Genomic DNA, 461,373 nt, shown 5'->3' with positions numbered 1-461,373 from the left:
TGCGGGCCCTCCTCGCCCCCCGCCTTGCGGAAGGAGTCCGCGAGCGCGAGGGTCCAGGCCTCCGCCGCCGCCTTCGACGCCGCGTAGGCGGCGTTGCCCGCGGTGGGGTTGCTCGCGCCGGCCGCGCTGATCAGGAGGTAACGGCCGCGGTCGCTGCGCTGGAGACCGTCCTGGAAGGCCAGGGAGGTGCTCTGGACGGTGCGGATCAGCAGCTTCTCCAGCAGCGTCCAGTCGGCGAGGTCGGTGTCGGCGAACGTCTTGCTGCCGCGCCAGCCGCCCACGAGGTGGACCAGCCCGTCGATCCTGCCGAACTCCTTCTCGGTCTTGTCGGCCCAGTCGCGGGCGGCGTCGAGATCGAGCAGGTCCACGGTGTCGCCGGTGACGGTGGCGCCGCCGTGGGCGTAGCGCGCCGCGTCCACCGCCTCGGCGAGCCGGGTGGCGTTCGCGTCCGACGCGACGACGACCGCACCCGCCTCGGCGAGCCGGAGGAGGGTCGCCCGGCCGGCCGGTCCGGCCGCCCCCGCGACCGCGACGACAGCGCCTTCGAGCGCACCGCTCCCGCTGCCCTTGCCGTTTCCGTTCATGGCCACCGCCTCCTCATGACGTGCGCTCACGCGGCCGCCTGCCCGGCGCCCGCGGCGGTGATCCCCTTGGTGGAGGCGATCACGTTCTTCAGTTTCTTGGAGAGCGCCTCATAGAACATGCTCAGGGGAAACTCGTCCGGAAGCACGTCGTCGACCAGCTTGCGGGGCGGCTGGGAGAGGTCCAGCGCGTCGGGACCCTTGGCCCAGCGGGATCCGGGGTGCGGCGCGAGATACGTCGCGACCAGGTCGTACGCGGCGAACCAGTGGACGAGCTTGGGGCGGTCGATGCCGTCCCGGTACAGCTTCTCGATCTCGGCGCAGAGCTGGTTGGTGACCTGCGGGGCCCGCTCCCAGTCGATCTTCAGGGTGTTGTCCGTCCAGCGCACGACGTCGTGCTTGTGGAGGTACGCGAAGAGCAGCTGACCGCCGAGACCGTCGTAGTTGCGCACGCGCTCGCCGGTGACCGGGAAGCGGAACATCCGGTCGAACAGCACGGCGTACTGCACGTCGCGGCCGTGGGCGTTGCCCTCGGATTCCAGCTTCACGGCCTCCTTGAAGGCGGTGAGGTCGCAGCGCAGCTCTTCGAGCCCGTACATCCAGAACGGCTGGCGCTGCTTGATCATGAACGGGTCGAACGGCAGGTCGCCGTGGCTGTGGGTGCGGTCGTGGACCATGTCCCAGAGCACGAAGGCCTGCTCGCAGCGCTGCTGGTCGCCGACCATCTCGCGGATGTCCTCGGGCAGCTCGACGCCCAGGAGCTCGACGGAGGCCTCGGTGACGCGGCGGAAGCGGGCGGCCTCACGGTCGCAGAAGATGCCGCCCCAGCTGAAGCGCTCGGGGGCCTCGCGCACGGCGATGGTCTCCGGGAAGAGCACGGCGGAGTTGGTGTCGTACCCGGAGGTGAAGTCCTCGAAGGTGATGCCGCAGAACAACGGGTTGTCGTAGCGGGTCGCCTCCAGATCGGCGAGCCACTCGGGCCAGACCATCCGGAGCACGACCGCTTCGAGATTGCGGTCCGGATTGCCGTTCTGCGTGTACATCGCGAAGACGGCGAGGTGCTGAAGCCCGTCCAGGCGGTCCTTGGCGGGCTGGAACGCCAGCAGCGAGTCGAGGAAGTCGGGGACGCCGAATCCGTCGGCGGCCCAGCGACGCAGGTCCATGACAAGGGCACGGTGGTACGCGGCGTCGTGCGGGAGCAGCGGTGAGAGCTGCTCGACCGCGGTGACCACCCGTTCCAGGGCCGTCTCGGCGGCCGTCGGCGCGGGCGCGCCCTCGGCCTCGAAGTCGATGGAGCCGTCCTTCGACTGCCAGGGGCGGATCTCCTCCACAGCATTCTTGAGCGCGGGCCAGGCCGGGTGCTCGACCACCCGCTGGGCGGAAGCTATGTCGCCGGCGGCGACGTCGTGCACAAGAATTTCCGTCATAACACTTCCTCCACGGGAGAACCTCGCGTCAAGCAACCGTATCTGTGTGCGGTTCCCCGAGACAAGTGGGGGCATGAAAATTATCCTGCCGACCCCCCATGGTCACCGCGATTTTTCCTGCGAGCCAACGCTCCGGCGCATTCTTCGGTGGACGGACGGGCCTCACGGCAGAGCGGCTGGCAGGGACAGCGTGGGCGAGCCGACTTCCTTCGCACGCCTGCCCGGCAAGCCCGCGAAGGACACGCCCACGCATGAGTGACGCTGCTCGCGGTGGGCGGACCACTGCCGGTAGGACGGACAGCATCCGCCCCTCGTCCGCACTCGGGAGAACCCGCGCGTGAGCATCCGTGCCGTCCTGGTCGCCGCCCTCATCACCGGATTCCTGCTCGGCGCCGCCGACGTACAGGGACATGGAGCCACTCCGCCGCACACGGCTGCCCGGCACTCCGGGACGGGCCACCGGGCAGCCGGATTCACGGTCATGCCGTAGCCCCGGGTGGGTAGGCACACGGGGAGAAGCCGTCGACGGAAGCGAGAGTCCCTTGTCTTTTCTCACCATCGGCCACCGCGGGGTGATGGGTGTCGAGCCGGAGAACACGCTGCGGTCGTTCATCCACGCCGAACAGGCCGGGATGGACCTCATCGAGCTGGACCTGCATCTGAGCAAGGACGGTGCCCTCGCTGTCATGCATGACGCCGAGGTGGACCGGACGACCGACGGCAAGGGACCCATCGCCGACAAGACCCTGTCGGAGCTGCGCGAACTCGACGCCGGGCAGGGGGAGCGGGTGCCGGTCTTCGAGGAGGTCCTGGACGCCGTGCGCTCCCCGCTGCAGGCGGAGATCAAGGACGTGGCAGCCGCCCGCACACTGGCGGAGGTGATGCGGCGGCGCGATCTCGTGGACCGGGTCGAGGTGATCTCGTTCCACGACGAGGCCATCGCCGAGATCGCCCAGCTGGTGCCGGGGGTACGCACGGCCCTCGTGGCCAGCCGCTGGGGCAACGACGTGGTGGACCGCGCGAAGGCGGTGGGCGCCACCCGGCTGGTGCTCAACGTCCGGCGCATCACGCTGGAACTGGTCGAGAGGGCCCACGCCGAGGGGCTGACGGTGGTCGGCTGGGTGGTCAACACCCAGGATCATCTGCGGCTGGCCCGCGGACTCGGGCTCGACGGCGCGACCACCGACTTCCCGGAGATCCGCCGCGCGGGCCGTTTCACCGCGTAGCCCGGCGGGCCCTCAGGCCGGCCCGACGGACACCCCCAGCGTGCGTGCCGGACACCGCCGGGCAGGCGGGACTTTCAACGAACGCCCTGGAGCAGGTCCTTGACCAGCAGCTCGAAGGCGAGGTCGTCGCGCTGCGGAATGCCGAAGCGCTCGTCGCCGTACGGGAACGGGCTCAGCTTCCCCGTACGGCGATAGCCGCGGCGCTCGTACCAGGCGATCAGGTCATCACGCACCGAGATCACGGTCATGTGCATCTCGCGCGCACCCCAGCTCTCCCGTACGGTGCGTTCGGCCTCAGCGATGATCAGCTTGCCGAGTCCCGCGCCCTGGAGCGAGGGACGGACCGCGAACATTCCGAAGTAGGCCGCCTCACCCCGGTGTTCGAGCTGGCAGCAGGCAACCGGCTCGCCGTCGCGTTCCACGACCAGCAGGCGGCTGCCGGGGGCCCGCACCACGTCGCGGACGCCCTGGGGGTCGGTGCGCTGCCCCTCCAGGATGTCCGCCTCCGTGGTCCACCCCGCCCGGCTGGAATCGCCGCGGTAGGCGGACTGGATCAGCTCCACGAGCGCGGGCACGTCCGTGTCGGTCGCGTCGCGGAAGGTCAGCTGACCGGGGGTGCGGTGCGGGGCGGTGTCCATGGGGAGGCTCTCCGTTTCGCTGCTGTGGCTGTGCGGCAGCAGCGTAACTCCCGGGTCCGGATCCCTGTTCCGGACCATGGCCCGTGCGCCGGGCGGCCGGGGCCGGGCGGGCCCGCGCCGGATCCCTCGCGTTTCACCCCCGTCGCGCGCTCCCCCTTTGCCCCAGTGCGCCGCGTACGGGCGTCGGGCCACGGGCATCGTCTGGACGACGGCGATGTCGTTCGCCCAGGGGGAGGTTCCGCTGTGCACGGACCTGCGATGTCCGGCTGGCTGCTGATGGCGTTGTGCGCGGCGACCGGCGCGTACTGCCTGTTGCGGGCTCACGCCAGGACCGGCGAGGAGCGCAGGGCGGCACGCGCGGAGGCGCTGATGGGCTTCGGCATGGCCGCGATGGCGGTGCCGGCGGCCGTCGCCGCGCCGCCCGCGTGGGGATGGCTGCTGTACGCCGTGCTGTTCGGCATCGCCGCGTTGCGCGCGCTCTGGTTCTCCCGCCGCAGCGGTCACCATCTGCACCACCTGGTCGGCTCGTCGGCGATGGTCTACATGTCCGTCGTGATGGCGGGGCCCGGCGCGGCGGCCCACGGCTCCCACGCATCCCACGCCATGGCCGTCGCCGGGGGCGTTCCGCTGCTGACCGGACTGCTCCTCGCCTACTACGCCGCCTACGTGCTGCGCTCCGGAGCCCGGCTGATACCGGTGACGGCGGCGACGGCCGGGGGCGGCGCCGCGGCCGGCGGACCACCGACGGAAGGCTGGGGTGCGCGGCCGGAACTGGCGCTGGCCTGCCGGCTGACCATGGGAATAGCCATGTTCGCCATGCTGCTCACCCTGTGAGACAGGAAGTCCAGCAAACCGTGGCGTACGTCACTTGCCGAGCGCAGCCATACCCGTGCGTGCCGTACCGCTCATAGGCTGACGCCATGTTGGTCTCCCTCGTGCTGCTGCTGCTCGGTGCACTGGCCGCCGTCGTGACCCCGCGGCTGATGGCCCGGGCCGAGTGGCCCGAGCGCGAGCCCGTGGTCGCGCTGTGGGTGTGGCAGTGCGTGGTGGCCGGGGTACTGCTGTCCTTCGCGCTGTCCATGACGTTCAGTGCTGCCGCGGCCTGGCAGGCGGTGCGCGGCCATGTGTTCGCGCCTGCCCCGCACGCGGTCGTGGAGGCCTATGCGCTCGCGGCCTACGGACCGTGGTCGGCGGTGATGGCCGTGCTGCTGGCCCTCGGCGGGGTGTGGACGGCCGCGATGCTGACCCGGGAGATCCGCCGTGTCCGCCTGGAGCGCAGGCGGCGGCGGGCCGAACTCCTGGAGCGTTCACCGCTGCTGCCCGGCGAGGAGCCGGGCAGCGGCCGGCTGGTGGTCCTGGAAGGGGAACGCCCCGATGCCTGGTGGCTGCCGGGCACGGCGCCCCGGCTCGTCGTCACCACCGCCGCGCTGGGCCGTTTGAAAGGCCGTCAGCTCGACGCGGTGCTCGCCCACGAGCAGGGGCACGCGAACGCCCGCCACGACTGGCTGCTGAACTGCTCGACGGCGCTGGCATCCGGCTTCCCGCAGGTTCCGGTGTTCGCGGCCTTCCGCGGCGAAATGCACCGGCTCGTCGAACTGGCCGCGGACGACACCGCCTCCCGGCGGTTCGGCCGGCTGACGATCGCCCTGGCACTGGTCGAACTCAACGAGGACCGTGGGGTGTTCGGCCCCTGCCCGACGCCGGACGCGCAGATGCCGCTACGGGTGAACCGGCTGCTGTCACCCGCGGGCCGGCTCACGACGGGCCGCCGGCTGCGGCTCACCGCGGCGGCCACGCTCCTGCCGGCGATTCCGCTTCTGGTCGCGTTCGTTCCGGCGCTCAGCGCACTGGGATAGGCGGCCCGGGCTCCTGCCGCAGCCCGTCCGGCCGCGACCGCCCCCGGCACCCGCCGCGCAGTCCGGCCGCGACCGCCCCCCGGCACCTTCCGCGCCATCCCGCCGCGCCGGGATGGCCCTGTGCCCCGCCCGTCGGCGAGGATCCCCTCATGCACTCCCCGCTCCTCTCCCCCGCGCCCCGCACCCGCACCCCGTCGCCGGCACCGTGGGCGGGAGCCGTCTGCGGGGCTCTCGCGCTGGTGCTGCTGACCCTGGTCGCCGTGCGGTGGTCCCCGCTGACGCGCCTGGACCGTGACATCGCCGAAGCCCTGCACCGGCGGGCGGTGACGGAGCCCGGCCTCGTCCACCTGAACCGGATCCTGACGGACTGGCTGTGGGACCCGTGGACGATGCGTGCGCTGATCGCCGTCGCCGTGGTCTTCCTGTGGCAGCGCGGGGCCCGGGTGCTCGCCGCCTGGGTGGCGGTGACGACCCTGGTCTCCAGCATTCTCCAGCAGGGCATGAAGGCCGCCGTCGGCCGCGAGCGCCCCCGGTGGCCCGATCCGGTGGACTCCGCCCATTACGCGTCGTTCCCCTCCGGACACGCGATGACGGCCATGGTGAGCTGCGGTCTGCTGCTGTGGCTGCTGCACCGGTCCGGCTGCCGCCCATGGATCCGGCGCGCGGCCCTGGCCGCCGCGGGGGTCTCGGTACTCGGCGTCGGCCTCACCCGGCTCTACCTGGGCGTGCACTGGCCGTCCGACGTATTGGGCGGCTGGCTGCTCGGCGCGGCCCTGACCGCCTTCGCGACGGCCGGGTACGACCGCTACGCAGCCCACCACCGCACGAACAAAGGCTGACGGACAGGGACTGAACGGGCGCTCCCACCCCGCCCCCGCCTCCGAACAGGCGTGCTTGCCCCGGCCGCACCGCCTCGGCAAGGATCGGGGCCATGCCGATCAAGGGTGCTCTCTTCGACTTCTCCGGGACGCTGTTCCGGATCGAATCCGTCCGTTCCTGGCTCGCCGCCACCCTCGCGGAGCGGGGGGTGAGCGTGGACGAGGCCGATTTCGAACGGTACGCGCAGGAGCTGGAGGTCTCCGGCGCACTGCCGGGCGGCCCGCCGCCGCGGCAGGTGCCCGGCAGTCTGGCGGCGGCCTGGGCCCGTCGTGACGAGAGCGCGGACCGGCACCGCGAGGCGTACACGGGCCTGGCCCGCGAGGTGGAGCTGCCGGATCCGGGCCTCTACGACGCCCTGTACGACCGCCACCGGACCCCGGACGCCTGGCGTCCGTATCCGGACGCCGCGGAGGTGCTCGCCTCGCTGCGTGACCGGGGTGTCGCGATCGGCGTGGTCAGCAACATCGGGTGGGACCTGAGGCCGGTCTTCCGGGCGCACGGCCTGGACCCCTACGTGGACGCGTATGTGCTGTCCTTCGAGCACGGCGTCCAGAAACCGGACGCACGCCTCTTCCACACAGCCTGCACACTTCTGGGACATCATCCGACCGATGTGGTGATGGTCGGCGACGACCGGCACGCGGACGCCGGGGCGTCCGCACTGGGGTGCGAGGTGCGATTCGTCCAGCATCGGCCGGTCGAGGAGCGGCCGAACGGACTGCGGGAGCTCGGACTGGCCGCCGAGGTTGCCTGAGAGACATGTGAGAGATGTCCCTGACGCGCCATGGGTCGGATTGTCACATCGGGGCCTTAGCCTGGTACGTATGTCCCCGACTCCGTGCCCGTCCGGTTCCGTGCGTCCCGCCGCAGAGGTGAATGAAGACATTCGCGACCTGTGGCAGCGTTCGGGCGGATGCCTGTCCCCGGAGGACGAGGAGGAGTACCAGCGGCTGCTGGTCGAGTGGGCTGCGGCCACCGGCGGCGGCACCAGGTCCGCCGCCTGACCCGCCCGTGGGCCGACGGCCCGCATGAGCGGCGCACGCCTTCCTGATCTGCCGCCGGGACGGGTTTCCGGTTCCGCTGTGCGGCCGCCCTCGGCACGTCGCACTCTGGAGGCATGACTTCTGCGCCGATCGTGATCTTCCGGCCGTCCCCCACCGGTGGGCGGCGCGTCACCGTGCAGCGCGACGGGCGGGTCCAGATACTCGGCCTCGCGCACTCGGATCACGATGTGATCGTGTTTCTGGAGGGTGCCGGGCTCGACGACCCCGAGCGGATCCTGGACAGCCCCGAGTGGGTCGAGTGGCGGGGCGGCCGGGCGCACCGGTACGAGGCGGCCTGAGACGTCTGATTCCGGCGATCCCCTGCGTCGCCGGAACCAGCCGGTCACCCCGGCCGGATGACGGTCCGGGGACCGCGTGACGGACTGCGCGTATCACGCCTGCCGGTGCGGGGGTACAGCATGTCCCGGCGCGGCGGATCGGTCAATGAACTTACGGGCCGCGAAACGCCGGTCCCGCCCGGGAAGCCCGGACGGGACCGGCGGGATCAGCGAGCGCGGTGGCTCAGCGGTCGAAGTAGTCCGGCTGCGTCTGGACGTTGAGTTCGTCCGTACGCACCCGCTTCGCCGGGTCGGTCCGCCGGTCGTCGATCTTCAGGACGTCGAAGCCCTTGGCGATGTCGTTGGAGTAGATGTAGCCGTTGTAGTAGTACGCCGACCACGGGCCGGCCGTGGTGACCTCGTCGGTGCTGACGGGGCCGCGCTCGAAGAAGCCGATCTCCTTCGGGTGGGAGGAGTCGGTGAAGTCCCACACCGAGACGCCGCCCTGGTACCAGGCCTGGACCATCAGGTCGCGGCCCTTGACCGGGATGATCGAACCGTTGTGGGCGACGCAGACCTCCGTGTCGGCCTGCGGGCGGTCGATCTTGAAGTAGCTGCGGAAGACGAGCTTGCGGTGGTCGCCCTTGCCGACGATGTCGTAGATGCCGTCGGCGCCGCGCTTGGGGCCGATCTCCTCGTTGCAGGTGGCCGCTCCGCCGCCGCCGAGCTCGTCGGTGAAGACGACCTTGTCGGCCCGCTGGTTGAACGTCGCGGAGTGCCAGAACGCGAAGTTCACGTTGTCCTGCACCCGGTCGATGATCTTCGGGTTCTCCGGGTCCTTGATGGAGAACAGCAGGCCGTCACCCATGCAGGCACCGGCCGCCAGGTCCTTGGACGGCAGCACGGTGATGTCGTGGCAGCCCGTGGTCTTGGAGACGCCCGGGTTGGCGGGGGCGCCCGGGTTGCCGCCGTCCGGGAAGAGGACCGGGAAGTTCACGATGCGGGCGTCCTCGGGCGAGTTGCGCGGCACCTTGATGACGGAGATCCCGTCGTGCGGCGGCTGGCAGTCCGGGAACGTCTCGTTCGGCGAGTACGAGGACACGTACACGTAGACGTTCTTGCGCTCGGGAACCAGCGTGTGGGTGTGCGATCCGCACGCGGTCTCGACGGCGGCGACGTACTTCGGGTTGCGCTTGTCGCTGATGTCGAAGACCTTCATGCCCTCCCAGGAGGACTTCTCCGTGGCGGGCTGGGTGGTGCTGGTGCACGAGTTGTCGCTGCGCGAGGAGTCCGTGGACAGGAACAGCAGGTTCCCGGAGACGGAGATGTCGTTCTGCGATCCGGGACACAGGACCTGGGCGACCGTGCGGGGCACCTTCGGGTTGCTGATGTCGAAGATGCGGAAGCCGTCGTAGTTTCCGGCGAAGGCGTACTTCCCCTGGAAGGCCAGGTCCGTGTTCAGCCCCTGGAGCGCGTCCTTGGGGACATTGGCGAGGTGGCTGATGTTGCGGCTGTGGACGATCTCGTCCACGCCGGGTATCTCACCGCTTCGGATCGCGGCAGTCGCCTCCGCCTCCTGGGTCGCGGAGACATCGGTTCGGCTCGCGGCCGCGTCACCGGGATCGGGTGTCGCGGCCGCGGGCCCGGCCATCAGCAGAGTGGCGAAGAGCCCGGCGGCGGCTGCCGCCACGCCCAGACGTCTGCGCCGCACCGGGGTGGTGTGCAACGAGGTCACTGCGTCCTCCCATGGATCCATAAGTAGTTGACCGGTTCACGGACTCCGGCAGTATCGTCCCTGCCATGGACATCTCAACAGATGGCAACAGAGACGTAATGAAAGTTTTTGATCAAAGCTGTGCGTTGACGTGCTAGGACAGAGCGCAACCAGTCCTGTGCCAACGGAGGTCGCTTTGTTGATTCGTCGTCAGACCTTGCGGTTCCGCCGGCTCGTGCTCGGCGCGGCCGTCGCGGCAGCCGTGCTCACGTCGGCCGGCTGCGACGCGGACGGTGGTGACGACGGCGCGAAGTCCGGAGCACACAAGGCCGGTTCGGTCGTGGCACCCGGGAAACCGGGCGAGCCCGCGCGGACGCTGTCCCCCTCGGAGGCCGTCAAGGAGGCCGGGGTCGACACTCCGAACTCGGCGGACGTCCGGTACGTGCAGCTGATGATCCAGCACCACACGCAGGCGCTGGAGTTGACCGCACTGGTCCCCACCCGCTCCCGTTCGGCCACGGTCGAGCGGCTCGCCGAACGCATCACCGCCGCCCAGCAGCCCGAGATCGGCGCGATGGAGGGATGGCTCAGCCGTCACGGCCTGTCCGGGCAGTCAGGGAAGCACGATCATGGCGCGATGCCCGGCATGGCCACCGCCGGCCAGCTGGAGCAGCTCAGGGCCGCGAAGGGCACGGCCTTCGATCAGTTGTTCCTCAGGCTCATGATCACGCACCATCAGGGGGCCGTCACCATGGCGACCGACGTCCTCTCCGAGGGGAACAACGTGCAGGTCGAGGAGATGGCGGGGGATGTCGTGGCTCAGCAGACCACCGAGATCAACCGGATGCGCGCACTCTCCGCCTGACGACGGACAGTGACCGGCGCACACGATATGGCCCGAAGAGCATGGGGCGCGCCTCTCCCCCACCGGGTCCGCCGGTGCGATGCTGGAGACACCCTCAGGGAAGAGGTGCGCCGTGCTTCGTGTCGCCGTCGTCGGCTCGGGCCCCAGCGGGGTCTACACCGCTCAGGCCCTGGTGACCCAGACCCTGCTGCCCGATGTGCGGGTGCACGTCCTGGACCGGCTGCCCTGTCCGTACGGGCTGGTGCGGTACGGCGTCGCCCCGGACCACGAGAAGATCAAGTCACTGCAGCAGAGCCTGCGCGCGGTCCTGGAACACGAACGCGTCACCTTCGTCGGCAATGTGGCCGTGGGCGGCGGGGACGGCGTGCCGCCCGGGAGGCTGGGCGAGCTCTACGACGCGGTGGTCTACTGCGTGGGAGCGGCTACGGACCGTCCGCTGGGCATCCCCGGCGAGGACCTCCCCGGCAGTCACTCGGCGACCGAGTTCGTCTCCTGGTACAGCGCCCACCCCGATGCGGCGACGGACCTCTTCGCGCTGCGGGCCCGTTCGGCCGTGGTGATCGGCGTCGGCAACGTGGCCGTCGACGTGGCGCGGATCCTGGCACGGGGCGCCGATGAGCTGCGGCCGACCGACGTGCCGCAGCCCGCGCTCGGCGTGCTGGCCGGCAGCCGGGTCCGCGAGGTGCACATGGCGGGCAGACGGGGCCCCTCCCAGGCGCGGTTCACCACCAAGGAGCTCCGCGAACTCGGCTCGCTCCCCGGGGCCCGGGTGGTCGTGGACCCGGCGGAGCTCGCCCTGGACCCGGCGTACGGCGATGCGGGGCCGGGCACCCCGCCGCTGCCGGCGCTGGTCCGGCGGAACCTCGACGTCCTGCGCGGATGGGCGTCCGCTCCGCCCCGGACGGGCGACAGCCGCCATCGGACCATCGGGCTGCGGTTCTTCCTGCGCCCGGTCGAGCTGCTGGAGCGGGACGGACGGGTGGCCGGAGTCCGGTTCGCCCGTACCGCCCCGGACGGAAACGGCGGGGTGCGCGACACCGGTACGTACGAGGAGATCCGTGCCGAACTCGTGCTGCGGGCGGTCGGCTACCGGGGCATGCCCCTGCCCGGGCTGCCGTTCGACGCGGCGCACGGCACGGTGCCGCACCGGGCCGGCCGGGTGCTGCGCGACGGGGTGCCGTCGCCCGGGGAGTACGTGGCGGGGTGGATCAAGCGCGGTCCGACCGGGGTCATCGGGTCGAACCGCTCGTGCGCGAAGGAGACCGTCGCGTCGCTGATCGAGGACGCGCCCCTCCTGGCCGGACGCACGTCGTCCCCGGACCCGCTGGCCGTGCTCCGGTCCTGGGGGCTGCGGCCGGTGGAGTGGGACGGCTGGCTGTCGATCGAGCGGGCGGAGGCGACGCTGGGCCGGTCGCTCGGCCGGGGGCCGGTCAAGATCCCGGACTGGCCCGGTCTCATGGGGGCGGCACACGGCGACGGCCCGGTGTGACGGTCTGACCGTCGTGACCGGCGCGAAGGATCCCCGACGCGGCCGTGGTCAGCCCTCGTGGAGGCGGCCCGCCTGGAGGTTCGCCGCTTCGAGCACGCGGTCCAGCAGGCCGGGAAAGAGCGCCTCCAGGTCCTCGCGACGGAGCCCGTTCATCTTGGCCGTTCCGCGGTAGATCTGCTGGACGATGCCGCTCTCCCGGAGCACCCGGAAGTGATGCGTACTGGTGGACTTCGTCACCGGGAGATCGAACCGGGAGCAGGTGAGCTCACCGTCGGCGGCGGCCAGTTCGCGGACCACGCACAGGCGCACCGGGTCCGAGAGCGCGTGCAGGACCGACTCGAGCCTGATCTCCTCGCGCGCGGGATGGGCCAGCGTACGGGCGCCGGCTGCCGGGTCTGTGGCGGTGGCAGGGGTCACGGTCGCTCCGCATCGTCGCATCGTCCGGGAATCCCCATGATACGAGACCCGTCGTAGTACAACTCATTAGGACAGGATCCGGCCTGAAGGATGGGTAGCGTGGCGTTGTAGCCGGGCACGGGCCCGACAGCCTCAGGAGGCGCAGCCGGATGACGGACACCCTGGACACCCCGGAGAACGCGCGTCCCTTCGCGCGGATCGCCCAGCTCGAGTCATGGCTGGAGAAGCACCACGCCGACCGGACCGGGCTCTGGCTGAAGATCGCCAAGCGGGACTCCGGGGTGGAGTCGGTGAGCGCGGCCGAGGTCATCGACTCCGTGCTCTGCTTCGGCTGGATCGACGGGCAGCGCAAGTCCTTCGACGCGGTGTACTACCTCCAGCGGATCACGCCCCGCCGTCGCCGGAGTGCGTGGTCGCTGATCAACGTGGAGAAGGTCGAGGCGCTGACCGAGGCCGGGCGGATGCGCCCGGCAGGCCTCGCCGAGGTCGAGGCCGCCCGTTCCGACGGGCGGTGGGCGGTGGCGTACCCGTCGCAGAGCAGGGCCACCGTCCCGGACGACCTCGCCGCGGCCCTGGACGCCGACGAGCCGGCGCGGGTGTTCTTCGATCGGCTCAGCAGGTCGGACCGCTATCTGGTGCTCCTGCGTCTCATGACGGCCACGACCCCCGAAGTCAGGGCGGCCCGCCTCCAGAAGGCGGTGGCCTCCATGGCGGCGGGCCGCAAGGTCCACTGATGCCCGGTCAGCCGCTCAGCAGCTCCGGGTCCTTGGCCAGCGCGGCGAGGCGGCCGCCCGGGTCGGCGACCAGCCTGCGCGTCGTCAGGTCGAGGATGCCGGCCACTCCCGTGATCTCCGCGGCCACCGTGCCGTCCTCCTTGAGGATCTGCTGGGCGATGGTGAACGTCTTGCCCTGCCCGTAGTCGAACCGGCAGGACACCCGTACCCGTTCCCCGCCGCGCAGTTCCCTGCGGAACTTGACCGTGACCTCCAGCGCGACCGGCCCCACTCCGTCGGCCAGCAGCTTCTCCTGGGGCAGCCCGGCGGCCCGCAGCAGCTCCCAGCGCGCGTGTTCCGCGTACTGGAGGTACACCGCCTGGTTGAGGTGTCCCTGCGTGTCGAGCTCGTAGCCCCGTACGGTCACGTCCACGAAAAAGGTCATGGACGTCGCAACAGCCGGGCCCGTTCCCGCATTCCCGTCGGCCCGCCCCCTGGCGCGTCGGTCAGTCCGTCGCCGCGGTGAGGTGCGGGAACCTCAGCTCGGTGCGGCTGGAGAAGACGTCGTCCGGACGCAGGACGGTGCTGGGGTGGCCGGGCCGGTTGGGCGAGTCGGGCAGGTGCTGGGTCTCCAGACAGACGGCGCTGTGGCGCTCGTGGTGCCCGCCGCCGGGGGCGGGCAGGGTGCCGTCCAGCTGGTTGGCGGTGTAGACCTGGATGCCCGGTTCGGTCGTCCACACCTCCATGATCCGCTCGGCGCCGGGCGCGGTGAGCCGGGCGGCGCGGCGCAGGCCGGCCGGTGTGCCGGGGTCGTTGAGGACCCAGCAGTGGTCGAAGCCGCCGGCCCGGCGCAGTTGCTCGTCCGGGAGCGCGATGCGGTCCGCGATGCGGTGCGGGGCGGTGAGGTCGAACGGCGTCGCGCGCACCGCCGCGGCGGGGCCTTCCGGGATGCCCTCGCCGTCGACGGGCAGGTAGTGGTCGGCGTCCACCTGGAGGGTGTGCCCGAGGATGTCGCCCCGTGCGGTGAGGTCGAAGTACGCGTGGTTGGTGAGGTTGACGACGGTGGGGCGGTCCGTGCCGGCGGTGTAGTCGAGGGCGAGGGTGCCCGCCGTGTCGAGCGTGTACGTCACGGCGACGTCGAGCGCGCCGGGGAAGCCCATGTCGCCGTCGGGGCTGTGCAGGGTGAGCCGGAGCGTCGCCGCGGTTTCGGTGGCCTCGCCCGCGGCCTCCCAGACGCGGGTGTGGAAGCCGTCCGGGCCACCGTGCAGGGCGTGGCCCCGGTCGGTGGCCGGGATCCGGTACGACGCCCCGTCGAGGACGAAGCGGCCGTGCGCGATGCGGTTGGCGAAGCGGCCGATGAGGGCTCCGAAGAACGGGTTCTTGCCCGTGTAGTCGTCCAGGGAGACCAGGGACCGCACGACCGACGCGGAGGCTCCCCGGGTGTCCGGCACGGTGAGGCGGTGCAGGATGCCGCCGTAGCTGAGGATCTCCGCCCGGACTCCGGTGCCGGAGTCGAGCGTCCAGACGTCGACGTCCGTGTGCCCGTGGGCGCCGAACGGTTTGCGGTTCACGGTGGGGCGAGGCATCAGAGATCCTTGGGACGAGCGGACGGCCCGGCGGGACGAGGACGGCGGGCCTGGACACAATCGCCGGACTCCCCCGGCGATGCGGGGGGTCCGGTGCCGGATCTACGGTCCGGCGGCCGGCTCGGCGGCCGTCCGGGGAACGGTCGATTCGCGGACGACGAGCCGGTAGCCGGGCCGGGGCCGCCGAGGTTCGGACACCGGGTCGCCGGAGAGCCGTTCGACGAGGCTGTCGACGGCGAGCCGGGCGATCGCGCCCTTGTCGGGGGCCACCGTGGTGAGCGTGGTGGCCCCGTAGAGGCTCTCCTCGATGTTGTCGAACCCGACGACGGCCACGTCCTCGGGGATGCGCAGCCCTCGTTCGGACAGGGTGCGCATCGCCCCGATGGCGATGAGGTCGTTGTACGCGAACACGGCGTCGGGCCGCTCACCGCGGTCCAGGAGGGCGGCCATGCCGGTGGCCCCGTCCTCGCGGCCGTATCCGTCGGTGACCACGACGAGCGACTCGTCGGCCTCGATACCGGCGGCGGCGAGCTCCTCGCGCCAGCCGCGCAGCCGCAGATGGGCCGGCTGGCGTTCGCGGCCGGTGCGCGAGCCGAGGAAGGCGATCCTGCGGTGGCCGTGGTCGATGAGGTGACGCACGGCCTCGCGGGACGCCGCCACGTTGTCGATGGCGATGTGGTCGTACGGGGCCTCGTACTCGCGCTCGCCGAGCAGCACCAGGGGCGCGGTCTCGGTGCGCGCCATCAGGTCCTCGGTCTCCAGATGGATCGGGCTCAGAATGAGGCCGTCGATCACATGGGACCGGAATCCCTGGCTGACCAGGAGCTCCTTCTCCCGCAGGCCGCCGGTGTGGTCGACCAGCACGGTGTAGTCGTGCCGGGCGGCCGCGTCGACGACCTCGCCGGCCAGCTCCGCGAAGTACGGGTTGCCGAACTCGGGGACGGCGAGGGCGATGATGCCGGTGCGGCCCTTGCGCAGATGGCGTGCGGTGAGGTTCGGCCGGTAGCCGAGCTCGTCGATGGCCTGCTGCACCTTGGCCCGCATCTTCGGTGTGACGTGCTGATAGTTGTTCACCACGTTCGACACGGTCTTGATGGACACGCCCGCCCGTTGTGCAACGTCCTTGAGGCTGACGCCCACGGCACTCCCTGAATCGACTGGTCGCGCGTTGACGCGCGGTGGCCCGGCTCTGCCGGTTCGGCTCGAACGGTGCCGGGGCCCGCTGGCCCCGGCACCGGTTCAGGTGGTTCTGCGGCTGCGCGCCAGATAGCGCTGGGCCACGACGACAACGATAAGGAACCCGCCGCTGACGACGGACTGGTACGAGGAGTTCAGCTCGCCGATCTGGTTGATCAGGTTCTGGATGACGGCCAGCAGCAGGACGCCCCAGAGGGTGCCGCTGATCGATCCGGCGCCGCCGATCAGGAGGGTGCCGCCGATGACGACGGCGGAGATCGCGTCGAGCTCCATGCCCACGCCGACGATGGTGACGCCGGAGGAGAGCCTGGCGGCACTGAGCGCACCGGCGAATCCGGCCAGCAGTCCGCTGAGCGTGTAGACGAGCATCTTGGTCCGGGCGACGGGCAGACCCATCAGCATGGCCGCGTCGCTGCTGCCGCCGACCGCGAAGAGCGTCTGTCCGAACGAGGTGCGCTGGAGGACCAGTCCACCGATGCCGAACAGCGCCAGGGCGATCAGGATCGGGTAGCCGAAGCCCCAGATGCTGCCCTGTCCGAGTTCGGCGAACGCGGAGCCCTTGGGGATCAGGTAGGTGGTGGCGCCCTCGTCGGTGATCGCGAGGAGCAGACCGCGCGCCCCCAGCAGGGTGGCGAGCGTGACGATGAACGGTGCCATCCCGGCACGGGCCACCAGGAAGCCGTTGAGCAGTCCGATCGCACCGCACACGACGAGCGGGACGAACAGGGCGGCGAGGAAGCCCCACTGGGACGCCCAGGCGGCGAGGACACCGCCCAGGGCGAAGACGGAGCCGACGGACAGGTCGATTCCGCCGGTGATGATGACCATCGTCATACCGAGGGCGACCACGGCACCGAAGGAGGCCTGGACGGTCACACCCCGGGCGTTGTCCAGGGTGCCGAACGTCGGGTACACGAAGGACGCGACGACGACGACCGTGAGCAGGACGACGAGCGCGCCCTGGCGCTGGAGGAGTTCGGCGACGCGTTGCCCGGCGGCGGAGCCCGGTGTGCTGCCACCGGCCACGGTGGGGGTCTTGCGCGGGGCCGGGGCCTGGACCACGGGGGCGGGTGAGGTTTCGTTCATCGGGACCGACGCTCCCGGGCGACGTAGACGGCGGCGATGATGATGGCCGCCTGGGCGATCTGTGCGGTGGAGTCGGGCAGGTCGTGCTTGACGAGGGTGGCGCGCAGCAGCTGCATCAGCAGGGCGCCGGCGACCGTCCCGAGGACCCGGATGGAGCCTCCGTTGAGCGGGGTGCCCCCGACGACGACCGCGGTGATGGCGGACAGTTCCATGAGGGTGCCGAGCGAGGAGGGGTCGCTGGCGGTGAGCCTGGCCGTGGCGAGGATGCCGGCCAGGGCGGCGAGGACCCCGCAGAGCACGTACACACCGATGAGCACGCGGCGCACGGGCAGTCCGGCGAGCGCGGCTGCGGACCGGTTGCCGCCGATGGCCACGACCTGGCGGCCGAACGTGGTGCGCTGGACCAGGAAGGCGACTGCGGCCGCGAGGACCGCGGCGATGAGGACGACCAGCGGGATGCCGAGGAAGGACCCGGTGCCGAGCGACAGCAGGTCGGGGTTGACGATCTGCTTGAGCTGACCGTCCGCCATGACCAGGGCCAGGCCCCGGCCGCCGACGAACAGGGCGAGGGTGGCGACGATCGGCTGCAGTCCTACGAGCGAGACCAGCGAGCCGTTGATCGCTCCGACGACGGCACCGGCCAGCAGCGCCATGACGAGGGCGGGCACCAGCCCGTACCCGAGGTAGAGCGGCAGCAGCGCGGTGGCCAGCGCCATGGTCGAGCCGACGGAGAGGTCGACGCCCTCGGTGCCGATCACGAGCGCCATGCCGAGGGCGACGATGACGATGGGGGCGACCTGGACGAGCTGGGTGCGGAGGTTGTCCGCGGTCATGAAGTGCTCGGTGAACAGGGCGTTGAAGAGGAGGACGACCGCGACGGCGAGGTAGACGCCGTACTCCTGGTACCAGGCGGGGTCGCGCAGCCGGGCCAGCGGCCGGGCTGCGGGGGTGGAGAGTGCGGCCTGGGTCATCGGGGGTCCTCCTTGGCGGCCGGGGCCTTCCCTGCGGGCGCAGGCGAGTGGTCGGCGAGCACTTCGAGCAGATGGCTCTCGGCCACCTCGTCGCCCGACAGTTCGCCCGCGACCGCGCCGCCGCGCAGGACGACGATGCGGTCGGCGCCCTCGATGAGTTCCTCGATGTCGGAGGAGATGAGCAGGACGGCGAGGCCCTCGCGGGCGAGGTCGTCGATGAGGCTCTGGACCTCGGCCTTGGCACCGACGTCGATGCCGCGGGTGGGTTCGTCGAGCAGCAGGACCTTGGGCTCCAGGCAGAGCCAGCGGGCCAGCAGGACCTTCTGCTGGTTGCCGCCGGAGAGCTCGCCGACCTTCTGCTCGGGGCTCGCGGCCTTGATCCGCAGCCGCTTCATGAAGATGTCGACGATGCGGTCCTGCTTGGCGCGCGAGACGATGCCGGCGCGGGAGAGACGGGGCATCGCGGCCAGCACGATGTTCTCGCGGACCGAGAGGCCGGGCACGATGCCTTCGGCCTTGCGGTCCTCGGGCAGCAGGCTGATGCCCGCCCGGATGGCGCCGGCGGAGGTGAGGCGGCGCAGGGTGCGGCCGCCGATGCCGAGTTCGCCGGAGTCCAGGCTCAGTGCGCCGGCCAGGGCCTTCGCGGTCTCGCTGCGGCCGGAGCCGAGGAGCCCGCCGAGGCCCAGCACCTCACCCGCGTACAACGACAGGGATATGTCGTGGAGCTGGTGGTCGCGGGAGAGGCCGGTCGCGGTGAGAACGGGGGTGCGGGAGGCGTCGTGGCCCTCGGAACCGAAGCTGGTGACGCCGTCGCGGCGGACCTCGGCCATGTCGCGGCCGAGCATCATCGAGACGAGCTGCATGCGGTCGAGGTCGGCGAGGTCCCCGGTGTGGATGTGCCGTCCGTCGCGGAGCACGGTGACGCGGTCGCAGATCCGGTAGAGCTCGTCCATGCGGTGGCTGACGTAGAGCACGGCGATGCCCCGTGCGCGCAGGTCCTCGATGACCCGGAAGAGGGTCTCGACCTCGCGCGGCTCCAGCGAGGAGGTGGGTTCGTCCATGATGACGACCTGGGCGTTGACCGAGACGGCGCGGGCCAGCGCGACCATCTGCTGGGTGCCGATGCCCAGGGTGTGCAGGGGCCTCTTCGGGTCGACGCGTACGCCGAAGCCGTCGAGGAGTTCGGTGGTCTCGCGGTGCATCCGGGCGAAGTCGATCAGGCCGAACCGGTTCTTGGGCTCACGGCCGAGGAAGATGTTGCGCGCCACGCTCATCAGCGGGACGAGGTTCACCTCCTGGTAGATCGTGGAGATGCCGGCCTGCTGCGCCTCGAACGGCCGGGCGAAGGCGATCTGTTCGCCGGCCAGCCGCAGTTCGCCCTCGTCGGGGCGGTAGACGCCGGTCAGCACCTTGATCAGGGTGGACTTGCCTGCTCCGTTCTCCCCCACGAGTGCGTGGGTCTCCCCGGCGCGCAGGGTGAAGGAGACTCCGTCGAGGGCGACGACGCCCGGGAAACGCTTGCTCACCGAGCGGGCTTCGAGGACGGACGCGGCCGACGCGGAGTCCGGTGACACGCCGGCGGCCGGCGCGGGCGCCTTCCTCACGTCGACGGCCGGTGCGGACGCCTCCTTCGCGTCGGCGGCCGGTGCGGATGCCTCCTTCGCGTCGGCGGCCGGTGCGGATGCCTCCTTCGCGTCGGCGGCCGGCTGCGGCGGCTGCGGTACTGCTTCGGGTGGTGCCATGGCTGTTCTTGGCCTTCCGCTCTTCCAAGGGTGTGGGCCCGGGGCCGCCGTGACGGGTTGCGGCGTCACGGCGGCGGGTGGTCGGCGGGTCCGGTACGGGCCGGGGGCCGCGTACGGATCGGTACGCGGCCGGGCCGGCCGGTGGGCCCGCCGGCGCTACGGGCGGCTGGGGCGAGCCCCGGTCAGAACGCGCCGCCGAGCGAGGCCTTGGCGTTGGACTCGTCGTAGGCGCGGTCGGTGATGATGACGTTCTCCGGGATCGCCTCGCCGGCGTAGAACTTCTGGGCGGTCGCGAAGGCCAGCGGGCCGAAGCGCGGGTTCGACTCGATGACGGCGTTGTACTCGCCGTTGACCAGGGCCTGGACGGCGTTGCGGGTGCCGTCGACGGAGACGATCTTGACGTCCTTGCCGGGCTTCTTGCCCGCGGCCTTCAGCGCGGTGACCGCGCCGAGGCCCATCTCGTCGTTCTCCGCGTAGACGGCGGTGATGTCGGGCTTGGACTGGATCAGCTGCTCCATGACCTGCTGGCCCTTGTCGCGGGCGAACTCGCCGGTCTGCTGGGCGACGATCTCCAGACCGGGGGCCTTGGCCTTCAGCTGGTCGACGAAGCCCTTGGTGCGGTCGGTGGTGACGTTGTTGCCCGAGGCGCCGAGGAGGATGGCGACCTTGCCCTTGCCACCCGTCGTCTTGATCATCGCGTCCGCCGCGCGCTTGCCCTGCTCCACGAAGTCGGAGCCGAGGAACGCCACATAGTCCTTGCAGGCGGTGGCGTTGACCTTGCGGTCGATGGTGAGGACCGGGACCTTCTTGGCGGCGGCGGCCTTGAGCGCCGGCTCCAGGCCGTCGGAGTTCAGCGGGGCGACGATGAGGAACTGGGCGCCCTGCGACAGCATGTCCTGGATGTCGCTGATCTGCTTGGACAGCTGCGACTGGGCGTTGGTGGTCAGCAGCTTCTTGACGCCGATCTTCTTCGCCTCGTCCTTGATGGACTGGGTCTCGGCGATACGGAACGGATTGGCTTCCTTCTCCGACTGGGAGAAGCCGACCACGGCGTTCTTCAGGTCCAGCTTCGGCGCGCCGTAGGTCTGCAGCGAGCAGCCCGAACCGGAGGAGGACTCCGGGGTCTTGGCCGCCTGGGCGCCCTGGCTGCTGTCGGTGGTCGCGGTGTCCGAGCTCTCCGACTTGGAGCAGCCGGAGGCGGCCAGCGTGGCGGTGGCGGCGAGGAGGCAGGCCACGGCGAGGGTACGGGTTCGACGCTGGATCATCATGCGCGGGAGCTCCTTGGCGGGATGACGGCACGCCGATGGGCGTGCGGTCGGGCATGGCGGGACGATGCATCGGCTGCCACTCGGCGGCTGATGTCACTGCATCCCTCACGACCCCGCCAGGTCCTGTCGTCACACTCCCGCCGTCGCCCGAAGGGCGGGGCAGGCGGGAGTGTGACGACAGGGGCTAGCTGGACGAACTGTGGTCGTGAGAGTCTGCGCGGCCTCTCGGCGGCTCGGTTTACAACGTTATATAGGCGCCGTGGCACGGGCGGCAAGAGCGTGGTCGATGCGTTTCCAAAATGTGTCGGAGTCTCCCGGCACGGATGGACGACTCCCACCGCACCGGTTGCCGCCGCACCCCTGGACAGCGGCCCGGCACCGTGCTGTCATACCGCCGGTACCCAATTTTCCAACGTTGCAAGCATGTTGCCGCGTCACCCCTCCGGTCGCGACGGCGTGCCTTGCCGTGCGCGCGTCCGGGGTCCGCACCCGGGCCCGGTGGGCGGCCTGGCGAGGCCCCGCAGTGTCCGGCAAGTCCCGCAGTGTCATGTGCCGTTTCCGAGCCGGTGCCCCGCACGGCCGGCCGAGAGCAGGAGCCCTCCATGCCCCTGAACCGCAGACAACTCATGGCCGGTGCGCTGGCCACCGTGGCCGCCACCACGGCCGCGTCCGGCCGCTGGGCCTCCACCGCGACCGCGGCCGGACACCGGGTGAAGCCGGCCCACGGCGGCCACTACTCCCCCAACGCGGCACCGCTGCACCCGACCGCCTTCCTGAAGCTCCCGCCCGGCAGGGTCACCGCCCGCGGCTGGCTGGCCGGACAGCTGAAGCTCCAGCTGGACGGATTGTGCGGCCGCTACGAGGAGTTCTCGCACTTCCTCGACTTCACCACCACCGGCTGGGTCCGCCCCGAACTCGGCGGCTGGGAGGAAGTCCCGTACTGGCTGCGCGGATACACCGACCTCGCGATCGTGACCGGCGACGCCAAGGCCCTGGCTGCCGTGCGCCGCTGGTTCGACGCGATCCTCACCACCCAGCAGCCCGACGGCTTCTTCGGCCCGAAGGCGCTGCGTACGTCCCTGAACGGCGGCCCGGACTTCTGGCCCTTCCTGCCGCTGATCCAGGCCCTGCGCTCCTGGCAGGAGTACGCGGGCGACACCCGGGTCATCCCCTTCCTCAGCCGGTTCTTCCGCTACATGAACGCCCAGGGGCCCGGCGCCTTCAACACCAGCTGGATCGCCCTGCGCTGGGGCGACGGCCTGGACAGCGTCTTCTGGCTCTTCAACCGCACCGGCGACACCTTCCTCCTCGACCTCGCCGACAAGATCCACGCGAACGGCGCCGACTGGGGCGACAACCTGGTCAACCCGCACAACGTGAACATCGCCCAGGGCTTCCGCGAGCCCGCCCAGTACGCGCTGCGCAGCGGCTCGGCCGACGACACCCGGAACACGTACGGGACGTACGGCAAGGCCATGGACCAGTACGGGCAGTTCCCCGGCGGCGGCTTCGCCGGGGACGAGAACGCACGGCCCGGGCACGGCGACCCCCGGCAGGGCTTCGAGACGTGCGGGATCGTCGAGTTCATGGCCAGCCACCAGCTGCTGACCCGGATCACCGGCGACCCGCTGTGGGCCGATCGCTGCGAGGAACTGGCGTTCAACTCGCTGCCCGCCTCGCTCGACCCGTCCGGCAGGGCGGTCCACTACATCACCAGCGCCAACAGCGTGGACCTGGACAACGTGCCGAAGAACGGCCGGCAGTTCCAGAACGGCTTCGCCATGCAGGCGTTCCTGCCCGGCGTCGACCAGTACCGCTGCTGCCCGCACAACTACGGCATGGGCTGGCCGTACTTCGTCGAGGAGCTGTGGCTCGCCACCCCGGACGGGGGTCTGGCCGCCGCGATGTACGCGGGCTGCGAGGTCACCGCGAAGGTCGCGGACGGCACCGAGGTCACCTTCACCGAGGAGACCGGCTACCCCTTCACGGACACGGTCACTCTGACGCTGAAGGCGCCGAAGCGGCTGTCGTTCCCCTTGGTGCTGCGCGTCCCCGCCTGGTGCGACAGCCCGGAGATCCAGGTCAACGGGCGTCCGGTCGACGCCCCCGCAGGACCGGCGTTCACCCGCGTCGACCGCACGTGGGCCGACGGAGACCGGGTGACCCTCCGCTTCCCGCAGAAGACCACGGTCCGCACCTGGGAGCACAACCACGGTGCCGTGAGCGTGGACCGCGGCCCGCTCACGTACTCCTTGCGTATCGACGAGGAGTACGAGCGCATCGGCGGCACCGAACAGTTCCCGGAGTACGCGGTGCACGCCACGACTCCGTGGAACTACGGGCTCGTCCTCGACGAACGGAGGCCGGCGGCCTCGCTGCGCCACCACAGCGCCCACCATGTCAAGGACACCAACCCCTTCACGCTCGACGGCACCCCGCTGACCATGACGGCGATGGCCCGGCGGATCCCGGAGTGGACGGCGGACGGCGAGCACGTCGTCGCCCCGCTCCAGGACGGTCCGGCCGGCAGCTCCCAGCCGGTGGAGGAGATCACGCTCGTCCCGATGGGGGCGGCGCGGCTGCGCATCACCTCGTTCCCCACCACCGATCCGGGCGCGGAGCCCTGGCTCTCCGACGGCTGGTACCGCATCCGCAACCGCCACTCCGGCAAGGTCCTCGGCGTCGACACCATGTCCACGGCCAACAGCGCCCATGTCGTCCAGTTCGGCGACACGGGCACCGACGACCACGACTGGCAGCTGGTACCGGAGGGCGACGGCTGGTACCGCATCCGCAACCGCCACTCCGGCAAGGTCCTCGGCGTGGACAACATGTCCATGGCCGACAGCGCCCATGTCGTGCAGTTCGACGACAACGGGACCGACGACCACCTCTGGCAGCTGGTCCCCGACGGCGACGGCTGGTACCGCATCCGCAACCGCCACTCCGGCAAGGTCCTCGGCGTCGACACCATGTCCACCGCCGACAGCGCCCATGTCGTCCAGTTCGACGACAACGGGACCGACGACCACCTCTGGCAGCTGGTCCGGCCCTCCTGACTGTTCCACGCCATCCCGCACCGCTCCCCGCGCCACCCGGCGCGGGGAGTTTCCCGTACCGGAACAGAACCTGACGAAGGAGACGAGACCATGAGTCGTTTACGTGTGCCCGGCCGGAGGCCGTGGTGGAGACGGGCGGTCGTCACGACCGGACTGCTGGCGCTGGTGTCCTCGGCGCTGGTGGGAGTCGGAACGGCCCCCGCCGGTGCCGCCTCCTGGGCGCCCAAGCCGTCCCCGATGACGACGCCGTGGACCGGCCAGGTCCCCGTCGACACACCGCTGCCCGAGTACCCGCGCCCGCAGCTGACGCGCCCCGACTGGGCCAACCTCAACGGCATCTGGGACTTCGCGGTGACCGGCCGGGACGCCGGGCAGCCGGCGTCGTTCCCCGATCAGATCCGGGTGCCGTTCGTCGCGGAGTCCGCGCTCTCCGGCATCCAGCGGAAGATCACCGAGAACGACAAGCTCTGGTACAAGCGCACCTTCGCCGTGCCGTCGAACTGGAACGGCCGCCGGGTCGAGCTGAACTTCGGCGCCTCCGACTGGCAGACCACGGTATGGGTCAACGGCACCCAGGTCGGCGCGCACAAGGGCGGGTACGACTCGTTCGCGTACGACATCACCCCGCAGCTCAACGGGGGGACGAACACCGTCGTGGTGTCCGTGTACGACCCGACGCAGACGGGCGGCCAGGCCGTCGGCAAGCAGCGCATCAATGACGTCCAGCCGCACAGCGGCGGCGGCATCTTCTACACCGCGGCCTCCGGAATCTGGCAGACCGTATGGCTGGAGCCGGTCGCGGCGGCCCACATCACCCGGCTCGACATGACGCCGAACCTGGGCGACAGCACCCTGCGGGTGAAGGTGCAGGGCGCGTCCGCGGCCGGACGCAGCGCCCGGGTCACCGTCTCCAGCGGCGGGAACGTCGTCGGCACGGCTACCGGAACCGTCGGCTCCGAGGTCTCCGTCCCGGTGCCGAACCCGCATCTGTGGACTCCGGAGGACCCGTTCCTGTACGACGTGAAGGCGGAGCTTCTCGACGGCTCGGCGGTCACGGACTCGGCCGGCAGTTACGCGGGCATGCGGTCGATCGCCGTGGCGAAGGTCGACGGTGTACTGCGTCCCGTCCTCAACGGGAAGTTCGTCTTCCAGACCGGCACCCTGGACCAGGGCTACTGGCCGGACGGCATCTACACCGCACCGACCGACGCCGCCCTGAAGTCGGACCTCCAGGCGCACAAGGACCTCGGCTTCAACATGGTCCGCAAGCACATCAAGGTCGAACCGCAGCGCTGGTTCTACTGGGCGGACAGGCTGGGCCTGCTGGTCTGGCAGGACATGCCGGCCATGGACACCGGCAAGAGCCCCGACTCCGCGGCCCGCACCCAGTGGGAGTCCGAGTTCCACGCGATCATCGACCAGCACCGCAGCTCGCCCTCCCTGGTGATGTGGGTCGACCAGAACGAGGGCTGGGGGCAGTACGACCAGGCCAGGATCGCCAACGAGGTGAAGGCGTACGACCCGTCCCGGCTGGTCAACAACATGAGCGGGGTCAACTGCTGCGGTTCGGTGGACGGCGGCAACGGGGACGTGGTCGACAACCACATCTACGTCGGCCCCGGCAACACCGCGCCGACCGCGACGAGAGCCGCGGTCCTCGGTGAGTTCGGCGGCCTCGGCTACAAGGTCCCGGGGCACGAGTGGTTCCCCGGCGGCGGCTTCAGTTACGAGGACCAGGCGAGCGTCTCCGCGCTGAACAACCGGTTCGTCGGGCTGCTCGACAGCATCCGTGTCGGCCAGCTGCCCTCGGGCCTCTCCGCCTCCGTGTACACGGAGATCACCGATGTGGAGAACGAGGCGAACGGGCTGCTCACCTACGACCGCCAGGTCGTCAAGGTGGACACCGCGCGCGTGAGGGCCGCCAACCAGGCCCTCATCAACGCCTCGCGCAATCCGGCCCCGCCGGTGACCCTGCCCACCGGGCAGTACAAGTCGCTCCGGGTCACGACCCCCGGGCACACCACTAAGTACCTGCGCCATCAGGACGCGCTCGCCTTCACCGCGGTCGTCGACGGGGCGAGCAGCACGCTGCTGAAGAACGACGCCACCTGGAAGATCGTCGCCGGGCTCGCCAACAGCAACTGCTACTCGCTCGAGTCCCGCAACTATCCCGGCGAGTACCTCCGGCACCGTGACTTCCGGGTGCGGAGGGACGCCAACGACGGCTCGGCGCTCTTCAAGGCCGACGCCACCTGGTGTGCGGTCGGCGGTACGGGAGGCGTGCGGCTGTCCAGCGCCAATCTGCCCGGCAGCTATCTGCGGCACATCGACTCGGAGGTGTGGCTGGCCACACCGGGCGGCGGGCACGCCTGGGACAACCCGGCCACGTTCACGGAGGACACCACCTGGGCGGTGGAGGCGCCCTGGGCGCCGTGATCTGACTCCGCCCGCCGCCTCCCTGTACGGGCCACGGCCCGGATGCGACGCCGACCGCGTCGTGTCCGGGCCGTCGGCCGTCTACCGCGTCCCCGCGCCCGGGGAGACGTATGTGTGCAACCGCGCCGTCCGGCCGTCTGCCGTCGTCCAGTCACCGGAGCGGCTGCCCGCATGGCGCCACCCGGCACGTTCGTAGAGGGCCACGGCGGCCTCGCCGCCGGCCTCCACCTCCAGGACCGCCCGCAGTCCGTCGTCCGCCGCAGCCGTCGTCACGGTGGCGAGCAGGGCACTCGCCACGCCGCGCCGGCGCGCCGACGCCGTCGCGAACAGCCGGGCCACCGAGGCCAGTTCCTCCGGCGGAAGACCCACGTCGGCCGCCAGTACACCGTCCGTACGGGTCAGGAGCACATGACCCACGACGTCCGGGCCGTCCACCGCCACCCAGGCGCCGAGCATGCCGTCCGGTGTCAGCCAGCCTCCCGGATCGGCCGGCCACTCGGCCGGGTAGCGGTCCGCGTCGTGCACCGTGGCCAGCGCCTCGACACACGCCTTCAGGTCGTCGTCGCGGCGGTGGCGGATCTCCGGCTCTCCCATCCCCTGATCCTCACACGGCGGCGCCCCGGCAGGTTCGCCGGGGCGGGGGCATGCCGCTGCCTGCCGCCGCACGGATGCGGCAACAGGCAGCGTTCAGTGGTTCATTGACTCAGTCGTTCAGCGATTCAGTCGTTCTGGTGTCCAGGGGTTCGCGAACACCCGGGGTCACGGCTGCACGGTGTCGTGCAGCGCGCTCACCTCGTCCGCGGTCAGGGCCTTGTCGTACACCGCGACCTGGTCGACGGACCCGTTCCAGAAGTCGGTGTTGTCGCCCGACCACTTGGCGCGGCCCACGGACAGGGCGCCGGTGCTGACATCGGCGGTCCCCGCTGCCGAGGTCGCGGCGAGCTTGCCGTCGACGTACAGCTTGATCTCGTCACCGCTGCGGACACCGACCACGTGGTACCACCGGCCGAGCTCGGGCGTCATCTCCAGCCGGGCGCGGTGGGCGCCCGGGGTGGAGAAGGCGAAGCCGCCCTGACCGTACTGGAGGTAGAACGGGTTCTCCTGGCGCCGGCCGTCCTGGCTGACGATGGTGGCGTAGTTGCCGGGCAGGGCGTCGAGCGATGCCCAGGCCGACACGGTGTAGTCACCGGCGGTGTCGACGACCGGGCCGTCGGTCTGCGCGTACTGCCCCTCGCCGTTGAACTTCAGTGCGGAGCCCTGCACGCCGGGCGCCCAGGACGTTCCCTCGGCGAGCGTGAGGTCCTTGCGGTTCGGCCCGCTGTCAGCGGCCTCGGTGCCCTTGTTCTCGTCGAGGGACCAGGCGCCGCCGCCCTTGATCTCGTCCCGCTCACCGGCGGCGGCGCCGGCGGCGATGACCTCCTGGTTGATCTTGCGCACCGGGGCCGGGTCGACCTTGATCTCACGGCGGTCGTACGTCCAGAGGCCGTTGAGCTCGTTCTCCAGGTCGGTCACCTGGGTGTAGATGGAGCCGGAGAGTTCGGCGCCGGCCGCTTCCAGGTAGTACTTGCGGGTGTTCTCGACGTACTTGGCGGTCAGCGCGGCCTTGTCGGCGACACCGCTGTAGATCGCGGTGGGCGCACCGGGCCACATGTGTCCGGGCGACCGCAGGGTGAAGCCGCCGTGCTCACCGTCCATGGCCGCACGGTTGTCGTCCGGGAAGGCCGGGTCGGTGTTGTTGTAGTCGTGGTGGTCGATGATGTCGCCCTTGCCCGAATCACCCTTGGAGTTGCAGCAGTTGACACCGCTGTGGGCGTTCACGACACGGGAGGGGTCGGCGGCCTGGACCTTCTCCGTGATCTTTCCGGTCTCGGTGCGGTCCCATTCGCCCCAGCCTTCGTTGAAGACGATCCAGGCGCCGATCGACGGGTAGTTGTGCAGCTGCTTCATCATCTCGGCGCCCTGGTCGAGGAAGGCCTTCTGGCCCTTCTCGCCGGTGATGTTGCCGGAGACGAAGTCCTGCCAGACCAGCAGTCCGAGCTGGTCGGCGTGGTAGTACCAGCGGGCCGGCTCGACCTTGATGTGCTTGCGCACCGAGTTGAAGCCGAGGTCCTTCTGCGCCTTCAGGTCGAAGAGCAGGGCGGAGTCGCTGGGTGCCGTGTTCAGGCCGTCCGGGTAGAAGCCCTGGTCGAGCTGGGCGAGAGAGAAGAACGGCTTCCCGTTGAGGACCAGCTTCTGGTAGCCGCCGACCTTCGCGACGCCGAAGGACCGCATGCCGAAGTAGCTGTCGACGGTGTCCTTGGAACGGCCGTCGTCGAGGGTGACCTTCAGGTCGTAGAGGTACGGGTCGTCGGGCGTCCACAGGTGCTGCTTCGCGACCGGCAGGCTCAGCTCGCGGTTGGCCGGGCCGGTGACCCTGCCGACGACCTTGCCCTTCTTGTCACGGGCGACCGCGGTGATCCGGGCGGACTTCGAGGCGTCCTCGGAGTTGACCGTGAGGGCGAGCCGGCCCTTGTCGATGTCGGGGGTGGCCGTCAGGGAGTCGACCGCGGCCGGGGCGACGGGCTCCATCCACACGGTCTGCCAGATGCCGGACGAGGCGGTGTAGAAGATTCCGCCGGGGTTGGCCGACTGCTTGCCCGTGGGCTGGTCGGCGCCGGTGGTGTCGGTGACCGCGACGACGATCTCCTGCGGGCCGCTGCCCTTGACCGCGTCGGTGATGTCGGCGCTGAAGGCGGTGTAGCCGCCGGTGTGCTCGGCGACCTGCTTGCCGTTGACCCAGACGCGGGCCTCGTAGTCGACGGCGCCGAAGTTGAGCTTCAGCCGGTTGGCCTTGCCGCTCTTGTCGCCCTTGCCGCCCTTCACCGACCAGTTCTTCGGAACGGTGACGAGCTTCCGGTAGAACATGTGGTCTTCGTGGCGCTCAAGACCGGAGAGCTGCGACTCGACGGGGTACGGGACGGTGATCCGCTCCTCCAGCTTCTTCCCGAAGACGGGCTGCTCGCCCGCGGCGGCTCCGGCGAACTCCCAGGACCCGTTGAGGTTCTTCCAGTCGTCGCGGACCTGCTGCGGCCGGGGGTATTCGGGCAGCGGGTGGTCGCGGTCGACCTTGTCGCCGAAGGCCGTGGTCAGCCGGTGCGTGGACAGGTTCCCGGCGCTGCGGCTGATCTGCGGAACACTCTCGCCGCCCACCCGGAGGCCCGATTCGCCGTCGTAGGCGACCCGGACCTGCTGGCCCTTCAGGACGGGCGCGGTGAGGGTGACGGTCAGCGCGTGGGGGTTGCCGGGCGTGCGGGCGACGGACTTCACCGGCATCGGCGAGGTGTCCGCCTCGATCCTGAGGTGATCCTTCAGCGTGGCGAAGTCGCTGACCTCGTCCTCGAACACCGCCTGGAGCTTCAGGCCGTCGTCGGCGACGCTCAGGCCGACCGGGTAGACCTCGAAGTCGGCCGGCGGGGTGAACGCGGACTCGGGCACGATCTGCCGGGCCAGCGTCGCACTGGACCAGCGCAGGAACATGTTGGCGCCACCCGTGTCCTGGAACATCTCCAGCTTGAACGTGTGGGGCTCACCGGCCTTCAGCGCGACCGGCTTGCTGGTCTGCTCGTTGTCCCAGTCCGGCTCCCAGTGGTCGATGACCACCTCGCCGTCGATGAAGAGCCGGAAGCCGTTGTCGCCGCTCGCGGCGAAGGTGTAGTCGCCGTCCTCGGGAGCCGTGATGTTGCCGGTCCAGCGGGCGGTGGTGTTCTCGGTCCGGCCGGTGGTGGACTCGAACGTTCCGGTGAGGCCCGGGAAGTTGATCTGCGGCTCCAGGGCGACACCGCCGAGCGTGTCGAAGTCCCGCGCACCGGGCGCGGACATGCTGTAGTACTCGCCCTTCAGCCCGTGTACGGCCGTCGCCGGGTCACCGGCCGCGAAGGTGGCCGGCGTGGCGGAGGCGGCCGTGGCCGGGGTGGCCGCCGCGGCCGGGACCAGCGTGGCACCGACGGGTATCAGAAGTGCGGCGGCGCAGGCCACCGTCCTCAACACAGTGCGGGATCGGGGCATTTGTCGTCTCAAGGCGTCGTCCTGTCGAGAGGGCTGAAGTGCCTCGAACCTGTGAGGCACAGCACATAATCGAACATTGAGCCACAGCACCAAACGCAAAACAACAGTCGTGCACGGAGAATTTTCAACGATATAAATCGAGCGGGTCCGCGGGCCGACGCCTGCGCCGGATCCCCGCGTACGGGACGCGGAGATCCGGCGCGGCGTCACGCCGCGGCTACCGCGGCAGCCCCGAAGGGTCCGTGGCCCAGGACGTGTCGGCCTGCCCGGACAGCCGGTAGTCCAGCTTCCCTCCCCCGGTCAGCAGGCTCGCGTCCGTCCACGACCGGTCGTGGGCGCGGCCATTGACCGTCACCGCGTCGACGTACGGATGAGCCGCGTCGGCCGCCGGCGCGGTGATCGTGATGTCCCTGCCGTGCGGCCGGTCGATGACCGCCTTCGGGAACAGCGGGGCGCCCAGCAGAAGTTCGCCGCCACCCGGGGTCTGCGGGTACAGACCCAGCGCGGAGAAGACGTACCAGGCGGACATGGTGCCGAGGTCGTCGTTTCCGGGCAGGCCCCGCGGCCCCGTCCCGTAGACCGTGTTCAGGATCTCGCGCACCGTCTCCTGGGTCTTCCACGGCTGCCCGAGGGCGTTGTAGAGCCAGGGGGCGTGGATGCCGGGTTCGTTGGTCGGGTCGTAGCGGACCGCGTCGCCGCCCTTGACCGACCAGGAGCCGTCCGCCTTGTGGAAGAACCCGTCCAGGCGCCGCACCGCGACGTCCCGGCCTCCCATCGCCTCGGCGAGGCCCTGGACGTCCTGTGGAACCATCCAGGTGTACGTGGCACTGGTGCCCTGCGCGAAGCCGCGGTCGCTGCCCGGGCCGAACGGCGTGACCCAGGAGCCGTCGACGTTGCGCGCCTGGATGTAGCCGGTGGTGCCGGCGCCGTCCGTGGCGTCGGGGTTGTACACGTTGCGCCACCAGCCGCCGCGCTCCTTGAACGCCGCGGCCTCCTCGTCACGCCCGAGCAGTTCCGCCCAGCGTCCGAGCGCGGCGTCGGCGACCGCGTCCTCCAGCGTCTCGGCGGCGCCGCCCCAGCAGTGGCAGACGTCCTGCGGCGCGTAGTGGGACTCCAGGTACTGGGCCAGATTGGGCCGCTGACCGGTGCACTGGCCCGGGCAGCCGGCGTCCGAGAGCCCGTCGTCGACGGGAACGGTCGCCTGGCGCGCCAGCGACTCGTACGCGCCCTGGTAGTCGAAGTTCCGCACCCCCATGGCGTAGAACGTGGCGAGGGTGGCCGCGGTGGGGTCGCCGGTCATGACGTGGGTGGCACCGTTGATGTGCACCCAGCGGTCCCACACCCCGCCGTTCTGCCGGGCGAAGTTGTACAGGGACTGGGCGAAGTCCCCGGCGATCTCCGGTTTGAGGAGGGCCAGCAGTTGTATCTGGGCCCGGTACTGGTCCCAGCCGGAGAAGTTGCTGTACTGCGCCCCCTGCCCGCGCTCGATCCGGTGGGCCTCCCCGTCCATGCCGGGGTAGCGGCCGTCGGTGTCGCTGATGAGGTTGGGCTGCATCAGGGAGTGGTACAGCGCGGTGTAGAACGTGGTCCGCTGGGCCTCGGTCCCGCCGCCCGTGCGCACGGAGTCCAGCTCCCGGTCCCACGTCCGGCTCGCGGCGGCCGCGACATCGTCCACGGCCGCGTGCGGGGCGATCTCCTTCCGCAGGTTGGCCTCGGCTCCCGCCTGGCTGACGTAGGAGATGCCGATCCGCATGTGGACATCGTTGTCGGCGCTGGTGTCGAAGCCGACCCAGCCGCCCGATCCGCGGCCCGCCCGGTCCGCACCCGTGGCGTACCCCTCACCGCCGCTGCCCTCGGTCGAGCCGGGGGCGAGCGTGCCGTCCTTCCAGGTGCCGGTGGAGGAGAAGGCGCGGTCGAACGAGGCCGTGAAGTAGAGGCGGTAGTAGCTCTTGCGGTTGTTGGTGCCGCCGTTGGCGCGCCGCCCGCAGAAGGCGCCGGTGAGCACGGAGCCCGTGACCTTGCGGTGCGCGGTGTCGATCCGGACCTGGGCGTCCTCGCTGCCGTTCAGCGAATTGGAGACCCGGAAGAGGAGGTTGGCCGGCTTGCCGGCCGGGAACGCGAAGTCGGCCACGCCGGCGCGGCGGCTCACCGCGAGGTCGGCGGTGGCGCCGGAGTCGAGACCGAGGGTGTAGCGGCCCGGGACTGCGCGCTCGTTGTCGTGCGAGAAGTCCGCGGCGTAGACGGCGTCCTTGGTGTCGGCGGACGGTGACGACGTGACGTCCCCGACGAAGGGCATGATCGGGATGTCACCGGCCGCTCCGGGGTTGCATCCGGCGCCGTTGACGTGGGTGAGGCTCAGTCCGCGCAGTCGCGTGGCGCCGTACTCGTAGCCGTTCGCCGCGCCGGTGCTGGTCTGGTCGCCCGTGGTGCTCGTCGGCGACCAGGCGATCATGCCGTACGGGAGGGTGGCGCCGGGAAAGGTGTTGCCGCCGTTGGCGCTGCCGATCAGCGGGTCCACGTAGGCGGTCGGGCGGGTGACGGGCGCGGCGGCCTCTGCGGCGGGGGGCAGCACGGCGGCGGCCAGGGCGCCGGTGACGACCAGGGCGGCTGTTCGCGCGGCGAGGCGCCGGGGCGCGGTCAGCGGTCTGGGGGGCATGTCGCGTACCTTCCAGGGAGTCGGACAACGTTGTCAGCGACCGGCTTGCGGCCGTGACCACGTGATCGATGCGCGGCCGAGCGTAGATCCCCGTGGCGCGGGAGGGAATGCCTGAGCCGTCATCCCGGATGAATGCGCGGTGAACGGATGCCGCGATCCGGACGGCGGGTACGCAATCGCCCTGTTCGCGCTCCGGCCCGCCGTCTGGAGACGGCGGGCCGGAGCGCGAACAGGGCGGAGCGGATGCGGTCAGATCGCGTACGCGTACTGCTCGGGGGCGTGTGCCCGGCCGTTCAGTTCGCGCGCCGCGTGCTGCGCCCAGGAGGGGCTGCGCAGCAGTTCGCGCCCGAGGAGCACGGCGTCCGCACTGCCTTCGGTGAGGATCTTCTCGGCGTGCTGCGGGTCGGTGATCAACCCGACGGCCGCGACGGGCAGCGAGGTCTCCCGCTTCACGCGCTCGGCGAAGGGAACCTGATAGCCGGGGCCGGTCGCGATCCGTGCACGGGGGGCGTTTCCGCCGGTGGAGACGTCCAGCAGGTCGACACCGTGCGCCCGGAGTTCCCCGGCCAGCCGTACGGTCTCGTCGGCGGTCCAGCCCTCGCGCTCGTCCTCGGCGTTCTCGGTGAGCCAGTCCGTGGCGGAGATCCGGAAGAAGACGGGCAGTTCCTCGGGCCACACCTCCCGGACCGCGTCGACGACCTGGAGGGCGAAGCGGACGCGGTTCTCGTAGCTGCCGCCGTACGCGTCGGTGCGGTGGTTGCTGTGCGGCGACAGGAACTGGCCGACGAGGTAGCCGTGAGCGCCGTGCACCTCGGCGACCTGGAAGCCCGCTTCGAGGGCGCGGCGCGCGGCCTCACGGAAGTCCGCGACGACCGCCTGGATCTCGTCCACGGTCAGCTCGTGCGGCACCGGGTGGCCGGTGTCGAAGGGAAGCGGACTGGGAGCGACGGGGGTCCAGCCGTGCGCGTCGGGCCCGACGGGTCCGCCGCCGGCCCAGGGGGCCGCGACGGAGGCCTTGCGGCCGGCGTGGGCGAGCTGGATCCCGATGACCGACCCCTGGCCCTTGACGAAGTCCGTGATGCGGCGGAAGGCGGCGGCCTGGGTGTCGTTCCAGATGCCCAGGTCGGCCGGACTGATGCGCCCCTCGGGGCTGACGGCCGTCGCCTCGGTGAGGATCAGTCCGGTGCCGCCGGTGGCGCGGGCGGCGAGATGCGCGAAGTGCCAGTCGGTGGGCACACCCGTTTCGGGCCCCTCCACCGCGGCGCAGTACTGGCACATGGGTGCCATCCATGCCCGATTGGGCACGACAAGCGACCTCAGGGTGAAGGGTTCGAAAAGGGCACTCACGACGGACTCCGTTTCGCCGGGTACGGAAGGATCGCTAGTACGATACATCCCGTACTACGACGTCCGTCAAATTACGACGCCTCTCGTACAAGTCGGCGGAACGGAGCCCGGCGCGGCGCGTCCCGACGCCTCTCGTACAAGGCGACGGAACGGAGCCCGGCGCGGCGCGCGTCAGGTCAGCGGGTACGACGTGCGGCCGGACGCCTCGTCGATCTCGTCGTGGGCCTTGGTCAACAGCTTCATCGCCAGTTCGTTGAGTGCGCGGGCCCCCGCGATCTCCTCGCCCACCCTGGGCTGTTCGGAGTCGGAGGGGTGGCGGCTGGCATAGCCGTGGGCACGGACCTCGCTCCCGTCGGAGAGCCGCACCAGCGCGGCCGCACGGGTGCGGTGGGTGTCTTCCTCGAATTCCAGCTCGATGTGCCATCCGACAGCCGTCTGTGTCATGGCGCTCACCTCCGGAGCCTCCCCTCCAGGGTGCGCCTCGCCCCGCGGCTGTGCGCGGCGGGGCGGGGCCTCGGACCGGCTTACCGCCCGCGGCGGCGCAGCGTGATGCGGGCGTCGGCGTCGTACAACTGGTTCCAGCTGCGTCCGGCGCCCGACTTCCAGGTGATGTGGGCGGTGGCCCCGTCGGTCCGGACGGATTCCACGGTCATGGCGCGGTCGCCGTCGCGTACGTCCCCGCGGCGCAGTTCGTCCGCCCTGACGGTGACCGGGTCCGCCGACCCCGCCCTCTCGGCCTCGTCCGCCGCGAGGCCGAGAGCGGTGGCCAGTTCCCGGGCCCGGACCGGGGTGCAGATGAGCGAGAGCTCTCCCGACGGTGTGCCGACCCTGATCTCGACGTCCTCACCGGCCGGGGCCGCCTCCAGGCGGCCGGCCGGCGCGCCGGTGTCGTCGTTGCCGCTCGTCATTGGCTCTGCTCTCCCTTGTCCGGACCCCGGGCTCCTCAGCGCAGCCGGAGGCTCTCCGGCGGGCCCAGGTAGCTGGGCTTGAGGCCGCCGGTGTCGACCACCAGGTTCTGCAGCACCACCGTCGGGTCGACCATCCAGAATTTCAGCACATGCACTCCGGCGGCGGCGATGTGGTGCTCCGTGCTGGTGACATTGACGTTGTCGGAGGTGTTGCGGGCCCACTGCGCGTTCATGGTCCCGTCATCGGCCCCCGTCACCTTCGTGACGTTCACCGACTGCGGTGCGGCGTCGTCGAAGGAGACCGCGTACGTCAGCCCGTCGGTCGGCAGCGGGTTGTTGCGGGGCGACAGATAGGCGTGGACGGTGACCGGGCCGGTGGTGAACAGGCTGACGCGGTACTCCAGCCGGGGGCTGCCGCCACCGGGGATCTGCCGGGCCGCGGTGACCGGGAGGGGTTCCATCCCGGCGCCGGTCCGTCCGATGTCCGGGATGCGCTGCCAGCTGATGCCGCCGCCGTCGACGGCCCGGCTGTAGTGGTCTGCCTCGATGGAGACGTACCCGTTGGCCTCGACGAAGCCGTCGAGGCGCGAGCGGGACAGTGCGGGACGGTCGACGACCGCCTTGACGACGACCTCGGCCCCGTCCGGCCCGCTGATCGTGACCGGCACCTCGGTGACCCCCTTCGGGGCCCTGGCCCAGTCGACGCGCAGGGTGATCCGGTCCTGCTGTCCGACGCGGCCCCGGACCCGGTCCGCGATCAGCCAGGAGACACCGGTGCGCACGCGGTAGTCGAACGGGGCGCGGCCCCGGTTGAACACCTCGATGTACTGGGCGGGCTGGCTCTGGTACGGGCTGAAGACCGGGAGCACGGCCGGGCCCTGCTCGTGCGGCCACCACGCGGCCGAGCCGTCGACGGCCACGCCCATCTCGGCTCCGGCCGGCAGCTCGATGCGCCGGACCGCCGGGAAGAGGACGTCCTTGAGCGCGACGTTGTTGATCTCGGGCTGCTGCCAGGGGGCGTTCGGGCCGTACCGGGCCACGTCGCCGTAGTCGATGTGCGGCTGGGTCTGGAAGCCCTGCCATTTGCCGTCGGCGATCCGGGTGTTGAAGCGGTCGGCCAGGGCCAGGTCGTCGGCGAGCCGGGCCTCGGCGGCGGCCGCCAGATCGTTGGTGCGGGCCCGGCCCTGGGCCGCGTAGTGCAGGTTGGTGAACTCCGCCTCGCGCAGGGCGTACAGATTGGCGGTGGCCCGCACCTCGTAGCCGACCAGTTCGTACCAGGCGTCCTGGGCGGCGGCCGGCAGCCGGCGTCCGACCCGCTCGGCCTCCGCGCCGAGCTGTCGCCATTCCTCCGTGACGCGCTCCAGTTCGCGGTAGTCGACGATGCTGAACGGGGTCGCCTCGTCGTCGTACACGATCGCCGAGCTGTCCCGGGACGGGTCCTTGGCCGGGTCGAGGGTGATCTTCCGGTTGAGGAGTTCGGGCTTGCGCCGTGACTGGAGCCGGGCGTAGGCACGCAGGACGGCGGCGATCGCGGCGGCCTGCTTCTCGCCGAAGTTCTGCCGGGCGTAGCACTCCTCCCACTCGGGCAGCCGGTCCAGGTTCCACCGCTCCGGGTTCCAGGCGTACTCCAGGAAGAACTGCGTGGGCAGTTCGTTGCCCTTGAGGTCGCCCACGTTGGTGATCCACAGTCCGTCGTTCCCGTAGGCGACGGACTGGTGGAGCTGGTCCCACATGTTGGGCAGGGAGGCGGTGTCCACCCACTTGTAGTTGCGCCCGACCCCGACGTAGTCGAAGTGGTAGTAGAGCCCGTAGCCGCCCTCGCGGGCATCGTTCTTCAGGTCGGGCAGCTTGCGGATGTTGGCCCAGTTGTCGTCGGTGAGCACCACCGTGACGTCGTCGGGCACCCGCAGTCCGCGGTCCCAGTAGTGCTGGACCTCCTTGTAGAGCGTCCAGACCTGCGGAATGGTGGTGACGTCCTTGCCGGAGATCTCGCCCAGGAGCTTCCGCTGGGTGGCGATGATCTCGGTCATCAGCTCGATGCCGTCGCCGTCGGGCAGGCTGACGTCGCCGTTGCCGCGCATGCCGAGGGTGACGACACCCTCGAAGTCCTCGTCCTTCATCCGGCGGATGCCGTCGGCCCAGTAGGCCTTGATCGCCTCGGCGTTGCGGCGGAAGGACCACTCGCCGGTGCCGCCGTACGGGTCGTGGCCGGGGGTGGTGATGTTGCCCGCGCTGTCGCGTACCGCCGCGACCGCGTGGCGGTTCCACTCCTCGATGCCGCGCATCATGGGGGCCTCGTGCGAGGTGCCCATGACGACGCCGTACGCCTTGGCGGTGGCGTGGTTGAGCGGATCGTCCTCGGCGAACGCGCGCCCCCAGACGGCGGGCCAGAGGTAGTTGGCCTTGAGGCGCAGCATGACCTCGAAGATCCTGGCGTAGAAGTCGGCGTTGAAGCCGCCCTCGAAGCCGGGTGCCTTGCCGGGGCCGAAGTAGGCGGGGGCCCAGGTGCCGAGCGCCGGGTTCTCGTCGTTGATGAAGAAGCCTCGGTACTTGACGGCGGGGGTGCCCTGGGTGTGGCTGCCGGGCAGTACGTGGATCTCGTCCCGGTGTACGGGAGTGACGTCGTCCCACCAGTACCAGGGCGAGACACCGATACCGCGCGAGACGTCGTACGTGCCGAATATCGTGCCGCGCTGGTCGCTGCCGGCGATCACGAACGCCCGGTCGACGCCGGGCAGCGGCTGATCGACGACGGTCTGGAGGCTGGTCTCCCACTTGCCCCGGATCGCGGAGACGTCGAGCTTGCCCCGGGCGACGAGTCCGTCGATCAGCGGGCTGCGGCCCACGGTGCCGATGATGGTGATCTCGCGGCCCTGGGGCGCCGCGCCGTGCGAGAGGGCGGGGCGGGCGCCGGTGACCCGTTCGATGTCGCTCTGGAGGTCTCCGGCCACCCGGACGACGCCGGCCCAGTCGCGGTCGCTGACCAGGATCGGGGCCGCGCGCCCGTTCCTGACGAGGGGGAAGCTGCCGCGCCGGGGCGTGAACGAGATGTACGCGCCGGGGTCGGTCGGCCGCGCCGCCGGGCCGTGACCGTTCGCGGACGCCTCGGCGGACAGGCCGAGCAGGGAGCCGAGAGGGGTCGCGGTGAGTGCGGTGAGCCCCAGCCCGAGCCCCAGCACCGCTCTGCGGCCTGCGTACTGCGGGACGTTGTCGTCCATACTGCTCTCCTATTTGTTCATATTCTTGACAAATTGGGTGGTTGGGTGCCCGGAACGGTTGTCCGGTACGGGGCCGGCCCGGGTCAGCCGGCGGAGCCGGGCACCACGGGCTGCGCCTGCGCGGCCGTGGCCGGCTCCTCGTCGCCGTCCGGGCCCGAGACCGCCGCGACGATCGCGTCGGCCGTCGCGTCGGGTTCGGGGGCGATCAGCCCGACGACGACGTACACGACCAGCGAGGTCACCAGCGGGGTGACGATGACGAGGGTCTGGTCGGTGCTGTCGAGCACGAACTTCACCAGGACGTAGCCGGTCAGCCCGAGCGCCCAGGAGGACAGCGCCGCCCGCGGACCGCACCGGCGGAACAGCGGCAGCAGACCGAGCAGCATGGGGATGGAGATCGGGCCCATCACGGCGGCGACCAGGCCCACGATGATCCCCAGCACCCCGCCGAAGTGATCGGCCTCGATGGCGACGACCATGCTGATGGTGATGAAGACGACCGTGCAGACCCGGGCGATGAGCAGCCCCGCCGCCGGGGGCAGGTTCCTGGCGCCGCGCACGAGCGCCGGGATGATGTCGCGGGTGACGACGGCGGAGACCGCGTTGGCGTCGGACGACGCCATGGCCATCGTGTGGGAGAACATCCCCGCCAGGGTCAGCCCCACCAGGCCCGCCGGCAGATACGACTCCGCCATCAGCGCGTAGACCTTCTGCGGATCGGTGATGTCCGGCAGGAGTACGGCCGCGGCCAGCGGCGGGAACAGCAGGACCGCGGGCCACACCACGTACAGCACGGCGGAGAGCCCGGCCGAACGCCGGGCGGCCTTCGGGGTGTCGGTGGCCATGTAACGCTGGGCCAGGTTCCACATGCCGCCGTTGTACTCGAAGAGCTTCACGACGACGTAGGCGCCGAGGAAGGTGGCGGTGTACGGACCGACGAGCGGGTGGCCGTGCCCCTCCGGCAGCCGGTGCCAGATGGTGCCGAGGCCGGATATGCCGTCGCCGAGCCGGTCGAGCACGACCCAGACCATGGCCAGCGCCGCGACGCCCTGGATGACGAACTGGCCGAAGTCGGTGAGCGCGTCGGCCCACAGCCCGCCGACGGTGCAGTACAGCAGGGTGACCACGCCGGTGATCAGGATGCCGGCCGTCATGGACATCCCGGTGAACACGTTGAGCAGGACCGCTACCGACGCCCATTTCGCGGCGACGTCGAAGACCTTGAGCAGGGCGCCGCTCCAGGCGAGCGCCTGCTGGGTGGGGACGTTGTACCGCTTGGCCAGGTACTCCAGCGGCGAGGCGACGGCGTACCGCTGCCGCAGCCGGTTCCAGCGCGGGGCGAAGAGCCAGGCGCCGACGCCGGTGCCGAGGGCGAGCGGCAGGAACGCCCAGACGTAGACGGTGATTCCGTAGCTGTAGGCGATGGCCGCGTAGGCGACGAACACGGCGGCGCTGTAGCCGGACATGTGGTGGGAGATGCCGGACAGCCACCAGGGCATCCGGCCGCCACCGGTGAAGTAGTCGCTGACGTCACCGACGCGCTTGTGCGACCAGAGACCGATGAGCAGCATCACCAGGAAGTAGCCGCCCAGGGCGGCCCAGTCGAGAGGGGCCATGAGAGATCCTCGATGTCCTGTGAAGGGGGACGGAGCTGGGGCCGCGGAGCCGACGGCGGGGTTCCGCGGCGGGGGTCACCAGCGCGGTGACTTCTTCTCGTAGTCCGGGTCGATCCGCCGCATGTAGCCGGTGTCGTCCCGGTTGCGCAGACCGCAGGCGAGGTACTGCTCGTGCAGCCGGGCCAGTGCGTCACGGTCGAGCTCCACACCCAGCCCCGGCCCCTGGGGGACCCGGACCGACCCGTCGATGAATTCGAGCACGCCGGGCTCGACGACCTCCTCCGTCTTCCACGGCCAGTGCGTGTCACAGGCGTAGGTGAGGTGGGGCGTGGCGGCTGCCAGGTGGGTCATCGCGGCCAGGCTGATGCCGAGATGGGAGTTGGAGTGCATGGACAGCCCCATGCCGAAGGTGTCGCAGATGCCGGAGAGCTGTTTCGAGCGGTGCAGGCCGCCCCAGTAGTGATGGTCGGAGAGCACCACCTGTACGGCGCCCCGCCGTACGGCCGGCGCCAGGTGCTCGAAGGCGACGACGCACATGTTGGTGGCGAGCGGTATCGGGGTCTGCCGCGCCACCTCCGCCATGCCCGCGAGTCCGGCGGTGGGGTCCTCCAGGTATTCGAGGACACCCTCCAGCCGGCGGGCCACCGCGACCGAAGTCGGCACGCTCCAGGCCGCGTTGGGATCGAGCCGGAGCGGGACCCCCGGGAAGGCCTCGCGCAGGGCGAGGACCGCCTCGATCTCCTCCTCGGGCGGCCGGACACCTCCCTTGAGCTTGACGGCGGTGAATCCGTATTCGGTGATCATGCGCCGCGCCTGGGCCACGACGGCGTCCGGATCCAGCGCCGCGCCCCAGTCGTCGGGTTCCCCGCCGGGGTGCCCGGCCCACTTGTAGAAGAGGTAGGCGCTGAACGGGACGGAGTCCCGCACGGCGCCGCCCAGCAGATCGCTGACCGGACGGCCCGCGGCCTTCCCCTGGAGGTCCAGACAGGCGACCTCGAACGGGGAGAAGACCCGGTCGACGGCGCTGCTGGTGGTGATCATCCCGGTCAGTCCCGAACCGCCGGTGCCGTCGTCCCCGGCGAGGGCCTCGGCGACCTTGCGGTGCATGGCGCCGAGTGCGTACACGTCCATCCCGGTGAGGGCGTCCGCGGCCGCCCGCAGGCGGCGCAGATGCCCCTCGTCGGCGTAGGTCTCGCCGAGCCCGACGAGTCCTTCGCCGGTGTCGACCTCGACGATCGCCCGCAGCGCGTACGGTTCGTGCACGCCCACGGCGTTCAGCAGAGCCGGGTCCCGGAAGGCCACCGGGGTGATGCTCACTCCGGTGATCCGGAGGCTGTTCGTCATGCCGATGCCCTTCCGGTGAGCGGTCAGTCCCGGCCGGCGGCGAGCTTCAGGTCCTGGGTCAGGGCCTTGTACGCGGGCTTGGCCGTGTAGTTCTCGTCGAAGAGGTTGGCCGCACCCTCGCCCTCGAAGGTGTCGGGCACCCAGGAGTACGTGTCGGTGAAGCCCCACACGGTGAAGTCGGTGCAGTGGCGGGTGAGCAGGCAGCCGCGCAGCAGCACGTCGTACCCCTCCGCCTGCGCCTCCTGCTTGGTGCTGTCGGAGGGCATCGGGATGCGGACGTCGGCCTCGGTGATCGCGGTCTCCAGACCGAGGTCCTCGAACCGCTTCATGTTGTCGGCGATGTCGTGCGGGGCGTTGTACTGGACGGAGAGGTGGCCCTGGATCCCGACGCCGTCGATCGGTACGTGCCGCTTGCGCAGCTCGACGACCAGGTCGTGGAGCGCCGTGCTCTTCGCGTTGACGCCTTCGATGTTGTAGTCGTTGATGAACAGCTTGGCCTTGGGGTCGGCCTGGTGGGCCCAGCGGAAGGCGTCCGCGATGTAGCCGGGGCCGAGCTTCCGCAGCCAGATGCTGTCGCGCAGGGTGCCGTCGTCGTTGAAGGCCTCGTTGACGACGTCCCACTGCCAGATCCGGCCCTTGAAGTGGCCGGCCTCGTCGGTGATGTGCTTGCGCAGGATGGCGCGCAGCTCGTCGGCGCTGAAGTCGCCCTCGGTGAGCCAGGCCGGCAGTTGGTTGTGCCAGAGCAGGGTGTGGCCGCGCACCAGCTGTCCGTTGGCTCTGGCGAAGTCGACCAGTTCGTCGGCCGCGGCCCAGTCGTAGGTGCCCCGCTCCTTCTCGACGACCTCCCACTTCATGACGTTCTCCGGGGTGACCGAGGTGAACTCGCTCGCCGCCTTGGCCCGGTAGGGCGCGTCCGCGGCCAGGGCCGCCATGTCGACCGCGGTACCGATGCGCAGGTCGGCCCGCTTGCCGAGACCGCCCAGGGTGTCGGCGGCGGGGGGCTTCGGCTTCCCGTGGGAGCCGGAGTGCTCGGGGGCCGCCGAGGCGCTGAGGGTGAAGGAGGAGACGAGCAGGGCCGCGGCGGCGGTGCCGATCATGGTGGCCCGGGTTGTCTTGCGCATGACATATCCCTTTTCGGTGGGTGCGGCTCCCCCGGAACCTGGATGCCGGGATCGACGCACGTTCGATGAAGATGCTTCGAAAGTTTCGTGAACCTCCCCGCAGTCGGCGGAGAGACCGCTCGGTGGCGGGGAGGTTCACGAAGGGGATGGTGCGGATCCGAGGGCCGGGCCGGTCAGTGCGCGGCCGGCTCCGGTACGGGGGCGGGCTCGACCGAGGTGCCGCAGACGAGCTGTCGCCGGTGGTCGACGACGCGCTCGGGGCCGGTGAGCCGGAGCCGCAGGGTGCGGCGGACGTCGGCCTCGTCGCTGGAGGCGGCGACCCGCAGTTCCAGCTCGCCGGGCTCGACGACGCGACGGCCTCCGATCCCGGTGAAGGACGCCAGGTCCGCGTGGAAGCGGAACCGGACCCTGGCCGCCGCGCCGGCGGCGAGCGGGACCCTGGCGTAGCCGATCAGCCGCGCCTGCGGCCGGGTGGTCTGGGCCACCGGGTCGTGGAGGTAGAGCTGCACCACTTCGGCCCCGTCCTGCTCCCCGGTGTTGCGGACGGTGACCTCGACGTCGGCGGAGCCGTCGGTGGGGATCTCCTCCGGGGCGGGATCGCCCTGCTCCCAGTCGAAGGTCGTGTACGACAGGCCGTGCCCGAAGGCGTAGAGCGGTGTCGGGTCCAGGTTGCTCACCCCGCTCAACAGCCCCAGCGGCGGCTGCAGATACGTCCACGGCTGACCGCCCGGCCCCTGCGGAACGCTCACCGGCAGCCGGCCCGAGGGGTTGACCCGGCCGGAGAGCACCCCGGCCAGCGCCGGACCGCCCTCCTCGCCCGGGAAGAAGGCCTGCACGATCGCCGCCGTCCGGTCCGCCCAGCGTCCCAGCGCGTACGGGCGGCCCGTCAGCAGCATCAGGACCACCGGCGTTCCGGCCGCCAGCAGGGCGTCGAGGAGTTCGCCCTGCACGCCGGGCAGCGCGAGATCGGTCGCGTCGCAGCCCTCGCCGGAGGTGCCGCGGCCGAAGAGACCGGCCCGGTCGCCGAGCACGACCACGCAGACATCGGAGTCCCGGGCCAGCCGGACGGCCTCCTCGATCCCGGAGGTGTCCGTGCCGTCCACCTCGCAGCCGGCGGCGAAGTCCACCCCGGCGCCGGGGAACTCCCCGCGCAGCGACTCCAGCACCGTCGGCACGTCGATGCCCCTCTCGAACTCGGGGTGCGAGACGCCGACGTGGCTGGGGAAGGAGTAGCAGCCGAGCATGGCCAGCGCGTCGTCCGCGCGGGGCCCGACCACGGCGATGCGCCCGGCGTTCCGCAGCGGCAGCGTGCCGCCGGGGTTGGCGAGCAGCACACAGGCCTGTTCGGCGAGCTCCCGGGCCAGGGCCCGGTTCTCCGGCGGGTCGAGGTCGACGGTGTCACGGGCCTTCTCGGGGTCCGCGCCCTTCAGCGCGGTGGGCAGGGGCGACCAGTCCGGGTCGAGCAGGCCGAGCTCGCACTTCTGGAGCAGGACGCGGTGCAGGGCGCGGTCGACGAGCGCCTCGTCCACCGTCCCGTCCCGGACGGCGGCGACGAGGACGTCGCCGTAGCTCCGGACGGTGGGCAGTTCCACGTCGACGCCGGCGCGCAGGGCGAGGCGGGCGGCGTCGGCACGGTCGGCGGCGACCCTGTGCAGGGTCTCCAGGAAGCCGATGCCGAAGTAGTCGGCGACGACGGTCCCGGTGAACCCCCAGGTGTCGCGCAGGAGCACGGTGAGCAGGGCCGGGTCGGCGGCCGCGGGCACTCCGTCGATCTCGGCGTACGAGTGCATCACCGAACGCGCCCCGCCCTCCCGCAGGGCCATCTCGAACGGCGGCAGGATCACGTCCGCCACCTCACGGGCCCCGGCCCGCACCGGCGCGAGGTTGCGGGCACCGGCGGAGGCCGCGTATCCGGCGAAGTGCTTGAGCGTGGAGATGATTCCGGCCGACTCCAGCCCCCGCACGTAGGCGGTGCCGATGGTGGCCACCAGATAGGGGTCCTCCCCGATGGTCTCCTCGACCCGGCCCCACCGCAGGTCGCGCACCACGTCCAGGACGGGCGCCAGCCCCTGGTGGACCCCGACGGCCCGCATGTCGGCGCCGATCCGCCGGGCCATCTCGGTGACCAGGTCCGGGTTCCAGGCCGCGCCCCAGGACAACGGGACGGGGTAGGCGGTCGCGCCCCAGGCGGTGAAGCCGGCCAGGCACTCCTCGTGGGCGAGGGCGGGGATGCCGAAGCGGCCGGCCCCGGCGATCCGTTCCTGGGCACGTGCCAGGGCGAGGGCACCGACGCCGGGGTCGACGGGAGCGGTGCCGAACGGCCGGGTGAGCTGGCCGAGACCGCGGGTCGTCAGGTCGTCCCAGTCGACCGGATCGACCATGTCGTTCTGGTGCGGGGCGACCCCGTCGCCCTCGGCGTCGGCGCCCACCCAGATTCCGTACAGCTGGGCGGCCTTCTCCTCCAGGGTCATCCGGGGGACCAGGTCGGCCACCCGGACCTCGGGGGCGAGGGAGGGGTCGCGCCAGGGGCCGTCGACGGGCGGGGCGGCTCCGGTGCCGCGGGCGTGCGGGACAGCGGGGATTGCCATGGGGGCAGGGTTCCTCTCGTGAGTGCGGTGGTACGGGCGGCGTGGAGTACTACTTGCCGCCCACCCCCATCAGTCCGTTGACCAGTGCCTTGCGTGCCACGAGGTACACGGCGAAGATCGGCACGACGGAGAGCACGATCGCGGCCAGCACGGCAGGGATGTTCATCCCGAACTGGGACATGAAGTTGAAGAGGCCCAGCGTCAGGACGCGGTTCTCCTCCGACTGGGTCAGGATCAGCGGGAACAGGAAGCCGTTCCACGCCTGGAGGGCCGTGTAGATCGCCACGGTGCTGATGCCGCCCTTGGACATCGGGATCGCCAGCTGCCACAGCATTCGCAGGGGCGTCGCGCCGTCGAGGGCCATCGCCTCGTACATCTCCTCGGAGACGTCACGCATGGTGCCGCTCAGGATCAGCACCGCCACCGGCATCGCGAACGCCGCGGTCGGCAGGATGATCGCCGGCAGGCTGTCGTACAGACCCAGCTTGCTGATCAGCAGGTACAGCGGCACGATCACCGCCTGCGCGGGGATCGCGACGCCTAGCAGGAAGGTCCGGAAGGCGAGCGAGGAGAGCCGGCTGCGGGTGCGTACCGCGACATAGGCGACCGGCACCGCGAGCAGCAGGACGATGGCGACGGTGGCCACCGCGACGATCGCCGTGTTGGTGAGCATCGTGGAGAAGCCGCTGTCCAGCACGGTGCGGTAGTTCTCGAGCGTGGGGTTGGTCGGGACGGCCAGCGGGTCGCCGTTGAGCGCTTCGTCCTGGTGCATGAGCGACGAGGAGATCAGCGTGTAGAGCGGGACGACCACGATCAGCAGCCAGACCAGTGAGCCCAGGCCGGCCAGGGGGTTGCCCCACTTCCTGCGGCGCCGGGCGGCGGCCGCCCGGCTCCGGCTCACGGGCGACGTGGGGCGTGCCACGGGGCGGGTGTCGATTGACATCGCGTCACATACCTTCCCGGGTGGACCGCATGTTCCCGAAGCCGCTGAAGCGGACCAGGATCAGCGACAGGGCGGTGGCCACCACGACCAGGGCCGTGGCGATCGCCGCGGCGTAGCCGAGGTCGTAGGTCTGGAAACCGGTCCGGTACATGAGGTACGGGAGCACGGTGGTGTCCGTGCCGGGGCCGCCCCTGGTCATGATCAGTACGGTGTCGAAGTAGGTCAGCGAGCCGACGATCATCAGGACCGAGGAGGTCGTGATGGTGTGGCGCAGCTGCGGCAGGGTGATGTGGAAGAACTGGCGGAGCATGCCCGCTCCGTCGATCTCCGCCGCCTGGTAGAGGACCTGCGGGATCTGCCGGGTGCCGCCCTGGTAGATCAGGGTGTGGAAGGGCATGAACTGCCAGCCGCCGACGAACGCCACGGTGAGCAGGGCCCCGGTCGAGGAGCCCATGATGTTCGGGTCGATGCCGAACCACGGGCCGATCGTCCTGATGACGCCGAAGTTGGGGTCGAGCAGCGCGTGGAACAGCATCGCGATGGCGGTGGTGGAGAGCAGCAGCGGAATGAAGAAGACCGCCGAGAGCACGGCCCGGCTGCGCTGTCTGCCCGCTGCCCAGACACCGAGGAGCAGGGCCACGGGGGTCTGGAACAGCCAGCTGACCGACGTGAGCAGCAGGCTGAGCCAGGCGGCCTGACGGAACTCCGGATCCTTGAACAGCCGGGTCCAGTTGCCCATGCCGATGGGGGTCGGGGCGTTCAGCCCGTCCCAGCGGCAGAAGGAGAGATAGACGGCGATCGCCAGGGGGACGATCGCGAAGAGGGCGAAGAAGACGATGCCGGGCACGGCCCAGGCCACCGAGGGGCGGCCGACGTTACCGGCGGCCGCCTTCTTTCCTCCGCGCACCTTTTTGTACGAAGAGACGTGGGACATTGTTACTTGACGGCCTTCATCGCGGCGACGAACTGCTCGGGCGTGGACTTGCCGGCGAACAACTTGCTGATCTCGGTGAGCAGCGGGGTGGCGACACCGGACTCCAGCGCCTGGTCCCACGAGAGGGTGAAGCTCGGCGCCTTCTGGACCATGTCGTACTGGTCCTTCGCGAACTGCGGGTTGGGCGATCCGCTCAGCATGGAGGCGGCGTTGGACGTGGTGGGTACGTCACCGTTGTCGACCAGGGCCTGGGCATAGCTCTTGGACGCCATGGTCTTGAGGAAGGCTATGGCGGCCTCCTTGTGCTTGGTGCGGGAGTTGATCGACCAGTAGTTGGTGGGGTTGCCGACCACGTTGGCCGGGTCACCGACACCGCCGGCCACGGTCGGGAAGTTGGCCCATGCGAGGTCGTTCTTGGCGAACTCCGGTGCCTTGCCGAGCTGGGTCGAGTACTCCCATGAACCCATCAGGTGCATGGCCGCCTTGCCCTTGCTGAGCAGGGTGGGGGCTGCGCCGCTGCCGTAGTCGACGGAGTTGAAGTTCTTGCCGAAGGCTCCGCCGTCGACCAGTTCCTTCACGGTCTGGGCCGACTTGAGGACCGCGGGGTCGCCCCAGGCGGACGCGTCCCCGCTCTGGATCTTGTTGAAGACCTCGGGGCCGCCGATCCGGTCGAGCAGGTACTCCAGCCACATCAGCTCGGGCCACTTCTCCTGGCCGCCGAGCGCGAAGGGGGTGATGCCCTTGTCCTTGAACGTGGTGATGGCGTGCTGGAGTTCCTCCCAGGTCTTGGGGGCCTCCAGCTTGTTCTCGGCGAAGAGCTTCTTGTTGTAGAAGAGCATCACGGGCTGCATGCCGCGCATCGGCACCCCGTAGATCTTTCCGTCCAGGCTGCCCGCCTCGATGATGGACGGGAGGAAGCCGTCCTTGAGGGTGGCGTCGTTCTTCACGGTCGAGGTCAGGTCGACCAGCTGGCCGGCGTCGCGGTAGGGCTTGATGGAGCCGCTGCCCCAGTTGTAGAAGATGTCCGGGGCGCTGGGCGAGCCCATGGCGCTGCGGAGCTTGTTGACGTACTCCGTGCCCGGGACCGGGATCAGCTTGACCTTGACCTTCGAGGTCTTGTTGAACTCCTCGACCGCCGCCTGCTGGACCTTGACCGCGTCGTCGCCGTAGACGTACGCGGTGAGGGTGCCACCGTCACCACCGCTGCCGCCGTTCGACCCGCAGCCCGCCAGCACGCCCGCCATGACCATGGCCGCACCGGCCGCGGTCCATCTCGCCGCACGCGTACTCTGAGTGAAAATTCCCGACCCCATGACCGCACCTCTGTCGAATGTTTCGGCCCTGCTTGCGAATGTTGCCGGAACCGTACGGTCGTGTTTCGGGCCAGTCAAGAGGTCCGGTCGAGGGAATTTTCCTTGGGGGCCACCCCCTCCCTCCTGGCGGCGGGCAGTTACGATTCCCTGTATGAGCCCCGCAAACGTCCAGTCACATCAGGAGAATGCGCCTGCCGGCGAGTCGTCGGACGGCACCGCCACCCTGGCGGAAATCGCCCGTGCGGCCGGAGTCTCGGCTCCGACAGTTTCGAAGGTGCTGAACGGACGGGCCGATGTCGCCCCCGGCACACGCACCAAGGTCGAGGAGCTGTTGCTGCTGCACGGCTACCGCCGCAGACGCGGCTCCACGACGCAGTCGCAGTTGATCGATCTGGTCTTCCACGAGCTGGACAGCGCGTGGGCCATGGAGGTCGTGCGCGGCGTGGAGAACGTCGCGCGCGAGGAGGGGCTGAGTCTGGTCCTGTCGGAGAGCGCGGGCCGCCTCACCCCCGGGCAGACCTGGGTGGACGGCGTGCTGGCCCGCCGGCCGGTCGGGGTGATCCTGGTCCTGTCGGACCTCACCGCCGCCCAGCGTGCGCAGCTCACCAGCCGGAACATCCCGTACGCGGTGGTCGACCCGGCCGGCGACCCCGGCGACGACGTCCCGTCGGTCGGGACGACGAACTGGCAGGGCGGGCTCGCCGCCACCCGCCACCTCACCGGGCTCGGTCACCGCAGGATCGGGGTGATCAGCGGCCCGTCGCGCATGATGTGCAGCCGCGCCCGGGTGGACGGCTACCGTGCCGCCCTGGAGACGGCGGGCCTGCCGATCGACCCCGCCCTGGTCCGCGAGGGCGAGTTCCAGCACGAGGCCGGATACACCACGGGCATGGAGCTGCTGAGCATGGCGGACCGGCCGACCGCCATCTTCGCCGGGAACGACCTTCAGGCGCTCGGTGTGTACGAGGCCGCGCGCGAGCTCGGACTGCGCATCCCCGAGGACCTCAGCGTGGTCGGCTTCGACGACCTGCCGCTCACCCGGTGGATCGGGCCGCCGCTGACCACGGTGCGCCAGCCGCTCATAGAGATGGCGGAGACCGCGGCCCGGCTGGTCCTCGACCTCGGCCGGGGCCGGCAGCCCGCGACCACCCGCGTCGACCTGGCCACCAACCTGGTCGTACGCAGCAGCACGGCGGCCCCCGGACGTTGATCAACTCGGTTGCGGCCCCGTTCGGGCGTCGGTAGCGTCGCGCGGCATGAAGACCCCTGTCCTGCGGACGCAGCGGTTGCTGCTGGAGCCGTACGCACCCACCGACGAGGAGGACTTCGTCGCGCTCTTCCAGGACACCCGGGTGGGGCGCTGGATGGGCGACGGCGTGGACGAGGAGGCCGAGGACCGGGCGCTCTTCGGCCGGCTCTTCACGAAGGTGTACGCACAGGACCTGTTCGGCGTCTGGGTGGTGCGGCACGACGGGCGGGCGGTCGGGCACGCGGAGATCAAGCCGTCCCCCACCCCCGGTGTGGACGGCCACGAGATCGTCTACGCGGTGACCCCCACGGCGTGGGGGCAGGGGCTGGGCACCGAGATCGCCGAGACGCTGGTCGCCCATGGCTTCGGCACCCTCGGCCTGGCCGAGGTGCACGCGACGGTGGACGCCGCCAACGAGGCGTCGCTGGCCCTGCTGAACCGGATCGGCTTCCGTCACGTCCGCGACCTCACCGAGGACGACGGAAGCACGACCCGCCTCCTCACCCGTCCCAGGGTGCCCGGCCAGGGGCACTGAGGGTCGGGGGCGCTGAGGGTCCGGGCTTCCGAAACCCGTCGCCGGCCGCGAATGCGGCGGTGTCCGGAGCTGTCCTGCGCGCCACTGTCAGTGGCTGGGTGCAGACTGGCGCGTATCCGGCACAACGGCGTTTCGGGAGGTTCGGTCATGACCGATGTTCTGCTCACCGTCGGCACCCGCAAGGGGCTCTTCATCGGCCGCAGGAGCGGCGGATCATGGGAGTTCGGCGATCCGCATTTCAATGCACAGGCGATCTACTCCATCGCCATCGACAAGCGCGGTGACGTTCCCCGGCTGTTGGTGGGCGGCGACAGCGCGCACTGGGGTCCGTCCGTCTTCCACTCCGACGACCTGGGCGCGAGCTGGGTCGAGCCGGCGCAACCGGCGGTGAAGTTCCCGGAGTTCACCGGAACGTCGCTGGAGCGGGTCTGGCAGCTGCACCCGGCGGGCTCCGAGGCGCCCGATGTCGTGTACGCGGGCACCGAACCGGCCGCACTGTTCCGCTCGCAGGACAGGGGCGAGTCGTTCGAGCTGGTGCGCCCGCTCTGGGAGCATCCGACGCGCTCGAAGTGGGTGCCGGGCGGCGGCGGCGAGGGACTGCACACGGTACTGACGGACGAGCGGGACCCACGGTCGGTCACGGTCGCCGTCTCCACCGCCGGGGTGTTCAGGACGGCGGACGGCGGCGAGAGCTGGACCCCGGCGAACAGGGGGGTGTCGGCGGTCTTCCTGCCCGATCCCGACCCGGAGTTCGGCCAGTGCGTCCACAAGGTCAGCCGGGACGCCGTCGATCCCGACCGGCTCTATCTCCAGAACCACTGGGGTGTGTTCCGCAGCGACGACGCCGGGGGCAGCTGGACGGACATCGGCGCGGGTCTGCCCTCCGACTTCGGCTTCGCGGTGGCGGCGCACCCGCACCGCGCCGACACGGCGTACCTCTTCCCGATCAACGCCGACGCCGACCGGGTGCCGGCCGACCACCGCTGCCGCGTCTTCCGGACCACCGATGCGGGCGACAGCTGGGAGCCCCTGTCCTCGGGGCTCCCCGACGGCGCGCATTACGGCACGGTGCTGCGCGACGCGCTCTGTACGGACGACGCCGATCCGGCCGGCGTGTACTTCGGCAACCGCAACGGAGAGGTGTACGCGAGCGCGGACGACGGGGACAGCTGGCAGCAGCTCGCCTCGCACCTGCCTGACGTCCTGTGCGTCCGGGCGGCCACGATCGGCGGATGACCGGGACCGGGGAGCATCGTGCCGCCGGCGCGCCCGGATCCGGTGGGACCGGGCCACGCGTCGGCGGCGGATGCAGGAGCTAGGGGAGGCGCCAGTCCACCGGCTGCGCGCCCTGGCGCGCCAGGAGTTCATTGGCCCTGCTGAAGGGACGCGACCCGAAGAAGCCGGCGTCCGCCGACCGGGGGGACGGATGGGCGGACTCGATCGCCGGGAAGTCCCCAAGCGACGGCCGGAGATTGCGGGCGTCGCGGCCCCACAGGATGGACACCAGCGGGGTGCCCCGTGCGACCAGCGCCCGGATCGCCTGCTCGGTGACCTCTTCCCAGCCCTTGCCCCGGTGGGCGCCGGGGTTGCGGGGCGCAGCCGTCAGCGCCCTGTTCAGCAGCAGCACACCCTGCCGCGTCCATGGGGTCAGATCGCCGTTCGACGGGCGCGGCAGCCCCAGGTCCGTGTGCAGCTCGCGGTAGATGTTCTCCAGGCTCCCCGGAAGCTGACGGACCTCGGGAGCCACCGCGAAGCTCAGCCCGATGGCCATCCCCGGTGTGGGGTAGGGGTCCTGACCGACGATCAGCACACGTACCTCGTCAAAGGGCTGCTGGAACGCGCGCAGCACGTTCGCCCCCGACGGCAGATACGTACGGCCTGCCGCGACCTCGGCCCGCAGGAAGTCCCCCATCTCGGCAATGCGTCCCGCCACGGGGGCCAACGCCCGAGCCCAGCCGGGCTCCACAACTTCGTTCAACGGTCGCGCTGTCACAGGCTCACCCTACCGGCGTAACGACCGGTGTCCCGCCCCTCCCCCACCTGCGGTGGCCGTGCGGCACGGGGGCGGTCCGCCGCGACGCCTCCGGCTCGTCGCGGAGGGCCTGGAGATAGGCTGCCGCCGTCATTTCTCTGCCGATGGGAGCCGCTCCATGGAGTCACACGGGCATGCGGCCGGGGAGTACGTCCTCGGCGTCGACTCGGGCGGTTCCGGGCTGAGGGTGGCGCTGGGCACCGTGGCCGGGGAAGGCCCCCCGGCCACGTCGGTGTGCGCCGAACCGGTGCGGACCGGCCCCGCCGGCATCGACGCCGCCCACCTCCTCGATCAGCTGCTGCCCGCCGTCCGGCATCTGCTCGCCCGGCACGGCGGAGGTGACCGGATCGCCACCGCCGCGATCGGGGCGGCCGGCATGGCCACACTGGGCGACCAACTGCGCGCCGAACTGCCCGAGGCCCTGGCGGACGCGTTCGGCCTGCGGCAGCTGGCGCTGGCCGCCGACGCGGTGACCGCGTACGCCGGGGCGGTCGGCCAGCGGCCCGGCGCGGTCGTGGCGGCCGGTACCGGCCTGATCGCGCTGGGAACGGATCTCACGCAGTGGCGAAGGGCCGACGGCTGGGGCCATCTGCTGGGCGACAGCGGGGGCGGCGCCTGGATCGGGCGGGCCGGACTCGACGCGGCGATGCGCGCCCACGACGGACGGCGCGGGGGCTCCCCGGCACTGCTGGCGAGACTGGAGGCGGTGTTCGGCCCGGCAACCGAACTGCCCGGCCTGCTCTATCCGCGTACCGACCGGCCCGCGGTCCTGGCCTCGTTCGCGCCCGAGGTGGCCGCGTGCGCGGCGCACGACCCTGTCGCCGAAGGCATCCTCCGTGACGCCGCCGGGCACATCGCGGAGGCCGCCGCCGCGGTGTGCCCGAAGGCGGGTACGGAGGGCGCGGAGTGCGAAGTGGCGCTGACCGGTGGCTTGTTCCGGATGGGCGAGCCGCTGCTCGTACCGCTGCGCGAGGAGCTGGCGCGACAGCTGCCGCAGGCACGAGCGGTCCCCGGTTCGGGTGATCCGCTGATCGGTTCGCTGCGCATCGCGCAGGCGCTCGCCACCGACGGGCTTCGGCTGCCGCTCCATCCCACGCTGCTCCGGGTCACCGTGTCCCCGCAGGAATCCGGCACCTCCCGGGGGGCGACAGAGCAGGGCAGTCGACCGGTAAGCCACTGATCGGATAAATGCGGACAGACAACGCTCGACCGGCCCCTCCCCGAGCAGCGGGGTACCCAAAACCAGTAGCATGCGGCGCCATGAGCACCCCCACTGGGCCCGCTTCCGGCCTGCCTGTACGAATGCCGCGACCTCGCCAGTCCGGACGGCACCGCCGCCCGGAGCCCGTGGTCGCACCTGAGGGCGCTGCCGCGCTCGTTCTCGCCGTTCCCGGTACCCCCTCCCCGGCCAGCCGCAGTCTGGCCGAAGAGGTCATCAGCATCGCCCGTTCCGAGCTGCCCGGTCTGAACGCCCTGATCGGTTACCTCGACGGCGACGACGCCGAGTACCCCACCCTTGCCTCCGTTCTCGCGCACGCGGCCGCCGAGCGCGTCGCGCGCTTCGAGCAGGCGCAGGCCGTCGGCCGTGAGGTCGCCGAGCCCGAGGGCCCGGCCGCCGTCGTGGTGCCGCTGCTCGCGGGACCCGACAACACGCTGGTCCAGCGGATACGCCGCGCGATCGAGGACAGCCGGGCTCCGGCCGAGCTGACCGATGTGCTCGGCCCGCACCCGCTGCTCGCCGAGGCCCTGCACGTACGCCTCTCCGAGGCCGGCCTGGCCCGCGCGGACCGCGCGAGGCTGTTCACCGTGGCCACGGCCGCCGACGGCATCGTGCTGGCCACTGTGGGCGGTGAGGAGGCCGTGCAGGCGGCGGGGATCACCGGCATGCTGCTGGCCGCGCGGCTCGCGGTCCCGGTGATGGCCGCAGCGCTCGACGTCGAGGGCTCGGTCGCCTCGATCGCCGACCAGCTGAAGGGCTCCGGCTCGCTGCAGCTGGCCGTGGCGCCCTACCTGGTCGGCCCCGAGGTGGCCGACGGGATGCTGGACGCCGCACTCAAGGAGGCCGGCTGCGCGAGTGCCGAGCCGCTCGGCGCGTACCCGGCGATCGGCAAGCTGGTGCTGTCGATGTACATGTCCTCGCTCGGCATCGCTCCGGCGGTGGCGCAGGGGGCTCAGGCCCACTGATCCGGGCCGGGGGCCGGGTGTGCTGTCCGTCGCGGGAGCGGGACGGACAGCACACCCGGCCCGCCCGTGACACAGGTACGCCCCGGGAGCCGCTGCGGCTCCCGGGGCGTACGCCGTTTCTCAGCTCCTCAGCTCCTCAGCTCCTCAGCTCCTCAGCCGAAGATCACGCAGGAGGCCGCAGGGACCTTCAGGGACCCTTCCTGGGCCGGGACACCGGTCTCCTGGTCCACGGCGAACCAGCTGACGTCCCCCGACCTCTCGTTGGCGGCGTACAACCGCCGTCCGGCCGGGTCGAGGGCGAGGTCGCGCGGCCAGTGCCCGCCACAGCTCACGGTCGTGACCAGGGACACCTGCTCGCCCGTGGCATCGAGGGCGAGCACCGAGATGCTGTCGTGGCCCCGGTTGGCCACCCAGAGGAACCGGCCGTCGTGCGCGACGACGGCCTCGGACGGATAGCTCGCCGGGCCGGCGCCACCGCTCGCCCCTTCGGGCAGTACGGGCGTCTCGCCGAGAGCCTCCAGGACCCCGGCGGCCGGATCCCACCGGCACACCGTGACCGTGGGCTCCAGCTCGTTCAGCACATAGGCGTGGCCGCCCGCGGGGTGGAACGCGAGATGGCGGGGGCCGGTACCGGGCCGCAGCGCCGTCTCGCCGTGCGGCCGCAGCTGCCCGGTGTCCGGGTCGAGCACACAGATCCGTACGGAGTCGGTGCCGAGGTCGACGCCGAGCACCCAGTTCCCCGAGGGGTCGGGAAGGACCTGATGCGCGTGCGGCCCCTCCTGGCGTTCGACGACCGGACCGCTGCCCTCGTGCGCGAGTACACAGGAGGCCGCACCGAGCGAACCGTCGGCGAGCACGGGCAGGGTGGTGACGCTGCCGGAGCCGTAGTTCGCGGTGACCACATGGCCGCCCGCGAGCGCGAGATGCGTGGGGCCGTCGCCGTCCACCGGGCGGAGCTCCCCCAGGGGCCTCGGGACATCGTGGCCGGCGTCGAGGGCCGCTGCCGCACCCTTCTCCGTCTCGCTCACCGCGTAGAGGACCGGGCCTTCGGGGCCCCGGCCGAGCGCGAGGTACGAGGGATCGGGTACGGCGTCCGTCGTGCCGAGGACGGTGAGCGCCCCGGTCTCCTCGTCCACGGCGGCGACGGTGATCCCGTGCCCGCCCGCCGAGGTGAACGACCCGATGAATGCCCGTCCGGCACCGTTGCTGCTGTCCACCGCACTGCCTCTCTCCGCCGACTGATCGCGACGACGACGGCCGCCGCGATCTTCCGCGGCGACCGTAGCAGTGCCGCCATTTGGTCTGGACCAGGGGTGCGGACTCGGGGGTACGGAGCCGGGCCCGGGATCAGGCCGGGAGGAGAGGCGCGCGCGGCGTGGCGTGCAGGGGCGCCGCCAGTTCGGCGAGCGCGCGCTCCAGGCTGTGCAGGTGGGCGAGGGCGGGTTCGGCGACCGCCGTGTGCGCGGGGACGCCCCCGGTCACCGCGGCGCGGGCCGGACGCTCGGACGCGGTGAGCGCCTCCACGGCGCTCTCGACGCGCCAGCAGGCCGCGGCGAGCCGGGCGTCGTGGGAGGCTTCCGGGTCCGCCGCCACGGAGGCCAGTCCGCGCACTTCCCGCGCACAGTCGTCGAGCAGGGCCAGCACGTGCCGTGCCCGTCGCTTGCGGGCCCTCATCGGGTTGAGCGGGTGCACCAGCGGCGCGAGCGACAGGCGCACCCGGCCGAGGATCGCCTCCAGTTCACCGACGCGCCGCGGCGGGTCGGCGTCCTCGCTCCCCGCGAGCTGCGCGGCGGCCTCCGCCGTGCAGGTGTGCACGCACCGCAGCGCGCGCTCCACCCACGCCTCGGTCACCGCGTGCGTGGTGACCGGCAGCACGAACAGCACCGCCAGTACGGCACCGAGTGCCCCGACCCCCGTCTCGGTCACCCGCAGCATGAGCAGATCCGCGTCGAGCACACCGAGCAGCCCGTACAGCATGCTCGCCATCACGGTCACGGCCAGCATCATCCAGGTGTAGGAGACGGCGGCGGAGTAGAAGATCCCGAAGACGCCGATCGCCACGACCACGGCGGCCACGACCGGCTCGTGGTGCAGCGGAACGGCCACGGCGAAGCCCAGACCGATCCCGAGCACCGTCCCCAGGAATCGCCGGAACCCGCGCACGACGGTCTCGCCCCGTGAGGTCGTGGCCACGAACACCCACCAGGTGGCGCCGACCGCCCAGTACCAACGCTGATCGGAGAGCACCTGCCCCACGGCGAGTGCGAAGCCCGAGCCCAGCGTGGCCTGTACGGCCTGCCGTGTCGTGATCCTCGCCAGCCCTGCTCCCCCGGTGGGCGGGGCGACCGCCACGGGTGCCGGGAGCCGGCGTTCGTAGCACCACACCCCGAACCGCACCACCGACGACGCGACGAGTGACAGCAGCACGGCCACGTACAGCTCGGGCAGCTGTCCGGGAACGGTGTGCAGGAACTGGGCGGAGAAGTAGGCCATGAAGCCGAACACACCCAGCGAGTGTCCGCGAGGCCCCCAGCGCCGCGCGTACACCCCCGCTCCCACGACTGCGAGGAACGCCAGGTCGCGCGCGAGGGGCACATCGTGCAGCACGGCCGCGAGCGTGAGCACCGGGAGGCCGACGACGGGGAGGAGCGCGGTCGTGGCCGCCTGTCCCCGCACCGTCGGATCCGTCACCGTGAACAGGGCGAGCAGCGCGGCCAGGCCACCGGTGATGGCCGCCGCCAGCGAGTGCCCGGCCGACCCGCACAGCGCCACGGCGAGCCCGATACCCAGCACGGCCCGGGACGCGAACCGCAGCCGGATCCGCCCCGGATCGTGTGCGACGAACGCCCTCTTCAGCACGTAGCCCCGCCCCTTTCGCGCATGGATCAGCGCAGACATGAAAAAGGCGCCACAGAGATCCCGGAGGGACCCGCAGCGCCATTGATAGAGCTATTGCAGCACCTGAAGAGCTAATGGTTCAACTTGGGCCAGCACCTATGGGCCAATGGCTCATGATCCCCCTTCCTTGCCGGGCCACAGCAGAGCCAACGGACCAGCCTGCCGCGACGCCCTCACTCAGGCGGCGTTTCCCGGGGGACGGGCCGAGAGCCGCGCGAGAGCGCCCAGGACATCGTGGAAACCGACAGCCGCGCCCTGATCCGGCCCGATCCCGGCCGAAGGCCCTACTGCCCGGCCGTGTCGTCGGGCCAGATGCCTATGTGATCGGCTTCCAGCTCCAGCATCACCCGGTCACGCATGCCCAGGGCATCGGTGTGATCGGCGGGCAGCTGAAGGCGGCCCGCGCGGTCCAGCATCGCGTACTCCCTGGCCACCACCGATTCCTGGCCCGTCGTCGCGTCGACCTCCGTGCGCCGCAGGGTCTCCGTGGAGGTGCGACCGTCACGAATGGCCACCGTGCGGCTGACCTCGGAGGCCACCGACTGGTCGTGGGTGACGATCAGGATCGTCGTGCCGAGCTCCTGGTTCGCCATACGCAGCGCGGCGAAGACCTGCTCGGCCGTCTGGGAGTCGAGCTCTCCCGTCGGCTCGTCGGCGAGCAGCACCGACGGTTCGTTCGCCAGTGCCACCGCGATGGAGACACGTTGCTGCTGGCCACCGGACATCTGGTGCGGACGGCGGTCGCGGCAGTCGGCCACCTCCAGCAGTGAGAGCAGCGATTCGGCGCGCGCGGCCCGTTCGGCCTTCTTCCTCGTACGGCCGGCCAGTTGCATCGGCAGCGTCACGTTCTGCACTGCGCTCAGATACGGCAGGAGGTTGCGCGCCGTCTGCTGCCAGACGAAACCCACCACTTCGCGCCGGTAGCGCAGCCGGTCCTTCGCGCTCATGGTCAGCAGATCGCACCCGGCCACCTTCGCGGCGCCCGCCGTCGGCTCGTCCAGACCCGCCAGGACGTTCATCAGCGTCGACTTGCCGCTGCCGGACGCCCCGACCAGGGCTATCAGCTCCCCCTCACGGACCAGCAGGTCGAGCCCTTGCAGCGCCTGCACCTCGACTCCGTCCGTGGAGAAGATGCGGACCAGTCGGTCGCAGGTGATCAGCGCGTCGTGGCCGTACTCCGGCCGGTCGCGCCGGGCCGCCGCCCGGCGCTCCAGTTCGCCGAGGGTGATTCCTGTGGAGGACTCGGTCATCGCGTGTCTCCTACCCTGAGTTCGGTCGTTGTCGTACGGCGGGTGATCACCCAGGCCTGCGCGGCGGCCACCGCCGACGCGATCGCCACCACGCCGAGCGCGGGCAGCAGCAGACTCACCGGATCGACGCGCAGCTGTACCCGGCCGAGTGACGCCGCGTGCCCGGCCAGGGCGAGCCGGTCGAGATCGATTCCGGGGGCCAGCAGCAGGATCGCCGCCCAGCCGACCAGCGCACCGCCCACGGCGGCCAGCAGAGCCTGCGGGAGGTTCTCCAGAACCAGCAGCCGGCGCCCCTGCCGGCGGGTCAGGCCCATGGTGCGCAGCCGGGCCAGCATCGCGGTCCGCTCGGCGGAGGTCTGGAGCAGTGAGAGCACCAGCGCGAGTACCGCGTACCCGGCTCCCGCCGCCGCGGCCACCGCGTAGATCCGTTCGGCACCGCTCTGCACGGGTGACGTCGTGAACCTGTCCCGTTCGGCGGAGCGCAGCTTCACGGTGGCGGAGCCCGCTGCGCGGGCCGCCGACTCGAGGTCGGCGCCCGCGACGGAGGGCCCGGATATCAGCAGCGTGGATGCGGGGTGCCTGCCCGGCAGACCTGCCGCGTCGACCACCAGGAAGTCGCCGTCGGTGGCGGCGGGAGTGGTGGTGCGCACCATGTCCACGCGGACCGAGAACGGGGCGCCCGCCTCGCCGATCTCCGTCGTCCCGCCGCGCAGCCGCTCGGCGACGGCGGGGGAGGCGAGCGCGGGCAGCACTCCGGCGGATTTCCGCAGTTCGGTGGCCCGGAACGGACCGAAGCCGGTGCGGCCGGCGAGACGCGCGTACGAATCGGGGTCGACGGCGAGCAGCGTGACGCGGTCGAGCCGGCCGTCCCGCAGGTCCAGGTCGAACTCCCGGTAGACGGGCGCGACATCGCTCACCCCGGCCATCTTCCGTACCGTCCCCGCCAGCTTGTCCGGCAGGCCCTGAGGCGCATCGATCCGGGCATCGGCACCGACCGCGGCCAAGGACGCCCGGTCCCGGGCATCGGCGACACCGGAGAGGACCGAGCCGCCGAACGCCACCGTCGTCAGGGCCACGAGCAGTGCAAGCAGCGGAAGCACGGTGGTGGCGGAGGAGGAGCGGCCCGCACGGGCGAGGGACAGAAAGCCGACCGCGCCGCGCCGTCGCGCCATCGGCAGCGCCGCGAGCCGCAGAGGCAGCGGAAACAGCCGTACGAGCAGCAGCGCGGCGATCACACCCACCAGGACCGGGGCGGCGCTGATCAGTGCGTCCGCGTCACCGTCCGAGGTGCCCCGGCGCCGCAGTGCGGTGACCGCTGCCACGGCCAGCACCAGCAGCGTCAGTTCGGCCACGGTCCGGCGGCGCGACGGCCTGGCGCGTACAAGGTCGTCCCGGTCACTGTGCAGGCGCGGCCGCCGGTGCAGGAACGCCGCTCTCAGCGGCAGCGTGGCGCAGGCGAACAGCGCGACGGCGGCCGAGGCGAGCAGCGCCGGAAGCGTCCGGCCCTCGGGAACGACGACGAGCGCGAGCGCGCAGCCGAGTGCCGCGCCGGCCGGCACGGGAACGGCGACCTCGGCGAGCAGCCGCCCCGCGATGCCGCGGACCGACCCGCCCCGCGAGCGGAGCAGCGACAACTCGCTGTGCCGGCGCGAGGCGGCCAGGCCTCCGGTCATCAGCAGGACGACGCCCACGACGCTGCCGACGCCGAAGGCCGCGACGGCGACCACCGGGTTGATCGCGGCACGGATGCCGTCGAACTCGATGAGGACGTCGTCCAGGCCGGTGCTGACCTCCAGCTGCGGCGCGACCTCGGTGCGCAGCGTGCTCAGCAGCGGGCCCTGTTCGAGGGAGGCGATCGTCTGCCTGATCCGGGGCAGGTCGGCGCTGTCCATCCCGGCCGGGTCGGGAGCCACGCGCCAGTAGGCCTCGGGGCCCATGGACAGCAGGACGGGTGCCGCTTCGGGGGCCAGCAGCAGTGCGCCGTGCCAGTACGGCAGCGGGGGCTGATCCGGCGTGTGCAGGAACGTCGGCGTGCGCAGCACGGGCTCGACGGACCAGTAGCTCTGCCGCGGCCGCAGCGGTTCGACGATGCCGGTGACGCGCACGGCGAGGGGCGCGCCGTCGGCCCGCGGCACATGGACGGTCGAGCCGGCCTTGATGCGCAGCGCCCGGGCAGTGGCGGAGGTGACCGCTGCCTCGACGGTTCCGGTGGCCAGGTCGACGGACCCCGCGGTCGCCCTGGGCAGCCGTCCCGAGGCCAGCGTGGAGTGCTCGGCGACCGCGGTCTGGGCGGAGAGGGTGAATACCGGCCGGCCGCCGTTCAGCTCGGGCAGCCACGCGTCGGTGGCCTCCACCGGCTTGAGGGTGCGTGCTCCGTAGGCGGACTGGCCGGTGTCGACACGCAGGGACTTCGGCAGGGCGGCCAGGATCTGCTGGTAGTTCTCGGTCAGCCGACGGGCCTCCAGCGCATTGAAGATCTTTTCCCGTGCACCGTCCACGTCCTGCCACGGATCGCTGCTGAGCTGGATGACGCTTCCGTCCGGTGTGGTGGCGCTCACCTCGTGGCGCAGGCCCCGGCTTTCGTACGCGGCCACCGCGCCAGGGAACGCCGCGGCGAGGAACGAGGTGACGAGGACGAGGAGCAGCAGGGCGACGGCGGGCCCCGGCGCCGTACGCAGCCGGGTGCGGACCCAGGGCGCAGTGGCCTTCATATCACTCGCCTCCCTGGACACGCAGCGCCGCGGCGGGATCGCCCCGGCGCATCGCCAGCGCCGCCACGATGAGCACGGGTGCGGCGGCGACTCCCGCGACCAGCAGCGCCACGCGCCCGAGCGGCAGTTCCACCAGCACACTCGGAGCAGGCTGTGTGGCCTGTCCGGTCAGCACGATCAGCGGTACGACGGCACGGGTGAGCACCGCGCCGAGGGCCAGCCCGATCAGCAGCCCGAGTCCGATCAGCAGTGACTGCTCGACGGCGAGCAGCCGGGCCAGTTGGCGCCGCGGCGCGCCGAGCGCCCGGAGCACCGCGAACTCCGTCGCGCGTTCCCGCAGCGTTCCCACCGCGCCCACCGCGAAGCCGACCGCGGCCAGCGCCGCGGCGACGAGAGCCACCGCGAGCAGCGCCGACTGCGGGCCCGCGCCGAGCGGATCGTCGTGCAGGTCCTCGGCGATCTCGTCGCGCACCTGGATCTGGGTCGGGTCGATCTCGGCCCTGTCGCGCAGGGCCGCCGCGACCTGGTCCGCGGCCCCGCGCTCGGTGAACAGCCACCATTCGGTGGGCGGGAACGCCGAGTCGGGACGGGTGGCGAGCACCCGGTTGACGGCTCGCAGATCGATCAGCAGCGCGCCGCCGTCGGTCGCGGGCGTGGCGGCCGGGTCGACGGCGCCCGCACCGGGCCCGGTGGTCGGGATTCCGCGGAGGGCGCCCACGATCTTCACCTTGACGGGGCCTCCGGGCATCGGGATGTCGATCACGGATCCGGTCTTCGCACCACTGGACTCGAGGAAGCGGTCGGTGGCGAGCGCGGCGGGCAGGGCCGGTTCCGCACGCTTGGCCGTGACCCGGACGGTGACCGTGCGCTTCGGGCCCCATTGGTCCTCGAACACCACTTTGCCCGTGTGGTAGGAGACGTCCAGGGGTGTCCGGGACGACGAGCCCACGGCGGTGATCGCGGGGCCTCGCTCACCCAAGGACGAGTCGGGCTCGATGCTCACCGTGGCCTTCGCCCCCCATGCCAGGTCCTTCGGCACGGTGACCCCGCGGGTGGCGCCGTCCGCGGTGACCGAGCGCATCCCGCCGATCGTGAGCCGCTTGGCGGCGATCCGGTCCGGGTAGCCCGCCTCGTCGAACTCCACGCCGGTCAGCGCCAGCGGACCCGCCGGCCTTCCCGCCGGGGCGTCCGCCGCCTTGGCGAGGTCGACGGTCAACGCGTGCGGCTTGCCGTCCGGCGCGAGTGCGTCCGACTCCAGCCGGTAGGGCACTCCGAAGCGGTCCTCGAAGGTGAGCGTGATGGTCGTGCCCTCTCCCGCGTGCGGGCCGCCCTCGGCGGCGCGCAGGGTGACATCGAGGACGAGACGCACCGTGTCATCGGGCAGCACCACACCCGTGGGTGCGGTCTTCCCCGGGCGCAGGGTCCTCAGCAGCTTGCCCGGGTCGGTGTCGGCCAGGTCGTCCCGCAGCCGTAGTTCCGTGCCTGCGAGCCCGGTGTCGAGCGCGAGTACGGTGGCCTGGCGTCCGCCCGAGAGACCGAGACCGGTACGGGCGGCCGGCACCGCTGCCCGTACGCCCGGCATCCCGTCGTACACACCGCCCTGGCCGAAGCGGGGGGTGCCGCTGCCCAGGACGCGTACCGGGGCGCCGGCCCGGAAGTCCGCCTGGTCGTCCTGCGAGCGGTCCCAGGACGCGCCCTGGCCGATCGCCAGCATGCCCATGGCGACAGCGAGCACCAGCAGCAGCACCGGTCCCGCGCCGCGCAGTGGTCTGCGGCTGATCTGCCAGCCCGCCAGCGGGACGGTCAGGCCCCGGCCCGCGGTCGCCCGCCGCTCGGCGAGCTTCGCCGTCGGCGGCAGCAGGCGCAGGGTGAGGACGGTCCCGGCCAGCAGCGCCAGCGCCGGCGCCACGACGAGCAGCGGGTCGATGCCCAGCTCGCCCTCGCGGTCGCCGCTGAGGGCACCGCCGCCCGAGGTACTCCGGTCCAGCTGCCAGAACGCGACGGCGGCGACGGCCACGAGCGCGATGTCCGCGCCCGTCCGCAGCGGGGCGGGCAGCGTGCGGACGCGCCCGCGTGCCGCCACTGCGGCGGTGAGCGCCGGGGCCACCACGGCCGCTGCACAGGCCAGCGCCGCCACCACGCCGACCAGCCAGACCTCCGCGGTCGGACCTGTGTCGACGCGCAGCCCGATTCTGGCCAGCAGCCCCTGGCCGGCGAGCAACCGGGTGAGCGGACCCGCCAGCAGCGGCGCGCACACGGCGGCGGGCAGCGCGAGCAGCAGCGCCTCCAGTGCGGAGAGCGCGGCGAGACGGCCACGCGACGCGCCGCGGGCCAGCAGTACCTGCGTTTCGCCCGCGCGTTCCGTGCTCAGCAGCCGGGCCACCAGTAGCAGCGTGTACGCGGCGAGCAGCACCAGCTGCAGCGAGATGATCAGCAGGGTCGCCCTGGACACGAGCAGCGCCCGCTCCAGCGCGCCGAGGACGTCGGGCAGCGAGGTACGCGTAGTGACGCCGCTCTCCAGCCCCGGCCGGGCGGCGACGAGCTTCTGGCTGTTCTTCGCGGCCGTGCGCAGTGAGTCGATCCGGTCGGCGCCGAACGTGCTGAAGTCGGCCGTGGCCAGCCAGGAGGCACCACCGTGCGTGATCCGGTCGGACCCGAAGGCCGCGGTGTCGGTCAGCAGCGGCCCGTACGTCAGGAACGAGTCCCTGTGCACACCGCGCCCGCCCAGCTCGTCCAGCTGCCAGTACGGATCGTTCCGGTCGACGGGACGGTAGACGCCGGTGACGCGTATGCGCACCGCGGGGCCACCGAGCCGGTCGGTGAGGGTCAGTATCCGCGGCCCCGGCAGCAGTTTCAGCTGCATCGCGGCGACCTCGGGCACGGCGACGCCGACCACGTCGCCCTGCCCCGCCGACGGCCAGGCGCCCTTCGACAGGCGGACCCGCGAGCGGTCCGCCAGGGCGAACGTGGTGAGGTCGGGTTCGCCCTCGCGGGCGGCCGGTGACTGCAGACCGCGCGGCAGCGCGTACGGGCCCGAGCGTTCGAACTGCCGCAGGGTCACCGGCAGCCCGTCGAAGGACTGCCGGGCCCCGCGCCGGACCTGTGCGGCCGCGACACGGTCCGCCTCGGGACTCTCCGCCTTGATGATCAGCGAGGCGGCGGCCGCGTCCCTGGTCTGCAGGGCGTGACGCAGTCCGGCGTCCCCGACGGAACCCGAGAACGCGGCGAGGGTGGCCAGAACGGCGGTGGTCAACAGGACGGCCAGCAGCGCCGCCGTGACCAGCAACCGGTGTGCGCGGACGCGCAGAAACACAAATCCCGTCACCGGTCTCCCCCGAAACGCCTTACGCACCCCCGAAAACTCTTTCGAAGAGAATGTTTACAGAGACGGAGTCCGGAGAACACCGCTCGCACCCATGACTTGATCGAATTGTGACCGGATTTCGGTGCGTGAACACCGAAATGCGGCGCTCCGCCGTGCGTCAGGCGTGCTCGACGATATGGCCGTCATTGAGTTCGAGCACCCGGTCGGCCAGGCCCAGCAGCTGGGCGTCGTGCGTGGCGACCAGCGCCGTCACGCCTTCGGCCCGCACCACGGCACGCAGCAGCTCCATCACCGCGAGCCCGGTCTCCGCATCCAGCTGGCCCGTCGGTTCGTCGGCGATCAGCAGGGCGGGCCGGTTGGCTAGTGCGCGGGCGATCGCGACACGTTGCTGCTGGCCGCCGGAGAGCTCACCGGGCCGCTGCTCCGCGTGGTCGGCCAGGCCGACCAGCGCGAGGAGCAGCTCGACCCTCTCGTCGCGCTCCTTCGGGTCGGTTCTGCGCAGGCGCATCGGCACACCGACGTTCTCGGCGGCTGTCAGGATCGGGATCAGACCGAAGGACTGGAAGATGAATCCGATCCGGTCGCGGCGCAGCTCCAGCAGGCCGTCCTCACCGAGGTCCGCCAGATCGGTGCCGCCCACGGTGACGCGGCCCTCGTCGGGGGCGTCGAACCCGCCGACCAGGTTGAGGAGTGTCGTCTTGCCGGAGCCCGACCTGCCCTTGAGCGCGACCAGTTCACCGTGCGCCACGTCGAAGGAGACGCCGCGCAGGGCGTGGACGGCGGCGCCTCCGGAGCCGTAGGAACGGTGCAGGTTCTCCACCCGCACCATGGGTTCCCCGTCCCTGTCCACCACGACGGAGGTGCCGGAGTGCGCGCTGGTGTCTTGTGTCATGAAGGGTCCCCCGTACGGAATCGGTCCGGCCAAGTATGTGCAGGGGCATGCGCCCGGGCAATGGCGGGTGGCCCCGGGGCCCCCGCCTCGTCGCGGGGCCTGCTCGGCCCCGGCACGGGCGTGCCCGCCGCGCGGGAGCCACTCGCCCGGGCGAGACTACCCACGTGGGACGGGCAGACGACGAGGCAGGAGAGGCGGCGGAATGACGGCGTCCGCGAGCGATGACCTTCTGGGCGACTTTCTGGCCGACCCGGCAAATTCCGCCCTCGGCCTGGCCACGGCCGTGGACCGCTGCACCAAGGCCCTCGGTCTGCAGCATTCGGTGGTCTATCTGACCGATGTGCAGCAGCGCTTCCTGGTCCCGCTGACGGACCACGGCCCCGACCTCGCCATGGACGATTCACTGGCGGGCTGGGCGTACCGCACCCAGTCGTTGCGGGTGGAGGAAACGGACATGGGCGGCCTGACCGCGTGGCTGCCCCTGGTGGACGGCGCGGAACGCCTGGGCGTCGTGGCGGTGCTGTCCCCGGCGCTCGACGCCGTGCTGCTCCGCCGCGCCCGGATCCTCGCCTCCCTCCTGGCCATGATGATCACCTCGAAGCGGTCCTACAAGGACTCGTTCGTGGCCCGGACCCGGATGCAGCGCATGGAGTTGCCCGCCGAGATGCTCCGGGCGTTCCTGCCGCCCCGCACGATCGGTACGGCACACGTCGTATCCACGGCTGTCCTGGAACCGGCGTACGAGATCGCGGGGGACGGCTTCGACCACGCCCTCACGGCTACGACCCTGCACGCGTCGATCCTCGACTCGATGGGGCACGACCTGGCCTCGGGCCTCGCCACCTCGGTCACCCTGGCCGCCTGCCGCAGCGCGCGCCGTACGGGATCCGATCTCCCCCAGCTCGTCGAAAGCGTGGACGCGGCACTCACCCGGTGGCTTCCCGAACAGTTCTGTACGGGGATCCTGGCCCAACTGGATCTGGCCTCCGGCGTACTGCGCTGGAGCAACTGCGGTCATCCGGCACCGCTGCTCATCCGGAACCGCGCCCTGGTCCCGCACGCGATGGAGATGGAGGCGGACCCGCCCATGGGCTTCCCCTCCGCTTTCGCGTCCGAACCGCGCAAGGTCCACCGGATCGCCCTGGAACAGGGGGACCGCGTGCTCATGTACACGGACGGCGCCACCGAATCCCGGATGCGCAACGGAACGGAGTTCGGCCTCGAACGATTCGTCGACTACGTCGTACGCGCTGCGGCGGCCGGAGAACTCGCGCCGGAGACCTTGCGCCGGCTCATCCATTCCCTCCTGGACTCAGAGGACAGCGGCCTCCGGGACGACGCGACGATTCTGATGTTCGAATGGAAAAGCCCGCAGTCGTGAGCCGGGCAGGACGCCCCGCCGCCCCTTCTCCCCTCGGGCCGGGCCGCGTGATTCCGGCAGCGGTCCGCTCCGCACCGGCTGCTCCTGACGGTATGGACACACCGAGTTGACATCACTACGCTCACCCTTGGTCTAGACCGCAGAACTCTCCGGACATCACCCCGCATCTCCAGGAGCGACGTATGCGCAGAAAGATCACTTCCTTACTGACCGGGCTCGGCCTGGCCGGTGTGGCACTGTTCGCCACATCCGGCAGCGCGCAGAGCCACGGCTACACCGACTCGCCGATCAGCCGTCAGCAACTCTGCGGGATCGGCACCGTCAAGCACTGCGGCCAGATCCAGTGGGAGCCGCCGAGCGTCGAGGGGTCCAAGGGATTCCCCACCCGCGGGCCGGCCGACGGCCACATCTGCTCGGGCGGCATCGGCCGCTTCTCGGAACTCGACGACCCGCGGGGCGGCGCCTGGCCCGCCACCCAGGTCTCCGCCGGACAGAACTACACCTTCCGCTGGCGGATCGAGGCCCGGCACGCAACGACCGACTTCCGGTACTACATCACCCGGGACGGCTACGACCCGTCCCAGCCGCTCACCCGGGCCGACCTCGAACCGCAGCCGTTCCTCACCGTTCCCTTCGGCGGCAGGCAGCCGGGCTCGACCGTGACCCACTCGGGTGTGCTGCCGCAGAAGTCCGGCAAACACCTGATCCTCGGCGTCTGGACGATCTCGGACACGGGCAACGCGTTCTACGCCTGCTCCGACGTGAACTTCTGACGCCCCACCGCCCCCGGCCCCGTGCCCGCCGGCATGAGGGGCCGGGGGCGGACCTCCGGCGCTGCGGACCGGCAGTGCGCCATTGGTACAGTCGCTGCCCCGGACGACGTACCAGGGAAAGGCCGGCGGACCATGGCGGTGGACGCGCTCGACACCCGGATCCTGCGGCTTCTCATCGAGCAGCCGCAGACGAGCGTGCGCGAGTACGCGCGGATCCTGTCGATCGCCCGGGGCACTCTCCAGGCCCGTATCGACCGCCTCGAACGGGACGGTGTGATCACCGGCAGCGGCCCGTTCCTCTCCCCCGCCGCCCTCGGCCACCCGGTGCTCGCCTTCGTGCACCTGGAGGTGACGCAGGGGCATCTCGACGACGTCGGCGAGGCGCTTGCCGCGGTGCCCGAGATCATCGAGGCGTTCTCCACCACGGGCGGCGGCGATCTGCTGACCCGGGTGGTGGCGCGGGACAACGGTCACCTGGAGGACGTGATCCAGCGGCTGATCCAGCTGCCGGGCGTCGTCAGGACCCGGACCGAGGTGGCGCTGCGCGAACGGGTGCCGCACCGCTTGCTGCCGCTGGTCGAGTCGGTGGGCCGGACGGCTTCGCCCGGACGCGGCCAGAGCCCGCCCGAAGCCGGTCCGCCGGAACGGACCTGACCGCCCGGCTGAGACCATGGCTGCCATGAACTCATCACGAGCAGGCGCTCCTTCGGTCATCTTCGACCTGGACGGCACCCTGGTGGACAGTGAGCCGAACGCCTACGAGTCGATGCGGCTGCTCCTCGGACAGCACGGCGTGCCCGACTTCACCTGGGAGCAGAACGCCCGCTTCATCGGGATCAGCAACCTGGAGGCGCTGACGGTCCTGCGCACCGAGTACGGCATCGCCGCGTCCGCCGACGAGCTGGTGGCCGGTCAGGACGCGATCTATCTGGAGCTGGCGCGGAAGTCGACCGAAGTCTTCCCCAGGATGCGGGAGTTCGTCGAGCTGCTGCACGACCGGGGTATCGCCGTGGCCGTGGCGTCGGGCTCGTCGCCGGCCGGGATCGAGGCCGTGCTGGCGAGCACCGGCCTGGACGCCTTCTTCACCACGTACGTCTCCGCCGACGAGGTGCCACGCGGGAAGCCGGAGCCGGACGTGTTCCTGGAGGCCGCCCGGCGCCTGGGCGCCGCGCCCGCCGACTGTGTGGTGGTGGAGGACGCGGTACCCGGTGCGCGGGCAGCGCACGCGGCGGGGATGCGCTGCATCGCGGTCCCCTACCTGCCGGCGTGCGCCACCGATCCGGCGTTCGCCGCGACGGGGCTGCTCTTCCCCGGCGGGCAGGACGAGTTCACCGCTCAGGCCGCGTACGCCTGGCTGTTCGCGGCAACCGCACCGGCGCCGAGCGGGCCCGGTCCGGCTTCCTGAGCCCGGCTGCGGGGCGGGTCTGCCGGGCCGTCACGGCCGGGGCGGCCGGGGCGGAGTGACGGCCGGTCGCCCCGAGCTCCCGCGCCGGATATCCTGATCTTGCCGCGTGCCCCCACCCCGTCCCTCGTTCCCGGCGAGGTCGCCGCCGCGGCAGCCGGAGCGGTACTCGGCCCGAGCTGTTCGAGACACGCGAGCTATTCGAGATAGGTGTGCACAGGTGCTGGTTGCTGGGCGGTACCGATTGATATCCGCCATCGGCCGTGGCGGAATGGGTGAGGTCTGGCGGGCCACGGACGAGGTCCTCGGCCGGTCCGTCGCCGTGAAGCTGCTGCTGGGCGAACACGCCGACGAGTCGGCGACCGCGCGGTTCCGGCTGGAGGCCCAGACCGCCGCCCGGCTGAGTCATCCGCATCTGGTGGCCGTCTTCGACTTCGGGTCCTGGGAGGACCGGCTCTTCCTGGTCATGGAACTCGTCGAGGGCAGGAGCCTCTCCGACCTGCTCCTGTCGCAGGAGCGGCTGGGTCCGGAACAGGTCGCCCGGATCGCCGGCCAGGCGGCCGCCGGGCTGGCGGCGGCCCATCGGCAGGGCATCGTCCACCGGGACATCAAGCCGGGGAACCTCATGCTGGACGCCGAGGGCTCCGTCAAGATCGGCGACTTCGGCATCGCCCAGTTCGTCGACGACCCCTCGGCCGCCCTCACCACGACGGGGCACATCGTCGGCACGAGCCTCTACCTCGCACCGGAACGGGCCCTCGGCCACACCGCCGGTGCCGCCTCGGACATGTACTCCCTCGGCTGCGTCATCTACCAACTGCTGCTCGGCCAGCCGCCGTTCCGCTCGGACACCCCGACCGCGACCCTGTACCAGCACGTGGACACGCCTCCCGTGCCGCTACGACAGCGGGGCGTGGACATGTCCGCGGCCTTCGACTCGTACCTGCTGGGCCTGCTCGCGAAGCAGCCGGAGGACCGGCCCACCGCACAGCAGGTCGCCGACTGGTTCCACAGCGAGGCCTGGCGGGGTCAGGCGGAACCCCTGCCGCGGCACCGGCCCGCTCCTCCGCGAGCCCCGGCCGCCGCCCACGCGCCGACGCCCTCGCCGGTCGCTCAGCGCCCGGGTGCGGACCCCGGCGCTCCGACGACGTACCGGCTGCCCCAGGCGCACGGCCGGGGGCGGCGGGCGGCGGCCCGGCCCCGGAACGGCCGGCGGCGCAGCACCCGCGAAGCCATCAGACGCCGGCCCAGAGTGGCCAGCGCCATCGCGGGGACGGTGGCCTTCCTCGCCGCCGTCTACCTGGGCATGAGTCTGTTCTCCCCCGATTCCAGCTCGGCCACGACCCCGGAGGACGCCACCACGACGAGCGGGCCGCCCTCCCCCGGGCCCGGCCGCTGATATCTCGTCACCAGCGGTCGTGGACCGCCGCGCGGATCCTGCGGTCGTACAGGTCGCGCACCGCGTCGAGCGTGCTCTGCGGCAGCGGTTCCAGCGCCGCCGCGGCCGCGTTGGCCCGGGCCTGCTCCACCGAACGGGCCCCGGGGATGACGCTGGTGACACCGGGCTGCTGAATGATCCAGCGCAGCGCCGTCTGCGCGGGCGTCGCCCCCTCGGGAGCGAGTCCGGCGAACTCGGCCGCCGCGGCAAGCCCGGTGCCGTACTCGATCCCGGAGAAGGTCTCGCCCTGGTCGAACGCCTCTCCGTGCCGGTTGTAGGCGCGATGGTCCTCGGGTGCGAAGACGGTGTCCGCGGTGTACTTCCCGGACAGCAGCCCGGAGGCGAGCGGCACCCGGGCGACGATGCCGACCCCGGCCGCGCGCGCGGCCGGCAGGACCTCGTCCAGCGGCTTGAGGCGGAGCGGGTTGAGGATGATCTGCACGCTCGCGACACCGGGCCGGGCGATGGCCGTCAGCGCCTCGGCACACGTTTCGACGCTCACCCCGTAGGCGGCGATCCGCTGCTCGGCAACGAGCGTGTCCAGGGCGTCATAGACCTCGTCCGAGGAGTAGACGGCCGTGGGCGGGCAGTGCAGCTGCACGAGGTCGAGGGTGTCGACCCCGAGGTTGGCCCGTGAGCGGTCGTTCCAGGTACGGAAGTTGTCCAGGACGTAGTTCTCCGGCACCTGATCGGCGCGACGGCCCATCTTGGTCGCCACCAGGACGCCCGCGTCGGGGCGCTCCTTCAGATAGCGCCCGATGAGCTGTTCGCTGCGTCCGTCCCCGTACACGTCCGCGGTGTCGAAGAAGGTGACGCCCGCCCCGACGGCGGCGTCGAGAACGTCGAAGGCATCGGCCTCGCGCACCTCGCCCCAGTCCCCGCCGAGCTGCCATGTGCCCTGCCCTACGACCGATACGTTCCGTCCGGTCCTGCCCAGTTCTCGCTGCTCCATGGCCATCATGCTACGTCCGCCGGGTGACCGGTCCGGGACTCCGCCGCAGCGGCCGGAGGCACCGGGGCGGGGCGCCTCGCTCCCCGCCCCGGCCGGCGGTCAGCCGGCGTCCTGCCCCAGGGCGGTGAGCCGGCGGGCCTCCTCGTCGGTGAGCCGCAGGGCGCCCGCCGCCACGTTGGCCTCCAGATGAGCGGGGTTGCCCGTGCCCGGGATGGCCAGGACATGCGGGCCCCTGCGCAGCGTCCAGGCGAGCCTGACCTGGGCGGGGGACGCGTCGTGGGCCCGGGCGATGTCGAGCAGTACCCCGTGCTCCGCGCCGAGGTCCGCACCGGCCTCGCGGCCTCCGGCGGCGATCGCGTAGAACGGCACGAAGGCGATGCCGAGTTCGCCGCAGGCGCGAAGGATGTCCTCGGAGTCCGCACGCCGTTCGCCGATGCCGTACCTGTTCTGCACACAGACGACGGGCGCGATGGCCCGGGCTTCCGCGATCTGGTCGGGCCAGACGTTGGAGAGACCCAGATGCCGGATGAGCCCCTCCTTCCGCAGCTCGGCCAGCGCACCGAAATGCTCGCTGATCGGTGCGGGTCCGTTCACCCTCAGGTTGACCACGTCGAGGTGGTCGCGGCCGAGCTGGCGGATGTTCTCCTGGACCTGTCCCCGCAGTTGCTCGGGCCTGGCCCACTCGGGCCAGTCGCCGCCAGGTCCGCGGCTGGGGCCGACCTTGGTGGTGATGACCAGATCATCGCCGTACGGAGCCAGTGCCCGGTTGATCAGCTCGTTGGCGGAGCGCAGGGGCGAGAAGTAGAAGGCCGCCGTGTCGATGTGATTCACGCCGAGCTCGACGGCGCGGCGCAGCACGGAAATCGCCCGGTCCCGGTCGTGCGGACCGCGGTCGTCACTGAACGCGGCACCGTTCTGCGTCAGGCGCATGGCGCCGAAGCCGATCCGGTTGACGGTCAGATCGCCGAGCTGCCAGGTGCCGGCAGCCGCTGCGTCGGGGGTTTCCGAGGTCAAGGGTGATGCCTTCCATGAAACGGTGAACTGACGTGAGACAAGTGACGACACGCCAGAAAGCTTGTGTAATTCACTGGTTCATGATAACGTGGCGCCAACACGTCTGTCGTTATCATCACTTAGTGCGTGTGCAGGATAGATCCACGCCATCGTCCTGTCCAGCCCCCTCCGGGCCCCGCACCCCTCGACAGCCCTCCCTGCCGCTTCGTCATCGCCGCTTCCTGTGCGCTGCCTGTGCGATCGCACCATGACGACTTGACCAGACTTGCCAAGCCTCCTCCGCACGCCCGCAGTTCGTTGACGATGTCATGCCCACGTGTGAGTGTTCGGTCGCCCGATCACGGACACCACCTGGGCGGACGGCCCGTACCGACGGCAGGGACGGGTACGTCTCCCCACGCCGCTGCCCGTGACCGAGGTCCCCACGAACCGAGGAGCCTCGATGAAACGCAGACCGATGACGGCCGGGACAACCCTGGCCGTCCTCGCCGGAATGCTGGTCGCCACGAGTGGCCAGTCAGCTTCTGCAGAACCGTCTCCGCCGCCCGCCCCGACCGCGCTGTCGACCGCCGTGTCGGCCGCCGACCGGGCGGCGGCCAGTGGTCTCGACGCCCTGGCCAAGGGGCCCGACGAGCGGTACGAGCGGCAGATGGTGACCCCCTGGGTCAACGGGCTCTACTCCATCGCCTACGAACGCACCTACCGCGGACTGCCGGTCGTCGGCGGTGACGCCGTCGTGGTGGCCGACTCCGAGGGACGCGTCCGCGGATCCCAGTCGGCGGTCTCCCGGCGCATCAACGTGCCGGTCACCGCGACCGTCTCCGCCAAGGCCGCCGAGGCCACGTCACGCGGGGAACTGCGCACGGTGGAGCGGGTCGACAGCCACCGGCTGGTCGTCCGGGCCACGGGCACGAAGTCCCGGCTGGCCTGGGAGACCGTGCTCACCGGCCGGACCGCGAAGGCGCCGAGCCGGCTGCACGTCTTCGTCGACGCGGGCACCGGCAAGGTGCTCGACAGCTACGACGACGTCAAGGCCGGCACCGGCAACAGCCAGTGGAACGGACCGTCCCCGCTGTCCATCAACACCACCTCCTCGGGCGGCAGTTACTCGCTCCGCGACCCGGCCCGCCCCGGTCTGAGCTGCGCCGACTACAGCACCGGGGGCGTCTTCACCAAGTCGAGCAACTCCTGGGGGACGGGCAGCGCCTCCAGCAAGGAGACCGGCTGCGTCGACGTCATGTGGGCGGCCCAGCACGAATGGGACATGCTGCGCGACTGGCTCGGACGCAACGGCCACGACGGGAACGGCCGCAGCTGGCCGGTCAAGGTCGGGCTGGGCGACGTGAACGCCTACTGGGACGGCTCCACCGTCTCCATCGGCCACAACAACGCCAACCAGTGGATCGCGGCCATGGACGTCGTGGGCCATGAGTTCGGCCACGGCATCGACCAGTACACCCCCGGCGGCGCCAACAACGAGTCCGGTCTCGGCGAGGCCACCGGCGACATCATGGGCGCGCTGACCGAGGCGTACACCAACGAGCCCGCACCGTACGACGATCCGGACTACACCGTCGGCGAGAAGATCAACCTGGTGGGCAACGGGCCGATCCGGATCATGTACAACCCCGGGCAGATCGGCGACCCGAACTGCTACAGCTCCTCCATACCCAGCACCGAGGAGCACGCGGCGGCCGGCCCCCTGAACCACTGGTTCTATCTGCTGGCCGAGGGATCGAGCCCCGGTGGCGGCAAGCCTTCCAGCCCCACCTGCAACAACTCCTCGGTCACCGGCGTGGGCATCCAGAGCGCCGGAAAGGTCTTCTACGGCGGCATGCTGCTCAAGACCAGCGGCATGACGTACAAGCGCTACCGCACTGCCACACTGACCTCGGCCAAGAACCTCGACGCCACCTGCGTGCTGTTCAACCGGGCGAAGGCGGCCTGGGACGCGGTGAGCGTCCCTGCCCAGAGCGGCGATCCGACGTGTGCCCCGAGCGGCAACAACGACTTCTCCCTGTCGCTCGACCCGGCCTCCGGCTCGGTGAAACAGGGCAACTCGGTGACGGCCACGGTCAGGACCACCGTGTCCTCCGGCAGCGCGCAGACGGTGAACCTGTCGGCGACCGGACAGCCGAGCGGTGTCACCGTCTCCTTCAGCCCGTCCTCGGTGCAGTCCGGCGCGAACTCGGCCATGACCGTGTCGACCACGTCGGCCGCGGCACCCGGTACGTACACCCTCACCGTAAAGGGTGCGGGCACCCAGGACCACACCGCGCAGTACACCCTGACCATCGGTGACGGCGGGAACCCGGGCGGCACGGCCCCCGACATCAGCGTCGCCAACGTGCAGACGCATCTGACCCAGTTCAACACCCTCGCCTCGCAGAACGGCGGCAACCGGCGTGCCGGCAGCGGTGGTTACACCGCCTCGCTCGCCTATGTGAAGGGCAAGCTCCAGGCGGCCGGCTACACCGTCAGCGAGCAGACCTGCACCACCTGCACCTACCGCGGGAACAACCTGATCGCGGACTGGCCGGGCGGACCGGCCGACCGGACCGTGATGTTCGGTGCCCACCTCGACGGCGTGGCCGCCGGCCCCGGCATCAACGACAACGGCTCCGGTTCCGCCACGCTGCTGGAGAACGCTCTCGCCCTGGCCCAGCAGAACCCGACGATGACCAAGCATGTGCGCTTCGCCTGGTGGAACGGCGAGGAGCAGGGCCTTGAAGGCTCCGAGTACTACGTCGGCCAGCTCTCCGCCGCCCAGCGGTCGGCCATCTCCGCGTACTACAACTTCGACATGGTCGCCTCCACCAACGGCGGCTACTTCATCAACAACCTCAACTCCGCCGCGTCGGCCCCGATGAAGGAGTACTGGACCTCGCTCGGCCTCGCCCCGGAGGAGAACGTCGAGGGCCAGGGCCGTTCCGACGACTACTCGTTCCAGCAGGGCGGCATCGCCACCTCGGGTTACGCGACCGGCGCCAGTGCCACCAAGTCGTCCGCCCAGGCCACCAAGTGGGGCGGCACCGCGGGCCGTTCGTACGATCCGTGCTACCACCAGTCGTGCGACACGACGGCGAACATCAACGCGACCGCGCTCAACCGCAGCGCGGACGGGATCGCCTACACGGTGTGGAAGACGGCCGTCGGCACCACCGCGCCGGCCGACGACTTCTCCGTCTCGGTGAACCCGGTGTCCGGCAGTGTCCAGCCGGGCGCCTCCGTCACCGCGACCGTGTCCACGGCCACCACCGGCGGATCCGCGCAGAGTGTGCGGCTCACGGCCTCCGGTGCGCCGAGCGGGGTCACCGTCTCGTTCGCCCCGTCCTCCGTGCAGTCGGGCTCCTCGTCCACGATGACCGTATCCGCCGGAGCGCAGGTCACCGCGGGTACGTACACCCTCACCGTGACCGGGACGGGCACCGCCACCCACACCACTACGTACTCGCTGGTCGTCGGGGGCGGCGGAACCTGTCAGGCGCGGCAGGTCGTCGCCAACGGCGGCTTCGAGAACGGCACCACGCCGTGGACCCAGACGGACGGGGTCATCAACAACCGGACCTCCGAGAAGCCAGCGCACAGCGGTTCGTACCAGGCGTGGTTCGGCGGCTGGGGCAGCACCCACAGCGACACCGCCACGCAGTCGGTGACCGTTCCGACGGGCTGCTCGACGTACCGGCTGTCGTTCTATCTGAGGACCGACACCGACGAATCGGCGGGTGACGCGACCGCGTACGACACGTTCACCGTGAAACTGGGCTCCCGGACACTGGCGACGTACTCGAACCTCGACGCGAGCGGCGGCTATGTCCAGCAGTCCTTCGACGTCGGCTCCGCCGCGGGGCAGACGGTGACGCTGGGGTTCACCAGTAAGGAGGACGCCTACCTCCAGACCAGCTTCGTCCTGGATGACGTGGCGCTGGACGTGAGCTGATCCACCGACGGGGGAACCGGGGGGCGGGGCGTGATCCACACGCCCCGCCCCCGCGTGTCAGCGGACCACCGCCGCCAGCCTCCTGACGAAGTCGTCGGTCTCCGGGCGGCGGCCCCGGGCCGCCAGCCTCGCGTGGAGTCCGCGCAGTTCCTGGCCGAGCAGCGTCGCCGGATTGATCTCGGTGGTGTCCAGGACCGGGCCCGCCACGGACTGAGCCGCCGCCGGGTCACCGGCGCACGCATGGGCGTCGGCCATCCGGGCCAGGAACAGCATCCGCGCCGAATGCATGCCGGGCGGCAGCAGCCCGAGCGCGGTGCCGGCCGCCCCGACGGCGCGGAGCGCGAACCGGCGGTCACCGGTGGCCGCGGCGAGATCGCGCAGCGCGCCGGCCGCACCCGACTCCACCCGCAGACGCACGGAGGCTACGGAGAGCCAGGGCGCCTCCGCCTCGTCGCGCTCGCCGGCGCGGTCCATCTGTGACCAGGCCCGGTCGATGTGCCGGAGCGTCCTGGCGGCGTCGCCGCGGACGGCGTGTCCGCGCGCCTGGTACAGATCGCTCATGGCGCCCGCCCAGTGCCGGCCCGCGGCGGCCTCTCCGATCGCCCCGCCGTAGACGAGCGCCGACGGGCCGTCACCTTCCAGCCGGGCCAGGGTGCTCATGTCGCTGAGTGCCGCGACCTGGGTGCCGACGCGGCCGGCGATGGCGGCCCACTGCAGTGAGCGGTCGAGCCAGGCCATCGCGGTCCCGTTGCGGCCCCACAGCAGCCGCAGACATCCGGCCGACTGCGCGTACTCGGCTGCCAGCGGGGCCAGTTGGGCCTGGTACGACGCGGCGGGGAGCGCCATCCAGCGGAGCATCGCGTGCAGCGTGCCCTCGACCACGGCGGTCGCCCCGGGCCAGGCCCGTTCCTCGTCGGCGCGCAGACAGACCGCGAGCAGGGCGGTGAGCGCATGCACGGTGTCGTTGTCCAGGGCGGGGCCTGACCGTGCGTCGGGGCCCAGCGCGCAGAAGGCCGCGTGCAGTTCGATGACGTCCGCGAGGACGGGGACCGAGCAGCCGTCGCGGCCGTGCAGCGGACAGACGAGTCCGTAGGCGGGCAGGCTCGCGGGCAGGACGGTACCCGGCGGAAGCACCGCGCGCAGTGCCCCGCCGGCGGGCTCCCCGGGCAACGGACCGCTGCGCACGGGCGCCGCTGCGCGCGGTACGCCTCCCGCACGCTCCTGCTCCTCGGCCGTCTCACAGGCGGACACCAACTCCCCCTGCGCCATCAGCAGTTCGTCCAGCCGCCGGGCCAGCGGCAACGGCGTCCGCCGGCTCCCGTGCTCCAGTTTGCTGATGGCGGTGTGGTCGTATCCGACCCGGGCGCCCACCTGGGCCTGGGTGAACCCGGCCCGTCCCCGCCACCGGCGTAACCGGACTCCGAACGACTGCCACGCCTCCGCGGTACGGGCGTCCGCCGGAACAGGACCCATTGCCTCGTTCACCCGGAACTCCGTCGCGCCTGGTCAGCGGCGCCACGCGTGCCACGCTCACGGCTCATGACCCGGAGGATAGCGAGCAGCCGGGTCCGCTGTCCCCCAGGTGCCGCCAAGATGTCCGGTAACAGGCCCAGCGGTTGCCGGCACACGCCGCTCCCGGCCCCTCCCCCGGACCCTCTGCCGCCGTCGGCCACGAGAGCAACACCACGACGCTCCAGCCGCATTGAGCATGCCCACAACATCATCACCTGAATCAACGATCCATCAGAGCCCTTGCCACCACGACGTCAAGGGGTAGCCAATCGGGGCAATCATGAGGTAACAGTCGTCAATTCTTGTTCTCAACAGCGCCCGGACAACGACGTGTTGCACACCTATTGACGCGTGGTGACGCAAGGGAGAAGTATCCCCATCGGCCGGAGAGAGCGCTCTCCGGCTTCGTGTCGTGCACCCGCTACCGCGACTCAGGAGACAAGCCCCCATGTACGCACCCCCCTTGTTCCACAGACCCGCGCCCTCGACCGGAAGAAGACGCGCCGGTGTGCTGACCGCCGTCGCCGGTCTCGTCGTGTCGCTGCTGGCCTTCGTGCCGTCCAGCCCGGCGAGCGCGGCGCCCTCGTTGCTCTCGCAGGGCAGGACGGTGACCGCTTCCAGCCAGGAGAACTACGGCACCCCCGCCACGTCCGCCGTGGACGGCGACAACGGCACCCGCTGGTCGAGCGCGGCCGCCGACCCCCAGTGGATCAAGGTCGACCTGGGCTCCACCGCCTCGGTCAGCCAGATCGCGCTGAAGTGGGAGACCGCCTACGCCAAGGGCTACCGGATCGAGTTCTCCACCAACGACAGCACCTGGAGCACCGCCTACTCGACCACCACGAGCGCCGGCGGCACCGAGACGCTCAACGTCTCCGGCAACGCCCGCTACGTCCGACTGACCGGCACCACCAGGGCCACCCAGTACGGGTACTCGCTCTGGGAGTTCCAGGTGTTCGGCACCACCGGCGGCGGAGGCGGCCCGCAGATCCCGGGCGGCGGCGACCTCGGCCCGAACGTCCTGGTCTTCGACCCGTCGACGCCGAACATCCAGGCCAAGGTCGACGAGATCTTCAAGCAGCAGGAGTCGGCACAGTTCGGCACCGGCCGCTACGCGCTGATGTTCAAGCCGGGCACGTACAACAACATCAACGCCCAGATCGGCTTCTACACCCAGATCGCCGGTCTCGGGCTCAAGCCGGACGACACCACGTTCAACGGTGATGTGACCGTGGACGCGGGCTGGTTCAACGGCAACGCCACCCAGAACTTCTGGCGCTCGGCCGAGAACCTCGCACTCAACCCCGTGAGCGGCACCGACCGTTGGGCCGTCTCGCAGGCCGCGCCCTTCCGTCGCATGCACGTCAAGGGCGGACTGAACCTCGCGCCGAACGGCTACGGCTGGGCGAGCGGCGGGTACATCGCCGACAGCAAGATCGACGGCCAGGTCGGCCCGTACTCGCAGCAGCAGTGGTACACCCGCGACAGCTCGATCGGCAGCTGGGGCAACGGCGTCTGGAACATGACGTTCTCCGGCGTCGAGGGCGCACCCGCCCAGAGCTTCCCGAACCCCCCGTACACCACCCTCGACACCACCCCGGTCTCCCGCGAGAAGCCGTTCCTCTACCTGGACGGCAACGACTACAAGGTCTTCGTCCCCGCCAAGCGCACCAACGCGCGCGGCGTCTCGTGGAACGGCACACCTCAGGGCGATTCCATCCCGCTGAGCCAGTTCTACGTGGTCAAGCCGGGGGCCTCCGCCGCCACGATCAACGCGGCGGTGCAGCAGGGCCTCCATCTGCTGTTCACGCCCGGGATCTACCACGTCGACCAGACGATCAACATCGACCGCGCCAACACGGTCGTGCTGGGTCTGGGTCTGGCCACGATCATTCCGGACAACGGGGTCACGGCCATCAAGGTCGGTGACGTGGACGGCGTGAAGCTCGCCGGGCTGCTCGTCGACGCCGGTCCGCAGAACTCGCAGGTGCTCGTCCAGGTCGGCCCCGACGGCGCCTCCGCCGACCACGCTGCCAACCCGACCACCGTCCAGGACGTCTTCGTCCGGGTCGGCGGCGCGGGGGCCGGCAAGGCCACGACCGGCATGGTCATCAACAACGACGACACGATCATCGACCACACCTGGCTGTGGCGCGCGGACCACGGTGACGGGGTCGGCTGGGAGACCAACCGGGCCGACTACGGCCTCCAGGTCAACGGCGACGACGTCCTGGCGACCGGTCTGTTCGTGGAGCACTTCAACAAGTACGACGTCCGCTGGTCCGGCGAGAGGGGGAAGACGATCTTCTTCCAGAACGAGAAGGCGTACGACGCCCCGAACCAGGCCGCCATCCAGAACGGTGCCACCAAGGGTTATGCGGCCTACAAGGTGGACGACTCCGTCACCACCCACGAAGGCTGGGGTCTGGGCAGCTACTGCTACTTCAACGTCGACCCCACCATCCGCCAGGACCACGGATTCCAGGCACCGGTGAAGCCCGGCGTGAAGTTCCACGACCTGCTCGTCGTCTCCCTCGGCGGCCAGGGCCAGTACGAACACGTCATCAACAACACCGGATCACCCACCTCCGGCACCTCGACCGTTCCCTCGAACGTGGTGTCCTTCCCCTGACGCCACGCGTGAGGTGATCCGACCGTCCCGCGGGGCCCGGCAGTCTCTGCCGGGCCCCGTCGGCCTATCCCTGTCCGGGCGGCGGCCCGTCGAGCGACTGCTCGGACCAGATGACCTTGCCGCGCTCGGTGTAGCGGGTGCCCCAGCGCTCGGCGAACTGGGCGACGAGGAACAGCCCGCGGCCGCCCTCGTCCGTCGTCGCGGCGTAGCGCAGGTGCGGGGAGGTGCTGCTGCAGTCCGACACCTCGCAGATCAGCGCCCGGTCGTAGAGCAGCCGCACGCTGATCGGCTCGGAGCCGTACCGGATGGCGTTGGTGACGAGTTCGCTCAGGATCAGTTCGGTGACGAACCCCTCCTCGTCCAGGCCCCGGTCGGTGAGCCAGCGGATGGCCTCCTTGCGCACACCGGCGACGGCCGCGGGGTCCGGGTCCACCTGCCACTGGACGCGGCGGGCCGGGTCCAGGGTGCGGGTGCGCGCCACCAGCAGGGCGACGTCGTCGCCCGGGCGGCTGGGCAGAAGGGCCTCCAGCACGTCGTCGCAGGTCTCCTCCGGTGTGCGTTCGGGGCCGGCCAGAGCGCTCCGCAGCTGTTCCAGACCGTCGTCGATGTCCCGGCCGCGACGCTCGATCAGACCGTCCGTGTACAGCACCAGGCGGCTGCCCTCGGGCACCTCCAGCTCGGTCGCCTCGAAGGGCATGCCACCGATGCCGAGCGGCAGACCGGCGGGGATCTCGGGGAACTCCACGGTGCCGTCGGGCAGGACGAGGGCGGGTCCGGGGTGGCCGGCCCGGGCCACCGAGCAGCGTCCGGAGACCGCGTCGTAGATCGCGTACAGACAGGTGGCCCCGGTGATCCCCCCGCCGCCGGCCTCCTCGTCCTGGTCCATCCGGACGACGAGTTCGTCGAGGTGGCCGAGGAGTTCGTCCGGCGGCAGGTCCAGCGTGGAGAAGTTGTGCACCGTGGTGCGCAGCCGGCCCATGGTGGCCGCTGCGTGCAGACCGTGCCCGACGACGTCGCCGACGACGAGTGCGACCCGGGCGCCGGACAGCGGGATCACGTCGAACCAGTCCCCGCCCACTCCCGCCTGCGCCGGCAGATAGCGGTAGGCGACGTCCAGCGCGTTCTGCTCCGGAAGGCCGCTGGGGAGCAGACTGCGCTGGAGGGTCACGGCCATCTCGTGCTCGCGGGTGTAGCGGCGGGCGTTGTCGACGCTGACCGCCGCCCGGGCCACCAGTTCCTCGGCGAAGGACAGGTCCTCGGTGTCGAAAGGAGCCTCGTTCTGCGCGCGCCAGAAGTTCGCCATGCCGAGGATGACCCCGCGCGCGTGCAGGGGCACGGAGAGCAGCGAGTGGAATCCGTATTCCAGGATCCGTGCCGCCTGGTCGGGGTCGGGCAGGCGCCACTGCTGGGAGGCGGCGAGATCGGGCACGACCCAGGTGTGGCCACTGCTGCTGCCGATGCCTTCGGCGCTGGTCGGTACGAAGCCGATCACGCGGCCCAGCGGGTAGAGGGGATGGTCGGCGCCGACACCACTCACGGCGGTGCGGCGCATGTCCATCACCTCCCCGGAGGGCGCTTCCGGTTCCTCTCCGCGCAGTACGGAGTCGGCGAGGTCGACCGTCGCGCAGTCGGCGAATCCGGGCGCGGCGACCTCCGCCAGTTCCTGCGCGGTCGTGGTGACGTCGAGCGTCGTCCCGATGCGGGCTCCCGCCCGGTACAGGAGCAGCAGCCGTTCGCGTACGGTCTGCGCCCGGCCGGTGACGGCCTGCAGTTCCGTGGTGTCCCGCAGGGTGGCGACCGTACCGGGCGGTCCGCCTCGTTCGCCGGTGGGGCGGAGGTTGACGGCCAGCAGCCGGTTCCCCGCGGGCCTCAGTTCGTCCGTGGCCACCCGGCCGGAGGCCAGCAGCTCCGCGGTGCGGGGGTCCAGCCCCAGCTCCGTCACGGCGCGGCCCTCGGCGTCGGAGGGAAGCCCCAGGAGACGGCGGGCCTCGTCGTTGGCCAGGGCCAGCCGGCCGTCGGCGTCGAGGATGAGGACGCCTTCGCGGACGGCGTGGAGCACCGCGTCGTGGTGTTCGTACATCCGGGTCATCTCGGCGGGTCCGAGGCCGTGCGTCTGCCGGCCCAGACGTCGGCTGACCAGGCCCGCGCCCCCGGCCGTGAGGGCGAGAGCGACCACTGCGGCGCCGAGAGCGAGCGGGAGACTCGGATAGGCGAGTCTGTTGATGGTGTCGACCTTGATGCCGACGGACACCAGGCCGGCGGACGTGCCGTCGCGCCGTTCCACGGGCACCACCGAGCTGACCGCGAGGCCTCGGCTCGCATTGACGGTACGTGTGATGGCGTCGCCCTCCAGCGCCTCCTTGTACGGGCCGAGGATGCGCTTGCCGATCAGCGCGATGTCGGGGTGGGTGTAGCGGATGCCGTTGGTCCCGGCCACGACGACGTACTCGACGCCCGTGCTGCGCCGGACCTCCTCGGCGCGGGGCTGCAGGATGGCCGTGGGATCCCTGCTGTCCAGGGCCGCCGCGACTCCGGGTGCGTGGGCGAAGGTCTCCGCGACGCTCAGCGACCGGGTCCGGGCCTCCTTCATGCTGTCCCGTCTGCCCTGCACCACCAGGGCGACGACGGCCGCCACGACGAGCAGCGTCACGATTCCCAGCATGAGGACGAACACCTGGCCGGCCACGGTGTGGACGCTGAAGAGGGTGCGCAGCCTGCGGAGCGGTGAGGGCCGCCGGGTGCCCGGGCCGGAGGGCGCGGGCTCGTCACCGCCCGGGCGTCCGTCATCGTGTCGATGCGGCTGCCGGGCGGAGTGGCGAAACCGCGTCCCGAACCGACCTGTACCACCCACATCTTCAGGTTTAACACGATTCGCCGGGGCCGCCCCTCGGGGCCCTGGCGTCGTTGGTGACCGCTGGACGTGTGAACGGCGCACCGTCAGGGCATATGACGGATTACCGACAGGAGGTGGTGTCAGTGGGCCGCATCAGGATCGTCCGACGCCCCCAGCTTCCGTCCCGGCCGCCGCCGCTCGATCTGCGCACGCCGTCCGGGCGCCCGCTGCCGTACTGACTCCTTTACCTTCCTCCCCCACTCATCCGTCGTTCTCGGGGCCGCACGCCGTGCGGCCCCGAGGCGCGTTCCGGAGCGGTCCGCCGGAGGGCCGGCCGCCCGCGCGCCGTGTGCGCGCCTGCGGGGGCGTTGACCGCCCTGCCGCGCAGTGGCGCGAACCGGCAGGATGTCGGTGTACAGGGTCGCCGTCCGCGGGCGGTGCCGGCCGTACCAGGAAAGGGTTCCCATGCGGGAAGCGCACGCAGACCAGTCCGCTCCGTCCGCTTCGGACGAGGGCTCCGCCCCCGGCCCGTCCGAGGAGGCGCAGGTGATCGTGGTGGGTGCGGGGCCGGCCGGGTCGTCCGCCGCCTTCCACCTTGCGAGAGCGGGCGTCGACGTGCTGCTGCTGGAGAAGTCCGTGTTCCCGCGGGAGAAGGTGTGCGGGGACGGCCTGACCCCGCGCGCGGTGCACCAGCTCATCCGGATGGGCGTCGACATCAAGGCCCCCGGCTGGATCCGGTCCCGCGGGATGCGCTGGGTGGCCGGCGAACGGCAGGTGCAGATCGACTGGCCGGCGCTGGGCGGCTACCCGGATTTCGGTCTCACGCGCAGCCGGCACGACTTCGACGACATCCTGGCCCGTCACGCGGTGGCCGCCGGGGCCCGGCTGCGCACCGGTGTGAAGGTGACGGATCCCGTGACCGACCGGGCCGGCCGGGTCACCGGGGTCACGGCGGTGTCCGGTGCGGGAGATCCGGTGGTGCACCGGGCCCCGGTCGTCATCGCCGCGGACGGGGCCTCGGCGCGGCTCGCGCTCGCGATGGGGCTGCGGCGGGACACGAAGCGGCAGATCGCCACGGCGGCCCGCCGTTACTACCGCAGTCCCGAGCGTTCCCGCGAGGAGTACCTGGAGCTCTGGGCCGACCTCCGGTTCCCGCGGAGCGAGCGCTATCTGCCGGGGTACGGCTGGATCTTCCCGATGGGTGACGGCCGCGTCAACGTGGGTCTCGGCGCCATCCCCCACCGCCGCCACGGCAAGGCCGACCTCCGGGCCACCCTGGACCGGTGGCTGGCCCGGACACCCGAGGCGTGGGGGCTGCGCGAGGAGAACGCGGAGGGGCCGGTCCGCAGCGCCGCCCTGCCGCTGGGCTTCAACCGTCATCCGCTGTACACCAAGGGGCTTCTCCTGGTCGGCGACTCGGGCGGCATGATCAGTCCCTGGAACGGTGAGGGCATCGGCCAGGCACTGGAGGCCGGGGAGGTCGCGGCCGAGACTGCGGCACTCGCGCTGGCCCTGCCTGCGGGCCCCGGGCGGGAGAGGGCGCTGCATCACTATCCGGTGGAGATGAACCGCCGCTGGGGCAGCTACTACCGGCTCGGCAACACGGCCGCCGACCTGGTCTTCAGCCGGTCGGGTTTCCAGCCCGTGCTCAACCGTTACGTGATGGGCTCGCCGTTCCTCCTCAACACGCTGGCCCGGCTGCTCACCAACCTCACGGACAAGCCCTCGCGCGATGTGATCGACCATGTCCTGAACACCGCGGTGCGCCTCGTTCCCGCCCCGCACGCCCGCCGGCGCTGACCGGTTCTGCCCCCTCACCGCCCTGGGACCGTCAGCGTTCGTACGGGTCCGGGCCAGGAGCCCCGAGCAGTTGTCGCCCCCATGTCATCTCCGCCTCGCTGAGCGGGACTTCGGGGCGCAGCCGTTCGGGGTGGCCGGGGGGCGGCCCGGCGGGGGCCTCGTCGGTGGTCCCGTTGTCCGGCGCGGGGCCCGGCGGGATGTAGATCCATATCTGGCCGAAGGCGACCAGCGCGCCGACGCAGGATCTCAGGTATCGGGTGAGGAGGGTGCGCATCCCCCCAGCCTGCCCAGCGCCGCCAAAGGCGCACCAAAGCCGGCGGGCCACAGCGGATTTCGGCCAATCGGCATACGTACGCAGTTTCCCCGATGTGCGGACAGGTGCGCGGCCTCGACAGTGACGGGAGCCGGAAACACGAAAGTACGTTCCCCTACCACCCGAGGTATCGATGCGCTACGAACTGCTCGGCCCCCTTCGCGTCTCCCACGACGGACGCGGATACTCCCTGAGCGCGCCCAAGATGGAGATGACACTGGCCACCCTGCTCGTCGGTGCCGGCCGGGTCACCACGAAGGAACAGATCATCGAGGAGCTCTGGGGGTCGGGACCGCCCCGGCGCGCATCGGCCGCCGTCCACGTCTATCTCTCACAGCTGCGGAAGTTCCTCACCGCCGCCGGGGACGACAGCGGCCGCGCCGTGATCACCAAGCCCTCCGGCTATCTCCTGCGGCTGGACGGGGCCGGTTACGACGTCGACGACTTCCGCGCGGCGATGCGGGAAGGCCGCTTCCTCCAGCAGTCCGGCCGCTACGAGGCCGCCCTCGACGCCTTCGGCCGGGCGCTCTCCCTCGTACGCGGCACGGTCCTCGACGGTACGCCCGAGGGCCCGGTGCTCAGCCGCTTCACCACCTGGGTGGAGGAGGAGCGGCTCGCGTGCCTGGAACTGTCCGTCGAGGCCAGTACGGCACTCGGCCGGCACCGCGAGGTCATCAGCCTGCTCAACACCCTCACCGCGGAGTACCCGTTGCGCGAGTCCTTCTACCGCCAGCTGATGCTGGTGCTGTACCGCTCGGAGCGGCAGGCGGAGGCGCTTCAGGTGTACCGCTCGGCGCAGCGTGTCCTGCGATCCGAACTGGGCCTGGAACCCTGCCGGTCACTGCGCCGGCTGCATCAGGCGATCCTCACCTCGGACCGGCTCCTCGACCTCCCCGTGGCGAGCTGACGGTGGCCCCGGAACGGCAGGACACCTGGCTGCGCCGCTACCACGAAACGGACGCTCCGGCCGAGCTCATCTGCTTTCCGCACGCCGGCGGCTCCGCCGGCTACTGGCACGCCCTGTCCGCCGTCGCCCTCCCCGTTCTGGGTGTGCGCGCCGTCCAGTACCCGGGCAGACAGGACCGGTACCGGGAACCGGCCGTCCGGGACCTGCACCGGCTCGCCGGCCTGATCGCCGAGGCCCTGGGCGACGGTCCGCCGCCGGCCGGGCCACGGATCTTCCTGGGGCACAGCATGGGCGCCTCCCTCGCTCATGAAGTCGCCCTGCGGCTGGCGGGGGCGCCGGACCGCGGTCCGGCGGCGCTCCTCGTGTCCGGCCGCCGGGCGCCGTCCCGCACGGTGACCCGCGCGGAACGGCTCGACACCGACACGGCGCTGATCGCCAAGGTCCGCTCACTGGGCGGCACCGCGCCCGCCGTGCTGGACGACCCCGACCTGCTCGACCTGGTCCTGCCGGCGCTGCGCGGCGACTACGCGGCACTCTCGGCCTACGTGCCGAGCGCGGGCGTCGCCCTGGCGTGCCCGGTCGTGGCCCTCACCGGGGACGACGACCCGGAGGCGCCGGTGGCGGATGTACGCGCATGGCGCGACCACACCACCGGCCCCTTCGAGCTGCGGGTCTTCCCGGGCGGGCACTTCTTCCTGAGCGACCACCTGCCGGCCGTCGTGGAGCTCGCCGCCGCCCTGACGGCCGCTGCCCCGGCGGCCCGGCGGTGAGGCCGTCGTGAGCGGGGCGGGCGGGCCGGAGGAAGTGCGGTGATCGCCGCCCTGCTGCCGCCGGGGGCGGTGGGTGCCGAGGTGTACGACGATCCGCCGGAGGCCCGGCTCCATCCGGCGGAGGAGGCCGCCATCGCCCGGGCCGTGGAGACGCGCCGCAGGGAGTTCACCACGGTGCGCCACTGCGCCCGCACGGCGCTGAGCGAACTGGGCCGCGGATACGAGCCGTTGGTGCCGGGGCACCGGGGCGCGCCCGGCTGGCCGGCCGGTGTGGTCGGCAGCATGACGCACTGTTCCGGCTTCCGGGCAGCCGCAGTGGCCCGGTCAACGGTGCTGGCGTCGCTGGGCATCGACGCCGAACCCGACCTTCCGCTGATGCCCGGCATGCTCGCCTCGGTCTCCCTTCCGGCGGAGCGTGAACGCGTGGCCGGACTGATGACGCACCGGCCCGGCGTGGCCTGGGACCGGCTGCTGTTCAGTGCCAAGGAGGCGGTCTACAAGGCGTGGTTCCCGCTGACCGGGCTGCTGCTCGACTTCCCGGAGGCGGAGATCCTGATCGATCCCGGGGGTACGTTCCGTGCGGTGCTCCTGGTGCCCGGCCCCGTGGTCGGGGGCCGGGCGATCGGGGTCTTCCACGGACGGTGGGCGGCCGCCGGCGGGCTGCTGGCCACCGCGATCGGGGTGCCTCAGCCGGCCAGGGCCATCAGCCGGACCAGCGCGGCCCGGGAGTTCACGCCCAACTTGCTGTAAATATGGGTCAGATGGACGTCAACTGTGCGCGGGCTCACTCGTAGCCGCCCCGCGATGTCCTTCGTCTTCAGCCCCTCACCGGCGAGTTCGGCGACCTCCCGCTCCCGCAGGGTCAGCTCGTCGAGCCCGCTGCTCTCCCGACGGTCGGTCAGCCGGACTGCCGACCTTGCCAGTTCACGGGCGCGGGCGCCCGATGGGCTGGAGTCACCGAACAGTCTCTGCGCCTCGCCGTAGCACCGGGCGGCCTCTGCGGTCAGTGCCCGGCCCATGAGCGCGTGGCCGCGGGCCAGCAAAGCGTGGCCGCTCTGCTCGACCAGCCCGACGGCGGACGCGGACGCGGCCGCCCGTTCGGCCCAGGCGTCCAGGGTGTCCGCGTCGGCCTGCGTCTGCACGGCCGCCGCGGCCAGGAGTTCGTAGTTGCGGGCCGCGAACACGGCGACGGGCTCGGAGACCCGCCAGGCCTCCCGCTCGGGAAGCAGCAGGGCCAGTGCGGTGTCCGCCTCGCCCGAGGCGAGCGAGGCCTCGGCGAGGAGCAGGGCGTTGAGCGGTGTCCGGGGCTCCGGAGCGGCCCGGTCGAAGGACCCTGTCGTGGCGGGGCGCGGGGAGGTCCGGCCCAGCTGCGCCCAGGCGGCGGCGGTGATCGCGTCCGACAGGGCGACGTGGTCCCTCCGGCCCATCGCGCGGGCGGCGGCGCTGCCTTCCCGGACAGCGCCCAGAGCGTCGGCCAGTCGGCCGCTCTGGTAGTGCACATAGCCGAGCGTGTCGAGCAGAGGAGGCAGGAAGTGCACGTCGCCGCGGGCGCGTACGGCGGTCAGCGCCCGCTCCGCATGACCGTACGCCGGTCCGTACCAGCCCATCAGAGCCTCGGCCCAGCTGAGGACCAGCAGATGACCGGCCTCCTGGTTCCCGGCCTGCCGTCCCGAGTCCACTTCGTCCAGGGCCTGGGCGGCGGCGTCCAGGGACATCTCGGCCGCGCACATGTCGCCGTCGAGCACGGCGCACAGCCCGGCGAGGCCGAGGGCCCCTCCGGCGGTGACCGGGTCGGCACGGTCCGTGCCGTGCACGAGCACCTCGACGTCGGTGCGGGCCGGGACCTGGCCGGCGAGCACCTTGCCGAGCTGCTGACCGACCCGCAGGAGCAGGCCGGCGGCGGGCGAAGCGGCTTGCGCGGCGGGGAGTTCGGCGGCCAGCAGTGCCTGAGCCTCCTCGTCGTGGCCGAGCGCCGCGAGCACGGCCGCGAGGAAGGCGACGGCGCGGGCGCGGAGCTGGGGCGACCGGCCGTCGGGTCCTGCGAGCACATCGGCCAGAAGCGCGACGATCCGCTCGGCGTCGCCCTCGGCGGCCAGGGCGCGGACCACCTGCTTCCACAGTTCGCTGCCGGCGGGACCGGTGCCGCCGGCGTCACCGGCCCTGCGGCCCAGCCGCAGCGCCGACGTCAGCCAGTGGGCCGCTTCCGCCGGCCTGCCCGCCTGCACGCAGGCGCGCGCCGCGCCGGCCAGGACCTCTCCGTCGGCCGGCCGCATCCCGGATCCGGCGCGCTCGATGTGCGGGGCGATGTCGAGGGCCGGGAGGCCCAGCCGGACGAAGCGGTCCCGGGCCCGGCGGTGTGCTCCCGAACGCCAGCAGGCGTCGGCGTCGGCATAGAGGCATCCTCTGAGCAGCGGGTGCCGGAAGGCCAGCACGCCGGGCTCCGCCGTCGAGCGGACCAGGTCACGGCGGCGCAGCTCGGAGAGCGCCCGGCAGGCCTCGTCCCGGGACGTCTCGGCCACCTCGGCGACGGCGTCGATGTCGAAGACGCTGCCGAGCACCGCCGCCGCGTGCACCACCCTGCGGGGCACTGCGGGGAGGAGCTCCGTCTCGGCGAGCAGCCGGGCGCCGAGCGAGCTGGACGTCCAGAGGTCGAGGGCGTCCCCGGCCGGCGATCCGGCCTCGGCCAGGGCGGTGAGGTAGAGCGGGTTGCCTCCGCTGTGCGCGTACAGGCGGGGCAGTTCCGGAGCATCGGCGCACAGGCCCAGTACCTCGGCGCACCGCTGTGCGGGCAGGGCCCCGAGGGTGACGGTCTCGACGGCGCCCAGCTCGCCGCCCTGCTGGAGGACGGCACGCAGGGCGACGGGGGCCTGCCGGGGCCGATGCGCGACGACGACCATCAGGCCGCAGTCGACGGGCCAGCGGATCAGGGTCTCCACGAGCCGTGCCGAGCCGGCGTCGGCCCAGTGGAAGTCGTCGAGGACGAGCAGCGTGCCGCCGGCGGACGCGGCGGGTCCGGCCGTGAGGAGTCGTCGCACTCCCGCGAAGTACGGGGAGCGCCAGACGGACTGCTCGGCGCCGGGCGGGACGTCCGTGAGCGTTTCGACGAGCGCCGCCGTCGCGGTGGCGCCTGCTCCCGCCTCCGCGCCTGCGCCCTGCCAGGCGGTCAGCGCCTGCACGAGAGGGTGGAAGGGGACCTGCGCCTCCGCCTCGGAGCAGCGGCCGTGGAGGACGGCGAGCCCCTGTCCCCTGGCCTCCCGGGCCAGCGCGGTGAGCAGTCTGGTCTTTCCGGTTCCGGGGTCGCCCGTCAGTTCCACGAGGGCCGGCCTGCCGTCGCGGGCTGCCCGGACGAGCTCGGTCAGCCGCGCCAGCTCGGTGGTGCGGACGGTGGTGACGGTGTTCGGCCCGGTGATGGTGGTGATGCCCATGTCGCAGGTCCCCTTCCCCCGGTCTGCTTTCCCGCGCTCTCGACGCTGAGAGACACCCAACAGCTGTGGCCCTCGCCAGGGTAGGCGCGGGCGACGGGATGAATCGTTCTGTAACAGAACCTTCATGGACCGCCGCCGGAGCGCGCGGCCGCCGGCCTTAGGAGAGCTTTAGACGGCCCCGGCAGCCTGGCGATCGTCCGAACCCCAGCGATCCGTAGCCCAGTCGGTCCAGTTGAGGAGCCGCCCGTGCCCACGCCCCGGGACCTGTCCGTCCATCGCGCCGTGCGGCGCCTGCCCGTCGGAGACCGCTCCGAGGTACTCGTCGATCTGCACGAGGGCGAACTGATCGTGCGTCAGCTGGACCTGGTCGTCGCCGGGACCGGCGGACATCTGCGGCTGGTCCGCGAGTACCGCAGCCATTCCCCGGCGGAGCGGGGATTCGGCCCCGGCTGGTCGTACTCCGCGGGCGCCGGCCTCGCACCGGACACCGAGGGCGAACCGGTGACCTTCACGGACGCCCGGGGCCGGGTGGTGACGCTCCACCGTGACTCCGGCGGCCTGGTGTCGAAGATCGTCGATCCGCTGGGGGCCGGGGCGGCGTCGTTCGCTTACGACCGCTCGGGCCGGCTGGCGCGGCACACCGGGCCCGACGGGGCCACCACTGCCTTCCTCTGGGACGCGGACGGGCGGCTGGTGGGCATCACCGACGCGCTCGGCGACGTCGTGGGGATCGCCTATGACGGGATGTCCGCGGTCGCGGAGGTCTCCTGGACCGGCCCCCGGGGCAGGGCGCGCACGGCATTCGACTACGGGCCGGACCGTACCCTCGTCACCGGGCCGACGGGTCTGCGGACCGGCTACGTCTTCGATACGGAGGGCCGGCCCACAGCTGTCGACGACGCTGCGGGTCACGTCCGCCGCCTCACGCGGGACGCGGCCGGCCGGCCGGTCTCCTTCACCAATGCGGCGGGTGCGACGCTCACCCGTACCTACGACGAACGGGGGCGCCCGGCATCGCTCCGGCTGCCGACCGGCGCCCGTTCCCAGGTCTCGTACGCCTCACAGGCCGGCGGGGGCACGCTCACCTCCCTGCGCGATCCGCTGGGCAACGAACTCCTGCTGGAGTACGACGGGTCGGGCAGGCTCGTCCGTACGCGTGCCGCCGGCCGGGCGAAGGACGTGGACACCCGCGGCTACGACCCGGTCCACGGCGGGCTCGCCGAGATCGCCGATGGCAACGGTGCCGTGACCCGGTTCGGGTACGACGAGGCCGGTGACCTCGTTTCCGTCACCCCGCCCGCCCCGCTCGGCCGCACGGTCTTCGGGTACGACGGGCTGTCCCGGATCACGTCGGTGACCGGTGGGGCCGGTCACCGCATCGGCTGCCGGTACGACCCGGCCGGGCGGCTGACCGAGGTCACCGACGAGAACGCCGGGCACACGCTGCTGGTGCTCACCCGTGACGCGCTCGGCCGGGTGGTCCGCAAGGCCGGGCCCGGCTGGTCCTACGCGTTCGACTGGGTCAGGACGGCACGAGGCGACCGTCCGACGACGGCCGCGCGGACCGGGGAGACGGGTTCCGGCCCTGAGCGGATCGACGCGGAGTACGACTCCGAAGGTGCGCTGACCTCGTTCACCACGCCGGGCGGCACCACCCGTTACGCCCTGGACGGCGCGGGCCGCACCGAGTCCGTCACCACTCCGGCGGGCCGCACCGCACGGTTCGTACGCGACGCGGACGGACGTCCGGTGCGGATCGAACTGGGCGCGGCCGTCCAGGAGATCCGCTACGACGCCTCCGGGCGCAGGACCGCCCTGACGGTGCGCGGACCGGGGGGCGGGACCCTGTTGTCGGCGGAGTACGGCTACAGCTCGGGCGGTGGCGCCGACAGCGACGTGCTGCGCTCCTCGGCGATCGACGGTGAGTTCACCGGCTTCGCCTACGACGGGCTCAAGCGCCTCGTGCGCGCCGGTGACACCGAGTTCGCCTACGACGACGCCCATCATCTGCGCCGGCTGGGAACGACGGAGTTCACCCTGAACGACGCCGGCCAGGTGGTGCGCTTCGGTGACACGGCGTTCGCCTACGACGGCGCGGGCAACTTCACCGAGGAGACCGACCCGACCGGCTCGTTCCGCTACAGCTCCACCCATCAGACCCTGACGGGCGTGTTCGGCGGCGTCCAGGTGGTGGACGTGCGCTACGACGGGCTGGGCCAGGAGACTCCGCGGCGCATCACGGAGACCACCGTCGACGGAAGGACGGTCGTCCATGTGCTGACGCACTCCTTCCTGGGCGTCGTGCGGACGACGGACGACGGGGTACCGGCCGACTACGTCCGCACGCCCGACGGCACCCTCCTCGCCGTCCTCACGGCCACGGGCCGCCACTACTGGGCGGTGACCGACCAGCAGGGTTCCGTGCTCGCGCTGATCGACGAGGAGGGCGCCGTCGCCGCCCGCTACCGCTACACCCCGCACGGGGCGGTCACGGCGTCGGGCGACGCGGCGGCGGCGAACCCGTTCCGCTACCGGGGCGCGTACCAACTGCTGCGCAGCGCGCACCTCCTGGACCACCACCTCTACAACGGGTACTGGGGGCGCTTCACCCAGCCCGACCCCACCGGCGCGCAGTACGCGCCCTACACGTTCGCCGACAACGACCCGGTGAACAGCGGGACATGGACCCGGCACGCGTTCTGGACCGTCCTGGCCCGCCCGCACCTGCCGACCCCGGAGGTGTTCTTCCCCTCCCCCGGCGCACCGGACGAGGCGGAAGCCGCCGCGGTCGAGGCCCTCACCGGCCCGGGCGCGTTCCCCGTCACCCCACCCCTGATCGCCTGGGCGCCACCGTCCGGGGATGTCCGAACCCTTCATCGAGAGGAACCGTCAGATGGCTGACCAGATCGTGCTGCGCGTCCCGAGGGAAGTCGTGGTCAAGGTGGTCGACGACGTCGAGGTCGCCGACCCGAGCACCGGCCAGACCGGCACGTTCGACGACGAACTGTACGACGAGGACGGAAAGTTGATCGGCACCTCGCACGGCTCGTTCCGGATCGAGTACGTCCGGCCGGGCGACGGCGGACTGCTGACCTACTACACCGAGGACATCACCCTCGACGACGGCACCATTCACGCCGAGGGGTGGGCGGACTTCAACGACGTGCGCACCAGCGAGTGGGTGCACTATCCCGCGACCGGGACCAGTGGCCGTTACGAGGGCCTGCGCGGCTTCCGCACCTGGCGGATGACCGGAGTCCGGGCCTCCGCCGAGGCGCGGATCCTGCTGTCCGACTGAGTCCGGTCCGAACGAGCGAGGAAGGACCCTCATGACGGGTCGGGACGTGTACATAAGGTCGGCGGCCTCCGCGCTTCCCGGCCCGCCACTGGACAACGCCGCACTGGCGGAGCGGTTCGGCATGGACGCGCTGTGGCAGCAGTGGGTGGATGTCTTCATCGGCACCGCATCGCGCCACCTGGCCCTGGATCTGGACTCGGGGAAGCTCACCGTGTCGCTGGCGGACCTGGCCGAGGAGGCCGGCCGCACGGCACTGGACCGGGCGGGTCTGGCCCCGGGGCAGGTGGACGCGGTGGTGCTGGGCACCGCCACGCCTGACCGGCTGATGCCGGCGACCGTCAACGTGGTCGCGGACCGGCTGGGTATCGACGGCGTACGGAGCTTCCAGCTCCAGTCGGGTTGCTCCGGCGCCGTGCAGGCACTCGATGTCGCCCAGCAGCTGCTGCGTGGCGGGAGCGCCCGTACCGTGCTGGTGCTCGGCGGCGACGTGATCGCCCGGTTCTACGACCTGGACACCGATCTGCGCGCCACGGCCCCTGCCGAACTGGTCAACTACGTCCTGTTCGGGGACGCGGCGGGCGCCGCTGTGGTCTCCACCGAGCCGGGGCCGGGCGCCGTGTCCGTACGGGCGCTGTTCACCCGGCTGGTGGGGCTGGGCAGGGAGCCCGGCGCGGTCCTCGAGTGGTTCGGCCCCGCCGACCGGGACAGTGACCGGCCGGCGGCCACCGAGGACTACAAGGCCATCGAGAAGCACGTGCCGGTCATGGCCGGCGAGGTACTGGACGAGGTGCTGGACGGCCTGGGCTGGGCCCGCGAGGACGTGGACCTGCTGCTGCCTCCCCAGCTGTCCGGCCGGATGACCCGGCTGATCACCGAGGGGCTCGGTCTGCCGGACGCCGAGGCCGTCTCCTGCGTCGACGACGCGGGCAACTGCGGCAACGCCATCGTCTTCCTCCAGCTGGAGCGGGCACTCGCCCGGCTGGCCGGCGGCCGGCGGGCGGTGGGCATCTCCATCGAGTCCAGCAAGTGGCTCAAGGCGGGCTTCGCCCTGGAAGGGAACTGACACCGTGACCGAGACCACCGCGGGCCTGCGGGAGATCACGGCCGAGGACTACCCCGCCGTGCGGGGCCTGGTGGCCGGCCTGGAGGGGGACGCGCTCGTCCGGGCGGGCAGGGCCCTGGCCCGGCTGGACACCGGCAAGGTGCTCGCCGCCCACCCCGGCACCCCCGCGCCGCTGATCGCGGTGACCGGGCACGGCACCCTGTCCGCCCTGGTGCCCTCGCTCACCGGCGAGCTGGCCCGGCACGGGCTGCTGGCGCGGGTGCGGCTCTCCGACTTCGACAGCTGGGTCTTCGACCTCGCGGATCCGGGCAGCGACCTCTACGCCGCCGCCCCCTCGCTGGTCCTCTGTGTCCTCGACCCGGCGCTCGTGGCCGACGAACTGCCGCTGCCCTGGCGGGTGGAGGACGTGGAGCGGGTCCTGGACGAGAAGACGGCGCTGGTCGAGCGGGCCGCGGAGGTGTTCGCCGCGACGGCCCGGGGCGCCACACTCGTCCTCAACACGCTCCCGCTGCCCCGCTCGCTGACCGCGCAGCTCGTCGACCTCGGCTCACGGGCCAGGCTCGGGGCCGTGTGGCGGGAGGCCAACGCCCGTCTGCTGCGTCTGGTGGAGACCCGGCCCAAGGTGGTCACGGTGGATCTCGACCCGCTGCTGGCGGAGGGGGTGGCCGCCCATGACGTACGGCAGAGCGTGTACGCCAAGGCGCATCTGTCCGACGGGCTGCTGGCCGGCTACGCCCGCGAGATCGGCCATCTGGCACGGCAGTCGGCGGGCGGGGCGAAGAAGGTACTCGCCCTGGACCTGGACGACACCGTGTGGGGCGGTGTGCTCGGTGAGGCGGGCCCCGGGGGAATCGAGGTGGCGGGAAGCTATCGCGGGGAGGCGTTCCGGCGCCTCCAGGCGGTGGCGAAGCAACTGGGCTCCCAGGGGGTGCTGCTGGCCGTCGTCAGCAAGAACGACCGGGAACCGGTCCTGAAGACGCTGCGCGAGCATCCTGAGCTCACGTTGCGCGAAGAGGACTTCGTGCAGGTGCGGGCCAACTGGCGTCCCAAACACGAGAACCTCGCCGAGCTGGCGGCCGACCTCAATCTGGGCACGGACAGCTTCGTCTTCGTCGACGACAGCTCCTTCGAGTGCGGACTCGTCCGACGCGAGCTGCCCGGCGTCGCGGTGCTCCAGGTGGACCGGGAGCCCGCGCTCCATGTCGAACGGCTGCTGCGGGACGGCTGGTTCGACGTGCGGGCCCTCACCGCGGAGGACCGGGCGCGGCCGGCCCGCTACCGCGAGGAGCGGGCCCGGCAGGACTTCCTGCACACCTTCGAGTCACTCGACGGCTATCTGCGGGAGCTGGACATCTCCGTGACGCTCGCGCCCGTGGACGCGGCCGGGCTCGACCGGGTCTCCCAGCTCACGCTGCGTACCAATCAGTTCAACCTCACCACCCGTCGGCTGCAGCCCGCCGAGGTGCGGGCGTTGCACGAAGACCCGGCGGTGCGGGTGCTCGCGGTCGAGTCGTCCGACCGGTTCGGGGACAACGGCGTGGTCGGCGTGGTGCTGCTGCGGCGCGAGGCCGGGGTGCTTCACATCGAGAACTTCCTGTTGAGCTGCCGGGTGTTCTCGCGCGGCATCGAGCAGGCCGTGCTCGGCGCGGTGGTGGGGCACGCCTTCGACGGCGGTGCCACCGAGGTGCGGGCCGCGTATGCGCGGACCGCCCGTAACGGCAAGGTGGCGGACTTCTATCCGCGGGCGGGGTTCGAGACGGTCCGCGAGGACGCGGACTCGGCCGACTTCCGGCTCGTGTCCCGGCCGGCCTCCGCAGCCGTCGATCACATCCGTCTGACCGCCCGTTTCGAAAGGACTTCCAGTGAAGACCGTCGATGATTTCGTCACGCTGCTGCGGGACGAACTCGCCCTGCCCGTCACCGCCGATGACCTCGGCCGGGAGCTGGACACCGTGGAGTCCTGGGACTCGGTGCATCTGCTGGCGCTGTGCACGGTCCTGGAGCGCGAGACGGGGCGCTCGCTGCCACTGGCCGATGTCCTGGAGGCGGCCAGCCTGAAGGACGTGTATCTGCTGGCGGTCGCGCCGTGACCACCCCCGATAACGGTGAGCCGCTCCCCCGCCAGCGCAGGCACACGCTGTTCTTCCTGGAGGTGATCCGGGACTTCTCGCCCGTGTTCCTCGACACCGAGGTCGACATGAGCGGAGTGCTCGCCCACCGCGCGGCGGCGGTGGAGAGCGAGGGGGTGCGGTACGCGACCACCGCGTACGTACTGCGGGCCGCCGGCCGGGTGCTGGCCGAGCACCCGGACGCCAACGCGGCGGTGCGCGGCGGGCCCCGCCGGCTGAGGATCGCGCACTATCCGTTCGTCAACGGCAAGGTGGCCCTGGACCGCACCCTGGACGGGCGCCGGGTGGTGCTCGGCACGATCGTGCCCCACGTCCATGAGTCCGGGCTGCCCGCCATCCAGGAGCATCTGGAGCGCGTCCGGAACGGCGACCCGGAGAACCTGCCCGAATTCGACGGGGTGCGGAAGCTGCACCGGGCCCCCTGGGCCGAGGGCCGCAGGGCCTTCCGCGCCGCGGCGGACTCGCTCGCCCTGCGGCCCCACCTCAACGGCACCTTCGCGGTCACCTCGCTGGGCCACCGCGCGGTCGACTCCTTCCATTCGGTGGGCGGCACCACGACCACGTTCGGGGTCGGCCGGGTCCTGGAGCGGCCCGTCGTGCGGGAGGGCCGGATCGTGGTGGCTCCGGTGCTGCGGCTCAGCCTGGCCTTCGACCACCGGGTCATCGACGGCGCCGAGGCCGCGGACGTACTGACCGAGGTCAAGAAGGCGCTCGAAAGCGTATGAACGACATCGCGGAACTGAAGAACTTCGTCGTCGCCCACACCCGTTCGCAGGGGTTGCCGCCCGCGCACTACGATCCGCTGCTCTCCCGGATCGACGACGACGAGAACGGCACCCCGGGGTCCTGGGTGCACGAGTGGAGCGCCGAGGGAGCCCGGCTGGCGGCCGAGGGCAGGCCGCTGGACGCCTCCGTGCACTACAACATGGCCAGGTTCCCGTTCGTGGACGGTTCGGCGCGGCAGGAGGCGCTGGAGCGGTGCACCGACGCGTTCGACACCTGGCGGTCGGACTTCCCGGCCGTGCAGCGGCTGGACGTCGACCTCGCGGGCGGCCGGATCCGCTGCTGGACGGCGGGGCTCGACGCGTCGGACCCCAAGCCGTTGCTGGTGATGACCGGCGGCATCGTCTCCGTCAAGGAGCAGTGGGCGCCGGTGCTGCTCCAGCTCGGGGCGCTGGGATTCGCCGGGGTGGTCACCGAGATGCCGGGCGTGGGCGAGAACTCCCTGCTGTACGGGGCCGACAGCTGGCAGATGTTATCCGCCGTCCTGGACGCGGTCGGCGACCGGGCCGACACCTCTCGCACGTACGCCCTGGCGCTCAGCTTCAGCGGGCATCTGGCCCTGCGGGCCGCCCTGTACGACTCACGGATCAGCGGGGTCGTCGGCGCGGGGGCGCCGCTGCACGACTTCTTCACGGACTCCGCGTGGCAGCGCACGGTGCCCCGGATCACCACGGAGACGCTGGCCCATCTCACCCGGTCGAAGCCCGACGAGGTCTACGGGCTGATCCGGGACTGGGCGCTGACGCCCGGGGAACTGGCGGCCCTGCGGATTCCGGTGGCGCATGTGACGAGCCTGCGGGACGAGATCATTCCGCCGGGTGATGCCCGGCTGCTGCGGGAGCGGGTGCGCGGGGTCCGGCTGCTGGCTCACGACGATGTGCACGGATCGCCGCTGCACTTCGCGCAGACCCGCCTGTGGACACTGCTGTCGGTGCTGCGGATGCGCGGCGGGTTCGGCGAGCAACGGACGGCCCTGACCAGGGAGTTCGCCCGGCTGCGCTACGGCAGGCAGAACCGGGCGTGACCGGGACGAGGCACCCTCGGCGGCACCGCCCGGTGTCCGCGCGAGGTGCTCGGCCCGCTCAGCCGCCGGCCTTGCCCGGGCCGTCGGCCTGTTCCGTTCCGAAGGCACGCAGGAAGGTGTCGACCCCGGCGGTCACGACCTTCGCGACGTCCGCCGGGTCGAGGGGCCGGGTGCCCAGCGCGCTCATCCCGGGCAGTTCCTCGTAGACCAGCGCGATGAACTGGTTGGCCGCCCTGACCGGGTCCTCGACCCGCAGGTGGCCGGCGTTCGCGAGGCGGGCGAGCCGGCCCGCCAGCGCCTCGGTGAACTGGTTGGGCCCGCTGGCCCGCACCGCGTCGAAGAGGTCCGGGAAGCGCACGGCCTCCGCGTACAGCAGCCGGCGCACGGATTCGGACTGCTCGTCGCAGTAGCAGTCGACGAGCTTGGTGGCGAGGTCCTCCAGGCCCGGGCGCAGCTGGTCCGGATCGGTCGGGAAGGCGGTGAGGACGTCAAGGGTCTTGGCGTTGGACCGGGCGGCGGTCTCCGTCATCACATGCCGGAACAGCTTCTCCTTCGACCCCAGGTGGTTGTAGATCGTCGGCTTGGACACCCCGGCCTCGGCGGCGATCACGTCGAGGCTCGCCTGTGCGTATCCGACCTGCGCGAAGACCCGCAGGGCGGCCTCCACGATCGCCCGGCGCTTGTCCAGCCGCCCTCGGTCCACCGGGGCCTGGGCCGTCTGTTCGTTCTCGCCAACGCTCATGAGGCCATGCTACCGTGCCAGCCACAGAATTTTACTACCCAGTAAAATTTTCTGGGTAGAGTGGTTAAAAGGAGTTGCCGTGTCTGAAACAAAGGCGGCCGGGAGCGGGCCTGCCCGGCTCGATGCCGCTCTGCTCACGCTCGTCGGCGTCATGGTGCTCGGCGGGATGATGTCCTACCTGGACGCGACGATCGTCAACGTCGGGATCAGCACGCTGGGCGGTGAGTTCCACGCGACGCTGGCCACCATCGAATGGGTGACCACCGGCTATCTGCTCGCGGTCGCCCTGGCGATCCCGCTGGCCGGCTGGGCCGTGGTCCGGTTCGGCGCCAAACGCATGTGGCTGCTGGGCCTCTCGGTCTTCCTGATCGGCTCGACCCTGTGCGCCTTCGCCTGGAACGCGGAGAGCCTGATCGCCTTCCGCATCGTCCAGGGCTTCGGCGGCGGCATGGTCGACCCGATCATGATGACCGTCGTCGCGGGCGCCGCGGGGCCCGCCAGGATCGGCCGGGTCATGGGCCTGGTCTCCGTTCCGATCACGCTCGGCCCGGTGCTCGGCCCCGTCATCGGCGGGCTGCTGCTGGACAACTTCTCCTGGGAGTGGATGTTCCTGGTCAACATCCCCTTCGCGCTCGCCGCGATCGTGCTGGCGATCCGGGTGCTGCCGGCCGATCCGCCGCCGAGCGGTGAGCCGGTGCCGTTCGACGCCCTGGGTGTCGCGCTGCTCTCCCCCGGCTTCGCCGCGCTCGTCTACGCCCTGTCCCAGGCCGGCGGCGACGGCTTCGGAAGCACCAAGGTGATTCTCGGACTGGCCGTCGGTGTCGCGCTGTTCGTCGCGTACGCCGTGCACGCCCTGCGCACCACCGTCACCCCGCTGCTCGATCTGCGGCTGTTCGGCAACAAGGGCTTCAGCGCCAGCGTGACCACCATGTTCCTGCTCGGCGGCGGTCTCTTCTCGCTCCTGTTCCTGCTGCCGCTGTACTACCAGCAGGTGCACGGCCACAGCATCCTCGAATCCGGCCTGCTGCTCGCCCCGCTGGGCCTCGGCACCCTGATCGGCATGCCGATCGCCGGCAACCTCGCGGACAAGGTCGGCGCCCGCCGGCTGGTGCCCACCGGCGCGCTGCTCATCGGTCTCGGCGCCCTGGTCTTCACGGGCTCGGACTCCGGCACCTCGCAGATCGCGCTGACCGCCGCCCAGTTCGCCGCCGGCTTCGGCATGGGCCTGGTGGGCGCGCCCACCATGGGCTCGGTCTACAAGACGGTGCCGGGCGAGGCGGTCGCCGGCGCCACCGGTGCGGTGTTCATCCTCAACCAGATCGGGGCCTCGCTCGGCATCGCGGTGGTGGCTCTGATCCTCCAGGGCGGCGGTTCCCACGCGGTCCCCACCGCCGACTCCTTCGCCAACGCGTTCTGGTGGCCGGTCGCCGCCGCCGTCGTGGTCTTCGCCGCGGGTCTGCTGCTGCCGGGCAGGCCCGCGGCGGAAGCATCCGCGGACGAGACCCCGGCCGGGTCGGCCGAGCCGGAGCCGGTCAACGACCACGCCTGAGCCGCGCGCCCCGGCACGGGGCGCGCGGCGCACCTCCGTTCCTCCCGCACGTGCATGTCCGTCCAGCCCGCGCCGCCGGACCCCGGTCCGGCGGCGCGCTCCTTCCGGAGGTCTCCATGAGCCGACCCCTCGGCATCCCCCTGTCCGTGCTCGACGTGGTGCCCGTCTTCGAGGGCGGCTCCGCGACCCAGGCGCTGCGCGACACCGTCGCCCTGGCTCCGCGCGTCGAGGAACTCGGCTATCTGCGCTACTGGGTGGCCGAGCACCACAGCACCCCGAGCCTCGCCACCTCGGCACCCGCCATCCTCGCCGGACGCCTCGCCGCCGCCACGACCACGCTGCGGGTCGGCTCCGGGGGCGTACTGCTGCCCAACCACGCCCCTCTGGTGGTCGCTGAGCAGTTCGGCACCCTGGAAGCCCTCCACCCCGGCCGCGTCGACCTGGGTCTGGGCCGTGCCCCCGGCACGGACCCGCACACCGCCCGGGCACTGCGCCGGGCGCCCGAGCGGGGCGGGGACGACTTCTTCCGCCAGGTCGCCGAACTGAGCGGCTACTTCGCGCCCGGCGACCCCTCCTCCCCGATCACCGCCGTGCCGGCGGCCGACGGCAGGCCGGACCTGTGGATGCTCGGCTCCAGCCCGGCCAGCGCCGAGCTCGCCGGATCGCTGGGACTGCCGTACGCCTTCGCCCACCAGATCAACCCGCATGCCACGGCCTTCGCACTGGACCGCTACCGCGAGGCCTTCCGGCCCTCGCCCCATCTGGACCGGCCGCGCACCCTGATCTCCGCGCTGACCACCGTCGCCGACACGGACCGGGACGCCCGAGAGGTCGCCGCGCCCTATCTGCTCGGCAAGATAAAGATGCGTACGGTACGGCGCTTCGACGCGTTCCCCTCCGCGCGGACGGCGGCCGGCCACGCGTACGCGGAGGCGGAGCTGCAGTTCCTGGAGGAGCTGGCTGAGCGCCAGCTGATCGGCGCACCGGACACCGTGCGCGACAAGCTGGCCGAGCTGGTGGAGCGCACCGGGGCCGACGAGCTGATGGCGCTGACCGTCGTCCCCGGCCAGGAGGAGCGGCTGCGCTCGTTCGAACTGCTGGCACAGGCGGCCCGGGAGGTCCGTCCCGGCTCCTCCGAGGGCGTTTCAGCCCGGCTTTAGACGTACTCGCGACAGTACGTCCGGCACCCCTCACCTCGTTTCCCTGTCCCGGAGTCCCCATATGCACCCGCGCCGTACCCCTCGAAGAGCCGCTCTGCTGTCCGTCCTGCTGCTCGCCGCCACCGCCGCATGCAGCTCCGACGGCGGCTCCGCCCCCGCCGCGCAGGCGAAGCCCCGGAGCGGCGGCAGCCTCACCTACGCGGCGCAGCAGGAACCGGACTGCTGGGACCCGCACACCAGCGCGCAGGACGTGACCGCCTTCGTCCAGCGGCCGGTCTTCGACTCGCTCGTCTACCAGACCCCGGACGGTGAGCTGGAGCCGTGGCTGGCGAAGTCGTGGAAGACGTCGGAGGGGGGCCGGACGTACACCTTCGACCTGCGCGAGGACGTCACCTTCCACGACGGGAAGCACCTGGACGCGGCGGCGGTGAAGGCCAACTTCGACCACATCACCGCGAAGGCGACCCAGTCGCAGTACGCGGCGGGGCTCCTCGGTCCCTACGCGGGCACGACCGTGAAGGGGACGTACGAGGTCGAGGTCCGTTTCAGCCGGCCGTACGCGCCGTTCCTCCAGGCAGCGAGCACCACGTATCTGGGGATAGCCTCACCCGCCTCCCTGAAGGCGGGGGCCGACAAGCTCTGCGCGGGTACGGACTCCGTCGGCTCCGGACCCTTCAGGGCGGGCACCTACACCCGGGGCCAGAAGCGCGGCTACACCAGGAACGCCGCCTACGCGTGGGCGCCGAAGGACGCCGGTCACAGCGGGCCCGCCCGCCTGGACTCCTTCACCGTGCGCTTCATCACCGAGGACGCCACCCGGGTAGGGGCACTGACTTCCGGCCAGGTCGACGCGGCGGCGGCCGTTCCGGCCAACCAGATCGCGGCGGTCCGCAGGAACGCGCGGCTGGACGTCGTCGGCAAGGACGTCCCCGGCGCGGTCGACACGTTCTACCTCAACACCAGGAGCCCGCTGTTCTCCGACGCCCGGGTGCGCAAGGCGTTCCAGCGGTCCATCGATCTGGACGCCCTGGTGAAGTCGGTGTTCCAGGGCACCGGCACCCGCGCCTGGAGCACCCTCTCCCCCGCGACCCCGCACAGCTACGACTCCGCGCTGGAGAAGAGCTGGCCCTACGACCGGGCGCTCGCCGGCCGGCTGCTGGACCAGTCGGGCTGGACGGGCCGCGACTCCGAGGGCTACCGGACGAAGAACGGCAAGCGGCTCACCGTGGTCGCCCCGGTCTACGGCACGGCCTCGGTGTTCTCCCAGGCCGTGCAGGGTGATCTGAAGAAGGCCGGGATCCATTTGAACCTTGCCGCTTCCACCGACGCCACCGCGGTCTCCGCCCAGTTGGACGAGGGCCGCTACGACGTGGTCGAAACGTCCTGGGCGCGGGGCGACGGCGACATCCTCAGCAGCTTCTTCCTCTCCACCGAGTCGTCGGCGGGCGGCGGCCACAACTTCGCCAGGGTCGCCGACCCGCAGGTCGACACCTGGCTGAAGAAGGCACAGGGAGCCACGGCCCCGGACGAGCGTGCCGCGTACTACGCGCAGGTGCAGAAGTGGACGATCGACCGGGCGGCGGTGGTCCCCGCCTATGTCCAGAAGGCGTCGGTCGGTGTGAACAAGAAGGTGCACGGGCTGCGGCTCTCGCTGTCGGCGTGGCCCGAGTTCTACGGCGCCTGGGTCGAGGCCGGCTGATGGCGGTCCCGCACATACCCGCCGCGATCCGGGCCGTCACGGCCCGGGTCGGGGCGGCCGTCCTCGTTGTCTGGGGAGCCGCCACCTGCGCCTTCCTGGCGCTTCGGCTGATCCCCGGCGATCCGGTCAGTGCCATCGTCGGTTCGAACGCGCTGGTCGGCGCGGAGCAGCGCGAGGAGATACGCCACCACTACGGTCTCGACCGGCCGCTCGCCGTCCAGTACGGCGCGTATCTCAGGAAGCTGGTCTCCGGCGAGCTGGGCGACTCCTACCAGTTGCAGCAGTCGGTCTCCTCACTTCTCGCCGACCAGATCGGCGCGACCGCCCAACTCGCCCTGTGGTCCTCGCTGGTGGCGGTGGTCCTGGCGGCCGCCGTGACCGTGCTGACCTCCGGGCGCTCCCGGTGGCCGCGCCGCGTGTCGACGGCGGTGGAGCTGATCGTGGTGTCCACGCCCTCGTTCTGGCTCGGCATCATGCTGCTGACGGTGTTCTCGTTCCGGCTGGGCTGGCTGCCCGTCTCCGACAGTGGGGACGCCCGCTCGCTGGTCCTTCCGGTGATCACGCTGGCGCTGCCGATCGCGGCGGTGCTCACGCAGGTGATGCGGGAGGGGCTGCTCGCCGCTCTGGAGCAGCCGTTCAGTCTCACCGCCCGGTCGCGGGGGCTCGCCGAGCACACGGTGCGCTCGCACCACGCGCTGCGCCATGCCGCGCTGCCGGCGCTCACCCTCACCGGCTGGTTCACCGGGACCCTGCTCGGCGGGGCCGTGGTGGTGGAGAACGTGTTCGCCCGCTCGGGCATCGGGCGGATCACCCTGCAGGCGGTGAGCGACCGCGATCTGCCGGTGGTACAGGGCGTGGTGGCTCTGTCGGCTGTGGTGTTCGTGCTGGTCGGCGCGGTGGTGGAAGTGCTGTACGCGGTCGTGGATCCCCGGCTGCGCAAGGGAACGGGGGTGGCCGCCGCATGAGCGTGGAACAGGCCGTACGGGCCGGGGTACCGGTCGCGGCGGCCGGCAGGGTCCGCAGGCGCCGGGTTCGGCCGGGGGTGCTGGCCGCCGCCGTGCTGCTGGGGCTCATCCTGCTGGCCGCACTGGCGCCCTCGCTGCTGGCGGCCGGCAGTCCGACCGACACGGACCCGGTGCACGCACTCCAAGCACCGGGCGGGTCCCACTGGTTCGGTACGGATCAGCTGGGCCGTGACGTCTTCACCCGGGTGGTGCACGGCACCCGGTACTCGCTGGCCATCGGGGCCGCGGCGACGGGCGCCGGAGTCGGGCTCGCGGTGGTGTGGGGGCTGGCCGCCGCGCTGTCCGGCCGGTTCGGTGACGCCGTGCTGATGCGTGCCGCCGACGCGCTGCTGGCGCTGCCGGGGCTGCTGCTCGCCCTGATGGTGGTCCTCATCGCGGGCAAGGGGGTGCTGGGCACCACGATCGCCGTCGCGGTGGGGACCGCACCGGGGTTCGCCCGGGTGGTGCGGGCCCAGGCGCTGGTCGTCAGGCGGTCGGGCTATGTGGAGTCCGCGGTGGCGCTGGGTGTTCCGCGTCCGCTGATCGTGCTGCGCCATGTGCTGCCCAACACGCTGGGGCCGCTGCTGGTGCTGGCGACGGTCACGCTCGGGGCGTCCATCTCGACCGGGGCGGCGCTGAGTTATCTGGGACTCGGCGCCCAGCCGCCGACGCCCGAGTGGGGCGCGATGCTCACGGAGGGCCAGGGGTTCCTCGACCAGGCCTGGTGGATCGCGCTCTTCCCGGGCCTGCTGCTGGTCGGCACGGTCCTCGCGGTCACCGTCGTGGGCCGCCACGCACAGGCACGAGCCGAAGGACGGGCCGCCTCATGACCACCGCATCCTCCCGGGGTACGGCCCCGGACTCCACGCGGACACGGGCCGGTGTGCCCGTCGAGGAGGCGGCCCCGCTGCTCGACGTGGCCGGGCTGAACGTACGGTTCGGCACCGGGCCCGGCCAGGTGCATGCCGTGCGGGACGCGTCGTTCACCCTCGCCGGGGGCCGGTGCCTGGCCGTCGTCGGTGAGTCCGGGTCGGGCAAGAGCGCGCTGGCCCGCAGTCTGCTGGGGCTCGCCGGGCCGACCGCCGAGGTGTCGGCCGACCGGCTGCGCATTACGGGCCGGGAGGCCCGGGAGTTCGGCCCCCGGCAGTGGCGTGCGGTACGGGGCCGGCGCGTCGGGCTGGTCGCTCAGGACGCGCTCGTCGCCATGGACCCGCTGCGGCCCGTCGGCAAGGAGATCGCGGAACCGCTGCTGACACATCGGGTCGTCCCGCGCAAGGAGGCCGGGGACCGCGTCCTCGCCCTGCTGGAGCGGGTCGGTGTGCCCGAGCCCGCCGAACGGGCCCGGGCCCATGTCCACCAGTTGTCGGGAGGGCTGAGGCAGCGGGCCCTGATCGCCTCTGCGATCGCGGCCGAGCCCGGTGTCCTGATCGCGGACGAGCCGACGACCGCGCTGGACGCCTCGGTGCAGTCGCGGATTCTCGCGCTGCTCGGCGAGCTGAAGCGGGGCGGCACCGGTCTCCTCCTGATCAGCCACGACCTGGCCGTGGTGGAGGCGCTCGCCGACGAGGTCGCCGTGATGAAGGACGGCCGGATCGTGGAGTCCGGACCGGTCGCCAGAGTGCTGGAGTCACCGGAACACCCGTACACCAAGGCGTTGCTGGCGGCCATCCCGGGCAGTCGTCCCCGAGTGGCCCGAGCCGCGGTGGCCCCGGACGACACCGAGCCACTCCTCGATGTCTCCCGTGCCACCAAGGTGTTCAGGGGTGCGCGCGGCAGCCGCCGGACCGCGGTCGACGAGGTGTCGTTCGCGCTGCGGCCGGGGGAAACCCTGGGCCTGGTCGGCGAGTCCGGCTCGGGGAAGTCCACCCTGGCCCGCATGGTCCTCGGTCTGGTGGCGCCGGACAGCGGCGCGGTGCGGCTGGCCGGAACCCCGTGGAGCTCCCTGCGAGAACGCGAACGCAGGCAGGGGCGCCACACCCTGCAACTCGTGCCGCAGGATCCGCTCAGCGCCTTCGATCCGCGCTGGAGCGTGGCCCGGATCGTGGGCGAGGCCCTGGCCACGGCCGGCGTCGGGCGTGCGGAGCGGCAGGCCCGCACCGTACGGCTGCTGGAGCAGGTCGGTCTGTCGGCGCAGTACCTGGAGCGCCGGCCGTTGGCCCTGTCCGGCGGGCAGCGGCAAAGGGTCGCCCTCGCGCGAGCCCTGGCGCCCTCGCCACGGCTGCTGGTGTGCGACGAACCGGTCTCGGCTCTCGATGTGTCCGTCCAGGCACAAGTGCTGGACCTTCTGAGGCAGTTGCAGGAGGACCTCGGCCTCGCGACGCTCTTCATCTCGCACGATCTCGCGGTCGTCCGGGAGATCTGCGCCCGGGTGCTGGTGATGAAGGACGGCCGGATCGTGGAGTCCGGACCGGTCGACGAGGTGTTCGCGAAGCCCGCCCATCCGTACACCCGGGCCTTGCTGGAGGCGGTGCCACGGCGTGCGCGTACCGCACAAGAGCGGCTTTAGAACCGGCCAACACGCGACTGCGAGCCTCGACGGGCCAGTTTCGGACAAGTCGGAGGTCATCAGCCATGCCAGGCTCCCCAGCACCGTCCACCCCGCCGCCACCCGTCCCGGACCTGCCGCGGGCCGCCAGGCTGCCGTCCCTCACGGGGATGCGCTTCCTGGCGGCCCTGCTGGTCTTCGCGTTCCACACCACCTTCCAGACCCGGTTCTTCGAGGGCAGGCTGGGCGACACGCTGGGCGACACGTTCGCCAACGCGGGCTTCTACGGGGTCACGTTCTTCTTCGTCCTCAGCGGCTTCGTCCTGACCTGGTCGGCGCGGCCCGCGGAGGGCGCGCCCCGCGTCTGGCGGCGCAGACTGGTGAAGATCTTCCCCAACCACCTGGTCACCTTCGTGGCCGCCGCCGCCCTGATGGCGGCCGCCTCCGAGGTGTTCACCACGAAGGGCGTCCTGGCCAACCTCTTCCTCGTGCAGGCGTGGATACCCGAGATCCAGGTCCCGAACACGATGAACGCCGTCAGCTGGTCGCTGTCGTGCGAGCTGTTCTTCTATCTCGCCTTCCCGTTCCTGCTGCCCTTCCTGGAGCGGCTGACGGCTCGCCGGCTGTGGACGCTCGCCGGTGTGCTCGGCGCACTCACCGTCCTGGTGCCGGCCGTCAGCGGCTGGGCCGTGGCCGGTACCCCGCTGCCGTTCATCGACGACGGCTCGCTGTCCTTCGAGCAGATCTGGTCCGTCTACTTCTTCCCGCCGGTCCGCGCCATCGAGTTCGTGCTCGGCATGATCGCCGCCCGGCTGGTGCTGACCGGCGCGATCCCCCGCGTCGCGCTGCTGCCCGCCGCCGCGATCGCCGTGGGCGGTTACGTCCTCAACGCGTCGGTGCCGTATCTGTACGGTGTCGCGGGCACCGGCGCCCTGTGGCTCACCCCGCTGGTCGTCGCCGCCGCGCAGGCCGATGTCCGGCAGACCGCTTCGCCCTTCCGGGGGCGGGTGCTGGTGCGGCTCGGCGAGCTCTCGTTCGCGTTCTACATGGTGCACGGGCTGGTGGTGACGTACGGCCACAAGTGGCTCGTCGCCGGCGAGGAGCTGTCCGGTGCCGCGGCGGCCGCCCTGCTGATCGCCGCCCTGCTGGCCGCCCTGGCCCTGGCCCACGCCCTGTTCACCTGGGTCGAGGCCCCCGCCGTACGGCGGTTCAGCGCTCCGCGCGCGAAGAATCCGGCAGCGTCCGAAGCGGCTCCACCGGCCGCACCGGCACCTGCCGTCGTTCCGCTCACTGTCCTGGAGGCCGGGGAATGACCGAGATCAGTACTGCTCCCTCGACTGAGGGCCAGGAGCTGCCCGCGTATCCGCAGGCGCGCGGCTGCCCCTTCCAGCCGCCCGCCGGCTACGACACGTACCGCGAGCAGGGACCGGTCTCGTTGGTCGAGCTGTACAACGGGCGCCGGGTCTGGGCGGTGAGCGGGCACGCGGAGGCCCGTCAGGTCCTGCTCGACGCGGCCACCTACTCCTCGGACCGGGTCCATCCGCACTACCCGGCCACCGCTCCCCGTTTCGAGTCGGCGCGCAAGGTCCGCAACTTCATCGGCATGGACCCGCCGGAACACACCGTCCAGCGGCGCATGCTGCTGACCAACTTCACGGTCCGCAAGGTCCAGGCGCTGCGGCCCGGTATCCAGCGGCTCGTGGACGAACTGATCGACGCGATCGAGGCCAAGGGCCCGGTCGCCGATCTGGTTCCGGACTTCGCTCTGCCTGTGCCGTCCGTCGTCATCTGCGAGCTCCTCGGCGTCCCCTACGCCGACCACGGCTTCTTCGAGCAGCAGTCCCGGCGGGTCGTCACCGGGACGACGAGTCTGGAGGACAGCGCCGACGCCTTCGCGCAGCTCGCCTCGTACCTCGACGGGCTGATCCGGCGCAAGGAGGAGGAACCGGGCGACGGGCTGCTCGACACCCTGATCGCCGAGCAGCTCTCCACCGGTGCGCTCACCCGCCGCGATCTGGTCGACATCGCGCTGCTGCTGCTGGTCGCCGGACACGAGACCACGGCGAGCGCGATCGCGCTCGGCGTCCTCACCCTGCTGGAGAACCCGGAGCAGCTCGCGGCCCTGCGCGCCGACGAGTCGCTGCTGCCGGGCGCGGTCGAGGAACTGCTGCGGTACATGGCGATCGCGGACGGCGTCGCCCGGTTCGCGACAGTCGACACGGAGCTCGGCGGGCACCGGGTCCGGGCGGGTGACGGGGTGATCGTCGTGATCTCGTCGGCCAACCGGGACGACGAGGCGTTCCCCGCAGCAGACGCCTTCGACGTCGGGCGCGGCGCCCGCCACCACATCTCCTTCGGACATGGCGTCCATCAGTGCATCGGCCAGAACCTGGCCCGTGCCGAGATGGAGATCGCCCTGTCCACACTCTTCCGCCGGCTGCCGGGGCTGCGCCTCGCCGAACCCTCCGGGCAGCTGCCGGTCAAGGAACCGGGCGGTGTCCAGGGCATCTGGCGCCTGCCTGTCACATGGTGATCAGAAGGGAACCGGAAGCCATGCACATCAAGGCCGATACACAGCGGTGTCTGGGCGCGGGTCAGTGCGTCCTGTCCGCCCCCGACCGCTTCGACCAGTCCGACGAGGGCACGGTCCTCGTCCTGGAGGACCGGGTGGACGGCGCGGCCGAGGAGGCGAGGCTGCGGGACACCGTGGCGCTCTGTCCCTCGCAGGCCATCGCTCTGGAGGCCTGAGCATGCCGGTGACGGGACGGCTGGCCGACGCGGTCGCGGACCATCGGGCGGGTCCGCGACCGCTGCGCGAGCTCCCGGCGGTGCCGGGGGTCGAGGTGACGGAGCGATGGGTGCCCGGGCCGCCCGGTTCGCCGGAGGTTCGGGTGCGGGTGTACCGACCGGCCGGGGCGGGGTCCGCGCTGCCCGCGGTGCTGTGGATCCATGGCGGGGGCTTCGTCCTCGGCAATGTGGACTCGGTTCACCACTCGGCGGCCCAGGCGGCGTCGTTCGCCTCGGCGGTGGTCGTGGCGGTGGCGTACCGGCTGGCGCCGGAGGATCCGTTTCCCGCCGGGCTCGACGACTGCTGGGCCGCACTGGAGTGGACCGCCGGGAACGCGAAGGAGCTCGGGGCGGATCCGGCGCGGCTCGCGGTGGCCGGGGCCAGTTCCGGGGGCTGTCTCGCCGCCGGGCTGACCCTGCTCGCCCGGGACCGGGGCGGGCCCGGGCTGGTCTTCCAGCACCTGAGCACTCCGGTGCTCGACAACCGGCTGGAGACGGGCTCGATGACCGCGTACGTGGACACGCCGGTCTGGAACCGCCGGCTGGCGCAGGAGAGCTGGGAGCTCTATCTGGGCACGGACCGGGTCGGGACTCCCGTGTACGCGTCCCCGGCACGGGCCGGGGACCTTGGCGGGCTGCCCCCGGCGTATCTCTCCACCGCGGGTCTCGATCCGCTGCGCGACGAGGGGCTGCTGTACGGGCTCCGCCTGGCGCAGGCCGGGGTGCCGGTCGAGCTGCACAACTTCCCCGGGGCGTACCACGCGTTCGGCGGGTCGGCGGGTACACCGGACCCGGACGAGCAGCACCGCATCGCGCTGGAGCACCTGACGGCGCTGCGGCGCGGGCTGCACGCGGCCGGGGAACGCGCGGACGGCTCCGGGGCGATTTAGAACGCACAAAGGCCGCCGTTAGCGCGGCTGGGGAGGGTGGGTCTCGCCGGGTCGTTCTCGACGAGGGAGTACGTCACAGATCATGCGTAGCGCCCACTCCGCACCTATCGCCGTCATCGGTCTCGCCTGCCGCCTCCCCGGGGCACCCGATCCCGCCGCCTTCTGGCAGTTGCTCAGCCGCGGGGAGGACGCCGTCGGGGAGGCTCCCGCGGGCCGCCGGTCCGCAGGGGCCCCCGCCCGCGGCGGCTTCCTCGACGAGGTGGACCGGTTCGACGCCGGATTCTTCGGTGTCCCGCCCCGTGAGGCGGCGGCGATGGACCCCCAGCAGCGGCTGCTGCTGGAGCTGGGCTGGGAGGCACTGGAGGAGGCCGGGATCGTCCCCGGTGTGCTCGCCGGAAGCCGTACCGCCGTCTTCGCCGGCGCCATCTGGGACGACTACGCGGCCCTCCACCACCGCAGGGGCGGGACGGGCGGGGACCGGTACTCCATGACGGGGCTGCACCGCGGCATCCTCGCCAACCGGCTCTCGTACGTGCTCGGTCTCACCGGTCCGAGCCTGACGGTGGACACGGCCCAGTCCTCGTCGCTGGTCGCGGTCCATCTCGCCTGCGAGAGCCTGCGCAGCGGTGAGTCCGATCTCGCCGTCGTCGGCGGTGCGAATCTGATCCTCTCCCCCGGCAGCAGCGCGGACAGCGCAAAGTTCGGGGCCCTGTCACCCGACGGCCGCTGCTTCACGTTCGACGCGCGCGCCAACGGCTATGTACGCGGCGAGGGCGGTGTCGCCGTCGTCCTCAAGCCGCTGGACCGGGCCCGGGCCGACGGTGACCGGGTGCACTGCGTGATCCTGGGCAGCGCGGTCAACAACGACGGCGCGTCCGAAGGGCTCACCGTCCCTGACCGGGGTGCGCAAGAAGCGGTGCTGCGCGAGGCGTACACCCGCGCGGGTGTCACGGCCGGTGAGGTCCAGTACGTCGAGCTGCACGGCACGGGCACACCGGTGGGCGACCCGGTGGAGGCCGCCGCGCTGGGTGCGGCGCTCGGCACCGGCCGGCCCGCCGACGCGCCGCTCCAGGTGGGGTCGGCGAAGACGAACGTCGGGCATCTGGAGGGCGCGGCCGGTCTGGTGGGGCTGCTGAAAGCCGCGCTGTCCGTTTCCCGGCGCCGGATCCCGGCCAGCCTCAACTTCGATGTGCCCAACCCGGAGATCCCGCTGGCGGACCTGGGCCTTCGGGTCCGGACCGAGGAGGGTCCCTGGCCCCGGGAGGAGCTTCCACTGATCGCGGGGGTCAGCTCCTTCGGGATGGGCGGGACCAACTGCCATGTGGTGGTGGCGGATGCGGCGGGCACGAAGGCCGGTGCGGCGGCCGGAGGCTCCGGCTCCGGTGAAGCCGTGGATGCGGCGGAGACCGGCTCCGGTACGGCGGCCGGCGGCTTCGGGGAAGCCGTGGATGCGGCGGAAACCGCTGCCGGTACGGCAACCGTCAGCACCGGGGAAGCCGTGGATGCGGCGGAGACCCCTGACGGAACGGCAACCGGAGACACCGGGGAAGCCCGAGACGCGGCAGAAACCCCTCCCGGAACGGCAACCGGAGACACCGAAGCGGTGGATCCGCCGGCGGCCGATGCGCCTCGGCCGCCCGTCCCCTGGCTGCTCAGCGCCCGCGACGGCCGGGCCCTGCGCGGTCAGGCCGCCCGGCTCCGCGACCACCTCACGGCCGCCGGCCCCGACGCGTCGCCCCTCGACATTGCGTACTCCCTCGCCACCACCCGCACCCTCTTCGACGAGCGGGCCGTCGCGGTGACGGCCGACCGGGATGCGCTGCTGCGCGCGGTCGAGGCCCTGGCGGAGGACCGGGACGACCCCGCTCTCGTACGCGGCCGCGCGAACACGCAGTCCCTCACGGCCTTCCTCTTCACCGGGCAGGGCAGTCAGCGCGCCGGGATGGGACGCGAACTCTACCTCGCGTACAAGGAGTTCGCCGAGGCCTTCGACCGCGTCTGCGCGGCCTTCGCCCCGCATCTGGACCGCCCGCTGGGGGACATCGTCCTCGCGGCGGAAGGATCGCCCGAGGCTGCGCTGCTGGACGAGACGCGGTATACGCAGCCCGCGCTCTTCGCGGTCGGGACAGCACTCTTCCGGCTGGTGGAGCACCTGGGCCTGCGACCGGACCGGCTCGCCGGGCATTCGATCGGCGAGCTGACCGCCGCCCATGTGGCCGGAGTCCTCTCGCTCGACGATGCCGCGCGTCTGGTCGCCGCCCGGGGCCGGCTGATGCAGGAGCTTCCGGCGGGCGGCGCGATGGCCGCGGTGGAGGCGACCGAGCAGGAGGTGATCCCGCATCTCACCGACCGGGTCTCGATCGCCGCCGTCAACGGTCCGCGCGCGGTCGTCGTCTCGGGCGACGAGCCCGATGTCCTGCGGATCAAGGACGCCTTCGCCTCCCAGGGGCGCCGCACCCGGCGGTTGACGGTCAGCCATGCCTTTCATTCGCCGCTGATGGACCCGGTCCTCGACGCGTTCCGGCGGATCGCCGGGGAGCTGCAGTTCCGTGCGCCGAGGATTCCGGTCGTCTCGAACGTCACGGGTGACTTCGCGACCGCCGAGGAACTCGCCTCACCCGAGTACTGGACACGGCACATCCGCGACGCCGTCCGCTTCCATGACGGACTGCGCACGTTGCGGGACGACGGTGTGGGTGTCTTCGTCGAGCTGGGCCCGGACGCCGTCCTGACCGCCCTGGCCCGTGCGTCACTCGGTGACGGACAGCCCGCGCCACTGTCGGTCCTGCGGCGCGGGCGGCCCGAGCCGGAGACCCTGACGACCGCACTGGCCCAGGCGCACGTACGCGGTGCCCGGGTGGACTGGGCGGACGCACTCGCGGCACGGGGCGGCAGGACCGTCCCGCTGCCGACGTACGCATTCCAGCGGGACCGGCACTGGCTGGACGGCCCGGTCGCGGCGCCGGACGCGGCGGTGCCGGTACGGGAGGACGAACCCGCGCCCGCACAAGGTGCGGTGTCCGGCACGGACCTGCTGGATCTGGTCCGGACGCAGGTCGCGATCGTGCTGGGACATGTCACCGGCGACGCGGTCGATCCCGGCCATACGTTCAAGGACCTCGGATTCGACTCACTGGCCGGGGTGGAACTGCGCGACCGGCTCCGGACCGCGACCGGACTCCCGCTGCCCTCGGCCCTGGTCTACAACCACCCGACGCCGGAGGCCGTGGTCCGGCTGTTGCGCGAACGGCTCGACGGGTCTGCGGGGAGGGCCGGCCTGCCGGCCGGCCGCACGGATACGGCGTCCCAGGCGGACGAGCCGATCGCCATCGTGGGCATGGCATGCCGCTACCCGGGCGGGGTGGCCTCGCCCGAGGACCTGTGGAACCTGGTCGCCGGGGGCACGGATGCCATCGGCCCGTTCCCCACGGACCGGGGCTGGGACCTGGAAGCGCTGTACGACCCGGACCCGGATCGGCCCGGCACCTCCTACGTCCGGGAGGGCGGATTCCTCTACGGGGCCGGTGAGTTCGACGCCGCGCTCTTCGGAATCAGTCCGCGCGAGGCGGCGGCGATGGACCCGCAGCAGAGGCTGCTGCTCACCACGGCGTGGGAGGCCTTCGAACGGGCCGGCATCGCACCCGACAGTCTGCGCGGCAGCGCGTCCGGTGTGTTCATCGGTGCGACCGCCCAGGACTACGGGCCCCGCCTGCACGAACCGGCCGAGGGCCTGGACGGCTATCTACTCACCGGCAGCACGGCGAGTGTCGCCTCGGGGCGGGTCGCGTACACCTTCGGCCTTGAGGGCCCGGCGGTGACGGTCGACACGGCCTGCTCCTCGTCCCTGGTGGCACTGCATCTGGCGGCCCAGGCGCTGCGGCAGGGCGAATGCGATCTGGCACTCGCCGGTGGAGTGACCGTGATGCCGACACCGGGAATGTTCCTGGAGTTCAGCCGGCAGCGCGGCCTCGCGTCGGACGCACGCTGCAAGGCCTTCGCCGCAGGCGCCGACGGCACCGCCTGGTCGGAGGGGGCAGGACTGCTGCTCGTGGAGCGGCTGTCGGATGCCCGGCGCAACGGTCATCGGGTGCTGGCGGTCGTACGGGGCTCCGCCGTCAACCAGGACGGTGCGAGCAACGGCCTCACCGCACCCAACGGCCCCTCGCAGGAGCGGGTGATCCGTCAGGCCCTGGCCCATGCCGGTCTCGGCACATCCGATGTGGACGCGATGGAGGCGCACGGGACCGGGACACGTCTCGGCGACCCGATCGAGGCCGATGCCCTGCTGGCCACGTACGGCCAGGATCGGCCGGCCGAACAGCCGCTGCTGCTTGGTTCGTTGAAGTCGAACATCGGGCATACCCAGGCGGCGGCCGGGGTCGGCGGCATCATCAAGATGGTCGAGGCCATGCGCCACGGTCTGCTGCCCCGCACGCTGCACGTGGACGCGCCGTCGCCGCATGTGGACTGGGAGGCGGGTGCGGTGCGCCTGCTGGTCGAGGACGTGCCCTGGCCGGAGCGCGACCGGCCGCGCCGGGCGGCCGTGTCGTCCTTCGGGATCAGCGGGACCAACGCCCACGTCATCCTGGAACACGCCCCGGACCCAATCGATTCGGTCCCGGCGACACCCGAACCCGGGCACTTCGAGCCGGTGTTGTGGCCGCTTTCCGCTCAGAGCACCGACTCACTGCGCGAGCAGGGGGCACGGCTGCGTACGTATGTCGTGGAACACCCGGAGGTCGAACCCCAGCAGCTCGCTTCGGCGTTGTACCGGGGGCGCGCTGCCCTTGGGCATCGTGGGGTGGTGCTGGCGGGTGACCGGGACCAGGCCATCGACGCCCTGACCGCACTCGCCACCGACCAGGAACACCCAGCACTCGTACGAGCCACCGCCGCACCCACACCCCGCATCGCCTACCTCTTCACCGGCCAGGGCAGCCAACGCCCCCAGATGGGCCAGACACTCTACGAAACTCACCCCGCATACGCCTCCGCACTCGACGACGTCTGCGACGCACTCGACCCCCACCTCCAACATCCCCTGCGCGACATCATGTTCGCCACCCCAGACACCCTCAACGCAGAGCTCCTCAACGAAACCCGCTACACCCAACCCGCACTCTTCGCCCTCGAAACAGCCCTCCACCACCTCCTCGAACACCACGGCGTCACCCCCCACTACCTCACCGGCCACTCCATCGGCGAACTCACCGCCGCCCACATCGCCGGCATCCTCACCCTCGAAGACGCCGCACTCCTCATCGCCACCCGCGCCCAACTCATGCAATCCGCCCCACCCGGCGGAGCCATGACCGCCATCGAAGCCACCGAAGAACAGATACAGCCCTACCTCAACGCACACATCGCCCTCGCCGCCGTCAACAGCCCCACCTCCCTCGTCATCTCAGGCGACACCGACGCCATCCAACACGCCACCCACACACTCCAACGAAACGGCCACCGCACCCACCCCCTCACCGTCAGCCACGCCTTCCACTCCCACCACATGGACCCCATCCTCAACCAATTCCACGAAACAGCCCAAACCCTCACCTACCACCAACCCCACACCCCCCTCATCACCAACGGCGACCCCACCACCCCCCACCACTGGACCAACCAAATACGCAACACCGTCCGCCACCACAACAACATCACCACCCTCACCACCAAAAACATCACCACCTACCTCGAACTCGGCCCCGACGCATCCCTCACCACCCACACACCCCACACCACCCCCCTCCTCCGCAAAAACCACAACGAAAACCACACCTACCAAACCGCCCTCGCCACCACCCACGCACAAGGCACCCCCACCACCCCACCCACACCCCACACCAACACCCACCCCCACCTCCCCACCTACCCCTTCCAACCCACCCACTACTGGCGGGTGGCCAGGGGTGCCCCGGCCGGTCCGGAGTCGCTCGGCCTCGCGGCCACGGGCCACCCCTTCCTCGGCGCGTCGGGTGAACTCGCGGAACAGGGTGGTTCGGTGTTCAGCGGCCGGCTGTCGCAGGACGCCCACCCCTGGCTCGCGGACCACGAGATCCTCGGCCGCACGCTTCTGCCCGGAACCGCCTTCGTGGACCTCGCGCTCGCCGTCGGCGAGGCCGTGGACGCGCCGAGGGTGGCGGAACTGACGCTGGAGGCGCCGCTCCTGCCTCCCGCCACCGGTTTCCTGCTGCTCCAGCTGACCGTCGGCCCAGCCGGTGCGGACGGCGACCGCTCCCTCAGCATCCACACGCGCCCGGACCCGTCGAGTGACTGGACCCGGCACGCCACGGGCACACTGACTCCGCCCACGGCCGCCCGGCCGGTCGCGGACGACAGCACCTGGCCCCCGCGCGGCGCCGAGGCCCTCGATGTCGGGACGCTGTACGAACGGCTCGGCCGGCTGGGGTACGCCTACGGGCCCGCCTTCCGTGCCGTGCGAGCCACGTGGCGCGACGGCGACGACCTCATCGCCGAACTCACGCTTCCGGATGAGCTGTTGGACCAGGCGACGGACTTCCCGATCCACCCGGCCCTGCTCGACGCGGCCCTGCATCCACTGGTCGGCCGCGAGGCGCAGGAGGGTGCGGGGCTGCCCGTACCCTTCGCCTGGTCGGGCATCGAACTCTTCGCCACCGGCGCCACCTCTGTGCGCGCCCGCTGGTCGTCGGGGCGGCTCTCGGTCACCGACCCGGCCGGCAACACCGTCCTGTCCGCCGACTCGCTCACCCTGCTGCCGGTCGACGCGGCGGCGCTCGGCACACCGGGCAGCCGCACGCCAGTCCCGCACCGCATCGACTGGACACCCGTCACCCACGAGGCCTCCGCACGGTCGCGACCGGTGCACGTGGACACGCTCGGGGACCTCACGCCGGACGCACCCGTGCCCGAAGTCGTCGCCGTAAGTGTTCCGCAGGGGCGCGGCGCGGCCGCACACGCTCTGGCGCTGGTACGGGAGTGGCTGGAGCAGGACCGCTTCGCCGATGCACGGCTGCTGTTCGCCACCCGGGGTGCGCTGGCCGCGGTGGAGGGCGACGCCGCGCCCGATCCCTGGTCGGCCGCCGCGTGGGGGCTGGTCCGGTCGGCGCAGTCGGAGCACCCCGGCCGGTTCGCCCTGGCGGACGTCGACGGGGATGCACCGGACCTCGCCCTGCTGTCGGAGGCATCGCACGACGAACCCCAACTCGCCTTGCGCGGAACCTCATTGTTCGCTCCGCGGCTCACCCGCGGCGCTGCCCCCCGGTCCGCGCCCGAAGGCCGTGACTACGGCCGCCGCACCGTCCTGCTTACCGGCGGGACCGGCGGGCTCGGCCGGCTCGTCGCCCGGCATCTCGTGGACCACCACGGGGCTCGGCATCTGCTGCTGCTGAGCCGGAGCGGAGAACGCGCCGAAGGCGCGGCCGAGTTGGCCCGCGACCTCGCCGGGGCCGGGGCCGAGGTGCGGTTCGCGGCCGGGGACGCGGCCTCGCGCGAGGACCTTGCCGGGGCGCTCGCCTCGATCCCGTCCGCGCATCCCCTGGGGGCCGTCTTCCATCTGACCGGTGTCCTCGACGACGTGACGATCGGGAGCCTCACGCCGGAGCGGCTGGAGGCCGTGCTCCGCACGAAGGCCGATGCGGCCTCATACCTGCACGAACTGACGGCCGATGCCGAGCTGGACGACTTCGTCCTGTTCTCCTCCGTCGTCGGCGTCACCGGCAACGCCGGACAGGCCAACTACGCGGCCGCCAACGCCTACTTGGATGCCCTCGCACACCACCGCCATGCCCTGGGCCTCCCCGCCACCTCACTTGCCTGGGGCCTCTGGGACCAGCCCGACGGGATGAGCGGAGGCCTGGGAGCGCCGGAACTGGCCCGCTGGTCACGGTCGGGGCTCGCTCCGCTGTCCGTCAGCGACGGTCTGGCGCTGCTGGACGCGGCCCTCGACGGCGGGGACCCGGCACCGGTCCTCGTAAGGATCGACGCCGCCGCCCTGCGGTCGAGGGCGGAACAAGGCGCCCTGCCCTCGCTGCTGCGCGGCCTGGTCCGTACGCGGCGCCCCCGCGCCTCGGCCGCGTCGGCCGATGTCTCCGGCACCGGCTCGTGGGCGCTGCGCACCGCCGGCCTCCCGGAGGCGGAACGGCAGCGCACGGTAACCGAGTTGGTCCGGACGACGGTGGCCATGGTGCTCGGTCACACCACACCGGCGGCCCTGGACGACTCCCGCGCCTTCCGGGATCTGGGCTTCGACTCCCTCGCGGGGGTCGATCTGCGTAACCGGCTCGCCGCGGCCACCGGCCTGAGGATCTCCGCCACGGCCGTCTTCGACCATCCCACCCCCCGGTCCCTGGCCGCCCATGTGCTGACCCTGCTGCCCGGGGGCCCCGCCGCGACCCCCGGCGTCCTGGTCACCGGAGCGCGGCCCACCGACCAGGACGATCCGATCGTGATCGTCGGCATGGCCTGCCGCTACCCGGGCGGTGTGGCCTCGCCCGACGATCTGTGGGACCTCGTCGCATCGGCGCAGGACGCCATCGGAGGCTTCCCCACCGACCGGGGCTGGGACCTGGCGAACCTCTACGACCCGGACCCGGATCACCTCGGTACGTCGTACTCCCGCCAGGGCGGATTCCTGTACGGGGCAGGGCAGTTCGACGCCGAGTTCTTCGGGATCAGCCCGCGCGAGGCCCTTGCGGCCGATCCGCAGCAGCGGCTGCTCCTGGAAACGGCGTGGGAGACGTTCGAGCGGGCCGGAATCGACCCCGGCACCGTGCGGGGCAGCCGAACGGGGGTCTTCGCCGGGGTCATGTACAACGACTACGGGTCGAGGTTCCTCAAGGCCCCGCAGGATCTGGAGGGCTATCTCCTCACGGGCAACACATCGAGCGTGATCTCGGGGCGGGTCGCCTACACCTTCGGTCTCGAAGGGCCCGCGGTGACCGTGGACACGGCGTGCTCCTCCTCCCTGGTCGCCCTCCATCTGGCCGCCCAGGCGCTGCGGCAGGGCGAATGCGACCTGGCACTCGCCGGCGGCGTCACCGTGATGGCCCGCCCCGACACGTTCGTCGAGTTCAGCCGGCAGCGCGGGCTCTCCCCCGACGGCCGGTGCAAGTCCTTCTCCGCCTCGGCCGACGGCACGGGCTGGTCGGAGGGGGTGGGGCTGCTGCTCGTGGAGCGGCTGTCCGATGCCCGGCGCAACGGTCATCAGGTGCTCGCGGTCGTACGGGGCTCCGCCGTCAACCAGGACGGCGCGAGCAACGGCCTCACCGCACCCAACGGCCCCTCGCAGGAGCGCGTCATCCGCCAGGCCCTGGCCGGCGCGGGCCTGCGGGCCTCGGAGGTCGACGCGGTCGAGGCGCACGGAACGGGGACGAAGCTCGGCGACCCGATCGAGGCCCAGGCTCTCCTTGCCACCTACGGGCAGGAACGGCAGGACGACGAGCCGCTGCTGCTGGGTTCACTGAAGTCGAACATCGGGCACGCCCAGGCGGCGGCCGGGGTCGGCGGCATCATCAAGATGGTCGAGGCCATGCGCCACGGCGTGCTCCCCCGCACCCTGCACGTGGACACCCCGTCCCCGCACATCGACTGGGAGGCGGGGGCCGTCAGGCTTCTGACGCAGGAGACGGACTGGCCGGACCATGACCGGCCGCGCCGGGCCGCCGTGTCGTCCTTCGGGATCAGCGGGACCAACGCCCACGTCATCCTGGAACAGGCACCCGAGCTACAGGAATCCGCTCCCGACACCGACGACAGCACACCCGTGCTGTGGCCGCTGTCCGCGCACAGCCCGGCCGCCCTGCGCAGCCAGGCGGCACGGCTCGCCACCTTCGTACGGGAACGGCCGGACTCGGCGGTGGCGATCAGCCGAACCCTGACGACCGGACGCGCTGCCCTGGAACACCGTGGGGTGGTGTTGGCGGGTGACCGGGACCAGGCCCTCGACGCCCTGACCGCACTCGCGGCGAACGAGGAACACCCGGCACTCGTACGAGGAACCGCCGCACCCACACCCCGCATCGCCTACCTCCTCACCGGCCAGGGCAGCCAACGCCCCCGAATGGGCCACACCCTCTACACCACCCACCCCGCCTTCGCCGCCGCACTCGACGATGCCTGCGACGCACTCGACCCACACCTCGAACACCCCCTGCGCGACATCATGTTCGCCACCCCAGACACCCCCGAAGCAGCACTGCTCAACGAAACCCGCTACACCCAACCCGCACTCTTCGCCCTCGAAACAGCCCTCCACCACCTCCTCAAACACCACGGCGTCACCCCCCACTACCTCACCGGCCACTCCATCGGCGAACTCACCGCCGCCCACATCGCCGGCATCCTCACCCTCGAAGACGCCGCACTCCTCATCACCACCCGCGCCCAACTCATGCAATCCGCCCCACCCGGCGGAGCCATGACCGCCATCGAAGCCACCGAAGAACAGATACAGCCCTACCTCAACGCACACATCGCCCTCGCCGCCGTCAACAGCCCCACCTCCCTCGTCATCTCAGGCGACACCGACGCCATCCAACACGCCACCCACACACTCCAACGAAACGGCCACCGCACCCACCCCCTCACCGTCAGCCACGCCTTCCACTCCCACCACATGGACCCCATCCTCAACCAATTCCACGAAACGGCCCAAACCCTCACCTACCACCAACCCCACACCCCCCTCATCACCAACGGCGACCCCACCACCCCCCACCACTGGACCAACCAAATACGCAACACCGTCCGCCACCACAACAACATCACCACCCTCACCACCAAAAACATCACCACCTACCTCGAACTCGGCCCCGACGCATCCCTCACCACCCACACACCCCACACCACCCCCCTCCTCCGCAAAAACCACAACGAAAACCACACCTACCAAACCGCCCTCGCCACCACCCACGCACAAGGCACCCCCACCACCCCACCCACACCCCACACCAACACCCACCCCCACCTCCCCACCTACCCCTTCCAACCCACCCACTACTGGTTGGACGCAACAGCGGCCGACTCGACCGCCGCAACCGACTCGCTGCTCGCCCCGGCCGTCGAGCTGGCCGAGGACGACGGCCTGCTCTTCACCGGTGAGGTGGGCACGGCCCTGCTTCCCTGGCTCGCCGACCATGCGATGGGCGGAGCGCCGCTCGTACCGGCGGCGCTCTTCGTCGAACTGGCGCTGCGGGCAGGCGAGAAGGCGGATGCCCCGGTCGTTGACGAGCTGACGCTCGAAGCTCCGCTCGCGCTGCCGGCCGACGGCTCGGCAGTGTCTCTTCAGCTCACGGTCGGTGCGCCCGACAGCACGGGCCGACCGTTCAGCCTGCATGCCCGGCCCGCCGACGGTTCGCCGTGGGTGCGGCACGCCTCCGGCCGGCTGGCTCCGGCGGACCACGAGGTTCCCGCACCGGAAACCGAGTGGCCTCCGGCCGACGCGGTCCCCACGGACGTCGCCGAGGTCTACGAACGGCTGGAGCGGCTGGGCTACGGCTACGGTCCGGACTTCCGCAACCTGCGGAACGCCTGGGCCGTCGGGGACACCCTTTTCGCCGATGCCGCCCTGCCGGAGGAACTGCGCGACTCCGCCGGGGAGTTCGCCCTGCATCCCGCGCTGCTCGACGCGGCGCTGCACCTCCTGCCCCTGCGCGAGGGGGGTACGGAGCTGAAGCTTCCCTTCTCCTGGTCCGGTGTCCGCCTCCACGCCACCGGTGCCGACTCGGTGCGGATCCGGCTGGAGCCGGCCGGCGGGGACTCCATGTCCCTCTCGCTGACCGACTCGGGCGGGGACCCGGTCGCCTCCGTGGACGCGGTCCATCTGCTGCCCGCGCCCGCCGTGACAGCGGCCCCGACGGCCCCCACCCCCACCGACCCGCTGTACGCGGTGAAGTGGACGGAAGCGGGGGCTCACCGCGGGCGCGCCGGTGACGGGCTGCCCGCGCCCGAGATCGTACGGATCGACTCCGGCCTTTCCGTGGCCGAGGCGACCCACCGGGCCCTGGCGCTCGTCCAGGAGTGGCTGGTGGCTGAGCGGCCCACGGGCTCCAGGCTCGCCGTCGTCACCTCGAACGCCGTCGCGGCCGGGCCGGGCGAGGCCGTCGCCGGTCTCCCCGCCGCTGCGGTGTGGGGTCTGCTCCGCACCGCCCAGTCCGAACACCCCGGCACCTTCGTCCTCGTCGACTCCGACGACAGCGCGGCGAGCGAACGGGCCCTGGCCGGTGCACTGACAGCGGACGAACCCCAACTCGCCCTGCGCGAAGGCCGGGCGCTCGTGCCCCGGCTGGCGCGGATCACACCGCACGGCCCGAACACCGCGTCCCCGTCCCTCTCGGTCGCCGGCCCGGACGGAGCGGGCACCGTGCTGCTGACCGGAGCCACCGGGGCGCTCGGCGCCACGATCGCCGAGCGACTCATCACCCACCACGGAGTCCGGCATCTGCTCCTCGCCGGTCGGCGCGGCCCGACGGCCCCCGGCGCGCCGGAACTGCTCGCGCACCTCGCGGAGCTCGGGGCCACCGTTACCCTCGTGGCCTGCGACACCACCGACCGGGCCGCCGTCACCCGCCTGCTCACCGGCATCCCCGCCGCACACCCCCTGAGTGCGGTCGTACACGCGGCCGGAGTCCTCGACGACGGTGTACTGGAGGACCTCACCCCGGACCGCCTCGACACGGTCCTGCGGCCTAAGGCGGACGCGGCCCTGCTGCTGCACGAGCTGACCGTCGAGCTCGGCCTGGAACCAGCCGCCTTCGTTCTCTTCTCCTCGGTCACCGGCGTCACCGGCACGGCCGGCCAGGCCAACTACGCGGCGGCCAACACCTACCTGGACGCCCTCGCCCAGCACCGCCACGCCCTGGGTCTGCCCGCCACCTCGGTCGCCTGGGGCCTCTGGGACCAGCCCGACGGGATGGGGTCGGGGCTGGGCACCTCCGATCTCGTCCGGCTCGCCCGTTCCGGCATCGCCCCGCTTCCCGCCGAGAACGCTGTGCGGCTCTTCGACGACGCGCTCGGCTCCCGGCTCCCGCTGCTCGTCGCCTCCCGCTTCACCACCGCCACCCTGGGCGAGGGAGGCGTGCCGGTCCCCGCACCGCTGCGGTCGCTGACGGCAACGCGGCCCCGCCGCGCGGCCAACTCCGCCGCCACGGCGTCCGGCCCGGCCTTCGCCGACCAGGTGGCCGGCCTCTCGCACGAGGACGCGGAACGGAAGCTGCTGGAGCTGGTGCGCGCCGCCACGGCCACCGTGCTGGGCCACGCGGACGCGGCGGCGGTGCCCGGCGGCCGCGCCTTCACCGACCTCGGTTTCGATTCGCTGGCAGCCGTCGACCTGCGGAACCGGCTCGGTACGGCCACCGGTCTGCGCCTGCCCACCACCCTGGTCTTCGACCACCCGACCCCGCGGGCGCTCGCCGCCCGGCTGCGTACCGAACTCGTCGGATCCACGGCCGCGGCAGCCCCGGTCACGGCGGCTGCCGATGCCACCGACGACGACCCGATCGCCATCGTCTCCATGGCCTGCCGCTTCCCCGGCGGAGTCACCACGCCCGAGGAGCTGTGGCGCCTGGTCAGCGACGGGACCGATGCCGTCTCCGGCTTCCCCACCGACCGGGGCTGGGACCTGGACGCCCTCTACGACCCGGACGCCTCCCGCCCCGGCACCTCGTACGCCAGGGAGGGCGGATTCCTGCACGCGGCCGCCGACTTCGACCCGGAGTTCTTCGGGATGAGCCCGCGCGAGGCCCTCACCACGGACCCGCAGCAGCGGCTGCTGCTGGAGACGGCCTGGGAGGCGTTCGAGCGGGCCGGAGTCGACCCGGCCGGGCTGCGCGGCTCCCGTACCGGGGTGTTCGCCGGGGTGATGTACAACGACTACGGGGCCCGGCTGCACCAGTCGCCGAACGCCCCCGGCGAGGTCGAGGGGTACCTGGTCAGCGGAAGCGCGGGCAGTGTGGCCTCCGGCCGGGTCTCGTACACCTTCGGTCTCGAAGGGCCCGCGGTGACCGTGGACACGGCGTGCTCCTCGTCCCTGGTCGCCCTCCATCTGGCCGCCCAGGCGCTGCGGCAGGGCGAATGCGACCTGGCGCTCGCCGGCGGGGTCACCGTGATGGCCGGGCCCGCGACCTTCGTCGAGTTCAGCCGGCAGCGGGGGCTCTCCGCCGACGGGCGGTGCAAGCCGTTCGCGGAGGCCGCCGACGGCACCGGGTGGGGAGAGGGCGTCGGGCTGCTGCTCGTGGAGCGGCTCTCGGACGCCCGGCGCCACGGCCACGAGGTGCTGGCCCTGCTCCGGGGCTCCGCCGTCAACCAGGACGGCGCGAGCAACGGCCTCACCGCACCCAACGGCCCCTCGCAGCAGCGGGTCATCCGCCAGGCGCTGGACCGGGCCGGTCTGGCCGCCAGGGACGTCGACGCCGTCGAGGCGCACGGGACCGGGACCCGGCTCGGGGACCCGATCGAGGCCCAGGCGCTGCTGGCCGTCTACGGGCAGGACCGGCAGGACGGCACGCCGCTGCTGCTGGGCTCGGTGAAGTCCAACATCGGGCACACCCAGGCCGCGGCGGGCGTCGCGGGCGTCATCAAGACCGTGCTCTCCATGCGGCACGGGACCCTCCCCAGGAGCCTGCACATCGACCGGCCGACCTCACAGGTCGACTGGTCGGAAGGCGGCGTCGCGCTGCTCACCGAAACGGCCTCCTGGCCGGAGCACGGGCGGCCCCGGCGAGCGGGCGTGTCGTCCTTCGGGATCAGCGGGACCAACGCCCACGTCATCCTGGAGGCGCCGGCGGACACCCCGGCCGCCCCCGAGACCCCGCCCGCCACGGAGGCTCCTGGCACCGGCACCGGCACCGGAGCCGACGGCCCGCTCCTCCCGTGGCTGGTGTCCGGGCACACGCCCGGTGCGCTGAGGGCGCGGGCGGCGCAACTGGCCGACGTGCTCGAACGGCGGCCCGCGCCGCACCCGGCGGACGTCCCGGCGGCTCTGGCCGCGGGTCCCGGTCCCTTCGAGCACCGCGCCTCCTTCGTCGCGGCCGGCCGGGAGGAAGTCCTGCGCGCGCTGGCCTCCGTCGCGTCGGGCGAGAACCGCGGGGTCCTGGCGCCCGAGGGGGTGCGGACCGCCTTCCTCTTCACCGGTCAGGGGAGCCAGCGCGCCGGTGCGGGACGGGAACTGTACGCGGCGCACGGTGTGTTCGCCGACGCCTTCGACGAGGTGTGCGCGGCGCTCGACCCACGCGTCGGCCGCTCGCTGCGCGAGATCATGTTTGCCGACGAGGGCACGCCCGAGGCGGCCCTGCTGAACGAGACGCGCTACACCCAGCCCGCGCTGTTCGCCCTGGAGACGGCGCTGTTCCGGCTGGTGGAGCACTTCGGGGTGCGTCCCGACGCGTTGCTCGGGCACTCCATCGGGTCGGTGGCCGCCGCGCACGCGGCGGGTGTGCTGTCGCTGGGCGACGCGGCGACGCTGGTGGCGGCGCGGGGGCGGCTGATGCAGGGTTTGCCTGCCGGGGGCGCCATGCTGGCCGTGGCGCTCGACGAGGAGTCGGTGACGCGGCTGCTGACCGGTCTCGACGACCGTGCGGGCATCGCGGCGCTCAACGGGCCCCGCGCCACCGTGGTGTCGGGCGAGGCCGGAGCGGTGGACGAGATCGCCGCCCGGGCGGCCGGAACGGGCGCGAGGACCCGCAGGCTCACCGTGAGCCACGCCTTCCACTCGCCGCTGATGGAACCGGTCCTCGCGGAGTTCCGTGAGGTGGTGTCGGGGCTGGACTTCCGGACGCCGGCCCTCACCGTGATCTCCGACCTCACCGGACAGGCCGTCGATGCCGACGACTTCGCCTCCGCCGACCACTGGGTACGGCACGTCCGCGAGGCGGTCCGGTTCGCCGACGGCGTCCGCACGCTCAAGGACCTGGGCATCGGGACGTTCCTGGAGCTCGGCCCGGACGCGGTGCTCACGACCATGGCCGCCGACTCGCACCCGGAGGCGGTACTGGTGCCGCTGCTGCGCCGCGACCGCTCCGAACTGCGCTCGCTGCCGGAAGCGCTCGGCGCGCTGCACGCCGCCGGTGCCACCGTCGGCCGGACCCTGTACGGGGTGGCGGACGGCCGCAGGCGCGTCGAGCTGCCGACGTATCCGTTCCAGCGCGAGCGGTACTGGCTGGACCGCCCGGCCGCTCCTTCCGGGACGGCCGGGGTGGAGCAGGCGGGTCTCGGGGCCACGGACCATCCGTTGCTCGGGGCCGCCGTGGAACTCGCCGGCGGTAACGGCACGGTCCACTCGGGGCTGCTCTCCCTGGACAGCCATCCGTGGCTGGCCGACCACGCGGTGCTCGGCACGGTGGTCCTGCCGGGAGCCGCGCTGCTCGAACTCGCCCTGTACGCGGGCCGGGAGACCGGTGCCGCCGTGGTCGACGAACTGACCCTCAGTGATCCGCTGCTGCTCCCGGAAACGGGATCCGCGCGGGTGCAGGTGAGCGTCGGGGCGGCTGGGGCGGACGGCCGCCGGACGGTCACGGTCCACTCGCGGCCGGATGCCGGGCACGGGGACGGGGCGGCCGGCGAGCCGTGGACGGTGCATGCCTCGGGGGTTCTCGCTCCGGACACGGCCGCACCGCCGGAGCCGGAGAAGGGTGCCTGGCCGCCGGCCGGGGCGGAACCTGTCGAGGTCGGTGGCGCCTATGCCGAACTGGCCGCCCTGGGCTACACCTACGGCCCCGCCTTCCAGGGGCTGCGGGCCGCATGGCGCGACCCGGCCGACGGAACCTGGTTCGCCGAGGTCGGACCGGCCGAAGCGGACGACGGCCACCTCCTGTCGCCGTCCCTCCTCGACTCCGCCCTGCACCCGCTCGCGCTCGCGGGCCCCGGGCCGTCGGGCGGACTTCCGGTCCCGTTCTCCTGGAACGGGGTGCGGGTGTACCCGACGCGGACCGGATCGGTGCGCGTACGGCTGTCTCCGGCCGGGCCCGACACCACCGCACTGCTACTGACCGACGAGGCAGGAGCTCCGGTGCTGTCCGTGGCGTCCCTGGTCGTACGGGAGGCCGATCCGGCACGGTTCGCTCGGGCCCGCCGGGACGGGGACGGCCTGTACCGGGTGGAGTGGACGACGTCGCCCGCCCCCGAGAAGCAGGCCGCCGCGGTCGGCCTCGACGAGGCGCTCAGGATCGCGGACGCGGAGGGCGAGTTCCTCGGCGATGCCGTACTGGACGGGGAGGAAACTTCCCTGCCCGGCCTCGCGCGGGTGCTGCGCGACTGGCTGGCCGAGCCCCGCTTCGGCGGGGCCCGGCTGGTCGTCACGACGACCGGCGCGATCGGCGTCCGCGACGGCGAACCGGTGCCGGGGCTCGACCGGTCGGCCTGGTGGGGACTGGTGCGTACGGCCCAGACCGAGCATCCCGGGCGGTTCGTCCTGCTGGACACGGACGGGACGGACGCGTCGGCCCTGGTCCGGGACGCGGCCCTCGGCACGGAGGAACCGCAGATCGCCCTCCGGGAAGGCGAAGTGCTGGTGCCCCGCCTGGCCGCTGTCCCGGTCGCCGAGGAGAGGCGTACGGCCCTGCCGGACGCGGGGCGGGGCACGGTGCTGCTGACCGGTGCCACGGGTGCGCTCGGCCGGCTGGTCGCCGAACGGCTCATCACCCACCACGGGGTCCGGCGCCTGCATCTGACCGGCCGCCGGGGCCCGGACGCGCCCGGAGCCCGGCAGCTCGTGGCCGACCTCACCGGTCTCGGAGCCGACGTCACGCTCACCGCCTGCGACCTCGCCGACCGGGCCGCACTCACGAAACTCCTCGACTCCCTTCCCGACCGGCATCCGCTGACCGCTGTCGTCCATGCGGCGGGGGTCACGGCGGACGCCACGCTGGAGGCGCTCACGGATGACGCCTTCGCGACGGTTCTCCGGCCGAAGGCGGACGCCGCCCTGCTGCTGCACGAACTGACCATGGCGCGGGGGACCGAACTGGACGCCTTCGTCCTGTTCTCCTCGGTCGCGGGGGTCATCGGCAACGCCGGGCAGGCCAACTACGCCGCCGCCAACACGTACGTGGACGCGCTGGCCCAGCACCGCCACGCGCTCGGACTGCCGGCGCTCTCCCTCGCCTGGGGGCTGTGGGAGCAGCCCGGCGGCATGGGCGGGGCCCTGGGCGGCGCCGATCTGGCCAGGATCGCGCGTACCGGCATCGCGCCACTGACCGCGGAGGAGGGGCTCGCGCTGTTCGACTCGGCGCTGGCTTCGGGACTCACCACCGCCGTACCGGCACGGCTGGACACCTCGGCGCTGCGCAGGCTCGGTGACCCGGACCGCGTGCCGCCACTGTTGCGGACCCTGGTCGGTCTGCCGGCCCGGCGGTCCGCGCAGGCGGCCGGAGCAAGCGGCGGTCCCGTCGTCGACGTGGACGGCGACGCCCCGTGGGTCCGCAAGCTCGCCGGGGCCGCCGAGGCGGATCGGCCGCGCCTCGTGCTGGATCTGGTGCGGGCGGCGGTGGCCGAGATCCTCGGCCACCCGCCGAACCGTCCGGTTCCCGCCGACCGGGGTCTGCTCGACCTCGGCCTCGATTCACTGGCCGCCGTCGAACTGCGCAACCGCCTCGCCGCCGAGACCGGGCTGAGGCTGCCCGCCACCCTGCTCTTCGACCGTCCGACCGCGACCGCGCTCGCCGCCCATCTCCACGGGGAGCTGACCGACCGGCTGCCCGGCGGGGCGGCATCGGCGCTGGCCCGCATCGACGAGCTGGAGACCGCCGTCGACGGGGCCGCGCTCGGCGCGGAGGCCCGCGAGCGGATCACCGCCCGACTGGCCTCCCTGCAGGCCAGGCTCACGGCAGCCGGGGGCACCCCCTCAACTGTCTTGGACACCGACACCACCGCCACCCCCCAGCTGGACCAGGCGTCCGACGACGAGCTCTTCCAGCTCATCGACGGACAGCTCGGATCCGAATGAACCGTACGACGAGGAGAGTTGACGTCGCATGACGAACGAGGCCAGGCTCCGCGACTACCTCAAGCGCGTGACCAATGACCTGCTCCAGACCCGGCAACGGCTGACCGAGGTCGAGGCGGAGCGGCACGAACCGATCGCGATCGTCGGCATGTCGTGCCGCTACCCGGGCGGGGTGCGCTCCCCCGAGGAACTGTGGGAGGTCGTCGCTTCGGGCACCGACGCGATCTCCCCGTTCCCGGAGAACCGGGGGTGGGACACCGCCGCGCTCTACGACCCCGACCCCGAGCGGACCGGCCGGAGCTATGCGCGGGAAGGCGGATTCCTGCACGAGGCGGACCGCTTCGACCCGGCGTTCTTCGGAATCAGCCCGCGGGAGGCGACAGCCATCGACCCGCAGCAACGGCTGCTGCTGGAAAGCGCCTGGGAGGCGTTCGAGCGGGCCGGCATCGACCCGGACACGCTGCGCGGCTCCCGCACCGGGGTGTTCGCCGGGGTGATGTACGGCGATTACGGCGGGCGGATCCGCCGGGCCCCGGACGGCCTGGAGGGGTACATCGGGACCGGCAGCGCCGGGTCCGTGGCGTCCGGCCGGCTCTCGTACACCTTCGGGCTCGAAGGCCCGGCGGTGACGGTGGACACGGCGTGCTCGTCCTCGCTGGTCGCCCTGCATCTGGCCGTGCAGTCGCTGCGGCGCGGCGAGTGCGATCTCGCACTGGCGGGCGGGGCGACGATCATCGCGACGCCCGGCCTGTTCGTCGAGTTCAGCCGGCAGCGCGGGCTGTCCCCCGACGGCCGCTGCAAGGCGTTCGCGGCGTCGGCGGACGGCACGGGGTGGGGCGAGGGCGTGGGGCTGCTCCTGGTGGAGCGGCTGTCGGACGCCCGCCGCAACGGACACCGGGTGCTCGCGGTCGTACGGGGCTCCGCCGTCAACCAGGACGGCACGAGCGGCCAGTTGTCCGCGCCCAACGGCCCCTCGCAGCAGCGGGTGATCCGCCAGGCCCTGGCCGACGCCGGGCTCACGACCTCCGATGTGGACGCCATGGAGGCGCACGGCACGGGGACGACGCTGGGCGACCCGATTGAGGCACAGGCACTGCTCGCCACGTACGGGCAGGACCGGCCGGCCGAACAGCCTTTGTGGCTGGGGTCGTTGAAGTCGAACATCGGGCACACCCAGGCCGCGGCCGGGGTCGGCGGCATCATCAAGATGGTGCAGGCCATGCGGCACGGGCTGCTCCCGAAGACCCTGCACGTGGACGAGCCGTCACCGCACGTCGACTGGGACGCCGGAGCCGTACGCCTGCTCACCGAGGACGAGCCCTGGCCCGAGCACGGCGGGCCGCGCCGGGCCGCCGTCTCGTCGTTCGGGATCAGCGGAACGAACGCACACGTCATCCTGGAGGCGCCCACGGCGGAGGCCGCCGACAGCGAGGGTGCGGCGTCGGCCGCACCTTCGGGCACGGTGCCGTGGCTGCTGTCCGCGCACGCCCCGGAAGCGCTCAAGGAGCAGGCGGCGCGGCTGCGTTCGTATGTGGAGGACCGGCCCACTCCGGACTCGACTGCGGTCGGCGGAGTGCTGGCCCGGGGCCGGGCCGCGCTCGCCCATCGGGCGGTCGTCGTCGCCGGGAGCCACGAGGAACTCGTGCCGGCGCTCGACTCGCTGGCCAGGGGTGTGCCGTCGGCCCATGTGGTGGAGGGCGTGGTATCCGATCACGGGAAGACCGTGTTCGTGTTTCCGGGCCAGGGCTCGCAGTGGGAGGGCATGGCCCGCGAACTCCTCGCGACTTCACCCGTCTTCACCGAACACCTCACCGCAGCCGCCGAAGCACTCCAACCCCACACCGGCTGGAACCTCCTCGACGTCCTCCACGGCCTGCCCGACACACCACCCATCGACCGCGTCGACGTCATCCAACCCGCACTCTTCGCCGTCATGACCTCCCTCGCCAGACTCTGGCAACACCACGGCATCCACCCCGACGCCGTCATCGGCCACTCCCAAGGCGAAATCGCCGCCGCCCACATCGCCGGCGCCCTCACCCTCAACGACGCCGCACAAATAGCAGCCCTCCGCTCCCACACCCTCCTCCAACTCGCCGGAACCGGCGCCATGGCCTCACTCCCCCTCACCCACCAACAAACCACCACCCTCCTCACCCCCCACCCCGACCTCCACATCGCCGCCCACAACGGACCCACCACCACCGTCATCGCAGGCAACCCCCACACCCTCAACACCCTCATCACCACCCTCAACAACCAAAACATCCGAGCCCGCACCATCCCCGTCGACTACGCCTCCCACACCCCCCACGTCCAACCCCTCCAAAACACCCTCCACACCCTCCTCCACCACATCACCCCCCAACCCACCACCACCGCCTTCTACTCCACACTCCACGCCCGCCCCATCGACACCACCGAACTCACCGGCGACTACTGGTACGAGAACCTCAGCAACCCCGTCCAACTGCACCCCACCGTCGAGAAGCTGCTGGAGGACGGCCACTCGGTCTTCGTGGAGGTCAGCCCCCACCCCGTCCTCACCACCGCCCTCCAGGACACCGCCGACACCACCGACACCACCGCCCTCATCACCGGCACCCTCCGCCGCAACGAAGGCACCCTGAACCGCTTCCACCTCTCCCTCGCCCACCTCCACACCCACGGCATCCCCGTCAACTGGACACCGGCTGTTCCGGAGGCAGGGGACGACGCCCCGTACGACCTGCCGACCTACCCCTTCCAGCACCGGAGCTACTGGCTGGAGGACGCGGCGACCGACGGGGATCCGGAGAGCCTCGGGCTGCACACGACGCAGCACCCCCTGCTGACGGCCGCTACCACGCTCGCCCAGGACGACGCGCTGCTGCTCACGGGCCGGATCTCGCTGCGCACCCACCCCTGGCTCGCCGACCACGCCCTCGAGGGAACGGCGGTCCTTCCGGCTGCGGCTGTCCTTGAACTGGCCCTGGAGGCAGGCAAGTTGCTGGGCGGTCTGCCGGTGGCCGAGCTGACGCTCGACGCTCCGGTGGTGTTCCCCGCCACCGGTGGCGTGGACGTGCAGATGACCGCCGGGCCCCCGCGCGGCGACGGTCGTCGCGATCTGACCCTGCACACCCGGGCGTACGACGACGCGGGCGACGACAGCGCCCTGCACCGCGCGTGGACCAGTCATGTCACGGGTCTGCTCGGTGCCGCCGAGTCCGCCTCCGAGTCCGCGCCCGGCTCCCTCACATCCTGGCCGCCCACCGGTGCGACCGCCGTCGATGTCGGGGAGGTGTACGAGCGGCTGGTCACGCTGGGCCACGAGCTCGGCCCCGCGCTCCAGGGGCTCACACGGTTGTGGCGCCGGGGCGACGAGCTGTACGCCGAGGTGTCCGCGCCGGAGGGAGTCGCGGCCGACACCGGACGGTACGGGCTGCATCCTGCGCTGCTCACGGCCTCGGTGCAGGCGCTCCTCACCCAGGGCGACGAGCTGCTCGAACCGGCCGTCTGGAACGGCGTGAGCCTGTACGCGGTCGGCGCGGGCGGTCTGCGGGTGCGCGTCTCACCGCGCGGGAAGGGTTTCGCCGTCCTGCTCGCCGATCCGGCCGGCGCCCCGGTGGCCTCCGTCGAATCGGTCGTCCTGCGGCCGCTGCCCGCCGGGGCCCTGGACCGGGCGGACCGGGTCCGTCACGACTGGCTGCTCCGCACCGACTGGACGGCGGTGGCCGCACCGGGCGAGGTCGACTCCTCGCCGTACCCGAGCTGGACCTCGTCCGCCGAACCCGAGGCCGGGCTGCGGGACGCCTTCGGCGACGCCGGCCATGTCCCGTACGATCCGGCACCGGGCGAGGGCGCGGCCCCCGGCCTCGTCCTGCTGCACGCGCCGTCCGCGAGCGAACTGCTGCCCGCACTGCGGACCTGGACCGCCGACGAGGCGAACAGCGCCACCCGGCTGGCGGTCCTCACCCGCCACGCCGTCACCACCGGCCCCGACGACGTGCAGGATCTGGTCCCCTCTCCCGTCTGGGGCCTGATCCGGGTGGCCCAGGCGGAGAACCCGGGGCGGATCACCCTCGTCGATCTCGACGCCGAAGCTTCCTCGCTGGGCGCGCTGCCGGCGGCTCTCGCGGCCGGTGAGCCACAACTGGCCCTTCGCGACGGCGAGATACGTGTCCCGAGGCTCCTCGCGTCCGGATCGCAGGACGCCGGTGAGCTGCCGGTCCTGCCCGAGGACGCGACGGTCGTGGTCTCCGGCGGCGGCGACCTCGCCGCAGTCGCGGCGGTCCACGCCGTCAGCGTCCTCGGCGCGCGGCACCTGCTTCTGCTGTCCCCCGGTGCGGGGCTGGCGGACCGGCTGGCCGGTCTGGGTGCGGAGGTCGTGGTGGCGGACGGTAACGCGGCCGACCGCGATTTCCTGGCCGGGGCACTGGCCGCGCTGCCGGCCTCGCACCCGGTGGGCGCCGTCCTCCACGCACCGCCCGCCCCCGATCGCACGGTCCTGCTCTCGACCGCGCCCGAGGAGTTCGGCGCCCGGCTCCAGGCCGCCGGTGCGGCGGCCTGGAATCTCCACGAGCTCACCCTCGGTCTCGACCTGGCCGCGTTCGTACTGCTCGCCCCCGACGCGTCGTCCGCACTCGGCGGCACCGGCCGCGCGGGCGCCGCCGCGGTCGGCACCTACCTCGACGCGCTGGCACAGCACCGGGTGTCACTCGGACTGCCGGGCGTCTCCCTCTCCTGGGGACCCCGGGATGCCGTGCCGGACTCCTCCTTCCACGGGCTCGTCCGCTTCGACGAGGACCAGGTGACCGCCGGTCTGGAGTTGGCACTGCGCTCGACGAACCGGCCCGCTCTGCTCGCCGCGCGGCTGGACCGGGCGGCCCTGGGAGCACAGGCCGGGACCGGTCTGCTGCCCCCGGTGCTGCGTTCGCTGGTCCGCACGGTCCGTACCGCCGCGGGGGCGGACGCCGCCGCGGCGGGCACCCTCGTCTCGGCCCTGGTGGGTCTGTCCGGGCCGGAACAGCTTCGGTTGCTCGGCGAGCTGGTCGGTGAGCAGGTGGCAGGGGTGCTGAGGCACTCCGCCGGGGACACGGTCGACGCGTCCCGCGCGTTCAAGGACCTCGGTTTCGACTCCCTGACGGCCGTGGAACTGCGCAACCGGCTGAACACGGCGACGGGGCTCCGGCTGCCCGCCACCCTCGTCTTCGACCACCCCTCGCCGGCCGCGCTCGCGGCCCATCTGCGGGACCTGCTGCTGGGCGACGGTGCGGGCACCGACACGGTGGTACCCACCGGACGCACCCCGGTGCAGGACGGCGAACCCATCGCGATCGTGTCGATGGCCTGCCGCTACCCCGGCGGGGTGCGCACCCCTGAGGACCTGTGGCAGGTGGTGGCGTCGGAGAGCGATGTCATCTCCCCGTTCCCGACCGACCGGGGCTGGGACCTGGACCGGCTGTTCGATCCCGATCCGGCGCACCCGGGCACGTCGTACGCCCGGGAGGGCGGGTTCCTGCACGACGCGGACCAGTTCGACCCGGCCTTCTTCGGGATCAGCCCGCGGGAGGCGACGAGCATGGACCCGCAGCAGCGGCTGCTGCTGGAGAGCGCCTGGGAGGCGTTCGAGCGGGCCGGTATCGATCCGACGTCGTTGCACGGCTCGCGGACCGGAGTGTTCGCGGGGGTCGTGTACACGGACTACGGGTCCCGGGTGAAGCTCCCCGCCGATATGGAGGGGTACCTCGGCATCGGCAGTGCGGGCAGCATCGCCTCGGGGCGGATCGCCTACACCCTCGGGCTCGAAGGCCCGGCGGTGACGGTGGACACGGCGTGCTCGTCCTCGCTGGTCGCCCTGCATCTGGCCGTGCAGTCGCTGCGCCGGGGCGAATGCGATCTCGCCCTGGCCGGCGGGGCGACGGTGCTCGCCAACCCCGACATCTTCATCGGATTCAGCAGGCAGCGCGGCCTGGCCCCCGACGCCCGGTGCAAGGTCTTCGCGGCCGGCGCGGACGGTACGGCCTTCGGCGAGGGGGTCGGGCTGCTCCTGGTCGAGCGGCTGTCCGACGCCCGCCGCAACGGACACGAGGTTCTCGCCGTCGTCCGGGGCACCGCCACCAACCAGGACGGGGCGAGCAACGGCCTCACCGCCCCCAACGGTCCTTCGCAGCAGCGGGTCATCCGTCAGGCCCTGGCCGACGCCGGGCTCACGACCTCCGATGTGGACGCCATGGAGGCGCACGGCACGGGGACGACTCTGGGCGACCCGATCGAGGCACAGGCGCTGCTCGCCACGTACGGGCAGGACCGGCCGGCCGAACAGCCGTTGTGGCTCGGGTCGTTGAAGTCGAACATCGGGCACACCCAGGCCGCCGCCGGGGTCGGCGGCATCATCAAGATGGTGCAGGCCATGCGGCACGGGCTACTCCCGAAGACCCTGCACGTGGACGAGCCGTCACCGCACGTCGACTGGGACGCCGGTGCCGTACGCCTGCTCACCGAGGCCAGGGAGTGGCTCCCGAACGGCCGTCCGCGTCGGGCCGGTGTCTCCGGGTTCGGGATGAGTGGCACCAACGCACACGTCGTGCTGGAGGAGGCGCCGGACGACGTGACCGTGAACGAGCCGTCGGTGACCGGTGCGGCTTCGCCACCGTGGCTGCTGTACGGCCACAATGCCGAGGCGCTCGCCACGAACGCCGGGCAGTTGCGCCGCCACCTCCAGGAGCACCCGGAGGCCGACCCGGGCCCGGCCGCGAAGGCGCTGGCGACGGGCCGGGCCGGGCTCGCCCATCGCGCGGTCGTCGTCGCGCAGAACCGGGGACGGCTGCTGGAGAACCTCGCCGGGCTGGAGCGGGGCACGGTCGGTTCGGATGCGGTACGCGGGACGGTCACGGCTACCGGGAAGACCGTGTTCGTGTTTCCGGGCCAGGGCTCGCAGTGGGAGGGCATGGCCCGCGAACTCCTCGCCACCTCACCCGTCTTCACCGAACACCTCACCGCAGCCGCCGAAGCACTCCAACCCCACACCGGCTGGAACCTCCTCGACGTCCTCCACGGCCTGCCCGACACCCCACCCATCGACCGCGTCGACGTCATCCAACCCGCACTCTTCGCCGTCATGACCTCCCTCGCCAAACTCTGGCAACACCACGGCATCCACCCCGACGCCGTCATCGGCCACTCCCAAGGCGAAATCGCCGCCGCCCACATCGCCGGCGCCCTCACCCTCAACGACGCCGCACAAATAGCAGCCCTCCGCTCCCACACCCTCCTCCAACTCGCCGGCACCGGCGCCATGGCCTCACTCCCCCTCACCCACCAACAAACCACCACCCTCCTCACCCCCCACCCCGACCTCCACATCGCCGCCCACAACGGACCCACCACCACCGTCATCGCAGGCAACCCCCACACCCTCAACACCCTCATCACCACCCTCAACAACCAAAACATCCGAGCCCGCACCATCCCCGTCGACTACGCCTCCCACACCCCCCACGTCCAACCCCTCCAAAACACCCTCCACACCCTCCTCCACCACATCACCCCCCAACCCACCACCACCGCCTTCTACTCCACACTCCACGCCCGCCCCATCGACACCACCGAACTCACCGGCGACTACTGGTACGAGAACCTCAGCAACCCCGTCCTCTTCGAACCGGCCGTCCGCGCCCTCCTCGATGCGGAGCACTCGGTCTTCGTGGAGGTCAGCCCCCACCCCGTCCTCACCACCGCCCTCCAGGACACCGCCGACACCACCGACACCCCCGCCCTCATCACCGGCACCCTCCGCCGCAACGAAGGCACCCTGAACCGCTTCCACCTCTCCCTCGCCCACCTCCACACCCACGGCATCCCCGTCAACTGGACACCGGCCCTGCCCACCGTGGCGGGCCGCGCCACCGATCTGCCGACCTATCCCTTCCAGCGTCGGCGCTACTGGCTGGAGGGGCCCGCCGCCCACAGCGACGCCGGAAGCCTCGGGGTGGACTCCGCCGACCATCCGTTCCTGGCCGCGTCGACCACGCTCGCCCAGGGGGAGACCGTGCTGCTCACCGGGCGCGTCTCCCTGCGCACCCACCCCTGGCTCGCCGACCACGCCGTGAGCGGGACCCCCCTGCTCCCGGCCACCGCCCAGCTGGAGCTCGCACTCCAGGCAGGCAGGCACGTCGGCGCCGACGCGGTGGACGAACTGACGCTGGAAGCACCGCTGTTCGTGCCGGAGCGCGGCGGTGTGCGGATCCAGGTGGCGGTGGAGGCGCCGGACGCCGAGGGACGGCGGCAGCTGACCGTCCACGCGCGGCCCGACGGTCCGCCAGACGATGTGCTGGGCGAAGCACCGGGGTGGACCCGTCATGCCACCGGCGTCCTCGCCCCGGCCGACGCCACTCCCCACGCAGCCGGAGAGGACGACGGAGCGGTCTGGCCGCCGGACGGGGCCGCCGCACTCGACACCGACGGGCTCTACGCGGAACTCGCCGCGCTGGGGTACGAGTACGGCCCCGCCTTCCGTAATCTGACCGCCGCCTGGCGGTCGGGCGACACCGTGTACGGCGAGGTGTCGCTCGCACCCGAACTCCACGCGGAGGCAGCCCGGTTCGTACTGCACCCGGCGCTCCTCGACTCGGCCCTCCACACGCTGGGGCTGGGTGATTTCCTCGGCGAGGGCATCCGGCTGCCGTTCTCCTGGTCCGGGGCGGCGCTGCGGGCCACCGGAGCCACGTCCCTGCGGGTGACGGCCGCCCCCGGTGACGGGGGGCGGGACACGGTCCGGGTCTCGGTCGCCGACCCTACGGGCGCGGCCGTGCTGGATGTGGAGACCCTCACCCTGCGGCCGGTGTCGCCGGGGCAGCTGCCCGCCGCGCCGGGGCCGTCCGCCGCCGACTCCCTCTACGCCCTGGAGTGGACGGAGCTCGGCGAGCCGGCCCCGTCCGCGGAGAACACGGCCGCGTTCGAAATGCTGGACGCCACCGCCCCGTTCGAGGGGCCGGCACCGGTCGCGGCCGGTGCGGCCGTGGAGTGGCTGCTCGGCCGGCTGCGGGACCACATGGCCGACGAGGAACGGTCGGAGGCACGTCTCGTCGTCCTCACCCGCCGGGCCGTGGCGGTCCGGGCCGGTGATCCGGTCGACCTGGCGGCCGCCCCGCTGTGGGGGCTCGCGCGGTCGGCCGCCACCGAGAATCCCGGCCGCATCACCCTGGTGGACCTCGACGGCGAGCAGTCCTCCCAGGAGGTGCTGGCGGCGGCCGTCGCCACCGACGAGCCTCAGCTGGCGTTGCGTGACGGCCGGATCCTGGTGCCGAGGCTGCGCAGGTCGGAAGCCGGGGCCGTGACCGTCGTCCCGCCCGAGGGTGTGGCCGGCTGGCGGCTGGAGACCCCGGGAGGTTCACCGGACGATCTGTATGCCGCCGCCCATCCGGCAGCGGAGGCACCGCTGTCCGATGGCCAGGTGCGGATCGAGGTGCGGGCCGCCGGGCTCAACTTCCGCGATGTGCTGACCGCTCTGGGCATGGTGCCGGTCGGCGCTCCGCTCGGGACGGAGGTCGCGGGCACGGTCGTCGAGACCGGTCCCGGGGTCGACGGGTTCGAGGCCGGCGACCGGGTGTTCGGCCTGGCCCCGGGTGCGGTGGGGCCGCTGGCCGTCGCCGACCGGCGGCTGATCGCCCGTATGCCGCGCGGCTGGTCGTACGCGGAGGCGGCGGGGGTGCCCGCGGTGTTCACCACGGCCTACTACGGACTGGTCGAGCTGGCCGGGCTCCGCAGGGGCGAGCGGGTACTGATCCACTCCGGGGCCGGCGGGGTCGGCATGGCGGCACTCCAGGTGGCCCGCCATCTCGGGGCCGAGGTGTTCGCTACGGCCAGCCCCGGTAAGTGGGGCGCGCTGCGGGCACTCGGTCTCGACGCGGACCACATCGCCTCCTCCCGTACGACCGGGTTCGAGCAGCAGGTCCTGGACGTGACCGGCCGCGCAGGCGCCGCGCCCGCGCCGGGGGTCGATGTCGTCCTCAACTCGTTGACCGGGGAGTTCATCGACGCCTCACTGCGGCTGCTGTCCTCCGGGGGGCGGTTCGTCGAGATGGGAATCGCCGACCTGCGGGCCCCGGAGGACATCGCGGCGGTCCGGCCCGGTGTCGCGTACCAGCCGTTCGAGCTGCTGGACATGGACCCGGACCGGGTCGGGGACGTACTGACACGGGTCCTCGCCCTGTTCGAGCAGGGTGTGCTGTCTCCGCTCCCGGTCACCACCTGGGATGTGGGCCGGGCGCCCGACGCCTTCCGGCACTTCGGGCAGGCCCGTCAGGTGGGCAAGGTGGTGCTGACGCTGCCGCCGCGTACAGCGCCGGAGGGGACGGTCCTGATCACCGGTGGCACCGGCACCCTGGGGTCCGCCCTCGCCCGGCACCTGGTGATCGGGCACGGTGTGCGCCACCTGCTGCTCACGGGCCGGCGCGGGCCCGACGCCCCGGGTGCGCCCGAACTCCGTTCAGAATTGGAGGAGCTGGGGGCCACGGTACGGATCGCCGCCTGCGATGTGGCCGACCGGGAGTCGCTCGCCGGGCTGCTGGCCTCCGTACCGCCCGGGCAGCCGCTGACGGGTGTGGTGCACGCGGCCGGAGTCCTGGATGACGGGGTGCTCACCTCGTTGACCCCGGAGAAGGTCCGTGCGGTGCTGCGGCCCAAGGCGGACGCGGCCTGGAACCTGCACGAGCTGACCCGGGACCTGGACCTGTCCCTGTTCGTGCTGTTCTCCTCCGCCTCGGGGCTGCTCGGGGGCGCGGGGCAGGGCAACTACGCGGCGGCCAACGTGTTCCTGGACGCGCTGGCCGGCCACCGGCGGGCGCGCGGACTGCCCGCGGTGTCCCTCGCGTGGGGCATGTGGGAGGCGGCCAGCGGTATGACCGGGCATCTGGCCGGCGCCGACCGGGCCCGGATCGCGCGGGGCGGGCTCGTCCCGATGTCGGTGCCCGAGGGACTGGCGTTGTTCGACGCCGCCCTGGCCGACGGCCGCCCGCTGCTCGTACCGGCGCCCCTCGACGGTGCGGGGCTGCGGGCGCTCGCCGAAGCCGGACCCGGGACCGGTGGGGTGCCGGCCGTGCTGCGGTCGCTGGTCAGGGCACCCGCCGTGCGGCGGGCGGCGAGCGGCGCGCGCGTACCCGCCTCGTCGGCGGCGCAGGGGCTTACGGCGTTGCGCGGTCCCGAGCGTACGCAGGCGCTGCTCACGCTGGTACGTGAGCAGGTGGCGGCCGTACTCGGCCATCTGACGGCCGACGACATCACCGCCGACCGGGCGTTCAAGGAGATCGGATTCGACTCGCTGACGGCGGTCGAGCTGCGCAACCGGATCTCGGCGGCCACCGGGCTGCGGCTGCCCACCACGACGGTGTTCGACTTCCCCACCCCCACGGCGCTCGCCGAGCGGCTGTCCGCGCTGCTGGCCCCGGACGAGCGGACGGACGCCGGCGAACTGGAGCGGCTGCTGGAGGCCGTGACGGTGGACAGCGAGGGGTTCCACGAGCTCAGGGAGCGGCTGCAGGCAGCACTGTGGCGGTGGGACGAACAGGCGGCGCAACCCGCCGGCGGGGCCGGACGGACACCGGACGGCGATCTGGACGCGGCGACGGACGAGGAACTGTTCCGCGCGCTCGACGAGGAACTGGGTGCGTCGTGACAGGCCATTTCAGCGTACGAGAGGGCGATGGCGATGAGTAACGAGGACAGGCTCCGCGACTACCTGAAACGGAGCACGGCCGATCTCAGGCAGGCCCGGCGCAGGATCAAGGAGCTGGAGGACAAGGAGCACGAGCCGGTCGCGATCGTGGCGATGGGCTGCCGGTTCCCGGGCGGAGCCGACTCGCCGGAGGCGCTGTGGCGGCTGGTGGCAGACGAGACGGACGCGGTGTCCGGCTTCCCCGAGGACCGCGGCTGGGACACGGAGCGGCTCTACGACCCGGATCCGGACCGGGCCGGCACCACCTACACCCGCGAGGGCGGCTTCCTGGAGGGCGCCGGCGCGTTCGACGCACCGTTCTTCGGCATGGGCCCGCGGGAGGCCGTCGCGACCGACCCCCAGCACCGGCAGCTCCTGGAGGTGGCCTGGGAGACCCTGGAGCGCGCCGGCATCGCCCCGGACTCCCTGCGCGGCAGCCGTACGGGCGTCTTCGCCGGGGTGGTGTCGCAGGCGTACGTGCCGCCGCCGGACCGGCTGCCCGAGGGGTTCGAGGGGCATCTGATGACGGGCAACGCGACAAGTGTCGCCTCGGGCCGGATCGCCTACCACCTCGGTCTGGAGGGCCCGGCCGTCACGCTCGACACCGCGTGCTCGTCCTCGCTGGTGGCCATGCACCTGGCGGCCCAGTCGCTGCGGCGCGGTGAGAGCGATCTCGCGCTGGCGGGCGGCGTCACCGTGATGGCCACCCCGCTGCTCCTGGTCGAGTTCAGCCGGCAGCGCGGGCTGGCCCCCGACGCCCGCTGCAAGGCGTTCGACGCGGCGGCCGACGGCACCGGGTTCTCGGAGGGGGTCGGCCTCGTCCTGCTGGAACGGCTCTCCGACGCCCGCCGCAACGGACGCCGCGTCCTCGCGGTGCTGCGCGGTTCCGCGGTCAACCAGGACGGGGCGAGCAACGGCCTCACCGCCCCCAACGGCCCGACGCAGGTCCGGGTCATCCAGCAGGCGCTGGCCTCCGCCCGGCTCGCCCCGCAGCAGGTGGACGCGGTGGAGGCGCACGGCACCGGTACCCGGCTCGGCGACCCGATCGAGGCGCAGGCGCTGCTCGCCGCCTACGGCCAGGGCCGTCCGGAGGGTGAGCCGCTTCTCCTGGGTTCGCTCAAGTCGAACATCGGCCACACCCAGGCGGCGGCCGGGGTGGCCGGTGTCATCAAGATGGTGCAGTCGATGCGCCACGGGGTGCTGCCGCGCACCCTGCACGTGACGGAGCCGACCCCGCATGTCGACTGGTCGTCGGGTGCCGTCGAACTGCTCACCGAGGCCGTCGAGTGGCCCGACCGGGGCCGGCCGCGCCGGGCCGGTGTCTCGTCCTTCGGGATCAGCGGCACCAACGCACACGTCATCCTGGAACAGGCCGACGCCGGGGACGAGGCGGAGGGAACGCAGGAGGGGGCCCCCGCCGAAGGGGCCCCGGTCACCCTCCTGCCGGAGCCCCCGGCTCCCTGGCCGCTGTCGGCCCATACGGAATCGGCGCTACGGGCCCAGGCCGGCCGGCTGCACGCCCATCTGGTCGCGACACCGGGTGTGCGGGCCCACGACGTGGGCCGGACGCTGGCCCTGGGGCGTACGCCGCTTCGCCATCGCGCGGTGGTCCTGCCGGGCGACCGCACCGGCCAGCTGGCGGCCCTGGCCGCACTGGCGTCGGGCGGCAGGCCTGCCCGGGCGGTGTACGGCAGTGCGGCCGCACCCCCCGCCACCGCCTACCTCTTCACCGGGCAGGGCAGTCAACGCCCGCGCATGGGAGCAGAGCTGTACGAACTCCGGCCGGCGTTCGCCAAGGCTCTCGACGAGGTGTGCGACGCCTTCGAACCGGTTCTGCCTCGCCCGCTGAAAGGCCTGCTGTTCGCGGCGGAGGGCAGTCCGGAAGCGGCGCTGCTGGAGCGGACCGAGTACGCCCAGCCCGCGCTGTTCGCCGTCGAGACCGCCTTGTTCCGCCTCCTGGAGCAGTCGCTTCCGGCTCCGGTCCAGGTCGCCGGGCACTCGATCGGCGGGCTCGCCGCCGTGCACGCGGCGGGGGTGCTGTCGCTGGAGGACGCCTGTGTCCTGGTCGCCGCGCGGGGCCGGCTGATGCAGTCCATGCCCGGCGGGGGCGCGATGGTGGCGTGCGAGGCATCGGAGGGGGAGGTGCGCGAGGCTCTCGCCGGGTACGGGGGAAGGGTGGGCGTGGCCGCGGTCAACGGTCCGCTGTCGACGGTCGTCTCGGGAGACGCGGACGCGGTGGCGGAGGTGGCCGACGCGTTCCGGGAGCGGGGCCGCAGGACGCACCGCCTCCGGGTGAGTCACGCGTTCCACTCCCACCATATGGACGGAGCGCTGGACGGGGTGCGTGCGGTGGTGGCCCGGCTGCGCTTCCACGAACCCAGGATTCCCGTCGTCTCCGATCTGACCGGGAGCTTCACCGGTCTCGACGAGCTGCGGCAACCGGACTACTGGGCACGGCAGTTGCGCTCACCGGTGCGGTTCGGAGACGCGGTGGTCACGCTGGCGGGTGCGGGGGCGACGGCGTTCGTGGAGGTCGGCCCCGACGCGGCGCTCACCCCGTTGGTGGCCGCCTGCCTGCCCGGGACCGCGCCCCTGGTCGTCCCGGCGCAGGTGCGCGACCGCCGGGGCGAGGAGACGTTCGCGGCGGCGCTCTCCGCCCTCCATGCCGCGGGCAGCGCCGTGCGCTGGGAGACCTGGTACGGGGAACAGGCGGCGCCCCCGGCCGAGTTGCCGACCTATCCGTTCGAGCACACCCACCACTGGTGGCCGGCTCCGGCGGGCGGCGCGCCGAAGGCGAGGCGCGCGCCGGAGCCAGAGGAGCTGGCCCCGGAGGAGGGAGGGTCGCTGCTGGATCTCGTACGGCTCCACGCGGCGCATGTGCTCGGTCACGAGTCACCGGAGTCGATCGCGGCCGAGGACAACTTCCTGGAGATCGGCTTCTCGTCGTTCACCGCGCTGGAGGTCCGTAACCGGCTCTGCGAGGCGACCGGGCTGCTGCTGCCACCGGTGCTGCTCTTCGATCATCCGACACCGTCCGCCGTCGCCGGATTCATCCGGGACGAGCTGGCCGCGGCGTAGACCGGGCGCGACGACGGGAGCCGGGCCCCTGTGCGCAGGGCCCGGCTCCCGTCGTCGTACGGCGGACGTCACCAGGTGACCGGCAGCCGGAACACCCCCTGCACGGAGCCGCCCGGCTTGACGCCCAGTGCGTCGAGGGGCTCGGTGAGCCGCAACGTCGGTATGCGGGTGGCGAGTTCATGGAGGGCGATCTCCAGCTCGGCCCGGGCGAGGTTCTGGCCGATGCACTGGTGGACGCCGTAGCCGAAGGCGAGGTGGTGGCGGGTGCCGCGCCGGACGTCGAGGGTGTCGGGGTCGGTGAAGACGCGCGGTGAGCGGTTGGCCGCCGCGTTCGGCAGGTAGACGCCGTCGCCCTCCTTGACGACGACTCCGCCGATCTCGATGTCGGCGGCCGCGACCCGCTGGAGCTCGTCGGCGACCGAGAGGAAGCGCAGCAGCTCCTCGACCGCTCCGGACGCGACGCCCGGGTCGCTGCGCAACTCGGCGAGCTGCTCGGGGTGTTCGAGCAGGGTGAGCACGCTCAGCCCGATCATGTTCGCGGTCGTCTCGTGGCCGGCGACCAGCAGGAACATCGCGATGGAGGCCAGCTCCAGCCGTTCCAGCTGCCCGGTGGCCAGCCGCTCGACGATCAGTTCGTCGAGCAGCCCCTCCCCCGGCTTCGTCTCCTTGGCCGCGATGAGTTCACGGAAGTAGCCGACCAGGGCCGCACTGGCGTCGGACGCCTCCTGCGCCGTGCTGGTCGCCTGCACCATCCGGCTCGTCTGCTGCTCGAAGAAGTCGTGGTCGGAGTAGGGAACGCCGAGGAGTTCGCAGATGACGGTGGAGGGAACCGGCAGCGCGAACTCGGGCACGAGGTCCGCGGTGGTTCTCCCGTCGGCGAGCAGCGCGTCGATCTTCTCCCCGACGACGCGCCGGATGGCGGGCCGCAGGGAGTTGACTCGCTTCACGGTGAAGCTGGGGATCAGCATGCGCCGCTGGATGTCGTGCTCCGGCGGATCCATGCCCACCAGCGCGGTCAGCTTGGCGGCGGCCATGCGCGGGACGAGCACCGGGAAGTCGGGGCGGGTCCGGTCGGAGGAGAGCCGGGGATCGACGAGCAGCCGGCGGGTCTCCTCGTATCCGGTGACCACCCAGGCGACGCGGCCGTCGTACAGCCGCACGCGCGCGAGCGGACCTTCCCTGCGCAGTTCCTCGTACCCGGCCGGCGGGTGGTAGGGGCAGCCGCGCGTCATCGGGAACTCGGGCAGCCCCACGGTCTCGGTCGTCACGGTGTCGATGCTCATGCGGCCCCCAGGCACTCGGTTCACAGCCGGGTCTCCGGTGTGAACCGGCATTGTCGGGAGGACCGGTTAAGAGGTTCTAAAGCCGCCTGCCGCGGGGTACCTCCCCGTCGGCCCATCGGGCGGCGAGGAGCAGGGCGATGTCGTCGGGCCGGTCCGCCGCCTGTCGGGCACGGCCGATCACATGGTCCGCCGTGTCGTCCAGGGGCGCCGGGCCGTATTCGGCGATGATGCCGCGCAGCCGCTCAACTCCCACGTCGATGTCCGTGCCCGACTCCTCGACCATGCCGTCGGTGTACAGGACGAGCATCGCGCCGGGTTCGAGGTGCAGTTCGGTGACGGGGTAGGACGCCTGGGCGTCGACGCCGAGCACGATGCCGCCGGGCAGGTCCATGACCTCGGCCGTGCCGTCGGCGCGGCGGAGCACGGGCTGCGGGTGGCCGGCCCGGACGGCCTGCGTGAGGCCGGTGGCGGGGTCCATGAGGATGTAGCAGCAGCTGGCGAACTGGCCGGGGTCGAGATCGATGAGCAGCCGGTTGGTGCCGCTCACCACCGCCTGGGGATCGTGCCTGCTGAGTGCGAAGGCGCGTACCGCGCTTCGGAGTTGGCCCATGGTCGCCGCGGCTGCGACACCGTGTCCCTGTACGTCCCCGATGACCAGGGCGAGCTTTCCGTCGGTCTCGATGACGTCGTACCAGTCACCGCCGACGTCCATGTCCTGGGTGCCGGCGAGGTACCGGCCCGCGGTGTCGACTCCGTCCACGACGGGGAGCCCGTGGGGGAGCAGGACGTTCTGCAGGCCGCGGGCCAGGGCGGCCTCGGTGTCGTAGCGCTGGGCCCGTTCCAGTGCCTGGGCGATGAGGCCGGCGAGGGCCGTCAGGACCGTGCGTTCCTCCGGGCTGAAGCCGCGCGGCTGGTCGAAGCCGAGGATGCAGGAGCCGACGTGCCGTCCGGAGGCGATCAGCGGCAGGAAGGCGCGCGCCCCGACGTCCGTCTCCATCGGGATACCGGGGTACGCGGCGGCCAGGCGCTGCATGGATTCGAAGAAGATGGGACGCCCGGTGGTCAGCGTCTCGACACCGGGGATGCGGGCGCCCAGGTCCACGCCGTCGAACCGGTCCAGGAAGCCGTGGGGGAAGCCGGTCTCCCACTCCAGGTAGAGGTGGCGCTCCTTCAGCAGGTAGATCGCGAGCTGGCGGCCACCGAAGGCGGGCAGCAGCTCCTCGGTGACCACGGCGGACACCTGCCGGGCGGTGACCGCCTCGGTGAGGGCGATGGCCAGGGCGACCGGCCGGTAGAGCGCGGCGGAGCGGTCGGCCGGGGAACCGAGGCCCAGCCCGGGCGATACGACGGAGCCCGGCGCGTAGACCGGCTGCTCGGTGGGGGTCAGCACGGCGGTGACGCCGTCGTGGCCGGGGTACAGGGAGACGGAGAGCCAGGGCGGAGGCGTGCGGCGGGCGAGGAAGTGGACCGGGGCGTCGGAGAGCATCGCGGCGCGGTAGTGGTCCTCGTAGGCAGGGTTCGCGAACCAGGGAAGGGCCTCCCAGAGCACCCGTCCCACCAGCTCCGACCGGGGGTGGTCGAGGATCTCCTCGGCCAGGTGGTTGATGTAGGTGATCCGGGCGAAGCGGTCGAGGGAGAAGATGCCGCGCGGCAGCCGGTCGGCCGCCTCGGCGACGACCGGGCCGATGCCGAGGTCCACCAGGAATCCGGTCAGGTGCGTCGACGCGGCGGAGTCCGCACCCCTGTCCCGGCGGCCGGAGACCTCCAGCAGGTGCGAGCGTCCGTCGGGGCCGCGCAGCCGCATCCTGCGGACGACGGGGCCCCCCGAGTCCGCGGCCTGGCGGGCCAGGGCCCACAGCCCGTACACGTCCTCCGGAGCCAGCCGGGCCGCCAGCGCGTCGATGGTGCCGGGGAACCGATGCCGTCCCGTGCCGAGAATGGCGACCAGCTCGTCGTCGGCGCCGACGACTCCGCTCTCCAGGTCCCAGTCGAAGCGTCCGATCCGAACGGGGGGCGAGGTGCCCGCCGGCAGCTGGACGGGCAGTGGTTCCTCGTCCCACTCCACGGCTGTCCCCGCGGACTCCAGAGCGGCCAGCGCCCCACCGAGCCCTTCGGCGATGCCCCGCAGTCTGCGCCGGTCGGTGCTCCCCACCGGTTTCCCGGGGGTCGCCGCGCGCAGCACGACCAGGACGCCGACCGGCTTGCCGCGACTGACTACCGGTACGTACAGCGAGCCGAAGGGGAAGGGCAGGCCCGCCATCAACTGGGGGAAGCGGCGCATCGCCTCCTCCGCGTCGGCGAGGTGCACGGGCTGTCCCGACCGGAACGCCTCGGCCACCGGGAACGGCCGGTTCACATGCATCCGCCACCAGGGACGGAACAGGGGGCCCGGCAGTCCTGCCAGTACCGCGAGCCGCAGGAGCCCGGGGGTGAGGGAGCGCAGATAGACACCGCCCGCCTGGCCGCCGGCGGATTCGATCGCGTTCACGACAGCCTGGGAGAGCACCAGCGACAGCTCGTCCGGCGCCCGGCCGGTGCTGAGCCTCCCGGACACACCACTGCCCTGGCTCAGGGGCTTGCGCCGGACCGCGCCGTACCAGGTCACACAGCCAGCATGCTCCTCAGCCACCGTTGCGCGCACTTCGGAGCGTCCGGCGCGGGCTACCGAAATGCACCCTCCGTCCTTGTATGCAACTCTGAAGTCAGCCCATCGTCCGACATCCGCGAGGAGGCACGATCATGGGCAAGAAGCAGAGCCGGCAGAACCGCGGCGCCCGTACCGGAGGCCATGAGCACTCCACGGCCTCGGAGGCCAAGGAGCAGACGAGTACGGCGCCCGCCCCCGATGCGGTGAAGGCGATCTCGGAGCAGGTCTCCCACAAGCGCGAGCGGAAGTTCGGCCACAACTGACCTCTCGGCGCGCCGGGCCGCCGCGCGCGCCTCAGGAGCGGCAGCCACCGTCCCCACGGAGACTGCCGCTCCTCGGGCGCGCCTGCCCGGCGATCCGCCTTCGACGCACAGCGCAGGGCCTGCGCCCGCTGAACGGGCGCAGGCCCTGCGGAGGGTTCGGCGCCCCTACTGTTCGCCGGTGGGCGGACGGCGGCCACCGAACTCGTCATTGAGCTTCTGCTGGGCGGAATCGACCTGGCCGCCGTACTTGCCGCCGGTCTTCTTGTCGACGAAGTCGCCACCCTTCTCGACTCCCTGGCGGGTCTGGTCGGGATGCCCCTTCATCAGGCCCTTGATCTTGTCGAGCATGCTCATGACTTTCCTCCTCATGGAACGCTGACCCTCCCAGCATCCATGCGATGCCCCGGCGCCGCATCCGGGACGACAGCGGCCGGCGACGGCCCCCGGCGCCGGGGGCGGACACGCGCGGGCCCGGGGAAATTACCCATAGGTATGTAGTGACTTCTCACGCGAGCGCCAGTAGAACTCGTTCCCATTCGATCGAGAGTGAGGAACGTCACATGACGGATTCGAGCTTACCCCACAAGAGATCGAGCGAGGTCTCCCGTCGCGGATTCATGGCTAGAACAGGTTTCATTCTGGGAGCCGCAGCCCTCTCCGGCCACGCCACCACCGCCCAGGCGCGCACCACCGGAACAGCGGCGGTGATCGGCAGCGGGGACCATGTCCCGGTTCTGGTCATCGGCACCGGGTACGGGGGTTCCGTCGCCGCCCTGCGGCTCGCCCGCGCAGGGGTCCACGTCCATCTGGTCGAGATGGGGATGGCCTGGGACACCCCCGGGGCGGACGGCAAGATCTTCGCCAACACGACGAGTCCCGACGGACGTTCGTACTGGCTCCGCACCAAGTCCAAGCAGCCCCTCAGCAACTTCCTCGGCTTCCCCATCGACCGGGCGATCCCCCGCTACACCGGCATCCTGGACGCCGAGGACTTCAGCGGCATCACGGTGTACCAGGGGCGCGGCGTCGGGGGCGGGTCACTGGTCAACGGCGGCATGGCGGTGACGCCCAAGCGCGAGAACTTCGGCGCCGTCCTCCCCTCCGTCAACGCCGACGAGATGTACGCCACCTACTACCCGCGCGCCAACGCCGGGCTCGGGGTCGGCACCGTCGACCCGGCGTGGTTCGACAGCGTGGACTGCTACAAGTACGCCCGCGTCGGCCGCAAGCACGCGCAACGCTCGGGCTTCCCGTTCGTCTTCGTGCCCGACGTGTACGACTGGGACTACATGGAGCAGGAGGCGGCCGGCACCGTACCCAAGTCGGCGCTGGACGGTGAGATCCTTTACGGCAACAACTACGGCAAGAAGTCGCTGCAGAAGACCTACCTCGCCCAGGCCAAAGCCACCGGGAACGTCACCATCTCACCGCTGCACCAGGTGACTTCGGTCGCTCCGGCGACGGGTGGCGGCTACACGGTCGTCATCGACGAGCTCCGCACCGACGGGAGCGTCGCGACCACCAAGACGGTCACGGCGGACAAGGTGTTCTTCGCCGCGGGCAGTGTCGGCACGAGCAAGCTGCTGACCCGGCTGAAGGCCACGGGCGCTCTGTCCGGTCTGAACGACGAGATCGGCAAGGGCTGGGGCGACAACGGCAACGTCATGTGCGGCCGCGCCAATCACGTGTGGGACGCGACCGGCGCGGTCCAGTCGAGCATCCCGTGCGGCGGTATCGACAACTGGGCCGCCGGAGGCGCGTTCGCCGAGGTCGCGCCGCTGCCGACCGGGATCGAGACGTTCGCCTCGTTCTATCTGTCGATCACGAAGAACCCGAACCGTGCCCAGTTCTCCTGGAACGCGGCCACGGGCAAGGTCGACCTGAACTGGCAGACCGCCTGGAAGCAGCCCTCCATCAACATGGCGAAGACGATCTTCGACAAGATCAACGCCAGGGAGGGGACCATCTACCGGACCGACCTCTTCGGCGTCTACAAGATCTGGGGCGACCACCTCACCTACCATCCGCTCGGCGGCGCCGTCCTCGACCGGGCCACCGACAACTACGGCCGTCTGCACGGCTACGCGGGCCTCTACGTCATCGACGGCTCGCTGATCCCGGGCAACACCAGCGTCAATCCGTTCGTCACCATCACGGCGCTCGCCGAACGGAACATCGAGAAGATCATCGCCACCGATCTGTGACGGCGGGTCCCCACGCGCGAACCTTCCGGTAGGAGGCGACGGACCGGCCTCCTACCGGATGTGCGCGCCGTGGCAGGGCCCGCCGGCTGTTCCTCAGTGGCCCGGCAGTACGCACACCGCGTCGAGGCCCAGCACATGGTTGAGCCGGCCGAACGCCAGCCAGGAACCGATGCTCATGCTCAGCTCGACGATCTCGTGCTGGCTGTAGTGCGCGGTCATCCGGGCCCAGAACGCGTCGTCCAGGCCGTGGTGGTCCAGGGCGTACCGCTCGGCGTACTCGGCCGCCAGCCGGGTCCGGTCGTCGAAGGCCTCGGTGGTGCGCCATTCGTCCACCGCACCGGCGAACTCCTCCTCGACCTTCTGCCCGTCGCGTTCGGTGCGCCAGTCCAGGCAGAAGAGACAGCCGTTGATCTGTGCGATGCGGAGCCTGGCGGCCTCGAACTCACGGAGTCCGAGCGTGGTGTGCTCGTACACCGACAGCGAGAAGTTCGCGGCGGCCATGCCGATGCCGGGGACCATGTCGCCCCACACGTAGCCGATCGGCTCCTGGCCCTCGGGGATGTCGATGATCATGACTGCTTCCTTCCGAGTCGGCCGGCTGCGGGACGCAGGGGGACGTCGAGCGCGTCGTAGAGTCCGGGTTCCGCCTCCACCAGCCAGTCGATGGCGTTCACCAGCCGGCCGACCGCGGTGGCGTTGCCGCCCGCCGAGCGGTTCTCGCCCTCGTCGGTGGCCTCGACGGTCACCTCGATGCGCGGGCGTCCCTCGATGATCACCCGGTGGGCACCGGCACCGTCGGGCGGCGAGGGCCAGTCCGGAGCGCACGACGGATGGATGCGGGTGATGTGCTCGATGACGATGCGGGGTTCGCCCTCGACGATGCCCTGGACCTCGAAGCGGACCGCTCCCTGGGTGCCGGCCCCGAACTCTCCCATCGTCCTGGTCGTGACGGTGGTTTCGAGAGCCCGCCGGGCCATGGTCTCGCGGATGTCGTCGAGTTCCACGCCCAGGGCCCGGGCCATCAGCCGTATCTGACCGCCCCACACCATGGTCGGAACGGAGTCCGCGAGCATGAGGGGCTCGTACTCCATGGGGTGTCCCATGCCGATCAGGTGGCGGACCGAGTCGGGCTGGTCGTACGTGGAGTAGTCGAAGATCTCCTGGCAGCGGATCGCGTCGATTGTCGTGCCGAGCCCGCTCATCAGCAGGGGCAGTACGTCGTTGCCCCAGCCGGGGTCCACGCCGGAGACGAAGAGCGATCCGCCACCGCCGGCCACGGCGGCCAGCACCGGTTCGCGCAGCTCGGGCGGGGCGCCGCGCTGGTCGTAGAGCGCGTACAGCGCCGGGGTGACGACGACGGCACCCCCGGCCACCGCCCTGGTGATGTCGGCCAGTGCCTCGTCGGGGCGGATGTCGCCGGAGGCCGCGTACACGACCGCCCGGGGGCTCGTGGCGAGCACCGCTTCGACGTCGTCGGTCGCCGCGACGCCCAGATCGCGGTCCAGCCCGGCCAGGGCGCCCGCGTCGCGGCCCACCTTGCCGGGGTCGTGGACGAGTACGTGCGCGAGTTTCAGGGCCGGATTGGCCTCGACGGCGCGGATGGCCGCACGGCCGACATTGCCGGTTCCCCAGACCACCGTGGAAATCATGCGGCGGAGGGTAGCGCGCGGGATGAAAGGTTCATAGTGGCATCGCACACCGGGTTGGGAGCGTACGGGGACAGGCCCGAGAAGCCCGTCCCCGCCCCGCTGTCCGGGCTGTTACCCGCCGATCGCGGTCCCGTAGCCGGCGCCCGTCTCCGTACCTCCGAACGTTCCCGCGTCGAACGTCCACGAGCCGGCGGCCGTCACGCCGCCGGAACCGGCAGGGAACGCCCAGACGATGCCGTCCCCGGCGTTCTCTCCGGGCGCCGCGGTCAGCAGACCGGACCGCCCGTCGTCGTCGGGGTCGGTCAGCCGCGCCTGGCCGCCCCAGCGGTCACTCTTCTCGGGAACGCCCGGCACGTTCACCGAGTCCTGGTCCCAGGAGGCAGCACCGGTGGCGGTCAGCCCGCCGGCCGCGCCGCGCAGCACCCACACGGCCCCCGCGTCGGCGACCGTTCCGACGTCCTCGCCGGGGGCGCCGACGGCCACGTCCGCGTACCCGTCGCCGTCGGTGTCAGCGACGGAGAGGCCGGCGCCCCAGCCGTCGCCGGCCTCCGGGCCACCGGGGACACCGGGGGTGTCCTGCGTCCACCACACGGGCGGGGTGCCCGGGCCCTCGGCGCCGACCGGCCCGTCGCCGGCGCTGCCGTAGTACACGCCGACCACACCGCCGGTCATCGACGCGCCGCCGTCGTCGGGGCTGTGCGGCTCCCCGGTCACGAGGTCGTCGTAGCCGTCGTGGTCGATGTCGCCGGAGGCGACGGCCGGGCCGCCGCGCAGGTCGTGGTCGTAGCGGAGGCCCTGGACCTCGCCGAGGAGCAGCGCGGACCAGCCGTGTCCCGGCTCCTCGCCGACGGTGACGCCGGAGATGACGAGGTCGGCGAGACCGTTCCCGTCGTAGTCGCCGGTGGTCAGGGCGCGGGGCGCGATCTCGCGCCCGGGGGTGCCGGGGACGTGGCTGCTGCTCGACGTGGCGTTCCGGCGGGTTCCCGGGGCGTACTGGAACAGGGTGAAGTCGGCGCGGTCGGTCACGGCCAGCTGGTCGCCGGGTATGTCGGGGCTGAAGTGCGCGGCGGCGAGTGCGCTGCCGAACCCGGCGCCGACGGCGGGTTCTCCGGCCTGCAGCCAGTCGCTGCCCGATCCGGAGAGCCCCTGCGCGGAGCCCCACAGGACGACGATGCCGCCCGCGTCGGTCACCGGTTCGACGTTCTCGCCGGGGAGGCCCACGACGGCGTCGTCGTACCCGTCCCCGTCCAGGTCGCCCGTGGTCAGGGCGGCGCCGAACCCGTCCCCGGCCTCGGCGCCGCCCGGTACCCCGGTGGTGTTCTGGCTGAGGAGGGCGCCCCGGGCGGTGTCGATGCCGCCCGGCCCGCCGTACTGCACGGTGACGTAGCCGGCGCCCTTCTTGCCGCCGATGGTCCCGCCGGGCGCGCCGATGAGCACGTCCTCGTAGCCGTCACCGTTGAAGTCGGTGTGATGGTCGTCCGCGTGCGTTCCGCCGGGAGTGCCGGCAGCGGCAAAGGGCGCGGCGGCGGCGGCTCCTGCCATCAGGAGGAATGAGGCCGCGACAACGGCGGCCGGTCGGTAGGTGCGCACGAGCGGCTCCTCGGTTCAAGGATGACCGGGCGGGACCGGGGGGATGCCGGGAAGAGCCCGTTAGCCTCCTGGCGCCCTGTTGGACCGGCTCTGCGGCACAAGGGTTGTACGGCATCGCGAAAGGGGTGGAAGAGAGCTGTCCAGCTCTCTTCCACCCCTTTTCACGGCTCGGCGCGAGGGCGGTACCTCAGTGGATCAGTAGGCCCCGAAGACGTTGTCGATCGAGCCGTACGTCGCGGCGGCGTAGTTGCACGCGGCGGTGATGTTGGCGACGGGGTCCAGGATGTCCAGCGAGGTGCCGGGCACGTGGTAGGCGTCGAACGTGGGCTGGATGACCTGGAGCAGGCCCTTGGACGGGGTGCCGGCGACGGCGTTCGAGTCCCAGTTGTTGACGATCTGCGGGTTGCCCGAGGACTCGCGCAGGATGTTGCGGTGAATGCTGTCGTAGCTGCCGGGGATCCCGTGCTCGGCCATGACGGCGAGGGACTCCTTGATCCAGCCGTCGAGGTCGTCGGTGTACGCCGTCGCGCTCTGCGCGGGGGCGGTCTCGACGGTCTCGGCGGTCTGCTCGGCGACGGGGGTCGCCGTCCGCTGGGATCGGTCGGCGCGGTCGGTGCTCTCGGCACGGTCGGCCGACGGCTGCGCGGCGCTGCCGGAGGTGTTCTCCGACTTGAATTCGGACTTGGTCGCGGCCTTGGGGGCGGTGGCCGTGGACTTGGCGCCGATGGTCAGCTTCAGGCCCGGGTGAATCAGGTCGGGGTTGCCGCCGACCACGCTCCGGTTGTCCTTGTAGAGCTGCGCCCAGCCGCCGTCGAGGGAATGCCCGCGGGCGATCTTGGAAAGCGAATCGCCGGAGACCACGGAATAGGTGGTGGACTTGGCCTGCTGTACGGCAATTCCCTTGCCGGCAACGGAAACCGGGGCTGCGGCCTTTTCCGCGACGACCGACTGGACCGGTGCGGCGGAAGCCGATCCGGCAGCGATCAGGGGGAGCGCGAGAACCGCGCCGCCCGCACTCACGGCAATGAGACCGCGGGTCAGGGGGGTGGACTTGGAACGACGGTGCTGACCCTTGATGGGCATGGCGCTTTTCCTCTCCGCCGCCTGCGAGGTGAGCTGTCGGGTTCGGACTGGAGATGTCCGGCCGCACATGGCGACTTCACCCCTAGCCGCTCCGGATTCCCGGAACGGCGGCAAACCTGGGTCCCCCGCTCCTGCCGCACGTGAGTGGTCGGGTTACCGGACGGCGGCAGGATTCGGCGTTCCATCCGGATTGACGGTGACCGTAAGCGAGAAAGACCGGGCGAAACAAGCCCGGAATTCCTGATCACAATTGATCCGCAAGATCAATAAAAGGAAATGTGCGACGCCCGTCACATCCGGGCGGGTCAACTTTCTTGGGGCGTCAGGGAACCGAAGCGTCTGGTTCCGCGTCAGGAGCGGGAAACGTGACGCTGACCACTGCGCCCGAAAAGGGTGATTTGCCCTCCGTCGGAGAGTCACACCCCCGGAAACATGACCACGGTGGTCATTCTTGACCATTCCGACGAATCGGTGAATTAGGACATCAGGGGGCGGGGGTCGGCTGCACGGCGACGCCGGCACGGCTGCGCGGCACCACGACCGGTGAGCCGTCGCCCGGGGCCGCGAGTATGTCCGCGTCGAGCGCGTACAACTCCTTCACCAGCGCTTCGTCGACCGTCTCCCGGGGTGCGCCCGTGGCGATGACGCGGCCGCCCTTCATGGCGACGAGCAGGTCGGCGTAGCGGGCCGCGGCGGCGAGGTCGTGCTGGACCATGACGACGGTGCGGCCGGTGGCCGCGACCTCGCGGACGAGTTCCAGGACCTCGACGGCATGCCCGAGGTCGAGGGCACTCGTCGGTTCGTCGAGCAGGACGACCGGGGTCTGCTGGGCCAGCACCATCGCGAGCCAGCAGCGCTGGCGCTGCCCGCCGGACAGCCGGTCGATGCGCTCCCCGGCCAGCGCGGTGGTCCCGGTGGCGTCGAGTGCCTCGCGTACCGCCCGCTCGTCCTCGCGCGACCACTGGCGCAGCAGCCCCTGATGCGGGCTGCGGCCGTAGCGCACCAGCCCGGCCACCGTGACCGCTTCGGGGGCGCGTGGTGACTGCGGCAGCAGCGCGACATGGTGGGCGGCCCTGCGTCGGCCGGTCTCCCAGATGTCCGTGCCGCCGATGAGGACCGTGCCGGACTCGGGGCGGTGGAGCCGGGCGACGGTCCGCAGCAGGGTCGACTTCCCGCAGCCGTTGGGTCCCACGATCGCGACGACCTGCCCGGCGGGGACAGTGAGGTCGACGTTCTCGACGACGGGTCGGCCCGGATATCCGGCGTGCAGGCCACGGACTTCGAGGCCCGCCTTCGTACCGGTCGGATTCTCGGTCATGTGCGGCTCACGCCTTTCCGGCGGCCGGGTCTGGCCGCAGCAGTACCCACAGGAGGAAGGGACCGCCCAGGACGCTGGTGACGACCCCGACGGGCAGTTCGACCGGCGCGGCGACACGTCCGATCGCATCGGCCGCGGCGATCAGCGCGGCTCCGGTCAGCGCCGAGGCGGTGACCGGGACGCGGGTGGGACCGGTCAGCCGCTGAGCGAGGATCGGCGCCGCCAGCGCGACGAAGGCGATGGGGCCGCCGACGCCGACCGCCGTGCCCGCCAGCAGGACGGCGAGGACGAGTGCGACGGTGCGGACCCGTCGCAGGTCGACGCCGAGGGAGCTCGCCACCTCGTCGCCGAAGCGCAGCAGTTGCAGCCGGTGCCCGGCGGCCAGCGAGAGCGGGACGAGGAACAGCAGGACCACCGCCAACGGCATCCCGGCGTCCCAGTCGCGTCCGTTGAGGCTGCCCACGGCCCAGAGGAACACGCCGCCCGCCGTGTTGTCGTTCTCGCGCGACATGATCAGGTCGCTGACCGCGCCGATGAAGGTGGAGATGCCGATCCCGGTCACCAGCAGCCGGTATCCGGCGCTCCCCGCTCCTCCCGCGCACAGGACGACGAGGACGGCGGCGGCCACGGCTCCGATCGGGCCGAGCCACCAGTTGCCGACCATGCCGGTGGCGGATCCCGCGGCCGCGGCGACCACGGCAGCGGTGGCGCCGTCGTTGACCCCGACCAGGTCGGGTGTGGCCAGCCGGTTGCCGGCCAGGGTCTGGGTGAGACAGCCCGCGATGCCGAGGGCGGCACCGACCAGCAGACCGGTGAAGACCCGGGGAAGCCGGAAGTCGCGCACGATCATGACGGTTCCGGCATCGCCGGTTCCGAGGAGTCCCGAAAGGGTCTGCGAGAGGGTCATTCCGGTCGAACTCGCCATCACCGCCAGGGTGATGAGGAGGACCAGCAGCGGAAGGAGCAGCGCGGCGGCGAGCGCGCTGCGCCTCGGGAGGAGCCAGGAGAGCGTCCCCGTGCGGAGCACGACGCTGTCGGGCGGGGTCACGTCCGCCGGGCGGGTTCCGTGGTGGACAGCCGGGGTCACGTCCGTCACGCCGGAACTCCCGCCATGGGCAGTGGGGGTCACGTCCGTCACGCCGGAACTCCCGCCGCGGACAGTCGCGAGGAGCGGGCGATCCACACGAGCAGGGGGCCGCCGACGAAGGCGAGCAGCACGCTGACCGGGGTCTCCCAGGGCCGGATCACGATCCGCGCGAGGATGTCCGCGACGATCATGATGTCGGCCGCGATGAGGGCGGACAGGACGAGGGCGGCGGTCATCCGTGCCCCGGCCAGAGCCCGCGCGGCGTAGGGCGCGAACAGTCCGAGGAAGGCGATGGGGCCGGCCACGGCCACCGCGCAGCCGGCGAGCAGCGAGACGGCCGCGGCGACGACGAGCCGGATCCGGCCGGGATGGTGGCCCAGCGAGCGGGCGCCGTCGTCCCCGAGCCCGAGCGCGGCCAGCGGGCGAGCGCAGCCGAGTGCGGTGAGCAGGCCCACCGCGATCAGGGGCATGAGCGGTGCGAGGTCGGAGAGTTCGATGCCGGCGAGCGAACCGATCGTCCAGTAGCGGTACGTGTCGAAGGTCGACTGGGTGCCCAGCAGGACGTACGAGGTGAGGCCGTGGAAGGTGGCACCGAGCGCCGATCCGGCCAGGACGAGCCGCAGCGGGGAGCCCCCGCCGCGTCCGGACGCGGCGAACAGGAGGACGGCCGCGCTCGCGACCATGCCTCCGGCCAGGGCCCACACCAGCAAGGAGGCGGGTGAGTCCGCGCCGAAGAAGGTGAGCCCCAGCACCACGGCGAAGGCGGCTCCGGAGTTGACACCGAGCAGCCCCGTCTCGGCGAGCGGGTTGCGGGTGGCGGCCTGCAGGAGGCAGCCGGCCGTTCCCAGACAGGCCCCGACCAGGACCGCGGCGAGTGTGCGCGGCAGGCGTACGTCCACGACGGCCAGGCGCAGTTGCGCGTCGGCCCGTGCGGCCGGGTCGCCGACGAGGTAGTCCCAGGCGCCGCCCGCCGAACTCGACCCGGTGCCGATGAGCAGGGACAGCAGGACGAGGAGGGGCAGCAGGAGCAGGAGACCGGTGGCCGCCCACACGGCAGTGCGCCCTTCCCGTGGTGGGGTTCCGGTGGGGTGGGACCCGGTTCCGGGCCGTCCCCCTTGCACGATCGACATATGGTTAGCCTAACCTAAGTAAGCCGGGCGGCCGGCGGTGGGCCCCAGGGGCTCCCCCTGCCCTGAAACGGCGTCAATCGCCCCGCCTCGCCCCTCTTCGGTGCGGCGGAGCGCGCCGCCCGGACCGATCTCACCACTCGAACAAAACGGAGATTCCAGGCCATGGCCCCGAATTCAACCTTCGCTTCCCGCGGCCTCGTCCGCCCCTCGGTGGCGGCCTCACTGATCGGCATCTGTGCCCTGGCGTTGACCGCCTGCGGCTCGTCCGAGGCGTCGGACGGCGCCGCCGGCCCGGACTCCTCCTCGGCCGCGAAGACGAATCAGGTGACGGACGCGACCGGAACGTCGGTGAAGGTCCCCGCGGCGCCCGAACGCGTCGTGGCCCTCAGCGAGATGGACCTGGACGCGGCTCTCGCGCTGGGCGTGAAGCCGGTGGGCCTGACCGCCGGCCGCGGTCAGAAGGGTGCCCCCGGCTACCTCGCCGACCAGGCGAAGGGCATCCCCGTGGTGGGTGCGGTCACCGGGCCGGACATCGAGAAGGTCGTCCAGGCCAAGCCGGATGTGATCCTCGCCGGCCAGCTTGCCGACGAGCAGGTCCTCCAGCAGTTGCGCAAGATCGCTCCCACGGTCGTCACGATCGACGGCACCAAGGACTGGAAGAAGGCGCTGACGCTCACCGGCAAGGCGCTCGGCCGGGACAACAACGCCAAGGCGTTCCTCGCCGACTACGCCACCCGGGCCGCCGCCCTCAAGAAGGACCTGGGTGCGGAGGCGGACAAGAGCGTGTCCGTCGCCCGCTATTCGGCCAAGGGCTCGGCCGTCATGCAGCAGGGCGTGTTCATCAGCGACGTCCTCAACGACCTGGGGTTCACCCGTCCCGGTATCCAGAACGAGAAGGGCGAGGGCCACTCCACGCCGATCAGCGACGAGAACCTCAAGGAGATCGACGGCGACTGGCTCTTCATCGGCACCCTCACCTCCACCGGATCGGACCAGGACCTCGTGGCCGAGCTGTCCAAGAAGCCCGCCTACAAGCAGCTCAAGGCCGTGAGCGGTGGGCGGTCGACCGTGATCGACGGCACGAAGTGGACGAGCCTGGGCGGCGCGCAGGCGGCCGTCTCCGTGCTCGACGACATCCGCAAGGCCATGGTCAAGTGAATCCCGCCCCGGAACTCACCGGCCGGCTCGCCCTCGTGACGGGGGCGGGCCGTGGGATCGGCGCGGCGGTGGTGCACGCCCTCGTCGAACGCGGTGCACGTGTCCTGGCCACCGACGTCGCCTCCGACGGCATCACCGCCCTCGCCCGTGAGTACGGCGAGCGGGTGGCGGCCCGCACGCTCGACGTCACGGACGCCACAGCCGTCGAGGCGCTCGTCGCGGAGGCCGAGGACACGCTCGGCCCCCTGGACATCGCGGTCAACGTAGCCGGTGTGCTGCGGTGTTCGCCGGTCGCCGAGCTGACGGACGACGACTGGGCGGCCACCTTCGCCGTCAACACCGACGGGGTGTTCCACGTCTCGCGGTCCGTATCGCGCCGGATGGCCGGACGTGCAACGGGCAGCATCGTCACCGTCGCGTCCAACGCCGCGGGCATCCCCCGCACGAACATGGCCGCGTACGCGGCGTCGAAGGCCGCGGCTGTCATGTTCACCAAGTGCCTCGGCCTCGAACTGGCCCCCCTGGGCATCCGCTGCAACACCGTGTCGCCGGGCTCGACCCTCACCGACATGCAGCGCGGCATGTGGCCGGCCGGAGACTCCAGGGACGAACAGGCCGCCGCCCAGCGGGTCATCGACGGGGACGGGGCGAGCTACCGCACCGGCATACCGCTCGGCCGGATCGCCGACCCGGCCGACATCGCCGAGGCCGTCGCCTTCCTCGTGTCCGACCGGGCCCGCCACATCACCCTGCACGACCTCTACGTCGACGGCGGCGCCACGCTGCGGGCCTGAGGGCGTGTTCCGAGTCCCGCCCGCCAGAACCCTCCGACAGCGGATCGCAGCCCTCCCCCACTGGAGACAGGAAGACATGTCCGCCTCACTGCGCGTACCCACCGCCCCGCACCGGGCCGCCCCCCGCACCTCCCCTCCCCCCTCGCCCTCACCCGGCGACGCGACCGCGCTGCTCGACGCCTACCGGCCCGGCACGGACCGGTTCCTCGCCTCCTCGCGCCAGACCCTGCTCGCTTCCGGCACCACCGCCGAAGTGCCGCACGATTCGCGTCCGTTGAGCGCCCGCGTACGTGAAGTGCTCGATACCCGGCGGCGTGCCGGGGACCCGGCGCCGATCGTCGTGGGCGCGCTGCCCTTCAGCCCGGACGCCCCGCCCTCGCTGGCGGTCCCGCAGTCCGTGCGCCGGGCGTCGGCGCTGTGCGAGGACCCGCTCATCGCACTCCCCGGCCCCGCTACGGAACCCGGCACCTGGCAGACCCGCGAGGTCCCGGCCGCCGCCGACTACGCCGCGTCGGTGGCAGCGGCGGTGCGGCGGATGCGTGCCGGGGAGTTCGACAAGGTCGTCCTCGCCCGCACCCTGGAGCTGACATCCTCCCGCGACCTCGATCTGCCCGCCATGCTGCGCCGGCTCGCGCAGCACGATCCGAAGGGCTACACGTTCGCGGTCCCCAGCGGGCCCGGCCGCACCCTCGTCGGAGCCAGTCCCGAACTTCTGGTGGCCCGTTCCGGCAACGTGCTCACGGCCAACCCGCTGGCCGGGTCCGCGCCGCGCAGCAACGACCTGGCCGAGGACGTCCGGCGTGCGGCCACGTTGCTGGAGTCCCCCAAGGACCTGCACGAGCACGCCGTGGTCGTCGCCGCCGTCCGGGAGGCCCTGGCCCCGTTCTGCGTGAGCCTCGACGTGCCCGAACGCCCCACCCTCGTACGGACGGCAGCCATGTGGCACCTGTCGACGACCGTCACCGGCAGGCTCGCGGACCCCGCCACGTCCTCCCTCGACCTCGCCTCGGCGCTGCACCCCACACCGGCGGTGTGCGGCACCCCGACCGACACGGCCCGCGCCGTCATCGCGGAGTCGGAACCCTTCGAGCGCGGTGCCTACACCGGCATGGTCGGCTGGCAGGACGTGGACGGGGACGGCGAGTGGGTCGTGACGATCCGCTGCGCGGAGGCCGAGGGCCGCTCGCTGCGGCTGTTCGCCGGCGCCGGTGTGGTGGCCGCCTCCTCGCCCGAGGCGGAGACCGCGGAGACCGGCGCCAAGTTCCGCACCTTCCTCAGCGCCGTGGGCGCCGCGCTGTGAGCGCGGCCCCGCAGAGCGACGCGCCGACCTGGCCCGCGGGCTTCGCCGAGCGCTACCGTGCGGCCGGTCACTGGCGCGGTGAGACGTTCACGGGAGTGCTCCGGGCACGCGCCGCCGCCCACGCCGACCGGGTGGCGGTCATCGACCCCGCGGACGGGCGCCGCACCCGGACGTACGGTGAACTGGACGAGCGCGCGGCCCGGCTGGCGGCGGGGTTCGCGGCACGGGGCATCGTCAAGGGCGACCGGGTCGTCGTCCAGCTGCCGAACGTCGCCGAGTTCATCGAGGTCGTCTTCGCGCTCTTCCGGATCGGTGCACTGCCCGTCTTCGCCCTGCCCGCCCACCGGGAGACGGAGATCGGCTACTTCTGCTCGTTCACCGAGGCCGTCGCCTATGTGATCCCGGACCGGCACGCCGGCTTCGACCACCGGGAACTGGCGACCGCGGTGCGGGAGCGGACCCCCGGCCTGCGGCACGTGTTCGTCGTCGGTGACCCCGGCGAGCACACCGCACTGTCCGACGTGCCGTGCGAGGATTCCACTCCGCTCGACGGGCCCGAGCCGCACGACCTGGCCTTCCTCCAGCTGTCGGGAGGCACGACGGGAGTGCCCAAACTCATCCCGCGTACGCACGACGACTACATCTACTCGCTCCGCGGCTCCAACGAGATCTGCGGTGTCGACGAGGACACCCGCTTCCTCGTCGTGCTGCCGGCCGCGCACAACTTCCCGATGAGTTCGCCGGGCTGGCTCGGTGCGCTGTACGCGGGCGGCACGGTCGTCCTGTGTCCGCGGCCCGACCCGGCGACGGCCTTCCCGCTCGTGGAGCGGGAGCGGGTCACCATGACGGGAATGGTGCCGCCGCTCGCCCTGGTGTGGACCGAGGCCGCGGCGGACGCGGAGCACGACCTGTCCAGCCTGGACCTGGTCCTCGTCGGAGGCGCCAAGTACAGCGAGGCGGCCGCCCGGCGGCTGGAGCCCGCGCTCGGCTGCCGGCTCATGCAGGTCTTCGGGATGGCCGAGGGCCTCGTCAACTACACCCGGCTGGACGACGACCCGGAGACGGTGGTCACCACACAGGGCCGGCCGATCTCCGAGGACGACGAGATCCGGATCGTGGACGACGCCGGACAGGACGTTGCCGAGGGCGGCTACGGGCATCTGCTGACCCGTGGCCCGTACACGATCCGCGGCTACTGGCGCGCCCCCGAGCACAACAGGACGGCCTTCACCGAGGACGGCTTCTACCGTACGGGCGATATCGTGCGCCGCGCCCCGGACGGAAGTCTCGTGGTCGAGGGACGGGCGAAGGACCAGATCAACCGGGGCGGCGAGAAGGTCGCGCCGGAGGAGATCGAGAACATTATCCTCGCCCATCCCGCCGTGCACGACGTGTCGGTGGTCGGCGTCGAGGACCCGTTCCTCGGTGAGCGCACCCTCGCGTACGTGATCCTGCGCGCGGACGCCCCGGCGCTGAGGCCGGTCGCCGTGAAACGGCATGTGCGCGAGCGCGGAGTCGCCGCGTACAAGGTTCCCGACCTGGTCGAGTTCGTCGACGTCTTCCCGCAGACCGGAATCGGCAAGGTCAGCAAGAAGGGACTGCGCTCCGGGACCGGTCCCCCACCTGGCTCCGCCCCCGCCGAACAGCACCGAGTCCGCACCGCGCGGCACTGAAAGGCCCTCCCCATGGCACTTCCCGCCATCGCCCCCTATCCCCTGCCCGGCGCGGACGACCTCCCCGCGAACCGGGTCGCGTGGACCGTCGACCCGGCGCGCGCCGTGCTCCTCGTCCACGACCTCCAGAACCACTTCCTCGGTGCGTACCGCTCCGGCGAACAGCCACTGACCGGCATGCTCGGCAACACGGCCCGCATCATCGGGGAATGCCGCTCCGCCGGCGTCCCGGTGGTCTACTCGGCGCAGCGCGGCGGTCAGACCGCCGCGGAGCGCGGTCTTCAGCTCGACTTCTGGGGGCCCGGCGCGGCCGACGACGCCGAGGCCCTCGCCATGCCGGAGTCCGTCGCACCGGCTGCCGGTGAAACGGTTCTCACCAAGTGGAAGTACAGCGCGTTCGTCCGTACCGAACTCGACTCCCTGATCCGGGAGTCGGGCCGCGACCAGCTCGTGATCACCGGTGTGTACGCGCACATCGGCGTGCTGATGAGTGCCGCCGACGCCTGGATGCGGGACATCCAGGCGTTCGTCGTGGCCGACGCGGTCGCCGACTTCTCGCGCGAGGACCACGACATGGCGCTGCGCTGGGCGGCGGGCCGCTGCGCGGTCGTGACCACCACCGACACCCTTCTGAAGGAGATCTGAGCACCATGGCCCTCACCCTGGAGCAGATCCGCAAGGACATCGCCGAGTCCCTGGGCGAGGACCCCGCGGACATCCCCCTCGACGAGAACCTGCTCGACCACGGGCTCGACTCGGTCCGCATCATGGCACTGCTCGGCGGGTGGCGCCGCGATCACGACGTGCGCGCCGACTTCGCCGATCTCGCCGAACAGCCCTCCGTCGAGGCCTGGGCCCCGCTGCTGGGGGTCTCATGACGGTCCTGCTCACCGACACCGTCGGCACCTCACCGGACGGGCCGGACACCGTACTGCCGCTGACCGCCGCCCAGTCGGGCATGTGGTACGCGCAGTCGCTCGATCCGCTCAGTCCGGCTCAGAACACGGCGGAGTGCCTGGAGATCGACGGACCGCTCGACCAGGAGCTGTTCGCCGACGCTCTGCGGCAGGTCATGGCGGAGACGGACGCGCTGCGCGTCCGCGTCGAGGACGGGCCGGAAGGACCGCGGCAGACCGTCACGGCCTCGGCGGAACTGCCGCTCGCCGTGCACGATCTGCGGGACGTGCCCGACGCGGACGGGGAGGCGGAGGCGTGGATGCGCGCCGACCTCGCCGAACCCTGCGATCTCGCGGCCGGCCCGTTGTTCCGCCACGCGCTGTTCCGGGTCGGCCAGGAGCGGTGGCTCTGGTACCAGCGGATCCATCACCTCGTCATGGACGGTTTCGGCTACTCGCTGCTCGTCCGGCGTACGGCGGAGGTGTACTCGGCGCTCGTCCGGGGCCAGGACCCCGGGCCCCGGACGTTCGGGACGCTCACCGGCCTCGTCGCGCAGGACGCGGAGTACCGTTCGTCGGAGGCGTTCGCGGCGGACCGCGCCCACTGGTCCGACGCCTTCGCCGACCGGCCTGAGGCGCCCCGGCTGGCGGGTCGCGGCGCGCTGCCGTCGCGTACGTTCCTGCGCCGCACCGCCCACCTCGGCCCCGAGGCCACCGACCGGATGCGGGAGCTCGCCACGCAACTCCGGGCCACCTGGCCGGAGGTACTGATCGCCGCGCAGGCCCTCTACACCTCACGGGCGACCGCCCGCTCCGAGGTCGTGCTCGGGCTGCCCATGATGGGCCGGGTGGGATCGGTGGCCCTGCGCGTGCCGGGCATGGTGATGAACGTGCTGCCGCTCCGGCTGACCGTCACGCCCGGCGCGAGTTTCGCGGAACTGGTGCGCCAGGTCGTGCTGGGTGTCCGCGCGGTCCGCCGCCATCAGCGCTACCGCTACGAGGACATCCGCCGCGACCTGCGGCTGCTCGGCGAGAACCGGGGACTGGTGGGTCCCCTCGTCAACGTGATGCCCTTCGACTACGACGTCGGCTTCGCGGGTACGCCGGCCCGGGCCCGTAACCTGTCCGCGGGCCCGGTCGACGACCTGACCGTCAACATCTACGACCGCGCGGACGGCCGCGGGCTGCGCATCGACCACGACGGCAACCCGGCCCTGTACGACGAGGACGCCCTCGCCGCCCATCAGGAGCGCTTCCTGCACCTCGTGGAGCGGCTGAGCGCCGAGGACCCGCACGCGGCGCTCGCGGCGCACGGCATCGCGACGCCTGCCGAACACGCGCTGGTCGTCGAGCAGTTCAACCGTACGGACCGCGAACCGCCGCCGACGACACTCATCGGCCCGATCGAGGCACAGGCCGCCCGCACCCCGGACGCGACCGCGCTGGTCCACGGGGACGTCTCCCTCACCTATGCGGAGCTGAACACCCGCGCCAACCGCCTGGCCCGCCACCTGCGGACCCTCGGCGCCCGGCCGGGTGCCGTGGTGGCGGTGGCGGTGCCGCGTTCGGTGGAGCTGATCGTCTCGCTGCTCGCGGTACTGAAGGCGGGGGCCGCCTATCTGCCGCTCGACCCGGAGTACCCGGCGGAGCGCATCACGTACATGCTGCGGGACGCGGCTCCCGTCTGTGTGATCACCGACCGTGCGGACCGTCTCACCGACGACGCGACGACGGCCCGGGTCGTCCTGGACGGCCTCGACGTCTCCGGGTACCCGTGGTGCGATCCGTCGCGCCCGCTGACACCCGCGCATCCGGCGTACGTCATCTACACCTCGGGGTCCACCGGACGTCCGAAGGGCGTCGTCGTCTCGCACGGGGCGATCGACAACCGGTTGCGCTGGATGCAGGACGCCTACGGGCTGACGACGCAGGACCGGGTGCTGCAGAAGACGCCTTCGTCGTTCGACGTGTCCGTGTGGGAGTTCTTCTGGCCGCTGCGCGAGGGCGCGGCGCTGGTCGTCGCGGAACCCGGCGGTCACAAGGACCCCGCCTATCTGGCCCGGCTGATCAACGAACAGGCCGTCACCACCTGTCACTTCGTACCGTCGATGCTCCAGGTCTTCCTCGCGGAGGCGGATCCCGGTGCGTGCGCCGGACTGCGCCGGGTCTTCTGCAGCGGGGAAGCCCTGCCCCGGGAGACCGCGCACGCCTTCGGGCGCGCTCTGTCGCACGTCGGGCTGCACAACCTGTACGGGCCGACGGAAGCGGCCGTGGACGTCAGCTTCCACGCGTGCGCGCCGCACGACAGCGGCCCCGTGCCCATCGGGCAGCCCGTGTGGAACACCAGGCTGTACGTGCTCGACGCCGCGTTGCGGCCCTGCCCGCCGGGGGTTCCCGGCGAGCTGTACCTGGCGGGCCGGCAGCTCGCCGACGGATATCTGAACCGGCCGGACCTGACCGCCGGCCGCTTCGTCGCCGACCCCTTCGCCGGATCGGCCCGGCGGATGTACCGCACGGGGGACCTGGCGCGCTGGACGGAGCAGGGTGAGGTCGAGTACCTCGGACGCACGGACCACCAGGTCAAGCTGCGCGGGCAGCGCGTCGAACTCGGTGAGATCGAGGCGGCGCTGGCGGCCCGGCCGCGGGTGGACGGGGCCTGCGCCCTGGTGCGCGAGGACCGGCCGGGCGACCAGCGCCTCGTCGGTTACGTGACGGGAGGCGCCGATCCCGCCGATGTGCGGGCGGCGCTGGCCCGGGAGCTCCCGGAGCACATGGTGCCGTCGGCGGTGGTGGCGCTCGATGCGTTCCCGCTCAGCCCCAACGGAAAGCTGGACCGCCGCGCACTGCCCGCCCCCGTCTTCACCGGCGGAGGCGGCCACCGGGTGATGAGCGCCCGTGAGGAGGCACTTGCGCTGCTGTTCGCGGAGGTGCTCGGAGCAGCCGTGGTGGGGCCCGACGACGCGTTCTTCGACCTGGGCGGAACCTCGCTGCTCGCGGTCCGGCTCGTGGCACGGGTGCGGGAGGAGTTCGGTGCCGAGCTGACGATCGGTTCGCTGTTCGAGGCGTCCACCCCGGCCGCGCTCGCCGCCCGGATCGACGGCGCGGGGCCGGCCGCCGAGGATGCCCTGGACGTCGTCCTGCGGCTGCGCGGGGGCAGCGCGAGGGCCCCGTTGTTCGCCATCCATCCGGCGGGCGGCATCGCCTGGTGCTACGCCGGGCTGGCGGCGCGGCTGGGCCCGGACCAGCCGGTGTACGGCATCCAGGCCCGCGGCCTGGTCCGTGACGAACCGCTGCCGCGGACACTTGAGGAGGAGGCGGCCGACTACGTCCGGCGCATCCGGGAGGTGCAGGGGCACGGCCCGTACCGGCTGCTGGGCTGGTCGGTGGGCGGGGTGCTCGCGCACACGGTCGCGGTGCTGCTCCAGGAGTGCGGCGAGGAGGTCGAACTCCTGGCGCTGCTCGACGCGTTCCCGGCCGAGCAGTGGCGGGAGCGGCCGGCACCGGAGGAGGGCGACGCCCTGACCGCGGTGTTGCGGATGGCGGGATTCGAGCGCACCGGCGAACGTACCCGCGAGGACGTGCTGGCCACGCTGCGCCGGGCGGGCAGTCCGCTCGCCGGACTCGAGGACCGGACGCTGTCGAAGATCGTCGACATCGTGCCCAACCACGCCCGCATGATGCGTGAGCATGTGCACCGCCGGTACGAGGGCGACCTGCTGTTCTTCACCGCGGCGGCGCCGCGGGCGGAGGACTGGCTGACCCGTGAGGCGTGGCGCGCGCATGTGTCGGGCGCCGTCGTGAACCACGATCTGGACTGCACCCACCCGCAGTTGATGCAGGAACGCTTCCTCGACACCATCGGAGAGGCTCTCGCTGCCCGGCTGAAGGAGCTGGACGCCTAGGGCCTCTCGTTTGGATCATGCCGGGCTCGCGGGGTCCGGCCTGATCCAAACGAAAGGCCCTAGGCGTAGGAGGTCATGACGTTGGTGACGCCGCCTGGTAGTTGTGCTGCCGGTGGTTGTTTTCCGAACGCGGTGTGGGGTCGGTGGTAGTTGTAGTGGACATTCCAGCGGCCAAGGAGTTGGGCGCGTTGGGCCTCCGATGTCCACGTCCGGGCGTAGAGGAACTCTTCGGCCAGGATGCGGTTGTATCGCTCGACCTTGCCGTTGTGCCGTGGGGTGTATGGGGCGATGCGTTGGTGTCTGGCGCCAAGGAGAGCCCAGGAGAAACTCTCGGCGCGGTAGCAGGCGCCGTTGTCTGTCACGATGCGTTCGATGCGTGTGATCCCATGTGCTGCGAGCCAGGCCCGGGCACGATGGAGGAAGGCAATCGCCGTCGTGGCCTTCTCGTCGGGCAGTGCTTCGCTGGAGGCGAGCCGGCTGTACCCGTCGACGGCCGAGTGCAGGTAGACATAGCCACCGCGCTCGGTTTTCTTCTTCCGCCGGTCCACGGCTTTCGCCTGGTCGCTGCCGCGTCCGTGCGCACGCCAGCCTCCGCCGTCGGGGATGCGGCCTACCTTTTTCACATCGACGTGGATCATGTGGCCGGGCCGTCGGGCGTGGATTTTCCGCGACTGTCGGTTGGCTTCACCGTCGGGGTCGATGAATCGGCGTCGGTTGAGGCCGATCTCGGCCAGGTGCCTGTTCACGGTTCTTCGGGCGATTGGCGTGCCGGCCTGGGACAGCTCGGAGGCGATCCTGGCCGCGGACCACTTGTGGGTGCGGCGCAGTTCTTCTGTGAGGCTGAGGATCTGGGACGGTGTCGCGGTGGGCTGATGGTGAGGTGCGGAGGAGCGGTCCTCAAGCCCGAGTTCGCCGTTTCGCCGGTATCGGTTGACCCACTTCGATGCACATGCCCGGGAGATCCCCATCTCGGCTGCTACGTGGGCGATGGGCCTCGTACTGCATCGCTCGACGAGGCGACGCCGTCCCTCAACGGTGAGAGGTGCATTCTTGTGCGTCACGCAGCGGAACCAGGCGCAGAGGTTCGCCGTGACCGGTCTCGCCCGGCGATAGCCTCAGCGACCTCTTGGATAGCGCCGCGAAGAAGGTCACCGTAGGGATCCTGAGGAAGGCTGGGTGCGTGCGTCTTGGCCGCGTTGATGTGCTCGGTGGCAGCTTCGAAGGAGCCGAGTCGACGGTAGTTGTCGGCGAGGTTGAGGTGCAGGGAGGGGTAGAAGCCAGCGATGTGGAGGCCGGCGTGATGCTCCTGGACGCGCTGTTCGGTCACGGCGTCGGCGGCGTCCAGGGCCCGGATGTCCCAGGCGAGGGCCTGGGCCGGATCTTCGTGGAAATCTGCCAGGTAGTGGGCGAGCGAGCAGCGGTGCAGCGGGTCACCGGTGACACCGATCGCAGACCACAGCTCCAGCAGTTTCTGGCGGGCGGAGGCATTGTTACCGGCTCGGCCCTCGGCGACGGCGTGGCCTATTGCTGCCATGGTCGGGTCGGGGCTGGCGGGTGCGGTGGTCATGGAGTGTTCCTCATCGTTCTTCTCGGGCGGAGTGGTCGGACTTGATGGGCATGGCCAGGGTGGTGAGATCGCCGCGGTCGGCGGATCGGATCGCGACGGGCTGGTCGTGTCCCCGTAGGTCGAGCAATACGTCGGGTCCGATCGCCGTGCTCACGGCGGGATAGAGCGTGGTCAGCTCGAACCAGATCCGGAGGGCCTGGCCCGCCACGGTGGCGGGGAGTGGGATGTCGGGGTGTCCTTCGTCCGCTGACATGACGCTCACTCCGTGGTCAGCGACATGCAGCCCGATGCGCTCGCCGGGGTGCTCTTCCAGGGCTCGCAGGAGCAAATCCTTCGAGACCGTCGCACGCGTCGTGACCTCGCCTAGTGACACGAGCATCAGCCGATAGTCGGGAAACTCCTCGGGCAGCAACCGACAGTGCCGGTCCTCTCGGTTGGCCGCGCGGAACCAGATCCCGTTCGAGACCGCTTCCAGTCGCACCAGTGGGCTGCGGCGAATCTGGGCGGCCGCAGCGCGCAGTTCGTCGGCATTGACCGTGCCGGCCCACGTCTGGCTCGGTGGTTCAGCCGGTACCAGGGTTCGAGTGGAGAGCCGGTATCGGTCCGTCGCGGTCAGGGTGACCGCCTCACGACCTGCCTCGATGCGCAGGCCGGCGAGTGCCGGCCTCCCGGACCCGTGCGCGGCCGCGGTCAGGACCTGCTCGACCGCATCCGCCAGCACGGGACCCTTCACCACCGCAATGGGAAGACCTGGCGCATTGCCGAGCGCAGACTTGATGACAGCAGCCTTCTGCTGCACGGCTGCCGCATCCCCAACGACCTTTGCGACATGCTCATCGAGAAGCCGGGAAGCCTCGTCGGCCCCGGAACCAAGTACAGCCTCGACAGCGGCCAGGGGCATAGCCAGCTCGCGAAGCTGACGCACCGCGGTCGCCTGAGCCACCTGGTCAGTGCTGTAGTAGCGGTAGCCCGAGACCGGGTCGACCTCGGCAGGGGGCAGCAACCCGGAGTCGGCATAGAACCGCAACGCGCTGGAGGTCAGACCACTGCGTTGGGCAAAGGCCCCGATCGGCATCAGCTCATCATTTGGCACCGCGCCATCATCAAGCTTCAACCAACTCGAAGGTCAACACCGACGAGCAGCGACACCAACCTCACGGCCAGCAACATCTAGGGCATGGACGCCCGACGCCCGCCCCCTTCGTCGCGGTCAGACGGAGGGGGCGCCCGGGTTCAGGAGGTCCACGAGGCCGTCCGCGAGTTCCGTACGCCAGCAGAGGTAGTCGTGGCCACCGTTGAACTCCCGGTAGGAGGCGTCCTCGTAGCCCGCGGAGGCCAGTGCGTCGCGCAGTCGCCGGGCGGCGGGCAGGGCCACCCACTCCTGCTCCCCGAAGGAGAGCCAGAACCGGACCGGCAGACGCGGGGATTCGGCGATCCGGGCGGTGAGCCACTCGGCGTCCGGTCCGTCCGGCCACCAGAACGAGCCGGACTGCGCAAGGACGTTGCCGAAGCGGCCGGGCGCGGTGAGGGCGGCGTAGGCGGCGGTGAGCCCGCCCAGGCTCTGTCCCGCGACGACCGTGCGTGCGGGATCGGCCGTGACCGGGAGGCGGGCAGCCGTCCAGGGCAGCAGTTCGCCGTCGAGGAACGCGACGAAGTCCCTGCTGCAGGCGAGGTCCGTCCAGCGGGTGGCCACGTCGACGGACTCCGGCAGCAGGGCCACCAGCGGGGGGATACGCCCGTCGGCGATCAGGTTGTCCAGGAGATGGGCGAGTCCGAGATGCGGCTGCCAGTGCTCTCCGTCCAGGAGGACGAGCACCGGCAGATCCGTCGCCCCGGGCACGCCGGCCGGCCGGTACGTCCAGACGCGCCGGTTCCCGCCGAGCCTCTCGGAGGGGACCTCGTGCACCGACACGCTGCCCCGGCGGGCATCCGGCCGCGGCAGCCAGTCCAGGGCGCTCGGGGCCGCCGGGAGTTCGGCGTAGGAGACCGGGTCGCCACCCCAGCGGCGGGGCAGCGAAAGGTGGTTCAGCGGATCGGGACGGCGCCGGGTGCGCAGCAGGCGCCAGTAGTCGGCGGCCTCCGGTCCGGGGCCGTCGCCCTCGTCCACGTAGAAGTCGTACGTGCCCCGCCAGTCGTGCCGCAGTCTCAGCGTCCAGTGCCACACGTCGGTGCCGGGGGCGTACTCCATCAGGTTGCCCTCGGGATCCCGCGGGTCGCCGAGCTTGTTGGGCAGCACCTGGACGGCTCGGGTGCCAGGAGCTCCGCGCCACAGGAACGTCACGGCCACATGGTCGTCGCTACCGAGCGGGTCCGGTCCGACGAGCGGCGTGCCGGAGCCGGCCACCCGGGCCCAGAACTGCTCGGTGCCGTCCGGGTCCGGGAGCGCGCAGACGGGTTCCGCGAGGCGGGTCAGCGGATCCGGCCGTGCCGTCCGGGGCGGTCGCTGGGGGGCGTCCAGGGGCGGGACGGACGTGATCATGGGAGTGGCTCCGAAGGACGAGGCGATCAACTTAGGGTCACCTTACCTTTCGGGTGGCGCGGATCCCGCCGCGGGCGCACCCGCTCACGGCCCCTCTCGATCGCTTTCTCATTTTCTTAGGTTAGGCTCACCTAACTTGAAACCCAACGCGGGTTTCGTGCGCCTTCGTTGCCCCGCGCACCTCTCCCCCGCCCCTCCCCTCATACTCTCCGCCTGCCAGGAGCAGCCCACCATGAACCCCGACAGACCCTCCCGCACCCCCATGCCCGCGGTCGCGCCCCGCACCTCCCGGTCCAGAGTCGGCCGCATGGCCGCGCTGGCCGCCGGCGCGACGCTCGGCCTCGGCGCCCTGACCGTCCCGCTGGCCACGGCGAACAGCGACGGTGCGCCCACGGGGAGCCCGCTCGCCCTCGTGGCCGACACGACCGCGCCCACGGTCGTCCTGGGCGCGACCGCCGTGAAGCCGGGCGGCGAGGTGCCGTTCACGGCATCAGGCTTCCCCGCGGGAGCCACACTCAGCGTCAAGTTCGACGACAAGACGCTCCTGAAGCAGTTCCCCGTCGGCGAGGACGGCAGCGTCACAGGCGCCGTGACCGTGCCCGCCGACGCGGCGGTGGGCGGCGAGCACTGGCTGCGGTTCCTGGCACCGCAGACCAGCGTCAGGAGCGAGAACCTGACAGTGACGGGCGACGCACCGTCACCGACGCCCACACCGACCCCCACGCCGACGTCGAAGCCCACCCCGAAGCCCACGGCGACCGCGACGTCTCCGGTCCCGCAGCCCGGGGTCCGACTGGGAAGCTCCGAGGTCACGGCGGGCGGCAAGGTCTCCTTCACCCTCTCGGGGTTCGCCAAGGGCCAGAACGTCACGGTCAAGCTCGACGACAGCGAGATCATCGGACAGTGGACCGCCGCGGTGAACGCCGCGGGCACGTTCTCCGGCACCGTCACCCTGCCGAAGTCGACCACGGGCGGCGCCCACTGGCTGCGCTTCCTCGCCCCGAACCCGTCCACGAGCCTGCGCGCCGGTCTCACGGTGAAGGCCGCGGACACGGCCGGCACCGGCGGCTCGGGCACCGGCGGCGGATCCGGCGGGGGCGGGACCGCGGAGACCGCGGGCACGAGCGGGGGGTCCGGCACGGCGGGCGGCTCCGGCAGCAGCGCCGGCGCGTCCGCCTCGATCACCGCGGGATCCCGCGTCGCCGCCGGCGGCAGGGTCACCTTCCGGGTGTCCGGCTTCCCTGCCGGCGAACAACTCACCGTCAAGCTCGACGACTCCGAGATCATCGGGCAGTGGCCGGACGGCATCGGCGCCGACGGCACCCTCTCCGCCACCGTCACGATCCCGTCGTCCGCGACGAAGGGCGCCCACTGGCTGCGCTTCCTCGCCCCCAACCCGTCGACGAGCATCCGGGCGGACTTCACCGTCACCGCAGGCACCTCCGCAGATGTCTCGGCCACGGGGGCCTCCGGCTCGACGGCCGCCCCGGTTCCTGCGGCGTCGGGCACACCGGCAACGGCCTCCAACTCGCGCGGCGCCCGGGCCCAGATCGCCGCCGACCAGGTTCAGGCCGGCGGAAAGCTGCACTTCACGGTCACGAAGTTCCCGGCGGGCAGGACGGTCACCATCAAGCTCGACGACGACGCGATCCTGGGCCAGTGGAAGACCGACGCGAAGGGCTCGTACGAGGGCGATGTGACCGTCCCGGCCGAAGTCCCGTCAGGGGCCCACTGGTTGCGCTTCCTCGCACCGGATCCCGCCACCACGCTCAAGGTCGACTTCGAGGTGACCGGGGCGGACGGAGCGCCGGGCAGCGCCCCTACGGCGGCCGTGGCCGCACCGGACGCCGCACCCCTCACCACCACCGCCGCGTCCATGGAGAGTTCCGTCTCCTACGCGACCATCGCCTGGTCGGCGGCGGCTGCGGCTGCGGGAGGAGCGGCCGGCGCCGCAGGCACCACGCTTTTCGTGGTCCGCCGTCGGCGCCCCTCCTCCGACCAGCGCTGACCCACCCGAACCTCCCCCGCACTCGGTCGAGTTGTTAGCCACGTCACACACCTGAAAGAGCGTTACTTAGGTAAGCCTAAGCTAAGTTTCAGGAGTACAGATCGCCATGAATCACCTTCAGGGAGATGACCCCAGCATGACTTCACCCACCCGCAGCCTGCGTCGCACCGGAACCTGTGCGGCCATCGCCGTCGTGCTCGCCGCAGGCAGCACCGCGGCACTGACGGGCACCGCGTCCGCTCAGACCCGGCCGGCCGCTCCGGCGGTCACCACCGCGCCGGTCACGAACGGGCTCTACCAGTCCTCCTACTCGGAGCGGAACCACGTCCTGTGGACCACCTCGTCGGTGGGGCGTCCCCCGGTGACGAACTCCGCCCTGACGAAGGTGGACCCGCTGACCCTGAAGGTGAAGGCGACCTACGCGCCGCCGGTCACCGACGCGGCCACCGGCGCCGTCGAGGCGGTCTACGGTGTGGCGGTCGACGACGAGCACAACACCGTCTGGACCACCAACACCCGCAACAACTCGGTCGCCGTGTACAGCCAGCGCACCGGCGAACACCTCGCCACGCTCCCGAACGTGACCCACGCCCGCGAGATCCTCGTCGACGAACGCCACGACACCGTGTGGGCCAGCGGGTTCGGTGACGGCACGCTCGTCGCCTTCGACAGCCGCACCCTGAAGGAGAAGAAGCGCGTCACGGTCGAGGGATCGGGCCCGACCGGCCTGGCCCTGGACGAGAAGTCCGGCACGGTCTACGCCGCCGACCTCACCAACGACCAGATCATCCAGGTCACCACGGGCTCCGCCGCCCCGCGGCTCATCCCGGCCGGTGACGGCCCCATCTCCGTCTCCCTGTCCAAGAACGGCCGCACCGCCTACACCGCCAACCAGACCGGCGGGGACGTCTCGGTCGTGGACCTGCGCAAGGGCCTCGTCACCAAGTCCGTCGCCACCGGTGCGGGCCCGCTGTCCGTCGCCACCGACACCCGCACGGGCAACGTGCTGGTGGTCAACCGCACGGACGCCACCGTCTCCGTCGTCAGCCCGCGCAAGGGCGCTGTCGTGGAGACCGTGGCCGTCGGCGCCAACCCCAACCACGTCGAGATCGCCGGCGGCTCCGCGTACGTCGTCGACAAGTCCGGTGCGGGCGCCGACGGCAAGGACCAGGTGCACCGCATCCGCCTCGCACGCTGACCGTCCCCCACCCGCCGAAGAGGTCCGGCCCACCGCGCGACGCGGTGGGCCGGACCTCTTCGGTTCCCGGACCCCCGCCTCAGCCGCTGTGGCGCGGCCGGGCGATCACGTACCGGCGCTCAGGGGCAGGAGGTGGGGGCGCTTGGCGGTGCGCCCGTCCCCCGATGACCGGCCGCGCAGACGGCGTCCGAGCCATGGGCCGAGGAACGCGGCGGCCCAGCGCAGTTCGGCTCCGGCGGACTGCCAGCCGGTGGGGAGCACTTGGGGTGGCAACGGGTGCGTCCAGCTGTCGTCGCTCCGGGGCAGGTCGATGGCCTGGGCGACGGCCGCGGCGATCCGCGCGTGGCCGAGTGGGCTGGCGTGGAGCCGGTCGACGCTCCACAGGCGTCGGTCGGTGGCGACGGGGTGAGGGGCGATTTCGGCGACGGCGACCCCGTGGCGGGCTGCCGCGGCGCGGATGAGGGTGTTGAGCTCCGACACCCGGGCCCTGACGGGCCGGGCGACGGGCGCGATCTTCCCCACGTCGGGAATGGTCAGCGTCGCCACCTGCGCCCCGGCGGCAGTGAGCGCGGCGAACATCTCCTCCAGGTGCCCGGCCACCTCCGCGACGTCGACCCGCGGCCGCAGCAGATCGTTGACCCCGGCCACGACGGTGGCCAGGTCGGGGCGCAGCGCGAGCGCCGGTTCCAGCTGTTCGGCGCGGACCTGACCGGCGACCCGTCCCCGCACGGCCAGATTGGCGTACTGGAGACCGGGGCTGACGGTGGCGAGGTGCTCGGCGAGCCGGTCGGCCCAGCCGCGCAGCCCGACGATGTCGTCCCCGTCGCCGACCCCTTCGGTCTGGCTGTCGCCCAGCGCGACATAACGCAGGTACTCACCGCCCGGCATGAGCCGCCTGCCTCTCCCGCAGCACGGCCGCGATCCGCAGGCACCAGTCCCGGTGGCCCTGCTCGAAGGCCACGCCGCGCAGACACGTCAGGTACGGTCCGACGCGTTCGCCGTGGCGGAGGAACTCCTCCTCGTCCGCTTCCCCGCGCATCTGCCGCAGCAGGTCGTCGAGGAGCGCGATCTTCGCGTCCGCCGCGGCCACTCGCTCATCGAGTTGCCCGATGACCTGTGCGGTACCGATGCGATCGGCGGACTGAACCTTGACGAGCAGGTCGTCGCGGATGAACGACGGCTTGGACGTGGTCGCGGCGAACTTCTCCAGTTCGTCGCGGCCTGCGTCGGTGACCCGGAAGACACGCTTGTTGGGCCGGGTCTCCTGGACCACCTGCCGACCCTCGACCAGGCCTTCCTTCTCCAGTCTGGCCAGCTCGGTGTACAGCTGCTGGGGCAGCGCGTGCCAGAAGTTCGCGACGCCGACGTCGAACGCCTTCGCCAGTTGGTATCCGCTGAACTCGCCGTCCAGCAGCGCCGCCAGCACGGCATGTCGCAAGGCCATCGAAGCAGCCCCTCCCTCTCCTCACCGGTCGGCCCGGTGGCACCGGCCACCGTCCATCATACTCAAGGATATGACTACTCAAGCCCTTGAGTACAAGCGACGGCACCGTCGCACCACGGCGGCGGGAACGGCTGCGATCCGGGGGAGGGGCTGCGACCTACGATGCCGCGGGCGTCACTGCGTGACTTCCGTACGGGCGCGTGATGATTTCCATTCCATGACCTGCGGGATCCATGAAATACAGCCCGCGCCCGCCGTGATGGAAATTGATCTCGCCCGGCTTCTTGAGATGCGGATCGGCGTAGAACGTGATTCCCGCGTCCTGAATACGCCGCAGCGCGACATCGAACTCGGCGTCCCCGACGAGGAACGCGTAGTGCTGCGGGGCGATCGACTCGGACGGAATGGTGGCGAAGTCCAGCGTGACGCCGTTGCCGAGCAGGACCGGAATGAACGGCCCCCACTCCGCGCCTACCTCGAGATCCAGAAGATGAGCCAGAAACTCGGCGGATTCCCGGTTGGACCGGGCGTGGACGATCGTGTGATTCAACTCGACAGACAAAGCGGAATGCCTCCGAAGGCATCTCCCGGACACCTCCATGCCTCACCCGGCCGGTGACCGACACGCGATGTCCGCTGCGATCATAAGAGCGGCCCCAACCGCCTGTCGAGTCATATCGACCGGGCACACCCCTCAGGGCCTACGCGCGATCCGCATCCGGTTCGGCGGCGTCACCCGAAGCGGCTTCGGGTTTCGTGTAGAGGACCTCACGGGCCTGCTCCGCAGCGCGCGTTATGCCTTCGTTCACGAAGTCGAGGAAGCGGGCGATGCTCTCGAGGCGGGCGGCGGCCGGAGTGCCGGGGCCCAGGACGCCCACGCCCTGCCGTGCGGTCTCGACGAGTTGGGCGGTGGACCGGGCACTGGCCATCATCGACTGGTACCAGACGTCGTCATCGACGATGTAGCGCTCGCGCCGGCGCTCGTCGCGCTCCCGGCGAACCAGGCCCTGGCTTTCGAGGAACGTGATCGCCTTGGAGATGGACGCCGGGCTGACCTGAAGGCGCCGGACGAGTTCCGCCGCGGTGAGGCTGCCCGAGTCGGTGGTGTAGAGGCAGACCAGCACCCGGGACATCATCTTGTTGGACAGACCCGACTGCATGAGGACGGTGGTGAACACCTCCTCGTACGCGCGCACCGCCTCGGCGTCACGCCCATGCGGCTGCGGAGGCGCCTGCGGCCCCCCGGGCGCGGGCTGTCTGCGCTGGTGCGTGCGGCGTTCGGTGGCACGGTGCGCGAGGTCGGCGCGGTAGGCGGTGGGGCCGCCGTTACGCATCACCTCGCGCGTGATCGTCGACGTAGGGCGGTCGAGGCGTCGGGCGATCTCCGCGTACGGAAGACCGTCCGCGAGCCCGAGCGCGATCTGCTGCCGCTCCTGCTGGGTGAGCCTGCCTCCCGGCATCGCGACCCCCTCCTTGGTCCCTCGTGGGCGCTGACGCCCCGATCATAGCGTTCGCGTTCAGCCCATTGCAACGAACGACGGAAGGCGTGTTGCGTTAGCAGTGAGACCATTGCAACGATTTCACGCATCTGACCTGCCTTGATGTCATCACAACGCAACAGCATCGTTGTGTGATCAGTGAACGCAACGTAGCGTTTCTGTCATCGGAAACAACGAGCCGAAGGAAAGCATCATGCAGAAGTACGACACCCCCGCCCCCGTCTCCGCCATCCTGGACATCCCCGCCGGACGCGTCCGGTTCATCGCCGCCGACCGGCCCGACACCACGGTCGAGATCCTGCCCGCGGACGCCTCGAAGGGCCGCGACACGAAGGCCGCGGAACAGACCATCGTCGAGTACGCCGACGGCGTTCTGCGGATCGAGTCCGCACCGGCCAGGAACCGGCTCGTCGGCAACGCCGGTGCCGTCGAGGTGACCATCCAACTGCCCGCCGGCTCCGGCGTCGAGGCGAAGACGGCCGACGTCGAGCTCCGGGGCGTCGGACGCCTGGGCGATGTCACCCTCGACTGCGCACAGGGCTCGGTCAAGCTCGACGAATCCGCGAGCGTCCGCCTCACGCTTCTCGCCGGCGACGTCTCGGTCGGCCGGCTGGGCGGCCCTGCGGAGATCCGCGTCCAGAAGGGCGACATTCACGTCGCGGAGGCCGTGCACGGCACGGTCGAACTGCGCACCGAGTACGGCCACATCTCCGTCGGCGCCGCCCGCGGTGTCTCCGCCTCCCTGGACGCGGGTACCGCCTTCGGCCGGATCGAGAACGCACTGAGGAACGCCGACGGCGCCGCCGTCCTGAACATCCACGCGACCACCAGCCACGGTGACATCGTCGCCCGCAGCCTCTAGAAGGAGCACCCGTCATGAGTCACCCGACCATCTCGGCGAACGGGATGCGCAAGTCCTACGGGGACAAGGTCGTCCTCGACGGGATCGATCTGGCCGTCCCCGCAGGCACCGTGTTCGCGCTGCTCGGACCGAACGGCGCGGGCAAGACCACCGCGGTGAAGATCCTCTCCACACTCGTCACCGCCGACGCCGGCGACCTGCACGTCGACGGCCACGACCTGACCACCGACCCGCAAGCGGTACGCGCGGCGATCGGCGTCACCGGACAGTTCTCCGCCGTCGACGGCCTGATCACCGGCGAGGAGAACATGCTCCTCATGGCCGACCTGCACCACCTGCCCAGACAGGAAGGACGACGGGTCGCCGCCGAACTTCTGGAACGCTTCGACCTGACCGACGCGGCGAAGAAGCCCGCCTCCACCTACTCCGGCGGCATGAAACGCCGCCTCGACATCGCCATGACCCTCGTCGGCAACCCCCGGATCATCTTCCTCGACGAACCGACCACCGGCCTCGACCCCCGCTCCCGCCACACCATGTGGGGCATCATCCGCACCCTCGTCACCAGCGGCGTCACCGTCTTCCTCACCACCCAGTACCTCGAAGAAGCCGACGAACTCGCCGACCGCATCGCCGTACTGAACAACGGAAAGATCGCCGCCGAAGGCACCGCCGACGAACTCAAGCGCCTCATTCCCGGCGGCCACGTCCGCCTCCGCTTCACCGACCCCACCGCCTACCGCACCGCAGCATCCACCCTCGGCGAACGCGCAGCCACCCGGGACGACGACGCACTCGCGCTACAGATCCCCAGCGACGGCACCCAGCGCGAACTGCGCTCCATCCTCGACCGCCTCGACGCCGCCGGCATCGAGGCGGACGAACTCACCGTCCACACCCCCGACCTCGACGACGTGTTCTTCGCCCTCACCGCCCCGGCCGGAATCCCCGAGCAGACCAAGGAGACTTCCCGATGAGCGCCCTCGCCCTCGCCGTCCGCGACTCGAACACCATGCTCCGCCGCAACCTCCTGCACGCCCGCCGCTACCCCTCCCTCACCCTCAACCTCCTGCTCACCCCGATCATGCTGCTCCTGCTCTTCGTCTACATCTTCGGCGACGTCATGAGCGCCGGCATCGGCGGCAACGCCAACCGCGCCGACTACATCGCCTACATCGTCCCCGGCCTCCTCCTCATGACCATCGGCTCCACCACCATCGGCACCGCCGTCTCCGTCTCCAACGACATGACCGAAGGCATCATCGCCCGCTTCCGCACCATGGCCATCCACCGCGGATCCGTCCTCGTCGGACACGTCGTCGGCAGCGTCCTCCAATGCATCGCCAGCGTCATCCTCGTCGGCGCCGTCGCCCTCGCCATCGGCTTCCGCTCCACCGACGCCACCCCCCTCGAATGGCTCGCCGCCCTCGGACTCCTCGTCCTCTTCGCCACCGCGTTCACCTGGATCGCCGTCGGCATGGGCCTCATCAGCCCCAACGCCGAAGCCGCCAGCAACAACGCACTCCCCATGATCCTGCTCCCCCTCCTCTCCAGCGCCTTCATCCCCGTCGACACCATGCCCGCCTGGTTCCGCCCCATCGCCGAATACCAGCCCTTCACCCCCGCCATCGAAACCCTCCGCGGCCTCCTCCTCGGCACCGAGATCGGCCACAACGGCTGGCTCACCCTCGCCTGGTGCCTCGCCCTCACCGTCCTCGGCTACCTCTGGTCCACCGCCAAGTTCAACAACGACCCGAAGTAACCGAACCACCGTCATGCCCGCACAGAAACCCCCGCACCCCGTCCCGCCTCCAGGGCGGCGCACCACCCGCAGCGACAAGAAATCCCCGGTCCGCAATTGCGGACCGGGGATTTTCCCGAGTATATTGAGTGTTTCTGTGCGCCCACAGAAAAGGCCCCACACGGGGGGCCACTAAGAAACACCATATCCGTCAGGGAGCAATGTTGTCAACTCGGGAAAGCGTCGAATTGCAGAAGGAGCAGGAATTCATCGACCGGCTCTACGACCGCGTCGACGCGGTGCGCGGAGTCGCCGCCCAGCACGTCGAGGACGCGCTGACGCCGGTCGGCACCGGACTGCAGGCCCGTCTCGAGCGTGATGTGCTCGTCGCCGAACGCTCCGGGCTGCTGGCGGCCCTGAACGCCGTGGACGGCTCGCTGTGTTTCGGCCGTATCGACCTCTCCGACGGCGCCGCGCACCATATCGGCCGCATCGGGATCCGCGAGGACGACACCGCGCACACGCCGCTGCTCATCGACTGGCGCGCACCGGTCGCCCGCCCCTTCTACCTCGCCACCGGTCACACCCCCATGGGGCTGCGCCGGCGCAGACACATCACCACCGAGGGCCGCGACGTCACCGAGCTGCACGACGAGATCCTCGATGTCGGGGACCGGCAGCGCACCGGGTTCGAGGACCCGAGCGGTGACACCGTGCTGCTGGCCGCCGTGAACTCCGCCCGCACCGGGCGCATGGGCGACATCGTGCGGACCATCCAGGCGGAGCAGGACCGCATCATCCGCGCACCGCACCGCGGTGTGCTCGTCGTCGAGGGCGGTCCCGGTACCGGAAAGACGGCGGTGGCGCTGCACCGGGCGGCGTTCCTGCTGTACGAACACCGTGAGCTGCTCGCCAAGCGCGCCGTCCTGATCGTGGGCCCCAATCCGGCGTTCCTCAGCTACATCGGTGAGGTGCTTCCCGCGCTCGGCGAGACCGGGGTGCTGCTCGCCACGCAGGCCGAGCTGTTCCCCGGGGTCCACGCCGACGGCACGGACAGCCCCCGCGCCGCCACGGTCAAGGGCGGTGAGCCGATGGCGGAGGCTCTCGCCATGGCCGTGCGCGACCGGCAGTTGCTGCCCGAGCCCGGTGCGGCGATCGTCATCGCACACGACGACGGGGACCTGATCCTCGACTGGGAGATCGCCTACGAGGCCCGGCAGGCGGCCCGCGACACCCTGCTTCCGCACAATCTCGCCCGCCCGCACTTCGCGTTCCGGATCATCGACGCCCTCACCGCCCAGCTCACGGAGCGCATCGGGGCCGATCCGTACGGCGGGCCCAACTTCCTCGGGCCCGACGACATCGCCCAGCTCGGCAAGGCGGTCGCCGTCAGCGGTGCGGTGCACAGCGCCATCGACGAGCTGTGGCCGCCGCTCAGCCCGGAGGCGTTCCTCACCGAGTACCTGGCCGACCCCGTCCACGTACCCGCCGAGGACGCCGCGGCGATCCGGCGTGCGCCCGACGGTGCGCGGTGGACCCCTGCCGACGTTCCGCTGCTGGACGAGGCCGCGGAGCTCCTGGGGGCCGACGACAGCGCCGAGCGGGCGGCCGCGGAGGCCGAGCGCCAGGAGCGGATCGCCTACGCGCAGGGCGTGCTGGAGCTGTCGCGGGGCTCGGAGTCGTTCGAGTTCGAGGACGAGGAGTCCGAGGTCCTCGCCGCCCACGACATCATCGACGCGGAGCGGATGGCGGAGCGCCAGGAGGAGGCCGATCACCGCAGTGCGGCCGAGCGTGCCGCCGCCGACCGGACCTGGGCGTTCGGGCACATCATCGTCGACGAGGCGCAGGAGCTGTCGCCGATGACGTGGCGCCTGCTGATGCGCCGCTCGCCGACCCGCTCGATGACCCTGGTCGGCGACCCCGCGCAGACCTCGGAGGAAGCGGGTGTCGGGTCGTGGCAGAAGATCCTGGAGCCGTACGTCGGTGACCGCTTCGAGCACGTCGCTCTGAAGGTCAACTACCGTACGCCCGCCGAGATCATGGAGCTGGCCGCCCGGGTGCTGCGCGCCCACGACCCGTCGTTCGCGCCGCCCGCCTCGGTGCGGTCCACGGGTGAACTGCCGTGGCTGCGGGACTCCGGTGACGATCTGGCGGGCGCGGTGGCCCGGGCGGTCCTGGAGCTGACGCCCGAGGAGGGGCGCCTCGCGGTGATCGCGCCGCGGGCGCTCCACGAGGAGATCAGCGTTCCGCTGACCGGAGTCACCGCCGGCGCCGAACCCGACCTCACGCACACGGTGGTGCTGCTCGACCCGCGGCAGGCGAAGGGGCTGGAGTTCGACCATGTACTGGTCGTGGAGCCCGCCCTGTTCGGGACGAGTGATCTGTACGTGGCACTGACCCGGGCCACGCAGCGTCTCGGCATCATCCACCGGGAGGAGCTGCCCGAGGCGCTGCGGTGAGCCCCGTCCGCCCGCCGGACGCGTCGCGCCCTACACCTGGCTCCCGGCCTCGCGCCGGAGCTGCGCCGTGAGGTGGTGCCGCAGCCGGTGGCCGACTGCCGCGAGGTCGTGGACGAAGTCGAGCGTGCCGTCGTCCGCCAGGGTGTACCGGCGGCGGCTTGCCTCGACGTCCTTGGCGGTGGGGGTGACCGCGACCTGGTGGGTGGTGAGGTCTACCGAGCCACCGTCCGCGCGGCCGGTCAGGATCTCCGCGATGCCGGTGGGCTGGGTGATCAGCGCCTCCACCCGGCCGTCCGGCTGCATCCGCCACCAGCCGCTCTCCCGCGCGGCCGGCCGCAGGGGCAGCCCGTCCGCGTCCAGCAGCCAGGCCCGCGCCTCGTAGTGGAGGAAGGGTCGCCCGTCATGGCTGAAGGTGACCTCCTGCGCGTACGCGAAGTCTTCGGCGAGGGTCGGGTACCCGCCGCGGCCCCGGCCCGTCCAGCTGCCCAGGAATCCGAGCAGCGGCTCAAGCAGCGGGTGTGGCGCGGGGGTTGCGTCCGGCCGGAAGGCGTCGGGGTACGGGGGTGTCCTTGCGGGGTCGAACATGAGGTGAGCTCCTGGATCGGTGCCGGTGCCGGTTGGCAGCCTAAGGGCTGTCCCGCAATTCCTGGCGGGCGCACGACGACAGCTACGGCACCTCTCCCCCGTAGCCTCAACGGCACGGGGGGACCCCCTCCGTTGTCGAAACACCCGAATACATCCAGTATGCGGGCGCCTCTCCGCCTTGCGATGCACCGCATCTGACGCCGCGCGCTGATCCACCAGGAATTGCGGGACAGCCCTTAGGTCCTTTCGTCGGGATCATGCCGGAACCCCGAGCCCGGCATGATCCGGACGAAAGGACCTGGGGCCGGGGCGCGGGTCACCGCCCCGTGACACAGGTCCGGGCCGGCCCCGTGGAGAGGCCGGCCCGGACACGCGCTCAGACGAGGTCGAACCGGTCCAGGTTCATGACCTTGTCCCAGGCGGCCACGAAGTCCTTCACGAACTCCTCCTTCGCGTCGTCGCTCGCGTAGACCTCGGCGACCGCGCGCAGCTCGGAGTTGGACCCGAAGACGAGGTCGGCCCGGCTGCCGGTCCACTTGACCTTGCCCGAGGCGTCGCGGGCCTCGAACGTGCTCGCGTCGTCGGACGTGGCCTTCCACGCCGTGCCCAGGTCGAGCAGGTTGACGAAGAAGTCGTTCGTCAACTGCCCGGGGGTCTCGGTGAGGACGCCGAGCGAGGACTGCTGGTGGTTGGCGCCCAGCACGCGCAGACCGCCGACGAGGACCGTGAGCTCGGGTGCGCTCAGGTTCAGCAGGTTCGCGCGGTCGAGCAGCAGGTACTCGGCGGGCAGCCGGCTGCCCTTGCCGAGGTAGTTGCGGAATCCGTCGGCCTTCGGCTCCAGCTCGACGAACGACTCCACGTCGGTCTGCTCCTGCGACGCGTCCACGCGGCCCGCGGTGAAGGGGACCTCGACGCCGAAGCCGGCGTCCTTGGCCGCCTTCTCGACGCCCGCCGCACCGGCGAGCACGATCAGGTCGGCGAGGGAGACCTGCTTGTCGCCCTGCGCGCCGGAGTTGAAGGACTCCTGGATGCCCTGGAGGGTACGCAGCACGCCCGCGAGCCGGTCGGGCTCGTTGACCTCCCAGCCGTTCTGCGGTTCGAGGCGGATGCGGGCGCCGTTGGCACCGCCGCGCTTGTCGCTGCCGCGGAACGACGAGGCGGACGCCCACGCGGTGGAGACGAGTTCGGACACCGACAGGTCCGTGGCGAGGATCCGCTCCTTGAGGGAGGCGATGTCCGCCGCGTCGACGAGTTCGTGCGTCCGGGCGGGCAGCGGGTCCTGCCACACCAGGGTCTCCGTCGGAACCTCCGGGCCGAGGTAGCGGACGACCGGGCCCATGTCACGGTGGGTCAGCTTGAACCACGCGCGGGCGAAGGCGTCGGCGAACTGGTCCGGGTTCTGGTGGAAGCGCCGCGAGATCTCCTCGTACGCCGGGTCGAGCCGGAGCGAGAGGTCGGTCGTCAGCATCGTCGGCGCATGGGTCTTCGACGCGTCGTGCGCGTCGGGGACCGTACCGGCGCCGGCGCCGTCCTTCGGCCGCCACTGGTGGGCGCCCGCCGGGCTCTTGAACAGCTCCCACTCGTAGCCGAAGAGGATGTCGAAGAAGCTGTTGTCCCAGGTGGTCGGGGTGTCGGTCCAGATGCCCTCCAGACCGCTGGTGATCGTGTCGGCGCCCTTGCCGGTGCCGTACGTGCTCTTCCAGCCGAGACCCTGCTGCTCCATGGGAGCGGCCTCGGGGTCGTCGCCGACGTTGTCCGCCGGTCCCGCACCGTGGGTCTTGCCGAAGGTGTGACCGCCCGCGATCAGGGCGACCGTCTCCTCGTCGTTCATCGCCATGCGGCGGAACGTCTCACGGATGTCGCGGGCTGCGGCGATCGGGTCCGGAGTGCCGTTGGGGCCTTCGGGGTTGACGTAGATGAGGCCCATCTGCACCGCGCCGAGAGGGTTCTCGAGCTCCCGGTCGCCGGTGTAGCGCTCGTCGCCCAGCCAGGTGGTCTCGGGGCCCCAGTAGACGTCCTCGTCGGGCTCCCACACATCGGCGCGGCCGCCGCCGAAGCCGAAGGTCTCCAGGCCCATCGTCTCCAGGGCGACGTTCCCGGTCAGGACGATGAGGTCGGCCCACGAGAGGTTCTTGCCGTACTTCTTCTTGACCGGCCACAGCAGTCGGCGGGCCTTGTCCAGGCTCGCGTTGTCCGGCCAGCTGTTGAGCGGGGCGAAGCGCTGCTGCCCGGCTCCGGCGCCGCCGCGTCCGTCGCTGATCCGGTAGGTGCCGGCGCTGTGCCAGGCCATCCGGACCATGAACGGGCCGTAGTTGCCGAAGTCGGCGGGCCACCAGTCCTGCGACGTCGTCAGCACCTCGGCGATGTCACGCTTCACCGCCGGGAGGTCGAGGCTCTTGAACGCCTCGGCGTAGTCGAACTCCTCACCGAGCGGATTGGACACGGCGGGGTTCTTGGCGAGGATCTTCAGGTTGAGCCGCTCCGGCCACCACTGGCGGTTCCCGCCCCCCTGGGTCGGGTGCGGCGCGCGGCCGTGCGCGACCGGGCAGCCGCCGGCCCCCTCTGCCTTCGGATCGGTGACGATCGCGTCGTGGTTCTCAGTCATGGAAATCCTTCCGGACGGGGCGGATCACGGTGCTGAGGAACAACGGACTGCGGGAAGGCCGGGTCCGGATTCGGGGGCGAAGGGCCCCGTCTCCTGAAGTCACGTACTTTTCCGCGCTGCTGTCCTGTCCCTTGGCTATCGACCGGAACCGATCCTACGATGGACATAGTCCAAGTCAATACGAACGACAGGCGTGTACGGATCCAATCGTCGGACAACGCACAGTTAGGCTGGTGGGCATGAGTGACCTGCTGCAACGGCTTCGCGCACGTGGCTGGCGGATGACAGCTCAACGCCGGGTGGTCGCCGAGGTACTCGCCGGTGAACACGTGCACTTCACCGCGGACGAGGTCCTCGCACGCGCCACCTCCCGGCTGCCGGAGATTTCCCGCGCCACCGTCTACAACACCCTCGGTGAGCTGGTCTCGATCGGCGAGGTGATCGAGGTGGCCACCGACGGCCGTGCCAAGCGCTACGACCCGAACGCCCACCACCCCCACCAGCACCTGGTCTGCTCCGGCTGCGGCGCCATCCGGGACGTCCACCCCTCCGGCGACCTGCTCGCCGAGCTGCCGGAGTCCGAACGGTTCGGCTTCACCGTCTCCGAGGCCGAGGTGACCTACCGCGGTCTGTGCCCGGACTGCGGACCCGGCTGATCGGCGCGTACCGGCGATCGTCCCGGCGTAGGCTTCACCCACCATGAACGCGGCGGGGGCGGAGCGCATGACGGCTGAGTCAGTACTGAGGTGGGGGTCGACCCTCGATTCCGTCGTGGTGTACGCGCAGGGCGCGCTCTGCAGTCGGCTGGCCCGGGGCGCCGTGCCCTCCGACGGCCACGTGCGGGTGACGGGCCTGCCCCGCTCCCTGGATCCCGGCTCGCTGCGGGTCCGGGTCCTGGGAGCCTCCGGGGTACGTGTCACCGAGGCCCGCGTCGACGTCGAGGCCGAGCTGCCCCGCCCGGACGCGCCGGACACCTTGCGGCGCGAGTACAAGCGGCTGCGCGACGCGTGTGCCGCGGCGCAGGCGCGCCGGGACCGGCAGTTGAGCGTGATCAAGGAGGTCAAGGCTCTCCATCCGGTGCCGCCCGGCCGCAAGCGCGATGACCCGCACCGACGCACCCCGGCCGACGCGTGGCTGGAGCTCGCCGATTTCGTCGACGAGCGGCTGACGGGACTGCACCTGCGCCTCGTCGAGCTGGAGGAGGCGGTGCGCGGCGCCGAGCACGACCTCATGGTCGCCACGGACCGGCTGGAGCGCGCGTCCACGGACGCGCCGTCGGAGCACGTGGAGACCACGGTCTGCGCGGCCCTGACCCTCGACGGCCCCTCCGACGCGGGCGAAGTGGAACTGGAGCTGGAGTACGGGGTGCCGGGCGCTGTCTGGGTGCCGGCGTACCGCCTCACCCACCGGCAGGGCGACGGCAGCGGGAATCTGGTCCTGCGCGCCTCGGTCGCCCAGCGGACCGGCGAGGACTGGACCGGCGTACGCATCGCCCTGGCCACCGCGGACCTCCGGCGCCGCACCGATCTGCCGAGGCTCCGTTCGGTCCGGATCGGACGCAGCCAGCCCGCCCCCGCGCCGTCCGGCTGGCGCGAACCCCCGGCCGGGCTCGGCGACCTGTTCTCGGGATACGACGCGGCAGGCCCCGCACCCGTCCGGGCGGGTGAGGCCGCGGTCGCCGGCGGCTGGTCGGGCTCCGAGGACGATTCCGTGTCCGGTCCTCTCGCTCCGCCGCCCGCACCGCAGGGTTACGGTGCTCCGCCACCGCCGCCGACCGGCGTGGGCGGCGCTCCCCCGGGGCCCTTCGGCGGCGCGATGCCCGCCCCCGCGCAGCCGGGCGGGGCGCAGCCGCGCACCAGGTCGCGCTCTGCCGGCAGGTCCCGCGCGGAGGCACCCGCCGCGATGGCTCCCCCCGCGCCCGGGATGGCCGCGCCTGCGCCCCCCCGTGCCGGTGGCCGGTCCGCCGGAGCCGAGCAGCGCCGAACTCGACTACGCCGCCCTGGCCCTCGCCGGGCCGGACGAACAGGGCGGTCGCCGGGGCCTGTTGTTCCCAGGCTCCCCCTTCGACCCGGTCGCGGCCGAGTACCGCCGCCGCGCCGAGGCGGCGGCCATGCTGCCGCTGCCCGGGCACGCCGTGCGTCCCCGCGAGTCGGCGGGTTCCTTCGACCACCGTTTCGACGCCGCCGCACGCGCCGACGTTCCGTCGGACGGCACCTGGCACACCGTCACCGTCGGCGAGATCCCTGTCGGTCTGCGCACCGAGTACCTCTGCGTGCCGTCCGTGGAGCCGGTCGTGTACGGCACGCTGGTGCTCTCCAACGCCACCGACCAGGCGCTGCTGGCCGGCCCGGTGGAGGTTGTAGCCGACGACGAGTTCCTGCTGACCGCCGCACTGCCCACGCTGGCACCCGGCGGTGAGCGCCGGGTGGGGCTCGGGCCGGCCGAGGGCATCCGGGTGACGCGGCGTACGAACCTGCACGAGTCGACCGCGGGCCTGCGCAACAACACCACGGTGCTCGACCACCGCGTCCACGTGGAGCTCGCCAACCGGCTGTCGCGGCCTGTCACCGTGGAGGTGCGCGAGCGGGTTCCGGTCTCCTCCGAACCGGATGTCAGGATCGAGGAGCGGGCCGACTGGACGGTGCCCGAGGAGGGCGAAGGGCCCGACAGCCATGCGCCCGGCACCCGGGTCTGGCGACTGGACCTGCCCGCCGGCACCACCGCCGCTCTCGACGGCGGCTATGCCATCCGTATCCCGGCCGGCAAGGCCCTGGCCGGCGGAAACCGCAGGAGCTGACACACCTCATGTCCACGGCCCCGAAGCCGATCGCTCTCCCTGTCACCGCTGTCACGTGTCTGGAGGACCGTGCCCACATCGAGCGCTCCACCGTGCTCGACCTGGAGGCCGGGATCCAGCGGCTGCGTCTCGGGCCGGTCAGTGCGCTGGCCGTCGACAGGACGCTCCATGCCGAGCTGACCTCCGATCACCCCGCGACCGTGCTCGACGTGCGGATCGTCCGCGACTGGACGCCGCGCGAGCCGTCGCCTCCCACGGAGGACGACTCCGCGCTGCGCCACCGCGTGCACACCCTCGAAGAGGAGCAGCGGGAGCTGGGACAGCGGCGCGACCGGCTGAACGCCCGCCTCGACCTGCTCGGGCGCCTCGCCGGCGACCTGCTGCGGGAGGTCGGCGAGGGCGCGGGGTTCGGGGAGACGGAGCGGCCCCGCTGGACCCGCGAGCTGGACCGGGTGGACGCCGAACGCGACGTACACGCCGAGCAACTCCGGTCCGTGCAGGTGCGGCTGACCGCTCTCGCGGCCGAACTCGAGGACGTCCAGCTGGCGCTGAACCTGTCGGAGGAGGAACCGGCCGAGCTGGTCGGCCACATCGAGCTGACGGTGAAGACGGCCGCCGCCGGCCCCGTGGGGCTGCGTCTGAGCCATCTCACCCCGTGCGCGCTGTGGCGGCCCGCCTACCGGGCGGTGCTCGACGGGGACGGTCTGACGCTGGAGACCGACGCGATGGTCTGGCAGCGTACCGGTGAGGACTGGTCCGGGGTACGGCTGGCCCTGTCGACGGCGCGTTCGGCGCTGGCCACCGATCCGCCCCGGCTGGACGAGGACCGGCTGACGCTCAAGGACCGCTCCGCCGCGGAGCGCCGCACGGTCGAGGTCGAACTGCGCGAGGAGGAGATCGGGACCCTCGGGCCGGCGACGGTGCTCGGCCTGCCCGGCGTGGACGACGGCGGCGAGGCGCGGGTGCTGAGGTCCCCGGCACCGGTCTCGGTCCCCGGGGACGGCGCGGCCCACCGGGTGCGGCTGTCCGCCTTCACCGCACCCGCACCGAGCGAGTACGCCTGCTCACCGGAGTTGTCCCCCCTGGTCACCCAGGTGGTGAGGTTCGACAACCGGTCCGGCCACGCGCTGCTCGCCGGGCCCGTGGACCTCGTCCGCGGCAGCGGGTTCAGCGGCCGCGGCACGCTGGACTTCACCGCCCCGGGCTCCCCCGCCGAGCTGGCCTTCGGCAGCTGCGACGACTACCGGGTGGTCCGGGACACCGAGGAGTCCCGCGACGTCGCGGGCCTCACCCAGCGGACGGTGGTCACGCGCACGGTCCGGCTGCACCTGTCCCGGTTCTCCGCCCCCGGCGAGCACGGCGACCGGGTGGTGGCCGTCCGGGAACGCGTCCCCGTCTCCGAGGTCTCGGCGGTGGAGGTACGCCTGCGCAAGGACGCGTGCTCCCCGGCGCCGGACGCGGTCGACGCCGAGGGCATCGCCCGCTGGGACGTCGCGCTCCCGCCGGGTGGTCGTCGCACGGTCACGCTGGTGTACGAGTTGTCGGCGAGCGGCAAGGTCAGCGGTCTCTGACGCCGGGCGGCGGGTCAGTAGTACTGGGCCATGCAGAATTCGTGGTCCTCGGGATCGGCCATGACGACGACCACGCCCTCGTCGTACTCGTGCCGCTCTCCGGTGAACCTGCCGCCGAGGGCGACGACCTGGGCCATGCCCTGCTCGATGTCGTCGACCGCGATGTCGAGGTGCAGGCGTACCTTGCCCCGCTTCGGTTCCGCCACCGGCTGGAAGACGAGGCGGGGCTGCGGGTCGTCGCGGTGGCCGAGATAGATCCAGCCCGGCTCGGACGGCCCCTGCGGGCGGTCCAGCAGCGCGCTCCAGAAGCCCGCCACGCGTTCCACGTCGACGCAGTCGACCGTCACTCCGGCCCATCGGTTCGTCATACCCTCAGCTCCCTCCCGTCGGGCGGTACTCCAGCAGAAGGGCTTCCCCCTCGCTCGACACGCGCCGGAAGCCCGCCTTCTCCCAGGCACGCACGGCACGGACGTTCGTCACTTCCGGATCAACCGTCACCCGCTGCCATTCCAGGGTTCCACACACATGGTTCGTGAGTGCACGGGCCGCGTCCGGTCCCAGGCCGCGACCGCGCGCGCCGGCGACCAGCACCAGGTCGAGACCGCCTCCGGCCGAGCCGTCGTACCAGTACTGCGCGTAGCCCACGGGCTCTCCCTGCGCGAGCACCAGGAACGACTCGACCTCCGGGCGCCGACGCCCCAGGTACTTGGCAGCCACTTCCTCGCGCGACACCGGCGCCCCGCCCCAGTGCTCCACGAAACCTGGATCGGCGAACCAGCCGGCCAGCAGACGCAGGTCGTCCTCGGACGTGGGAACGAGCCGTGTCAGCTCTCCATTGACGACAGGTCCTCGATGCATCAAATCCCCCTCGCTCCCTCCCTGTTCTACCTGTTCTGCCGGCCGTGATCCACCCGGCGCGCCCGGTTGGGATCCTCGTCGGGACTCCCCCACAAGCAGGACCAGCAGACGCCCCGCCGACACACACGGTGACCGCGCCGGCCAGCAGCAGCACGCCCGGAATCGCATGCTGCGCCGCGATGCCGGCGCCGAACAGCAGGAGTGCGCCGACGAGCGCCGCACCGGTGAGGTCCACGGAGGCTCCGCGCCTGAGGCGGCGGGCGATCTGCGGAGCCGCCGGCGCGACGAAGGCGACGGGGCCCGCCGCGGCGGTCACCGCGGCTGTCGCGGCCACGGTAAGAACGACCAGCCCCGTCGGCCGGGCGGGGCGGGGAGCCGCCTTCAGCCGGCTGTCCGCGGAAGCTCGCGTGAGATCATCCGTCCATGAGCAGCGACCTGGAAGTAACCGCTCTGGCGATCAATGTCATGATCCCGCAGGCCCTCCGCTGGACGGACACGCGGCGCGGTGAGGCGTTCACGCTGACCACCCTCAACGTCCGGCTTCTCCCGGACGGCCGCCTGGCCGCGAAGGCGTACGGCCGGCCGGTGGCCGGCGGCCGGGGCGCGTACGTGTCCTTCCCCGTCCCCGACGACCCCGAACTGGCGGCTCTGATCGCCGACGCCGCCGGCCGTGCGGGGGTGTTGTGGGCCGCCCATCGCGGGCTCGGGTGAGCCCGGTCCGACGCGTCCCGCCCGTCTGAGGTCAGCCCGCCTCCGGCGGATTCTGCGCGTCGAAGGCGAAGAGGGTGTTCTTCGCCGCGGCCACGACCACCGCACGACCCGCGACGGTGACGCGCGGGCTCGCGCCCTGCCCACCCGTCAGGCCGTCGGCCTGCGGGTCCGTCGTCCACAGGATCTTTCCGCCCTTCGGCGCCAGGGCGACCACCCGGCCGGATGCCGAGCTGAAATACAGTGCGCCGGCTCCCGCCGCAGGGCCCGCGGCACCCTCCACACCCGTCTGCCGGGACCACTTCTTCCGGCCTGTCGCGGGGTCGAGCGCCGTGACGAGTCCGGTCTGCCCGCTCACGTACAGGGTGCCGTCCGCTATTCCGGGCGCTCCCGCGTAGGTCCTGGCCAGTCGGGAGTACGTCACCTTCCGCGAGACCGGATCGACCCGCGCCACCCCGTCGTAGCCGGTCGTCTCCGTTCCCTCCCTGTGCTCCTGGAGAAGTACGAGCCTGCCGCCGGCGACGCCCACCGGCACGGCGGGGCCATCGACCGCGAGGGGGCTGCCCAGGGCCCCCGAGGCGCGGTCGAGCGCGTACAGGGTGGGGTGGCGCACCTCCAGGGCATTGATCTCGTCATCCGTCGCGCACATCGCGAACAGCCGTGGGCCCACCGGAACGGGGGCACACCGCGTACCCCCGGGGAACGCCGTCGTCCAGGTGACCTCACCGCTGCGCGCGTCCCGGGCCTCGAAGCGGGAGTCGGAGGCGTCGACGGTCACCACCGCGGAGCCGATCACGGCGGCGTCCTGTGTCCGGCCGGTGACCGCCGTCGACTGGGCGCCGGACGGCACGGACCACAGCTCCCGGCCGCTGTCCGCGTCGAGGGCCACCACCTCGGTGGAAGGATCCTGCGGAGCGTCCTGAGCGGCGAAGCGGTAGCCGAGCACCGTGTCGTCGGTGACGCCCACCAGGTGCATGCCCTGGACGGGGACCCCCGGGCTCTTCGCCGTCCACCGCGACGAGCCGTCCACGGCACTGACGCGGGTCGCGACGACACCGCCGCCCCCGCAGAACAGCGCGTCCCCGCGCGCGACGCATCGCAGTTCGTCGGGAATGTCCTCGCTCCCGGCCTGCACGGTCCTGTGCCACGGCTTGAAGCCGTCCGGCAGCGCGGCACCCGGCGCCGCGACGCCGTTGCCCTTCTCGCCGCCGCTGCTCGCCCCGGAGTCGCCCGTCTTCAGTGCGGCGGCTCCCCCGCCGATCGCCGCCACCGCGACCGCCGCCGCGAGCACGGGCCGCCACCGGCTGCGCAGCCGGCGCCCGATGGCGGTGCTCCCGTTGCCGGAACCGGCCGGGGCGGTCGGGTCCGGGGTGGGCCGCGTCGAGAAGTGATGCTGGGTTTTCATGTCCCGGGTGCGGCCGGCGCCCGTCCGGTGCGTGCCGGTCCCGCCCAGATCGCCCGGCAGGTCGCGCAGCAGCACGAGGAGTTCGTCCGCCGACGGGCGGCCCTCGGGCTCCTTGTCCAGGCACGGCTCGACGACCGCGCGCAACGCCACCGGCACGGCGTCCAGCGAGGGTTCCTCGTGTACCACCTGATAGGCGGTCATGTACGGGCTGTCCGAGTCGAAGGGCCCGTGACCGGTCGCCGCGTACACCAGCAGGGTCCCCAGCGAGAAGACGTCGGACCGCGGTCCCACACCACGCGGCGCCTGCAACTGCTCCGGCGACATGAAGGGCGGTGTACCGATGACCCGCCCCGTCATCGTGAGCGTCTGCTGGTCCACGGCGCGCGAGATGCCGAAGTCGATGACGCGCGGGCCCTCGGGCGAGAGCACGACGTTCGAGGGCTTCAGGTCACGGTGGACGACTCCGACCCGGTGGATGTCGCGGAGCGCCTCCGCCAGCCCGATGGCGAGCCTCCGCAGCTCGTCTCCGTCCAGCGGGCCGTGCGCCGCGATGTACTGGGCGAGCGTGTGCCCCTCGATATAGGTCGTGGCCATCCACGGCTGCTCGGCGTCGGGGGCGGCGTCGACCACGGCGGCGGTGAACGCGCCGCTCACCCGCCTCGCGGCCGCCACCTCCTGACGGAAGCGCACGCGGAACTCGTCGTCTCCCGCGTACTGCTGGTGGATCAGCTTGATCGCAACCGGCCGCCCCGAACTCGTACGGGCCAGAAAGACCGTGCCCATGCCGCCCGAACCGAGCCGCGCCTCGAGCGGATAGCCGCCGATCTCGGCCGGGTCACCTGCGCGCAGCGACACTCTTCCCGTCCTCCCGTCCCCCGTGAACCACTGGCTGCACGGGCGTGCGTATCTGTCCTGCACACAAACTAGTCGCAGGGCGGTACGGCGGAGCGAAGCGGGTGACGAACCGGGAGCCCGGAGCTGCGCCCGCATGCCCCGGGCTCCCCGGCCTCTTCCTCAGGAGGCGTCCTGCCTGGCGGGCTTCAACCGGTCGCCCTCCGGCATCGCGGCCCTCAGCAGCTCCGCGGAACGGATGGTGCGGGTGCCCCGCGAGACCCCGAGCCGTACCCGGGCGCCGGTCGCGATGCCCTGGGAGGCCGCGGGCAGCGCCCAGGCGGTCGTCAGGTCCGTGTCCCCCTCGTCCAGGACCAGGAAGCGGGCCGCACCCTTCCCCTTGCGCGACTCCATCCGCAGCACCTCACCGGTGATCATGTCGGGTTCCCTGCGCTCCAGGCAGGCGAGTACCACGAAGTACGCAGCCAGCGCGCCGAGGACCACCATCGCCGCCAACTCAGCGGGCACAGGCCCCTCCTGGGCTGCCGCTTCGCTGAACCAGCCGTGCTCGCTCTGCTCGAAGTTGCCGGGCATCATCGCCAGGAACGCCACCAGCAGCGTCCAACGGCTGAACTTGCCGGCCACCACGAGCCCGAGCAGTGCGCTGACGACCCAGCCGGCACTCAGCACGAGTCCCGGCCGGCGCCACGGGTGCTCGCCGTACGCCTCGAAGCCGACCGACCAGTCGGGCTGCCGCAGCACGGCGAAGACACAGAGGCCCGCCACGACCACGCCCGCCCCGGCCGCCAGGTCCAGGAGGCGGACCGTCGAGCGGCCGAACCCGGGCCGCAGCCGCGGGTAGCGGATCCGCACCGGGCGCCAGGTCCCTCCGTACGAGGACCAGACGCGTCGCCGGTCTCCCGAGTCGAAGCCGAGGAGCCGGCTGGTGAGCGTGGTGACGCCGAGCGCGGTCCCGTAGGCGAGATAGCGGTCCCAGACGGTCACGGCTGCGGGCGGCAGCCGGGCGAAGTCCTCGTGCGCGGTCAGCCAGGACCGCAGTCCGGCCCAGTGCCCGGCGCGTTCCAGTCCTCTGGGTGTCGCCCGCTCCCCCAAGGATCTGCCCAGCAGGAACATCAGCGGGAGCGCCGGCGCCACACCGACGGCGAGCGCGGCACGCAGGTTGTGACCTCCCATGACCGCGGCCACGGTGAACAGCGCACCGGGCACGAACGCGCAGAACATCAGAGCCCTGACGAGCCACGGCGCGAACCGGAACCGGGACAGGCCGCGCAGCCGGGCCTCGCCGATGATCTCCTTGCGCAGCTCGGCGTTCCACGCGGCGGCGCGCTTGACGTCACGGAAGGCGATCGCCCCGATCGGCGCGGCGCCGTTCGCGGCGCGGGCGCTGACGCGGTCCAGTACGCGCCGCTCGTAGGGCAGCAGCATCGGTGCCGCCCGGCCGGCCTCGGTGACGTGAACGCTGCTGCGGGCCGGGTCGTCGCCCGGCTGCCGCAGCTCGACGAGCCCGCGGGCCGCGAGGTCCAGCAGGGTGGCCGCGGCGGCGTGCTCCACGCCCCGCCAGCCGTTGCCGAGGAGGCTGACCACGGCCGGCGACTCGGGCTCGTCCCCGAGCTCCTGGCTCGCGGGCCCCGGTGTGACCACGCCGTCGCGGGTGACGGCCAGCGCGATTCCGAAGACGACGAGCCAGAGCACGATCAGGGCGGCGCCGCCCCAGTAGAGCTGTTCGATGTGTGTCACGCGAATCTCACCTGGACCGGGTCCTGCGGCGCACCGGCGGCCTCGAAGTACTCCCGCAGCCCGTGCGCTCCGCCCAGCCCGGCCACGATGTTCCCCGGGAAACTCTCCAGGGCGGTGTGGTAGCTCTGCACGGCGCTGTTGTAGAACTGCCGCGCGTACGCGATCTTGTCCTCCGCCGAGCTCAGCTCGGCCTGCACCGCGCTGAAGTGCTGATCGGCCTTGAGGTCGGGATAGCTCTCCCCGAGCGCGAACAGCTTCCCCAGCGTCGCGGTGAGCGCGTCCTCGGCGGCCGCCCGGTCCGTCGCCCCGAGCTCGCCGCTGACGGCCGCCCCGCGCGCGGCGGTGACCGCTTCGAAGGTTCCGCGCTCGTGGGCGGCGTAGCCGCGCGCCCCCTCGACGAGATTCGGTATCAGGTCGTGGCGCCGCTTCAACTGCACGTCGATCTGCGCCCACGAAGCCTGCGTCTGATTCCGCAGCCGGACGAGCCGGTTGTAGGTCCGGACGACCCACCACACGCCCACGACCAGCAATACCGCAACAATCGCACCCACGATGACACCCACGGCGTCGCCCCCAGAGGCCCTCAAGGATCTGGCCCCCCTGGCCGATCGACGTGATCATATTCCGGCCGTCAAGGCCCGGCGGCCGGGGGCGCCCGCCTCCGGACAGGCCGCCCTCACACGGTCAGCCAGCCCCGTAGTGCCGCCTGCACCCCGGCCTGGAACCGGGTCTCCGCGTTCAGGGCCTGCATCAGGCGGGTGATGCGGCGGCGGACCGTGTGCACATGGATGTCGAGGCGCCGGGCCATCGCCTCGTCCTTCAGGCCGGACGCGAGCATGGTCAGCAGTTCCCGGTCCTCGTCCGTGATCCGGTCGTGCGTGACGGACCCGATGGGGACGGCCCGCTCCCAGACCGCCTCGAACAGCGGCACCAGCGCGTTGCTCAGGAGCGAGTCGCTCACCACCAGGGCCGAGGCCGTCGGGTCCGCCGCGTCGGTCGGCGGCAGCAGGGTCACCCGCCGGTCCACGGTGATGAGTTTCGTCGGCAGATCCGTTCCCACCCGTATCTGGACGCCCTGACGGGCCAGATCGCCCAGGCCACGGGCGCGCCCCTGGAAGCTCAGCCCTTCGCGGTCCACCGCGACGCGCACCCGTACTCCGCGCCGGACGGGTTCGGCCACGTCGAGGGGTGCGGGCATTCCGTCCGGCTGACTGGCCGCGTAGGGCGGCCGGTCCAGCAGTGCCACCTCCTCGCTCGCCGACACCACGAGCGAGGCCACTCGCGCGGCGATGGCCGCGCCGCCCCGGACCGTCTCGATACCGGTGGCGCGGGGGGTGTTCACGGAGCTCAGCAACTGGGCGGCGATCCGGTCGACGGATCCGGTCAGCTCCTCCAACTCGGCTGACCTGTGGAGGAGTTCGGCCTGCCGCAGATGAATCAGGTTACGCAGCGCGGTGGCGGGGGCCACGGCGGCGGGCAGCCCCGACGGTTCTCGGGCCGGGTGCGTGAAGTGGTGCTCGGCCAGTTGGTCGAGCGCGTGCGTGACCCGGCGCACGGTCAGCCCGAGGGACTGCGCCAGCGCGGTACGGGAGGCGTGTTCGGGTACGTCGAGCAGCGCTTCGTACACCCGGAGTTCGTCCGCTCCGAGCCCGAGCGCCTGCCATTGCGTGTCCCACCCAGTCAGCCCCACTGGCCGAATTCTCACCTGTCAATGCAGGCCACACAAGTGTGGACGTCCACAAGTGCACACCCGGAACGCATTGTTCACACCCCTGTTCCGGTACTTGCATGTCCATATCCGATATCCGTTCATGCAGTAGTGGCACCGGAGGGGCACCGTGCGGAGTTCATCGCGCAAGAGATCAGCCAGAGCAGGACAGGGATCCGGCAGCATGATCGTCGGCCAGGGCATCGCCGCAGTGCTGGCCGCCGCGGGCCTGTTGGTGACGGCGATACCGGCCGCCCACGCGGACACCGCCCCCGCGTCCGCCACGTCCGAGGTGACGCCGGGCGCGGAGACCGAGACTCCGTCGCTCGTCACCGACCTGAACGAGCCGGTGGCCGCCACCGGCAGCGCCGCCGACGCCGCCCGCGGCCACCTGAAGTCGAAGAAGAGCCGCTACCACATCGCCGACCCGGCGGGGGACCTGAAGGTCGTCGACACCCAGGCCGAGGGCGGGCGCGAGACGGTGCGCCTCCAGCAGAAGTACAAGGGTGTCACGGTCATGGGCGGCGAGTACGTCGTCCGGATGGAAAAGAAGTCCGGCAAGCGGGCCGTCACCGGCACCTCCGGCAAGTTCTTCACCGAGCTGAAGCTGGACACGGTCGCCCCGAAGGTCTCCGAGAAGACGGCGATCGAGCGGGCCGTCAGCGCGGTCACCACCCGGTTCGGCGGCGGCCTCCTGCGCGCCCCGGCCAAGGGCGAGAAGAAGGCCGCGGCGGAGTTCACCGGCACGGCCGGCGCCGTCACGATCCTCCCGCAGGGCACCGGCGTGCTCACCCGGCACATCACCGTCACGGGCACCAACCCGGCCGACGGCTCGCCGGTGCAGCAGGAGGTGTACATCGACGCGCACTCCGGCTTCCCGGTGATGCAGTACAGCGGCATCAAGACCTTCGGCGCCACGGGCACGGGCACCGGCGCGACGGAAGGCGTCGCGGCCCCCGCCGACGCCTCCACCGCGGCCGGCGACCAGCTCGTCGTCAAGGGCAGCGGCGTCCGCTACAACGGCCAGAAGGTCGACATCAATCTGTACAAGGACACCAAGGGTCTCCTGCAGATGATCGACTACAGCAAGCGGGACGCGGACGACTCCATATACGCGGGCCCCATGATCGCCACGTACGACGCCCGCGGCCGTGAGGCGTCCAGCGCCTCCGGTGTCTGGCCCACCGGCGTCAAGTACTTCCAGCCCGCCACCCCGGATCTCGGCGAGGAGTACACCGACTCCGGCGCCGTGGACGCCCACTGGGCGGCCGGCAAGGTCTACGACTACTACAAGAACCACTTCGGCCGGGAGGGCCTCGACGGCAAGGACGGCTACATCTACTCCCTGGTCGGTGTCGTCCAGCGGGGCCAGCCGTACAACAACGCCTTCTGGGACGGCCAGAAGATGGTGTACGGCCAGGGCGGCGGTGACTTCCGCACCTTCTCCGCGGACACCGACGTCGTCGGCCACGAGATGACGCACGGCGTCGTCGAGCACACCGCGAACCTGGTCTACGCGGGCCAGTCCGGCGCCATGAACGAGGCCATCGCCGACTACTTCGGCAACGCCATCGACCTGGAGGCCAACGGCCAGTCGATGGACGACCCGGACGCCGGTCTCCTCGGCGAGGACCTGTGCACCACCGCGGGCCCCCGCGAGTGCGCCCTGCGCGACCTGAACGACGGCGCCACCACGTCGAAGAACTTCATCGGCGTCACCTACAGCGGTGACAACGGCGGCGTGCACCTCAACTCCACCATCTTCTCCGGCGCGCTGTGGGACCTGCGTGAGGACCTCGGCGGCGAACTCGCCGACCAGATCGTCTACCGCGCCCTGTCCGCGTACATGACCCCTCTCGACGGCTTCACCGAGGGCCGCGCCGCGGTCATCGCCGCCGCGAAGGAGCTGGGCGCCACCAAGGCCCAGCTGGCGATCGTCAAGCGGTCCTTCGACGCGCACGGCATCGTCCCCGGCTGGGAGAAGGCCCTCGGCGTCGACACCGACACGCTCATCTCCAAGGTCAACGTCGCCAGCACCGGCGTGGGCGCGGCAGGCGGCAAGTACGCCGTCTCCCGCTCCAACGAGGACGGCAGCGAGCCGTACTCGGTGTGGCTGGGCAACACCTCCGGCAAGGGCCAGCCGCAGCTGGTGAGCGCCAACAACGGCGACTACAACGTCTACGCCAACACCGACGGCAAGACGGTGGTGTGGGCCGACTACAGCAGCCAGGGCATCTTCATCATGGCGCGCCCGGTCGGCGGCGGCCTCGCCAAGAGGGTCGACGGCATCGGCAGCGACGTCACCGGCCTCGTCGTGGACGGCGACTGGGTCGCGTACACCGCCCTCAACCCGCAGTACGGTGTCACGAACGTCCGCTACGTCAACATGAAGACCGGCGAGACCGGTCTGGTCGACGGCGGCCGTCCGTACAACATCTCGGGCCTGGCCTCCATCAAGGACGGCAAGATCGCCTACGCCAAGGTGGCCCCCGACGCGAACGGCAACATGAAGGTCGGCGTCGAGGTCTTCGACACAGCGACCCACACCAAAACAACGATGCCCGCCTCCGACGACACCATGGGCATCGGCCAGACCGCGATCACCGACGACGGTGTCTTCTGGATCGAGGACGACGACGCCACCGACACCGGCAAGGCCGCGGTGCGCCGCGCGAACCTCGACGGCTCGAACCCGGTCACCGTCACCCCGGAAGCGGGCGAAGGCTCCCTCTACGCCTACTCGCTGACGGCCTCGGACGACGCGGTCAGCATCTCGACCGTCCCGCCGGCCACCTCGTGGGCCAACGACACGATGATGAAGCTGTACCAGGTCGCCCCCGACGGCAAGGGCGGCGCGCAGCGCATGTCCTGCAACCGTGGCGAGCAGGTGTTCGGCGCCGCTGACGAGGGCCAGCGGGTCCTGTGGTTCGACGGCACCACCGGCTACACGAACCTCGTGAAGCGCGACCGCCCGGCGGGCCGTTGCTGATCGAGGACTGACACCGACGGGAGAGGCGGCCGGGCTTTGGGGAGCCCGGCCGCCTCTCCCGTGCCCGGCCGGGAGCGTGCCGCCGTCGGCCGCTGCTCCGTCGCCCGCGCCTGCGCCTGATCCGTTCGGAGTAGCCCTGCTGGCAGGGGAGTGACGCTGCGGCAAGGCTGGCGGACAGGGCCGCCGACGGGCCGCCCCAGTCTGCCGCGAGGGAGCGCACCATGACCGGGAACACGCAGTCCAAGCCTGCCCAGTCCTCGATCAGCCGGGCCAACGAGGAGATCCTGGCCCGATTCCCGTTCGATGACACCCAGGACATGGACGACGCCCGGCGCGGGTTCATGGGAACGGCGGAGAGCAGCGAGATCAGTACGGCCGACGGCACGTCCGTCTGGAACCTCGATGCTTACGGATTCCTGGCGCAGGACTGCCCGCCCACCGCCAATCCGAGCCTGTGGCGGCAGAGCCGGCTGGTCGCCGACCATGGACTGTTCGAGGTCGTGGAGGGCATCTACCAGATCCGCGGATTCGACCTGTCGAACATGACGGTCGTCGAGGGCGAGCGCGGCGTCCTGGTGATCGACCCGCTGATCTCCTCGGAGACCGCCGCCGCGGCCCTGGCGCTCTACCGCAGCCATCGTGGCGACCGTCCGGTCACCGCCGTGCTGTACACGCACAGTCATGTCGACCACTTCGGTGGAGTGAAGGGCGTGCTCACCGAGGAGGAGGTCGCCGGGGGCGTGCCCGTGATCGCGCCGGAGGGCTTCCTGGAACACGCGGTCAGCGAGAACGTGTACGCGGGCACGGCGATGGCCCGGCGCGCCGCCTACATGTACGGGGCCGCCCTGCCCAAGGGCCCGCAGGGACAGATCGGTGCGGGACTGGGGCAGACGACCTCGACGGGATCGGTCGGCCTGATCCCTCCGACGCTCGACATCACCCGCACCGGGCAGACGGAGACCGTCGACGGCATCCGTATGGTCTTCCAGCTCACGCCCGGCACCGAGGCCCCCTCCGAGCTGAACATCCACTTCCCCGACCACTCGGCACTCTGCCTCGCCGAGAACGCGACCCACAACCTGCACAACCTGCTGACCCTCCGGGGTGCGGAGGTCCGCGACCCGCGGGTCTGGGCCATGTACCTGACCGAGGCGGTCACCCTGTTCGGCGACTCCACGGACGTCGCCTTCGCCTCCCACCACTGGCCCGTGTGGGGGCGGGAGAAGGCGCAGGCCTTCCTCACCGAACAACGCGACCTGTACGCCTACCTGCACGACCAGACGCTGCGGATGATCAACCAGGGAATGACACCCCTGGAGATCGCCGAGGCGATGGACATGCCGCCGGCGCTGGAGCGGGCCTGGCACACCCACGGCTACTACGGCTCCGTCAGCCACAACACCAAGGCCATCTACCAGCGCTACATGGGCTGGTTCGACGGGAACCCGGCCCATCTGTGGGAGCACCCGCCCGTCGAGGCCTCGAAGCGGTATGTGGACTTCATGGGGGGCGCCGACGAGGTGGTGCGCCGGGCGCGTGACGCGTTCGCCGGAGGCGACTTCCGCTGGGTCGCGCAGGTCGTGAACCATGTCGTCTTCGCCGACCCGACCCATGCGGAGGCCCTCGCCCTGCAGGCGGACGCGCTGGAGCAGCTGGGGTACGGCAGCGAGAACGGCACCTGGCGCAACTTCTACCTGACAGGTGCTCTGGAACTCCGCCGGGGCCCGGTCGGGTCGCCGACCACCACCGCGTCCGCCGACTTCCTCCGCGCGCTGTCGCTGGACCAGCTCTTCGACGCCCTGTCCATCCGGGTCGACGGTCCCCGCAGCTGGGACGCGGACATCAGCGTGCGCTGGAACGTGACGGGCGGGGAGCCCGTCACCCTGCGGCTGCGCAACGGCGTGCTCACCCACATCGCCGGGACCGGACCGGCCGTCTCCTCGCCCGACGTGGAGGTGGCTCTGGACGAGGCGGCGCTGCGTGGCGTCCTGCTGGGCAGCCTCCCCCCGTCGGAACTCGCCGGGCGCGCCACCATCACCGGGGACGCGGCGAAGATCACCGAACTCCTCGGCCACCTCAGCCCCCCGGACCCGGACTTCACCATCGTCACTCCCTGATCCGACCGGCTACGGCGGCGCGGTCCGGCACGGGCCGGTCCGCGCCCGCCCGGTCCCTGAGCCGCTTCGGCAAGGAGATCCGCCATGGCATCCGTGGACGCCGCCACCCTCCGCCGGATGAGCGACGCGCTCTTCATCGAGCGGGGTCTGCGCAGCCCAGGCTCGACCCGCTTCTGGGGGCTGCTCGTCCTGGCGTCGGTCATCGCGAGCGCGGGCGTGGTCGGTGACTCGACGGCGACCGTCATCGGGGCGATGATCGTGGCTCCGCTGATGACTCCGATCCTGGGCAGCGCACTGGCGCTGGTCCTCGCCGACCGGTCGCAGGTGGTGCGGTGCGTCCTGCTGGTGTTCGGCGGTGCGCTGGCCGTGGTGGCGGTCGGCATGCTGCTGGGCTGGATCGCCGCCCCGCCGGACAGTTTCGCCTCCAACAGTCAGGTCACGTCCCGGATCAGTCCGCGTCTGATCGACCTGCTCGCCGCGCTGGCCACCGGCACCGTGGGCGCCTTCGCGCTCGTGCGCGCGGACATCTCGGACACCCTGCCGGGTGTGGCGATCGCCATCTCCCTGGTGCCCCCGCTGGCCGTGACCGGGCTCCTGCTCACGGTGGGCCGCTATCACGACGCCGGCGAGTCCACGCTGCTGTTCGCGACGAACGTGGCGGCGATCGTGGCGACCGGCACGGTCGTCTTCCTCGTCTTCGGCGTACGGGGCGTGGCGCAGGAGTCGGGCTTCGCCGTGGGGCGGTTCCACGGAGGTTCGCTGGCGGCCGTGGTGGGGCTCATGCTCCTGATCGCCGTGCCGCTGACCACCGGGACGATCAGTGTCGCCAGGGACCGCTCCCTGGCCGCCGACGCCCGCCCGGTCGCGGAGAAGTGGGCGGCCACCGGGAACTGGCAGATCGCCGCCGTGGAGGGCCGCAACGGCGTCGTGGTCATCGGCGTACTCGGGCTGCCGCCCCAGCCCGCGCCCACCGCGCTGCGTGCCGCCCTCGACCGCAACGGCATGCGGGACGCGGACCTCGAACTCCATCTGGTGGGCGGCCGCACCCACTGGTGCCCGGCGGACACCGACACCTGCACCGTGCGGGACTCGGCCATCGGCTGACCTGGGCTCACGAGGCTCACGGGGGCTCAGTCGGTGCTGCCCGGCGCCCCGCCCCGGGCCCTGCCGGCTCAGGGTGCTCGGCTACAGTGGCGCCCCCATGAACACGCAGCAAACGCCCCCCACCACCGGTCACCGTGTCGCCCCTTTGCTGCGTCTGCACCTTTTCGGCCGTTTCCGCGTATCGCGTGACGGTTGTCCCGAACCGACCGGCCGGTGGCCGCGGCTGACGGCCCAGGCACTGGTCAAGCTGCTCGCTCTCACTCCGGGCCACCGGCTGCACCGTGAGCAGATCATGGACCTCTGCTGGCCGGACACCGATCCGCATGCCGCCGCCGGCAATCTCCGCGTGGCGCTGCACGCGGCGCGGCGCGCGCTGGAGCCGGAGCTCGCCCCGCGCGCCGCGTCCTCGTACCTCGTGTCGGACGGGGCCATGCTCTCCCTCGACCCGGCCACCGTATGGGTCGACACGGACCATGCCGAGGAGGCCGCCGAGTCCGCGCTGGCCTCGCACGACCCCGCTGCGCTCAAGGACGCACTGGCCCTGTTCACGGGCGAGCTGCTGCCGGAGGACCGGTACCTCTCGTGGACGGAACCGCGGCGGGCACGGCTCACCGCCCTGACGAACGAGATGCACCTGGGGCTGGCCTCGGCCCACCTGGAGCGGGGCGCTCTGCAGGAGGCGACGGCGACGGCGGAGCACGTCCTGCGGTCCAGCCCGGCCGAGGAGGCGGCGCACCGGATCCTCATCGACGCCTACATACGCCAGGGCCTGCGACGGCGTGCGGTGGGCCAGTACCACCTGTGCCGTGAGGCGCTGGCGGCCGAACTGGGCGTCCCGCCCGGTCCGGAGACGGAGCGGCTGCACCGGGTCGCCCTGGCCACCACACGTAAGCCGGGCCCGGCCCGGGTGGCCCTGCCCGCACCCCTGCAGAGCCCGGACGTGGCCCCCTTGCGCGGCCGCGACGAACTGCTGCACCAGCTCCTCACCACCGGGGGGCCGCCGGTCCGCGTACTGACCGGCGAGGCAGGTGTGGGCAAGACCCGGCTGGTGGCCGAGGCCGCGCGGCTCGCCGCCGCCGCCGGATCCGCGGTGCTGTGGGGCGCCGGCCACGACGCGGAGGGGCACACCCCTTACGGCGTCTTCGCGGAGGCGCTCGACGGCTGGCTGGCCGAGCGGGACGTGACCGAACGTGCCCGCGTGGGCTCGGAGTATCCGGAACTGGCGGCCTTCCTGCCGTCGCTGGGGCAGGTACGGTCCCTCGGCGACCGCAGCCCCGAGGAGGAACGCGACCGGCTGTTCCGCGCAACGACCGGCCTTCTCACCGAACTCGCCACTGTTCAGCCGGTGCTGCTGGTCCTGGACGACCTGCACGCCGCGGACTCCGGCTCGTACCAACTGCTGAGCCACCTGGCCCGGCACGCCTCACGTCCCGGATTCCCGTTGCGCGTCCTGGTGACGTACCGGGCCGAGGAGCTCGCCGACTCCGGTCCCCGGGTCGTGGATCTCACGGCGCTGCTGCGGCAGCCGCAGGTCGCGCACGCGATCGTCCAGCGCCTCGACCGGGAAGCGTGCCTGGCGGTGGCGCGGGATGCCGCACCCTCGGCTCCCGGGGCAGGGACGGACAGCCCGGAGCGGTGGGACCGGGTGTGGGAACTGTCGCTGGGAAACCCGCTGTTCGCCGGTGAGCTCGCCCGGAACCTGGGCGCCGACGGCGCCGAGGGCGGGGCGCCGGACGGGGTGCGGCAACTGGTGGCGGAGAAGCTCGCCCGTCTCGACGGGAACACGCGCCGCGTGGTGGAGGCACTGTCCGTCGGCGGCGCCGAGACCGCACTGTCCGAGCTGCTCGACGTGGCCGCCGACGGCCTGCACCCGCCCCTGTCCGGGGCTGCGGCGATCACCGCTCTGGACGAGGCCATCGGCGCCGCACTCATCGAGGAGCGGACCGTCGTCGTGACCGGACGGCACGAGACCGGCATCGCCTTCCGGCACCCGCTGGTCCGCCTCACCTGTTACGAGCGGCTGTCCGCCGTCCGCCGCCGGCACCTGCACGGCGCCTTCGCGCAGGCGGTGCGCCGGCGCCGCCCCGACGCCGTCGACACGCTCGCCTCGCATTTCGCGCGCGCCGACGACGTCCGCGCGGCCGAGTACCTGCGCCTGGCGGCGGAACGGGCCGCTGCCCTGTACGCGAACGACACGGCCGACCGCTACTACCGGGATCTCATAGCCCGGCTCGATGTCGACGCGGGCCGCGCCCGGCTCGCGCACGCCCAGGTGCTGCGCAGCATGGGCCACTTCGAGCAGGCCGTCGGAGCCCTGCGCCCGGCGCTGGCTGAGTTCGAACGGCTGGACGACCACGACAATCGCGTCCTCGCGGCGGCGCTGCTGGCGGAGATGCTGGTCAGAACGGGGTCCCCCGCACCCGGCCTCGCCATCCTGCGGCAGCATCCCGTGACGGAGGAGACCTCTCCCGAACCGACGGCGGGTCACTTCCTGACGCTGTCCGTCATCCTCAGCACCCAGGGCCATTACGACGACGGGTGCGCCGCCGCCGAACGCGCCCTGGCAGCGGCGGACGAGGTGCCCGGTCACTCCAGTCACGGCCTCAAGGCCCGCGCCTTCGTCCTTCAGGCGAGCAATCTGGGGCTCGCGGGCCACTTCGACCTGGCGCGCGCCGCGGGCGACAGGGCGTTGGCGCCGGCCGAGGCCTACGGAGACCCGACACTGCTCGGATCGGTCCTGTCGATGCTGCGGGAGAACGCGCGCCGGGCCGGCCGTCTACGCGAGGCGATCGACCGGGGAGAGCGCGCCCTCGGCCTCGCCGAACGGTCCGGCGGCCCGGCGGCCGCCGCCTTCGAGCGGGCGAACCTCGCGGAACTCCGGCTGCTCCTGGAAGAGCCCGAACAGGCCCGTGCTCTCGCCGAGGCCGCGGTCGCGGGCGCGGAACCGGCCGAGGCCTGGTGCCTTCCGTACGCGCTCGCGGCGCTGGCCCGCACCCGGTGGGCCCTGAACGAGGCGGCCGCCGCCGAGGTCCTCCTGGACCGCGCCGAGTCGGTCGCCACCACGCTCGGGGACCGCCGGGCGAGCCACGCGGTGCATACCGCACGTGCGGAACTCGCCTTGCACATGGGACGTCCGGAGGCAGTGCTGCGGATCCTGGACCGTTTCGGCGACGAGGCACCCGTGCTGACGGCCTGGGGGGAGCTCCTATGCGGCCGTGCCGAATCCGCCCGGCAGCTCGCCCTGGCCGAGGTGTCGCGGGCGGAACGCACCGGTGAGCATCTTGCCGAGGTGGAGGCCCGGGTCGCACTCGGCGCCTCCTTGACCGTGCTGGCCGGGGAAGCCGAGGGGGCCGGGGAACTGGACCGGGCCGAGTCGATGGCCGAGATCCTTCCCTACCCGGCCGGGACGCGCCGAGCCGCCTGGGCGCGCGACCTGTTGCGCGACGCAGGCCGCGGCTGAAAGGCGCCCGCGGGAGGCACTGCTGACGGGCGGACTGTTGGTCCCTGGTTGCCCGGCCATGGCCGGGCAACCACTGTAATGCCCGAGTAACGGCGTCTGTCTAATGTCCGAGCTCCCCCGTTCCATTCCTGGAGGAGCTCCCCCGATGCATCTGTCCCCACCGCCGTGGCGTAGCCGCGCCGTCTGGGCGGCGGCCGCCTTCACGGTGACCGCGCTGCTGTCCGCACCGCTTCCCGCGGCTGCCGCAGCCGACGCCGCGCCGTCCCCCAAGGTCGACTCCGCGCTCCTGAACGCCGTTGACGGCGGCGGCCAGGCCTCCTTCTTCGTCGTCCTCAAGGACCAGGCGGACCTGTCCGCAGCCAAGAAGAAGAACGCCCACGCCGCAAAGGCGAAGTCCGCGTACAGCGAGCTGCGCGCCCACGCGAGGACCAGCCAGAAGTCGCTGAACACCTTCCTCGACAAGAAGAAGGTCGGTCACCAGGACTACTGGATCGCCAACGCCGTCCAGGTCACCGGCGACCAGGCCCTGGTCGACCAGCTGGCGAAGCGGTCGGATGTCGCCCGCATCGTCAAGGAGCAGACCTACAAGCTCGACGAGACGGAGAGCAACGTCTCCGCGGCGCCGGACAGCACGGTTGCTGACGACGGCACCCCGGAGTGGGGTGTGAAGGACATCAAGGCCGACCAGGTGTGGTCGCAGTACGAGGACCGCGGTGAGGGCATCGTCATCGCGAACGTCGACTCCGGCGTCCAGTACAACCACCCGGATCTCGTCGCGAACTACCGGGGCAACAACGGCGACGGGTCCTTCTCCCACGACTACAACTTCTACGACCCGTCGGGCAACTGCCCCTCGGACGGCACCCCCTGCGACAACAACGGCCACGGCACCCACACCATGGGCACCATGGTCGGCAAGGGCGGCGTCGGTGTCGCACCGAACGCCAAGTGGATCGCCGCAAAGGGCTGCGAGAGCAACGAGTGCTCCGACGAGTACCTCCTCAAGGCCGGTCAGTGGATCCTCGCCCCGACCGACCACACCGGGCAGAACCCCCGCCCGGAGCTGGCACCGAACATCGTGAACAACTCCTGGGGCGGCGGTGACACCACCTTCTACCAGGACATCGTCGAGGCCTGGAACTCCGCCGGGATCTTCGAGGCGTTCGCCGCGGGCAACGACGGTGACGGAGCGACCTGCTCCACCGCGCACGCCCCCGGCTCGCAGGCGCCGTCCTACGGTGTCGGCGCCTACGACGTGAACGGCGAGATAGCCAACTTCTCCGGCTTCGGACCCTCGCTCGTCGACAACTCGATGAAGCCGAACATCTCCGCGCCCGGCGTCGACGTCCGTTCCACCTGGCCCGGTTCGTCGTACATGGTCGAGTCCGGTACGTCGATGGCGACCCCGCACGTCGCCGGCGCCGTCGCCCTCCTGTGGTCGGCCGCCCCGTCCCTGATCGGGAAGATCGACGAGACCCGCGCGCTCCTCAACCAGGGCGCGTCCGACGTCGATGACACGCACTGCGGCGGCACCGCCGGCATGAACAACGTGTGGGGCGAGGGCAAGCTCGACATCCTCTCCTCCATCGACAAGGCCCCGCACATCGCGGCGACCATCACCGGCACCGCCACCGACAAGGCCACGGGCACCGCGCTGGCCGGTGTCACCGTCAGCGCCACCACCGGTGGCACCACCCGCTCGGTGACCACCACCGACAACGGCACCTACCGGCTGACGCTGGCCGCGGGCACCTACGACTTCTCGTTCAGCGGCTACGGCTACTCCACCGACACCCTCAACGGTGTCACCGTCGCCGAGAGCCAGGCCCTGACCCAGGACATCGCCCTGGACGCCGTGCCGCTGCACGCCGTGACCGGCACCGTCCTGGACGTCACCGGCAAGCCGCTCGCCCAGGCCACCGTCACCGTCGAGGGCACCCCCGTCCCGGCCGTCAAGACGGACACGGCCGGGCACTTCACCCTCCCGAAGGTCTCCGAGGGCGCGTTCACCCTCACGACCACACCGGCCGTCCCGGTGCTGTGCAACGGCGTGGACAACACCAAGCTCACCATCGACGCCGACAAGACGATGAACGTGCGCCTCCCGGCCCGTTCCGACGCCTCGGGCAACAGCTGCACCCCGGCCACGTACTCCTGGACCGCCGGCTCGACGAAGGTCGCCCTGTCCGGTGACGAGGACGCGAAGAACGTCACGCTGCCCTTCCCCGTGAAGTTCTACGGCGTTTCCTACAACAGCGCCGCCGTCACCACGAACGGCCTGATCAACTTCCTGGCCCCGCGCGTCGGCGACTACGTCAACACCGCCCTGCCCGCCGCCGCGAAGCCCGACGGCATCGTCGCCCCGCTCTGGGACGACCTGATGCTCGACAAGAAGTCCAGCGTGCAGACCGCCACGACCGGCAAGACCGGCAAGCGCACCTTCGCGGTCGTCTGGAACAACATGCTGTTCGCGGACGGCGGCACGAACCGCGCCACGTTCGAGGCCGTCTTCGACGAGGCCACCGGCGCGATCACGTTCCAGTACAAGACCGTCCCGGGCAATGGTGGCAAGGCCACCGTCGGCATCGAGAACCAGACCGGCACCGACGCCCTCCAGTACTCCTTCAACCAGACGGTACTGACGAACGGTTCCGCCATCCGCATCGCGCAGGGAGCCAAGTAATGAGAACCCACACCTCAAGGCGCGCCCTGCGCCTCGCCTCCACCCTCGTGGCCGCCGGGCTCGCCCTCACCGCGGCCCCGCACGCCCTCGCCGCGACCGGCGACGACGGCTCCGCGATGAAGCTCACCAGCGCACAGGCGGACAAGCTCGCCTCGCACATGGGCGTCGACGTCTACGGCGACAACCTCAAGTCCATCAACACCGGTGACAACACGACCGGTGACAGCGACGGCGGCGCCGATGCCCCCGTCTCCGGGCTCGACGCGGCCGGAACCGATGCCTCCGCTCCGGTCACGTTCACCAACACCTCCGCCCTGGAGGGTGTGCGCGGTATCGGTGCGACGATTCCCGCGGGTTCGGACGGCAGCTACTTCACCGTTCACAGCCTCGGCAACGTCCAGCTCCACAAGGCCGACGGCACCACCGCCTGGGCCCGCAGCAACGCTTCGCTCTACACCGACTGGCAGGCCAAGCCGCTCCGCGTGTGGCAGGTCGAGCCCTACCCGGCGCACATCATGATGGGCTACAACGCGGTCAGCCCGTCAACGCCCACCTCCGACCAGGGCTTCGACACCGGCGACCTGACCGGCGACGGCACCCCCGACCTCGTCTTCTCCGCGAGCGTCGGCTCCGCGCCCTACCGGCCGATCACCTCGCCCGGCTCGTCGCTGCCCACGGGTACGTTCGTGACCGTCCTGGACGGCAAGACCGGCAAGATGCTCTGGTCGAAGCTGTACTCGTACGCCACCTCGGTCAAACTCGTCGACGGCACACTGCTCGTCGCCAACGCACCGACCTACAACATCAACGCCCCCGCGGGCGAGACGGCCACCCTCAACGGCACCCGTTTCTCCTACGCCGACGGCGCGCTGACGCCCACCACCACGTGGACGTACGACACCAAGAGCACCGAGGCGACCTGGGGTGCGCTGGAGTCCGCCGGCGCCGGCAAGGCCGCGGTCTCCTGGGACCTGCAGAAGACCTCCACGACGCCGAGCAGCAGTCGCACCCTCGTTCTCGATGTGACGGACGGGTCCGTCGGCTGGCACACCGACAGCACCCTCTACAGCCGCCAGCTGCACCTGGACACCACGCGCAACCGGCTGGTCGCTCTGGAACAGGCCGACCCCACCGACGGCGTCCGCTACGAGATCGTCTCCTACGCCGTGGGCACCGGCGCCCGCGCCACCCTCGACAACCGTTCCAACGCCGTCCCGACCGCCATGACCATCGGCGACCTCAAGGGCACCAGGAAGACCGAGTACGCGGTCGCGGAATCCACCTTCGACTCCAACCTCTACGTCAACGCGAGCACCGTCCGCGTCCTCGATGGCACCACCCCCGACACCGCCCTGTGGTCACACACCACCAAGCGGAACGCCGACAACCCCGAGGACGGTGCCAGCACCTGGCGTCTGGACATCGCGGACGGCAGCCTGGCCGCCTCCTCGCAGAACGACACCGGCATGGACACCGCCGAGAACGCCGGCGGTGGCGGCAGGGCCGACCTGACGGTGTTCAACGCCAAGGGCGCCGTGCGCTGGGAGCACCGGGACAACACCGCGTCGCCGATGTTCCAGCAGGTCTTCGGTGACAAGAGCGGACAGCACGTCCGGGTCATCGACCAGGAACAGAACGTCCGCACCTTCGACCTCGCGAAGGGCGCCGAGCAGAACCTGACGCCGCTCCAGGGCGACCTGTCGTTCGCCCAGGCCCTCGACGTCGACGGTGACAAGAAGCAGGACGTCGTCACCGGCGGGACCTCGCACGGCGTCTGGGCCTACGCCGGCGGCTCGCTGCTGACCGGCAAGCCGAAGAAGCTGTGGCAGGCCACCGTCACCGGCCAGGTCCACGCCATCGAGACCGGCGACGTCACCGGCGACAGCAAGCCCGAGATCATCGTGGCCGCCGACACCGCCACCGTCGTCCTCGACGCGCGCACCGGCAAGACCCTCACCACCATCGAAGGCGGCAACAGCGACGGCACCTTCGTCCGCTCCGTCACCGTCGCCGACGTCAACGGCAAGGGCAAGGACGAGATCCTCGTCCCGACCGACGCCCTGCGCGTCTACAACGGCAACGGCAAGAAGCTGTGGCAGTACGCGGCCCCCGCCGATGCCGGAGACGTCGTCTTCTCCGACACCACCACCGCCGACGGACGCGTCTACACCCAGTACGGCAGCGTCAACGCCCTGAACCTCGACTCCTCCGCTCAGGACGGTGTCGCGCTCAACGGCAAGAACGGCGATGTCCGCTGGACCGCCTCTCCCAAGGCCCCGGCCCAGGCCGTCGATGGAGAACTCCACGGCGCCCTGCTCGACCACGCCGTCTTCGCATCCCCGAAGATCCCGTACGCGGACGGTCACGCGGTCGTCTACACGTGGCTCGTGCAGTCCGAGCCCGACTTCGACTCGACCTCGGCCGCGTCCGCACACGTGGTCGTCGAGATCCGCGACGGGCGGACCGGGGAACTGCTTCGCCAGGAGATCACCGGCAGCCCCTGGTCGCACGGCAACTTCTTCACCGGTGACGACAGCGACGGCCTCCTCGCCACCAGCTTCGGCACCATCCGCGTCTTCGGCGCCGACGGCCAGGACGGCAAGGGCTCGGTGTCCGCGCCGCTGCGCACCACCCAGTTCATCACCGGCCCCGGCGGACGGAAGCTGCTGGCCGGTGGCGTCGAAGGCGGTGTGGGGGCGTGGGACCCCGCGCTCCTCACCAGCGGGGACGCCTTCAGCAGCGCCCTCGGCAGCGGCAACGTCTCGGGCGGCCGCAACTACCTCGCCGTCGACCTCGACGGCGACGGAGCGGAGGAGATGATCTCCCTCAACTCCAACGCCACCGGCTACGACCGGATGTCGGAGGAGCTGGGCGGGCGCGTCCTCAGCCCGGACAACAACATCCACCAGATGACGACGTTCAAGCTGTCCTGACCCCACCCGGCTGATCGCCGGGACCGCACACCGAGAACCCCCTGGGTCACGCCCAGGGGGTTCTCGGCGTGCGAGCCGGATGCAGCAGGCCGCACGTCACCCCCTACCCACACATCGCATCGCCGACTAGATTATTTCGGAACTCCTATCCATATTCTGGAACTCCCATGAGAAGAGGCGCCGTGGACACGGTCACCTTTCTGACCATCGGTCAGGCCCCCCGCCCGGACCTGTCCGAAGCCATCGAGGCGCACCTGCCGGGGACCGCACGTGTACGGCACGCCGGCGTGCTCGACGGTCTGACCCGCCCGGAGACCGAGCTCCGCTTCGGGGCGACGGAAGGACGCGCGACCCTTCTGAGCCGACTGGCCGACGGAAGTCCCGTGACCTTGGACGCGGACACCGTCGGCGCCGCGCTGCAGGCCCGTATCGATCAGGTGGAGGAGGCCGGCGCCGACGTCGTGGTCCTCCTGTGCACCGGCGAGTTCCCCGGCCTGCGGACCCGGCGGGCGCGGCTCGTCGAGCCGGACGCCCTCGTCACGGGATACGTCGGCACCGTCCTGCGGGGCAGCCGGGTCGGCTTCGTCGTACCGCTGCCCGAGCAGGTGCCCGAGGCGCGGGAGAAGTGGCGGGCCGTCGTTCCGGCCCCCGCGTTCACCACGGCCTCGCCGTACGCCGACAACGACGCGGCCCTGCTCGCGGCGGCCTGCACCCATCTCGAGGCCGGGGCGGACGTCCTGATGCTCGACTGCATGGGGTACGGGGCACGGCACCGCCGGTCACTGCGCGCGGCCGGGCTCACCGTGCCGATCCTGACGCCGGGCGCGGTGGTGGGCGCCGCCCTCGGGCCCCTGCTGGTCTGAGGGCGCCTCAGCGGCCGGCGTCGGCCTCGACGTACCGCAGCCAGTACGGGTCGCCGATGCGCTTGCCGACGCGCAGGGCGGCGTCCCGTACCGACCGGCCGAAGCGGGCCGCGTTCCCGTCGTGCAGCTCGGGCGCGGGCAGCGCGACTCCGATGCCGAAGATCTGCCCCGTGTCGCTGTCGAGTACGGCCGCGGAGACGCCGGCGACGTTCGGAACGTACTCGCCGCGCGAGGACTCCCAGCCGTCGGCACGCACCCTGGCCAGGCAGGAGGTCAGTTCACCGGGGGTGCGCGGCGCCGAGCCCGTGCTCTGTTCCAGGCGGGCGTCGACGAGGCGCAGCACCTGCGCGTCGTCCAGGCGGGCGAGCAGCGCCCGCCCCATGGAGCTGGCGTAGGCGGGGGCCCGGGTGCCGGCCGGGGTGTACGCCTGGAGAGCTCCGGTCGTCCCGAGCCGCATGTGGAGCACGAGCGACTCCGGCCCGTCGAGTACGTCCACGTATCCGGTGTAGCCGATGTCGGCGACCAGCCTGGCCAGCTCCTCCTCCAGGAGGGAGGCCGTGCTGCGCGAGGCGCGGAAGTGGTACGAAGCCTCCATGACGAGGACGCCGGGGCGGTAGGCGCGGCTCGTCGGGTCGCGGTCGAGGAAGCCGTAGTCGGCCATCATGCTGAGCGTCCGCGAGACGGAGCTCTTGGGCAGGTCGAGCGCCCCCGCGACATCCGTCACGGTCAGATCGCGCTGCAGACGCGCCATCAACCGCAGGACATCGCGCGCGTTGGCGAGTGTGCTCACCGTTCTCCCGCCTCCCCCGAGCTCCCCCGAGTCGTGTCGTCCGATCGTAAAGGGCGCCCGGGCGTGCTCCCGACCGCCCCTCGTCCGTGACTCCGAACCGCCCACATTCCGAGAATCCCGGCTCAGCCCTTGACGGCGGAATGAGCCGTATGGATGATCCAAGGAGATCCAGATATTCAGATCCTGTTCCATATTTTAGAACTTCCCCAGGCGACTGACAAGGCGCCCACCCGCACGGGAGCACCGAAGACCCATGAGCACTGACGCCTCTCCCCAGGCCGATACCTCGCACCCCGCGAGTGAGGGCCCGCGCCATCCCCGCGCCCTCGCCCCCGGCAATCTGATCCTCACCGTGGTGCTCAGCGTGTTCGGGGCGATCGTGGGCGTACAGCTGCTCGCCACGCTCGGCGTCACCCCGAGCACCTCGCTGATCGGCGCCCTGGCCGCGATGACGCTGGCCCGCGTGCCGCTCGTCATGTTCCGCGGCTTTCGCTCGGTGCATGCCCAGAACCTCGCGCAGACCAGCATCTCCTCGGCCACGTTCGGCGCCGCGAACAGCCTGTTCCTGCCGATCGGGATCCCGTTCCTGTTCGGGATGGACGACATGATCATCCCGATGCTGATCGGGGTCGCCGCCGCGATGCTCGTCGATGCCTGGCTGCTCTACCGGATGTACGACACCCCGGCCTTCCCCGCGAAGAACCCCTGGCCGCCGGGGCTCGCCGCCGCCCAGGCCATCAAGGCGGGCGACGAGGGCGGCCGGCGTGCCAAGGTCCTCGGCCTCGGTCTGCTGACCGGTCTGGTCGGCGCCGCGTTCACGCTGCCGATGTCGGCGTTCGGCGTGGCCCTGATCGGTGGGTTCGGTGCCATGGCCGCCTTCGGCGTCGGCCTGCTGTTCAACCAGTACGCCGACCCGCTGTTCGGCCTCGACCTGAACGGGATGTACCTGCCTCACGGCATGATGATGGGCGCGGGCCTGGTCGCCCTGGTCCAGGTCGGCCGCACCATCGTCAAGGTCCGGCGCGCCCCGGCGGACGACGCCCGCGCGACCGGACCGGCCGGCGCGCCGGAAGGCGCCCGCCGCCTGGGGCGCTCCATGCGGCTGGGCTTCGGTGCCTACCTCGTGATCTCGGTCCTGCTGGCGTTCGGTACCGGTGCCGCCACGCACATGAGCCCGGGCATGCTGATCGGCTTCCTGCTGTACGCCTCCGTCGCCGCGTTCCTGCACGAACTGCTCGTCGGCATCGCGTCGATGCACTCCGGCTGGTTCCCCGCCTTCGCGATCGCCCTGATCACGCTGCTGCTCGGCATCCTCATCGGCTTCCCGCCCGAGGCGCTCGTCGTGCTGTCCGGCTTCACCGCCGCGACCGGTCCGGCCTTCGCCGACATGGGCTACGACCTGAAGGCGGGCTATCTGCTGCGCGGCGAGAACGCCGACCCGGCCTTCGAGCTGGAGGGCCGCCGTCAGCAGCTGATCGCCGCGATGATCGGCTTCGGCGTCGCCATCGTCGTCGTGCTGGTCTCGTACCGGATGTTCTTCGACAACGGGCAGACCGCCCCGATCGACGCCGCGTACGTCGCCGCGATCAAGGCGGGCCCGTCCGCGGAGACCGCCCGGGACCTCGCCCTGTGGGCGATCCCCGGCGCGGTCGTGCAGCTGATCGGCGGCTCGAAGCGCCAGCTCGGCATCCTGCTGGCGACCGGGCTGCTGATCACCACACCGATGGCCGGCTGGATGGTCGCCGCCGGCATCGCCGTCCGCGTCCTCGCTCCCCGCGTCCTCGGCCCGAAGGCCAAGGACGACCTGGAGGTCTTCGCCGGCGGCGCGATCGCCGGTGACGCCCTCTACTCGTTCGGCAACGGCGTGTTCAAGGCCGCCAAGTAGGCCAGTGGGCCCAGCAGCCGGACAGCCCGTACGTCCTCTCGCACCCCTGTACAGAACCACCCTGGGAGAACCCCGTGAAGCGACAGTTGACCCATGACGACATCCGCGCGGCCGTGTACGGCGGTGCCGTACTGGGCGGAGGCGGCGGCGGATTCGTCGAGCGGGGTCTGCGCACCGCCGAACTGGCCCTCCAGATCGGCATACCGGAGCTGTGGTCGGCCGACGAGTTCGCGGCCGACGACCTGACCGCGACGGTGGCCCTGGTCGGCGCCCCCGCGGCGCCCGACCCGCAGGTGCTGCCCACGCACCTGCTGCGCGCCCTGGAACTGCTCCGCCGTGACCTGCCGCGCCCGCTCGTCGCGATTCACACGAACGAGAACGGAGCCGAGACCACCATCAACGGCTGGTTCCACTCCGCGATGACCGGCCTCCCCGTCATCGACCTGGCCTGCAACGGCCGCGCCCACCCCTCCAGCGTGATGGGCGCGATGGGCCTGCACCAGGAGGAGGGCTACCTCTCCTCCCAGGGCTACGCGGGCGGCAAGCCGTACGCCTACGTCGAGGGCTCGGTCTCCGGCCGTCTGGACGCCACGTCGAACGTGGTCCGGCGCGCCTCCGTGGAGGCGGGCGGCTGGGTGGGCGTGGCCCGCAACCCCGTAGAGGTCGGCTACGCGGTGCGCAACGGCGCGCCGGGCGCGATCGGTTCCGCCATCGAACTCGGCCGCCGCTTCCTGGCGGGTGGCGTGCTCGGCGCCGCCCAGCATCTCGGCGGCGAGATCGCCGTGACCGGCACGGTGCGCGAGTACCGCTGCGAGCAGCGGGAGGGCCTGGACGTCGGCGTCGCGGTCCTGGACGACGCGGCGCGCACCACCCTGTACATCGTCAACGAGTACATGGCGCTCGATGTCGACGGTGTCCGCCGGGCCTCGTTCCCCGATCTGATCACGACGTTCGACGAGGACGGGCAGCCGCTCGCGTCGGCGCACGTCGAGGTCGGCAAGCAGGTCAGCGTCCTGGTCGCCCCGGCCGAGAACCTCCTGCTCTCCCGGACGATGTACATGCCCGATGTGTACGCGCCGGTGGAGGAGCTGCTCGGTATCGAGTTCGCCCCGGCCGCACGGGTCCTCGCCGATGCCTGAGCAGGCCCCGGCCGGTGTCGCCGAGGCCGGTTCCGTACGGGAGTTCTGTGACGCCCAGTGGGAGACGGATGTGCTCCCCCTCGTCCGGCAGCACATCCGCGTCCCGGCGGTCAGCCCCGCGTACGACCCCGACTGGGAGGCCCACGGCCACCTCGACCGGGCCGTCGACGCGGCGGCCGCGTGGCTGCGGAACGTACCGCTGCCCGGCCTGCGGGTGGAGGTCCTGCGCGCGCCCGGACGCACGCCGCTGGTCTTCTTCGAGGTACCGGGCGAGGGCGCGCCCGCGCAGGAGACCGTCCTGTTCTACGGGCACCTCGACAAGCAGCCCGAGGGCGACGGGTGGACCGAGGGCCGCACCGCTTGGCAACCGGTGGACGACGGCCCCCGGTTGTACGGCCGCGGGGGCGCCGACGACGGGTACGCGCTGCCCGCATCGGTGACCGCGGTGCGGGCGCTGGCCGAGCAGGGCGCGGCCCGGCCGCGCTGCGTCGGCGTGTTCGAGGCCGGTGAGGAGTCCGGCAGCCCCGACCTCGACCACTGGTTCGCCCTGCTCGCGCCGCGCATCGGCGAGGTGGGCCTGGTGGTCTGCCTGGACTCCGGTGCGGGCGACTACGAACGGTTGTGGCTGGTCACGTCGTTGCGTGGGGCCTGCGGCGGGACGCTCGACGTGCGGGTACTCGGCGACGGCGCGCACTCCGGGGACGCGGGCGGTGTGGTGCCGTCGTCGTTCCGGGTGCTGCGGCGGTTGCTGGACCGGCTGGAGGACGGCGCGACGGGTGCGCTGCGCCCGGACGTCCTGCACTGCGAGGTGCCGGACGAGCGCCGCGCCCAGACACGTGAGGCGGCGGCGCTGCTGGGCGAGCAGGTCTGGGGCCGCTTCGACTGGTACGGGAACGCGTCCCCGGTGACGCGCGATCCCGAGGAGCTTCTCCTCAACCGGGCCTGGCGCCCCAGTCTGGAGATCACGGGAGCGGACGGGATTCCTCCGGTGGCGTCGGCGGGCAACGTGCTGCGTCCGCACACGCGTGTGAAGGTCTCGCTGCGGCTGCCGCCCACGGTGGACAGCGCGGCGGCCCTCGCGGAGGTCGGCCGGATCCTCGAGGCGGACCCGCCGTACGGCACGTCGGTCCGGTTCACGCCCGACCGGGTCGTCGCCGACGGCTGGCACGCACCCGCCGAACAGCCGTGGCTCCGGGCGGCGCTGTCGGCGGCGAGCCGGTCCTGCTTCGACGGGGCGGATGTCGCCCGGATCGGTCAGGGCGGCACGATTCCCCTGATGGGGAAGCTGACCCGGCAGTTCCCCGAGGCGCAGTTCCTGGCCTGCGGTGTGCTGGGCCCGGGAGCGAACGCCCACGGCCCGAACGAGTCCCTCCATGTGCCTTACGCGCGGCGCCTCACGTCGAGCCTGTCGCTGATCCTCAACGACTACGCCCTCCGGGCCCGGCATGGGTGAGCCCGCCCGCACGGACTGAACAACGCGCGGGAACGGAAGACCCCACGCCGCAGGGCCCGCCCCGGAATGTTTCCGGGGCGGGCCCGTTCGCGGCTGTGGACGGGCTGGATCAGCTCGTCAGGTCGGGGCGCTGGGTCACCCGGATCGAGTTGACCAGCGTCGTGCCGGTGACCGCCTTGAAGCCCACCTCCAGCCGGCCGTCGGTGACCTTGACCGTGAACGTCCTGGACAGCTCGGTCCGGGCGCCGCCCGACTCCAGGCGGACGTCCACGTCCGCGACCTTCTCCACACCTTCGGCTGTCACGTCGAAGACACGCTGTCCCGGCTTCACTCCCGCCGGCTCGGCGAAGCCCAGCTCCACCTGGTAGACGCCGTTCGGCACGGCACCGAAGCGGTACTCGCTGACTCCCTCCCGGCCCGAGCGCAGCAGTTGCTGCTCCTGGGAGCTGTCGGCACCCGCGATGTCCTTACGGGTGTAGGTGAGGACGGTGCTGTCACCCACGTATCCGAACGAGCCCTCCGCGTACGGCCGGTCCTGGGTCCAGGTGTCGCCGAGTGCGTCCAGGGACGCGGTGTCCGCGCCCACGTCCACACCCTTCTGGTACGCCGGTACGACCAGCTTCAGCGGCAGCGAGAGCGACGGTGTGCGGGCGCTCTCCGATGTCAGCACGAGGGTGCCCGAGTACACCGTGCCGGGCTTGGCCGCGGCCGTGTCGAAGGTCAGCGTCACCTGCTGCCGCGCGCCGGCACCCAGCGTGCCGGACGCCGGGGCGACCTTCAGCCAGGCGGCGCCGGACTTCTCCGCGACGGTGTATGTGGCGGACGAGCCGCCGTTGGTGAGGGTCAGGGTGCGCCGGCGCTGCTCGCCCGCCGGAACGACCAGCTGCCACCCGGAACCGTTGTCGGCCCGCACCGCTCCCGTGGTCAGGGCGGATTCGGTGCGCAGCGCGGACAGGCTGCCCAGTTCGGCCGTGCGGGTCGCGGTGGCGTAGTGCGGCGCCGTGATCGTGACCTTGTGGTCGGCTGCCGCGTCCACCGGGACCTGCGTCAGGTACGCGCCGTCGGGACGGGTGGTCGCCGTGCCGACGCTCGTCCCGTCGCGGGTGACGGTGACGGTGGCGCCGGCGACCGGCTTGCCGTCGTTGGCGTCGGTCACCGTGCCGGAGACGACGGCGTGACCCTCGGGCCGGAACCGGATCGCCATGCCGTCGCGGACGGAGAGCTCGTCGTACGAGTACTGCAGCGCGTCCGTGCCGTCGTGGTTCTCCGCGCCGATGGTGGCGCCGGTGCCCTGCTCGAAGGCTTTCCCGCCGGCGTCGATGCCCTTGTAGTGGAAGGAGTACGTGCCGTCCTCGCCGATCACCGCCGCGAAGCCGATGCGCCGGGTCGTGTCGCGGGCGATGAGCATGTCGCGCCACTCGACGACGTACTCACGGTGCGGGGCGGTGCCCCGCACCGACGTGTAGATGCCGGACGAGGAGTCCATGGCGAGCTGGTCCCAGAACGGTGAGAGCGCGCCGTTGGCCGGGGACTTGTTCGGCAACGGGCTGTTGTCGAGCAGTGAGAGGTAGCCGAAGATCACCTGTCCGTCGCGGGTGATCCATCCCTTGTCGTACGTGTGGCCGTACAGGGCGACGGGGAACGGCGCGGTCACCGCGGAGTAGGCCCCCGACGGCGTAGAGAGATCGACCTTCGTCTCGCCGGTCGGGTACTCAGCGGACACCTGGCGGCAGGTGGTGCCGAAGGCGTCGGTGCGGGTGGCGAGGGCGACGTCCTTGGTGGCCGTGCCCGTGGCGACGTCGGTCACGATGCCGATGGTGGCCGCGCAGTGGTTCAGCGGGGTCAGGCTGATCCGGTAACCGCCGCCCACGGGCAGCGTCAGCTTGTAGCTGCCGTCGGCCGCGGTCGCGGCGCGGACCGGGGTGCCCTGCACCTTGATCGCGACGTCGGCCTCGATGCCGGAGTCGCTGCGCACGGTGCCGGTCAGGGTGCCGGTGGGTGCGGTGGCGAGCGCCGTGTCGTGGGTGGCGGAGCCGCCGTCGGTGACGGTGAGTCCGGCGATGTCGGTGACGTAGCCGAACTTGGTGACGGACACCGTGTACGCACCGGAGACCAGCCGCGGGAAGGCGTACGTGCCGTCCTTCTTCGTGGTCAGGGTGGCGTGCGTGGGACCGGCCACGGAGACCTCGACGTCGGCGGCCCGTTCGCCGCCGATGGTGACGGTGCCGGTGAGGGCGCCGACGTGGTCGCGCGGGGCCGCGTTCACGGCGGCGTACGCGTCGAGCCGGCCTTCGCCGTAGACGTTGTTGAAGGCCGCGGTGCCGCCGCAGGTGGTGTCGTCGACGTCGATCGCGGACTTGTTCAGCGCCGCTTCGGTGGCGGTGATGTCACCGCGCAGCGCCGGGGCGGCCGACCAGAGCAGGGCGACGGTGGCCGCGGTGTGCGGTGAGGCCATCGACGTGCCCGACTTGGCCGCGTAGCCGCCACCGGGGGTGGCGGAGCGGACGTTGACGCCGGGGGCGGCGATGTTCGGCTTGACGGTGCCGTCGACGCCGGGTCCGCGCGAGGAGAACGAGGCGATCTTGTTGTTGTTGTCGAAGGCGCCCGAGGCGTACGTGTTCGTGTAGGCGCCCGGGGAGCCGGCCGTGTCGCAGTACGATCCCGCGTTGCCGTTGGAGAAGGCCGGGAAGATCCCGGCGTCCCGCCACGACTGCACCATCGCCTGGTACCAGGTGTCCAGGCTGTCGGAGCCCCATGAGTTGTTGATGACGTCGGGGGCGCGATCGGGGCGCGGGTTCTCCCCGTCGGCGTCGGTCGGCGCGAGCATCCACTGCCCTGCGGCGAGCAGCGCGTCGCGCGGACAGCCCTGCGGGGTGCAGGCCTTGGCCGCCATCCAGCGTGCGCCGGGCGCGACGCCTATGGAGTTGCCGGCGCCGTCGTCACCGACCATGGTGCCCATCGTGTGGGTGCCGTGCCCCAGGTCGTCGCAGGGCTGTGCCGCACCGCAGGTGTGGGTCGCGTCGAACCAGTTGTAGGCGTGGTCGTACGCGCCGTCGGTCTTCAGGCCGCGGTAGGCGGCGGCGAGGGCGGGGTGCTGGTAGTCGACGCCGGTGTCGATGCTGCCGATGACCGTGCCCTCACCGCGTACCCCGTACTCGTTCCACACCTTCGGGGCGTTGATGCGGTCGATGTTCCACTCGATGCCGTCGACCTTGGCCTCGTTGGTGCCGTTGGCCGCGGGCGGGAGCGGGACGGTGTCGTCGGCCTCGATCGACGCGACGTCGGAGCGGGCGGCGATCTTCGCGGCCAGGGCCTTGCTGCCGGTGACCTTGACGGTGTTGCTGATCCAGTACGACGTGTAGGTCGCGTCGGCCTGCTTCAGCAGCGCCGTGAGTCCTCGCTGCGAGGTCTTGGCGTACGCGGTCTTCGCCTTCAGGACAGCACGGCCCCGGCCGGTCTTGGTCGGCGCCTTCTTCGCGGCCGAGGTGTCGGCCTGGGAGGCGAGCTGCACCCAGAAGGAGACCTTGTCGTGCTGGGTGAAGTCCTTGAGCAGGGCGCTGTCCGCCTTGCTCTGCAGGGTGGTCGGCGGGACCGGTTCGGTGGCGACGGCCGGCAGGGCGCCCAGGAGGGGGGCACCGAGGGTCGTGGCGAGCACGGTGGTGAGCAGTCCTCGCCACCGGGGTGTTCTGTGTCGGTTCACGTCTGCTTTCCTCATGGGGATCAGCTGCTCAGGTCGGGACGCTGGGTGACGCGGATGGCGTTGACGAGGGTCTTCTCGGCGCCGGTGGCGACCAGCCGGACGTTCAGCTGGCCGTCGGTGACGGTGACCGTGAAGGACTTGGCGAGCGCCCGGTAGCTGCCGCCGGTCTCGGCGACGATGTCGAGGTCGGGCAGGCGGACGGAGCCCTCGGCGAGGACGTCGGTGAGGCGCTGTCCGGCCGTGACCTTGCCGAGCTCCGCGAAGTCCAGCTCGACCTGGTAGGTGCCGTTCGGCACCTGGTCGAAGCGGTACTCGAGAGCGCCCTCGCGGGCGGTGCGCAGCAGCCTGTCGTCGGTGGTGTCCTCGATGGCGTTGGTGGTGCTCACCTTCGTGGACCGGCCGACGAAGCCGTACGAGCCGGCCGTGTACTTCTGGTCCGGGGTCCAGGTGTCGGCGGCGGAGTCGGTGTACGCCTTGGCCCCGCCGGCCTCGATCGCCGTGCGGTAGGCGGGCACGGACACGGTCACCGGAATCCTGATCTCCGGGGCGCGTCCGCTGTCGGAGGCGACGACGACGGTGCCCTTGAGGGCGGTGCCGGGTGCCACGCCGTGCGTGTCGAAGGTCAGGACGACCTTCTGCTCATCGCCCTTGGCCAGCTGCCCCTGTGCGGGTGCGGCGCTGAACCAGGAGGCACCACTCGTCTCGGTGACCGTGTAGCCGGTTTCGGAGGCGGAGTTGGCGAGGGTGAGGGTGCGCTGACGGCTCTCCTCGGCGGGCACGACCAAGGTCGTCGCGGTGGCCGGGGTGGCGGTGACCTTTCCGGTGGTCAGCGCGGTGGAGAACTGTTCCGTGGAGCCCGTGGCGAGGGCGACGGTACGCGTACCCGCGCCGTAGTGCGCGGCGGTGACGGTGACGTCGTAGTCGGTCTTGTCGCCGGTCACCGGCGTCTGCACCAGGTAGGTTCCGTCGGACTCCGTGGTGCCGGTGGCTACGGGCTCGCCGTCACGCGAGACGGTGACGGTGGCTCCGGCGAGCGCCTTGGCGTCGTTGCCGTCGGTGACGGTGCCGGTCAGGGCGGCGCTGCGGGTGGGCCGGAACTCGACGGCGAGGCCGTCGCTCACGGACGCCTCGTTGTACGAGTACTCCAGCGCGTCGGTGCCGTCCGCGTTCTCGGCCCCGATGGTGGCGCCCAGGCCCTTCGCGTAGTCGCCGCCGGTGGGGTTGCGGTAGTGGAAGGAGTACGTGCCGTCCTCACCGAGCACCACGGAGAAGTCGAGCCTCTGCGTGCGCGCGGTGGACGTCACCGCGTTGCGCCACTCCACGACGATCTCGCGGTGCGGGGCGGTGCCGCGGGCCGACCAGTAGATGTCGCCGCCGTCGTTGGCCAGCTGAAGATTGTCCCAGAACGGGTAGAGCGAGCCGTTGGGGAGTCCCGGATAGGGGACGGTCCGGTTGGCGCTGAGGCTGCTGGACGTCTCGAAACTGAGGTAGCCCTCGATGTTCGCGGCGGCCTGCCGGTACGTCTTGCCGTACAGCGCCACCGGGAAGGGGAACTTGACCGTGGTCGAGCCGTCGTAGTCGCTGCTGGTGCTGAGCTTGGTGGCGCCGGAGGGGAACGCGGTGTCGTGCGTGGTCCGGCAGACGGTGCCGAACCGGTCGCCGCGGTTGGGCAGGGTGAGGTCCTTGCCGGCCTCGCCCGCGACGACCTGGACGCCGAACGAACCGATCGTGGCGCAGCGGGAGACCGGGGTGATCGTCAACTGGTAGGCACCGGCCGGGAGCCGGAGCGCGTACGTACCGTCGGCCGCCGTCGTGGTGGTGGTGTCGGCGGGGGCACCCGCCACCACGATCTTCGCGCCGGCCTCGGGGCCGGACAGCGTGGTCACGGTGCCGGTGAGCGTGCCGATGGGCGCGAGGGCGAGGGCCAGGTCGCGGGTGGCGGTGCCGCCCTCGGTGACGGTGGCGGTCGATTCGGCGGTCGTGTAGCCGAACTTGGTGACCTCGACCTTGTAATCGCCGACCATGAGCTTCGGCAGGCTGTACGTGCCGTCGGCGCGGGTTTCAGCGAGGGCGTTCATCGGGCCGTCGAGTTCCACGGTGGCGCCGGCCAGCGGTGCGCCGTCGGTGGTGACGTTGCCGGTGAGGCCGCCGAGCGGGCCGCGGGGGACGGATGCGACGGCCTCGTAGGCGTCGAGCCGGCCCTCACCGTAGACGTTGTTGTTCTCGGCGCTGCCGCCGCACGTGGTGTCGTCCACGTCGTGGGCGGTGCGGTCGAGGAGGCGTTCGGTGGCCGCGACGTCGCCCCGGATCGCCGGGGACGCCGCCCACATCAGGGCGACGGTGGCGGCGGTGTGGGGTGAGGCCATCGACGTACCGGACATGACGGCGTAGCCGCCGCCGGGGGCGGCCGAACGGACGTCGACGCCCGGGGCTGCGATGTCGGGCTTGACGGCGCCGTCCTCGCCCGTGCCCCGGGACGAGAAGGACGCGATGTCGCCGGCGCTGTCGAAGGCGCCGGTGGCGTAGCTGTTGGTGTAGGCGCCCGGGGAACCTGCGGTGGCGCAGTCGGGGCCGGCGTTGCCGTTGGAGAACGCCGGGAAGATCCCCGCGTCGGTCCACGCCTGGACCATGTCCTTGTACCAGGTGTCGATGACGTCGGCACCCCAGGAGTTGTTGACGACGTCGGGGGCCAGGTCCGGGCGCGGGTTCTGGCCGTTGCGGTCGGTGGGCGCGAGGATCCACTGGCCGGCGGCCATCAGCGCGTCCTGCTCGCAGCCGAGCGGGGTGCACGCCCTGGCCGCGATCCACTGGGCGCCCGGCGCGACACCGATCTTGTTGCCGTCGCGGTCGTCCCCGACCATGGTGCCCATGGTGTGGGTGCCGTGCCCGTGGTCGTCGCAGGGGGCGTCACCCGAGCAGCTCGCGGTGGCGTCGAACCAGTTGTACTCGTGCTGGTACGTGCCGTCGGCCTTGAGACCGCGGTACTTGTTCATCAGCGTCGAGTGCTGGTAGTCGACGCCGGTGTCGATGTTGGCGACGACGGTGCCGCTTCCGTTGATGCCCAACTCGTCCCAGACCTTGGGCACGTTGATGCTGTCGAGGTTCCACTCGACTCCGTTGACCGTCGGTTCCTGCTCGGCGGGCAGTTCCTCGGGCAGCTGGAGGAGCTTGTCGGCCGCGATGGAGGCGACCTCCGGGCGGGCGGCGATCTTCTCGGCGAGTGACTTGTCGCCCGTGACCTTGAGGGTGTTGCTGATCCAGTACGAGGTGGAGTGCGCACCCGCCTTCTTCACCAGAGCCTCGATGCCGGCCTGGGTGGTGGCGGCGTGCCGCTTCTTGGCCGCGATGAGGGCCTTGTCCCGGCCCACCCGGGTCTTCGCCCCCTTCGCGGCCGAGGTGTCGGCCTTGGAGCCGAGCTGCACCCAGAACGTCGTGGTCGCTTTCTTGTCCAGCTGCCGGACCACCTCGGTGTCGGCCTTGCCCAGCAGCTGGGACGCGGGCGTCGGGGCCGGGTCCGCGGAGGCGGGCACCGCTGCGAGGAGCGGCACCCCCATGGCCAGGGTGAGCGCGGCGGCCATCAGGCCTTGCCGTCGCGCGAGTTGCTGTCTCACGTACGCACTCTCTTTCCAAAGGGTTCTCTTGCGGGGCCGGCACGGGTGCGGACCGGGCCCGGAGGCCGGTCCGCACCGCACCGGGGTTCGGGGTCAGCCCAGGTCGGGCCGGTGGGTGACGCGGATGGAGTTGACGAGCGGCTGGTCGGAGGGGCTCGCGAACCGCAGGTTGAGCTGTCCGTCGCCGACGTGGACGGTGAACGTCCGGGCCAGTGCGCGGTAGGTGCCGCCCGCCTCCAGGGCGATGTCGACGTCCGGGAGTTCCTGGACGCCTTCGGCGAGGACGTCGAACACCCGCTTGCCGGGCCGGGTGTTGCTCAGCTCGGCGAATCCGAGCTCCACCTGGTACGCGCCGTCCGGGAGACCGTCGAAGCGGTACTCGTAGGCGCCCTTCGCGGCGCTGGAGTACAGCGCCTGGTCGTCGGTGCCGGCGATGGACCTACGTGTGGTGACGGTTCCGGTGCGGCCGAGATATCCGTACGAGCCCTCGGTGTAGGCCCGGTCCGGGGTCCAGAGGTCACCGGCCGAGTCGGCCACCGGTCCCCCGGCACCGGACCCGGTGTCGATCGCGGTGCGGTAGGCGGGCACGGCGACGGTGACGGGGATGTCGATGGCCGGCGCACGGCCGCTCTCGGACGCCACCCGCAGGGTGCCGCGCAGAACGGAGCCGGGCGTGGCGCCCGAGGCGTCGAAGGTGACGGTCACCTTCTGTGGGGCGTCGGTGGCGAGCAGGCCGGCGGCCGGGTCGGCCTTCAGCCAGCCGGCACCGTCCTTCTCCGCGACGGTGAAGTCGGCGGCGAGTCCGGAGTTGGCGAGGGTGAAGGTGCGGGTGCGGTGTTCCCCCGCCGGGACGACGAGCTGCCAGCCGTCGTCGGGCGAGGCCGTCACCCGGCCGGTGCGCAGCGCGCTGTCGGCGCGCGAGACGTCGCCGCCACCGAGCGTCGCCGTGCGGGTGACGGCCTCGTAGTGGGGTGCGTCGACGCGGATCTCGTACGCGCCCGCGTCCTTGGCCGGGACCTGTACGAGGTACTGGCCGTCGGCGCCCGAGGTGCCGGTGCCCACCGTCGCCCCGTCGCGGCTGACGGTCACGCCGGCTCCGGCGAGGGCCTTGCCGTCGTTGGCGTCGGTGACCGCGCCGGCGAGGGACGCGGTCTTCCCGGGCCGGAAGGAGATGGTCATGCCGTCGCGCAGGGCGGTTTCGTTGCAGGAGTACTGGAAGGCGTCGGTGCCGTCGTGGTTCTCGGCTCCGACGGTGGCGCTGGAGCCGCGTTCGGCGGCGCCGTCCTCGATGTCCTTGTAGTGGAAGGTGTAGCCGCCGTCCTCGTTCATGACGGCTGCGAAGCTCACACGCTGGGGCTTGTTGTCGCTCAGGATCATGTTGCGCCACTCGACGACGAGTTCACGATGCGGCGCGGTGCCCCGGAACGCGGTGTAGACGCCGGAGGAGGAGTCCATCAGGAAGTTGTCCCAGAACGGGTAGAGAGCGCCGTTCGGGGAGCCGGTGAACGGCAGTTCCTCATTGATGTTGGTCGTGCTGCCGGGTCCGAGGGCGAGGACGCCCTCGACGGTGATGTTGGCCGCGGTGTACGTGTGGCCGTACAGGGCTACGGGGAAGGGCAGTTCGACGGGGGCGCTGCCCGATGCCCCGCTGAGCGGCAGCTTGGTCTCACCGGTCGGGTACGGGACGCCCGCCACGACCTGGCACGTGGTGCCGAAGCCGTCCGTGCGTACGGGCAGGTCGAGGTCCTTGCTGCTCGTGCCGTCCCCGACGGTGATCTGGAAGGCAACGGCCTTGGCGCACTTGTCGCCGGGGGTGACCGCCACCTGATGGGTTCCCAGCGGCAGTTCGAGCGTGTACGTGCCGTCGTCGCCCGTCGTCAGTGAGACGGGCGTGCCGGAGACCTCCAGCTTCGCACCCGCCTCGGGGCCTCCCTTGACGCGCACGGTGCCGGTCACCGTTCCGGTGGGCGCGGTCTTCAGGTCGGCGTTCCGGGTCACCGTGCCGTTGGCGACGACGGTGACGACGGCTGTGTCGGTGAGGTAGCCGTACAGCGAGACGGACACGGTGTAGTCGCCGGCCATCGTCCTGCCGAGGGCGTAGGTGCCGTCGTCGGCGGTGCGGACGCTCGCCTGCATGGGGCCGTCCAGACGCACCGTCGCCCCGGCGAGGGGCTGGCCGTCGGCGGTGACGGTGCCGGTCAGCGCGCCGAGCGGGCCGCGCGGGGTCGACATGACGGCCGCGTAGGCGTCCAGCTTGCCCTCGCCCCAGACGTTGTTGTTGGCCGCGGTCCCGCCGCACGTCGGGTCGAACGTGTCGACGGCGGTGCTGTCGAGCAGACGTTCCGTCTCATCGACGTTGCCGCGGATGTCGGGCGAGGCGGACCACATCAGGGCGACGGTCGCGGCGGTGTGCGGGGCGGCCATCGACGTGCCGTTGAGGGACTGGTACCCACCGCCCGGCCAGGCGGAGCGGATGTCGACGCCGGGTGCGGCCAGGTCGGGCTTGATGCCGCTTCCCTCACCGGCGCCGCGCGAGGAGAAGTCGGCGATGTCCCCGTTGCTGTCGAAGGCACCGGAGGAGTAGGCGTTGTCGTAGCCGCCGGGCGACCCGGTCGTCACACAGTTCGGGCCGGCGTTGCCGTTGGAGAACGAGGCGAAGATGCCGGCGTCGCGCCACGCCTGGACGGTGGCCTTGTACCAGAGGTCGAGTGCGGTGGTGCCCCAGGAGTTGTTGACGACGTCCGGGGCCAGGTCGGGCCGGGGATCGGCGCCTGTCAGGTCGGTCGGGGCGAGGATCCACTGTCCGGCGGCGAGCAGCGCGTCGCGCGGGCAGGCGTTGTTCTCACAGGCCTTGGCGGCGATCCAGGTCGCTCCGGGGGCGACACCGACGGCGTTGCCGGTGCCGTCGTCGCCGGCCATGGTGCCCATGGTGTGGGTGCCGTGCCCGTCGTTGTCGCACGGGCTGTCGCCGGTGCAGTCGTCCGAGGGGTCGAACCAGTTGTAGGCGTGGTCGTACGTGCCGTCGGCGCGGTGGCCCCGGTAGCTTCCGGCCAGGGCGGGGTGACGGTAGTCGACTCCGGAGTCGATGTTGGCGACGACGATGCCCTCGCCGTGCTTGCCGAGGTCGTTCCAGACCTTGGGGGCGCCGATCCGGTCGACGTTCCATTCCACGCCCTCGACGGTGTTCACCCGGCCGCCGGTGGTGGAGTGCGGGAGGACGAGCGGTTCGTCCTCCTCGATCGCGGTGACTTCGGGGCGCGCGGCGATCTTCCGGGCGAGGTCCTTGTCGCCGGTCACCTTGAGCGTGTTGGCGATCCAGTACGACGTGTAGGGCGCGCCGGCCTTCTTGAGCAGGGACACGACTGCGGCCTGACTCCGGCCGGCTTCGGCCTTCTTGGCCGCGATGACGGCGCGGCCCCGGTCGGCCTTCTTCTTCTCCTTGCGCGCGGCGGTGGTGTCGGCCTGCTCGCCGAGCTGGACCCAGAAGGTGACCGGATCCTTGGCGTCGAGCTGCACGCGCACCGAACTGTCGGTCTTCTGTGCGTACGGGCTCGGCTCGGGCGGGGCGGCCGCCGACGCGGGCAGCGCCCCCATCAGTGGCAGGCTCATGACACCCGAGAGCAGGGCTGCGACGACGGCGCGCCGTCGTAGGGGGACTTGCCTCAACACGCACTCTCCTTCACAGGAAATCCGCACGAGGGCCGCGGCGTGATCGCGCGGTGGTGACCACACAGCAGTATGGGAGTGGCACAACGCGTCACCGGGCTTGCAGGGCTGGCGAGTTGGCGACATGGCGCGCACTCGCCAACCGACCGTCCGGACGGGCATGGATATGCCGCCAGAACGTCGGGTGCCCCCGGACGCGGCGGCGTCCGGGGGCACCCGACGGGGCGGGCCGCTCCCGTCATTTCACGGCGTACGCCCGGGTGATGGTCTGCTGCACCGAGTTGCCGTCGGCGTCCTCGGCGCCGATGCGCAACGACACGAAGCCGGAGCCCTTGGGGTGGTGGGTGGAGACGGTGAACCGGCCGTCGGCACCGCCGGTCACCCCCGCCCTGTGCCAGGTCGTTCCGTCGTCGTACGAGACGTCCGCCGTCAGCGTCCTGGCCCGCACGGGGCCTGCGGTGCCGGGCTCCTCCGTACGCACGGCGAAGCTGAACTTCCCGCCTGCGGGAGCACGGTTGAGCAGGTCCAGCGGCAGGTCGTAGTAGAGCTGCAGCAGTGGAAGCGGCGCGGTGCCGGAGGCCGGACGGGCCGAGGTGAACCGCCACTCCGAGTGCGTGTTCGTGGACAGCTTCCAGTACTCGGCGGTGCGGGCACTGTCCATGACCAGGGTGTACTCGGTCGGCTCGGCGTACGGAGCGGGGAACGAGCCGGTGGCAGTAATGCGTTTCGCCAGCACCTCACCGTGCGCGGAGAGCTGGGTGGTGAACTTGTCGGTGACGTAGGAGTAGACGCCGTCGTGCCCTGCCTGGGAGTCGGTCCAGGGAGTGATGGCCAGGTTCATCTGGGTGGCGCCGCGTACCGGAACGTACTCGGGGTCGTTCTCGGGAACGGCCGGCCGGGCCACCTGCTTGAGCCAGTCCTCCTTGACGACCTGGCCGGGGCTGTAGTCGGTCATCGGGCCGCTGTAGTGGCTGCCCCATTCCTTGTCCAGATAGACGAGGTGACGCCACGTCACTCCGTTCGCCGACACCCACTCGGTGCGGTGGATCGGCGCGGGCAGGGGTCGCGGCGTGGTCCAGGAGGTGGCGATCACCTGGCCCGGCCGGTAGGCCCAACGCAGGTCCTGGGCGGCGGGGTGCCCGGTCTGGGAGTGGTAGTCGGCCTCGACCCGGGCCGTGGTGGTCGTGTCGACCTTGAGCGTGGTGTCGTCGGGGATCTGCCCGTCCCACGGGAACAGCAGGTCGTAGGCGTACCGGCTGTCGGCCTCCGCGGCGATCAGCAGGACCTGGTGTCCGGACGCGGCCTGCTGGGCCAGTGTCCGCCCGGGATCGGCGTCGAGCGTGAGAGCGGGCACCGGCAGGGTGGCCGTACCCGCCGAGGCGAGGTACCGGCCGGGCTCGGTGGTGTAGAGGATCACCGCCTTGGCTCCGGCCTTCGCCGCCGCCGTGACCTGGTCGGTGAGCGAGAGGTCCGCCGAGGCGCGGACCAGCGCGATCCTGCCGGACAGCTTCACTCCGGTGAGGTCGGCCGGCGAGGCGGTGCCGACCGGGACGACCCGGCGCAGCGAGATGCCGTCCAGCTTCGGTGAGCCGACCACGTACTCCGGGCTGCGCACGGCTCCGTGTCCGACCGCGTCGATGCGGATCTCGGGGCTGTACATCACCCGCTGGGTGAACAGGGTGAAGCTCTCGCGGGTGGTCTTCTCGGTCGGCAGCGCGTACACGTGGTCCACGTACTGGTCGAGCTGCGCGATCTGCGCCGCCGAGCGAGATCCGCTGGAGCGTTCGTACCCCACCATCAGGCCGCGGTGCTCGGCCGGGGTCGGTGTCTTGACCTTGATCTCCTTCGCGGCGGTGCCGTCGAGGGTGACCGTGCGGTCGCTGTCGACGACCATCTGAGGGTCACCGGCCAGCGTGAAGTCGACGACCTGCTTGCCCGCCTCGTCGAACCCGGCGAGGAAGCCCATCAGGCTGTACGTGCCCGGCTTCACGCGGAAGACCACGTCACCCTTGGCGTTGAGGGGAAGCGTGGAGAGGGCGCCGGTGTCCAGGTTGTAGAGGCTCACGTCGCTGTTGCGGTAGGCGAGCTGCCCGGCGTGGTTGACGGCGTGCACGGTGAGGGCGACCACCCGGTCCTCCTTCACCAGACCGAACTCGGTGTGCACGGTGGCCGATCCGTCGCGCGCCTGGGCGGCCAGCGTCCCGCTGATCCGGCCGCTCGGTCCGGCCGCGGGATCTGCGGTGAGGCCGACCTCGGCGGTGCCGTGCGCCGGCACGGTGACGGTGTCGGCGGAAGGGGTCACCATGCCGGCGGGCAGCGGGGTGCCGAGGCCGTTGTCACCGCGTACGGACAGGTCGAGGATCTGCGCGATGTCACCGTCGTTGCGGTAGGTCACGGTGCGGGCGACCGGCTCGTTCGCCGCGCCGTACTTGAAGAAGCCGAAACCGACGGAACCGGTCGCGAAGAGCGTCCGGTCCGTAGTCCGGCCGATGTCCACCCGACCCGCACCCTGCTCGTACCCCGTGGCCCCCGCCACGGACTCGGAGGTCGACATCAGGGCGTCCTTCAGCCGCTGCGGCGACCAGTCGGGGTGCTGCTGGGCGAGGATCGCCGCCGCGCCCGACACGTGCGGGGTGGCCATGGAGGTGCCGCTGAGCGCCGTGTAGTGGTCGTCGACGGTCTGGCCCTTGGAGGTACCGGCGGCGCGGGCGGCGACGATGCCGACGCCGGGCGCGGCGATGTCGGGCTTGAGCGAGCCGTTGGTGAGCGGACCCCGGCTGGAGAACGACGCGGTGGCGTCGTTGTGGTCGACGGCCGCGACGGCCAGGGCGGAGGGGGCGGCGGCGGGGTTGGCGACGGTGTTCGGCGCGGGTCCGTCGTTGCCGGCCGCGATGACGAACAGCGCCCCGGTCTCCGCGGTGAGGCGTTCGACGGCCAGGCTGGACGGATCGTCCCCGTTGCCGGGGCCGCTGCCCAGGCTCATGCTGATCACCTTGGCACCGGTGTGCGCGGCCCACTCCATGGCGCCGATGACGGCCGACGTGCTCCCCTGGCCGTTCTTGTCGAGCACCTTGCCGATGACGAGCTGTGCGCCGGGGGCGACGCCCTTGTACTTCCCGCCGGAGGCTGCGCCGCTGCCGACGACGGTGTCGGCGACATGGGTGCCGTGGCCGTTGTTGTCGACCACCGACGCGGTGTCGCCCTCGGTGGTGAAGTTGCGGGACTCGACGACCTTGCCGCTCAGGTCGGGATGGGTCGCGTCGATGCCGCTGTCGAGCACGGCGACCTTCACGCCCTTGCCGTCGTAGCCGGCCTGCCAGGCGGCCGGGGCACCGATCTGCGGGACACTCCGGTCGAGGGAGGCCGTCACCTTGGCATCGAGCCAGATCCGGGTCATCCCCCCGTCGAGCGCGGTCTTCGCGTCCTTGCTTCCGGGTCGCACCGCCTCGTCCCAGAACGTCCGGGCCCGCTTCTTGTGCGTACGGAGCGCTGTGCCGCCGACGCTTGTCAGCGTGCGGGTGCGCGCGGCGCCGTCGGGCACGGCGGCACGGGCCGCGCGGGCACCGGAGCCGTAGGAGACGATCAATGGCAGGTCGGCGGAGCGCGCGTCGTCGTACCCCTGCTCGACCAGGGCGCTGACGTTGAACAGCCGCGCGTCGACCTTGCCCGCGTCGACCAGCTCCTGCGCCTGTTCGGGGATGACGAACAGGCCGTCGGACGATTCGCTGATGAACGCGTTGTGGCGGACGGTGCCGCCCTCGGCGGGGACGATCATCGCCGAGCGGCGGCCGTCCGGCCACTGGGTCAGACGCACCACGTCACCGGTGAGGAGCGTGACCTGGTGCTCCGTGGGCTGCGCTGCTGGGCCGGGGCTTTCGGGGACGGACGGGGCGGCCACGCCTGGTGTCTGGCCGAGGCCGCTCACGCTCAGGGCGAGGGCGGCGGCCGCCGCCAGTAGGGGGAACCGTCTGGATCCGGGCACGCGGGGCTCCTTGTCGACACGGGGGAAGTGCAGGGAGATCCCCGGAGCCTCGCGGATGCCCGCGCGCCACGACAAGGCGTACCGGTGGCGAGTGTGCGACAGCGTGCGTGCTGTCGGCGCTTCGCCATCCGGCGGATGCGACCGGCCGTCACATCCAGTTGTTGCGCATGGCGTACCAGCCGAGCTGGAGCCGGGACGTCACCGACGCCAGGTCCATCAGCGCCCGCAGTCTGCGCTGGACGGTGCGCGGCGAGGTGCCCAGTTGCTTGGCGGTGGCCGCGTCCGTGAGGCCGGAAAGCATCAGCTGGAGGATCTGCCGGTCGACCGGGGCGAGTTCGGCGACCTCGCGCAGATACGGACGGGAGTGCCGCCAGGCCGTCGCGAACAGCTCGGTGACCAGCATGGTGAGCGGCTGCCGCAGCAGCACCGCGCGCTCCGGGCTGAGCTGGACCATGCCGGCCTCACCGTCGGCGATGGCCAGTTTCAGCAGGGGGCTGTCGATCACCCGGACCTGCTCACCTCGGCGCACCCGCTCCTCCAGGGCGGCCACCGCGGCCGGTTCGGCGAGGAAGTCGCGGTCGACCAGGAGCTGGTAGGTGACCCCGGGGACCGAGTCGACCCCGGGCGGCGCAGCGTCCGCCGGCGACGTCAAGGTCCTCGGGACCGGTGTGACGGTGTTCAGTCCGGTCAGGAACGCCTGGAACGTGTGCCGGGCGCCGGTCTCCAGCTCCAGGATCCTGCGCCCCTGGGCCACCGGGCCGTCGACGGTCTCCACGTACACCAGACCGTCGTCCGCGGGCCGGGCGCGGACGAGGCCGGCCACGGCCGACTCGGCGCGCCGCAGGTCCTCCCCCAACTGCCGGAAGACGGCCTGCAGCCTCTCCTCCGTGTCCGTCGGCGTGTCGTCGTGCGCGGGTTCGCGGGCGGGCGGACGAGACGCGCGCTCCGGCACCTCAGTGGTCCTCGCGGGATTTCCGGGATCGAGCGGGGGCGTGGGCGTGGACATGGGCCTCAGTCTCGCCGACGGCCACGGCCGCCCGCCGGGGCCCGGAGCCGCTCGGCGGAAGGGTGGAAGGGCTCGTTCACCTTGGGATTACTGGCCGTTGAGCGGGGCGCCGCTGTCAGGGAAGCGACGATGGCGAAAGTACGTCATGTCGTATCCTCGCCACGCCCGCGAACGTGAAAGCGGGCCGGCTCCCCGGAAGGCGCCGGCCCGCTCGGGGTCCCGTCTAGCCGAGGGACTTGTTGACCTCGAAGGCCCGGGTGACGGTCTGCTTCACCGAGCTGCCGTCACTCGCGGCGACCGTGGCGCGCAGGGTCGCGTACGAGGCACGGAGGGGTGCGATCAGGTAGGCGTGTGCCGGCGAACCGTGCCCGGTGGCCACCACCTTGACGGTGTGCCAGGTGACCCCGTCGTCCCAGCTGACCTCCAGTCGGGTGGGGCCGACGGTGGCCTCGGCGGCGCCCGGGGCGCGCTGGACGGCCAGGTCCACCCGCGTCAGGGCGAGGAACCGGGCTCCGCCGGACTCGTCGAGACCGTGCGGGGTGAAGCGGACGGCCATCAGCGGCAGGACGGTGCCGGCCCCTGCGTCGGTGTCCGAGTCGAAGGCCCACTGCGCCTGCACCCGGGTGGACAGCGCGGCATAGGCCTGGTCACGGGTGAGGTCCGCGTCCAGGGTGTACCGGCCCGGACCGGCCGGGGCCGCGACGGACTTGGCGCTGCCGACGGCACTCCACTGACTCACCTGCTGCCCGTCCTTGGCGAGCTTGAGCGTTCCCGTCGCGCCCCAGTCGGAGCCGCCGCGGGTGCCGTCGCCGTCGACGAACCACGGTGTTCCGGCCCAGACCACGGTGTCGTCGACCCGGTAGGCGGCCACGGCGGGGAGCGCCGGTCCGACCACCGCGGCCGCGAAGTCCAGGCGTCGCAGGGCGTGCGGGCCGAAGGTCTGTGCCGAGGTCGCGATCGACTGACGGCCGGCGATCGTGGCCCGGTCCAGCCACTCACCGGCTGTGCGGTAGTCGCGCACGATCGAGGGGAAGCGGACCTGTTGGTCGATGAAGAGCGGCAGCAGGGCGTCGTCGTCCGGCGTGGCCCCGGTGGTACCGGCGGCAGGGGCGCCCTGGGCGTTGAGGTGGACGCGTACGTCGGTCAGGTCACGGCGGTGGACCGAGAAGGCGGGGCCGGCCGGCACACCGTCGTTCCAGGTCCGTGCCACGTGGTAGAAGAACGGGCTGGGTGCCTGCGTGGAGGCGTCCTTGGACGCGAACACGGCGAACGTACGGTACTTGGCGTCCGCCTCGGCGAACGGCGTCGCGTACAGGGACTGTCCGGCACGCTCGCCGGTGGTGACCACGCTCAGCGTGTACATCCCAGTGCCGGCGGGCAGCGCGAGCGCGGCCTGTACGGCCGTGGCACGGGCGGCCGGGTCGTGGACGTCGACGGTGACCGGGACGGCGGTGCGGGCGTCGAGGTCGACCGTGGTGTCATCGAGCGGTGTGACGGAGGTGGCGGCCATGGTGGTGGTGCGCTCCGTGCCGGTGCCGCTGGTGATCGTCATGCCGATCCAGTACTGGGCCTCGGGCACCGTCACCGTTCCGGTGCCCGCGGTGATGCGGACCGGGTAGCGGTCGCCGGTCCAGCGGTTGACCACCAGGGCGGTGCCGGTCGCCGGCGTGCCGTCGCGCTGCTCCGCGTGAAGCGTCACCTGGTGACTGGGCACGGGGCTGTCGACGGCGAGGATCGTGCGGGTGACGGACTTGCCGTCCTGCGAAGCGGTGAGGACCGCGGACCACGGACCGTGCGGCAGCAGGGCGGCGCGGGTGGTGACGGTCGCGGTCGCGGTGCCGTGCGCGGGAACGGTGACCTGGTCGCGGTCCACCGAGAACTGCCCGGCGTTGCCCGGCTGGGCGGTGGGCGAGAGCGGCTTCTCGATGGCCAGGTCGAGCGTCGTGGCGCTGTCACCGTTGTTGGTGAAGGTGACGGTGTGCTCGGTGTCCTTGCCTGCGCCGTCGGACCAGCCGGCCGTCGTCGTCAGGTTGGCCGGGGAGGCGAGGACCGTCTGACGGGCGGCGCGGCCCACGTCGACCCGACCGGTGCCCTGCTGGTAGGGCGAGCGCCTGGTGTTCGGCTCGGCGCTGTTCATGAGCGCCGTCTTGATCTGCTCGCCGTTCCAGTCGGGGTGCGCCTGGGCGACGAGCGCGGCGGAGCCCGCCACGTGCGGGGTCGCCATCGACGTACCGCTCTTGGAGGTGTGGCCGCCGCCCATCTTCGCAGCGACGATACTGACGCCGGGTGCCGTGATGTCGGGCTTGACCGCGTTGTCGCTGGGGCGCGGGCCTCGGCTGGAGAACGCGGCGAGTTCGTCGTCGGCGTCGACCGCGCCGACGGCGAGGGTGGCGTTGGCGATGGCGGGCGCCCCGACCGTGCCGGTGCCGTACTCGCCGTCATTGCCGGCGGCGACGACGAACAGCGTGCCGCTGCTCGCCGACAGGTCGTTGATGGCCGCGATGGCGGGGTCCGTCTCGTCGGCCGGCCCGCCCAGGCTCATGTTGACGACCTTGGCGTGGACGGTGTTGACGGCCCAGTCGATGCCGGCCAGAACCGCCGAGGTCGGGCAGGAGCCGGTGTTGTCACAGACCTTGCCCACGGCCAGCGACGCGTCCGGGGCCACGCCGCGGTAGGTGCTGTCGACGCCGGCGATGGTGGAGGCCACATGGGTTCCGTGGCCGTTGTCGTCCTCGGCGGTGTCGCCGCCGAGGAAGTTGGCCGAGACGCTCACCCGGCCCGCCAGGTCCGGGTGGTCGGAGTCGTAGCCGCTGTCGAGGACGGCGACGGTGACGCCCTTGCCGGTGTATCCGTCGGACCATGCCTGTGGGGCGTTGATCTGCGGGACGCTCTTGTCCAGGGCGACGTGCATCCGGCCGTCGAGCCAGAGCTTGTTCGCGCCGCCGGCCAGCGAGCGGCCGGTGCCGGCGGTGAGGCGCTCCCAGGTGGCGGCGGCGTCCGTGCGGCCGTGCGGGTCGAGCGAGGTCAGGCCCAGGCGGGGGATCGTGTGGCCGGGACGGGCCGCGCTGCCGGCCGCCTTGCGGGCCTGCTTCGCCGCACCGGTTCCCTTGGCGTGCTGGACGATCATGCCCACGCCACCGTCGGCGGTGGTGCCCTTCGTGCCGTAGCCGGCCTCCAGCAGCGCCTTGACGTCGAAGAGGCGGGGGTCGAGCCGGCCGGCGGCGAGCAGCGGATCGGCGTCCGCGGGGATGACGCTGACGTCGTCCGCTCCCACGGAACTGGTGGTGAAGGAGACGCCCTCACGGCCGGGCGCCGGGCTGACCGTGGCCGAGCGGATGGCGGTGCCGGAGCGTTCGACCGTGACGGTGTCGCCGGTGGGCAGCGGCACCGTGAAGGTCGAGGGCACGGCCGGTCGGCCCGTGGTGTCCTGGCCGGGCGGGCCGGCCGCTTGCGCGACGGTGACGGGTATGAGTGTCGCTGCCACCAGACCGGCGGCCGCGACGATGGATCTGACCTGCATGAAAGGAACTCCCAAGGTTCACTGAGCGTGGATTCGTCGCATCCTCGCAGCGCAGTGGGGCTTCAACGGAGCTCTCAGGGTGGCGACTTGACGACGCGTCGTAGACCCGCCACCGCTCCGGGGCACACGAAAGGGCCGGGCCGTCGTGTGACGGCCCGGCCCGGTGACGTACGGCCGGATCAGTCCTTGCGGTACGGCACGTTCCGCTCGACGAGGCGCAGCGGTGCGCCCCGGGCCAGATCGTAGGCGGCGTGGTCCTCTGAGTCCGAGGACGCCCCGGCCCTCGCCGGCGAGCTGCCGGGCGGTGTACTCCGCGACCTCGTCCGGGCCAATGGCGAGGGGGTGCCGCCGTCCTGAGCCGATGTCCGTACGCCGCGGGGCCGTCCCGGAACGGGCGGCCCCGCGGGCCTGTCCAGCGGATCTTCGCGGGACAGGCCCCAGGCGTGTCTCAGCGGACCTCGTAGGCGCGGACCATCGTCTGGCCGACCCGCGCACCCTGCCCGTCGGCGAGCGTGACGCGCAGATGGACGAAGGTGCCGGCGGGGACGTCGCCGGGCACGACCGCCTGCCAGGTCCCGTGCGACCGCTTCATCTGTGCCGGGTGCCAGTCGGTGACCGCCTCCGTGGTGGTCTGACTGCCGTAGGCGTACTCGACGCGGGCGTCCCTCAGGGCCACCGGACCGTCCGCACCGTCCACGACCGCCCCGAGGCCGATCGTCGTCGCCTCGCCCGCCGGGCGGGAGTTGCGCAGATCGGACGGCAGGTCGAGCACCGGGACGAGAAGGCGCTGGGCGCCCTGGTCGGCGGCGCCGGAGCGGAAGTTCCACTCCGTGCTGTAGGCCAGCCCGGTGCGGTCGATGCCGGTGGCGGGCCGCTGCCACGACTGGCGGAACGTCACGTCGGCCTGCTCCCGGGGCAGCTCGTAGATGCCCGAGACCTGGGCCTGCGGCTCGCCGTTCACGAGCAGCTGACGGGTGCCGGAGTCGAGCCGGGCGATGGTGGAGTCGTGACCCCCGGCGTCGCCGAACGGGGCGATGGTGAAGGTGAGCCGGTTGCTGTTACGGGTCATCAGCGCGGGGCTGTAGGTGTTGCGCACGGGGCCGTACGGCGACTTGTACCAGTTCGCCGTGGACGCGCCCTGCCGCACCGCGCGCGGTCCGTCGTACGCGGTCCCGCTGGTCGTGCCGAGGTCCCGGCGCATCAGCGTGGTCCAGGTCAGCCCCTCGCTGCCGGACGGCGTGAAGTACTCGGTGCGCTGCTGCGGGGCGTGCAGCGGCAGCGTCGTGCCACCGGCCCACACCGCCGCCATGCCGGGCAGTCCCACCTTCACATCGGACCAGTACGTCGTGTCGCCCGTGGCCTGCTGCACGTGGTAGCGGGCGTCGGTGACGGCGAGCTTGCTGTCACGGACCCGCTGGATGCCCGGGCGGATCGCGTCCTTCGAGGTGTACGCCAGGTTGTAGACGTACGGGCTGTTCGCGGTCGCGGTGCCGGACCAGCTCACCTTCGCCGAACCCGCCTGACCGGCCTCCGCCTTCAGCGTGAGGGCGTCGTCCCAGGTGATGGTGGCCTGCGGAAGGCCCCCCTCGGGACCGGTTATCTGGAAGCGGCCCTTGCTGTCGGGGACCGCGGCCAGCACACCGGCGGCTCCGGCCTTCCTGGCAGCGGTGTCCCACAGGTAGGCGTTGCCGCCGCCCGTCCCGGCGTCGACCAGGGCGACCTTGCCCTTCAGGTCCTGGGCCGCGAAGTTGGCGTCCGTGCCCTTGCCGATCGCGACGACCTCGGCGGAGCCCCGGCCGTCGAACTCGGTGGCCTTCTGCACCGGCAGCGAGTCCAGGACCCGTCCGCCACCCGTGGTGAACCGGGCCTGCGGCGCGGTCTGCCGTACGGAGGCGAGGAAGGTGGCCTTGTCGGCATGCCGGACCGGCTGGGCGTAGATCTCCTTGACGTATGACGGAACGGCGGTCGCGTAACCGGCGAGCATCCGGCCGGTGTCGTCCAGACCGTAGGTCAGGCCGATCGCGAAGCCGTTGGGCCGGCTCGCCCGGTCGGTGTCCCACGCGACCCGCTCGGCGTCGCGGGCGTCCAGGGTGACGGTGGTGTCGCCGGAGACGGTGAGCTCCGGCCGGTAGAGCTGGGAGACCGAGGCCACGCTGCCGATGTCGCCCGGCTCGTCCCTGGTCATGATCATCCCGCTGAGGGAGTAGCTGCCGAGCGGCACCCGGATCGTGGTGCTGCCGGCGGTCGGGTAGCCGATCGTGTACCGCCGAGCGCTGTCGCGGTGGTCGTCGAACAGCTGGAATGTCGAGAGGGACGACGCCGGGTCGCCGTGCCGGTCGAAGCCCTTGACCGTCAGGTCGGCCGACGGCACCTCCAGGTGCACGCCGAACGGAACGGTGACGCGCACGCCGTGCGCGCCCGTGCCGACGAGGCGGCCGGTGAGGGTGCCGTAGTCGGCGGCGTCGAGCTTCGCCGCGGGGTCGATACGCACCGGGACGTCGGCGGTGCCGTTCGCGGGGACGGTGACCCGGGTGCGGGCGGCCGAGGCGAAGCCGCGGACGCGGGAGCCGTCGTCGCCGCGGACGTCGCCGACGGCGACGGTGAGCGTGACGTCCTTGTCCGTGACGTTGGTCAGCGTGACCGCACGGTCGACCGCGTCGAGTCCGGCCTGCGGGTACGCGAAGTCGCCCAGCAGCGGATTGGGGTCGCCGACGACGGCCTGGGTGGTCGCCCGGGCCACGTCCATCGGCCCGGCGCCCTGGTCGAGGACGGGGGCGTCGGTGCCCTTCGCCGACGAGGTGAGCAGCGCCTTGAGGCGGGCGGGGGCCAGGCCGGGGTGCTGCTGGAGCAGGAGCGCGGCGCCGCCGGCGACGTGCGGGGTGGCCATGGAGGTACCGGACATCGACTGGTACGCCTGGGCGTCACGGCCGCCCGCGCGGGCCGCGACGACGTCGACGCCCTGGGAGGCGATGTCGGGCTTGGCGTTGATCCCGTCGGCGGAGGGTCCACGGCTGGAGAAGGACGCCGTCTCGTTCTTGCGGTCGACGGCGCCGACGGTGAGGGCTCCGGGGGCGCAGCCCGGCGTGGAGACGGTGCCGCGCAGCGAGGCGTTGCCCGCCGCGATGACGAACAGGGCCTTGCCGCTGAGCCGCTGGACGGCTTCGACGTCCGGCCCGGTGCAGCTGGTGGAGCCGTCGGCGCCGAGGGACATGGAGACGATCTGGGCACCTTCGGCGACGGCCCACTCCATGCCGTCGACGATGCCGCTGAGGGTGCCGGAGCCGTCGTCGCCGAGCACCTTGCCGACGAGGAGGTCCGCGCCCGGGGCCATGCCCGCGTACCGGCCGGCGGAGGCGGCGCCCGTTCCGGCGATCGTGGACGCGGTGTGGGTGCCGTGGCCGGTGCGGTCCTGGGCGTCCTGGTTGAGGACGAACACCTTGGTCTGCTTGATCCGGCCCGCGAGGTCGGGGTGGCCGGCGTCCACACCGGTGTCCAGGACGGCAACCTTGACGCCGGCCCCGTCGAGCCCCGCCTTGTGCGCGGTGGCGGCTCCGGTGAGGGGGACGGTCGGGGTACCGAGTGCGTCGACGGCGTTCCCCCGGACCTTGGCGTCGAGCCAGATCCTGGTGACGCCGCCGGCCGCACGGGCCGAGTCCTTCGCCGGGGCCAGGTTCTTCCAGGCGTCGGCGGCCGACGTCTTGGTGACGGCCAGTCCGGCGCCGCCGATGGAGTCGAGCGCGGCGGTCGTCCTGACGCCGGGGCGGGCGGTGCGGGGCACGCGGCCCCCGGCGTACTCCACGATCACCGGCATGGTGGCGGAGTGGGCGTCGTCGTAGCCGTCGGCGACGAGCCGGCCGATGTCGAAGAGGCGCACGTCGACGAGTCCGGCGTCGACGAGCTTCTCGACGCCCTGCGGGAACACGTAGGTGCGGTTGCCGTCCTGCCACACGGCGGCGGGGTGGTCGGTGCCGTCCACGGGGCGGGGCGATGCCGAGAGGACCCGGCCGTCGTGGCCGACCCGGGCGTCGACGACGTCACCGGTGACGAGGGTGACGGTCACGGTGCGGGCGGTGTCGGTGCCGCTGCCTGTGACGGGTGCGGTGGCGGCGGGTCCGGCCTGGGCCGCGGGCATGCCGACGCCCAGCAGGGCAACGGCCGCGAGCCCGGCGGCGGTGGTCCGCCATGGTCTGATGCGTCTCACAGGGAACAACTCCTGGTCGAAAGGGCGCTGAACCAGAAGCGTCACCAATTCCGTTGCCTCATGGGGGCGTTCGGGCTGGCGAGAGGCCGCCATGGCGTAATCACGACAGGGCGGGCACCGCGGACCCGCACGCCGCTGACGTGCCACGACGGGGGTCCCTGGCCGGTTGTGTACGGGAGCGGCGAGAATGGGCGCATGTCGCCCGTCCCAGGAACACCCTCCCAGCGGCCCGCCGACTCCGCGTCGTCCGGTCCTGCCCTGCGCGCGTCGCTCACCGAGTTGCAGGACCATCTGCGGGGCGCGGACGCCGCGCTGGCCCGGCTGCTCGGACAGTGGGGATCCGGCGCCGGCGGGAGCGACGACCATATCGTCCGGGTCCTGGAGAGCCGGGAGGAACAGGCACGGCGCGTCTACGACATCGAGTACGCCGCCCGCACCACGTTGTGGGGCTTCCAGTCGGGGGCGAACACGGTGGCGCCCGTACCGACGACCCTGCCGGACGGACCGGACGGACCGGACGGACCGGACGGTCGGCGGACAGACGGAAGTGGACCGCCGATGCGCAAGGACGGCAATCCGGACGCGTCGTACCGCATCGTCGTGGACCGCGACTTCCTCTCCGAGCCGGCCGCGCTGCGCGCGCTGGACCTGCGGGTGGAACGGGGCCACCAAGTCCGGGTCGTCGACCAGCCGTTGATCAAACTGCTCATCGCGGACGGTGAGACGGCCATGGTCCAAGTGGAGCCGGGGCGGTCGCTGGAGCTGCGGCCGCCGCTCGTCGTGCTGGCGATCGAGCTGTTCGAGTCGGTGTGGCGCCGCTCGCGCCCGTATTTGCGCGAGGACGGCGACCTGAGTCCCACCGACCGCCGCATTCTGCAGCTGATGCTGTCCGGACTCACGGACGCGGCGACGGCCCATCAGCTGGGCACGTCGCCGCGTACGGTGCAGCGCCGGGTCCGGGCGCTGATGGATCTGGCCGCCGTGGCGTCACGCGTCCAGCTGGGCTGGTACGCGATGCGCAACAACTGGGTGTGAGCCCCCGTTGCGACGGCCGTCCGTCTACATCAGGTCCAGGTAGTCCTCCAGCGACTTGCCGCGCAGGCGCTTGACCGGGTCGGTGTACCGGTCGGACCTGCTGTTCTGCGCCAGGTAGTTGTCCTTCACCCAGGCGAGGTCCTTGGCTCCGACGGTGCCGTCGTGGTCGATGTCGGCGGCGCGGTCGGCCGTCCCGCGCGCCGCGTACACGGCGGCCGCGTCCCGGACGTCGACGACGTCGTCGCCGTTCACGTCACCTGCGACGAGGGCGGCCGCCGAACTGGCGGTGTTGCCGGCCACACCCCAGGTGCCGTCCAGGCCGAGGTCGATGTCCTCGGTCCACGTGAAGTGGCCGGGCACCGCCACCCGGAACCGGTACGGCTTGTCGGACGGGGTCAGCCCGCTGACGGAGATCCGGCCGGTCTTGTCCAGGGCCACCTCACGGACGGTGCCGTCGGGTGCGGTGAGGGTCGCCTCGATGCCGTCGGCGGTGTGGTCGCGGACGTTGTCGAACGCGCCTTCCCGGGTCAGCAGGGCCTGGACGGCCGGGCGGGCGACGAAGGTCGAGGTCGGGTTGAGCATCCGCACCGCACCGTAGAACAGGATGTTCAGGTTCGTCTTGGTGCCCGCCGTGTCGACGGCCGAGGTGCTGCCCGTGCTCAGGCCGGCGTTCGCCGTCACCGTGCCACCGGTCACCTCGTACGTCACCTTCACCAACGGCATCGAATCGCCGCTGAGGCCCGCGCTGTCGGCGACATCGAAGGAGAGCGTGCTGTACGACGACGATCCGGCCGACACGTCGGTGCGCCGGATCGTGGAGGGGCCGTGGGCCTTCAGTTCTGCGGTCGGTTCGATGGAGACGAGCTTGACGTTCCGGTCGTCGTAGCGGATCTGCGAGGTGAACGTCTTCCAGTTCTTCAGGTCGTGGGCGGTCAGCGTGTACGTGACACGGTCCCCGGCCCGCGCCGAGGACGCGCTCGCGTCGCCGACCACGTAGGGCGTGCCCTTCCTCATGATGTTGATCTGGCGGATGCCGCTGATGTTGCCCGCCGCGTCCGTGGGCCACAGCTTGAGATGCGTGACGGGCGGGCCGACGGGGGTCTTGACCTGCCCGTCCACGGCCCCGTCGGACGCCACCGGCAAGCTGCCCTCGGGTGCGTTCGGGCTGTAGAGCGAGTAGTACAGGCGGTTGTCGCTCTGGCCGATGTCGAGGCCCGCGGCGTGGATGTCGTCGGCCTGGGCGTCCAGCAGGGTGCCGGTCACGGGGAACGTCGTGGCGTCGGCGGGCTGTTCGACGACGGTGGGGTGGGCCGGGTCCCAGGCTCCGTAGGCGTCCTGGTACGAGGGAAGTTCCGAGTCCACGTACACGTCACGCAGTTCGCTGTCGGTGCCGCCGGCGGCGTCCGTGCCGACGATGCGCAGCTTGTAGTGGCCGTCGTCGATGAAGCGGCCGCGCGGGTCGAACGGGGTGGCCTTGTCACCGGTCGACGGGAAGTACCAGGGGCCCACCGTCGCCGGGCCGTAGAGGACGCCTTCGGTGAGACCGACGGTGTTGATGCCTCCGACGTAGCCGAGGTCCTTGCCGTCGGCGTCGGTGAGGAAGATGTCGATGCTGCGCAGCTGTCCGGCCATCCGCAGGTTGAAGGTGGCCGCGCCGGCCCCGACGGCTCCCTCATCGGAACCTCGCCCGGTCGACATGACGGACTTGGTCATGTCGACCTCCTCGAACCCGGACTCGGCGACCCTCATGCCGAACGGGACGTGCAGCGCGGGCAGCCCGTTGCCGCTCCGCGGTGTCAGCGTGACCGTGCCCTCGTAGTAGCCGGCCGGGGCTCCGGCGGGCACGCGCAGGGCGGCGGCGACGGACTTCTTGCCGTGGGCTCCGACCTTGATCCGGTCACTGGTGGTCAGGGTGATGTGCGCGGCGTCTGCGTCCGCGGAAGCGCCGGAGCCTCGGTTGAAGGCCGTGCGCACGTCGTACGTGACGGGCCTGCCGCTGTCGTTGACCACGCGCAGGGTGCGCTTGAGGTTCGTGGCACGCCCCACCGGCAGCACACCGAGGTCCAACGCGCCGGTGACGGAGTCGACTTCGGTCTGCGAGCCGTCGACCGTGACGTGCGGGACGGTCTCCGGCACCTGTACGGCGGTGGTGGCGTGCACGGCCGCGTACGGGTCGACCGCTCCGGCACCGGCCTCGAACACGCTGACGTCGCCGGGCAGGGCGGTGGCCGTGTTCATCAACGCCGTCTTGATGGCGTCGGGGCTCAGCCTGCGATCGTGCTGGAGCATCAGCGCGGCGGTGCCGGCGACGTACGGCGCGGCCATCGAGGTGCCGCTGAGACGGGCGTACGCGTACGTGTAGTCGCCGCCGGCCGGGTCGACGATGTCGGCCGGGACGGACGACAGGACACTGACGCCGGGCGCGGTGACCTCGGGCTTGATGGCGGCGCTGCCGTAGACCGGGCCGCGCGAACTGAAGTCGGCCAGCGATCCGTCGCCGAGCCGGAAGGTTCCGGCCGGCGTGAACGAGACGCCGGCACCGGCCGCCATCAGTGCGGCGCCGTCCGCCGCGGTCAGTGAGAACGCCGGGACGTAGTTCGGGTTCTCACCGATGTAGAACGGGATGTGCCCTTCGGCGGCGTTGTCGTTGACGAGGAGAACGGCCGCGGCGCCCTTGTCCTGTGCGCGCCGCACCTTCTCGTCCAGCGGAATGCCGCCGCGCCGGACGAGGGCGGCCTGGCCCGTGACGTCCTTGCCGGTGTAGCCGGCGGCCGTGCCGGTGCCGACGTCGACGACGTCGAGGGAGCCGTCCGCCAGCTTGTCCAGGGCCTCGCCGTAGGGCTGGGCGAGCAGCCGGCCCTCCGCCGTCACCGATCCGGCGCTCAGCTTGTACGCGGGCAGGGTCAGCGGTTCGGAGTGGGCGCCGACCGTCAGCGGGAGGGCGGCGGCGGCCGGCGTGGCGACGGTGCCCGCGTTGGGGCCGCTGTTGCCGGCGGCGATGACGGTGGTGACGCCCGCGAGGACCAGGTTGTCGGCGGCTATGGACTGCGGGCTGAGCGGGTCGTTGATGGCGGCGCCCAGCGACATGTTGACGACGTCCATGCCGTCGTCGGCCGCCTTGTCCATGGCGGCGAGGATGTTGCTGGTACTGCCGCTGCCGTAGGGGCCGAGGACGCGGTAGGCGTGGACGGAGGCGCCGGGGGCGACGCCGTGCGCGGCCCGCTCCTTCGCGTCGGCGCCCTGGCCGGCGATGATGCCGGCGACATGGGTGCCGTGCTCCGTGTAGTACGTGGAACCCTGGTTGCTCTCGGCCCGGCCGGACGCCTTCCAGTCCTCGTACGTGGTCTCCATCGGGTCGGCGTCGTCGTCGACGAAGTCGTAGCCGCCCTCGTACACGCCCTTGAGGTCGGGGTGCCGGTAGTCGATCCCGGTGTCGATGATGCCGACCTTGACGCCCTTGCCGGTGATGCCCTCGGCGTGCAGGCGGGCCACGCCGTCCTCGGCGCCGGCTGCCTCCGGGCCGCCGGATCCCGTCGCCTCCGGGTCGGCGAGCGCCTTCACCGTGCTGTCGGGCCACACCGAGGCGACCTCCGCGTGGTCGAGCAGCTCGGCGACCCGGTCACCGGGCAGGCTGAGGCTGACCCCGTCGAAGCTGTGGGTGTAACTGTGGTGCGGCCTGGGCGCCGGGGACTGCTTGCCGGACTTCCCCGCGGTCGCCCGCTTCTCGGGGAACATGTCCTTCAGCACGTCACGGAACGCGCTCTGCGCCTCGGTCACCGCGGTGCGCGCGTCCGTCTCGCTGAGGCTGCGCCCCTGCGCGGCGGCCAGCAGACGGGCGGTCCGGGCGGGCGGTGTCCGCAGTTGCACGATGACGTCGACGGGGTCGGCGGACTTCAGCGCCGCCTTGTCCGTGACGTGGAGTCCGCCCAGGTCCAGCGTCGCCATCCGGTGCAACGCCTCTCGCTCCTGGCCGTCCAGGGAGGCGAGCACACCGACGGCGCTCGGGGTCGTGCCCGGGCCGGGTGCGGCGACGGCCACGGGCGCCGTACCCGCCACGGCGGCGAGGACGGCAGCCGCCATCACCAGGGACAGGCGTCTTTGTTCCGGGACATGCGTCATATGTGCCTTGCTCCACTCTGGACTGCGCCGGTGACGTTCGCTCGATCATCGGCGCGTGGCGGAGCAGGACGGAAGGGCACCCGGTGGCGCATTCACGACGTGTCGTCAAACCGCCATCACGAAGGCCCGTCGGACGACCGGGCGTCCGTCCAACGACGGGCGTCCTCAAGTGCGGTCGCCAGGGGGCCGAACAGTTCGGGAGCGGCCGGGACGATCCCGTTCTCGCCGAGCCGGTCGGCGATCCCGGTCCGTTCCAGGAGGCGTACGAGCGAGGGGTCGACGCCGCAGAGGATCAGTCGTCCGCCGTGGTCGGCGAGGCCCTTCGCGTACCGGTCGAGGAGTTTGAGCATCGCGGAGGACGGCACGTCGGGGACCGTCCGTACGACGAGGATCAGCACCGCTCCCCGGGCCCCGTCCGTGGCCGGGAGCCGGCTCTCGATCCGGGGCAGTTCGGCGAAGAAGGACGAGCCGGAGTAGTAGAGGACGGTGACCGTGCCGGGGTCCAGGGCGGAGGGCGGCTCGCCGGTCTCCCAGCGGTCCCGGTCCTTGCGTACGAGGGCGAGGAGCCTGGCCTGCCGGGCGGACTGGGCGCAGTACAGCAGCAACGACAGTACGGCTCCGAGGACGATGGCCTGCTGGAGCGGGAGCTGGGTGGTGGCGAGGAAGGTCAGCACCATGGCTCCGGCCGACATCCATGACGTACGCAGGACGAGCAGGATGTCGTGGCGCTTGCCCCAGATGAGTTCGCCGCCCACGACCAGGATCAGACCGCCGATGACCGGCATGGGGATGCGCTCGGCGAGCGAGCCGCACAGCAGCACCACCAGGGCGAGGAAGACGCCGGAGATGATGCCGGCCCACCGGGTGCGGGCACCCGCGGACACCGCGACGCCCGTGCGGGACATCGAACCGCCCGAGGGCAGCGCCTGGAACAGACCTCCGGCGAGGTTGGCGTACCCCTGGGAGCGGAAGTCCCCGTTGATGTCGGAGCGTGAACCGTCCGGGTTGGGCATCGACGGCGCGATTCCGGCCGCCTGGGCGAGGCCGACGAGGGCGACCGAGACCGCGCCCCAGGCCAGGTCGGGGACGGCCGACAGGTCGGGCGCGGTGAAGGAGGGCAGGGCGCCGGGAATCGAGGCGATGTCCTTCACCGTCTCGATGTCCGTGCCCAGCAGGCCCGCGCCCACACTGACCGCGACCATCGCGATGAGCAGCGCGACCGGTTCCAGTCTTCGCACGGCTCGGGCGAGGGCCCAGACGGCGATGGTGGCGAGCGCGGTGAGGGTGGCGGCGAGCTGCCAGTCGGCGATGTGCCACAGCCAGTCGCCGAGCTGGACGAGCCGGTTGTCTCCGTGGGGCTCGTAGCCGGTGGCGTCCTTCAGGACGCCGGTGATGATCTGGAGCGCGATGCCGGTGGAGAAGCCGGTCATGACGGCGTTGGAGACGAAGCTCATCACCGCGCCGAGCCGCAGTACCCCCATGAGCAGCATCACCGCACCGACCATGACCGTCAACAGCGCGATGTTGCCGGCGTCCTTCGGGTCGAGTCCGGCGTCCGACAGCACGCTCTGCGAAGTCAGTGCGATCGCGCTGGTCAGCGTCGTGACCATGAGGACCGTGCGGGACGTCAGTGAGCCGACGATCGCCGGCACCACACCCGCGTACAGACCGGCCACCGGGTTGAATCCGGCGATGGCCGCGTAGGCCATGCCCTCCGGAATCGAGAAGAGCCCGGTCACCGCGCCCGAGCTGACGTCGGAGGGCGTCGGTCTGCCCAGGCGTGCCCTGCGGAGCGGCGCCGTCCACCGTCCGGGCATCTGGCCCACCCCCTTTCCCGGATACGGAGCCCGCCGCGCATCACGGCACGGCGGGCTCACGGACAGCTGGGAGGGAGGTCAGCCGGCGAAGACCTCGCGCAGCTTGGCCTCCTTCTCGCCGTCCAGGTTCGACTGGATCAGTTCGGAGTGGCCGGAGGGGAAGGCGGCCCGGACGCGGTCGACCACGGCGTCCTGCGAGAGGAGGAAGAGCGCCGACGTACCGGGGGTGACCTTCGACTTGACCGAGTCGATGAAGTCGTCGTCGATGCCGACGTCGGCCATCTTCCCGCCGAGCGCGCCGGCGGCGGCACCGACGGCGGCCCCGAGCAGCGGCATGAAGAAGATCAGGCCGAACAGCATGCCCCAGAAGGTGCCCGAGAGCGCTCCGAGACCGGCGAGGTTGCTCAGCTGCTTCGTCTTCGGCTTCGTCGCGTCCGCGGGCCAGCTGACCGTGGCCGCGTCGACCACCTTGATCAGCTCCTGCTTCTGCAACTCCAGGAGGGTGCTCTCGACACCGGCGGCACCTTCGGGCGAGTCGAATTTCCAGACGGTCAGCGTGGCCATGAATCCTCCGCGGGATGCGAGCAGACAAAGACGCCGGTAGGGCGCCGGACACCGACCATTCAAAACTGAACAGACGAACCACGCATCTCAGGAACAGGCGGCATTCCACACCTGGCAGCCCGTTCACTCGTTCGGCTCCCGCCATGGCGCCGCGGCCCGTAATGCCCGTGAGGATCAGCACAACCTCGCACCAACGGCCGTACGGAAGAGGACGGACGACCAGATGACACAAGAGGACGCTCATGGGTGACGCCATCGGTCAGATGCTGACCTCCGCCGTCGGTATCGCCATCAGCCCCCTGCCGCTCATCGCGGTGATCCTCATGCTCGCCACCCCGAAGGGCCGGGCCAACGGCCTGGCGTTCACCGCCGGATGGATCGTCTCCGTCGCGGCCGTGGTCACCGTGGTGGTCCTCGCCGGCTCGGGCGCGGACGCGTCGGGCGACGACGGACCGGCCACCTGGACACTCTGGCTCAAGCTCGCTCTCGGTGTGCTCTTCCTTCTGTTCGCCGCCAAGCAGTGGAAGGACAGACCGCGTGCGGGGCGCGACGCCGCCACACCGGGCTGGATGAAGGCCATCGACACCTTCAGCCCGGGCAAGGCCGGCGGCCTCGCCGTCGTCCTGGTGGTGGCCAACCCGAAGAACCTCGTTCTGGCGGTCGGCGGCGCCGTCTCCATCGCGAGTTCCACCGCCGGCGCGGGCGGCAAGACCGTCGCCGCCGTCCTCATGGTCCTGATCGCCTCGCTCTGCGCACTCGTCCCGCTCGGCGTCTACCTCGCCGGTGGCTCCAAGGCCACGGAGGTGCTCGGCGGGTGGAAGGAATGGATGGCCCGGCACAACAGCGCGATCATGACCACCCTCCTGGTGGTTCTGGGCGTGAAGTACATCGGCGACGCCCTCAGCGGTCTCACCTCCTGACTCTCTCTCCCGAGGAGACCCCTTCATGAGCAGTATGGAAACTTCGGCAGACCTGCCCAGACCGCGCGTGGCCGCGGCCCGGCCGGCGACACCGGCCATGACCTGGGTGACGCTCGCCTTCATGACCACCGCTTCGGTGGCGAGTCTGCGGGCCGCGCCGACCATGGCCGTCTACGGCCTGGCCTGCGTCTTCCTCTACCTCCTGCCCGCGATCCTGTTCCTCCTGCCGACAGCGCTCGTCTCCGCCGAGCTCGCCTCGGGCTGGAGCGGCGGCGTCTACCGGTGGGTGAGCGAGGGGCTGTCGAAACCGCTCGGATTCCTCGCCGTGTGGTGCCAGTTCGCGATGACGATCTTCTACTACCCGAGCCTGCTCGCGTTCGTCGCGTCGACCATCGCGTTCATCATCGACCCGGCACTCGCCTCCAACGGTCCCTACACCGCCATCGTCATCATGGTCCTGTACTGGACCGGCGTCTGGATCTCCTCGCGCGGCACCAAAGCACTCGCAGGGCTGGCCAGTTGGGGCCTGATCATCGGCACGCTGATCCCCGGCACCGTGCTGGTGGTCCTCGGCATGGTCTTCCTCGGCGAGGGCAACGCCTCGGCCGCCCCGATGGACTCGGCGAACCTGCTCCCGCAGTGGACGGGCCTGGCCAGCCTGGTCCTGATCGTCAACAACTTCCTGTCGTACTCGGGCATGGAGATGAACGCCGTCCACGTCTCCTCGCTCAGGAACCCGGCCAAGGAGTACCCGAAGTCGATGTTCCTGGCCATGGGAATGGTGCTGCTGATCTTCATCCTTCCCGCGCTCGCGATCAGCTGGGTCGTCCCCGCAGACCAACTCAGCCTGACGGCGGGCGTGATGCAGGCGTTCGACGCGTTCTTCTCCTTCTTCCACATCGGCTGGCTGACCCCGATCGCCGCCGTCGCCCTCGTGGCCGCCTCGCTCGGCGGCATGCTCACCTGGCTCGCAGGGCCTTCCAAGGGGCTGCTGGAGATCTCCCGCAGCGAGGGGTACCTCCCGCCGTTCCTGCAGAAGCTCAACAAGAACGGCATCCAGCAGAACATCCTCGTCACCCAGGGCATCGTCACCACGATCATCGCCCTCATGTACGCGCTGATCCCGAACGTCTCCAACGTGTACTGGATCTTCTCCACCATCACCACGCAGGTCTACCTCATCGTGTACCTGCTGATGTTCGTGGCCGCGTTGCGGCTCCGGAAGCTGCAGCCCGACCACCCCCGCGGTTACCGGGCACCCGCCCTGGGCCTGCTGTGCGTCGTGGGCTGGCTGGCCTCCGCCGCCGCCCTGCTCATCGGGTTCGTACCCCCGTCCCAGTTCGGCAACGGCAGCACCTGGGCCTATGTCGGCATCATCGGGGGCGGGCTGGTCATCCTCGGCCTGATCGTCCCGTGGGCCTTCCTCAGACTGCGCAAACCCGGCTGGAAGACCGCCGAGGCGGCCACGACGGAGGGCGACGTGTCATGAGCCCCACCCGATTCGCCTCCGAACACAAGTGGATCTACTGGGGCGCCATCGCCCTCCTCCTCGCCCTCGCGATCGTCGGCCTCCTCCGCTACGAGAACGTCTCGACCTCCAGCAAGTCAGCCGCCAAGGCGAACCAGCTCCAGGACGAGCTGGTCGCCGCCGGCTACCCCTCCCCGGACACCGACACCGTCGAGCAGGTGCTCGGCACGGACGGGGGCCCCGTGTGCGAGAAGCCCGGGGGCGCGCTGGCCAAGGCCCTGTGGAAGATCCACCTGTCCAACGGCGCCACCGGCCCCGGCATGCGGCCCGTCATCGCTGACACCAAGGCCGTCGAGGTGGAGCGGATCGTCCTGACGGTCTACTGCCCCGACAAGGTCGATGACTTCGACAAGGCCCTGGACAGCCTCAAGACCGACACGACCGTACGACGCTGAGGGAGCCCCCGTGAGGGACACAGAACTCGCCGCCCGCATCGCCGCACTGATGCCCCGTGCCCGGCACGACCTGGCGGAACTCGTCGCCATCCCCTCCGTCGCCGACCCCCGCCAGTACCCGGCCGAGGAGTGCCGCAGGGCCGCCCGGTGGGTCGCGGAGGCCTTCACCGATGCCGGCCTCCAGGACGTACGCCTCGTGGAGACCCCGGACGGCAGCCAGGCCGTACTCGGACACCGTCCGCCGCCGCCCGGAGCGCCGACCGTGCTCCTCTACTGCCACTACGACGTGCAGCCCCCGCTCGACGAGGACGCCTGGCGTACCCCGCCCTTCCGGCTGACCGAGCGCGACGGACGCTGGTACGGCCGCGGCGCCGCCGACTGCAAGGGCAACATCGTCATGCACCTCACCGCCCTGCGCGCCCTCGGCGACGACCTGCCCGTCGGGATCGGGTTCGTCGCCGAGGGATCCGAGGAACAGGGCACGGGAGGCCTCGAACAGTACGTCGCCCAGCACCCCGAGGAGTTCCGGGCCGACGCACTCCTGGTCTGCGACACGGGCAACGCCGCCGTCGGCACCGGTACCGCGACCATCTCCCTGCGCGGGCTGGCGAACGTCGTCGTCACCGTGGAGACCCTGAAGGGCGAGATCCACTCCGGTATGTTCGGCGGCCCCGCCCCCGACGCCCTCGCCGCGCTCATCCAGACGCTCTCGACGCTGCGCGATCCCGGGACCGGCGCCACCCGCGTCGACGGCCTGGGCTGCCGGGGCGCCTGGGACGGAGTCGGCTACGACGAGGAACAGTTCCGCAGCGACGCAGGCGTCCTCGACGAGGTCCGGCTCACCGGCACCGGCAGCGTCGCCGACCGGCTCTGGGCCCGTCCGGCGGTCACCGTCCTCGGCATCGACTGCCCGCCCGTCGTCGGCTCCTCCGCCTCCATCCCGCCGTCCGCCCGCGCCCGCGTCTCCCTGCGCGTCCCGCCCGGGACCGACGCCGGGACCGCCGTGGCCGCGCTGACCGCCCATCTCCGCGCGGCCGCTCCCTGGGGCGCCCGGGTCACCGTCGAGACCGAGAGCGCCGGTTCCGCCTTCCACGCCGCCACCGACGGGCCCGCGTACGCGACCCTCGACCGGGCCATGACCGAGGTCTACGGCACGCCCATGGCGTACCTCGGGCAGGGCGGCTCCATCCCGCTGTGCAACGTCCTCGCCGAACAGTTCCCGCACGCCGAGATCATCCTCATGGGCGTCGAGGAACCGCGGTGCCTCATCCACGCCCCCAACGAGAGCGTCGACCCGGCCGAGATCGAGCACATGGCCCACGTCGAAGCCCTGTTCCTCCGTCACTACGGAGCCACCCGGGACCAGTGACCACGGCTCCCGGTGCGGGGCGGGCCGCCGCACCGGGAGCCGTCCTCAGGCCAGGCGCAGCCGCACCAGGGCCGACAGGCGGTCGACGGCCACGATCAGGACCAGCACCACCAGGATGTGCGTCAGCATCTCGTCGAACTGGAACAGTTTGATCGACTGGTTGATCAGGAACCCGATGCCGCCCGCGCCGACCAGGCCGAGCACCAGCGAGGACCGGACGTTGACGTCGAGCCGGTACAGCAGCAGCCCGATCATCTGAGGGGTCACGGTCGGCAGCAGGGCATGCGCGGCCACCTGGATCCGGCCCGCTCCCGCCGAGCGCAGGGCCTGTACGGGGCCGGGATCGGCATCCTCCAGCGCCTCCGCCCACAACTTGCCCATCACACCGACGTTGTGGAGCAGCAACGCCAGCACGCCCGGGAACGGGCCGAGACCGACGGCGGTGACGAAGATCAGGGCGAAGACCACGTCGGGCACGGCGCGCAGGAACGACAGCAGGGAGCGCGCCGCCTGGTAGACGCCTGCCGAGGGGGCGGTACCGCGCGCCGCGAGCAGGGCCAGGAGAAGCGAGAACGGGACGGACAGAGTGGTGCCGAGCAGCCCGATCCACAGGGTGACGAGGGCGCCGTTGAGGCTGGGTTCCAGTACGTCCCAGCTCAGGTCCGGCGGGATCGCGTCAGCCAGGAAGTCCGCGATGCCGCCCCAGCCCTCGGCCAGCGCGCCGAAGGACATGTCGGTGGTGTTCCACGCGATGACGTGGACGGCGAGCACCACGGCGGCGAGCACGGCTGCGAGAGCGGTGGCCCGCGGCCGGGCGGGCTTGGCGGGGACGGGAAGCCTCCGCACCTCATCGAGATCGATCATGAGACGGCCTCCATGACCGCGGGCCGGTAGAGGGCATCGACGTCCTGGCCGGGCGGGCCGTCGAGGATCACGCGGCCGCCCCGCAGGCCGACCACGCGGTCGGCGTGCCGCGCGGCGAGCGAGGGCTGGTGCAGGACCGCCAGGACGGCGAGGCCCGCGTCGTGGGCGAGTTCGGCGAGCAGCGCGAGCACCTGCTCGGACGCGGCCGGGTCCAGCGCGGACACCGGTTCGTCGGCCAGCAGGACGCGGGGGCGCTGGCACAGGGCACGGGCCACCGCGACGCGCTGCTGCTGGCCGCCGGAGAGCCGGCCGGCACGTTCGTGCGCACGGTCGGCGAGTCCCACCCGGTCCAGGCAGGCCATCGCCTCCTCGCGCAGGGCGCGCGGGAACAGGGCGGGAACCAGCGAGTGGCGCAGCGACAGCCGGCCGAGGGCGCCGGCGCACACGTTCTCCAGGACGCTGCGCCGGCGCACGAGGTGGATGTGCTGGAAGACCACGGCGATGTCCAGCGGCCCGCACGGCTTCCCGTCGATGCCGACGCTGCCCGCCGCCATCGGTTCCAGACCGGCCGCGGCGCGCAACAGGGTCGACTTGCCGGAGCCGTTGGCCCCGAGCACGGCGAGCAGTTCGCCCCGGGCGACGTCGACGTCCACCCCGTGCAGCACCTGCCGCTCTCCGTACCGCACGGTGATCCCGGACAGGGCGAGCATCAGACGTCCTTCTCGGTCAGGTTCAGGGTGGCGGCGAGGTCGAACAGCGGCTGGTATGTCGACTTGTCCACGGCGACCAGCGGCGCGGGCGGGTCGACGTCGAGGAGGGCGCCGATCTCGCCGACCTTGTCCGGCGGCAGCTTCAGCAGGGCGTCGGTGACGGCCTTCTTGAACGCGGCGTCGAGGTCTCCACGGACGGTGATCGGGTCGTTGGGGATCGGGTCGGAGCTCCACACCTTGCGGAACCCGGCCGGGTCGAAGGTGCCGGCGGCGGTGGCGCTCGCCAGTTGCTGGGAGTTGATCTCGGCTGCGTCGACCGTTCCCTTGGCGAGGGCCAGCAGCGCCTCCGGGTGACCGCCGGCGTAGTTGACCTTGACGTCGTCCTTCTTCAGGCCGGCGTCGAGCATCGCCTGACGGGGCAGGGCGTCGCCGGAGGTGGATCCGACGGAGGCCAGGGCGAGGGAGTGACCCTTGAGACCGGCGACCGACGTGACGGCGGAGTCCTTCGGCACCCAGATGCCGGCGGTGTAGCTGGACACCTTGCCCGTGCCGTCCCCGAACGAGGCGACGGCCTCCGCCTTGGCCCGCCCGCTGGCGAAGACGTAACCGAGGGGACCGAACATGGCTATGTCGAGCTTGCCGTTCTCCATGGCGAGAACCTCGGCGGAGTAGTCCTCGGTGATGGTCAGCTCCACCTCGCAGTCCAGGCTCTCGCCAAGGGCGTCGGCGAGGACCTCGGCGGCCGGGGTGAGCTTGGCGGGGTCCTCGAAGGGCTCCACACCGAAGCGGACCTTGCCGCCGGGGCAGGTGGCGGACTCGGCGGCGTCCGAACTGCCGCCGCAGGCGGTCAGGGACAGCGCCGCGACGACGGCGAGCGCGGTGGCAAGGGTGAAAGGACGGACGGACACGGTGAACTCCGGGTTCGGGGGCAGCACGGGGGAAATGACGCGGCAGGCGGTACGAACGGGGTGGGGGGACTCGCTCGCCGGGGCGGCTGTGGCCAACGTGTCAGGCACAGCCGCCCCGGTCAACGCTTGTATGGACAGGTCGCCAACTGTTCATCTGTGAGTCGGCAACGGGTCGTCCGGCCGGGAGAAGGAGGCGGGACGACGGGGGTTCAGCGGTGGCCGGAGGGCCTGGGGTAGGAGGTGTGACCGAGTTCGCCCGCGGTGCGGGTCACCTCGAAGAGGCGCTCGCCGTCGCGGTTGATCCAGGTGGCCGTGAGGGTCGGCATGTCGAGCGTCGTATCGGCGACCAGCTTGAGGAAGACGTGCGGCTCGACGGCACTGTGCACCAGGTGGGGGCTGGGCACGTTGAGACTCGGGATGGTGCTGTCGTGCAGGGGGCTGACGATGAACTGCCACAGGTCGTAGCCCACACGGGGGCCGTAGCTCAGCGCCCTGGAGACATGGATGTCGCCGCCGATCAGGAAGCAGCCCGGAATCCGCTCCTGCGCGATGAAGTCGTAGATCGCCTCCCGCTCGTAGGAGTAGGTGGCCCAGTCGTCCTTCTCGGCGTTCTGCTTGTCGTCCCAGATCATGCCGGTGGCGATGGCCTTGAACGGAGCCGTGCTCCTGCGGAGCCTCTTGCGGAGCCAGTCCCACTGCACCGTGCCCAGACAGGTCAGCTGGGTGCTGTCGGCCCAGCTCGGCGCGGTGCGGCTGAACCAGCGCGGGTCGAGCAGGAAGACCTCGATCGGGCCACGACGGAAGGATGTATAGACACCCTCACCGTCCGTTCGCCGGGTGAGGATGTTCCCGTCCGCGGTCTGCCCGAAGGTGGGGTTGGCGCGGTAGTTGACGAAGGCCGTGCGGTTCTGGCGCTTGCTCTTGTAGTCGCCGTGGAAGTCGTTGCCCCCGAAGTCGTGGTCGTCCCAGGTGGCCCAGACGGGCATGGAGCTGATCATCCGGGAGATCTCGGGCTGGACCAGGAACGTACGGTGCTTCTGCCGTGCCACCGCGAGGTCGGCGCTGTCGACGTACGGGGTGTCCCCCAGCATGACGAAGCTGTCGCAGCCCTCCTCCATGATCTTCGTCCACACGTGGTCGGGGACCGACGATCCGCACGAGCCCATCCCCATGGTGACGACGGACGGCTTGTCCGGCGGGGGCGAGGTGGTGAACGAGCCGGTCATCGGCGTGAAGCCGGCCGCCTCCTTGACCGGGGTCAGGACGAACTCGTACGCCGTGTCCGGGGCAAGACCCCGCAGTTGGGCGATGAGCGTGTGGTCGTTCTCGGGCTCGACTCGGGTGGTGACGGTGCGCCAGGCTCTGTCGCCGTGCCGGCCGAGCTTCCGGTACGCGCAGTTCCAGCGGGCGTGCAGCGAGGGGTCCAGGCCGGGGCGGGCCCAGATGCGGGCGCTGCCGGCTTCGGTATGGCCGACCATGGGCCCGACCGGCTGCTCCGGCGGCATCGGCGTCGGGACGACGGCGGGTGCGGTACCGGTACGCACCGACGCGACGTACTCGGACAGCGCGGCGAAGAACGCCGCGCTGTCCGCCACCGCCTCGGCCGGCTGGACCGCCGCACCGGCACTGTTACGGATCTTGTCCAGGGTCAGGCTGGTCACGAGGAACCGTCCCGCGCCGAACTGGCCCTCCAGGAGTGCGGGCGGAAACCCGGAGGCGGCGCACGCCATCAGCACCCGCATCGAACTCCACCGCTGGACCGTCTCGTAGCTCACCCGCGGACTGGCGTTCCGGCCGGTGAACAGCCGGCCGTTGCTGACACGCTGGCCCTTGACGAGCGGATGGCCGGCATCGACCGGGTAGACCGTGTCGTAGTCGGCGTCCGTCCGCACGGCGGACACACCGGTCGGCAGATAGGCCACCGAGGCGCCGTACTGGTCGGACTGCGCCAGATCCAGGACGACCCCGCGGCCCGCGACGAACCGCCGCAGGGATTCGGCCTGGTCGGCCACGTACTCGACGTAGTCACCGCTGTTGTTCGTGAACGTGCCGAAGGCGATCAGGTCGACCGGCCGCGGCTGTTCGTCGGCCGGGAGCGCCAGATCGAGCGGAACGACCTCGAAGCCGGCCTGCCCCAGCAGTTCGGCCAGTCCCAGGGCCTTGATCCAGGGGTCTTCGTACTCCAGGACGGCGGCGCGCAGCGGGGCTTCGGCACTCCGTGCGGCGCCCGGCGCGGCGCCTGCGGCGAACGCCGGTGCGGCGGCACCGACCGTGAGAGCGGCCGCGACGCCGCCGGTCAGTATCTTCCGTCTGTCCATGCCGTTGTCCGGCATCTCTTCTCCTTCGGAACGCGGCCTTCGGTCCGCCCTGCGCGGATACGAGGACCGAATGGTGAGGGGCCCGGCTGAGGGCACGTATGCAGACGCTGGCAGAGTGCGCGACGAAGGACAATGACTTGTATCTACAAGTCACTCCGAGTTCATGCATGTCTCCGGGGCGGCACACGGTGTTCACCCACCCCCGGAGCACGTTCTCCGCGCCCGGCTGCCTCGCGGGCAGGGCAGGGGTCAGCCCAGAGCCGGCAGAACGGCCTGCCGCGGGGCATCCGCCCCCTGGGCGGCCCGCACGGCCGCACCGAGATCGCCCAGCGCGTACGCCCCTTCCACCAGGCCGGCGAAGGGGTGCGCGGCATGACGGGCGGCAAGGAACGCGACGGCCGACTGGAGGTCCGCGGGACGGTAGTTGTGCACACCGGTGACCGTGCGCAGCCCCCGTACCAGCCACTCGGGGTCTACGGGCACGGCGTCCGCGGGAGAGACCGAGCCCGCCAGCACGGCGACGCCCCCGACATCGAGGGCCGACAGGCACGCCGCCACACCCTCCGTACGCCCCGACAGCTCCAGAGCGACGTCGAAGAGGCCGGGAGGTTCGTTCACGTCCCGCACCCGGGCGGCTCCGAACTGTCCGGCCCGCACCCGCCGGGCCGGGGACGGATCGACAGCGGTCACACGGGCGCCCCCCAGGGCGGCCATCGCCACCGCGGTCAGACCGAGCATGCCCGCCCCGGTGACCAGCACCTCACGCCCTTCCAGTGGACCGGCGGCGGCCAGGACGGCGGCGACGGTGGCGGTGGCGCAGGAGGCCGGGGCGGCGACCGCGTCGGGCAGCCCGTCGGGTACGGCGACGATGGCGGTCCCCGGCAGCAGCAGGCAGTGGGTGGCGAACCCGCCGGTCAGGGGGGCCCGTTCGTCGAGCGGCTCGTGCCCGTACTTGCGCAGACCCTGGCACTTCTGCGGGTTGCCGCGCAGACAGCGCCGGCAGGTTCCGCAGGAGGCGGTGACCGACCACACCACGCGCAGCCCCGGCACCACCGGCGTGCCGTCCACGCACGAGGGCGCCCCGGGCCCCACCGCCAGCACGGTCCCCACCTGTTCGTGTCCCAGCACCGCGGGGACCGGGGACGGCCGCCGCCCGTGCACGGTGTGCAGGTCGCTGCCGCACACGGTGGCCAGATCGATGCGCACGAGCACCTCCCCCGCTCCGGGCGACCGCGGGGTCGTGGCGGTCACCAACGTGAAGGGCCGGTCGACCCCGTCCCAGCGGGCGTAGCGAACGGCGACGAGTTCATCGGAGGCGGTCCCAGACATGGCGTCAAACCCAATCCGTCATGATTGCTTGCATACGAGTAAGCAACATGTATAGACATCTCTGAGCGGCCGGGACGAAACTCTGGGTGAACAGCGGATGCAGAATCGCTCTTCGGCCCGGCCCGCAGGGCCGTCCCTGCCGTCTGCCGCCCCCGCCCCTCCGGCCGAACAGCACGTGCGAGGCGGGCAGTTGGTGTCGGTTCCGCCCGAAGCGCACCGGCACGGAAGCGCCGGGGCGGACCGCGCGGCCAGGTGACCGACGGCCGGAGGCTCATCGAGAGGCATCTGTAGAGTCAAGTCCATGGCAACACCTCTGCACCGGACCATCGCAGCCGAACTCCGCCACCGGGTTCGTTCCGGGAACCTCCAGGTCGGCGAGTCGTTGCCGTCCGAATCCCAGTTGTGCGAGGAGTTCTCGGCATCACGAGGCCCGGTCCGGCAGGCGCTCGCCACCCTGCGCGACGAGGGGCTCATCGGCGGCGGCCAGGGCAAGCGGACGGTGGTGCTGGACACGGTCCCCACCCAGCCGTTCGAGTCCTTCCTGTCCTTCACCCACCGTGCGGAACTGACCGGACACACCCCCGGCCAGAGACTGCAGGAGATCGCCCTGCGGCGCCCCGAACCGGAGATCGCCGCCGCGCTGGAGATCAACGCGGACGACCTCGCGGTCCAGCTCATCAGGCTGCGCCTGCTCGACGGACGCCCGGCGATGCTGGAACGCATGACGTACGTCGAGTCGGTCGGCCGCCCGTTGATCTCCGCCGATCTGGACGCCGGCTCCATCTACGCCCTGCTCACCGAGCAGGGCGTGGACCTGCACTCGGCCCGGCACACGTTCGACGCCGTACCCGCCAACAGCCTGGACGCAGAGCTCCTGGACGTCCCCGAGGGCTACCCGCTCCTGAGGGAACGACGCCTGACGACCGATTCCCACGGCACCCCCGTCGAATGGTCCGAGGACCGCTACCGCTCGGACACCGCGACGGTGACGGTGACCAACACCCGCAGCTCCCGCAGCGCCATGCTCTGAGCGCGACGGGCCGTTTCCCGTGCGGAGGGACCTCGGCCGTCGTACTCGGCGCACCGGCGGCGAATGCTCTCGACGCTGCTGGGCGCGCTGGAGCTGAAGTGCAACAACACCTCCTACGTGGTCTCCTCCGGTGATTGCTGCGCGGTTCAGGGCCTGCAGCGCCGATACTCCGGCCAGCGGCAGCGCTGCGGCATCCGCCAGCGGAAGTGTGGTTGGTGCGGCCGCCAGCAGCCGGGCGGGCAGAGCGACTTGCTCGGCCCAGGTACCGCGGCCGGTGGCGATCTGTGCGGACATGGCGATCACCTGGTCCCCGGGGCGGTAGCGCCGGGGTGGTCGGCGGCGGTGACGACTCCGGCCGGATCCCACCCCAGGGTGGCGGGGAGTTCGGGCCCGATCTCCCCTGCGCGGGCTTTCCGGCCCACCGGGTTCAGACTGCTGGCGACGGTACGGATCAGTACTTCGCCGGCTCCTGGAGTGGGCTGGGGGGCCTCCCGGACGGACAGGACTTCGGGCCCGCCATGCGCGCGATCCGGATCGCGCGCATGGCGACCTCCTTGACGAGGCGGGTGGACGGGAATCAGGCGGCGATCGGAGCTTCGTGTTCGGCATCGTTCGCCGACGTCCGTGTCCGGGGCAGGACGAGATAGGTGAGGGCCAATCCGATCAGGCTCAGCACCGCGCCCGCCAGGCCGGTCCACCGCAGAGCGCCGGCGGCGACGATCGCGCCGCCGATGACCGAGCCCGCTGCGGCCCCGAGGTTGAAGGCGCCCACGTTGACGGAGACCGCCAAATTGGGGGCGGCGCCCGCGTGGTGCAGGATCAGTCCCTGCAGCGGGGCGATGGTCGCGGTGGCGAGCAGGCCGAGTACCAGGACCGCGGCCACCGCGGTGGGCTGCCACACCACGGCGAACGGGACGAGCAGGAGCGTCCCGGCCAGCCCGCCGAAGACCCCGCGTACGGTGGCGCTCATCGACTTGTCGGTCAGCTTTCCGGCTGTGAGGTTGCCGAGGAAGCTGCCCGCGCCGTAGGCGAGCAGCAGACCGGAGACCGCCGTGGCGGAGAAGCCGGAGACGCGGGTCAGCAGCGGGCCGATGTAGGTGAACACCGTGGCGACGCCGGAGAAGCCCACTGCGGTGGTGGCGATGGCGAGCATGACCGGCCGGCGTGCCACCACGCGTATCTCGTCGCGCAGTCGCGTGGACGGTGCCTCCTGCCGGGGCAGTACGGCGACAAGCAGCATGGTGCCCACCAGGGACAGAACGGTCAGCACGGCGAACGGAGCCCGCCATCCGGCGCCCTGCCCGAGCAGTGCCCCCAGGGGTACTCCGAGGAGCGTGGCCACGGTGAATCCGGAGGCGACGGTGGCGATGGCCGAGCCCGTTTTCTCGGCCGGGACCACCCGGGCCGCCGTCACCAGCGCCAGGGCCAGGAACGCGGCGTGACTGAGCGAGGAGACCACGCGGCCCACCAGGAGCAGGCCGAACGACGGGGCCACGGAGCTGATCGCACTGCCCGACGCGAACAGCAGCATCAGGCCGATGGCGAGCCCCTTGCGCGGCAGACGCGAGGTCAGCAGGGCCATGAGTGGCCCTCCGATCACGACTCCGAGCGCGTACGCGGTCACCGCTTGTCCGGCGGTGCCCACAGAGACATCCAGATCAGCGCCGACCTGGGGCAACAGCCCGGCGATCAGGTACTCCGAAGTACCCACGACAAAGACGCTCGCGCACAACGCGGCGAGCGTCGCGAAACCCTTGTTCACCTTCATGCCGCAGACGTTAAAGTCTCACATCGGTATGAGAGTCAAGTCGAACGGGCAAAGTCCGCGCGACCATCAGGAGGTCCATGTGCGCATCGGTGAGCTGTCCCGGCGGACCGGCGTGGCCGTGCACCTGCTGCGCTACTACGAGGAACAGGGTCTGCTCCACCCGCAGCGGCGCCCCAGCGGATACCGGGAGTACGTCGAAGAGGACGTTGCCATCGTCCGCCGCATCCGCAGCCTGCTGGCCGCGGGCCTGGGCACCTCAACGATCACCACAGTCCTGCCGTGCCTGCGGGACACCGGCGACCGCCTCGTCCCCACCTGCTCGGACTTGCTCGCCGACCTCCACCAGGAGCGCGACCGCATCGCTCGGGTCATCAGCGACCTTCAGACCTCCATGGACGCACTCAATGACGTCATCGCTGCGGCCCCGGCCGACGTCACCCGCCGGGCACTGGCCTCATTCGACACTCGTTCCCACTCAGAAGTGGAAGCAGGCACGTTCTGAGAAATACAGCATCCGGGGTCATGACGGGTCCTCAAACCGCACCCACGACTACAGCGGTCCAGGACGCCTGCTGTTCGGGTCCTTCGCCGCGATGGCCGAGCACGAGAAGACCCAGGCCTACCCGGAGGCCATCGAGACGGCGCACGCCGACTTCGCCGCCCTCCAGCAGCGCGACCGCAGCCCCGCGTAGTTGCCCAGCACTACATGACGGGTGGCGGCAGCTGCACGGGAACGCGGCCAGGAAGTCGGGCTGACGGTTCCGGCAGCCCGACGCGCCGGGAAACCTGCCGTCAGGTCCCGTAGGTGATCTGCACGTCCTTGAAGCCCAGGGAGTGCAGGAGGCCCTCCAGCATCCTGGTGGTGTTGGCCTCGGCCCTCGTGGTCAGTCCGCTCTCCTTGGCCGCGTCGCCGATGTGTGAGACCGCGAGCTTCTGTACGGCGTGTTCGCTGTTGGGGTTGTCCGAGAACACGTCTCCGAGGCGGTCGAGCAGGCCGCGTTGTTTGGAGACGGCGTAGGAGTGGTCGGCGTCCAGGGCGGGCTTGCCGAGCTGCGCGTGCGGGAGCCGCAGGGTGGCAGACGTGCGGTCGTCGTTCACAGTCACACCGTTCCCGCCGACGTTGCCGAGGTCGACGTACGCCTCCACCGTGCCCGCACCCACGTAGAGCGTGCGGGAGCCGCGTACGGCGTCCGGCAGATACTTGGCGTCCTTCTCCAGGTCGACGACCACCTGGAAGTTTCCGGAGGCGGCGTCGAAACGGCTCATGTCCTTGATGGACTTGAGGACAGCGGGGCCCGAGCGGTCGGTCGTCTCGGTACCGAACAGATCCTTGATGCCCGGCAGTACGGCCAGCCTGATCCCGGCGAACAGCACCGCCATCACCAGCACGAAGGCGGTCACCACCTTCGCCCAGGCGGGCATGCGTCCGGGAAGACGTCTGAGGGGAGTCGTCATCCGATGGCCCTCCTTTCCTGTACTCCGGATGCCCCCGGAAACCCTTACGAGACAGGTGAGTTGAGGAACATACGAAGAAGCACGCGGATGCGGGGCGGCACGACGGCCGGCGCGGCCCCGTCCTTCGGCCCAGGCCCGAACGAGGTCAAGCGGCCCCGCGGGCGTGATGGACCGCACCAATCCGGGGAACCCTTTCTCGCGTCGCATCGCGGCCCCCGACGAAAGGACCCGGCCATGACCGCCCGACCGACCACGCTCGATTCCCGCACCGATCTGCTCCAGATCTTCGAGCTCGCCCAGCAGCTCCGTGTGGACTCGGTTCGCTCCAGCACGTCCGCAGGATCCGGGCACCCCACCTCCAGCCTCTCGGCGGCGGATCTGATGGCCGTGCTGCTCAGCCGCCATCTCCACTACGACTGGTCCGCGCCGGACAACCCCGCCGGCGACCACCTCATCTTCTCCAAGGGGCATGCTTCACCTCTCCTGTACGCCATGTTCAAGGCAGCCGGAGTCATCAGTGACGAGGAGCTGATGACCACGTACCGCAGGTTCGGCCACCGCCTCCAGGGCCACCCCACCCCGGTTCTGCCCTGGGTCGACGTGGCCACCGGCTCCCTGGGCCAGGGCATCGCCTACGGCGTCGGCGTCGCGCTGGCGGGCCGCGACCTGGAGAAGCAGCCCTACCGGGTGTGGGTGCTCTGCGGGGACAGCGAGATGAGCGAGGGTTCCGTCTGGGAGGCACTCGACAAGGCGGGCCGGCACCAGCTGGCCAACTTCACCGTGATCGTCGACGTCAACAGGCTCGGTCAGAGCGGGCCCACCGAGCTCCAGTGGGACACGGCCGCGTACGCGCGTCGTGCCGAGGCGTTCGGCTGCCGAGCCCTCGTGGTCGACGGCCACGACCTCGAAGAGGTCGACCGGGCCCTGACCACCGCCGCCGATGGGCAGGCACCCACCGTCGTCGTCGCCAGGACCGTGAAGGGCCGGGGCGTCAGCGAGGTCGCCGACCAGGAGAACTGGCACGGCAAACCGCTGCCCGAGGATCTGGCCGAGCGCGCCGTGGCAGAACTCGGCGGCGTACGCGACCTGCGGGTGCGTGGCCCCCGGCCACCCGAGGCCACCGCCGTCGCGTCCCCCTCGGCGGGCCCGGTGGAGCTGCCTCGCTACGACGTCGGGGACGAGGTCGCCACCCGGGTCGCCTTCGGCAAGGCGCTGGCCGCTCTGGGCGCCCGCCCGGAAGTGGTCGCCCTGGACGCCGAGGTCGGCAACTCGACGCACGCCGAGGACTTCCAGAAGGCCCATCCGGAGCGGTACTTCCAGGTCTACATCGCCGAACAGCAGATGATCGCCACCGCTGTCGGTATGGCCGTCCGCGGCTACCGCCCCTACGCCACCACCTTCGCCGCCTTCCTCACCCGGGCGCACGACTTCATCCGGATGGCCGCCGTCTCCGGGATCACCATGGCCCTGTGCGGAACGCACAGCGGCGTGGAGATCGGTGCCGACGGCCCCTCCCAGATGGGCGTCGAGGACCTGGCGATGATGCGCGCGATCCTCGGGTCCACCGTCCTGTATCCGTCCGACGCGACCTCGGCAGCCGCCCTGACGGCCGCCATGGCGGACATCGAAGGCATCTCGTACCTGCGCACCACGCGAGGCGCCTACCCGGTGCTGTACGCCGGGGACGAGACCTTCGCGCCGGGAGGATCGAAGACGCTGCGCGGGGGCGGTGACGACGACCGGGTCACCCTGATCGGTGCCGGTGTCACCCTGCACGAGTGTCTGGCCGCCGCCGACGCGCTCGCTGCCGACGGGATCCGGGCCCGCGTCATCGACCTGTACTCGGTCAAGCCCCTCGACGCCGACGCCCTGGCCCGCGCCGCCTCGGACACCGGCGCTCTGGTCGTCGCCGAGGACCACCATCCCGAAGGCGGCATCGGTGAAGCGGTCCTCTCGGCCCTGGCCGCGTCCGGCAGTCACCCCGCCTTCGCCCACCTTGCCGTCGCGAGCCTGCCGGGTTCGGGCACCCCCGGCGAACTCCTCGATGCGGCCGGCATCTCCCGCTCCCACATCGCCGACTCCGCCCGCGCCCTGATCGAGCGTCGCTGAAGCAGCCGTCGGGTGCTCCCGGGAAGCGGATGCGTGCGGCCACGTCCCAGGGGCACAGTGGGGGTATGACGACGTCGCTCGGTGCCATGGTCCTCGGCACTCCCGATCCACCCGTGCTGGCCGATTTCTACCGTGCCCTGCTGGGATGGCAGGAGGTGGAACGGGAGCCCGGGTGGGTCCGGCTGAGGGCGCCTGAACAGGAGCGCCCCGGACTCAGCTTCCAGAGGGAGGCCGACCACACACCACCGGTCTGGCCGCCACGTCCGGGGACCCAGCAGATGCAAGCGCATCTGGACCTCCAGGTCGACGACCTGGAGACGGAGACCGCGCGAGCCTGCGCGCTGGGCGCGACGGTGGAGGACCATCAGCCCCAGGAAGACGTGCGGGTCATGCGCGACCCTCACGGTCACCTCTTCTGTCTCTTCCTTCCCGGCGCCTGAAGCCCGCACCCTCCGCGTCCGGCACCCACGTGGCTGCGCGACGGCAGGGACGACTGCTGCGCTGTCAGTCGGCTGAAGTATCGTTCCCGCCACCACACGCCGACTCGGAGGACCAAGAGAATTGACCCGCCTGTCCGCCTTCCCGCTGCCCTTTCGCACGTCCCGTTCCCTGTCGTTCGCGACACCCCGGACACTGCGGGAACTCCAGATGATGCAGTGCAGCTCACACCTTCGGGCGAAGCCGCGATGGTTCGACAAGATGAACGATGCCGGCATCGTCGCCAAGTGGACGCGGGAAGCGGTCGCCCAGGGGCTCACCGAAGCGCAGGTCGCCTATGTGCTGGCCGAACTCGTGCACTACGCGGCCCTGCGGGACGGAACGACCGGCATCGAGGTGTCCGCCGTCGACGGGGTGTGGCAGTCGGACACACTGGTCGACGACGAGCTCGGATCCCGGCTGCGCGAGGCGGTTCGGGTTCTGGAAGAGGTCCCCGAAGCCGAACGGGACTGGCATCCAGGATCCGACGGCCAGGTCCTGGATCTGGTTCATCCCTCACTGTTCTGTCTGGTGAGAGAGGTGAGCGGCGCGCCCGGGCGGGCATGGTCCAACCCGACGGATCGCTATGCCGCGTACGAGTTCTCGGACGCGTTCCAGTGGCTGCCCACGGACGTCGACGTCAGTGCGGACGGCGACGTCGCGTTCCGTTCGTACGTCAACAACGTTCATCCCGAGGCTCATCACGAACTCGCTTCCGTCCTGCCGGACTTGTTCGCGCGCGTCCGCCCTCTGTTCGAGAGGGTGCTCACCGACCTGCGTCATCCGCGGCCCCTGCGGATCGAGGCCGATCCCTATGGGTGGTACGACTCGGAGCCGGAGTATCCGGACCAGTCCTCCTACAGTGACGACGCGGCCTACGAAGAGGCCCTCGGCGCATGGGAGGAGGCCCAGGAGGACTGGTGGGAGAACCGCCGCCCGGTCGTTCCGGACGCCCCGGCCTTCGTCGCGCCGGAGGTGCCCGACGACTCCGCCCGGGTCGACCTGCGCGGCCGCCGTCTCCAGGTCATCGTCAAGCTCGCCACGCTTCACCTCACCCCGGACAAGCCCGAGTACCCCGGTGGTTCCTGGCATGTCGAGGGGATGCTGAACGAGCGGATCGTGTCGACCGGCATCTACTACTGGGACAGCGAGAACATCACCGAAAGCCGGCTGAGCTTCCGGGCGGCACTCGATGACCCGCGGTACGAGCAGAACGACGACAACGGCCTGCGGGAGGTCTACGGCCTGGAGGACGAGGACGCGCTGAACCAGGCGCTGGGGTCGGCAGCGACACCGGCGGGCCGCTGTCTGGCGTTCCCGAACATCCTGCAACACCGCGTCGGATCGTTCCGCCTCACGGACCCGACCCGCGCGGGACATCGCAAGATTCTCGCGTTCTTCCTCGTCGACCCGTCGGAAAAGATCGTCTCGACATCCGATGTGCCACCGCAACAACCGTGGTCCGCCACCTCGACCATGACACTTGAACAGGCCAAGGGCTTTCGCGAACAGCTCATGCGGGAGCGCAAGTTCTTCGTCGACGAGCACAACGAGCAGCTCTACGAACGAGAGTTCTCCCTCTGCGAGCACTGAACCCCACCGTGCCGCTCCGGGCTGCCGATGGTCACGGCGCCCCGGAAGCGGTCCGGCGAAAGGGTCGACATCGTGTCGAGCGACGCGTCGGGGACCGGCAGGAGGTGGGCGTCGACCCAGGTGTCCCCCGTCGCCGCGTTGGCCCACGGATCCTCGATCACGACGGCGCCGGGGACGACGCCGTGGCAGAGCACCCAGTGCGGCACGTCGAACCCCTGCATGTCGGCGAGCGAGAGCAGGAGCAGCACGTGCTCCCGTCGGCCGATCGCGTCCCGGATCGCGGTCATGGAGAGGTGGCCCGGGTCGATCGGCACACCGGTCCGCGCGGCGTCCGTACGCGACGCGCGCTGGAGCAGGGCACGCCATTCCTGTTCCTTCTCCGGGTGATGGCCGATCAGGACGGGCCGTTCCGTGTCGAGGTGGACCTGTACGGGGGTCGACGGCCATGCCCGGCGCACGGCGACACCCAGTCCGACCGGTTCGCAGGCGAGGAAGTTGTTCGCGTCGCGCCACAACGTCAGTTCCGCCTGCCGGTCGAGGGCCTCCCGCGGCAGCGTTCCCGCGTGCGCCTGCGCGACGAGGGCGGTGACGGCGCCGCACGTGAAGTGCGTGGTCTGCCCGTAGTACGGGGGTTCGGCGACAACACCGTCGCTCAGCCAGCGGACATAGCCGGAAACGGGTCCGTCCGCGCCCTCCGACTGCGCGAGCGGAGGGCTCAGGGGGGCGAAGCCGGCGGCGGCGGCGTCGTCGGGGTCTGCCGTCCAGCCTTCCCACTTGACCTGCGCGAGATGTCGGTGACGTGCGTGGGCGACCACTGCCGCGACGGCTGCCCGCACATCGCCGACGGCATCGACGATCTTCAGATAGGCCGTGTTCGGGCGTGCCGTCACGAGCGCAGCAGCGGTCCACTCCTCACCGTCGTCGCTCGGAACGGCGACGATGTGCGGGGCGTGAGCCGAGCGGTCGGCCGTCTGCCAGCGCTCCGGCACCCGGTGGTTCCCGAGCCGCCTCGACAAGGCCGGCGACTCGTCGGCCACGAACGGGACGACGACGCTCTTCACGGACGTTTCCTGCGGGGACGGCATTGCGGTGCTCCTGGCGGGACGGCGGGGAAGGGGTGGAAGAGGATGGGGCGTTCACCGGCGGGTGTACGGCTGGGCGGACCCGTCGGCCGGTGTCACGCGCGGGACTGCCGGAGCACCCAGACGAAGTACGGGGCACCGACCAGGGCGATCATGAGGCCCGCCGGTACCTGGGACGGGGCGACGACGGTGCGGCCGAGGGCGTCGGCCACACAGACCAGCAGTCCGCCGAGCAGCATCGCGACCGGGATCGACCGCCCGTGCCGGGCGCCCACCAGTGACCGGGCGAGGTGCGGAGCGACCAGCCCCACGAAGCCGACGACGCCGACGGCGGCCACGCTGAGTGCCGCGAGCACCGCGGCGATCGCCAGCGCCGCGAAGCGCACACGCACCGGCCTGATGCCGACGATGCGCGGGGTGTCCTCGTCGACGGCGAGCAGGTCCAGCCGGTTGCGCATGGCGAGCAGCACGGGGAGTGCGAGCGCCAGGGCCACCGCGACGGGTACGACGTCGGGGAACGTGCGCCCGTAGGTCGTGCCGGAGAGCCAGGTGAAGATCCGGGGCGTGTTCCACGGGTCGGCGCGCAGCAGGAGGAAGGTGGTGACGGAGCTGAGGCCGTACCCGCAGCCGATGCCGATCAGCACGAACCGGTCGGGCAGGAAGCCGCCGCGCCAGGACAGCAGGGCGATCAGCCCGAACGTGGCGAGCCCCGTCACGACGGCCGCCACGATGAGCAGCGGACGCCCACCGGACAGCCCCGAAGTGACGATGACCACGGCGCCCAGCCCGGCGCCCGCCGTGATGCCCAGCACACCCGGTTCCGCCAGCGGATTGCGTACCGCGCCCTGTACGACGCAGCCGGCCAGTCCGAGTGCCGCACCGGCGAGGATCGCGGCGACCACGCGCGGGACCCGGTCGTCGAGCGCCTGCCCGATCAGGTCGGGGGCGGTGCCCTGGATCCAGAGCGCGATGTCTCCCGTCCGCAGCCAGAGGCTTCCGGCCAGGACCGCTACGCCGGCTGCCACGACCAGGAGGACGACCGCGGCGGCCAGGACGAGGAGGTACGCGCGGCGCGACCGTGCGGCGACCCGTGCGTGCGGTGGCTGCCGGAGCTGTCCCGTGTCACGGAGACGCAGTGCGAGGACCACGATCACGACGGAACCGAGCAGTGCGGTCGGCACGCCGGTGGGGATGGAGGCGGCCCCGTCCGCGCCCTGCACCGCACGCAGCGTGGCGTCCGCGAGCAGGATGAGCAGCGCGCCGAGCAGTCCGGCCGCGGGCACCAGGAACAGGTGGCGGCGCAGCGCCCGGACCCGTCCCGCGATCAGCCGGGCGAACACAGGGGCCCCGAGGCCGACGAAGGCGATCGGGCCCGCGAGGGTCACTGCCGTGCCGGTCAGGACCACCGCGCAGATCACGGCGATCACGCGGGTCGCCCGGATCGGCACACCGAGGGTGGACGCGGCGTCGTCGCCGAGGTTCATCACGTCGAGCCGCCGGGAGAGTGCCAGGGCGACACACAGCACCACGACCACGATCGGGAGGGCGCGCACGGACGCGTCGATGTTCATCTGGGCGAGCGAACCGCTCCCCCAGGCGAACAGACCGGTGGTGTTCTCCTTGAACAGGATGAGGACCATCGCGGTCGCCGAGTCCAGGGCCATGGCTATCGCCGACCCGGCGAGGATGAGGCGGGTACCCGAGGTGCCCGCTGCCCGGCCCGCGAGGAGCAGCACGAGTGCCGCGGCGGCCAGACCACCGGCGAAGGCGACGGCGCCCGACGCCCAGAGGGGGACGGTGAGTCCGAAGGCGGCGACGAGCGAGAGCGTGAAGTAGGACCCGGCGGTGACCGCGAGGGTGTCCGGGGAGGCGAGCGTGTTGTGGGTGACGGACTGCAGCAGCGTGCCGGCCGATCCGAGGGCGACGCCCACCGCCACGCCCGCGAGCAGGCGCGGCAGGCGCGAGCCGACGAGGATCTCACCGATCGGCGCTCCGCCGGTGTTCTCCCGTTCCCCGGTGAAGTACCTCACCAGGTCGCCGACGCCGACCCCTGACGTTCCCTGCGTCAGGTGCCACATGCCCACCAGGACGGTCAGGACGAACAGGGCTGCCAGGACGGCCGCCCCGGTGGGACCGCCGCCGCGCTCGGCGCGCGGCAGCGCTTCCCTCCGGGACACCGTTGTCTGTGAGGTGCTCACTTGCTCACTTCTTGTCGAGTACGTCGACGTAGGCGTCGATCGCCTGCTCGCAGGAGAGCGGGCCGCCCGCGCCCCACACGCCCGACGGGAACGCGTGCGCGCGGCCTTCCTTCACGGCCGGGATGGTCTTCCAGAGCGGGTTCTTGGCCAGCGCGGCGACGTACCCGCCGGCCCCTTCGTCGTTGGCGTAGAAGAAGTTGGCGTCGCCCACCGCGGTGAGTCCCTCGACGTCGGTCTGCGCGAGACCGTAGGAGGGGTCGACGCCTCCGTCGCCGTGGGCCTTGTTGACGTCGTCGGTCCACACGGGGTTCATGCCGAGCTCTTCACCGATCTGGGTGAACAGGGCGCCCTTGCCGTAGGGACGGACGGTGAGGTTGCCGCCCTCCAGCCATCCGTCGAAGAAGAGGAAGTCGTTCGTCGGCAGATCGGCGTCGGTGACCTGCTTCTTCGCCGTCGCGAGGTGGGCGTCGAACTCATCCAGCACCTGGTCGGCGCGCTCGGTGCGCCCCGTCGCCTTGCCGATCATGCTGAACACGTTCTTCATGTTCCCGATCGGGTCCTTCGGGTCCGCCCCCAGCGTGGCCATCACGGGGACACCTCGCTTCTCCAGCTTCACGAGGGTCTCGTCGTCGGCCTTGAACGCCTCCACGACGATGAGGTCGGGCTTCGCCGCGTAGAGGGTGTCGAGGTCGGGCTCCTCACGGGTGCCGATGTCGGTCACTCCGCCGGGCAGCTTCTCCGCGCTGACCCAGGTGCTGTATCCCTTGGCGTCGGAGACCGCGGTGGGGGTGACGCACAGGGTCAGCGCGTCCTCGACCTGCTGCCACTCCAGAACGGCGATCCGCTTGGCGGGCTTGTCCAGCTTCACCTGCCGGCCGACGCCGTCCGTGAAGGAGACCGGCTTCGTCGAGGTGGCCGTGGTGTCGTCGGCGCAGCTCGCCGACGCGGGCGCCGCGTCGGCGCTGCTGCCGGCGGCGGCGTCGGTCTTGTCGACGGCCGTCGTGCCGCAAGCCGTTGCGGCGAGGACGATGAGCCCCGCGGAGGCTGACGCCGCGAGGCGATGGGCACGGTTCATGAACGTTCCTCTTTCTTACGATGAGTCGCGGCGGCGGATGATGCGCCGCCGCGTCCGAGGGGGCGGCGTGTGTCCGGCCGCCTCGGGCGGGGATTTCGGGCAGGTCGGGGCCGGGCCGGTTCACCCGGGACGGTGCCCGGCCGCTCCGGACGCGATGGGCCCGGGGGTTCGGACGGGGACGGGCCCGGTGTTCTCGGGCAGGGACGGGCCCGGTGGTTTCAGACGGGATGGCGTCCGATCGGGTCGATACGGAGACGGCCCGTGCGGGGGTCGGTGCCGACCTCGACACGGATGTCGTAGACCTCGCCGATGTTCTGCGCGGTGAGGACATCGGCGGGTGCTCCCACCGCGTGCACATGGCCGGAGCGCATCAGGACCAACGTGTCCGCGACGCGTGACGCGTGGTCGAGGTCGTGCAGCACGATGCCGACGGCGATGCCGTGCCTCTCGACGAGATCGCGCACCAGGTCGAGGGTCTCGATCTGGTAGCGCAGGTCCAGGTGGTTGGTCGGTTCGTCGAGCAGCACGACGCCGGTGTCCTGGGCCAGGCACGCCGCGAGCCAGACTCGCTGCATCTCACCGCCGGAGAGTTCTCCGACCGGCCGGTCGGCCATGTCCCGTACGCCGGTGACGCCCATGGCCCGGTCGACGGCGCTCCGGTCCTCGGCCGTCAGTCCGGCGAAGCCTCGCCGGTACGGGTGGCGTCCGAAGGCCACGACTTCCGTGACCGTCAGTCCTTGGGGCGCGGGCCTCGACTGGGAGAACAGCGTGACCTCGCGGGCGAACTGGCGGGCGCTGAGCAGTGAGGCGTCGCGCTCGTCCGCTCCGCCGGGAGCGCCGAGCGTCATCCGGCCGCCGTCCACCCGGTGCAGACGTGAGAGCGCGCGGAGCACGGTGGACTTCCCGCTGCCGTTGGGCCCCACCAGAGCGGTCGCACGGCCTGGTTCCAGGGCGATCGAGACGCCGTGGACGACCGGCTTTCCGCCGTAGCTCAGCACCAGGCCGTGCCCGTTGAGCGCGGCCACCGGGGCGTCGGGGCCGGCCGCGGGAGCCGCGGCTTGCCGGAAGGGGCTTGTGAACATCGATGCGTCCGGAGTTTCGAAGGGGCGAGGACTGCGGCACCCCCCGTCCGGTCTTCACGAGCCGGACAGCGAACTCTTCCGCGTACGGGCAGCACCGTTCGCGGCAAGCAACAACTAAGGGTTACCTAACTCCGAGAAGGTTATATTCCGCTTGCCGTGTCGACAACCAGGTGTTCTGGACACGCGATACGGGATTCCGGACATTTCACGAGGAGATAGCGGTCGCCGTATCGAAGAAGGCGCCCGGCGTCGTACCCATGACCCGGCGGAAAGCGACGATGAAGGAGCTGGGCTGCGCGTAGCCCAGCGTCTCGGAAACCGTCATCACATCGAAACCCTCGGAGAGGAGCATCAGGGCCCGATGGACCCGCAGCATCTGCCGCCACTGGGCGAAGGAGAGACCTGTCGCCTGGCGGAACGCGCGGGTGATCGTGCGTTCGCTGGCCCCCAGCAGCCGGGCCCACTCCTCCAGTGAGCGGCCGTCGGCAGGATCGCCCAGCAGGGCTTCGGCTATCGCGTCGATCCGGGGATCACCCGGCAGCTGCAGGGCGAACTGGCGCGCCGACGGCTGGATCACGTCGAACACCACCGACTCGGCCCGCGCCCTGGCCGGTGCGTCGAGATCCGTGCGGGACAGGTGGGCAAGCAGCGACTCGAGCAACGGCGTCATCTCGATCGCCTTCGGCTCCTCGAACGCGAACGGCGTGCGGTCGGGGGCGAAGAGGGCATCGTGAAACTCCGCACCCGCCGTCGCCCGGCCACCGTGAACCACTCCCGCGGGCATCCACAGCCCGTTGCCCTCGAACACGGTGAAGATGCGGTCCCCCACGTGGGACGTCAGCGTTCCCCCGCGTACCCAGACGAGCTCGTGCAGCGGATGCGCGTGCGGCTCCCACTCCGTGGGAACGCGCGGAATCCGGAACCCGGCGCTGATGGCGAAGGGGCCCGCTCCCTGATCCGGACGCTCCGGGGCCGGCGCCCTGCGCACCACGGTGCCCGCCTCGCGCCGCCACATCCCGGGCATCGCTTCACCACAGGACGATCGGACCATGCGGCCGAGTCTATCCCCGGCCTGTGGTCCCTCCCCGGCCCGCGGCCCCTGCCCGCCCGGCGGGCACGGCCGTCAGGACGTCGCGTACGCCCTCACCGGCGGTGGACACTGACGGCATAACCGCCGCCTGCGTAGGGGGCGGCATCCCAGGTGGCGAACCGGTCGACGAGGGTGAGGCCGGCCGCGGCGCACCAGTCGTCGTAGTCCGACAGCGTGAGGCTGGGCAGCACCGGCAGGTGGGCTTCGTCCAGGCCGAAGCCTGCGACCAGCAGGCCGCCCGGACGCAGTGCCGCGGACAGGCGCTCCACCACCACGCTCTCGGTGCCGGGGGCGAGCAACGGGAAGATGTTGCCCGCAGCGACGACAAGGTCGAAGCCCCCGGCGATGCCCAGCGCGTCCGGCTCGAACCCGGCCAGGTCGGCCTCGAACCAGGGCAGTCCGGGCGCCTGTTCACGCGCCACGGCCAGCATCGACGCGTCAAGATCCACCCCGACGCAGTCGTACCCGAGTTCCGCGAGCCGGATCATGACACGTCCGGTACCGCACCCGGCGTCCAGCACCCGCGCTCCGACGGGCACGAGGGCGGCACAGAACCGCGCCTCACCGTGCACGTTCTTGCCACTACGGGCCAGGGCCGCGAACCGTGCGGCGTAGTCCTCTCCGGACGCTCTCCCGGCCATGTCCGACCAACGACTCATGGGGCCAACTATAAGGAGCCCGCCCGACCGCGCGAAGCAGAGGCCTGACCCACAGCGCCGAAGGAGCGGCGGGGCCCGACGAGGAGGTCTTCCGGGAAGCCAACCCCGCGTGAGCATGGACCGGGAACCGCGTACCTCCCCGACACGGTCGTCAAGCCCGAACCGACACCCGGAGACCTCGCCTTCGACCGGGCGGCAACGGCCTCCTCGTCGGAGACACCGAGCCTGGTGCCGTCGAACGCGGTGGACGGCACCCCCAGCACGCGCTGGGCGAGCCAGTACACCGACGGTCAGTGGCTCAGCGTCGACCTCGGCAGCCGTCAGCCGTTCTCGAAGGTCAACCTCGACTGGGAGTCCGCCTACGGCAAGGACTACGACATCCAGGTCTCCGACGACGGAACGACGTGGCGGACCGTGGCTCAGCGCCGCGGCCTGGCCGCGGCCGGTCCCGACACGCTGGCCTTCCCTGCCACCACGGCTCGCCATGTCCGCATGCAGGGCATCACCCGCGCCACCGGCTACGGCTACTCCCTCTACTCCTTCGAGGTCCTGGCCTGAGTCGCACGGCCGGCCCTCGCTCTCTCGGCGCGCTCGGCGCGGCCACCCCCCGCACAGCGGGCTACGGGGCCGGATGCACGGAGTGGCGGCCGGGCAGGCTACTTTGCTCGGATGAGTCTCCTTGATGATGTGGCCGAGCGCGACGGCTGGCGATGCTGGGTGTGTGACGAACCGGTCGACCCCGACGAGTCGGTGAACGACCCGCGGGGGCCCAGCGTCGACAGCCGGACCGCCGACCGGAAGGCCAAGGTCGCCGAGCGGCTCGCGCACCGCGGATGCAACACCCGCAAGGGCGCGGTCAAGGTGACCATCGCCTGGCCGGACCACGTGTACGTGGTCGAACCCGCGCCGCTGATCACCGTGGCCGGGAGGCTGGAGCGCAAGGGGGGCCGCGAGATGGTGGGCCGTTGTCCGACCAGGCGGGACGCCCAGGAGGCGGCGGACTGGCTGGTGGACCGGTTCTCCCGGCTGGTGCCGGGGCTGCCCGTGACGGCCGACATCGAGCCGGGCGGCGGCCAGTTCCTCGTCATCCTGGCCACCGGCCGCCGCTGACCACATGGCGGCACGCCTACCCCGTGCTGGAGGCGTGCGGCCCACGGACTCCTCCTGGTGTCAGGAACGGGCCATGAGGGCGGCGAGAGCAGCGCGGGTGGCGACGCCTGTCTTGCGGAACACCCGCGAGAGGTGGGTCTCGACGGTACGCGGACTGAGGTAGAGCCTGGTGGCGATCGCCTGGTTGGTGAGCCCCTCGGTCACCAGTGCGGCGACCTCCCGTTCGCGTGCCGTCAAGGAGGCCAGCCACGGCGGGGCGGTGGAGGACGTGCGGGGTTCGGACGGCCGCGTCATCTCCGCCAGGCCGGCCAGCAGGCCCGCGCCTCCTCCGGTGGCCAGCCGGTGGCCCTGCTCCCACATGGCCGCACCGCGCGCTCCGAACCCGGCAGCCGTCATCGCCGGGGCCGCGAGCAGCAGCGACCGCGCCTCCCAGAACGCCGCACCGGATCGTGCGCACAGCGCCGCTGCCTCGGAGAGCAGCTTCGCCGCCCCGGCGGGGTCTCCCCCGTGCAGTGCGAGCTGTGCCGCACTCCGCATCGCGGAGGCGCGCTGCACGGGCAGGCCGAGCCGCTCCGCTTCGTCGCGGGCCCGCTCGGCCCATCCGGACGCCGAGTCGACGTCGCCGGTGGAGAGGGCCGCCGTGACGAGAAGTTCCGACAGGAGAGGGCGCATCGAGGGTTGGAGGCCGCGCAGGTCGTCGCCGCCGGCCCGGAGGAGGGCGTCCCGGGCGCGGTGCGGATCGCCGCCGGTGAGCGCGGCGTAGCCGAGCATGCACCACGCCATGGAGGCCCGCCAGTTGTCGCTCGGCCCCATGGTCGCTACGGCCTCCTCGGCGGCCGCCAGTGCCTCCGGGTCGCCGGGGGCGGACGCCGCGATGCGCACCTGGGCCTTGTTGGCCAGGACGAAGGCAAGGAGCTCGCTGCTGCCGATGGCGCGGGCGACGTCCTCGGCCTCGTCGGCGAGTTCGCAGGCCGACGGCAGCCGGCAGGTCTGGATGCGTACGTGTGCCTTGCACAGCAGCAGGAGCGGCAGGAGGTAGACCTGCCCGCTGCGCCGGGCGATCCCGAGACCCCGGTCGGCATGGCGCTCGGCATCGGCGAAACGGCCGAGGAACGCCTCCGCCCAGCCCAGTCTGCCCAGCGGTTCGCACAGCGCCGTGAGGTCGTCGTCGGGCAGACCGTCGAGCAACCCGGCGGCCTGCGCGGCGTACGCGCTCGCCGCGGCCACACCGCCCTCGTAGGCCTCTCCGAACGCCGCGACCGCCAGTGCCCCCGCCTCGCCGAGTTCGTTGCCGAGGGCCCGGGCATCCGCGAGGGTCCGTGCGACCTCGCCCCGCATCTGCGGATAGGAGACGTTGTGCGGTGCGGACGAGCTCAGTTCGAGACCGATCGACACCCGGTCGGACGGCGACGGTTCCGGTTGCCTGCTCAGCTCGCGGCGCAGGAGCGCGATCGCCTCGGGATATCGTCCGAGGTGCCGCTCCGTCAGGGCGCACAGCACGACCGCCGACGTCCTGACGCCGGTCTCGTCGGGACCGGCCGTGCTGATCACCTGGTGCAACAGGTCGCGGCTCTCCCGCAGCCCACCGGCGACACCGAGTGCGCGTGCGCGCCGCAGCATCAGATCGCGCCGCTCGGCGCCGCGTTCGACCGTGTCGGGCAGCAGCCGTAGTGCGGCCCCGAGCCAGTGTGCGCAGCTCGTCGGAGCCGTCGCCGCGGTCTGCTCGGCCGCCTCCCTCAGTACGGCGTACGCCTGCGGGTCCCACGTGGTCACCGACCGTTCGATGTGCCGGGCCTGTTCGACGGCCGGCGCGCCGGTGCGGGACAGCTCGACGGCGGCGGCACGATGGATCTCGACGCGCCGACGGGCGGCGGTGGACTCGTGGACCAGGGTCCGGATCAACGGGTGGCGCAGCACCATTCGGCCGCCCGGCCCCGGCCGCACGAGGTCGCGTCGCGCCAGACTGTCCAGATCGTCGTCGAGCTCGGCATCAGTACGTCCGGTCGCCCTGCGGATCACCCGGGGCACGGCGTGATCGCCGAGCACGGCGATCGCCTCCAGGGTCCGGTGTTGCGACGGGGTCAGCGGGGCCAGTTCGTTCAGCAGCAGCGCCCCGAGTCCGGTGGGCTGTTCGCCGAGGCTGTTCCCGGCGGAGGCCGGGGAGGAGGACGTACGGCGACGCGCGGCGTCCTCGCGGTGCGCGTGCAGGAGGGAGAGGAAGTAGAGGGGATTGCCCTCTCCTTCGGCGTACAGCCGCGCGGCCCGGTCGCGCGGCAGATCAGGGGCGAGCCCTGCGATGCATTCCTCTTCCGCGAGCGGCGCCAGACCGATCCGGAGCACCGCGTCGGTGTCCGCTTCGCGGGTGAGCGACGCGGTGAGTGCGGTCGGAGTCTGCCGGTCGCGGCGGGCGACGACGAGGACGACCGGGCCGGGTACGGGATGCCGGACGAGATGGTCCAGGAGCTCCAGTGACGCCGGGTCCGCCCAGTGCACGTCGTCCAGAGCCACCACCAGGCCGCCGGCCCCGCCGAGCTGTGCCAACAACGCTGCCACCGACCGGTGGAGACCGAACCGGTCGGCGGCGGGCCGCACCGGCCCCGGGGACGGCTCGGTACCACGGCCGCCACGGAAACGGGAGACCGCGTCCAGCAGGCCCGCTGTGTGCGGCGGGCGGTCGGCCAGATCGGCGAACGCGTCGGCGAACGGATGGAAGGGGAGGTGCCGCTCGTACTCGGCCGCCCGGCCGCGCAGTACGGTCACCCCGCGTCGTCGTGCCCGCCGGCAGAGCTCCGCCATCAACCGGCTCTTGCCGATCCCCGCCGCGCCGGTGATGTCGACGAAGGGCGGGGCCCCGTGCCCCAGCCGGTCGATCACCGAGTCGAGCAGCCCCAGTTCGGCCGTGCGGCCGACGAGGGGACTCCCGCTTCCGTGACGCCTGGCAGCATCATCCGATGCTCCCCCGCGCGCGCTCTCTCCACCGAACTCCACGGCATTGTCTACCACGTTGAGCGCAGGACTGTTCGGGAGTCGTCGTACAGATGCCGCCTCCAGTACCTCCGCCGAAGGGGCGGGGCCCCGCATCACCCTCCTCCTCAGCCGGACAGGGCCAGGGCGATCGAGACGAGGACGCCCACCAGGACCCCGAGGACGACCGCGGCGATCTCGGCGACGATGAAGACGAGGACGTAGTCACCGTGGTGGCTCCACCTGGCATCCCGCGCGCAGGCGCGGAACGACAGTGACAGGGCGAGAAACGGGGCGAGGATGGCGCCGGTGACCGTGACCCACGTACCCAGCGCGTAGCCCGACAGCTCGTGGGCTCTGCCTCGCGCCATCCGCACCTCAACGGTGCTGCCGGGCTCGTGCGGCCCGGCGGCCTTGTCCAGCGTGACCTGACGCCGGGGCTCCCCCGCCGCACGCGGCCTGTACGTGCCTCGGCAGTTGGTGCCGCCCTGATTTCCCTGCGCGTCGGTGGCCTCGTAGCAGGAGCTGATCGTCAGGACGCCGTCCACGGGGCCGAACCCCAGGACGGCCGCCAGGTGGGCCGCCGGGAAGAGCCAGATCAACCACCCCGCGGCAGCGAGACTGACCACCGCTCCGGTCAGGCCCACTCTCCGCTGCCAGGTCCCCGCCGCTCGCGCCACACCGCATGCCCTCCTCGAAGGCGGCCGTCACACGGGCCGCCCGTGCTGGGTCCGGCTCCCCGACCGACACGACCCTCCCACCCGTCACGGTGCCGCGAGTCCGTGGTTTCCCTGACGTGCCCTACGTAATTCGGGACGTGTGCGGCCGGCCGCCGTTTACGTAGCGAAGTACGTGGTTCCACCGACGCCACCGGCGAGCGGCCCCTGCGAGCATCGGCCCTCGTGCCGCAGCGCGGCCCCGCGCCCGTCGCTGTCGGCATGCGGATGATTCGCCCATCGAACAAGAGGTGCTCTCGTGTCCCGCCGCGTCCCCGTTTCGCCCCTGCTCGGAGTGGTTCTGGCGCTGTCCCTCGCCGGCTGCGGATCCACTGCGGACAAGGACCAGGACGTCCCGGGCCCGACGTCCGCGGGCAGTGCGCCGAAGGGTCGCGCGGCCGATGGGAGCGCTTCCGGGGACTGCCCCGACAAGCACGCGGTGACCGTGCAGGACGACAAGTTCGGGGGGACGGCGGACATCGATCTGTGTGCGAGGCCCGAAGTGCACCGCACCGCTGTCCGCGCGGCCTGGGTCAGCGTCTACAGCCACCCCACCGTGAGCCCGCCCCTCAACATCATGCCGGTCTCCTGCACGGGCGAGTCCGAGGAGAGCTGCAAGGTGGTCAAGGTCGGTGATCGCGACCTGTGCAACCAGGCCAAGCCCGACTGCCACCCGCGGCGCGGCGAAGAGGTGCCCGTGCTCTGTTCCTCCGTGGACCAGCTGAACTCCGACAGGCTGTACTACGGCGTACTCCTCGACAGCAAGCGCCTGCTGGCCATGGGGACGGACCACGACCGTAGTTACACCAAGGTCTTCACCGACAAGGGAGACATCGCCGTGGGCTATGTGGACGCCCAGGACTTGGAGAAGGTGCAGGGCGAACTGCCCGCCTGCGACGGCACTCTGCTCCACGGTTCGGGAGCGCGCACGCTCGGGCAGATACAGGGTCTTCCCCTCGACTGATCACTCAGGGACGCATGACGATCTTCCCCACATGCCCCCTGCGGGACAGTTCCTCCTGCGCCTGAGCGGCCTGGTCCAGCGGGAAGGCCGCGGCGATGACGGGCTGAACCTCCGCCCGCCGGGCCAGGTCCATGAGAAGGTCGAAGTGTGCCGGCGTGTGCATCGCGGAGCCGATGACCTGGGCGTTGTGCAGGTAGAGCCGGCGCACGTCAAAGGTCACGCCGTATCCACCCAGTGCGCCGGCGATGACCCACCGGCCCCCTTCGCGCAGCAGCGGAAGCCCCTCGCTCACCGGCCACGACGTCGAGTGCCACGTCGATTCCCTCCGGGGCGACGGCTCGGATCTGCTCGGCGATGTCCCCTGCGCGGTCGACGACTTCGTGCGCGCCCGCTTCGCGCACCGCGTCGATCTTCGGCCCGCTGCTGATGGCGATCACCCTCGCGCCGCGCGCGCGGGCGATCTGGACCAGCGCGAGGCCGACACCGCCGGACGCTCCCGAGACCAGGGCGGTCTCTCCCTGCCGCAGCCGGCCTCGCTCGATCATGCCCAGCGCTGTGCCGTAGGCGGTCGGCAAAGCCGCGAGCTGGTCGTCCGTGAGCGGGGATTCCGTCACGTCGTGCACGCGCTTCGCCGGCGCCGTCACGTACTCGGCGTATCCGCCGTCTCGCTCGCTCCCCATCAGGCCCACCGGGTTGGCGTCCGGCCCCTCGGTGTCGTAGATCGCGGGGTCGACGACCACGCGGCGTCCGACGAGGCCCCCCTGCACTCCGGCCCCGACGGCCACGACCCGCCCGGCCACATCGGCGCCCTGGATGCGCGGGAAGCCGATCGGGCCCCGCCAGCCCGACAGCGCCTTCGGGTCGTCCGGACGGCCGTAGGCGCCCTGCCGGGTCCACAGGTCGGTGTTGTTCAGCGCTACCGCACTGACCTGGACCAGCACCTCCCCTGCTCCAAGCGCGGGGACGGCGACCGTCGCCGGCTCAAGGACCTCCGGTCCTCCGTGCCTGATGATGCGCACCGCTCGCATGGAATCGGACACACTCATCGCTTGAACCTCCAGACAGGTATACTGATCTGTGAACCTCTCCCACCGTACACCGATCAGTGAAGGAATCCGTGATGCAGGAAGAGCGGCCCCTGACGCCGGCCGGCCGGCGCATCATGACGGCCGCCGACGAGTTGTTCTACAACCGCGGCATCACGGCGGTCGGCGTGGATCTGATCGCTGAGCACTCAGGCGTAACCAAGCGGACCCTGTACAACCAGTTCGGCTCGAAGGACCACCTCGTGGCGACCTATCTCACGGAACGCGACCAGCGCTGGCGGTCGCTCGTCCAGGCCTCCGTGGACGCCGCCGACACTCCCACCGAGGCCGTCACCGCACCGTTCGAGGCCCTGCGGACCTGGACCGGGACCCACTCCCGCGGATGTGCCTTCATCAACGCACTGGCCGAACTCCCGGACCCCACGCATCCCGCCCACCGCATCGCCGCGAACCAGAAGCTCTGGCTGCTGGACCTGTTCAGGGAACTCGCCGTCGCGGCGGGCTGCCCACACCCGGCCACCCTCGCCACCCAACTCCTCGTGCTGCACGAGGGCGCTGTCGCCACGCAGCCCCTCTCGCTCGACACCCTTCCCGAGAGCACCGCGCTGGCACGAGTCCTGGTCCGATCCGGCACATCACCCCACCCGTAGCCGCTCGCCCGACAAGACGCCGCCGCCCACCGAGGCCGGGCACTTCCGGCGCGGTCCGGCGCGCACCCCGTCCCGCTTCCTTCTGTTTGGTACCTTTCACTGGACACGAAAATCGATCGGATGTTCGCTTTCTGGATCTCCGACACGTCCGTTGTCGGCAGCAGACGCCCGCGTTCTCCGACGTGTGGCGCGGCCACTAATCGGACCGGGTGAAGCTCATGGCAGGAACCGACCAGGAGAAGGCGCTGGACACCGCGCTCGCACAGATCGAGCGGAAGTTCGGCAAGGGCGCGGTGATGCGCCTCGGTGAGCGGCCGAACGAGCCCATCGAGGTGATTCCCACCGGGTCCACCGCGCTGGACGTGGCGCTCGGCGTCGGCGGTCTGCCGCGCGGCCGCGTGGTGGAGGTGTACGGGCCGGAGTCCTCCGGCAAGACGACGCTGACGCTGCACGCCGTGGCGAACGCGCAGAAGGCCGGCGGCCAGGTGGCCTTCATCGACGCGGAGCACGCGCTCGACCCGGAGTACGCCAAGAAACTCGGCGTCGACACCGACAACCTCATCCTGTCCCAGCCTGACAACGGTGAGCAGGCCCTCGAGATCGTGGACATCCTGATCCGCTCCGGCGCGCTCGACCTGATCGTCATCGACTCCGTCGCGGCGCTCGTGCCGCGCGCGGAGATCGAGGGCTCGATGGGCGACTCCCACATGGGTCTGCAGGCCCGTCTGATGAGCCAGGCGCTGCGGAAGATCACCAGCGCGCTCAACCAGTCCAAGACCACAGCGATCTTCATCAACCAGCTCCGCGAGAAGATCGGTGTGATGTTCGGCTCGCCGGAGACCACGACCGGTGGCCGGGCGCTGAAGTTCTACGCCTCGGTGCGTCTGGACATCCGGCGTATCGAGACGCTCAAGGACGGTACCGACGCGGTCGGTAACCGCACCCGCGTCAAGGTCGTCAAGAACAAGGTCGCGCCGCCGTTCAAGCAGGCCGAGTTCGACATCCTCTACGGCCAGGGCATCAGCCGTGAGGGCGGACTGATCGACATGGGCGTGGAACACGGCTTCGTCCGCAAGGCCGGCGCCTGGTACACGTACCAGGGCGACCAGCTCGGCCAGGGCAAGGAGAACGCCCGCAACTTCCTCAAGGACAACCCCGACCTCGCCGACGAGATCGAGAAGAAGATCCTCGAAAAGCTCGGAATCGGAGTACCTGCGAACCCCGCTGTCGCCGAGAACACAGTCGGCGTCCCCGTCCTGGATGCCGCCCGGACCTCGGCGGGGAACGCCGCCTGACAGCGTGGGTGCGGCACAGGCTCCTGAGATCGCGACGTGATTCCCTCCGGTCCGCTTTCACCCGGAGCTCAGCCGAAGCCCCCACCGTGCCGAGGCTTCGACGCACCCGGTGGTGCGAAGCACGCGGTGACGGTCTTGCCCGACGCCTGCGGATGCGTGGTCCAGCCGTCGGCGAGCGCGTCGACGATGGCCAGTCCGCGCCCCCCGGTCGTCGTGAGGTCTTCGGACTGCTGGGCAGGGGGAACGGGGTCGGAATCGTGGACACTCACGTGCAGGCAGTGGCTGTCCCAGGTGAGCACCAACTGGGCGTCGCTGTGCGCGTGCACGTGCGCGTTGGTGATCAGCTCGGAGACACTGAGCAGTATCGCGTCCACCGTCTCGGGCGCGTTCTCGGTCCACTTCAGGGACAGCAGGTGCTCCCGCGTCCACCGACGGCCGGCCCGCACCCCTTGCGACACCGGAAACGATTGCGCCCATCCCACCGCTCGCAGCGACATGTCCTCGGCCATGGCCCCTCCTTTCCTTCTCCGCTCTCCGTCCCTCTCCTACCCCCGGCTCCGCAGCACACCCCGGAACCCGGCGCACGGCACGGCCGGTGTCCCGAAGCCGGAGCGGAAGCAGAGTCTGCCCTCGGAATATCAGGGCACACGCAGTGCACACCTTCGAGAGGAGCACCCCATGCTCGGCATAGCCGCAGCCGTCCTGTTCGTCATCGCCTTCCTGATCAACGCAGCAGACATCACCACCAACGATGTCCTCTCCTCCGTGAACCTCATGCTCCTGGGCCTGACGCTTCTCGCCCTGCACGTCGCGGGGGTCGGATCCGGCCGCCGCACCTCCCGCAGACGCTGACGGTGCCGCCGGGGGTCCGGCGCGGGAGACCGTTCAGCAGGGAGAGGCCTCGTTGAACGGGCCGGCGTACTGAGCCGTGAGGTGACGCCGGAAGCACTGCGGACCTGAGCCCTCAGCCCGGACCGGCGACCAGTGCGTCGCCGAGCGGGGTACGCCGGTAGAGCACCGACCGTCCGGACCGGGCGCGGACGAGCAGCCCCGCGCCTCGCAGGATGGCGAGGTGGTCGCCCACCGCGCCGGGCGCCATGGCAAGGCCTCGGGCGAGGTGGCTGGTACTGGCCGGGGCATCCAGCGCCAACAACAGCCGGGCCCGGGCCCGGCCGACCAGAGCGGTCAGGGCGTCCGGCTGGGGGGCGGCCTCCTGGTCGCCCCCCAGGACGGCGGTGCCGCGGGCCGCATAGACCAAGGTCCTGGGCCAGGGCTCTTCCAGGTGGGCGGCGACATTCCCGACGAAGACCGAAGGGATCAGCAGGAGCCCGTCGCCGGCGAGGCGGACTGTTCCGATCTGGGGAAAGTGGCCGATCTCGATACCGCCGGCCTGCCAGGCGATGCTCGGGTGCAGGCTCTCGATGGTCGTGACCCATCCGTGTTCGCCGATCACACCCACCCGGTGCACGACGTCGCGCTCACAGATCGCGCGCAGTTGCGGCCAGTCCGGGGCGAGCAGTTCCTGCCACGCCCGGTCCATCGCCCCGGCGATCCTGGAGACGGCGTCCGTCGAGTCAAGCACTGCGCGTACGCGGGGGTCACGGGCGGACGGGCCGGTCGCGTTGGTGGCGATTTCGTGGCGGGCCGCTTCCAGCGGTGTGGCCCGGATCATGGCCAGGTCGTCCGCCCAGCTCTGGTTGAGGCCGCGCGGGGGCGGGGCGACGAAGTCCGGTCCTGATCGCGGGGTGTGCAGGGCGAGGACGGCGTTCAGTTCGCTCTCGCGACGAAGCCGTTCAAAGGCCGGCAGAAGCCGGGTGGCCCAGGCTCGCGGCAGCGGCCTGTCCTGGCCGGCGAGTGAGCGCAGCACGAAGCAGAGGTCCATCGCGGGCGACAGTGCGAAGCGGCTGCGCAGCAGGTCCTCGACGGAGACTTCGAAGCGCAGCACCCTGCGAGGCTACCGCGAGGCGTCCGTTCCGATTCGTCGAGCGACGAATCATTGGTGAGTGGCGCGGGCGCGCGGCGAGGCTGGGCGTCATGACCCCGACCGTCGAACCCGCGCAGGGCAACCGCCGTGCCACCTACCGGGAGGTGCTGGCCGAGCCACGGTTCCGGCTGCTCTTCTCGACCCGCACCGTCGCGATCACTGCGGACGCGCTGCGGATCACCACGTTCTCGGTGCTGGTCTTCTCGGCCACCGGCTCCGCGCCGCTGAGCGCCCTGGCCTTCGGCATCGGCTTTCTCCCCCAGTTGTTCGCCCCGCGCGCTCATCGCCGGCGGCTACGCCCTGGAGTGCGCCGCCGCCCTGCTGCTCGCCCTGGTGCGGATGCCGATCGCGGCAGGCCTCGGTGTCGTGGCGCTGGTCGCCCTCGCCACACCGGTGTTCAGCGGCGCGTCGAGTCGGCTGGTCGCGCAGTCGCTGGAGGGCGACGCCTATGTACTGGGCCGTTCGCTGAACAACATCGCCGCTTCCGGCGCGCAGTTGTTCGGTCTGGCGCTGGGAGGTGCGGCTGTCGCGGTACTCGGCCCACACCGGGCGCTCGCGGTGAGCGCCGCCCTCTACCTCGGCTGCGCGCTCGCTGTCCACATCCGGCTGCCCCGGCTGCAGACGGGAGATCCCGGCGGTGCCCGGGGCGATGGCGGGGCCGTCCGGGCAAGCCTGCACGGTGCCGGCCTGCTGCTGCGCCAACACACCGTACGGCGACTGATGCTGGCCCAGTGGCTGCCGCCCGCCTTCGTAGCGGGCGCGGAAGGCCTGATCGTCGCCTACGCGGGAGAACGCCACTTCGAGCCCGGCAGTTACGCGGTGCTGATGGGCTGTCTTCCGGTCGGCATGCTGGCCGGTGACCTGCTGGTGGGCCGACTCCTGCGGCCACCCACCCGGGAGCGGCTGGTGGTCCCGTTGACTGCGCTGACGGGACTGCCTCTGGTCGGCTTCGCTGCCGAGCCCGGAGTGGGCGTCTCGTCCTGTCTGCTGCTGCTCTGCGGCTGCGGATTCGCCTACGGGCTCGGCCTGCAACGACCGTTCCTGGACGCCGTGCCACAGGATGGCCAGGGCCAGGCCTTCGGTCTGCTCGGCTCCGGCAACATGACGCTGCAGGGCGTCGGGCCGGCCTGCTTCGGCTCGGTGGCCGCAGGCATCGGAGCGGGCGGCGCAATGGCCCTGGCCGGCGGCGCGGCGGCGCTCGCCGCCGGCTGGATCCTCACCTGGCACCGGCCCACCTGCCCGGTCCCCGGCCCGGACTGCTCAACAGGATCAGCGAACGGCACCGAACAGCATGCGTGCGGTTCTCCTGAGCGGTAGCCGTCGCACTTCGGGCGGGCCCCGCACCGTCACACACCCACCCCCGCTCCCCCGCACGCCGTCCCACGAAGCTGCGGTTCAGCCGCGCGCCCGAATGCCGCGAGAAGCTCCACGTCATGCACCGGGGTCCCGTGCCTCCAACCGGGTGATCTCTGAACCACCGACCGCTCACACCGGAAAGGCACCCGGGACACGTGCGGGGCACCTCCGGTGACGACACTTCCTTCGCAGGTCAAACCCCTATGGCGGCATGAGATACATAAGGAGGTGTACCGCTGGAGGCCCCGCCGTCCAGCGATTCCGGGGGTATCGGCAGCGGCGGCCGCCCCTCTGCCCCAGCCGCGCACGTCCCAGAGACGCAGTACGGTCCCGCCATGGCACCCAAGATCAGCCTTACTCTCGACTGCAAGGACGCAAAGACCCTCAGCGACTTCTGGAAATCGACTCTGGGATACATCGACGAGCCGCCGCCCGCTCCTTTCAGGACCCGCGAGGAGTGGCACGCGAGTTTCGACCTGTCCGAGGACGACTCGGCGGATGACGGGGCGTGGCTCTGCGATCCCGACGGGGTGGGACCTCGGCTCTCCATCATCAAGGTTCCCGAGTCGAAGACGGCGAAGAACCGATTGCATATGGACGTCCGGGTGCCGGGACACGGCAGCCCCGATGAGCGGTGGGAGAGGATCAGGGCGGAGTCCGAGCGGCTGGTGAAGGCAGGCGGAACCGTTCTGGAGGAGTTCGACGGGCACCATTTCGTGATGGCCGACCCGGAAGGCAACGAGTTCTGCGTGGCTGCGGCTTCGACATGACGAAGGGCAGGGGGTGAACGTCGCGCTCCGCAGAACACGGCGTTCACCGCCGTGGTCGGCGGTGACGAAGACTCCCCTTGTCGAGTCGGTCCACCTCGCATCGCCCCGTGCCGCGCTCGGCCTTCGCCTGCTTCACCCAGCCGCGAAGCCCCTCCGCACGCGCGCCGCGTTCCCGGGCGGCCCCCGTCGTAGGGGCCGGACGACGACGCGGCCGGCCTGCCCTCCCCCGTGTGTCACCTCTCTCCCCGGCTTCCGGCCAGCGCGGAGCCCGGCTCCCGGAGTTCGTCGAAGCGGGTGACGTTCTCCGACATGTCGTCCGGGACCCGCCTGCGCCGCCCGGAGGTGACGTCCGGGGTGCCGATGTCCAGGATGCCGAGGAGACGTTCAGGGCTTCGCAGGCCGAGGAACTCCCCGACCACGGGGCTGGTGGCGAGCCGACCGGTCCGCCATACGCTGCCGTAGTCCCTGGCGTGCAGGAGCAGCATCAGCGAGTGCGCCACGCAGCTGGCGGCCGCCAGTTGTTCCCACTCCGGGACCGGGTGCGTGCGGGGAACGAAGACCAGCGCCGCGGACAGCGGTGCTCGCTGGTACTTGTTCCTCAGCCGTTCCGTCTCCGCCGCGTCGGCGCCCGTCTCCGCCGCGATGGCCAGTCCGAGTTCGGCGCGCTCGTCACCGCGCAGCAGGATCCAGCGCCAGGGCCGGAGCCGGCCGTGGTCGGGGGCGAGGCTCGCTCCCCTGAGCAGGTACGTGAACTCCGCGTCGTCCGGTGCGGGCGCGTGGAGGATGTGCTCACTGCGGCGTGTCAGCACCGCGGTCATGACGTCCATGGGCGAATTCCTTTCTCTGTCCGTACCCGACCCGCCTCGCGCCGGAGCGCTGCCGGGGCCGGGACCCGCTCGTAGTGGACGAGTTCGAGCAGGAGTTCCGCGGGTTCCGGCAGGTACATGAAGGCCACGCTCATGCCGGGCCGGGCCCCGCGGCAGGGTTCGGCGTCGAGCGCGAGGAGCCCTTGGCCGCGCAGCCTGCGCGTCTCGTGGGCGAGGTCGTCCACGACCAGGGCGAGGTGGTAGAGGCCGGGCCCCTGCTCGTCGAGGCGCCCGTCGACCGCGGAGTCGGGGCCGGCCGGGGAGACCAGCTCGATCTCCGTCCCCGAGGGGCATCCCGGCAGGCTCCAGAACTCGCAGGCGACCCGGTAGGCGTCGGCGGTGCCGTGATCGGTCCTGGTCAGGCCGAGCGCGGCGAGTTGCGCGCCGGCCTTCGCGGGATCGGACGTGGCCAGCCCGACGTGGTCGATCCCGAGGATCATGACGGGGCTCCTCGTCCCGCGGCGGCGGTCACCCGGAGGGGGTGGCCCGGGCCGCGAGGTGGCGGGAGATCTCGGCGGCCAGTTCCCCGACCGTCTCGATCCTCAAGTAGTGGCGCAGGTCGAGCCGGACCTCGTAGGTCTGCTCGATGTTGGCGAGCAGGCGCACGGCCACCATGCTGCCCCAGCGGCCGAGCCCCGCGAACCGCGAGTCGGCGTCGATCTCGTCCACCGGGTGCCGGGCGACGCGGGCGACGAGGGCGGGCAGGGTGGTCATCACGTCAGGCATGGTCGAGTGCCTCCTTGGGCGCGAGGGTGATCCAGTCGGGGGTGAGAGCAGGCAGCTCGTCGAGCCGTGCCAGGTAGCGCAGGGTGACGTTCCCGTCAGAGTTCCGGTCGCGGCAGGAGAGGCCGGCCTCGGGGTAGAAGGACGCCCCGGGCCCGTTGCGATCCGTCGGTGTGAAGTCCGCCTCCAACAGGACGGCTCCCTCCGCCCGGGCTCGGTCGGCGACGTACTGGAGCACGGCCCGTTCGACGCCCCGGGAGAGCACCCGGCAGCTCAGGACCATGTTCCGCACCGTCCAGCGTTCGGTTCCCCGGTCCAGCCACACCCCGCCGACCACGCCCTCGGCGCCGAAGCGGTCGGTCACCTCCACGGTGAGCACGGCGTGGTCGGCCGAGCCGGCCATCCGGCGGGAGAGCCCCTCGCCGTGGGCCGTGCCGGTCATGTTGAACTGGTTGGTGCGTCCTTCCAGCTGGACCAGGCGGGGCAGGGTGAACTCGTCGGCCGGGCCCACCAGGACCTGGATGCCCAGGCCCCTGAGGTACTCGTCGACCGAGCCCTGCGCGTCGCCGAACCGGCGCCTCGCACGCCGTCTCCGATAGAGCGTGGTGCGCTCGGTGTCGGTGGCGGTGGTACCCAACTGGGCGAAACGGGCCGGGTCGAGGACCTTGGAGGAGTGGCCCGCGGGGTCGCCGTCCAGGTGGACGACGTCCACCTGCGGCAGCGAGCCGCGGACCAGACCGCACTCGAAGGCACTGTCGTCGGCGAACGCGAACGCGTCGAGTCCCAGGGAGAGTTCCTCTGCCAGCGCGGCGATGCGGGTGTCCTTGGGCTGCCAGTCGGCGAGTACGGCGACGAAGTCGTCCGGCCGCAGCACCATGTCCGGATGGCCGGCGAGCACCTGGTCCACCATGCCTGCGTCGTTCTTGGTGCACACGGCGAGCAGTACTCCCTGGCGCCGCAGGGCGAGGGCGCGGCGCTGGAGGTCGGTGTAGCAGTCGCCCGGGTACATACTGCCCAGTTCGATGCCGGCCGGGCCGTCGTCGCCGACGACGCCTCCCCACAGGGTGTTGTCCAGGTCCAGCACCAGGACCTTGCGGCCGAGGCCGGTGACGGCGCGGGCGAACGCCGCCGCCTCCCGGGCGCAGACGAGTTCGACGTGCGGTGTCCACGCCATCCGGCCGAAGCGGTAGCGCCGTTCGTCCCGCAGCGGGCCCGGGGCGTCGGCGAGCGCCGCCTCCAGGTCGAAGGCGTACACCCCGGCGTGTTCCTCGCCCGCCCGCAGCAGCACCGTGTTCGCCTCGCGCCAGATCCGGCCGAGCGCGGCCCTGGAGCGGTAGCCGATCACGCTGTCCCGGTCGGCGCGGGGCAGCGGCACGGTGTGCAGCAGGACGGCGGAGCCGGTGCGCTCGGCGAAGGCGGCCGCTGCCGCGCCGGCGGCGGCGGCCTGTTCGACGAGGGCGTCGCGCACCCCGTCCAGGCCGGACGGGTCCCAGTCGACGGGGAGCAGTGAGCCGGAGTCCCGGAGGCAGAGCGTCACCTCGGGCCGGAAGGCGGCCAGTGCGGACGCCGGGTCGGTGAGCTGGTCGCCGAGCCGGTCGTAGGGGCAGAGGTGGATCTCGGCGTCGAGCCCGGAAGCCAGCAGCGCGGTGCGCAGCAGCGGCACCACTCCGTCGGCGGTGAAGGTGGCGGCGACGGCGATCCGCAGGGGCGCGGTACGGCGCGGCGCGGCGCGGGAGACCCGCGCCGCGGTGACACCTTCCAGCAGGAGACCCGCCTCGCACAGCAGCAACGGGTCGTCGGTGCGGGCGAGTCGCTGCCCGAGGTCCGGGTCGGTCGCCTCAGATGACAGCAGCAGGGCGTCGACGCGTTCGAGCAGGTCGTCGGCGGGCGCGGGACCGAACGGATCGGGGCCGGTCATGACGCGCCGGCCGACCACCGGGGCTGCTCCAGAATCTCGACCAGGACACAGGCGTAGGTGAATCCCATGCCGATGCCGCACAGGGCGACCAGGTCGCCCGGGCCGACCTCGCCGGTCTCCAGGAGGTGGGTGAGGCCGGCGATCTGGTCCGCTGCTCCGATGTGGCCGACCCTGCGGCCCCACTCCCAGGTGGTCTTCTCCTCCTCGATCCCGAACATCTCCCTGAACTCGACGTCGTCCAGGGTGCGGCCGACGTTGGTGAGCACCCACCGGTCGATGTCGCCCGCCTCGAGCCCGGCGTCGGCCAGGGCGACGGAGACGCTCTCCTGCTGCCGTTCGGTGAGCGACTGGACGATCTTGAGCAGGAGTTCGCCGTTGTCGACGAGGTAGTCGTCGCGCCGGGACCGCAGGTCGACCGGAGTGTCCCCCGAGCCCTCCTCCTCGAAGGGACTGTTGCCGAGATAGACCGCGCCGTAGGTGCCGTCGCTGATCACCGCCGTCGACAGCAGCCGGGCCACCCCGCCGGCCCGGGAGAGCACCAGGCCGGTGCCGCCGTCGCCGAACACGACTCCCTTGTCCGAGCTGTACCGGTCGAAGGCGGGCAGGGCGAAGACGTCGCTGGTGGTGAGCAGCGCGGACGCCGTGTCGGAGCAGTTGGCGAGGTAGGCCGCCGCGACCTCCACGGCGGCGAGCCCGCCGTTGGAGTACTGCTTGATCTCGACCGCGGCGGCGCTGCCGCCGACGGTGCGGCCCTGGACGTAGGAGGCCGGGGCGAAGTGGTCGAGGCCCTGGTAGTTGCAGCTGGAGTGGACGACCAGGGCGATGTCGTCGGCCGCCGTGGAGCGGTCCATCACCAGGCTGCCCGCCTTCACGGCGAGTTCCACCGCGGGCCCTTCGTCGACGACGCTGATGGACAGGAAGCCGCCTGCGGCGGCCTCGTCGGCGTCGTAGCGGCCCTCCGCCACGGCGTCCGCCGTCTGCTCACGACGGCCGAGCACGGCCGCGCAGGCATTGACATAGATTCCGTTCCACCTCATGGGACGCGGTCTCCTTCCGAGTTGTCGTCCCCGGCTCCCCGTCCGGTCCGTGCCGGGCGGGTCCGTGGCCGCGGGTCTCGCCTGATTCCGCTCAGCGGTCGGTCACCGCGCGGTCTGCCTCTCGCTCTCTTCGGCGGTCGCCCTCCCGCCGGTCCGCATGCCGCCCACCGGACAGCCACCGGTGCCCGGCCCGCTGAGCGGTTCGAGGACATCGGACCGCGGTGTCAGGTCGAAGGCCCGCTCGATGAAGGACTGCTGTTCCGCGGTCATGTCGCGCGCCATGTCGGCGGCGGCCAGCTCTCGGTTGGCCTCGTCGGATTCCTGCGACAGCTTGAACCTGCCGGTCAGTTCGTGGATGTCGACCTCGAAGCCGATGACGTGGCCGATGAGCTGGTCGATCCGCTCGTCGTCGGGGCGCAGCCGGTAGGAGCCGGGCTCCGGTTCCGCCTGTTCGCACAGGCCGTCGAAGACCCGCATCAGCTCGTCCCGGGAGGAGAACAGCCTGGCGTGACCGTGCACGTGGACGGACATCGAGTTCCAGGTGGGCAGCTTGTCCGCTTTCAACGCGTCCGGCGAGAGGTACGAGTTGGGGCCGTGGAAGACGATGGTGACCGGGCGGTCGCTCAGGAGTTCCACCTGGGGGTTGGACCGGTCGAGGTGGCCGATGAGCATGCCGTGCTCGCCGCCCCGGTCGCGGTCCACCACGAGCGGGACGTGGGTCACCAGGACACGGGCGTCCCGGTCGGCGGAGATGACCGTGGCGAAGTTGAACCGCTCCATGACGGACCGGATCCGCTCGGGGTCCTTCTCCACGTACTGGCTCGGCGGGTAGAGGCCGACGGCCACCGGGTGCGCGGCGGGCAGCCGGCCGCGGATGTCGTCGAAGATCTGCTGCGACCTGAAGGGCAGCAGCGACAGCAGTGTGTCGCCGATGCCGTACGCGGACTCCGCGTACCCCTGCACGTAGAAGCCGGCGGTGAACCGCTCGTCGGTGCGCACCCGGCAGTCGGCCGAGACGAGCAGTTCGCCCGAGTCGTCGTGCCGCAGCAGCGGGGAGAGGTCTCCGAAGACCGCGGTGTTCAGCTGCCGGGTGTAGCCGGTGGCGAGGACCAGGCCGTCGCAGCTCGTCGTCCGGTCGGGACCGCCCGTCCGGTCGCGCACCTCGACGCTCAGCCGGCCGGCGTCCTCGACGACCCGGGTGACGTCCGAGGCACGGTGCACCACCAGCCGGGGGGTGCCCCGGACCTCGTCGGCGTAGGTGAGGTCGTAGAGATCGTCCAGGTAACCCGCCTCCACCGCACCGTAGTTGGTGTTACGCAGTTCGCTCCGGAGCACGGCCCGCCGACGGGCCTCGGCGGCGTAGAACTCCCCGGCGTTGTGCTGGTAGAACTGCTCGTTCACGAACGGGTTGTTGTCGGTGGCCCGCAGCGCGTATCCGGGGACGAAGAGGTGGACCCGCGCGTTCGGGTAGTGGTTGAGCATATGGGCGGTGATCTCGGCGGCGCTCTGGCCGTCGCCCACCACCCCGAGGTCGAGAGCGGCTTCGTGGTCCGGGAACCGCTCGGGGAAGCCGGACAGGAACGCGCTGGAGTGGATGACCGACGACGCGTCGCATATCTGCCCCGGCGCTCCACGGCGCGGGGTGCCGCCGCCGGCGTGGACGACGTTGCGTGCGTAGAGGTCGTGGACCTCACCGGACCGCGCGTCACGCACCCGGACGCGCAGCAGGTCCAGCGTCTCCGAGTCCGGTCCCGCCACCGGAACGACCGCGACCACCTCGGACTCGTACCTGACGACATGGCCGAAGTGCTCGGAGACCCAGCTCAGGTAGTCCTGGTACTCCAGTCGGGTCGGCCGGTTCGCCCCGACGTTGATGAACTTCTCGAGCCTGCCCTTGGCCTTCAGATAGGAGAGGAAGGTGTAGGGGCTGGCCAGGTTCCGCAGGGAGACCAGGTCCTTGAGGTAGGAGATCTGCATCCTGGCGCCCTCGAGCAGCATGCCCGGATGCCAGCGGACGCCGGTGTTGCGCTCCAGGAAGAGGCAGCTTCGCCCGGGGTCGAGTTCCTCGGCCGCGATCGCCAGGGCCAGGTTGGAGGGCCCGAAGCCCACGCCGATCAGGTCGTACGGATCGGCCGGGCGGGTTCCCCGGCGGGGCTCGGATGCGATCTCGGTGGCCGGCCGGCCGTTCACGGAAGGGGAAACGGCTCCTGTCTCGATTGGCATGCTCACAGCACTCCTATGGTCCGGGTCTCGGTGAACGCCGCGACGGCCGCCACGGTGGGGTCCTCGAAGAACCTCTGCGGCGGGACCTCGACGCCCACCTCGTCCCGTACGCGGGCGACGAGCCGGATGACGAGGAGCGAGTGACCGCCGAGATCGAAGAAGTTGTCGTGTATGCCGACACGTTCGAGGTGCAGGACTTCCTGCCAGATGATGACGAGGGCCTCCTCGGCCGGGGTGCGCGGGGCGGTGTACTCCCGGGCCGGCCCGGTGCTTCCGGGCCGCGGCAGCGCGGCCCGGTCGACCTTGCCGTTCGGCGTACGGGGCAGGGCGTCGACAACCACCAGCGCGGACGGAACCATGTATCCCGGCAACGCCGCACGCAACGCCCGGTCGACGGCGGCGAGAAACCCGGCTTCCTCCCACCCGGCACCCGGACCGGGGACGAGGTGGGCAACGAGAGTGCCGCCGGACGGACCGGTCTCATCCACCGTGACCACCGCCTCACCGACCAGACCCGAACGATCGAGAACCGCCTCGATCTCACCCAGCTCGATCCGGAAACCACGCACCTTCACCTGATGGTCGACCCGGCCCCGGAACTCCAGCTCACCCTCCGGACTCCACCGCGCCAGATCCCCCGTGCGATACAACCGGCTGCCCGCCGGACCGAACGGACTCGGCACAAACCGCTCCGCCGTCAAACCCGGCCGGCCCAGATAACCCCGCGCCTGACCCGCACCACCCAGATACACCTCCCCCACCACACCCACCGGCACCAACTCACCCCACCGGTCACACACAAAGGCCTGCGTACCGGCAATCGGCCGGCCCACCGTGATCCGCCCACCATCACCGACCTCGCACCACGTCGAATACGTCGTGTCCTCCGTCGGACCGTACAAATTGAAAACCCGCACCCCCGCATCCACCCCACGCACCGCATCCACCACCGAAGAACGCAACACCTCCCCCGCCACATTCACCGCACCCACACCCGACGGAAAACCCGACGACGCCACCAACGCCTCCACCGCGGACGGCACCGAATTAATCAACGAAGGAACCGGCACCACCTCACGCTCCACCAACTCCAGCACATCACGCACCACCACCACCGACCCACCCACAGCCAACGGCGCAAACACCTCAAAAACCGAAAGATCAAAACACATCGAAGTCGACGCCAGCACCCGCGACAACAACCCACCACTCACACCACCGAAAACACCGACCGCCCACTCCACGAACGACACCGCATTACCATGCGACAACACCACACCCTTCGGCACACCCGTAGAACCCGACGTATAAATGCAATACGCCGCACTCCCCGAAAACACCTCCACACCAGGCCCCACAACCGACCCCGAACGAAACACCCCCTCATCCACACACACCACCCCCACACCCTCAGAAACCAACCCCTCAACCACCCCCAACACCGACGAATCACACACCACCACACCCACACCACTGTCCACCGCCATATGACGCAACCTCGCCTCCGGATAACCAGGATCCAAAGGCACATAACCACCCCCCGCCTTCAACACCGCCAACATCCCCACCACCATCCCCACCCCACGAGGCACACACAAACCAACCAGACAATCAACCCCCACCCCCCACTCCACCAACCTCAAAGCAACCGCATTCGCCCAACCATCCAACTCCCCATAACTCACACCCACCCCATCACACACCACCGCCACCGCAGACCGACACTCCACCACCCGCCGCTCAAACAACTCATGCAAACCCACAACCCCACCACCAACCACACCACCACCCCCACCGAACAACTCCAACTCACCCCGCGCCACACCATCAAGAACCCCCACCTCATGAACCCCCACACCCACATCACCCACCACCCCCTCCAACAACACCACAAACAAACCCACCAACCGCTCCACAGAACCCCGGTCAAACAAATCCGAAGAGAACTCGATCTCCCCCTCCAGCCCGTTTCCGGGACCGGTCTCGGAAAGGAAGAAGGCCAGATCGAACTTGGCGGTCCTGGAGTCGTGCTCGTAGAAGCCGATGTCCAGGCCGGGGAGGGTGATGTCGCGGTTGCCGAAGCCGGGCACCGACGTGCCGGGCTCGGACTTGGACCCATGCGTCGTGGTGTAGCTGTAGGTCACCTGGAAGAGGGGGTGCCGGGAGAGGTCGCGGACGGGCTGGATCTCCTCGACCAGCTTCTCGAACGGCAGGTCGCGGTGTGCGTCGGCCCGCAGCATGGACTCGCGGACCTGGAGGAGTTGGGACTCGAAGGTGTCCCCGGGGGACAGACGGGAGCGCAGGACCAGGGTGTTGACGAAGAGGCCGATGAGGTTCTCGGTCTCCAGCCGGTCCCGGTTGCCGACCGCGTACCCGACGCAGAAGTCGTCCTGGCCGCTGTGGCGGTGCAGCAGGATGTTGAAGGCGGTGGCGACGGTCATGAAGACGGTGGCGTCGTACGCGCGGCTGATCTCGCGCAACGCGTCGCTGAGTTCGGGGGTGAGGGCGAACGAGACCGTGCCGCCGCTGTGGCTCGGCGTCGACGGCCGGGGGCGGTCGACGGGCAGATCCAGCGCGTGCTCGGCGCCGTCGAGGTAGCTGCGCCAGAAGGCAAGGTGTTCCTCGACCTCCCGGTCCTCGAGCATGCGGTTCTGCCAGCGGGCGAAGTCGGTGTACTGGACGGGCAGTTCGGGCAGGATCGCCGGCCTGTCCTCGACGAAGGCGCCGTAGAGGGCGGACAGCTCGGTGAGCAGCACCTCAAGTGACCAGTCGTCGCCGAGGATGTGGTGCATGCTGACCATCAGGATGTGCCGACGGGGGGCCGTCCGGACCAGTCCGATCCTGGTCAGGGGTCCGTTGGCCAGGTCGAACGGCAGATCGGCCTCCGCGGCGACCGCCTCGTCGCCGCCGCGCTGCGGATCCGGGGCCGTGGAGACGTCGATCAGGGGCAGCGGCCGGTGGACGAAGTCCCGCACCACCGGCTCCGGTGTACCGCCCCGCTCGGGGAAGACCGTCCTGAGTACCTGGTGCCGGCGGATGATCTCGTTGAGCGCGCGCTCCAGGGCGTCCGGGTCCAGTTCGCCGTCGAGCCGCCAGGCCGCCGCGATGTTGTAGAGGCTGCTGTCCGGGTTCATCCGGTGCAGGAACCACATGCGCTGCTGCGCGTACGAGGCGACCAGCGGCTCGCCTACCGAACCCGCGGTCAGCACGTCCTCGCTGACCCGGCCTGCCTCCTCCACCGTCTTGGCCAGTTCGGCGACGGTGGGTGCGTTGAAGACGTCACGGAGCCGCACGTCCGCCTGGAGAACCCGGCGTATGCGGGCGACGAGCTGGGTGACGAGGAGCGAGTGACCGCCGAGATCGATGAAGTTGTCGTGTATGCCGACACGTTCGAGGTGCAGGACTTCCTGCCAGATGATGACGAGGGCCTCCTCGGCCGGGGTGCGCGGGGCGGTGTACTCCCGGGCCGGCCCGGTGCTTCCGGGCCGCGGCAGCGCGGCCCGGTCGACCTTGCCGTTCGGCGTACGGGGCAGGGCGTCGACAACCACCAGCGCGGACGGAACCATGTATCCCGGCAACGCCGCACGCAACGCCCGGTCGACGGCGGCGAGAAACCCGGCTTCCTCCCACCCGGCACCCGGACCGGGGACGAGGTGGGCAACGAGAGTGCCGCCGGACGGACCGGTCTCATCCACCGTGACCACCGCCTCACCGACCAGACCCGAACGATCGAGAACCGCCTCGATCTCACCCAGCTCGATCCGGAAACCACGCACCTTCACCTGATGGTCGACCCGGCCCCGGAACTCCAGCTCACCCTCCGGACTCCACCGCGCCAGATCCCCCGTGCGATACAACCGGCTGCCCGCCGGACCGAACGGACTCGGCACAAACCGCTCCGCCGTCAAACCCGGCCGGCCCAGATAACCCCGCGCCTGACCCGCACCACCCAGATACACCTCCCCCACCACACCCACCGGCACCAACTCACCCCACCGGTCACACACAAAGGCCTGCGTACCGGCAATCGGCCGGCCCACCGTGATCCGCCCACCATCACCGACCTCGCACCACGTCGAATACGTCGTGTCCTCCGTCGGACCGTACAAATTGAAAACCCGCACCCCCGCATCCACCCCACGCACCGCATCCACCACCGAAGAACGCAACACCTCCCCCGCCACATTCACCGCACCCACACCCGACGGAAAACCCGACGACGCCACCAACGCCTCCACCGCGGACGGCACCGAATTAATCAACGAAGGAACCGGCACCACCTCACGCTCCACCAACTCCAGCACATCACGCACCACCACCACCGACCCACCCACAGCCAACGGCGCAAACACCTCAAAAACCGAAAGATCAAAACACATCGAAGTCGACGCCAGCACCCGCGACAACAACCCACCACTCACACCACCGAAAACACCGACCGCCCACTCCACGAACGACACCGCATTACCATGCGACAACACCACACCCTTCGGCACACCCGTAGAACCCGACGTATAAATGCAATACGCCGCACTCCCCGAAAACACCTCCACACCAGGCCCCACAACCGACCCCGAACGAAACACCCCCTCATCCACACACACCACCCCCACACCCTCAGAAACCAACCCCTCAACCACCCCCAACACCGACGAATCACACACCACCACACCCACACCACTGTCCACCGCCATATGACGCAACCTCGCCTCCGGATAACCAGGATCCAAAGGCACATAACCACCCCCCGCCTTCAACACCGCCAACATCCCCACCACCATCCCCACCCCACGAGGCACACACAAACCAACCAGACAATCAACCCCCACCCCCCACTCCACCAACCTCAAAGCAACCGCATTCGCCCAACCATCCAACTCCCCATAACTCACACCCACCCCATCACACACCACCGCCACCGCAGACCGACACTCCACCACCCGCCGCTCAAACAACTCATGCAAACCCACAACCCCACCACCAACCACACCACCACCCCCACCGAACAACTCCAACTCACCCCGCGCCACACCATCAAGAACCCCCACCTCATGAACCCCCACACCCACATCACCCACCACCCCCTCCAACAACACCACAAACAAACCCACCAACCGCTCCACAGAACCCCGGTCAAACAAATCCGAAGAGAATTCAAATCCGCCTTCGATTCTGCCCGAAGGGGTTTCGGAGAGCAGTAGGGAGAGGTCGAACTTGGCGGTGCTCTCCGTCAGGTCCACGCGCTCGAGGTCGAGGTCGCCCATGGTGAGCTCGCTCTCCGCGAGATAGGTGAAGAGCACCTGGAACAAGGGCTGATGACTGGCCCGGCCGCCGGGAGCGACTTCCTGGACCAGACGCCCGAAGGGGAGGTCCCGGTGCTCGTAGGCGTCGATCAGGTTGTCCCGGACCTGGCGTACGAACTGTTCGAAGGTGGGCCGGCCGGAGAGGTCGGAGCGGAGCACGAGGGTGTTCAGGAAGAAGCCGACCAATTGCTCGGCATCGGGGTGGTTGCGCCCGTCGACGGGCAGGCCGACGCTGATGTCGTCCTCGCCGCACCAGCGCGACAGCAGGGTCTGGAAGGCCGCGAGCAGCACCATGAAGGTGGTCGCGTCGTTCCGGCGCCCGAGTGCGGTCAGGGACTCGACCAGGGGTGCGGGCAGGGTGAAGCGCACCACTTCGCCCCGGAAACCGGGGGTCGCGGCACGGGTGCGGTCGAAGGGCATGTCCAGGGTGGCGGGGGCCCCTTCGAGGCGGCCGGTCCAGTAGCCGAGGAGTTCACGCAGTCGCTCGCCGCGCAGGGTCTCGCGCTGCCTGAGGGCGTAGTCGGCGTACTGGGCCACGGGCGCGGGCAGCGGTGACGGCTCGCCCCGGCGGAACGCGTCGTAGAGGACTCCGAGTTCACGGAAGAGGATGTCGAAGGAGGTCCCGTCGATCATGATGTGGTGGGCCGTCACGGCGAGGACGTGCTCCTGCCCGCCGGTTCGCACGAGCTGGAGCGACATGGGGCACCGGGCCGCCAGGTCGAGGTGGGCCGCGGCGGCCGTGCGCAGCACCGCGCGCAGCGCCTCGTCGCGCTCGCCGACCGGTACTCCGGTCAGATCGTGCCGCTGCAGGACCGGGGTGGTGGCAGGTTCGACCACCTGCCGGGGAACCCCGTCGACGTCGGCGTAGTGGGTACGCAGCACCTCGTGGCGGCGGACCAGATCGGTCAGCGCCTCCAGCAGGGCGGCCTCGTCCAGGGCGCCGCGCAGGCGCACGGCCGACTGCTCGTGGTAGGCGGCCCCGGTCTCACCGGTCCGGTGGAGGAACCAGAGGCCCTCCTGGCCGAGGGAGAGCGGCACTTCGGCAGGGCGCTCCGGCCTGGCGAGACCGGCCGCGGCGGCCGGTCGCACCCGGGGAGCGGTTCCGGACCCCGCCGCGCCGTCGGCCGGCTCCGTCCGCAGCAGCTCGGTGATCTCCTCCTTGGCCGCCCGCAGCGCGGCCATCCGCCCGGTGCTCAGCCCTTCGTCCGACCGGTACCGCAGACGGTCACCGTGCACCCAGAGCCGCACGCCGTCCGCGCGCAGTTCGTCGAGCAGTCGGCGGGCGTCGGTCTTCGGCGGCGATCCAGTCATGGCAGAGCCCTTTCTGGCACGCGGAACCGGCCGGCTGGAGCGGGCGGCCGAGGAACGTCCGGGCGGCGATCGGCTGGTGGCACCCGGAATGCCGGGTGGTCCGCCCCGTTCCGGAAGTGAGGGAAAGGCGGGTGAATTCCCCGCTGAAATTGTCTTTCGGCGTCATGGCGACGGCGGGCCGTAACTGCAACTCCGCCCACCGTAAGCAGCGCCCATGAGCCCGTCAATCATGTGCTTCCACGACCCCCCGGGCGGCATTCCAACTGAGGATTCTCCTCAGTTGAACACCTGCTTTTCCCGGCCCGCGCGCGAGTTCCCGGCGGGTGCGTTCCGCCGGACGTGCGCCGGGTGACCGGCCGGGCCACCCTGGGCCGGTACGGGACGCGCGCCGCCCGGCGCCGTCCGGACCCGCGACAGGGGACGTGATCGGTCATGATCGACCAGCTGCTGCACGACCTCCGCAGCAACAACGTGCGCATCTGGGCGAAGGAGGGCCGCCTGCACTTCGACGCGCCGAAGGACGCGATGACCCCCGAGATGCTGGCTCTGCTGAGCGGCGCGAAGGAGGAGATCCTGCGACGCCTGGAGGAGGGGCCCGGGGAGCGCCGGGCCGGTTGGGAGGAGACGCCCGGCGAGGAGCCGGGGCCCGGGGGCGGGGTCCGGCTGCATCGGCTCACGGCCGCCGCCGACGGACTCGTGGTCTTCGTTCTGCCGGCGGCGGGCGCCGGGCCGTCCTTCTTCCGTCCCTGGGCCGCGGACGCGCCGGCGGGCGTGGAGGTTGTGCTGGTCCACACGCCGGGCCGTGAGGAGCTGATCCGCGACCGGCCCTACCGCGGCGTGGCCCCTCTCGCCGACGCGATCGCCGCGGCGGTCGACGGCTACGGGGACCGTCCGTTCGCCGTCTTCGGGCACAGCGCGGGAGCCCTGATCGCGCATCAGGTGCTGCGCAGGGTGCGATCGGATGCGGCACGGCTCCTGGTGACGGCGGCGTCCACGCCCCCCGACCGGGTGGTGGGAGAGGTCGCGGCCATGACCGACGACGATCTGCTGGCCGCGATGGCGGCCTGGGGCGGCACACCGGACCAGGTCCTCGACGACCCGCTCAGCCGGAGCGGGTTCCTGCCGTGTCTGCGCGCCGATCTGGAGGTCGTCGAGTCCTGCGCCAGGGCGGAGGGCGACATCGAGCCCATCGATGTGCCCGTCCTCGCCCTGGCGGGTTCCGAGGACACCTTCGCCCCGCTGTCCGAGAGCCTGCGCTGGGCCCGGTGGAGCACCGCCGGCTTCCGGGCGCATCTCGTTCCGGGCGGCCACTTCTTCCCCGCCACGGAGGGGGCAGAGATCCTGGCCCTGGTCCAGCGGCACGCCGGCGCGCCCGCCCCCCGGGGCGCCTGACGACGTCCTGGGCCCGCCCCGTGCGGAGCCGGCCCAGGACGTCCGGCCGTCGTGCGTGACCGGGCCGGGAACCGTTACGGGCCCCGGCCCGGTCGCTGTTCTCCGTCGGCTCAGAGCTCGTCGAAGACCAGGCTCTCTGAGGTGATCCGGCGCAGCCGCCGGGCGAGGCCCGCGGCGTTCTCGCCGCGCAGCAGCGTCAGATGGTTGCCGGGGATCTTGTCCCGCACCAGGTCCTCGACCACGCTCCGCCAGGCTCCCTCGTCCTCGTCGGGCGTGGGGAGGACGCTGGTCACCGGTATCGGCTCGGCGGCCCGCAGGAGGTGGACGCGGCCCGCATAGGGCTCGGGCCGGTGGGCCAGGAGCGCCCGTCGGTTCCGCTCGGTGACCCGCTCCAGGTCCTCGTCGAGCGAGGCCAGGTCGACGCCCTCCGCGGCGCCGATGTCCAGATCCTCGATCGCCCGGCGGGTCCGCTCCTGTTCGGCGGGGGTGGCGCAGGCGGCCGGCGGGGGCCAGCTGTCCAGCATGACCGTCGCGTCCACGGGGGCCGAACGGCGCTCGGCCTCACGGGCCATCTCCAGAGCGATGGACCCGCCCATGGACCAGCCCACCAGGAAGACCGGGCTGAGTCCGCGTACCGGCTCCAGTTCGTCCAGGTACCGCAGGGCCAGTTCCTCCACGGACGAGGCACCGGGGGTGTCGGGCCCCGGTGCCTGCAGCGCGTGGACCGAGAAGTCCTCGCCGAGGTACTCGGCGAGTTCACGGAAGGGCATCACGGATCCGCTCGCCGCGTGGACGAAGACCAGGGTGGGTGCCCCGGCCCGGGGGGCGAGCGGTACCAGGGAGCCGCCTGCGGCGGCCTGCGGGTCGCGCACGCGGGCTGTGAGGCCCCTGACCGTGGGGGCGGCGAAGATCTCTGCCACGCCCAGTTCCGTCCCGAACTCCTCGGTGCAGGCCGCGATCAGCCGGAAGACCAGCAGCGAATGGCCGCCCATGCTGAAGAAGCTGTCCGTGACGGCGAGCTGGTCGACGCCGAGGATCCGCCGGAAGATGGCGGCCATCCGCTCCTCCATCTCGTCGGCGTAGGAGGAGGCGGCGTCGTCGGCCGGCGCGCCGGAGGCGCGGGCCCGGCCGGGCCAGTGGGCGAGCAGCGCCTCCCGGTCGGGCTTGCCGTTGACGTTGGTGACGATGGCGTCGACGACCTGGATGGACGTGGGGACCATGTACCTGGGCAGCATGCGCGCTGCCTGTTGCCCGGTCACCGCGGGGTCGAGCTCGATGCCGTCCTCGGGGACCACGAAGGCGACCAGGTGCTGGTCCTCGCCCTCGGTGACCACCAGCACCACGCACTGGTCGACGCCCTCCTGCTCGGCCAGGACGGCTTCCAGTTCGGACGGCTCGATGCGCATGCCGCGGATCTTGACCTGGTCGCCGATGCGGCCGAGGTGTTCGAGGACGCCGTCGTCGCGGTAGCGGCACACGTCGCCGCTGCGGTACATGCGCGATCCGGGCGCACCGTAGGGGTCCGGCAGGAAGCGCTCCGCGGTCAGCGCGGGGCGGTTGAAGTAGCCCTGGGCGAGTCCGACCTCGGCCGCGATGAAGGCCTCGCCCGGCACTCCGACGGGTACCACGTCGAGGTTCTCGTCCAGGACGTGCAGCCGGAAGTTGTCCGAGGGGCGCCCGAGCGGGACGACCGGGTTGCCCGGGTCGCGGGGCACGATCATGTCGGTGACCCGGCCGGCCTCGGTCGGTCCGTAGCCGTTGACCAGTTCGGCGCCCAGCCCGGCGTGGCAGGCGTCGCGCAGCCGGGGGGTGACCGGCTCGCCGCCGGAGATCATCCAGCGCAGCGACGAGCACCGGCGCTCGCCCAGTTCGTCGAGGAAGACCTGGAGCTGGGTGGGGATCACATAGGCGGTGGTGACCTGGTACTCGTCGATCATGCGGGCCAGGTAGTGGACGTCCCACTGCTCGCCCGGGCGGCAGACGGCGACCCGGGCGCCCACGTAGAGCGGCCAGCAGATCTCCCAGAGGGAGACGTCGAAACCGTACGAGGTCTTCAACAGGGCGGTCTCGCCGGGACGGTAGGGGTAGCGCCGCTGCATCCAGAGGATGTCCGCGACGGATCCGGCGGCGTCCGAGGCGACGGCCTTGGGGCGGCCGGTGGAACCCGAGGTGTAGAGCAGGTGGGAGACCTGATGCGGCACAGCCCGGTCGGGGTCGGTGGTGGGCCTGCCGGCCCAGGGCGCGGGGTCGTCCAGGGAGATCACCGGCCAGGGGCCCTCAGGGACGCGGTCGCGGGCGGAGTCGGCGGTGAGCACCGCACTCGGAGCGGTGTCCTCCAGCATGAAACGGATCCTGGCGTCCGGGAGTTCGGGATCGAGCGGCACATAGGTGCCGCCGGCCTTGGCCACCGCGTAGATGGCGGTGACCATGGCGAAGCCGCGGTGCATGCACAGGGCGACCCTGGTGCCGGGACCGACGCCGCGTGCGGCGAGGTGATGAGCCAACCGGTTGGCCTCGGCGTTGAGTTCGCCGTAGGTCAGGGTTCCCTCGTCGCCGATCAGTGCGGTGGCGTCCGGGCGCAGGCGCACCTGCTCCTCGAACGGCTCGGCGAGGGACCGGTAGGTGTGCGTGGGGCGTTCGTAGGCGTTGAGACCGTGCACGATGCGGTCCCGCTCGCCGTCGGTGATCAGCGGGTGGCTCGTCGTCTCGGCCCCGGGCTCGCGGAGCAGCCCTCCGAGCAGGTGCGCGTACATGGTGGAGAAACGGTTCACGGTCGCCTTGTCGAACAGGTCCGCCGAGCACTCCATGAGCCCGCTGAGTCCCTGCGCCGTCTCGGTGAGGACGAGGGCCATGTCCCACTTGGCGGTGCCGTACTCGGCGAGGCCGCTCGGGTCGGTCTCGAACCCGTCGACGTCCAGCGGGTCGGCGGCCTGGAGCGAGAACTGGGCCTGGAACACCGGGTCGACGCCGAGATCGCGGGGTACGTCCAGGCGGGCGACGATGTCGTCGTAGGGGACGTACTGCTGGTCCTGGGCCTCCAGCACGGTCCGGTGGACGGCCTGGACGGCGGCGCTGAAGGTGGTCCGCTCGGCGAGTTCGGTGCGCAGGGCGACGGACTTGACGAAGCAGCCGAAGATCTTCTCCGAGAACGGCTGGTCGCGGCCGGCGAAGACGCCGCCGACGACCAGGTCGCGCTGGCCGCTGAGCCGTCCGAGGAAGACGTGGTAGGCGGCGAGAAAGACGACGTAGAGCGTGGTGTCGTGCTCCCGCGCCACCCGTTCCGCCTCGGCCAGCACCTGCCGGGAGACGCGGACCGGGACGCTGTGCCCCGCGCGGGTGGATGCCTTCGGCCTCGGCCGGTCCGCCGGCAGGTTGAGGATGGGCAGCGGGCCGCGCAGCTTCTCGGTCCAGTACGCCAGTTCCTCCTCGGCGCGCCGCTCGTCGTGGTTGTCGTGCAGCCAGGCCGCGTAGTCGAGGAAGTCGGGGCCCCCGTGGTCCTCGGGGGCCTTTCCGGAGAGCAGCCCGGTGAGCTCCCCCATGAGCTGGATCCAGGACCAGTGGTCGGCGATGACATGGTGGAAGCCGAGGACGAAGGCGGCCCGGCCCCCCGGCAGCCGGATGACCGAGAACCGCCACAGCGGCGGCTTCTCCGGCCTCAGCACCTCGCGCGAGCACTCGTTGGCGATGTCGGTGGCCCGCCGCTCGGCCTCGCCCTCCGGATACCCGGTGAGGTCGAACCAGGTCACCTCGGGGTCGTAGGCGCCGCAGTCCTCCTGCACGGGTTCGCCGTCCACCTCGAACAGCCGCAGGCGCAGGGCCACATGACGCTCCACCAGGACGCGCAGCGCGTCCCGGAGCCGGTCCTCGTCCGGGATCCGGTCGACGTGCACGAGGTCGAAGACGTTGTACTCGTTGCTCGCCGCGTAGAGCCGGGAGAAGAACCAGATCCGGCGCTGGGCCGGAGTGAGCGGGACCCGGGTGCCGGGGGGAACCCGGGGGATCCGGGTGCTCACCGCGTCGGCGGTCTCCCTTGCCAGCAGCTGCCTCAGCAGCAGGTCCTGGGTGGAGTCGGTGGTGGTCATCGCGCCTGATTCCCCTTCAGTTCGGCCAGCAGACCCGCCGCGTCGTCCTCCGACATCGCGTCGATCATCTCGCGCAGCAGGCGGTTCACGGTGTCGGCCATCTCGCTGACCGTCGGCCCGGCGAAGAAGTCCCGCACCGTGAACTTGATGTGGAAGGTGGCGTTGATCCGGTTGAGGATCTGCAGCGACTTCAGCGAGTTGCCGCCCAGGTTGAAGAAGTTGTCCTCGCGGCCCGGCCGGTCGATGCGGAGCACGCCCTGCCACAGCTCGGCGATCCGCTCCTCCAGCGCGGTCAGCGGCGGCTCCGATACGGTGCGCCGCGCCGCCCGGTCGGCCGCGGTCGGGGCGGGCAGGCCGCGCCGGTCGAGCTTCCCGGACGATCCCAGCGGCAGGGCGTCGAGGGCGACGTACACACTCGGCAGCATGTAGCCGGGCAGGTGCGCCTCGGCGTGCGCGGCCAGGGCCTCGACGCCGGAGCGGTCGCCCACCACGTACGCGACGATCTCCGCCTCCCCCTCCTCGTCCGGCCGTGCGACGACCGCACAGTCGGCGCCCCCCTGGGAGAGGACGGACTCCACCTCGCCGGTCTCCACCCGGCAGCCGCGGATCTTGATCTGTTCGTCGGCCCGGCCCCGGTAGGTGAGCAGCCCGTCCTCGTCCAACGCGGCGAGGTCCCCGGTCCGGTACAGCCGCTCGCCCGGCTGTACCGGGTAGGGGTGGGGCACGAAGCGTTCCGCCGTGGTGCCCGGGCGGCCCAGGTAGCCGCGGGCCAGCCCGCCGATCCCGGCGACGCAGAGTTCGCCGGTCACGCCGGGCGGGACAGGCCGGAGCGCCTCGTCGAGGACGAACAGACGGTAGATGCCGATCTGCCGGCCCAGCGGCACATGTCCGTCACCGGCGAAGGCCCGCCCCTCCCAGGCGGCGACCTCCGAGGTCTCCGTCTGGCCGTACAGGTTGTGGCACTCGGCGGAGGTGTGCCCGGCGAACCGTTCGAGGAGTCGTGCCGGCATCGCCTCGCCGGAGAGCTGGACCCAGCGCAGGGAGGGGTATTCGGCCTCGGGCGGCGCGTGGCGCAGGTAGGCGTCCAGCATCGAGGGCACGAAGTGGGTGAAGACGGTGTTCTCGGTGGCGAGCAGTCCGCTCAGGTGGACCACGTCCGACTCCGCCTGCGGGTCGGCCAGCAGGAGCGTGGCGCCCGCGCTGAGCGGTCCGACGATCTCCCAGACGGCCACGTCGAAGATCAGGGGCGTCTTGTGAACGACCCGGTCGCCGGCGCCGAGCCGGTAGCGGCGGCCCAGCCACTCCAGGCGCACGGCCGCCGTCCGGTGGTCGAGCACCACGCCCTTGGGCTGCCCGGTCGACCCGGACGTGTAGTAGACGTACGCGGTGTTCTCCATCCGCACGCCGGGCGCGGCGGGGGTGTCGGCGCCGCCCTCGGCCGGCACCGTGGTGAGCGGGACCCGCTGCCCGGCGAGCCGGGTGCTGAACCGCTCCTGGGTGACGATGGTGGTGAGCTGGGCGTCGCCGGCGATGAACGCCACCCGCTTGTCCGGCATCCGCGGGTCGAGCGGCACCATGGCGGCCCCGGTCTTCCAGATGGCCAGCAGCGCGACGATCAGGTCGACCGAGCGTTCGACGAGGACGCCGGCGGTGCGCTCGGGGCCGAGGCCCTGGGCGATCAGCCGGTGGGCAAGGAGATTGGCCCGCCGGTCGAGCTCCCCGTATCCGATCGACGTGGTACCCGACTCGACGGCGGTGAGTTCCGGCCGGGTGCGGGCGATCTCCTCGAACGCCGCGTGCACGGGGCGCAGTCCCGGGTAGGTCTCGAAGCCGTTGTTGATCGCCGCGACCGTGCGGTCGAGCCGGCCGGCCGGGAGCATCTCGAGTGCTTCGAGCCTCGTGCCGGGGTGGGCGGCGGCGTGGGCCAGCAGGGTGGTGAAGGACTCCGCCCATCCCCGGGCCGCGCTCTCGACGGCCTCGGCGGTGTCGTACTCCAGGACTCCGGTCCAGGTGTCCTCGGCGTGCGCCAGGCGGAACGAGACGCCTGCCGCCGCGCCCGTCACCCGCAGCGGCAGTTCCTGTGCCGCGGCGCCACCGTGCGGGGCTTCCCCGGCCGTCCGCCCTGGGGCGGGGGCCGGCGGGACGAACTGGACGCGCAGGGCGGGGGCCTCGGGGTCCCCTCGTCCGGCGAGCACCTCGGCGAGCGGCAGGTCCGCCTGCTGCCGGGCCTCCTCAAGGGTGGTGTGGGCCAGTTCCAGGAGTTCGCCGAAGCGCATGCCCCGTTCGACCGGAACCAGCAGGGGCACCGTGTTGACGAAGTTCCCGACAGCGTCGGGCCCGGCGTTCGCGCCGCCCGGGGCGGCATCGCTCCGCACGGGGAAGCCGACGAGGGTCTGCTCCTCCCGGACGTAGCGGTGGAGCGTGGCCAGGAACGCGGCGAGCAGCACCGAGTCGGCCGCGGTCGCCGAGCGCCGCGCCAGTTCCTCCACCGCGTCGCGGACCTCGGCCGGCACCGTGAAGGCGACCGCGCCGCGCCCGCCCGGCCTGTCGGCCTGTTCGGGACTCTCGATGCCGAAGCGGGGCAGGGGCAGGTGGGTGTCCAGCCGGCTCTTCCAGTAGGCGCGCTGCCGCTCGGCGGAGCCGGGGACGCGCGGCGCGCGTGACGGGCCGGCGGCGGGCGCCTCGGGCAGGGTTCCGCCCGCGCACAGCGTGAGGAACTCGTCCCACAGAACGGTCATCGACGACTCGTCGCAGACCGCGAGCGGCGCGGCCAGGGTGAGCAGGATGTCCTGGCCGATCCGTAGCCGGCAGCCGCGCAGGAGCGGACCCGCCGTGAGGTCCCACCTCGCCCCGGCGTGTGCCTCGGCACGCTCCAGGGCCTCCTCCTGCGTACCGGCGTCCTCCTCGTGGGCCCGGACGGGAGACCGGTCGCCGTCGGCGCGCAGTGCCGGGTGCCGGTCCACCAGGGTCCGGAGCGCGCTGTCGACGTGTTCGGCCGGTATCGCGCCCGCGAGCCGCACGGCACGAGCGACCGTGCCCTCCGAGGCCGCGGCGGGGCGCCAGTCGGGCAGTGTGCGGGGGCCCTGCCGGGTCGCGGCTGCCGACGGGTGTGTCTGACGATGGTCAAGGTCCACGGACACCATGTACTCCAGCTCTGTCGTAGTCGGCCGGACGGAATGCCGGGGGCGCGTGCCGTCAGCGGCGGGTGAGCACCAGCGGGACTGTCCGGTAGCCGCGGAAGAAGTTCGATTCCAGACGCCGGGGCACTCCGGCGAGTTCGGCGTCGGCGACCTGCTCGGCCAGTGCCTGGACGATCGCCCCGACCTCGATCCGGGCCAGCGCCGCGGCGATGCAGTAGTGAGCGCCGTGCCCGAACGCCAGGTGCCGGCTGCCGTTGCGGTCGAAGCGCAGTTCCTCGGGCCGGTCGAAGACGTCCTCGTCCCGGTTGGCCGACCGCAGCCAGAGCGTGACGTAGTCGCCCCGGCGCATCGTGACGCCGCCGATCTCGGTGTCCTCCAGCAGGACCCGCATCACATGGCTGACCGGGGCCTCGAAGCGGAGCAGTTCCTCGGTGGCGCCGGCCACGTCGGTGCGGCCCTCGCGCAGTCCCTGCCAGGCCTCCCGGTGGGTGACCATGGACAGTGCGGCGGCGCCCGAGGTGTGCCGGGTGGTCTCGTTGCCGCCCGCGATCAGATCGTGACAGTTCATCACGGCGATCTCGCGCTGCATGGGCTTGCCGTACATGGTGGCGTTGGCCAGTACGGTCGCCACGTCCTCACCGGGGTTGCGGCGCTTCTCCCGGATCAAGCGGTCCGTGTAGCCGAACAGCTCCGCGTGCGCCGCGAGTTGGGAGTTCGAGGTGGCGTAGCCGGAGCCACTGAACGCCGACCTGGTGAGCCGTAGAACATGGTCGCGGTCACTCTCCGGGACGCCGAGCAGGTCGCAGATGACGATGGCGGGCAGCGGAGCGGCGACGGCGTCGACGAAGTCCACCGGGCTCTCGTCGATCGCCTTGGAGACCAGGGCGCGGGCGATGTCGAGCGTGCTCTCCGTCAGCTTCCGCATGAGTCCCGGGGTGAAGGCGGCGCCGAGGGCCCGCCGCATCTCGCCGTGCGCGGGGGCGTCCGTCACCAGCAGTGACATGCCCCCGGCCGCCGGGCCCGCCAGGGTGTCCGACTTCTTCTCGCCGAGGTGCATGCCCATCTCGGACGAGAACCTGCCGCCCTGCCGGTAGACCTCTTCGATGTGCCGGTAGCGGGTCACGGCCCAGTGGTCCCGCAGGCCGTGGGAGCGCACGGGCTTCCCGGCGGCGCGCAGGGTCCGCCACACCTGCTCGGGGAGCTCGCTCGCGTAGAGCTTCTCGTCGGTCAGGTCGACCTGGAGGGCCCGGTCGAGGAGGTCGTAGTCGGTGTTGTCCGTCACGGCGGTCTCTCCCTTCGGGTGCTCAGCGCGCGACGGGCGCGGAGAAGGGGCGGGAGAGCACGTCCAGGGGACGCGGGTCCCGGTTGGCGAGCCACTCGGGACGAGGTTCGGGAACCGGCCGCAGCGGATTATGCACGCTGTTGTAGCGGATGAAGATGACCGTGCGCGGGCGGCCGGACAGGTTGGGAGGGGAGCAGTGCAGCAGCCGGCCGTCGAAGACGCACACCGTGCCCGGTTTCCCGCGGACCGACTCCAGGCCGTAGGTGTCCGCCAGTTCACCCAGCGCCTCCGGGGTGATCTTGTGGCGGAAGTCGGCGTTGAGCGTGTTCTCCCAGCCGCCCCGTACGGTCTCCGTCTGCCGGTCGAGCGAGAGCCGGTGCGAGCCCGGCATGACGAAGACCGGCCCGTTGAACTCGTTGACCTCGTCGAGGAAGACGGCGACGTTGAGGGCCCTCGGCTCGGCCATGCCGTCGTCGCGCTCCCAGTAGAGGTAGTCCTGGTGCCAGTCCCAGACGTCGCCCACGAAGGGTGCCTTGGGATTCAGCTGGGTCTGGTGGATGTAGACGTCGCCGTCGAGGAGGGTGCGCGCGGGTTCGAGGGTGCGGGCGTCACGGGTGAACCGCTCGAAGGCGTCGCTGTGGTGGTGGACGGCGTAGACCGACCGCACCTGGGTGCCGTCGCTCTCCATGATGCGCTGCGGGATGTCCAGTCCGGCGAGCCTGCGGGCCTCGGAGAGCAGGAGCTCGGTCTCGGCCGCGTCGAACCGGTCGGGCAGCAGGAGGTAGCCGCGTTCCCGGTAGATCTCCACGTCCTGGGGGGTCAGCATGTCGGCCGCCTTTCGCCGGGGGCTGGGTCGGTGGGTCGGCTGGGGGACGCGTCGTCCATCAGCCGGTCGGGGGTCTCGCCCGAGCGGCCGGGCGCCTCGTGCAGGAGGCGGGTCAGCAGTTCGGCGAAGCCCGCCACGGTCGGCTCGTCGAAGATGTCCAGGGGGAAGCTGACGGAGCCCTCAAGTCCCGTCGGCGCGTCGTCGGGCCCGAACGTCTCGGCGACGTCGAAGCAGAGGTCGAACTTGGCGATGCCGGTGTCGACCTGCTGGAACCGCGTGTCGAGACCGGCCAGGACGGGTGGCAGCGCGGGCCGCACCTGGAAGGCGAGCATGACCTGGACGAGCGGGGCGTGGGCCAGCGTCCTGACCGGGCGCACCATGTCGACGACCTGCTCGAAGGGGAGTTCCTGGTGGGCGAAGGCCGCGAGGTCGGTCTCCCTGGCCCGCTCGACCAGCGTGTCGAAGGTCGGGGCGCCGTCCGTACGTACCCGCAGTACGACGGTGTTGGCGAAGAAGCCGACCAGGTCGTCGAGGGCGCGGTCGGAGCGGCCCGCGACCACCGCGCCGACGGCGATGTCGGGCCCCGCGCCGAGCCGGTCCAGGACTGCGGTCACCGCCGCGTGCACCACGGTGAACACGGTGGTGCGGCGGCTCCTGGCGAAGGCCGCGAGCCGGGCGTGGGCGTCTGCCGGCAGGGCGAGCGGGACGGCGCCGCCCCGCACGCTGCGGACCTCGGGCCTGGGCCGGTCGGTGGGCACCTCAATGACCTCCGGCATGCCCGCGAGTGCCGTGGCCCAGTAGGCGGACTGGCGTTTGACCAGGGTGTAGGGGTCCCGGTCCGGGTCGAGCAGCTCGCGCTGCCAGAGCGCGTAGTCGGCGTACTGCACACCGAGCGGGGCCGGTACGGCGGCCGGTACGGCCTGCCCCGTACGGAAGTTGAAGGCAGCGGCCAGGTCCCGCCAGAACGGGGCGATGGACGCCCCGTCGCACGCCACGTGGTGCACGACCACCAGCAGGACGTGGGTCTCGTCCCGCTGGTCGGTGACGCGCAGCAGACGGGCCCGGATCGGCAGGTCCTCGGCCAGGTCGAAGGGCTGCCCGAGCTTCTCCCGCAGGGCCGGCCGGAGTTCGTCCTCGGTGACCTCGCTCAGCGGCAGACCGATCCCGGCGTCCGCGGGATCGGTCACCTTCTGCCGGGGCTCACCGTCGGCGGAGACGGTCAGCACGGTACGCAGTGCCTCGTGGCGCGCGACCACGTCGTTCAGCGCCGCCTCCAGGACCGGCCGGTCGAGCCGTCCGGTGAGCCGCAGGGCGAACAGTTCGTTGTAGCGGGGGCTCGGGCCCTCCAACTGGTCGACCAGCCACAGGTTCTGCTGGGCGTAGGAGGCCTTCACCTCGGCCGGCCGGGGCACCACGGGGTGAAGCTCGGGACGTTCCTCGCCCGTGGTGGTGAGCGCGTCGGCCCACTGGGACACGGTCGGCCGCCGCAGGATGACGTCCACGCCCAGGGCGAGGCCGAGGTCCGCGCGGACCCGGGCCGCGAGTTCCGAGCCGAGCAGCGAATTGCCGCCCAGCTCGAAGAAGTTGTCGTCCACCCCGACCTGCCCGCACTGGAGCACCTGCTCCGCGATCCGGCACAGGGCGTGCTCCTGCGCGGTCTCGGGCAGTCTGCTCGACACGACATGCGGGGCGGGCAGGCCGATCCGGTCCAGTTTGCCGTTGGGGTTCACCGGCAACGCGTCCAACAGGGTGAAGGTGGCGGGGATCATCGGCGAAGGCACCGTACGGGCGAGCAGCGCCCGGGTGGCGGCGACGATGTCGACGGCGCCCGGCGCGGGCACCAGATAGGCGTCGAGCCGCTGCCGGCTGCCCGTGCCCGCGGCGACCACCGCGACGTCCAGGACCTGCGGCGTCTGCCGGATCGCCGCCTCCACCTCGCCGAGTTCCACCCGCATACCGCGGATCTTGAGCTGGTGGTCGGTGCGGCCGAGGAACTCAAGACGGCTGTCGGCCCGCCACCGGACCACGTCGCCGCTGCGGTACATGCGGCTTCCCGGCGGTCCGAACGGGTTGGGAAGGAAGCGTCCGGCGGTCTGCGCGGGGCGACGATGGTAGCCGCGGGCCAGGCAGACACCGGCGATGTACAGCTCACCGGGCACACCGGGCGGCACCAGCGCAAGGTCCTCGTCGAGGACGTAGAGCTGCGTGTTCCAGACGGCCTCGCCGATGGGGGTGTTCTCCGGCCAGTCGGCCACGTCCTCGGGCATCAGGAGGGCGGTGGCCGCGTGGGTCTCGGTGGGGCCGTAGAGGTTGTAGAGGCGCCGGGGCCGCGCGGCGTGGAAGTTCTTCGCGGTCTCGCTCAGCACCAGCGGTTCGCCACCCTGGGCGATCTGCCGCAGTTCCGGCAGGTCGACGCCCTGGGCGACGGCTGCCCGGTACATGGCCTCGATCATCACCGTGGGGGCGTACAGGTCGGTGATGCCGTGTTCCCTGAGCCAGTGCACGAACTCCGCCGGGTCGCGGCGCAGTTCCTCCGGCGGGACGACCAGGGTGCCGCCCGCGAGCAGGGTGCCGAGGAATTCCTGGATGGTCGGGTCGAAGCCGAGCGCCGCGAAGTGGGCGGTGATGTGGCCGGGGCCCGCGGGCAGGTGACACATGTTCCAGGCGATGAGGTTCACGATCGCCCCGGCGCCCATCGATATGCCCTTGGGTGTGCCGGTCGAGCCGGAGGTGTAGAGCAGGTAGACCGGGCTGTCCCCGGTGAGTCCGGCGACCTGCGGTGCGGTGTCCTGCTGCCGGTCGATCTCCGGGTCGGTGTCCACCTCCAGGCGGGCCGCGGCCGGGATGTCCTCGGGCACGAGGTGCCGGGTCGCGGAGTCGGTGACGACGAGTGCCGGGTCGGCGTCGGCGAGCATCGTCCGCAGTCGTGCGTCCGGGAGCCCGGGGTCGGCCGGCATGTAGACCGCTCCGGCCTTCAGCACGGCGAGGAACGCGATGATCAGCTCGTCGGAGCGGGGCAGCAGGACGGCCACGACCTGTTCGGGTCCCACGCCGCGGGCGCCGAGGGTCCTCGCGAGCCGGTTGGCCCGCGCGTTGAGCTCCGCGTAGGTCCAGGCCGCCCGGTCGCGGCGGACCGCCACGGTGTCGGGGGTGCGCGCGACCTGCTCCTCGAACCACTCGCCGAAGCTGGTGCCGGGCAGTTCCCTGGCGGTGTCGTTGACGGTGTGCAGCAGGTAGTGGCGCTGGTCCTCGTCGAGGATGTCGAGCCGGTGCACCGGCTCGTCGGGCTCGGCAATGGCCGCGGTGAGCAGCCGGTCGAGGTTGCGCAGGATCCGGTGGGCGGTGTCGGGCTCGAAGAGTTGTTGGGCGTAGTGCAGGCGGGCCTGGCCCTCCTCGCCGACGCCGAACCAGAGTTCCGCCTCGGGCCGCGGCGCCGTGTCCGTGGTGGAGACGCCCACCTGGAACAGGGGCCGGTCAGCGGTCAGCCGGGCCCGGTTGACCGCCTCCCGGATCTCCTGGAGGGCTACGGCGCGGTGCTGTCGTGCCTCGGCCCGCCGGGCGCCCACCCGTGCCAGCAGCTCGCGGAAGGAGGGGCGGCCCGACACGTCGATCCGGAGAACCGCGTCTCCGTCACCGGTGGCCCCGTCGCCGGTGCCCGTCACCGCCAGCGGTACGTCGGTGCCCGCACCGAGACGGTGGACGAGCGCGGCGACGGCGGCTTCGTGGATGGCGGCGACGGGTACGCCCGCGGAGCACGCAAACGCGGCGACGTCCGCCCCTGTCCGCGGCTGCGGCGTGTGCTCCGCGCGGGCGAGGACTCCGTCGGGTACCGCGGGGCGCGGCCGGTCGGTGGGCAGGTCGTGCTGCTCCGCGAGACCGGCGAACGTCGTGAGCCAGTAGTCGAGCGAGGCCGCTTCCGCCGGTGCGGTGCGGTTGCCGTTCATGAGCACTCTCCACGTGTCCGCAGGGATTCCGACAGCCGGCCGGCGGGCCGGTGCCCGGGCCGGCAGCGGTCAGCTGACCAGCACTGCCTTGAGAGCCGAGCCGTTCGCCACGTCTCGCAGGGCGGAAGCCGAGTCCTCCAACGGGTAGGTGGTCACCAGACGGGCCAGGTCGAACCGCCCGGCCAGTTCGGGCAGGAGGCCGATGTAGCGGGCGAGGTGGGCACCGGTGAACGCCCACGACCCGATGACGTCCAGCTGCCGGTGGACGATCTGGTGCGGGTTGATCAGGGCGTCACCGCTGTCGGTGTACTGGCCGACCACCAGGTAGGAGCCGCCCCTCCGGGCGAGCCGGAGTCCCTGGCCGACGGCGGCGGGCACCCCGGCGCATTCGATGACCAGGTCCGCTCCGCGCCCGCCCGTCAGTGCGAGGACCTCGGCGAGCGCGGCCTCCTGGTCCGCCGCGTCGACGACGTCCACGTGGTCGGTGCCGATGCCGAGGTCGGCGGCCAGACCCAGCCGTTTGGCGGGGCCGCCGGCCAGGATCACCCGCCGGGCGCCGCCGAGTTGGGCCAGTGCGGCGGCGGCGAGACCCACGGGGCCGCTGCCCTGGACGATGACGGTCTCGCCGAGCCGCACCGGCCTTCGTTCGAAGGCGTGCGCCATGGTCGGGCCCGCGCAGGCGAGCGACATGGCGGTGAGCGGTTCGATGCCGTCCGGAAGCCTGATCACGGTGGTTCCGGCGGCCAGTTCGATGTGTTCGGCCCAGGAGCCCGCGAGCGAGGCGTCGTCCGTGACCGGCCGGTTCACGCCGTAGGTCCTGCGCCGCTCGCACAGGGTGGGTTCCAGGTGGGCGGAGCAGGGTACGCAGGTCCCGCACGCGATCGACGAGGCCCACATGACCCGGTCGCCCACCGCGAGCGGGGTCCCGTGGGTGTCGTGGCCGACGCCGGCGCCGAGCTCGTGCACGGTGCCGAGGCCCTCGTGCCCGAGGACCAGCGGGACGGGCACGTCCAGATGCCCCTGCTGGAGGTGGAGGTCTGTGCCGCAGACCCCGCCGTAGCGGGAGGCGACGACCATGCCGCCGGGTGGCGCCGTCGGCAGGGGGAACTCCCGGATCGCGAGGGGTGCGCCGAATCCTTCGAGCACGACGGCCCGGCTGGTCCTGTCGGTCATCGGATCAGGTCTCCGTCCGAGATGGTCCGGGACTCGTCGTCGGACCGGAGGGCCCGGGTGTCACGGCCCACGAGGTAGTCGGGGCGTACCTGCCGCGTCAGGGGAGGCTGGTTGCGGACGTCGTTGTACGTGGCGATCAGCAGACGCCGGGGCAGCGGCGACATGTTGGTGGCGGAGCCGTGCACGAGCTGCGGGTGGAAGAGCACCACGGAGCCGGCCGGCCCCTTCGCGCTCTCCATCCCGTGCCGGGCGACGAGTTCGCGCATCTCGTCGCGGCCGAGCGCGATCTCGTGGGGGTCGACGTGTTCCCCGGAGAGAGTGGCTTCGCTCCGGAACCGGGAATCGCTCCCGCCCCGCCGGTGCGACCCCGGCAGGAAGATGACCGGCCCGTTGTGCTCGGTGGCGTCGTCCAGGAAGAGCGCGACATTGAGCAGCCGGGGCTCGGGAAGGTCGTCCGCGGCCCGCCAGGCGATGAAGTCCTCGTGCCACGACCAGCCGCCGCCGCTGAAGGCCGGCTTGCTATTGATCTTGAACTGGTACATGTACACGTCCGGGCTGACCAACTGGCGGGCCGGCCCGAGCATCCGGGGCGAGCGGATCAGCGAGTCGAACGCGGGCTGCCTCTGGTGCGAGGCGTAGACGGCCCTGAGCTCGCCGGTTCCGTCCTCCTGGACACGGTGCGGGCCGGGCTCCTGGGCGTCGCGGGCGAAGGCCGTCCGGAGCGACTCGATCTCCTCGGCGTCGAACAGGGCGCGCAGAACGACGAAACCCCGCTCCTGATATGCGCTCACCTGACCAGAGGTCAGTCTCACTTCAGCCTCCGTCCGACGGAAAAAATCTTGGCCTTCCGGGTATTCATCGACCCATCCTCCGGAATTCGGCGCCGAAAAGACATTACGCGAAACGGTCCACGGGAAACAGTCACCCCTGAACACGGAAAAGAGCAGCGTTCTTCCAATCCCGCCCCAAGGGCTGTCCCGCAATTCCTGGCGGGCAAAGCGCCGGATTCATCCGTAAACTTTTCCGGCACGACGGGAATTTCCGTCAGCGCGACGTGACGGTGACGGGCAGCCGGTCGAGGCCGCCGGTGATGTAGGACGGAATCCTCCGGGGTGGGCCGGCGAGTGCGATCTCGGTGCGCTCGTCCACGAGCTCGTCGAGCAGCGCGGAGATCATCAGCCTGGCGAGCGGGGCTCCTATGCAGAAGTGGCCGCCGCCTCCGAAGCTGGCGTGCCGGTTGGGGTGGCGGTCCAGCCGGAACTCCATCGGCCGCTCGAAGACGCTCTCGTCCCGGTTGAGCGAGGGAAGCCAGACGCTGACCGCCTGGCCCGCGCGAATGGGCACCCCGGCGACCTCCGTGTCGATGCGTGCCGTGCGCATGATGTGGTTCACCGGCGCCGACCAGCGGAGCATCTCCTCGACCGCGCGCCGCCGGCTGATCTCCCCGCGGCGCAACGCCTCGGCCTGCTCCGGGGCGTCCAGCAGGGCGAGCAGACCCGCGCCGGTGACCTGCCTGGTCGTCTCCCCCGCGGCCACCACCAGGTTGTCGCAGGTGAGGATGATCTCCTCGTCGCTGATGTCCAGCCCGTCGGCCTGGGCCCGGGCGAAGGCCGAGACCACGTCGTCACCCGGCCTGGTCCGGCGCTCCTCCAGGACCTCGGCGTAGTACTGCAGGACCTCCAGGTGGGCCTGCTGCGCCGTGCTGCCGTCGATGTCCACGATGTTGTCGGCGGCCGCGCTGGTGTACGAGGCGATGCGGTCCACGTCGTCCGGCGCCACGCCGAGCAGTTCGGCGGTCACGGCCAGCGGGAACCTGGCCGCCACGTCGTTGACGAAGTCGCGGGGCCCCGCGTCGGTGACCGAGTCCATCAGCCGGTGCGCGACCGCCTTGGCCCGCTCCTCGATGGAGCGGGAGGCCCGCGGTGTGAAGAGCTGGGCCAGCACCCCGCGCAGCACCCCGTGCCGTGGCGGGTCGGTGAGGGTCATCATCCGGCCGCCGCCGGGGAACGGGTCGGAGAGGTTGGGGCGCAGGAAGGTGCCCCGGGTCGAGCTGAAGCGCTGGAAGTCGGTCAGGACGTCGAGCCCCTCCGGGTAGGTCGTCACCGCCCAGAAGCCCTCGTGGCCCGGCTCGTCGTGCCACGAGACCGGGCACTCGCGGCGCAGCCGGGCCCAGACCGCGTGCGGGTCCCCGTGCGCGTAGAGGGCGGGGTCCGTCAGCGCGAGGCCCGGATCCGTCAGCGCGAACTGCTGAACCACCACGAGGCACTCCTTCGTTCGGGCATGGGCGACGCAGGGAGACTGCCGGGGGTGCCGGACCGCGACTGCGGTCCGGCAGCTGTGTCATTCGGCCTCGTCGGGCAGGTCGTGGACGCGCCGGAGCGGGGACCAGAACAGGAAGAGCACGCTCAGGAAGCCGCCGACGACCGCGAACCAGAGGGTGGGGCGGACCCCGATCAGGGTGCCCATGCCGCCGGCCGCCATCGCGCCGACCGGCCGGATGCCGTAGCTGATGGCCATCTGCGCGCCCTGCATCCGGGACCTGAGCCGGTCCGGGGTGATCGCCTGCTGGAGCGTGGCACCGGTGATGTCGAACAGCATCAGGCCGAGGGCGGAGACGAACTCACCGATCACCAGCATGGTGACGACGAGCCACTTGGGGCCGTGCGCCAACGGCGTCATGACGAGCGCGGCGGGAAAGATCAGACAGCCGATGAGGTACGTGGTGCCGAGTCCCAGGCGCGCGGAGAACTTGCTGGTGAGGGCGGAACCGATCAGCGCGCCCACCGCGCCGACGCTGACCACGGCGCCCACCAGGCCGGCGGAGAGGCCCAGGTCACGCGCGGCGAAGAGGATCAGCAGCGTGGAGTAGACGGTGTAGAAGAAGTTCAGGGCAGTGCCGGAGAGGAACTTGGCGCGCAGCACGGCCGTCCTGCCCAGGAAGCGCAGCGCCTCGCGGATGCCGCGCCGGGACTCGGTCTCCTTCTCCTTCTTGGGCTCCTCTGCCGAGATGTTGCGCAGCATCACCGTGGCGACGAGGAAGGAGAAGACGTCGAGGAGCAGTGCGAAGGGCGCGGAGAAGATCTGTACGACGACGCCGCCGACGCTGGGCCCGGCGACGAACGAGAAGGAGTAGCTGGCCCTGCTCAGCGAGGTGGCGCTCAGGTACTGCTCGCGAGGGACCAGGGAGGCGAAGAGACCGGGCACGGCGACGCTGAACACCACCGCCAGGGTGCCGATCACGAAGGAGACGGCGTACAGGTGGAAGAGCGTCAGCGAGTCGGTGTAGTAGGCGAGCGGGACGGTGGCCACGGCGACCGCGCTGGCCAGGTTCGCGGCGATCATCGTGGCCCGGCGCCGGCCGCGCCGGTCCACCCACGCGCCGGCGTGCAGGGAGAACAGCAGCAGCGGCAGCTGCTGCAGCGTCATGAGGATTCCCATGTCCGCCACCGAGGCGTCGAGCGCCATCACCGCGATCAGGGGCAGGACAACGGAGGTGACCTGGTCCCCCATGTAGGAGATGGTCTGCGCGGTCCAGAAATTGCGGAAATTCTTCTGCCGCAGCACAGCGGGAATTCTGTCTGCCAAACGCGGCGGCGAGACAACACTCAACGTCTGAACCGTCCTTGCTCTGATGGTCGATGGACAATTCCGCAGCACGGAAAAGGGACTTCCACGCCGGCCGGGCAAGTCAACAACAAAGGCGGTCGGCCAACAAGCGGCGGTGAACGGGCCGAGCCATGAGGCGAGTGGTTCCGGCCTGATGTCCGGGATCGCGGGCCGGAATCCACCGGCGGCACACCCGGCAGGGCTCACCACAGGTCGAGCAGGCGCCTCCGGACGACCGCGGGGCCTGCCACATGGACCCGGTCCCCGGCGAGGGCCACCGAGAGGCGGCCGCCGCGTTCGGACAGTTGCAGAGCCGACATCGTCTCCTTGCCGAGGCGCCGGGCCCAGTACGGCGCCAGCTTGCAGTGCGCCGACACACATACCTGGTCCTCGTCGACCCCGAGGGCCGGGAAGAACGTGCGGGACACGAAGTCCACGCCGTCCTTCCCGCCGCGGGCCGTCACCACGTGCCCGCGGCAGTCGATCGCCGCGAGCGCCTCGAAGTCGGGTTTCAGACCGGCGACCTCGTCCACCGACCCGACCTCGACGAGGATGTCGTCCTCGGCCCGCTCGCACGACGTCAGCTGCACCCCGAGCGCCTCCTGGAGACCGGGGGGCGGCGCTACGGGCGCGGTGTGCATCACCGGCAGGTCGATGGCGAACTCGTCGCCTGTGCGGTGGGTGTAGAGCGGTCCCGCCCCGGTCTCGAAGACCAGCGGGAGACCGTCGTCCACCCCGCCCACCTCGTGCAGGTAGCAGGCGCTCGCCACGGTGGCGTGACCGCAGATGTTGAGCTCCTTGCCCGGTGTGAACCACCGCACCCGGTAGTGCCCCTCCGCCAGGGGATGCAGGAAGGCCAGGGTCGGCAGCCCCGCCGAACGGGCGGCCTCCTGCATCCGCCCGGCCGGGGGAAGACCGTCGGGGCAGAGCACCACGCCGGCCGGGTTTCCCCGGAACTCGGCGTCGGCGAAGGCGTCAACCAACCAGGTCTCCATCACGGGGCACCTCGCTCATCGTCCGGAACATGCGGTCCACGGCCTGGAACATGCCCCACACCTCGGTGTACGGAGGCCCGTGTTCACCGCTGTCGATGTCGCGCCGGCGCGCGTAGGCCGCGGTGGTCCAGGAGTCGGTCGTCGGATAGCGGTGGTGGTAGTCGTGGTTCGGCAGGTCACCCACGATGACCATGAGCCTGCTGGGCAGGTGGTAGAAGAGGGTGCTCAGCACCCAGCCGGCCCACGCGGCCGAGGCCCGCCCGGGCGGCAGGCCCCGCCCGGGCACCGGCGAGCCGCAGAACCGGGCCGAGGTCGCGGGCACCGTGTAGAAGCGGTTGTCGTAGTCGGGGTTGGCGGGGGTCAGCCACGCGTGTTCGCCGAGGCGGTCGAGGAGCGCGCTGATCTGCGAGAAGAAGATCACCGGCAGCACGAAGGCGAGCAGCAGCACCGAGGTGCCGTGCGGCAGCCAGAAGGGCAGGGAGAGCCAGAACCCCGTCCAGAGGACGAAGCCGGCCCGCCGCCAGGTTCCGGTCACCAGGTTGGAACGCAACCGCCCGCCGACGGTGACGGCGTAGAAGCGCGGCGAGACGACGACGACGAGCGCCCTGCGCCACAGTCGGCCCCGTGTCATCGACGGCAGGAACCCGAACCGGAAGAGGAACTGCACCGGCGGATCCTGCACGGTGGCGAAGACCGACCGCCGGTGGTGGTTGTCGAAGTGCTCCTCCTTGAACTCCTGGAACGTGTTGTAGATGTTCAGCACGGTGACCAGTTCGCCGAAGAACCGGTCCCACGCCTGGTTCCCGGAGAACTTGCGGTGCAGGGCCTGGTGCGCGATGACCAGGATCATCGTGCGGGCGCCCTGCAGCGTCAGGACCCAGCCCGCCACCAGCGCGAGCCCCCACAGGTCGAACCGTGCCGACACGGCGGCCGAGGACAGGGCGAGCCCGCCGAGGAAGGTCACCAGGGTGACCGCGGTGTAGCTCGCCCAGGTGTGCCGGATCAGGGGCTTCTGGTGGGGCAGCGCCACTCCCGTCGCCCAGGTCCAGAAGTTCTGGGTCCACCCCGGGAACCGCAGGTACGACGCGCGCACGTCACTCATCGCGGCGCCTGTCCGACGGAGCCGCCACACCCGTCTCCACGCTCAGGCGGTCGAAGAAGGCCGTCCAGCAGTCCCACATCTCCTCCGCCGCCTTCAGCACGGTCAGCTCGTCCTCCGGGGAGAAACCGTCGAGCAGCGCGTGGTTGGCCTCCTCGACGTGCTCGGGCTCCTGGGCGACATGGATCTCCACCCACGCGTTCCGGGCGGTGCCCGACTCCCGGGTGACGGCCTCTCCGATGCTGGACACCATCAGCAGGTCCGTCACCTCGGTCGCGAAAATGCCGCCGAGGGCACCGAACCGCTCGCCGGAGAGCCGCTCGTAGCAGGCGATCAGGTCGGCGGTCTCCGGGAAGGGCGCGGATCCGGTGACCTTCTCCCGGTCGTAGCCGGCCTTCTCCATGCTGCGTGCGTAGATCACCTCGTGGGCGCCGCGGGCCGAGCCTGCTCCGGCCTCCTGGCTGAGGATGCGGGTGATGGCGCTCTTGGACTCGATGTCGGGCAGCACCGATACGCAGCGTGCCAGGAAGGTCGTGAAGTAGTGCAGCGGGTGCCACCACTGGCCCAGGTAGGTCTCCACCTGCTCGTGGGTCAGCGTCGTGGAGTGGACCTGCTTGAAGAAGTCGTGGTCGGCGAAGCGCGCGTGCACCCCGTTGTCGGCCAGCCGGCCGGCCAAGGAGGTGACAGTGCTTTCGGTCGTCATGATGAGCCTCCGTCGGGGGGGGTCTACGCGGAACGTTCCATCAGGAAGAAGCGCTGTTCCTCCTGGATCTTCGAGCGCACCTCGGCGTCGGGACACCGGCGTCCGATCTCCGTCAGCGTGCGCCAGACGAAGTCGTCACCGCCGTCCCTGCGGTAGTGCTTCTTGATGACAAGGCCGAAGACGTCGCGGTAGTTCTCGAGATCGACGACGTCGCCCAGCCGGTACAGCGCCTCGAGTTCGTCGTCCGTCACCGAGGGCCGCTTGCTGATCCGGTCCTCCGGGATCCGGCCGGTGGGCTCCAGCGGGAACTTCACGACGTCCGCCGCGGCGGCGGCGTCCGTGAAGTCGAGGATCAGATGGGTGCGGCTCCGGGGCGTCAGGGCGGCCGCTCCGTGCACCTTCGACGCATCGAAGAACCAGACGTCGCCGACGGCCATGCGGTACACCACGTTGTCCTCGGTGAACAGGGCGCCCTCGTTGGTGTCCAGCGGGATGTGCATGCGGTGGGCGTTGCGCGCACCCTCCGGGATCTCGTCGAGCTCCAGCAGGTCGCGGTGCGGGATGGTGACGCTGTTGGTCATCTCGGCGATGCGCGCGAAGTTCAGGTTCTCCAGGTGGAAGTTGCGCTCCACCACCTGCCTCAGGTACGGCAGTTGCTCGCCGAAGGCGGTGACCGATGACTTCCGCGAGTGGTCGTAGTTGGTGATCAGCCCGTCGCCGCCCTCACCGCCGGTGGCGAACAGCATCAGGCTCTTCCAGAGACCTCCGCAGAGGTAGTCGCTGTAGGCCTCGGAGAAGCGGAAGGTGGCCGCCCGCGCGAGATCCTCGGCGACCGCCGCGGAATCCATCTCGACTCGTCCGGCCAGCTGTGTGTCGACCATCAGGCACTCCTCGGACGCGTGGTGAACGGTTCGTCCCAGGCGTTGGTCGTCCTCATGGTGTTGAGGCCTTGGTCGTCCTGCCCCGAGAGGAGGACGCAGCCGTGCCGGGACAGATCGAAGTGGTGGCCGAATTCGTCGAACTCGGTCATGCCGCCGTAGACCCGGACCGTGGGCGGGACCACCCGGACCGAGAAGCCCATCCGCTGCCGGCGGCTGCTGTTGGGGTTGGAACCGTGGATGCAGCGCGCTGTGAAGAGCACCACCTCGCCGGGGGCCATCTCGTGGTGGACGGCCTCCTCCTGGTCGGGGTCCCAGTCCTTGTCCGTCCGCAGTTCCCCGTAGTCGTAGCCGAAGAAGGTGTTGTCCTTCCCGGTTCCGTTCCAGGTGATCGGCGCGGTCTCGTCGTACTTCCAGGAGCGGTGGCTGCCCGGAATCATCTTCAGGCAGCCGTTCTCCTTGGTCGCCTCGGTGAACGCCACCCAGGCGGTGAGTTCCATGGGAACTCCCTCGGTGCGCACACCGGGCTCCAGCATCCCCTTCTCGGCCTCGCCGATGGCGTAGGTCTCGACCTGGTGCCAGCCGGTTCCGGAGTCGCCGGGGTTCTTGGGGAAGAACTCGGTGCGCCAGCACAGCACATCGGGTCCGATGACACTCTGCATCCGTTCCACGATGGCGGGTTCGCTGATCAGCGTCCTGAGGCCGGGAACGTCCAGGTGCCGGTCGTAGTTGACCGGGTTGTCGAAGACGGCCCGGCTCTTGTTCGCGGGGTCGAGCAGATAGGCTCGCTGCTCCTTCCACCACGCCGTCATGACGTCGGGGTCCCACAGTTTGAAGGGCCCCATGAAGCCCTTTTCGTCGAACTGGCGGCGTTCTGCCTCAAGATCCATCGCTGTCGTTCTCCTTCCCGATGTTTTCCAGAACCGTGTCGATCGCCTCGGCGAGCACGGTGACGTGCGGCGCGGCGAGGATGCCGGTGTGATCGCCCGGCACCTCGTGCACGCGCACGGTGCCGCCGACGACTCCACGCAGCCCGGCCTCCAGCCGAGCGCGCGTCCCGGGCCCGGTGGCCCCGGCCTGGAACAGGTCCGCGTCGCCCGCGTACGGACGTGCGGTGTGCGCCGCCAGCGCTCCCATGCTCTGGCGGGCCATCGCCAGGCTGCGGCGCAGGTGAACGGCCTTGACGCCGGCAGCGGGAGCTCCGCCCATCAGCCCGACCCAGTCCCGGTCGGAGGAGAACTCCGCGATGTCGACCGAGTCCTCTCCGTCCGCGGCGCGCCGGTCGACTTCATCGAGCACCTGGCCGAGCAGCGCCTCGTACGGCGTGTCGGCCGGTGCGACCCCGCTCAGCGGGTCGAGCACCGGGTTGGCGTCGATCAGGCCGAGGAAGGCCACGTCCTGGCCCGACTCCCGCAACAGCGTGGCCACTTCGAGCGCGAGCACCCCACCGAAGGACCAACCGGCCAGCAGGTACGGCCCCTCGGGCTGTACGACCCGCAGCTGCTCGCAGTGGGCGCGGGCCATCTCCGCGAGGGAGGGCTCATGGCCCGGCTCGGCCGGCCCCGCCGCCCAGCGGACGCCGAGCACCCGCACCGGTGACTCCATGCGCCGGGCCAGCTCCCGGTAGGTGAGCAGTTCACCGCCGAGCGGGTGGAAGAGGTAGAGCACGTTGCCCGCGGATCCGGGCTTGAGCGTGATGAGTTCGGACGCCGGCCTGCGCGCCGGTGAGGTCGCGGGCTCGATCGCCAGGAACTCGGCGAGCTCCTCGACGGTGGTGTTCCGCAGGATCACCGAGAGCTCGACCTCCCGGCCGGCCAGTTGGCTGAGTTCGGTGACCACCCAGGCGGCGAGCAGCGAGTCGCCACCGACGTCGAAGAAGTCCTCGTCGCGCTCGAACTCGTCGTGGCCGAGGACTCGTTGCCATACGGCGGCCACCGCGTCGGCGATCGTGTCACCGTCCGGCTCCGTCTCACCCGGGTCCGCGGACCCGGGCAGCAGCACCTCGGCCAGCTTCGCGCGGTCCGCCTTGCCCGTGGAGCTCAGCGGCATGGCGTCGATGAAGGCGAACCGCGCCGGCACCATGTATCCGGGCAGCGACTGCTTCAGCGAGGCGGAGAGCCGGGAGACCGACGGCGGTGCTCCCTCCTCCGCCACCACATAGGCGACCAGCGCGCTGATCCCGTCGGCGAGCGTGCGCACCCCGACCGCCGCCTCCCGTACACCCGGGCAGCGGGACAGGGCGAGTTCCACCTCGGCGGGTTCGATCCGGTAGCCGCGGACCTTCATCTGGTCGTCGGCCCGGCCGAGGAAGTGCAGCAGGCCGCCGCTGTCCAGCTGCGCGAGGTCACCGGTGCGGTACATCCGGGCGCCGGGTTCGGGGCTGAAGGGGTCCGGCAGGAATCGGTCGGCGGTCTGGGCGGCCGCGTTCAGGTAGCCGCGTGCGAGGGCCGCGCCCCCGACGTGGATCTCACCGGGCTCGCCCGGTGCGACCGGGGTGAGGTCGGAACCGAGCAGGTAGACGTCGGCCTCGTCGACGTTCCGCCCGATCGGCGGCGTCCGTGGCCAGGTCCTGCGGTCCTCATCCAGGGTGAGGCTGGTGACCAGGTGGGTCTCGGTGGGGCCGTAGTGGTTGTCGAGGCGGCAGTGCGGCAGCGCGCCGAAGAACTCGGCGATCGCGTCCGTGATCACCAGCCTTTCCCCGGCGGTCACCACCTGCCTGAGCGAACTGGGCACCCGGCCCGTACGCCGTGCGGCCTGGGCCAGTTGGCTGAGCGCCACGTACGGGAGGAAGACCCGCTCGATGCCCTCCTTCTCAAGGACGGCGAGGAGTTGTCCGGGGTCGCGCCTGGCCTCCTCGGACACCAGGCACAGATGTCCGCCCGTGCCGAGCGTGCCGAGCACCTCCTGGAAGGTGACGTCGAAGCCGGTCGAGGTGAAACTCACTGTCGACAGGCCCGCCGGACCGTCGGCCGCCTGCCAGCGGATCAGACGGTTCAGCCCCCGGTGCGTCATGGCCACGCCCTTGGGCCGCCCGGTGGATCCCGACGTGCTCATGACGTACGCCAGATTGTCCGGGTTCAGGGCCGCCGCGGGCTTCGGATCTCCGGTCGGCGCCGGGCCCGCCAGGTCACGCGGGTGCGCGATCCGGCTGATCCGGCGGCTCACCTCCGTGGGTGTCTCCCGGTCGGTGAGCAGCACCGGCGCGCCGAGGTCCTCGAGGATCGCGGCGAACCGCTCGGGCGGGCAGGAGTCGTCGATCGGCGCGTAGACGCCGCCCGCCTCCAGGATCGCCAGCATCGTGACGACGAGGTCGGGCGATCGCTCCAGCCTGACGGCCACCGGGACCTCAGGCCCCACGCCCCACTCCCGCAGCGCGGCGGCGAGGCTTTCCCACCTCTCGAGGAGTTCCCGGTAGGTCACCCGTGAACCGGCGCCATCCGTCAGGGCGACCGCGTCCGGTCGGGCCAGTGCGCTCTCGCGCACCAGGGAGTGCACGAACGCGCCGGTGTCCCGCACGGCGCTCGGCTTGTGCGAAGAACTTGTCTGTTCCATGCGAAGAACTCCGACCGCTGTCGTCTATTCGATGCCGGAAATACTCACCGTGAGATGAAGGAATTCAGGGATTCCCGTTCTCGGCCGCAGCCATGGCGGCGCGCAGACTCGCCGGGCGCATATCGGTCCAGAGCTCTCCGATCCGGCTCAGGCAGTTCTCCTTGCCGGCGGGCCCTTCCACCGATTCCCAGCCCGCCGGCACCGGCTTGTCGCTGCGCCAGATCGAATACTGCTCCTCATGGTTGCGGACGACGAAATAGAGCTCGTCCTGACTCATGTGCGACACATCCTCGCTCACGGTTCCTCCAGTGCCTGGGCGCCTGCGAACGGATAGCGGGCCGTACTTCGGCACGCCGTGACGGCGCGAGCCGTCATTCTCGGTGTGCGGGCGGAACAGCGGATACCTCACGTACCCGGGTAGGAAATCCCGGACCGTCTCCGCGGTATCGGCCGGGTACATCGGACAATCGAGGTCCCGCTCATGTAAAGAAGGTGTTCAACCGGAGAATGTCCTCAGTCGAACAGGACCCGGGACGGACATCCGGAACACACCGACAAATGGTTACCCGGCCACCGGGTAAACATCAAGGCACCGCTTTCCTTGAGCGGAAATCACCCGGCGGACCGCCGGCCCCGGGCCGGACACGGTCCGGTGACGGCCTCACCGCGGGCCGGCCATTAGGCTCCCAGGATGAGCGGATCCTTCAACGGATGGACGGAACGGGCGTTTGAAGTGCTGCTGCGCCTGGAGGGAGATCCCCCGCGCGAGGTACGCGAGGCGCTCCGCAAGGAGAGGGAACTGCTCGTGCGGCAGCCCATGATCGCGCTCCTGAACGACGTGGCCGACGCCGTCCCCTCCCTCGACGACTTCTCCGTCTGGGGTTTCCGCCAGGAGTCCTGGTGGTGGCGGCATCAGGGCGCGGTGATCCGGACCGCCCGCCAGGTAGAGATCGGGCTCCGCTTCGACCTCGACGGCCTGCACCTCAAGGCCGGCTGGCACTACCCGGACCCGGGGCAGGTCCCACGCTACCGGGCGGCGGTCGCCGCAGCGGGCAGCGGCGTCCGGCTGGCCGAGCTGGTGGAGACCCTGCGGACCCGGGGATACGACGTCACCGGCGACCTCATGAAACGCATGCCACACGGCCTGCCCGCCGACCATCCCCGCGCCTGTCTGCTGCGGCACCGCTCGCTGCTGGCCGCTCGACCGCTCGCCGGGGACGACGTCGTGCTCACCCGTGCGACCGTCGACCATGTGATCGAAGCGGCGAACGAGCTGGCTCCCCTGCTCTCCTGGCTCGGCCACCATGTGGCGGCATCGGCCGGCGCACACACCTGACGCCTGTCCGGATGCCGATGCTCGCGCCGGCCGGAGCCGTTCGCCAACGGAAGGTGAGAACGCTTCGCCTGCGGCAGCTCTGCGGCGCAGGTCAGTGGGTACTCGCCGGTCGAGGCCGGTGCCGCGGAGCCGCCCGCGCGGGGCCCCGTTGCTCACAACAGCCGTCCACGGACACGGCATTCTTCCGAACCGGACCGGCCGACGGCATCACCCGCCCCGCCCAGTTGATCCACCGGCCATGTGTGCCGGAGTCGGTGCCCGCCCGGTACGACAGCCGGGGCGAAGAGCCGAGGAGGGGACACGGGATGCCAAGTTTCGCGCAGAGTAACGGAATCAACGGACCGAGGACAGCCAGGGGCGGCTCTGCTCCCTCACTTCCGCACCGGCGACCGACCCTTCTCGGCGCCGCCGCTGGGAGATAGGAACGGCGTCGTCAATCACCGCCTCGCGGTACGGCACGCAGCGGCCTGTGCGGACGACCACCAGAACTCCGGGCGGGCGAAGCCGGGTTCGGCAGCGTCCTCGGCGTCGGGCGAGCGCGTGGTGCGGGGCGCGCGGACCGTGACCCGACAGCGCCCCCGGGGATCAACGGCGGCCCGGCCGTCCGCCGGTGACGACCGGCATCGCGGCCCATACCGGCCGGAGCGTCGAGCGGACCGGCTTCGTCAGGAGGGGGTCCGCCAACAGAGCTCGCCGGCAGTCAGGTTGAGAGGACGAGCGCGCCTCACCCAACGGCACCGGGCCCCGCGCTTCGCGACACCGAGGCCGTCACGCGATCAGCGGCCACTCCGAAGAAGCTCACTCCGAGTACTGGCAGAAAACCTTACCAACTCGTCGCGCGGACGTCGTTATTGAGGGCACCGTTGCAGCCCCTAGTGAGCCTTGTTACTCTCGATCCGCTTCGACCGCCTGTCTTCATCCCCCCACCATCAGACTGGGCGTTCGTCTCACTTCCCCGGCTCCGCACGGCACTTATCGTGTCACCGAGCACCATTGCTTCCTTTGGTGTTCCCTTTTCTGATCAGCGCGCGCCCTGTGGTTGCCAGTATCGAAACCCCCACCGATACACGACTGACGGAACGGACCGTAGATGTTCAATGCGTACGCCGCGTCCTCTCAGCGCAGCTCCCCGCTCGAAGAAGGCACCACCGGCCGACTGGAGTTGACCCGCTCCGCTCCACCGGAGGCGAAGACTCCGCAGACGGGCACCGTCGAACTCGTTCCCACGAGTGTCCTCCTGCCCGCCGACTCCCCCCGGACGGCAGGCCTGGACGAGGACCATGTCCGAGCACTCGCCGATGTTCTGGAGAGTCTCCCACCGCTGCTGGTGGACCGGAATTCACTTCGGGTCATCGACGGAATGCACCGGCTCCTGGCCGCGCGCCTCAAAGGAATCGGGCACGTTCGCGTGCAGTTCTACGAAGGCGATTCCGACCAGGCTTTCCTGCATTCCGTCCGGCTCAACGTCCAGCACGGTATGCCCCTGACGAGAGCTGACCGGCGAGCGGCCGCGGAGCGCATTTTCCGTACGCATCCGCAATTGTCCGACCGAGCCATCGCAGCGATCGCCGGACTCGCCACCAAGACGGTGGCAGGTCTGCGGCTGAAGATGGTCGACTGTTCCGCATCCGACGTACGGGTCGGCCAGGACGGCAGGCGCCGGCCGGTGAACAACGCGGACGGCCGACTGGCGGCGAGCCAGGTCATAGCCCTCCGTCCGGAGGCCTCGCTGCGTCAGATCGCCCGTGAGGCGGGCATCTCGGTCGGCACGGCGCACGACGTCCGGGAGCGGATCAGGCAGGGCAAGGACCCGCTGCCCGACAGCGTGCGCGAGAGGGCACTCGGGACAGCACCCGCCGCGCCGGCCGACCCGCCCGCTCCGGCCCCGCGCGCCACCGGCCGTACGGTCGCCCAGGACAGGGAGGAGGTGCAGGAGGTGCTCCAGCGGCTGCGCCAGGACCCGTCCCTGCGCTACACCGAGTCCGGCAGGTCGCTGCTGCGCTGGCTCGGCACCAGCACGGTGATCCCGGCCGAACTCCCGGTTCCGCTGAAGCAGATGCCCGCCCACTGCGCCGTGAGCGTAAGCCGGCTGGCCCGATCCTGCGCCGCGGCCTGGCTGGAGCTCGCCCTCCGTCTGGAGAGCGGCAACTCCCGCTGACGCGCGAGGGCGGCACCTGCCTCGGCGCCGCCCGGCGGCGGATCCGGCCGACCGGATCCGTGTGCCCACCCGGCGGCCATCCTGTGACGCGAGGTCACGACCCACCCGAAGCCCGGCTCCGCTCCCGGGGGACCCCGTCGCGCCCAGCAGGTCCGCCTCTCCGAAAAGCCGCGCCCCATTGATCGACCACGTCTCTCTTCCCGGTGGGCACCGACCGCCGGCCGACCGGTTCGGGTGGACGCTCATGACCGCTTCGCAGACGGTGTACCTCCTCCTCGACATGGCGCTGATCCTCGGTCTGGCTCGCGCGATGGGAGCCCTGGCCCGCCGATTCGGCCAGCCCGCGGTCATCGGCGAGATCCTCGCCGGTGTGATGCTGGGACCCACCCTCCTGGGCGAGGAGCTCTCCGGGCTGTTCTTCCCGGACGACATCCGGTTCCTGCTCAGCGCGCTCGCCGCAGTGGGTGTCGCGCTCTTCATGTTCCTCGTCGGCATGGAACTGAACCTCGGCCTGCTCCGCGGCACGGGGCGGGCCACGCTCTGGACGTCCCTGTGCTCGACACTGCTGCCGCTCGGGCTCGGCGCCGCGCTGGCCTGGCCGTTGATGTCCTCGCACCACGAGGGCGACCCAGTCGGATTCGTCCTGTTCTTCGCGGTGGCCATGGCCGTGACGGCCTTCCCCGTACTGGCCCGGATCATCGCCGACCGCGGACTCGCGGCGACCAGGCTCGGGACGACCGCGCTGGCCTGCGCGGCGATCGCGGACCTGATGGCCTGGGCGCTGCTCGCCGTGGTCGTCGCCGTCGCCACCGGCGGGCAGATGCAGTGGCGGCTGGCGCTGCTGATCCCCTATGTCGTGCTGATGGTCACCGTCGTACGTCCCCTGCTCCGCAGGGCGAGCGCGCTGGGTCCGCCGGAACCCGGTGGGCCCGCGGTGAGCCGGAACTTCGTGGCTCTGGTCCTGGGTGGGCTGCTGCTCTCGGCGGCCTGCACGGAGTGGCTGGGCATGCACTACATCTTCGGAGCCTTCCTGTTCGGCGCCGTGATGCCGCGCGGCACGGCCGGAAAGCTGCACGGCGGTGTACTGGACCGGATCGAGCCCCTGTGCGGACTGCTCCTTCTGCCCGTGTACTTCGTGCTGTCCGGGCTCAAGGTAGACCTGTCCCGGCTCAGCGTGTCGGACCTCGGCGAACTCGCCGCGATCATGGCCGTGGCGATCGGCGGCAAGTTTCTCGGTGCCTACGCCGGCGCACGGATGGGCGGTCTCGACGGCCGCCGGTCGGCGGCCCTCGGCGCCCTGCTGAACACCCGTGGGCTCACCGAGCTGGTGGTCCTCGGTGTGGGCCTGGAGATCGGCGCGCTGGACAACCGGCTCTACTCGCTGATGGTGGTGATGGCGGTGACCACCACCGCGCTCACCGGCCCCCTGCTCAGCTTCATCCTTCCCCAGCCGTCCGCCGGTCCTCCCTGGATCACGACCGAAGCCGGTCCGGGAGCCGATCCGGCGCAGCAGGACGCCGAGGCCACGGCACACATGCCGCCCCGGCACGGCTCACGCTGACGGTGCACCCCTGCCCGGGGACCGGCTCCTGGGTGGACACCCGCTTCTCCGATTCGAGCACGCAGGTTACGGAGAAATCGCGGCCGCCCCGGGCGGTCTCGCTCAGCCCAGAAAGCTCAACCGCACCTGCCGGACCGCATTGTCGACGTTGGTGTCCACCAGACTCCGTTAAAGCAACCCAGGCTATCCGGTTGCTGCGCACACCGGGCCCGTCTTCTGTGGCCATCCTCTCGGGATGGCAGGGTGTCACGCAGAATTGCACCTCGCCCGGATCCCGCAGGCCGGGCCTGCCCGTACGAACTGGTTGTCGGCGAACTCACTCCTTCTGGTAGCGGCGGTCTCCCCACCGTCACGCCTCTCCCGCTGCGCGGTTACGTAGGAGCACTCATTGAGCCGAGTCCGGGGATCGACGGACCGCAGGAGACAGGTGACGGACATGCGAACTGAGGCCACCAAGAGGGTCGAGCTGATCTTCTCCCTCTTCGACGCCAACGGCAACGGAGTCCTCGACTCCGACGACTTCGACCTCATGACGGGACGTGTTCTGGAAGCGGCGGTCGCATCGGACGACGACGCCAAGAAGGCCATCCGGGCCGCGTTCCGTCGTTACTGGACCACGCTGGCCACGGAGCTGGACGCCAACGGCGACGGTGTGATCTCCGTCGACGAGTTCCGTCCGTTCGTGCTCGATCCCGAGCGCTTCGGCCCCACGATCGCCGAGTTCGCCGAGGCACTCGCTGTACTCGGCGACCCTGACGGGGACGGCCTGATCGAGCGCCCGCTCTTCGTATCGCTGATGACGGCGATCGGCTTCGCGGAGGCGAACATCCACGCGCTGTTCGACGCCTTCGGCCCGGACGCCGAGGACCGCATCACCGTGACCACGTGGGCCAGGGGCATCGAGGACTATTACGCGCCGGACATGGGCGGAATTCCGGCTGACCAGCTGGTGACTGCCCGGGCCGTCTGACACGGCCCGGACCTGGGCGTTCCGTGGCGGCGCGAGCCGTCCCGGAACGCCGCCGGTCAGCACGCCCCGGCTCGCCCCCACGCGCGCGGGCGCCGGCCCCCGTGCGGTCACGGCGGTGCCCGGCCCGTGCGGACGTCATCCTGAGCTGACGTCAGGGCCGGGCTTGTGCGCGAAGACCCACCGGTTCCCCTCCAACGCGTCGTTCGGCTCGGGAAGGGGACCACGTCCCAGCAGGCGGGTGAAGTCGAAAGGCGTGTGCATCGAGGTGGACCACCCCTTGGCCGCCAGATGACCCGCGGAGTCGGGGCGCGGCCCCCTGTCGAAGAGGTCGAGCAGATCGATGCCGATCTGTTCCCGCGTCGCCGTGTAGATCGGGCTGTCGCGGTACGCCAGCAGGTCCTTCTCCAGCTTGGCCTCGAATGCCAGGGCGCTGCCCCCGGTGGTGAGCCGGTCCACCGTGTCGATGAGGTACGTCTCGGCGGGGCCCGGCAGGTAGAAGAGCAGTCCTTCGGCCAGCCAGACGCTCGGGGCGGCCGGGTCGAAGCCGACAGAGGTCAGCGCGGTGACCCAGTCGGCGCGCAGGTCGACCGGTACCGGGACCCGCTTCGTCTTCGGTGCGGCCGACAGGTCCGTAAGCACCTGTTGCTTGAAGGCCAGCACGCCCTCCCTGTCGATCTCGAAGACGACGCAGTCGGCCGGCAGGTCCAGCCGGAAGGCGCGCGTGTCCAATCCCGCACCCAGCAGGACCACTTGGCGGACGCCCGTACCGACCGACCGGTGGAGGAATTCGTCGAGGACTCTGGTCCGCAGACCGAAGTAGCGGGCGAACCTCCCCCACAACGGGTTGTCGTCCCCGTCCGGGACCTGTTGGATGCTCACCGGCCAGTCCGTGCACGCGGGGGCAGCGCGCACGAAGTGCTCCGCGTAGACGTCCCGGGCCAGGCTGTCGTGGCGGTGGGTCTCGATCGCCCGCGCGGCGGCGACCAGGAGAGCGGTCAGTCCCACGCCCGCGTCCACGCCTTCCGCGCCGGTCCGCCGCGTCGCCGTTGTGGTCGTCTCCCCTTCTGTGAGAGCGAAGAACGTGGAAGGGTCGCTGGTGGGATGGCGAGGGTCTCCGGTGGTGGACGTTTCACTCATCGGTCTCTTCTTTCCGGCAGCAGGACGGGCTTGATCACGCGTCCGGCGTCACAGTCGCGTTCGGCCTTGTTGATGTCGGCCAATGGGTAAGTGCGGATCAGTTGGTCGAAGGGGAAGCGGCCGTCCTGCCACAGACCGATCAGCCGGGGTATCAGCAGTTCGGGTACGGCGTCCCCCTCGCAGATGTGCCGGATGCTGCGGCCCCCGTCGAGCGTGCCCGGTTCGAGCGGCAGGGCGGTGTGAAGGCGTGCCACGAGGCCAAGGGTGCCGGTGGGGCGCAGCGCGCGGATCGCGTCGTTGATAAGCGGGGCGGAGGCCGTGGTGTCCAAGGCGTACTGCGCGCCGCCGTCGGTGTGCCGTCGGATGCGCTCGGCCAGTCCGGCCGTCACGGCAGGCAGCGGGACCGCTCCGAACCGCTCGGCCAGGTCCAGACGCCCCGGATGCCGGTCGACGGCCACGGTCCGTACGCCGGCGGCGCCGGCCGCCATCACCGCGGCCAGCCCCACCGCTCCCGCGCCGAGTACGACGAGGGTGTCACCAGGACCGGCCCGGAAGGTGTTCAGCACGGCTCCGGCGCCGGTGAGGGCGCCGCAGCCGAGCGGACCTAGCAGTTCGAGCGGCAGGGCGGGGTCGACCCGGACGGCGTTGCGCGCCGGGACGAGGGCGTATTCGGCGAAGGAGGACTGGCCGAACCACCGGAAAGCCAGCGCTCCTCCGGCGGTGTCGGTGAGCCGGGAGGCGTCCTCCTCGCGTCCCCCGAAGAGGTTGAGTGAGGCGAAGGAGTCGCAGTAGGCGGGGGCGGCGCCGCGGCAGTTCCGGCAGCCTCCGCAGGAATCGAAGCTCAGCACGACGTGGTCACCGACGCCGATCGCGCTGTCCGGGCCATCGCCCGACGCCACCACGACTCCGGCACCCTCGTGGCCGAGGACCGCCGGCAGCGGGGTGCGGCCGGCTGATCGCCGGACCGCGAGATCGGTCCGACACATTCCGCATCCCGCGATCTCGACGAGGATCTCACCGGCGGCCGGGCCGGTCCTCAGGACGACTTCCTCGATCGCGAACGGGGTCTCGTACGAGCGCAGTACCGCGGCTCGGAACCTCATCGCTCTTCCTCCTGCGGCCGGTGCACGACGAACGGACGGAGGTTGGCGTAGAGACCCCACGGTCCACCCGCGACACCGACCCCGCTGTCCTTGACGCCTGCGAAGGGCTGGGCGAGGGAGAGTTCGGCGTGGTGGTTGATCCAGGCCGTGCCGCATTCGAGCCGGTCGGCTGTCGCCGCCGCCCGGTCGAGATCGGTACCCCACACGGAGCCGCCCAGCCCGAAGCCGGTGCCGTTGGCCGCTTCGACGGCTTCGTCGAGATTTCGGTACGGCAGCACCGGCAGGACCGGTCCGAACTGTTCCTCGGTCACCACCGGGTCGTCGGGAGGGACGTCCGTGAGGATCGTGGGAGCGAAGAAGTAGCCCGGTCCGTCGAGCCGGTGACCGCCGGTCGCCGCCCGGGCTCCGGCCTCCAGGGCCCGTTGCGTGACCCGCTCGACCCGGGCCAGCTGGGAGGCGTTGTTGACCGGCCCGAGCCGGGTGGCCGGGTCCAGGCCGGGTCCGACGACGACGGACTTCGCGCGGTGGGCGAGGGCCTCGACCACCTCGGCGTGGAGCCGGGCCGGTGCGTAGACGCGTTTGACCGCCATGCAGACCTGCCCGCAGTTGCGGAAGGCGGCCCAGAACAGCCGGTCCGCGATCCGGTCCACATCGACGTCGTCCAGGAGGACGGCCGCGTCGTTGCCGCCCAGTTCCAGGGTGACACGGGCGAGGGATGCCGCCGCAGCTGCGGCGACGGCCCGCCCGGTCGGCACCGAGCCGGTGAAGGTGACGTGGCGGATACCCGGGTGGGAGACGAGGTGGGCACCGAGGGGTTCCCGGCCGGTGACGACGGTCAAGACGTCCTCGGGCAGGGCTGTGGCGAGAACGTCACCGAGCAGCCGGGTGGCGAGGGGGGTGTACGGGGACGGTTTGAGGACCACGGTGTTGCCGGCCGCGAGTGCGGGCGCGAACTTCGCCGACGCGAGCTGGAGGGGGAAGTTCCACGGCACGACCGCGGCAACGGGTCCGAGAGGGCGCCAGCGGATCTCGCTGTGTACGGGTCGGCCGTCGTCGATCCGGCGGGTGCGGGGAGCCAGATCGGCGTAGTACCGCAGCCGGGCCGCCGTACGGGCGACCTCGGCGTACGACTCGGCCAGGGGCTTGCCCTGTTCCCGGGTGAGCAGCGGAGCGAGGTCGTCTCCGGCAGCCTCCACGGCGTCGGCGGCGGCGTTCAGCCCAGTGGTGCGGGCGGCCGGGTCGGCGCGCCATCCGGTCCAGGCGCGCCGCGCCCGGTCGATCGCGCCGTCCAGCTCGTCCGGCTGCTGGTCGGGGGTCTCGTCGAAGGTCTCCCCGGTGGCCGGGTCGATGACAGTGAGGTGTGGGGCACGGTGTCGGTGTCCGGGGGCACGGCCGGCATCCGGTGTCGGCATCCCGGTGGTCAGTTCAGGGCCGGAACGTCGGCGGCGTACTCCCCGGCCTGCCGGTCCATCTCCGCCCGGAAGGCGGCCACGAGGTGCGGCTGGATCCGTCCGGCATTGCGGTCACCGCCCGAGCAGACCGCTCCCCGCACGCCCACGATGTCCGTGCCGATACGGGTCAGCGGACCGAGGTCGGCCTGCTTGACGCTGCCCGCGAGGGCGGCGAGCAGACCGGACGCGTGGGCGCGGCGGACGAACTCAGCGCAGACTTCCGGCGGAACGTGGTCGAACAGCCGCGTCCCGTCCTTGATCGCGGTGTCCAGCATCGCCGCGTCGGCACCGGCGCGGGCTGCGATGTCGGGCAGGGCGAGCGGATTGACGCAGCCGACGCGGTGGGCGTCGGCGTAGCCCGAGGCGACGACGAGCGCGTCCGGTCGGTGTTCCTTCACCGCCCTGACAACCGCCTGCATGACCTCGACGCCCTGCTCGGGAGTCGTGCATCCGTACAGGCCCACCTTGATGTACGTGGCGCCGGAGACGGCCGCTCCGAGCGCGGCCTGCGCCACGGTGCCCGGCTTGTACGGCACGTCGCCCACGGTGGCGGAAACCGGTTTGTCCGCCGGTACCGCGTCGCGGATCTCCCGGATGACCCAAGGGAAGTTGGCGCCGAGAGAGCCCTCATCGGGCTTCTTGACGTCGACGATGTCGAGGTGCTCCGCCGCCTTCGCGCAGGCGAGCGCTTCCTCGACGCCGTCCGGGGAGATGAGAAGCAACACCGTGAACTCCTTCCGCCGCGAGTCCGCCCGGCCGGGGGACGGGGAACTGCGGATCACCTGGTTCATGTGCGGTGTGCTCATCATTTCCATTGCCCGCGCGCACCGGTAGGGCGTGCGGAGTCCCCGGAGCGGCGCGTGTACGCACGCGCATGACTCCGTGTGCACCGGCGCGAAACAGAGCCTGTTGAGCCGTGCTGGAACCAACCGCACCCATGGGCGCGCCCCTGCGCACTTAGACCGTGTCCTATGTGGGTTTGGCTCGTTGGGTCGGTCATGGGGCGGGGTACGTGGAGTTGGATTGTTCCGGACGGGCTGTGGGAGATCGCCGAACCGCTGATCCCGCCGTCGAAGGTGCGGCCGCAGGGCGGCGGGACGCAGGACACGCCTGATGAGACGCTGTTCGCCGCGATCATCTACGTCCTGGTCAGTGGATGCGCCTGGCGGGCCCTGCCACCGTGCTTCGGGATATCGAAGTCGACAGCCCACCGCAGGTTCCTGATCTGGTCAAGAGCCAGTGTCTGGGGACGGCTCCACGAGGAGATCTTGCACCGCTTGGACGACGCCGGCCTGCTCGACCTCTCCCGGTCCGCGCTCGACTCCGCTCGCGTGCGGGCCAAGAGGGGGCGAACTCACAGGTCCGAGCCCCGTGGACCGAGGCAAGCCGGGCTCCAAGATGCACGTCCTGTCGGACGCGAACGGACTGCCCCTCCTCGTCGGCCTCTCAGCGGCGAACACCCACGACAGCCTCGCTCCTGGCTCACCGGCTACCGCCGCCTCAACCACCGATACGAACGCCACCCCCGCAACTACCTGGCCTTCCTCGGACTCGCCGCCACGCTCTGCTACTACAAACGACTCGCTCGACTCACCACATAGGACACGGTCTTAAAGGCGTCGGCCGGAATGACCAAGGAGTACAAGCAGTCCCAGCCACCGCCCCGACGCGAAGTGGGACCGCGACGATGCCATGGGACCGCGACGATGCCTACAACTTCGCCCTTACCAGGAACGGCGGGCTCATCGGCATGTGCTCGACATACCGCGGCGCCGAACCCCAAGGCTGACGACATGGGGTAGCGGCTGCACCCTGCCGTCACGCCGACCGCCTCTGGTGCGTGCACCGGCGGCGCTTGTCAGGAAGCACCTGGGTGATGCCCTGACCGTCACAGTGCTCCAGCAGGGGAACGGTGACGCGTCGGCTGGTGTCCAGGGCGCGACTCGCCGTTCCCACGGTGAACGGTTGGTCGAGTTCGCTCAGCCGGTCGGCCGCCAGTCGGAGCGCGTCCGGCAGCAGCACCACGTGCTCCGCGAGCCGCAGTACCGCTCCGTGGCGCACCGCCGCGGCGAGCTCACGGCGGCCGAAGCCGAGTTCCAGGAGCCGCTGGGCGTTGGGGGCGGCGAAGGGCCGCCCGTCGAGTTCAGCGGTGAGCCGGCGTACCGCGTCCGCCACAGGGGCAGGCTGTGCCGTGGGCCCGGCGGTCACGCGCCCGCGGCTCATCCGCAGGGGCGGCGTGACCAGTGCCTCAACGAGGGAGACCGCCGGCAGCCCCAGACGATGTCGGGCGGCCTCCACCGGTATGCCGTCCTCGGTGGGCCGCTCGGAGAGGTACGCCGCCACCAGTTCGGCCAGCCGGGCGCGCAGGGTGGTCCAGTGTGCAGGGTCGGCGAGCCAGTCCCCCACGACAGGCGCGGTGTGGACTGCCACCCCCATCGCGGTCAACTGCCCCCGCCTGACCAGAAGTCGGCGCCCCAGCTCGGCGGCCTCGGCCGGTGCGCCGTGGGCGTCGACCAGCTCGGCGGCCCGCCGTGCCGCCGCGCCGCGGCGCCGCAGTTCCGGTGGCTGGGGGTCGAGCACCGTAAGACCGGCGAGCACCCGTCGCAGGCCGGGATGGCGCAGCACCGCGCGGTCGCCGATGCGCAGCGGCAGTGGTTCCGGCAGGGTCAGGCGGACGATGTCCGGACCGAGCGGCCGTACGCGCACGGGCACCGCCGCCGAGCCGATGTGAGCGACAGCGGTGCGGGGCAGTTCTGCGGCAGGTGTTCCGCCGTGTACGCGCACGTCGCAACTCAGGCAGGGGAGGAAACTGTCGGGTGTGAGGAGGGCGTCACCACGGCCCGTCGACTCCTTGTCAAGGCCTCGGAGGTTGACGGCGACGCGGGCGGTGGCCCGCACCAGGGTGGTCTCCTCGCCGAGGGCCTGCAGCCCTCTGACGCGCACGGGGCTGCCGGAGCGTGCGGTCACCAGGACGTCGCCCCTGCGGATCCGCCCCGCCCCGAGGGTGCCGGTGACCACCAGCCCGCTGCCGCGCACGGTGAAGGACCGGTCGATCCACAGCCGCACCGGGGATTCGGCGTCCCCGTCCGGAAGCCGCGCGACCAGCCGGTCGAGGGCGGCGCGCAGCTCGGCGATTCCCGCGCCGGTGCGGGCGCTGACGGCCGCGGCCTCGACGCTGCCGAGAGTGCTGGACCGGATCCGGTCCCGTGCCTGCACCGTGGCCGGACCGGGGTCGGCCATGTCGCAGCGGGTGATGACGAGCAGTCCGTGCCGTACGCCGAGGGCGTCCACGGCGGCGAGGTGTTCGGCGGACTGGGGCTTCCAGCCCTCGTCGGCGGCGACGACGAACAACACCGCGGGCACGGGTCCCACGCCGGCCAGCATGGTGGGCACGAACCTCTCGTGTCCCGGGACGTCGACGAACGCCAGCCGTTCGCCCGATGGCAGATCCGTCCATGCGAAGCCCAGGTCGATGGTCAGGCCACGGCGCCGCTCCTCCGCCAGCCGGTCGGGGTGGGTGCCGGTCAGCGCGTGGATCAGTGTGCTTTTGCCGTGGTCGACATGCCCGGCCGTCGCGATGACCCGCATGATCAGCGCCCCGCCGCGCGCAGCACCGCGGCGAGGATGTCGCTGTCGGACTCCTGCGGTACGCACCGGAGGTCCAGCAGCAGCCGGCCGCGCACCACCCGCCCGAGCACGGCCGGTTCACCGGTGCGCAGAGGTTCTGCCAGGTCGTCGGGGAGACTGAGCGCACAGGAAGGCAGAACGACCCCGGGCGCCCCGCCTCCTCCGACCACCGCCTCGTGGGGTACGACGCGCGCGTCCAGCCCTCGGCGGCCGGCATCCTCGGCCATGCGCAGCGTGCGGCTGCGCAGCTGCTGCAGCGGCATGTGCACGGCTGTGTGCACGGGAGGTTCGGAACCGCGCAGTGTCGCTTCCAGCGCGGCCAGGGTGAACTTGTCCACGCGCAGGGCTCGGGCCAGCGGATGGCGGCGCATCCGTTCCACGACGGCGGCCGCGCCGAGGACCAGCCCGGTCTGCGGCCCGCCGAGCAATTTGTCCCCGCTGGCGGTGACCAGGGTGGCCCCGTCGCGCAGGGCCGTGGCCGCGTCGGGCTCGTCCGGCAGCACAGGGTCGGGAGCGAGGAGGCCGGAGCCGATGTCGATGACGACGGGAAGGCCGAGGGACGCCAGTTCCTCGGTTTCCACTCCCCCGGTGAAGCCGCTCACCGTGAAGTTCGACGGGTGGACCTTGAGAATGAAACCTGTGTCCGGGCCCGCGGCGTCCGCGTAGTCGCCGAGACGGGTCCGGTTGGTGGTGCCGACCTCGCGTATCCGTGCGCCGCAGGAAACCAGCAGTTCGGGTATCCGGAATCCGTCGCCGATCTCGACGAACTCGCCCCGGCTGAGCAGGATGTCGCGCCCCGGGGCCAGCGTCACCGCCGCCAGGGCCAGGGCGGCGGCGCCGTTGTTGACCACGTGCACCGCCTCCGCGGCCGGCACCGCTTCCCGCAGGGCGGCCATGGCGCCGCGGCCACGTGGCGCCCGTCTGCCGGTGCTCAGGTCCAGCTCGACGTCCGTGTATCCACCTGCCGCCGCCATGGCCTCCAGCGCGGGCCGCGACAGCGGGGCCCGTCCCAGATTGGTGTGCAGTACGACGCCGGTGGCGTTGTGCACGGGGCTCAGTCCGCCTGTGTGCGCGGGGAGCGCGGCAAGTGCGGCGTGGACCGCGTCGCCCGGGCCGATCCGTCCTTCGCGTACGAGTTGTTGGGCGGTGCCGACCGCGGCCTTGACGAGGGGCCTGCCCAGCCGTACGGACGCCTCGCTCAGCCGGGGGTCGCCGAGGAGCACCGTGGTGCTCGGCACCTGCCTCCGGATGTCCGCAGGCGGCTCGTCCGTCCTGTCCGCCACCCGTGCCACCCCGATCGAAGTCAGCGGAGGCGGACGGGAATCGAACCCGCCTGGCCCGGTTCCCGGACCACACCGATTTTGAAGATCGGGAGGGGCACCAGCCCACCCAACGCCTCCGGAGCAAGATTGTGGTCCCCGCACACTGCTGGGGCAAGAGGTGAAATGATCTCCTTATGAAGCCAGTTGGCCCCGTCTCCGTACCGGCCGCGCCTGTGCGGCTGACCCAGTTCGCACACGGAGGCGGCTGCGCCTGCAAGATTCCTCCGGGGGAACTGGAGGCGATGGTCGCGGGACTGCTGCCGCCCGGGAATCCCGGGCAGGCCCTCGGCGGCAACAAGAACCGGCTGCTGGTCGGACTCGACGACGGTGACGACGCCGCCGTGGTGCTCACCGGTGACGGCACGGCCCTGGTGTCGACGGCCGACTTCTTCACACCCGTCGTCGACGACGCCCGCGACTGGGGCCGGATCGCCGCGGCCAACGCCCTGTCCGACGTCTACGCGATGGGCGGCCGGCCCGTCGTCGGGCTCAACCTGCTGGGCTGGCCCCGTGACGTACTGCCCGCGGAGCTGGCCCGGGAGGTCCTGGCGGGAGCGCTCGAAGTGGCCCGCGAAGCCGGCTGCTTCGTCGGCGGCGGCCACAGCATCGACAGCCCGGAACCGCTCTACGGAATGGCCGTGACGGGCCTGGTGGATCCGGACCGGCTGCTGCGCAACGACGCCGGCCGGCCGGGCGTGCCGCTGACCCTGACCAAACCGCTGGGCGTCGGCATACTCAACAACCGCCACAAACGGACCGGCGAGGTCTTCGCACACGCCGTCGCCACCATGACAATGCTCAACGACAGGGCAGCCGCGGCTGCCCTGGAGGTCGGCGCCGTGTGCGCCACCGATGTGACCGGATTCGGGCTGCTCGGCCATCTGCACAAGCTGGCCAGGGCCAGCGGCGTCACGGCCGTGGTGAACGCCGCCGCCGTCCCCGTGCTCGACGGCGCCCGGGAGTCCCTGCGGGCCGGGTACGTCAGCGGCGGCACCCGGCGCAACCTCGACTGGGTACGCCCGCACCTTGACGCGGGACGGGCGAGCCAGGACGAGCTGCACCTGCTTGCCGACGCACAGACCTCCGGCGGGCTGCTGATCGCCGGGGAGGTACCCGGACATCTGGTCATCGGGGAACTGGTTCCCGCCGTGGCCGGCACCACACTGGTGATCCGCTGAGCGCTGCGGACGGCCGCGGGTTCGCGGGCGAGGCCCGGGTCCCGCGGCCGGGCCGCTACCGGTAGCGGATGTGCAGGTGGTTGTCGTGGTTGGCGTAGCTCGTGGTCAGCCCTTCCGAGATCAGCTGCGGGTCGTTGAAGAAGATCAGCTGGACGTGGCCGGGGGCCTTGGCACGGATCTCCTGCACGAGCCTGCGGGTGGCCGCCCGGTCGTACGTGCTCGACTGCCAGGTGATGCGCCCCGCGGTGCACTGCGCCGAGTCGGTGTGGGCGGGCCACACGTCGATGTCCATCCCGACTTCGTGGCTGCCGTGGCCGGGAATGTCCCCGCCGTGCTCGAAGCCGGCGTCGCCCACCGGCAGTCTGCCGTTCCCTGTGGCGGCGAAGGTGGCGGCGGCGGCCTCCAACTGGCCGACGGAGCCGGCTGTCGCCCAGTGGGCACCCGTGTTGCCGTCGGGGCTCTGTGCGCACATCGTGCTGCCGCCGAAGTTGATGTTCTCGTAGTGCCACAGCAGGTTCTGCCAGGTGGTCGGTCCGACGACGCCGTCCGCGCTGATCCCCGCATGGGACTGGAAGGCACGGACGGCGGTGCCGGTGGCGGGTCCGAATGCCCCGTCGGCCGAGAGTCCGGCGCCCCGCTTGGCGTTGAGCAGCGACTGGAGGGCTGCCACCGCCGGCCCGTTGTCACCCTGGCGGACGGTGATGGCGAGGGCGCCCCAGGTAGCGGGCCCCACAACGCCGTCCGCGGTCAGGCCTTTGGACTGCTGGAAGCCCACCACGGCGCTCTGCGTGCCCGAGCCGAAGGCGCCGTCCACCGCCACGGAGCGGCCGTGCGCGGCAAGCAGGTGCTGCAGCGCGACGACGTCGGAACCCCGGTTGCCGTTGCTGGTCAGCGGGAACGCCGCCTGCGGGAAGGCCTGCGCGGGGACGCCAAGCCCGAGGAACAGGCCCGTCAGAGCGGTGAACAGCGTGATGATGCGTGCGAGTCGTCTCACGGTCTCTGCCTCACATTCCTGTTCATTCGCCCGCTCACTTTCCGGACTGGAGGGCGCCCCAGGTGGCGGGGCCGACGATGCCGTCCGCGCCCAGCCCGCGCGAGGACTGGTAGTCGCGTACGGCCTGGGCGGTGCCCGAGCCGAAGACGCCGTCGATGGCCACCGTCCGGCCGAGCGCGGCGGTCAGGGCGCGCTGGAGCCGGGTGACGGCCTCGCCCGTCGAGCCGCTCTGGACGGTCGGGGTGGATCCGCGGGACAGCAGGGCCGTCCAGGTCTTCGCGCCGACCACACCGTCCGCCGTGAGCCCCTTGCCGGACTGGAAGTTCCGGGCGGCGGCGGTCGTGTCGGGCCCGAAGATCCCGTCGGGGGTGCCCGGGTCGAATCCGGCGGCCTTGAGCAGGCACTGGGCGGCCTTGACCCGGTCTCCGGTCGATCCGCTCCGGACGGTGGTGTACGCGGTGAAGTCGAGGTTCGCCCCGCTGCAGCTGGGAGTGGGCGCGGAGCCGTTGCCCACGTCCAGGTAGTCGCGGTCGATGTTGATCGAGTAGCCGCCGTAGGACTCGGTGACCTCGCCCGCGTACTGGTGGATCCGCTGGTGGCCGGACCAGTAGGAGGACGGAACGTAGGAACCGGTGTTGGTGTCGGCGGCGCCGTTCCACCACGCGTAGAAGAGATGGTCGACGCGTGTGTAGGCACCGTTGCCGTACTCGGCGGCGGCGTCCTTGATGCCGGAGGCGGCGCTGGAGTAGAAGCCCGACAGATAGCCGCTGCTGTGCAGCCGTTCGGTCCAGCCGGACAGGTACGACAGCACGGACGCCTTGCAGGAGGCCGTGGAGGTGTACGCCTCGATGTCGCTGTAGATGGCGCTGCCCGCCGGGATGCCGAGGTTCGACGCGGCGGTGATGGCACCGGCGGCCGCGGTGACGCCCTGGGACTTGGCCGTGGCCGGGTCGGTGGACATCTTCAGCGAGTAGCTGGTGCAGGGTGCCTGTCGGCCGACGTCGATGGGGAACAGACGCCATCCGTTGGCGGTCTGGCTGGTCACCCAGCTCGCCGTCAGATTCGGCTGGGCGCAGCCGCGGAAGGATCCGCTGATGTAGACGCCGACCGCGCTGTACGGCGAACTCGCCTGCCAGGCGTTCATCGCGGCCTGCGAGGGCGCGGCGCAGGCGTCGAAGCCCTTGCCCTGGTAACTGCCGGGTTGCGGTCCGGCCGCGGCCAGGGAGGTGGCGTCGGAGCGCTGGGCCGCGTGGGGCAGCGCGATGCGCTCGGCGCCCTCGGTGAGCTCGGCGGAGGCGAGAACGCCGCGTACGAGGTTCTCCGTCTCCGCTGTGTGGGCGGCTGTCACGAGGACGCCGGCGTCCTCGACGGCGATCTGGATGGTGTCGTTGCTGGAAGCGGCGGACGGGGCGATGGCCTTGCCGCGCTGGGTCCGTGCGGTCGCCGCCGTCGCCTGACCGGCGGAGCGGGCAGTGATGGGCTCCACGACGATGCCCGCCGAACGGCCGACGACTCCGGCGGGGCAGTCGTTCTGCTCGGCGGGCTCACCCAGGTAGACGACGGGTCTGTCGAACCGGAGGCAGGCACGCGGGTTCTCGGCCAGATCGACCACCTGCCAGTCGGCGGGCACCTCGATGCGGTAGCCGTGGTAGGTGACGCTCCGCAGGCTCTCGGGCTGGGAATCTGCCTGGGCGGGAACGGGGGCGGCGAACGCGCCGGTACCGGCGAGCACCGCCAGCAGGGCAGTTCCGGCGCGGGCGCGCCAGGGGATCCGGGAGGACATCGGTTCACTCCTACTCGAATGCGGGGGGAGAGTGAGGGGCAGCGGCTCAGCAGGTCTGCTCCGGTCCGTCCACGGCGGTGCCTGCCCGTGGACGAACCGGAGCCTGATCGGCCGCGCACCCCGCGGCCGGTACGGGCCCGCCTTCCCCGGGCCGGAGTCCGGCCCGGGGAAGGCGGGCTGCTGTGCGGGTGCGGTGGCGACGTGCCGGTCAGACCCCGCAGTTGGGGGCTGACCAGGAGCGGCTGGTGCTGCCGTCCACGTGGGTGTGGTCGTTGTGGTTCGGGTAGCCGGGGCCGTAGATGCCGCCGAAGCCGTGCGAGCGAGCCCGCTGGGCGAGTGCGCAGAACGACGGGCTGCCGATCAGGTCGGCGGCGTCACCGTAGAGGTGCCGGCTGTTCGAGACACCGCCCGCCGCATTGTTGCAGGCCGTGGAGCGGAATCCGCTGGACACGACGATGGGCACGTCACCCATCACGTGCCGCAGGGCCTCCAGCTTCCACATCGTGCGCAGGCCGTTGGACTTGGCCGTCGCGGCACTCACCGCGCCACCGGACCAGTCGGCGTTGCAGTTGTTCAGCTCTGCGTAGGTGAAGTGGATGGGGGTGCAGTCCGGGTCCTGCAGTGCGTAGATCTTGCTGAACGTCTGGGAACCCGCGATGCCGTCCGCTCCGAGTCCGTACGCCTGCTGGAACTTGATGACCGCGGCCTTGGTCCGCGGGCCGAAGTTGCCGTCGACGGAGAGGATCTCGCCGTAGTCGACATGCCCGGCCACCCGGATCTGCAGCTGGGTCACGTCGGCTCCCGACATGCCTTCGGACAGGGTGCGGCCCCAGCTGTAGCACTCGTCGGCCTGGGCAGGGGCAGCGGTGGCCAGCACACCCCCTACCGTCGCAGCCATGATCATGACAAACGCTAGGGCGAGTTGGATCGTACGCCTCAACATGGCGCCTCCGTTGTGAGTCCTTCCCGATTCCCGCTAGAGGGTTGAGGCGAGTCTGGCCTCCCCCTGCATGACGTGTCCACACCATCACCATCTGCCACAGGACCAGACCTACGGCACAACCGGCCTGCAGACGCCACCTGGCGCGATGAGGTGCTCGGCTCCTGGCCGAGGCAGGGCGAAGCCACTACTGCCAGACCCCCCAGGCGGCAGCGGCGATCAGCACGGAGCACACGACGGTCATGCCGCTCAGCCGCTCCGCGAGTCGGTCGTCCCAACACTCCCCGTCTCCGGAGAGCCTGCGCAGGGCCGGGGTGAGTGCCCGGCCGGCTCCGAAGCCGAGTCCGGCGGCCAGGGCGGGCGCGTAGGAGCCCCCGGACAGCAGCACCGCTACCGCCATCGCGTACGGCGCACTCGCCGAGACGTAGGTGCGCACGCCCGTGCCGAGCTCGAAGCCGAACTGCAGCGCTCCGCGCGCAAGATGACGCCGCAGGACGTCCTGCGGTATCTGCCGGGCGTTCTGCGGCAGCCGCAGCGACAGCTTGCCCGCGTCACGCAACGCGGCGAGCAACGCGACAGCCACGATCAGCCCTTGCCGCACGCCGGCCGGAACCGGCGTGAAGAGGCCGGACACGAGCCACAGCACCCCGGCCGAAAGCGCCCCTCCGGCCAGCAGGCCGCAGGTGAACACGCCGAGGACCAGCGCCTGTCTGTACGTTGCCCGCCAACCTGGCGAGGCCAGCGCGAAAGCGCTGTTACGCGTTCAAACGGAGCCGGAGAGCGAGTAGCCGGCCAGACCACCGGTGATCGCCCAGGTCAGCACGGGGGCATGGAGGACGGCGGCGATCACCGCGATCCCCAGGGCCGCCACGGGCAGAACGGGGTCGGTGAGCAGCGCCCGTACGGCACCGGCGCCGCTCGGCCGGTCCGCGGGACGGACGGACTCGCCCACCTAGACCGTCCCGGTCAGTGTGAGCCAGGTGTTCGGGCCGACCACTCCGTCGGCGGTCAGGCCGTGCAGGGACTGGAACGAGACGACGGCCTGCCGGGTGAGCGAACCGAAGTTGCCGTCGACGGTCAAAGCGGAACCGTGCTTGTTGAGCTGCCGCTGCGCGCCCCGTACGGCATCGTTCACGTCTCCTTGACGCACGGTGACCACCAGGACCGGCCAGGTCGCCGCGCTGACGCTGCCCGTGGGGCTGAGTCCGTTCGCCGACTGGAACGCCTCGACCTGCGCCTCGGTGTCCGTACCGAAGATGCCGTCGACATCCGTGGGATGCCCGTGGTGGGTGAGCAGATGCTGGATGGTGAAGACGTCGGGCCCGGTGGCTCCACTGCCGATGGTCGGCCAGGTGACGGAGCCGGGGCAGTCGCAGTCGGTGGTCCAGCGGCAGATGGACTTCACCCAGCCGGAGCCGGTGTTGCGGTACCCGTCGTGGCACCGCCTCTCGATACCGCAGCCGCAACTGCCGCAAGCCGCGCTGTAGCGCCACAGCCAGCCGTCGTAGGTACCGGCGTAGCACTGGTTGGGCCGCAGGGTCCAGGTGACTCCGTCCGTCCGGTGGAAGCCGGTGTTCGTCCCCGAGGTCACGCACGCGTCGGCATAGATGGTGCTGGGCCCGCAGCCCGGGGAGCAGTTGTGGTCCTCGGCGTAACTCGGGCATGCACCGGTCCAGATGTCGTATCCGTCGGCGTACGCCTCCCGGGCAGCGGAGAACACTCCCAGCGCGGCGAAGCCCGCGGCGGTCGCCGCCTGCAGCACGGTGCGCCTGGACGGCGCGAAGGAGGGAAGGGCCCCGCGCCCGGTCCGGGAGCGGCGGCCACCGCTCCCGGAGCGGCGCAGCGTGGGCACGTCATGCAGTGAAGTCACGGCCGGCTCCTCGGCGTTGCGGGTGCGATGTCGTCGAGCAGCCGCAGCAGCGCGGTGGGTGAACCGAGCGGCTCGGAACGCACGATGCGGAGTTCCGGATCGATGGCCACCGCGTAGGGGGTGGCGGGGATGTCGTAGGCCGTGAACAGCTCCGGACGGTGGTCCCTGACCGGGACGGCGCCCTCGCCGGCCTGCGGCCCGGCGCCCGCGTAGAGCCCGAGCACCTGCGGGGCGGCCGCGTCGCTCTGGCGGACCGTCCAGGCACCGGCCTCGGCGAGCACTTGGCCGCAGGTACGGCAGTCCGCGTCGAGGAAGAGCAGCAGCGCGGCGCGGCCCGGTGTCAGGAGGCCGTCGAGTCCTGCAGGATCGGGCCGGGCCGCATCGAGGCCGGGAGCCTGTGCGCCGGGGGCGATGCCCACTCGCCCAGGGCGGTGCGGCTGCGTTCGTGACAGCTGGTGCACCTGTCTGATGAGCCCCGATACGACCAGCGCGAGCAGCGCGATCGCCGCCCACGAGGCAATCAGGGCGCTGGTGGTGAAGTCCATCGCGTTGGCACTCCTTCGGCGGTCCGGTGCACGGTGGTCTTGTCCTGCTGGTGAGCAGTGGCCCTGGTCGGCAGGTGGACGGACGCTGTGGTCGGCTCGTGCATGGCAGCGGGCAGGTACCACAGCAGCGTCGCGCAGGCGGGAGCTGCGAGCACCAGCGTGATCAGCTCCGCCGTGGAGAGCCGCACGGGGCCGGCCCCGACGACGCCGGCGCCGCTCATCGCGAGCACGGCGAGGGCCGCGGCCCGCCGGGTCACCCAGCGGCTCAGGGGCACATCCTGGCCGGAACAGCCGCACGGCCCCCCTCGGCCGAGAGCGAGGACGTGCCGCGTGTAGGCGGCGTAGAGCCCGAAGAGGGCGGCCCCCGCAACGAGCACGGTCTGCAGCCCCCGCTGGTGCCCCGTAAGGAGCGCGGCCGTGCCGGCCACCCCCAGGACACCCTCCGCGACCGGCAGCCCGACGGCCGCCGACCGGCGGAGCCGCGGACCCAGTACACCGTGCGCCCACAGCGCGTCGCCCAGGGCAGCCGGACTGGCGGCATGGGAGCCCGCACCCATGAGCAGGGTCAGGATGACGAGGGAGGCGGTCAGCCCGCCGTAGAAGCCGATCACCGGCGGATCACCCGGCATGCCGCAGCGTGAGTCGCCCGACGAGTTCGGGCACCCTCTCGACGGGAGTCGACGCCAGTGGCACCACCGTGGCCCAGATCGCGGTGGAGGAGAGCACGAAGAACGGGCTGCCGTCGGAGAGCGTGTCGCGGAAAAGCTCGCCGGACGCGACCGCCACCCCCTTCCAAGGCGGGAGCTGGGCGGTGTGCTCCTTCGTGCGCCGCGACAGCTCCAGCAGCCCGAGGCCGGGTACCTCCTTGATCAGCGTCGCGGGACGCGCGAAGGCGCTTCCGGCCGAGGGATCCGGCTGGAGGGTGAGCCCGTACTCGCTCTCCCCGATACGCACCGACCGGAGCAGCCCGAGCACCTCGGCCACGCCCATGCCGTACAACCGGGTCACGAGTGAATGGCGCTCGCCACGCCACACGACGAGCGACGGCCGCTCCACGAGCCCCGAGCGCGGCTCGCGCTCGACCGACCGGAAGATGCGCAGCGCGCCCTTCTGGAAGGTGAGCTCGGATTCGGGTGACCCGGTACCCAGGGAGGCGGCGACATCGTCCCCCAGAGAGGCCGGGCCGGCAGTGAATTCGACCAGCCGGCCACCGGCCAGGACCTCGACAGCCGAAGTGCACGGCGCCTGGAGGTCGATGTCGCCCTCCAAGTGGTACGTCCCACCATCGAGTGCGCGATGAGTGACGAACGATGCGGCCATGTGCATCCTCCCGGGGGCAGGGGGTCTGATGTGACACCGCAGCCGCTGAGGAAGCTAGACATAAGTCATGCCCCTGTCAATCTCTTGGGGTCGCCCAGAGCCGGATCAGCCACTACGCGCGTCACGTTCCCCACCACTCATCCGGCGCTTGACCTGGGCCAGCGGTCCGCGGGAAGCGTTGGCGGTCCGTGTGACGGACTTGAACAGCCGGCGAACGGTCGAACTGCTGGGGCTGCGGCGCCTCAGACGGCGGCCCGTGTGCCGGAGACTCCGGCCGCAGCGGTCGGCAGGCACGCCCCGCATCGGGCAGGAGATCCCTCTCGACCGGCGGACCCGCGCGTGCAGAGCGATCGCCGTGAACGCGCCCGATTCGGCAGCGAGAAGGGCATCTGCTGGGGTGGGCGCGCGCGAATGGCAGCCCGATCACTCGCTTACGTTCAAGGTCGCACAGTCCGCAACGCCCAGATCGGACAGCACCGCCCGCAGCCGCTCACCTCTCGGACCGGATCGACGAGACGCGCAACTTCTCGGACTCGGCCGACGTGGTCGACCGCCATGGACACGGCACCCACGTCGCCTCCACCATCGCCGGTTCCGGCGCGGCATCGGGCGGGAAGTACAAGGGTGTCGCCCCCGGCGCGAAACTACTCATCGGCAAGGTCTCGGCGACAACGGCTCCGGGACCGAGCCCGGGGTGCTCGCAGGCATGGAGTGGGCCGCGCACAGCGGCGCCAAGGCCGTCAGCATGAGTCTCGGGGCGGACACCTACACCGACGGCACCGCCCCGATGAGTCAGGCCGTCAACACGCTGACGAAGGACACCGGCACCCTCTTCGTGATCGCCGCGGGCAACACCGGCCCCGACGCGGGCAGCATCGACACGCCCGGCGCAGCCGACGCGGCCCTGACCGTGGCGGCGGTCGACGACCAGGACGAGATCGCCTCGTTCTCCAGCCGGGGCCCGCGCTTCGGTGACGGGGCCATGAAGCCGGACATCGCCGCCCCGGGCGTGAACATCGTGGCCGCCCGCGCAGCAGGCACCACCATGGGCACTCCGGCCTGGCGAGCATCTTCTTCTCGTCCCGCATTTCGTAACCGGTGTTCAGGCAGTCGACGACGTTGCGGCCAAGCCGGTCCACCGCTGCGGCGACCAGGCCCGTCGTAAGCAACCCTCTCGTCACGGAGCCAGGGGCCCGGCTTCGGGCGGGTCACCGGTCATAGGAACGCTCGATCGTATGCAGGTCCGTACCGTGCAAGGTTCTCTCCGTTCGCGCACGCGTGGCACGGAGAATCGGCGGCACGACCCTGGGAGCGATATTGATCAGCCCAGGAAGCTCAGCCGCACCTGCCGGTCCGCATTGTCGACGTTCGTGTCCACCAGGCACACCGACTGCCAGGTCCCCAGCTCCAGGCGCCCCCCGACCACGGGCAGCGTCGCGTGCGGCGGGACGAACGCCGGGAGCACGTGGTCGCGGCCGTGGCCCGGGCTGCCGTGGCGGTGTTGCCAGCGGTCGTCCGCGGGAAGCAGGGCGTGCAGGGCGCTGAGGAGGTCGTCGTCGCTGCCCGCGCCGGTCTCCAGTACCGCGATCCCGGCGGTCGCGTGAGGCACGAAGATGTTGAGCAGGCCGTCGCGGCCCGCGGCCGTCCGGGTGAGGAACTGTTCGCAGTCGGACGTCAGGTCGGTGACGGTCTCCGTCGTGCCCGTGGTGATGTGCAGGACGCTGGTCGTGAACGCAGAGGACATGTGCACATTGTCCTGCCCGCACCGCGGGATTGCGCGACCACGTACCGGGGCGGGGCCGGTCGGACGAGCCGGAGGCGGCCGCGGGAAGATCCGCGCCGTCGATGCGGTTGGTAGAAGCGTGAACAATCTCGGGACGCGCCCAGTGGATGTCGTGGTGATCGGAGCCGGGCAGGCAGGCCTGTCCAGCGCCTACCACCTGCGTCGCAGCGGTCTGGCACCGGACCGCGACTTCGTGGTCCTCGACCATGCCCCGCGTCCCGGCGGTGCCTGGCAGTTCCGCTGGCCCTCGTTGACGTACGGCAAGGTGCACGGCATGCACGCCCTGCCCGGCATGGAGCTGACGGGTGCCGACGACAGCCGGCCCTCGTCCGAGGTGATCGGGGAGTACTTCGACACCTATGAGCGCACCTTCGGCCTGCGGGTGCACCGGCCCGTCGAGGTGAGCGCCGTGCGTGAGGGTGCGGGCGGGCGGCTGCTCGTCGAGACGTCCGAGGGGACGTACACGACGCGCGCCCTGATCAATGCCACCGGCACCTGGGACCGGCCGTTCTGGCCGCGCTACCCGGGGCAGGAGACCTTCCGTGGGCGGCAGTTGCACACGGCGGACTACCCGGGGCCGGCCGGGTTCGCCGGGCAGCGCGTGGTCGTCGTGGGCGGTGGGGCCTCCGGGACACAGCACCTGATGGAGATCGCCGAGGTGGCGGCGGACACCTACTGGGTGACGCGGCGGCCGCCGGTGTTCCGGGAGGGTCCGTTCGGTGCCGATCAGGGCCGGGCGGCCGTGGCCATGGTGGAGGAACGGGTGCGGCGCGGGCTGCCGCCGCAGAGTGTCGTGAGCGTCACCGGGCTGCCGGTCACCGACGCGGTCCGGCGGGCCCGCGAGTCGGGTGTACTCGACCGGCTGCCCATGTTCGACCGGATCACGCCGGACGGCGTGGCCTGGGACGACGGCCGCACCGTAGAGGCGGACGTCATCCTCTGGGCGACGGGCTTCCGGGCCGCCGTCGACCACCTCGCCCCGCTGAGGCTCCGTGAGCCCGGCGGCGGGATCCGGGTCGAAGGGACGCAGGCCGCGCGCGACGAGCGCGTCCATCTCGTCGGGTACGGGCCGTCCGCCAGCACCATCGGCGCGAACCGGGCCGGCCGAGCCGCCGTGCGCGGGATCGGCCGGCTGCTGGAGCGCGCCGAGCCCGCTGCGGAGAGGGCCGTGTCCGTGTCCGCGTGAGAACGGTTCAACCGGTGCCCGCGCTGCGGCGGTTGCGGTTGAACTCGGCCACGTTGCGCTGCTGCTCCGCGTAGTCGTCGGTGAAGCGGGTGTCGCCGGGCGTGACCGTGACGAAGTACAGCCAGGGGCCGGGGGTGGGGCTGATCGCTGCCACCATCGCCTGCTCACCGGGGTTGCCGATGGGAGTGGGCGGGAGTCCCTTGTGTGCGTAGCTGTTGTACGGGCTGTCGATCTTCGTGTCGCCCGTGGTGGTGTCCAGAGTGCTGCGGTTCAGCGCGTAGTTGAGCGTGGAGTCCATCTGGAGGGGCATGCCGCGGTCGAGCCGGTTGTGGATGACCCGGGCCACCTTCCCCATATCGGGCGCGGTGTCCGCCTCGGCCTGGACCACGCTGGCGATCGTCACCGTCTGGTACACGGTGACGTTGTTGCGCTGTGCTCCGGCCGTGATGTGGTCCGCGCCGAAGCGGCTCCGTGCCGTGTCGACCATGTAGCGCAGCAGGCTCTGCGGGGTCGTGGCGGAGGTGACGGGGTACGTCGCCGGGAAGAGATAGCCCTCGGGGTTGCCCTTCGCCTCGGCCGGCAGCGGCAGGTCCGCCGTCGCGACGGCCTTCTCCGTGGTGCCGGCGGGTTCGCCCAGGGCCTTGTCCGCGGCCGCGTACACCTGCGAGGCCCGCCATCCCTCCGGAATCACCAGGGAACGAGCCTGCTCGGCGGTCTTCGGCTCTCTGGTCAGCAACGGTACGAGGACGGCGGCGGCCACCCCGAGTACGAGAACGGCTCCGACGAGCAGCAGCAGACGACCCCGCCGGGTGGGGCGGATCCTGCGGTGGGGACGGGTGTCCGGGGACTCGTTCACCATGCGGGCACGCTATCCCGCGCGGATCGCGCCGTCGGTACCTCGTCCGTGACGACACGCGGCGCGCACCACGCAACACGAACACACGAACAGGGGATCGGGTGTTCGCTGGAACGCGTGATCGTATCGGCATTCGTTGCTCAACTGCCTGACGGCGGTTGATGATTACAGGGCGCAAGCGACGGGCTGCAGACCGCGACTGTGCTGTCCCAGAGATTCACCATGCACAAGGAGAAACACCCGATGAACCTGATCACCAACCTGCTGGCCGGCGTCGTCCACTTCGTGGGTTGGCTCATCTGACCATTGCTCCACCCGGCGCCGTCGTTCCCCGTCCCACGGGAGCGGCGGCGCCGTCGCGTGCGGCCCGACGCCCCTGGGAGAGCCCTCACGGCCGTTCCCCGTCCGCGGCCCGGTCAGCCCGCCACGGGGGCGGCGAGCCGGGTGTCGTCCCTGCGGACCAGGGCCGCGTACCGCCCGTCCTGTCGCAGCAGTTCCTCGTGGCTGCCGCGCTCGGCAGTGCGGCCGGCGTCGAGGACGACGATCTGATCGGCATCGCGCACGGTGGAGAGCCGGTGAGCGATGGTGATCGTCGTACGGCCGGCGGAGAGCGCGTCGATCGCCTCCTGTACGGCGAATTCGGTGCGGGTGTCGAGGGCGCTCGTCGCCTCGTCGAGGATCAGCACCGGCGGATCGCGCAGGATCGTGCGGGCAATGGCCAGGCGCTGCTTCTCGCCTCCCGAGAACCGGTAGCCGCGTTCACCGACGAGGGTGTCGTAGCCGTCGGGCAGGGAGGCGATGTGGTCGTGGATCTGTGCGGCACGGGCCGCCGCCTCGATCTCCTCGCCGGTCGCGTCCGGCTTGGCGAAGCGCAGGTTCTCGGCGACCGAGGCGTGGAAGAGGTACGTCTCCTGGGAGACCACGCCCACGGCCCTGGCGAGGGTGTCGAAGTCCAGTTCGCGCACGTCGACCCCGTCGAGCGTGACACGGCCGCCGGTGACGTCGTAGAGCCTCGGCACGAGATAGCTGAGGGTGGACTTGCCGGAGCCGGTGGGACCGACGACGGCCAGGCTGGCTCCGGCGGGCACGGTCACATCGACGCCGCTGAGGGTCGGACCGCTCTTCTCGTCGTAGCTGAAGTCGACGTTCTCGAAACGGATCTCACCGCGGATCTTCTCCAGGCGCACCGGCTTCTCCGGCTCGGTGATGTCCACCGTGAGGTCGAGGTATTCGAAGATGCGCTGGAAGAGGGCGAGGGACGTCTGCATCTGCACCCCGGTGGAGAGCAGGCTCACGGCGGGCCGGAAGAGGCCCTGCTGGAGCGAGACGAAGGCCACCAGCGTTCCGATCGAGACGTCCGGACCACCGGACTGCAGGGCGATGCCGGCGGCCCAGTAGATGACGGCCGGCATGGCGGCCATCACGATGCCGATCGTCGACATCCGCCAGCGTCCGGCCATGCTGGAGCGCACTTCGAGGTCGACCAGGCGCTCGGACTCCTCGGCGAATCCCTTCGTCAGCGAGTCCGAGCGGCCCATCGTGCGGCCGAGCAGGATGCCGCTGACGGAGAGCGATTCGGTGACGGTGGCCGCCATGGCGGCCATCTGCTTCTGGCGCTGGGTGGTGATCTTCTTCCGCTCGCGGCCGACCCGTCGGCTGATCCAGACGAAGACCGGCAGCAGGAGCAGCGAGACGACGGTCAGCCGCCAGTCGAGCGCCAGCATGGCCACGACCGTGGCGATGACCGCGGTGAGGTTGGAGACCAGGGAGGTCGCCGTCGAGGTGACGGTGGCCTGCATGCCGCCGATGTCGTTGGCGATCCGGGACTGGACCTCACCCGTGCGGGTCTTCGTGAAGAAGGCGAGCGGCATCCGCTGGAGCTGCGTGTAGACGGCGGTGCGCAGGTCGTGCATGACCCGCTGGCCGACCGTGGTGGAGATGAGGGTCTGGAGCACGCCGAAGACGCTGTTCATCACCGCGGTGAGGATCATGCCGAGGGCGAGCAGCGAGAGCAGTCCGGTCCGCCCCTGGGGGATGGCGGTGTCCAGGATCTCGCGCAGCAGGAACGGAGAGGCGACCGACACCAGCGACGAGGCGCCGACGAGCAGCCCGACCACGGCGAGGCGGCCGCGGTAGGGATGGAAGAGGCGAAGGATGCGGCGCAGCTCGGCAGGCGGCTGGGCGGCTTCCCGGGGCGGGGGTGTCCACGTGGGTTCGTCGGGTTTCATGGGCTCCTTCGTCAGGCGTGCGACAACAGGGAAGGGCGGGCGCGGGGGCTTGCGACAGCGAGCGCGTCCACAGCGTGGCAGGGCGGTGGCCGGGTGGCCGCCGGCAGGCCCGGGGCCCGGACCTCGCGGCCCTTGGCGGTCGGACAGATGAGAGCATAGCTCATTGTTACCTACACTCACAATGAACAAGGTCCTGATATTGTTCCCGTCATGGACACCCCCGACCCCGACGGCGTGCTCGCCGAACAGCTGCTGCGGCTGACCCGCAGGCTCCAGCGCATTCAGAGCCGTCAGCTGGAACCGATCGGCATCACCCCCGCGCAGTTCCGGCTGCTGCGCACCGTCGCGCACTACGACGGCCCCCCACGGATGGCGGATCTCGCGAAGCGGCTCGACGTCGTCCCCCGCGCCGTGACCACGCTGGTCGACGGGCTGGAGGCCAGTGGCCGGGTGCGCCGGACACCCGATCCGGACAGCCGCCGGGTGGTCCGGATCGAGATCACGGACGAGGGCATCGCCACGCTGCGGTCGCTGCGCAACGCGCGCCGGGCCGCCGCAGAGGAGATCCTGGCTCCACTGACCGCCGATCAGCGTGAGGTGCTCGGCGGTCTGCTGACCGCTCTGGTCAACGGAATGCCGGAGCGCAGCTGCTGACCGGGCGCGAAGCGTCGCGCCGAGCCGCCGAGGGGATCTGGACATGCCACTGCTCGAACCGAACCCGGAATCCCTGCGCCCCGGGGTGGCGCGCCCTCCGTCCCACGACCGGGTTCCCGACGCGCAGGCACCCGGCACCCCCGAGCCGCTGCGGGACGATCTGACCGCCCTCCTGGGCCCGCAGAAGGTGCTCTGGAAGATCTCCGACCTGGTGCGGTACGCCTCCGACGCCAGTCCCTACCGGTTCGTTCCCCAGGTCGTCGTCGTTCCGGAGGACATCGACGACATCTCCGCGATCCTTTCGTACGCCCACGGCAAGGGCCGCAACGTCGTGTTCCGGGCCGCGGGCACCAGCCTGAACGGCCAGGCGCAGGGCGAGGACATCCTCGTGGACGTACGCCACCACTGGGCGGGCATCGAGGTCCTGGACGAGGGCGCGCGGGCCCGGATCCGCCCGGGGACCACGGTCATGCGGGCGAACGCCACCCTCGCCCGGCACGGCCGGCTCCTGGGGCCCGACCCGGCGAGCGCGATCGCCTGCACGATCGGCGGCGTGGTCGCCAACAACGCCTCCGGGATGACCGCAGGGACCACCCGGAATTCGTACCGCACCGTCTCCTCCCTCACCGTCGTGCTGCCCAGCGGCACGGTGGTGGACACCGGCGATCCGGCGGCGGACGAGGACCTGGCGCACGCGGAGCCGCGGCTCTGCGAGGGGCTGCTCGCCCTGAAGGCGGAGATCGAGGCCGACGCCGCGCTCACCGCCCGGATCCGCGCCAAGTACGAGATCAAGAACACCAACGGCTACCGGCTGGACGCCTTCCTGGACGGATCGACGCCGGTCGAGATCCTCCGCGGTCTCATGGTCGGTTCGGAAGGGACCTTCGGATTCATCTCCGAGGTCGTTTTCGACACGCTGCCGCTGGACCGCAGGATCTCCACCGCGCTGCTCTTCTTCCCCTCCCTGACCGCGGCCGCGGCAGCCGTCCCGCTGTTCAACGAAGCCGGCGCCATCGCCGTGGAGCTGATGGACGGCAACACCCTGCGCGCCTCGGTCAGCGTCAAGGGGGTGCCCGCCGACTGGGCCGGGCTGCCGAAGGAGACCGCGGCCCTGCTGGTGGAGTTCCGCGCTCCCGACGAGGCGGGCCAGGAGGCGTACGAGGAGGAGGCGGCCGGGGTCGTACGGCAGCTGGAGCTGGTCCGTCCGGTCACCTCGGTGACCAACGAGTTCACCCGGGACGCCCGGACCATCTCCGGCTACTGGAAGGCCCGTAAGGCCTTCGTCACCGCCGTCGGCGGCTCCCGCCCGTCCGGTACGACGCTGATCACGGAGGACTTCGCGGTCCCGCCCTCCCGGCTTGCCGATGCCTGCGAGGCGTTGCTGGGGCTCCAGGCGGAGCACGGTTTCGATGCCGCTGTCGCGGGCCACGCGGCCCATGGCAATCTGCACTTCCTGCTGGCGTTCGACGCGGCGAAGCAGTCCGACGTCGACCGGTACGCCGGCTTCATGGAGGACTTCTGCCGGCTGACCGTGGAACGGTTCGACGGATCGCTCAAGGCGGAGCACGCCACGGGCCGCAACATCGCGCCCTTCCTGGAGCTCGAATGGGGGCCGCGCGCGACCGAGTTGATGTGGCGTACGAAGCAGGTCATCGACCCCGATGGCGTCCTGGCCCCCCGGATCGTCCTGGACCGCGACCCGAAGGCCCATCTCCGCGGGCTGAAGACCATTCCCAAGGTCGAGGCGGTGGCCGACCCCTGCATCGAATGCGGATTCTGCGAACCCACCTGCCCCAGCCACGACCTGACCACCTCACCGCGCCAGCGCATCGTGCTGCGCCGCGAGATGATGCGGCAGCCGGGCGGTTCACCCGTGGAAGCGGGACTGCTCGACGCCTACGGATACGACGCCGTAGACACCTGCGCGGGCGACTCCACGTGCAAGCTCGCCTGCCCCGTCGGCATCGACACGGGCGCCATGATGAAGGACTTCCGCCACCAACGGCACTCCCCGCGCGAGGAGCGGATCGCCGCACTCACCGCGAAGAACTTCCGTGTGGTGGAAGCGGCGGCCCGGCTGGCGATCGCCGCGTCCGACAGGATCGACGACCGGCTGCTCCAGGGGGTCACCGGACTCGCCCGCAAAGCCGTCCGCCCCGATCTGGTACCCGAATGGCTTCCGGAGATCCCGGGCGCGGCAGCCCGGAAGCTGCCCCGTACCTCCAGGGTGGGGGCGAGCGCGGTCTACTACCCGGCCTGCGTCAACCGCATCTTCGGCGGCCCGCAGGGGCATCGTGGCCCGTCGCTGCCGCAGGCCGTGGTCCTCGTCTCGGCCCGTGCCGGCAAGCCCGTCTGGATTCCGGAGGATGTCGCGGGCACCTGCTGCGCGACGATCTGGCACTCCAAGGGGTACGACTCCGGGAACGCGGTGATGGCCAACCGGATCGTCGAGGCCGCCTGGGGCTGGACCGCCGGCGGAAAGCTGCCCCTGGTCGTCGACGCCTCCTCGTGCACGCTGGGCATCGCCCACGAGGTGGTGCCGTATCTGACCGAGGACAACCGGAAGCTGCACCGGGAACTGACGGTGGTCGACTCACTGGTCTGGGCTGCCGACGAGCTCCTGCCCGAGCTGACGGTGCTGAGGAAGTCCGGTTCGGCGGTTCTGCACCCGACGTGCTCGATGGAGCATCTCGACGACGTCGCCCAGTTGCGCACGGTAGCGGAGGCCTGCGCGGAGGAGGTCGTGATCCCGGACGACGCCGCGTGCTGCGGCTTCGCGGGCGACCGGGGCATGCTGCACAAGGAACTGACGGCTTCGGCCACCGCGAAGGAGGCCGCCGAGGTGAACACCCGGGAGTACGACACCTATCTGTGTGCGAACCGCATGTGCGAGATCGGCATGGACCGGGCGACGGGGCGTTCGTACCACTCGGCGCTGATGGAGCTGGAGCGGGCGACCCGCCCCGGGCCCGTGTGAGCGCCGGGCGGCGGCCGCTCAGGCCTTGAGGTCCGCTCGGTCACCCATCACCACGACCGGGTTCTGCTTCGGGTCGAGGGTGTGCAGCAGCTTCACCATGGCCGCCTTCGGCAGGCTCACGCAGGCGGATGTGCCGCTGCCGTGGTCCATGTGCAGCCAGATACTGCCGCCCTTGGACTGGCCCTGCGGGCGTGTCGGGTCGTTGGGGGCGGTGCCCTTGACGCGGTTGTAGTCGATGGCGATGACGTAGTCGAAGTCGTGCCAGTACGGCTTGGCCCAGTAGCGGGGCGCCTGGATGGCGGCCGACTCGGTGTACGGGAGCAGGGCGCCCGGGTCGGGCAGTGCGCCGCCCGCGTCGGTGAGGGTGAAGACGCCGACCGGGGAGCGTTTGTCGTCCTCGTGGTGGTCGGTGGTCCAGCCCTTGCGGCCGTTGTGGGCCTTCCAGCCGGCGGCCTTGTCCCAGGTGGAGCCGGTCCGGGTGTACAGCACGACCGTGGAGTCCGCGGAGTTCTTGCCCGCGCCGTACACGGCGACGACCTGGCGGGAGTCGTCCGGGATCTGTGACTGAAGCCGGTCGCCCACGTCAGGGATGCGTTTCAGGCCCGTGGTCTGCTCCTCGGCCCCGTCCTTGCGGGCATCGGCCGACCGCGCGTCCGCCTTCTTCGGTTCCTGTCCGTCGCCGCACGACGTCAGGGTCGTGAACAGGACACCGCAGGCGGCCGCCGAGGCCACCACTCGTACCGCACCGGCTATACGCATCCGTCCATGCTCGCACCATCCGGAGCCCGAGCCGTCCTCGTCTGCGGCTTCGGGCCAATGCGTGCCCAATCTTTACCCCCGTGGACCGGCCCGCCCTAAAAGGGTTTGCCTCGGCTCCTGCGGGGAGCGAGGCTTGGACGGTTTGGTCCCCCCACACGCCTCCCCCACGTGTTTCTGGAGATCCTCGCGGATCTCAGCTCCTTCCGATCTTTGGGACGTCATGCACATTCGCGATCTTCCGTACTCGGATCCCGGCGATCCCGACGTCCGGTCGGGCCCTCGCTTCCTGCTCTGGATCGGCCGCAACCAGATCCGCGGACAGCTCAAGTCCATGGCCTGGGGTCTGCTGCACCAGTGCTCCCTCGCGGGGCTGCCGCTCGCCGTGGGGTTCGCCGTCCAGTCGGTCGTCGACCGGTCCGGCGGACGGCTGGCGCTGGCGGGCGGCACGATCGCGGTGCTCGGTGTGCTGATCGCGGTGGGCGACACGATGCTCCACCGGACCGCCGTCACCAACTGGATCACCGCTGCCGCCCGGGTCCAGCAACTGCTGGCCCGCAAGACCGCGGAGCTCGGCTCGGCGCTGACACGCAGGGTCGCCGCAGGCGAGGTCGTCGCGGTGTCCACCGGCGACGTGGAGAAGATCGGCTGGTTCGTCGAGGCGCTCTCCCGCTTCGCCGCGGCCGCCGCGGCCCTCGTCATCATCTGTGTCGGGCTCGTCCTCTATCTGCCCTCGCTCGGCGTGCTCGTGGCGCTCGCCATGCCGCTGCTCGCCCTGGCCGTACTGCCGCTCCTCCCCCGCGCCACCCGCCGCGCCGACGTCCAGCGCGAGAAGGCCGGGAAGGCCACCGAGCTGGCCTCGGACACGGTGGCCGGACTGCGCGTGCTGCGCGGAATCGGCGGCGAGGAGCTGTTCCTCGGCCGCTACCGGCGCGCCTCCCAGGAGGTCCGCAAGGCTGCGGTGCGCAGTGCGCGGATGTGGTCGCTGATCTCGGCGATCCAGGTACTCCTGCCGGGCGTGCTGCTGATCTCGCTGGTCACCTACGGGGCGGCGCTGGCCCGGGACGGGCAGATCGACGTCGGCCAGCTCGTCACGGTGTACAGCGCGGCGACGCTGATGCTTTTCCCGTTGCGGCACTTCGAGGAGATCGCCATGGCGTACTCCTTCTCCCGGCCGTCCGCCCAGCGTGCGGTCCGGGTCCTCTCGCTGAGCCGGGTCGCACGGCCGTCCACCGTCGATGCCGCTCCGACCGGTGACCTGTACGACCCGGTCACGGGTCTGCTGGCTCAGGAGGGCCTGTTCACCGCGGTGGTCTGCGGCGACCCGGACGAGGCGGGCCGCCTCGCGGACCGGCTCGGCGGACATGCCCAGCCGGCCGTGGCGAAGGAGGGCGAGGCCGAGGAGGCCGCGGCTCCCGACGTGCCGTCGGTCCTGCTCGGAGGCGTACCCCTGGACGAACTGGAGCTGGATGCGGCCCGGACCGCCGTTCTGGTCCAGGACAAGGACCCGGTGCTGCTCTCCGGAACGCTGCGGGAACTGCTGGACGTGCCGTCGTCCGGGCGGGTGGCCGCCGTCGACGCGCTGGCTGCCGCGCAGTGCGGCGACGTCCTGGACGCGCTGGCCCAGGCGTCCGTCGACGCCGAAGGCGACCCCATGAACACCCGGATCACCGAGCGCGGCCGGTCGCTGTCCGGCGGCCAGCGGCAGCGGCTCGCCCTGGCGCGGTCGCTGGTGACCGACCCGGAGGCGCTGGTGCTCGACGAGCCGACGTCCGCCGTCGACTCGCACACCGAGGCGCGGGTCGCCGAGGGCGTCAAGGCGCTGCGCAAGGACCGTACGACGGTGGCGTTCGCCTCGTCACCGTTGCTGCTCGACCTGGCGGACCGGGTCGCGCTGGTCCACGGCGGCACCGTGGTGGCGGTCGGCACCCATCGTGAACTGCTGCGTGACGAACCGCTCTACCGCGCGGTCGTCACCCGGGAGACCGAGGACGAGCTCGCCGCGTCGGCACCGGCCATGAACGAGGGCATCGACACGATCGCCACGATCGAGGAAATCGAGGAGAGGGCATGATCGGCCTCGCACCACCGTCGTACGACCCGGCCGCCCCGGAGTCGGCGACGACCCTGCCGGTCGGCACCCCCACGACCGTACGCGCCTACGTCCGGGAGCTGATGCGGCGCCACCGGCGGCCGTTCGTCGTGGTCACGGCGCTCAACTGCGTGGCGGTGGTCTCGTCGATCGTGGGCCCGTACCTGCTGGGCGGACTGGTCGAGGACCTGTCCGACGGGGTCACCGACCTTCATCTGGAGCGCACCGCCGCGGTGTTCGCGCTGGCGCTGGTCATCCAGACCGTGGTCACCAGGATGATGCGGCTGCGCAGCGCGATGCTGGGCGAGGAGATGCTGGCCGATCTGCGTGAGGACTTCCTCGTGCGGTCGGTCCGGCTGCCGCCGGGCGTGCTGGAGCGGGCCGGTACGGGAGACCTGCTGTCCCGGATCACCACGGACATCGACCGGCTCGCCAACGCCATGCGCGAGGCGGTGCCGCAACTGGCCATCGGTGTGGTGTGGGCGGGGCTGCTGCTCGCCGCGCTGGCCGTCACCGCTCCCCCGCTGGCGCTCTCGGTGCTCGTCGCGCTGCCGGTGCTGATCATCGGCTGTCGCTGGTACTTCCGCCGGGCCCCGTCGGCGTACCGCTCGGAGGCGGCCGGTTACGCGGCGGTCGCGGCGATGCTCGCGGAGACGGTCGATGCCGGACGGACCGTGGAGGCGCACCGGCTGGGCGCGCGGCGGGTTGCCATGTCGGACCGGCGGATCAAGGAGTGGACGGCTTGGGAGCGGTACACACTGTTCCTGCGGTCGGTGCTCTTCCCCGTCATCAACGCCACGTACGTGACGATTCTCGGCGCGGTCCTGATGCTCGGCGGCTGGTTCGTCATCGAGGGGTGGCTCACCGTCGGTCAGCTGACGACGGGTGCGCTGCTCGCGCAGATGATGGTCGATCCGATCGGCCTGATCCTGCGCTGGTACGACGAGTTGCAGGTCGCCCAGGTATCGCTGGCCCGGCTGGTGGGGGTCCGGGAGATCGAGCCGGACGCCGGGGACGCGGGCGTGGCGCCGGACGGCCGTGAGGTGCGTGCCGACGAGGTGCACTTCGGCTACCGGGCCGGTCTCGACGTGCTGCACAAGGTGTCGCTGGATGTGGCTCCGGGCACGCGGATGGCGCTGGTGGGTCCGTCCGGTGCGGGCAAGTCCACGCTGGGCCGGCTGCTGGCCGGGATCTATGCCCCGCGGACCGGCGAAGTGACGCTGGGTGGTGCGGAGTTGTCGCAGATGACGGCGGAGCGTGTCCGCACGCATGTGGCCCTGGTCAATCAGGAGCACCATGTGTTCGTCGGCTCGCTGCGGGACAACCTGCGCCTCGCCCGTACCGGCGCCGGGGACGCGGAGCTGTGGGCCTCGCTGGCCGCGGTCGACGCGGACGGCTGGGCGAGGGCCCTCGACGAGGGGCTGGACTCCGAGGTCGGGTCGGGCGGCCTGGTGCTCACCCCGGCTCAGGCGCAGCAGATCGCGCTGGCGCGGCTGGTGCTGGCCGATCCGCACACGCTGGTCCTGGACGAGGCGACGTCGCTGCTCGATCCGCGCGCGGCCCGTCATCTGGAGCGTTCGCTGGCCCGGGTGCTGGACGGGCGTACGGTCGTGGCGATCGCCCACCGGCTGCACACGGCGCACGACGCGGACGTGATCGCCGTCGTCGAGCAGGGCCGGATCAGCGAGCTGGGCAGCCATGACGAGCTGGTGGCGGCGGGCGGTGCGTACGCGGCGCTGTGGCGGTCCTGGCACGGCTGACCGGACCGCACTCGAGGCACACGGCGGGCGGGCTCGTTCCTGAGCCCGCCCGCCGTGTGTCGTTCCGGAGGTTGTCGCCGTCAGCCGGGTCGCCGCACCGTGACCGGGCCGCCGCCCGCGGGTGTGACCGCTTCGGCCGTGGCGCTGCCGGGAGCGGACTGCGCGGCGGCCTTCACCGTGGCGGCGGACGAGGTGCGCGGCCGGAGCAGGACCGCGGACACCAGGGCGGCGAGCAGCGTCAGCGCCGCGGCGACGATCAGGCAGAGCCGGAGTCCGTCGAGGAAGGCGTCTCCCACCGCGCCCAGGGCCTGACCGGTCTGCGCGCCCAGGTTCATCCGGGCGACCGCGCCGAGGCCTCCCTCGCGGGCGGTCTCCACGATGTTCTGACGGCCGGCTCCGGAGATCCCCGCGTCCGCGAGGTGGGCGGGGAAGGTGTTCAGGGCGCGGGAGGTGAGGAGGGCGCCGAGAACGGCGGGGCCCAGCGCGCCCCCGATCTGGCGGAAGGCGTTGTTGCCGGCCGCTGCCATGCCGGCCAGGTGCTGGGGGACGGAGGCGACCGCCGTGGCCGTCATGGGCGTCAGGATGCCGCCCATCCCGATCCCCAGCAGGGCCAGCCGCCAGGCGATGGAGACGAACGACGTGTCCGCGTCGAGGGTGGTCATCGAGAGCAGCGCGCCGGAGACGACGAGCAGCCCGGCAGTGATCAGGGTGCGGGCGGGAACCCGGTGCATGAGGCGGGAGACGGGACCGCCGACGACGATGGAGGCGGCGGTGACCACGAGCAGGCGCCAGGCGGCCTGAAGGGTGTCGAGCTGTTGCACCAGGCCGAAGTAGAGGCTCAGCAGGAAGAAGAAGCCGATGAGGCCCAGGAAGGTGATCATCGCGACCAGGGTGGTGGCCGTGAACGCCGGGCTGCGGAACAGGGCCAGGTCCAGCATCGGGCTGTCGCTGCGCCGCTCGGCCACGACGAAGGCCACCGCGCCGGCCACGGCGACGAACAGCGCCACCAGGACCGGCGCGTCGGTGAAGGAACCGGCACCGCCCTCGATCACGCCGTACACCAGGGCGGTGATCGCGACCGCGGCGGTGATCTGGCCCGGCCAGTCGAGCCGTCGCCCCTGCGGGGCACGCGAGTCGGTCAGCAGCCGCGCGGCGAAGACCGTCGCGACGAGTGAGACGGGAATGACCAGGAGGTAGATCCACCGCCAGTCCGTGTGCTCCAGGACCAGTCCGGCGATCAGCGGGCCGACGGCCAGCGCCATCAGGAGCGAGGTGGCCCACAGGCCGATGAACTTGCCGCGCTCCCGGTGGTCGGGCACCGCGTGGCTGATCAGGGCCAGGGTCGTGGGGAGCAGTGCGGCGGCGCCGAGTCCGGCGAGTGCCTGGCCGGCCCAGAGCACCTCGACCGACGGGGCCGCCAGCGCGACGGCGGCACCGGCGGCGGAGAACAACAGGCCTGCCTGGAAGACCTTCTTGCGCCCGTGGACGTCGCCGACCACTCCGGCGGTCAGGATGAACGCGGCCATGGGCAGAACGAACGCGTCCTGGACCCAGGACAGTTGGGCCGTCGACGCGTCGAGCGCCGCCTGGATGGCGGGCAGGCTCACGGCGACGGTGGTCACCGGCAAGTAGGCGACGAAGACGCCCAGGCAGGCCATGACGAGCGTGGCCGCCCGCCGGTCGGGCCGGCTGCTCGCCGCGGGTGTGACGTTCAAGGAAGTACTCCTTTGCGACGCGGTGCGCCGCGGTTGATGTCCTGTCCGGGGCGAGGGCCGGCCTGACGTCTTCCGGCCCTCGCGCCCCGTACCGGGAACGGTGCCGGATCGGACCCCAGCATCGGCGACACGAGGCGGAATCAACGAAGCAGGCGGGGTTCACGAGGACAAACCTCCATCCATGCGCGCCGCCGTGCCACACTTCCACCGTGATCGACGACGTGGACATGAGAATCCTCCGCACGCTCCATCGCGCGCCGCGCGCCCCGTTCCGGCTCATCGGTGAGGTGAGCGGGGTGTCGGAACAGACGGCGGCCCGCCGCTATCAGGCCCTGCGCCGGGCGGGCGTGATGCGGGTCGTGGGCCTGGTCGATCCGGCCGTACACGGTGAGGCGCAGTGGGTGGCCCGTATCCGCTGCCGTCCCGACCGGGTCGCTCCCCTCGCCGACACGCTGGCCCGGCGCCCCGACATCGCCTACGTGGGCATCGCCTCGGGCGGCTCGGAGATCATCTGTGTCATCCGCTCACCGCTCCACGCCCCGCGCGCGGACATGCTGCTCCAGCAGCTTCCCCGGTCCACGGCCGTTCTCGACGTGAGCATCGATCTGCTCATCCATCCGTTCGGCGACCCGGACACGGCCGGCTGGACCGGCTACGGCGGACACCTCACCGCCGAGCAGGAACAGCGACTGGCGGCCCGCCCGCCCGCCGCCCCGGACGGCCCGCTGCTCCCCCTCACCGCGCAGGACGGTCCGCTGCTCGACGCCCTCGCCGAGGACGGCCGTACCTCGCACACACAGCTGGCCGAAGCCACCGGCTGGTCCAAGGGCCGAGTCGCCCGCCGGCTGGAGTCCCTGGAGACGTCCGGCACCCTCTCGTACGACATCGACCTGCTGCCGGAGCATCTCGGCTTCCATCTCAACGCCACCCTCTGGCTGCGGGTCGCCCCCGCCCGGCTGGAGGGCACCGGGAACGAGATCGCCCGTCACGAAGAGGTCGCGTTCGCCGGTGCCACCAGCGGCGACCACAACATGATGGCCATCGTCATCTGCCGCGACGCCGAAGAGTTCTACCGCTATCTGACCACGCGCCTCGCCGCCACCCCCGGCGTCGACGCCTACGGGGTGAGCATCCGGGTGCGCCGCCTCAAGCAGGCCGCCTCCCTCATCTCGCACGGCCGTCTGGTCCCTCCCGCGCCCGTGTAGCCGCGGGGCGGACCGCCGGCCGTCAGATGAAGTTCATGGCGGCGGCCCCGCCCACTCCCCCGAGCACCATGAACACCGGCATCAGCACCTTCAGCTCCACCCAGCTGCCGGCCCTGAACCGCATGGCCTTGGGCGGGCCGATCGGGTACCAGCGCTTGCGGCCGACCGGGATCGGCCACAGGATCGGGCAGCCGGAGACGGTCAGCGCGTCGCCGATGTCGTGGACGAGGGCGCCGAGCACGATGGGCAGACCGAGCCAGAGGTATTCCTGGCCGGGGGCGTTGAAGAGCCAGTCCGATCCGTTGCCCGGCTTGTCCAGGACACCGGCGAGAATCCATGCGCTGGTCGCGCCGAGCAGCCACACCAGGACGTCGCTGGACATCCGGGCGGCCCGCCAGAGCAGTCCTTCGACGGCGAGCACCAGGTGGACGAAGAGGATCGCCAGCACCGCCCACCGGCCGCCGGTGATCGCCGCCGCGGAGGCGCCGGCACCGATCAGGACCGCCCACAGCCAGGTGTGGGTGAGTGTCCGGTGGCCGCCGTTGCGGTTCGAGTCGCCCCGCAGCTTGGTGGCCTTGTAGACGGCGTGCGAGAGCTTGTCGACGATCTCGCACAGGCCGCGCGAGATCGGTCCGAAGGCGCGCGAGATGGTCGCCGACTTGTGGTCGAGGTCCGGGGCGAGCGCCGCGCCCGCGGTGATCAGCGCGCCGACGACCAGGACGGGCCACGGCATGGCGTGGCCCGCGGCAGCCGCCGCCGCGCCCACCCCCAGCCAGGCCGCTGCCCCTGACAGAGAGTGTGCCGGTCCCATCATGGCTGTTTCCGCCCCCGTACGTGTCGTGAGGTGCGCCAGGCATCGCCTGTGCGCATGTTCCGGCCATCATCGTTGTGGTGCGGCCGAGTTGAGTGGGCAGCGTATCGTCCGTGATCTTCGTACCGTCGTCCGGTTCCCTCATCGGGGTGGAAGACAGGCAAGATGGGGGCGTGACCCTTATCGATCAGCTGCCCCCGACCGACGACCCCGACGCCCTCTTCGAGGCTTTCTCGTCATGGACCGAGACGCAGGGGATCACTCTCTATCCTGCTCAGGAGGAGGCGCTGATCGAGGTGGTCTCCGGGGCCAACGTGATCCTTTCCACGCCCACCGGGTCCGGAAAGAGCCTGGTCGCGGCGGGTGCGCACTTCACCGCGCTGGCCCAGGACAAGGTCACCTTCTACACCGCTCCGATCAAGGCGCTGGTCTCGGAGAAGTTCTTCGACCTGTGCAAGCTGTTCGGCACGGAGAACGTCGGCATGCTCACCGGAGACGCCTCGGTCAACGCCGACGCCCCGGTGATCTGCTGCACCGCCGAGGTGCTGGCGTCCATCGCGTTGCGTGACGGGAAGTACGCGGACATCGGCCAGGTCGTCATGGACGAGTTCCACTTCTACGCGGAGCAGGACCGCGGCTGGGCGTGGCAGATCCCGATCCTGGAGCTGCCGCAGGCCCAGTTCGTCCTGATGTCGGCCACGCTCGGTGACGTCCGGATGTTCGAGGAGGACCTGACCCGCCGCACCGGCCGCCCCACCTCCGTGGTGCGCTCGGCGACCCGGCCGGTCCCGCTCAGCTACGAGTACCGGCTGACGCCGATCACCGAGACGATCACCGAACTCCTGGACACCCGGCAGTCACCGGTCTACATCGTGCACTTCACTCAGGCAGCGGCCGTCGAGCGGGCGCAGTCGCTGATGAGCATCAACATGTGCACCAAGGAGGAGAAGGAGAAGATCGCCGATCTCATCGGCAACTTCCGCTTCACCACCAAGTTCGGCCAGAACCTCTCCCGTTACGTACGCCACGGCATCGGTGTGCACCACGCGGGCATGCTCCCGAAGTACCGGCGGCTGGTCGAGAAGCTCGCCCAGGCGGGGCTCCTGAAGGTCATCTGCGGTACGGACACGCTCGGCGTCGGCGTCAACGTACCCATCCGCACGGTGCTGTTCACCGCCCTCACCAAGTACGACGGTACCCGGGTACGGACCCTGCGGGCCCGTGAGTTCCACCAGATCGCGGGCCGGGCCGGCCGGGCGGGCTTCGACACGGCGGGCTTCGTCGTGGCGCAGGCCCCCGAGCACGTCGTGGAGAACGAGAAGGCGGTCAAGAAGGCCGGCGACGACCCGAAGAAGAAGCGCAAGGTCGTCCGCAAGAAGGCCCCCGAGGGCTTCGTCGCCTGGTCCGAGACCACCTTCGACAAGCTGATCCAGTCCGACCCGGAGCCGCTTACCTCCCGTTTCCGGGTCACGCACACGATGCTGCTCTCGGTGATCGCGCGTCCCGGCAACGCCTTCGAGGCGATGCGCCATCTGCTGGAGGACAACCACGAGCCCCGCAAGGCGCAGCTGCGCCACATCCGCCGGGCGATCGCGATCTACCGGTCGCTGCTGGACGGCGGCGTGGTGGAGCGGCTGGACAAGCCCGACGCGGAGGGCCGCATCGTGCGGCTCACCGTCGATCTCCAGCAGGACTTCGCGCTGAACCAGCCGCTGTCCACGTTCGCGCTCGCCGCGTTCGAGCTGCTGGACGCCGACTCGCCCTCGTACGCACTGGACATGGTCTCGGTGGTGGAGTCGACGCTCGACGACCCGCGCCAGATCCTCGCCGCGCAGCAGAACAAGGCGCGTGGCGAGGCGGTCGGGCAGATGAAGGCCGACGGCATCGAGTACGAGGAGCGGATGGAGCTCCTCCAGGACGTCACGTACCCGAAGCCGCTGAGCGAACTGCTGTGGCACGCCTACGACGTCTACCGCCAGAGCCACCCGTGGGTGAGCGACCACCCGGTGTCGCCGAAGTCGGTGATCCGCGACATGTACGAACGCGCCATGACGTTCACGGAGTTCACCTCGAACTACGAGCTGGCCCGCACCGAGGGCATCGTGCTGCGGTATCTCGCGAGCGCCTACAAGGCGCTGGAGCACACCATCCCGGACGACATCAAGTCCGAGGACCTGGAGGACCTCATCGCGTGGCTCGGTGAGATGGTCCGTCAGGTCGACTCCAGCCTCCTCGACGAGTGGGAGCAGCTCGCCAACCCGGAGGTGGAGACGGCGGAGCAGGCACAGGAGCGCGCCGACGAGGTCAAGCCGGTCACGGCCAACGCACGCGCCTTCCGGGTGCTGGTGCGCAACGCGATGTTCCGCCGGGTCGAGCTGGCCGCGCTGGACCGGGTCCGCGACCTGGGCGAGCTGGACGGGGACGCGGGCTGGGACGAGGACGCGTGGGGCGAGGCGATGGACGCGTACTGGGACGAGTACGAGGAGCTGGGCACCGGTCCGGACGCCCGCGGACCGAAGCTGCTGAAGATCGACGAGGATGCCGAGCACGGCCTGTGGCGCGTCCGGCAGACGTTCGCCGACCCGAACGGCGACCATGACTGGGGCATCAGTGCCGAGGTCGACCTGGCCGCGTCCGACGAGGAGGGCCGGGCGATCGTCCGGGTCACCTCCGTGGGCCAGTTGTGAGCGCGCCCGTACCGGTGGCGCCGCTGCGAGAGTGGAGAAGAACCGCATGACGAACCCCGCCGAGCGCCTGGTCGACCTGCTCGACCTGGAGCGGATCGAGGTCAACATCTTCCGCGGCCGCAGTCCCGAGGAGTCCCTGCAGCGGGTCTTCGGCGGGCAGGTGGCAGGGCAGGCGCTGGTGGCGGCGGGCCGCACCACGGACGGGGACCGGCCGGTGCATTCGCTGCACGCCTACTTCCTGCGGCCGGGCCGTCCCGGAGTGCCGATCGTCTACGAGGTCGAGCGCGTCCGGGACGGCCGGTCGTTCACCACCCGCCGGGTGACGGCCGTGCAGCAGGGCCGGACGATCTTCAATCTGACGGCGTCGTTCCACCGCCCGGAGGAGGCCGGTTTCGAGCACCAGTTGCCGCCGGCCCGTGTGGTGCCCGATCCCGACGAGCTGCCGACGGTCGCCGACGAGGTGCGCGAGCACCTGGGCGGACTGCCGGTGGCGCTGGAACGGATGGCGCGCCGCCAGCCGTTCGACATCCGCTACGTCGACCGGCTGCGCTGGACGCAGGAGGAGATCAAGGACGCGGACCCGCGCAGCGCGGTGTGGATGCGTGCCGTCGGCCCGCTCGGTGACGATCAGCTGGTGCACACCTGTGCGCTGACGTACGCGAGCGACATGACGCTGCTGGACGCGGTACGCATCCCGGTGGAGCCGCTGTGGGGGCCGCGCGGCTTCGACATGGCGTCGCTGGACCACGCGATGTGGTTCCACCGGCCGTTCCGGGCCGACGAGTGGTTCCTGTACGACCAGGAGTCGCCGGTGGCGACCGGCGGGCGAGGTCTGGCGCGCGGCAGGATCTACGACCGCGAGGGCAATCTGCTGGTGTCGGTGGTACAGGAAGGGCTGTTCCGGCGGCTGGGCGAGCAGCGGTCCTGACGGATCGGCCGGCCGGCGTCTCAGACACCCGGCAGCGGGTCCTGCTCGACCTCGTGCCTGCGGGTGCGGATGTCCGGCGGAGCCGGGTGCAGTTTGGCGTCGCAGGCGGGACCGAGACCGGTGCGGCGTGAGGCCGTGCCGGTGAGCGGGCGCCCGCTCATGCGGCAGCGAACCGGGCGGCGGCCGGTGGCCGCGGCGGTGCCGGGCAGCGGTTCGGGGGCGGGTTCCGGTGACTCCACGCGTCGATCATCCCAGGGTTCCGGGGGCTCCACGCGTCGCTCGTCCCCGGTCCCCGTCTACCCTTCGACTTCCGGTCTCGCACAACGGAGGAGTCGCACGTGACCCACGCCCTGAAAGTGATGGCCCTTCCCACGGACGCGAACGCCGGCGGCGTGGCCCGGCCGGGCGTCGCCGAAGGCTTCGGCCACGTCGTGATCGACACGTCCCAGGGCCACTTCCACGTGGTCGCGTACCTGGAGCGCGAGCTGCCGCCGGGCGGCATACCCGCGTATCTCGCGGCGCGGAAGGACGGTGCCCGTTCCTTCGTGCTCTGGGCCGAACCGGAGCGCCGTACCAGGCTGGCCACGCTCACCACCACCTCGGCGGGCAACGGCGTCTCGGAGTACCGGGTGTGGGGCGGGCAGGGCGAGCCTCTCGGCACGTTCACGCGGGAGAAGGCCCTGTCCGGCAAGGGGCTGCGCACACGCTGGACCGTCACCCCGGCCGGCGGCCCGGAGGCCGTCGGGTACAAGGGCCGGATCTTCTGGTGGTACGTGTGGTGGCCGCTGTTCCCCCTGTGGGTGCTCATCGGCGTGGCGAGCGTCTTCAGCGGCGGCGGCGACGTGCCGCGCGGGCCGCGGCGCATCGTCTGGCGGGCCGGTCGGGAAGCGCCTCTGGAGTACCGCTCCGACGACCGGGTCGTCGTGCACGCCCCGTGGGCCGACCAGCGGCTGGCGGCCGCGCTCACCGCGGTGGTCCGCTCGTTCGACAGCTGGATCGGCACGCCGTGGGACGACAAGAAGAAGTGACGGCCGGCCGGCCGGACCTCGTGCCGCACCCCTCGCGCCGTTAGGCCATTGGATGGATACCGCGGCCCCCTGCCCTCGGTGGGCGCGCGCCTGACCGCCCTGCCGCGCCCCCGCCGCGGAAGGTGGTCGCGCGCGGTGTTCCGCGGGCCGCGACCGCAGCCCACGGCACCGGAGGGATGTCGTCCGAGGAGGCGCTTTTATGACGGCCGATCAGGTGCTCGTGGGTCTGGGACTGATCGTGGTGCTCGCAGTCGCCTCGCAGCTGCTGGCGAACCGGCTGCGCATCCCGGCACTGCTCGTCCTGCTGCCGGTCGGGTTCACCGCCGGGGCCCTGATCGACCCCGTCGACCCCGAACGGCTCCTGGGGGCCGCCTTCTCCCCGCTGGTGTCCCTGGCGGTGGCGGTGATCCTGTACGACGCCGGGCTGGGCCTGGACCTCAAGCGGCTCAAGGGCCACACACGGCGGGTCGTGCACCGGCTGCTCGTGCTCGGGACGGTGCTCACCGTGGTGTCCGCCGCGCTGTTCGCCGCACCGGTCCTGGACATGTCGATGGGGGCGGCGGTGATGCTCGCCTCGATCCTCGTCGTCTCCGGGCCGACCGTCGTCGGGCCGCTGCTCGGCTTCGTCCGGCCCACGGAGCGGCTGCAGCGCATCCTCATCTGGGAGGGCTCGCTGATCGATCCGGTGGGCGGCATCCTGGGGGCGCTCGTCTTCCACGGGGTTCTCGTGGGAGAACGGCCGGGGTTCGCCCGCCAGGTGGGCGAGTTCGCGGCCAGTACGGCGGTGGGCGCCGCCGGCGGGGCGATCGGCGCCGGCGTGCTGTGGCTGCTGCTCCGGCGGGTGCGGCTCAGTGAGGAACTGGCCACCTCGGCACAGCTCGCCGCCGTGGTCGGTATGGCGACGGCCTGTGACGCGCTGCGCGACGACACGGGCCTGATCTCCGCCGTCGTGATGGGAATGGCCATGGCCAATCTGCCGGGCCTGGACCTCCCCGCGCGCCGGCCCTTCCTCGACACACTCGTCTCACTGATCATCGGGCTGCTGTTCGTCTCCATCTCGGCCACGGTCACCCCGTCGTCGCTGCGGCACGTGGTGCTGCCGTCACTCGCGCTGGTCGGCCTGCTCGTCCTGGTGACCAGACCGCTGGTGGCGCACCTGGCGACGCTGCGTACCGATGTGCCGCCCGGGGAACGGTGGTTCATCGGCTGGATGGCTCCGCGCGGCATCGTCGCCGCGGCGACGGCGTCCACGTTCTCGGCCGAGCTGATCGACAAGGGCGTCACGGGCGCCGAACGCATCCTGCCCGCCACCTTCGTCGTGATCGTCGCCACCGTGATGCTGTACGGCCTGACGGCGTTCCCGGTCGCCCGGCGGCTCGGGGTGCTGCGTCCCGCCCGGTCCAGGCCACTGCTCGTCGGCGGCGCGCCCTGGGCGGTCGACCTGGCGTGCGCGCTGCGCACGGCGGGGCTGGACGTCCTGATGTGGGCCGGCGCGGAGAGCGAGCGGGAGCGGATCGCGGAGGCCGGGCTGACGCTGGCCCCCGGCGAACTGCTCGCCGCGGCCACCGGGGCCGGTGCGGAGCTCGAAGGAATCACCGGAGTGCTGCTGCTCACGGACGAGGACGACTTCAACGCCCTCGCCTCGACGACCCTGCGCGAGAGCGTCGACGGCTCGGTCCACCGGCTCGCCTCACCGTCGGCGAGTCACGGGGTGGTCGCGCCGTACACGGGCGGTGAGTCGCTTTTCGGTGAAGGCCTCACCGGGCCCGAGCTCGCCCGCCGGTACGAGGCGGGTGCCCGCGTGGTGGTGCGGCCCGCCGACAGCGCGGTTCCGGACCGCCATGCGCTGCTGTTCGTGGTGAGTCCGGACAAGCGGCTCACCCCGGTCACCGGCAGCCGGTCGCCCGCTCCGGGCGCGGGCGACACCGTCATCCTGCTCGGTCCGCCCGCGGGCGTGCTCACCGGCTGACCGCCGCGGCACGGCAGGACCGCGTGACCCGTACCGATCGACCCCGCACGAGGATTCCCGAGCCGAGGAGACAACGAGCATGTCGGCCGAAACCGCCGGAACACCCGCCGCCCCGCAACCCGACCCCGCTGCCCTGATCCGGACCCGGGGCTATGCGGTCCTGCTGGTGATCGTGGCCGTCCTGGGAGTCCCGATCTCGGCGGGGGCCTTCGGCTTCCTCGCGCTCGTCTCCGAACTGCAGTCCCTCACGTACGACGACCTGCCGAAGGCCCTCGGCTTCGCGGCAGCGCCGTCGTGGTGGCCCGTGCCGCTGGTCGGTGTGGCAGGGCTGCTGACGGGGCTGGCCATCCGCTTTCTCCCGGGGGACGGCGGGCACAAGCCGGCCGAGGGGCTGGTGAGCACCGGTGCGCCCTCGGCCGCGCAGCTGCCCGGCATCGCGCTCGCGGCCATCGCGTCGCTCTCCCTCGGAGCGGTGCTCGGCCCCGAGGCACCGCTCATCGCGCTGGGCGGCGGTGCGGCGGTGTACGCGGTGCGGCTGATCAAGCCGGACATCGATCCGGGGGCGAGCGCGGTGGTGGGGGCCGCGGGCAGCTTCGCGGCCGTCAGCGCCCTGCTGGGCTCGCCGCTCCTCGGCGCGTTCCTGTTGATGGAGGCGTCGGGGCTGGCCGGGCTGATGCTCGGGGTGGCTCTCGTGCCGGGGCTCCTGGCGGCCGGGATCGGTGCGCTGATCTTCACCGGCCTGGGCTCGTGGACGGGGCTCGGCACCTACTCCCTGGCGCTGCACGAGGTGCCGCCGGCCGACAGCCCCACCGCCGCCGAGTTCGGCTGGGCCGTCGTCCTCGGGCTGGGTGCCGCGTTCGTGGGGGCGGGAATCCAGCGGCTGGCGCTGTTCCTTCAGCCGCGGGTGGAGCGGCGCAGGGTGGTGGCCACGGTGGTCATGGGCCTGGCGGTCGGCGTGCTCGCCCACCTGTACGCCGAGATCACCGGGAACTCCACCTCGCAGGTGCTGTACTCGGGCGAGCACGCGCTGGATCCGCTGCTCGCCGACAGCGCCCGGTACTCGGCGGCCACCCTGGTGGTGCTCATCGTCTGCAAGTGCCTGGCCTACTGTGCCTCCCTGAGCGCCTTCCGGGGCGGTCCCATCTTCCCGGCCATGTTCGCCGGTGCGGCGGGCGGCCTCGCGCTCTCCCATCTCCCGGGGCTGAACCCGACCTCGGGGTTCGCCATGGGGATCGGGGCGATGTGCGTGGCGATGCTGAAGCTCCCGATGACGTCGGTGCTGCTGGCCACGCTGTTGCTGGGGTCCCAGGGACTCACCGTGATGCCGCTCGTGATCGTCTCGGTGGTCGTCTCCTACGTCGTCACGCTCAGGATCACTCCCCCGCCGGCCGCGTTCACCACGAAGCCGCCCGCGCCGTAGCGACGTCGCCGGCGGCTGCGGCTCGTTGTCTCTCAGACCCGCTCACGCTCCCCGCCGGCGCAGAGCGCCCAGATGATGAAGATGTCCAGCGCGATGAGCACGATGGACCACAACGGGTAGTGCGGCAGCCAGAGGAAGTTGGCGAGTGCGCCGAGTCCGGCGAGGACGATGCCGACGGCACGGGCCCAGGCTGCCCCGGTGAACAGGGCGCAGCCGGCGAGAACGATGACGATGCCGAGAATGAGGTGGATCCAGCCCCAGCCGGTCAGGTTGAACTGGAACACGTAGTTGCTGGTGGTGACGAAGACGTCGTCCTTGGCGATGGCGGCGATTCCCTGGAAGATCGCCATGGCCCCACCGAAGATCATCAGGATGGCGGCGAAGGCGGTCCAGCCCGTCCGGAACGGGTGGGCGGAATCCGCGGCGGCGCCCCGCGCCGTCCCTGGCTGGTTGCTGGTACTGGCCATGTGGGCCTCCTCGGGTAGCGGAATCACCCGGCAGGACCGAAGCGCCCGGCCGGGCGTCCCCAGGGACAAGCCTGGCACGGCGGCGCGCTACCGGCAGCGCAGGGAAGCCCGGCGCTGTTGCCGGGCCCTCCACCGGCCCTCTCCATATCGAGATAGGATCTCCGTTATGAGAAACGAAGCCGGGGCCGTGGAGGCCGGGCTCGCGGTGCGTCTGGGCGAGCTGCGGATGGAGCGGGGCTGGTCGCTGGACGAGCTGGCCCGGCGCAGCGGGCTCAGCCGCTCGACGCTTTCGCGGCTCGAACGCGGCGAGCTGAGCCCGACGGCCGCCCAGCTCGGCCGGCTGTGCAGCGTTCATGAGCGGACCATGTCCCGGTTGCTGCTGGAGGTGGAGGCGCAGCCGCCGCAGCTGGTGCCCGCAGGCCGGCAGGCGGTGTGGCGTGACGAGTCGACGGGTTTCGTCCGCCGGTCCGTCTCGCCTCCGCACGCGGGCCTGCGCGCGGAGGTGATCGAGGGCCTCCTCGACGCGGGTGCCGTGATCGCGTACGAGAACCCGCCGGTCCCCGGTCTGGAGCAGCACATCTGGGTTCTGGAGGGGACGCTGGAGGTCACCGTCGACGCCACCGCGCACACGGTCGGCCCGGGCGACTGTCTCCGGTTCAGGCTGCGCGGCCCCTCGCGTTTCCACTGTCCGGGCCCGGAGCGGGTCCGCTACGCACTGATGATCGTCGCACCGTGAAAGGACCTGCCGCATGACCGAGATCGTTCCGGTGTCCGGACCCGAACTGGTCACGTACGCCGATGAGCTGGCCGCTCTCCTCGTGGAGACGGTCGACGGCGGATCGTCCGTGGGCTTCCTCGCCCCGCTCGACCGGGGAGCCGCCGCGTGCTGGTGGCGTGAGCGCGCCGGGTCCGTGGAAGCGGGGAAGCACCAGGTCTGGATCGCCCGGGACGGTGAGCGGATCGCGGGCACCATCGGCCTGGCCCGCGCGCCGCTGCCGAACGCCCGTCATCGCGCGGAGGTCGCCAAGCTGATGGTCCGTCCGTCGGCACGGGGCCAGGGGCTCGGCAGGCGCCTGCTGGACGCGGCGGAGCGCTCGGCGGCGGAGGACGGCGTCACGCTGATGGTCCTGGACACGGAGAGCGGCAGCCCGGCCGAGCGGCTCTACCGCTCGGCCGGCTGGACGGAGTGCGGCTCCGTCCCCGACTACGCCGCCGACCCGGCGGGTGTCCTGAAGCCGACCACCTTCTACTACAAAGCGGTCGGCCGGGACGGTGCGGGGTCCGTTCAGGCGGTGAACCCCTCGACGTCCTTGTAGGCGACGCCGTCCTTCATGACGACGAGGATGTTCGCGGGGTCCCCGAGAGCCCGGATGTCGTCGAGCGGGTTGGAACGGGCGATCACGACGTCGGCGCGCTTGCCGGGCTCCAGCGTGCCGATCTCGGCGGCGAGGCCGAGGAGTTCGGCCGCTTCGGCGGTCCCGGCCCGCAGTGCGCCCATGGGAGTCATGCCGCAGTCGACGAGATGGCCGAGCTCACGCAGGTTGGTGCCGTGCTCGGCGATGCCGCAGTCGGTGCCCATCGCGATCCGCACCCCCCGCTCGATGGCGCGCGGGATGTGCCGGCGGGCGACGTCCTGCCAGTGCTTCTTCTTCGCGTACGCCCAGGGCGCCGCCTTCCCGGGGTCCGGGTCGGTCTGGGCGGTGGTGAGCGTCGGTACGAGGAAGGTGCCCCGCTCCAGCATCAGGCCGATGGCCTCGTCGTCGATCTCGTAGCCGTGCTCGACACTGGCGACACCGCCGCGGACGGCGTTGAGGATCCCGCCCCGGCCCTGGGCGTGGGCGGCGACCTTCTTGCCGCGGTGTCCGGCGGCGATCTCCGTGATCGTCCGGATCTCGTCCTCCAGGAATCCGTCGTCGTCGGGCTGGTCGGTCGGGCTCCACACGCCGCCGGTCGCCGCGATCTTGACGCAGTCGGCGCCCTGGCGCAGCACCTCGCGGACGGCCCTGCGGCACTCGGCGGGTCCGTCGGCCAGCCGGCCCATGGCGTTCTCGTTGGGGCGGTGGTCGTTGCCGGGCCGGAAGTCGCCGTGCCCGCCGGTCGGGCTGAGCATGGAGACGGCGACCTGGAGGCGGGGGCCGACGAGCAGACCCGATTCGACGGCTCGCCGGTGTCCGGCATCCGCGCCGCCCAGGTCCCGGGCCGTGGTGACGCCGGCTTCGAGGGTCTGCCTCATCCGGGGTCCGGCCAGGAACGTGAGCAGGCTGTGCGGCAGGGTCGCGATCTCGGCGTGACTCATCGCCGTTCCGGGCGCGGCCATGTGGACGTGGCAGTCGATGAAGCCCGGAAGGATCGTGTTGCCGCGTACGTCGATCCGCCGGGTGGCGGCCGTCGTCGTGGGACTGTCCCCGGTCCGGCCCGCCCAGCGGACGCGCCCGTCCTCGATGAGGACCGCTCCGTCGCGGACTGGGTCACCCCCGGTGCCGTCGATGAGCAGGCCGTTGTGCAGGAGTACGGATGTGGTGGGGGCGGGCATGGCGCTGTTCCTTCCCTGGAGAGGGTGCGGGGGCGGGGCGGAGGTTCAGTTGGCGGACTTCGCGGGGCGGGCCACGACCGCCGCAGCGGCGGCGACGAGAACCGAGACCGTGGCGCAGCACCACCACACGGTGGTGTAGGCGTCGATCGTCGGGACCTCGGTGCCCTGGAAGGTGAGGGCGGTGAGGATGGCCGCGAAGACGGCCCCCGCGACGGAACCGCCCACGGTCTTGGCGGTGTTGTAGATACCGGTGGCGATGGCGGTGCGTTCGTGCGGGCTGGAGTCGACGATCAGGACGGGCATCGCGCTGAGGGCGAGTCCGACGCCCGTGCCGACGATGATGTTGACGACGACGAACTGCCAGGGCTCGTCGTGGGCCGCGATCAGGAACAGATAGCCGATCGCCATGAGGCCGCCGCTGAGCCCGAGGGTGCCGCGTCCGCCGATGAGCTTGAACAGGCGGGAGGCGCAGAGCGAGGCGATGAACGCCATGACGCCGGACGGCAGCATCAGCCAGGCGATGCCGAGGGCGTCGTAGCCGAAGCCGTAGCCGACCTTGTCGGCGGGTGAGGACACGAAGAGCACCAGCGCGGTCTGGGCCCCGAAGAGGGCGGTGCCGAGCAGGAAGCTCGCCGCGTAGACGGGGAGCAGGGTGCGCTGCACGGTGAGGCGGATGTCGACGATCGGCTCGGCGACGCGGAGTTCGACCAGGACCCAGACGGTGAGGGTGATCGCGGCGACGGCGAACAGGCCGAGGGTGGCCGCGTCGGTCCAGCCCCACTTGGGTCCCTGGGAGATGCCGAGCAGCAGTGTGGCGAGTCCGATACTGAGGAGTCCGGCCCCGGCCCAGTCGACCCGGCCCTGGGCCCGGGTCTTGGATTCGGGCACCAGGAAGAAGACGACTCCGGCGCACAGGACGGTGGCAGCGGCCGGGATCCACAGGACGCCGTGCACGGAGGAGATGGCCTCCCGGAGCAGTCCGGCGACGACCATGCCGGCGCTGGCGCCGAAGGTCAGCGCGCCGACGAGCATCGCGATGGCACTGCGGGCGCCGGAGGCGTCGAGCCGGTCGCGGACCAGACCGATCTCCAGGGGCAGGAGCGCGGCGAGCGGTCCCTGCAGCACCCGGCCGACCAGCAGCACCTCGAAGGAGGGTGCCCAGGCGACGAGGACGGAACCGACGGCGAGGCAGAGGACGGCGATGCGCAGGAGCCGTCGGTGGCCGTACATGTCGCCGAGCCTGCCGAACAGCGGTACGGAGACGGCGGCGGCGAGCAGCTGTGCCGCGTTGACCCAGTTGAGGTCTCCCGCACCGACGCCGAGAACGGAGCCGAGTTCGGGCAGCAGGGTCGGCATCATCCCCTGGATGATGCCGCTGGTCAGTTCGACGAAGACCAGGAATCCGACGACCGCGGCGACGCGGGTGGCGCCGAGGCCGGGCGCGCCGGTGCCCGTGGTGGGCTGGATACGCGACATGGGTTCTCCACTTGGGCACGGCCGCGCGCAGGGGCGCGGCAGATGGTGGCGGGACAGGGGGACTTCGGGGCGGCGCACCTGGGATCGGTGCGCCCGGGGCGGGCCGGCGTCAGGCGGTGGGCTGCCGGACGGCGGTGAGGAGTGACCCGGCCACGGCCCGTACGACGGCCAGATCGGCCGGGTCCGGGGTGATGCCGAGGGCGGCGAGCAGCGCTCCGGCGTCGGTGGAGCCGTCGCCCGGGGTGGCGGCGGACGGTGCGGGCGACGCGGGGCCCGTTCCGGTTTCCGGGTCCTGGAGCGGGGCGGGCCGTCGCCGGGGGTCGGGCGTGGCCCGGCGCAGATGCCAGGTGGTGGCCGACTGGTAGGCCTCGCCCGCGGCGATCAGGGTGTGCTCGCTGCGGGGGCGGCCGGCCAGTTGGAGGGAGAGGGGCAGTCCGGCCGGGCCGGTGCCCATGGGCAGCGCGAGGGCCGGGAATCCGGTGGGGTTCCAGACGGCGGTGAGGTTGAGTTCCTCGCCGGGTGCGGCCTCCTGCGCGTACGGTCGCGCGGGGGCCGGCCAGGTCGGGGTGGCTATCAGGTCGACGCCGCCGGGTCCGTCCATGCGCTCCAACAGCGCCGCGGTGAGCCGTTCGCGGGTGTACTGGGCGCGGAGGTAGAGGTGGGCGGGGAGAAGCCCGCCCGCGGCGGCCAGCCGGCGGAAGCTCCGGCCGTGCCCGTCCCAGTCGGCGGCGAGCCGCTCACCGTGCACGGCGAACGCTTCGGCGAGCATGGTCACGGCGTTGACCGCGAGCAGGCCGCCGAACTCTGGGAGCTGGAACTCCGTTGTCTCTGCCCCGAGTTCACGCAGCGTCCGCACGGCCTCCTGGAACGCGTCACGGCACGCCGCCGTGATGCCTGGCGTGTCGAGCAGCCCGTACGGGATGCCGATACGCAGTCCGCGCACCCCGGCGCCCGCCGCGGGGGCGGGCCGCGGCAAGCCGGTCAGCGCGTCGAGGAGGAGTCCGCAGTCGCGTGCGCTGACGGCCATGGGGCCGAGGACGTCCTGCGAGGGGCTGAGCGGGACGCAGCCGTCGACCGGCAACAGCCCGAAGGTGGTCTTGAGGCCGGTGGTGCCACAGAGGGCGGCGGGCAGCCGGACGCTGCCGGAGGTGTCGCTGCCGAGGGCCCCGAGGAAAAGTCCGGAGGCGATGCCGGCGCCGTTGCCCGTACTCGATCCGCCGGTCCAGCGCTCGGGGTCCCAGGGGTTGCGGGGCACCGGGAAGGAGTGGGAGGGATCGGGGCGGCCCATGGCGTACTCGGTCATGGTGGTCTTGCCGAGGACGACGGCCCCGGCGCCGCGCAGCCGGGCGACGGCCGGCGCGTCGAGGCCACGCCACCAGCGCGGGTCATGGGCCGGGCTCTGCACGGTGGACGGTCCCTCGACGGTGGCGAGGTTGTCCTTCACCGCGAGGGGCAGCCCGTGCAGTGGACCGCGTTCGGCGGCGGGCAGGGAGTCGGCCGCACGGGCCGCGGCCAGCGCCTGCTCCGGGAAGCGGGTCACGTACACACCGAGCAGCGGATCGAGCACCTCGGCGTCGGCGAGGGCGGCGGTGACGAGTTCCGCGCTGCCGACGGCGCCCGACCGCAGGGCTGACGCGGCGTCGGCGAGGGTGGCGAAAGGCTGCTGCACGCGGCGCCTCCGGAATCGGTAAGTGGCTGGATCTGATGGAGTACGGCGATGCTAATCTCCGCTCAAGAAACGCCCCTGGATTGCTGATATCTGTCATGGGTGATGATCAAATGCAGTTCCTTCCCATCCCATCCCCCGGTTCGGACTCTCGATGACTGAAACTCTGCCCTCACTGAGCGAGCTGGATCTGGCCCTGGTCAACGCCCTGCAGATCAATCCGAGGGCGACCTGGACCGAGCTGGCGAAGGCGTTGGACATCGACGCCGCGACCGTGGCGCGGCGCTGGGAGAGGCTGCGGGCGGCGGGCCACGCCTGGGTGACGGCGTACCCGTACGGCGGCTCGGGTGCCGGGGCGCTGATCGAGATCGACTGCGCGCCGGGGCAGGCCGGGGCGGTCGCGGAGATCCTGTCGGCGGACCCGCACGCGGTGACCGTGGAGCACGCGGCGGGCGGGCGCGACCTGCTGATCACCGCGATGGCCACCAGCTTCGGCGCGCTCTCGGGCTACATCGTGGACCGGCTCGGCACGATCGCGGGCATCACGGCGACCCGGGCGCATCTGGTCACCCGCAGTTACACGGAAGGCAGTGTGTGGCGGCTGACGAGCCTGAGCCGCTCCCAGCAGGAGGTGCTGGCCGCGTCCCGCAGGTCGGCGCTGGGCGACGGTCAGCACCTTCCCGAGTACGCCGAACTCGTCACGGCGATGGGCGAGAACGGGCGCATGTCCCTCAGCGAGCTCGCCGAAGCGCTCGGCATCTCGGTGAACACGGCGAGCCGCCGGCTGAACCGGCTGCTGGAGGCGGGCCGTCTGGTCATCCGCTGCGACCTGGCGCGTTCCCTGTCCGGCTCACCGGTCGCGGTGACCTTCTTCGGCACCGTGGCCGCCGAGCATCTCGACTCCACGGCAAGGGAGTTGGCCAAGCTTCCGGAGATCAGGCAATGCCTGGGACTGGCCGGTCCGCAGAATCTCATCGCGACCGTCTGGGTCTCGTCGCTGGTGGACGCGCAGGCCCTGGAGGTACGGCTCGCCGCGGCCCTCCCGCATCTGCGGATCGCCGACCGCGCGGTAGCGCTGCGCGCGGTGAAGCTGATGGGCCGGCTGCTGGATCCGGACGGCCGGGCGGTCGGGTTCGTGCCGATGAACCTCTGGGAGTGACAATTGCCGAAGAAGACACCGACGAGGAGACATCCATGACGCTGCACGACATCCCGCTCCACACCCTGACCGGCGAGCCGACCACGCTGGGCGCCTACAGCGGCCAGGCGGTCCTGCTGGTGAACGTCGCCTCCAAGTGCGGGCTGACCCCGCAGTACGCCGGCCTGGAACGGCTCCAGAAGGAGTACGGGGACCGGGGCTTCACCGTGCTCGGCGTGCCGTGCAACCAGTTCGGCGGCCAGGAGCCCGGGAGTTCGGAGGAGATCCGGACGTTCTGCTCGACGACGTACGGCGTGAGCTTCCCGCTGCTGGCGAAGACCGACGTCAACGGCGCCGGCCGGCACCCGCTCTACGCGGAACTCACCCAGCTCGCGGACGCGGACGGCGAGGCCGGTGACATCCAGTGGAACTTCGAGAAGTTCCTCATCTCCCCCGCGGGCGAGCCGGTCGCCCGGATCCGCCCCCGCACGGAGCCCGAGGCCCCCGAGGTCGTCGCGGCCATCGAGGCCCAGCTCCCCGCCTGAGCGCCGGCCCGGCACGACTCGGCCCCCGTTCCTGTCGCGCGGACAGGGACGGGGGCCGGTTCACCGGGGGCCCGGGCGGAGCATCAGCGGATGGGCATACCGGACAGCGTGCGGGCGATCACCAGGCGCTGGATCTCGCTCGTTCCCTCGAAGATCGTGTAGATCGCGGCGTCGCGGTGCATGCGCTCCACCGGGTACTCACGGGTGAACCCGTTGCCGCCGAGGATCTGGACCGCCTGAGCGGTGACCTTCTTGGCGGTCTCGCTCGCGTACAGCTTGGACATGGACCCCTCGGCCGACTCGAACGGCTTGCCGGTGGTCGCCATCCACGAGGCGCGCCAGACCAGCAGGCGCGCCGCGTCGATCTGCGTACGCATGTCGGCGAGCTGGAAGGCGATGCCCTGGTTGTCGATGATCGGGCGGCCGAACTGGGTCCGGGTCTTCGCGTAGTCCAGCGCGACCTCGTACGCGGCACGGGCGGTGCCGACGGCCATCGCGCCGACGGCCGGGCGGGACGCCTCGAACGTGGCCATCGCGGCGTTCTTCACGCGCTCGCCGCCGCCGGAGGCCGCACGCTCGCGGGCCCGGGCGAGGCGCTGGTCCAGCTTCTCCTTGCCGCCGAGCAGGCAGTGGCCCGGGACGCGCACGTCCTCCAGGACGACCTCGGCGGTGTGCGAGGCGCGGATGCCGTGCTTCTTGAACTTCTGGCCCTGCGAGAGGCCCGCGGTGTCCGGCGGCACGATGAAGGAGGCGTGGCCCTTGGAGCCGAGCTCGGCGTCCACGACCGCGACCACGACGTGGACGTTGGCGATGCCGCCGTTGGTCGCCCAGGTCTTGGTGCCGTTGAGCACCCATTCGTCCTTGGCCTGGTCGTACACGGCGCGCGTACGCATCGAGCCGACGTCGGAGCCGGCGTCGGGCTCGGAGGAGCAGAAGGCGGCGACCTTCACATCGTTCGCGTCGCCGTACATCTGCGGGATCCAGGTGCCGATCTGCTCCTCGGTCCCGTTGGCGAGGACGCCGACGGCCGCCAGGCCCGTACCGACGATCGACAGACCGATGCCCGCGTCGCCCCAGAACAGCTCTTCCATCGCCATCGGGATGCCGAGGCCCGTCGGGTCGAAGAACTGCTGCGCGTAGAAGTCGAGGGAGTAGATTCCGACCTTGGCGGCCTCCTGGATGACGGGCCAGGGCGTTTCCTCACGTTCGTCCCACTCCGAAGCGGCCGGACGGATCACGTCCGCGGCGAAGCCGTGAAGCCAGTCACGGACCTGCTTCTGGTCGTCGTTGAGATCGAGCGTGAACTCGGCCATGTTCCCCTCCACGTACTGCCGTCAAAACCGTTCGTTACTTGCGGTAACAACAGTCTGTTACCGACAAGTAGCCTCTGTCAACCGCCCGGGCGGCGATCCACACACCGCTGGGCAGGGTGTTACGTTGCGCAGGCAGGACGGACATGCACGGTCAGGGGTGGGAGAAACGACATGGAGACCACACGACAGGCCGAGCGCCAGCGGTCCGCGGCCGAACGCCGCCGCCGTGAGCTGCTCGAGGCCGCCGACCGCGTGGTGCTCAGGGACGGCCCCGGGGCCTCGATGAACGCCATCGCGGCAGAGGCCGGCATCACCAAGCCCATCCTCTACCGGCACTTCGGCGACAAGGGCGGCCTCTACCGTGCCCTCGCCAAGCGGCACACCGACGCGCTGCTGAGCGCCCTGCGGGCCGCGCTCGACGCCCCCGCCGACCGCCGCGCCCGCGTCGAGGCGACGCTCGACACCTACCTCGCGGCGATCGAGGCCCGCCCGCAGGTCTACCGCTTCCTGATGCACCCGTCCGACGACGCGGCGCACTCGCCCGAGCAGGGCTTCGACGTGGGAAGGCACTCCGCCCCGCTGCTGCGCCGGCTCGGCGAGGAGCTCGCCACCGTCATCGCGGAGCGGGTGGACCTCGGCCCCGACAGCCAGGAGATGGCCCGGATATGGGGCCACGGCATCGTCGGCATGATGCACGCGGCGGGCGACTGGTGGCTGGGTGAACGCCCCTGCTCGCGCGAGCAGTTGGTGCGGAGTCTCGCCGATCTGCTCTGGGGCAGGCTGGCCGCGGCGGGCGACCGCCCCGGTGGTCCCGGGTTCTGACGCCGGCAGCCCTCAGCCGGTGCGTCCCCAGGGCGCCCGGCGGGACGCCCGCAGCGCGCGTGCCTTGCGCAGCCCGGTCAGCCGGTCCGTGTAGACGGCTCCTTCGAGATGGTCGCACTCGTGCTGGAGGCAACGGGCGAAGAAGCCCGTCCCGCTGATCCGCACCGGCTCCCCGTCGGCCGTCACACCCTCGACCACGGCCTGGTCGAAGCGTGGCGTGCCGGCCTCGATGCCCGGGAGCGACAGGCAGCCCTCGGGGCCGCGCACGGTGATGCCGTCGGCCACGACGAGCGTGGGGTTGACCACGTGTCCGAGATGACGGACGTCCTCGTCGTCGGGGCAGTCGAAGACGAACACCCGGAGCGGCACGCCGACCTGGTTGGCTGCGAGACCGACGCCCTGCGCCTCGTACATCGTGGCGAACATGTCCTCGATCAGCCGGGCGAGCGACGGACCGAAGTCCGTGACCGGCTCGCAGGGGGCGTGGAGCACCGGGTCGCCGAGCAGGCTCATGGTCCGGACGAGGCCGGAACTGCCGGGGATGGGGCGGTTTCGCATGACGGCCATCGTACGTTCCGCGGGAACGCCCGCTGCCGGCCGCGGCCGGCCTTCAGGATCTCGGACTCACGGCGGACGAGGACGCGGTGTACCGGGCGCTGACAGCGCTGCCTCCGCCCGGCTGCGAGGAGCGGGCCGACGCGGTCCGCCCGCCGGAACAGCGGACCGGCACCGCGCCGGTGCTGGTCGTCGTGGAGGGGCTCCACGCCGTCGTACCGTGCTGCCCCGCGGCCACCAGCTCGTACGGGCCCGTGGCCGGGGTGTGTGCCCGGCCGGCGCGGGAGTCGACCTGCGCCGGCCGGGTGCCGCCCCGGTGGAGCGAGGCCCGGGCCGTTCCACCGAACCCGGGGTGGCCCGCGTCGCCGCCCGACAGCATCGGGATGTTCCGGATCAGCGTGCAGGATCGGCCCAACCGGCGCGGAGGCCCCTTGCACAGCCTTGGCCCGCGTCGTATCTCCGACGTGGCGGAAACCTGACGGGCGGACGCCACGGGGCGGCGTACCGATGATCCCCCGGACTCCGGCCTCGGGGGTCCCCGGCGTGAAATGACGAGGTGACATTGCTCCTGATCCCGCACAACCGCCCTGAGCTGTATGTTTGCAAGACAAATGAAGTGGTGTTAGTTCGCGCGTGTCTCGTTCCACGGGAACTCCACGGTCCGGACGGTGCCGCCGTGCCTCCGCCACGCCGGACATCGATAGGCTGGGCGCGGACCGATGCAAGGAGGATCTAGGACGATGGCAGGCAACACGGAGCCGTTGTCGCCGCGGGCCAAGCTGGCCGTGACGGCGGGCAAGGCCGCTGCGGCGGTGTCGCGAGCGGCCGGGCGAGGCAGCGGATCGGTGATCGGCGGCCGGGTGGCGCTCAAGCTCGACCCCGACCTGCTGGGGCGGCTGGCGCAGCACCTGGACGTGATCCTCGTGTCGGCGACGAACGGCAAGACGACCACGACCCGGCTGATCGCCGAGGCACTGCGGGCCGCGGGCCCGGTCGTGTCGAACGCGCTGGGCGCCAACATGCCCGCCGGCATCACCTCGGCCCTGGCCGGTGGCTCGGACGCGCAGTACGGCGTGATCGAGGTCGACGAGAAGTACCTCGCCGGCGTCGCCCGCGACACGACGCCCAAGGTGATCGCGCTGCTCAACCTCTCGCGCGACCAGCTGGACCGGGCCGCCGAGACCCGGATGCTGGCCGAGAAGTGGCGGGAGGGGCTGTCCGGCTCGAAGGCCGTGATCGTGGCCAACGCCGACGACCCGCTGATCGTCTGGGCGGCCTCCTCCTCTCCCAACGTGGTGTGGGTCGCGGCCGGCCAGGCCTGGAAGGACGACGCCTGGTCCTGCCCGTCCTGCGGCGGCGTCATGCAGCGCCCCGGCGACGACTGGTTCTGCGGCGAGTGCGGCTTCCGCCGCCCGCCGCCCAGCTGGGTCCTGCACGGTGACTACGTGCTCGACCCGCACGGGTCGGCGTGGCCGATCCACCTCCAGCTGCCCGGCCGCGCCAACAAGGCCAACGCCACCAGCTCGGCCGCCGTGGCCGCCGTGTTCGGGGTGCCGCCGCAGGTCGCCCTGGAGCGGATGTACCAGGTGCAGGCCGTCGCGGGCCGCTACGACGTGGTCACCTTCCTCGGCCGCGAACTCCGGCTCCTGCTGGCGAAGAACCCGGCGGGCTGGCTGGAGACGTTCTCCCTGATCGACCCGCCGCCCACCCCGGTGATCCTTTCCGTGAACGCCCGCGGCGCGGACGGTACGGACACCTCGTGGCTGTGGGACGTGGACTACACCCAGCTCGCGGGCCACCCGATCTTCGTGCTCGGCGACCGGAAGCTGGACCTCGCGGTCCGCCTCGAAGTGGCCGGTCTCGACTTCCGGGTCTGCGAGAACCTCGACGAGGCCGTCCAGCAGGCACCGCCCGGACGCATCGAGGTCATCGCCAACTACACCGCCTTCCAGGATCTGCGCCGTCGTGTCGGCAACTGACCCCGGCCCCGGGCCCCTCAGGAGAGGACGAAGCATGAGCAACAACAGCCTGCGGCTGGTGTGGGTCTACCCGGACCTGCTGAGCACCTACGGCGACCAGGGCAACGCCCTCGTCGTGGAGCGCCGGGCCCGTCAGCGCGGCCTCGACGTGTCGCGCGTCGACGTGCGCAGCGACCAGCCGGTCCCCACGTCCGGGGACATCTATCTGATCGGCGGCGGTGAGGACCGGCCGCAGCGGCTCGCTGCGGAGCGGCTGCGCCGCGACGGCGGCCTCAGCCGGGCCGCGTCCAACGGCGCGATCATCTTCTCGGTCTGCGCGGGCTACCAGATCCTCGGCCACGAGTTCGTCAACGACCTCGGTGAGCGCGAGCAGGGTCTCGGGCTGCTCGACGTGGTCTCCACCCGCGGCGAGGGAGCCCGGTGCGTCGGCGACGTACTCGGGGACATCGACCCGCGCCTCGGGCTGCCGCCGCTGACCGGCTTCGAGAACCACCAGGGCGTCACCCATCTCGGGCCGACGGCACGCCCGTTCGCCCAGGTGCGGTTCGGCCGGGGCAACGGCACGGGCGACGGGACCGAGGGCGCGTACAACGACACCGTCTTCGGCACGTACATGCACGGGCCCGTGATGGCGCGCAACCCGCTGATCGCGGATCTGCTGCTGAAGCTGGCCCTCGATGTGAACGCGCTGCCGCCCACCGACGACCGCTGGTACGAGGCGCTGCGCGCCGAGCGGATCGCCGCGGCGACACAGCCCGCCTGATGAGGGTTATTTCGCTCAGCTGAGCGGAGTCCAGCAGGCGGACGCCCGGTTCGGTCCCGCCACCCTGCGCCGGTAGGGTGGCGGGGATCCAACCGGACGACGTGGTCCGGTCGTCGGCCCACGTTGCAAAGGTTTCCCGGGCAATGCGAATTGGTGTGCTCACCTCCGGCGGCGACTGCCCCGGCCTCAATGCCGTCATCCGTTCCGTCGTCCACCGCGCTGTGGTCGACCACGGCGACGAGGTCATCGGCTTCCACGACGGGTGGCGGGGCCTCCTCGAGTGCGACTACCGCAAGCTCGACCTCGACGCGGTCGGCGGCATCCTCGCCCGCGGCGGCACGATCCTCGGCTCCTCCCGGGTCCAGCCCGCGCATCTGCGCGGCGGTGTCGAGACGGCCAGGGGCCATGTCGCGGACCTCGGCCTCGACGCGATCATCCCGATCGGCGGCGAGGGCACGCTGAAGGCGGCCAACCTGCTGTCCGAGGCGGGGCTGCCGATCGTCGGCGTACCGAAGACGATCGACAACGACATCGCGTCCACCGACGTGACCTTCGGTTTCGACACCGCTGTCGGCGTGGCGACCGAGGCCCTCGACCGGCTGAAGACCACCGCGGAGTCCCACCAGCGCGTCATGATCGTCGAGGTCATGGGACGCCACACCGGCTGGATCGCCCTCCACTCCGGCATGGCGGCCGGTGCGCACGCCATCGTCGTTCCCGAGCGGCCCTTCGACATCGACGAACTCACCGAGCTGGTCGGCCGGCGCTTCTCGGCCGGCAAGAAGTTCGCGATCGTCGTGGTCGCCGAGGGCGCGAAGCCGCGTGAGGGCTCCATGGAGTTCGAATCGGGCGTCAAGGACGTCTACGGTCACGAGCGCTTCGCCGGTGTGGCGACGCAGCTCTCCATCGAGCTGGAGCAGCGCCTGGGCAAGGAGGCGCGCCCGGTGATCCTCGGCCACGTACAGCGCGGCGGCACACCGACCGCGTACGACCGCGTCCTCGCGACCCGCTTCGGCTGGCACGCGGTGGAGGCGGCGCACCGCGGCGAGTTCGGCATGATGACGGCCCTGCGCGGCACGGACATCACGATGGTGCCCCTCGCGGACGCCGTGGAGACCCTGAAGACGGTCCCCGCCGAGCGCTACTCCGAGGCCGAGTGCGTGCTCTGAGACACACCACCGTCTGAGAACCGCCCCCGGCCGCAGTTGCGGCCGGGGGCGGTTCTACTCTGGTCGGGACAACCGGCACGAAACAGGGACGTCCCGACGTTCCCATCGGGAGTGAACAGATGGATCACAGCGGGCACGGCATGAACATGGATCTGCCGCCGTTCACGCTGGGACGCGGGCTCCAGTTCTCCGCGGACCCGTTCTTCCTGATCGGCTGCGTCCTCGCAGTGGTCCTTTACGCGTACGCGGTGCTGCGGTTGCGCAGACGCGGGGACGGCTGGCCGGTCAGCCGGACCGTCTTCTTCGTCGTCGGGGTGCTGACCATCGCGCTGGTGATGTGCACCCGGCTCAACGACTACGGCATGGTCATGTTCAGCGTGCACATGGTGCAGCACATGGTGATCAGCATGCTGTCGCCGATCCTGCTGCTGCTCGGCGCGCCCGTGACCCTCGCACTGCGTGCCCTGCCGGTGGCAGGACGTGACAGGACGGGACCCCGCGAGCTGCTTCTGATGCTGCTGCACAGCCGCTACATGAAGATCATCACGCATCCCGCGTTCACCATCCCGCTCTTCATCGCCAGCCTGTACGCCCTGTACTTCACACCGCTCTTCGACTTCCTGATGGGCTCGACGGCCGGGCACCTCGCGATGATGGTGCACTTCCTGGCGGTCGGTCTGGTCTTCTTCTGGCCGATCATGGGCATCGACCCGGGGCCGCACCGCCCGGGCTATCTGATGAGGATGCTGGAGCTGTTCGCCGGGATGCCGTTCCACGCCTTCTTCGGCATCGCGCTGATGATGGCGAGCGAGCCGATGGTGAAGGTCTACGAGAACCCCCCGGCCTCGCTCGGCATCGACGCCCTGTCCGACCAGAACGCGGCGGGCGGCATCGCGTGGGCGTTCAGCGAGATCCCCTCGGTGCTGGTCCTGGTGGCCCTGGTGTTCCAGTGGTACCGCTCGGAACAGCGGACGGCGAAGCGTTCGGACCGTGCCGCTGACCGGGACGGCGACCAGGAGCTCCAGGCGTACAACGCCTATCTCGCCTCCTTGCAGGCGCGCGGACAGTAGCGGTGGAGGGCACTTCGGGGTGACGATGGCATCCACAGCCTCGAGGAGGGTGCGCGCATGTCCGGATCCACGAAGGCAATGGGAGTGCTCACCGTAGGTGCCCTGGTGGCAGTCACCGCGTACACGGTGGCGCTGGGGAGCAATGGCTGGCTCTGGTTCGGCTGGGTGGTGCTGGGGCTGATCACGATGGGAATGGTCGCCACCCGCGAGACCTGAGCCGGACAAAGGCGGGGCCCGGCCCTCCGGTACACCCGGACGGTGCGGGCCCATGGCCTTGCCAGGGCGCCTGCCCAGGGCGGGCGCTCCCCCGCTGCGCGCGAACGGGTACGCAGGGCACCGTGACCGACAGGATGCGGCAATCCGCACAGTGACGGCGGCCGAAGACAAGGCGCTCGGCACAGCGGACGTGAATCCAGGGCAAACAGCCACCTTCGGGGCCCCTGCCCGGCTGGGCTCGAATCCGTACATCCGCACCCTCCGCCAGGCGACGGACGACTCCCCCGCGACGCCCTGAGGGCCCTTTCCTCACGCCCTGCCGGGCCGGCTCCCGGGGCCGGGACGCCGCCCGGCGTACACCATCGCGTACGCGCGAGGACGGCGTACTGCCCGCCCCCACACCCTCCGCGGCTCGGCGCGGTTGTCACTCTCCGCACCATGCCGTACATGATTGAACTATCCACATGGGCGCCGGCATCCCTCGCGGGGACTCCTGCGGCGAGCCGCCACCGTCGGCGTTCATACAGCTGTCCAGCGGCTTTGCCGTCCACACCCGAGGGGCAGCCGACCGCGGCAGCGCCTGGCGCGCGCTCTCACCCCTGGAGCCCGAGCCCTCCGCCCGTCACCCACCGTGCGCACCGGTCAGCAGCACCCACGGACCCCGACCCGCCGCTCGCGCGCAATCGCGAACGGGCCGCGTCCGGCTCGCCCGCGACATGAGCCACGCCCGGAACGGGGCGTTCACGCGCCGTCGGAAACACCCCGGCCGAGGGGCATCGCAGGCACCTCGCGAGGCGGTCAACCCCACCTCCCCCGGCATCCGTTCGAGGAGTGGCCGAGTTAACGCGCTCGTAAGGCAGTTGTGATTTAAGTCTTGACAGGTGCCTATCACCACGCCACCTTGGGAGCGCTCCCACAATCAAGACTTGCACACTCCACTCCCCTCCCTTCTCCCCCAACACCGGGTGGCGAAAGGGGTGTTACGGGGCGCAGCCGCGCCCCCCGTAACACTCCATGCCGCCCGGCCGAGGAAGGCCTTTGTCATGAGCTTGGTGAAGCGCTGTAGACACAGCCGCACCGGAGGGCTCCCGACCCTCCTGGTCGGAGCCCTGGCCCTCGTCACCACCCTGACGGGCGGACCGGCGACCGCGGCCGAGCAGGGCACCTTGCACGAACTCGCCACCGCCCAGGGCAAGTACTTCGGTTCCGCCACCGACAACCCGGAGCTGCCCGATGCCGCCTACGCGGCCGTCCTGGGCTCCGAGTTCGGTCAGATCACTCCCGGCAACTCCATGAAGTGGGACACCACCGAGCCGGCACAGGGCCAGTTCAACTTCGCCAAGGGCGATGTGATCACCGACTTCGCCCAGCAGCACGGCCAGACCGTGCGCGGCCACACCCTCGTCTGGCACAGCCAGCTGCCCGGCTGGGTCGGCGCACTGCCCCCGGCCCAGGTCGAGGCCGCCATGACGAACCACGTCACCGAGGAGGCGACGCACTACCGCGGCGCGGTCTCCGCGTGGGACGTGGTGAACGAGCCGTTCAACGAAGACGGGACCTTCCGCACGAGTCCCTTCTACACCGCCCTGGGCAGCGACTACATCGCCACCGCTCTGCGCGCCGCCCACGCCGCCGACCCGGACGCCAAGCTGTACGTCAACGACTACAACATCGAGGGGCTCGGCGCGAAGAGCGACGCCATGTACGCCCTGGTGAGCGAGCTGCTCGCCGAGGGTGTGCCGCTCGACGGGGTCGGCATGCAGGCGCATCTGGCCGTACAGTACGGCTTCCCCTACCAGATGCAGGCGAACATGCAGCGGTTCGCCGACCTCGGCCTCGACGTGGCCGTCACCGAACTCGACGTGCGCATGCAGCTGCCCGCCGACAGCGCCAAGACGGCCACGCAGTCCTCGTACTACCGTCAGGTGACCGAAGCCTGCCTGGCGGTCGAACGCTGCGTCGGCATCACCGTCTGGGACTACACGGACAAGTACTCCTGGGTCCCGAGCACGTTCCCGGGCCAGGGCGCGGCCAACCTGTACGACGAGAACCTGCTGCCGAAGCCCGCCTACTCCGCCGTGCGCACCGCCCTGGGCGGCGACGACGGCGGTGAGGGCGGCGGACCCGGCGCACTCAAGGCCCAGTACCGCAGCAGCGACTCCTCCGCGGGCGACAACCAGATCAAGCCGGGCCTCCAACTCGTGAACACCGGCGACACCGCGGCCGACCTCTCGGACGTGACGGTCCGTTACTGGTTCACTTCCGACAACGGAGCTTCCACGTACGGCACTTGGTGCGACTGGTCCCCGATCGGCTGCTCCACCGTGACCCACCGCGTCGCAGCCGCGAGCACCCCGAAGGCAGGCGCCGACCACTACCTCGAAGTCGGCTTCACCGGCGGCAGTCTGGCGCCGGGCGCCACCACCGGAGAGATCCAGCTGCGCCTGAGCAAGACGGACTGGTCGAACTTCGACGAGTCGGACGACTACAGCCACGGATCCGGCGCCTCGTACGCGGACGCCGACAGGATCGCCGTGTACGTCGGCGGCGAGCTGGTCTGGGGCATCGAGCCCTGACCGTCGGCCGCGCCGGCCGCCTCCTCCCACCGCCTTCCGCTCCCCCCCGCATCACCCCGCGCCTTCCCCGCGCGTCTCCCCGCTCCCACCCCCGTCCCCCCTTTTTCGTCCCCTCTCCCCAACGACACCCGCCAATGGAGGATTTGTGTCGATATCACGTAGAACATTCAGCAGCGCCCTGGGCGGCAGCCTGCTCGCCGTGGGTCTGGTACAGGGCACCGCCGTCGCCAAGCCCGCGTCCGCCGCCGGCACCGGCGCCCGTGCGGCCGCGGCCGACGACCCGTACACCCAGGCCTTCCTCACCCAGTACGGCAAGATCAAGGCGTCCGCCAACGGCTACTTCAGCCCGGACGGCCTGCCGTACCACTCGGTCGAGACCCTGATGGTCGAGGCACCCGACCACGGTCACCAGACCACGTCGGAGGCCGTCAGTTTCTGGATGTGGCTGGAGGCCGCCTACGGACGGGTGACCGGCGACTGGGCCCCCTTCAACGCGGCCTGGGCGGTGGCCGAGAAGACCATCATTCCCCAGCACGCCGACCAGTCCACCGCCGACTCCTACAACCCGTCGGCCCCCGCGACCTACGCCCCGGAGCACCCGCTGCCCAGCGGCTACCCCTCCGCGCTGGACCCCGCGGTCAAGGTCGGCACGGACCCGCTCGCCACCGAACTCGCCTCGTCCTACGGGACGATGGACGTCTACGGCATGCACTGGCTGATGGACCTGGACAACGTGTACGGCTACGGCAACAAGCCCGGCACCGGCGGCGAGTCCGGGCCGGGTGCCGGGGCCTCCTACATCAACACCTACCAGCGCGGCGCGCAGGAGTCGGTGTGGGAGACCGTCCCGCAGCCCACCACCGACCTCTTCAACTACGGTGGCCCCAATGGGTATCTGGACCTGTTCGTCGACGACGCCAGTTACGCCAAGCAGTGGAAGTACACCAACGCGCCGGACGCCGACGCCCGCGCGGTGCAGGCTGCCTACTGGGCGTTCCAATGGGCCTCGGCCCAGGGCAAGGCGAGCGAGGTCTCGGCCTCGGTCGCGAAGGCCGCCAAGATGGGCGACTACCTCCGCTACGCCATGTTCGACAAGTACTTCAAGCGGGTCGGCGACTGCACCGACCCCACCTCGTGCCCCGCCGCCACGGGCCGGGACTCCCAGCACTACCTGCTGTCCTGGTACTACGCCTGGGGCGGCGCGGCGGCCGGCAGCGGCGGCGGCTGGGCCTGGCGCATCGGTGACGGCGCCTCCCACCAGGGCTACCAGAACCCGCTCGCGGCCTGGGCCCTGTCCAACGTACCGTCACTGACCCCCAAGTCCGCGACGGCCAGGTCCGACTGGTCCAAGAGCCTGACCCGGCAGCTGGAGTTCCTGACCTGGCTGCAGTCGAGCGAGGGCGCGTTCGCGGGCGGCTGCACCAACAGCTGGGAGGGCAGCTACAGCGAGCCGCCGGCCGGCACGCCCACCTTCTACGGCATGGCGTACGACTGGCAGCCGGTCTACCACGACCCGCCGAGCAACAACTGGTTCGGCTTCCAGGCCTGGGGCATGGAGCGCCTCGCCGCGTACTACCACGAGACGGGCAACGCGTCCGCCGAGGCGGTGCTGTCCAAGTGGGTCGCCTGGGCCTCGTCCGAGACGACGGTGGGCGCCGACGGCAGCTTCCGCTTCCCGTCCACGCTCAAGTGGACGGGCCAGCCCGACACCTGGGACGCGGCGTCGCCCGGGGACAACGCGGGTCTGCACGTCTCGGTCGTGGACTACGCCAACGACGTCGGTGTGGGCGCCGCGTACGTCAAGACGCTCACGTACTACGCCGCCAAGTCGGGCGACGAGGACGCCGGGGCGCTGGCCAAGGCGCTGCTGGACGCCATGGCGCTGAACGCCACGGACAAGGGCATCTCGGTGCCGGAGACCAGGAAGGACTACAACCGCTTCAACGACGAGGTGTACATCCCGGCCGGCTGGTCGGGCACGATGCCGAACGGCGACACCATCGAGCCGGGTTCGACCTTCCTCGACATCCGCAGCTGGTACAAGGACGACCCGGACTGGCCGAAGGTACAGGCCTACCTGGACGGCGGCGCGGCCCCCACCTTCACGTACCACCGGTTCTGGGCGCAGGCCGCGCTCGCACTGGCCTTCGCGATCTACGCGGAGCTGCTGGTGGAGGGCGGCGGCGAGCCGGGCGGCGACACCGAGCCGCCGACGGCTCCGGCCGGCCTGGCCGTGACGGCGACGACGAGCAACAGCGTGTCGCTCTCCTGGTCCGCCTCCACCGACAACGTCGCCGTGACCGGCTACGACGTCTACCGCAACGGGGTCCTGGCGGGCAACGCCACCACCCGGACGTTCACGGACACGGACCTCGCCGCGGGAACCGAGTACAACTACGCGGTCGCGGCACGGGACGCGGGCGGCAACACCTCGACGCTGTCGGCCGCGGTCACCGCCACCACGAAGACGGGCGGCTCGACCGGCACCGGTGCGGTCAAGATCCAGTACAAGAACACCGACTCGTCCACCGGCGACAACCAGATCAGGCTGGGGCTGCAGGTACTGAACACCGGCAGTGCCCCGATCGACCTGTCGACGGTGAAGGTGCGCTACTGGTTCACCTCCGACGGCGGGCCGAGCACCTTCGGCACGTACTGCGACTACGCCGCACTCGGCTCGTCCAACATCACGCACTCGGTCGTCGCCGTGTCCAGCCCGAAGACGGGTGCCGACCGCTATCTGGAGGTCGGCTTCACCGGCGGTGCCGGCACGCTGGCCGCGGGTGCGTCGACGGGTGAGCTCCAGCTGCGGCTCAACAAGAGCGACTGGTCCAACTTCAACGAGAGCAACGACTACAGCCGGGCCACCAACACCGCGTACGCCGACTCCTCCAAGGTCGGGGCCTACGTCGCCGGCACCCTCGCCTGGGGTGTGGAGCCGTGACCGGCCCGAGACTGCCGGCGCTGGCGGGGGCGGCCGCGGCCCTCGTACTCGCCGCCGCGTCGATGCTCACCGGAGCCCCCGCCGCATCGGCGGCCCCGGTCACCGACTGCACCCAGTGGGGCACCACCGAACTGCAGGGCGGGGAGTACCTGTACCAGCAGAACGAGTGGAACTCCGAGGCCGAGCAGTGCGTCAGCGTCGACCCGGACACGGGCGCCTGGAGCGTCACCAAGTCCTCCTTCAGCCTTCCGACGAACGGTGCCCCGGCGACGTACCCCTCCAGTTACAAGGGCTGTCACTGGGGGGCGTGCACGACGGACAGCGGGCTGCCGCTACGCGTCGACGAGCTGGGCAGCGTGACGGCCGACTGGTCGACCACCCAGGTCGGCTCCGGCGCGTACAACGTGTCGATGGACATCTGGTTCAACTCGGCGCCGGTCACCGACGACCAGCCGGACGGCACAGAGGTGATGATCTGGATGAACCACCGCGGGGGCGTCCAGCCGATCGGATCACGCACCGCGACGGTGCAGCTGGACGGCCGGAACTGGGACGTGTGGACCGGGCCCGGCGCCTCGGGCTGGAAGGTGATCTCGTACGTCCTGCAGGGCGGCGCCACCGAGCTCGCCGACTTCGATGTGAAGGGCCTGATCGACGACGGCGTGGGCCGCGGGTCGATCAACCCGGCGCACTACCTCATCGACGCCGAGGCCGGGTTCGAGATCTGGCAGGGCGGACAGGGCCTCGGGATGAACGGGTTCGCCTTCGAGGCGAGCGCGGAGTCCGGTGGCGGCGGCACGGACACCCAGGCACCGACGGTGCCGGCCGGGGTGACCGTGACCGGCACGACCGACCGTTCCGTCTCGCTGTCCTGGACTCCGGCGACGGATGACACCGGTGTCACCGGGTACGACGTCTACCGCGACGGGGTGAAGGCGGGCTCCACCGCATCCGCCTCGTTCACCGACACCGGGCTCGCCGCCTCGTCCTCGCACAGCTACACCGTGCGGGCCAGGGACGCGGCCGGGAACACCTCCGCGGCCTCGGCGGCGGTCGGCGCGACCACCGCGGCAGGAGGCGGCGGAAGCACCGGTGCGCTCAAGGTGCAGTACAGGAACAACGACGCATCGCCCGGCGACAACCAGATCAGGCCCGGCCTCCAGCTGGTCAACACCGGCACCACGGCGGTGGACCTGAGCAAGGTCGCCCTGCGCTACTGGTTCAGCGGTGAGTCCGGCTCCGCCTCGTACGGCACCTCGTGCGACTACGCGGTCATCGGCTGCGGCGCGGTCACGCACCGCGTGGCGCAGGCCGGTTCGGCCGGGGCCGGCGCTGACCACTACCTGGAGGTCGGCTTCACCGGCGGCAGCCTGGCCCCCGGAGCCTCCACCGGGGAGATGCAGCTCCGGTTCAACAAGGCCGACTGGTCCTCCTTCGACGAGACCGACGACTACAGCCGGGCCGCCAACACGGCCTTCGCCGACGCCTCGAAGGTCGGGGTGTACGTCAACGGCGCCCTGTCCGCAGGCACCGCCCCGTGACCGGCCGGCCGCCCCACGAACTCCCGATGGCGGGCTATCCATTCACCCCGCTGTGCCCGCCATCGGGGAACCACCAGCGTCCTCACCGACGCACCACCCGGCTCGCCGTCTCCGCAGACGGCGTCCCGGAGCAACACCCCCACAAGCCGTCTGCGGGAGTTTCCGCAGGCGTACGAGAGGAGCACGGAGCCGCAATGAGTACCAGAGGCACGATCATGCACGGGCTACGCCGGAGGCTTGCCGCAACCTCCGCCCTGGCCATGGGCGCAGCACTGATGGTGGCGATACCCACCCCCGCCTCCGCAGCGGCGCGGGTCGACAACCCCTATGTGGGCGCCACGGCATACGTGAACCCGGACTGGTCCGCCAAGGCGGCGGCCGAACCGGGCGGCGCCGCCATCGCTGACACTCCGGCCTTCGTCTGGATGGACCGCATCGCGGCCATCGAGGGTTCGGCGACCGCGATGAGCCTGCGCGAGCACCTGGACACCGCGCTGGACCAGGGCGCGGACCTGTTCCAGGTCGTCATCTACGACCTGCCGGGGCGCGACTGTGCGGCACTGGCGTCGAACGGTGAGCTCGGTCCCACCGAGCTGGACCGGTACAAGAACGAGTACATCGACCCGATTTCCGACATCCTCGCCGATCCGGCCTACGCGAGCCTGCGGATCGTCACCATCATCGAGCCCGACTCGCTGCCCAACATCGTCACCAACGCGGGCGGCACCGCCGGTTCCACCGATGCGTGCGCGACGATGAAGGCGAACGGCAACTACGAGAAGGGTGTCGGCTACGCCCTGCACACCCTCGGCGCCATCCCGAACGTCTACAACTACATCGACGCCGCCCACCACGGCTGGCTGGGCTGGGACAGCAACATGGCGCCGGCCGCCGCGGAGTTCAAGAAGGCCGCCACGTCCGAGGGCGCCACGGTCAACGACGTGGCCGGCTTCATCGTGAACACGGCCAACTACTCGGCTCTCAAGGAGCCGAACTTCAAGATCACCGACTCGGTGAACGGCACCACGGTGCGCCAGTCCAAGTGGGTCGACTGGAACTACTACAACGATGAGCTGACGTTCGCCCAGGCGCTGCGCACGCTGCTGGTGAGCCAGGGCTTCAACTCCAACATCGGCATGCTGATCGACACGGCCCGCAACGGCTGGGGCGGCTCCGCACGGCCCACCGGCCCCGGTCCGCTGACCAGCGTGGACGACTACGTCAACGGCGGCCGGGTCGACCGTCGCATCCACGCCGGCAACTGGTGCAACCAGACGGGCGCCGGAATCGGCGAGCGTCCCACCGCGGCCCCCGAGGCCGGCATCGACGCGTACGTGTGGGCCAAGCCCCCGGGCGAGTCGGACGGCAACAGCGCCCCCATCGACAACGATGAGGGCAAGGGCTTCGACCGGATGTGCGACCCGACGTACGAGGGCAACGGCCGCAACGGCAACAGCATGACCGGCGCCCTGCCGAACTCCCCGCTCGCGGGTCACTGGTTCTCCGCGCAGTTCCAGGAGCTCGTGAAGAACGCCTACCCGCCGATCGACGGCGGTGGCAACCCGGGCGGTGGCGACGACACCCAGGCGCCGACCGCGCCGACCGGTGTGACCGTGACGGCGAAGACCAGTGGCAGCGTCTCGCTGTCCTGGACGGCGTCCACCGACAACACCGGGGTGACCGGCTACGACGTGTTCCGCGGCGGTGTGAAGGTGGGCTCGTCCACCACGACCTCGTACACGGACTCGGGTCTGTCGGCGTCGACCGCGTACAGCTACACGGTCAAGGCCAAGGACGCGGCCGGTAACGTCTCGGCGGCCTCCTCGGCTCTGTCCGCCACCACCTCCGCGGGCGGCGGCACCGGAACGGGCACGCTGAAGGTCCAGTACAAGAACACCGACTCCTCCGCGACCGACAACCAGATCCGGATGGGTCTGCAGCTCGTCAACACCGGCAGCACCGCGGTGGACCTGTCGACCGTGAAGCTGCGCTACTGGTTCACTCCGGAGGCCGGGGCCTCCACCTTCGGCACCTCGTGCGACTGGGCGGTCATCGGCTGCGGCACCCTGACGCACAGCGTGAAGACCGCCGGTTCGGCGGCCGGCGCCAGCCACTACCTGGAGGTCGGCTTCGGCAGCGGCACCCTGGCGGCGGGCGCGTCCACGGGTGAGATGCAGCTGCGGCTGAACAAGAGCGACTGGTCCAACTTCAACGAGGCGGACGACTACAGCCGCTCGACCGTGACGAGCTACGCCGACGCGTCCAAGGTCGGCCTGTACGTCACCGGCGCGCTCTCCTGGGGCACCGCGCCCTGACCCCGCCGTCCTGGCCCCGTCCCCGCCCTGACGCGGTGACGGGGTCCGGACCCGGGAATCCCAACGGACCCGCCCCCTGCCGGAGAACCGGCAGGGGGCGGTGTCATGCGCCGGGGCGTTCAGAGCGCGGCGGGCACCGTGATGCCGGCCGCGTCGGCGGCCGCGGTCAGCTGCTGCCAGACCCCCGGAGCGACCGCGATTCCGTTCTCACCGCGCTGGGCGGCCGTGGCGGCGCTGCGTTCGCCGGGGTAGAAGACCCCGTCCGCTCCGTCCGCCGCCGGCAGTTCCTTGAGGGTGCCCAGGGTGGCGTCCACGGAGGCGAGGAAGGCCTCCGGGTCTCCGAAGGCCGCCGGGTCGATCGCCACCAGGAGCGCGTTCTGCCGGTGCTTGCGGCCCTGGGGGTCGTCCGAGTGGAAGGCCGAGAAGATCGGCGCGCCGACGAGCACGCCGGTGATCAGCTCGAACGCGAGGGACATGCCGGAGCCTTTGGCGCCACCGAGCGGCAGCGGCATGACCGCCTCGGCCGGGTCGGTGGTGGGCGTGCCGTCGGCGGTGGCCGCAGCTCCTACGGGCAGGGGCGTGCCGCTCGCCTTCGCCTGGCGGATCTTGCCCAGCGCGATGGTGGCGGTGGCCATGTCGAGGAGCAGCGGGGCGTGGTCGGCCGCGGGTACGGCGATGGCGAGGGGGCTGGTGGCCACGGCCGCGCCCTTGACCCCGGTGTAGCCCATGTTGGGCATCCCGGAGACGAAGCCGATGCCGACCAGGCCCTGTTCGGCGATCCTGGACACGTAGTAGCCGATGGCTCCGGTGTGCACGGTACCGCGCACGCCGACGGAGGCGATGCCGGTGGTCCGGGCCCGGTTCACGGCTTCCAGGGCCGCGGCGGTGAGGGCGACCGGTCCGGGGGCGCGGTCGGCGTCCAGGACGGCGGCGCCCGGCGTGGTGGACTCGACGCTCAGCTCGGGCCGGGCGTTGGCGACGCCCTTGGCCAGGAGCTCCAGGTAGGCGGGGACGCGGGCGATGCCGTGGGAGTCGACGCCGCGCTGCGCGGCCCAGACGAACACGTCAGCGGTGGTACGGGCGTGCTCGGGGCCGAGGCCGCCGGTCTCCAGGAGGGCGGCGCAGAAGGTGCGCAGGTCCCCGGCGGGAACCAGGGTCTTCCCCGTCCCGGTGGTCGCTGTTTCGGTCATGGGTGGTTCTCCTGGGAAGTCAGCGGGTGACGAGGACGTCGACGACGGCGGTGGTGCCGTCGGCCACGGCCTTGAGGGCGCGTTCGAGGGCGGGGCCGAGTGCGCCGGGCGTGTCGACGGTCTCGGTGTGCATGCCGAACGGTTCGGCGAAGGCGGCGAGCCGGGGCAGCCGGTGCAGGTCGGTGCCCAGCCACTCGCCCGTCTCCGCGGCGGCGCCCTCGGGGTAGAACCGGCGGTGGTTGAGGTTCATCGACTTGTAGACACGGTTGTTGAACACCACGATCAGCACGGGCACGTCGTACGCCTTCGAGGCGTCGTACGACGGGATGACCGGGTTGTAGGTGAAGGCGCCGTCGCCGATGGTGAGGACGACGGGCCGGTCGGGGGCGGCGAGTTTGACGCCCAGCGCGACCGCCATTCCCTGGCCGAGTCCGCCCTGCACATAGAAGTACGAGTCGGGGGCGTCGGTGAGCAGATGGCGCCTGACGGTGCGGCTGTGGGTGATGGTCTCGTCGACGACGACCGCGTCGCGGCCGTCGAGCAGGGTGCGCAGGGTCGCCGCCACCAGCACCGGATCGATGCCTTCGGCCTCCTGCGCCCTGCTCTCGGCGAGGGCTGCCGCGGCCCGCTCGGCGGCGTGGCGCTCGTCCTGGGCCGCGCGTCGCAGAGCGACGGCCGGCCCGTCGAGGTCCTTCGCCCTCCTGGCGAGCTGGCGCAGCGTGTTCGTCACGTTGCCTTCCAGATAGCGGTCGGCGAAGAGCACCTGGTAGACGACGTGCGGGCGCTGCGGCACCTCGTCGATCACGACGATCTTCGCCTTCGAGGGGCGGCGGCTCGGCGGGTAGAAGGGGACCCGGCAGTTGACCAGCAGGATGAGGTCGGCCTCGTCCATCCACGGCCCGATGTCACTGCCGGCGTGCAGCGGATGGGTGCGGGGGAAGTTGGCGCAGACCGCGGAGTCGGGTTCGACGACCGGGATGTTCCATGCCTCGGCGAAGGCCAGCAGTGCCTCGAATCCGCCCGCCTCGCGACCCGCGGTCTCGGTGACGATCACGGGGCTGACCGCCTCGCGGATCATCCGCGCGACCGGATCGACGTCCTCCGGCGAGCTGTGTGTCGAGCCCGGCGGGACGACGGGCTTGGCCTCGCGCCCGTCCCACTCCTCCAGCAGCACTTCCAGCGGGATGTTGAGGTAGGCGGGGCCGGCCGGGGCTCGCCGGGCGAGCTCGGCGGCCCGGGTGATCATCGTGGGCAGGGTGTGCACACTGGCGGCCTCGTTGGACCACTTGGTGAACGGCTGGGCCACGGTGTGCGGTCCGCCCACGATCGACAGATTGCGGTACCACTGGCCGCCGGGGTCCTGGCCCGCCCCGTCCCCGTACGTGGTCGACTCCGAGGAGCTGACCACCATCGGGACCCCGGCGAGCAGTGCCCCGTGGACGGCCATCGATCCCTGGAGGAGGCCGGGGGCCGCGTGCAGCAGCACGGCCTGCGGCCGCCGCTTGACGAGGCCGTATCCGGTGGCCATGCCGACCGCCACGGTCTCGTGGGTGAGGTCGAGGTAGTGGGGGCAGGCGATCTGGTCGCGGTGGCGGCGGGCCAGGGACTCCCACACCGGGGCCCACTCGGACCCCGATGAACAGAAGATGTAGTCGGCGCCGACGGCGGTACAGGCCGAGACGAAGGCATCCCCGCCGTCGGCGCCTGGCGTGTTCGTGGTGTCCGTCATCTCGTGTGTCCTCAGCCCTCGATCGGCCAGTCGAGGACCTCGGCGATGCCGCGGCCCATCATCCATTCAAGCTCCTCGGGCGTGAAGTCCCAGTGCTTGGTGAACTGCTCGATCGTGTCGGTGTAGCTGATGCCGTGGCCGAGGAGCCGGGTGATGTCCGTGCCGTAGAAGCAGCGCTGCGGTCCCATCCGGTCGACCATCGCGCGCACGTACTGCTCGATGTTGCCGTTCGGGAAGGGCTGCGTCGAGTAGCCCGGCAGTGCGGAGAGCTTGACGTAGATGTTCGGGTGCTGGTGCAGGTCGGCGGTCTCCTGGACCCAGTACCCGATGGCGTCGTCGACGCAGCGGGCCATGATGCCCATGTGGTCGATGATGATCTTCAGGTCGGGGTGCCGGCCGGCGATCTCGCCGAGCTCCTTCTTCCAGATCGGAGCGTGCACCATCGTGGGGGTCCTCAGCTCCTCGGCGATCGGCCAGTACCAGTCGTTGGTGCCGTCGATCATCCAGTTGCGGTCCTGCGGCCGGTGGAAGGTGAGCCGTGTTCCCTTGATGTGCGGGTTCTGGGCGAAGTCCTTCAGCATGGCCGTGCCCTCTTCGGGCTTGTTCTGCGGGATGCGGGCCATGATCCCGAAGCGGTCCGGGTGGGCCTCGCACGCCTCCAGGGCGTAGTCGATCCGGTCGCCCTCCCAGGACGGCGGGAGGATCAGTGCCCGGTTGACGCCGGCCTCGTCCATCAGCTCGAGGGCCTCCTCGTAGCTGAAGGCCTCCTCACGGTGGCCGTTGAGGCGGATACGCTCGCGGGCGCCGGGGACCCAGGGGCGGTCCGGGGTCTCTTCCTTCCAGATGTGGATCTGGGTGTCGACGACGAACATGGCGTTGCCTCTTTCGTTCCGAGGGGTGGTGGGGTGCTACGGATGAGACGTTAGGCGGCCGGGGCGGCTCTGCCGATATCCACGCGCGCAAGCTGTTGTTGCATGAATAGCCGCAGTACAGAAGCGAGTTCAGGCTGCGGAACCGTCACCGAAGACGTGGTCCGTGATGTGCTCGGCGATCGCCATCGAGGACGTCGCCGCGGGCGACGGCGCGTTGCGGACGACGGTCACCGCGCCGACCCGGTGGATACGGAAGTCGTCGACGAGCGACCCGTCGCGGCCCAGTGCCTGGGCCCGCACCCCGGCGCCGCCGCGCCGGACGTCCCCGGCGCCGATCCCCGGTACGTACCGCTTCGCCGCCGTCATGTACGCGCGGGACGACAGCGAGCCGCGCATCTCCTTGATGCCGGTGCGCCAGTGCTGCCGGGCCAGGTGCCAGGTGCCCGGGAAGGCGGCGATGCGCAGGAGTTCGCGGACGTCCACCTGGGTGCGGCGGTATCCCTCGCGGGCGAGGGCGAGGACGGCGTTGGGGCCGACCTCCACCTCGCCGGTGACCCGCCGGGTGAAGTGGACACCGAGGAACGGGTAGCGCGGATCGGGTACGGGATAGATCAGCCCGCGCACCATGTGGGACTTGTCGGGGCTCACCGTCATGTACTCGCCGCGGAACGGGATGATCCGGGGTTCGGCCCCGTCGTCGGCGAGTTCGGCGACGGTGTCGCTGTGCAGTCCCGCGCACAGCACCAGACGGTCCACGGTGACGGTGTCGTCGCCGGACGCCACTTCCAGGCCGCCGCGGTCGAGGCGGGTGACGCGGGTGACGGGGAAGCCGAGGCGCACCTCGCCGCCGGCCGCGACGATGTCGTCGGCGAAGGCGCGGGCGATGGCGACGTAGTCCGTGACCGCGGTGCGCGGGGAGTGGATCGCCGCCCTGCCCACCGCGTGCGGTTCGATGTCGCGGATCTCGCCGGCCGTCACCTTGCGCACGCCGGGCACGTCGTTCGCCCGGGCGTTGGCGTAGAGGTCGTCCAGGCGGGTCAGTTCGTCGTCGCCGACGGCGACGACGAGCTTGCCGGACTCCTCGTAGGGCAGCGATCTGTCCTGGCAGTACTCGCGCAGCAGCGTGGCACCGCGGGTGCAGAGCCGGGCCTTCAGGCTGCCCGGCGTGTAGTAGATCCCGGCGTGGACGACACCGGAGTTGTGGCCGGTCTGGTGGGCGGCGACGCCGGATTCCTTCTCCAGGACCACGACGCGGGTGCCGGGGCGGCGCAGGGCGATCTCCCGGGCGGTGGCAAGGCCCACGATGCCTGCGCCTACTACGCCGATCGTCTCGTCAGCCATCGGCCCCTCCTCATTCTGTTCGGCCGTGCGGATGGTTCGGACGTCATGCGCCGAAGTGGATCGCGACGGTCTTGACGCGGGTGTAGAAGCGAAGGGCTTCGGCGCCCTGCTCCTTGAAGGGCGAGCCGGAGTCCCGGAACCCGCCGAAGGGGTGGTGGACGTCCCAGCCGGGTGTGGTGAGGTTGACGGCGATCTGCCCGCACTCGGCCCGGTCCGCGAAGCGGTGCGCGGCGCCCAGGTCCCGGGTGAAGACGGCGGCGGCAAGACCGAACGCGGAGTCGTTCACCGCGTCGACGGCCTCGTCGAACGAGTCGACGGCGCGCAGCGCGAGAACCGGGCCGAACACCTCGTCGCGCCAGATGTCCATGGCGGGTGTCACGTCCGCGAGGACCGTGGGGCGCACGAAGCAGCCGTGTTCGGGCAGTTCCTCCCCCGCGCCTTCCGCTCCGGCGATCACGGTCGCGCCCTGCCCGACCGCTCCCGCGACCGCCGCGAGCACGGCGTCGCGCTGACGGGCACCGGACAGCGGACCCATCGTCGTCCCGTCGGCGAGGCCGGGGCCGGTACGCAGGGCGGCGACCTCGTCGAGGAGCAGCTTGGTGAACTCCAGGTACACCTCCCGCTGCACGATCACCCGGCTGGTGGCGGTGCACCGCTGGCCGGCCTGGCCGAAGGAGGCCGCGGCGACGGTCCTCGCGGCCTTCTGCAGATCGGCGTCGGAGAGGACGACCGAGGCGTTCTTGCCGCCCAGTTCGCCCTGGAAGCGGATGTTGCGGACGGCGAACCGCTCACGCAGCCGGTCGCCGACCGCGTTGCCGCCGGTGAAGGTGACCGCGGCGATGCGCGGGTCGCCCAGGAGCGCCTCGCTGATCTCGGCGGTACGGCCGGTGATGACGTTCAGTACGCCGGCGGGCAGCCCCGCGTCGTGCAGGGCGCGGGCCAGGTGGAGCCCGGAGACGGGGGTCTCGGTCGCGGGCTTGAGGACGGCCGCGTTGCCGGCGGCCAGCGCGGGCGCCAGCTTGCGGGCCGGGGTGATCAGCGGGTCGTTCCACGGGGTGATGGCCAGGACGACGCCGAGCGGCTCCTGGTGGGCGCTGGTGCGGGTGTCGGGCCGGACGTCGTGGAGGAGCGTGCCGTAGCCGCCGCGGCCCACGAGCAGTCCGTAGTACTCCAGGAAGTCGGCGGCCTTGAGTGCCTCGCCGCGCGCTTCGGCGCGGGTCTTGCCGTTCTCGGTGGCGATGTCGGCGGCGATCTCCTCGACGCGCTCCCGCAGCAGTCCGGCCGCGCGGCCCAGCACCGCGCTCCGCTCCAGGGGGCTGGTGCGCCGCCACAGCACGGCGCCCGCCTCCGCGGCGTCGTAGGCGCGGGTGACGTCCTCGGGACGCAGCGCGGGGACGCGGAACGCGGGGGCGCGCAGGTCGGCGGGGTCGTGCACGTCGATCCACTCGCCGGAGGCCTCCCACTGACCGCCCAGGAGGGTTTCCACGGTACGCATCACAATCACTTCTCTCGTTCGCCGCGATGCGGGCGTCGCGGTCGCGGATCCGGTTTCGGGGAACCGGATGTACGACACACCATCGGAGGGCGGCACGGACAGAGCCGGGGCGGCAGTCATTGGTTGCGCGCCGCGAGGGCCGCGGCCTGCGTGATCCGTGCTGGAATCGGCTGGCCGGAGCGCAGTCGCGCACCCCGCAGGACCCGAGGAGAGACACCCATGGCGTACGCCGTCTTCGCCCACTACCGCTGCGCGCCCGCCGACGAGGCGACGGTGCGGGACGCGCTGCTGAAGATGCGCGAGCACACCCGCGACGAGCCCGCGAACCGGGAGTACGAGGTGCACGCACAGGAGGACGTCCCGGGCGGCTTCGTGCTGTACGAGGTGTACGCGGACCGGGCGGGTTTCGACGCGCACGCCGCCACGGACCATTTCGCGGAGCTCATCGTCAAGACGGTGCGTCCGCTGCTGACGGACCGGACGGTGACGTTCGCCGAGCGTCTCTGAGCGAGCGGTCAGGTGAGGGCCGGGAAGCGCTGCGGTGCTTCCCGGCCCTGCGGCGTACGGTCAGAACTCGTTGCCCCAGCAGTAGCGGGCCAGCGTCTCGACCAGGACCAGTTTGCGGCGCTGCTCCTCCGTGGTCAGCAGCGGGCCGCCGGCGGTGTCGGCGAAGCCGCGGGAGGGCGAAAGGGCCATGTCCTCCAGGTCCTTGACCTCGGCGGCCGCGTCGATCCGCGTCAGCACCGTGTCCAGTTCCTCGATCGCGGCGACCTGGGGGTCGACGACGCCCAGACAGGCGTCCCGGTCCTCGGGCAGTGCGGCCAGGAGGTCGAGTTCGCCCGCCGTGCCCCGGTCGAACGGCAGCACCCAGCGGTCCGCCGGCACGGCCGTGTAGAGGCGCTCGGCCGCGGCCCGGTCCACCTGTCCGGGGGCGGTCCAGCCCGGGCAGATACCCACGCGTACGCCTTCGGGACGCTCCCCCGGCGCTACCGCCAGGGCCTCCACCGCCAGCGCGTCCTCGAAGGAGAGCGCGGTGGGTGCGGTGGCCCCGGACGCGGTGTGGGCGAGCAGCAACGGGTTGTTGAGCTGGATGAGCTTCACCCCGCGGGCGACCAGCAGAGCGATCTCGCGGTGGATGATCTCGGCCAGCGCCTCACCGAGCTCCCGGGCCGAGGCAGGGCCGCCGGCGCCGGTGAGGCGCGGGTCGAAGCAGGTGGCGGCGAGATAGGCCGGTGAGGGAAGCGACACCTTGGGCGCGATCACCGTCAGCTCGGCGAACCGCGCCGTGCCGTCGGCCATCGGCGGACCGTCCGCCTTCGGAGGGGCCTCCGCCACCCAGCGGGCCAGGCCGTCGGTCTCCTCGCCGGTGCGCCGGAACCCGGAGACGCGGTCGAGCACGACGCTGCGGAAGTCCTCGCGCGGGAAGTCCCCGTCGGTGACCACCGTGGTGCGCAGCCTGCGCTGGAACGTCACCGCTTCCTCGACCGCCGCGCGTTCGGCCTCCTGGAGTGCGTCGGCCCCGGTCTCACCCCGTGCGTACTGTTCGCGGGCGGTCAGCAGGGCCGCGGGGCGGACCAGGCTGCCGTGGTGGTCGATGCGGTAGTTGAACGTGTCCGCCATGACTCACTCCTTACCGGTGGGCTTGCCGGGGACGCCCCAGGCGGGGAACTCCAGCTCGTATCCGAGGGTTTCGAGGATCTCGTCCGCGATCTGCTGGTCCTCGTCGGCGGTGCCGCCGGCGACGCCGAGGCCGCCGATGGTCACGCCGTCCTTCTTGACGGTGACGCTGCCGTCGGCGGCCATGATCGGCATGGCCGCGCCGGGCAGCTGGGAGAGCTGGGAGAAGAAGACCGGCTGGCTCTCCTGCCACTTCTTCAGCATCTTTCCCGGCCGCTGCATCACGGCCGCGGTGTACGCCTTGGCCCGGGCGATGTCCGGGGTGAGCGGCCTGGCGCCGTCCGAGCGGCGGATGGTGACCGGGAACCCGCCGGCGTCCACGACGGCGACGCTCACGGCCTTCCCGAGCGCCCGGGCGCGCTCGATGACGGCGTCGGCGATCGCATCGGCGGCGTCGAGGCCGATGCTGCTCATGCTGCTTCCTTCGGGCTGGTCATGCTGATTCCTTCGGTGCGGTGAGGGTGCGGCGCAGACGGGCGACGGCCGCGTTGTACTGCGCGGGCGTCTCCCAGTACATGGAGTGCGGGGCGCCGGGGACGATCTCCAGATGGGAGCCGGGGAGCAGTTCGTGGGCGCGGGTGACGGTCTTCACGCTGAGGACCGCGTCCTTCTCGCCGGCCAGGAAGGCGACCTTCACGCCGGAGTCCCGGATGTCGTCCAGGCTCGGTCCGTCGGTGTCAAGGTTGCGCAGGTCCGCCATCTTGGCGACGTTGAAGGTGCCCATCTGCTGGAAGAGGAAGGTGAGGTCGGCCCGTTCCTGCTGGAACCTCTTGGTGAGCAGCCGGTCGATCACGGGCAGTTTGACGGCCTCGGCGCGGTCGGCGGCGGCCAGCTCGGTGAGTTCCGGGTGGCTGATGCCGCCCAGGGAGTGGCCGAGCACGGCGGCGGACACCCGGTCGGGGCGCTGGAGGGCGCCGCGCAGGGCGGCGACGGAACCGATGGACTGGCCGACGACCATGACATCGGTCAGCTGCTCGGCGTCCAGGACGGCGACGACGTCGCCGGGGAAGTCCTGGCCGTCGAACTCGGGCATGGACGAGTCGGACTTGCCGAAACCGCGCAGGTCGACGGTGACGACCGTGAACTCGTCACGGAGCGCGGCCACTTGCTGCCACCAGGCGGCGTGATGGCCGCCCGATCCGTGCACGAAGAGGATCGCGGGGCCGCTGCCGTGGCGTTCGTAGTAGATGGAGGTGCCGTCGGAATCGGCGTAAGGCATGGGACATCTCCTCGCAAGAACCGGTCAGTTGGGGCGCTTGCCGTGGAAGACCAGCTCGATCATGGTGTGGTCGGGGTCGTGGATGTAGCAGAACTTGGACTGGTTCTCCGGGCGTTCGATCGGGCGGGTGTGCCGGATACCCAGTTCCTTCAGGTGCGCCATGAAGTCGTCCCAGTCGTCGACCTCGACGGCGAAGTGGTACGGCGCCATCCGTTCCATCTCCTCGACCGGGGTGAAGTGCAGGTCGAAGTTGCCCCGGGTCATCAGCACCACGCGGGTGTTGGACTTGGGCATGATCCGCTTCATCCCGAAGACCCTGGCGTACCACTCCGCGGTCCGGTCGGGGTCGGTGGTGGGGAAGTTGACGTGGTGGATGTAGCGGGGTTCCCTGCTCATGGCTCGTTTCCTTTCGGTGGCTGCGCGTGGCGGATCGGGGGTGCCGGCTCCTCGTGCACGGGGTTGGCCAGGACGCCGATGCCGCTGATCTCGACCTCGACGGTGTTGCCCGGTTCCAGTCCGCAGGTGGACTCGGCACCCATCCACAGGACGTCGCCGGGCTGCAGGGTGAGGTAGCGGGTCATCTCGACGATGTAGTCGTACGGGTCGAACACCATGCCGCCTGTCGGGAAGGAGGCCCGCACCCGGCCGTCGACCCGCAGGGTCGTCGTCTGGGCGAGCGCGTCCACGTCCGTCTCGATCCACGGCCCCATCGGTTTGAAGGAGTCGGCGTTCTTGCTGCGCCAGAAGGTGCGGTCCTCGTGCTGCCAGGTGCGGGCGCTGACGTCGTTGCCGATCGTCCAGCCGAAGACGGCGTCCCTGGCCTCCTCATGCGTGGCGTGGCGCAGGGTGCGGCCGATCACGGCGACGAGTTCGGGTTCGGCCTCGAATCTGCCGGTCACCTCCCGCGGCTTCACGATGGGCGAGAGGTGCCCGGTCAGCGCGTTGTTGGCGCGGTACCCGATCTCCGGCCGCTCGGGCATGACCGCCGCGGTGTTGCCCTGTGCGCGGGCGTGCTCGATGTGGCGGGTGTAGTTCAGCCCGACGGCGTAGAAGACGGGCGGGACGACGGGCGGCAGCCACACGGCGTCGGCCATGGCCACGGTCCCTATGACGGTGGGCCGCCCGGCCAGCGGTGACTCGGACAGCAGCTCGACGTGTTCGTCGTGGACGCGGCCCCACACCGCCATCCCGCCGGCCGCGACACGTGTGTATCTCATGGTGTTCAGCCGGCGAGCAGGTGGGAGACGCGCTTGGTGACGAGGTAGCCGTCCAGTCCCTCCGGGCCGCCCTCGCGCCCGTAGCCGCTGTCCTTCATTCCGCCGGAAGGGGCCTCGTGGACGGAGCCACCGCAGTGGTTGACCGACACGATGCCCGCCTGGAGGCCACTCGCCAGGCGTTCCGCGGTGGCCGCGGACTCGGTGAATCCGTAGGCGGCGAGCCCGTACGGAAGGGAGTTGGCCTGTGCCAGCGCCTCGTCCAGTTCCGTGAAGGAGACGATGGGGGCGATCGGGCCGAAGGGCTCCTCGGTCATCACGAGTGCGTCGGCGGGGACATCGGTCAGGACGGTGGGCGGGTAGAAGTAGCCCGGCCCCTCGATGCGCCCGCCGCCGAGGGCGACGGTCGCGCCACGGGTCACGGCGTCGGCGGTGAGGCGTTCCATCGCCGCCAGCCTGCGTTCGTTGGCGAGCGGCCCCATGGTGGTCGCCGCGTCGAGCCCGTCGCCGACCCGCACGCTCTCGGCGGCCTTCACGAACGCCGCGGTGAACTCCTCGACGAGGCTCTCGTGGACGAGGAACCGGCTCGGCGACGTGCACACCTGCCCGGCGTTGGCGAATTTCGCGCCGGCTGCGCGGCGGGCCGCGACGGCCGGATCGGCGTCGGCGCAGACGATGACCGGGGCGTGCCCGCCGAGCTCCATCAGCGAGGGCTTCATCCGTGCGCCGGCGTCGGCGGCGAGCAGCTTGCCGACGGGTACCGAGCCGGTGAAGGCGACCAGCCGGATGACCGGGTGGGCGATGAGCCGCGCGGAGACCTCCGCCGGCTCGCCGAAGACGAGGTTGAGGGCGCCTGCCGGGACACCGGCGTCCTCGAAGCAGCGCACCAGCGCGCAGGCCGTCCCGGGAGTTTCCTCCGAGGCCTTGATGACGATCGAGCAGCCCGCGGCGAGGGCGGCGGAGATCTTCCGCATCGGAGAGCCCGCCGGGAAGTTCCACGGCACGAAGGCCGCGACGGGTCCGACCGGCTCGCGCCGGACGGTGAGGACGGTGCCGGGGGCGGCGGGGATGATGCGGCCGTAGGCACGGCGGGCGTCGTCGGCGTGCCAGCGCAGTGAGTCGGCGACCCTGCAGACCTCACCGGCGGCTTCGGCGAGCGGCTTGCCCTGTTCCAGGGTCATGATGCGGCCGATGGTCCCGGAGCGTTCCGTGGCGAGGTCGGCGGCCGCGTGCAGGATGGCGGTACGGCGGGCGATCGGGGTGCCGCGCCAGGTCTCGAAGCCGTCGGCGGCGGCCTCGGCGGCGCGGTCCAGATCGGCGGGTGCGGCCAGGGGGACCTCGCCGATCACCTGCTCGGTCGCGGGGTTGACGACGGGGGAGGTCCGTCCGGTGCTGCCCTGGCACCACTCGCCCGCGATGAACATGCGGACGGGCGGGTAGCCGTGCTCGGTGGTCATGGGTGGGTGCCTCTCGGGAAAACGGGGGGAAGTGTCGGTTCAGGAGGCCGGGGTGTTCCGGTCGTCCCGGTTGGAGCGCAGCGACCAGATGGTGTGCGGCGGCGCGGTCGCGTGGACACGGGTCTCGAAGGTGTCGTCGACCCGGTCCATGTCGCAGGCGTACTCCACGCGGCCTCCGCACGGGGCGTGCAGGAACCGGAAGACGTTGGAGCCGATGGTGTGCCGGCCCAGCTTCCGGGCCTCCCGCCAGCCGCGCTCGATCATGTGGTTGCCGCCTTCGACGACATCGTCGAAGCCGGGTACCTCGTACGCGATGTGGTTGACGCCCGCCCGGTCGGGGCGGTGGCACAGCAGGAAGGTGTGCTGGTCGTCGTCGCCGGGCGCCTGCATGAACACGCCCATGGGCTCGACGACATCCGTCGGCCGGAAGCCGAGGAGGCCGGTGTAGAAGGCGACGGCCTGCTCCCGGCCCTCCTTGGCGATGTTGAGGGCGACGTGGCACATCCGCAGCGGCCGGACCTGTCCGACCGTCTCCAGCGGGGCGTTCCAGCGGGTGATGTCGCCGGAGACGTTGGCGGTCCGGGAACCGTCCGGCAGGGGCCTGGGCCGGGCGAGGGTGAGGCCCACCCCGAAGCCGGACATGTCGACGGTGCGGTGGATCCCGTCGGGGGTGTTGTGCACGGGGCGGTCCGCGCGCACCGCGTCCACGATCCGCTCGAGTTCCTCGGCGGTGTCGATGCCCCACACGACCTCGCGGAGGGTGGGGCCGTCCTCGACCGGGGGCGGGAGCAGCGGTCCGGGGCAGGTGTCCAGGTGGACCGTCTGGCCGGCGAGGGTCTCGAACACCGCGTGCTCGTCGGTCCGCTCCACCGGGAAGAGGCCGAAGTCTTCGAAGAACCGCACAGACTCCTCGAGTACCTCGACGCCGTAGGTGACGGATTCGATTCGCTGGATCCCCATGGATTCCTCACTTCGGATGATGCGTGCATGCGGACCGGTACCCGTTCCCGGCGATCCTAGATTTGCCGGGCGCACGCCTCAACGGTCCTGCCGTGCAGGCTCTGCAATCCTTGATTGCACACCATGCGGCCTGGTGCTCAGATGTTTTCGGGAATGCGTGGAATGGGGTTCTTGGAAAACCATTCGGTAAGGAATTCGAGGAAGACGCCGACTTTTCGGGGCGTGGACGGGCCGGGCCCGTAGATGGCGAAGAGCGGGCGGTCGGGGACGCCCCGTTCGGGAAGGAGGACCTCCAGCGCCCCGGACAGCAGGTCGTCGTACGCCGACCGCTGGGGCAGCAGCCCGATGCCGCGGCCGTGGACGGCGGCTTTCTGCAGTGCGATGTAGGAGTTGGACGAGAACGCGACGTTGCGGATCTTGTGCAGCGTGGAGGCGTGTCCGTGGCCGATGCGCCAGACCGGGTCGTTGACGTGCACGAGGCAGTCGTGGGAGGCGACGCCGTTGGGCTCGGTCAGCGCCCCGTGGCGCTTCAGGTACGAGGGTGCGGCGCACAGCATGAAGGGCAGGGACGCGATCTTCTTGAGGCGTACGCCGGAGTCGCGCAGGTCCCGGGTGTGGAACGCGACATCGAAGCCGCCCTCCAGGAAGTCGTAGGTCCGGTCGGACATTCCACCGAGTTCGAAGCGCACCTGAATCTTCGGATGTGCCGCAGAGAACGCGGCGATGGCGTCACCCAGATCGAGGCTGCCTATCCATTTCGGGCAGCTGATGCTCAGCGCCCCTTCTGGACGGTCGTGAAGGTGGGCTATGGACGCGTCCTCGGTCTCTATCTCCCCGAGAATGCGTATGCAGAATTCCGCGTATCTCTGCCCCTGCTCGGTCAGGCTCACCGAGCGCGCGGTGCGATGGACGAGGCGTACGCCCACCTGTCGTTCCAGTTCGGCCACGTGCCGTGAGACCAGTGAGCCCGACGATCCCAGTTTCTTGGCGGCTCCGTTGAAGCTGCCCGTCTGGGCGACGGTGACGAAGCTGTGCATGACGAGCAGGCGGTCCATGGATCCTCCGGGCGGCCCCGGGGCGGGTGGACCCGGGGCCGGTCGTGCGTAAGGGCGGGGGTTACTGCCGCCGGCCGGGGGCCGGGGTGGTGAGGGTACGGGCGTTTGCTGTGACCGAGCCGCTCCCCGGGCAGCGCAAACCCGCCCGTCCGGGCTACTTGGGGCAGTATTGAGGAGCTTGCGCCACGTTGTCCTTGGTGACAAGAGTCAACGGAACATTGCTGATCTTGTCGCCGTTCTTGTCGGCGAGCAGGGCCAGTGCCTTCTCGACAGCGGTCTGCCCGATCGTCATGGCCGAGTTGGCCACGGTCGCGGAGAGCGTGCCCTCCCGGACGGCGGCGATCCCCTCCTCCGTACCGTTCACGGAGACGATCTTGACGTCCTCGGCGCCGGCGGCGTCGAAGGCCTTGCGGACGGCGAAGGCCATCTCCTCGTTGGCGACGAAGGCGTAGTCGAGGTCGGGATGGGCCTGGATCATGTTCTCGGCGACATCCTGCGCCTTGGCGGGGTTGAACATTCCGGGCTGGTTCGCCACCACCTTCGCGGTGGCGGGCAGTGCCGCCTTGAAGCCGCCGACGAGCAGGTCGGATGCGGCACCGGGCGCACCGGCGACCACGCCGACCTGCACCTGCTTTCCGGCGGCGTCCTTCTCGATCCATCCGGCGTCCATGGCGCCGACCTTCTTGAGGTCGACGACGGCGGCACCCAGGATGTCGGAGAGGTCGTCGGTGGAGACCGAGGTGAGATAGATCGGGATGCCCGCGTTCTTCGCCTTGGTGATGTCTCCTTCGAGGGCGTCGACGTTGACGGTCTGCACGATCAGCGCGCTGACGTTGCGGGCGATCATGTCCTCGATGTTGGACAGTTCGGTGCCCGCGTCCTGCTTGGAGTTGGCGGAGTACAGCTTCGCGCCCTTCGCCTCGGCCGTCTGCTCGACCGCCTTGAGCAGACAGGTGTGGAAGTGGGTGTTGGCACCGTTGACGAATCCCAGCGAGGTGGCGCCGTCATCGGATCCGCCGTCGGCTCCCTCGGAGCATCCGGAGAGGAGGAGCGCGGCGACGCCTGCGAGCGAGACCGCGAGGACGCGGCGGGAGCGGGTGGTCGAAGACATGGAGGTGGGACCTTTCCTGCGACATTGACGGGAAGGGCGTGGGGGGAGCGGGCAGGGCGTGGGTCAGTGACCCGGCCCGGACCTGCGGTTGAACTCGTTGACGACGGCCGCGACGAGAAGCACCGCACCGGTGACGACGGGCTGGTAGTAGCTGTTGACCTGGAGCAGGTTCAGCGCGTTGGCGACGACGCCCAGGAGGATCACGCCGAGCACGGTGCCGGGAATCGTGCCGTGCCCGCCGGCCAGCAGCGTGCCACCGATGACCACGGCGGCCACGGCGGTGAGCTGGAGTTGGAGGCCTCCGGTGTTGGGTGCGCTGGCGCCCAGGCGGGAGAGGAGCATCAGGCCGGCCAGTCCGGACAGCCCGCCGGCCAGTGCGTAGAGGGCGAGTTTGCGGGCGGGCACGTTGATGCCGCTCAGCCGGGCGACGTGTTCGTTGCCGCCCATCGCGAAGGCGTCGCGGCCGAAGGTGGTGAACCGCATCGCCAGGCCGGCGGCCACCAGAACCACGACGGCCACGATCAGCAGCCAGGGGACGCCCAGGAGCTTGGCGTTGCCGAGCGCGGACATCTTGTCACCGATGGAGATGCTCATGCCGTTCAGGACGAGCAGGGCGACACCGTCGAGCAGCATGGCCGTCGCCAGGGTGGCGACGAACGGCGCCACCCTGGTGAAGGTCACGACCAGGCCGTTCACCAAGCCGATCAGGGTGGCCAGAAGCAGGGTGGCGATCACGGTGACGGTCGTGGACTGTCCGTGGGAGAGCAGTTGCGCGGCCACCGCGGTGGTCACGGCGGCGTTGCTGCCCATGGAGAAGTCCATGCCACCCGCCGTCATCAGCAGGGTGAGACCGCCCGCGATGACGGCGGTCACGCTGATCTGGCGGAGGATGTTGAGGAGGTTCTGCGAGGTGGTGAACGAGTCGGCCCGCAGAGCGGTGAACACGATCATCAGGATCAGCACGGCGATCAGTCCGCCGTGGGGTATCCGGCCCAGCGAGCTGAGCGACGGACGGGGCCGGGCGGTGGCCGGCGCGGTCGCCCGGTCAGGGGCGACGGAGGGGGATTTCAGGCTCACTGCGGCGCTCCTCCGAGGGCGGTGGCGACAAGTTCGTCGCGGGTGATGTCGGCGGTGTCGTACTCCGCGACGGTGCGCCCCGCCCGGACCACGAGGATCCGGTCGGCCAGACGCATCGCCTCCTCCGCGGACGAGGAGGCGAGCAGAACCGCGACTCCCCGCGCGGCGAGGGCGTCGATGAGGGTGTGGATATCCGCCACGGCGGCGACGTCCACACCGTTGGTCGGGTCTTCGAGGAAGCAGGCCTTGGGGGCCGTCTCCAGCCACTTGGCCAGCAGAACCTTCTGCTGGTTTCCGCCGGACAGGCTGCCGACCGGCGGGTCACCGCCGAGCGTCACGACGCCGTAGTCCTTGCGCCGGGCCGCGGAGCGCCGGGCCAGCTCTCCCCGACGGTGCAGCCTCCTCCGGTGGAACCGGTCGTCGGCCAGCATGAGGTTCTCGTCCACGGACAGTCCCGGGACGAGTCCCAGGGCGCGGCGGTCCCCGGTGACGCACCGCAGCCCGCTCGCGAGAGAGGCCGGCACCCGCCCCAGCGGCACGGGAGTGGCGTCCACGTGCAGTTCCCCGCTCACCGGACGCTGCCGGCCTGAGAGCAGGTCGAACAGGTACGACTGGGCGTCCCCGGCGGGACCGAGCACGGCGACGACCTCGCCCTTGCGGACCTGCGTGGTGAAGTCACGGATGGACCGTCCGTGCGTGAGACCACGGATCGCCAGTCCGATCTCGTCGGCGGGTTCGGGCCGCTCCGGCCGGTGCGACACCACGTCCCGGCCGACCATCGCGCGTACGAGCTCCCCCGCGTCGAACCCGTCGGCCGGTGCGCTGCGCACCACGCTTCCGTCGCGCAGCACCGTGATCCGGTCCGCTAGGCCCAGCACCTCGTCGATGTAGTGCGAGATGTAGACGACGGCGACGCCTTCGTCGCGCAGTCTGCGGACCAGAGTCCTGATCCGGCCGGCGGCCTCCGCGCCGAGGCACGCGGTCGGCTCGTCGAGGATGAGCACGCGTCCACCGCGCCGGACCTCCCGGGCGACCTCGACCATCGTCTGCTCGGCGACGGTGAGTTCGCCCGCGGTACGCCGTACGTCGATCTCGATGCCCAGACCGGCGAGAGCCTCCCGGGCGCGGGAGAGCATCTGCGACCGGCTCACGAAGCCGCCCCGTCGGGGCAGGTCGCCGAGCATGATGTTCTCGGCCACGCTCAGGCCCATGACCAGCTCGCGGCGCTGCGGAACGAAGGCGATGCCGAGGTGGCGGGCCTTGCGCACCGTGAGACCGAAGTGCTCGTGCCCGTCGACGCCGAGGGTGCCGCTGTCCGCCTGGTGCACTCCGGAGAGGACCTGGACGAGTGTCGACTTGCCGGCACCGTTCATGCCCATGAGGGCGTGGATCTCCCCCGGATACAGGTCCAGGTCCACGCCCTTGAGCGCCGCGACCCCGCCGAAGCCCTTGGTGACCCCGCGGACCCGGACCAGGGGGGCGCAGCGGTCGGCGCCGTGCCCGGTGTCCGTCTCGGTCCTCCCGGTCACGGCCGGTGCCCGTCTCCGTCACGGGCGACCCGCTCGAAGCCGCGGATGTCCGGGAAGGGGGGCTCGCGGTCGGCCTGGAGGTCCACCTGGAAGGCGTTGAGACACATGCCGAGCATGGTGAAGTTGCCGAGCGCCCCGATGGTGTCGACCAGGCCCTGCGAACCGAAGTGCTCGTGGGCCCGGGCGAAGGTCTCGTCGGACACGAAGTGGTCCTGGAGGATCTCCCGGCAGAACTCGTAGAACGCCTGGTCCGGCTCGTTCGCGAAGACCGGCCGGCGCTGTTCGGCGATGGCCCGGACCGCCTCCTCGGGCACCCCGGCCTCTATCGCGGTGCGCACGTGCGCGTTCCAGGAGTACTGGGCGTCCCAGTTGCGGGCGGCGAGCAGCAGGGTGAGTTCACGCAGATGCTCGGGAAGGCTGCAGTCGAAACGGGCGAAGGCGCCGAGCGACTCGGCGCGCTCGCACATCTGCGGGCTGTGCAGCCAGACCCGGAACGGCCCCCGTACCGCACCGCGGCGGGCCGTGATGCGCGCGGCCAGCTCCTTCTGGGGCGGAGTCATTTCGTGTTCGCTGAGTACGGGGAGCCTCATGTCGGCGATCCGCCTTTGCCTCGGGCACGGTCCGGTTCCGCCGTGCAATGGTGGCCGACCGTACCCCCGTATCCGGCAACCACATCCCTCCTGACGTGCAAGGTAAAACTGCACGCCGGAGGGCATCACATCCCGGTTCCTGGCCCTAGCCTCGTTCGGCGCAGCCCTGCCGAAAGGAACCTCTCCCATGTCCACCGTCATCAAGGTCGCCGATGTCCCCCTGCTCGACCGTGGCGGCGCCGTCGTCACCACGCCCCTGATCACCACGGTCTCCGCCCGGGGTGAGAACAGGATCACCAGCGGGATCAGCGTCTACCCGGTCGGCTCCGGGGCGCCTCTGCACGCGCACAACTGCGATGAGCACGTCACGGTCCTGGACGGCGACGCCGAAGTGGTCATCGACGGCGAGGTGACCCGGCTGGAGCGGTACGACACCACGTACGTCCCCGCCCCCGTCCCGCACCTGTTCCGGAACGTCGGTGACACGCCGCTGCGGATTCTGTGGGTCTACAGCTCGGGACATGTGACCCGGACGTTCACCGACACCGGGGTGACCGTCGAACACCTCTCGCCGCAGGACCAGATGGGCTGAACAGCCCCACGAAAGGCGGTACTCCCCCGTGTCCCTCCCCTCTGACAGACCGAACGAACCGGTCGGACCCGGCAGTCGCCGCGGATGCCGGAGATCCCTCACCGCATCGGCCGTCGGCGCGGCACTCGTGCTGAGCGGATGCGGTGACAGCTCGGACACGGACCACGACGCCGTCCGGCTCGGTTTCGTCAACGGCGCCCACACCGACTTCCACACCTGTCTCCAGGGCGCCGTCGAGCTCGCCGCCGAGAACGAGGGCGTCAAGCTCTTCACCGCGAACTCGCAACAGGACGCGTCGAAGGAACTGGCCAACATCGGGAAGATGACGTCCTGGAAGGTGGACGCGCTGATCGTTCAGCCCGTGGACATCGGTGCCCTGCCGGGCGACATCGCCCGGGCCCGGAGCGCCGGCACGCCCGTCTTCCTTACCTCGGTGGTGCCGAAGGACACCTCGGACATCCTCGGGGCGGTCGTCGTCGACCTCGAAGAGGCGGGGCGGCTGGACGCCGGGTGGATCGACAGGGACGCGAACGGAAAGCGGTCCGAGGTCGGTGTCATCGCCGGCGCGCCGGGCGCCGCCTCGGATCTGCTGGTCGCCGGTTTCACCGCCGCGCTGCCCGGCAACGCCGAGATCGTGGCGAGCCGGCCCGGCATGTTCGACCCGACGGTGGCAAGGGACGCCGCAGCGGCCATGATCCGGGAACACCCGGGACTCGACTACGCCTTCGCCGCCAACGAGGAGATGGCCTTCGCGGTGCGCGAGGCCTTCGACGCGGCCGGGGCGAAGGGGGTCCGGATCGTGACGGTGAACGGCACCGACAAGGGCCTGGCCGCGATCAGGGCCGGGAAGCTGTCCGCCACGGTCACCAACTCCCCACTGGTGAACGGGACCATGGCCGTCAGGAACGTCCTGGCGCTGCTCGCCGGGAAGGAGGCGGACCGGATCGACTCCGTGCCCCTGGTCCTCGTCGCGAGGAACAACCTGGACCAGGCACCGCAGTACTGCCCCTGAGCCACGACGATCCCAGTCAGCACGCCCCCGCCGCGTACCATCGGGGATCCAGGTCCGCTCCGACGCGCACGGCATCACCCCGGCCCGCTCGCAGACGGTTGCACGACGCGCCGCCCGGGCCTGGGGTCTTTCGTTCGGATCACCCGCGAGTCCGGCATGATCCGAACCGAAGGCCCTAGGTGTATTGACCCGCAGCGTTGTTGACACGGCTGATGGGCGGGTGTCCGTCGATTGCGGTGTGGCAGCGGTGGTGGTTGTAGGTGTGGAGGAAGTCTGCCAGGGCCTCGGTCCGTTCGGTGTTCGAGGTGTAGGGCCGGATGTAGGCCCATTCGTCGAGCAGTGTGCGGTTGAAGCGTTCGACCTTGCCGTTGGTCTGGGGCCGGTAGGGGCGGGTGAGCTTGCCGGTCGCGCCGAGGTCGGCCAGGGCTGTCTTCCAGGCCAGGCCCTTGCGGTAGGCCCATGCGTTGTCGGTCAGGACCCGTTCGATGCGGGTGATGCCGTGGGCGTGGAAGAAGGCGGCCGCACGGGTCAGGAAGCCCGCGCAGGTCGCGACCCTCTCATCGGGGTGGATCTCGCTGTAGGCGAGGCGGGAGTGGTCGTCGACGGCGGAGTGGACGTAGTCGAATCCCATCTGGCTGCGGGTGGCCCGGCCGGCCTGGCGGCCCAATGTCCTGTGGCCGCCGCCGTCGGGGATCCGGCCGAGTTTCTTCACGTCGACGTGGATCAGCTCGCCGGGCCGTTCACGTTCGTAGCGGCGGATCACGGTGCCGGTCGGCCGGTCGATCCACGCGAGCCGGTTCAGCCCGTGGCGGGTCAGGATCCGGTGCACCGTTGAGGCGGGCAGGCCCAGGACCGGGCCGATCCTTGCCGGTCCCAGTTTGCGGGACCGCCGCAGGTCGCAGACCTTTGCCTCGGTGCCGGCCGGGGTCCGGTGCGGCGTCGTACGCGGGCGGCTGGAGCGGTCGTGCAGGCCGGCCTCGCCTTCGGCCCGCCACCGCCGCATCCACTTGTGGGCGGTGGCCCGGGATATACCCATCTCGGCTGCGACGTGGGCGACCGGGCGGCCCGACCGGACCCGTTCGACCAACAGGCGCCTACCGAAAACTGTCAGCCGAGCATTACGGTGGAACACGAAGACCTCCGTGCGGTGAGTTCCTAGACAGCTCCCACCACACCGGAGGTCTTCGTCATGTTCAAGACCTGCCGAGTGTCAACAACGCTCGTGATCAATACACCTAGGCTGTGCACGTCAAGATATCCGCTGACCTGGGAGAACGCAGCCCCGGAGCCGATCCGGCAGAGCTTGGAGCCGCCCGTGTTCTATTACGTGCTCAAGTACGTCGTCCTGGGGCCGCTGTTGCGGCTGTTCTTCCGCCCCGTCATCAAGGGGATGGAACACATCCCGGCGGACGGCGCGGCGATCATCGCCGGCAACCATCTGTCCTTCTCCGACCACTTCCTGATGCCCGCCATCATCAAGCGGCGGATCACCTTCCTCGCCAAAGCCGAGTACTTCACCGGCCCCGGCGTGAAGGGCCGGCTGACCGCGGCGTTCTTCCACAGCATCGGTCAGATCCCGGTGGACCGGTCGGGGAAGAAAGCGGGGCAGGCGGCGATCCGCGAGGGGCTCGGGGTACTGGGCAGGGGTGAGCTGCTGGGCATCTACCCGGAGGGCACTCGTTCGCACGACGGCCGGCTGTACAAAGGCAAGGTGGGGGTGGCGGTGATGGCCATCCGGGCAGGGGTGCCGGTGGTGCCGTGCGCGATGGTCGGCACCTTCGAGATCCAGCCGCCCGGCAAGGTCCTGCCGCGCATCAAGCAGGTCACCATCCGCTTCGGCGAACCCCTGGACTTCTCCCGCTATGCCGGTCTGGAGAACCAGAAGGCGGCCGTCCGGGCGGTCACCGACGAGATCATGTACGCGATCCTCGGGCTGTCGGGTCAGGAGTACGTCGACGAGTACGCGGCCAAGGTGAAGGCCGCCGAGCCGGCGGACGGTGCGGACAAGCCCTCGAAGCGGAAGCGCTGACGGGCGGTATCGCGACGCGTGGAGCGACGGGCCGCCGGTGGCATACCGGCGGCCCGTCCCGTCACTCGGATGTTGCGGGTGTTACGGCTTCGGCGTGGCGTGCGGGGCGCACGTCACGTCTCGCCGGTCGGTCTTCCCGGTGAGCAGGTAGCTGTCCACCCGCTCGTTGATGCAGGAGTTGACCAGCCCGGTGACGCCGTGCGAGCCGGCGCCCTCCTCGGTGATGAGCCGCGAACCCCTGAAGCGCTTGTGCAGTTCGACGGCGCCCTCGTAGGGAGTGGCGGCGTCACGCGTGGACTGCACGATCAGCACCGGCGGCAGTCCCTTGCCGGTGCGGACGTTCAGCGGGGTCTGCTGCTTGGCACGCCAGGTCGCGCAGGGCAGGTTCATCCAGGCGTTGGCCCAGGTCATGAACGGGTGGTCCCTGTGCAGCCGGGTGTTGTCGCGGTCCCATGTCCGCCAGTCGGTGGGCCACTTGGCGTCCGCGCACTCGACCGCGGTGTACACGGCGTTGCTGTTCTCGGACCGGATGTTGCCCGCCGTGTCCGACAGGTCGGGGGCGGCGGCGTCGATCAGTGCCTGGGTGTCTCCCGCCCGGTAGGCGCTCCAGGTCCGGGCGGTGGGTGCCCAGGCGGAGTCGTAGTACGGGGCGCTCTGGAAGAAGCCGATGAGCTCGGCGGGACCGAGCACGCCACCGATCGGGCTCTTCTTCGCGGCCGCACGCAGCTTCAGCCACTCCTGCTCGACCTTCTGCGGGGTCGTGCCGATGTGGAAGGTGGCGTCGTTGGCGGCGACCCAGGCCTTCCAGTCGTCCCAGCGCTTCTGGAACGCGATGTCCTGGTTGAGGTTCGCCTGGTACCAGATGTTGTCCTTCGCCGGGTTGACGACGCTGTCGACGACCATGCGGCGGACATGGGACGGGAAGAGGGTGCCGTAGACCGCGCCCAGGTAGGTGCCGTAGGAGACGCCCAGGTAGTTGAGCTTCTTCTCACCGAGCGCGGCGCGGATGACGTCCAGGTCGCGTGCGGTGTTGGGCGTGGTCATATGCGGCAGCATCTCGCCGCTGCGTTCGGCGCAGCCGTCCGCGTACTCGGCGGCGAGCTTGCGCTGGGCGCGCTTGTCGGCCTCGGAGTCGGGCACCGGGTCGGCCTTGGGAGCCTTGACGAACTCCTGCGGGTCGACGCACGAGATCGGCGCCGAGTGGCCGACACCGCGAGGATCGAAACCGACGAAGTCGTAGGCCTTGGCCGTGTTCAGCCAGAGCGGGCTCTTCGTGGCGATCCGCTTGGGGAACGCCATTCCCGAGCCGCCGGGTCCGCCCGGGTTGTAGATCAGGGCGCCCTGGCGTTCGCCGCTGGTTCCGGTGCTGACGTGCCGGTCGACGGCTATCTTGATCTGCTTGCCGTCGGGCCGCGCGTAGTCGAGCGGGACGGTGACCCATCCGCACTGGATCGGCGCCGCGATGGCCCAGTCGGCCGGACAGTCCGCCCAGTCGATGCCGGCCCTCGCCGCGCGTGCCGCGGCCAGCTGGACGCCGCGCGCCTCGGAGCCGTTGTGGTGGCGGCCGTCGGCGGTGGCAGCCGGTGCGGCTATCGCGCCCGCTATGAGCGTGCCCGCGATCAGAGCGCCGGCTGAGCCGAACGCTGCTGTGCGTCTCAAGTGGAACCTCCCCCATGGTGAAGCGCCTTCGGGTGCGGCGCAGTTCAGTAGGTGCCTCCCGCGGATCCTGTCGTCTGTGAACCGCCTGAGAACAGATCGCACACACACTTCTTTACCGAATCGATAACCGGACACCGGAGTCCTGCCAGCGGTGTTCAGCCAAGCGCGGCGGCCGGTGTTCGGCCATGCGCGACAGCCCCCAGTTCCTCCGTCGCCCTGTCCAGGGCCGCGCGCAACTCCCTTGCGTCGGCGGCGAGTACGGACACGAGAACGGCGGGTCCTGCCAGCCGGGTGAGCACGGCGGTGGCCCCCAGCAACCGGGTGTCCGGGCCCCGGTCACCGAAGTCCGGATCCACGATGAGCAGTTGCCCGGCGGCCCGGTGTCCGCCGAGCACGGCCGGGCCGTCCCAGCCGCCGGGTGCGCCGGGCCCGTACGCCAGTTGCTGGTCGAGGAGCGGGCGTCCGGCGCGGTGGACGGTGAGCCTGCTCAGGAGCGTTCCGGTGGTCTCGCCGTGCCGGCCCAGGATCTGCTCCTCGCGCAGTACCAGCCGTGCGGTGGGGGCGAGTTCGGCCACGGTGGTCATGTGGAGTTCGCTGCCGTGCGCGGAGATCAGCTGCTCGGGGAGCCAGTGGAGCTCGGCGCCCTCCTCCGCCTTCAACGTGATGGCGTAGTGGGCCGCCGCCGCTTCGGATCCGGGCCCGGGCAGGGCGACGGTGGCCGCCGCGGAGTCGACGGTGAGCCGCGTGCCCTGCCCGGCGCGCACCTGGATGGCGAGCCGGTCGCCACCGAGCGGGGCGCTCATCGCACCCACGACGGTGACACGTGCGGCCCCGGGAAGGACGGCTCTCGTCCGGCGCGGGGCGAGCGGCCCCGAGCTCTCCAGGACGGGGAGCGTGGTGGCGCCGCGTGCGTCGCGCACCGCGGTGATGCGGGCGGTGGCGCGGACGCTCACGCGGTCCAGGAGGCGAGCTGCCCCCGTACCCAGTCCGCGACGGGTCCGACGCCCTCGCCCGAGGTGAGCGAGGTGAAGGCGACGGGCAGTTCGCCGCGCTGCGCTGCGGCGTCCTGGGCCATCCGGCCGAGGTCGGAACCCACGTAGGGTGCCAGGTCGGTCTTGTTGATCACCAGCAGGTCGGACGTGGTGACGCCGGGACCGCCCTTGCGCGGGATGTCGTCGCCGCCGGCGACGTCGATGATGAAGATCTGGGCGTCCACGAGCCCCTTGGAGAAGGTGGCTGTGAGGTTGTCACCGCCGGATTCCACGAGGATGAGGTCGAGCGGTCCCACGGTGTCCTCCAGGTCCTCGACGGCTTCGAGGTTGGCGGATATGTCGTCACGGATGGCGGTGTGCGGGCAGGCGCCGGTCTCGACCGCCTGGATCCGCTCGGGCGGCAGCACCGCGTTGCGCAGCAGGAACGCCGCGTCCTCCCGGGTGTAGATGTCATTGGTGACGACGGCCAGGGACAGCTGGTCGCGCAGGGTCCGGCAGAGCGCTGCGACGGTCGCGGTCTTGCCGGATCCGACGGGTCCGCCGAGGCCGATCCGCAGGGCCCGCCGGGTCCCGTCGGGACGTGCGGCGTCCGCGCCGAGGGCGGCCGGGCCGGAGTGGGCGTGGTCGAGGTGCATGGTGCGGCTCCTGTGCTGTTCGGGCGGCGTACGTCTCGGCGCTGCGGGGTCACGAGGCGAAGAGCCGGACGGGGCGTGCGGCATGGGCCTCGGCAGCGATGTCGAGCAACGGGGCTGAGAAGGAAGGCAGTTCACCGATGAGGCCGCGTGCGGCAGCGGCGGCCAGCTCGGCGACGTGGTCGAGCTCGGGCGTGAGCCGGGCCAGTACGGCGGTGGCGTCGAAGGGGTTGAGGGAGAGCAGCCGGACGACGGCGGTGGCCGGTCCGCCGACCGTCTCGTACGCGGCGCAGTACGCGGCGTCCTCGGGAGCGAGGCCCGCCGAGCGCGCGGTGAGGCCGAGAACCACCGGCTGGTGGCCGCCGCGTGGCCGGGCACGCGCGAACGCGTCGAGCTCCTCGCCCGGCCAGGTCGCGCGGGCGGCCCGCATCAGCTGCCGGCCCAGCTTGCGGGCGACCGCCCGCAGGGCCGGTGAGGGAGTACGGGCGTCGGCGGCCTCGTCCAGGGCCAGCGGGTCCTGGCCGTGGGCGGCCGCCGCGGCGAGTGCCGCGGCGGTGAGCCCGGTCGTGTGCAGACGGCCCCGGCAGAACGCGGCGAGGTCGTCGGCGTTACGGATGCGTCCTGCTACGACGGCCGCCTCGGCACCGCCGGAGTGGGCGTGGCCCCCTGCGGGGAAGCGGCCGTCGGACAGGACGAGGAGGGCGGCACGGCTCATCCCTGGTCCGTTCTCAGAAGAGGAAATAGCGCTGGGCCATGGGGAGTTCGGTAGCGGGATCGGGCTCGACCCGATCGCCGTCGATCGTCACCGCGAAGCTGTCCGGGTTGACGTCGACCCGGGGCAGCGCGTCGTTCTCCCGCATGTCGGCCTTGGTCACGCCCCGGGTACTGGTGATCGGCACGAACCGTTTTCCCAGCCCGAGCCGCTCCGGCAGACCGTCCTCGATCGCCGCTGCCGAGACGAAGTTGAAGGAGTTGCCGGCCGGGGCCCTGCCGACCGCACCGAACATCGGGCGCGGCAGCACGGGCTGCGGGGTGGGAATGGAGGCGTTGGCGTCGCCCATCTGCGCGTACGCGATCTGGCCGCCCTTGATGACGAGCTGCGGTTTGACCCCGAAGAAGGCGGGTTCCCACAGGACCAGATCCGCGAGCTTGCCGGTCTCCACGGAGCCGATCTCCCGGTCGAGGCCCTGCGCCACTGCCGGATTGATGGTGTATTTGGCGACATAGCGACGGACCCGGTGGTTGTCGGCCCGTCCGTCGCCCGGCAGTGCGCCTCGCCGCTTCTTCATCACGTGGGCGGTCTGCCAGGTACGCAGGACGACCTCGCCGATGCGGCCCATGGCCTGGGAGTCGGAGGAGATGATCGAGATGGCGCCGAGGTCGTGCAGGATGTCCTCGGCCGCGATGGTCGAGGGCCTGATCCGTGACTCGGCGAACGCCAGGTCCTCCGGCACGGCAGGGTTCAGGTGGTGACAGACCATCAGCATGTCGAGGTGTTCCTCGATCGTGTTGACGGTGTGCGGCCGGGTCGGATTGGTCGAGCTGGGCAGGACGTACGGCTCCGAGACGACGCTGATGATGTCGGGGGCGTGCCCGCCGCCCGCACCCTCGGTGTGGTAGGCGTGGATGGTGCGCCCGGCGATGGCGGCCAGGGTGTCGGCGACGAATCCGGCCTCGTTGAGGGTGTCGGTGTGGATGGCGAGCTGGGCCCCGGTCTCCTCGCACACGCCCAGGCAGGCGTCGATGACCGCGGGGGTCGCACCCCAGTCCTCATGAATCTTGAACCCGAGTGCACCTGCCCGGAGTTGGGAGTGCATGGCGTCACGGGACATCGTGTTGCCCTTGCCGAGCAGGCCGATGTTGACTGGGTACGCCTCCAGCGCCTCGAACATCCTGGCCAGGTGCCAGGGCCCCGGGGTGATGGTGGTGGCCTTGGTGCCCTCGGCCGGGCCGGTGCCGCCGCCGACCAGGGTGGTGATGCCGCTGGAGAGGGCCTCGTCGACGAGGGTCGGCGAGATGAAGTGCACATGGGCGTCGATGGCGCCCGCGGTGAGGAACTTCCCGTTGCCCGCGATGATCTCGGTCTCGGGGCCGATGACGAGGTCCGGATGGACGCCGTCCATCGTGTCCGGGTTCCCGGCCTTGCCGATCCCGGTGATCCGGCCGTCGCGGATACCGATGTCCGCCTTGACGACACCCCAGTGGTCGATGACGACCGCTCCGGTGATCACGGTGTCCGGCGCTCCTTCGGCGCGCGTGGTGCGCGCCTGCCCCATGGACTCCCTGATCACCTTTCCGCCGCCGAACACCGCCTCGTCGCCCGCGCGTCCGGGTCCGCCGCAGCGGTCCTCCTCGATCTCCACGAGCAGATCGGTGTCGGCCAGACGGATCCGGTCGCCGGCGGTGGGGCCGAACAGGTCGGCGTACACGGCACGGTGGAGTTCAGCCATCGAGGGGACCTCCGGTCTCGCCGCGCAGTCCCGGGACGATACGCCGCCCGGCCAGCGGGACGAGTTCGATGTCGACGGGGACGCCCGGCTCGAAGCGAACGGCCGTTCCTGCGGCGATGTTCAGCCGCAGTCCGCGTGCGGCCGCACGATCGAACTCGAGGCCGGGATTGGCCTCGGCGAAGTGGTAGTGCGACCCCACCTGAACCGGCCGGTCGGCCGCGTTGAGGACGGCGAGGCGGCTGACGGGCCGGCCCGCGTTGAGCGGCACGGGGCCCTCCGCGTACAGGATCTCTCCCGGAATCATCGCGGCGGCCCGTCAGACGATCGGTTCATGGACGGTGACGAGCTTGGTGCCGTCGGGGAACGTCGCCTCGACCTGCACGTCGTGGATCATCTCGGCTATGCCGTCCATGACGTCGTCCCGGGTGAGCACCTTGCGTCCGGACGCCATGAGCTCGGCGACCGTACGGCCGTCGCGTGCCCCCTCCATCAGATGGGAGGTGATGAGGGCGACGGCCTCGGGGTGATTGAGACGCAGCCCTCGAGCACGGCGCTTCTCGGCCACGTCGGCGGCCACATGTATGAGCAGGCGTTCCTGCTCGTGCGGGGTCAGTTGCACGCGTCCACCTCACAGTTGTCCGCCCAGTACCGGCCCTGGGCGCAGCGAGACACTAGCGATCTTCAACAGCTTGTTGAAGATCGAACCGGTGTCGCACGGCGAGGTATTGCACGTTAGAGCCGAAGTTTTTCCGGCGCGTTAACTGGCCCTTTGCAGATCCATGGACATCAGCCCGCGCAGGCCGTTCTCGAGGACCTCGGGTCCCACGTCGCCGAACATGGCGAGTTGGGCGATGAGACCCTGGGCGGTGGCGATCAGCGTGCGGGCGATGTGCTCGTCCGGCACACCGGCGGCGAGCAACCCTCGCGCGCGGTACTCGCCGACCAGCTCCGCCCAGGAAACCCGCAGACCCTCGTACGCCTCGCCGAGGGTGGCCGCCAGCCGCTCGCTGCGCAACGTCTCGGCCCACACCTGGAGGATCAGCCCGGCATACGCCCTCGGGTCCAGCCCTCCCGTCCGTGCGGTGTCGTCGCCGAACAGGGTGCGCACCACGCGGCCGATCAGCACGTCAGGAGTGGGCGGAGGACTCACCCGCGCGGCACGCTCGAACGCCTGCCGGACCCCGCCGACCGCCTCGCCGGCGATGGCGGCGATCAGATCCTCCTTGCCGCCGAAGTAGCGGTAGACCGCACCGGCCGACAGCCCGACCTCCTTGAACACGTCCTGCATCGAGGTGGCATGGAACCCGTCGCGGGCGAAACACCGCGCCGCCCCGTCGAGGATCTGCCGGCGGCGGGCGTCGAGGTGTTCCTGGGATACACGGGCCATGAGGCCAATCTAAAACGAACGTTCCTTCTTGACAACCACGCCACCCCGCACGACAGTGGCGTCATCGCGTAAAACGAACGATCATTCTCTTTGAAAGCGAGGTTCCCGCCATGTCCGCTGCCCCGGACCGCCGTTTGGTGGCGGTCGTTCTCCTGGTCCCCGTCGTGGTGGCGCTCGCCCTCTGGGCCTTCGCCTGGCCCGCCGCCCGCATGGCTCCCCGCGATCTCCCCCTCGGCGTCGCCGGCTCCGCACCGGCCGCCGACCGGCTGGCGCAGCGGCTCGAACAGCGCGACGGCGCCTTCGCGATCCACCGTTACGACTCCGAGGACGCCGCCCGCACCGCTATCAGGGACCGCTCCGTATACGGCGCGGTCGTCGTCACCCCGAAGGGCCCCGAACTGCTGACGGCCTCCGCCGCCGGCCCCGTGGTCGCCCAGCTGCTGAGCGAAGCGGTGACCGCGTCCGCGCCCGCGGGCACCACAGTGCCCGTCACGGACGTGGTGGCGGCACCGGCCGCGGATCCGCGAGGCAGCGTCCTAGGCGCGAGCATCCTGCCCCTGGCGATCGCGGGCGTGGCCACCGGTTCGGCGGTGACGCTGCTGAGGCTGCGCGGCGGGCGCGCGGTCACGGCGCTGCTCGGCGTGGCCGTCCTGGTGGGGATCCTCGCCGCCGCGCTCACCGACAGCTGGCTCGGAGTGATCACCGGTGACTGGTGGAGCGAGGCGGGGGCACTCGGCCTCACGGTGCTCGCCATCGGCGCGACGGTGGCGGGGCTCGCCGCACTGATCGGACCGGCGGGTATCGGCCTCGGGGCGCTGCTCATGGTGCTCGTGGGCAATCCGTTCTCGGGCGTCACCAGCGCGCCGGAGCTGCTCCCCCGGCCGGTCGGGGCGATCGGCCAGTGGCTGCCGCCGGGCGCGGGCGGCTCACTGCTGCGCTCGGTCGCGTTCTTCGACGGGCGGGCCGCGGGCGGCGCGGCCCTCACCCTGGCCCTGTGGGCCGCACTCGGTCTCACCGCAGTGATCATCGGCGGCCGCCGCCGGCCCCCGGCGCCGGACGCGCCCGAGACCACGCCGTCGCGACAGCCCGCATTCGCGGGCTGAGCGGCCGGCCGTGAAGGCCGTGCGTCCTCTGCCGACAGCGGGGGGACGCACGGCCTTCCTGCGTTCCGTCAGTTGCCCGGCCCCTGCTGCCCCCGATGCTCGGCAGCGATCCCGAAGCGGTGCCGTTCGCCCGGAGCGGACGCGGAGGAGCCGATCGAGGAGACCGAACTGATCACCGGCTCCCGCTCCGCCGCCTCCTCGTTCTCAAGTCGCTCCAGGTCAGCAGCCGATACGAACGCCACCAGGGGCTTGCCGTGCCGCGTCACGACCACGCGCTCGCCGCCGTAGACGACTCGGTTGATCAGTTCGGCCAGGTCGGCTCGGGCTTGCGTCACCGGAATCTCATAGACCATGCTCCCATCATAACCTTCTGTACGTCCTGTACATTTTTTACAGAAGTGCGCGGGCGCCTTCCCGGCCCCGCGCGCCCCGGAGGAGAGGCCCCGCCATGCACCGCCCCGCCGCCCGCCATGTACTGCCCGAGTTCACCGAGCGCACGTCCCAGGGCACGCGCACGCTCGACCCGTACTCCAAACTCCTCGCCGAACGAGTCGTGTTCCTCGGCACGCCCGTCGACGACACCGCGGCCACCGACCTGGTCGCCCAGTTCATGTATCTGGAGCACGACGCTCCCGACCGGCCCATCTCGCTCTACATCAACTCCCCCGGCGGCTCGTTCGGCGCCATGACCGCCATCTACGACACGATGGAGTTCCTCACCTGCGAGGTGGAGACCTTCTGCCTGGGCCAGGCGGGGGCCGCCGCGGCCGTGCTGCTCGCCGCGGGCGCCCCGGGCAAGCGGCACGCACTGCCGGGCGCCCGCGTGGTGGTGCAGCAGCCCGAACTCTCCGATCCGGTACAGGGGCAGCCGTCCGACCTGGAGATCGAGGCGCGTGAGCTGGCCCGGATGCGCGACACGCTGACCGGCATGCTGGCCCGTCACACCGGCCGCCCCGCCGAGCAGATCGCCGCCGACACCGAACGCGATCTGATCCTCGACGCCGAAGGCGCCAAGGACTACGGACTGGTCGACCACATCGTGCGACGACGCGATCTGTCGCTGCCCCCGCACCCCGTGAGTTGAATCCGCGATGCAGCCACCGGAGTTCGCACCCCTGCCCGCCCTGACCCGCGCGGAGGGCGAGTTCATCGACCGCTATCTGCAAGTCCTCGACCAGGTGGGCCGGATCAATCCGGCCCACGGTGGCGACACCTACGGCGCCCTGCGCGCCGCCCAGGCGCTGGCCTCGTACTCGCTCGCGCTGCGGGACGCGCTCACGTTGATGCACGAGCGGGGCGAAGACCGGATCCACGCCGTCACGTTGACCAGGGCGCTGCGCGTTCTCGACGGCGAGAGGCGCTCCGGGCGGGTCACCGTGCCGCCCGACCCGCCGAGTTGATCAGCTCGACGCACCGACACGCCCGACGCGTGGACCGGATTTTCTCGCTCGTTCGGCGTAGACGTTACTTCGCACGAGGGACAACCCGATTTGCGTTTTCGAAGTGGACGCTGGGTGAAATCTCCCGTTCCGCCGCTGGTGCGGCACCGGTCGGCAGGTCCCTGCGGTTTGCCGCAACGTCACCTGTCCACCCGAACGGATCATTCATGATGAGCCTCACATATGGCTGTTTCACCTCGGAAATCCGGCACTCGGTGAGTCAAGATCCCTGGGACGACAAGCCCCCGCCACCGCGGCGGGGCGGTCCGGGCGGACGCCGAGTCCTGCCGCCGCCCGGATGCCTGGTCGACAGGAGTGGATCGGCAGGAGTGGAGGACCCAGCACAACGGGCCGACCGGATTTCCGGTCGTCCCTCGGGGTGAAGCCGCATCTGCGGCCGGGCGACTTCGCCGGCCCGAACCCGACAGGTCATCCTTCACAGGCGGCTGACGAAGGGTTGCGCATGACTGCGCAGGTTCATGTCCCGTCTCTGCTTGCCCGGGCCGGTACGGCCTCGGTGATGACTCTCGCCGCCGTCGGCGGCACGCTGTTCGTTCCCGGCGCCGTGACCGACGCCCAGGCCGCCACCCATTCGATGAAAGCCCTCACCATCGCCGCGTCGAAGAAGGGGGCGCCCTACCGGTGGGGCGCCACCGGGCCCAGCCGCTTCGACTGTTCCGGGCTGACGCTCTACTCGTTCAAGAAGGCCGGGAAGAAGCTCCCGCGCACGGCCCAGCAGCAGTACAACAAGACCCGCCACATCTCGTCGTCCAAGCGGCAACGCGGCGATCTGGTGTTCTTCCACGCCGGCCGCAGCATCTACCACGTGGGCATCTACGCGGGCAGTGGCAAGATCTGGCACTCGCCCAAGACGGGGGCCGTGGTCCGCCTGGAGAAGATCTGGACGAAGAGCGTCTACTACGGACGCGTCCGTTGAGGCCCCTCCCCCGTCCCGGCCCGTTCTCCCGCGTCAGTGCAACAGCGGGCCCGTCACCAGGGCCAGCCCCAGCGCGGTGAGCGCGGCGCCGCTGCCGCCCTCGATCGCCCGGGCGGTACGCGGCCGGCGCAGCCACCGGCCCAGGCGGTCCACCAGGAGCGCCACGACCGGGAACCAGATCAGTGCCAGCACCACGACGATCGCGGCGAGCAGCAGCGTCCTGGGCAGGGGCGCGGTCCCGTCCGGCACGAACTGCGGCAGCAGGCTGAGGAAGAGCACGGGCGCCTTCGGGTTCAGCGCATTGGTCAGGAATCCCTGACGCAGTGCGCGGCCCGTGCCCATGCCCGCCCGCACGCCGTCCGCCTCGTCCGGCCCGGGCTCCGCGTCCTGCCCGGCGCCGCGCCGGGCCGCGTACAGGGCGCTGATCCCCAGATAGAGCACGTAGGCGCCGCCCAGGAGCTGGATGATCCGGAACAGCACGGGCACCGCCACCAGCACGGCGGCCAGACCGGCGACGGCGAGCGCGGTGTGGACGAGGAGGCCCCCGGCGACCCCGAGCGCGGTCGCCACTCCTGCCGCGCGCGAGGCGAGGGCGTTGCGTACGACGACGGTGAAGTCGGCGCCGGGCAGCGCGACCATGGCGGTGGCGACCCCGACGAAAGCGGTCAGTTGTGCGTCCATGGGTCCACCCTGGACCGCTGGAGCCTTTAGCGTGTACTTGCAATCTTCTGGGTCTGCCAAAAGGAATGCTTAATGTACGACCCGACACGGCTCGCGGCGCTGGTGGCGGTCGCCGAGGCCGGTTCGATCACCCGGGCCGCCGCACGCCTGGGCTACACCGCCCCGGCGCTCTCCCAGCAGCTCGCCAAGCTGGAGCGGGAGGCGGGGGCGGCGCTGCTGGTGCGCCATCACCGGGGCGCCCGGCTGACCGCGGCGGGCGAGCTGCTCGCCGGGCGCGCCCGGCGGGTCCTCGACGAGATGGAGCAGGCCCGTCACGAGCTGGCCCGGCTCGCCGGACTCTCCGGCGGGCGCCTGCGGGTCGGCACCTTCACCACCGCGGGCATCCATCTGCTGCCCCCGGTGCTGAGCGCGTTCCGCCGGGCCCACCCGGACGTGGAACTGGCCGTCACCGAGTACGAGCCGCCGGGCGGGGTGGCCGCGGTGGCGGCGGGCGAGGTGGATCTGGCGCTGACCCATGACTACGAGCCCGGACCCGTGACGCCGCCGCCCTCGGGTGTCCTGACCGAGCCGGTCCTGATCGAGGAACTGGTCCTGATCACGGCCGTCGGCCAGGTCCTCGCGGACGGCAGCGGGCGGCTCCCGGTGACGGAGCTGGCGGGCCGCCCCCTGATCAGCAGCGCGCCCACGCACCCGCCGCGCCGCGGGGTGGAGAGCGCGCTCGCCGAAGCGGGGGCGCTGCCTGCGGTGGTCTGCGAGTCGCCCGGCTACGCGCTGGTGTGCGCCCTGGTCAGTGCGGGCATCGGGATGGCCGTGGTACCGGAGATGGTCGCCGCCATGTCGCCGACGCCGCTGTCCGTACGACGGCTGGAGCCGGCCTCGTTCCGCCGGACGATCTCGGTGGTGCATCGCGGGGACCGTACGAGCCCTGCGGCATCGACGCTCCAGGCGCTGCTGCGCAGTGGATTCGGGCGGGCAGCGGCGCCTGGGTGACCGGGGCGCGCGACGGAACGGTTCAGTGCTGGACGGGCAGGTGCCAGGGCAGCGCGATCCAGACGGTCTTCCCGCCGTCGGGGGTGGGCGTGACGGTGAGCCGGCCGCCGTACTCCTTGGCCAGCGAGCGGATGATCACCATGCCACGGCCGTTGTCCTGCTGGACGGCCGCCGGCAGCCGCTGGGGCCACCGGGGGTGACTGTCCGTCACCCCGAGGCGCAGCTGTTCCTCACGCTCAAGCCGGAGGTCGACGGTGAAGGTGGGTGACTGTCCGAACGTGTGCTGGACCGCGTTGGTCGCGAGTTCCGAGACGATGAGCCGGACGGTCTCGCCCGTGTCCGTGCCGTCGGGCAGTCCCCATTCGGCCAGTACCCGGGCCACATAGCGCCGGGCGGCGGAGACCGAGACCGGCTCGCTCGGCAGGGTGACACGTGCTTCCTGATGGTCTGCCATGGCGAGCCGTCCCTTTCCCACCCGGAAGCGACCCCGCGATCGATGGTCCGGGTTGTGCTTCGCGCCAGATTGCCACTGATGCTGCCCGCTGTAACGGCGATCCACCAAGATATGCATATATCTGTCGCTCAAAGCGGTGAACTCTGCCCCGGATGCGCCGTGAGGGCGCCACACTGTCCGCTCGGCAGGGAGTGGGAGGGAGGCACCACATGCAGCACGGCCCTGCGGTGCGGCGCCGCAAGCTCGGGGAGGAGCTGCGGAGTCTGCGCCATGCGTCGGGACTCACGAGCCGGGACGCGGCTCGTCTGCTCGGCTGGCACCAGTCGAAGGTCAGCCGGATCGAGACCGGCGTGAGCGGAGTACGCCCCGGTGACGTGACCCGGCTGCTCGACACCTACGGCACCAACGACCCGAAGTTGCGCGAGGTCCTGGAGGCGCTCGCGGGTTCGGCGGGCGGCGGGGGCGCGGGGTGGTGGCACGCCTACCGCGGTCTCATCCCGCCGCAGTACCGCGACTTCATCAGTCTGGAATCACAGGCGCGCACCGCCCGCACCCTGGAGACATCAGTGGTGCCGGGCCTGTTGCAGACCGCCGGCTACGCCCGTGCGGTGACCCGGGCCTCGCTCGACGGACTGCCCACCGGACAGCTGGACTCCTTGGTGGAAGTGCGGCTGGCACGGCAGGGCGTCCTGCGGAGCGACCCTCCGCTGCGGCTGAGCGCGGTGCTGGACGAGGCGGTGCTACGGCGGGAGGTCGGGGGCCGCCGGGTGATGCGGGAGCAGTTGCGCCATCTCAGCAGGGTGGCCCAACTACCACATGTGCAGCTTCAGTTGCTGCCGTTCTCGGTCGGCGGATATGTGGGCCTCACCGGACCTTTCGTTATCTTCTCCTTTCCGACCACTTCTGATCTGGATGTGGTCGTTCTCGACCACTTGACGAGTAGCCTCTACCTGGAACGGAAAGAAGACCTCGAGGCGTACAGCTCGGCCTTCCGCACCCTGCAGGCACACGCGCTGTCGCCGGAGCACTCGTTGGATCTGATCGCCGCGATCGACCGCGACGGTCGGTGAACCCGGACTGCCCGAGGGAGCGTCATGTCGGATTGCCTCGCACAGCACGCGTTACGGTGGCGGCGCAGCAGCCGCAGCACGGGAATGAACAACTGCGTGGAGGCCGCGCCGCTCGGTGGCCGGCGGCTGGCCGTGCGCGACTCCAAGGACCTTTCCAGGCCGCCTCTGCAGTTCTCCGCGACGGCCTGGACGTCCTTCGTCACCTCTCTGAACGGCGGCTCCGGCCGCTGAGTCCGCGGCCGGACGCCGCGGACCGGTGGATTCCGGCGGATCAGCCGGCCGGGGCGGTCCGCCGTACGACCGCCACGGCATGGGCGATCTGCTCGTCCGTCAGGTCGGCGCGTGCGGTCAGCCGCAGCCGGGAGACGCCGTCCGGTACGGACGGCGGCCGGAAGCACCCCACCGCGATGCCGGCAGCACGGCAGTCGGCCGCCCAGAGGACGGCGGCATCCGCCGAGAGTGCGCGGACCGAGACCACGGCCGCGTCTGGCCTGACCGCGGTCAGGCCAGACGCGGTCAGCTGCCCGTACAGCGCGGTGGCGACGGTACGGGCCCTGGCCGCGCGTGCCGGTTCGCGGCGCAGCAGCCGCAGGCTGCCGAGCGCGGCGCCGACGGCGGCCGGGGCGAGCCCGGTGTCGAAGATGAACGTGCGGGCGGTGTTGACGAGGTGGTCGATCACCCGGGCCGGGCCGAGAACCGCCCCGCCTTGGCTGCCCAGCGACTTGGAGAGGGTGAGCGTGGTGACGATGCCGTCGCCGCCCGCCAGGCCGGCCGCGGCGGGGGCACCCCGGCCGCCGTCCCCGAGTACGCCCAGGCCGTGCGCGTCGTCGATGAGCAGCGCGGCGTTCTCCGCGCGGCAGGCGTCGGCCAGTTCGGCCAGGGGCGCGGCGTCGCCGTCGACCGAGAAGACCGAGTCGGTGACCGCCAGGGACCTGCCCGGGTGCGCGTGCAGGGTCTTGCGTACGGCCTCGGGGTCGGCATGCGGCACGACGGCGGTCTCGGCCCGCGAGAGCCGGCAGCCATCGACGATCGAGGCGTGGTTGCCCGCGTCCGACACGATCAGCGAGCCCCGGCCGGTCAGGGCGGTGAGCGCCGCGAGGTTGGCGGCGTAACCCGAGGACAGGACGAGGGCCGCCTCGAAACCGCAGAAATCGGCCAGTTCGCGTTCGAGCTCGGCGTGCAGTGCGGTGGAACCTGTGACCAGCCGCGAGCCGGTGGCCCCGCCGCCCCACCGGCGCGCCGCGTCGGCCGCCGCGGCGATCACCTCCGGATGCCGGGTGAGGCCCAGGTAGTCGTTGCTCGCGAGGTCCAGCAGTTCCGGTTCGGCGGGCCGCGGCCGGAGCGTCCGGACAAGTCCGGCGTCCGCGCGGCGGCGCGCCTCCTCGTCGATCCAGTCGAACGGTGCGAAGGACATGAGCGGGTCCCTTTTGTAGGCAGCTCACAGACCCTAACCGGGGGCGCAGCCGGGCATGGTGTGGCAATGCACACACCCTCTACGGGCTCTGTTGTCCGGTTCCTCCTTGGCTCGGAGCGGTGCCGTGCGTCAGGATCATCGCCATGGACCTCCTGAACACGCTGGTGGACAAGGGGCTGCGGCGCGAGCTGCCGACCCGTGAAGAAGCGCTCGCCGTACTGGCGACCCCGGACGACGAACTGCTCGACGTGGTGGCCGCGGCCGGAAAGGTGCGCCGTCAGTGGTTCGGACGGCGGGTGAAGCTGAACTATCTGGTCAATCTCAAGTCCGGGCTCTGCCCCGAGGACTGCTCGTACTGCTCGCAGCGGCTGGGTTCCAAGGCCGAGATCCTGAAGTACACCTGGCTCAAGCCCGACGAGGCGTCGAAGGCGGCGGCGGCGGGAGTCGCCGGTGGGGCCAAGCGCGTCTGTCTGGTCGCGAGCGGCCGGGGGCCGACCGACCGGGACGTCGACCGGGTGTCGCAGACCATCGAAGCGATCAAGGAACAGAACGAGGGCGTCGAGGTGTGCGCGTGCCTCGGCCTGCTCTCCGACGGCCAGGCCGACCGGCTGCGGTCGGCGGGGGCCGACGCCTACAACCACAACCTCAACACGTCCGAGGGGACGTACGGGGAGATCACGACCACCCACACCTACGCCGACCGGGTGGAGACGGTCCACCAGGCGCAGGCCGCCGGTCTCTCCGCCTGTTCCGGGCTGATCGCCGGCATGGGGGAGAGCGACGCCGACCTGGTCGATGTGGTCTTCGCCCTGCGTGAGCTGGACCCGGACTCGGTACCCGTCAACTTCCTGATCCCCTTCGAGGGCACTCCGCTCGCCAAGGAATGGAACCTGACACCCCAGCGCTGTCTGCGCATCCTGGCCATGGTCCGGTTCGTCTGCCCGGACGTGGAGGTGCGGCTGGCGGGCGGTCGCGAGGTGCATCTGCGTTCGATGCAGCCGCTGGCCCTGCATCTCGTCAACTCGATCTTCCTGGGCGACTATCTGACCAGCGAGGGCCAGGCGGGGCAGACCGACCTCGACATGATCGCGGACGCCGGCTTCGAGGTCGAGGGTGCGGGTACGACGACGCTGCCCGGCCACCGGGTGGACGCGGGCGGTGGCTGCGGTTCGCACGCGGGTACGGGTAACGGCTGCGGTTCGCACGCGGGCGGCGGGTGTGCGCCCTGCGGCGACGGTCCGGAGGCGGAGGCCGCTCCCGCGGAAGCCGTCCTCGCGGAAGCCGACGGGGACCGGGCGGCGCGCACGGACCTGGTGACGGTCCGCCGTCGTGGCGCGGGTACGGATCTCGCCCCCAATGCCTGAGCCGCTCTCCCCCGCCGGGCTCCGGGCGCTGGACCGGGCCCATGTCTGGCATCCGTACGGACCCATGCCGGGCCGGCAGGAGCCGCTGGTCGTGGAGTCCGCGTCCGGCGTACGGCTCCGACTGGCCGAACCGGCCCATGGGCAGCACGAGTTGGTCGACGGCATGTCGTCGTGGTGGTCGGCGGTGCACGGGTACAACCACCCGGTGCTGAACGAGGCGGCACGCGACCAGCTGGACCGGATGAGTCATGTGATGTTCGGCGGGCTCACCCACGAGCCCGCCGTGCGGCTGGCCGCCAGGCTGGTCGAGATCACCCCGGAACCGTTGCAGCACGTCTTCCTCGCCGACTCGGGCTCGGTGTCGGTCGAGGTGGCCGTGAAGATGTGCCTCCAGTACTGGCGTTCCGCCGGACGGCCGGCGAAGCAGCGCCTGCTGACCTGGCGCGGCGGGTACCACGGGGACACCTGGCAGCCGATGTCGGTGTGCGATCCCGAGGGCGGCATGCACGAACTGTGGTCGGGGGCGTTGCCCCGGCAGGTCTTCGCGGACGAGCCGCCGGCCGGATTCGACGCGGAGCCGGACGCCGCGTACGCGACGCATCTGCGCGAGCTGATCGCGCACCACGCCGATGAGCTCGCCGCGGTGATCGTGGAGCCCGTGGTGCAGGGGGCCGGCGGCATGCGCTTCCACTCCCCCGCGTACCTGCGCGTCCTGCGCGAGGCCTGCGACACGCACGGCGTGCTGCTGGTGTTCGACGAGATCGCCACGGGCTTCGGCCGGACGGGCAGGCTGTTCGCAGCCGAGCACGCCGGGGTCTCGCCCGATGTGATGTGTGTGGGCAAGGCTCTGACCGGCGGCTACCTGACGATGGCGGCGACGCTGTGCACGACCGCGGTGGCCGAGGGCATCTCGCGCGGCGAGGTGCCGGTGCTCGCCCATGGGCCGACGTTCATGGGCAATCCGCTCGCCTCCGCGGTGGCCTGCGCCTCGATCGAGCTGTTGCTCGGCCAGGACTGGGAGCAGGAGGTCAAACGGATCGGGGCCGGTCTTCGCGACGGCCTGGCACCGGCCGGGGAACTGCCCGGGGTCCGCGAGGTGCGGGTTCTGGGCGCGATCGGCGTCGTCCAGCTCGATCACGAGGTGGACATGGAGTCCGCCACCCGGGCGGCGGTCCGCGAGGGCGTCTGGCTACGGCCGTTCCGCGACCTCGTCTACACGATGCCGCCGTACGTCACCGGTGACGACGATGTGGCGCGGATCTGCCGCGCCGTGTGCGCTGCGGCGCGGGAGGGCTGAGATGAGCGTTCTGGTGGTGACCGGCACGGGCACCGAGATCGGCAAGACGATCGTGACCGCGGCGGTCGCGGCGGCCGCCGCGGGCCGTCGGGTGGCCGTGCTCAAGCCGGCCCAGACGGGCCTGGAACCGGGCGAGCCGGGTGACGCCGCCGAGGTGGCGCGGCTGGCGGGCGGTCATGTGACGGCGGTCGAACTGGCCCGTTTCCCCGAACCGTTGGCTCCGGCGACCGCTGCTCGCCGGGCCGGGATGACACCGGTCCGCCCGTACGAGATCGCCGAGGCCGCCGGGAAGCTGGCGACGGAGCACGATCTGGTGCTGGTGGAGGGTGCGGGTGGCCTGCTCGTACGGTTCGACGACGACGGCGCGAACCTGGCGGACGCGGCACGGCTGCTGGCGGCACCGGTCCTGGTGGTGGCACCTGCCGGGCTCGGCACACTCAACTCCACGGCGCTGACCTCGGAGGCGCTCCGGGCCCGCGGGCTGGACTGTCTCGGGGTGGTGGTCGGCAGCATGCCCGCCGAGCCGGACCTGGCGGAGCGGTGCAACCTGTCGGACCTTCCGGTGGTGGCGGGCGCCCCGCTGCTGGGTGTGGTTCCGGCGGGCGCGGGATCTCTCACCCCTGCGGACTTCCGTGCCCGCGCCGGGAGTTGGCTGGCCGCTCGGCTGGGCGGGAGCCGGCCCCAGGACTGAACGGCGTACGGCACAGGACGGGATGCGTCTCAGGGGGCAGAATCGAAGGAGCCGAACCTTTCCGGCCGAGCGGGCCCGCGGGACGTCACCCGTCACCCGGCCCGCGCGGACCGGCCCCCGTCGAGGAGGTCCGTCATGCGGTTGCGGAGCACGAAGATCCCGAAGGACGCGGTGCACCACCCCGTCTTCGCCCGTTTCTATGCCCGGATGAGCGTGGCCGCGGAATCCGCGGCGGGCATGGCCGGAGTGCGGGCCGAACTGCTGTCGGGACTGTCCGGGCGGGTCATCGAGATCGGAGCGGGCAACGGACTGAACTTCGCCCACTACCCGCCCACCGTGTCCGAGGTGGTTGCCATCGAACCCGAGCGCACACTGAGGCAGTTGGCGGTGCGGTCCGCGCTGCGCGCCGGAATCCCGGTGGATGTCGTGCCGGGTACGGCGGAGGCGCTGCCGGTGAAGAGCGAGGCGTTCGACGGAGCCGTCGCCTCCCTCGTGCTGTGCACCGTACGCAATGTGCAGCAGTCGCTGGCGGAGATCCGACGGGTTCTGCGCCCGGGCGGTGAACTGCGCTTCTTCGAGCACGTGCGCGCCGAAGGCCGGGCCATGGCGGCCACCCAGCGCGCGCTGGACGGGACCTTCTGGCCGCTGGTGTCCGGTGGCTGTCACACCTCGCGCGACGCGCTCGCCGCCATCGAGGCGGCCGGGTTCGTGGTGGAGACGTACCGCAAGGTCAACATGCCGGAGGGCGGCATCAGGCTTCCCACGTCCTCGTGCGTGCTGGGCGTCGCCCGACGGTCGGCGGTGGTGGACCGGGGGCCGCAAGGACTGCGCTGACCGGCGCGCAGGTCTGGGGCGGTTCGAAGCCCGGCGAGCACCGGCGCTTCACGGCCAGGGGGCTCCACTGGCGTAGCTCGTCGGCGAACCCCCGGGCGTGTCACAGGCTCCACTGGCGCAGCTCGTCGGCGATCGCCCGGACGTCCGCCTTGCCCTCCTTGACCAGCAGGGCCAGATCGCGCACCTGTTCCGGCGAGGTAATGACCTTCAGGCCCGACGCGACCAGATAGCCGTAGGCGACGGCCGAGGCAAACATCGCGTTGGACCGCTCCAGCGCGGGCACGTGGAGCAGCAGTTGAAGCATCGCCGCAGCCCTGGAATGGGGGTCGCTGTAGACCGGACTGCCGAAGATCTCCGCCTCGTGCCGCGCGACCGCGGCGACCAGTGCGCCCCAGTCGGTGACCTGAGGGTCGCCGGGTGTCTTGTGCTCGGCGACCATGAGCAGCCAGGAAAGGTGGATCCGGAGGTTCAACGGGTGCCTTTGCGCTCCGGGCCGAACTCCTCGGCGAACACCGATTCGTACTGCTTCATGAAGTCGGCGGCGGCCTCGACGAAGGTGTGGCCGACCTCGCCCGCGTCCTGTTTGACGAGTTCCTCTATGTAGCGGTTCACGCTCATCCCCCTCTGGAGCGCGCGCTGCCGCGCGGCCTCGGCGGTGGCCTCGTCCACTCGAACGTTCAGCTGCGTCTTGGGCACTCCCTCACGCTAGCGCGGGATCGCTAGCACCGGCAAGGGGAACGGGGCCCTGCAGGGCCCCGGGCGGTCTTCCGGAACCTTTCTCCGGACCGCCCTCGATCACCTCGCACCCCCGCCACCTGGCATATCTCCGCCGTCCGCCGGCCCGGGCGCGCGGGCGCCGTCACACGTACCGTCGAAGGATGAGCGACGGATACCCCACCCGGCCGCCCCCTTCTCCGAACAAGTGGTCATAATTCCTGGTCAGGAAGCCGAAGTCCGCGCAGTCGGCCACGTCCTGGCGGCGAACGCACGTAAACGCCTGCGCATGCCTGCCAACCGACCAGATCTCGCGACGACTCATGGAGTGCACATTGAGTACGACGTTCCGTTCCCGTATCACCGCCCGGCTCGGGCGCACCTACCTGGCCAGGATCCAACGGCACGGAATCGGCTCCTCCACGATCAAGCTGCTGCCGGAGGAACTGCTCATGCTCCTGCGCCGCGACGGTCTCGATCCCGTACGCCGGGTTGCCACGACCCGGGCGAGTGCCCCGGTGTCCAGGGTTTCGCTGCCGTTCGGCATGGATGCCTGGGTGGTCACCGGCTACGAGGAGTCGAAGGCCGTGCTCGGCTCCGCCGAGGGGTTCAGCACGGACTTCGCCAACCTCGCGGGCAACGCCGGGATCGCCGCCGAACAGAGCCCCGGCGGTCTCGGGTTCAGCGATCCGCCGGTGCACACGCGGCTGCGCCGCATCCTGACGCCGGAGTTCACCATGCGCCGGCTGCGGCGCCTGGCACCCCGGATCGAAGCCATCGTCGAGGAACGTCTCGACGCGATGGCGGCCGCCCGCGGTCCGGTCGACCTGGTGCACGAGTTCGCGCTGCCGGTGCCCTCGCTCACCATCTGCGAACTGCTGGGCGTGCCGTACGCCGACCGGCACGACTTCCAGCAACTGGCCATGGACCGCTTCGATCTCTTCGGCGGGACGACCGCGCCCTTCGGCGCCATGTCCGCGTCGCTGGACTACTTCAGGGAGGTGGTGAAGGCGCAGCGGAGGAACCCGGGGGACGGGCTGCTCGGCATGATCGTGCGGGAGCACGGCGACAACGTCGACGACGAGGAACTCGCGGGTCTCGCCGACGGAGTGCTCACCGGCGGCTTCGAGACGACGGCGAGCACGATCGCACTCGGCTCGCTGGTCCTGTTGCGGAACGAGGAGGTCCTCGACCGGCTGCGTACGGACGACACGATGACCGCACCGTTCGTCGAGGAGGTCCTGCGGTATCTCTCCGCGGTCCAGATGGCCTTCCCCAGGTTCGCCCGCGAGGACATCGAGATAGCCGGCGTGGTCATTCCGCGCGGCGACATGGTGCTCTGCTCCCTGAGCGGCGCCAACCGCGATCCGGCCTACGTCCTGGACGACGGGGGCTTCGACCCGCACCGCGCCACCCCGTCCGGCCATCTCGCATTCGGCCACGGCATCCACCGCTGCATCGGGGCAGAGCTGGCACGTATGGAACTGCGCGTCGCCTACCCGGCACTGGCCAGGCGGTTTCCCGGCATGCGGCTCGCCGTGCCGCAGCAGGAACTCGGCTTCCGGAAGCTGTCCATCGTCTACGGCATCGAGTCGCTCCCGGTGCACCTGGGCTGAGGCGCGTCGCTCCCGGTGCACTGCGCCGAGACGGACTGCGCCCGGCGTGCTCGGGTCGAGACGGACTCCGCCGGCGCGTGTACGAAGAAGAATCGAAATTCGGTCGCCGGCCGGGATGCCGCTCTGCTTGGCTCGCCCCATGAGCGATCTTCACATCCGCTGCGCCGGCCTCGACGACATCGACGGCGTGCTGCGGTTCTGGCCCGAGGCCGCAGAAGGTACGAGCATCAGCGACGACCGCGACGGGGTGTCCCGGCTGGTCGTCCGGGACCCGGAAGCCCTGCTTCTGGCGGAACGGGACGGCCGGCTCGTGGGCACCGTCATCGCAGGCTTCGACGGCTGGCGGTGTCACGTCTACCGGCTGGCCGTGCATCCCGCGTTCCGTCGCCAGGGCATCGCCACGGCGTTGCTGGAAGCGGCGGACGCCCGTTTCACGGCGCTCGGCGGCCGCCGGGCCGACGCCATGGTCCTGGAGGCCAACGAACGCGCCCAGCACGCATGGGCCGCCGCCGGCTACCACCGGGAGGATCACTGGCGCCGCTGGGTGAAGCCGCTCTGACAGCGGGCGGAGCGGGGAACCGTGGGATCCGGAACCGAGGTCCGGGATCCCGGGCGCCTTCCCTGCCTCGCCACTTTGCCGACCCTTTACTATGGGTGCTCCCCCTGTCGATTCCTTTTGAAAGGTGTGAGCGTCCGCCCATGGGCGAGCCTCCCAGTAGCCGATATCGCCGACATCGAGCGATCCTCCTTCCCCTGCCCGATCATGGGACGGAGGTGAACCGATGACCGAAGTGCTTCTGCTGCTCGTGGCCGTCCTGCTCTCGCTCGCCTGCGGCGCCTTCGTCGCGGCGGAGTTCTCCCTGACCACGGTCGAACGCGGCCAGCTCGAACGGGCTGTCGAGCGGGACGAACGCGGCGCCGCGAGCGCCATGAAGGCGGTACGCAGCCTCACCTTCCAGCTCTCCGGGGCCCAGCTGGGCATCACCGTCACCAACCTGGTCGTCGGCATGCTCTCCGAGTCGTCCATCACGAAACTGATCCGCGGCCCGGTCGAGGCCGTCGGGCTGTCACCCGGCGTGGCGTCCTCGGTGGCCCTGGTGATCGGCACCGCCCTGTCCACCGTGTTCCTGATGGTGGTCGGTGAGCTCGTACCGAAGAACTGGGCCATCTCCTCGCCGCTCGCCGTGGCGAAGACGGTGGCCACCCCGCAGCGCGCTTTCACCGCGATCTTCCGGCCCTTCATCAGCCATCTCAACAACACGGCCAACCACATCGTGCGCCGCTTCGGGCTCGAACCGGCCGAGGAGCTGGCATCAGCCCGCAGCCCGCAGGAGCTCGTGGCCCTGGCCCGGCACTCCGCCAAGGCCGGCGCACTGGAGGCCGACACGGCGGAACTGTTCGTCCGCACCCTCAATCTGGCGGAACTGACCGCGGAGAACGTGATGACGCCGCGGGTACAGGTCACCGCACTGGAGGTGCAGGCGACGGCAGAGGACGTCGCCAACGCCACCCGGGCCACCGGACTGTCCCGGTTCCCCGTGTACCGGGGCAGCCTCGACACCGTCGTCGGCGTCGCCCACATCAAGGACGTACTGGCGATCCCCGCCGAACAGCGCCCTCGCAAACGGGTCTCGGACATGCTGCGCGAGCCGCTGCTCGTGCCGGAGACCCTGACCGTGGACCGGCTGCTGGACCGTCTCTCCGGCAAGCTCGCGATGGCGGTCGTCATCGACGAGTACGGCGGCACGGCGGGTGTCGTGACACTGGAGGACATCGTCGAGGAGGTCGTCGGCGAGGTGCGGGACGAACACGATCCGCACGAGACCCCGGACCTGGCACCGGCCGGCGAGGACGCCGACGGACGCACCCTGTGGTCGGCCGACGGCGCTGCCCGCACCGACCAGCTGGAGAGGATCGGACTGCGCGTGCCCGACGGACCGTACGAGACCCTCGCCGGACTGATGGCCACGGAGGTCGGCCGCATCCCGGCCGTGGGTGATTCGATCGAGCTGGCCGGCTGGCGCCTCGACGTCGTGGACGCCTCCGGACGGCGCGCCGCACGGGCGCTGCTGCACGCACCGCTGCCCGGTTCCGACGAGCCGTCGGAGGATGAGCGATGACCGCCGTACAGCTCTTCATCGGTCTGCTGACCCTGGTGGTGAACGCCTTCTTCGTCGGTGCGGAGTTCGCTCTCATCTCCGTGCGCCGCAGCCAGATCGAACCGCAGGCCGAGGACGGGAACCGGCGGGCACGCAGCGTCATCTGGGGTCTCGAACACGTCTCGGCGCTGCTCGCGGCGGCTCAGCTGGGCATCACGCTGTGCACCCTGGTCCTCGGTATCGTCGCCGAACCCGCCATCGCCCACCTGCTGGAGCCCGTCTTCGACGCCGTGGGGGTGCCGCACGGGCTGGTCCACCCGATCTCGTTCGTGATCGCGCTGTCCGTGGCGACCTACCTCCACATGCTGCTCGGCGAGATGGTGCCGAAGAACATCGCGCTGGCCGAGCCCGTGAAAACCGCGTTGCTGCTCGGGCCGCCGCTCGTCACCCTGGCCCGGGCGCTGCGACCGGTGATCTTCGCGATCAACGCCTTCGCCAACGCCCTGCTGAAGCTGTTGAGGGTGGAGACGAAGGACGAGGTGTCCGCCACCTTCTCCGACGACGAGCTGGCCAGGCTCGTCAAGGACGCCGGCGACGCGGGGCTGGTCGACGACCGCGCGGCCGAGCGGCTGCACCATGCCCTGGAGCTGGGGCGCAGGCCGGTGCGCGATGTGGTGCTGCCGGTGGACCGGGTGATGTACACGCGGGTCGGGACGACGCCCGAGGAACTGGAGCGTCTCTCGTCCGAGACCGGATTCTCGCGTTTCCCGGTGATGGACAGCGAGCAGCGGATCCTGGGCTACCTGCACGTGAAGGACGCCCTGGACGTCACACCCCGCGACATGCCCTTCCCGGTGACGTCGATGCGGCCGATCGCCCGGGTACGGGCGGCGACACCGCTCGACGATGTGCTGACCGCGCTCCGGCGCAGCCGCACGCACCTGGCCGCCGTCCTCGACGAGGACGACCGGCTGGCCGGCATGGTGACGATGGAGGACGTGCTCCGCGAGCTGGTGGGCCGGCCCCAGCCACGCTGATCCTGACCCGGCAGGCGCGGTCCCGCACCCTTCCCCGGGTGCGGGACCGCGCCTGCCGGGATGTCCAGGAGAGGGCCGGGCACACCGCGATACGATCGCAGGGCCATGGAAATAAATGCCGAATACACCAGTCTCGTCGCGGTAGGCGATTCGTTCACCGAGGGCATGTCGGACCTGCTGCCCGATGGTTCGTACCGGGGCTGGGCCGACGTCCTCGCCACCCGGATGGCCACCCGCACCCCCGGATTCCGGTACGCCAATCTCGCTGTGCGCGGAAAGCTCATCGGCCAGATCGTGGACGAGCAGGTGGACGTGGCGGCAGCCATGCAGGCGGACGTCGTGACGCTGGTGGGCGGTCTCAACGACACCCTGCGGCCCAAGTGCGACATGGGCATGGTCCGTGGCCGGCTCGAGGAGGCCGTGGAGCGTCTCGCCCCCTCGTGCAAGAAGCTGGTCCTGATGCGCAGCCCCGGTCGCAACGGACCGGTGATGGAACGCTTCCGGCCGCGCATGGAGGAGCTGTTCGCCCTGGTCGACGACCTTGCCGCCCGGCATGGTGCGGAGGTCGCCGACCTGTACGGGGCACCGGTGCTGGGTGACCCCAGGATGTGGGACGTGGACCGGCTGCACCTCACCGCCGAGGGTCACCTCAGGGTGGCGGAGGCCGTCTGGCAGACGCTCGGGCTGCCGCCGGAGAACGACTGGCAGGCGCTCCCGGCCGCCACGGCCCCGCCACGCTGGTCCTCCCGGCGCGTGGACGACGTGCGCTTCGCACGCCGGCACCTGCTCCCGTGGATAGGACGGCGCCTGACCGGGCGCTCCTCGGGCGACGGACGTACGGGAGCACAGTTCAGCGCCGAGCTGGGGAGGGCCTTCTGGGTCACACCCGTGGACGCCGGGACCCCGGGTCCCGTGGCCACGTGGCGACGGGTCGACACGGGCGAGTAGCCGGCCCTCGGGGCACGACGTCGAGCCCGCCCCGGCCACCTCTGCCGCCGCTCCGGCCCAGGCGTCCGCTCTCGTAGCAACGCACAAACCGGGGGCGGCGCCGACCTGCACAAACCGCCAGTAGAATCTGCACACGTGACTGCTGTGTCTGCGAAGCCTCGCATCCCCAATGTCCTGGCCGGCCGCTACGCCTCTACGGAGCTGGCTGTCCTCTGGTCCCCCGAGCAGAAGGTGAAGCTGGAACGTCAGCTGTGGCTGGCGGTGCTGCGCGCCCAGAAGGACCTCGGGATCGAGGTACCCGACGCGGCCCTCGCCGATTACGAGCGCGTCATCGATCAGGTCGACCTGGCCTCGATCGCGGAGCGCGAGAAGGTGACCCGGCACGACGTAAAGGCCCGCATCGAGGAGTTCAACGCCCTCGCCGGCCACGAGCAGGTCCACAAGGGAATGACCTCCCGCGACCTGACCGAGAACGTCGAGCAGCTCCAGATCCGGCTGTCGCTGGAACTGATGCGTGATCGCGCGGTGGCGGTCCTGGCCCGGCTCGGCAGGCTCTCCGGTGAGTACCGCGAACTGGTCATCACCGGCCGGTCCCACAATGTCGCGGCGCAGGCCACGACGCTCGGCAAGCGCTTCGCTTCGGCGGCGGACGAACTGCTGGTGGCCTACGGGCGACTCGAGGACCTGCTGGGCCGCTACCCGCTCCGCGGGATCAAGGGCCCTGTCGGCACTGCCCAGGACATGCTCGACCTGCTGGGCGGAGACGCGGGGAAGCTCGCCGAGCTGGAGCAGCGCATCGCCGGGCACCTCGGCTTCGCGCAGGCCTTCACTTCGGTCGGCCAGGTCTACCCGCGCTCGCTCGACTACGACGTGGTGACCGCGCTGGTCCAGCTGGCCGCGGCGCCCTCCTCGGTCGCGAAGACCGTTCGGCTGATGGCGGGCCACGAGCTGGTGACCGAGGGCTTCAAGCCGGGCCAGGTCGGCTCGTCCGCCATGCCGCACAAGATGAACACCCGCTCCTGCGAGCGCGTCAACGGCCTGATGGTCATCCTTCGGGGTTACGCGTCGATGACGGGCGAGCTGGCGGGCGACCAGTGGAACGAGGGCGATGTGTCCTGCTCCGTGGTCCGCAGGGTAGCGCTGCCGGACGCCTTCTTCGCCTTCGACGGTCTGGTGGAGACCTTCCTCACGGTGCTCGACGAATTCGGCGCCTTCCCCGCCGTCGTCGCTCGCGAGCTGGACCGCTACCTGCCCTTCCTCGCCACGACCAAGGTGCTGATGGGCGCGATTCGCGCCGGCGTCGGCCGTGAGGTCGCCCACGAGGCCATCAAGGAGAACGCGGTCGCGTCCGCTCTCGCCATGCGTGAGCAGGGCACGGAACGCAACGAGCTGCTGGACAAGCTGGCGGCGGACGAGCGCATCCCGCTCGACCGCGCGCAGTTGGATGAGCTCATGGCCGACAAGCTCTCCTTCACCGGTGCGGCGGGCGACCAGGTCACCGCCCTGATCGGCCGGATCGAGGAGATCACCAAGCAGCACCCGGAGGCGGCCGGTTACACGCCGGGCTCGATCCTCTGATGCGCGGCTCCACCGGCCGATGACACCCGAGGAGCTCCTGGCCGCCCGTGACCGCATCGTTCCCGATGTGATCACGGGCGGCCTGCGCGTACTGTTCTGCGGCATCAATCCAAGCCTGATGACAGGTGCCACGGGTCACCACTTCGCCTTTCCCGGTAATCGTTTCTGGCCGGTCCTTCATCAGTCGGGATTCACTCCTCGGCAACTCAAGCCCTACGAACAGTCCGAGCTGCTCCGCTATGGACTCGGCATCACCAACGTGGTCGCCAGAGCGACGGCCCGGGCCGACGAACTGTCCGCCGAGGAATTCCGTGCCGGGGGCCGGATCCTCACCTCGAAGGTCGAGGAACTGCGCCCCCGATGGCTGGCCGTTGTCGGTATCACGGCGTACCGGACCGCATTCGGCGAGCGTCAGGCACGCATCGGACCTCAGCAACGGCAGATCGGCGGGGCCCGCGTCTGGGCGTTGCCCAACCCCAGCGGGCTCAACGCCCACTGGACCGTGAGCTCCATGGCCGAGGAGTACGGACGCCTCCGGTCAGCCGTCGAGTCGGACGCCGCGACCTCGACTCCTGAGCCCTGAGCCCTGAGCCCTGACTACGGAACAGGGTTCGCCGGCTGTACCGCCTCTTCGCCCCGCCGCCCCAGGACAGGGGTCACGGAGGATCGATCTCGGTCACCACCACGCTGAGCTCGCACCCCGGGCCCTCTTCCTCCAGGTACAGCGCGAGGGCGATCCACCGAGCCTCGATATGCCAGAGTCGCAGGTACTCGCACCCCGCAACGGTTTCGGCCCAAGGGTCAGGTATGTCCTCACCTGACATCATTCGCTCCTGCGCGCTCCACAGGCTGATCAGCTGCGGGTCGCCCCAGCGCGCACCGAGCACGGTGACCAGAGCCTCGTGCTCCGCCAAGCACTGTGCACGATGCTCCAGGCGCCCCGCCTCGTCGTCGTCCCAGTGATCGTCGTCGGCGTGCAGGGACGCCGTGTGGTAGCCGGGCCCGCTGACTCCCGAACCCGACCGGATGCGATCCGCGGGAAACTCTCGGGTGCGCATCCCGTCGATGAGGCGGAGGTGATGTGCGGTGGTCATGCCGTCAGTAAACCGTCCGGCACTGACAACGAAAGCCTTGCCCTGCACTTTGAGAGGTTTTCAGCCATAGTCCAACCACTGTCATCGCCACCGCCGACGCCCGCGCCACCTCCCCTCGTCATGCCCCACGCGTCTCCCCGGGCTCACGTCGTCCTAGGCATCCCGTCGTCGCAGTGCCCACCATCCGGCCAGCAACGCCGCCCCCGCCCATGCGGCGGTCACCGCAAGCCCTGCCCAGGGCCCGATGCTGCTGTCCGGGTGCTGGTGCAGCACCAACTGTCCTGCCCGGTCGGGAAGATAGTCGGCCACGCCACCCGCGACGTCGCCGACGACGAACGAGACGATCAGGATGAACGGAATGAGCAGACTGAGCACGGCAACGGCACTTCGCAGAAGAACGGTCAGCCCGGCGGCGAAGAGAGTCATCAGAGCCAGATATATGCCGCTGCCGACAGCCGCCCTCAGCGCGCCCGGTTCTCCCAGCCCGATGGCATAGTCCCCCATGAACAGTTGCCCGACGAGGAATGAGCTGAAGCTGGTGACCAGCCCTACAGCCAGAGCCGCGCCCCCGATGAGCGACATCTTGACTGTGTAGAGAAGAGTGCGGCGCGGAACCGCAGCCAGCGACAGACGCAGCGCACCGTTGACGTATTCGGATGAGATCGCTGTGGCTCCGAAGCTGATGGCCGCGATCTGACCGAAGTTCAGCGCGTAGAACGCACCGAAGACAAGATCCGCGTCCGCGTTGTCCGCCTCGGCCTGGCCGACGGTGGCGAAGCTGAGGACCGTGACGGCCACGGTGGCAAGGAAGACAGCCATCAGGGATCCGACGACGGAGCGTACCGATCTGATCTTGATCCACTCGGAGTGCAGGACTGCCGTAGCCGTCATGATCAGGCCTCCTGTCGCGTGGTGCGGACGTCAGCTGCGGACTCGAACTCCGCGGCACCCGCGGTGAGATCCAGGTAGGCCTGTTCCAGTGTGGCCTGCTCGTCCATGAGCTGAAGAACAGGAATGCCTTCCGAAGCGGCGAGCGCACCGATCTCGGCCGCTCTCGCCGCCTCGACGGTCCAGAGCCCGTCCTCGCCCTGCTCGGCCCGGTGTCCCTTACGTGTCAAGGCCTCGCTGAACCGGGGCGATTCGGCCGTGTTCACCCGTACTCGCACCCGGGGCCTGCTCCGGGAGTCGAGGAACTCCCGCATCGGCATGTCGATAAGCAGGCGGCCCTGTCCGAGAACGATCAGATGGTCGGCGAACGATGACGTCTCGTTCATCAGATGGCTGGAGACCAGCACGGTGCGACCTTCCCGTGCCAGCCGCTTCATCAACTCACGGACCCAGATGATGCCTTCCGCGTCCAGCCCGTTCGACGGCTCGTCGAGCATGATCACCTCCGGGTCACCGAGCAGTGCCGCCGCTATGCCGAGGCGCTGGCGCATACCGAGGGAGAACGTCTTGACCCGCCGGCCCCCGACGCGACCGAGTCCGGCCTCCTCCAGCACTTCGTCGACCCGTGCCGGTCCCAGGCCATTGCTCGTGGCCAGGGTGAGCAGGTGGTCGCGTGCCGTGCGCGAACCGTGTGCGGCCTGCGCGTCGAGCAGCACGCCGACCCGGCGAAGCGGATCGTTCAGAGCCGCATATACGCGCCCGCCGATCGTGGCGGTGCCGCCCGTGGGCCGGTCCAGGCCGAGGACCAGCCGCATGGTGGTGGACTTGCCCGCCCCGTTCGGCCCCAGGAAACCGGTGACCCGGCCGGGCCGCACGCTGAAGGTGAGTCGGTCCACGGCGCGGGTCGCACCGTAGTCCTTGGTGAGCTCGTTGACATCGATACTGGTCATGTCCCCAGCCTGGCCGCGGCGCCGGCAGCGGTCCTCCCCCGTCGGTGTAGATCATCTCCCTCGCGCGGGGGAGTCGTCGCGCAGAGCTCGCTGGCACGATGGCAGCATGTCCAGCTTCCTCCGCCCGTTGACCACGCCGGTCACCTACACCCGGTGGCTGCATCTGCTTCTGCCCGGCGCCGCTGTGAGTGTCTGGCTGTTCATCTCGATGGACACACCCTGGGTGCCCCTCGTCCTCGCTGCTCTGGTGGGGCTGATTCCCGGGATGCGCCTCGCCGAAGGGGTTCAGGCACAACTGCTGCTCACTCCCGAGGAGCGGGGTGACCCGGGGGCATCGATTTCGGCCGCTCCCTCCACGTCGTGGTCCGAGCGGTGGCGGACATCTCTCTGGCTGGAGGTGCGCCTGCTCTGCGCCGCGCTGGCCGGCATGGCGACGGTGTGGCTCTCGGCCACGGCGGTCGATCTCGTCCGCTCGGCGGCGGGTTCGGAACCGAGCGCCGAGTGGTTCGCCGCCGGGCTGGGCACGCACTGGTGGGCTGCGCTCCTCGCTCCGGTTCCCCTGGTGATGCTGCTCGCCATCGTCGTGAGCTGCGGAGAGCTCATCACCGCTGCTGCCCGGTGGCTGCTCGGGCCGACCCGGAAGCAGCGGATGACCGCGTTGGAAGAGCGCACGGAGCAGTTGCTCGAACGCAATCGGATAGCGCGCGAGCTCCACGATTCGATCGGGCACGCCCTGACGGTCGCCGTCGTCCAGGCAGGCGCCGCCCGGGCGGCGCACGACCCGGAGTTCACCGAGCGGGCGCTGTCGGCGATCGAGGAGACGGGCCGTGACGCGCTGGATGATCTGGAGCGGGTGCTGAGAGTGCTGCGTGAGTCGGGTGAGCCGTCGGGTCAGCAGCCTTCGCTGAGCGAGGCGGACCGTCTGCTGGACTCCGCGCGCGGTTCCGGAGCCGAGGTCGATGCCGACCTGTCCGGTCCGCTGGAACAGGTACCGGCGTCGGTGTCCCGCGAGGGCTATCGCATTCTCCAGGAGGCCCTCACCAATGTCCTGCGCCATTCCGGATCTGTCGCGGTCCGGGTCCGCATCGCCGTCGCCGACGGCCGGCTTGAACTGGAGGTGACGAATCCGCTGATGGGTTCGACAGATACTCCCCTCGCCGGTTCGACCGGGGCCATGGGGCGCGGAAGTGGGCTGAGGGGCATCAGGGAGAGAGCCGCGCTGCTGGGCGGCAGTGCCAGAACGGGACCGTACAAGGGGGAATGGATGGTGCACGCGAGCCTTCCGCTGTACCGCATACGCTGACCTGATGCCGGTTACCGTTCTTCTCGTCGACGACGAACCCCTGGTCCGCGCGGGACTGCGCGCGGTTCTGGAAGCCCAGCCCGACATCGAGGTGGTCGGTGAGGCGGGTGACGGCGCCGCGGTGATCCCGTTGGTGCGTCAGCTGCGGCCCGACGTGGTGGCGATGGACGTCCGGATGCCGCTCATGGACGGCATCGAAGCGACTCGGGTGGTGCTGCGGACCGTGCCCGATCCTCCGAAGATCCTGGTGGTGACGACGTTCGAGAACGACGAGTACGTCTACGAGGCGTTGCGGGCCGGCGCGGACGGATTCCTCCTCAAGCGGGCCCGGCCGGCCGAGATCGTGCACGCGGTGCGGCTGGTGGCGGAGGGCGAGTCCCTGCTGTTCCCTGCCGCGGTGCGGCAGCTTGCAGCCGCATACGGTACGAGCAAGGCACGGGAGGTCATGGAGCGGGCATGCCTCACCGAGCGCGAGGCGGCAGTGCTGCGCCTGATGGCCCGCGGGCTGTCCAATGCCGAGATCGCGGCCCGGCTCGTGGTGGGCGTCGAGACGGTGAAGTCCCATGTCAGCGCCGTGCTGGCGAAGTTGGGTGCCCGGGACCGCACCCAGGCGGTCATCGCTGCCTACGAGTCCGGATTCGTCGCTCCGAGCTGATACCGGGCGTTCCCGGACCGCCTCGCCGCCCACGGTCGCCCAGTCCCCGGGCAGCGAGTACGATCCGCCTGACATGCGCACGAGCTGGGAGGACACACCGTGGGCCGGCTGACCGGTGGGGACCCGTCGTTGCTGCGACGGATCAATTCCGCGGTGGTGCTGCACGCCCTCCGAGGTGCGGAATCCCCGACCCTTACGGACCTGACCCGGATCACGGGGCTGTCCCGGCCCACGGTCGAGGGCGTCGTGGAGGGACTGTTCGAGGCCGGACTGGTCGTCGAGTCGGCCCCGGACGGGGCCGAGGCGCGGCGTCAAGGGCGTCCGGCCCGCCGGTTCCGGTTCCGGGCCGAGGCGGGACACCTCCTCGGCATCGAGATCGGCCCGCATCGGGTCTCGGCGTTGCTGTCGGGGCTGGACGGCCGGATCATCGGGGCCGGCTCGCGCGAGGTGTCGGAGACCGCCTGCGCGGACGACCGCCTCGACAGGGTGCGGACCGTGGTCGCCGATGTCCTCCGGCGGACCGGCGTGGCCCGCAGCAGTCTGCGGGCGGTCGGCGTGGGCAGCCCCGGCATCGTGGAGGCCGACGGCACGGTCCGGCTCGGGACCGCGCTGCCGGACTGGACGGGGCTGGCGCTCGGTGAGCGCCTGAGGCGCTCGTTCCGCTGCCCCGTACTCGTGGAGAACGATGCGAACGCGGCGGCGGTCGCGGAGCACTGGAAGGGCGCGGCCACGGAGTCCGATGACATCGTGTTCGTGCTGGCGGGTCTGAGCCCGGGGGCGGGTTCCCTCATCGGCGGACGGCTGCACCGCGGTTTCGGCGGCGCGGCCGGCGAGATCGGTGCCTTGCATCTCCTCGGTCGTGACGTCACGCCGGAAAGACTTCTGTCGACGACGGACACGCCCCTGGACCCGCTCGACGAGCACGCGGTCGCGGCGGTGTTCGCCAAGGCACGGCGCGGTGACGAGCAGGCCCAGGCCGCCGTCGAACGGTTCATCCAGCGCCTGGTGCACGATGTGGCGGCACTGGTCCTGGCGCTCGACCCGGAGTTGGTGGTCATCGGAGGCTGGGCCGCCGGACTGGACGGGGTGCTGGATCCACTCCGCGGAGAGCTGGCCCGTTACTGCCTGCGGCCCCCTCGGGTGACCCTGTCGCTCCTGGGTGAGGCCGCCGTGGCCACGGGTGCACTGCGGCTGGCGCTCGACCATGTGGAGGAGCAGCTCTTCGCCGTGGAGGGAACGGTGACGGCCCGCCGCTGAAGGCGGCGGGCCGTTCGGTGCACGCCGGGGGCGCGCGGTCATCCGGTCAGGATGCCTGCTGAGTCCGGTCGTCGTGGCTGATCTCCAGATCGCCCGAGTCGCCGAAGGTGAGACGGCAGGTGTCGGCCCGGTAGGTGGCGACGGAGACCGCGGCTGTGCCGCCGGCCGCGAGGTAGCGGGTCGTCACGACGAGGACGGGGGCGCCGGGGAGCCGGTCGAGCTCCTTGGCGTCGTCCGCGCGCGCCGAGCCGAGCTCCACGGAACGGTCCTGACCGTCGAGGCCGAGCCGGTGCAGTTCACGTACGACGCTGCGGGCCCTGGCGGGACCGGACGGGGTCTCTATCGCCGAGAGATCCGGAACGGAGGCCGCCGGCACGTACAGCAGCTCCGCCGCGACCGCCTGTCCGTGTGTGAGGCGGATCCTGCGCACGATATGGACGGGCTCGTCACCTGCCACGTCGAGCATCCCGGCCACGGCGGCCGGTGCGGCTGCCGTCCGGCAGTCGACCGACTGCCAGGCCTCTCCCGCGCCGCCCCCGGTCCAGTCGTGCTGAGCGGTGGAGACGGCGACGCCCACGCGTGGCGGGGCGACGGTGGTGCCCACTCCGCGGCGGCGTTGCAGCCTGCCTTCGAGTTCGAGCTGTTCAAGGGCCTGCCGGAGCGTGGCCCGGGCGACGCCGAACCGGGCGGCGAGCTCGCGCTCGTTGGGGAGGATCTCCCCC

Annotated in this window: 335 protein-coding genes, 1 tRNA gene, 6 pseudogenes and 2 riboswitches (2 of these 344 cut by a window edge); of the genes and pseudogenes, 154 read left to right on the top strand and 188 right to left on the bottom strand. The window is 71.3% G+C overall.

Going from position 1 to position 461,373, the window contains the following annotated elements:
• Both OG959_RS35975 and OG959_RS35970 read right to left on the bottom strand, forming a co-directional pair.
• Window positions 1-584, bottom strand: partial view of an SDR family NAD(P)-dependent oxidoreductase gene (locus OG959_RS35975; protein ID WP_326666809.1) — the 5' portion only. The gene continues 184 nt to the left of window position 1, outside the view; only the first 584 of its 768 coding nucleotides appear in the window; its start codon is at window positions 582-584; its stop codon lies off the left edge, out of view.
• 26 nt (window positions 585-610) lie between these two features.
• Window positions 611-2,008 (bottom strand): DUF6421 family protein, encoded by a 1,398-nt coding sequence (locus tag OG959_RS35970; RefSeq protein ID WP_326665304.1) that lies wholly within the window; start codon window positions 2,006-2,008, stop codon window positions 611-613.
• A gap of 337 nt (window positions 2,009-2,345) precedes the next feature.
• On the opposite strand from OG959_RS35970, the gene OG959_RS35965 reads away from it, so the two are divergent.
• Together OG959_RS35965 and OG959_RS35960 are read left to right on the top strand one after the other, a co-directional pair.
• Window positions 2,346-2,498 carry a hypothetical protein gene (locus OG959_RS35965; protein WP_326665302.1) on the top strand — a complete coding sequence of 51 codons (153 nt, stop codon included), beginning with the start codon at window positions 2,346-2,348 and terminating at the stop codon, window positions 2,496-2,498.
• 52 nt (window positions 2,499-2,550) lie between these two features.
• The gene (locus OG959_RS35960; protein WP_326665300.1) at window positions 2,551-3,234 is read left to right on the top strand and encodes a glycerophosphodiester phosphodiesterase; all 684 of its coding nucleotides are present in this window, start codon (window positions 2,551-2,553) and stop codon (window positions 3,232-3,234) included.
• A 74-nt stretch (window positions 3,235-3,308) separates the two neighbouring features.
• On the opposite strand, the gene OG959_RS35955 is transcribed toward OG959_RS35960, so the two are convergent.
• Complete coding sequence (locus OG959_RS35955) at window positions 3,309-3,872, bottom strand: GNAT family N-acetyltransferase (protein WP_326665298.1); 564 nt, start codon at window positions 3,870-3,872, stop codon at window positions 3,309-3,311.
• Between the two features lie 243 nt (window positions 3,873-4,115).
• Here OG959_RS35955 and OG959_RS35950 point away from each other — a divergent pair, with 243 nt between their 5' ends.
• The 6 genes from OG959_RS35950 (at window position 4,116) to OG959_RS35925 (ending at window position 7,949) form a co-directional block, all read left to right on the top strand.
• Window positions 4,116-4,706: a DUF5134 domain-containing protein gene (locus OG959_RS35950; protein WP_326665297.1), complete on the top strand. Its 591-nt coding sequence runs from the start codon at window positions 4,116-4,118 to the stop codon at window positions 4,704-4,706.
• 86 nt (window positions 4,707-4,792) lie between these two features.
• Entirely contained in the window at window positions 4,793-5,728 is a 936-nt protein-coding gene (locus OG959_RS35945; protein ID WP_326665295.1) for a M56 family metallopeptidase, read from the top strand.
• A 149-nt stretch (window positions 5,729-5,877) separates the two neighbouring features.
• A complete protein-coding gene (locus tag OG959_RS35940) occupies window positions 5,878-6,567 on the top strand; it encodes a phosphatase PAP2 family protein (protein ID WP_326665293.1) in 690 nt (229 codons plus the stop codon).
• Window positions 6,568-6,659: 92 nt separating this feature from the next.
• Window positions 6,660-7,361 carry an HAD family hydrolase gene (locus OG959_RS35935; RefSeq protein WP_326665291.1) on the top strand — a complete coding sequence of 234 codons (702 nt, stop codon included), beginning with the start codon at window positions 6,660-6,662 and terminating at the stop codon, window positions 7,359-7,361.
• A 70-nt stretch (window positions 7,362-7,431) separates the two neighbouring features.
• Window positions 7,432-7,611, top strand: coding sequence for a hypothetical protein (locus tag OG959_RS35930; RefSeq protein WP_326665290.1), 180 nt, complete (start codon window positions 7,432-7,434; stop codon window positions 7,609-7,611).
• Between the two features lie 113 nt (window positions 7,612-7,724).
• Window positions 7,725-7,949, top strand: coding sequence for a hypothetical protein (locus OG959_RS35925; RefSeq protein ID WP_148015402.1), 225 nt, complete (start codon window positions 7,725-7,727; stop codon window positions 7,947-7,949).
• Window positions 7,950-8,172: 223 nt separating this feature from the next.
• Here OG959_RS35925 and OG959_RS35920 read toward each other — a convergent pair whose 3' ends face one another.
• Window positions 8,173-9,663 carry an LVIVD repeat-containing protein gene (locus OG959_RS35920; RefSeq protein ID WP_326665288.1) on the bottom strand — a complete coding sequence of 497 codons (1,491 nt, stop codon included), beginning with the start codon at window positions 9,661-9,663 and terminating at the stop codon, window positions 8,173-8,175.
• 175 nt (window positions 9,664-9,838) lie between these two features.
• On the opposite strand from OG959_RS35920, the gene OG959_RS35915 reads away from it, so the two are divergent.
• Both OG959_RS35915 and OG959_RS35910 read left to right on the top strand, forming a co-directional pair.
• Window positions 9,839-10,507, top strand: coding sequence for a DUF305 domain-containing protein (locus OG959_RS35915; protein ID WP_326665287.1), 669 nt, complete (start codon window positions 9,839-9,841; stop codon window positions 10,505-10,507).
• A gap of 112 nt (window positions 10,508-10,619) precedes the next feature.
• Window positions 10,620-11,996: an FAD-dependent oxidoreductase gene (locus OG959_RS35910; RefSeq protein ID WP_326665285.1), complete on the top strand. Its 1,377-nt coding sequence runs from the start codon at window positions 10,620-10,622 to the stop codon at window positions 11,994-11,996.
• Window positions 11,997-12,044: 48 nt separating this feature from the next.
• Here OG959_RS35910 and OG959_RS35905 read toward each other — a convergent pair whose 3' ends face one another.
• Entirely contained in the window at window positions 12,045-12,434 is a 390-nt protein-coding gene (locus tag OG959_RS35905; protein WP_326665283.1) for an ArsR/SmtB family transcription factor, read from the bottom strand.
• Between the two features lie 128 nt (window positions 12,435-12,562).
• Here OG959_RS35905 and OG959_RS35900 point away from each other — a divergent pair, with 128 nt between their 5' ends.
• Window positions 12,563-13,147 carry a YdeI/OmpD-associated family protein gene (locus OG959_RS35900; RefSeq protein WP_326665281.1) on the top strand — a complete coding sequence of 195 codons (585 nt, stop codon included), beginning with the start codon at window positions 12,563-12,565 and terminating at the stop codon, window positions 13,145-13,147.
• A 7-nt stretch (window positions 13,148-13,154) separates the two neighbouring features.
• Here OG959_RS35900 and OG959_RS35895 read toward each other — a convergent pair whose 3' ends face one another.
• The 7 genes from OG959_RS35895 to OG959_RS35865 form a co-directional block, all read right to left on the bottom strand.
• On the bottom strand, window positions 13,155-13,571 hold the full coding sequence (locus OG959_RS35895; RefSeq protein ID WP_326665279.1) for an acyl-CoA thioesterase: 417 nt from the start codon (window positions 13,569-13,571) through the stop codon (window positions 13,155-13,157).
• Window positions 13,572-13,632: 61 nt separating this feature from the next.
• On the bottom strand, window positions 13,633-14,712 hold the full coding sequence (locus OG959_RS35890) for an aldose epimerase family protein (protein ID WP_326665278.1): 1,080 nt from the start codon (window positions 14,710-14,712) through the stop codon (window positions 13,633-13,635).
• A gap of 102 nt (window positions 14,713-14,814) precedes the next feature.
• On the bottom strand, window positions 14,815-15,852 hold the full coding sequence (locus OG959_RS35885; RefSeq protein WP_326665276.1) for a LacI family DNA-binding transcriptional regulator: 1,038 nt from the start codon (window positions 15,850-15,852) through the stop codon (window positions 14,815-14,817).
• A gap of 99 nt (window positions 15,853-15,951) precedes the next feature.
• The gene (locus tag OG959_RS35880; protein WP_326665274.1) at window positions 15,952-16,995 is read right to left on the bottom strand and encodes an ABC transporter permease; all 1,044 of its coding nucleotides are present in this window, start codon (window positions 16,993-16,995) and stop codon (window positions 15,952-15,954) included.
• A complete protein-coding gene (locus OG959_RS35875) occupies window positions 16,992-17,966 on the bottom strand; it encodes an ABC transporter permease (RefSeq protein WP_148015392.1) in 975 nt (324 codons plus the stop codon). The genes OG959_RS35880 and OG959_RS35875 overlap by 4 nt, the downstream gene beginning before the upstream one ends.
• Window positions 17,963-19,708 (bottom strand): sugar ABC transporter ATP-binding protein, encoded by a 1,746-nt coding sequence (locus OG959_RS35870; RefSeq protein WP_326665270.1) that lies wholly within the window; start codon window positions 19,706-19,708, stop codon window positions 17,963-17,965. Before OG959_RS35870 ends, OG959_RS35875 begins: the two co-directional genes overlap by 4 nt.
• Window positions 19,709-19,890: 182 nt before the next feature.
• Entirely contained in the window at window positions 19,891-20,976 is a 1,086-nt protein-coding gene (locus OG959_RS35865; RefSeq protein WP_326665268.1) for an ABC transporter substrate-binding protein, read from the bottom strand.
• Window positions 20,977-21,578: 602 nt separating this feature from the next.
• Here OG959_RS35865 and OG959_RS35860 point away from each other — a divergent pair.
• Both OG959_RS35860 and OG959_RS35855 read left to right on the top strand, forming a co-directional pair.
• Window positions 21,579-24,035 carry an RICIN domain-containing protein gene (locus tag OG959_RS35860; protein WP_326665266.1) on the top strand — a complete coding sequence of 819 codons (2,457 nt, stop codon included), beginning with the start codon at window positions 21,579-21,581 and terminating at the stop codon, window positions 24,033-24,035.
• Between the two features lie 90 nt (window positions 24,036-24,125).
• The gene (locus OG959_RS35855; RefSeq protein WP_442805699.1) at window positions 24,126-26,471 is read left to right on the top strand and encodes an AbfB domain-containing protein; all 2,346 of its coding nucleotides are present in this window, start codon (window positions 24,126-24,128) and stop codon (window positions 26,469-26,471) included.
• Window positions 26,472-26,552: 81 nt separating this feature from the next.
• Here the strand turns inward: OG959_RS35855 and OG959_RS35850 are convergent, their stop codons facing one another.
• The 14 genes from OG959_RS35850 to OG959_RS35785 form a co-directional block, all read right to left on the bottom strand.
• Window positions 26,553-27,065: a GNAT family N-acetyltransferase gene (locus OG959_RS35850; RefSeq protein WP_326665264.1), complete on the bottom strand. Its 513-nt coding sequence runs from the start codon at window positions 27,063-27,065 to the stop codon at window positions 26,553-26,555.
• 165 nt (window positions 27,066-27,230) lie between these two features.
• Window positions 27,231-30,515: a LamG-like jellyroll fold domain-containing protein gene (locus tag OG959_RS35845; protein WP_326665262.1), complete on the bottom strand. Its 3,285-nt coding sequence runs from the start codon at window positions 30,513-30,515 to the stop codon at window positions 27,231-27,233.
• 217 nt (window positions 30,516-30,732) lie between these two features.
• A complete protein-coding gene (locus tag OG959_RS35840) occupies window positions 30,733-33,171 on the bottom strand; it encodes a GH92 family glycosyl hydrolase (protein WP_326665260.1) in 2,439 nt (812 codons plus the stop codon).
• Window positions 33,172-33,420: 249 nt separating this feature from the next.
• Window positions 33,421-34,518, bottom strand: coding sequence for an NADH:flavin oxidoreductase/NADH oxidase (locus OG959_RS35835; RefSeq protein ID WP_326665258.1), 1,098 nt, complete (start codon window positions 34,516-34,518; stop codon window positions 33,421-33,423).
• 171 nt (window positions 34,519-34,689) lie between these two features.
• Window positions 34,690-34,962 carry a DUF1876 domain-containing protein gene (locus tag OG959_RS35830; protein WP_219572999.1) on the bottom strand — a complete coding sequence of 91 codons (273 nt, stop codon included), beginning with the start codon at window positions 34,960-34,962 and terminating at the stop codon, window positions 34,690-34,692.
• Window positions 34,963-35,042: 80 nt separating this feature from the next.
• The gene (locus OG959_RS35825; RefSeq protein WP_326665255.1) at window positions 35,043-35,426 is read right to left on the bottom strand and encodes a hypothetical protein; all 384 of its coding nucleotides are present in this window, start codon (window positions 35,424-35,426) and stop codon (window positions 35,043-35,045) included.
• A 35-nt stretch (window positions 35,427-35,461) separates the two neighbouring features.
• On the bottom strand, window positions 35,462-38,644 hold the full coding sequence (locus OG959_RS35820) for a glycosyl hydrolase 115 family protein (protein ID WP_326665252.1): 3,183 nt from the start codon (window positions 38,642-38,644) through the stop codon (window positions 35,462-35,464).
• 83 nt (window positions 38,645-38,727) lie between these two features.
• Window positions 38,728-40,260, bottom strand: coding sequence for a sodium:solute symporter family protein (locus OG959_RS35815; protein WP_326665251.1), 1,533 nt, complete (start codon window positions 40,258-40,260; stop codon window positions 38,728-38,730).
• Window positions 40,261-40,335: 75 nt separating this feature from the next.
• Window positions 40,336-41,604, bottom strand: a complete 1,269-nt coding sequence (locus OG959_RS35810; protein WP_326665249.1) for a glucarate dehydratase family protein — start codon at window positions 41,602-41,604, stop codon at window positions 40,336-40,338.
• 23 nt (window positions 41,605-41,627) lie between these two features.
• The gene (locus tag OG959_RS35805; RefSeq protein ID WP_326665247.1) at window positions 41,628-42,725 is read right to left on the bottom strand and encodes an endo-1,4-beta-xylanase; all 1,098 of its coding nucleotides are present in this window, start codon (window positions 42,723-42,725) and stop codon (window positions 41,628-41,630) included.
• Window positions 42,726-42,898: 173 nt separating this feature from the next.
• Window positions 42,899-45,313, bottom strand: coding sequence for a glycoside hydrolase family 3 N-terminal domain-containing protein (locus OG959_RS35800; protein ID WP_326665245.1), 2,415 nt, complete (start codon window positions 45,311-45,313; stop codon window positions 42,899-42,901).
• 49 nt (window positions 45,314-45,362) lie between these two features.
• A complete protein-coding gene (locus tag OG959_RS35795) occupies window positions 45,363-46,256 on the bottom strand; it encodes a carbohydrate ABC transporter permease (RefSeq protein WP_326665244.1) in 894 nt (297 codons plus the stop codon).
• A gap of 4 nt (window positions 46,257-46,260) precedes the next feature.
• Window positions 46,261-47,190 carry a carbohydrate ABC transporter permease gene (locus OG959_RS35790; RefSeq protein ID WP_326665242.1) on the bottom strand — a complete coding sequence of 310 codons (930 nt, stop codon included), beginning with the start codon at window positions 47,188-47,190 and terminating at the stop codon, window positions 46,261-46,263.
• A gap of 2 nt (window positions 47,191-47,192) precedes the next feature.
• The gene (locus tag OG959_RS35785; protein WP_326666806.1) at window positions 47,193-48,440 is read right to left on the bottom strand and encodes an extracellular solute-binding protein; all 1,248 of its coding nucleotides are present in this window, start codon (window positions 48,438-48,440) and stop codon (window positions 47,193-47,195) included.
• A 214-nt stretch (window positions 48,441-48,654) separates the two neighbouring features.
• Between OG959_RS35785 and OG959_RS35780 the strand changes: the two genes are divergently transcribed.
• From OG959_RS35780 to OG959_RS35770, 3 genes are all read left to right on the top strand, one after another.
• On the top strand, window positions 48,655-49,713 hold the full coding sequence (locus OG959_RS35780; RefSeq protein WP_219572646.1) for a LacI family DNA-binding transcriptional regulator: 1,059 nt from the start codon (window positions 48,655-48,657) through the stop codon (window positions 49,711-49,713).
• 46 nt (window positions 49,714-49,759) lie between these two features.
• Window positions 49,760-50,287, top strand: coding sequence for a GNAT family N-acetyltransferase (locus OG959_RS35775; protein ID WP_326665239.1), 528 nt, complete (start codon window positions 49,760-49,762; stop codon window positions 50,285-50,287).
• Window positions 50,288-50,434: 147 nt separating this feature from the next.
• Window positions 50,435-51,523: a WD40/YVTN/BNR-like repeat-containing protein gene (locus OG959_RS35770; protein WP_326665237.1), complete on the top strand. Its 1,089-nt coding sequence runs from the start codon at window positions 50,435-50,437 to the stop codon at window positions 51,521-51,523.
• A gap of 79 nt (window positions 51,524-51,602) precedes the next feature.
• Here the strand turns inward: OG959_RS35770 and OG959_RS35765 are convergent, their stop codons facing one another.
• Entirely contained in the window at window positions 51,603-52,280 is a 678-nt protein-coding gene (locus OG959_RS35765) for a uracil-DNA glycosylase (RefSeq protein ID WP_326665235.1), read from the bottom strand.
• Window positions 52,281-52,437: 157 nt separating this feature from the next.
• Between OG959_RS35765 and OG959_RS35760 the strand changes: the two genes are divergently transcribed.
• Together OG959_RS35760 and OG959_RS35755 are read left to right on the top strand one after the other, a co-directional pair.
• Complete coding sequence (locus tag OG959_RS35760) at window positions 52,438-53,499, top strand: N-acetylglucosamine kinase (protein ID WP_326665233.1); 1,062 nt, start codon at window positions 52,438-52,440, stop codon at window positions 53,497-53,499.
• Between the two features lie 80 nt (window positions 53,500-53,579).
• Entirely contained in the window at window positions 53,580-54,503 is a 924-nt protein-coding gene (locus OG959_RS35755; protein WP_326665232.1) for a sirohydrochlorin chelatase, read from the top strand.
• Between the two features lie 152 nt (window positions 54,504-54,655).
• On the opposite strand, the gene OG959_RS35750 is transcribed toward OG959_RS35755, so the two are convergent.
• The 6 genes from OG959_RS35750 to OG959_RS35725 all read right to left on the bottom strand — a co-directional run bounded on the left by OG959_RS35750 (window position 54,656) and on the right by OG959_RS35725 (window position 65,579).
• Complete coding sequence (locus tag OG959_RS35750) at window positions 54,656-55,720, bottom strand: lactonase family protein (protein WP_326665231.1); 1,065 nt, start codon at window positions 55,718-55,720, stop codon at window positions 54,656-54,658.
• A gap of 130 nt (window positions 55,721-55,850) precedes the next feature.
• Window positions 55,851-57,362 carry an FUSC family protein gene (locus tag OG959_RS35745; RefSeq protein WP_326665229.1) on the bottom strand — a complete coding sequence of 504 codons (1,512 nt, stop codon included), beginning with the start codon at window positions 57,360-57,362 and terminating at the stop codon, window positions 55,851-55,853.
• Window positions 57,363-57,685: 323 nt separating this feature from the next.
• Entirely contained in the window at window positions 57,686-58,651 is a 966-nt protein-coding gene (locus OG959_RS35740; protein WP_326665227.1) for an ABC transporter ATP-binding protein, read from the bottom strand.
• A complete protein-coding gene (locus OG959_RS35735) occupies window positions 58,648-61,362 on the bottom strand; it encodes an FtsX-like permease family protein (protein WP_326665225.1) in 2,715 nt (904 codons plus the stop codon). Before OG959_RS35735 ends, OG959_RS35740 begins: the two co-directional genes overlap by 4 nt.
• Window position 61,363: 1 nt before the next feature.
• Window positions 61,364-64,687 carry an FtsX-like permease family protein gene (locus tag OG959_RS35730; protein WP_326665223.1) on the bottom strand — a complete coding sequence of 1,108 codons (3,324 nt, stop codon included), beginning with the start codon at window positions 64,685-64,687 and terminating at the stop codon, window positions 61,364-61,366.
• Between the two features lie 157 nt (window positions 64,688-64,844).
• Window positions 64,845-65,579 carry an ABC transporter ATP-binding protein gene (locus OG959_RS35725; RefSeq protein ID WP_326665221.1) on the bottom strand — a complete coding sequence of 245 codons (735 nt, stop codon included), beginning with the start codon at window positions 65,577-65,579 and terminating at the stop codon, window positions 64,845-64,847.
• Window positions 65,580-65,781: 202 nt separating this feature from the next.
• On the opposite strand from OG959_RS35725, the gene OG959_RS35720 reads away from it, so the two are divergent.
• From OG959_RS35720 to OG959_RS35700, 5 genes are all read left to right on the top strand, one after another.
• A complete protein-coding gene (locus OG959_RS35720) occupies window positions 65,782-66,960 on the top strand; it encodes a PP2C family protein-serine/threonine phosphatase (RefSeq protein ID WP_326665220.1) in 1,179 nt (392 codons plus the stop codon).
• Between the two features lie 182 nt (window positions 66,961-67,142).
• Entirely contained in the window at window positions 67,143-67,733 is a 591-nt protein-coding gene (locus tag OG959_RS35715; protein ID WP_326665219.1) for a lytic polysaccharide monooxygenase auxiliary activity family 9 protein, read from the top strand.
• A 132-nt stretch (window positions 67,734-67,865) separates the two neighbouring features.
• Complete coding sequence (locus OG959_RS35710; RefSeq protein ID WP_326665218.1) at window positions 67,866-68,387, top strand: Lrp/AsnC family transcriptional regulator; 522 nt, start codon at window positions 67,866-67,868, stop codon at window positions 68,385-68,387.
• A 25-nt stretch (window positions 68,388-68,412) separates the two neighbouring features.
• A complete protein-coding gene (locus OG959_RS35705) occupies window positions 68,413-69,138 on the top strand; it encodes an HAD family hydrolase (RefSeq protein ID WP_326665216.1) in 726 nt (241 codons plus the stop codon).
• A 268-nt stretch (window positions 69,139-69,406) separates the two neighbouring features.
• Entirely contained in the window at window positions 69,407-70,534 is a 1,128-nt protein-coding gene (locus OG959_RS35700) for a serine/threonine-protein kinase (protein WP_442805697.1), read from the top strand.
• A 7-nt stretch (window positions 70,535-70,541) separates the two neighbouring features.
• Here the strand turns inward: OG959_RS35700 and OG959_RS35695 are convergent, their stop codons facing one another.
• Both OG959_RS35695 and OG959_RS35690 read right to left on the bottom strand, forming a co-directional pair.
• A complete protein-coding gene (locus OG959_RS35695; protein ID WP_326665212.1) occupies window positions 70,542-71,534 on the bottom strand; it encodes an aldo/keto reductase in 993 nt (330 codons plus the stop codon).
• A gap of 90 nt (window positions 71,535-71,624) precedes the next feature.
• Complete coding sequence (locus tag OG959_RS35690; RefSeq protein WP_326665211.1) at window positions 71,625-72,539, bottom strand: aldo/keto reductase; 915 nt, start codon at window positions 72,537-72,539, stop codon at window positions 71,625-71,627.
• Window positions 72,540-72,996: 457 nt separating this feature from the next.
• Between OG959_RS35690 and OG959_RS35685 the strand changes: the two genes are divergently transcribed.
• Entirely contained in the window at window positions 72,997-76,479 is a 3,483-nt protein-coding gene (locus OG959_RS35685) for a M28 family peptidase (RefSeq protein WP_326666805.1), read from the top strand.
• Between the two features lie 57 nt (window positions 76,480-76,536).
• On the opposite strand, the gene OG959_RS35680 is transcribed toward OG959_RS35685, so the two are convergent.
• Window positions 76,537-77,964, bottom strand: a complete 1,428-nt coding sequence (locus tag OG959_RS35680; protein ID WP_326665209.1) for a helix-turn-helix transcriptional regulator — start codon at window positions 77,962-77,964, stop codon at window positions 76,537-76,539.
• 475 nt (window positions 77,965-78,439) lie between these two features.
• Between OG959_RS35680 and OG959_RS35675 the strand changes: the two genes are divergently transcribed.
• Window positions 78,440-80,623 (top strand): discoidin domain-containing protein, encoded by a 2,184-nt coding sequence (locus OG959_RS35675; protein WP_326665207.1) that lies wholly within the window; start codon window positions 78,440-78,442, stop codon window positions 80,621-80,623.
• A 64-nt stretch (window positions 80,624-80,687) separates the two neighbouring features.
• On the opposite strand, the gene OG959_RS35670 is transcribed toward OG959_RS35675, so the two are convergent.
• The gene (locus OG959_RS35670) at window positions 80,688-83,285 is read right to left on the bottom strand and encodes a SpoIIE family protein phosphatase (protein WP_326666804.1); all 2,598 of its coding nucleotides are present in this window, start codon (window positions 83,283-83,285) and stop codon (window positions 80,688-80,690) included.
• 636 nt (window positions 83,286-83,921) lie between these two features.
• On the opposite strand from OG959_RS35670, the gene OG959_RS35665 reads away from it, so the two are divergent.
• Window positions 83,922-85,256 (top strand): geranylgeranyl reductase family protein, encoded by a 1,335-nt coding sequence (locus OG959_RS35665; protein ID WP_326665205.1) that lies wholly within the window; start codon window positions 83,922-83,924, stop codon window positions 85,254-85,256.
• Between the two features lie 31 nt (window positions 85,257-85,287).
• Here the strand turns inward: OG959_RS35665 and OG959_RS35660 are convergent, their stop codons facing one another.
• Window positions 85,288-85,530, bottom strand: a complete 243-nt coding sequence (locus OG959_RS35660) for a DUF6059 family protein (protein ID WP_326665203.1) — start codon at window positions 85,528-85,530, stop codon at window positions 85,288-85,290.
• 172 nt (window positions 85,531-85,702) lie between these two features.
• On the opposite strand from OG959_RS35660, the gene OG959_RS35655 reads away from it, so the two are divergent.
• From OG959_RS35655 to OG959_RS35645, 3 genes are read left to right on the top strand one after another with little or no spacing between them, the layout of a single operon-like run.
• Window positions 85,703-86,476, top strand: a complete 774-nt coding sequence (locus OG959_RS35655; protein WP_326665201.1) for an AfsR/SARP family transcriptional regulator — start codon at window positions 85,703-85,705, stop codon at window positions 86,474-86,476.
• 2 nt (window positions 86,477-86,478) lie between these two features.
• Window positions 86,479-87,246, top strand: a complete 768-nt coding sequence (locus tag OG959_RS35650) for a thioesterase II family protein (RefSeq protein ID WP_326665199.1) — start codon at window positions 86,479-86,481, stop codon at window positions 87,244-87,246.
• 39 nt (window positions 87,247-87,285) lie between these two features.
• Complete coding sequence (locus OG959_RS35645; protein ID WP_326665197.1) at window positions 87,286-87,996, top strand: 4'-phosphopantetheinyl transferase family protein; 711 nt, start codon at window positions 87,286-87,288, stop codon at window positions 87,994-87,996.
• Here OG959_RS35645 and OG959_RS35640 read toward each other — a convergent pair.
• The gene (locus tag OG959_RS35640; RefSeq protein WP_326665195.1) at window positions 87,933-90,671 is read right to left on the bottom strand and encodes an ATP-binding protein; all 2,739 of its coding nucleotides are present in this window, start codon (window positions 90,669-90,671) and stop codon (window positions 87,933-87,935) included. The genes OG959_RS35645 and OG959_RS35640 overlap by 64 nt on opposite strands.
• A gap of 246 nt (window positions 90,672-90,917) precedes the next feature.
• Between OG959_RS35640 and OG959_RS35635 the strand changes: the two genes are divergently transcribed.
• Genes OG959_RS35635 through OG959_RS35605 form a run of 7 tightly spaced genes read left to right on the top strand, consistent with a single transcriptional unit; the run spans window position 90,918 to window position 98,968 of the window.
• Window positions 90,918-93,572, top strand: coding sequence for a DUF6531 domain-containing protein (locus tag OG959_RS35635; RefSeq protein ID WP_326665193.1), 2,655 nt, complete (start codon window positions 90,918-90,920; stop codon window positions 93,570-93,572).
• Window positions 93,565-93,969, top strand: coding sequence for an allene oxide cyclase barrel-like domain-containing protein (locus tag OG959_RS35630; RefSeq protein ID WP_148022471.1), 405 nt, complete (start codon window positions 93,565-93,567; stop codon window positions 93,967-93,969). Before OG959_RS35635 ends, OG959_RS35630 begins: the two co-directional genes overlap by 8 nt.
• Before the next feature lie 31 nt (window positions 93,970-94,000).
• Window positions 94,001-95,032 carry a 3-oxoacyl-ACP synthase III family protein gene (locus OG959_RS35625; protein ID WP_326665188.1) on the top strand — a complete coding sequence of 344 codons (1,032 nt, stop codon included), beginning with the start codon at window positions 94,001-94,003 and terminating at the stop codon, window positions 95,030-95,032.
• A 4-nt stretch (window positions 95,033-95,036) separates the two neighbouring features.
• Window positions 95,037-96,911 carry an HAD-IIIC family phosphatase gene (locus OG959_RS35620; protein WP_326665187.1) on the top strand — a complete coding sequence of 625 codons (1,875 nt, stop codon included), beginning with the start codon at window positions 95,037-95,039 and terminating at the stop codon, window positions 96,909-96,911.
• Entirely contained in the window at window positions 96,895-97,122 is a 228-nt protein-coding gene (locus tag OG959_RS35615; RefSeq protein ID WP_326665186.1) for an acyl carrier protein, read from the top strand. The genes OG959_RS35620 and OG959_RS35615 overlap by 17 nt, the downstream gene beginning before the upstream one ends.
• Entirely contained in the window at window positions 97,119-97,886 is a 768-nt protein-coding gene (locus OG959_RS35610) for a 2-oxo acid dehydrogenase subunit E2 (protein WP_326665184.1), read from the top strand. Before OG959_RS35615 ends, OG959_RS35610 begins: the two co-directional genes overlap by 4 nt.
• Window positions 97,883-98,968, top strand: a complete 1,086-nt coding sequence (locus OG959_RS35605; protein WP_326665182.1) for an alpha/beta hydrolase — start codon at window positions 97,883-97,885, stop codon at window positions 98,966-98,968. The genes OG959_RS35610 and OG959_RS35605 overlap by 4 nt, the downstream gene beginning before the upstream one ends.
• A 58-nt stretch (window positions 98,969-99,026) precedes the next feature.
• Here OG959_RS35605 and OG959_RS35600 read toward each other — a convergent pair whose 3' ends face one another.
• On the bottom strand, window positions 99,027-99,710 hold the full coding sequence (locus OG959_RS35600) for a TetR/AcrR family transcriptional regulator (RefSeq protein ID WP_326665180.1): 684 nt from the start codon (window positions 99,708-99,710) through the stop codon (window positions 99,027-99,029).
• A 79-nt stretch (window positions 99,711-99,789) separates the two neighbouring features.
• On the opposite strand from OG959_RS35600, the gene OG959_RS35595 reads away from it, so the two are divergent.
• The 13 genes from OG959_RS35595 (at window position 99,790) to OG959_RS35535 (ending at window position 144,967) form a co-directional block, all read left to right on the top strand.
• Window positions 99,790-101,259, top strand: coding sequence for a DHA2 family efflux MFS transporter permease subunit (locus OG959_RS35595; protein WP_326665178.1), 1,470 nt, complete (start codon window positions 99,790-99,792; stop codon window positions 101,257-101,259).
• A gap of 116 nt (window positions 101,260-101,375) precedes the next feature.
• Entirely contained in the window at window positions 101,376-102,419 is a 1,044-nt protein-coding gene (locus tag OG959_RS35590) for an LLM class flavin-dependent oxidoreductase (protein WP_326665176.1), read from the top strand.
• Between the two features lie 61 nt (window positions 102,420-102,480).
• Complete coding sequence (locus OG959_RS35585) at window positions 102,481-104,118, top strand: ABC transporter substrate-binding protein (RefSeq protein ID WP_326665175.1); 1,638 nt, start codon at window positions 102,481-102,483, stop codon at window positions 104,116-104,118.
• Window positions 104,118-105,083 (top strand): ABC transporter permease, encoded by a 966-nt coding sequence (locus OG959_RS35580; protein ID WP_326665173.1) that lies wholly within the window; start codon window positions 104,118-104,120, stop codon window positions 105,081-105,083. Before OG959_RS35585 ends, OG959_RS35580 begins: the two co-directional genes overlap by 1 nt.
• Window positions 105,080-105,952, top strand: coding sequence for an ABC transporter permease (locus OG959_RS35575; RefSeq protein ID WP_326665171.1), 873 nt, complete (start codon window positions 105,080-105,082; stop codon window positions 105,950-105,952). The genes OG959_RS35580 and OG959_RS35575 overlap by 4 nt, the downstream gene beginning before the upstream one ends.
• Complete coding sequence (locus tag OG959_RS35570; protein WP_326665169.1) at window positions 105,949-107,628, top strand: ABC transporter ATP-binding protein; 1,680 nt, start codon at window positions 105,949-105,951, stop codon at window positions 107,626-107,628. Before OG959_RS35575 ends, OG959_RS35570 begins: the two co-directional genes overlap by 4 nt.
• 65 nt (window positions 107,629-107,693) lie before the next feature.
• Window positions 107,694-108,920: an acyltransferase family protein gene (locus OG959_RS35565; RefSeq protein WP_326665167.1), complete on the top strand. Its 1,227-nt coding sequence runs from the start codon at window positions 107,694-107,696 to the stop codon at window positions 108,918-108,920.
• Entirely contained in the window at window positions 108,917-110,140 is a 1,224-nt protein-coding gene (locus OG959_RS35560; protein WP_326665165.1) for a cytochrome P450, read from the top strand. Before OG959_RS35565 ends, OG959_RS35560 begins: the two co-directional genes overlap by 4 nt.
• A gap of 20 nt (window positions 110,141-110,160) precedes the next feature.
• Window positions 110,161-110,355, top strand: a complete 195-nt coding sequence (locus tag OG959_RS35555; protein ID WP_136326119.1) for a ferredoxin — start codon at window positions 110,161-110,163, stop codon at window positions 110,353-110,355.
• Between the two features lie 2 nt (window positions 110,356-110,357).
• Entirely contained in the window at window positions 110,358-111,284 is a 927-nt protein-coding gene (locus tag OG959_RS35550) for an alpha/beta hydrolase (protein ID WP_326665161.1), read from the top strand.
• Between the two features lie 82 nt (window positions 111,285-111,366).
• Complete coding sequence (locus OG959_RS35545) at window positions 111,367-130,197, top strand: SDR family NAD(P)-dependent oxidoreductase (protein ID WP_326665159.1); 18,831 nt, start codon at window positions 111,367-111,369, stop codon at window positions 130,195-130,197.
• A 67-nt stretch (window positions 130,198-130,264) separates the two neighbouring features.
• Entirely contained in the window at window positions 130,265-141,850 is an 11,586-nt protein-coding gene (locus tag OG959_RS35540; protein ID WP_442805766.1) for an SDR family NAD(P)-dependent oxidoreductase, read from the top strand.
• 33 nt (window positions 141,851-141,883) lie between these two features.
• Window positions 141,884-144,967, top strand: a complete 3,084-nt coding sequence (locus OG959_RS35535; RefSeq protein WP_326665154.1) for a type I polyketide synthase — start codon at window positions 141,884-141,886, stop codon at window positions 144,965-144,967.
• Between the two features lie 68 nt (window positions 144,968-145,035).
• On the opposite strand, the gene OG959_RS35530 is transcribed toward OG959_RS35535, so the two are convergent.
• Together OG959_RS35530 and OG959_RS35525 are read right to left on the bottom strand one after the other, a co-directional pair.
• Window positions 145,036-146,250: a cytochrome P450 gene (locus OG959_RS35530; protein WP_326665152.1), complete on the bottom strand. Its 1,215-nt coding sequence runs from the start codon at window positions 146,248-146,250 to the stop codon at window positions 145,036-145,038.
• Window positions 146,251-146,326: 76 nt separating this feature from the next.
• Window positions 146,327-148,855 (bottom strand): SpoIIE family protein phosphatase, encoded by a 2,529-nt coding sequence (locus OG959_RS35525; RefSeq protein ID WP_442805696.1) that lies wholly within the window; start codon window positions 148,853-148,855, stop codon window positions 146,327-146,329.
• Window positions 148,856-148,989: 134 nt separating this feature from the next.
• Between OG959_RS35525 and OG959_RS35520 the strand changes: the two genes are divergently transcribed.
• Window positions 148,990-149,160, top strand: a complete 171-nt coding sequence (locus OG959_RS35520) for a hypothetical protein (RefSeq protein WP_326665150.1) — start codon at window positions 148,990-148,992, stop codon at window positions 149,158-149,160.
• Between the two features lie 165 nt (window positions 149,161-149,325).
• Here the strand turns inward: OG959_RS35520 and OG959_RS35515 are convergent, their stop codons facing one another.
• Window positions 149,326-149,514 (bottom strand): antitoxin, encoded by a 189-nt coding sequence (locus tag OG959_RS35515; RefSeq protein WP_148016652.1) that lies wholly within the window; start codon window positions 149,512-149,514, stop codon window positions 149,326-149,328.
• Between the two features lie 263 nt (window positions 149,515-149,777).
• Here OG959_RS35515 and OG959_RS35510 point away from each other — a divergent pair, with 263 nt between their 5' ends.
• A complete protein-coding gene (locus OG959_RS35510; RefSeq protein ID WP_442805695.1) occupies window positions 149,778-151,364 on the top strand; it encodes a GMC oxidoreductase in 1,587 nt (528 codons plus the stop codon).
• A gap of 93 nt (window positions 151,365-151,457) precedes the next feature.
• Here OG959_RS35510 and OG959_RS35505 read toward each other — a convergent pair whose 3' ends face one another.
• The 7 genes from OG959_RS35505 to OG959_RS35475 all read right to left on the bottom strand — a co-directional run bounded on the left by OG959_RS35505 (window position 151,458) and on the right by OG959_RS35475 (window position 159,221).
• Entirely contained in the window at window positions 151,458-151,937 is a 480-nt protein-coding gene (locus OG959_RS35505; RefSeq protein WP_219571770.1) for a carboxymuconolactone decarboxylase family protein, read from the bottom strand.
• Entirely contained in the window at window positions 151,934-153,013 is a 1,080-nt protein-coding gene (locus OG959_RS35500) for an NAD(P)H-dependent amine dehydrogenase family protein (RefSeq protein ID WP_326665143.1), read from the bottom strand. The genes OG959_RS35505 and OG959_RS35500 overlap by 4 nt, the downstream gene beginning before the upstream one ends.
• A 111-nt stretch (window positions 153,014-153,124) precedes the next feature.
• Window positions 153,125-154,603, bottom strand: coding sequence for an esterase (locus tag OG959_RS35495; RefSeq protein ID WP_326665141.1), 1,479 nt, complete (start codon window positions 154,601-154,603; stop codon window positions 153,125-153,127).
• A 195-nt stretch (window positions 154,604-154,798) separates the two neighbouring features.
• Window positions 154,799-155,686 (bottom strand): transglycosylase SLT domain-containing protein, encoded by an 888-nt coding sequence (locus OG959_RS35490; protein ID WP_326665139.1) that lies wholly within the window; start codon window positions 155,684-155,686, stop codon window positions 154,799-154,801.
• A gap of 3 nt (window positions 155,687-155,689) precedes the next feature.
• A riboswitch (cyclic di-AMP (ydaO/yuaA leader) is annotated at window positions 155,690-155,875 on the bottom strand.
• Window positions 155,876-156,170: 295 nt separating this feature from the next.
• Window positions 156,171-157,004: an ABC transporter ATP-binding protein gene (locus tag OG959_RS35485; RefSeq protein WP_326665137.1), complete on the bottom strand. Its 834-nt coding sequence runs from the start codon at window positions 157,002-157,004 to the stop codon at window positions 156,171-156,173.
• A 7-nt stretch (window positions 157,005-157,011) separates the two neighbouring features.
• On the bottom strand, window positions 157,012-158,100 hold the full coding sequence (locus OG959_RS35480; protein WP_326665135.1) for a FecCD family ABC transporter permease: 1,089 nt from the start codon (window positions 158,098-158,100) through the stop codon (window positions 157,012-157,014).
• A gap of 38 nt (window positions 158,101-158,138) precedes the next feature.
• A complete protein-coding gene (locus OG959_RS35475) occupies window positions 158,139-159,221 on the bottom strand; it encodes a FecCD family ABC transporter permease (protein ID WP_326665133.1) in 1,083 nt (360 codons plus the stop codon).
• Between the two features lie 162 nt (window positions 159,222-159,383).
• Between OG959_RS35475 and OG959_RS35470 the strand changes: the two genes are divergently transcribed.
• From OG959_RS35470 to OG959_RS35440, 7 genes are all read left to right on the top strand, one after another.
• Window positions 159,384-160,379: an ABC transporter substrate-binding protein gene (locus OG959_RS35470; RefSeq protein WP_326665131.1), complete on the top strand. Its 996-nt coding sequence runs from the start codon at window positions 159,384-159,386 to the stop codon at window positions 160,377-160,379.
• On the top strand, window positions 160,376-161,173 hold the full coding sequence (locus OG959_RS35465; protein ID WP_326665130.1) for a 2,3-dihydro-2,3-dihydroxybenzoate dehydrogenase: 798 nt from the start codon (window positions 160,376-160,378) through the stop codon (window positions 161,171-161,173). Before OG959_RS35470 ends, OG959_RS35465 begins: the two co-directional genes overlap by 4 nt.
• A gap of 76 nt (window positions 161,174-161,249) precedes the next feature.
• A complete protein-coding gene (dhbC, locus tag OG959_RS35460; RefSeq protein WP_326665129.1) occupies window positions 161,250-162,473 on the top strand; it encodes an isochorismate synthase DhbC in 1,224 nt (407 codons plus the stop codon).
• Window positions 162,470-164,146 carry a (2,3-dihydroxybenzoyl)adenylate synthase gene (locus tag OG959_RS35455; protein ID WP_326665128.1) on the top strand — a complete coding sequence of 559 codons (1,677 nt, stop codon included), beginning with the start codon at window positions 162,470-162,472 and terminating at the stop codon, window positions 164,144-164,146. The genes dhbC and OG959_RS35455 overlap by 4 nt, the downstream gene beginning before the upstream one ends.
• A 12-nt stretch (window positions 164,147-164,158) precedes the next feature.
• Window positions 164,159-164,791: an isochorismatase family protein gene (locus OG959_RS35450; RefSeq protein WP_326665126.1), complete on the top strand. Its 633-nt coding sequence runs from the start codon at window positions 164,159-164,161 to the stop codon at window positions 164,789-164,791.
• A gap of 5 nt (window positions 164,792-164,796) precedes the next feature.
• Window positions 164,797-165,024, top strand: coding sequence for a phosphopantetheine-binding protein (locus OG959_RS35445; protein ID WP_326665124.1), 228 nt, complete (start codon window positions 164,797-164,799; stop codon window positions 165,022-165,024).
• Entirely contained in the window at window positions 165,021-168,944 is a 3,924-nt protein-coding gene (locus OG959_RS35440; protein WP_326665122.1) for an amino acid adenylation domain-containing protein, read from the top strand. The genes OG959_RS35445 and OG959_RS35440 overlap by 4 nt, the downstream gene beginning before the upstream one ends.
• 59 nt (window positions 168,945-169,003) lie before the next feature.
• On the opposite strand, the gene OG959_RS35435 is transcribed toward OG959_RS35440, so the two are convergent.
• From OG959_RS35435 to fes, 4 genes are all read right to left on the bottom strand, one after another.
• A complete protein-coding gene (locus OG959_RS35435; protein ID WP_326665120.1) occupies window positions 169,004-170,005 on the bottom strand; it encodes an IS481 family transposase in 1,002 nt (333 codons plus the stop codon).
• Complete coding sequence (locus tag OG959_RS35430; protein WP_326665118.1) at window positions 170,002-170,511, bottom strand: hypothetical protein; 510 nt, start codon at window positions 170,509-170,511, stop codon at window positions 170,002-170,004. Before OG959_RS35430 ends, OG959_RS35435 begins: the two co-directional genes overlap by 4 nt.
• Window positions 170,512-170,521: 10 nt before the next feature.
• Complete coding sequence (locus OG959_RS35425; protein WP_326666801.1) at window positions 170,522-171,604, bottom strand: DNA polymerase III subunit beta family protein; 1,083 nt, start codon at window positions 171,602-171,604, stop codon at window positions 170,522-170,524.
• 117 nt (window positions 171,605-171,721) lie between these two features.
• On the bottom strand, window positions 171,722-172,990 hold the full coding sequence (fes, locus tag OG959_RS35420; RefSeq protein ID WP_326665116.1) for an enterochelin esterase: 1,269 nt from the start codon (window positions 172,988-172,990) through the stop codon (window positions 171,722-171,724).
• A 232-nt stretch (window positions 172,991-173,222) separates the two neighbouring features.
• Between fes and OG959_RS35415 the strand changes: the two genes are divergently transcribed.
• Both OG959_RS35415 and OG959_RS35410 read left to right on the top strand, forming a co-directional pair.
• Window positions 173,223-174,998 (top strand): hypothetical protein, encoded by a 1,776-nt coding sequence (locus tag OG959_RS35415; RefSeq protein WP_326665114.1) that lies wholly within the window; start codon window positions 173,223-173,225, stop codon window positions 174,996-174,998.
• A 136-nt stretch (window positions 174,999-175,134) separates the two neighbouring features.
• A complete protein-coding gene (locus OG959_RS35410) occupies window positions 175,135-176,196 on the top strand; it encodes a YncE family protein (RefSeq protein ID WP_326665112.1) in 1,062 nt (353 codons plus the stop codon).
• A 105-nt stretch (window positions 176,197-176,301) separates the two neighbouring features.
• Here OG959_RS35410 and OG959_RS35405 read toward each other — a convergent pair whose 3' ends face one another.
• From OG959_RS35405 to OG959_RS35390, 4 genes are all read right to left on the bottom strand, one after another.
• Window positions 176,302-177,084 carry an SGNH/GDSL hydrolase family protein gene (locus tag OG959_RS35405; RefSeq protein WP_326665110.1) on the bottom strand — a complete coding sequence of 261 codons (783 nt, stop codon included), beginning with the start codon at window positions 177,082-177,084 and terminating at the stop codon, window positions 176,302-176,304.
• A complete protein-coding gene (locus OG959_RS35400) occupies window positions 177,071-177,640 on the bottom strand; it encodes a PadR family transcriptional regulator (RefSeq protein WP_326665108.1) in 570 nt (189 codons plus the stop codon). The genes OG959_RS35405 and OG959_RS35400 overlap by 14 nt, the downstream gene beginning before the upstream one ends.
• Before the next feature lie 157 nt (window positions 177,641-177,797).
• The gene (locus tag OG959_RS35395; protein WP_326665106.1) at window positions 177,798-178,202 is read right to left on the bottom strand and encodes a VOC family protein; all 405 of its coding nucleotides are present in this window, start codon (window positions 178,200-178,202) and stop codon (window positions 177,798-177,800) included.
• Window positions 178,203-178,341: 139 nt separating this feature from the next.
• Window positions 178,342-179,100: a helix-turn-helix domain-containing protein gene (locus OG959_RS35390; protein ID WP_326665104.1), complete on the bottom strand. Its 759-nt coding sequence runs from the start codon at window positions 179,098-179,100 to the stop codon at window positions 178,342-178,344.
• Between the two features lie 232 nt (window positions 179,101-179,332).
• Here OG959_RS35390 and OG959_RS35385 point away from each other — a divergent pair, with 232 nt between their 5' ends.
• The 4 genes from OG959_RS35385 to OG959_RS35370 all read left to right on the top strand — a co-directional run bounded on the left by OG959_RS35385 (window position 179,333) and on the right by OG959_RS35370 (window position 184,201).
• Window positions 179,333-180,001, top strand: coding sequence for a DUF4097 family beta strand repeat-containing protein (locus tag OG959_RS35385; protein ID WP_326665102.1), 669 nt, complete (start codon window positions 179,333-179,335; stop codon window positions 179,999-180,001).
• Window positions 180,002-180,015: 14 nt separating this feature from the next.
• Window positions 180,016-180,978: an ATP-binding cassette domain-containing protein gene (locus OG959_RS35380; protein WP_326665100.1), complete on the top strand. Its 963-nt coding sequence runs from the start codon at window positions 180,016-180,018 to the stop codon at window positions 180,976-180,978.
• A complete protein-coding gene (locus tag OG959_RS35375) occupies window positions 180,975-181,763 on the top strand; it encodes an ABC transporter permease (RefSeq protein WP_326665098.1) in 789 nt (262 codons plus the stop codon). The genes OG959_RS35380 and OG959_RS35375 overlap by 4 nt, the downstream gene beginning before the upstream one ends.
• Window positions 181,764-181,990: 227 nt before the next feature.
• Window positions 181,991-184,201, top strand: a complete 2,211-nt coding sequence (locus tag OG959_RS35370) for a HelD family protein (protein WP_326665097.1) — start codon at window positions 181,991-181,993, stop codon at window positions 184,199-184,201.
• Between the two features lie 30 nt (window positions 184,202-184,231).
• On the opposite strand, the gene OG959_RS35365 is transcribed toward OG959_RS35370, so the two are convergent.
• Together OG959_RS35365 and katG are read right to left on the bottom strand one after the other, a co-directional pair.
• A complete protein-coding gene (locus OG959_RS35365) occupies window positions 184,232-184,786 on the bottom strand; it encodes an FABP family protein (RefSeq protein WP_326665096.1) in 555 nt (184 codons plus the stop codon).
• A gap of 376 nt (window positions 184,787-185,162) precedes the next feature.
• Window positions 185,163-187,391: a catalase/peroxidase HPI gene (gene katG / locus OG959_RS35360; protein WP_326665094.1), complete on the bottom strand. Its 2,229-nt coding sequence runs from the start codon at window positions 187,389-187,391 to the stop codon at window positions 185,163-185,165.
• Between the two features lie 239 nt (window positions 187,392-187,630).
• Between katG and OG959_RS35355 the strand changes: the two genes are divergently transcribed.
• The 3 genes and pseudogenes from OG959_RS35355 to OG959_RS35345 all read left to right on the top strand — a co-directional run bounded on the left by OG959_RS35355 (window position 187,631) and on the right by OG959_RS35345 (window position 191,759).
• Window positions 187,631-188,047 (top strand): Fur family transcriptional regulator, encoded by a 417-nt coding sequence (locus tag OG959_RS35355; RefSeq protein WP_326665093.1) that lies wholly within the window; start codon window positions 187,631-187,633, stop codon window positions 188,045-188,047.
• A 67-nt stretch (window positions 188,048-188,114) separates the two neighbouring features.
• A pseudogene (locus OG959_RS35350) lies at window positions 188,115-190,188 on the top strand (DUF4139 domain-containing protein).
• A gap of 8 nt (window positions 190,189-190,196) precedes the next feature.
• On the top strand, window positions 190,197-191,759 hold the full coding sequence (locus OG959_RS35345) for a mucoidy inhibitor MuiA family protein (protein WP_326665091.1): 1,563 nt from the start codon (window positions 190,197-190,199) through the stop codon (window positions 191,757-191,759).
• 14 nt (window positions 191,760-191,773) lie between these two features.
• Here OG959_RS35345 and OG959_RS35340 read toward each other — a convergent pair whose 3' ends face one another.
• The 3 genes and pseudogenes from OG959_RS35340 to OG959_RS35330 all read right to left on the bottom strand — a co-directional run.
• On the bottom strand, window positions 191,774-192,127 hold the full coding sequence (locus OG959_RS35340) for a VOC family protein (protein WP_326665089.1): 354 nt from the start codon (window positions 192,125-192,127) through the stop codon (window positions 191,774-191,776).
• A gap of 4 nt (window positions 192,128-192,131) precedes the next feature.
• Window positions 192,132-192,617, bottom strand: a complete 486-nt coding sequence (locus OG959_RS35335) for a GNAT family N-acetyltransferase (RefSeq protein WP_326666800.1) — start codon at window positions 192,615-192,617, stop codon at window positions 192,132-192,134.
• A gap of 72 nt (window positions 192,618-192,689) precedes the next feature.
• Window positions 192,690-192,966: pseudogene (locus tag OG959_RS35330) on the bottom strand (iron chelate uptake ABC transporter family permease subunit); the annotation flags it as partial.
• 74 nt (window positions 192,967-193,040) lie between these two features.
• Here OG959_RS35330 and OG959_RS35325 point away from each other — a divergent pair.
• Window positions 193,041-193,328, top strand: a complete 288-nt coding sequence (locus OG959_RS35325) for a hypothetical protein (RefSeq protein WP_326665087.1) — start codon at window positions 193,041-193,043, stop codon at window positions 193,326-193,328.
• 31 nt (window positions 193,329-193,359) lie between these two features.
• Here the strand turns inward: OG959_RS35325 and OG959_RS35320 are convergent, their stop codons facing one another.
• From OG959_RS35320 to OG959_RS35305, 4 genes are all read right to left on the bottom strand, one after another.
• Complete coding sequence (locus OG959_RS35320) at window positions 193,360-195,585, bottom strand: serine/threonine-protein kinase (protein ID WP_326665085.1); 2,226 nt, start codon at window positions 195,583-195,585, stop codon at window positions 193,360-193,362.
• A 159-nt stretch (window positions 195,586-195,744) separates the two neighbouring features.
• Window positions 195,745-197,319 carry a DUF2207 family protein gene (locus tag OG959_RS35315; protein ID WP_326665083.1) on the bottom strand — a complete coding sequence of 525 codons (1,575 nt, stop codon included), beginning with the start codon at window positions 197,317-197,319 and terminating at the stop codon, window positions 195,745-195,747.
• The gene (locus OG959_RS35310; protein ID WP_326665082.1) at window positions 197,316-197,870 is read right to left on the bottom strand and encodes a LemA family protein; all 555 of its coding nucleotides are present in this window, start codon (window positions 197,868-197,870) and stop codon (window positions 197,316-197,318) included. The genes OG959_RS35315 and OG959_RS35310 overlap by 4 nt, the downstream gene beginning before the upstream one ends.
• A 125-nt stretch (window positions 197,871-197,995) precedes the next feature.
• A complete protein-coding gene (locus tag OG959_RS35305) occupies window positions 197,996-199,009 on the bottom strand; it encodes a LuxR C-terminal-related transcriptional regulator (RefSeq protein WP_326665081.1) in 1,014 nt (337 codons plus the stop codon).
• Window positions 199,010-199,211: 202 nt separating this feature from the next.
• On the opposite strand from OG959_RS35305, the gene OG959_RS35300 reads away from it, so the two are divergent.
• The 7 genes from OG959_RS35300 to OG959_RS35270 all read left to right on the top strand — a co-directional run bounded on the left by OG959_RS35300 (window position 199,212) and on the right by OG959_RS35270 (window position 215,176).
• Window positions 199,212-202,016: a M4 family metallopeptidase gene (locus tag OG959_RS35300; RefSeq protein WP_326665079.1), complete on the top strand. Its 2,805-nt coding sequence runs from the start codon at window positions 199,212-199,214 to the stop codon at window positions 202,014-202,016.
• Between the two features lie 221 nt (window positions 202,017-202,237).
• Window positions 202,238-204,133: an alkyl/aryl-sulfatase gene (locus OG959_RS35295; RefSeq protein ID WP_326665077.1), complete on the top strand. Its 1,896-nt coding sequence runs from the start codon at window positions 202,238-202,240 to the stop codon at window positions 204,131-204,133.
• An 84-nt stretch (window positions 204,134-204,217) separates the two neighbouring features.
• Entirely contained in the window at window positions 204,218-205,237 is a 1,020-nt protein-coding gene (locus tag OG959_RS35290) for a DUF389 domain-containing protein (protein WP_326665075.1), read from the top strand.
• 97 nt (window positions 205,238-205,334) lie between these two features.
• Entirely contained in the window at window positions 205,335-208,697 is a 3,363-nt protein-coding gene (locus OG959_RS35285) for an ATP-binding protein (protein WP_326665073.1), read from the top strand.
• A gap of 145 nt (window positions 208,698-208,842) precedes the next feature.
• On the top strand, window positions 208,843-211,380 hold the full coding sequence (locus OG959_RS35280; protein WP_326665071.1) for a S8 family serine peptidase: 2,538 nt from the start codon (window positions 208,843-208,845) through the stop codon (window positions 211,378-211,380).
• On the top strand, window positions 211,380-214,313 hold the full coding sequence (locus tag OG959_RS35275; RefSeq protein ID WP_326665069.1) for an FG-GAP-like repeat-containing protein: 2,934 nt from the start codon (window positions 211,380-211,382) through the stop codon (window positions 214,311-214,313). Before OG959_RS35280 ends, OG959_RS35275 begins: the two co-directional genes overlap by 1 nt.
• Before the next feature lie 167 nt (window positions 214,314-214,480).
• A complete protein-coding gene (locus tag OG959_RS35270; protein WP_326665066.1) occupies window positions 214,481-215,176 on the top strand; it encodes an AroM family protein in 696 nt (231 codons plus the stop codon).
• Between the two features lie 7 nt (window positions 215,177-215,183).
• Here OG959_RS35270 and OG959_RS35265 read toward each other — a convergent pair whose 3' ends face one another.
• Window positions 215,184-215,966: an IclR family transcriptional regulator gene (locus OG959_RS35265; protein ID WP_326665064.1), complete on the bottom strand. Its 783-nt coding sequence runs from the start codon at window positions 215,964-215,966 to the stop codon at window positions 215,184-215,186.
• Window positions 215,967-216,219: 253 nt separating this feature from the next.
• On the opposite strand from OG959_RS35265, the gene OG959_RS35260 reads away from it, so the two are divergent.
• From OG959_RS35260 to OG959_RS35250, 3 genes are all read left to right on the top strand, one after another.
• Window positions 216,220-217,851, top strand: coding sequence for an OPT/YSL family transporter (locus tag OG959_RS35260; protein WP_326665062.1), 1,632 nt, complete (start codon window positions 216,220-216,222; stop codon window positions 217,849-217,851).
• Between the two features lie 74 nt (window positions 217,852-217,925).
• Window positions 217,926-218,990 (top strand): S-methyl thiohydantoin desulfurase domain-containing protein, encoded by a 1,065-nt coding sequence (locus OG959_RS35255; RefSeq protein ID WP_326665060.1) that lies wholly within the window; start codon window positions 217,926-217,928, stop codon window positions 218,988-218,990.
• On the top strand, window positions 218,983-220,443 hold the full coding sequence (locus tag OG959_RS35250; protein WP_326665058.1) for a M20/M25/M40 family metallo-hydrolase: 1,461 nt from the start codon (window positions 218,983-218,985) through the stop codon (window positions 220,441-220,443). Before OG959_RS35255 ends, OG959_RS35250 begins: the two co-directional genes overlap by 8 nt.
• 109 nt (window positions 220,444-220,552) lie before the next feature.
• Here the strand turns inward: OG959_RS35250 and OG959_RS35245 are convergent, their stop codons facing one another.
• The 7 genes from OG959_RS35245 to OG959_RS35215 form a co-directional block, all read right to left on the bottom strand.
• The gene (locus tag OG959_RS35245) at window positions 220,553-224,143 is read right to left on the bottom strand and encodes a S8 family serine peptidase (protein ID WP_326665056.1); all 3,591 of its coding nucleotides are present in this window, start codon (window positions 224,141-224,143) and stop codon (window positions 220,553-220,555) included.
• Window positions 224,144-224,163: 20 nt separating this feature from the next.
• Complete coding sequence (locus OG959_RS35240; protein ID WP_326665054.1) at window positions 224,164-227,754, bottom strand: S8 family serine peptidase; 3,591 nt, start codon at window positions 227,752-227,754, stop codon at window positions 224,164-224,166.
• Window positions 227,755-227,847: 93 nt separating this feature from the next.
• Window positions 227,848-231,423 (bottom strand): S8 family serine peptidase, encoded by a 3,576-nt coding sequence (locus tag OG959_RS35235; RefSeq protein WP_326665052.1) that lies wholly within the window; start codon window positions 231,421-231,423, stop codon window positions 227,848-227,850.
• 235 nt (window positions 231,424-231,658) lie between these two features.
• Entirely contained in the window at window positions 231,659-235,402 is a 3,744-nt protein-coding gene (locus tag OG959_RS35230; protein ID WP_326665051.1) for a S8 family serine peptidase, read from the bottom strand.
• Window positions 235,403-235,550: 148 nt separating this feature from the next.
• A complete protein-coding gene (locus OG959_RS35225) occupies window positions 235,551-236,408 on the bottom strand; it encodes a helix-turn-helix transcriptional regulator (protein WP_326665050.1) in 858 nt (285 codons plus the stop codon).
• A 223-nt stretch (window positions 236,409-236,631) separates the two neighbouring features.
• Window positions 236,632-239,928 carry a S8 family serine peptidase gene (locus tag OG959_RS35220; protein ID WP_326665049.1) on the bottom strand — a complete coding sequence of 1,099 codons (3,297 nt, stop codon included), beginning with the start codon at window positions 239,926-239,928 and terminating at the stop codon, window positions 236,632-236,634.
• A 448-nt stretch (window positions 239,929-240,376) separates the two neighbouring features.
• Window positions 240,377-244,129: a S8 family serine peptidase gene (locus OG959_RS35215; RefSeq protein ID WP_326665048.1), complete on the bottom strand. Its 3,753-nt coding sequence runs from the start codon at window positions 244,127-244,129 to the stop codon at window positions 240,377-240,379.
• Window positions 244,130-244,324: 195 nt separating this feature from the next.
• Between OG959_RS35215 and OG959_RS35210 the strand changes: the two genes are divergently transcribed.
• A complete protein-coding gene (locus tag OG959_RS35210; RefSeq protein ID WP_326665046.1) occupies window positions 244,325-245,164 on the top strand; it encodes a helix-turn-helix transcriptional regulator in 840 nt (279 codons plus the stop codon).
• Between the two features lie 24 nt (window positions 245,165-245,188).
• Here OG959_RS35210 and OG959_RS35205 read toward each other — a convergent pair whose 3' ends face one another.
• The 3 genes from OG959_RS35205 to OG959_RS35195 form a co-directional block, all read right to left on the bottom strand.
• Window positions 245,189-249,283: a S8 family serine peptidase gene (locus OG959_RS35205; RefSeq protein WP_326665044.1), complete on the bottom strand. Its 4,095-nt coding sequence runs from the start codon at window positions 249,281-249,283 to the stop codon at window positions 245,189-245,191.
• A gap of 116 nt (window positions 249,284-249,399) precedes the next feature.
• The gene (locus tag OG959_RS35200) at window positions 249,400-251,100 is read right to left on the bottom strand and encodes a SulP family inorganic anion transporter (RefSeq protein WP_326665042.1); all 1,701 of its coding nucleotides are present in this window, start codon (window positions 251,098-251,100) and stop codon (window positions 249,400-249,402) included.
• 78 nt (window positions 251,101-251,178) lie between these two features.
• Window positions 251,179-251,664, bottom strand: coding sequence for a DUF1269 domain-containing protein (locus OG959_RS35195; protein WP_326665040.1), 486 nt, complete (start codon window positions 251,662-251,664; stop codon window positions 251,179-251,181).
• Between the two features lie 242 nt (window positions 251,665-251,906).
• Here OG959_RS35195 and OG959_RS35190 point away from each other — a divergent pair, with 242 nt between their 5' ends.
• From OG959_RS35190 to OG959_RS35175, 4 genes are read left to right on the top strand one after another with little or no spacing between them, the layout of a single operon-like run.
• Window positions 251,907-252,584 (top strand): GAP family protein, encoded by a 678-nt coding sequence (locus tag OG959_RS35190; RefSeq protein WP_326665038.1) that lies wholly within the window; start codon window positions 251,907-251,909, stop codon window positions 252,582-252,584.
• A 25-nt stretch (window positions 252,585-252,609) separates the two neighbouring features.
• On the top strand, window positions 252,610-254,073 hold the full coding sequence (locus tag OG959_RS35185; RefSeq protein WP_326665036.1) for an APC family permease: 1,464 nt from the start codon (window positions 252,610-252,612) through the stop codon (window positions 254,071-254,073).
• Window positions 254,070-254,507, top strand: a complete 438-nt coding sequence (locus tag OG959_RS35180; RefSeq protein ID WP_326665034.1) for a hypothetical protein — start codon at window positions 254,070-254,072, stop codon at window positions 254,505-254,507. Before OG959_RS35185 ends, OG959_RS35180 begins: the two co-directional genes overlap by 4 nt.
• Before the next feature lie 10 nt (window positions 254,508-254,517).
• The gene (locus OG959_RS35175) at window positions 254,518-255,876 is read left to right on the top strand and encodes a dipeptidase (protein ID WP_326665032.1); all 1,359 of its coding nucleotides are present in this window, start codon (window positions 254,518-254,520) and stop codon (window positions 255,874-255,876) included.
• A gap of 45 nt (window positions 255,877-255,921) precedes the next feature.
• Here the strand turns inward: OG959_RS35175 and phnE are convergent, their stop codons facing one another.
• The 5 genes from phnE to OG959_RS35150 form a co-directional block, all read right to left on the bottom strand.
• Window positions 255,922-256,740: a phosphonate ABC transporter, permease protein PhnE gene (gene phnE, locus OG959_RS35170; protein ID WP_326665030.1), complete on the bottom strand. Its 819-nt coding sequence runs from the start codon at window positions 256,738-256,740 to the stop codon at window positions 255,922-255,924.
• Entirely contained in the window at window positions 256,737-257,450 is a 714-nt protein-coding gene (locus tag OG959_RS35165; protein ID WP_326665028.1) for a phosphonate ABC transporter ATP-binding protein, read from the bottom strand. Before OG959_RS35165 ends, phnE begins: the two co-directional genes overlap by 4 nt.
• Window positions 257,450-258,358, bottom strand: coding sequence for a phosphate/phosphite/phosphonate ABC transporter substrate-binding protein (locus tag OG959_RS35160; RefSeq protein WP_326665026.1), 909 nt, complete (start codon window positions 258,356-258,358; stop codon window positions 257,450-257,452). Before OG959_RS35160 ends, OG959_RS35165 begins: the two co-directional genes overlap by 1 nt.
• 209 nt (window positions 258,359-258,567) lie before the next feature.
• Window positions 258,568-260,691 (bottom strand): alkaline phosphatase D family protein, encoded by a 2,124-nt coding sequence (locus OG959_RS35155; RefSeq protein ID WP_326665024.1) that lies wholly within the window; start codon window positions 260,689-260,691, stop codon window positions 258,568-258,570.
• Between the two features lie 234 nt (window positions 260,692-260,925).
• Window positions 260,926-262,005, bottom strand: coding sequence for a zinc-binding dehydrogenase (locus tag OG959_RS35150; protein WP_326665022.1), 1,080 nt, complete (start codon window positions 262,003-262,005; stop codon window positions 260,926-260,928).
• 301 nt (window positions 262,006-262,306) lie between these two features.
• Between OG959_RS35150 and OG959_RS35145 the strand changes: the two genes are divergently transcribed.
• On the top strand, window positions 262,307-263,035 hold the full coding sequence (locus OG959_RS35145) for a GntR family transcriptional regulator (RefSeq protein ID WP_326665020.1): 729 nt from the start codon (window positions 262,307-262,309) through the stop codon (window positions 263,033-263,035).
• Between the two features lie 299 nt (window positions 263,036-263,334).
• On the opposite strand, the gene OG959_RS38800 is transcribed toward OG959_RS35145, so the two are convergent.
• Together OG959_RS38800 and OG959_RS35140 are read right to left on the bottom strand one after the other, a co-directional pair.
• On the bottom strand, window positions 263,335-263,457 hold the full coding sequence (locus OG959_RS38800) for a hypothetical protein (protein WP_442805694.1): 123 nt from the start codon (window positions 263,455-263,457) through the stop codon (window positions 263,335-263,337).
• 155 nt (window positions 263,458-263,612) lie between these two features.
• Window positions 263,613-264,803 (bottom strand): MFS transporter, encoded by a 1,191-nt coding sequence (locus OG959_RS35140; RefSeq protein WP_326665018.1) that lies wholly within the window; start codon window positions 264,801-264,803, stop codon window positions 263,613-263,615.
• 79 nt (window positions 264,804-264,882) lie between these two features.
• Here OG959_RS35140 and OG959_RS35135 point away from each other — a divergent pair, with 79 nt between their 5' ends.
• Window positions 264,883-265,305, top strand: coding sequence for a MerR family transcriptional regulator (locus OG959_RS35135; RefSeq protein ID WP_326665016.1), 423 nt, complete (start codon window positions 264,883-264,885; stop codon window positions 265,303-265,305).
• A 290-nt stretch (window positions 265,306-265,595) separates the two neighbouring features.
• Here the strand turns inward: OG959_RS35135 and OG959_RS35130 are convergent, their stop codons facing one another.
• Entirely contained in the window at window positions 265,596-266,258 is a 663-nt protein-coding gene (locus OG959_RS35130) for a DUF4230 domain-containing protein (RefSeq protein ID WP_326665014.1), read from the bottom strand.
• A gap of 234 nt (window positions 266,259-266,492) precedes the next feature.
• Here OG959_RS35130 and OG959_RS35125 point away from each other — a divergent pair, with 234 nt between their 5' ends.
• The 3 genes from OG959_RS35125 to OG959_RS35115 all read left to right on the top strand — a co-directional run bounded on the left by OG959_RS35125 (window position 266,493) and on the right by OG959_RS35115 (window position 270,437).
• Window positions 266,493-268,367 carry a transketolase gene (locus OG959_RS35125; RefSeq protein WP_326665012.1) on the top strand — a complete coding sequence of 625 codons (1,875 nt, stop codon included), beginning with the start codon at window positions 266,493-266,495 and terminating at the stop codon, window positions 268,365-268,367.
• A 65-nt stretch (window positions 268,368-268,432) separates the two neighbouring features.
• Window positions 268,433-268,807: a VOC family protein gene (locus OG959_RS35120; RefSeq protein WP_326665010.1), complete on the top strand. Its 375-nt coding sequence runs from the start codon at window positions 268,433-268,435 to the stop codon at window positions 268,805-268,807.
• A 121-nt stretch (window positions 268,808-268,928) separates the two neighbouring features.
• On the top strand, window positions 268,929-270,437 hold the full coding sequence (locus OG959_RS35115) for a DUF4246 domain-containing protein (protein WP_326665009.1): 1,509 nt from the start codon (window positions 268,929-268,931) through the stop codon (window positions 270,435-270,437).
• Here the strand turns inward: OG959_RS35115 and OG959_RS35110 are convergent.
• From OG959_RS35110 to OG959_RS35085, 6 genes are all read right to left on the bottom strand, one after another.
• Window positions 270,404-271,522: a peptidase C39 family protein gene (locus OG959_RS35110; protein WP_326665007.1), complete on the bottom strand. Its 1,119-nt coding sequence runs from the start codon at window positions 271,520-271,522 to the stop codon at window positions 270,404-270,406. The two genes, OG959_RS35115 and OG959_RS35110, sit on opposite strands and share 34 nt — an antisense overlap.
• A 92-nt stretch (window positions 271,523-271,614) precedes the next feature.
• Entirely contained in the window at window positions 271,615-273,717 is a 2,103-nt protein-coding gene (locus tag OG959_RS35105) for an iron ABC transporter permease (protein WP_326665005.1), read from the bottom strand.
• Between the two features lie 4 nt (window positions 273,718-273,721).
• Window positions 273,722-274,792, bottom strand: a complete 1,071-nt coding sequence (locus tag OG959_RS35100; protein WP_326665003.1) for an iron-siderophore ABC transporter substrate-binding protein — start codon at window positions 274,790-274,792, stop codon at window positions 273,722-273,724.
• Between the two features lie 218 nt (window positions 274,793-275,010).
• Window positions 275,011-275,874, bottom strand: coding sequence for an ABC transporter ATP-binding protein (locus tag OG959_RS35095; RefSeq protein WP_326665001.1), 864 nt, complete (start codon window positions 275,872-275,874; stop codon window positions 275,011-275,013).
• Between the two features lie 205 nt (window positions 275,875-276,079).
• Complete coding sequence (locus OG959_RS35090; RefSeq protein ID WP_326664999.1) at window positions 276,080-276,925, bottom strand: helix-turn-helix domain-containing protein; 846 nt, start codon at window positions 276,923-276,925, stop codon at window positions 276,080-276,082.
• A gap of 92 nt (window positions 276,926-277,017) precedes the next feature.
• Window positions 277,018-277,623 (bottom strand): class I SAM-dependent methyltransferase, encoded by a 606-nt coding sequence (locus OG959_RS35085; RefSeq protein WP_326664998.1) that lies wholly within the window; start codon window positions 277,621-277,623, stop codon window positions 277,018-277,020.
• A gap of 207 nt (window positions 277,624-277,830) precedes the next feature.
• On the opposite strand from OG959_RS35085, the pseudogene OG959_RS35080 reads away from it, so the two are divergent.
• A pseudogene (locus OG959_RS35080) lies at window positions 277,831-278,181 on the top strand (discoidin domain-containing protein); the annotation flags it as partial.
• A gap of 111 nt (window positions 278,182-278,292) precedes the next feature.
• The gene (locus tag OG959_RS35075; protein ID WP_326664996.1) at window positions 278,293-278,733 is read left to right on the top strand and encodes a hypothetical protein; all 441 of its coding nucleotides are present in this window, start codon (window positions 278,293-278,295) and stop codon (window positions 278,731-278,733) included.
• A 60-nt stretch (window positions 278,734-278,793) separates the two neighbouring features.
• Here the strand turns inward: OG959_RS35075 and OG959_RS35070 are convergent, their stop codons facing one another.
• Window positions 278,794-281,814, bottom strand: coding sequence for an ATP-binding protein (locus OG959_RS35070; protein ID WP_326664994.1), 3,021 nt, complete (start codon window positions 281,812-281,814; stop codon window positions 278,794-278,796).
• A gap of 11 nt (window positions 281,815-281,825) precedes the next feature.
• The gene (locus OG959_RS35065; protein WP_326664992.1) at window positions 281,826-282,377 is read right to left on the bottom strand and encodes a hypothetical protein; all 552 of its coding nucleotides are present in this window, start codon (window positions 282,375-282,377) and stop codon (window positions 281,826-281,828) included.
• A 295-nt stretch (window positions 282,378-282,672) separates the two neighbouring features.
• Between OG959_RS35065 and OG959_RS35060 the strand changes: the two genes are divergently transcribed.
• Complete coding sequence (locus OG959_RS35060) at window positions 282,673-283,377, top strand: hypothetical protein (protein ID WP_326664991.1); 705 nt, start codon at window positions 282,673-282,675, stop codon at window positions 283,375-283,377.
• Window positions 283,378-283,381: 4 nt separating this feature from the next.
• Here OG959_RS35060 and OG959_RS35055 read toward each other — a convergent pair.
• Window positions 283,382-284,423: pseudogene (locus OG959_RS35055) on the bottom strand (zinc-binding dehydrogenase).
• Window positions 284,424-284,497: 74 nt separating this feature from the next.
• Here OG959_RS35055 and OG959_RS35050 point away from each other — a divergent pair.
• Together OG959_RS35050 and recA are read left to right on the top strand one after the other, a co-directional pair.
• Window positions 284,498-285,073, top strand: a complete 576-nt coding sequence (locus OG959_RS35050) for a TetR/AcrR family transcriptional regulator (protein WP_326664990.1) — start codon at window positions 284,498-284,500, stop codon at window positions 285,071-285,073.
• A 218-nt stretch (window positions 285,074-285,291) separates the two neighbouring features.
• Window positions 285,292-286,368 (top strand): recombinase RecA, encoded by a 1,077-nt coding sequence (gene recA / locus OG959_RS35045; protein ID WP_326664988.1) that lies wholly within the window; start codon window positions 285,292-285,294, stop codon window positions 286,366-286,368.
• Window positions 286,369-286,436: 68 nt separating this feature from the next.
• Here recA and OG959_RS35040 read toward each other — a convergent pair whose 3' ends face one another.
• Window positions 286,437-286,877, bottom strand: a complete 441-nt coding sequence (locus OG959_RS35040) for an ATP-binding protein (protein ID WP_326664986.1) — start codon at window positions 286,875-286,877, stop codon at window positions 286,437-286,439.
• Between the two features lie 169 nt (window positions 286,878-287,046).
• Between OG959_RS35040 and OG959_RS35035 the strand changes: the two genes are divergently transcribed.
• Window positions 287,047-287,220 carry a hypothetical protein gene (locus OG959_RS35035; RefSeq protein ID WP_326664984.1) on the top strand — a complete coding sequence of 58 codons (174 nt, stop codon included), beginning with the start codon at window positions 287,047-287,049 and terminating at the stop codon, window positions 287,218-287,220.
• Window positions 287,221-287,332: 112 nt separating this feature from the next.
• On the opposite strand, the gene OG959_RS35030 is transcribed toward OG959_RS35035, so the two are convergent.
• Both OG959_RS35030 and OG959_RS38795 read right to left on the bottom strand, forming a co-directional pair.
• The gene (locus OG959_RS35030; RefSeq protein ID WP_326664982.1) at window positions 287,333-288,313 is read right to left on the bottom strand and encodes an ArsR/SmtB family transcription factor; all 981 of its coding nucleotides are present in this window, start codon (window positions 288,311-288,313) and stop codon (window positions 287,333-287,335) included.
• A 133-nt stretch (window positions 288,314-288,446) separates the two neighbouring features.
• Entirely contained in the window at window positions 288,447-288,599 is a 153-nt protein-coding gene (locus OG959_RS38795; RefSeq protein ID WP_442805693.1) for a hypothetical protein, read from the bottom strand.
• 92 nt (window positions 288,600-288,691) lie between these two features.
• Between OG959_RS38795 and OG959_RS35025 the strand changes: the two genes are divergently transcribed.
• Together OG959_RS35025 and OG959_RS35020 are read left to right on the top strand one after the other, a co-directional pair.
• Window positions 288,692-289,669 carry an MFS transporter gene (locus OG959_RS35025; protein ID WP_442805774.1) on the top strand — a complete coding sequence of 326 codons (978 nt, stop codon included), beginning with the start codon at window positions 288,692-288,694 and terminating at the stop codon, window positions 289,667-289,669.
• Between the two features lie 374 nt (window positions 289,670-290,043).
• A complete protein-coding gene (locus OG959_RS35020) occupies window positions 290,044-290,478 on the top strand; it encodes a VOC family protein (protein WP_326664980.1) in 435 nt (144 codons plus the stop codon).
• Between the two features lie 233 nt (window positions 290,479-290,711).
• Here OG959_RS35020 and OG959_RS35015 read toward each other — a convergent pair whose 3' ends face one another.
• From OG959_RS35015 to OG959_RS34985, 7 genes are all read right to left on the bottom strand, one after another.
• Complete coding sequence (locus OG959_RS35015) at window positions 290,712-291,305, bottom strand: nitroreductase family protein (RefSeq protein WP_326664978.1); 594 nt, start codon at window positions 291,303-291,305, stop codon at window positions 290,712-290,714.
• Complete coding sequence (locus OG959_RS35010; RefSeq protein WP_326664976.1) at window positions 291,293-291,784, bottom strand: VOC family protein; 492 nt, start codon at window positions 291,782-291,784, stop codon at window positions 291,293-291,295. Before OG959_RS35010 ends, OG959_RS35015 begins: the two co-directional genes overlap by 13 nt.
• Window positions 291,785-291,812: 28 nt before the next feature.
• Window positions 291,813-292,070 (bottom strand): acyl carrier protein, encoded by a 258-nt coding sequence (locus tag OG959_RS35005; protein ID WP_326664974.1) that lies wholly within the window; start codon window positions 292,068-292,070, stop codon window positions 291,813-291,815.
• The gene (locus OG959_RS35000; protein WP_326664972.1) at window positions 292,063-293,985 is read right to left on the bottom strand and encodes an HAD-IIIC family phosphatase; all 1,923 of its coding nucleotides are present in this window, start codon (window positions 293,983-293,985) and stop codon (window positions 292,063-292,065) included. Before OG959_RS35000 ends, OG959_RS35005 begins: the two co-directional genes overlap by 8 nt.
• Window positions 293,982-295,022, bottom strand: coding sequence for a ketoacyl-ACP synthase III family protein (locus OG959_RS34995; protein ID WP_326664970.1), 1,041 nt, complete (start codon window positions 295,020-295,022; stop codon window positions 293,982-293,984). Before OG959_RS34995 ends, OG959_RS35000 begins: the two co-directional genes overlap by 4 nt.
• 102 nt (window positions 295,023-295,124) lie before the next feature.
• On the bottom strand, window positions 295,125-297,245 hold the full coding sequence (locus OG959_RS34990) for a SidA/IucD/PvdA family monooxygenase (protein ID WP_326664969.1): 2,121 nt from the start codon (window positions 297,243-297,245) through the stop codon (window positions 295,125-295,127).
• 2 nt (window positions 297,246-297,247) lie between these two features.
• Entirely contained in the window at window positions 297,248-303,859 is a 6,612-nt protein-coding gene (locus OG959_RS34985) for a non-ribosomal peptide synthetase (RefSeq protein ID WP_326664967.1), read from the bottom strand.
• 432 nt (window positions 303,860-304,291) lie between these two features.
• Here OG959_RS34985 and OG959_RS34980 point away from each other — a divergent pair, with 432 nt between their 5' ends.
• Entirely contained in the window at window positions 304,292-305,251 is a 960-nt protein-coding gene (locus OG959_RS34980) for a thioesterase domain-containing protein (RefSeq protein ID WP_326664965.1), read from the top strand.
• Between the two features lie 110 nt (window positions 305,252-305,361).
• Here the strand turns inward: OG959_RS34980 and OG959_RS34975 are convergent, their stop codons facing one another.
• The 16 genes from OG959_RS34975 to OG959_RS34900 form a co-directional block, all read right to left on the bottom strand.
• Window positions 305,362-309,333, bottom strand: a complete 3,972-nt coding sequence (locus tag OG959_RS34975) for a non-ribosomal peptide synthetase (protein ID WP_326664963.1) — start codon at window positions 309,331-309,333, stop codon at window positions 305,362-305,364.
• A complete protein-coding gene (locus tag OG959_RS34970; protein ID WP_326664961.1) occupies window positions 309,330-312,467 on the bottom strand; it encodes a non-ribosomal peptide synthetase in 3,138 nt (1,045 codons plus the stop codon). Before OG959_RS34970 ends, OG959_RS34975 begins: the two co-directional genes overlap by 4 nt.
• 61 nt (window positions 312,468-312,528) lie before the next feature.
• Window positions 312,529-313,755: a cytochrome P450 gene (locus OG959_RS34965; protein WP_326664959.1), complete on the bottom strand. Its 1,227-nt coding sequence runs from the start codon at window positions 313,753-313,755 to the stop codon at window positions 312,529-312,531.
• A gap of 22 nt (window positions 313,756-313,777) precedes the next feature.
• Window positions 313,778-314,581 (bottom strand): phytanoyl-CoA dioxygenase family protein, encoded by an 804-nt coding sequence (locus tag OG959_RS34960; RefSeq protein ID WP_326664957.1) that lies wholly within the window; start codon window positions 314,579-314,581, stop codon window positions 313,778-313,780.
• The gene (locus OG959_RS34955) at window positions 314,575-318,525 is read right to left on the bottom strand and encodes an amino acid adenylation domain-containing protein (RefSeq protein WP_326664955.1); all 3,951 of its coding nucleotides are present in this window, start codon (window positions 318,523-318,525) and stop codon (window positions 314,575-314,577) included. Before OG959_RS34955 ends, OG959_RS34960 begins: the two co-directional genes overlap by 7 nt.
• A 69-nt stretch (window positions 318,526-318,594) precedes the next feature.
• Window positions 318,595-319,698, bottom strand: coding sequence for a zinc-binding dehydrogenase (locus OG959_RS34950; RefSeq protein ID WP_326664953.1), 1,104 nt, complete (start codon window positions 319,696-319,698; stop codon window positions 318,595-318,597).
• Entirely contained in the window at window positions 319,695-320,489 is a 795-nt protein-coding gene (locus OG959_RS34945) for a phytanoyl-CoA dioxygenase family protein (protein ID WP_326664951.1), read from the bottom strand. Before OG959_RS34945 ends, OG959_RS34950 begins: the two co-directional genes overlap by 4 nt.
• 253 nt (window positions 320,490-320,742) lie before the next feature.
• Window positions 320,743-321,957: a cytochrome P450 gene (locus OG959_RS34940; protein WP_326664949.1), complete on the bottom strand. Its 1,215-nt coding sequence runs from the start codon at window positions 321,955-321,957 to the stop codon at window positions 320,743-320,745.
• 81 nt (window positions 321,958-322,038) lie between these two features.
• On the bottom strand, window positions 322,039-323,262 hold the full coding sequence (locus tag OG959_RS34935) for an MFS transporter (RefSeq protein ID WP_326664947.1): 1,224 nt from the start codon (window positions 323,260-323,262) through the stop codon (window positions 322,039-322,041).
• A gap of 245 nt (window positions 323,263-323,507) precedes the next feature.
• A complete protein-coding gene (locus OG959_RS34930) occupies window positions 323,508-324,299 on the bottom strand; it encodes a PhzF family phenazine biosynthesis protein (protein WP_326664945.1) in 792 nt (263 codons plus the stop codon).
• Entirely contained in the window at window positions 324,280-325,401 is a 1,122-nt protein-coding gene (locus OG959_RS34925; protein WP_326664943.1) for a fatty acid desaturase, read from the bottom strand. Before OG959_RS34925 ends, OG959_RS34930 begins: the two co-directional genes overlap by 20 nt.
• Window positions 325,394-326,101, bottom strand: a complete 708-nt coding sequence (locus OG959_RS34920) for a TenA family transcriptional regulator (protein WP_326664941.1) — start codon at window positions 326,099-326,101, stop codon at window positions 325,394-325,396. Before OG959_RS34920 ends, OG959_RS34925 begins: the two co-directional genes overlap by 8 nt.
• 23 nt (window positions 326,102-326,124) lie before the next feature.
• The gene (locus tag OG959_RS34915) at window positions 326,125-326,982 is read right to left on the bottom strand and encodes an aspartyl/asparaginyl beta-hydroxylase domain-containing protein (protein WP_326664939.1); all 858 of its coding nucleotides are present in this window, start codon (window positions 326,980-326,982) and stop codon (window positions 326,125-326,127) included.
• Entirely contained in the window at window positions 326,982-327,869 is an 888-nt protein-coding gene (locus OG959_RS34910; protein ID WP_326664938.1) for a chlorinating enzyme, read from the bottom strand. Before OG959_RS34910 ends, OG959_RS34915 begins: the two co-directional genes overlap by 1 nt.
• Entirely contained in the window at window positions 327,859-330,531 is a 2,673-nt protein-coding gene (locus OG959_RS34905; RefSeq protein WP_326664936.1) for a non-ribosomal peptide synthetase, read from the bottom strand. Before OG959_RS34905 ends, OG959_RS34910 begins: the two co-directional genes overlap by 11 nt.
• Before the next feature lie 64 nt (window positions 330,532-330,595).
• Window positions 330,596-330,808, bottom strand: a complete 213-nt coding sequence (locus OG959_RS34900; RefSeq protein WP_326664934.1) for an MbtH family protein — start codon at window positions 330,806-330,808, stop codon at window positions 330,596-330,598.
• 414 nt (window positions 330,809-331,222) lie between these two features.
• Here OG959_RS34900 and OG959_RS34895 point away from each other — a divergent pair, with 414 nt between their 5' ends.
• Window positions 331,223-331,867, top strand: coding sequence for a DUF2461 family protein (locus OG959_RS34895; RefSeq protein ID WP_326664932.1), 645 nt, complete (start codon window positions 331,223-331,225; stop codon window positions 331,865-331,867).
• Between the two features lie 1,339 nt (window positions 331,868-333,206).
• Here OG959_RS34895 and OG959_RS34890 read toward each other — a convergent pair.
• The gene (locus OG959_RS34890; protein ID WP_326664930.1) at window positions 333,207-333,341 is read right to left on the bottom strand and encodes a hypothetical protein; all 135 of its coding nucleotides are present in this window, start codon (window positions 333,339-333,341) and stop codon (window positions 333,207-333,209) included.
• A gap of 66 nt (window positions 333,342-333,407) precedes the next feature.
• Here OG959_RS34890 and OG959_RS34885 point away from each other — a divergent pair, with 66 nt between their 5' ends.
• The 3 genes from OG959_RS34885 to OG959_RS34875 all read left to right on the top strand — a co-directional run bounded on the left by OG959_RS34885 (window position 333,408) and on the right by OG959_RS34875 (window position 336,556).
• Window positions 333,408-334,025, top strand: coding sequence for a hypothetical protein (locus OG959_RS34885; protein ID WP_326664928.1), 618 nt, complete (start codon window positions 333,408-333,410; stop codon window positions 334,023-334,025).
• A gap of 244 nt (window positions 334,026-334,269) precedes the next feature.
• Window positions 334,270-335,586, top strand: a complete 1,317-nt coding sequence (locus OG959_RS34880; RefSeq protein ID WP_326664927.1) for a cation:proton antiporter — start codon at window positions 334,270-334,272, stop codon at window positions 335,584-335,586.
• Window positions 335,587-336,022: 436 nt separating this feature from the next.
• Window positions 336,023-336,556 carry an EF-hand domain-containing protein gene (locus tag OG959_RS34875; RefSeq protein ID WP_326664926.1) on the top strand — a complete coding sequence of 178 codons (534 nt, stop codon included), beginning with the start codon at window positions 336,023-336,025 and terminating at the stop codon, window positions 336,554-336,556.
• Window positions 336,557-336,691: 135 nt separating this feature from the next.
• On the opposite strand, the gene OG959_RS34870 is transcribed toward OG959_RS34875, so the two are convergent.
• From OG959_RS34870 to OG959_RS34855, 4 genes are read right to left on the bottom strand one after another with little or no spacing between them, the layout of a single operon-like run.
• Window positions 336,692-337,693, bottom strand: coding sequence for a class I SAM-dependent methyltransferase (locus tag OG959_RS34870; RefSeq protein WP_326664924.1), 1,002 nt, complete (start codon window positions 337,691-337,693; stop codon window positions 336,692-336,694).
• On the bottom strand, window positions 337,690-338,796 hold the full coding sequence (locus OG959_RS34865; protein WP_326664922.1) for an NAD(P)-dependent alcohol dehydrogenase: 1,107 nt from the start codon (window positions 338,794-338,796) through the stop codon (window positions 337,690-337,692). The genes OG959_RS34870 and OG959_RS34865 overlap by 4 nt, the downstream gene beginning before the upstream one ends.
• Window positions 338,793-340,208, bottom strand: coding sequence for an aldehyde dehydrogenase family protein (locus tag OG959_RS34860; RefSeq protein WP_326664920.1), 1,416 nt, complete (start codon window positions 340,206-340,208; stop codon window positions 338,793-338,795). Before OG959_RS34860 ends, OG959_RS34865 begins: the two co-directional genes overlap by 4 nt.
• Before the next feature lie 8 nt (window positions 340,209-340,216).
• A complete protein-coding gene (locus OG959_RS34855) occupies window positions 340,217-340,972 on the bottom strand; it encodes a (5-formylfuran-3-yl)methyl phosphate synthase (RefSeq protein WP_326664918.1) in 756 nt (251 codons plus the stop codon).
• A gap of 273 nt (window positions 340,973-341,245) precedes the next feature.
• Between OG959_RS34855 and OG959_RS34850 the strand changes: the two are divergent.
• A pseudogene (locus OG959_RS34850) lies at window positions 341,246-341,848 on the top strand (IS5 family transposase).
• Between the two features lie 217 nt (window positions 341,849-342,065).
• On the opposite strand, the gene selB reads toward OG959_RS34850, so the two are convergent.
• The 3 genes from selB to OG959_RS34835 all read right to left on the bottom strand — a co-directional run bounded on the left by selB (window position 342,066) and on the right by OG959_RS34835 (window position 345,274).
• Window positions 342,066-343,835, bottom strand: coding sequence for a selenocysteine-specific translation elongation factor (gene selB / locus OG959_RS34845; protein ID WP_326664916.1), 1,770 nt, complete (start codon window positions 343,833-343,835; stop codon window positions 342,066-342,068).
• Between the two features lie 2 nt (window positions 343,836-343,837).
• The gene (gene selA / locus OG959_RS34840; RefSeq protein ID WP_326664913.1) at window positions 343,838-345,157 is read right to left on the bottom strand and encodes an L-seryl-tRNA(Sec) selenium transferase; all 1,320 of its coding nucleotides are present in this window, start codon (window positions 345,155-345,157) and stop codon (window positions 343,838-343,840) included.
• Window positions 345,158-345,180: 23 nt separating this feature from the next.
• Window positions 345,181-345,274 (bottom strand) — tRNA-Sec (locus OG959_RS34835).
• A 56-nt stretch (window positions 345,275-345,330) separates the two neighbouring features.
• Here OG959_RS34835 and selD point away from each other — a divergent pair.
• Complete coding sequence (gene selD / locus OG959_RS34830) at window positions 345,331-346,374, top strand: selenide, water dikinase SelD (protein ID WP_326664911.1); 1,044 nt, start codon at window positions 345,331-345,333, stop codon at window positions 346,372-346,374.
• Window positions 346,375-346,429: 55 nt separating this feature from the next.
• Here selD and OG959_RS34825 read toward each other — a convergent pair whose 3' ends face one another.
• The 9 genes from OG959_RS34825 to OG959_RS34785 form a co-directional block, all read right to left on the bottom strand.
• On the bottom strand, window positions 346,430-347,368 hold the full coding sequence (locus OG959_RS34825) for a penicillin-insensitive murein endopeptidase (RefSeq protein ID WP_326664909.1): 939 nt from the start codon (window positions 347,366-347,368) through the stop codon (window positions 346,430-346,432).
• Window positions 347,369-347,402: 34 nt separating this feature from the next.
• The gene (locus OG959_RS34820) at window positions 347,403-349,151 is read right to left on the bottom strand and encodes a glycoside hydrolase domain-containing protein (protein ID WP_326664907.1); all 1,749 of its coding nucleotides are present in this window, start codon (window positions 349,149-349,151) and stop codon (window positions 347,403-347,405) included.
• A 208-nt stretch (window positions 349,152-349,359) separates the two neighbouring features.
• The gene (locus OG959_RS34815) at window positions 349,360-350,094 is read right to left on the bottom strand and encodes a D-Ala-D-Ala carboxypeptidase family metallohydrolase (protein ID WP_326664905.1); all 735 of its coding nucleotides are present in this window, start codon (window positions 350,092-350,094) and stop codon (window positions 349,360-349,362) included.
• Between the two features lie 184 nt (window positions 350,095-350,278).
• Window positions 350,279-350,782, bottom strand: a complete 504-nt coding sequence (locus tag OG959_RS34810) for a hypothetical protein (protein ID WP_326664903.1) — start codon at window positions 350,780-350,782, stop codon at window positions 350,279-350,281.
• A 72-nt stretch (window positions 350,783-350,854) separates the two neighbouring features.
• A complete protein-coding gene (locus tag OG959_RS34805; protein WP_326664901.1) occupies window positions 350,855-351,043 on the bottom strand; it encodes a hypothetical protein in 189 nt (62 codons plus the stop codon).
• A complete protein-coding gene (locus OG959_RS34800) occupies window positions 351,044-351,961 on the bottom strand; it encodes a peptidoglycan-binding domain-containing protein (RefSeq protein WP_326664899.1) in 918 nt (305 codons plus the stop codon). It lies immediately after the preceding gene.
• The gene (locus OG959_RS34795) at window positions 351,958-352,506 is read right to left on the bottom strand and encodes a hypothetical protein (protein WP_326664897.1); all 549 of its coding nucleotides are present in this window, start codon (window positions 352,504-352,506) and stop codon (window positions 351,958-351,960) included. The genes OG959_RS34800 and OG959_RS34795 overlap by 4 nt, the downstream gene beginning before the upstream one ends.
• Window positions 352,482-353,135: a MauE/DoxX family redox-associated membrane protein gene (locus tag OG959_RS34790; protein WP_326664895.1), complete on the bottom strand. Its 654-nt coding sequence runs from the start codon at window positions 353,133-353,135 to the stop codon at window positions 352,482-352,484. Before OG959_RS34790 ends, OG959_RS34795 begins: the two co-directional genes overlap by 25 nt.
• The gene (locus tag OG959_RS34785; RefSeq protein WP_326664894.1) at window positions 353,125-353,826 is read right to left on the bottom strand and encodes a hypothetical protein; all 702 of its coding nucleotides are present in this window, start codon (window positions 353,824-353,826) and stop codon (window positions 353,125-353,127) included. Before OG959_RS34785 ends, OG959_RS34790 begins: the two co-directional genes overlap by 11 nt.
• Before the next feature lie 494 nt (window positions 353,827-354,320).
• Between OG959_RS34785 and OG959_RS34780 the strand changes: the two are divergent.
• A pseudogene (locus OG959_RS34780) lies at window positions 354,321-354,883 on the top strand (S8 family serine peptidase); the annotation flags it as partial.
• 264 nt (window positions 354,884-355,147) lie between these two features.
• Here the strand turns inward: OG959_RS34780 and OG959_RS34775 are convergent.
• Window positions 355,148-355,570, bottom strand: coding sequence for a YjbQ family protein (locus OG959_RS34775; protein WP_326664893.1), 423 nt, complete (start codon window positions 355,568-355,570; stop codon window positions 355,148-355,150).
• Window positions 355,571-355,688: 118 nt separating this feature from the next.
• On the opposite strand from OG959_RS34775, the gene OG959_RS34770 reads away from it, so the two are divergent.
• Entirely contained in the window at window positions 355,689-356,795 is a 1,107-nt protein-coding gene (locus OG959_RS34770; protein WP_326664892.1) for an NAD(P)-binding domain-containing protein, read from the top strand.
• A gap of 7 nt (window positions 356,796-356,802) precedes the next feature.
• Here OG959_RS34770 and mltG read toward each other — a convergent pair whose 3' ends face one another.
• Together mltG and OG959_RS34760 are read right to left on the bottom strand one after the other, a co-directional pair.
• Entirely contained in the window at window positions 356,803-357,654 is an 852-nt protein-coding gene (gene mltG / locus OG959_RS34765) for an endolytic transglycosylase MltG (protein WP_326664891.1), read from the bottom strand.
• Between the two features lie 413 nt (window positions 357,655-358,067).
• Window positions 358,068-359,879 carry an ABC transporter ATP-binding protein gene (locus tag OG959_RS34760; protein WP_326664889.1) on the bottom strand — a complete coding sequence of 604 codons (1,812 nt, stop codon included), beginning with the start codon at window positions 359,877-359,879 and terminating at the stop codon, window positions 358,068-358,070.
• Window positions 359,880-360,089: 210 nt separating this feature from the next.
• Between OG959_RS34760 and OG959_RS34755 the strand changes: the two genes are divergently transcribed.
• The gene (locus tag OG959_RS34755) at window positions 360,090-360,533 is read left to right on the top strand and encodes a MarR family winged helix-turn-helix transcriptional regulator (RefSeq protein WP_326664887.1); all 444 of its coding nucleotides are present in this window, start codon (window positions 360,090-360,092) and stop codon (window positions 360,531-360,533) included.
• Between the two features lie 43 nt (window positions 360,534-360,576).
• Window positions 360,577-363,510: an FAD-binding and (Fe-S)-binding domain-containing protein gene (locus OG959_RS34750; RefSeq protein ID WP_326664885.1), complete on the top strand. Its 2,934-nt coding sequence runs from the start codon at window positions 360,577-360,579 to the stop codon at window positions 363,508-363,510.
• An 18-nt stretch (window positions 363,511-363,528) separates the two neighbouring features.
• On the opposite strand, the gene OG959_RS34745 is transcribed toward OG959_RS34750, so the two are convergent.
• Window positions 363,529-364,245, bottom strand: a complete 717-nt coding sequence (locus OG959_RS34745) for a hypothetical protein (RefSeq protein WP_442805765.1) — start codon at window positions 364,243-364,245, stop codon at window positions 363,529-363,531.
• A gap of 244 nt (window positions 364,246-364,489) precedes the next feature.
• On the opposite strand from OG959_RS34745, the gene OG959_RS34740 reads away from it, so the two are divergent.
• Window positions 364,490-366,340, top strand: coding sequence for an ABC transporter ATP-binding protein (locus tag OG959_RS34740; protein WP_326664882.1), 1,851 nt, complete (start codon window positions 364,490-364,492; stop codon window positions 366,338-366,340).
• Window positions 366,337-368,118 carry an ABC transporter ATP-binding protein gene (locus tag OG959_RS34735; RefSeq protein WP_326664880.1) on the top strand — a complete coding sequence of 594 codons (1,782 nt, stop codon included), beginning with the start codon at window positions 366,337-366,339 and terminating at the stop codon, window positions 368,116-368,118. The genes OG959_RS34740 and OG959_RS34735 overlap by 4 nt, the downstream gene beginning before the upstream one ends.
• 80 nt (window positions 368,119-368,198) lie before the next feature.
• Here OG959_RS34735 and OG959_RS34730 read toward each other — a convergent pair whose 3' ends face one another.
• A complete protein-coding gene (locus OG959_RS34730) occupies window positions 368,199-369,833 on the bottom strand; it encodes an MFS transporter (RefSeq protein WP_442805691.1) in 1,635 nt (544 codons plus the stop codon).
• A 209-nt stretch (window positions 369,834-370,042) separates the two neighbouring features.
• Between OG959_RS34730 and OG959_RS34725 the strand changes: the two genes are divergently transcribed.
• Entirely contained in the window at window positions 370,043-371,038 is a 996-nt protein-coding gene (locus tag OG959_RS34725) for an Lrp/AsnC family transcriptional regulator (protein ID WP_326664879.1), read from the top strand.
• Window positions 371,039-371,060: 22 nt separating this feature from the next.
• On the opposite strand, the gene OG959_RS34720 is transcribed toward OG959_RS34725, so the two are convergent.
• The gene (locus tag OG959_RS34720; RefSeq protein WP_326664877.1) at window positions 371,061-371,852 is read right to left on the bottom strand and encodes a metal-dependent hydrolase; all 792 of its coding nucleotides are present in this window, start codon (window positions 371,850-371,852) and stop codon (window positions 371,061-371,063) included.
• Between the two features lie 170 nt (window positions 371,853-372,022).
• On the opposite strand from OG959_RS34720, the gene OG959_RS34715 reads away from it, so the two are divergent.
• Entirely contained in the window at window positions 372,023-374,536 is a 2,514-nt protein-coding gene (locus OG959_RS34715) for a DEAD/DEAH box helicase (RefSeq protein WP_326664875.1), read from the top strand.
• A 46-nt stretch (window positions 374,537-374,582) separates the two neighbouring features.
• Window positions 374,583-375,464 carry an acyl-CoA thioesterase gene (locus tag OG959_RS34710; protein WP_326664873.1) on the top strand — a complete coding sequence of 294 codons (882 nt, stop codon included), beginning with the start codon at window positions 374,583-374,585 and terminating at the stop codon, window positions 375,462-375,464.
• A 20-nt stretch (window positions 375,465-375,484) separates the two neighbouring features.
• Here OG959_RS34710 and OG959_RS34705 read toward each other — a convergent pair whose 3' ends face one another.
• Entirely contained in the window at window positions 375,485-375,703 is a 219-nt protein-coding gene (locus OG959_RS34705; RefSeq protein ID WP_326664871.1) for a DUF6011 domain-containing protein, read from the bottom strand.
• A gap of 99 nt (window positions 375,704-375,802) precedes the next feature.
• Here OG959_RS34705 and OG959_RS34700 point away from each other — a divergent pair, with 99 nt between their 5' ends.
• The 3 genes from OG959_RS34700 to OG959_RS34690 all read left to right on the top strand — a co-directional run bounded on the left by OG959_RS34700 (window position 375,803) and on the right by OG959_RS34690 (window position 379,881).
• Complete coding sequence (locus OG959_RS34700; protein ID WP_326664869.1) at window positions 375,803-376,492, top strand: hypothetical protein; 690 nt, start codon at window positions 375,803-375,805, stop codon at window positions 376,490-376,492.
• A 199-nt stretch (window positions 376,493-376,691) separates the two neighbouring features.
• Window positions 376,692-378,461 carry a cation:proton antiporter gene (locus OG959_RS34695; RefSeq protein ID WP_326664867.1) on the top strand — a complete coding sequence of 590 codons (1,770 nt, stop codon included), beginning with the start codon at window positions 376,692-376,694 and terminating at the stop codon, window positions 378,459-378,461.
• 79 nt (window positions 378,462-378,540) lie between these two features.
• Complete coding sequence (locus tag OG959_RS34690; RefSeq protein ID WP_326664866.1) at window positions 378,541-379,881, top strand: chloride channel protein; 1,341 nt, start codon at window positions 378,541-378,543, stop codon at window positions 379,879-379,881.
• Window positions 379,882-379,913: 32 nt separating this feature from the next.
• Here the strand turns inward: OG959_RS34690 and OG959_RS34685 are convergent, their stop codons facing one another.
• Window positions 379,914-380,348: a DUF7144 family membrane protein gene (locus OG959_RS34685; RefSeq protein ID WP_442805690.1), complete on the bottom strand. Its 435-nt coding sequence runs from the start codon at window positions 380,346-380,348 to the stop codon at window positions 379,914-379,916.
• A 166-nt stretch (window positions 380,349-380,514) separates the two neighbouring features.
• On the opposite strand from OG959_RS34685, the gene OG959_RS34680 reads away from it, so the two are divergent.
• A complete protein-coding gene (locus OG959_RS34680; protein ID WP_326664865.1) occupies window positions 380,515-381,084 on the top strand; it encodes a helix-turn-helix domain-containing protein in 570 nt (189 codons plus the stop codon).
• Window positions 381,085-381,097: 13 nt separating this feature from the next.
• Window positions 381,098-381,664, top strand: coding sequence for a GNAT family N-acetyltransferase (locus tag OG959_RS34675; RefSeq protein ID WP_326664864.1), 567 nt, complete (start codon window positions 381,098-381,100; stop codon window positions 381,662-381,664).
• Here OG959_RS34675 and OG959_RS34670 read toward each other — a convergent pair.
• From OG959_RS34670 to OG959_RS34660, 3 genes are all read right to left on the bottom strand, one after another.
• Window positions 381,634-382,881 (bottom strand): metal-dependent hydrolase family protein, encoded by a 1,248-nt coding sequence (locus tag OG959_RS34670; RefSeq protein ID WP_326664863.1) that lies wholly within the window; start codon window positions 382,879-382,881, stop codon window positions 381,634-381,636. The genes OG959_RS34675 and OG959_RS34670 overlap by 31 nt on opposite strands.
• A gap of 45 nt (window positions 382,882-382,926) precedes the next feature.
• Complete coding sequence (locus OG959_RS34665) at window positions 382,927-384,357, bottom strand: MFS transporter (RefSeq protein WP_326664861.1); 1,431 nt, start codon at window positions 384,355-384,357, stop codon at window positions 382,927-382,929.
• Window positions 384,358-384,466: 109 nt separating this feature from the next.
• Window positions 384,467-386,026, bottom strand: coding sequence for an amidase (locus OG959_RS34660; protein WP_326664859.1), 1,560 nt, complete (start codon window positions 386,024-386,026; stop codon window positions 384,467-384,469).
• A gap of 151 nt (window positions 386,027-386,177) precedes the next feature.
• On the opposite strand from OG959_RS34660, the gene OG959_RS34655 reads away from it, so the two are divergent.
• Together OG959_RS34655 and OG959_RS34650 are read left to right on the top strand one after the other, a co-directional pair.
• On the top strand, window positions 386,178-387,182 hold the full coding sequence (locus OG959_RS34655; protein ID WP_326664857.1) for an Lrp/AsnC family transcriptional regulator: 1,005 nt from the start codon (window positions 386,178-386,180) through the stop codon (window positions 387,180-387,182).
• A gap of 35 nt (window positions 387,183-387,217) precedes the next feature.
• Window positions 387,218-387,706 carry a glutathione peroxidase gene (locus tag OG959_RS34650; protein WP_326664856.1) on the top strand — a complete coding sequence of 163 codons (489 nt, stop codon included), beginning with the start codon at window positions 387,218-387,220 and terminating at the stop codon, window positions 387,704-387,706.
• Window positions 387,707-387,789: 83 nt separating this feature from the next.
• On the opposite strand, the gene OG959_RS34645 is transcribed toward OG959_RS34650, so the two are convergent.
• The gene (locus OG959_RS34645; protein ID WP_326664854.1) at window positions 387,790-389,019 is read right to left on the bottom strand and encodes an acyl-CoA dehydrogenase family protein; all 1,230 of its coding nucleotides are present in this window, start codon (window positions 389,017-389,019) and stop codon (window positions 387,790-387,792) included.
• A gap of 171 nt (window positions 389,020-389,190) precedes the next feature.
• Between OG959_RS34645 and OG959_RS34640 the strand changes: the two genes are divergently transcribed.
• Window positions 389,191-389,841: a TetR family transcriptional regulator gene (locus tag OG959_RS34640; protein ID WP_326664853.1), complete on the top strand. Its 651-nt coding sequence runs from the start codon at window positions 389,191-389,193 to the stop codon at window positions 389,839-389,841.
• A gap of 12 nt (window positions 389,842-389,853) precedes the next feature.
• Here the strand turns inward: OG959_RS34640 and def are convergent, their stop codons facing one another.
• Window positions 389,854-390,399: a peptide deformylase gene (def, locus tag OG959_RS34635; RefSeq protein WP_326664852.1), complete on the bottom strand. Its 546-nt coding sequence runs from the start codon at window positions 390,397-390,399 to the stop codon at window positions 389,854-389,856.
• A gap of 52 nt (window positions 390,400-390,451) precedes the next feature.
• Window positions 390,452-390,811, bottom strand: a complete 360-nt coding sequence (locus OG959_RS34630; protein WP_326664851.1) for a hypothetical protein — start codon at window positions 390,809-390,811, stop codon at window positions 390,452-390,454.
• A gap of 325 nt (window positions 390,812-391,136) precedes the next feature.
• Between OG959_RS34630 and OG959_RS34625 the strand changes: the two genes are divergently transcribed.
• From OG959_RS34625 to OG959_RS34580, 9 genes are all read left to right on the top strand, one after another.
• On the top strand, window positions 391,137-392,375 hold the full coding sequence (locus OG959_RS34625) for a Mur ligase family protein (RefSeq protein ID WP_148015277.1): 1,239 nt from the start codon (window positions 391,137-391,139) through the stop codon (window positions 392,373-392,375).
• Window positions 392,376-392,409: 34 nt separating this feature from the next.
• Window positions 392,410-393,138: a type 1 glutamine amidotransferase gene (locus OG959_RS34620; RefSeq protein ID WP_219571797.1), complete on the top strand. Its 729-nt coding sequence runs from the start codon at window positions 392,410-392,412 to the stop codon at window positions 393,136-393,138.
• A gap of 143 nt (window positions 393,139-393,281) precedes the next feature.
• Window positions 393,282-394,307 (top strand): 6-phosphofructokinase, encoded by a 1,026-nt coding sequence (locus OG959_RS34615; RefSeq protein ID WP_219571799.1) that lies wholly within the window; start codon window positions 393,282-393,284, stop codon window positions 394,305-394,307.
• A 119-nt stretch (window positions 394,308-394,426) separates the two neighbouring features.
• Window positions 394,427-395,377 carry a cytochrome c oxidase assembly protein gene (locus tag OG959_RS34610; protein WP_326664848.1) on the top strand — a complete coding sequence of 317 codons (951 nt, stop codon included), beginning with the start codon at window positions 394,427-394,429 and terminating at the stop codon, window positions 395,375-395,377.
• 57 nt (window positions 395,378-395,434) lie between these two features.
• A complete protein-coding gene (locus OG959_RS34605) occupies window positions 395,435-395,593 on the top strand; it encodes a hypothetical protein (protein ID WP_148015273.1) in 159 nt (52 codons plus the stop codon).
• A 1,043-nt stretch (window positions 395,594-396,636) separates the two neighbouring features.
• Window positions 396,637-398,169 carry an endo-1,4-beta-xylanase gene (locus tag OG959_RS34600; RefSeq protein ID WP_326664846.1) on the top strand — a complete coding sequence of 511 codons (1,533 nt, stop codon included), beginning with the start codon at window positions 396,637-396,639 and terminating at the stop codon, window positions 398,167-398,169.
• Between the two features lie 190 nt (window positions 398,170-398,359).
• On the top strand, window positions 398,360-401,113 hold the full coding sequence (locus OG959_RS34595; RefSeq protein WP_326666795.1) for a glycoside hydrolase family 48 protein: 2,754 nt from the start codon (window positions 398,360-398,362) through the stop codon (window positions 401,111-401,113).
• A 62-nt stretch (window positions 401,114-401,175) separates the two neighbouring features.
• Complete coding sequence (locus OG959_RS38790; protein ID WP_442805764.1) at window positions 401,176-402,654, top strand: GH12 family glycosyl hydrolase domain-containing protein; 1,479 nt, start codon at window positions 401,176-401,178, stop codon at window positions 402,652-402,654.
• 194 nt (window positions 402,655-402,848) lie between these two features.
• Entirely contained in the window at window positions 402,849-404,969 is a 2,121-nt protein-coding gene (locus tag OG959_RS34580; RefSeq protein ID WP_326664845.1) for a glycoside hydrolase family 6 protein, read from the top strand.
• 119 nt (window positions 404,970-405,088) lie between these two features.
• Here the strand turns inward: OG959_RS34580 and OG959_RS34575 are convergent, their stop codons facing one another.
• The 5 genes from OG959_RS34575 to OG959_RS34555 form a co-directional block, all read right to left on the bottom strand.
• Entirely contained in the window at window positions 405,089-406,159 is a 1,071-nt protein-coding gene (locus OG959_RS34575; protein ID WP_326664843.1) for an Ldh family oxidoreductase, read from the bottom strand.
• A gap of 19 nt (window positions 406,160-406,178) precedes the next feature.
• Window positions 406,179-407,888, bottom strand: coding sequence for a thiamine pyrophosphate-dependent enzyme (locus OG959_RS34570; RefSeq protein ID WP_326664842.1), 1,710 nt, complete (start codon window positions 407,886-407,888; stop codon window positions 406,179-406,181).
• Between the two features lie 11 nt (window positions 407,889-407,899).
• Window positions 407,900-408,760 (bottom strand): amidohydrolase family protein, encoded by an 861-nt coding sequence (locus OG959_RS34565; protein ID WP_326664841.1) that lies wholly within the window; start codon window positions 408,758-408,760, stop codon window positions 407,900-407,902.
• Window positions 408,761-408,889: 129 nt separating this feature from the next.
• Window positions 408,890-410,101 carry an L-2-hydroxyglutarate oxidase gene (gene lhgO, locus OG959_RS34560; RefSeq protein ID WP_326664839.1) on the bottom strand — a complete coding sequence of 404 codons (1,212 nt, stop codon included), beginning with the start codon at window positions 410,099-410,101 and terminating at the stop codon, window positions 408,890-408,892.
• Between the two features lie 43 nt (window positions 410,102-410,144).
• A complete protein-coding gene (locus tag OG959_RS34555) occupies window positions 410,145-411,596 on the bottom strand; it encodes an aldehyde dehydrogenase family protein (RefSeq protein WP_326664836.1) in 1,452 nt (483 codons plus the stop codon).
• Between the two features lie 219 nt (window positions 411,597-411,815).
• Here OG959_RS34555 and OG959_RS34550 point away from each other — a divergent pair, with 219 nt between their 5' ends.
• On the top strand, window positions 411,816-412,103 hold the full coding sequence (locus OG959_RS34550; RefSeq protein ID WP_326664834.1) for a putative quinol monooxygenase: 288 nt from the start codon (window positions 411,816-411,818) through the stop codon (window positions 412,101-412,103).
• 60 nt (window positions 412,104-412,163) lie between these two features.
• Here OG959_RS34550 and OG959_RS34545 read toward each other — a convergent pair whose 3' ends face one another.
• The 12 genes from OG959_RS34545 to OG959_RS34490 all read right to left on the bottom strand — a co-directional run bounded on the left by OG959_RS34545 (window position 412,164) and on the right by OG959_RS34490 (window position 423,455).
• Entirely contained in the window at window positions 412,164-413,216 is a 1,053-nt protein-coding gene (locus OG959_RS34545; protein WP_326664832.1) for a methionine synthase II (cobalamin-independent)-like protein, read from the bottom strand.
• Between the two features lie 3 nt (window positions 413,217-413,219).
• Window positions 413,220-413,687 carry a GlcG/HbpS family heme-binding protein gene (locus OG959_RS34540; protein WP_326664830.1) on the bottom strand — a complete coding sequence of 156 codons (468 nt, stop codon included), beginning with the start codon at window positions 413,685-413,687 and terminating at the stop codon, window positions 413,220-413,222.
• Window positions 413,688-413,706: 19 nt separating this feature from the next.
• Entirely contained in the window at window positions 413,707-414,492 is a 786-nt protein-coding gene (locus tag OG959_RS34535; RefSeq protein ID WP_326664828.1) for an alpha/beta fold hydrolase, read from the bottom strand.
• A 24-nt stretch (window positions 414,493-414,516) separates the two neighbouring features.
• The gene (locus tag OG959_RS34530; protein ID WP_326664826.1) at window positions 414,517-414,888 is read right to left on the bottom strand and encodes a VOC family protein; all 372 of its coding nucleotides are present in this window, start codon (window positions 414,886-414,888) and stop codon (window positions 414,517-414,519) included.
• Entirely contained in the window at window positions 414,885-415,709 is an 825-nt protein-coding gene (locus OG959_RS34525) for a fumarylacetoacetate hydrolase family protein (RefSeq protein WP_326664824.1), read from the bottom strand. The genes OG959_RS34530 and OG959_RS34525 overlap by 4 nt, the downstream gene beginning before the upstream one ends.
• Before the next feature lie 5 nt (window positions 415,710-415,714).
• On the bottom strand, window positions 415,715-417,163 hold the full coding sequence (locus tag OG959_RS34520; protein WP_326664822.1) for an NAD-dependent succinate-semialdehyde dehydrogenase: 1,449 nt from the start codon (window positions 417,161-417,163) through the stop codon (window positions 415,715-415,717).
• Window positions 417,164-417,202: 39 nt separating this feature from the next.
• A complete protein-coding gene (locus OG959_RS34515) occupies window positions 417,203-418,123 on the bottom strand; it encodes a VOC family protein (protein ID WP_326664820.1) in 921 nt (306 codons plus the stop codon).
• Between the two features lie 137 nt (window positions 418,124-418,260).
• Complete coding sequence (locus tag OG959_RS34510; RefSeq protein WP_326664818.1) at window positions 418,261-419,178, bottom strand: LysR family transcriptional regulator; 918 nt, start codon at window positions 419,176-419,178, stop codon at window positions 418,261-418,263.
• A gap of 154 nt (window positions 419,179-419,332) precedes the next feature.
• Entirely contained in the window at window positions 419,333-420,289 is a 957-nt protein-coding gene (locus OG959_RS34505; protein ID WP_326664816.1) for a sugar ABC transporter substrate-binding protein, read from the bottom strand.
• 63 nt (window positions 420,290-420,352) lie between these two features.
• On the bottom strand, window positions 420,353-421,366 hold the full coding sequence (locus OG959_RS34500; protein ID WP_326664814.1) for an ABC transporter permease: 1,014 nt from the start codon (window positions 421,364-421,366) through the stop codon (window positions 420,353-420,355).
• On the bottom strand, window positions 421,363-422,895 hold the full coding sequence (locus OG959_RS34495; protein ID WP_326664812.1) for a sugar ABC transporter ATP-binding protein: 1,533 nt from the start codon (window positions 422,893-422,895) through the stop codon (window positions 421,363-421,365). Before OG959_RS34495 ends, OG959_RS34500 begins: the two co-directional genes overlap by 4 nt.
• Complete coding sequence (locus OG959_RS34490; RefSeq protein ID WP_326664810.1) at window positions 422,892-423,455, bottom strand: carboxymuconolactone decarboxylase family protein; 564 nt, start codon at window positions 423,453-423,455, stop codon at window positions 422,892-422,894. Before OG959_RS34490 ends, OG959_RS34495 begins: the two co-directional genes overlap by 4 nt.
• Window positions 423,456-423,672: 217 nt before the next feature.
• On the opposite strand from OG959_RS34490, the gene OG959_RS34485 reads away from it, so the two are divergent.
• Entirely contained in the window at window positions 423,673-424,077 is a 405-nt protein-coding gene (locus OG959_RS34485; RefSeq protein WP_326664808.1) for a cupin domain-containing protein, read from the top strand.
• 127 nt (window positions 424,078-424,204) lie between these two features.
• Complete coding sequence (locus OG959_RS34480; protein WP_326664806.1) at window positions 424,205-425,089, top strand: sugar ABC transporter substrate-binding protein; 885 nt, start codon at window positions 424,205-424,207, stop codon at window positions 425,087-425,089.
• Between the two features lie 175 nt (window positions 425,090-425,264).
• Here OG959_RS34480 and OG959_RS34475 read toward each other — a convergent pair whose 3' ends face one another.
• Window positions 425,265-426,221, bottom strand: a complete 957-nt coding sequence (locus OG959_RS34475) for an IS481 family transposase (RefSeq protein ID WP_326664223.1) — start codon at window positions 426,219-426,221, stop codon at window positions 425,265-425,267.
• A gap of 183 nt (window positions 426,222-426,404) precedes the next feature.
• Between OG959_RS34475 and OG959_RS34470 the strand changes: the two genes are divergently transcribed.
• Complete coding sequence (locus tag OG959_RS34470; RefSeq protein WP_326664804.1) at window positions 426,405-427,118, top strand: lysophospholipid acyltransferase family protein; 714 nt, start codon at window positions 426,405-426,407, stop codon at window positions 427,116-427,118.
• A gap of 81 nt (window positions 427,119-427,199) precedes the next feature.
• Here OG959_RS34470 and OG959_RS34465 read toward each other — a convergent pair whose 3' ends face one another.
• The 8 genes from OG959_RS34465 to OG959_RS34430 form a co-directional block, all read right to left on the bottom strand.
• The gene (locus OG959_RS34465) at window positions 427,200-428,777 is read right to left on the bottom strand and encodes an alpha/beta hydrolase (protein WP_326664802.1); all 1,578 of its coding nucleotides are present in this window, start codon (window positions 428,775-428,777) and stop codon (window positions 427,200-427,202) included.
• Window positions 428,778-428,932: 155 nt separating this feature from the next.
• Window positions 428,933-429,730: an urease accessory protein UreD gene (locus OG959_RS34460; protein WP_326664801.1), complete on the bottom strand. Its 798-nt coding sequence runs from the start codon at window positions 429,728-429,730 to the stop codon at window positions 428,933-428,935.
• Entirely contained in the window at window positions 429,727-430,404 is a 678-nt protein-coding gene (gene ureG, locus OG959_RS34455) for an urease accessory protein UreG (RefSeq protein ID WP_326664800.1), read from the bottom strand. Before ureG ends, OG959_RS34460 begins: the two co-directional genes overlap by 4 nt.
• A 49-nt stretch (window positions 430,405-430,453) precedes the next feature.
• On the bottom strand, window positions 430,454-431,116 hold the full coding sequence (locus OG959_RS34450; RefSeq protein WP_326664799.1) for an urease accessory protein UreF: 663 nt from the start codon (window positions 431,114-431,116) through the stop codon (window positions 430,454-430,456).
• A gap of 13 nt (window positions 431,117-431,129) precedes the next feature.
• A complete protein-coding gene (locus OG959_RS34445; RefSeq protein ID WP_326664798.1) occupies window positions 431,130-432,851 on the bottom strand; it encodes an urease subunit alpha in 1,722 nt (573 codons plus the stop codon).
• The gene (locus OG959_RS34440) at window positions 432,844-433,155 is read right to left on the bottom strand and encodes an urease subunit beta (protein WP_326664796.1); all 312 of its coding nucleotides are present in this window, start codon (window positions 433,153-433,155) and stop codon (window positions 432,844-432,846) included. Before OG959_RS34440 ends, OG959_RS34445 begins: the two co-directional genes overlap by 8 nt.
• Before the next feature lie 12 nt (window positions 433,156-433,167).
• Entirely contained in the window at window positions 433,168-433,470 is a 303-nt protein-coding gene (locus OG959_RS34435; protein ID WP_148015252.1) for an urease subunit gamma, read from the bottom strand.
• Between the two features lie 138 nt (window positions 433,471-433,608).
• A complete protein-coding gene (locus OG959_RS34430; RefSeq protein ID WP_326664793.1) occupies window positions 433,609-434,238 on the bottom strand; it encodes a TetR/AcrR family transcriptional regulator in 630 nt (209 codons plus the stop codon).
• Window positions 434,239-434,348: 110 nt separating this feature from the next.
• Here OG959_RS34430 and OG959_RS34425 point away from each other — a divergent pair, with 110 nt between their 5' ends.
• Window positions 434,349-435,341, top strand: coding sequence for an ABC transporter permease (locus OG959_RS34425; RefSeq protein WP_326664791.1), 993 nt, complete (start codon window positions 434,349-434,351; stop codon window positions 435,339-435,341).
• A 68-nt stretch (window positions 435,342-435,409) separates the two neighbouring features.
• Here the strand turns inward: OG959_RS34425 and OG959_RS34420 are convergent, their stop codons facing one another.
• Window positions 435,410-435,694 carry a type II toxin-antitoxin system Phd/YefM family antitoxin gene (locus OG959_RS34420; protein ID WP_326664789.1) on the bottom strand — a complete coding sequence of 95 codons (285 nt, stop codon included), beginning with the start codon at window positions 435,692-435,694 and terminating at the stop codon, window positions 435,410-435,412.
• A gap of 95 nt (window positions 435,695-435,789) precedes the next feature.
• On the opposite strand from OG959_RS34420, the gene OG959_RS34415 reads away from it, so the two are divergent.
• The 3 genes from OG959_RS34415 (at window position 435,790) to OG959_RS34405 (ending at window position 437,717) form a co-directional block, all read left to right on the top strand.
• A complete protein-coding gene (locus OG959_RS34415; RefSeq protein WP_326664787.1) occupies window positions 435,790-436,425 on the top strand; it encodes an ATP-dependent Clp protease proteolytic subunit in 636 nt (211 codons plus the stop codon).
• Between the two features lie 7 nt (window positions 436,426-436,432).
• Entirely contained in the window at window positions 436,433-436,741 is a 309-nt protein-coding gene (locus tag OG959_RS34410) for a hypothetical protein (protein WP_326664785.1), read from the top strand.
• Between the two features lie 328 nt (window positions 436,742-437,069).
• Window positions 437,070-437,240, top strand: a riboswitch (cyclic di-AMP (ydaO/yuaA leader).
• A gap of 3 nt (window positions 437,241-437,243) precedes the next feature.
• Complete coding sequence (locus OG959_RS34405) at window positions 437,244-437,717, top strand: C40 family peptidase (protein ID WP_326664784.1); 474 nt, start codon at window positions 437,244-437,246, stop codon at window positions 437,715-437,717.
• A gap of 33 nt (window positions 437,718-437,750) precedes the next feature.
• Here OG959_RS34405 and OG959_RS34400 read toward each other — a convergent pair whose 3' ends face one another.
• Window positions 437,751-438,398 carry a LysE family translocator gene (locus tag OG959_RS34400; RefSeq protein ID WP_326664783.1) on the bottom strand — a complete coding sequence of 216 codons (648 nt, stop codon included), beginning with the start codon at window positions 438,396-438,398 and terminating at the stop codon, window positions 437,751-437,753.
• 72 nt (window positions 438,399-438,470) lie between these two features.
• On the opposite strand from OG959_RS34400, the gene OG959_RS34395 reads away from it, so the two are divergent.
• Window positions 438,471-439,388, top strand: coding sequence for a LysR family transcriptional regulator (locus OG959_RS34395; protein ID WP_326664781.1), 918 nt, complete (start codon window positions 438,471-438,473; stop codon window positions 439,386-439,388).
• 22 nt (window positions 439,389-439,410) lie between these two features.
• Here OG959_RS34395 and OG959_RS34390 read toward each other — a convergent pair whose 3' ends face one another.
• Window positions 439,411-439,842 carry an ATP-binding protein gene (locus tag OG959_RS34390; protein WP_148015243.1) on the bottom strand — a complete coding sequence of 144 codons (432 nt, stop codon included), beginning with the start codon at window positions 439,840-439,842 and terminating at the stop codon, window positions 439,411-439,413.
• Between the two features lie 209 nt (window positions 439,843-440,051).
• Here OG959_RS34390 and OG959_RS34385 point away from each other — a divergent pair, with 209 nt between their 5' ends.
• Together OG959_RS34385 and OG959_RS34380 are read left to right on the top strand one after the other, a co-directional pair.
• Complete coding sequence (locus tag OG959_RS34385) at window positions 440,052-440,912, top strand: helix-turn-helix domain-containing protein (protein WP_326664778.1); 861 nt, start codon at window positions 440,052-440,054, stop codon at window positions 440,910-440,912.
• A gap of 24 nt (window positions 440,913-440,936) precedes the next feature.
• Window positions 440,937-441,143 (top strand): DUF397 domain-containing protein, encoded by a 207-nt coding sequence (locus OG959_RS34380; RefSeq protein ID WP_326664776.1) that lies wholly within the window; start codon window positions 440,937-440,939, stop codon window positions 441,141-441,143.
• Window positions 441,144-441,183: 40 nt separating this feature from the next.
• Here the strand turns inward: OG959_RS34380 and OG959_RS34375 are convergent, their stop codons facing one another.
• Window positions 441,184-442,326: an 8-amino-7-oxononanoate synthase gene (locus tag OG959_RS34375; RefSeq protein WP_326664774.1), complete on the bottom strand. Its 1,143-nt coding sequence runs from the start codon at window positions 442,324-442,326 to the stop codon at window positions 441,184-441,186.
• 143 nt (window positions 442,327-442,469) lie between these two features.
• Here OG959_RS34375 and bioB point away from each other — a divergent pair, with 143 nt between their 5' ends.
• The 4 genes from bioB (at window position 442,470) to OG959_RS34355 (ending at window position 446,512) form a co-directional block, all read left to right on the top strand.
• Window positions 442,470-443,690, top strand: a complete 1,221-nt coding sequence (bioB, locus tag OG959_RS34370) for a biotin synthase BioB (protein ID WP_326664772.1) — start codon at window positions 442,470-442,472, stop codon at window positions 443,688-443,690.
• Complete coding sequence (locus tag OG959_RS34365; protein WP_326664770.1) at window positions 443,683-444,987, top strand: adenosylmethionine--8-amino-7-oxononanoate transaminase; 1,305 nt, start codon at window positions 443,683-443,685, stop codon at window positions 444,985-444,987. Before bioB ends, OG959_RS34365 begins: the two co-directional genes overlap by 8 nt.
• A gap of 1 nt (window position 444,988) precedes the next feature.
• A complete protein-coding gene (gene bioD / locus OG959_RS34360; RefSeq protein WP_326664768.1) occupies window positions 444,989-445,678 on the top strand; it encodes a dethiobiotin synthase in 690 nt (229 codons plus the stop codon).
• A gap of 135 nt (window positions 445,679-445,813) precedes the next feature.
• Window positions 445,814-446,512, top strand: coding sequence for a class I SAM-dependent methyltransferase (locus OG959_RS34355; protein WP_326664767.1), 699 nt, complete (start codon window positions 445,814-445,816; stop codon window positions 446,510-446,512).
• Between the two features lie 100 nt (window positions 446,513-446,612).
• Here OG959_RS34355 and OG959_RS34350 read toward each other — a convergent pair whose 3' ends face one another.
• Together OG959_RS34350 and OG959_RS34345 are read right to left on the bottom strand one after the other, a co-directional pair.
• Window positions 446,613-446,984, bottom strand: a complete 372-nt coding sequence (locus tag OG959_RS34350; protein WP_326664765.1) for a fic family toxin-antitoxin system, toxin component — start codon at window positions 446,982-446,984, stop codon at window positions 446,613-446,615.
• Window positions 446,981-447,208, bottom strand: coding sequence for a hypothetical protein (locus OG959_RS34345; protein WP_030921856.1), 228 nt, complete (start codon window positions 447,206-447,208; stop codon window positions 446,981-446,983). The genes OG959_RS34350 and OG959_RS34345 overlap by 4 nt, the downstream gene beginning before the upstream one ends.
• 341 nt (window positions 447,209-447,549) lie before the next feature.
• Here OG959_RS34345 and OG959_RS34340 point away from each other — a divergent pair, with 341 nt between their 5' ends.
• From OG959_RS34340 to mug, 7 genes are all read left to right on the top strand, one after another.
• Entirely contained in the window at window positions 447,550-448,842 is a 1,293-nt protein-coding gene (locus tag OG959_RS34340; RefSeq protein WP_442805687.1) for a cytochrome P450, read from the top strand.
• A gap of 139 nt (window positions 448,843-448,981) precedes the next feature.
• A complete protein-coding gene (locus tag OG959_RS34335; RefSeq protein ID WP_326664761.1) occupies window positions 448,982-449,401 on the top strand; it encodes a GNAT family N-acetyltransferase in 420 nt (139 codons plus the stop codon).
• A gap of 223 nt (window positions 449,402-449,624) precedes the next feature.
• Complete coding sequence (locus OG959_RS34330) at window positions 449,625-450,962, top strand: hemolysin family protein (protein WP_326664759.1); 1,338 nt, start codon at window positions 449,625-449,627, stop codon at window positions 450,960-450,962.
• Window positions 450,959-451,978 carry a hemolysin family protein gene (locus tag OG959_RS34325; protein ID WP_326664757.1) on the top strand — a complete coding sequence of 340 codons (1,020 nt, stop codon included), beginning with the start codon at window positions 450,959-450,961 and terminating at the stop codon, window positions 451,976-451,978. Before OG959_RS34330 ends, OG959_RS34325 begins: the two co-directional genes overlap by 4 nt.
• Before the next feature lie 105 nt (window positions 451,979-452,083).
• A complete protein-coding gene (locus OG959_RS34320; RefSeq protein ID WP_326664755.1) occupies window positions 452,084-452,926 on the top strand; it encodes an SGNH/GDSL hydrolase family protein in 843 nt (280 codons plus the stop codon).
• Window positions 452,927-453,061: 135 nt separating this feature from the next.
• Window positions 453,062-454,504 carry an adenylosuccinate lyase gene (purB, locus tag OG959_RS34315; RefSeq protein WP_326664754.1) on the top strand — a complete coding sequence of 481 codons (1,443 nt, stop codon included), beginning with the start codon at window positions 453,062-453,064 and terminating at the stop codon, window positions 454,502-454,504.
• 19 nt (window positions 454,505-454,523) lie between these two features.
• Window positions 454,524-455,087, top strand: coding sequence for a G/U mismatch-specific DNA glycosylase (gene mug, locus OG959_RS34310; protein WP_326664752.1), 564 nt, complete (start codon window positions 454,524-454,526; stop codon window positions 455,085-455,087).
• Between the two features lie 73 nt (window positions 455,088-455,160).
• Here the strand turns inward: mug and OG959_RS34305 are convergent, their stop codons facing one another.
• The 3 genes from OG959_RS34305 to OG959_RS34295 all read right to left on the bottom strand — a co-directional run bounded on the left by OG959_RS34305 (window position 455,161) and on the right by OG959_RS34295 (window position 457,436).
• A complete protein-coding gene (locus tag OG959_RS34305; RefSeq protein WP_326664750.1) occupies window positions 455,161-455,598 on the bottom strand; it encodes a hypothetical protein in 438 nt (145 codons plus the stop codon).
• 153 nt (window positions 455,599-455,751) lie between these two features.
• Window positions 455,752-456,489, bottom strand: a complete 738-nt coding sequence (locus tag OG959_RS34300; protein ID WP_326664748.1) for an ABC transporter permease subunit — start codon at window positions 456,487-456,489, stop codon at window positions 455,752-455,754.
• Window positions 456,490-456,491: 2 nt separating this feature from the next.
• Window positions 456,492-457,436, bottom strand: a complete 945-nt coding sequence (locus OG959_RS34295) for an ATP-binding cassette domain-containing protein (RefSeq protein WP_326664747.1) — start codon at window positions 457,434-457,436, stop codon at window positions 456,492-456,494.
• Between the two features lie 106 nt (window positions 457,437-457,542).
• On the opposite strand from OG959_RS34295, the gene OG959_RS34290 reads away from it, so the two are divergent.
• The 3 genes from OG959_RS34290 to OG959_RS34280 all read left to right on the top strand — a co-directional run bounded on the left by OG959_RS34290 (window position 457,543) and on the right by OG959_RS34280 (window position 460,651).
• Window positions 457,543-458,739, top strand: coding sequence for a sensor histidine kinase (locus OG959_RS34290; RefSeq protein ID WP_326664745.1), 1,197 nt, complete (start codon window positions 457,543-457,545; stop codon window positions 458,737-458,739).
• A 4-nt stretch (window positions 458,740-458,743) separates the two neighbouring features.
• Window positions 458,744-459,394, top strand: a complete 651-nt coding sequence (locus OG959_RS34285) for a response regulator transcription factor (RefSeq protein ID WP_326664743.1) — start codon at window positions 458,744-458,746, stop codon at window positions 459,392-459,394.
• Between the two features lie 99 nt (window positions 459,395-459,493).
• The gene (locus OG959_RS34280) at window positions 459,494-460,651 is read left to right on the top strand and encodes an ROK family transcriptional regulator (protein WP_326664741.1); all 1,158 of its coding nucleotides are present in this window, start codon (window positions 459,494-459,496) and stop codon (window positions 460,649-460,651) included.
• 46 nt (window positions 460,652-460,697) lie between these two features.
• Here OG959_RS34280 and OG959_RS34275 read toward each other — a convergent pair whose 3' ends face one another.
• A protein-coding gene (locus tag OG959_RS34275; RefSeq protein WP_326664739.1) for a GntR family transcriptional regulator crosses the window boundary here: on the bottom strand, window positions 460,698-461,373 show its 3' portion. Its footprint extends 92 nt past the window's final position; the window shows 676 of its 768 coding nt (coding positions 93-768); its start codon lies off the right edge, out of view; the stop codon is at window positions 460,698-460,700.

The sequence above is a fragment of the Streptomyces sp. NBC_00385 genome, assembly GCF_035917155.1.
GTDB lineage: Bacteria > Actinomycetota > Actinomycetes > Streptomycetales > Streptomycetaceae > Streptomyces > Streptomyces poriferorum.
The sequence above is the reverse complement of the archived record's forward strand: the minus strand, read 5'-3'. Positions and strand labels throughout refer to the sequence as shown.

Coding starts and splice junctions, on each gene's coding strand:
- OG959_RS35970 (WP_326665304.1), bottom strand. CDS start 2,008: ATGACGGAAATTCTTGTGCACGACGTCGCCGCCGGCGACATAGCTTCC.
- OG959_RS35955 (WP_326665298.1), bottom strand. CDS start 3,872: ATGGACACCGCCCCGCACCGCACCCCCGGTCAGCTGACCTTCCGCGAC.
- OG959_RS35945 (WP_326665295.1), top strand. CDS start 4,793: ATGTTGGTCTCCCTCGTGCTGCTGCTGCTCGGTGCACTGGCCGCCGTC.
- OG959_RS35940 (WP_326665293.1), top strand. CDS start 5,878: ATGCACTCCCCGCTCCTCTCCCCCGCGCCCCGCACCCGCACCCCGTCG.
- OG959_RS35935 (WP_326665291.1), top strand. CDS start 6,660: ATGCCGATCAAGGGTGCTCTCTTCGACTTCTCCGGGACGCTGTTCCGG.
- OG959_RS35930 (WP_326665290.1), top strand. CDS start 7,432: ATGTCCCCGACTCCGTGCCCGTCCGGTTCCGTGCGTCCCGCCGCAGAG.
- OG959_RS35925 (WP_148015402.1), top strand. CDS start 7,725: ATGACTTCTGCGCCGATCGTGATCTTCCGGCCGTCCCCCACCGGTGGG.
- OG959_RS35905 (WP_326665283.1), bottom strand. CDS start 12,434: ATGCGACGATGCGGAGCGACCGTGACCCCTGCCACCGCCACAGACCCG.
- OG959_RS35900 (WP_326665281.1), top strand. CDS start 12,563: ATGACGGACACCCTGGACACCCCGGAGAACGCGCGTCCCTTCGCGCGG.
- OG959_RS35895 (WP_326665279.1), bottom strand. CDS start 13,571: ATGACCTTTTTCGTGGACGTGACCGTACGGGGCTACGAGCTCGACACG.
- OG959_RS35890 (WP_326665278.1), bottom strand. CDS start 14,712: ATGCCTCGCCCCACCGTGAACCGCAAACCGTTCGGCGCCCACGGGCAC.
- OG959_RS35880 (WP_326665274.1), bottom strand. CDS start 16,995: ATGAACGAAACCTCACCCGCCCCCGTGGTCCAGGCCCCGGCCCCGCGC.
- OG959_RS35875 (WP_148015392.1), bottom strand. CDS start 17,966: ATGACCCAGGCCGCACTCTCCACCCCCGCAGCCCGGCCGCTGGCCCGG.
- OG959_RS35870 (WP_326665270.1), bottom strand. CDS start 19,708: ATGGCACCACCCGAAGCAGTACCGCAGCCGCCGCAGCCGGCCGCCGAC.
- OG959_RS35865 (WP_326665268.1), bottom strand. CDS start 20,976: ATGATGATCCAGCGTCGAACCCGTACCCTCGCCGTGGCCTGCCTCCTC.
- OG959_RS35860 (WP_326665266.1), top strand. CDS start 21,579: ATGCCCCTGAACCGCAGACAACTCATGGCCGGTGCGCTGGCCACCGTG.
- OG959_RS35855 (WP_442805699.1), top strand. CDS start 24,126: ATGAGTCGTTTACGTGTGCCCGGCCGGAGGCCGTGGTGGAGACGGGCG.
- OG959_RS35850 (WP_326665264.1), bottom strand. CDS start 27,065: ATGGGAGAGCCGGAGATCCGCCACCGCCGCGACGACGACCTGAAGGCG.
- OG959_RS35845 (WP_326665262.1), bottom strand. CDS start 30,515: ATGCCCCGATCCCGCACTGTGTTGAGGACGGTGGCCTGCGCCGCCGCA.
- OG959_RS35840 (WP_326665260.1), bottom strand. CDS start 33,171: ATGCCCCCCAGACCGCTGACCGCGCCCCGGCGCCTCGCCGCGCGAACA.
- OG959_RS35830 (WP_219572999.1), bottom strand. CDS start 34,962: ATGACACAGACGGCTGTCGGATGGCACATCGAGCTGGAATTCGAGGAA.
- OG959_RS35825 (WP_326665255.1), bottom strand. CDS start 35,426: ATGACGAGCGGCAACGACGACACCGGCGCGCCGGCCGGCCGCCTGGAG.
- OG959_RS35820 (WP_326665252.1), bottom strand. CDS start 38,644: ATGGACGACAACGTCCCGCAGTACGCAGGCCGCAGAGCGGTGCTGGGG.
- OG959_RS35815 (WP_326665251.1), bottom strand. CDS start 40,260: ATGGCCCCTCTCGACTGGGCCGCCCTGGGCGGCTACTTCCTGGTGATG.
- OG959_RS35810 (WP_326665249.1), bottom strand. CDS start 41,604: ATGACGAACAGCCTCCGGATCACCGGAGTGAGCATCACCCCGGTGGCC.
- OG959_RS35805 (WP_326665247.1), bottom strand. CDS start 42,725: ATGCGCAAGACAACCCGGGCCACCATGATCGGCACCGCCGCCGCGGCC.
- OG959_RS35800 (WP_326665245.1), bottom strand. CDS start 45,313: ATGGCAATCCCCGCTGTCCCGCACGCCCGCGGCACCGGAGCCGCCCCG.
- OG959_RS35795 (WP_326665244.1), bottom strand. CDS start 46,256: ATGTCAATCGACACCCGCCCCGTGGCACGCCCCACGTCGCCCGTGAGC.
- OG959_RS35790 (WP_326665242.1), bottom strand. CDS start 47,190: ATGTCCCACGTCTCTTCGTACAAAAAGGTGCGCGGAGGAAAGAAGGCG.
- OG959_RS35785 (WP_326666806.1), bottom strand. CDS start 48,440: ATGGTCATGGCGGGCGTGCTGGCGGGCTGCGGGTCGAACGGCGGCAGC.
- OG959_RS35780 (WP_219572646.1), top strand. CDS start 48,655: ATGAGCCCCGCAAACGTCCAGTCACATCAGGAGAATGCGCCTGCCGGC.
- OG959_RS35775 (WP_326665239.1), top strand. CDS start 49,760: ATGAAGACCCCTGTCCTGCGGACGCAGCGGTTGCTGCTGGAGCCGTAC.
- OG959_RS35770 (WP_326665237.1), top strand. CDS start 50,435: ATGACCGATGTTCTGCTCACCGTCGGCACCCGCAAGGGGCTCTTCATC.
- OG959_RS35760 (WP_326665233.1), top strand. CDS start 52,438: ATGGAGTCACACGGGCATGCGGCCGGGGAGTACGTCCTCGGCGTCGAC.
- OG959_RS35755 (WP_326665232.1), top strand. CDS start 53,580: ATGAGCACCCCCACTGGGCCCGCTTCCGGCCTGCCTGTACGAATGCCG.
- OG959_RS35740 (WP_326665227.1), bottom strand. CDS start 58,651: ATGACCGAGTCCTCCACAGGAATCACCCTCGGCGAACTGGAGCGCCGG.
- OG959_RS35735 (WP_326665225.1), bottom strand. CDS start 61,362: ATGAAGGCCACTGCGCCCTGGGTCCGCACCCGGCTGCGTACGGCGCCG.
- OG959_RS35725 (WP_326665221.1), bottom strand. CDS start 65,579: ATGACACAAGACACCAGCGCGCACTCCGGCACCTCCGTCGTGGTGGAC.
- OG959_RS35720 (WP_326665220.1), top strand. CDS start 65,782: ATGACGGCGTCCGCGAGCGATGACCTTCTGGGCGACTTTCTGGCCGAC.
- OG959_RS35715 (WP_326665219.1), top strand. CDS start 67,143: ATGCGCAGAAAGATCACTTCCTTACTGACCGGGCTCGGCCTGGCCGGT.
- OG959_RS35710 (WP_326665218.1), top strand. CDS start 67,866: ATGGCGGTGGACGCGCTCGACACCCGGATCCTGCGGCTTCTCATCGAG.
- OG959_RS35705 (WP_326665216.1), top strand. CDS start 68,413: ATGAACTCATCACGAGCAGGCGCTCCTTCGGTCATCTTCGACCTGGAC.
- OG959_RS35700 (WP_442805697.1), top strand. CDS start 69,407: ATGGGTGAGGTCTGGCGGGCCACGGACGAGGTCCTCGGCCGGTCCGTC.
- OG959_RS35695 (WP_326665212.1), bottom strand. CDS start 71,534: ATGATGGCCATGGAGCAGCGAGAACTGGGCAGGACCGGACGGAACGTA.
- OG959_RS35685 (WP_326666805.1), top strand. CDS start 72,997: ATGACGGCCGGGACAACCCTGGCCGTCCTCGCCGGAATGCTGGTCGCC.
- OG959_RS35675 (WP_326665207.1), top strand. CDS start 78,440: ATGTACGCACCCCCCTTGTTCCACAGACCCGCGCCCTCGACCGGAAGA.
- OG959_RS35670 (WP_326666804.1), bottom strand. CDS start 83,285: ATGCTGGGAATCGTGACGCTGCTCGTCGTGGCGGCCGTCGTCGCCCTG.
- OG959_RS35665 (WP_326665205.1), top strand. CDS start 83,922: ATGCGGGAAGCGCACGCAGACCAGTCCGCTCCGTCCGCTTCGGACGAG.
- OG959_RS35660 (WP_326665203.1), bottom strand. CDS start 85,530: ATGCGCACCCTCCTCACCCGATACCTGAGATCCTGCGTCGGCGCGCTG.
- OG959_RS35655 (WP_326665201.1), top strand. CDS start 85,703: ATGCGCTACGAACTGCTCGGCCCCCTTCGCGTCTCCCACGACGGACGC.
- OG959_RS35640 (WP_326665195.1), bottom strand. CDS start 90,671: ATGGGCATCACCACCATCACCGGGCCGAACACCGTCACCACCGTCCGC.
- OG959_RS35630 (WP_148022471.1), top strand. CDS start 93,565: ATGGCTGACCAGATCGTGCTGCGCGTCCCGAGGGAAGTCGTGGTCAAG.
- OG959_RS35625 (WP_326665188.1), top strand. CDS start 94,001: ATGACGGGTCGGGACGTGTACATAAGGTCGGCGGCCTCCGCGCTTCCC.
- OG959_RS35605 (WP_326665182.1), top strand. CDS start 97,883: ATGAACGACATCGCGGAACTGAAGAACTTCGTCGTCGCCCACACCCGT.
- OG959_RS35600 (WP_326665180.1), bottom strand. CDS start 99,710: ATGAGCGTTGGCGAGAACGAACAGACGGCCCAGGCCCCGGTGGACCGA.
- OG959_RS35590 (WP_326665176.1), top strand. CDS start 101,376: ATGAGCCGACCCCTCGGCATCCCCCTGTCCGTGCTCGACGTGGTGCCC.
- OG959_RS35585 (WP_326665175.1), top strand. CDS start 102,481: ATGCACCCGCGCCGTACCCCTCGAAGAGCCGCTCTGCTGTCCGTCCTG.
- OG959_RS35580 (WP_326665173.1), top strand. CDS start 104,118: ATGGCGGTCCCGCACATACCCGCCGCGATCCGGGCCGTCACGGCCCGG.
- OG959_RS35575 (WP_326665171.1), top strand. CDS start 105,080: ATGAGCGTGGAACAGGCCGTACGGGCCGGGGTACCGGTCGCGGCGGCC.
- OG959_RS35570 (WP_326665169.1), top strand. CDS start 105,949: ATGACCACCGCATCCTCCCGGGGTACGGCCCCGGACTCCACGCGGACA.
- OG959_RS35565 (WP_326665167.1), top strand. CDS start 107,694: ATGCCAGGCTCCCCAGCACCGTCCACCCCGCCGCCACCCGTCCCGGAC.
- OG959_RS35560 (WP_326665165.1), top strand. CDS start 108,917: ATGACCGAGATCAGTACTGCTCCCTCGACTGAGGGCCAGGAGCTGCCC.
- OG959_RS35555 (WP_136326119.1), top strand. CDS start 110,161: ATGCACATCAAGGCCGATACACAGCGGTGTCTGGGCGCGGGTCAGTGC.
- OG959_RS35550 (WP_326665161.1), top strand. CDS start 110,358: ATGCCGGTGACGGGACGGCTGGCCGACGCGGTCGCGGACCATCGGGCG.
- OG959_RS35545 (WP_326665159.1), top strand. CDS start 111,367: ATGCGTAGCGCCCACTCCGCACCTATCGCCGTCATCGGTCTCGCCTGC.
- OG959_RS35535 (WP_326665154.1), top strand. CDS start 141,884: ATGAGTAACGAGGACAGGCTCCGCGACTACCTGAAACGGAGCACGGCC.
- OG959_RS35530 (WP_326665152.1), bottom strand. CDS start 146,250: ATGAGCATCGACACCGTGACGACCGAGACCGTGGGGCTGCCCGAGTTC.
- OG959_RS35520 (WP_326665150.1), top strand. CDS start 148,990: ATGGGCAAGAAGCAGAGCCGGCAGAACCGCGGCGCCCGTACCGGAGGC.
- OG959_RS35515 (WP_148016652.1), bottom strand. CDS start 149,514: ATGAGCATGCTCGACAAGATCAAGGGCCTGATGAAGGGGCATCCCGAC.
- OG959_RS35510 (WP_442805695.1), top strand. CDS start 149,778: ATGGCTAGAACAGGTTTCATTCTGGGAGCCGCAGCCCTCTCCGGCCAC.
- OG959_RS35505 (WP_219571770.1), bottom strand. CDS start 151,937: ATGATCATCGACATCCCCGAGGGCCAGGAGCCGATCGGCTACGTGTGG.
- OG959_RS35500 (WP_326665143.1), bottom strand. CDS start 153,013: ATGATTTCCACGGTGGTCTGGGGAACCGGCAATGTCGGCCGTGCGGCC.
- OG959_RS35490 (WP_326665139.1), bottom strand. CDS start 155,686: ATGCCCATCAAGGGTCAGCACCGTCGTTCCAAGTCCACCCCCCTGACC.
- OG959_RS35485 (WP_326665137.1), bottom strand. CDS start 157,004: ATGACCGAGAATCCGACCGGTACGAAGGCGGGCCTCGAAGTCCGTGGC.
- OG959_RS35475 (WP_326665133.1), bottom strand. CDS start 159,221: ATGTCGATCGTGCAAGGGGGACGGCCCGGAACCGGGTCCCACCCCACC.
- OG959_RS35470 (WP_326665131.1), top strand. CDS start 159,384: ATGGCCCCGAATTCAACCTTCGCTTCCCGCGGCCTCGTCCGCCCCTCG.
- dhbC (WP_326665129.1), top strand. CDS start 161,250: ATGTCCGCCTCACTGCGCGTACCCACCGCCCCGCACCGGGCCGCCCCC.
- OG959_RS35450 (WP_326665126.1), top strand. CDS start 164,159: ATGGCACTTCCCGCCATCGCCCCCTATCCCCTGCCCGGCGCGGACGAC.
- OG959_RS35445 (WP_326665124.1), top strand. CDS start 164,797: ATGGCCCTCACCCTGGAGCAGATCCGCAAGGACATCGCCGAGTCCCTG.
- OG959_RS35440 (WP_326665122.1), top strand. CDS start 165,021: ATGACGGTCCTGCTCACCGACACCGTCGGCACCTCACCGGACGGGCCG.
- OG959_RS35430 (WP_326665118.1), bottom strand. CDS start 170,511: ATGACCACCGCACCCGCCAGCCCCGACCCGACCATGGCAGCAATAGGC.
- fes (WP_326665116.1), bottom strand. CDS start 172,990: ATGATCACGTCCGTCCCGCCCCTGGACGCCCCCCAGCGACCGCCCCGG.
- OG959_RS35415 (WP_326665114.1), top strand. CDS start 173,223: ATGAACCCCGACAGACCCTCCCGCACCCCCATGCCCGCGGTCGCGCCC.
- OG959_RS35410 (WP_326665112.1), top strand. CDS start 175,135: ATGACTTCACCCACCCGCAGCCTGCGTCGCACCGGAACCTGTGCGGCC.
- OG959_RS35405 (WP_326665110.1), bottom strand. CDS start 177,084: ATGCCGGGCGGTGAGTACCTGCGTTATGTCGCGCTGGGCGACAGCCAG.
- OG959_RS35400 (WP_326665108.1), bottom strand. CDS start 177,640: ATGGCCTTGCGACATGCCGTGCTGGCGGCGCTGCTGGACGGCGAGTTC.
- OG959_RS35390 (WP_326665104.1), bottom strand. CDS start 179,100: ATGCCGGGAGGCAGGCTCACCCAGCAGGAGCGGCAGCAGATCGCGCTC.
- OG959_RS35385 (WP_326665102.1), top strand. CDS start 179,333: ATGCAGAAGTACGACACCCCCGCCCCCGTCTCCGCCATCCTGGACATC.
- OG959_RS35380 (WP_326665100.1), top strand. CDS start 180,016: ATGAGTCACCCGACCATCTCGGCGAACGGGATGCGCAAGTCCTACGGG.
- OG959_RS35375 (WP_326665098.1), top strand. CDS start 180,975: ATGAGCGCCCTCGCCCTCGCCGTCCGCGACTCGAACACCATGCTCCGC.
- OG959_RS35365 (WP_326665096.1), bottom strand. CDS start 184,786: ATGTTCGACCCCGCAAGGACACCCCCGTACCCCGACGCCTTCCGGCCG.
- katG (WP_326665094.1), bottom strand. CDS start 187,391: ATGACTGAGAACCACGACGCGATCGTCACCGATCCGAAGGCAGAGGGG.
- OG959_RS35355 (WP_326665093.1), top strand. CDS start 187,631: ATGAGTGACCTGCTGCAACGGCTTCGCGCACGTGGCTGGCGGATGACA.
- OG959_RS35345 (WP_326665091.1), top strand. CDS start 190,197: ATGTCCACGGCCCCGAAGCCGATCGCTCTCCCTGTCACCGCTGTCACG.
- OG959_RS35340 (WP_326665089.1), bottom strand. CDS start 192,127: ATGACGAACCGATGGGCCGGAGTGACGGTCGACTGCGTCGACGTGGAA.
- OG959_RS35335 (WP_326666800.1), bottom strand. CDS start 192,617: ATGCATCGAGGACCTGTCGTCAATGGAGAGCTGACACGGCTCGTTCCC.
- OG959_RS35325 (WP_326665087.1), top strand. CDS start 193,041: ATGAGCAGCGACCTGGAAGTAACCGCTCTGGCGATCAATGTCATGATC.
- OG959_RS35300 (WP_326665079.1), top strand. CDS start 199,212: ATGATCGTCGGCCAGGGCATCGCCGCAGTGCTGGCCGCCGCGGGCCTG.
- OG959_RS35295 (WP_326665077.1), top strand. CDS start 202,238: ATGACCGGGAACACGCAGTCCAAGCCTGCCCAGTCCTCGATCAGCCGG.
- OG959_RS35290 (WP_326665075.1), top strand. CDS start 204,218: ATGGCATCCGTGGACGCCGCCACCCTCCGCCGGATGAGCGACGCGCTC.
- OG959_RS35285 (WP_326665073.1), top strand. CDS start 205,335: ATGAACACGCAGCAAACGCCCCCCACCACCGGTCACCGTGTCGCCCCT.
- OG959_RS35280 (WP_326665071.1), top strand. CDS start 208,843: ATGCATCTGTCCCCACCGCCGTGGCGTAGCCGCGCCGTCTGGGCGGCG.
- OG959_RS35275 (WP_326665069.1), top strand. CDS start 211,380: ATGAGAACCCACACCTCAAGGCGCGCCCTGCGCCTCGCCTCCACCCTC.
- OG959_RS35270 (WP_326665066.1), top strand. CDS start 214,481: ATGAGAAGAGGCGCCGTGGACACGGTCACCTTTCTGACCATCGGTCAG.
- OG959_RS35260 (WP_326665062.1), top strand. CDS start 216,220: ATGAGCACTGACGCCTCTCCCCAGGCCGATACCTCGCACCCCGCGAGT.
- OG959_RS35250 (WP_326665058.1), top strand. CDS start 218,983: ATGCCTGAGCAGGCCCCGGCCGGTGTCGCCGAGGCCGGTTCCGTACGG.
- OG959_RS35225 (WP_326665050.1), bottom strand. CDS start 236,408: ATGTCCACGCCCACGCCCCCGCTCGATCCCGGAAATCCCGCGAGGACC.
- OG959_RS35220 (WP_326665049.1), bottom strand. CDS start 239,928: ATGCAGGTCAGATCCATCGTCGCGGCCGCCGGTCTGGTGGCAGCGACA.
- OG959_RS35210 (WP_326665046.1), top strand. CDS start 244,325: ATGTCGCCCGTCCCAGGAACACCCTCCCAGCGGCCCGCCGACTCCGCG.
- OG959_RS35205 (WP_326665044.1), bottom strand. CDS start 249,283: ATGACGCATGTCCCGGAACAAAGACGCCTGTCCCTGGTGATGGCGGCT.
- OG959_RS35200 (WP_326665042.1), bottom strand. CDS start 251,100: ATGCCCGGACGGTGGACGGCGCCGCTCCGCAGGGCACGCCTGGGCAGA.
- OG959_RS35195 (WP_326665040.1), bottom strand. CDS start 251,664: ATGGCCACGCTGACCGTCTGGAAATTCGACTCGCCCGAAGGTGCCGCC.
- OG959_RS35190 (WP_326665038.1), top strand. CDS start 251,907: ATGGGTGACGCCATCGGTCAGATGCTGACCTCCGCCGTCGGTATCGCC.
- OG959_RS35185 (WP_326665036.1), top strand. CDS start 252,610: ATGAGCAGTATGGAAACTTCGGCAGACCTGCCCAGACCGCGCGTGGCC.
- OG959_RS35180 (WP_326665034.1), top strand. CDS start 254,070: ATGAGCCCCACCCGATTCGCCTCCGAACACAAGTGGATCTACTGGGGC.
- phnE (WP_326665030.1), bottom strand. CDS start 256,740: ATGATCGATCTCGATGAGGTGCGGAGGCTTCCCGTCCCCGCCAAGCCC.
- OG959_RS35165 (WP_326665028.1), bottom strand. CDS start 257,450: ATGCTCGCCCTGTCCGGGATCACCGTGCGGTACGGAGAGCGGCAGGTG.
- OG959_RS35155 (WP_326665024.1), bottom strand. CDS start 260,691: ATGCCGGACAACGGCATGGACAGACGGAAGATACTGACCGGCGGCGTC.
- OG959_RS35150 (WP_326665022.1), bottom strand. CDS start 262,005: ATGTCTGGGACCGCCTCCGATGAACTCGTCGCCGTTCGCTACGCCCGC.
- OG959_RS35145 (WP_326665020.1), top strand. CDS start 262,307: ATGGCAACACCTCTGCACCGGACCATCGCAGCCGAACTCCGCCACCGG.
- OG959_RS35140 (WP_326665018.1), bottom strand. CDS start 264,803: ATGAAGGTGAACAAGGGTTTCGCGACGCTCGCCGCGTTGTGCGCGAGC.
- OG959_RS35130 (WP_326665014.1), bottom strand. CDS start 266,258: ATGACGACTCCCCTCAGACGTCTTCCCGGACGCATGCCCGCCTGGGCG.
- OG959_RS35125 (WP_326665012.1), top strand. CDS start 266,493: ATGACCGCCCGACCGACCACGCTCGATTCCCGCACCGATCTGCTCCAG.
- OG959_RS35120 (WP_326665010.1), top strand. CDS start 268,433: ATGACGACGTCGCTCGGTGCCATGGTCCTCGGCACTCCCGATCCACCC.
- OG959_RS35110 (WP_326665007.1), bottom strand. CDS start 271,522: ATGCCGTCCCCGCAGGAAACGTCCGTGAAGAGCGTCGTCGTCCCGTTC.
- OG959_RS35100 (WP_326665003.1), bottom strand. CDS start 274,792: ATGAACCGTGCCCATCGCCTCGCGGCGTCAGCCTCCGCGGGGCTCATC.
- OG959_RS35095 (WP_326665001.1), bottom strand. CDS start 275,874: ATGTTCACAAGCCCCTTCCGGCAAGCCGCGGCTCCCGCGGCCGGCCCC.
- OG959_RS35090 (WP_326664999.1), bottom strand. CDS start 276,925: ATGGTCCGATCGTCCTGTGGTGAAGCGATGCCCGGGATGTGGCGGCGC.
- OG959_RS35085 (WP_326664998.1), bottom strand. CDS start 277,623: ATGAGTCGTTGGTCGGACATGGCCGGGAGAGCGTCCGGAGAGGACTAC.
- OG959_RS35075 (WP_326664996.1), top strand. CDS start 278,293: ATGAGTCTCCTTGATGATGTGGCCGAGCGCGACGGCTGGCGATGCTGG.
- OG959_RS35070 (WP_326664994.1), bottom strand. CDS start 281,814: ATGCGGGGCCCCGCCCCTTCGGCGGAGGTACTGGAGGCGGCATCTGTA.
- OG959_RS35050 (WP_326664990.1), top strand. CDS start 284,498: ATGCAGGAAGAGCGGCCCCTGACGCCGGCCGGCCGGCGCATCATGACG.
- recA (WP_326664988.1), top strand. CDS start 285,292: ATGGCAGGAACCGACCAGGAGAAGGCGCTGGACACCGCGCTCGCACAG.
- OG959_RS35040 (WP_326664986.1), bottom strand. CDS start 286,877: ATGGCCGAGGACATGTCGCTGCGAGCGGTGGGATGGGCGCAATCGTTT.
- OG959_RS35035 (WP_326664984.1), top strand. CDS start 287,047: ATGCTCGGCATAGCCGCAGCCGTCCTGTTCGTCATCGCCTTCCTGATC.
- OG959_RS38795 (WP_442805693.1), bottom strand. CDS start 288,599: ATGCCGAAGGCCAGGGCGCTCAGCGGCGCGGAGCCGGTGGCCGAGAAG.
- OG959_RS35025 (WP_442805774.1), top strand. CDS start 288,692: ATGCCGATCGCGGCAGGCCTCGGTGTCGTGGCGCTGGTCGCCCTCGCC.
- OG959_RS35020 (WP_326664980.1), top strand. CDS start 290,044: ATGGCACCCAAGATCAGCCTTACTCTCGACTGCAAGGACGCAAAGACC.
- OG959_RS35015 (WP_326664978.1), bottom strand. CDS start 291,305: ATGGACGTCATGACCGCGGTGCTGACACGCCGCAGTGAGCACATCCTC.
- OG959_RS35010 (WP_326664976.1), bottom strand. CDS start 291,784: ATGATCCTCGGGATCGACCACGTCGGGCTGGCCACGTCCGATCCCGCG.
- OG959_RS35005 (WP_326664974.1), bottom strand. CDS start 292,070: ATGCCTGACGTGATGACCACCCTGCCCGCCCTCGTCGCCCGCGTCGCC.
- OG959_RS35000 (WP_326664972.1), bottom strand. CDS start 293,985: ATGACCGGCCCCGATCCGTTCGGTCCCGCGCCCGCCGACGACCTGCTC.
- OG959_RS34995 (WP_326664970.1), bottom strand. CDS start 295,022: ATGAGGTGGAACGGAATCTATGTCAATGCCTGCGCGGCCGTGCTCGGC.
- OG959_RS34990 (WP_326664969.1), bottom strand. CDS start 297,245: ATGCCAATCGAGACAGGAGCCGTTTCCCCTTCCGTGAACGGCCGGCCG.
- OG959_RS34985 (WP_326664967.1), bottom strand. CDS start 303,859: ATGACTGGATCGCCGCCGAAGACCGACGCCCGCCGACTGCTCGACGAA.
- OG959_RS34980 (WP_326664965.1), top strand. CDS start 304,292: ATGATCGACCAGCTGCTGCACGACCTCCGCAGCAACAACGTGCGCATC.
- OG959_RS34975 (WP_326664963.1), bottom strand. CDS start 309,333: ATGACCACCACCGACTCCACCCAGGACCTGCTGCTGAGGCAGCTGCTG.
- OG959_RS34960 (WP_326664957.1), bottom strand. CDS start 314,581: ATGCTGACCCCCCAGGACGTGGAGATCTACCGGGAACGCGGCTACCTC.
- OG959_RS34955 (WP_326664955.1), bottom strand. CDS start 318,525: ATGAACGGCAACCGCACCGCACCGGCGGAAGCGGCCTCGCTCGACTAC.
- OG959_RS34950 (WP_326664953.1), bottom strand. CDS start 319,698: ATGACCGACAGGACCAGCCGGGCCGTCGTGCTCGAAGGATTCGGCGCA.
- OG959_RS34930 (WP_326664945.1), bottom strand. CDS start 324,299: ATGGAGACCTGGTTGGTTGACGCCTTCGCCGACGCCGAGTTCCGGGGA.
- OG959_RS34925 (WP_326664943.1), bottom strand. CDS start 325,401: ATGAGTGACGTGCGCGCGTCGTACCTGCGGTTCCCGGGGTGGACCCAG.
- OG959_RS34920 (WP_326664941.1), bottom strand. CDS start 326,101: ATGACGACCGAAAGCACTGTCACCTCCTTGGCCGGCCGGCTGGCCGAC.
- OG959_RS34915 (WP_326664939.1), bottom strand. CDS start 326,982: ATGGTCGACACACAGCTGGCCGGACGAGTCGAGATGGATTCCGCGGCG.
- OG959_RS34910 (WP_326664938.1), bottom strand. CDS start 327,869: ATGGATCTTGAGGCAGAACGCCGCCAGTTCGACGAAAAGGGCTTCATG.
- OG959_RS34905 (WP_326664936.1), bottom strand. CDS start 330,531: ATGGAACAGACAAGTTCTTCGCACAAGCCGAGCGCCGTGCGGGACACC.
- OG959_RS34900 (WP_326664934.1), bottom strand. CDS start 330,808: ATGAGTCAGGACGAGCTCTATTTCGTCGTCCGCAACCATGAGGAGCAG.
- OG959_RS34895 (WP_326664932.1), top strand. CDS start 331,223: ATGAGCGGATCCTTCAACGGATGGACGGAACGGGCGTTTGAAGTGCTG.
- OG959_RS34880 (WP_326664927.1), top strand. CDS start 334,270: ATGACCGCTTCGCAGACGGTGTACCTCCTCCTCGACATGGCGCTGATC.
- OG959_RS34875 (WP_326664926.1), top strand. CDS start 336,023: ATGCGAACTGAGGCCACCAAGAGGGTCGAGCTGATCTTCTCCCTCTTC.
- OG959_RS34870 (WP_326664924.1), bottom strand. CDS start 337,693: ATGAGTGAAACGTCCACCACCGGAGACCCTCGCCATCCCACCAGCGAC.
- OG959_RS34865 (WP_326664922.1), bottom strand. CDS start 338,796: ATGAGGTTCCGAGCCGCGGTACTGCGCTCGTACGAGACCCCGTTCGCG.
- OG959_RS34860 (WP_326664920.1), bottom strand. CDS start 340,208: ATGCCGACACCGGATGCCGGCCGTGCCCCCGGACACCGACACCGTGCC.
- selB (WP_326664916.1), bottom strand. CDS start 343,835: ATGCGGGTCATCGCGACGGCCGGGCATGTCGACCACGGCAAAAGCACA.
- selD (WP_326664911.1), top strand. CDS start 345,331: ATGAAGCCAGTTGGCCCCGTCTCCGTACCGGCCGCGCCTGTGCGGCTG.
- OG959_RS34820 (WP_326664907.1), bottom strand. CDS start 349,151: ATGTCCTCCCGGATCCCCTGGCGCGCCCGCGCCGGAACTGCCCTGCTG.
- OG959_RS34815 (WP_326664905.1), bottom strand. CDS start 350,094: ATGTTGAGGCGTACGATCCAACTCGCCCTAGCGTTTGTCATGATCATG.
- OG959_RS34795 (WP_326664897.1), bottom strand. CDS start 352,506: ATGGACTTCACCACCAGCGCCCTGATTGCCTCGTGGGCGGCGATCGCG.
- OG959_RS34790 (WP_326664895.1), bottom strand. CDS start 353,135: ATGCCGGGTGATCCGCCGGTGATCGGCTTCTACGGCGGGCTGACCGCC.
- OG959_RS34785 (WP_326664894.1), bottom strand. CDS start 353,826: ATGGCCGCATCGTTCGTCACTCATCGCGCACTCGATGGTGGGACGTAC.
- OG959_RS34775 (WP_326664893.1), bottom strand. CDS start 355,570: ATGTCCTCTGCGTTCACGACCAGCGTCCTGCACATCACCACGGGCACG.
- mltG (WP_326664891.1), bottom strand. CDS start 357,654: ATGGTGAACGAGTCCCCGGACACCCGTCCCCACCGCAGGATCCGCCCC.
- OG959_RS34760 (WP_326664889.1), bottom strand. CDS start 359,879: ATGAAACCCGACGAACCCACGTGGACACCCCCGCCCCGGGAAGCCGCC.
- OG959_RS34755 (WP_326664887.1), top strand. CDS start 360,090: ATGGACACCCCCGACCCCGACGGCGTGCTCGCCGAACAGCTGCTGCGG.
- OG959_RS34750 (WP_326664885.1), top strand. CDS start 360,577: ATGCCACTGCTCGAACCGAACCCGGAATCCCTGCGCCCCGGGGTGGCG.
- OG959_RS34740 (WP_326664882.1), top strand. CDS start 364,490: ATGCACATTCGCGATCTTCCGTACTCGGATCCCGGCGATCCCGACGTC.
- OG959_RS34735 (WP_326664880.1), top strand. CDS start 366,337: ATGATCGGCCTCGCACCACCGTCGTACGACCCGGCCGCCCCGGAGTCG.
- OG959_RS34720 (WP_326664877.1), bottom strand. CDS start 371,852: ATGATGGGACCGGCACACTCTCTGTCAGGGGCAGCGGCCTGGCTGGGG.
- OG959_RS34710 (WP_326664873.1), top strand. CDS start 374,583: ATGACGAACCCCGCCGAGCGCCTGGTCGACCTGCTCGACCTGGAGCGG.
- OG959_RS34695 (WP_326664867.1), top strand. CDS start 376,692: ATGACGGCCGATCAGGTGCTCGTGGGTCTGGGACTGATCGTGGTGCTC.
- OG959_RS34690 (WP_326664866.1), top strand. CDS start 378,541: ATGTCGGCCGAAACCGCCGGAACACCCGCCGCCCCGCAACCCGACCCC.
- OG959_RS34685 (WP_442805690.1), bottom strand. CDS start 380,348: ATGGCCAGTACCAGCAACCAGCCAGGGACGGCGCGGGGCGCCGCCGCG.
- OG959_RS34680 (WP_326664865.1), top strand. CDS start 380,515: ATGAGAAACGAAGCCGGGGCCGTGGAGGCCGGGCTCGCGGTGCGTCTG.
- OG959_RS34675 (WP_326664864.1), top strand. CDS start 381,098: ATGACCGAGATCGTTCCGGTGTCCGGACCCGAACTGGTCACGTACGCC.
- OG959_RS34670 (WP_326664863.1), bottom strand. CDS start 382,881: ATGCCCGCCCCCACCACATCCGTACTCCTGCACAACGGCCTGCTCATC.
- OG959_RS34665 (WP_326664861.1), bottom strand. CDS start 384,357: ATGTCGCGTATCCAGCCCACCACGGGCACCGGCGCGCCCGGCCTCGGC.
- OG959_RS34655 (WP_326664857.1), top strand. CDS start 386,178: ATGACTGAAACTCTGCCCTCACTGAGCGAGCTGGATCTGGCCCTGGTC.
- OG959_RS34650 (WP_326664856.1), top strand. CDS start 387,218: ATGACGCTGCACGACATCCCGCTCCACACCCTGACCGGCGAGCCGACC.
- OG959_RS34645 (WP_326664854.1), bottom strand. CDS start 389,019: ATGGCCGAGTTCACGCTCGATCTCAACGACGACCAGAAGCAGGTCCGT.
- OG959_RS34640 (WP_326664853.1), top strand. CDS start 389,191: ATGGAGACCACACGACAGGCCGAGCGCCAGCGGTCCGCGGCCGAACGC.
- def (WP_326664852.1), bottom strand. CDS start 390,399: ATGCGAAACCGCCCCATCCCCGGCAGTTCCGGCCTCGTCCGGACCATG.
- OG959_RS34625 (WP_148015277.1), top strand. CDS start 391,137: ATGGCAGGCAACACGGAGCCGTTGTCGCCGCGGGCCAAGCTGGCCGTG.
- OG959_RS34620 (WP_219571797.1), top strand. CDS start 392,410: ATGAGCAACAACAGCCTGCGGCTGGTGTGGGTCTACCCGGACCTGCTG.
- OG959_RS34615 (WP_219571799.1), top strand. CDS start 393,282: ATGCGAATTGGTGTGCTCACCTCCGGCGGCGACTGCCCCGGCCTCAAT.
- OG959_RS34610 (WP_326664848.1), top strand. CDS start 394,427: ATGGATCACAGCGGGCACGGCATGAACATGGATCTGCCGCCGTTCACG.
- OG959_RS34605 (WP_148015273.1), top strand. CDS start 395,435: ATGTCCGGATCCACGAAGGCAATGGGAGTGCTCACCGTAGGTGCCCTG.
- OG959_RS34600 (WP_326664846.1), top strand. CDS start 396,637: ATGAGCTTGGTGAAGCGCTGTAGACACAGCCGCACCGGAGGGCTCCCG.
- OG959_RS38790 (WP_442805764.1), top strand. CDS start 401,176: ATGCTCACCGGAGCCCCCGCCGCATCGGCGGCCCCGGTCACCGACTGC.
- OG959_RS34580 (WP_326664845.1), top strand. CDS start 402,849: ATGAGTACCAGAGGCACGATCATGCACGGGCTACGCCGGAGGCTTGCC.
- OG959_RS34575 (WP_326664843.1), bottom strand. CDS start 406,159: ATGACCGAAACAGCGACCACCGGGACGGGGAAGACCCTGGTTCCCGCC.
- OG959_RS34570 (WP_326664842.1), bottom strand. CDS start 407,888: ATGACGGACACCACGAACACGCCAGGCGCCGACGGCGGGGATGCCTTC.
- OG959_RS34565 (WP_326664841.1), bottom strand. CDS start 408,760: ATGTTCGTCGTCGACACCCAGATCCACATCTGGAAGGAAGAGACCCCG.
- lhgO (WP_326664839.1), bottom strand. CDS start 410,101: ATGGCTGACGAGACGATCGGCGTAGTAGGCGCAGGCATCGTGGGCCTT.
- OG959_RS34555 (WP_326664836.1), bottom strand. CDS start 411,596: ATGCGTACCGTGGAAACCCTCCTGGGCGGTCAGTGGGAGGCCTCCGGC.
- OG959_RS34550 (WP_326664834.1), top strand. CDS start 411,816: ATGGCGTACGCCGTCTTCGCCCACTACCGCTGCGCGCCCGCCGACGAG.
- OG959_RS34545 (WP_326664832.1), bottom strand. CDS start 413,216: ATGGCGGACACGTTCAACTACCGCATCGACCACCACGGCAGCCTGGTC.
- OG959_RS34540 (WP_326664830.1), bottom strand. CDS start 413,687: ATGAGCAGCATCGGCCTCGACGCCGCCGATGCGATCGCCGACGCCGTC.
- OG959_RS34535 (WP_326664828.1), bottom strand. CDS start 414,492: ATGCCTTACGCCGATTCCGACGGCACCTCCATCTACTACGAACGCCAC.
- OG959_RS34530 (WP_326664826.1), bottom strand. CDS start 414,888: ATGAGCAGGGAACCCCGCTACATCCACCACGTCAACTTCCCCACCACC.
- OG959_RS34525 (WP_326664824.1), bottom strand. CDS start 415,709: ATGAGATACACACGTGTCGCGGCCGGCGGGATGGCGGTGTGGGGCCGC.
- OG959_RS34520 (WP_326664822.1), bottom strand. CDS start 417,163: ATGACCACCGAGCACGGCTACCCGCCCGTCCGCATGTTCATCGCGGGC.
- OG959_RS34515 (WP_326664820.1), bottom strand. CDS start 418,123: ATGGGGATCCAGCGAATCGAATCCGTCACCTACGGCGTCGAGGTACTC.
- OG959_RS34510 (WP_326664818.1), bottom strand. CDS start 419,178: ATGGACCGCCTGCTCGTCATGCACAGCTTCGTCACCGTCGCCCAGACG.
- OG959_RS34505 (WP_326664816.1), bottom strand. CDS start 420,289: ATGTCTTCGACCACCCGCTCCCGCCGCGTCCTCGCGGTCTCGCTCGCA.
- OG959_RS34490 (WP_326664810.1), bottom strand. CDS start 423,455: ATGACTCCGCCCCAGAAGGAGCTGGCCGCGCGCATCACGGCCCGCCGC.
- OG959_RS34485 (WP_326664808.1), top strand. CDS start 423,673: ATGTCCACCGTCATCAAGGTCGCCGATGTCCCCCTGCTCGACCGTGGC.
- ureG (WP_326664800.1), bottom strand. CDS start 430,404: ATGCACCTCGACCACGCCCACTCCGGCCCGGCCGCCCTCGGCGCGGAC.
- OG959_RS34450 (WP_326664799.1), bottom strand. CDS start 431,116: ATGAGCCGTGCCGCCCTCCTCGTCCTGTCCGACGGCCGCTTCCCCGCA.
- OG959_RS34445 (WP_326664798.1), bottom strand. CDS start 432,851: ATGGCTGAACTCCACCGTGCCGTGTACGCCGACCTGTTCGGCCCCACC.
- OG959_RS34440 (WP_326664796.1), bottom strand. CDS start 433,155: ATGATTCCGGGAGAGATCCTGTACGCGGAGGGCCCCGTGCCGCTCAAC.
- OG959_RS34430 (WP_326664793.1), bottom strand. CDS start 434,238: ATGGCCCGTGTATCCCAGGAACACCTCGACGCCCGCCGCCGGCAGATC.
- OG959_RS34425 (WP_326664791.1), top strand. CDS start 434,349: ATGTCCGCTGCCCCGGACCGCCGTTTGGTGGCGGTCGTTCTCCTGGTC.
- OG959_RS34420 (WP_326664789.1), bottom strand. CDS start 435,694: ATGGTCTATGAGATTCCGGTGACGCAAGCCCGAGCCGACCTGGCCGAA.
- OG959_RS34415 (WP_326664787.1), top strand. CDS start 435,790: ATGCACCGCCCCGCCGCCCGCCATGTACTGCCCGAGTTCACCGAGCGC.
- OG959_RS34410 (WP_326664785.1), top strand. CDS start 436,433: ATGCAGCCACCGGAGTTCGCACCCCTGCCCGCCCTGACCCGCGCGGAG.
- OG959_RS34405 (WP_326664784.1), top strand. CDS start 437,244: ATGACTGCGCAGGTTCATGTCCCGTCTCTGCTTGCCCGGGCCGGTACG.
- OG959_RS34400 (WP_326664783.1), bottom strand. CDS start 438,398: ATGGACGCACAACTGACCGCTTTCGTCGGGGTCGCCACCGCCATGGTC.
- OG959_RS34395 (WP_326664781.1), top strand. CDS start 438,471: ATGTACGACCCGACACGGCTCGCGGCGCTGGTGGCGGTCGCCGAGGCC.
- OG959_RS34390 (WP_148015243.1), bottom strand. CDS start 439,842: ATGGCAGACCATCAGGAAGCACGTGTCACCCTGCCGAGCGAGCCGGTC.
- OG959_RS34385 (WP_326664778.1), top strand. CDS start 440,052: ATGCAGCACGGCCCTGCGGTGCGGCGCCGCAAGCTCGGGGAGGAGCTG.
- OG959_RS34380 (WP_326664776.1), top strand. CDS start 440,937: ATGTCGGATTGCCTCGCACAGCACGCGTTACGGTGGCGGCGCAGCAGC.
- OG959_RS34375 (WP_326664774.1), bottom strand. CDS start 442,326: ATGTCCTTCGCACCGTTCGACTGGATCGACGAGGAGGCGCGCCGCCGC.
- bioB (WP_326664772.1), top strand. CDS start 442,470: ATGGACCTCCTGAACACGCTGGTGGACAAGGGGCTGCGGCGCGAGCTG.
- OG959_RS34365 (WP_326664770.1), top strand. CDS start 443,683: ATGCCTGAGCCGCTCTCCCCCGCCGGGCTCCGGGCGCTGGACCGGGCC.
- bioD (WP_326664768.1), top strand. CDS start 444,989: ATGAGCGTTCTGGTGGTGACCGGCACGGGCACCGAGATCGGCAAGACG.
- OG959_RS34355 (WP_326664767.1), top strand. CDS start 445,814: ATGCGGTTGCGGAGCACGAAGATCCCGAAGGACGCGGTGCACCACCCC.
- OG959_RS34340 (WP_442805687.1), top strand. CDS start 447,550: ATGGAGTGCACATTGAGTACGACGTTCCGTTCCCGTATCACCGCCCGG.
- OG959_RS34335 (WP_326664761.1), top strand. CDS start 448,982: ATGAGCGATCTTCACATCCGCTGCGCCGGCCTCGACGACATCGACGGC.
- OG959_RS34330 (WP_326664759.1), top strand. CDS start 449,625: ATGACCGAAGTGCTTCTGCTGCTCGTGGCCGTCCTGCTCTCGCTCGCC.
- OG959_RS34325 (WP_326664757.1), top strand. CDS start 450,959: ATGACCGCCGTACAGCTCTTCATCGGTCTGCTGACCCTGGTGGTGAAC.
- OG959_RS34320 (WP_326664755.1), top strand. CDS start 452,084: ATGGAAATAAATGCCGAATACACCAGTCTCGTCGCGGTAGGCGATTCG.
- mug (WP_326664752.1), top strand. CDS start 454,524: ATGACACCCGAGGAGCTCCTGGCCGCCCGTGACCGCATCGTTCCCGAT.
- OG959_RS34305 (WP_326664750.1), bottom strand. CDS start 455,598: ATGACCACCGCACATCACCTCCGCCTCATCGACGGGATGCGCACCCGA.
- OG959_RS34300 (WP_326664748.1), bottom strand. CDS start 456,489: ATGACGGCTACGGCAGTCCTGCACTCCGAGTGGATCAAGATCAGATCG.
- OG959_RS34295 (WP_326664747.1), bottom strand. CDS start 457,436: ATGACCAGTATCGATGTCAACGAGCTCACCAAGGACTACGGTGCGACC.
- OG959_RS34290 (WP_326664745.1), top strand. CDS start 457,543: ATGTCCAGCTTCCTCCGCCCGTTGACCACGCCGGTCACCTACACCCGG.
- OG959_RS34285 (WP_326664743.1), top strand. CDS start 458,744: ATGCCGGTTACCGTTCTTCTCGTCGACGACGAACCCCTGGTCCGCGCG.